352 protein-coding genes, 4 tRNA genes and 6 pseudogenes (2 of these 362 cut by a window edge) are annotated in these 461373 nt (G+C 71.8%); 170 read left to right on the forward strand and 192 right to left on the reverse strand.

Going from position 1 to position 461373, the window contains the following annotated elements:
* Positions 1–332 carry the end of a xylulokinase gene (gene xylB / locus AB0B63_RS00690; protein WP_357013370.1) on the forward strand. It extends 1066 nt beyond the left edge of the window, so 332 of the gene's 1398 nt are visible here — the last part of the coding sequence; its start codon lies off the left edge, out of view; it ends in the stop codon at positions 330–332.
* A gap of 229 nt (positions 333–561) precedes the next feature.
* Here the strand turns inward: xylB and AB0B63_RS00695 are convergent, their stop codons facing one another.
* Complete coding sequence (locus AB0B63_RS00695; protein WP_357013372.1) at positions 562–1761, reverse strand: pectate lyase; 1200 nt, start codon at positions 1759–1761, stop codon at positions 562–564.
* Positions 1762–2065: 304 nt separating this feature from the next.
* Here AB0B63_RS00695 and AB0B63_RS00700 point away from each other — a divergent pair, with 304 nt between their 5' ends.
* Positions 2066–2725, forward strand: a complete 660-nt coding sequence (locus tag AB0B63_RS00700) for a Type 1 glutamine amidotransferase-like domain-containing protein (protein ID WP_357013374.1) — start codon at positions 2066–2068, stop codon at positions 2723–2725.
* A gap of 91 nt (positions 2726–2816) precedes the next feature.
* Here AB0B63_RS00700 and AB0B63_RS00705 read toward each other — a convergent pair whose 3' ends face one another.
* The 3 genes from AB0B63_RS00705 to AB0B63_RS00715 form a co-directional block, all read right to left on the reverse strand.
* On the reverse strand, positions 2817–4322 hold the full coding sequence (locus tag AB0B63_RS00705) for an alpha/beta fold hydrolase (protein ID WP_357013376.1): 1506 nt from the start codon (positions 4320–4322) through the stop codon (positions 2817–2819).
* Between the two features lie 339 nt (positions 4323–4661).
* Positions 4662–5249, reverse strand: a complete 588-nt coding sequence (locus AB0B63_RS00710; protein ID WP_357013378.1) for a hypothetical protein — start codon at positions 5247–5249, stop codon at positions 4662–4664.
* The gene (locus tag AB0B63_RS00715) at positions 5246–7981 is read right to left on the reverse strand and encodes an ATP-binding protein (protein WP_357013382.1); all 2736 of its coding nucleotides are present in this window, start codon (positions 7979–7981) and stop codon (positions 5246–5248) included. Before AB0B63_RS00715 ends, AB0B63_RS00710 begins: the two co-directional genes overlap by 4 nt.
* A gap of 672 nt (positions 7982–8653) precedes the next feature.
* Here AB0B63_RS00715 and AB0B63_RS00720 point away from each other — a divergent pair.
* Positions 8654–9163 carry a hypothetical protein gene (locus AB0B63_RS00720; protein ID WP_357013385.1) on the forward strand — a complete coding sequence of 170 codons (510 nt, stop codon included), beginning with the start codon at positions 8654–8656 and terminating at the stop codon, positions 9161–9163.
* Positions 9164–9416: 253 nt separating this feature from the next.
* On the opposite strand, the gene AB0B63_RS00725 is transcribed toward AB0B63_RS00720, so the two are convergent.
* From AB0B63_RS00725 to AB0B63_RS00740, 4 genes are all read right to left on the reverse strand, one after another.
* Positions 9417–9596, reverse strand: coding sequence for a hypothetical protein (locus AB0B63_RS00725; protein ID WP_219463384.1), 180 nt, complete (start codon positions 9594–9596; stop codon positions 9417–9419).
* A gap of 178 nt (positions 9597–9774) precedes the next feature.
* Positions 9775–10464, reverse strand: a complete 690-nt coding sequence (locus AB0B63_RS00730; RefSeq protein ID WP_357013388.1) for a hypothetical protein — start codon at positions 10462–10464, stop codon at positions 9775–9777.
* A 385-nt stretch (positions 10465–10849) separates the two neighbouring features.
* Positions 10850–11497, reverse strand: coding sequence for a response regulator transcription factor (locus tag AB0B63_RS00735; protein ID WP_357013391.1), 648 nt, complete (start codon positions 11495–11497; stop codon positions 10850–10852).
* A gap of 245 nt (positions 11498–11742) precedes the next feature.
* A complete protein-coding gene (locus AB0B63_RS00740) occupies positions 11743–12990 on the reverse strand; it encodes a histidine kinase (RefSeq protein WP_357013394.1) in 1248 nt (415 codons plus the stop codon).
* 73 nt (positions 12991–13063) lie between these two features.
* Between AB0B63_RS00740 and AB0B63_RS00745 the strand changes: the two genes are divergently transcribed.
* Complete coding sequence (locus AB0B63_RS00745) at positions 13064–14218, forward strand: histidine kinase (RefSeq protein WP_357013396.1); 1155 nt, start codon at positions 13064–13066, stop codon at positions 14216–14218.
* A 94-nt stretch (positions 14219–14312) separates the two neighbouring features.
* A complete protein-coding gene (locus AB0B63_RS00750; protein WP_357013399.1) occupies positions 14313–15575 on the forward strand; it encodes a PHB depolymerase family esterase in 1263 nt (420 codons plus the stop codon).
* A gap of 57 nt (positions 15576–15632) precedes the next feature.
* On the opposite strand, the gene AB0B63_RS00755 is transcribed toward AB0B63_RS00750, so the two are convergent.
* The 7 genes from AB0B63_RS00755 to AB0B63_RS00785 all read right to left on the reverse strand — a co-directional run bounded on the left by AB0B63_RS00755 (position 15633) and on the right by AB0B63_RS00785 (position 21199).
* Positions 15633–15992, reverse strand: a complete 360-nt coding sequence (locus tag AB0B63_RS00755) for a MerR family transcriptional regulator (protein WP_208567601.1) — start codon at positions 15990–15992, stop codon at positions 15633–15635.
* Between the two features lie 20 nt (positions 15993–16012).
* Entirely contained in the window at positions 16013–16957 is a 945-nt protein-coding gene (locus AB0B63_RS00760) for an aldo/keto reductase (RefSeq protein ID WP_357013403.1), read from the reverse strand.
* A 242-nt stretch (positions 16958–17199) separates the two neighbouring features.
* Complete coding sequence (locus AB0B63_RS00765) at positions 17200–18069, reverse strand: DUF6745 domain-containing protein (RefSeq protein ID WP_357013405.1); 870 nt, start codon at positions 18067–18069, stop codon at positions 17200–17202.
* Positions 18070–18166: 97 nt separating this feature from the next.
* Positions 18167–18877 (reverse strand): glycosyltransferase, encoded by a 711-nt coding sequence (locus AB0B63_RS00770; protein WP_357013407.1) that lies wholly within the window; start codon positions 18875–18877, stop codon positions 18167–18169.
* 5 nt (positions 18878–18882) lie between these two features.
* Positions 18883–19509 carry an SAM-dependent methyltransferase gene (locus AB0B63_RS00775; protein WP_357013409.1) on the reverse strand — a complete coding sequence of 209 codons (627 nt, stop codon included), beginning with the start codon at positions 19507–19509 and terminating at the stop codon, positions 18883–18885.
* Positions 19506–20243 carry a PIG-L family deacetylase gene (locus tag AB0B63_RS00780; protein WP_357013411.1) on the reverse strand — a complete coding sequence of 246 codons (738 nt, stop codon included), beginning with the start codon at positions 20241–20243 and terminating at the stop codon, positions 19506–19508. The genes AB0B63_RS00775 and AB0B63_RS00780 overlap by 4 nt, the downstream gene beginning before the upstream one ends.
* Entirely contained in the window at positions 20237–21199 is a 963-nt protein-coding gene (locus AB0B63_RS00785; RefSeq protein WP_357013413.1) for an acyl-CoA dehydrogenase family protein, read from the reverse strand. The genes AB0B63_RS00780 and AB0B63_RS00785 overlap by 7 nt, the downstream gene beginning before the upstream one ends.
* Before the next feature lie 422 nt (positions 21200–21621).
* On the opposite strand from AB0B63_RS00785, the gene AB0B63_RS00790 reads away from it, so the two are divergent.
* The 5 genes from AB0B63_RS00790 (at position 21622) to AB0B63_RS00810 (ending at position 25556) form a co-directional block, all read left to right on the forward strand.
* On the forward strand, positions 21622–22455 hold the full coding sequence (locus AB0B63_RS00790; RefSeq protein ID WP_357013415.1) for a CPBP family intramembrane glutamic endopeptidase: 834 nt from the start codon (positions 21622–21624) through the stop codon (positions 22453–22455).
* The gene (locus AB0B63_RS00795; protein WP_357013417.1) at positions 22455–23612 is read left to right on the forward strand and encodes a histidine kinase; all 1158 of its coding nucleotides are present in this window, start codon (positions 22455–22457) and stop codon (positions 23610–23612) included. Before AB0B63_RS00790 ends, AB0B63_RS00795 begins: the two co-directional genes overlap by 1 nt.
* Positions 23609–24268, forward strand: a complete 660-nt coding sequence (locus AB0B63_RS00800) for a response regulator transcription factor (RefSeq protein WP_208567609.1) — start codon at positions 23609–23611, stop codon at positions 24266–24268. The genes AB0B63_RS00795 and AB0B63_RS00800 overlap by 4 nt, the downstream gene beginning before the upstream one ends.
* A gap of 158 nt (positions 24269–24426) precedes the next feature.
* Positions 24427–25155, forward strand: coding sequence for a hypothetical protein (locus tag AB0B63_RS00805; RefSeq protein WP_357013422.1), 729 nt, complete (start codon positions 24427–24429; stop codon positions 25153–25155).
* Complete coding sequence (locus tag AB0B63_RS00810) at positions 25152–25556, forward strand: GntR family transcriptional regulator (RefSeq protein ID WP_357013424.1); 405 nt, start codon at positions 25152–25154, stop codon at positions 25554–25556. Before AB0B63_RS00805 ends, AB0B63_RS00810 begins: the two co-directional genes overlap by 4 nt.
* 63 nt (positions 25557–25619) lie before the next feature.
* On the opposite strand, the gene AB0B63_RS00815 is transcribed toward AB0B63_RS00810, so the two are convergent.
* Genes AB0B63_RS00815 through AB0B63_RS00825 form a run of 3 tightly spaced genes read right to left on the reverse strand, consistent with a single transcriptional unit; the run spans position 25620 to position 30680 of the window.
* On the reverse strand, positions 25620–26849 hold the full coding sequence (locus tag AB0B63_RS00815) for an MFS transporter (RefSeq protein WP_357013427.1): 1230 nt from the start codon (positions 26847–26849) through the stop codon (positions 25620–25622).
* A gap of 1 nt (position 26850) precedes the next feature.
* Positions 26851–28212 carry a condensation domain-containing protein gene (locus AB0B63_RS00820; protein WP_357013429.1) on the reverse strand — a complete coding sequence of 454 codons (1362 nt, stop codon included), beginning with the start codon at positions 28210–28212 and terminating at the stop codon, positions 26851–26853.
* 5 nt (positions 28213–28217) lie between these two features.
* Positions 28218–30680, reverse strand: a complete 2463-nt coding sequence (locus AB0B63_RS00825; protein ID WP_357013431.1) for a tetratricopeptide repeat protein — start codon at positions 30678–30680, stop codon at positions 28218–28220.
* Positions 30681–31192: 512 nt separating this feature from the next.
* Between AB0B63_RS00825 and AB0B63_RS00830 the strand changes: the two genes are divergently transcribed.
* Together AB0B63_RS00830 and AB0B63_RS00835 are read left to right on the forward strand one after the other, a co-directional pair.
* On the forward strand, positions 31193–31420 hold the full coding sequence (locus tag AB0B63_RS00830; RefSeq protein ID WP_357013433.1) for a TM2 domain-containing protein: 228 nt from the start codon (positions 31193–31195) through the stop codon (positions 31418–31420).
* A 130-nt stretch (positions 31421–31550) separates the two neighbouring features.
* Positions 31551–31850 carry a hypothetical protein gene (locus AB0B63_RS00835; protein ID WP_357013436.1) on the forward strand — a complete coding sequence of 100 codons (300 nt, stop codon included), beginning with the start codon at positions 31551–31553 and terminating at the stop codon, positions 31848–31850.
* Positions 31851–31954: 104 nt separating this feature from the next.
* On the opposite strand, the gene AB0B63_RS00840 is transcribed toward AB0B63_RS00835, so the two are convergent.
* The 4 genes from AB0B63_RS00840 to AB0B63_RS00855 form a co-directional block, all read right to left on the reverse strand.
* Positions 31955–32944, reverse strand: coding sequence for a GlcNAc-transferase family protein (locus AB0B63_RS00840; protein ID WP_357013439.1), 990 nt, complete (start codon positions 32942–32944; stop codon positions 31955–31957).
* Between the two features lie 82 nt (positions 32945–33026).
* Complete coding sequence (locus tag AB0B63_RS00845; RefSeq protein WP_357013441.1) at positions 33027–43346, reverse strand: DUF6531 domain-containing protein; 10320 nt, start codon at positions 43344–43346, stop codon at positions 33027–33029.
* 10 nt (positions 43347–43356) lie between these two features.
* Complete coding sequence (locus AB0B63_RS00850; RefSeq protein WP_357013444.1) at positions 43357–44301, reverse strand: hypothetical protein; 945 nt, start codon at positions 44299–44301, stop codon at positions 43357–43359.
* The gene (locus AB0B63_RS00855; protein WP_208567616.1) at positions 44298–44717 is read right to left on the reverse strand and encodes a YbaB/EbfC family nucleoid-associated protein; all 420 of its coding nucleotides are present in this window, start codon (positions 44715–44717) and stop codon (positions 44298–44300) included. The genes AB0B63_RS00850 and AB0B63_RS00855 overlap by 4 nt, the downstream gene beginning before the upstream one ends.
* A 295-nt stretch (positions 44718–45012) precedes the next feature.
* Between AB0B63_RS00855 and AB0B63_RS00860 the strand changes: the two genes are divergently transcribed.
* From AB0B63_RS00860 to AB0B63_RS00920, 13 genes are all read left to right on the forward strand, one after another.
* Positions 45013–45333, forward strand: coding sequence for a WXG100 family type VII secretion target (locus AB0B63_RS00860; RefSeq protein ID WP_208567617.1), 321 nt, complete (start codon positions 45013–45015; stop codon positions 45331–45333).
* Positions 45334–45360: 27 nt separating this feature from the next.
* Positions 45361–45663, forward strand: coding sequence for a WXG100 family type VII secretion target (locus tag AB0B63_RS00865; RefSeq protein WP_208567618.1), 303 nt, complete (start codon positions 45361–45363; stop codon positions 45661–45663).
* A 94-nt stretch (positions 45664–45757) separates the two neighbouring features.
* Positions 45758–46684, forward strand: coding sequence for a hypothetical protein (locus AB0B63_RS00870; RefSeq protein WP_357013448.1), 927 nt, complete (start codon positions 45758–45760; stop codon positions 46682–46684).
* 78 nt (positions 46685–46762) lie between these two features.
* Positions 46763–49432: a hypothetical protein gene (locus AB0B63_RS00875; protein ID WP_357013450.1), complete on the forward strand. Its 2670-nt coding sequence runs from the start codon at positions 46763–46765 to the stop codon at positions 49430–49432.
* Positions 49425–49775 carry a hypothetical protein gene (locus AB0B63_RS00880; RefSeq protein ID WP_208567621.1) on the forward strand — a complete coding sequence of 117 codons (351 nt, stop codon included), beginning with the start codon at positions 49425–49427 and terminating at the stop codon, positions 49773–49775. Before AB0B63_RS00875 ends, AB0B63_RS00880 begins: the two co-directional genes overlap by 8 nt.
* 19 nt (positions 49776–49794) lie before the next feature.
* Positions 49795–53754, forward strand: a complete 3960-nt coding sequence (gene eccCa / locus AB0B63_RS00885; RefSeq protein ID WP_357013452.1) for a type VII secretion protein EccCa — start codon at positions 49795–49797, stop codon at positions 53752–53754.
* On the forward strand, positions 53751–55175 hold the full coding sequence (eccD, locus tag AB0B63_RS00890; protein ID WP_357013454.1) for a type VII secretion integral membrane protein EccD: 1425 nt from the start codon (positions 53751–53753) through the stop codon (positions 55173–55175). The genes eccCa and eccD overlap by 4 nt, the downstream gene beginning before the upstream one ends.
* Before the next feature lie 5 nt (positions 55176–55180).
* Complete coding sequence (gene eccB / locus AB0B63_RS00895; protein ID WP_357013456.1) at positions 55181–56536, forward strand: type VII secretion protein EccB; 1356 nt, start codon at positions 55181–55183, stop codon at positions 56534–56536.
* A 5-nt stretch (positions 56537–56541) separates the two neighbouring features.
* Entirely contained in the window at positions 56542–59535 is a 2994-nt protein-coding gene (locus tag AB0B63_RS00900) for a hypothetical protein (protein WP_357013459.1), read from the forward strand.
* A gap of 8 nt (positions 59536–59543) precedes the next feature.
* On the forward strand, positions 59544–62873 hold the full coding sequence (locus tag AB0B63_RS00905; RefSeq protein WP_357013462.1) for a right-handed parallel beta-helix repeat-containing protein: 3330 nt from the start codon (positions 59544–59546) through the stop codon (positions 62871–62873).
* 11 nt (positions 62874–62884) lie between these two features.
* Positions 62885–63193 (forward strand): YbaB/EbfC family nucleoid-associated protein, encoded by a 309-nt coding sequence (locus tag AB0B63_RS00910; RefSeq protein WP_357013465.1) that lies wholly within the window; start codon positions 62885–62887, stop codon positions 63191–63193.
* 46 nt (positions 63194–63239) lie between these two features.
* Positions 63240–65681: a hypothetical protein gene (locus AB0B63_RS00915; protein ID WP_357013467.1), complete on the forward strand. Its 2442-nt coding sequence runs from the start codon at positions 63240–63242 to the stop codon at positions 65679–65681.
* Between the two features lie 173 nt (positions 65682–65854).
* The gene (locus AB0B63_RS00920) at positions 65855–67438 is read left to right on the forward strand and encodes a protein kinase (RefSeq protein WP_357013470.1); all 1584 of its coding nucleotides are present in this window, start codon (positions 65855–65857) and stop codon (positions 67436–67438) included.
* On the opposite strand, the gene AB0B63_RS00925 is transcribed toward AB0B63_RS00920, so the two are convergent.
* Both AB0B63_RS00925 and AB0B63_RS00930 read right to left on the reverse strand, forming a co-directional pair.
* Positions 67408–70854: a BTAD domain-containing putative transcriptional regulator gene (locus AB0B63_RS00925; RefSeq protein ID WP_357013472.1), complete on the reverse strand. Its 3447-nt coding sequence runs from the start codon at positions 70852–70854 to the stop codon at positions 67408–67410. The two genes, AB0B63_RS00920 and AB0B63_RS00925, sit on opposite strands and share 31 nt — an antisense overlap.
* A 55-nt stretch (positions 70855–70909) precedes the next feature.
* Positions 70910–73321: an AAA family ATPase gene (locus tag AB0B63_RS00930; protein WP_357013475.1), complete on the reverse strand. Its 2412-nt coding sequence runs from the start codon at positions 73319–73321 to the stop codon at positions 70910–70912.
* Between the two features lie 343 nt (positions 73322–73664).
* On the opposite strand from AB0B63_RS00930, the gene AB0B63_RS00935 reads away from it, so the two are divergent.
* Together AB0B63_RS00935 and AB0B63_RS00940 are read left to right on the forward strand one after the other, a co-directional pair.
* Positions 73665–74042 (forward strand): hypothetical protein, encoded by a 378-nt coding sequence (locus AB0B63_RS00935; protein WP_357013477.1) that lies wholly within the window; start codon positions 73665–73667, stop codon positions 74040–74042.
* A gap of 99 nt (positions 74043–74141) precedes the next feature.
* Complete coding sequence (locus tag AB0B63_RS00940; protein WP_208567633.1) at positions 74142–74765, forward strand: response regulator transcription factor; 624 nt, start codon at positions 74142–74144, stop codon at positions 74763–74765.
* 391 nt (positions 74766–75156) lie between these two features.
* Here the strand turns inward: AB0B63_RS00940 and AB0B63_RS00945 are convergent, their stop codons facing one another.
* Together AB0B63_RS00945 and AB0B63_RS00950 are read right to left on the reverse strand one after the other, a co-directional pair.
* Positions 75157–75393 (reverse strand): cold shock domain-containing protein, encoded by a 237-nt coding sequence (locus tag AB0B63_RS00945; protein ID WP_208567634.1) that lies wholly within the window; start codon positions 75391–75393, stop codon positions 75157–75159.
* 223 nt (positions 75394–75616) lie between these two features.
* Positions 75617–76396, reverse strand: coding sequence for an NAD(P)H-dependent oxidoreductase (locus tag AB0B63_RS00950; RefSeq protein ID WP_357013482.1), 780 nt, complete (start codon positions 76394–76396; stop codon positions 75617–75619).
* 144 nt (positions 76397–76540) lie between these two features.
* On the opposite strand from AB0B63_RS00950, the gene AB0B63_RS00955 reads away from it, so the two are divergent.
* Positions 76541–77392 (forward strand): helix-turn-helix transcriptional regulator, encoded by an 852-nt coding sequence (locus tag AB0B63_RS00955; protein WP_357013485.1) that lies wholly within the window; start codon positions 76541–76543, stop codon positions 77390–77392.
* 349 nt (positions 77393–77741) lie between these two features.
* Positions 77742–78269 (forward strand): DUF6244 family protein, encoded by a 528-nt coding sequence (locus tag AB0B63_RS00960; protein WP_208567637.1) that lies wholly within the window; start codon positions 77742–77744, stop codon positions 78267–78269.
* A gap of 12 nt (positions 78270–78281) precedes the next feature.
* Here AB0B63_RS00960 and AB0B63_RS00965 read toward each other — a convergent pair whose 3' ends face one another.
* The 3 genes from AB0B63_RS00965 to AB0B63_RS00975 all read right to left on the reverse strand — a co-directional run bounded on the left by AB0B63_RS00965 (position 78282) and on the right by AB0B63_RS00975 (position 82849).
* Positions 78282–78764, reverse strand: a complete 483-nt coding sequence (locus AB0B63_RS00965; RefSeq protein ID WP_307799280.1) for an NUDIX hydrolase — start codon at positions 78762–78764, stop codon at positions 78282–78284.
* Positions 78765–78913: 149 nt separating this feature from the next.
* Complete coding sequence (locus tag AB0B63_RS00970; protein WP_357013489.1) at positions 78914–80125, reverse strand: hypothetical protein; 1212 nt, start codon at positions 80123–80125, stop codon at positions 78914–78916.
* A gap of 387 nt (positions 80126–80512) precedes the next feature.
* Positions 80513–82849: a tetratricopeptide repeat protein gene (locus AB0B63_RS00975; protein WP_357013492.1), complete on the reverse strand. Its 2337-nt coding sequence runs from the start codon at positions 82847–82849 to the stop codon at positions 80513–80515.
* Positions 82850–83993: 1144 nt separating this feature from the next.
* On the opposite strand from AB0B63_RS00975, the gene AB0B63_RS00980 reads away from it, so the two are divergent.
* Positions 83994–87089, forward strand: coding sequence for a BTAD domain-containing putative transcriptional regulator (locus AB0B63_RS00980; RefSeq protein ID WP_357013495.1), 3096 nt, complete (start codon positions 83994–83996; stop codon positions 87087–87089).
* Here AB0B63_RS00980 and AB0B63_RS00985 read toward each other — a convergent pair.
* Positions 87050–88861, reverse strand: coding sequence for a condensation domain-containing protein (locus tag AB0B63_RS00985; protein WP_357013497.1), 1812 nt, complete (start codon positions 88859–88861; stop codon positions 87050–87052). The genes AB0B63_RS00980 and AB0B63_RS00985 overlap by 40 nt on opposite strands.
* A gap of 184 nt (positions 88862–89045) precedes the next feature.
* On the opposite strand from AB0B63_RS00985, the gene AB0B63_RS00990 reads away from it, so the two are divergent.
* The 14 genes from AB0B63_RS00990 (at position 89046) to AB0B63_RS01055 (ending at position 104979) form a co-directional block, all read left to right on the forward strand.
* Entirely contained in the window at positions 89046–90311 is a 1266-nt protein-coding gene (locus AB0B63_RS00990; protein ID WP_357013500.1) for an MFS transporter, read from the forward strand.
* A 317-nt stretch (positions 90312–90628) separates the two neighbouring features.
* Positions 90629–91318, forward strand: a complete 690-nt coding sequence (locus AB0B63_RS00995; protein ID WP_208567644.1) for a class I SAM-dependent methyltransferase — start codon at positions 90629–90631, stop codon at positions 91316–91318.
* 153 nt (positions 91319–91471) lie between these two features.
* Positions 91472–92074 carry a class I SAM-dependent methyltransferase gene (locus AB0B63_RS01000; protein WP_208567645.1) on the forward strand — a complete coding sequence of 201 codons (603 nt, stop codon included), beginning with the start codon at positions 91472–91474 and terminating at the stop codon, positions 92072–92074.
* Complete coding sequence (locus AB0B63_RS01005) at positions 92071–93114, forward strand: hypothetical protein (protein WP_357013504.1); 1044 nt, start codon at positions 92071–92073, stop codon at positions 93112–93114. The genes AB0B63_RS01000 and AB0B63_RS01005 overlap by 4 nt, the downstream gene beginning before the upstream one ends.
* A gap of 89 nt (positions 93115–93203) precedes the next feature.
* Complete coding sequence (locus AB0B63_RS01010; RefSeq protein ID WP_208567647.1) at positions 93204–93422, forward strand: phosphopantetheine-binding protein; 219 nt, start codon at positions 93204–93206, stop codon at positions 93420–93422.
* A 16-nt stretch (positions 93423–93438) separates the two neighbouring features.
* Positions 93439–96537: an AMP-binding protein gene (locus tag AB0B63_RS01015; RefSeq protein ID WP_357013506.1), complete on the forward strand. Its 3099-nt coding sequence runs from the start codon at positions 93439–93441 to the stop codon at positions 96535–96537.
* Positions 96538–96625: 88 nt separating this feature from the next.
* A complete protein-coding gene (locus AB0B63_RS01020; protein WP_357013509.1) occupies positions 96626–96877 on the forward strand; it encodes an acyl carrier protein in 252 nt (83 codons plus the stop codon).
* Position 96878: 1 nt separating this feature from the next.
* Entirely contained in the window at positions 96879–98069 is a 1191-nt protein-coding gene (locus tag AB0B63_RS01025; RefSeq protein ID WP_357013512.1) for a hypothetical protein, read from the forward strand.
* A complete protein-coding gene (locus AB0B63_RS01030) occupies positions 98056–98985 on the forward strand; it encodes a TauD/TfdA family dioxygenase (protein ID WP_357013514.1) in 930 nt (309 codons plus the stop codon). The genes AB0B63_RS01025 and AB0B63_RS01030 overlap by 14 nt, the downstream gene beginning before the upstream one ends.
* Positions 98982–100442: an AMP-binding protein gene (locus AB0B63_RS01035; RefSeq protein WP_208567652.1), complete on the forward strand. Its 1461-nt coding sequence runs from the start codon at positions 98982–98984 to the stop codon at positions 100440–100442. The genes AB0B63_RS01030 and AB0B63_RS01035 overlap by 4 nt, the downstream gene beginning before the upstream one ends.
* Positions 100443–100450: 8 nt before the next feature.
* Positions 100451–101362, forward strand: a complete 912-nt coding sequence (locus AB0B63_RS01040; protein WP_357013517.1) for a TauD/TfdA family dioxygenase — start codon at positions 100451–100453, stop codon at positions 101360–101362.
* Positions 101363–101446: 84 nt separating this feature from the next.
* Positions 101447–103210 carry a carbamoyltransferase C-terminal domain-containing protein gene (locus tag AB0B63_RS01045; RefSeq protein ID WP_357013519.1) on the forward strand — a complete coding sequence of 588 codons (1764 nt, stop codon included), beginning with the start codon at positions 101447–101449 and terminating at the stop codon, positions 103208–103210.
* 63 nt (positions 103211–103273) lie between these two features.
* A complete protein-coding gene (locus tag AB0B63_RS01050; protein WP_357013522.1) occupies positions 103274–103516 on the forward strand; it encodes a phosphopantetheine-binding protein in 243 nt (80 codons plus the stop codon).
* Complete coding sequence (locus AB0B63_RS01055; RefSeq protein WP_357013525.1) at positions 103513–104979, forward strand: condensation domain-containing protein; 1467 nt, start codon at positions 103513–103515, stop codon at positions 104977–104979. The genes AB0B63_RS01050 and AB0B63_RS01055 overlap by 4 nt, the downstream gene beginning before the upstream one ends.
* A 1-nt stretch (position 104980) precedes the next feature.
* Here AB0B63_RS01055 and AB0B63_RS01060 read toward each other — a convergent pair whose 3' ends face one another.
* Together AB0B63_RS01060 and AB0B63_RS01065 are read right to left on the reverse strand one after the other, a co-directional pair.
* Positions 104981–105694 carry an LmbU family transcriptional regulator gene (locus tag AB0B63_RS01060; protein ID WP_307799285.1) on the reverse strand — a complete coding sequence of 238 codons (714 nt, stop codon included), beginning with the start codon at positions 105692–105694 and terminating at the stop codon, positions 104981–104983.
* A gap of 20 nt (positions 105695–105714) precedes the next feature.
* Positions 105715–106050, reverse strand: coding sequence for a hydroxyisourate hydrolase (locus AB0B63_RS01065; protein WP_357013529.1), 336 nt, complete (start codon positions 106048–106050; stop codon positions 105715–105717).
* 190 nt (positions 106051–106240) lie between these two features.
* Here AB0B63_RS01065 and AB0B63_RS01070 point away from each other — a divergent pair, with 190 nt between their 5' ends.
* Positions 106241–106555, forward strand: coding sequence for a glycosyltransferase (locus AB0B63_RS01070; protein ID WP_357013531.1), 315 nt, complete (start codon positions 106241–106243; stop codon positions 106553–106555).
* Between the two features lie 135 nt (positions 106556–106690).
* Positions 106691–108271: an aromatic amino acid ammonia-lyase gene (locus tag AB0B63_RS01075; protein ID WP_208567660.1), complete on the forward strand. Its 1581-nt coding sequence runs from the start codon at positions 106691–106693 to the stop codon at positions 108269–108271.
* A 296-nt stretch (positions 108272–108567) separates the two neighbouring features.
* On the opposite strand, the gene AB0B63_RS01080 is transcribed toward AB0B63_RS01075, so the two are convergent.
* The 8 genes and pseudogenes from AB0B63_RS01080 to AB0B63_RS01115 form a co-directional block, all read right to left on the reverse strand.
* Positions 108568–109005, reverse strand: coding sequence for a hypothetical protein (locus AB0B63_RS01080; protein WP_357013535.1), 438 nt, complete (start codon positions 109003–109005; stop codon positions 108568–108570).
* Positions 109006–109458: 453 nt separating this feature from the next.
* Complete coding sequence (locus tag AB0B63_RS01085; protein WP_357013537.1) at positions 109459–113130, reverse strand: hypothetical protein; 3672 nt, start codon at positions 113128–113130, stop codon at positions 109459–109461.
* Positions 113131–113135: 5 nt separating this feature from the next.
* Positions 113136–115877, reverse strand: a complete 2742-nt coding sequence (locus AB0B63_RS01090) for a hypothetical protein (protein ID WP_357013539.1) — start codon at positions 115875–115877, stop codon at positions 113136–113138.
* 40 nt (positions 115878–115917) lie between these two features.
* On the reverse strand, positions 115918–120480 hold the full coding sequence (locus AB0B63_RS01095) for a DUF6603 domain-containing protein (RefSeq protein ID WP_357013542.1): 4563 nt from the start codon (positions 120478–120480) through the stop codon (positions 115918–115920).
* 43 nt (positions 120481–120523) lie between these two features.
* On the reverse strand, positions 120524–122194 hold the full coding sequence (locus AB0B63_RS01100) for a hypothetical protein (protein WP_357013544.1): 1671 nt from the start codon (positions 122192–122194) through the stop codon (positions 120524–120526).
* Between the two features lie 98 nt (positions 122195–122292).
* Positions 122293–122418, reverse strand: coding sequence for a hypothetical protein (locus AB0B63_RS01105; RefSeq protein ID WP_357013546.1), 126 nt, complete (start codon positions 122416–122418; stop codon positions 122293–122295).
* Positions 122419–122539: 121 nt separating this feature from the next.
* Positions 122540–122773, reverse strand: a pseudogene (locus tag AB0B63_RS01110) (macro domain-containing protein); the annotation flags it as partial.
* A gap of 253 nt (positions 122774–123026) precedes the next feature.
* Positions 123027–123398 (reverse strand): hypothetical protein, encoded by a 372-nt coding sequence (locus tag AB0B63_RS01115; protein ID WP_208570858.1) that lies wholly within the window; start codon positions 123396–123398, stop codon positions 123027–123029.
* 246 nt (positions 123399–123644) lie between these two features.
* On the opposite strand from AB0B63_RS01115, the gene AB0B63_RS01120 reads away from it, so the two are divergent.
* Entirely contained in the window at positions 123645–124160 is a 516-nt protein-coding gene (locus AB0B63_RS01120; RefSeq protein WP_357013549.1) for a hypothetical protein, read from the forward strand.
* A 183-nt stretch (positions 124161–124343) separates the two neighbouring features.
* Here AB0B63_RS01120 and AB0B63_RS01125 read toward each other — a convergent pair whose 3' ends face one another.
* Complete coding sequence (locus AB0B63_RS01125) at positions 124344–125360, reverse strand: WYL domain-containing protein (RefSeq protein WP_208570862.1); 1017 nt, start codon at positions 125358–125360, stop codon at positions 124344–124346.
* A 206-nt stretch (positions 125361–125566) separates the two neighbouring features.
* Between AB0B63_RS01125 and AB0B63_RS01130 the strand changes: the two genes are divergently transcribed.
* The 11 genes from AB0B63_RS01130 to AB0B63_RS01180 all read left to right on the forward strand — a co-directional run bounded on the left by AB0B63_RS01130 (position 125567) and on the right by AB0B63_RS01180 (position 136063).
* Entirely contained in the window at positions 125567–125920 is a 354-nt protein-coding gene (locus tag AB0B63_RS01130; RefSeq protein ID WP_208570873.1) for a RidA family protein, read from the forward strand.
* Between the two features lie 62 nt (positions 125921–125982).
* Positions 125983–127230, forward strand: a complete 1248-nt coding sequence (locus AB0B63_RS01135) for an IS701 family transposase (RefSeq protein WP_357013553.1) — start codon at positions 125983–125985, stop codon at positions 127228–127230.
* A gap of 548 nt (positions 127231–127778) precedes the next feature.
* Positions 127779–128417 (forward strand): nuclear transport factor 2 family protein, encoded by a 639-nt coding sequence (locus AB0B63_RS01140; protein WP_208570864.1) that lies wholly within the window; start codon positions 127779–127781, stop codon positions 128415–128417.
* Between the two features lie 145 nt (positions 128418–128562).
* Complete coding sequence (locus AB0B63_RS01145) at positions 128563–129765, forward strand: 3-deoxy-7-phosphoheptulonate synthase (RefSeq protein WP_307800000.1); 1203 nt, start codon at positions 128563–128565, stop codon at positions 129763–129765.
* A complete protein-coding gene (locus AB0B63_RS01150) occupies positions 129753–130376 on the forward strand; it encodes an isochorismatase family protein (protein WP_357013557.1) in 624 nt (207 codons plus the stop codon). The genes AB0B63_RS01145 and AB0B63_RS01150 overlap by 13 nt, the downstream gene beginning before the upstream one ends.
* Positions 130373–132289, forward strand: a complete 1917-nt coding sequence (locus tag AB0B63_RS01155; protein WP_357013560.1) for an anthranilate synthase family protein — start codon at positions 130373–130375, stop codon at positions 132287–132289. Before AB0B63_RS01150 ends, AB0B63_RS01155 begins: the two co-directional genes overlap by 4 nt.
* Positions 132286–132633: a hypothetical protein gene (locus AB0B63_RS01160; RefSeq protein ID WP_219463439.1), complete on the forward strand. Its 348-nt coding sequence runs from the start codon at positions 132286–132288 to the stop codon at positions 132631–132633. Before AB0B63_RS01155 ends, AB0B63_RS01160 begins: the two co-directional genes overlap by 4 nt.
* Positions 132630–133247, forward strand: coding sequence for a phenazine biosynthesis FMN-dependent oxidase PhzG (phzG, locus tag AB0B63_RS01165; RefSeq protein ID WP_357013563.1), 618 nt, complete (start codon positions 132630–132632; stop codon positions 133245–133247). The genes AB0B63_RS01160 and phzG overlap by 4 nt, the downstream gene beginning before the upstream one ends.
* Before the next feature lie 39 nt (positions 133248–133286).
* Complete coding sequence (gene asnB, locus AB0B63_RS01170; RefSeq protein WP_357013566.1) at positions 133287–135122, forward strand: asparagine synthase (glutamine-hydrolyzing); 1836 nt, start codon at positions 133287–133289, stop codon at positions 135120–135122.
* A 32-nt stretch (positions 135123–135154) separates the two neighbouring features.
* Positions 135155–135643 carry a PhzA/PhzB family protein gene (locus tag AB0B63_RS01175; RefSeq protein ID WP_208570871.1) on the forward strand — a complete coding sequence of 163 codons (489 nt, stop codon included), beginning with the start codon at positions 135155–135157 and terminating at the stop codon, positions 135641–135643.
* A gap of 9 nt (positions 135644–135652) precedes the next feature.
* Positions 135653–136063 carry a VOC family protein gene (locus AB0B63_RS01180; protein WP_357013571.1) on the forward strand — a complete coding sequence of 137 codons (411 nt, stop codon included), beginning with the start codon at positions 135653–135655 and terminating at the stop codon, positions 136061–136063.
* 117 nt (positions 136064–136180) lie between these two features.
* Here AB0B63_RS01180 and AB0B63_RS01185 read toward each other — a convergent pair whose 3' ends face one another.
* The 4 genes from AB0B63_RS01185 to AB0B63_RS01200 all read right to left on the reverse strand — a co-directional run bounded on the left by AB0B63_RS01185 (position 136181) and on the right by AB0B63_RS01200 (position 140639).
* Complete coding sequence (locus AB0B63_RS01185) at positions 136181–137032, reverse strand: PhzF family phenazine biosynthesis isomerase (protein WP_307799765.1); 852 nt, start codon at positions 137030–137032, stop codon at positions 136181–136183.
* A 29-nt stretch (positions 137033–137061) separates the two neighbouring features.
* Entirely contained in the window at positions 137062–138726 is a 1665-nt protein-coding gene (locus tag AB0B63_RS01190) for an asparaginase domain-containing protein (protein ID WP_357013575.1), read from the reverse strand.
* Positions 138723–139196 carry a DUF488 domain-containing protein gene (locus AB0B63_RS01195; RefSeq protein ID WP_307799763.1) on the reverse strand — a complete coding sequence of 158 codons (474 nt, stop codon included), beginning with the start codon at positions 139194–139196 and terminating at the stop codon, positions 138723–138725. The genes AB0B63_RS01190 and AB0B63_RS01195 overlap by 4 nt, the downstream gene beginning before the upstream one ends.
* Before the next feature lie 186 nt (positions 139197–139382).
* Positions 139383–140639, reverse strand: coding sequence for a replication-associated recombination protein A (locus AB0B63_RS01200; protein ID WP_357014351.1), 1257 nt, complete (start codon positions 140637–140639; stop codon positions 139383–139385).
* A 464-nt stretch (positions 140640–141103) separates the two neighbouring features.
* Here AB0B63_RS01200 and AB0B63_RS01205 point away from each other — a divergent pair, with 464 nt between their 5' ends.
* Entirely contained in the window at positions 141104–142078 is a 975-nt protein-coding gene (locus tag AB0B63_RS01205; protein ID WP_357013579.1) for a methyltransferase, read from the forward strand.
* 82 nt (positions 142079–142160) lie between these two features.
* Positions 142161–142487 (forward strand): TraR/DksA C4-type zinc finger protein, encoded by a 327-nt coding sequence (locus tag AB0B63_RS01210; RefSeq protein WP_208569987.1) that lies wholly within the window; start codon positions 142161–142163, stop codon positions 142485–142487.
* A gap of 825 nt (positions 142488–143312) precedes the next feature.
* On the opposite strand, the gene AB0B63_RS01215 is transcribed toward AB0B63_RS01210, so the two are convergent.
* Both AB0B63_RS01215 and AB0B63_RS01220 read right to left on the reverse strand, forming a co-directional pair.
* Complete coding sequence (locus AB0B63_RS01215) at positions 143313–144161, reverse strand: aminoglycoside phosphotransferase family protein (protein WP_357013584.1); 849 nt, start codon at positions 144159–144161, stop codon at positions 143313–143315.
* A gap of 1120 nt (positions 144162–145281) precedes the next feature.
* Positions 145282–146568: a cellulose binding domain-containing protein gene (locus AB0B63_RS01220; protein ID WP_208569986.1), complete on the reverse strand. Its 1287-nt coding sequence runs from the start codon at positions 146566–146568 to the stop codon at positions 145282–145284.
* Between the two features lie 103 nt (positions 146569–146671).
* Here AB0B63_RS01220 and AB0B63_RS01225 point away from each other — a divergent pair, with 103 nt between their 5' ends.
* The 5 genes from AB0B63_RS01225 (at position 146672) to AB0B63_RS01245 (ending at position 153556) form a co-directional block, all read left to right on the forward strand.
* The gene (locus tag AB0B63_RS01225) at positions 146672–146794 is read left to right on the forward strand and encodes a hypothetical protein (RefSeq protein WP_279632885.1); all 123 of its coding nucleotides are present in this window, start codon (positions 146672–146674) and stop codon (positions 146792–146794) included.
* A gap of 816 nt (positions 146795–147610) precedes the next feature.
* Positions 147611–149095: an arabinofuranosidase catalytic domain-containing protein gene (locus AB0B63_RS01230; protein WP_357013589.1), complete on the forward strand. Its 1485-nt coding sequence runs from the start codon at positions 147611–147613 to the stop codon at positions 149093–149095.
* Positions 149096–149139: 44 nt separating this feature from the next.
* Positions 149140–151065 carry an alpha-L-fucosidase gene (locus AB0B63_RS01235; RefSeq protein WP_244253307.1) on the forward strand — a complete coding sequence of 642 codons (1926 nt, stop codon included), beginning with the start codon at positions 149140–149142 and terminating at the stop codon, positions 151063–151065.
* Between the two features lie 539 nt (positions 151066–151604).
* Positions 151605–153104, forward strand: coding sequence for a SulP family inorganic anion transporter (locus AB0B63_RS01240; RefSeq protein ID WP_357013592.1), 1500 nt, complete (start codon positions 151605–151607; stop codon positions 153102–153104).
* Positions 153105–153169: 65 nt separating this feature from the next.
* Positions 153170–153556: a MerR family transcriptional regulator gene (locus tag AB0B63_RS01245; RefSeq protein ID WP_357014353.1), complete on the forward strand. Its 387-nt coding sequence runs from the start codon at positions 153170–153172 to the stop codon at positions 153554–153556.
* Positions 153557–153722: 166 nt separating this feature from the next.
* Here AB0B63_RS01245 and AB0B63_RS01250 read toward each other — a convergent pair.
* Positions 153723–153865: pseudogene (locus AB0B63_RS01250) on the reverse strand (N-acetyltransferase); the annotation flags it as partial.
* A gap of 1032 nt (positions 153866–154897) precedes the next feature.
* Here AB0B63_RS01250 and AB0B63_RS01255 point away from each other — a divergent pair.
* Positions 154898–157474, forward strand: coding sequence for a LuxR C-terminal-related transcriptional regulator (locus AB0B63_RS01255; protein WP_357013595.1), 2577 nt, complete (start codon positions 154898–154900; stop codon positions 157472–157474).
* A gap of 67 nt (positions 157475–157541) precedes the next feature.
* On the opposite strand, the gene AB0B63_RS01260 is transcribed toward AB0B63_RS01255, so the two are convergent.
* On the reverse strand, positions 157542–159017 hold the full coding sequence (locus AB0B63_RS01260; RefSeq protein ID WP_357013598.1) for a thrombospondin type 3 repeat-containing protein: 1476 nt from the start codon (positions 159015–159017) through the stop codon (positions 157542–157544).
* A 517-nt stretch (positions 159018–159534) separates the two neighbouring features.
* Here AB0B63_RS01260 and AB0B63_RS01265 point away from each other — a divergent pair.
* From AB0B63_RS01265 to AB0B63_RS01275, 3 genes are all read left to right on the forward strand, one after another.
* Positions 159535–160947, forward strand: a complete 1413-nt coding sequence (locus AB0B63_RS01265; protein WP_357013601.1) for a hypothetical protein — start codon at positions 159535–159537, stop codon at positions 160945–160947.
* Between the two features lie 18 nt (positions 160948–160965).
* A tRNA-Gln gene (locus AB0B63_RS01270) sits at positions 160966–161037 on the forward strand.
* Between the two features lie 9 nt (positions 161038–161046).
* Positions 161047–161118 (forward strand) — tRNA-Pro (locus AB0B63_RS01275).
* A gap of 328 nt (positions 161119–161446) precedes the next feature.
* On the opposite strand, the gene AB0B63_RS01280 is transcribed toward AB0B63_RS01275, so the two are convergent.
* Both AB0B63_RS01280 and AB0B63_RS01285 read right to left on the reverse strand, forming a co-directional pair.
* The gene (locus AB0B63_RS01280; protein ID WP_357013604.1) at positions 161447–164515 is read right to left on the reverse strand and encodes an FG-GAP-like repeat-containing protein; all 3069 of its coding nucleotides are present in this window, start codon (positions 164513–164515) and stop codon (positions 161447–161449) included.
* Positions 164516–165100: 585 nt separating this feature from the next.
* Positions 165101–166144 (reverse strand): LacI family DNA-binding transcriptional regulator, encoded by a 1044-nt coding sequence (locus AB0B63_RS01285; protein WP_208569977.1) that lies wholly within the window; start codon positions 166142–166144, stop codon positions 165101–165103.
* Between the two features lie 350 nt (positions 166145–166494).
* Here AB0B63_RS01285 and AB0B63_RS01290 point away from each other — a divergent pair, with 350 nt between their 5' ends.
* The 8 genes from AB0B63_RS01290 to AB0B63_RS01325 all read left to right on the forward strand — a co-directional run bounded on the left by AB0B63_RS01290 (position 166495) and on the right by AB0B63_RS01325 (position 175348).
* The gene (locus AB0B63_RS01290) at positions 166495–167691 is read left to right on the forward strand and encodes an extracellular solute-binding protein (protein ID WP_357013607.1); all 1197 of its coding nucleotides are present in this window, start codon (positions 166495–166497) and stop codon (positions 167689–167691) included.
* On the forward strand, positions 167688–168809 hold the full coding sequence (locus tag AB0B63_RS01295; RefSeq protein WP_357013610.1) for an ABC transporter ATP-binding protein: 1122 nt from the start codon (positions 167688–167690) through the stop codon (positions 168807–168809). Before AB0B63_RS01290 ends, AB0B63_RS01295 begins: the two co-directional genes overlap by 4 nt.
* Entirely contained in the window at positions 168806–169720 is a 915-nt protein-coding gene (locus AB0B63_RS01300) for an ABC transporter permease subunit (protein WP_208569975.1), read from the forward strand. The genes AB0B63_RS01295 and AB0B63_RS01300 overlap by 4 nt, the downstream gene beginning before the upstream one ends.
* Positions 169717–170607, forward strand: a complete 891-nt coding sequence (locus tag AB0B63_RS01305) for an ABC transporter permease subunit (RefSeq protein ID WP_357013614.1) — start codon at positions 169717–169719, stop codon at positions 170605–170607. The genes AB0B63_RS01300 and AB0B63_RS01305 overlap by 4 nt, the downstream gene beginning before the upstream one ends.
* 28 nt (positions 170608–170635) lie before the next feature.
* Entirely contained in the window at positions 170636–171751 is a 1116-nt protein-coding gene (locus AB0B63_RS01310) for a Gfo/Idh/MocA family oxidoreductase (RefSeq protein WP_208569973.1), read from the forward strand.
* A complete protein-coding gene (locus AB0B63_RS01315) occupies positions 171748–172674 on the forward strand; it encodes a PmoA family protein (protein ID WP_357013618.1) in 927 nt (308 codons plus the stop codon). Before AB0B63_RS01310 ends, AB0B63_RS01315 begins: the two co-directional genes overlap by 4 nt.
* Complete coding sequence (locus AB0B63_RS01320; RefSeq protein WP_357013620.1) at positions 172668–173381, forward strand: cupin domain-containing protein; 714 nt, start codon at positions 172668–172670, stop codon at positions 173379–173381. The genes AB0B63_RS01315 and AB0B63_RS01320 overlap by 7 nt, the downstream gene beginning before the upstream one ends.
* A 221-nt stretch (positions 173382–173602) precedes the next feature.
* The gene (locus AB0B63_RS01325) at positions 173603–175348 is read left to right on the forward strand and encodes a hypothetical protein (protein ID WP_357013622.1); all 1746 of its coding nucleotides are present in this window, start codon (positions 173603–173605) and stop codon (positions 175346–175348) included.
* 330 nt (positions 175349–175678) lie between these two features.
* Here the strand turns inward: AB0B63_RS01325 and AB0B63_RS01330 are convergent, their stop codons facing one another.
* The 3 genes from AB0B63_RS01330 to AB0B63_RS01340 all read right to left on the reverse strand — a co-directional run bounded on the left by AB0B63_RS01330 (position 175679) and on the right by AB0B63_RS01340 (position 177995).
* Positions 175679–176029, reverse strand: a complete 351-nt coding sequence (locus AB0B63_RS01330; RefSeq protein ID WP_357013625.1) for a hypothetical protein — start codon at positions 176027–176029, stop codon at positions 175679–175681.
* Between the two features lie 215 nt (positions 176030–176244).
* Positions 176245–177087, reverse strand: a complete 843-nt coding sequence (locus AB0B63_RS01335; protein WP_357013627.1) for an ABC transporter permease — start codon at positions 177085–177087, stop codon at positions 176245–176247.
* The gene (locus tag AB0B63_RS01340; protein ID WP_208569968.1) at positions 177084–177995 is read right to left on the reverse strand and encodes an ATP-binding cassette domain-containing protein; all 912 of its coding nucleotides are present in this window, start codon (positions 177993–177995) and stop codon (positions 177084–177086) included. Before AB0B63_RS01340 ends, AB0B63_RS01335 begins: the two co-directional genes overlap by 4 nt.
* Before the next feature lie 131 nt (positions 177996–178126).
* On the opposite strand from AB0B63_RS01340, the gene AB0B63_RS01345 reads away from it, so the two are divergent.
* Both AB0B63_RS01345 and AB0B63_RS01350 read left to right on the forward strand, forming a co-directional pair.
* Positions 178127–179338: a sensor histidine kinase gene (locus tag AB0B63_RS01345; RefSeq protein WP_208569967.1), complete on the forward strand. Its 1212-nt coding sequence runs from the start codon at positions 178127–178129 to the stop codon at positions 179336–179338.
* Complete coding sequence (locus tag AB0B63_RS01350) at positions 179335–179991, forward strand: response regulator transcription factor (RefSeq protein ID WP_208569966.1); 657 nt, start codon at positions 179335–179337, stop codon at positions 179989–179991. The genes AB0B63_RS01345 and AB0B63_RS01350 overlap by 4 nt, the downstream gene beginning before the upstream one ends.
* A 247-nt stretch (positions 179992–180238) precedes the next feature.
* On the opposite strand, the gene AB0B63_RS01355 is transcribed toward AB0B63_RS01350, so the two are convergent.
* Entirely contained in the window at positions 180239–180364 is a 126-nt protein-coding gene (locus AB0B63_RS01355) for a hypothetical protein (RefSeq protein ID WP_357013632.1), read from the reverse strand.
* Positions 180365–181244: 880 nt separating this feature from the next.
* On the opposite strand from AB0B63_RS01355, the gene AB0B63_RS01360 reads away from it, so the two are divergent.
* A complete protein-coding gene (locus AB0B63_RS01360; protein ID WP_357013634.1) occupies positions 181245–181406 on the forward strand; it encodes a hypothetical protein in 162 nt (53 codons plus the stop codon).
* 21 nt (positions 181407–181427) lie between these two features.
* Here the strand turns inward: AB0B63_RS01360 and AB0B63_RS01365 are convergent.
* Positions 181428–181511, reverse strand: a tRNA-Leu gene (locus AB0B63_RS01365).
* A gap of 209 nt (positions 181512–181720) precedes the next feature.
* Between AB0B63_RS01365 and AB0B63_RS01370 the strand changes: the two are divergent.
* From AB0B63_RS01370 to AB0B63_RS01395, 6 genes and pseudogenes are all read left to right on the forward strand, one after another.
* Positions 181721–182137, forward strand: a pseudogene (locus AB0B63_RS01370) (tetratricopeptide repeat protein); the annotation flags it as partial.
* Between the two features lie 1947 nt (positions 182138–184084).
* Positions 184085–184729, forward strand: a complete 645-nt coding sequence (locus AB0B63_RS01375; RefSeq protein WP_357014355.1) for a fibronectin type III domain-containing protein — start codon at positions 184085–184087, stop codon at positions 184727–184729.
* A 184-nt stretch (positions 184730–184913) separates the two neighbouring features.
* The gene (locus tag AB0B63_RS01380; RefSeq protein ID WP_357013637.1) at positions 184914–187538 is read left to right on the forward strand and encodes a fibronectin type III domain-containing protein; all 2625 of its coding nucleotides are present in this window, start codon (positions 184914–184916) and stop codon (positions 187536–187538) included.
* 35 nt (positions 187539–187573) lie between these two features.
* Positions 187574–188572: a MoxR family ATPase gene (locus AB0B63_RS01385; RefSeq protein ID WP_357013640.1), complete on the forward strand. Its 999-nt coding sequence runs from the start codon at positions 187574–187576 to the stop codon at positions 188570–188572.
* A 10-nt stretch (positions 188573–188582) separates the two neighbouring features.
* On the forward strand, positions 188583–189770 hold the full coding sequence (locus tag AB0B63_RS01390) for a DUF58 domain-containing protein (RefSeq protein WP_357013642.1): 1188 nt from the start codon (positions 188583–188585) through the stop codon (positions 189768–189770).
* A gap of 281 nt (positions 189771–190051) precedes the next feature.
* A complete protein-coding gene (locus AB0B63_RS01395) occupies positions 190052–192280 on the forward strand; it encodes a transglutaminaseTgpA domain-containing protein (protein WP_357014357.1) in 2229 nt (742 codons plus the stop codon).
* A gap of 165 nt (positions 192281–192445) precedes the next feature.
* Here AB0B63_RS01395 and AB0B63_RS01400 read toward each other — a convergent pair whose 3' ends face one another.
* Both AB0B63_RS01400 and AB0B63_RS01405 read right to left on the reverse strand, forming a co-directional pair.
* Positions 192446–193255: an SDR family oxidoreductase gene (locus tag AB0B63_RS01400; RefSeq protein ID WP_208569792.1), complete on the reverse strand. Its 810-nt coding sequence runs from the start codon at positions 193253–193255 to the stop codon at positions 192446–192448.
* Between the two features lies 1 nt (position 193256).
* Positions 193257–194297, reverse strand: coding sequence for an LLM class F420-dependent oxidoreductase (locus AB0B63_RS01405; RefSeq protein WP_357013646.1), 1041 nt, complete (start codon positions 194295–194297; stop codon positions 193257–193259).
* A 76-nt stretch (positions 194298–194373) separates the two neighbouring features.
* On the opposite strand from AB0B63_RS01405, the gene AB0B63_RS01410 reads away from it, so the two are divergent.
* Together AB0B63_RS01410 and AB0B63_RS01415 are read left to right on the forward strand one after the other, a co-directional pair.
* Entirely contained in the window at positions 194374–194910 is a 537-nt protein-coding gene (locus AB0B63_RS01410; protein WP_357014422.1) for a hypothetical protein, read from the forward strand.
* A gap of 2 nt (positions 194911–194912) precedes the next feature.
* The gene (locus AB0B63_RS01415; RefSeq protein ID WP_357014360.1) at positions 194913–195215 is read left to right on the forward strand and encodes a low temperature requirement protein A; all 303 of its coding nucleotides are present in this window, start codon (positions 194913–194915) and stop codon (positions 195213–195215) included.
* Between the two features lie 181 nt (positions 195216–195396).
* Here the strand turns inward: AB0B63_RS01415 and AB0B63_RS01420 are convergent, their stop codons facing one another.
* Both AB0B63_RS01420 and AB0B63_RS01425 read right to left on the reverse strand, forming a co-directional pair.
* Positions 195397–196095 (reverse strand): maleylpyruvate isomerase N-terminal domain-containing protein, encoded by a 699-nt coding sequence (locus tag AB0B63_RS01420; protein WP_357014362.1) that lies wholly within the window; start codon positions 196093–196095, stop codon positions 195397–195399.
* A gap of 20 nt (positions 196096–196115) precedes the next feature.
* On the reverse strand, positions 196116–197003 hold the full coding sequence (locus tag AB0B63_RS01425; RefSeq protein ID WP_208569790.1) for a phosphatase PAP2 family protein: 888 nt from the start codon (positions 197001–197003) through the stop codon (positions 196116–196118).
* A gap of 356 nt (positions 197004–197359) precedes the next feature.
* Here AB0B63_RS01425 and AB0B63_RS01430 point away from each other — a divergent pair, with 356 nt between their 5' ends.
* Positions 197360–197983 (forward strand): DUF3159 domain-containing protein, encoded by a 624-nt coding sequence (locus AB0B63_RS01430; RefSeq protein ID WP_208569838.1) that lies wholly within the window; start codon positions 197360–197362, stop codon positions 197981–197983.
* A 308-nt stretch (positions 197984–198291) separates the two neighbouring features.
* Here AB0B63_RS01430 and AB0B63_RS01435 read toward each other — a convergent pair whose 3' ends face one another.
* Positions 198292–201189 (reverse strand): glycoside hydrolase family 48 protein, encoded by a 2898-nt coding sequence (locus tag AB0B63_RS01435; RefSeq protein WP_357014365.1) that lies wholly within the window; start codon positions 201187–201189, stop codon positions 198292–198294.
* A 902-nt stretch (positions 201190–202091) separates the two neighbouring features.
* On the opposite strand from AB0B63_RS01435, the gene AB0B63_RS01440 reads away from it, so the two are divergent.
* Complete coding sequence (locus tag AB0B63_RS01440; RefSeq protein ID WP_244253240.1) at positions 202092–203588, forward strand: GH1 family beta-glucosidase; 1497 nt, start codon at positions 202092–202094, stop codon at positions 203586–203588.
* Between the two features lie 87 nt (positions 203589–203675).
* On the opposite strand, the gene AB0B63_RS01445 is transcribed toward AB0B63_RS01440, so the two are convergent.
* The 3 genes from AB0B63_RS01445 to AB0B63_RS01455 all read right to left on the reverse strand — a co-directional run bounded on the left by AB0B63_RS01445 (position 203676) and on the right by AB0B63_RS01455 (position 208183).
* Complete coding sequence (locus AB0B63_RS01445) at positions 203676–204089, reverse strand: roadblock/LC7 domain-containing protein (protein ID WP_208569834.1); 414 nt, start codon at positions 204087–204089, stop codon at positions 203676–203678.
* A gap of 5 nt (positions 204090–204094) precedes the next feature.
* On the reverse strand, positions 204095–206686 hold the full coding sequence (locus tag AB0B63_RS01450; protein WP_357013649.1) for a nitrate- and nitrite sensing domain-containing protein: 2592 nt from the start codon (positions 206684–206686) through the stop codon (positions 204095–204097).
* Positions 206687–206755: 69 nt separating this feature from the next.
* Positions 206756–208183 (reverse strand): gluconokinase, encoded by a 1428-nt coding sequence (locus AB0B63_RS01455; RefSeq protein ID WP_357013651.1) that lies wholly within the window; start codon positions 208181–208183, stop codon positions 206756–206758.
* A gap of 230 nt (positions 208184–208413) precedes the next feature.
* Here AB0B63_RS01455 and AB0B63_RS01460 point away from each other — a divergent pair, with 230 nt between their 5' ends.
* Positions 208414–210333 carry an anthranilate synthase family protein gene (locus AB0B63_RS01460; RefSeq protein WP_357013654.1) on the forward strand — a complete coding sequence of 640 codons (1920 nt, stop codon included), beginning with the start codon at positions 208414–208416 and terminating at the stop codon, positions 210331–210333.
* A gap of 132 nt (positions 210334–210465) precedes the next feature.
* Here the strand turns inward: AB0B63_RS01460 and wrbA are convergent, their stop codons facing one another.
* The gene (gene wrbA / locus AB0B63_RS01465) at positions 210466–211083 is read right to left on the reverse strand and encodes an NAD(P)H:quinone oxidoreductase (protein WP_208569787.1); all 618 of its coding nucleotides are present in this window, start codon (positions 211081–211083) and stop codon (positions 210466–210468) included.
* An 85-nt stretch (positions 211084–211168) separates the two neighbouring features.
* Here wrbA and AB0B63_RS01470 point away from each other — a divergent pair, with 85 nt between their 5' ends.
* On the forward strand, positions 211169–211660 hold the full coding sequence (locus tag AB0B63_RS01470) for a GNAT family N-acetyltransferase (protein ID WP_357013658.1): 492 nt from the start codon (positions 211169–211171) through the stop codon (positions 211658–211660).
* Between the two features lie 291 nt (positions 211661–211951).
* A complete protein-coding gene (locus AB0B63_RS01475) occupies positions 211952–213058 on the forward strand; it encodes a winged helix DNA-binding domain-containing protein (RefSeq protein ID WP_357013661.1) in 1107 nt (368 codons plus the stop codon).
* Between the two features lie 658 nt (positions 213059–213716).
* Here AB0B63_RS01475 and ugpC read toward each other — a convergent pair.
* Genes ugpC through AB0B63_RS01495 form a run of 4 tightly spaced genes read right to left on the reverse strand, consistent with a single transcriptional unit; the run spans position 213717 to position 217951 of the window.
* A complete protein-coding gene (ugpC, locus tag AB0B63_RS01480; protein ID WP_208569784.1) occupies positions 213717–214922 on the reverse strand; it encodes a sn-glycerol-3-phosphate ABC transporter ATP-binding protein UgpC in 1206 nt (401 codons plus the stop codon).
* Between the two features lie 8 nt (positions 214923–214930).
* The gene (locus AB0B63_RS01485) at positions 214931–215764 is read right to left on the reverse strand and encodes a carbohydrate ABC transporter permease (protein ID WP_208569783.1); all 834 of its coding nucleotides are present in this window, start codon (positions 215762–215764) and stop codon (positions 214931–214933) included.
* 1 nt (position 215765) lies between these two features.
* Entirely contained in the window at positions 215766–216665 is a 900-nt protein-coding gene (locus AB0B63_RS01490; protein ID WP_067308257.1) for a sugar ABC transporter permease, read from the reverse strand.
* Positions 216662–217951, reverse strand: a complete 1290-nt coding sequence (locus AB0B63_RS01495) for an ABC transporter substrate-binding protein (protein WP_357013666.1) — start codon at positions 217949–217951, stop codon at positions 216662–216664. Before AB0B63_RS01495 ends, AB0B63_RS01490 begins: the two co-directional genes overlap by 4 nt.
* 565 nt (positions 217952–218516) lie before the next feature.
* On the opposite strand from AB0B63_RS01495, the gene AB0B63_RS01500 reads away from it, so the two are divergent.
* Together AB0B63_RS01500 and AB0B63_RS01505 are read left to right on the forward strand one after the other, a co-directional pair.
* Entirely contained in the window at positions 218517–218948 is a 432-nt protein-coding gene (locus tag AB0B63_RS01500; protein ID WP_208569832.1) for a hypothetical protein, read from the forward strand.
* 47 nt (positions 218949–218995) lie between these two features.
* A complete protein-coding gene (locus AB0B63_RS01505) occupies positions 218996–219271 on the forward strand; it encodes a hypothetical protein (RefSeq protein WP_208569779.1) in 276 nt (91 codons plus the stop codon).
* A gap of 155 nt (positions 219272–219426) precedes the next feature.
* On the opposite strand, the gene AB0B63_RS01510 is transcribed toward AB0B63_RS01505, so the two are convergent.
* The 3 genes from AB0B63_RS01510 to AB0B63_RS01520 all read right to left on the reverse strand — a co-directional run bounded on the left by AB0B63_RS01510 (position 219427) and on the right by AB0B63_RS01520 (position 224027).
* Entirely contained in the window at positions 219427–220116 is a 690-nt protein-coding gene (locus AB0B63_RS01510; protein ID WP_208569778.1) for a L,D-transpeptidase family protein, read from the reverse strand.
* A gap of 397 nt (positions 220117–220513) precedes the next feature.
* Positions 220514–221233 carry an HAD family hydrolase gene (locus AB0B63_RS01515; protein ID WP_357013670.1) on the reverse strand — a complete coding sequence of 240 codons (720 nt, stop codon included), beginning with the start codon at positions 221231–221233 and terminating at the stop codon, positions 220514–220516.
* 55 nt (positions 221234–221288) lie between these two features.
* Positions 221289–224027: a glucosidase gene (locus AB0B63_RS01520; protein WP_357013672.1), complete on the reverse strand. Its 2739-nt coding sequence runs from the start codon at positions 224025–224027 to the stop codon at positions 221289–221291.
* 45 nt (positions 224028–224072) lie between these two features.
* Here AB0B63_RS01520 and AB0B63_RS01525 point away from each other — a divergent pair, with 45 nt between their 5' ends.
* The 5 genes from AB0B63_RS01525 to AB0B63_RS01545 all read left to right on the forward strand — a co-directional run bounded on the left by AB0B63_RS01525 (position 224073) and on the right by AB0B63_RS01545 (position 232700).
* The gene (locus AB0B63_RS01525) at positions 224073–226013 is read left to right on the forward strand and encodes an amylo-alpha-1,6-glucosidase (RefSeq protein ID WP_357013675.1); all 1941 of its coding nucleotides are present in this window, start codon (positions 224073–224075) and stop codon (positions 226011–226013) included.
* A gap of 143 nt (positions 226014–226156) precedes the next feature.
* Complete coding sequence (locus AB0B63_RS01530; protein WP_208569774.1) at positions 226157–227488, forward strand: glycosyltransferase family 4 protein; 1332 nt, start codon at positions 226157–226159, stop codon at positions 227486–227488.
* Between the two features lie 79 nt (positions 227489–227567).
* Complete coding sequence (locus tag AB0B63_RS01535) at positions 227568–229655, forward strand: protein kinase (protein ID WP_357013678.1); 2088 nt, start codon at positions 227568–227570, stop codon at positions 229653–229655.
* A gap of 214 nt (positions 229656–229869) precedes the next feature.
* Positions 229870–231789, forward strand: a complete 1920-nt coding sequence (locus AB0B63_RS01540; RefSeq protein ID WP_357013681.1) for a protein kinase — start codon at positions 229870–229872, stop codon at positions 231787–231789.
* Positions 231790–231890: 101 nt separating this feature from the next.
* Positions 231891–232700, forward strand: a complete 810-nt coding sequence (locus AB0B63_RS01545) for a metal-dependent hydrolase (protein ID WP_219463626.1) — start codon at positions 231891–231893, stop codon at positions 232698–232700.
* A 317-nt stretch (positions 232701–233017) separates the two neighbouring features.
* Here the strand turns inward: AB0B63_RS01545 and AB0B63_RS01550 are convergent, their stop codons facing one another.
* The 7 genes from AB0B63_RS01550 to AB0B63_RS01580 all read right to left on the reverse strand — a co-directional run bounded on the left by AB0B63_RS01550 (position 233018) and on the right by AB0B63_RS01580 (position 241176).
* A complete protein-coding gene (locus AB0B63_RS01550; protein WP_357014368.1) occupies positions 233018–233611 on the reverse strand; it encodes an NTP transferase domain-containing protein in 594 nt (197 codons plus the stop codon).
* 283 nt (positions 233612–233894) lie between these two features.
* Positions 233895–235574, reverse strand: a complete 1680-nt coding sequence (locus AB0B63_RS01555) for a bifunctional 3'-5' exonuclease/DNA polymerase (RefSeq protein WP_357013685.1) — start codon at positions 235572–235574, stop codon at positions 233895–233897.
* 595 nt (positions 235575–236169) lie between these two features.
* A complete protein-coding gene (locus AB0B63_RS01560; RefSeq protein ID WP_357013688.1) occupies positions 236170–237090 on the reverse strand; it encodes a carbohydrate ABC transporter permease in 921 nt (306 codons plus the stop codon).
* A 1-nt stretch (position 237091) separates the two neighbouring features.
* Complete coding sequence (locus AB0B63_RS01565) at positions 237092–238000, reverse strand: sugar ABC transporter permease (protein ID WP_208570895.1); 909 nt, start codon at positions 237998–238000, stop codon at positions 237092–237094.
* A gap of 20 nt (positions 238001–238020) precedes the next feature.
* On the reverse strand, positions 238021–239457 hold the full coding sequence (gene ngcE / locus AB0B63_RS01570) for an N-acetylglucosamine/diacetylchitobiose ABC transporter substrate-binding protein (RefSeq protein WP_357013693.1): 1437 nt from the start codon (positions 239455–239457) through the stop codon (positions 238021–238023).
* Between the two features lie 25 nt (positions 239458–239482).
* The gene (locus AB0B63_RS01575; protein WP_208570897.1) at positions 239483–240232 is read right to left on the reverse strand and encodes an SIS domain-containing protein; all 750 of its coding nucleotides are present in this window, start codon (positions 240230–240232) and stop codon (positions 239483–239485) included.
* Complete coding sequence (locus AB0B63_RS01580) at positions 240229–241176, reverse strand: MurR/RpiR family transcriptional regulator (RefSeq protein WP_208570898.1); 948 nt, start codon at positions 241174–241176, stop codon at positions 240229–240231. Before AB0B63_RS01580 ends, AB0B63_RS01575 begins: the two co-directional genes overlap by 4 nt.
* A 202-nt stretch (positions 241177–241378) precedes the next feature.
* Between AB0B63_RS01580 and AB0B63_RS01585 the strand changes: the two genes are divergently transcribed.
* The 3 genes from AB0B63_RS01585 (at position 241379) to AB0B63_RS01595 (ending at position 243531) form a co-directional block, all read left to right on the forward strand.
* Positions 241379–242413: a BadF/BadG/BcrA/BcrD ATPase family protein gene (locus AB0B63_RS01585; protein ID WP_357013697.1), complete on the forward strand. Its 1035-nt coding sequence runs from the start codon at positions 241379–241381 to the stop codon at positions 242411–242413.
* Between the two features lie 352 nt (positions 242414–242765).
* Entirely contained in the window at positions 242766–242969 is a 204-nt protein-coding gene (locus AB0B63_RS01590; RefSeq protein ID WP_043326981.1) for a cold-shock protein, read from the forward strand.
* Between the two features lie 274 nt (positions 242970–243243).
* Positions 243244–243531: a hypothetical protein gene (locus AB0B63_RS01595; RefSeq protein ID WP_208570907.1), complete on the forward strand. Its 288-nt coding sequence runs from the start codon at positions 243244–243246 to the stop codon at positions 243529–243531.
* Positions 243532–243597: 66 nt separating this feature from the next.
* On the opposite strand, the gene AB0B63_RS01600 is transcribed toward AB0B63_RS01595, so the two are convergent.
* From AB0B63_RS01600 to murD, 3 genes are all read right to left on the reverse strand, one after another.
* Positions 243598–245079 carry a CoA-acylating methylmalonate-semialdehyde dehydrogenase gene (locus AB0B63_RS01600; RefSeq protein ID WP_357014370.1) on the reverse strand — a complete coding sequence of 494 codons (1482 nt, stop codon included), beginning with the start codon at positions 245077–245079 and terminating at the stop codon, positions 243598–243600.
* Positions 245080–245240: 161 nt separating this feature from the next.
* Positions 245241–246548: an aspartate aminotransferase family protein gene (locus AB0B63_RS01605; protein ID WP_208570900.1), complete on the reverse strand. Its 1308-nt coding sequence runs from the start codon at positions 246546–246548 to the stop codon at positions 245241–245243.
* A gap of 196 nt (positions 246549–246744) precedes the next feature.
* Positions 246745–248094, reverse strand: coding sequence for a UDP-N-acetylmuramoyl-L-alanine--D-glutamate ligase (gene murD, locus AB0B63_RS01610; RefSeq protein WP_208570901.1), 1350 nt, complete (start codon positions 248092–248094; stop codon positions 246745–246747).
* A gap of 86 nt (positions 248095–248180) precedes the next feature.
* Here murD and AB0B63_RS01615 point away from each other — a divergent pair, with 86 nt between their 5' ends.
* On the forward strand, positions 248181–249530 hold the full coding sequence (locus AB0B63_RS01615; RefSeq protein WP_357013702.1) for a hypothetical protein: 1350 nt from the start codon (positions 248181–248183) through the stop codon (positions 249528–249530).
* A gap of 350 nt (positions 249531–249880) precedes the next feature.
* On the opposite strand, the gene AB0B63_RS01620 is transcribed toward AB0B63_RS01615, so the two are convergent.
* From AB0B63_RS01620 to AB0B63_RS01630, 3 genes are all read right to left on the reverse strand, one after another.
* A complete protein-coding gene (locus AB0B63_RS01620) occupies positions 249881–251683 on the reverse strand; it encodes a PucR family transcriptional regulator ligand-binding domain-containing protein (RefSeq protein ID WP_357013704.1) in 1803 nt (600 codons plus the stop codon).
* A gap of 79 nt (positions 251684–251762) precedes the next feature.
* Positions 251763–253214 (reverse strand): argininosuccinate synthase, encoded by a 1452-nt coding sequence (argG, locus tag AB0B63_RS01625; RefSeq protein WP_357013707.1) that lies wholly within the window; start codon positions 253212–253214, stop codon positions 251763–251765.
* Positions 253215–253269: 55 nt separating this feature from the next.
* The gene (locus AB0B63_RS01630) at positions 253270–254085 is read right to left on the reverse strand and encodes an RNA methyltransferase (RefSeq protein ID WP_357013710.1); all 816 of its coding nucleotides are present in this window, start codon (positions 254083–254085) and stop codon (positions 253270–253272) included.
* 316 nt (positions 254086–254401) lie between these two features.
* Between AB0B63_RS01630 and AB0B63_RS01635 the strand changes: the two genes are divergently transcribed.
* Both AB0B63_RS01635 and AB0B63_RS01640 read left to right on the forward strand, forming a co-directional pair.
* Positions 254402–256240, forward strand: coding sequence for a thiamine pyrophosphate-requiring protein (locus AB0B63_RS01635; RefSeq protein WP_357013713.1), 1839 nt, complete (start codon positions 254402–254404; stop codon positions 256238–256240).
* Between the two features lie 285 nt (positions 256241–256525).
* Complete coding sequence (locus tag AB0B63_RS01640) at positions 256526–257107, forward strand: thymidylate kinase (protein ID WP_357014372.1); 582 nt, start codon at positions 256526–256528, stop codon at positions 257105–257107.
* A gap of 472 nt (positions 257108–257579) precedes the next feature.
* Here the strand turns inward: AB0B63_RS01640 and AB0B63_RS01645 are convergent, their stop codons facing one another.
* From AB0B63_RS01645 to AB0B63_RS01660, 4 genes are all read right to left on the reverse strand, one after another.
* A complete protein-coding gene (locus tag AB0B63_RS01645; RefSeq protein ID WP_357013716.1) occupies positions 257580–259808 on the reverse strand; it encodes a transglycosylase domain-containing protein in 2229 nt (742 codons plus the stop codon).
* A gap of 240 nt (positions 259809–260048) precedes the next feature.
* Entirely contained in the window at positions 260049–260852 is an 804-nt protein-coding gene (locus AB0B63_RS01650; protein WP_208570888.1) for a hypothetical protein, read from the reverse strand.
* Between the two features lie 293 nt (positions 260853–261145).
* Complete coding sequence (locus tag AB0B63_RS01655; protein WP_357013720.1) at positions 261146–262252, reverse strand: SPFH domain-containing protein; 1107 nt, start codon at positions 262250–262252, stop codon at positions 261146–261148.
* A 4-nt stretch (positions 262253–262256) separates the two neighbouring features.
* The gene (locus tag AB0B63_RS01660; protein ID WP_208570886.1) at positions 262257–262730 is read right to left on the reverse strand and encodes an NfeD family protein; all 474 of its coding nucleotides are present in this window, start codon (positions 262728–262730) and stop codon (positions 262257–262259) included.
* Between the two features lie 94 nt (positions 262731–262824).
* Between AB0B63_RS01660 and AB0B63_RS01665 the strand changes: the two genes are divergently transcribed.
* Positions 262825–264138 (forward strand): serine hydrolase domain-containing protein, encoded by a 1314-nt coding sequence (locus AB0B63_RS01665; RefSeq protein ID WP_208570885.1) that lies wholly within the window; start codon positions 262825–262827, stop codon positions 264136–264138.
* Positions 264139–264189: 51 nt separating this feature from the next.
* Here AB0B63_RS01665 and AB0B63_RS01670 read toward each other — a convergent pair whose 3' ends face one another.
* Positions 264190–265002, reverse strand: a complete 813-nt coding sequence (locus AB0B63_RS01670) for a DUF3097 domain-containing protein (protein WP_208570884.1) — start codon at positions 265000–265002, stop codon at positions 264190–264192.
* A 332-nt stretch (positions 265003–265334) separates the two neighbouring features.
* Here AB0B63_RS01670 and AB0B63_RS01675 point away from each other — a divergent pair, with 332 nt between their 5' ends.
* Complete coding sequence (locus AB0B63_RS01675; RefSeq protein WP_208570883.1) at positions 265335–266129, forward strand: hypothetical protein; 795 nt, start codon at positions 265335–265337, stop codon at positions 266127–266129.
* Positions 266130–266297: 168 nt separating this feature from the next.
* Here AB0B63_RS01675 and AB0B63_RS01680 read toward each other — a convergent pair whose 3' ends face one another.
* The 4 genes from AB0B63_RS01680 to AB0B63_RS01695 form a co-directional block, all read right to left on the reverse strand.
* Complete coding sequence (locus AB0B63_RS01680; RefSeq protein WP_088645665.1) at positions 266298–267077, reverse strand: HAD-IIA family hydrolase; 780 nt, start codon at positions 267075–267077, stop codon at positions 266298–266300.
* Between the two features lie 42 nt (positions 267078–267119).
* Entirely contained in the window at positions 267120–268151 is a 1032-nt protein-coding gene (locus AB0B63_RS01685) for a ferrochelatase (RefSeq protein WP_357013727.1), read from the reverse strand.
* Between the two features lie 95 nt (positions 268152–268246).
* Positions 268247–269014: an enoyl-ACP reductase FabI gene (gene fabI / locus AB0B63_RS01690; protein WP_208570881.1), complete on the reverse strand. Its 768-nt coding sequence runs from the start codon at positions 269012–269014 to the stop codon at positions 268247–268249.
* A 23-nt stretch (positions 269015–269037) separates the two neighbouring features.
* Positions 269038–269742 (reverse strand): beta-ketoacyl-ACP reductase, encoded by a 705-nt coding sequence (locus AB0B63_RS01695; RefSeq protein WP_208570880.1) that lies wholly within the window; start codon positions 269740–269742, stop codon positions 269038–269040.
* Between the two features lie 376 nt (positions 269743–270118).
* Between AB0B63_RS01695 and AB0B63_RS01700 the strand changes: the two genes are divergently transcribed.
* Entirely contained in the window at positions 270119–270277 is a 159-nt protein-coding gene (locus AB0B63_RS01700; RefSeq protein WP_208570893.1) for a hypothetical protein, read from the forward strand.
* A gap of 134 nt (positions 270278–270411) precedes the next feature.
* Here the strand turns inward: AB0B63_RS01700 and AB0B63_RS01705 are convergent, their stop codons facing one another.
* From AB0B63_RS01705 to AB0B63_RS01715, 3 genes are read right to left on the reverse strand one after another with little or no spacing between them, the layout of a single operon-like run.
* Positions 270412–271362: a VWA domain-containing protein gene (locus AB0B63_RS01705; RefSeq protein ID WP_208570879.1), complete on the reverse strand. Its 951-nt coding sequence runs from the start codon at positions 271360–271362 to the stop codon at positions 270412–270414.
* Positions 271359–272369: a DUF58 domain-containing protein gene (locus tag AB0B63_RS01710; protein WP_357014375.1), complete on the reverse strand. Its 1011-nt coding sequence runs from the start codon at positions 272367–272369 to the stop codon at positions 271359–271361. Before AB0B63_RS01710 ends, AB0B63_RS01705 begins: the two co-directional genes overlap by 4 nt.
* On the reverse strand, positions 272348–273457 hold the full coding sequence (locus AB0B63_RS01715; RefSeq protein ID WP_357013732.1) for a MoxR family ATPase: 1110 nt from the start codon (positions 273455–273457) through the stop codon (positions 272348–272350). The genes AB0B63_RS01710 and AB0B63_RS01715 overlap by 22 nt, the downstream gene beginning before the upstream one ends.
* Before the next feature lie 240 nt (positions 273458–273697).
* Here AB0B63_RS01715 and AB0B63_RS01720 point away from each other — a divergent pair, with 240 nt between their 5' ends.
* From AB0B63_RS01720 to AB0B63_RS01730, 3 genes are all read left to right on the forward strand, one after another.
* Positions 273698–273928 (forward strand): hypothetical protein, encoded by a 231-nt coding sequence (locus tag AB0B63_RS01720; protein ID WP_208570877.1) that lies wholly within the window; start codon positions 273698–273700, stop codon positions 273926–273928.
* Positions 273925–274443, forward strand: coding sequence for a PH domain-containing protein (locus AB0B63_RS01725; RefSeq protein ID WP_307800004.1), 519 nt, complete (start codon positions 273925–273927; stop codon positions 274441–274443). The genes AB0B63_RS01720 and AB0B63_RS01725 overlap by 4 nt, the downstream gene beginning before the upstream one ends.
* Positions 274444–274829: 386 nt before the next feature.
* A complete protein-coding gene (locus AB0B63_RS01730; protein WP_357014377.1) occupies positions 274830–276143 on the forward strand; it encodes a PH domain-containing protein in 1314 nt (437 codons plus the stop codon).
* Here the strand turns inward: AB0B63_RS01730 and AB0B63_RS01735 are convergent, their stop codons facing one another.
* A complete protein-coding gene (locus AB0B63_RS01735; protein ID WP_208570875.1) occupies positions 276144–277172 on the reverse strand; it encodes a phosphatase PAP2 family protein in 1029 nt (342 codons plus the stop codon). It lies immediately after the preceding gene.
* Positions 277173–277326: 154 nt separating this feature from the next.
* Between AB0B63_RS01735 and AB0B63_RS01740 the strand changes: the two genes are divergently transcribed.
* Together AB0B63_RS01740 and AB0B63_RS01745 are read left to right on the forward strand one after the other, a co-directional pair.
* On the forward strand, positions 277327–277731 hold the full coding sequence (locus AB0B63_RS01740; protein ID WP_208570936.1) for a hotdog domain-containing protein: 405 nt from the start codon (positions 277327–277329) through the stop codon (positions 277729–277731).
* Entirely contained in the window at positions 277728–278558 is an 831-nt protein-coding gene (locus tag AB0B63_RS01745) for an MBL fold metallo-hydrolase (RefSeq protein ID WP_357013736.1), read from the forward strand. Before AB0B63_RS01740 ends, AB0B63_RS01745 begins: the two co-directional genes overlap by 4 nt.
* 93 nt (positions 278559–278651) lie before the next feature.
* Here AB0B63_RS01745 and AB0B63_RS01750 read toward each other — a convergent pair whose 3' ends face one another.
* The gene (locus AB0B63_RS01750; RefSeq protein WP_357014379.1) at positions 278652–279584 is read right to left on the reverse strand and encodes a carbohydrate kinase; all 933 of its coding nucleotides are present in this window, start codon (positions 279582–279584) and stop codon (positions 278652–278654) included.
* A gap of 338 nt (positions 279585–279922) precedes the next feature.
* Here AB0B63_RS01750 and AB0B63_RS01755 point away from each other — a divergent pair, with 338 nt between their 5' ends.
* On the forward strand, positions 279923–281062 hold the full coding sequence (locus tag AB0B63_RS01755; RefSeq protein ID WP_357013738.1) for a lytic polysaccharide monooxygenase: 1140 nt from the start codon (positions 279923–279925) through the stop codon (positions 281060–281062).
* A 99-nt stretch (positions 281063–281161) separates the two neighbouring features.
* On the opposite strand, the gene asnB (AB0B63_RS01760) is transcribed toward AB0B63_RS01755, so the two are convergent.
* The gene (gene asnB, locus AB0B63_RS01760; RefSeq protein ID WP_208570933.1) at positions 281162–283123 is read right to left on the reverse strand and encodes an asparagine synthase (glutamine-hydrolyzing); all 1962 of its coding nucleotides are present in this window, start codon (positions 283121–283123) and stop codon (positions 281162–281164) included.
* A gap of 319 nt (positions 283124–283442) precedes the next feature.
* On the opposite strand from asnB (AB0B63_RS01760), the gene AB0B63_RS01765 reads away from it, so the two are divergent.
* A complete protein-coding gene (locus AB0B63_RS01765; protein ID WP_357013742.1) occupies positions 283443–284924 on the forward strand; it encodes an aminopeptidase P family protein in 1482 nt (493 codons plus the stop codon).
* 1024 nt (positions 284925–285948) lie between these two features.
* Positions 285949–287622, forward strand: coding sequence for a right-handed parallel beta-helix repeat-containing protein (locus tag AB0B63_RS01770; RefSeq protein WP_208570931.1), 1674 nt, complete (start codon positions 285949–285951; stop codon positions 287620–287622).
* Between the two features lie 280 nt (positions 287623–287902).
* Here the strand turns inward: AB0B63_RS01770 and pulA are convergent, their stop codons facing one another.
* The 5 genes from pulA to AB0B63_RS01795 form a co-directional block, all read right to left on the reverse strand.
* A complete protein-coding gene (gene pulA, locus AB0B63_RS01775) occupies positions 287903–293398 on the reverse strand; it encodes a pullulanase-type alpha-1,6-glucosidase (protein WP_357013745.1) in 5496 nt (1831 codons plus the stop codon).
* A 137-nt stretch (positions 293399–293535) separates the two neighbouring features.
* The gene (locus AB0B63_RS01780) at positions 293536–294309 is read right to left on the reverse strand and encodes a cellulose binding domain-containing protein (protein ID WP_208570929.1); all 774 of its coding nucleotides are present in this window, start codon (positions 294307–294309) and stop codon (positions 293536–293538) included.
* 104 nt (positions 294310–294413) lie between these two features.
* Positions 294414–295130 (reverse strand): hypothetical protein, encoded by a 717-nt coding sequence (locus tag AB0B63_RS01785; RefSeq protein ID WP_208570928.1) that lies wholly within the window; start codon positions 295128–295130, stop codon positions 294414–294416.
* Positions 295131–295253: 123 nt separating this feature from the next.
* A complete protein-coding gene (locus tag AB0B63_RS01790) occupies positions 295254–295643 on the reverse strand; it encodes a hypothetical protein (RefSeq protein ID WP_357013749.1) in 390 nt (129 codons plus the stop codon).
* A 37-nt stretch (positions 295644–295680) separates the two neighbouring features.
* The gene (locus AB0B63_RS01795; protein WP_357013752.1) at positions 295681–296406 is read right to left on the reverse strand and encodes a hypothetical protein; all 726 of its coding nucleotides are present in this window, start codon (positions 296404–296406) and stop codon (positions 295681–295683) included.
* On the opposite strand from AB0B63_RS01795, the gene AB0B63_RS01800 reads away from it, so the two are divergent.
* The 3 genes from AB0B63_RS01800 to AB0B63_RS01810 all read left to right on the forward strand — a co-directional run bounded on the left by AB0B63_RS01800 (position 296405) and on the right by AB0B63_RS01810 (position 298445).
* Positions 296405–296608: a hypothetical protein gene (locus AB0B63_RS01800; protein WP_357013755.1), complete on the forward strand. Its 204-nt coding sequence runs from the start codon at positions 296405–296407 to the stop codon at positions 296606–296608. The genes AB0B63_RS01795 and AB0B63_RS01800 overlap by 2 nt on opposite strands.
* A 99-nt stretch (positions 296609–296707) precedes the next feature.
* Positions 296708–297433, forward strand: coding sequence for a hypothetical protein (locus tag AB0B63_RS01805; RefSeq protein ID WP_357013757.1), 726 nt, complete (start codon positions 296708–296710; stop codon positions 297431–297433).
* Between the two features lie 361 nt (positions 297434–297794).
* Positions 297795–298445, forward strand: coding sequence for a C39 family peptidase (locus tag AB0B63_RS01810; RefSeq protein ID WP_357013760.1), 651 nt, complete (start codon positions 297795–297797; stop codon positions 298443–298445).
* 99 nt (positions 298446–298544) lie between these two features.
* Here the strand turns inward: AB0B63_RS01810 and AB0B63_RS01815 are convergent, their stop codons facing one another.
* The 4 genes from AB0B63_RS01815 to AB0B63_RS01830 form a co-directional block, all read right to left on the reverse strand.
* Positions 298545–299201, reverse strand: a complete 657-nt coding sequence (locus AB0B63_RS01815) for a DedA family protein (RefSeq protein ID WP_208569160.1) — start codon at positions 299199–299201, stop codon at positions 298545–298547.
* Positions 299202–299278: 77 nt separating this feature from the next.
* Positions 299279–299764, reverse strand: coding sequence for a YcxB family protein (locus AB0B63_RS01820; protein ID WP_357013763.1), 486 nt, complete (start codon positions 299762–299764; stop codon positions 299279–299281).
* A 33-nt stretch (positions 299765–299797) separates the two neighbouring features.
* Positions 299798–300232: a VOC family protein gene (locus AB0B63_RS01825; RefSeq protein WP_357013766.1), complete on the reverse strand. Its 435-nt coding sequence runs from the start codon at positions 300230–300232 to the stop codon at positions 299798–299800.
* Positions 300233–300269: 37 nt separating this feature from the next.
* On the reverse strand, positions 300270–300662 hold the full coding sequence (locus AB0B63_RS01830; protein ID WP_357013769.1) for a VOC family protein: 393 nt from the start codon (positions 300660–300662) through the stop codon (positions 300270–300272).
* A 162-nt stretch (positions 300663–300824) separates the two neighbouring features.
* Between AB0B63_RS01830 and AB0B63_RS01835 the strand changes: the two genes are divergently transcribed.
* On the forward strand, positions 300825–303677 hold the full coding sequence (locus AB0B63_RS01835) for an aconitate hydratase (RefSeq protein WP_357013772.1): 2853 nt from the start codon (positions 300825–300827) through the stop codon (positions 303675–303677).
* Positions 303678–303806: 129 nt separating this feature from the next.
* Here the strand turns inward: AB0B63_RS01835 and AB0B63_RS01840 are convergent, their stop codons facing one another.
* The 4 genes from AB0B63_RS01840 to AB0B63_RS01855 all read right to left on the reverse strand — a co-directional run bounded on the left by AB0B63_RS01840 (position 303807) and on the right by AB0B63_RS01855 (position 307723).
* Positions 303807–304418, reverse strand: a complete 612-nt coding sequence (locus tag AB0B63_RS01840) for an ATP/GTP-binding protein (RefSeq protein WP_357013775.1) — start codon at positions 304416–304418, stop codon at positions 303807–303809.
* Positions 304399–304785: a DUF742 domain-containing protein gene (locus AB0B63_RS01845; protein WP_357013778.1), complete on the reverse strand. Its 387-nt coding sequence runs from the start codon at positions 304783–304785 to the stop codon at positions 304399–304401. The genes AB0B63_RS01840 and AB0B63_RS01845 overlap by 20 nt, the downstream gene beginning before the upstream one ends.
* A gap of 5 nt (positions 304786–304790) precedes the next feature.
* On the reverse strand, positions 304791–305213 hold the full coding sequence (locus AB0B63_RS01850) for a roadblock/LC7 domain-containing protein (RefSeq protein WP_208569167.1): 423 nt from the start codon (positions 305211–305213) through the stop codon (positions 304791–304793).
* Between the two features lie 77 nt (positions 305214–305290).
* Positions 305291–307723, reverse strand: coding sequence for a nitrate- and nitrite sensing domain-containing protein (locus tag AB0B63_RS01855; RefSeq protein WP_357013781.1), 2433 nt, complete (start codon positions 307721–307723; stop codon positions 305291–305293).
* 291 nt (positions 307724–308014) lie between these two features.
* On the opposite strand from AB0B63_RS01855, the gene AB0B63_RS01860 reads away from it, so the two are divergent.
* On the forward strand, positions 308015–308263 hold the full coding sequence (locus AB0B63_RS01860) for a DUF2630 family protein (RefSeq protein WP_208569169.1): 249 nt from the start codon (positions 308015–308017) through the stop codon (positions 308261–308263).
* Between the two features lie 47 nt (positions 308264–308310).
* Here the strand turns inward: AB0B63_RS01860 and AB0B63_RS01865 are convergent, their stop codons facing one another.
* Both AB0B63_RS01865 and AB0B63_RS01870 read right to left on the reverse strand, forming a co-directional pair.
* Positions 308311–309240: an RIO1 family regulatory kinase/ATPase gene (locus AB0B63_RS01865; protein WP_208569170.1), complete on the reverse strand. Its 930-nt coding sequence runs from the start codon at positions 309238–309240 to the stop codon at positions 308311–308313.
* 157 nt (positions 309241–309397) lie between these two features.
* Positions 309398–310045, reverse strand: a complete 648-nt coding sequence (locus tag AB0B63_RS01870; RefSeq protein ID WP_219463695.1) for an HAD-IA family hydrolase — start codon at positions 310043–310045, stop codon at positions 309398–309400.
* Between the two features lie 231 nt (positions 310046–310276).
* Between AB0B63_RS01870 and AB0B63_RS01875 the strand changes: the two genes are divergently transcribed.
* From AB0B63_RS01875 to AB0B63_RS01905, 7 genes are all read left to right on the forward strand, one after another.
* Complete coding sequence (locus AB0B63_RS01875) at positions 310277–310849, forward strand: TetR/AcrR family transcriptional regulator (RefSeq protein WP_208569172.1); 573 nt, start codon at positions 310277–310279, stop codon at positions 310847–310849.
* A gap of 117 nt (positions 310850–310966) precedes the next feature.
* Positions 310967–311911 carry a TIGR04222 domain-containing membrane protein gene (locus tag AB0B63_RS01880; RefSeq protein WP_357013787.1) on the forward strand — a complete coding sequence of 315 codons (945 nt, stop codon included), beginning with the start codon at positions 310967–310969 and terminating at the stop codon, positions 311909–311911.
* Complete coding sequence (locus tag AB0B63_RS01885; protein WP_357013790.1) at positions 311908–312726, forward strand: DUF692 domain-containing protein; 819 nt, start codon at positions 311908–311910, stop codon at positions 312724–312726. Before AB0B63_RS01880 ends, AB0B63_RS01885 begins: the two co-directional genes overlap by 4 nt.
* Positions 312723–313208, forward strand: a complete 486-nt coding sequence (locus tag AB0B63_RS01890) for a hypothetical protein (RefSeq protein WP_357013793.1) — start codon at positions 312723–312725, stop codon at positions 313206–313208. The genes AB0B63_RS01885 and AB0B63_RS01890 overlap by 4 nt, the downstream gene beginning before the upstream one ends.
* A 62-nt stretch (positions 313209–313270) precedes the next feature.
* Positions 313271–314023: an SDR family oxidoreductase gene (locus AB0B63_RS01895; protein ID WP_208569176.1), complete on the forward strand. Its 753-nt coding sequence runs from the start codon at positions 313271–313273 to the stop codon at positions 314021–314023.
* Positions 314024–314205: 182 nt separating this feature from the next.
* Complete coding sequence (mug, locus tag AB0B63_RS01900; protein ID WP_357013796.1) at positions 314206–314895, forward strand: G/U mismatch-specific DNA glycosylase; 690 nt, start codon at positions 314206–314208, stop codon at positions 314893–314895.
* Positions 314896–315194: 299 nt separating this feature from the next.
* Entirely contained in the window at positions 315195–315632 is a 438-nt protein-coding gene (locus tag AB0B63_RS01905; RefSeq protein ID WP_357013799.1) for a hypothetical protein, read from the forward strand.
* Between the two features lie 281 nt (positions 315633–315913).
* Here the strand turns inward: AB0B63_RS01905 and AB0B63_RS01910 are convergent, their stop codons facing one another.
* From AB0B63_RS01910 to AB0B63_RS01920, 3 genes are all read right to left on the reverse strand, one after another.
* Complete coding sequence (locus tag AB0B63_RS01910) at positions 315914–317896, reverse strand: ABC transporter ATP-binding protein (RefSeq protein WP_208569262.1); 1983 nt, start codon at positions 317894–317896, stop codon at positions 315914–315916.
* A gap of 158 nt (positions 317897–318054) precedes the next feature.
* Positions 318055–318822 carry an enoyl-CoA hydratase/isomerase family protein gene (locus AB0B63_RS01915; RefSeq protein ID WP_357013802.1) on the reverse strand — a complete coding sequence of 256 codons (768 nt, stop codon included), beginning with the start codon at positions 318820–318822 and terminating at the stop codon, positions 318055–318057.
* 43 nt (positions 318823–318865) lie between these two features.
* Positions 318866–319093, reverse strand: a complete 228-nt coding sequence (locus AB0B63_RS01920; RefSeq protein WP_007072022.1) for a helix-turn-helix domain-containing protein — start codon at positions 319091–319093, stop codon at positions 318866–318868.
* A 202-nt stretch (positions 319094–319295) separates the two neighbouring features.
* Here AB0B63_RS01920 and AB0B63_RS01925 point away from each other — a divergent pair, with 202 nt between their 5' ends.
* Complete coding sequence (locus AB0B63_RS01925) at positions 319296–319898, forward strand: cadmium resistance transporter (protein WP_357013805.1); 603 nt, start codon at positions 319296–319298, stop codon at positions 319896–319898.
* Positions 319899–320093: 195 nt separating this feature from the next.
* Here the strand turns inward: AB0B63_RS01925 and AB0B63_RS01930 are convergent, their stop codons facing one another.
* Positions 320094–321698, reverse strand: a complete 1605-nt coding sequence (locus AB0B63_RS01930) for an ABC-F family ATP-binding cassette domain-containing protein (protein ID WP_208569180.1) — start codon at positions 321696–321698, stop codon at positions 320094–320096.
* Positions 321699–321943: 245 nt separating this feature from the next.
* Between AB0B63_RS01930 and AB0B63_RS01935 the strand changes: the two genes are divergently transcribed.
* Positions 321944–322855: a neutral zinc metallopeptidase gene (locus AB0B63_RS01935; RefSeq protein ID WP_208569181.1), complete on the forward strand. Its 912-nt coding sequence runs from the start codon at positions 321944–321946 to the stop codon at positions 322853–322855.
* 76 nt (positions 322856–322931) lie between these two features.
* Here the strand turns inward: AB0B63_RS01935 and AB0B63_RS01940 are convergent, their stop codons facing one another.
* From AB0B63_RS01940 to AB0B63_RS01985, 10 genes and pseudogenes are all read right to left on the reverse strand, one after another.
* Complete coding sequence (locus AB0B63_RS01940) at positions 322932–323615, reverse strand: acVLRF1 family peptidyl-tRNA hydrolase (protein WP_357013808.1); 684 nt, start codon at positions 323613–323615, stop codon at positions 322932–322934.
* 258 nt (positions 323616–323873) lie between these two features.
* Complete coding sequence (locus tag AB0B63_RS01945) at positions 323874–324500, reverse strand: LysE family transporter (protein WP_219463715.1); 627 nt, start codon at positions 324498–324500, stop codon at positions 323874–323876.
* Between the two features lie 318 nt (positions 324501–324818).
* On the reverse strand, positions 324819–325244 hold the full coding sequence (locus AB0B63_RS01950) for a metal-sulfur cluster assembly factor (protein WP_307799603.1): 426 nt from the start codon (positions 325242–325244) through the stop codon (positions 324819–324821).
* Between the two features lie 116 nt (positions 325245–325360).
* Positions 325361–325837 (reverse strand): Fe-S cluster assembly sulfur transfer protein SufU, encoded by a 477-nt coding sequence (gene sufU, locus AB0B63_RS01955; RefSeq protein WP_208569185.1) that lies wholly within the window; start codon positions 325835–325837, stop codon positions 325361–325363.
* The gene (locus AB0B63_RS01960; protein WP_357013813.1) at positions 325837–327141 is read right to left on the reverse strand and encodes a cysteine desulfurase; all 1305 of its coding nucleotides are present in this window, start codon (positions 327139–327141) and stop codon (positions 325837–325839) included. The genes sufU and AB0B63_RS01960 overlap by 1 nt, the downstream gene beginning before the upstream one ends.
* 23 nt (positions 327142–327164) lie before the next feature.
* On the reverse strand, positions 327165–327938 hold the full coding sequence (gene sufC / locus AB0B63_RS01965) for a Fe-S cluster assembly ATPase SufC (protein ID WP_208569187.1): 774 nt from the start codon (positions 327936–327938) through the stop codon (positions 327165–327167).
* Positions 327938–328282 (reverse strand): non-heme iron oxygenase ferredoxin subunit, encoded by a 345-nt coding sequence (locus AB0B63_RS01970; RefSeq protein ID WP_208569188.1) that lies wholly within the window; start codon positions 328280–328282, stop codon positions 327938–327940. Before AB0B63_RS01970 ends, sufC begins: the two co-directional genes overlap by 1 nt.
* A 1-nt stretch (position 328283) precedes the next feature.
* Positions 328284–329426, reverse strand: a complete 1143-nt coding sequence (gene sufD / locus AB0B63_RS01975; protein ID WP_208569189.1) for a Fe-S cluster assembly protein SufD — start codon at positions 329424–329426, stop codon at positions 328284–328286.
* A gap of 58 nt (positions 329427–329484) precedes the next feature.
* A complete protein-coding gene (gene sufB / locus AB0B63_RS01980) occupies positions 329485–330915 on the reverse strand; it encodes a Fe-S cluster assembly protein SufB (RefSeq protein ID WP_208569190.1) in 1431 nt (476 codons plus the stop codon).
* A pseudogene (locus AB0B63_RS01985) lies at positions 330912–331620 on the reverse strand (ArsR family transcriptional regulator). Before AB0B63_RS01985 ends, sufB begins: the two are co-directional and overlap by 4 nt.
* Positions 331621–331900: 280 nt before the next feature.
* Between AB0B63_RS01985 and AB0B63_RS01990 the strand changes: the two are divergent.
* The gene (locus AB0B63_RS01990; RefSeq protein ID WP_208569264.1) at positions 331901–332854 is read left to right on the forward strand and encodes a COX15/CtaA family protein; all 954 of its coding nucleotides are present in this window, start codon (positions 331901–331903) and stop codon (positions 332852–332854) included.
* A 243-nt stretch (positions 332855–333097) separates the two neighbouring features.
* On the opposite strand, the gene AB0B63_RS01995 is transcribed toward AB0B63_RS01990, so the two are convergent.
* The 3 genes from AB0B63_RS01995 to AB0B63_RS02005 all read right to left on the reverse strand — a co-directional run bounded on the left by AB0B63_RS01995 (position 333098) and on the right by AB0B63_RS02005 (position 335696).
* Positions 333098–334030 (reverse strand): hypothetical protein, encoded by a 933-nt coding sequence (locus AB0B63_RS01995; RefSeq protein ID WP_357013819.1) that lies wholly within the window; start codon positions 334028–334030, stop codon positions 333098–333100.
* Positions 334031–334043: 13 nt separating this feature from the next.
* Positions 334044–334376, reverse strand: a complete 333-nt coding sequence (locus tag AB0B63_RS02000; protein ID WP_208569192.1) for a hypothetical protein — start codon at positions 334374–334376, stop codon at positions 334044–334046.
* A 360-nt stretch (positions 334377–334736) separates the two neighbouring features.
* On the reverse strand, positions 334737–335696 hold the full coding sequence (locus AB0B63_RS02005; RefSeq protein WP_357013822.1) for a heme o synthase: 960 nt from the start codon (positions 335694–335696) through the stop codon (positions 334737–334739).
* Between the two features lie 264 nt (positions 335697–335960).
* On the opposite strand from AB0B63_RS02005, the gene tkt reads away from it, so the two are divergent.
* From tkt to pgl, 6 genes are all read left to right on the forward strand, one after another.
* Positions 335961–338090: a transketolase gene (tkt, locus tag AB0B63_RS02010; RefSeq protein ID WP_208569194.1), complete on the forward strand. Its 2130-nt coding sequence runs from the start codon at positions 335961–335963 to the stop codon at positions 338088–338090.
* A gap of 16 nt (positions 338091–338106) precedes the next feature.
* A complete protein-coding gene (gene tal / locus AB0B63_RS02015) occupies positions 338107–339285 on the forward strand; it encodes a transaldolase (protein WP_208569195.1) in 1179 nt (392 codons plus the stop codon).
* A 76-nt stretch (positions 339286–339361) separates the two neighbouring features.
* The gene (locus AB0B63_RS02020) at positions 339362–339586 is read left to right on the forward strand and encodes a hypothetical protein (RefSeq protein WP_208569196.1); all 225 of its coding nucleotides are present in this window, start codon (positions 339362–339364) and stop codon (positions 339584–339586) included.
* 2 nt (positions 339587–339588) lie between these two features.
* Positions 339589–341139, forward strand: a complete 1551-nt coding sequence (gene zwf, locus AB0B63_RS02025; RefSeq protein WP_208569265.1) for a glucose-6-phosphate dehydrogenase — start codon at positions 339589–339591, stop codon at positions 341137–341139.
* 31 nt (positions 341140–341170) lie between these two features.
* Positions 341171–342187 (forward strand): glucose-6-phosphate dehydrogenase assembly protein OpcA, encoded by a 1017-nt coding sequence (locus AB0B63_RS02030; protein WP_208569197.1) that lies wholly within the window; start codon positions 341171–341173, stop codon positions 342185–342187.
* 219 nt (positions 342188–342406) lie between these two features.
* The gene (gene pgl / locus AB0B63_RS02035; protein WP_357013828.1) at positions 342407–343177 is read left to right on the forward strand and encodes a 6-phosphogluconolactonase; all 771 of its coding nucleotides are present in this window, start codon (positions 342407–342409) and stop codon (positions 343175–343177) included.
* 153 nt (positions 343178–343330) lie between these two features.
* Here pgl and AB0B63_RS02040 read toward each other — a convergent pair whose 3' ends face one another.
* The 10 genes and pseudogenes from AB0B63_RS02040 to AB0B63_RS02085 all read right to left on the reverse strand — a co-directional run.
* Positions 343331–343675: an RNA polymerase-binding protein RbpA gene (locus AB0B63_RS02040; protein ID WP_208569199.1), complete on the reverse strand. Its 345-nt coding sequence runs from the start codon at positions 343673–343675 to the stop codon at positions 343331–343333.
* A 125-nt stretch (positions 343676–343800) separates the two neighbouring features.
* On the reverse strand, positions 343801–344061 hold the full coding sequence (secG, locus tag AB0B63_RS02045; RefSeq protein WP_204959149.1) for a preprotein translocase subunit SecG: 261 nt from the start codon (positions 344059–344061) through the stop codon (positions 343801–343803).
* Positions 344062–344156: 95 nt separating this feature from the next.
* Positions 344157–344948, reverse strand: coding sequence for a triose-phosphate isomerase (tpiA, locus tag AB0B63_RS02050; protein ID WP_208569200.1), 792 nt, complete (start codon positions 344946–344948; stop codon positions 344157–344159).
* Positions 344948–346147, reverse strand: coding sequence for a phosphoglycerate kinase (locus AB0B63_RS02055; protein ID WP_357013834.1), 1200 nt, complete (start codon positions 346145–346147; stop codon positions 344948–344950). Before AB0B63_RS02055 ends, tpiA begins: the two co-directional genes overlap by 1 nt.
* Positions 346148–346199: 52 nt before the next feature.
* Positions 346200–347204, reverse strand: a complete 1005-nt coding sequence (gene gap / locus AB0B63_RS02060; protein ID WP_208569202.1) for a type I glyceraldehyde-3-phosphate dehydrogenase — start codon at positions 347202–347204, stop codon at positions 346200–346202.
* 338 nt (positions 347205–347542) lie between these two features.
* Positions 347543–348523 (reverse strand): DNA-binding protein WhiA, encoded by a 981-nt coding sequence (whiA, locus tag AB0B63_RS02065; RefSeq protein ID WP_091237335.1) that lies wholly within the window; start codon positions 348521–348523, stop codon positions 347543–347545.
* 54 nt (positions 348524–348577) lie between these two features.
* On the reverse strand, positions 348578–349540 hold the full coding sequence (gene yvcK / locus AB0B63_RS02070) for a uridine diphosphate-N-acetylglucosamine-binding protein YvcK (protein WP_208569203.1): 963 nt from the start codon (positions 349538–349540) through the stop codon (positions 348578–348580).
* Positions 349537–350448: an RNase adapter RapZ gene (gene rapZ / locus AB0B63_RS02075; RefSeq protein ID WP_208569204.1), complete on the reverse strand. Its 912-nt coding sequence runs from the start codon at positions 350446–350448 to the stop codon at positions 349537–349539. The genes yvcK and rapZ overlap by 4 nt, the downstream gene beginning before the upstream one ends.
* Before the next feature lie 514 nt (positions 350449–350962).
* Positions 350963–351466: a hypothetical protein gene (locus tag AB0B63_RS02080; RefSeq protein WP_208569205.1), complete on the reverse strand. Its 504-nt coding sequence runs from the start codon at positions 351464–351466 to the stop codon at positions 350963–350965.
* A gap of 91 nt (positions 351467–351557) precedes the next feature.
* Positions 351558–351854, reverse strand: a pseudogene (locus AB0B63_RS02085) (DUF397 domain-containing protein); the annotation flags it as partial.
* Here AB0B63_RS02085 and recQ point away from each other — a divergent pair.
* Positions 351841–353685, forward strand: a complete 1845-nt coding sequence (gene recQ, locus AB0B63_RS02090; protein ID WP_357013839.1) for a DNA helicase RecQ — start codon at positions 351841–351843, stop codon at positions 353683–353685. The pseudogene AB0B63_RS02085 and the gene recQ overlap by 14 nt on opposite strands.
* A 6-nt stretch (positions 353686–353691) precedes the next feature.
* Here recQ and uvrC read toward each other — a convergent pair whose 3' ends face one another.
* Positions 353692–355641 carry an excinuclease ABC subunit UvrC gene (uvrC, locus tag AB0B63_RS02095; RefSeq protein ID WP_219463737.1) on the reverse strand — a complete coding sequence of 650 codons (1950 nt, stop codon included), beginning with the start codon at positions 355639–355641 and terminating at the stop codon, positions 353692–353694.
* Between the two features lie 10 nt (positions 355642–355651).
* Positions 355652–356989 carry an endonuclease/exonuclease/phosphatase family protein gene (locus AB0B63_RS02100; protein WP_357013843.1) on the reverse strand — a complete coding sequence of 446 codons (1338 nt, stop codon included), beginning with the start codon at positions 356987–356989 and terminating at the stop codon, positions 355652–355654.
* A 240-nt stretch (positions 356990–357229) separates the two neighbouring features.
* Between AB0B63_RS02100 and AB0B63_RS02105 the strand changes: the two genes are divergently transcribed.
* Positions 357230–360472, forward strand: a complete 3243-nt coding sequence (locus AB0B63_RS02105; RefSeq protein WP_357013846.1) for a penicillin acylase family protein — start codon at positions 357230–357232, stop codon at positions 360470–360472.
* A gap of 47 nt (positions 360473–360519) precedes the next feature.
* Here AB0B63_RS02105 and AB0B63_RS02110 read toward each other — a convergent pair whose 3' ends face one another.
* The 3 genes from AB0B63_RS02110 to rsgA all read right to left on the reverse strand — a co-directional run bounded on the left by AB0B63_RS02110 (position 360520) and on the right by rsgA (position 365582).
* Positions 360520–360981, reverse strand: coding sequence for a Rieske (2Fe-2S) protein (locus AB0B63_RS02110; protein WP_208569210.1), 462 nt, complete (start codon positions 360979–360981; stop codon positions 360520–360522).
* 295 nt (positions 360982–361276) lie between these two features.
* The gene (uvrA, locus tag AB0B63_RS02115; RefSeq protein WP_357013850.1) at positions 361277–364222 is read right to left on the reverse strand and encodes an excinuclease ABC subunit UvrA; all 2946 of its coding nucleotides are present in this window, start codon (positions 364220–364222) and stop codon (positions 361277–361279) included.
* 280 nt (positions 364223–364502) lie between these two features.
* Complete coding sequence (rsgA, locus tag AB0B63_RS02120) at positions 364503–365582, reverse strand: ribosome small subunit-dependent GTPase A (RefSeq protein ID WP_208569212.1); 1080 nt, start codon at positions 365580–365582, stop codon at positions 364503–364505.
* Between the two features lie 178 nt (positions 365583–365760).
* Here rsgA and AB0B63_RS02125 point away from each other — a divergent pair, with 178 nt between their 5' ends.
* Positions 365761–366480 (forward strand): maleylpyruvate isomerase family mycothiol-dependent enzyme, encoded by a 720-nt coding sequence (locus tag AB0B63_RS02125; protein WP_357013853.1) that lies wholly within the window; start codon positions 365761–365763, stop codon positions 366478–366480.
* A 7-nt stretch (positions 366481–366487) separates the two neighbouring features.
* The gene (locus tag AB0B63_RS02130; protein WP_208569214.1) at positions 366488–367141 is read left to right on the forward strand and encodes an MBL fold metallo-hydrolase; all 654 of its coding nucleotides are present in this window, start codon (positions 366488–366490) and stop codon (positions 367139–367141) included.
* A 68-nt stretch (positions 367142–367209) separates the two neighbouring features.
* Here the strand turns inward: AB0B63_RS02130 and AB0B63_RS02135 are convergent, their stop codons facing one another.
* Entirely contained in the window at positions 367210–367827 is a 618-nt protein-coding gene (locus tag AB0B63_RS02135; RefSeq protein WP_208569215.1) for a VTT domain-containing protein, read from the reverse strand.
* A gap of 97 nt (positions 367828–367924) precedes the next feature.
* Positions 367925–368563, reverse strand: coding sequence for a 50S ribosomal protein L11 methyltransferase (locus AB0B63_RS02140; protein WP_308291105.1), 639 nt, complete (start codon positions 368561–368563; stop codon positions 367925–367927).
* Positions 368564–368791: 228 nt separating this feature from the next.
* Here AB0B63_RS02140 and AB0B63_RS02145 point away from each other — a divergent pair, with 228 nt between their 5' ends.
* Positions 368792–368995 carry a cold-shock protein gene (locus AB0B63_RS02145; RefSeq protein WP_091237353.1) on the forward strand — a complete coding sequence of 68 codons (204 nt, stop codon included), beginning with the start codon at positions 368792–368794 and terminating at the stop codon, positions 368993–368995.
* Between the two features lie 390 nt (positions 368996–369385).
* Here the strand turns inward: AB0B63_RS02145 and AB0B63_RS02150 are convergent, their stop codons facing one another.
* From AB0B63_RS02150 to AB0B63_RS02160, 3 genes are all read right to left on the reverse strand, one after another.
* Complete coding sequence (locus tag AB0B63_RS02150) at positions 369386–370243, reverse strand: hypothetical protein (protein ID WP_357013858.1); 858 nt, start codon at positions 370241–370243, stop codon at positions 369386–369388.
* A 192-nt stretch (positions 370244–370435) separates the two neighbouring features.
* Positions 370436–372094, reverse strand: a complete 1659-nt coding sequence (locus AB0B63_RS02155) for a CocE/NonD family hydrolase (RefSeq protein ID WP_357014383.1) — start codon at positions 372092–372094, stop codon at positions 370436–370438.
* Positions 372095–372102: 8 nt separating this feature from the next.
* Positions 372103–372618, reverse strand: a complete 516-nt coding sequence (locus AB0B63_RS02160; protein ID WP_208569267.1) for a MarR family transcriptional regulator — start codon at positions 372616–372618, stop codon at positions 372103–372105.
* Positions 372619–372764: 146 nt separating this feature from the next.
* On the opposite strand from AB0B63_RS02160, the gene AB0B63_RS02165 reads away from it, so the two are divergent.
* The 3 genes from AB0B63_RS02165 to AB0B63_RS02175 all read left to right on the forward strand — a co-directional run bounded on the left by AB0B63_RS02165 (position 372765) and on the right by AB0B63_RS02175 (position 378321).
* On the forward strand, positions 372765–374873 hold the full coding sequence (locus AB0B63_RS02165) for an efflux RND transporter permease subunit (RefSeq protein ID WP_357013861.1): 2109 nt from the start codon (positions 372765–372767) through the stop codon (positions 374871–374873).
* A gap of 481 nt (positions 374874–375354) precedes the next feature.
* A complete protein-coding gene (gene typA / locus AB0B63_RS02170) occupies positions 375355–377223 on the forward strand; it encodes a translational GTPase TypA (protein ID WP_357013864.1) in 1869 nt (622 codons plus the stop codon).
* A 240-nt stretch (positions 377224–377463) separates the two neighbouring features.
* Positions 377464–378321 (forward strand): serine hydrolase, encoded by an 858-nt coding sequence (locus tag AB0B63_RS02175; RefSeq protein WP_357013867.1) that lies wholly within the window; start codon positions 377464–377466, stop codon positions 378319–378321.
* Between the two features lie 63 nt (positions 378322–378384).
* Here the strand turns inward: AB0B63_RS02175 and AB0B63_RS02180 are convergent, their stop codons facing one another.
* Entirely contained in the window at positions 378385–379182 is a 798-nt protein-coding gene (locus AB0B63_RS02180; RefSeq protein WP_357013871.1) for a tyrosine-protein phosphatase, read from the reverse strand.
* A gap of 43 nt (positions 379183–379225) precedes the next feature.
* Here AB0B63_RS02180 and AB0B63_RS02185 point away from each other — a divergent pair, with 43 nt between their 5' ends.
* Together AB0B63_RS02185 and AB0B63_RS02190 are read left to right on the forward strand one after the other, a co-directional pair.
* The gene (locus tag AB0B63_RS02185) at positions 379226–380323 is read left to right on the forward strand and encodes a dipeptide epimerase (protein ID WP_357013874.1); all 1098 of its coding nucleotides are present in this window, start codon (positions 379226–379228) and stop codon (positions 380321–380323) included.
* A gap of 60 nt (positions 380324–380383) precedes the next feature.
* A complete protein-coding gene (locus tag AB0B63_RS02190; RefSeq protein ID WP_219463775.1) occupies positions 380384–381292 on the forward strand; it encodes a C40 family peptidase in 909 nt (302 codons plus the stop codon).
* A gap of 64 nt (positions 381293–381356) precedes the next feature.
* Here AB0B63_RS02190 and AB0B63_RS02195 read toward each other — a convergent pair whose 3' ends face one another.
* A complete protein-coding gene (locus tag AB0B63_RS02195) occupies positions 381357–382355 on the reverse strand; it encodes a TerC family protein (protein WP_208569224.1) in 999 nt (332 codons plus the stop codon).
* Between the two features lie 504 nt (positions 382356–382859).
* Here AB0B63_RS02195 and AB0B63_RS02200 point away from each other — a divergent pair.
* Complete coding sequence (locus AB0B63_RS02200; protein ID WP_208569225.1) at positions 382860–383153, forward strand: antibiotic biosynthesis monooxygenase; 294 nt, start codon at positions 382860–382862, stop codon at positions 383151–383153.
* Between the two features lie 449 nt (positions 383154–383602).
* Positions 383603–384364, forward strand: coding sequence for an SDR family oxidoreductase (locus tag AB0B63_RS02205; protein ID WP_244253011.1), 762 nt, complete (start codon positions 383603–383605; stop codon positions 384362–384364).
* A 132-nt stretch (positions 384365–384496) separates the two neighbouring features.
* Here AB0B63_RS02205 and AB0B63_RS02210 read toward each other — a convergent pair.
* The 4 genes and pseudogenes from AB0B63_RS02210 to uvrB all read right to left on the reverse strand — a co-directional run.
* Positions 384497–385342: pseudogene (locus AB0B63_RS02210) on the reverse strand (helix-turn-helix transcriptional regulator); the annotation flags it as partial.
* 164 nt (positions 385343–385506) lie between these two features.
* Positions 385507–385875: a VOC family protein gene (locus AB0B63_RS02215; RefSeq protein WP_208569227.1), complete on the reverse strand. Its 369-nt coding sequence runs from the start codon at positions 385873–385875 to the stop codon at positions 385507–385509.
* 23 nt (positions 385876–385898) lie between these two features.
* A complete protein-coding gene (locus AB0B63_RS02220) occupies positions 385899–386801 on the reverse strand; it encodes a helix-turn-helix domain-containing protein (protein ID WP_357013881.1) in 903 nt (300 codons plus the stop codon).
* Positions 386798–388906: an excinuclease ABC subunit UvrB gene (gene uvrB, locus AB0B63_RS02225; protein ID WP_208569228.1), complete on the reverse strand. Its 2109-nt coding sequence runs from the start codon at positions 388904–388906 to the stop codon at positions 386798–386800. Before uvrB ends, AB0B63_RS02220 begins: the two co-directional genes overlap by 4 nt.
* A gap of 345 nt (positions 388907–389251) precedes the next feature.
* Here uvrB and AB0B63_RS02230 point away from each other — a divergent pair, with 345 nt between their 5' ends.
* The gene (locus AB0B63_RS02230; protein ID WP_357013884.1) at positions 389252–390835 is read left to right on the forward strand and encodes a hypothetical protein; all 1584 of its coding nucleotides are present in this window, start codon (positions 389252–389254) and stop codon (positions 390833–390835) included.
* Positions 390836–390924: 89 nt separating this feature from the next.
* Here the strand turns inward: AB0B63_RS02230 and coaE are convergent, their stop codons facing one another.
* Together coaE and rpsA are read right to left on the reverse strand one after the other, a co-directional pair.
* On the reverse strand, positions 390925–392112 hold the full coding sequence (gene coaE, locus AB0B63_RS02235) for a dephospho-CoA kinase (RefSeq protein ID WP_357013887.1): 1188 nt from the start codon (positions 392110–392112) through the stop codon (positions 390925–390927).
* A 326-nt stretch (positions 392113–392438) separates the two neighbouring features.
* A complete protein-coding gene (rpsA, locus tag AB0B63_RS02240; protein WP_357013890.1) occupies positions 392439–393938 on the reverse strand; it encodes a 30S ribosomal protein S1 in 1500 nt (499 codons plus the stop codon).
* A gap of 404 nt (positions 393939–394342) precedes the next feature.
* Between rpsA and AB0B63_RS02245 the strand changes: the two genes are divergently transcribed.
* Positions 394343–395152, forward strand: coding sequence for a methyltransferase domain-containing protein (locus tag AB0B63_RS02245; protein WP_357014386.1), 810 nt, complete (start codon positions 394343–394345; stop codon positions 395150–395152).
* Positions 395153–395386: 234 nt separating this feature from the next.
* Positions 395387–395734 carry a DUF3140 domain-containing protein gene (locus tag AB0B63_RS02250; protein WP_208569232.1) on the forward strand — a complete coding sequence of 116 codons (348 nt, stop codon included), beginning with the start codon at positions 395387–395389 and terminating at the stop codon, positions 395732–395734.
* Between the two features lie 24 nt (positions 395735–395758).
* Here AB0B63_RS02250 and AB0B63_RS02255 read toward each other — a convergent pair whose 3' ends face one another.
* Positions 395759–396319 carry an isochorismatase family protein gene (locus tag AB0B63_RS02255; RefSeq protein ID WP_208569233.1) on the reverse strand — a complete coding sequence of 187 codons (561 nt, stop codon included), beginning with the start codon at positions 396317–396319 and terminating at the stop codon, positions 395759–395761.
* 122 nt (positions 396320–396441) lie between these two features.
* Positions 396442–399150, reverse strand: a complete 2709-nt coding sequence (polA, locus tag AB0B63_RS02260; RefSeq protein ID WP_208569234.1) for a DNA polymerase I — start codon at positions 399148–399150, stop codon at positions 396442–396444.
* A 657-nt stretch (positions 399151–399807) separates the two neighbouring features.
* Here polA and AB0B63_RS02265 point away from each other — a divergent pair.
* Both AB0B63_RS02265 and AB0B63_RS02270 read left to right on the forward strand, forming a co-directional pair.
* Positions 399808–399990, forward strand: a complete 183-nt coding sequence (locus AB0B63_RS02265) for a hypothetical protein (RefSeq protein ID WP_208569235.1) — start codon at positions 399808–399810, stop codon at positions 399988–399990.
* A 328-nt stretch (positions 399991–400318) separates the two neighbouring features.
* The gene (locus AB0B63_RS02270) at positions 400319–400591 is read left to right on the forward strand and encodes a hypothetical protein (RefSeq protein WP_357013896.1); all 273 of its coding nucleotides are present in this window, start codon (positions 400319–400321) and stop codon (positions 400589–400591) included.
* A 111-nt stretch (positions 400592–400702) separates the two neighbouring features.
* Here AB0B63_RS02270 and AB0B63_RS02275 read toward each other — a convergent pair whose 3' ends face one another.
* The 7 genes from AB0B63_RS02275 to AB0B63_RS02305 form a co-directional block, all read right to left on the reverse strand.
* Positions 400703–401419, reverse strand: coding sequence for an ABC transporter ATP-binding protein (locus tag AB0B63_RS02275; protein ID WP_208569237.1), 717 nt, complete (start codon positions 401417–401419; stop codon positions 400703–400705).
* On the reverse strand, positions 401406–402344 hold the full coding sequence (locus AB0B63_RS02280; RefSeq protein WP_357013900.1) for an ABC transporter ATP-binding protein: 939 nt from the start codon (positions 402342–402344) through the stop codon (positions 401406–401408). Before AB0B63_RS02280 ends, AB0B63_RS02275 begins: the two co-directional genes overlap by 14 nt.
* Positions 402337–403494, reverse strand: coding sequence for a branched-chain amino acid ABC transporter permease (locus AB0B63_RS02285; protein ID WP_208569239.1), 1158 nt, complete (start codon positions 403492–403494; stop codon positions 402337–402339). The genes AB0B63_RS02280 and AB0B63_RS02285 overlap by 8 nt, the downstream gene beginning before the upstream one ends.
* Positions 403491–404474, reverse strand: a complete 984-nt coding sequence (locus AB0B63_RS02290; protein ID WP_208569240.1) for a branched-chain amino acid ABC transporter permease — start codon at positions 404472–404474, stop codon at positions 403491–403493. The genes AB0B63_RS02285 and AB0B63_RS02290 overlap by 4 nt, the downstream gene beginning before the upstream one ends.
* Positions 404475–404535: 61 nt before the next feature.
* On the reverse strand, positions 404536–405684 hold the full coding sequence (locus tag AB0B63_RS02295) for a branched-chain amino acid ABC transporter substrate-binding protein (protein ID WP_208569241.1): 1149 nt from the start codon (positions 405682–405684) through the stop codon (positions 404536–404538).
* 240 nt (positions 405685–405924) lie between these two features.
* A complete protein-coding gene (locus AB0B63_RS02300; protein ID WP_357013905.1) occupies positions 405925–407121 on the reverse strand; it encodes a hypothetical protein in 1197 nt (398 codons plus the stop codon).
* Positions 407122–407180: 59 nt separating this feature from the next.
* Positions 407181–407804: a response regulator gene (locus AB0B63_RS02305; RefSeq protein WP_208569243.1), complete on the reverse strand. Its 624-nt coding sequence runs from the start codon at positions 407802–407804 to the stop codon at positions 407181–407183.
* Between the two features lie 83 nt (positions 407805–407887).
* Here AB0B63_RS02305 and AB0B63_RS02310 point away from each other — a divergent pair.
* Both AB0B63_RS02310 and AB0B63_RS02315 read left to right on the forward strand, forming a co-directional pair.
* A tRNA-Leu gene (locus AB0B63_RS02310) sits at positions 407888–407973 on the forward strand.
* A 213-nt stretch (positions 407974–408186) separates the two neighbouring features.
* Positions 408187–409197: an LLM class flavin-dependent oxidoreductase gene (locus AB0B63_RS02315; protein WP_357013910.1), complete on the forward strand. Its 1011-nt coding sequence runs from the start codon at positions 408187–408189 to the stop codon at positions 409195–409197.
* 197 nt (positions 409198–409394) lie between these two features.
* Here the strand turns inward: AB0B63_RS02315 and AB0B63_RS02320 are convergent, their stop codons facing one another.
* On the reverse strand, positions 409395–411695 hold the full coding sequence (locus AB0B63_RS02320) for a cellulose binding domain-containing protein (RefSeq protein ID WP_357013912.1): 2301 nt from the start codon (positions 411693–411695) through the stop codon (positions 409395–409397).
* Positions 411696–411906: 211 nt separating this feature from the next.
* On the opposite strand from AB0B63_RS02320, the gene AB0B63_RS02325 reads away from it, so the two are divergent.
* Positions 411907–413385, forward strand: coding sequence for a pyridoxal-dependent decarboxylase (locus AB0B63_RS02325; protein WP_357013915.1), 1479 nt, complete (start codon positions 411907–411909; stop codon positions 413383–413385).
* 82 nt (positions 413386–413467) lie between these two features.
* On the opposite strand, the gene AB0B63_RS02330 is transcribed toward AB0B63_RS02325, so the two are convergent.
* A complete protein-coding gene (locus AB0B63_RS02330; protein ID WP_357013918.1) occupies positions 413468–414520 on the reverse strand; it encodes a sulfite exporter TauE/SafE family protein in 1053 nt (350 codons plus the stop codon).
* A gap of 109 nt (positions 414521–414629) precedes the next feature.
* Complete coding sequence (locus tag AB0B63_RS02335) at positions 414630–415100, reverse strand: Rrf2 family transcriptional regulator (protein WP_208569247.1); 471 nt, start codon at positions 415098–415100, stop codon at positions 414630–414632.
* Positions 415101–415279: 179 nt separating this feature from the next.
* Between AB0B63_RS02335 and AB0B63_RS02340 the strand changes: the two genes are divergently transcribed.
* Both AB0B63_RS02340 and AB0B63_RS02345 read left to right on the forward strand, forming a co-directional pair.
* Positions 415280–416797, forward strand: coding sequence for a serine/threonine-protein kinase (locus tag AB0B63_RS02340; protein ID WP_357013921.1), 1518 nt, complete (start codon positions 415280–415282; stop codon positions 416795–416797).
* Positions 416798–416822: 25 nt separating this feature from the next.
* Positions 416823–418589, forward strand: a complete 1767-nt coding sequence (locus AB0B63_RS02345) for an extracellular solute-binding protein (RefSeq protein ID WP_357013924.1) — start codon at positions 416823–416825, stop codon at positions 418587–418589.
* Positions 418590–418700: 111 nt separating this feature from the next.
* Here the strand turns inward: AB0B63_RS02345 and AB0B63_RS02350 are convergent, their stop codons facing one another.
* The 3 genes from AB0B63_RS02350 to AB0B63_RS02360 form a co-directional block, all read right to left on the reverse strand.
* Complete coding sequence (locus tag AB0B63_RS02350) at positions 418701–419585, reverse strand: acyl-CoA thioesterase II (RefSeq protein WP_208569250.1); 885 nt, start codon at positions 419583–419585, stop codon at positions 418701–418703.
* A 90-nt stretch (positions 419586–419675) separates the two neighbouring features.
* Positions 419676–421124 (reverse strand): pyruvate kinase, encoded by a 1449-nt coding sequence (gene pyk, locus AB0B63_RS02355; RefSeq protein ID WP_208569251.1) that lies wholly within the window; start codon positions 421122–421124, stop codon positions 419676–419678.
* Positions 421125–421383: 259 nt separating this feature from the next.
* Positions 421384–421749 (reverse strand): YciI family protein, encoded by a 366-nt coding sequence (locus AB0B63_RS02360; protein WP_208569252.1) that lies wholly within the window; start codon positions 421747–421749, stop codon positions 421384–421386.
* 357 nt (positions 421750–422106) lie between these two features.
* Between AB0B63_RS02360 and AB0B63_RS02365 the strand changes: the two genes are divergently transcribed.
* Together AB0B63_RS02365 and AB0B63_RS02370 are read left to right on the forward strand one after the other, a co-directional pair.
* Complete coding sequence (locus AB0B63_RS02365; RefSeq protein ID WP_357013929.1) at positions 422107–424344, forward strand: SpoIIE family protein phosphatase; 2238 nt, start codon at positions 422107–422109, stop codon at positions 424342–424344.
* Positions 424345–424562: 218 nt separating this feature from the next.
* On the forward strand, positions 424563–425429 hold the full coding sequence (locus tag AB0B63_RS02370) for an aldo/keto reductase (RefSeq protein WP_357013932.1): 867 nt from the start codon (positions 424563–424565) through the stop codon (positions 425427–425429).
* 1015 nt (positions 425430–426444) lie between these two features.
* Here AB0B63_RS02370 and AB0B63_RS02375 read toward each other — a convergent pair.
* The 3 genes from AB0B63_RS02375 to AB0B63_RS02385 all read right to left on the reverse strand — a co-directional run bounded on the left by AB0B63_RS02375 (position 426445) and on the right by AB0B63_RS02385 (position 430474).
* On the reverse strand, positions 426445–426834 hold the full coding sequence (locus AB0B63_RS02375) for a hypothetical protein (RefSeq protein WP_208569255.1): 390 nt from the start codon (positions 426832–426834) through the stop codon (positions 426445–426447).
* An 88-nt stretch (positions 426835–426922) separates the two neighbouring features.
* Positions 426923–429214 carry a M48 family metalloprotease gene (locus AB0B63_RS02380; RefSeq protein ID WP_357014388.1) on the reverse strand — a complete coding sequence of 764 codons (2292 nt, stop codon included), beginning with the start codon at positions 429212–429214 and terminating at the stop codon, positions 426923–426925.
* A 306-nt stretch (positions 429215–429520) separates the two neighbouring features.
* Positions 429521–430474: a LysR substrate-binding domain-containing protein gene (locus AB0B63_RS02385; RefSeq protein WP_357013936.1), complete on the reverse strand. Its 954-nt coding sequence runs from the start codon at positions 430472–430474 to the stop codon at positions 429521–429523.
* Between the two features lie 124 nt (positions 430475–430598).
* Between AB0B63_RS02385 and AB0B63_RS02390 the strand changes: the two genes are divergently transcribed.
* Entirely contained in the window at positions 430599–431543 is a 945-nt protein-coding gene (locus tag AB0B63_RS02390) for an FAD-dependent oxidoreductase (protein WP_357013939.1), read from the forward strand.
* An 85-nt stretch (positions 431544–431628) separates the two neighbouring features.
* Here the strand turns inward: AB0B63_RS02390 and AB0B63_RS02395 are convergent, their stop codons facing one another.
* Positions 431629–433125, reverse strand: coding sequence for a DUF3237 family protein (locus AB0B63_RS02395; protein ID WP_357013942.1), 1497 nt, complete (start codon positions 433123–433125; stop codon positions 431629–431631).
* 195 nt (positions 433126–433320) lie between these two features.
* Here AB0B63_RS02395 and AB0B63_RS02400 point away from each other — a divergent pair, with 195 nt between their 5' ends.
* Together AB0B63_RS02400 and AB0B63_RS02405 are read left to right on the forward strand one after the other, a co-directional pair.
* Positions 433321–435552 carry a tetratricopeptide repeat protein gene (locus AB0B63_RS02400; protein ID WP_357013945.1) on the forward strand — a complete coding sequence of 744 codons (2232 nt, stop codon included), beginning with the start codon at positions 433321–433323 and terminating at the stop codon, positions 435550–435552.
* 999 nt (positions 435553–436551) lie between these two features.
* A complete protein-coding gene (locus AB0B63_RS02405) occupies positions 436552–437271 on the forward strand; it encodes a trypsin-like serine protease (protein ID WP_208570909.1) in 720 nt (239 codons plus the stop codon).
* 155 nt (positions 437272–437426) lie between these two features.
* Here AB0B63_RS02405 and AB0B63_RS02410 read toward each other — a convergent pair whose 3' ends face one another.
* The 5 genes from AB0B63_RS02410 to AB0B63_RS02430 form a co-directional block, all read right to left on the reverse strand.
* Positions 437427–437762, reverse strand: a complete 336-nt coding sequence (locus AB0B63_RS02410; protein WP_357013949.1) for a DUF6204 family protein — start codon at positions 437760–437762, stop codon at positions 437427–437429.
* Positions 437763–437949: 187 nt separating this feature from the next.
* Positions 437950–439440 carry a class I SAM-dependent DNA methyltransferase gene (locus tag AB0B63_RS02415; RefSeq protein WP_357013953.1) on the reverse strand — a complete coding sequence of 497 codons (1491 nt, stop codon included), beginning with the start codon at positions 439438–439440 and terminating at the stop codon, positions 437950–437952.
* Positions 439441–439445: 5 nt separating this feature from the next.
* Positions 439446–440900, reverse strand: a complete 1455-nt coding sequence (locus tag AB0B63_RS02420) for a restriction endonuclease subunit S (protein ID WP_357013956.1) — start codon at positions 440898–440900, stop codon at positions 439446–439448.
* Complete coding sequence (locus AB0B63_RS02425; RefSeq protein WP_357013959.1) at positions 440897–444388, reverse strand: DEAD/DEAH box helicase family protein; 3492 nt, start codon at positions 444386–444388, stop codon at positions 440897–440899. Before AB0B63_RS02425 ends, AB0B63_RS02420 begins: the two co-directional genes overlap by 4 nt.
* A 218-nt stretch (positions 444389–444606) precedes the next feature.
* Positions 444607–445041, reverse strand: coding sequence for a hypothetical protein (locus tag AB0B63_RS02430; protein ID WP_208570912.1), 435 nt, complete (start codon positions 445039–445041; stop codon positions 444607–444609).
* A 182-nt stretch (positions 445042–445223) separates the two neighbouring features.
* Here AB0B63_RS02430 and AB0B63_RS02435 point away from each other — a divergent pair, with 182 nt between their 5' ends.
* Positions 445224–446792, forward strand: coding sequence for a restriction endonuclease (locus tag AB0B63_RS02435; RefSeq protein WP_357013963.1), 1569 nt, complete (start codon positions 445224–445226; stop codon positions 446790–446792).
* Between the two features lie 90 nt (positions 446793–446882).
* Here the strand turns inward: AB0B63_RS02435 and AB0B63_RS02440 are convergent, their stop codons facing one another.
* Positions 446883–447146, reverse strand: a complete 264-nt coding sequence (locus AB0B63_RS02440; RefSeq protein WP_357013967.1) for a DUF6244 family protein — start codon at positions 447144–447146, stop codon at positions 446883–446885.
* A gap of 427 nt (positions 447147–447573) precedes the next feature.
* Positions 447574–447795 (reverse strand): winged helix-turn-helix domain-containing protein, encoded by a 222-nt coding sequence (locus AB0B63_RS02445; RefSeq protein WP_357013971.1) that lies wholly within the window; start codon positions 447793–447795, stop codon positions 447574–447576.
* A gap of 346 nt (positions 447796–448141) precedes the next feature.
* Between AB0B63_RS02445 and AB0B63_RS02450 the strand changes: the two genes are divergently transcribed.
* A complete protein-coding gene (locus AB0B63_RS02450; protein WP_357013974.1) occupies positions 448142–448264 on the forward strand; it encodes a hypothetical protein in 123 nt (40 codons plus the stop codon).
* A complete protein-coding gene (locus AB0B63_RS02455) occupies positions 448261–448647 on the forward strand; it encodes a hypothetical protein (protein WP_357013977.1) in 387 nt (128 codons plus the stop codon). Before AB0B63_RS02450 ends, AB0B63_RS02455 begins: the two co-directional genes overlap by 4 nt.
* Positions 448648–449009: 362 nt before the next feature.
* Here the strand turns inward: AB0B63_RS02455 and AB0B63_RS02460 are convergent, their stop codons facing one another.
* Complete coding sequence (locus AB0B63_RS02460) at positions 449010–449210, reverse strand: hypothetical protein (RefSeq protein ID WP_255597670.1); 201 nt, start codon at positions 449208–449210, stop codon at positions 449010–449012.
* Between the two features lie 416 nt (positions 449211–449626).
* Between AB0B63_RS02460 and AB0B63_RS02465 the strand changes: the two genes are divergently transcribed.
* On the forward strand, positions 449627–449974 hold the full coding sequence (locus AB0B63_RS02465; protein ID WP_208570917.1) for a hypothetical protein: 348 nt from the start codon (positions 449627–449629) through the stop codon (positions 449972–449974).
* 112 nt (positions 449975–450086) lie between these two features.
* Here AB0B63_RS02465 and AB0B63_RS02470 read toward each other — a convergent pair whose 3' ends face one another.
* The 3 genes from AB0B63_RS02470 to AB0B63_RS02480 form a co-directional block, all read right to left on the reverse strand.
* Positions 450087–450887 (reverse strand): hypothetical protein, encoded by an 801-nt coding sequence (locus tag AB0B63_RS02470; RefSeq protein WP_357013982.1) that lies wholly within the window; start codon positions 450885–450887, stop codon positions 450087–450089.
* The gene (locus tag AB0B63_RS02475) at positions 450888–453404 is read right to left on the reverse strand and encodes an FtsK/SpoIIIE domain-containing protein (protein WP_357013985.1); all 2517 of its coding nucleotides are present in this window, start codon (positions 453402–453404) and stop codon (positions 450888–450890) included.
* A gap of 236 nt (positions 453405–453640) precedes the next feature.
* Positions 453641–454453, reverse strand: a complete 813-nt coding sequence (locus tag AB0B63_RS02480; protein ID WP_357013988.1) for an SGNH/GDSL hydrolase family protein — start codon at positions 454451–454453, stop codon at positions 453641–453643.
* A 201-nt stretch (positions 454454–454654) separates the two neighbouring features.
* On the opposite strand from AB0B63_RS02480, the gene AB0B63_RS02485 reads away from it, so the two are divergent.
* Positions 454655–456193 (forward strand): M1 family metallopeptidase, encoded by a 1539-nt coding sequence (locus AB0B63_RS02485; protein WP_357013991.1) that lies wholly within the window; start codon positions 454655–454657, stop codon positions 456191–456193.
* Positions 456194–456685: 492 nt separating this feature from the next.
* Here AB0B63_RS02485 and AB0B63_RS02490 read toward each other — a convergent pair whose 3' ends face one another.
* Both AB0B63_RS02490 and gltB read right to left on the reverse strand, forming a co-directional pair.
* Positions 456686–458194, reverse strand: coding sequence for a glutamate synthase subunit beta (locus AB0B63_RS02490; RefSeq protein ID WP_208569686.1), 1509 nt, complete (start codon positions 458192–458194; stop codon positions 456686–456688).
* Positions 458187–461373, reverse strand: the 3' portion of a protein-coding gene (gene gltB, locus AB0B63_RS02495) for a glutamate synthase large subunit (RefSeq protein ID WP_357013995.1). Its footprint extends 1469 nt past the window's final position; 3187 of the gene's 4656 nt are visible here — the last part of the coding sequence; its start codon lies beyond the right edge, outside the window; its stop codon occupies positions 458187–458189. The genes AB0B63_RS02490 and gltB overlap by 8 nt, the downstream gene beginning before the upstream one ends.

Below are 461373 nucleotides of genomic sequence, written 5' to 3' on the forward strand. Positions count from 1 at the left end.
TGGAGGGCATGCTCGGCGGCATCGCCGACGCCCTCCACGCGCTGCGCGCCCAGGACGTCCCGGTCGACCGGGTGCTGCTGATCGGCGGTGCGGCGCGGTCCCGCGCGGTGCGGGCGGTCGCACCGGCATTGTTCGGTGCGCCGGTGAGCGTGCCGCGCCCCGCCGAGTACGTGGCGCTCGGCGCGGCGCGGCAGGCCGCCTGGGCGCTGTCCGGCGACGTCGAGCCGCCGCCGTGGCCGGTGGAGGCCGAGGAGGTCACCGCCGACGGCACCCCCGAGGTGTACGAGCGCTACGTCGACGTCCGCCAAAGGGCGCTACCGCTGCTGACGTGACCCCGGCGGCGCGGAGCGGGTCGGGCGCTGACGGCGATGCGCCCGGGTCCGTTCCGGGCGGTCACCGCCGACGACCGTCGGTGGCGTATGCGTTCTCCGGTACGCCCGCGACGCGGGCGACGCGCCAGCCGGACCCGGTGTCCAGCATTCGTCCGCCCGGCCGGCCGCAGCGCAGCGGGGCACCCGCCTGGTGCGGATGCCCCGCTGCGCAGGACCTCGTCCGGGATGACTACCGGAAGGTGACGTCACTCCTGTTGACCTTGCAGTTGGCGTCGTTCCAGCCCTCGCCGAGGTAGCTGGGTTCGCTGCCCTTGGGCACACCCTTGTACTTGCCGCAGATGGTGGCCGAGCCGATCACGACCACGCGGGTGATCGTGGCGGTGTCGTTCCAGTTGCTGTTGATGCCGGCGAGCATGTCGATGTCGTCGACCAGGACGTTGTCGATACGCACGTGGCGGGTGTACGAGGTGGTGCAGTTGCCGCAGCCGCGGTACAGCTTGCCGGACCCCTTCAGGTAGAAGCCGGAGATGTTGACCGTGCCGTTGCCGTTGTGCTGGAAGGTCTTGTCGCTGCCGCTGCGCGCACCGCCACCGATGACGTACGAGGTGCCGCCGTTGGTCTGCTTGAAGGTGGCGGCGTCCTCACCGATGTCGTTCCACCACACGTTGCGCAGGGTGCAGGTGCCTTCACAGTGCACGCCGTCGCCGGCCGGCGAACCGAGGATGACGTTCTGCAGCGTGCCACCGTTGGCGATCTTGAACATCGGGTCCTGCGACTCGCCCTGCCCACCGTCACCGATGCAGCAGTAGGTCTTCATCCCGCCGTCGAACGTGCCGGAGACGTTGACCGTGCCGGAGATGCTGACCGAGCCGGCCGACGACGGCCACGCTCCGGTCGGCGTGCCCGGATTGCTGGTCGGGCCGGACGTCGGACTGCTGGTGGGACCGGAGGTCGGGGTCGACCCGCCGCTGGAGTACGTCTCGAACTCGGCGATCCGCGGGGTGCCGGACGCGCCGGTGATGACGAAGGAGATCTTCTTCAGCGACGTCGAGGAGAAGTTGACGGTGCTCGGGGCGCTGCTGCCGCTGGCCAGGACGGCGCCCGTGTCGTTGTTCTTGAGCTGCCAGCCGCTGATCGAGCCGCCGCCCGAGGCCTGCACGATGACGGCCGAGGACACCGTGGTGGCGCTGCCCCACTTGACCGAGATCGTGCCGGTCGATCCGCTCGGCGACCAGTAGGTGCCGGTGTTGCCGTCGATGACGTTGCCGTAGCTGGTACCGCTGGCCTTACTGGAGCCGTCGGCGCCGGCGCCGAGGCTCAGGTTCGTGGCGGCCGAGGCGCTGGGAATCTGTAGCGCCAGCGCGACGACGGCGCCTGCGACCACGGTGGCGCTGCCGGTCAGCCACCGCGAGGCGACTTTGCGTCTCATCTGATCTCACCTTTCGAGCGGGAGTATCTGGGTTGGGAAAGCGCTTTCCATCAAAGATAGGGATCGGTCGATGATGAGGCAAGGGTCACACCCAACTCGTCCAGTTTGTCGTGAAAGAACCGGTGCGGCACCGAGGCCGTCGGGCCGGGTCAGCGACGCGTGGGGTCGCCGCAAGGGCGCTACAAATCCCAGGACTGACAATGGCGTCGGCAAATTGCTCCGGACGGACCCGTCTGCGGGCACCGACCAATGGTGCGCAACTATCAAGGCGGGCAGTCGTGAGCGCTACGGACAGGAGGCACGCGTGCGGCTCCTCCTCACGTCCGCAGGGATCACGAACGGGAGTATCCACGAGGCGCTGGTCGACCTACTGGGCAAACCGATCGCCGCCTCCAGTGCCCTCTGCATCCCCACGGCGCTGTACGGCAACCCCATGTCCGGGCCAGCCTCGGCCTGGCGTTTCATCACCGGTCACACGCCGCTGCCCATGTGCGGCCTGGGCTGGGAGTCGCTGGGTGTCCTGGAGCTGACGGCGTTGCCCAGCATCGGCGGGCAGCGGTGGGTTCCCTGGGTGCGGGACGCCGACGTCATCCTCGTGGCCGGCGGCGATGCGGCATACCTGTGCCACTGGATGCGGCACTCCGGGCTGGCGGACCTCCTGCCGACACTGCCGGACACCGTCTGGGTGGGGCTGAGTGCGGGGAGCATGGTGCTGACCCCCCGGATCGGCGCGGAATTCGTCGCGTGGCAGTCCGCGCCCGACGACCGCACACTGGGAGTCGTCGACTTCTCGATCTTCCCGCACCTGGGTCTTGAGCCCGACAACACCATGGCTGATGCCGAGAGATGGGCGGCCGAGATCGCGGGTCCGGCGTACGCCATCGACGATCAGACGGCCATCACGGTGACCGACGGCGTCGTCGAGGTCGTCTCCGAGGGGCAGTGGCGGCGGTTCCCCTCGTAGCCACGGCCAACGGCGGTCGCCTGGCGGAGCACCCGCTCGCTCCGCCACGTACCGCAGGCGAACACCGCCGCGACGACCCGGCAAGGCGCCGTCAGCAGGCCGTGTCGCGCCTCGGCAGCTGCCCGTGCACCAGGTAGGCGGTGACGGTGCCGGTCAGGCAGGCGTTGGCCTGGCCGCTGAGCAGCGGCACATGGGTCTGCTTGTCCACCGTGACCAGCCGGGAGCCGGTGATGGCCCGGGCGGTCGCGATCGAGTTGGCCGGCGGCACCGAGGCGTCGCGCAGTGCGGCGACGACGAGTGCCGCCGGTGCCCGGTTGCCGGCCAGCGGCGGTGTGTTGTCCCGGCTGACCGGCCAGAAGGCGCAGGGGTTGACGTTGGCGATCGACGGACCGAAGACCGGGTGGCGGGTGCCGAGTCGGTTCAGGTCGCGGCGGTAGGTCGCCAGGTCACGGGGCCACGCGTCGTCGCCGCAGCGGAACGCCATGTTGACCGCGGTGTGGTTGTCCGCCGGCACGCCCGGGGTCCCGGGCAGGGGTGCCGGCCGCGGGTCGAGGGGGATCGGCGGCGGGGCGTGGGCGAGGATGGCGGCCAGGTCGGTCGCGACCACCGGCCAGAACTGCTCGAAGTACGTCGCGATGACCGTCAGGGAGCCGAGTTCGCCGGCGGTCCACGCGTGGTCCCCGGCCACGATCGGGTCGAGCGCCGCCTCGGCGAAAGCCCCGCTCAGGGTTTCCGCGACCTCGGTCGGCGTGCCACCGAGCCCGAACGTCGCGTCGTTGTCGGCGAGGTACCCGGTGAAGGCGGCGTAGTTGTCCTCGAAGGCCGGGAGCCGTTCCAGCTCGTAGGGCCGCCAGGCGAGGTCGAGGTCGACCGGGCTGTCCAGCACGAACCGGTCCGCCCGGTGCGGGAAGAGCGTGCCGTACGCGACGCCGAGCATCGCCGCGTACGACCCCCCGAGGAAGGACAGCTTCCGCTCGCCGAGGACTGCCCGGATGGCGTCCATGTCGCGGGCGGCCTGCGCGGTCGTGGCGAACGGCAACGCCCAACCGGCGTGCCGGGCGCAGGCACGGGCGTACTCACGGGCCTCGACGGCGGTGTCCTCCAGGGACTGGTACGTCGCGGTGCGCACCCAGTAGCCGCCTGGTTCCTCCTCAGGCTGGCCGCAGGTGATCGGGGTGCTGCGTTCGACGAAGCGCATGTCGAACCCGACGATGTCGTACCGGGCGAGCACCGCCGGATCGACGACGGCGGCGAGGTTCAGCGGCTCGGGCACACCGGCACCACCCGGTCCGCCACCCGTGGTGACCAGCACACCGCGGCGCAGCGCCGGGTCGGTCGCGGCCAGCCGGGAGATCATGATGTCGATCCTGGGGCCGGCCGGCCGCGCATGGTCGAGCGGCACGTCGACGGTGGCACAGCGCAGGCGCGTGTCATCGACACCGGGGCACGCCCGCCACGCGAGGGTCGCCCCGCCGGCCGTCCCGGCCAGGGCCGCTCCGCTGGCCGTCCCGGTCGGGGCGACGGCCATGGTGAGGCTGGCGACAACGACAGCGACCACCGCCCGCATCCACGCCTCCAACCATCGACGCCTATTCATCTGTATCGCACCCGCTAGGACGCACGCCTCCACACCGCAACGTGCCTTTTCCGGCAGCACTCTTGCGCCGCACGGTCAGGCGTCCACGGGTGGTTGTTCCACCGCTGGGCGTAGGCGGCGGTGGTGACGCTGCAGGCGACGCGTTCGGGAAGGTCGGCGTGACCGCCGCCGACCGCAGGAGGAGTTCGTGGTACGGCGGGGCGGTTGCGGCGATGAAGAGCTGAAGTGTCCGTGGCCACTGAGGCCTAACCGCGTTCGGCGGCACGCCTGGTGATATCGGCGCAGTGGTCGTAGTGGTCGGCCCTGACTTCGCATAAGGCATCGCACGATCACGACACCCTATGGATGGACAGCAGGAATGATCAACTCCAGCGCGGACCACCACATCGCAGCGACCGTTCCCGCAATGAAGACGATAATGTATGTCTCGTACCATCGGTAGAAATTGCGTAACGTCGGTGGTGCCCGGAAGTCCGGCTGCAGGACGTCGGACAACAGTTGACACTCTTCGTGGCGGTAGTCGAGCCAGGTCAGGACGCCAACGACCACCACGAGGACCGTAAAGGCTGCAACGACGGTCACCAACCACAGGAGGGCAAGAATTCCCGCCCGAACAGTGCCCGTTGGAATATTCCAGTCGCGGTAACCGACAAACAGAGCCAATGCCGCGCCGATCAGCGTCGTGGCCAACGTTTGGTAGATGCCGAGGAAGCGGTGAACATTCTCGTTGGCGGCGTGGATCTGCTGCAGGATGTAGCGGTACCGTTCGAGTTGGAACTCAGTCTGAGCTGCAGCGTCTTTGTGGATCCCCACACGGTCCGGATCGGGGGACCAGCGCTCATCGCGCTGACCAGCCCGTCGTCGCGGGTCGCCACCACGCCCCACCGGCAACCGTCCGGAACCGACCAGCCGAGGTGACCGCTTCATTTATCGGCCGCCCTGGCCTGACCTGCCACACCCAACGGGCGCTGCAGCCGTACCATTTCGACACGTTCGATGCCGCCGCCGACAAGCGACACCGGACACCGCTCGTCACCATCCTCATCCAAGTGCATCGGCTCCATCAGGTCGAGCAGATCGGGCAGCGCAAGCTCCCACATCGCCGCGATGACACGTATCACCAATCCGACCGACCCAAAATTGCCTGTATCATACCACCAACTCCGAGCATTCCATTTCACTCCCTGAAGTTCCGTGTCGGCAAAACGCTCATCCTTGGGCCTCGGCAACACTTCTTCCGGATACAGCCACTCAGAGTAGAAATTGACGACGAGACAGTCTTCGGGAAATTGCAGCTCGCCACCACCGAAAGAAATGAACCACGGAGTACCGTCCGACCGGTAGTGCACGTAGAAACTACTGTCTACCAGTAGAATTGTATTCCGAGCCTCCAGCCAACCATGCAGATCCGCCACATCGAGCGCTCGGCCACTCGACAACGCACACGGTAGTTGTGGCGCCTCAGCGCCCAATGCCCGGCTCAGGTTACCGATGATCTGGCGTTGCTCCGACCCGATTCGCGGGTTGCGGCCCACCCGATCGGCCTGCGACTCCGCCCATCTGGTGAGCTGCTCGGGGTTGGCGTCCGGAAATGACCGCAGTCGGTCTGCGGTCAGGGGACTGCCGACAAAGACGCCCATGGTCTCGCGAAGGGTGTCGGATTCCAAACCACCCACGTATATCTTCGAATGACAGTTCACCCAACCCCCTGCGCCGCAGGTTCCCTCCCACATCGACGTCATCATGGCCCTGCCGATCACTTGACCATGCTCGTCACGTAGTTCCTCGGCCCGTTCGAGAAAACGTTGGTGATACTCCTCGAGGCCAAGCCGGCGCCCGTAGGTATCGTCGGGTCTAAGGTAAACGCGCTCGAACAATTCCGAGTCTGAGATCGCTAACCAGTCATTTGCGTTTACCAGGCGCACGGGCAGGGGATCGTCTGGCCCCTGCACATCGACATGCACCCGCGCCAGAGCGCACATGGGCAGCACCATCGCGTGCAGGTACTCGGTATGCGTGAGTCGTCGACTCGCATTGCGGAACAGCCCGTTGCCGGACCGCGGCTCCACCCTCAGGCAGGCGCGTATAACAGTTCCTGGCTGACGGAGCCATTCGGCGCGCTCGGCTGCACGAAGCAATGGTCGAACCGACACGCCATTCGCAAATTCCAGCACATGAGTATCTCGCGCCGCTTCATCCAGCGCCAGGCTGCGGACGATCACCTTATCGGCGATCATGAAGATAGAGAAGAAGCCGATACCGAAGCGCCCGGTCGGCTGGAATCCACTCAGTTCCGGATATTCCGTCAACATGTCGGCAGACCGCCATCGGGAGAAACCAAAGTCGGTCAGGGCCGACACCATCGTGTCTGGCTGCATACCGATCCCTTGGTCGGCCACCGTCAGCCACCAAGAGCCGCCCTCCAGGGTCAGTCCGATAGTGACCGTGCCGGGCGGCGCGCCTTCCCGTGCCGCGCGAGCCAGTGTGGCATCCGAGGCGTTGGCGATCAACTCCCTCAAGGCCACATCCGGCCGCTTCCCGTACAGCTTTTCTCCACCGAGATTGCCCACCACCTTATCGACATCGGTGACCCTGATCCGCGCATCAATGGGGCGCCACCGGTCAGTCTGCAGGTAGGCCGCGAGCCGGTCGGGAGCATCCGCACCAGCGACCGACCGGGCCCGGAAACGGGGGCGCTTGAGGTCAGCGCAGAGCGCATCGACACGACGCAGCTCGCCGTCAATCATCTGGATTGTCTCGTGGGCCAACCACCAGGCGGGCGCCTCCGCCCCTGCGAAACGTCGCGTCGATGTATACACGAGACGATCATCGTCCAGCTGTGGACGGGTCAGTCGCTCCTGGAACACCCAGTGGTCTTCGGCGACGCCACTCGGACGCCGGAACGCGTGCACATAGCTCGGCGCGCGCCGGCTGTCTATGTGCGCCGCATCGGCCAGGCGCAGAATGCAAGCGATCTTCAGCGGATCCACGGTCCAGGCTGGCGGATGGTCCGGGCGGGAACCCTGCACCCGGTCCAGCTCGCGTAGTCGACCAACATCCCACCAGTGACTCTCGGCAATTTCGCCGATCATGCTTCCGTAGTCAAGTCGGAGGCTGAGATCGGCCAGGAGATAGTTGTCACTCCCATCTGGTCCGACGAAGGGGGTTCGTAGCAACTGCTGGGCCCGTTCGGCATGACGCCGCCGCAGCAGCTCGACGAGTGCCTGCTTTTGTGCGACCACATTGATCGTCGACTGGTCCGCAGCCGGTTCCAGATTCTGCAGTCGCTCTGTCGCGATAGCCAGGAGCCCCGCATAGGCAGGATCGGCGATGACCTGGTCCGCACCACCGGGATAGGCGCAAAGCCCCATCCCAAGATCGTGCATGAGAAAGGCACCGCCGAGCACAAAAGCTTCGGCTGGATTGATCGGAAAGTCGACGCCGCAGACGATGGACGCGGTGTCCCAAAGCGCGTCGATATGAGAAATGGAGTGGTCGGTGAACATCGGCATAGAAATCACGATCTCGTTGGCGAGCGGCGCGACCGTCGACCGGAACTGCTGATACGCGGCTCGCAAAGCCGCCCGCTGCGCCGCCCAGCAATCCCCGGGAACTTCACCGAGCGTCCGGCGCCACAACGGCGACTGCTCATAGGACATCTGATCTGTCGAGATGACCATAAGGAGGAGCCCCTTCAAACATCGCGTGGGATTGAAGGCCACGCCGGGTCACAGTCAACCGAAACAGGGAGCAGCTCTTCTTTGGCCCGCCAGCCCGCGACCACCAGCAGCAGAGAATGCTCCTTAGATGCTGCTCCCATGAATGTGGGAGAGTCGACCGCGACCGGGAACCTGAATACCGGGCAACTGCCCAATTTGGATTTCCGATCTTACTAAGGCTCGGTAGGGGATCACGATTCGAGTCGGGAACCGGACTCTCGTGTTGCGTCGAGCCAAAACAGCCGAACACCCCTGACACGTCGGGCTCACGCTCGCAGTCGGCGCTGAATGCCTCGACCAGGGCATTGTCCGTACGACGAGCCGATGCGCCGTGCCGTTGGCGGGCGTCGACGAAGTCGCTACTGCCACACCGCCTACGGTTCAACCGGTCGCTGTGGAAGATCACCCCGCCGACCTGGGACGCCTGACCATGTGACGATGACCGACCCGGGAGGCCACGAGTTCGACGTCCTCAGGCCCGTTCGGCCGGACAGTTGTCCGCCGGCCCGGCCAGCACACCGAATGCCGGTTCACCCGGCCACACCCGGAGAGTCCGAGTACCCGAAACCTGGCTGCGGCTGACGCTCCGTCGCGCCGTGGCACCATCGTCCGGTGGACGCGGGGAAGAAGCGGTATCTGGTGTGCCATGACTACGGCATGGGTGGCATGTGGTGGTGGGTGTGGGCCGCTTCTGCCGAGGACATCGTGGAGAACGTCGCCGAGGTCGAAGTGATCACCGACGAGGCGAGCATTCGCGAGCTGGGCCCCTCCGTGGAGGAGGAGCTGCACCTGGACGCGCTGTCGGGGACTTCCCTGGCGGACCTGTGGGACCAGCGCGCCGCGCACCGATCGCTGCCCGGGTACGGGGTGCTTGCCGGGCGGGAGCGGGTGTACCTGCGCGACGACGAGGAGGGCGCCGTCTTCCTCGTGGAGGTCGGCCCGGACGGGCGTCGCCTGCGGGAGGTGGAGGTGTCGACGGAGGGCGTGTTCCGGCTGGCTGACGACCTGCTCAACCCGCCCCGGGACCTCCGGGACCCCCGGTACGTGCGGATGGAGATCAGCCGTGACGAGTTCGAAGCGGCGTGGGAGCGGTCGGTGCCCTACCCGGAGGACGGAGAGTAGGCCCTCCACCGGGTCCGACCGGGTCGGCCATGGTCATCTCCTGGTCGGGCGAAGACCTTCCTCAGGACAACGGCCGGCCGGACGACCAGGGCAGGTACCAGCACCGTTCGCGCGGTGTCCGGTAGGAGCAGCACCCGTTCGGACTGGTAGCCCGACCTGACTCGTCACGGCCTCGGTGGGGCGATCAGGCACGCGGAGCGGACGGGAATCCCCTGCCGCTCCGCTCGTGTCTGCCCGCAACAGTGGTGCGCGGTCAACCGTCCATGCCACTGACAGCCAGCTGCACCCACAGGATCGAGGCGACGGCGATGCCCAGGAAGGTGAGCGCCGACAGTCCCAAAGCGGCAGCGAGACTCCGGCGCCTGCGGGTCACGACGAAGACGACTACGGACGCGGCCACGGCGAACAGCGCGAGGTATGCCGTAAATCCCATGTTCTGCTTCTCTCTGCTAGGCGTTGCGCGGCACCGGACTGTTGTCGCGGACAGTGAGGTCGTCCGGTGCCGGGAATGATCCGATGTGGTGCGGGCGGAGACGGTACGGACACGCGATGGTGGGGCGCGGCCGTCCGGGTGGTCGGTGTCGACGAGGAGGCCGACCGGTCGGGCGCTGTCAGGAGGCGTACGGCAGGACCTGCAGTCCGATGTCGCCGTCTCCGGAGGCCGTGATGCGGCCGTTCCTGACGCCGATGACGCCGTAGGCCCCGTGCAGTTCGAACAGGCCGGAGTCACCTGCCAGGACGACCTGCCAGACCTGCGACGTCTTCCCGTCGCGGCAGTTCTCCAGCTTCAACGCGGCACCGGCGGTGTCCGCGATGCAGTACCCGCCGCCGACCTCCTCGTTCCAGAACGGCGGCTTGATGACCACCCGGTTCTTCGCCGCCACCGCCGCCGGGTAGAGGGCCATCGCGGTGGAGTCCGTCCGGTCGGTCCCGGTGAAGTCGACCCCACCCTGGCCCGCCTGCAGGAAGCGGTCCACCCCGTCGCCGGCGACGTCGATCAGGACGCTCTTGCCGGCCTTGATGCCGGTGATCCGGAGTCCGGACAGGTCCGAGGTGGCCTTCGCCCGGGTCGTCGGCTTCGCCGGTGCAGCGGCGGTGCTGCGGGTCGGCGCGGCAGCGGCCGGCGTGGTCGAGGGCCCGGCGGGGGCCGTCGAGACGGAGGGCGACCCGGCCGGGGTGGATGTCGAGGGTGCGGACGTGCCGGCCGGGGCGTCGGATGTGCCCTCGTTGCTGGCGCAGGCGGTCAGCAGGCCGGCGGTGGCGAGGACAGCCCCGATGACGAACGAACGGGTGTGACGCATGTGCTTTCCTTCAGGAGAGGTGTGACGGAGACCGGGTGGACCTCCGGCGGACGCCGATCGGGCGGGCCGGCAGGCGGATCGCGTGTCGGGCGTTACCGGAGCAACCGCGACGGCGCCGACGACACCAGCCGTTCAGGCCGGTGACCTGGCGGGCTCGTCTCGTACCGCGCTGCGGGGTTCATGGCCTAGAGCCTGCCGAACGGACGCTGCGGGCTGATCCGTCCACGAGCCGGCGTCGGCTCGACGCTGAGCGGAGATCAGACGCCGCGCCTCATCCGAAAGGTGGAGGCGACGTCACTGCGGTGACCGGGGTCCTGTCCGGGCAGGACGGGTCCGGGGCGCGTCACGGCGGACCGGATGCCTTCGCACCCGGACAGGGCTGCGGTCAGGCGTCGACCAGACCGGCACGCCACGCCCAGGAGGCGACCTCGACCCGGTTACGTACCCCGAGCTTCGACTGGGCGGCAGCCAGGTGGGTCTTCACGGTGGACACCGCCACGAACAGATCGTCCGCGATCTCCTGGTTGGTCAGTCCCCGGGCCACCGCCCGTACGACGTCGCTCTCCCGATCCGTCAGTGCCTCCACCAACGCGGTCGTGCGGATCTGCGGCCGGTGCCGGAAATGCCGCAGCAGCCGGACGGTGACCTGTGGCGCGACCAGGACGTCCCCGCGTACGGCCGCGCGGACCGCCTCGACCAGCAGGGCCGGCCCGCAGTCCTTGAGCAGGAACCCGCTCGCCCCGGACTGCAGGGCGACGTCCACGTACTCGTCGTCGTCGAACATGGTGATGACGACCACGGCGATCGGCTCGGTCACGTCCGGGCCCGCGAGCAGCCGGGTGACCTGGAGCCCGTCCAGGCCCGGCATCCGGATGTCCAACAGGCACACGTCCGGGCGCAACCGACGCGCCGCATCGAGTGCCGCGCGTCCGTCGGCGACGTCGGCGACCACGGTGATGTCCGGCTGGGCCTCCAGGATCATCCGGAACCCGACCCGCATCAACTCCTGGTCATCGGCGATCAAGACCCGCACCGGCTACCGTCCCCCGTCCTCGTGACCGCTTCCCGGTCGATCCGCTCCGGTCCGTGTCCGACGCGGCAGTGTCCTGGTGCATCCCGGAGATCGTCGGAGGCCACCGCTCATCGAGCACGGATGATACGGGTGCGCGCGGCGCTGTCCCGCAGCCACCGGTGCCCGGTATGCCGCCGTTCGGTGCTGCGACGATGGACGATCGAGCGGCGCTCCCCGCCCGCCGGAGTTCGTCCGGCGACGGCCGGCTACGGTTCGGCCCGGTACAGCGGCAGGTCGGCGGTCACCTGCCAGCCGTCCCTGGTACGGCCTGCGGTGAACCGGCCACCGAGCAGGCGCACCCGCTCCCGCATGCCGACGAGTCCGAGGCCACCGCGCCGTCCGCCGATCATCCGGTTCGCTCTCCCGTCGTCGCGGACCTCGACCCGGAGGTTTCCCTGCCCGCTCCGTACCGAGGCCGCTATCTGTCGTGTTCCGACGCCGTGCCGACGGGCGTTGGACACCGCCTCCCGCACGAGGCGCAGCACCGATGTCGCGACCTCCTCGGCCACCGGTTCGGCCAGTTCGACCGTCATCCGTACCGGCGGGCTGCCGGCCGACGCCAGTGCCCGCAGGTCGGCCGACAGGTCGGTGGTCCGGGTCAGCGGTGCCGGCGTCCTGCCGTCGCCCGGTTCGCCCTCACGCAGCGCGGCGACGAGGTGCCGCATCGAGGACAGTGCCTCGATGCCGTGACGTTCGATCACCGGCAGCGCCCTGACTGCTGCCTCGGGGTCCGACGCGGACAGCTGCTGCGCGGCCTGTGCCTGGTCCATCATCGTCCGGACCTGGTGTGTCACCACGTCGCGGAGTTCCCGCGCCAGGCCGAGCCGTTCCCGCTGCTGCACCGCGATCACGGCAGCCCGCTCCGCCCGGGCGCGGTGCCGGTCACGACCCCGCAGGTACCACCCGTACGTCGCCGGCAGCGCCACCATCGCCACGCCGGACATCGCCACACTCCACCACGGCTCCGGCGTCGACCCCGCCGGCAGAGACCAGTACTCCGGTCGTAGCTGCGCTGCCGCCACTGCGGTGGCCAGGACCAGTCCGACGAGCCCGGCGGCGGCGAGCCCGGAAACCCGCCGGACCACCGCCACGATGACGATCGCCACCGCGGCCAACTCGGTCACCGCCAGACCCGCCACCATCTCGGTACCGGCCACCCGCAGCCCCACGGTCGAGACGACGAGGGTCGCCGCGACCCCGAGCGCCCCAGCAACCGGCCGTACCTGTGCCAGCAGCGCCATGGCCGCCATCAGGGCGACGCCCGGCACCATCCATCCCCCGCCCGCGGGGTCGAGTTCCACCGCGGTCTGGACGTCGAGCAGGGCACCGACCACCAGCAGGGCTGCCCAGGGCCACTGCCTCAGCACCAGCGCCGGTACCACCGTCGTCACCATCCCGTGCAGCGCCTCCACACCGACCGGGAGGACACCGCAGACAGTACGGTTCGTCGTCATCGCAGCGGAACGGCTACTGCACTATTGTCACCGGCGGCTACTCCGGATTCGACCGACGCGAGGAACTGGCGGCGTGCAGCTCGACTGGCGAGGTCTGATCACCTGGGACTGGCCGCTGGCCGGGCTGCTCATGCTGGCGCTGCTCCTGGACGGGGCGGCGGCGAGCGAGGTGGGACACTACGACCAGCGGTGGGAGCTGCCGGGTTTCCTCACGGTGTGTGCCCTCGCTCTGCTGGCGTCCCGGTGGCCGGTCGTCGCGGGCGTCAGCGTCGTGGTGGTCCTGCTGGTGTCGTCGGTGGTGCTGCGGCTGGCCGGCGTCGCGGTCCCCTCCGCCGCAGGCGGGTTGGGGGCTGCCGAGGTCACCGCGGTCCTGGCCGCCGTCGTCGCGGTGGTCCGCCGGTCGTCCCGCTCCACCGCCGCCGGCCTGGTGGGGCTGCTCCTGTCCGGCTGTCTTGCGGTCGGGGTGATCCGACCGGAGCACCCCGGTGCTCCCCAGGACCTGGGTTGGTCGGTGATCCTGCCGGTGGTGGCCGTTGTCGCCGGCTGGTACCTGCGGGTTCGCGACGCCCGGCGGGCGCGGGAGAGGCAGGCTGTCGTGGTCGCGGCGCAGTTGCGTGAGCGGGTGGCCCTGGCGCGGGAGCTGCACGACGTGGTGGCACACCACATCGGCGGCATGGTGGTGCAGGCCCAGGCGGCGCAGGCGGTGGCCGTACCCGATCCCGGTGCGCCGGCGCGGGTGCTGCCGGTGATCGAACGTGCCGGCGCGGACGCCCTGTCGGCGATGCAGCGGATGGTCGCCATGTTGCAGGAGGTCGGCGGCGAACAGGCGGCGCCGACCACGGACCTGCTCGCCGACCTGCGCGCGGCGACGGTCACCCAGGGAGACGCCACTCCGGTCCGGTTGGCGGTGGACCTCGCCGAGCCCGTACCGGCGGCGGTCGCGACCACGGTGCTGCGGCTGGTCCAGGAGTCGGTGACCAACGCGCGGCGGTACGCCGTGGGCGCCCGCGAGATCAGCGCGACGGTACGGGCCGGCGACGGGGCCGTCCGCGTGCAGGTACGCGACGATGGACGACACACCGACCGACCGCGAAGGTCCGGGGGCGGCGGCTACGGCCTGGTCGGCATGCGGGAACGGGTACAGCTGCTCGGCGGCCGGTTCGAGGCGGGCCGGGTGCCCGGTGCCGGCTGGCAGGTGCTCGCGGACGTGCCGTTGCGGGCGGAGTGAGTGGTGGGGCCACCGCACACCGGTTGCCAGCCGATCTTCCCGGCGCTACGTTGACCCTCTATCGACAGATGTCTACGTAGTTGTCGGGGGTCGCATGTCCACGTCGGTCACTCGCCGCACCGTCCTGGCCGGGGGCGCCGGCACGGCCATCGGCCTCGCGCTGCCCGGGGCCGCCCACGCCCACGGCCACCGCCCCACGAGCGTGAGCTTCACCCTCGACGCGACGACGCTCGACGGCGGCGAACAGGTCACCTCGGTCACCCTCGACACCGCCCGGCTCGGGCCGATCGATCCCGCCGGGCTCCACCCCGGCACGTTCACCGTGCACGCCAAGGCCACCAGCCCCGTCCCGATCGCTCCCGGCGACCTGATCTTCAGCGAGTACGACCTGGACCGCACGGTGACCGCAGCCCGGCTCGACCGGCACGGGAACATCGTGCTGGAACTGAGCCACGCCGAAGGCCAACTCGGCGGCGGCACCCTCGGCTACATCCTGAGCAGGGCCCGTAACGTCCGGCTGGACCTCGTCTACACCATCACGCAGGACACCCCGCTCGTCCGGCGTCACGGCCCACCGCTCACCATCACCAGCTTCGTGCAGGGGCGACTGTCGAACCCCGAGGTGGACGCCTTCAGCCACCACGTCTCAGGCTCGGGCATGAAGTACCGGCTGTACTCCCCGCAGCGTCCACCCCGCCATGGCCGGCTGCCGCTGATCCTCTGGCTGCACGGGGCCGGCGAGGGCGCCTCCCTGCCCGACGACTACTACGACAACGAGACCACCCTGCGCGCCAACCGCGGCGCGTTGGGCTTCGCCACCCCGCAGGCGCAACGGATCTTCTCCGACGCGTACGTGGTCGCTCCGCAGAGCACCTCCTACTGGATGGAGGACGGCCCCCGGTTCGCCCCGCTGATCCGCGAGATCGTCGATGACCTCGTCCGCCGCAGGCGCGTCGACCCCGACCGGATCTACGTGGCGGGTTGCAGCAACGGCGGTTACATGGCCCTGAAGATGACGGTCGCCTACCCCGACCTGTTCGCCGCGTCGGTGCCGGTCTGCGGCGTCGTCGAGCCACTCGGCGCGGCGGGCCCGCCGCTGATCACCGACGCGGAACTGGCGACGATCCAGACCCCGACCTGGCTGGTCACCTCGCGCGACGACGACACGGTGCCACCCGAGACCAACACGGTCCACGCCCACCACCTCATCCCGGGATCACTGGTCACCCTGTACGACCACGTCGTCTGGAACGGCTACCAGTTCCCCGGTCACTTTTCCTGGATCTACCTGGCCCGCAACGACCCGAGCATCGGCGGCACCCACATCTGGCAGTGGATGGCCCGCCGCCGCCGCTGATCCGCCGCGTCCGCGGTCGCCCAGGCCGGCTCGACCTCAGTCCGCGGCGGCTCGACCTCAGTCCGCGGCGCTGTAGTAGACGATCTTGTCGTCCAGGACCGAGATCGCGGTTTCGATCTGCCTCACGCGTCGTTGCAGTTCGCTGCGGTGCCGCACGAGGAAGCCGACCCGGTCACCCGCCGGATCCCCCTCACGCAGCATCGACGTGAACTGCCTCAGGTCGGCGATTCCCAGGCCGGCGTCACGCAGGCAGCTGATCAGTCCGATCCAGAACACGTCGTCGTCGGAGTACCGGCGCTTCCCACCGGAATCCCGGTCGACCGGGCCGATGAGTCCTTCGCGTTCGTAGTACCGCAGGGTGTCCAGCGAGAGACCGGTACGTTCGGCCACCTGCGCCGGAGGCATCGATGCCTTCATCGCGAGCCTTCCGTTCCTGTTCAGCGAGCGCCGGCCAGCCGGGCCATCTGCTCGTCCTTCAACGGCACGTGAACCGCGTCGACGGCCTCGTCGAGCTGCGCGAGGTCACTCACGCCGACGATGGGCCGGACACCCTGCCGCAGCAGCCAGGCGAGCACCACCTGGTTACGCGTAGCCCCCGTCTCGACGCCGACCTCGTCGAGCACACCGAGGACCCGACGCGTTCCCGGATGATCGTAGGCCTCGGGTAGGGGCTTGTCAGGACGGACGTAGCCACCGTTGATCAACGGGGTGTAGGCCCACACGTCCAGGCCCTCGGTGCGCGCGTAGTCGAGATCGTCGGCGGCGAGAAGCTTGTGGCCCTGATCGGGCAACACGGCACCGGGCCGTGGCTGCGCCAACGAATACCGCAGTTGCACCGCCGACCACTGCGCCACCCCCTGGCCCCGGGCCAGGGCCCGCGCCTGCTCGACACGCCACGACGCGTGGTTCGCCGCCCCGACCCGGTGTACGTCCCCCCTGCTGACGAGCGCACCGAAGGCGGCAACGGTCTCAGCGAGCGGCACGCTGCGGTCCTCGCCGTGCGCCCACAACAGATCGACCGCGTCGACCCCCAGCCGCGACAGGCTACCGGCGACACCCGCCGCGACCGCCCCGGCCGACAGTCCCTCGGCGGACTCGGGCCAGCGGTGCGCCACCAACGGGTCGTACCGGACCTTCGTCGCGATCCTCACCCGCGCCCGCCCGCCCGGACGCGCCTGGAGCCACGCCCCGATCACCCGCTCACTAGCCCCGCCGACGCCGGCCGGGTCGGACCAGAACGCGTAGCAGTTGGCGGTGTCGATCCACTCCCCGCCCGCGTCCACGAACCTGTCCAGCAGCGCGAACGCACGATCCTGGTCCACGGTCGTGCCGTAGTTCATCGTCCCCAGCACCAGCCGGGCCACTGCCCTGTCCCCTGCCATGGCGTCGACCCTGCCACCTGGAGCGCGCTCCAGGTCAAGCCCTTCGCCCCGCCTGCCTGCCTGCCGGGGAGGCCGGTCGGCAGCTGCCCCGTCCCGGTGTTCCCGCCACACGGACCGCCGTGGGTCTCATCCGTCGAACCCGCCGGCCGGTCCGCTTCCGACCGGCCGCGGAGATCATGAGCAGCAGGGGGCCGGACCGGCCGGCCGGGACCGTGGACTGCCTGTCCCGGCCGGCGGTCGGCTCACCTGCTCAGGAGTGGTTGCCAGCCGTCGCGGTAGCACACCCCGCGAGGCAGCAACCGGATCTGGTCGTGCACCGTGGCGACGACCGGCTCGGTGCGTACCTCCCGGGGGCGGTCCACCACGACGCAGACGTCCTCGCCGGGCCACCACCAGCCGCAGGAGCGGGCGAGGTCGGCCCAGGCGTCGACGTGTTCGGTCTCGTCCGGACCGTAGCCGGCCAGGCCGAGACGACGCAGCACGTCGTAGTAGGCGATCCAGGACGCATCCTGCTGCCCGTACCAGCACACCGGAACCGCAGCGCCGCCGGCGAGCGCCGCGCGCACGGGCAGGTAGAACCCGTGCGCGAGGCTGCGGTGCAACGCCGTACGGATGCCCTGGTGCAACACGACCGCCAGGGGGACACCGCTGTCGAGCGCACGTGACGGTGCCAGTTCGGGCCAGGGCTGCCTGGTCCTGCCCGTACGCCCGGGGGACACTTCCGGATCGGGGTGGGTGACGCCCGCGCCCAGTGCGCCGCGCAGCCGGGAGGCGATCATGGCGAGGTCGCTGACCAGCGGTGGTGTCCGGCGGGGCCGGGGGTCCCGGACCTGTTCGTAGAGCTGGTCGAGGGTGGGCCAGCCGGTGACCAGGGGACGTGCCGCGGCCGGCGATTCGACCCAGACGAACCGAGGTCGCGGCCGTGCTGCCCGGGCGTAGAGGGCGGTCAGGGACCGCTCGGCGGTCGCCCGGTCAGCCGGCTGCGTGGACAGGGCGTGATCGAGCCATTCCTGGCGGATCCGGGTCGCCTGCTGCCACAGGTCGTGCGGGTCGCTGTGGACAGCGGCCTGCGGGGTCTTCGCGGCGGCGTCGCGCCGCGCGGGGGCGCTCACCGCGCCAGGGCGTCGCCGCCCTTCCGGTACGAGATCATGCGACGACTATCGCCCGCCGCGCGCCGCCGGGGCAAAGGCATTTCGCCACCTCCCCGGTTCACCCGCCGCACGGCGTCCGCTCAGGCTCCACCGTCGGCGGCCGCAGGTCGGTTTCGAGGGCGTCGAGGTAGCCGGCGAAGCCGTGCGGGGCCCGACCGTGGCGGCGGGCGCTGGTCCGTACCGCACAGGCGACGTCGGTGACGACCCGCATGGCCTGGCGACGACCACGCTCGACCAGGTCGTGGTCCTCGCCGTGGCGCAGGTCGGCGAATCCACCCAGCCGCTCGTACGCGGTGGCCGCGCAGCCCAGGTTCGCACCGTGGACATGCCGGTGACCGGTGCCGGTCAACCCCTGCCGGTACCGGTCCTCGAAGCGTTCGCGGACCTGCGTGCAGCGCGGCGCCCAGTCGCTGACCCGCACGGTCCCGACGAGCAGGTCGGTGCCGGCGCGGGCGTGACCCAACTGCCAGCCGCCCCACCGCCGGGGAACCCGGCTGTCCGCGTCGGTGGTGGCGAGCCACAACCCCTGCGGACCGTTGCGCAGCGCGTACGCCATGCCGGCGGCGCGGGCCCGGCCGACGTTGCGGACCCGCACCGTCAGCACGACGACGCCGAGACGTTCGGCGACGGCGGCCGTGGCGTCCCGGCAGTCGTCGGCCACCACGATCACCTCCGAGCGCACCGGCAGGTGACGCAGCGAGTCGAGGACGGAGGTCAGACAGCCGGGCAACGACACCTGCTCGTCGTGGGCGGGCACCACGACCGCCATCCGGTTCACCACAGACCGTCGGTCTGTGCGACGGACCGGGCCGGCGGCGGCACCCGGAGGAACACGTCGAGGAGGAAGTCGGCCTCCTCGTGCCGGGCCGTCCGCGCCAGACCGGCCACGCCGCCGAGCAGCCGGTGCACGTCGTCGCCACCACGGGCGTGCTCGGCCACCGCCGGCCGCCAGTGCACCGCCACGAGCGTGCCGCCGGGGGCGAGCGAGTCCACCGTCCGGGCCACCAGCCGATCCAACCCGGCGTCGTCGAAGTAGTAACCCAACTCGGAGAGCACGACCAGGTCGAAACGGTCGTCCGGCACGGCCGGCCACTCGTCGGGAACGCGCATCCGCTCCACCCGTACGTGCGGCTGGTCCGCCAGCCGCTCCCGGGCGCTCGCCACCGGCGCGGCGGCGATGTCGACCGCCAGCAGCCGGTCGCACCGCTGGGCGAGGCGGCGGGTGAGCATGCCTGTCGAACACCCCGGTTCGAATGCCGACCGGTAACGCCGACGCGGCAGACAGGCCACCGTCACGTCGTGCTTACGCTGGTCGTACCAGCGGGTGGCGAAACCCCACGGGTCCTCCGCCCCGGCGTACATGCCGTCGAAGTATTCGGCCGGGGTGCCGGGTGGGGTCATGGCACGAACACCGTTTCGTAGGGCCGCGCGAAGCGGGCGAGAACGTGCGGGGGCAGGATCGCGGCATCGGCGGGTGCCGGCCCGAGCGGCAGCACCTGGCTCCGGAAGGCGTCGACCGCTTCCCGCTTGGCTGATCTGGCCGCGTCGGTCAGGTCGAGCCGGCGTGCCCGGTGCCACGGCACGTCGGGATGGTCCGGCCCGGCCCAGTGCCACATCCACACCGGGAACTCCAGCAGCGTCGCACCCGTACGCCGGCAGGCGGCCGCAGCCGCCCGTCCGACCGCCTCGTGGTCGGGGTGTCCGTCGCCGCGCCACGTCGTGACACACCACCGGCCCGGCACCAGCCGGGTGGTCAACGCGTCGGTGAGCGCCGCTTCGTCGACACCGCCGTCGGGATGCCCGAGATGCTCGATGACGGCGGGGGCGACCCCGAGCAGCCCGCAGGCCGTGACCGTCTCGGCCCGCCGGATCGCGGCCAGCGCCGCCCGCGAGTGCACCGTGGATTCCGGATGTGAGGCCTCGCCGTCGGTGACGACCGCGATCTCGACACCGCCGGCGAGCATCGCGACCAGGCCACCCACACCGAGCACCTCGTCGTCGGGATGGGGGGCGAGGACCAGCGGCGGCACCGTCGGCGTCAGGTCGGCCAACGCCAGTGCGGGCCATCCGGCAGGTGCCGGCCAGGCACGCCAGGTGCCCTCGTCGGTGCCCGCGTCGACGATCGGCCTCACCATCCGGGGTCCCCGACCGCCGCCACCAGTTCACCGAGGTGGGCCAGGTCCGCCTCCGCGTGGCTCTGCCGCAGGTACACCGTCAGGTCGGCGACCCGTCGGGCGTGGTGGGCGTCCTGACACAACGGGCCCGCCCCCAGCGCCCTGCCGACCCGGTCGACGACGGTGGTGGCGGTCACCTCGACGGTGGCGCGCACCTGGTGCGCCAACCGGTCCGCGTCCCCGGTGGGCTTCGCGTCGACCTCGTCGGCGGCGGCGAGCAGGACCGCTCGGGCGGCGGTCAGGGCCGCGTCGACCGCCCCGAGGTGCGCCATGGCGTGCGGGCTGAGGCGGCGGTGCCGCGCCGCGTCGTGCAGGGTGTCGGCGACCCCGACCGCACCGCCGTACCAGCACGCCGCGACCCCCAGCCCGCCGTGCCAGAAACCCGGCCGCGCGGTGTAGCTGCCGGGCCCGCCGACGGGCAGGGCGGTCACGCCGTCGAAGCTGACGGTACGGCTGTCGCTGGCGGCCATGCCGACGGCGGGCCACGTGTCGGCCACCGGGGTGACCCCGGCCGCGTCGACCTCGATCACGAACAGCCGGACGCCGTCGTCGGCGGTCGCGGTGACCAGAGCCCGGGACAGCAGACCCGCCCCGGAGCACCACGGCCGGTGACCGGTCAACCGCCACCGGTCGCCGTCCCGGGTCGCGGTGACCGAAGCCGGTGCTGCCGCCCAGACGCCCCACGGCTCGCGACGCCACCCGGGATCGACCGACGCGTCTAGCTCGGCGAGGATCGCCAGGGCGTCGGCGTGCCCCTCCCCCAGCCGGGCCAACGTCAGGTCGGCGCGGCCGAGTTCGACGAAGCGCAGGAAGCGTTCACGCGTGCGTCCACCGCCGGGTGACGGCAGGTCGAGAAGCCCGGCGTGAACGGCCGACCGGAACGCCGTCCCCGGGTCCTCACCGCCGGCGGTCAGCATCCGGTCCCCACTGCCCGGGGCGGTCGGCCGGACCGCAGCCCACCCCGGCCTGATGCGCGGTCGACCACGGGCGACGGCTCCGGACGGCCGAGCGTCATCGTGTACCTCCCCGTTCGGGCGACGTGCGGCCTGTGTAGGTCGCCGCCGCAAGATGCCCCTCTCCCCCGGGGCGAAACATGGCCTGGCCCACACCGCCGCAGGTGACACCCGCGGCGTCGCCCGGCGCGCGGACCCGACACCGGACATGATCGGGGAGATGACCGTCGCGCGCCGGCGGCCCGGGCCCGTACGGCACCACCCTCGTCCCCCGTGCGAGCTACCCGCAGGTGTCCACCGCATGGTGACGATTCCCGGCCCGCGAATCCCTAGCGTTCCAGGTGACCGTGGCACTCCGGCCGCGCACCCTGCAGAGGAACCCCATCATGCGTGTGTTGAAGCAGGTCCTGGCTGTCGTCGCTACCGGTGCCGTCGGCAGCCGGGCCGTCGCGGCGGTGCAGGACGACCCCTGGCTCACCCTGCTCCTCGGTACGGCGACCGCCGTGACCACGCTCCTCGTGTACGGGTGGGTGGTGCGCCGTACCGAACGACGGGACGCCACGGAACTGGCCCGGGCCGGCGCCGGCGCCCGGATCGCCCGGGGGACGTTGACCGGGTGCGCCATGTTCACCGTCGTCATCGTCATCATCGCCCTGCTGGGCGGCTACCACGTGCACGGCGTGGGCCCGGTGACCGGCGTGGTGGGGTTGTTCGGGTTCATGGCGGCCGCGGCCGTGACCGAGGAGGTGCTCTTCCGGGGCCTGCTCTTCCGCCTCGTCGAGGAACGCCTCGGGACCTGGCTGTCGCTGCTGGTGACCGGGGTGCTGTTCGGCCTGATCCACCTGGCCAACCCCGACGCCAACCTGTGGGGCGCGACCGCCGTCACCATCGAGGCGGGTTTCCTGCTCGCCGCCTGCTACGCCGCCACCCGCACCCTGTGGGTGCCGATCGGGCTGCACTTCGGGTGGAACTTCGCCGCCGCGGGAATCTTCAGCGTCGTGGTCTCCGGAAACGGTGAGTCGACGGGGCTGCTGGACGCCAGCATGTCGGGCCCGACGCTGCTCAGCGGCGGCGACTTCGGCCCGGAGGCCAGCCTCTGCACGGTGCTGGCGGGGCTGGTGCTGACCGTGGTGTTCCTGGGGCTGGCCCACCGCAGGGGTCGTATCGTGCCGCGCCGCCGCCCGGTCGACGCGCCGGCGGCAGACGTTACCGTCTCCTGATGATCGACCTGCGGACGCTTGCGGACCGGTGGCGGCGCTGGCCCGTCACGGTCCGGGACCTCCCGCTGGCGCTGCTGATCGCCCTCGCCTGCGCGCCGCTGCCGGTATTGCAGGACCGCAGCACGCAACTCGGCGACCTGCCCGGCCGCCCGTTCGACGCGCTGGCCGTGGTGGCGATCGCCCTGGAGTGCCTCCCGCTGGCCGTCCGGCGGCGATGGCCCGGGATCTGCCTCGCCCTGGTGTCCGTCGGCTTCGCCATCGACCAGGTACGCGCCTACCACACGGTCGCGGGCACCGCGCTTGCCGTCGCGTTGCTCAGCGCCGGCGTCCACCTGCAACGTCGTCGGCGTACCACCGTGGTCGTGGGCTCCGCCGCGTACGTCGCCCTGGCCGTCGCCCTGCACCGGCAGGGGTCGACGGAGGGCGTGGGTGGTTTCCTCACGTTCTACCTGGCGTCGACCCTCGCCTGGGGGGTCGGGGCCTGGCTGCGGCAGAGCCGGGCCGCCGAGGTCGAGCGCCGCCGGGTGGCCGCTGCGGCCGCCCGCGCCACGGAACGTGCCCGCATCGCCGGTGAACTGCACGACATCGTGACCCACCACGTGACGGCGATGGTCGTGCAGGCCGAGGCGGCGCGCTACCTGACGGCTGCCCCGGACCGTCTCGACACCACCCTCACCGCCATCAGCGACACCGGCCGGCGAGCCATCACCGACCTGCGGATCCTGCTCGACCTGCTCAACCCCGACCACCACGGCGACCCGCGGGTGCCGTCCGTCGGCGCGTTGCACGCTCTGGTCGAGCAGACCCGGCAGGCCGGGCAGCCGGTGGAGTTCACCCAGGAGGGCAGCCCCGCCGGGACCGTCGGCGGCGCGGAGGCCGCCGCCTACCGGGTCGTGCGGGAGGCGCTGACGAACGCCCTGAAGTACGCCCACGGCAGCCGCACCGCCGTGCACGTCCGCCACGGGAAGAGGGAGATCACGGTGGAGATCGACACCGACGGCCCGGGTACGCACCCCGCAGGCCCGGGTGGGAGTGGACGCGGCCTGACCGGGCTGCGCGAACGCGTCACCGTGCTCGGCGGCGAGTTCAGCGCGCAACGCCGGGACGATGACGGCTTCGTCGTCCGGGCCCGCATCCCCACCGGTGACGCGTCGTGACCGCGCCGATCCGGGTGCTGGTCTGCGACGACCAGGCGCTGATCCGTACCGGCTTCGCGACGATCATCGGCGCTCAACCCGACCTGGCGGTGGTGGGCGAGTGCGGCAACGGGCGTGCGGCGGTCGACCTCGCCGGCCGGCTGCACCCGGACGTGGTGGTGATGGACGTGCGGATGCCGGTCCTCGACGGCATCGCGGCGACCCGCCTACTGGCCGGCAGCGGGACAGCCGACCCGGTCAAGGTGCTCGTGGTGACGACGTTCAACCTCGACGAGTACGTCTATGAGGCGCTGCGCGCCGGAGCGAGCGGCTTCCTGCTCAAGGACGCGCCGCCAGCGCAGCTGCTGCACGGCATCCGCACCGTCGCCAGCGGGGCCGCGCTGCTGGCACCCGAGGTGACCCGGCAACTCGTCGGCCGGTACGCCGCACGCATCCGACCCGCCGAGGGCACCCCGGACGACACGGGCCTGACCCGGCGCGAGTTGGAGGTGCTGCGCCTGATCGCCGACGGCCTGTCCAACAGCGAGATAGCGGCCCGGCTGGTGATCAGTCAGGAGACCGTCAAGACGTACGTGTCGCGCATCCTCACCAAACTCGACCTACGCGACCGGGTGCAGGCGGTGGTGTACGCGTACCGGACCGGGCTGGTGACCTGAACGCCCCTGCTTCGCCCACCGAAGACGACATCAGGGCCCGGTTCGCTGGCGACGCCTGCGCATCCGGTTGCTTTTCCGGCACCGTCACGTGCACAGGGGGTGACACGGGGCATGGAGATGGTTACTCTTGTATCAGTATTTCGATACAAGGAGGGGTCATGACCACTGGTGGCCGGTATCGAATGGTCGGGATGGCCGTCGGTGTGGGGACCGCCTTCGCGCTGACCCGCACCTACCTGTTTGATCTGGCTCCGATCGCCCTGGTCCTGGCGACTCTCCTCGGCTCCCTCGCCAGCGAAGCCGTCACACCACGACCGGGCCGCGGCCGCGGCACCGCCAGCCTGGTTCCCCGACGCGTCCGCGATTACGCGCCGAGACGGGAGGTCGTCGTGGTCGCGCTGCTCGGGGTCGGCATCGTGCTCTTTGCCGGCTTCCCCACCCCCGAACGCCCTGACCACGAAGTCAAGTACTTCGGCACCGCGGCACCGGTCAGCCTCACGAGCACACTGATCACTCTTGGTGTCACCGCCGCCCTGACCATCGTCACCGTATGGCTGATCGTTCGTGCTCCCCAGGCGGGAGCCGACGAGGCGGACGCGACAGCGGACAACGCCTGGCGTCACGCCGCCATCCGCCGCACGGTCTACACCTGCACGGCGGTGTTCGCCATCGTGTTCACCACCCTCGCCTTCTGGTACGCCGATCGCCAGTGGGATTGGCGCGCTGGTGGCTCACCTGCCTGGGGCCTCGCCCTCAGCCTCCTTGCCGGGCTCGGCCTGATCATCTTCGGCGGCTATGCGGGTGCCCTGGTGATGGCCCCGCACCGGCTCCCCGACGCCGTGACCGGTGCTGCCAGCCACATCGGTGCCGACGGGGTACCCGGATGACAAGCGGCCCCGCCATCCGGATCAACCCGTCCTCGGCTGTTCCCCCGTTCGAGCAGGTCCGTCAGCAGATCGCCGAGCTCATCCGGTGGGGAGTGCTCGCGGCAGGGCAGCGACTCCCGACGGTCAGGCAACTCGCCGCCGACCTGGGGCTGGCCAACGGAACCGTGGCTCGCGCATACCAGGAGCTGGAGGCGGCCGGCCTGGTCGTCACCAGACGGGCGGCCGGCACCCGGGTGGCTTCCGCAGCCGTCCTGCAGCCGGACGCCCGTCTCGAAGCCCTGACCCTGCGGGCCCGTGAGTTCGTCATCGCCGGTCGCCTCCTCGGTGCCGGTGATGACGAACTCACCGACGCCCTCGCTGCCGCGCTGAAAGCAACACCATCAGCCGTAGAGGGCCCCTGAGATCGACAGCGCCCTGCCGCACCATCGAGCGACCCACCGAGATCGGATCCTCGACGCTGAGGCTCAAGCGGGCTGCCGGTCGACGGGGACACGCAGGCGCAGCAGCGGCAGGCAGGACAGGAGCAGACCGGCCGCACCCACCCACAGGGCTGCCCGGGCACCGGCGGCGGCCCCCAGCACGGTGCCCAGCAGCGCGCCCACCGGCATCGCCCCGCCAAGCAGGAACCGCATGGTGGCGTTCATCCGGCCGAGCAGTCCGGGCGGGCACAACTGTTGGCGCAGACTGACCTGGGCCACGTTGGAGGCTGTCGCTCCCGCCCACAGCAGCAGGTAGCCGCCGGCGGCCAACCAGATCCCGCCGGCGCTGTCGATCAGGGGGGTGAGCAGGGCGAACGGCGCGGTGGCGAGGAGGCAGAGCCAGACCGAGCGGTGCTGCCCGAGCCGGCGGGTCAGCCGCCGGGCCACGACCGCGCCGAGGATGCCGCCGGCGCCGCCCGCGCTGAAGTAGGCGCTGGCCGTCGCCGGGGACGCGCCCAGCTCGCTGACCAGCCGCACCGGCACCATGGTCTGCACCACCAGGGCGAACATGTTGTACGCGCCGCCGGCCAGCGCCAGCACCCGCAGCACCGGGTGGCGCAGCACGTAGGTCACGCCGTCGCGGATCTGCCCGGCGAGCCGGGACCGGCCGGTGGTGGCGGGCCGCGGATCGGCTGCCCGGATCCGGGTCAGGTACGCGGCGGACCCGGCGAAGCCCGCCGCGATCAGCAGGACGGCGGGGCCGGTGCCGGCCAGCTCTACGGCCAGCCCGGCCAGTGCGGGCCCGGCGATCTGCGCCACGGCGAGGGTGGTGCTCAGCCGGGCGTTGCCCTCGACCAGCTCGTCGGTCCGTACCACCCGGGGCAGGTAGCTCTGGTGCGCGACGTCGAAGAACACGGTGAGCACCCCGACGCCGAGGACGACGACGTACAGCTGGCCGAGCGCCACCCCGCCCGGTGCCGCCGGCACGGCCAGCAAGGCGATGAGCGCGGCCCGCCCCAGGTCGGTGCCGATGAGCAGCCGCCGTTGCCGCACCCGGTCGACGACCGCGCCGGCGGGCAGGCCGACGACCAGGAACGCCACCGTGCCCAGGGTGCCGACCAGGCCCACCTGCCAGGCGGAGGCGTGCATCGGACCGGCCGCCACCAACGGCAGCGCCACCAGGGCCATCCGCGCACCGAAGTGGCTCGCGACCGCCCCGAGCCACAGGGACCGGAAGTCGTGCTGCCGGAGCAGCCCGCCACGGTGGTGAGTCACGTCAGGTCGACGCGGCCGTGGTCGGGGTGTCGGCCGCCCGTAGCCATATTGCCCGTAGCAGGTCGGCGGCCCGGTCGGCGGCGATGTCGGGTTGCTCGGCCAGTAGCGCGAAGAACCGGACCAGGGCGGCACCGACCGGAGCGGCGGCCGGCAGCACCTCGGGGTCGTGGTGGACGGTCACCTCGGGCTGCTCGGCCGACCACGTCACCGCCAGGTGCAGCGCGTTGTGGGCGGGGAAACCGTGCCGACCTGCGGGCGGGCGTACGCTGCCGCGCAGCAGCCGGCCCGCCGGGCCGATCGTGGCGTTGCCCAGCGTGACGGTGGGTTCCGCCGCCACCACGTTGAGCACGAGCCGACGCCGTTCCCGCAGGGCTTCCACCCCACCGAAGTCGGTGAGCCACTGGCCGAGCAGCGGCGGCGCGGCGGCGTTGACGGCGGTGAGAGCACGGACCCGGTCGGCGAGCGAGGCGGAGGGCAGGTGGTCCGGCGGGACGCTCACCACGGCCTCGTGCAGCGCGCCGGGCACCTCGACGCTCTCCCGGGTCCACCGGCCGCCCCGCGCGTACAGCACCGGGACGTGCGCGTCGGCCCAGAGTTCCAGCAGGAACGACAGGGCCGACAGGAGCAGACCGGAGCCGGTCGCGCCGGTGAGGTCCCGGCCGTACCGGATGGCCCGGGTGGTTGCGCCGTCGAGCCGCAGCGGCCAGGCGGCGGTGGCGGTGGTGTCCCGCCACGGTTTCCAGCGCCCGCCGGGGAAGGCGACGGCGGGAACGTCCCGGCTCATCGCCTGCGCCCAGAATTCCCGGGACGCCGCCCGGCGCGGATCGGCGGCGACCTCGGCCGCGTGCGCGAAGAACGACGGCAGCGGCGACGGCGTGCGCTCCGGATGCTGGTACGCCGCAGCCGTCCGGCGCACGAACCGGGTGTGTGTCGCGTGGTCGGCGAAGCCGTGGTCCACCACGAGGGCGAGGGCGTGCTCGTCCGGGGCCAGCCGCACCAGGCAGGCGCCGGCCAGCGGGTCGTGGCGCAGGTCGATCGGCGCGTACACCGCCTCGCCGAGCGCCGCCCCGGCCACCTCCGGCAGCTGGTCCGCCGGCACGTCGGCACAGTCCACCGTGGTCACCGGGAAGGGCTGCTCGGGTCCGTACACCAGCTCCGGGCCTCCGGCGAACCGGGCCCGCCACACGTCGTTGCCGGCGGCGACGGCCCGCATGGCGGCGGCCAGGCGCGGCACGTCCACCTCGCCCCGGACGTGCCACAGCGTCCAGGCCCGGGGCATCGGGTTGTGCCGGGGCAGGCCGGCCTCGTCGGTGTCGCTGAGCAGCAGCAGTTCGCGCTGCGCCCCGTAGGGCGGCACCCCCACCCGGCTCACCCCGTGAACGCGGGCAGCTGCGGCCACGCCGGTTGGCCCGCGATCCAGGCCGCCAGCACTCCTCCGTCGTCGGGCAGCAGACCGCGCAGGTGCAGGTCACGCAGCCGGCGCAGCGGCGTCACCCCGGTCGGCCAGTGCCCGAGCGACAGGCGGTAGCACTCGGCGGCCAGGTCCGCCCGGCCCAGCTGCTCGTGCACCTGGCCGGCGTTGAACCAGGAGATCCGGCCGTACGGGAACTGCAGGTGCGCGGCCCGCAGGTACGCCTCAAGCGCGCCACGGTGGTCGCCGGCCTGGTACCGCAGCTCGCCCGCGGTGAGCCAGGTCTTCGGGTCGATCGGGTCGATCCGCTGCGCCAACTCGTCCACCAGGGCCAGTGCGGTGTCGCGTTCGCCGAGGTGGGTGTGGGTGCGCACGGCGGTCTCCACGGCCGGGAAGTAGTTGTCGGCGGCGATGACCCGGGTGTGCCCGTCGTGCCCCGTCACCTCCCGGGCGATGCCGAGCCACCGGTCCATGTCGGCCCGCAGGAGGTCACCGTCGCCGGTGAGGAACGGCAGGAACCCCATGGCCCGGAACCATCTGCTGGTCATGATCGCAGCGTCGAACTCGGACACCTCGGGCAGCGCGGTGTACCGGGCCAGGTCCTCCTCGCCGAGTTTGCGCCACCGGGCGATGGTGTCGGGCTCCCGGCGTCGGGCCGCGTTGACGGTGGCGTTGATGGTGGTGACCACCCGCGTGCGGGCGTACCGGACGTCGTCGCCGAGCTGGTCGTACAGGGTGCGGAAGTGCGGCTCCAGCTCGGCCGCGTGTCCCGTGGTGAGCATCTGCTCGGCGAAGATCCAGCTGGCCAGCGCGTACGCGCTCTCGGGGTCGCGTACCGGCACGTCCGGCCCGGGGACAATCCGCTTGGCCTCGGCGTGGAAACCCAGCGCGGACAGCAGCCGGCCCAGCAACGCCCGGTCCAGCAGCGGCAGGTCCGACACGTTGGCCAGCCGGTCCCGCACCCCGGGCGGGCAGCCGTCCGGTGCCGCCAGCCACGTCGCGTAGTCGGCCGAGGCGGCATCGGAGGCGTACCCGTACACCGCTGCTGTCGCCTGTAGTTCGTCGCGCAACATGGCGGCCGTGGCCCGCTGCGGGTGGATCTCCCGGAACCAGGGCTCGCGACGCTCCAGCACGGCGGCGTACGACATGAGTGGCGTGTGGATCGCGACCGGCGGTGTGTCGACCGGGTCGAGGATCGCGCTCGGATGCAGATCGAGGAACGGCCGGTAGCGCTCCAGCGGAAGCGGACGCGCCACGGCGGTGGGACCAGCCTGCGCCGCGACCGCCCACCGTACCGCGTCGGCGCAGGCTGTGCCGTCCAACGCCGGACGTCGCGCCACGAGCACCGCCAACCGGTCCCGTTCGGCACGGCGGTCCGTGGCGAGCAGGTCGGCCAGCGCCCCGACCAGCTCGCCGGTGTCCGCTGCTGGAGCCAACCCGCCGGTGGGCTCGTTGTCCGCGCCGGGCGCGGTGGGGGTCGCCAGGTCGAGCAGTCCGGCCAGCGCGGTGGTCCGCTCGGCCAGGCCGGTGCGGACGGCCACCCGGTAGTGGGTACGGGCCGTCTCCCGGTCGCCCGCCGCCCGGGCCGCGTCCGCCGCGAGGAGCCGGGTCGCCGCGCCGGTGGGATCGAGGTCCAGGGCGGCGCTGGCGAACTCGTACGCCGGCCCGGCACCGGTCCCGTTCCGGGCGGCTCGGGTGGCGGCCCGCAGCAGCGCCAGTGCGGCGTCGCGGGCGAGGAGGTCGGTCCGGTCCGTTCCCAGGTCGTGGGCGACAGCGCGGACCGTGTCGGCGTCCGGCACCGGCTCGGCCGGGGAGCGCAGTCGCGCGGTGAGGACCCGGGCCCGGACGATCACCCCGATCCGGTCGCCGGTCAGGGCAGTAGCCAGGGATTCTGCCGTGGTGAGCGCCTCGGTGGCCGGTTGCCCGTTGGTCACGGCGGACCTGGCGTGGGCGAGTGCGGTGGTGAGGCGGACCGGCAGGCCCGCCGCCTCGGGTGGCACCGGGGGCGGTGGTTGCCGGCCGTCCTCGGCGAGCAGGAGATTCCGCCAGGCGTACACCGGGGGCGGCGCGTCGGAACCGATGCGGCGCAGCAGGGTCGCGGCGTCCTCCCGGCGGCCCAGTGCGCGCATCAGTCGGGCCGCCCACAGCAGGCCGGCGTGGTCCTCGATCGTGAGTCGCTCCGCCACCCCGGGTGGGACGACGAGTGGGTCCGTGGCATCGAGCAGGCCGGTGCGGCGCATCGTGCGACGCAGGTCGGCGGGCGGCACGTGGACGGGCAGCCAGCCGCAGGGGTCGTCCCGGTCGGCGCAGAACAGTGCCGTTTCGGCGACCAGGGACGGCACAACCGTGGGATCGGCGGTCAGGTCGATGAGCGGGCGCAGCGGCAGTGCCGCCGGGTCCCGCCAGGTGAGGTGGGCCACCCCTGTCCTCCCGCCCGGTCGGTTGGTTGGTTCGGTGCCGAGGGGCGGACACGCGGTGAGGTGACAGCCCGTGCCCGCCCGGTTGGTGACCGGCGACGTCAGTTGATGACGGCGTTGATCAGACCCACAGCGGTTCCTTCGAGGTCCTCGTAGCGTTCCATGCTCGACACCTCCTCCCGACCGGACGAGGGAGACGGGCGATGACGGCCCCTGATCCTGCCATTCTCGCCCATCAATTGAGTCGAATCAATCTGTTGGAGCGTGGTCGGCCGTTGATGCCCGTCGTGCTCGACCGATCGGGACGGCCGCGCCTGCGGCAGGTGCCAGCGGGGCGGCACGGCCGGAATCGATCAGCACCGTCGCGCTGCAGATCGGCAACAACGCCGTCGAACGCCGACGGGCATCAATGCAAGGAGGTCCGACAGGTATCGTGGCGCCGTCCTGGTTCAGTCGGCCCGGACCATCCGCGGACCTGTTGACAGGCCCGGAAACCCTATCGATCAGGGGAAACAGTGACCCAGCCGGCACAGCCGAAATCTCTCGCCGTCGCGTACCTGCTGTTGGTCTTCCTCGGTTTGTTCGGCGGCCACTACTTCTACCTCGGCGTGACCAGGCGCGCAGTCGTCTACCTCCTGACGCTCGGTTGCCTGGGCATCGGTCCGCTGATCGACCTCTTCACGCTGCCCGGCGAGGTCCGGCGTATCAATCAGCTGATCATGTCGGGACGACCGCACATGTAGGCGCCGGCTGGATCAGCTCGGGTTCCACTGCTAGCGATAGAGCGGTGACGCTCGGCTGCCCTCCTGGGAGGAACCACGTGCAAGAGATCTACACGCATGACACTGGCAAACGGATCCGGTCCCTCCGTTCGTGGTCCTGCTCGGCTGGCACCTGCTGGTGGTCGCCGCCTACATCGTCGTGCTGAGCCAGCAATCTCACGAACGGGTGGACCATGACGAATCACCGTGGGTGGAGATGGTGATCTTCGGGCTCACCGTCGGGGCGCCGTTACTGCTCGTCCCTCTGATCACCGGTCTGATCCTGCTCTGGCTTTTTCCGAGCTTTCCGAGCAGAAGCGGCCGGATCGGCTGGCCCGTCATCCGCGGAACCCTCGCCGCTGCACCGCTGTTCCTCATGCTGGTGTGGGTCATCCCCGCTGTGCCGCACTGACGTCGGTAGGCCCGGCGGCACCCCCACGGTGGGCGAAGGCCAGCGGGGCGGGGGCGTGCACCTGGACGCCTGGCGCGACGGTGACATGACCGCCGCCACCACGGTCACCGACCGGGCAGACCGCCACCCGGCGGGAGGTCACCCACCGCACCCGCCGGCATCTCCCGCTCCGGCATCGGTTTCCAGGCGGCCGGTAGCCGACCGGCCAGCGTCTCGGCCGTCGCGGTACGCCGCTCGAAGTCGACGCCCGCGTACTCCTGGTAGGCCGTCATCGGGCGGACCGGGCCGGTGCCGTAGCCGCCCACCATGGGGTAGCGCAGCAGGGTCCGTACCCGGCGGCGGGCGGCCCGATCCAGGTCGTACCAGTGATCCTCGCCCGGTGCCTGGTGGTCCATCCAGTGCCGGACCTGATTCTCCCGGATGTAGTAGTGCCAGGCCAGCACCTCGACCGGGTGGAACAGGTCGTAGCCCCAGGTGAAGGCGCGGGTGGCCAGGTTTATCTCCTCGCCCTGGTAGTAGATGCGCCCGTCGTAGGGCACCTCGCGGACGAACGAGCCGGGGGCGAAGAGGAATCCTGCGGCCACGAAACGGGCCGGGACCGGTGCGGTCGCCTGCTGCCAGTCCGCGATCTGGAAGTGTTTGAACCGGGGCAGGTCGTCGTGGGTCCAGCCATCGAGGAAGATCAGGGTGGGTTCGCCGCCACCGGTGAACTCGTCCGCCGGGTCGTAGGTGGGGGGATAGCAGGTCAGGATCGGTTTGTCCGCACCGGTCTGCGCGGCCATCGCGATCAGCCGGGTGTCCCAGCCGGGCGCGAAGCGGGTGTGGCTGTCGACCTGGAGGTACCAGTCGGAGTCGACGTAGTGGCGCTGGATCTGTGCCCGGGCCCAGCACACGCCGCGGCTGCTCCGGGCGTCGAACTCCAGCACGGTGACCCGGGGATCGGCGTGCAACACCGACACGTCCTCGTCGCCGAGATGCTGCCAGTTGACCACGATGCGCAGGTCGTCCGGTCGGTCGGCCTTCGCGAGGCAGTCCAGCACCGTCGGCACCAGTTCCGGGTCGCGGTACGCCGCGACGGACACGAAGATGCTCACCACGGAAACTCCGTTCCTTTCTTGGTCGCGCCGGTGGTGCCTGCCCCGACCACCCGCAGGTGGTCGGGGCAGGCGCGGGGGTTCAGCTCACGGGCACCGGGGCCAACCGTGGCTCCGGCAGGAAGCGGGCCGTGGCCGGGTCGAAGAAGCGGGAACCGTCGTACTGCAATCCGGTCTCCGCGTCCCGGTACCGGCCGGCGGACCGCAGGGGGATGTCGCCCGGCTCGCCCGGCTGGCTGCCGTCGATGCCGATGACCTGCGTCGGGGTGCCGGCCTCGTCGGTCAGCACCGCGTGCACCGTGCCGTCCGCGATCTGGACGAGCGGGTGCGCCACAGTCGGGTGGTATTCCCAGGCCGTGGTGGTGACAGGACCGCGACCAACCCGGTGGTGCTGCTCGACCAGCAGGTCGCCGGACCACACGAAGCCGGTCTCTTCGAGCACCGAACCCTTCGCGCTGCGGCGCTGCTTGGTGATCCGCCGCCCGAACGCGTCGTACCGGTAGTGCCAGCTGTCGCCACCGGGCGTGGTGACAGTGGTCAGCCGGTCCCGGTTGTCCCAGGTGAGGTGCCAGTCACCCGCGGCGTCCGAACGGGTGACCGGCCGGCCCACGGCATCCAGCGTGTACCTGACGTCGCCCGACTCACCCGTGCCCTGATCCGGTGCCGTCGCCCGGCTGGTGTCGTGCCGGATCGTCAGGCCCGCGTCCCAGCTGCGGCTCACCTCACGTCCACCGTCGTAGGCGAACCGGAGCTGCTGTCCGCCCGCCACCAGGACGGTCGGCCGGCCGGACTCGTCGTACGACCACCTGGTCACCGCGCCGGACGGGCGGGTCCGCGCGGTGACGGCGTCCCCCTGTCCACCGTACGAGCTGGTCACGGTACGTCCGTTGACCGTCTCGGCGATGATCCGGCCGATCGTGTCCCGCTCCAACCGGATCTCCGAGTCGGCGTCGACGGCCGAGACGAGCCGGTCGGCCGCGTCGTAGGTCAGCCGGGTCACGGCGTCGCCGGTACGGCGCTCGACCACCCGGCCGAGCAGGTCGTAGCCGAAGTGGGTGACCGCTCCCGCCGCGTCGGTGTGTGCGACGAGTTGGCCCGCGGCGTCGTAGGCGTACCGCTGGGTGCGGCCCTGGAAGTCGGTCTCCTCGGTCACCCGCCCGTTCGGGTCGTAGGTGTACCGCCAGGTCTCACCCGCCGGGTTGGTGATGGTGGTCAGCCGCAGCTCGGTGTCGTACGCGTACTCGGTCCGGTCGCCCTCCTCCTCGATCCGGGCCGTCACCAGGTCGAACGCGCCGTACTCGAAGAACGTGCGGCGGCCGGTGGCGTCGAGTGTCTCGACCAGGTTGCCCTCGCCGTCGTAGCCGAACTCCTCGACACTGCCGTCCGGGTTCTCCCGCCAGGACAGGTCACCCTCCAACGTCCAGCCGACCTCGGTGGTGCCCTGGTCGGTCGTGATGGAGACGACCCGGCCGAGCCGGTCGTAGGTGTACCTGGTGTCACCATCGGTGGTGCTGATCGCCGTGACCCGACGTGCCGCGTCGCGGACGACGACCGCCGGACCGACCTGGATGGCCGTGCCCCGGCCGTTCTCGGCGGGCCGGTCGAAGCGCACGACCTCGCCGCTCGCGTCGATCTCGGCCAGCACCCGCCCGTCGGTGTCGAACTCCCGGCGGACGGTCGAGCCGTCGAAGTCCGTCCACGAGGTGGCCCGGCCCTGCTCGTCGAAGCTGGTCAGGGCCCGGCTGCCGTCCGGCCTGGTGACCACGGTCGGACGCCCGTCGGCACCGTACTCGTAGGTCGTCGTCCGGCCCAGCGGGTCGGTCCGTGACAGCAGTCGGTAGGCGTCGTCCCACTCGTGCCGGGTCGTCGCGCCGAGCGCGTCGGTCTCCGCGATCACCTGGAAGCGGTCGTTGAGCTGGTAGGTGCGCGTCGCACCGAGCGAGTCGGTGACGACCGTCAGACCGTCGGAGTACGCGAACCGGTAGCGCAGGTAGCCGCCCTTGCCGTCGGTGTCGACGCAGCGGCCGGCCTCGTCGTAGGCGTAGGTGTACCACTCGTCGTTGCGGTCCTCCCACCGCACGATCCGCCCGTCGGCGTACGCGAAGCGTTCGGGGTCGCCCGAGGAGTTGACCACCTCGGTCAGCTGGCGGTCCTGGTCGTAGGTGAACCGGGACGCCTCCACCAGCACCCCGTCCTGGTCCGGCAGGCGCAGCGCCGTGATCAGCCCTGCGGCGGAGCTGAACTCGATCGTCGCGCCCGACGAGGAGCGCAGTTCCGTGACGGTGCCGGCGTCGTCGCGCAGGATCGACCACCGGACGCCGCCGTCGGTCACGTCGCTGAGCAGCGACTCACCACGGTGTGCCGGGGCGAACACCCACGCCCGACCGGGCTCCGGGTCGGTGAGCAACCAGCCGCCGCCCGTCAACCGGCGCAAAGGCAATGCCCGCCCGAGCACCGGCAACGCCGTCGCACCCTCGGCGACCAGCGGATAGGTCAGAATGGACCCGTCCGCGGCCAGGTAACGGACCTGCTCGCCGTCGACGATGACCCGTTGGTCCAGGGTCGAGGCCCAGGACCTGCCGAAGGACCGGCCCCACTGGTAGTCGGAGCGGTAGGTGCGCACCAGCGGGAGGCCCGGCAGCGTCGCGTCGGTCCCGGTGAGGATCATCCGGCCGGTGGTCACATCGATCGGGTCTGCTTCGCAGTACGTCTCATCGGTGCTCTTCGCCGACGAGGCCGGCGGGTAGCTGAACGGCACACCCGAGTAGTCGGCGTAGACCACCTGGTCGGCGGCCGGCTGGTCGAAATAGGACGCCTGGTAGGCACCGGAGGAAGACTCCTGGTAGTAGCTCTCCGACGACTCCGGATAGTACGTCTGTTCCTGGCTGTACGTCTGATCCTGGCTGTACGCCTGCTCCGACTGGTACTGCAGCTCCGGCTGGTACGCCTGCTCCGGTTGGTACGTCTCCTCGGTGCCGGGGTCCCGGGTGGTCCTGCCGGGATCGGCATTCGGGCTGCCCTGGTCGCGGTGCGAGCTGCCTGACCCGCTGGACGTGCGGGAGCTGCCGGACCTGCTGCGGGGATCGGAGACCGTCCTGCTCGGGTGCCGGTTGGATCTCCTGCGTGAGCCGTGGGACCGGTAGCTGTACTCGGACGGCGCCACCTCGTGGGAGTCCCTGCGCGTCGTGTCGGCCGCAGGCAGATCGTAAGCTTGCCAGTCGTCATTGAAGTGACGCCAGTCCGTGGCGGGTTCGTTCTCCGGCACGGCATCGAGCGTGGGCGAGTAGTCAGATCCGCGCGGGCTCGGACCCGGGTTCTCCAGAAGGTTGCCAAAGGTGGCGTCGTTCGAGTCCAGCGCGCTGTTGTTCCGGGTCGGGGGCACCGGAATGCTGTCGCCTGAGCCGTACCGGTCACGGCCGGAGTCCAGGAACGTGTTCGAGAGGTTGTCCGTGAGATCGACGACCGAGGCATCGCTGCCCGACCGCCCCTGGTTGTCCTGGGCGTACTCGAGCACGGCCAACATCTGGTCCAGCATGGCCACCGGGTTGTGGGGCGTTTCGTTCCGTTGTGCCTCCGAGAGCTTTCTGGTGATGCTCTCGGGGCTCTCGGAGATCTCGGGCTGACTCGCGTCGGAGACCACGAAGATGTAGTTGCTGTCTCTCCGTTCGACCGGCGGAACGTCGGACATCGAGTTCTGCAGCCCGATCCGGTTGTAATCCTCGCGCCGGTACGAGCGCTGCTCGTAGAGCTGTTGCTGGTGCGCGTCGAACGACGGCGAGGTCTTGCCCCTGTAGAGCTTCGGTACCCGCTCGTCGTAGGACTGCTGCCTGGTGACGATGTACTCGCCCGCCTTGGCGATCTTGTTATCGTCGACGAACTCCCAGGCGACGATACGAAGGCCGTCGATCTCCTTCTTCTCCACCTTGTCGAACAGGATCTTTGCTTCGACGGTGTCCAGGACGCTCCCGACCATGACCGCCCGGTACACGTGTGCGTCGACCATGCCCTTGGTGACCGCCACGAGCTGGTAGGAGAATTTTTCCCACAGTCGGGTGAAGCCGGGCGGGTAGTTGTCGTAATTGGAGGCCCCGAGCATCACATTGTCGAAGATCTGCCCACCGGGCGAGGCCTCGAGCATCCGGCTGCCGGACTGGTCGGCAATCCGTTCGGCGACTGCGGGGCCGATCTTTCCCCAGAGGGCGAGATGTGACCGGTAATCCTCGACGGCCTGGGTCAGCCGGGTGTCGAAGTCGCTCTTCTTCTGGTTTTTTTGCCACCACTTCGCCGGGACGGAGAAAGCATGGTTGTCCGCCATGAGCTGCGCGAAAGGCTCGACCTTGTCGGAGCCGAGCCGCTGGACCACCTCGGCGTCGATCTCGGCATCGGACCGGCCCTGGTCCTTTAGCTGAAGCTCCAGCTCAAGCTGTTTCTTGAAGTCCTCGTAAGCACTCCTGATCTCGCTGTTCTTCCACAGCTTGTCATAGCGGGACATGCGATATTCGATCTTCTCCCAGTCACGCTGTGCCTGCTGGAAGTCGATCCGCGAGCCCGGTGGAGGCAGCGGCGGAAGGTTCTCCTGGAGCGTGTTGTACGAGGATCCCTCCGAGGAGAGTTGGCTGACGGAGTACTGCAACGCGTGCTGGTCGTCGTCGGCGAGGGGGGCGTAGGGGCCGAAGGCGGCCTCCAGCTCGGGCTGCGGCCCGCCGACCAGCTCGTCCGTCGCCGGTGGGGCCGCCTCCGGCGGGAGGCTGCTCGGTTCGCCGTGCGAACTGTGCCTGTGGTGCGAACTGTGCCGCGACGACCGGTGGCCGCTCCCGCTCTTTCTCTTGCCGGGCTTGCACGGGGCCAGGCCGAGTGGGTCGATGCTGGTCAGTGGGTCGTCGACGTACGCGGTCGGGTTGGGTCCACCGGCCAGTCCGAGCGGGTCGGGGCTGAGGTAGCGGGCGGTAGCCGGGTCGTAGTAGCGGAACCGGTTGTAGTGCAGGCCGGTCTCGGTGTCGTGGTACTGCCCCGGGAAGCGCAGCGGGGTGCCGGCCGGGTCACCGGTGCGGCCCCACAGGTCGCCGCGCGACCACCAGCGCAGCTGACCGCCGGACTCCACCAGGTGGGTGGGCGTACCGACGGCGTCGGTGACGACGGTGTGCAGCCTGTCGTCGCCGTTGGTCTGGGTGACCGGTGCGGACCCGTCGGGCCGGTAGTCCCACGAGACGGTGCCGGTGCCGTCGGTCTGCTCGACCATCAGGTCACCGGCCCAGGAGAAGGTCACCTCGTCCAGAACCGTGTCGTCAGCAGCCAGGCGTTGCTTGGCGATGCGGCGACCGAAGCCGTCGTAGCGGTAGCGCCACCGGTCGCCGCCGGGCGTGACGGCGTGGGTCAGCCGGTCTTCGGCGTCCCAGCTGAACCGCCAGCTGCCGGCGGCGTCGATCCGGGTGGTCAGGCGGCCCTTCCCGTCGTAGGTGAACCGCGCGTCGTCCGAGCGCAGGAGCGTGCCGCCGGCGAACTCCCAGCGCCCGGCACCGGTGCCGACGAGGTTGCCGGCCGCGTCGTACTCGTACCGTTCCCGCTCCGTGCCGCCGGCGGTGACGGTGTGGATCCGTCCGGTCTCGTCGGCGTGGAACGAACGGTCGCCGTCGAGCGTGTCGGTGATCGCGACGACCCGGTCGGTGGCGTCGTAGCCGAAGCCACGCACGGCGGCTTCGGCGACGTGCTGCGCGGTCAGGCGGCCCGCCTCGTCGAACGTCTGCCGCAACGCCACCACGTCGTCGACGGTCCGGCTGATCTCCCGCCCGGCCGCGTCGTGGTCGAACCGCACGACGTGTGCGCCGGTGGCGAGCATGACCGGCCGGCCCTGTGCGTCGAGGGTCCACCGGCTTGACCGGCCCGACGGTGTGGTCCGGGTCAGCGCCTGCTCCCCCTGGTAGGAGGTGCGCACGGTGCGGCCGTTGATCGTCTCGGCGACGATCCGGCCCTCGGCGTCCCGCTCGAACCGCACCACCGCGTCCGGGCTGCGCACCCTGGCGAGGTGGCCGGCGTCGTCGTACTCCAGCCGGGTGACGGCGCCGCCGGCCCGCCGCTCGACCACCCGTCCGAGCAGGTCGTGGACGTAGTGGACGGTGTCGCCCGTGGCGTTCGTGCGGCTGGTCAGTTGCCCGGCCGCGTCGTAGCCGTAGCGCTGGGTGCGTCCGTCGAAGTCGGTCTCCGTGGTGAGCCGCCCGGCCGGATCGTAGCTGTAGCGCCAGACCCGGCCCGCCGGATTGGTGACCGCGACCAGCCGCAGCTCCGTGTCGTAGGTGAACTCGGTGCGGTTGCCCGCCTCGTCGATCCGCGCGGTGGGCAGATCGAACGCACCGTATTCGATATGTGCCGAACGCCCCTGAGCGTCGATGGTTTCCACCAGATTCCCTTCGCCGTCGTAATGCCATTGCTGGGTGGAGCCGTCCGGGCCGGTGCGCCAGGCCAGGTCGCCCTCGGCGGTCCAGCCGAACTCCGTGACGACGCCGTCCGGCAGCCGCACCGACCTGAGCCGACCCAGACCATCAAGATCAAATTCACGTCCGGGTACGCCGTCCGCCCACCCGCCGTCCTCGGCGACCGGGTACGGGCTGCCGTCCGGGCGGACCGTCGCGACCTGGCGACCCGCCTCGTCGTAGGCGAACCGGGTGACCCGCCCGAGCGGGTCGGTCCGGGACCACGACCGGCCCGTCGGGTCCCACGCGGTACGGGTGGTGACGCCGAGTGGATCGGTGACCGCGGTGACCTGGAGGTTGTCGTCGAGCTCGTAGCGGTGCACGCCGCCGAGCGAGTCCGTCACGATCGTGACGCCGTCGCCGTACCCGAACGTGTAGCGCAGGTGGCCGCCGCTGCCGTCGGTGCGCACGCACCGGCCCGCCCCGTCGTAGGCGTACGTGTACCACTCGCCGTTGCGGTCCTCCCACCGCACGATCCGGCCGTCCGCGTCGTAGCCGAGCCGCACCGGGTCCCCGGAGGAGTTCCGCACCTCCACGAGGCGACGTCGCTCGTCGTACCCGAAGGCCGGCAGCGCGACCCCGTCGGAGTCGGCGTCGACGGGCACGAACCACGCGCCGGTCACCAGGCCGTCGCGGGTCTGCAACTCCACCCGGTCGCCGGACGACGACTCCAGGCGCGTGGGGGTGCCCTCGCCGTCGCGGGCGACGTGCCACCGGGTGCGCACCGTCGCGACGTCGGACAGCATCGCCGCCTGACCGTCCACGGCGGGGGCGAACAGCAGCAGGGTCTCCCCGTCGGTGAGCGACCAGCCGCCGCCGACCAACCGCCGCAGCGGGACGGGGCGGCCGAGGACGGGCAACGCCGCCCGGCCCTCGGCGGGCAGCGGGTAGCTGAGGATCGACCCGTCGGCGGCCAGGAACCAGGCCCGCGACCCGTCGGCGACGACGCGCTGGTCCAGGGTGGATGCCCAGCTCGGGCCGAAGGAGCGGCCCCAGCGGTAGTCCGAGCGGTGGGTACGCTCCAGGGCCAGGCCGGGCAGCGCCAGGTCGGTCTCGGCATAGATGACGCGGCCGGTCGTCACGTCGACCGGGTCACCGACGCAGGTCGTCTCGACTGTCGCCTTGGCCACCACGGCGGGCGGCACGTCCCGTAGCGACGGCCCCGTTCCGGACGGCGGGAGTTCCACGGCGACCCCCCGCGGGCCGGCCTTCCCGTCGCCCGGCGGCACCACCGTCGTACGTCCGTCCGGGTCGCCGCCGGGCCGGCCTGCGGAGTCGGGTACGCGGTCGGGGTCGGCTTCGCGCCTGACGTCGGGTTCGTGGTCGCGGTCGCGGTCGGGGTCGGGTTCGTGGTCGGGGTCGGGCCACGACGGTGTCCCGGGGCCCTCGACCGTGGTCGCCGGTCGAGGCACCGGCGGGGGCTCGACCTTTCCTGCCGGCGGCGACGGCGGCGCGGGATCGGGGGCCACCGGGCGGATCGTGGTCCGGGAGTGCCCCTGCGGGGGCGGCTTCGCAGCACCGTCCCTCCGGTCCCCCTCGACGGGCGGCGTCGACAGCGGTGTGCTCTGCGCGACCTCGTACGGCGGAGGCGGCGGATCCGGTTCCCGGTCCGCCGCAGGGGCCGGCACCGGTGCGGAAGACTCCAGGTAGGACGGCGGGTCGATCGGCACCGCAACCGACCGGTCGTTCGCGCCCGCCGCCGAACCGGCCCTCGGCTCGGCCGTGCCCGGCGGTGAGCCGGCGGCAGCACCGGCGGTCGGGGACGGCCCCGCCGTCGGGATGCCGGACGGTCCGGTGACCGGTGCGGCGGGGGGAGCGACGGTCGTCGGGCCGGCCACCGTGGGGCCGGCGGGCAGCCCGGTCGGGGTCGGCACGGGACCACCGCCCGTCGCGTCCCGCGGGAGCGGCACCTGATCCGCGGTGCCCGAGGTGGTCGACGACCCGGACCGGTCGAACTCGACCAGCCGGTCGCGCGGCTCCGCGGCACCGCCGAGGGCCGGAGCCGGTGTCCCGCCCGGAACGGTCGGCTGGCTCCCGGTAGCCGGAGTGCTCCCCGGACCCGATGACACCGGCGGACCGCCGGCCGGGCCGGGCACCTCCGTGGCCACCGGGCCGGGGGGCACCACGAGCGGCGGCGCGGAGGGCACGGTGGCCGGTGGGGCCAGCGGTGCCGGCGTACCGGAGCTGTCCGCGTTCGGGTCCGCCGGCTCGCCCGGCCCGGTGGTGACGGGGGGTGGCCCGGCCTGACCGGGTGGGCCGGACCCCACCGGCGGCGGGGTACCCGGCTGCTGCGCTGCGGGGTCCACCGCCGCCGGGACCGGCGGCGGGGCGGTGGGCGGCGCGGAGGCGGCCGGCGGAGGCGACAGGGGCTGGGGCGACGGCGGCACCTGCCCGTCGGCACCGGATGGGCCGCCCACCGGGTCGGGTAGCTGGCGGGGCGGGCCGCTCACCGGGTCGGCATGCTGACCGGCGGGGTCGCGCACCGGGTCCGGGGCGAGCCCGGTTGCCGGGCGTTCGACGATCGACGGACCACCCTCGGGGGCCCGGACCGCGCCGTCCGGCGACCCGGTGACGGCCCGGTCCACCGGGAGACCGGCAAGCGGGGCGTCGAAGCCGGGCAGACCTCGGCCCGGGTCCGCGCCGGCGGAGGGACCGCGCACCAGGTCGGTGCGCCCCGCCGGCGGCGGGACGCGGGATCCCGCCCCCGACGGATCGCCGGGCTGCCGGGATGTCCGCTGGTCGCCGTCGACGGTGCCGGCCGGCGGGGTGGAGCCGCCGGCATCGGCGGGTGGCTGCTGGGCGGGCGGCTGCTGGGCGGGTGGGGTGGCCGGCGTCGGTTCGCCGCCGCCCGCCGGAGCACCGTCGGTGCCGGTACCCGGGACCGACCTGCCGTCCGGGCCCAGCGGGCCGCCCCTGAGGTTCGTCGAACCATCGGGTCGGGGTCGGTTGCCACCCTTCCCGTCGGTGCCGGCTCCACCGGTCCCCGTGGAGCCGGATCCGAGGCCCGGACCCGCGAGGTCCCTGGACGGGCCGACACCGGACGGGTCGGGCCCGGCGGGGCCGCCACCGAGCGCATTGCCGGCGTCGTGGGCGTAACGGCTGGCGTACGACCCGATCAGGGACGAGGTGGCGGTGGCCAGCGGGTCGAAACCGTCGAGGGCGCCGGTCATGGACAGGTAGACGAACTCACCGAGCAGCTCTCCCCCGGCACCCAGCCCGGCACCCCCGTGGGTGTTGCCGGCGAGTCGGGGAAAGTACCTGCCGCCGATCAGGTGGACCCCGCCGGCCACCGCGCCGATGGTGGCACCGGCGCCGATCGACTCCGCCAGACCCGACCAGTTGAACCCGTCGCTGTTGCCCTTGGCGATCACGATGGTCTGGGCGGCGACGTTCTCGGCGCCCTCCTGCACGCCCTCCCCGGCAGCCTCCAGGGCCAGCCGGACCACCAGTTGGTGCAGGTGGCTGTCCAACCAGTCCAGCAGCGCCCCGGTGACCTCCTGGCCGATCTTGAGATAGGCGGGAACGAGCGAGGCACCGAAGCCGGTGGCCAGCGCCGCCGCGATGTCCAGGACGATCGTGAACGCCGCCACGGTGATCTCGGTCTGGACGTAGTCGATCAGCTTGTTGGCCTGGTCGGCGATCTGGCCGGCGACCAGGGCCTTGCGGATGGCCGGCGGGATCGGCCTGGTGATCGTCTGTTGGAACTGGGCGAACGCGTCGGCGGCAGGGCCGTCGAGACTGCCCCGCAGCCCGGCGGCGAGCGCCTGGGTCGCGGCGATCCCACTACCCAGGTTCGCGCCGAACTGTTCCAGCTCGACGTCGAGCGCCTGCAGCTGCGACGGGTCACCCTTGGGAAACCGCTCCCCGACGGTGTAGAGGATGGCGTCGTACGCCCACTGCCAGTTGGGGTCGTCGGGAATGTGGAAGTCGGCCATCGCGACGACGTCAGGCGGGATTCACGATCAACGGCGTCGCCGCGCCGCTGGCGTCGAAGCTGACCAGCAGTGGACGGTAACCGGGCACGCTGGCATCGACACCGGCGTCCGACTTGGGCTTGACCAGGAACAACTGGTCACCGTTGCCGTCGATGGGTGTTCCGTCGCCGCTGGTCGGCCGCCGGCCGCCCAGCGGGATGATCGAGTCGTAGTAGTTGGCGTCGAGCCGCGAGGTGCCGTCCGGGAAGGTCGCCAGCGCCTGCAACTGGTATCCCGGGGGAATCGGCTCACCGTCGACGAGCACGCCTGTGGTGTCGTACGGTCGGTAGGCGGAGATCGCGGGCAGTGCCGCCGCGAACCCGGCCGGCATGCTCGATGCCGGAAGCTTGTCGAGCGACTCCGCGGGTTCGCCGATCGCGCCGGGGACGGCCATGCCCCGCGTCATCGAGTCGTCGCCCTGCCGGGGAGCCAGCTGCGAGACCGTCTGCCCCCGGTACGTCAGCCGCCCCTCGGACAGCGCCCGCCCGTGGTGCAGCAGCTGCCCGTGACGCAGCGGCTGTCCGGCGGGCTGGGCGGGCTCGCCGGGCACGACCTGTCCGGCACCGGCCTCCGGTGGCAACTTCACGAACTCGTTGGCGATCACACGCCCGGCCCCGGTCGCGTCCTCGTCCGCCTGCCGGTAGCCCTCGCCGCTGACGCGCAGTCCGACCGCCGCGTACTCCAGCAGACCGTTGACGCCACGCACCGCGCCCTCGACGACGTCCATCGTCTGGTCGAACTGCTTCTGGAACTGGTTGCCGATCTCGTCGTCGCCCCACGCGGGTGTGTACCGCGCCCGGATCAGACCCAGCTGACGGAGACACTCGTCGTAGTGGGCGGTGTGCTGGGCGTACGAGTCGCCGACCGAGATGACGCCCTCGGGGTCGACCCAGACGGCTCCCCTCGGCTGGCTCACGGCTGCTCCGGGCTGAGGCCGAGCAGCCTGCGGACCCCACTGGTCAGCCGGGGACCCTCCGGCGGTAGGTACATGTCGGGGCCGGCCTCGCCACGGACCATCCTGGCCACGTCCATGCCGTCCGGCAGCAGCGGCCCGATGACCTCCGCCGCCTGCTCCATGACCTGCTCCTTCGCCTCGGCGAAGGTCTGCATGATGGTGGCCTGCAACTCGGTCGGGGTCATCCGCCGGTACGCACCGGTCGGGAAGCCGATCTCGGTCAGCACGCCGTTCTGCCCGACGGTGACCGTCACTTCGCGGCGGGGGGAGGTGGCGGAGCCCCGCACCTTCCCCATCCGTTCCTGAAGGTCGGTCAGGCCGCTGCGCTGGCGTTCGTACTCCGCGAACAGCTTCTCGACCCGTTCGTCGAAGCTCATCGTCGACCCCCTTCCGCCGCGGCCCCCAGTACAGGACCGGCCCCGCCGGGGGTGGAAGGGGCGGGCCGCTTTCCGGGCAGGAACGTGCAGGGTCTCTTCCCGACCGTACGGTCGCCGGCGTGCCGTCGGCCGCCGGACGTCGAGGGGGGAAGTAGGCAAGGTTGAGCTGTCATTCGGACATCGACCCGGTGCGGAGCTTGCCGCGGACGGCCGGTCGCCAGCAATCTTCGGCACGGCGGACGCCGAGCAGGGAGTTCGACGTCGTCTTCGCAACGTACGACGAAGGGAGTTCATGGTGACCATGCCAACGGTGCAGACCACCGACCCGGGCATGCAGGCGGCGGCCACCGAGTTCGCCAACAAGGCCCAGGAGTTCGTCGGCCACCTGCGTTACGTCAACGGGCAGATGGCCATCCTCCAGGGGAGCTGGCACGGCACCGCTTCCACCACCTTCAACCAGGCGATGGACAACTGGGAGCGGGCCTTCCAGGTCATCATCGACAAGCTGCTGAACATGATGGACGTGATGGGCGCCACGACCGCCGGTTACCGGGCGGCCGAGGAGGAGGCCTCGCAGACCGCCAGCTCCTTCCTGACGGCACTTCCCGGAGTCTGACCCCCACCTCTGCGAAAGGACCCGCAGGTGTCCAACTACCGGTTCGACTTCAACCAGGCCGACGCCACCCTGTACGACATGAATCGCGTCAACGGCCGGATCTCTGGCGCGCTGGACGAAATGGAACGCAACGTCGAGCGGAGCATCGAGGACTGGTCCGGTGATGCCCGCAGCGCCTACCACGTGGCGAAGGCCGAGTGGCGCAGTGCCGCGGACGAGATGACGGTGCAGCTCGAACAGGCCCGCCGGACGCTGCTGGCGATCTCGGACAACTACGGGACCACCGAGCAGCGGCACACCAAGATCTGGAACCAGGTCCGCGGCGGTTGAGTGCAGGCCGGCTGCCGGGGCTGGTGTCCCCCCGGCAGCCGGTGCCCCCGGCACCAGTTCCTAGAGCCGGCCGCGCAGGAGAGGTGGTGGACGGATGGCTTCCATCGATTTCAGCTATCCCAACGACAGGGCCATCGACCAGATAGGGATCCTGGACGAGTTCAACCGCGGCGAGGTCGACGGATATTCGCAGAAGCATCCGGATGGCTGGATACAGGCGGTCATCGACCGCGTCCAGGCCGACATCGCGTCGAGCAACCGTCAGTACGACAAGGTCGACTGGTCGGACTACACGACGGAGGAGCGGGCGGCCTGGGACTGGTACACGGCGGAGGTGACCGACACCGACAGCTGGAAAGAGCTGGTCGAGGACTACAAGAAGAACGATGTTCCCGCCGAGGACTCGATCCACTGGGACAGGTTCGACGAGTCCGACCACCTCGACATCGACGGTCGGTTCTCCCCACCCGACGTCCGGGTCCACTCCGGTGGTGGCGACAACAAGGACGGGGACCTGAAGGTCAGCACCGAGGCCATCCGGTACTTCGCCAACTCCATCGGGGAGCTCTTCGACCACCCGGACGGCAAGGGCGGCAGCACCATGCTCAAGTCGGGTGACGAACTCGCTGAGCTGCAGGTGCTGCCCGGTCTGTTCGCCGTGGCCGAGGTCATGCGGCGCAAGATCCACGGCAGTGGCGAGAGCACGGGTCTGGTCGGCGACACCCAGGGCCTGCTGACGAAGATCCACGAGACGCTCTACACCCTCCGCCTGAGCCTGCTCGAGATGGCCGACTCGTACGAGCTCACCGAGGAGGGCAACGCGCGGACCGGCAAGGACTTCGAGAAGCGGACCAAGGAGTTCAACACCATGACCGCGGAGGAGTTCGGCAACGCCATGGCCGATCCGTGGGGGCACATCAAGGACATCGGTGACTACGGCAACACCAGTTCCTCGGGTACGGGCGGCACTGGCGGATCAGGTGACGGCGGCGGGAAGGAGTCGGGTGACAAGGAGAAGTGACCGTCGCGGCCGGCCGGGCCGCACGGTGGTGCCCGTCGGCGTCCGCACATCCATCTAGGGTCTCGGTGTAGGTAGGGCATGGGCGATTCAGACTCGGGCACGGAACAGGACTGGACCCACTCCGCGGACCCGAAGGCGACCTTTCCTCCGACCAACGTGCAGATCGACGATCTCAGCGATCTGGAGAACTGGGCGCGGATGGATCCCCCCGGTTGGCGTCGGATCAAGGCGGCGATCAACGGCGGGTCGGCCATCGAGAGCGAAGCCGGACACGACTACGCCGCGACCCTGGTCAACCACCAGACCCTGATCGAGGCTGCCAACGCGTTCCAGCGGACGTACAACCTGCTGCACTGGCTGGAGACGTTCATCAGCCTGCACACGGCCGCGATCGCCGGCGAGGGCAAGCCCTGGCAGGGCAAGGCGGCCGAGGCGTTCCTGGCGAAGATGGACTACCTCAGCAGGTACCTGGGCGAGCAGGCGGACCGGCTGCTCGGCGGCGACGGCATGCCCGGGACCACGAGCGTGCCACACCAGCTGATGATGAGCGGCAGCTATCTGAAGTGGGCGCAGGAACAACTCGACTACCTCGACGTGGAATGGGCGAAGATCGCCGCTGCCAACCATGCCAACCACACGGCTGGCGGCAACGTGGCGATCAGCTCCACCCGGTTCGCCCGGCCCATGACGGATCAGATGCTCCAGGTCGCACAGGTGCTGGCCAAGCAGTACGCACAGTTGAACTTCGGCCCGGTCAGCGCACCCGAAGGTGACGGCAGCCTCGGCCCCGAGGGTCCGACAACCCCGCCGCCCCCGACGGCCGACCCGCCGACGACGCCGCCCCCGCCGACCGATCCGCCGACCGACCGACCGCTGCCGACCGACCCGCCGACCGAACGGCCTTCGCCGACGGAGCCGCCGACCGATCCGCCGGCGAGGCGGCCAGCCGATCCCCCGACGGCGCCGCCCCCGGACGGATCGCTGCCGACCCCGCGGCCGGCCGGGCCGCCGCCGGACCCGGCACCGCCACCCGGCGCCGGCCCTGCCGACCCACCCGCTGGTGGTCCGCCTGTCGGGCAGCCGCCCCGCAGCAATCTGCGCGGCGATCCGCCGGGCGCCGACGGCCCGCCGCTTCCCGGCCGGCCGCCCGGCACCGATCCGTCCGGCGGCGACGGTCTGCCCGGTTTCGATCCCCCGGTCGTCGGCGCTCCACCTGGCTCCGGCCCCGATGGGGGCGATGGCGTACCGGGCGGGATCGTCCCGCCGGTGATCCCGGTCCCGCCGGGCACCGGAAAACCGGGCGGTGGCAACACCCCGCCGCCCGTCCCGCCCATCGGCGAGCCCCCCGACGGGGTCGGCGGTGGCCCGGTGCCACCCGGCGGAGCCAACCCACCCGGCGGAATCGAGCCACCCGGCGGAGCCAACCCACCCAGCGGGGTCGAGCCACCCGGCGGAATCGAGCCGCCGGGCGGGGGCAGCCCACCCGGCGGAATCGAGCCGCCCGGCGGAATCGAGCCACCCGGCGGAATCGAGCCACCCGGCGGGGTAGAGCCACCCGGCGGGGGTAGCCCGCCGGGGAGCGGGCAGACGCCCGGCGGCGGTCCGCTGCCGCCCGCTGCACCGATGCCGGGGACGCCGGGATCACCAGGTGCCGGAGCTGGCGGTGGATCGGGGGTGGAACGCCCGGACTCCTCCGGACTGGTCGACGGCGACCCGGACGACTGGATCCCCGACACCCTCCAACCCGGCGATCCGTCCGCCCCCGGCGGCGCCACCCCCGGCGGTGCCGGGGGCAGGGATCCCCAGTCCGGGCAGGTACCGGGAGGTGGTGTGCCGCTGGTGCCGCCGATGCCGGGTGCTCCGGGTTCGCCCGGATCGGGTGCCGGTGACGGTTCGACGCCGGAGCGCCCGGACGCCGCCGGCCTGGTCGACGGTGACGAGTCGGACTGGCAACCCGCCACGGGCGGGGTGGGTCCTCCGTCCGCTCCCGGGGGTGCCGCTGCCGGTGGCGCGGGTTTGGCGCAACGACCCGGCCTCGGCGATCCGCCGCCGGGTGCCGTACCGCCGCCGGGTGCCGGGCTGGTGCCGGCGACCGGACTGCCGCCCCTGCCGGGTGTTCCGGGTTCGCCCGGGTCGGGCACCGGTGACGGTTCGACGCCGGAGCGCCCCGACGCCGCCGGCCTGGTCGAGGGCGACACCGCGGACTGGGAGACGCCCGGCTCGCACCCACCCGTCGGGCCGCAGGCGCCCACCGGTACGCCGGCCGGACGGCCGGGCCGCCACGCCACGCCGGTCGAGCGGGCCACCGCGCCGACGCCCGCCAGCGACTCCGACACCGGTACGCCGATGGCAGCGGTCCCGCCCGGGCCACCGCTGGCCACCGGCGGGCGGGACCGGGATGCCGCGCGGCACCCCGGCGATGCTCCCCCCGTCGATGCCGGTGCGCCGGAGGGCGGGTCCGGCCGGACGAGCGCCGCCCCGGCGGCGCCGATCGTGGTCCTCGGCGTACCGCTGCCGGTGCCCGGGGCCGCTGAGGAACAGCCGCCGGTCGACCGGCCGGACGCCGCCGAGCTGCTGCGGGCGGCGGAGTCCACCTGGACCGGTGTCGAGCCGGCTGCGGACGACGCCCGGGTGCCGGTCGTGCGGCCCGCCGAGCACACCGTCGACACGTCGGGGTGGGACGACACCGCGGACATCTGGTGGTTGTCCGGCGACCCCGAAGGTTCAGGAGGGACGACCGATGGCTGACGAGAGCGGTCCGCCGCCCCTGAGGGCGTGGCGGCGGGAGCGTCCGACGGTCCCGCCCGGCGGGGGGCGACCGACGATGTGCGGCGGCCCGCAGTACACCGCCGCCGAACGCCTTGAGTTGATGCGCGAGAAGCAGCGGGTGATGGACGAGGCGGCCCGCCACGAGCGGGTGGAGGCCGAGACGCGGGAGGCCGCCAGGCGCCGCCCCGCGAAGCCGACCGACGAGGAGGACGGGTACCTCACCGCGGAACACCCCCGCCCCGACCGGTACGCGGTCACCCTGCTCCGGCAGGACGATTCGGCCTGGGGCGGCGGCGGGGCGGGCCCGGGGGTGCTCGGATGAGTGACGACGGTACGCCGGCATGAGCACGGTCACGGTCAAGCGTCCGCCCCGCGCGAGCGGCCCGGAGGCCCCGGGCGGGCAGGTCGAACTGCAGGAGCCGCCGTTGATGGCGGAGGAGGCGCCGCTCGACTTCCGGTCGTTCGCCATGATCATGCCGATGGGTCTCGGTATGGGGGGAATGATAGCCATGTTCGGCCTCTACAGCCGGGCCCCGGTGATGTACGTGATGGGCGGGGCGATGGCCGGTGGGATGCTGATCATGGGCTTGATGCAGGTCGGCCGGGCGGCAGCCGAGCGCAAGCGGCAGATGCGCGGCGAGCGCCGCGACTTCCTACGGTACGTCGCCCAACTCCGCCGGCAGGCACGCAAGGCCGCCGAGCAGCAGCGCCAGGCGGTGATCTGGAACAACCCGCAGCCGGAGTGGCTCTGGTCGGTGGCGATGAGCAGCCGACTCTGGGAGCGACGGCCCAGCCACGAGGACTTCGGCCGGGTCCGGATCGGGCTCGGCCGACAGGACGCGATGCTGCGGTTCACGCCCCCGCAGACGAAGCCGATCGAGGACCTCGAACCACTCGCCTCGATCTCGTTGCGCCGCTTCTCCGAGGCGTACCGGACGGTCTCCGGCGTCCCGACCTCGGTGGGCCTGCGCAGCTTCACCAGCGTCGAGTTCTCCGGTGACGTGGCGGCGGCCGTCGACCTGGTCCGCGCCATGGTGGCCGCGATGGTGACCCTGCACGCACCGGACGACCTGCGGGTGGCGGTCCTCGCACCGGAGGTCCACCGGGGCACGTGGGACTGGATCAAGTGGCTGCCACACAACGCCCACCCGACCGCCTTCGACGCCGCGGGCCCGGTGCGGATGTTCGCCGGCACCCACGAGGAGCTGACCGACCTGCTCGGCCCGGAGATCACCGACCGGGGCGATCACGATCGGGAGGCGCGACCGTCGGCCACCGAACCGTTCGTGGTGATCATCGCGCACCTGACCGACGTACCGGACAGCTCGCGGCTGCTCGGCGCGGGCATCCGCAACGTGGTCCTGCTGGATCTGACCGGCCAGATGCCCGGCGGGCCCAGGGTGCTGCGGTTGACGCTGGACGGGGACCAGGTCGTGTTCCCCGCCGGCGACACCACCGGATCGGCGGCGCGGGACCGCCTCGGCGGCGCCGGGTGCGAGGCACTGGCCCGGATCATCGCCCCCAAACGCACCAGCGGCACCCTCGACGTGGTCGAGGAGCCGCTGGAGAGCGACTTCGAACTGACCACCCTGCTCGGCATCCGGGACGCGCACACCTTCGACGTCGCGGCACTGTGGCGGACCCGCGCCCCCCAGCGCAACCGGCTCACCGTGCCGATCGGTGTCACCGAGGGCGGCGAGGTCATCGAGCTGGATCTCAAGGAGTCCGCACAGGGCGGGATGGGACCGCACGGGTTGCTCATCGGGGCGACCGGTTCCGGCAAGAGCGAGTTGCTGCGGACCCTGGTCTGTGCGCTGGCCGCCACCCACTCGTCGGAGATCCTCAACCTGGTGCTGGTGGACTTCAAGGGCGGGGCGACCTTCCTCGGGATGGAGAAGCTGCCACACACCTCGGCCGTGATCACCAACCTCGCCGACGAGCTGCCGCTCGTCGACCGGATGCAGGACGCGCTCAACGGGGAGATGACCCGCCGCCAGGAGATGTTGCGGGCCAGCGGGTACTCCTCGCTGTTCGACTACGAGAAGGCCCGCGCCGCCGGCGTCCAGCTGGTGCCGTTCCCGGTCCTGCTGATCATCGTCGACGAGTTCAGCGAGCTGCTCTCCAGCAAGAGCGAGTTCATGGATCTCTTCGTCTCGATCGGTCGGCTCGGCCGGTCGCTCGGGGTGCACCTGCTGCTCGCCTCGCAACGGTTGGACGAGGGGCGGATCAACCGGGTCGAGGGTCACCTGTCGTACCGCCTCGCCCTACGCACCTTCTCGTCGATGGAGTCACGGTCGGTGATCGGCGTCGGTAAGGCCTACGAGTTGCCGCCCGAGCCCGGCAACGGCTACCTGAAGATCGACACCAGCAATCTGGTCCGGTTCAAGTCCGCCTACGTCTCCGGGCCCTACCAGGGCAACGGGCTGGCCGACGGTGGGGACGACCAGGGCGAACGGATCGAGGCCGAGGTCGTTGCGTTCACCACCCGGCAGGTCGCGGTCCGGCACGATCCGGGCCGCACCCGGGCTGCCGATCCGGTCGACGAACCCGCGCCGTCGCAGGCCGAGAACGCCACCGGGCCGAGTCTGGTGGAGGTGCTGCTCGACCGGATCGCCGGCTCCGGCCCGCCGGCCCGCCAGGTGTGGCTCCCCCCGCTGTCGACCGCGCCCAGCCTGGACACGCTGCTGCCGAGCGTCGTACCGGACCCGGTGCGGGGCATGACCGTGGACGACCCGGGCGCGCAGGGACGGCTGCGGGTGCCGGTCGGCATCGTCGACCGTCCCGCCGACCAGCTGCGGGAACTGCTCACCATCGACCTGGGTGGGGCGGACGGGCACGTCGGCATCGCCGGAGCGCCACAGAGCGGCAAGTCCGCGCTGCTGCGCAGCGTGATCCTCGCGCTGGCGCTCACCAACACCCCGCGCGAGGTGCAGTTCTACGGGCTCGATTTCGGCGGCGGCGGTCTCGCCTCGCTCGCCGGGCTGCCCCACATCGGCTCCATCGCGACCCGGATGGAACGCGACCGGGTGGTCCGCACGATCGAGGAGGTCTGGCAGGTCATGGAGCGGCGCGAGTACGAGTTCGCCAACCGTGGCCTCGACTCGATCGGCAGCTATCTGGCGGCCCGCGCCCGGGGCGAGATCAACGACCCGTACGGGCACGTGTTCCTGGTCGTCGACGGCTGGTACACGATGAAGCAGGACTTCAGCGACCTGGAGACCCGGTTCCAGGAGCTGGCCTCCCGGGGGCTGTCGTTCGGCATCCACGAGATCGTCTCCACCACCCGCTGGTCGGAGATGCGGACCTGGCTGCGGGATCTGCTCGGCACCCGGCTGGAGCTACGGCTCGCGGACTCGATGGAGTCCGAGGTGGGCTCCCGCCGGGCGGCCACCGTGCCGTCCCAGCCGGGGCGGGGCCTGACCAACGAGGGCCTGCACTTCCTCGGGGCGCTCCCCCGGATGGACGGTAGTTCGTCGGTGGCGGACCTCGCCGAGGCGACCAAGTCGACGGTCGAGGAGATCAGCACGTTCTGGACCGGACCGGCCGCGCCCGGCGTCCGGATGCTTCCCACCCAGCTGCCGGTGGAGAGCCTGCCGGTGCCGGAACCGGCCTTCAAGGTCTGCATCGGGCGCGACGAACAACGGCTGGCCCCGGTGTGGCACGACTTCATGGTCACCCCGCACCTGCTGGTCCTCGGCGACAACGAGACCGGCAAGTCGAACCTGCTCCGGCTGGTGCTGCGGGCCATCCAGCAGCACTACACGCCGGCCCAGGCCAAGGTCGTCCTCGGTGACTCACGACGCGACCTCGACACCGCCATCACCCCCGACTACCAGGTCGGGTTCGGCTTCACCGGCGACCGGCTCCACGAGTTGGCCGGGCAGACCGCCGTCTCGATGAACCGTCGGGTGCCGGGCCCGGAGATCTCCTCCGAGCGGATGCGCCGACGCGACTGGTGGGAGGGGCCGGAGCTGTTCGTCATCGTCGACGACTACGACCTGATGACCCGCTCGTCCGCTCCGGGTTCCGCGCTCGATCCGCTGCTGCCGATGCTGGCGCAGGGGGTCTACATCGGACTGCACGTGATCGTCGCCCGCAGCACCTCGGGGGCGATGCGAGCCATGATGGACCCGGTCCTGCGCCGCATGTGGGAACTCGGCACCCCGGCCGCGCTGCTGTCGTACCCGAAGGAAGAAGGCAAGTTCCTCGGTGAGGCGGCACCACGCCGACTGCCACCCGGACGTGCCCAACTGGCCACCCGCCGCAGCGTCAAGCTGATCCAGACCGGACACGTCACATGAGGGGAGCAGCGGTGGGTGTCACGCTCAGCGCCGAACTCTGCCGGATCACCGTTGTCGGTCCGGCCCGCAGGGTCGACCTGGCGGTCCCGGCGACCACCACGGTGGCCGCCCTGCTACCGCTGCTGGCGCAGCGCACCACGGAGGGTGACCCGCGCGGGGAAACGGGGGCGGGCGACGGCGCCTGGGTGTTGCAGCGCCTCGGCCAGCCCCCGTTCGAGCTGGCCGGCACGCCGGAGAGCCTGGACTGGCTCGAAGGCGAGGAACTGCACCTGCGCCCCGCCGAGGACCCCCTGCCCGAGCTGGACTTCGACGACCTCGCCGACGGCATCGCCACCATCGTCAACCGTCGCCCCGACCGGTGGCAGCCCGAGTACCGCCGGACGCTGTTCATCCTGCTGTCGGTCGTCGTCATGGGTGCCGTCGCCACAGTGCTCACCGCGCACCCGCCGGCGCTGCCGCAGGTCGTGGCCGCCGGGACGCTCGGCGTCGCGTCCCTGGTCGCGGCGTTGTGCTGCGGTCGCCAACTGGACGACGGCGCGTTCTCGCTGCTCTTCGGCGGTGGTGCGGCCGGCTTCGCGGCGGTCGCCGCGTCGAGCGCGGTCGACGGCGACCCGGCCCGCATCGCGGTGACCGGCACGGCGGTCCTCGCCGCAGCCGTCACGATCCTCGCCGTCGCCGCGGTCCTGCTGCTCGCCCACCGGACCTTCGCCCCCCACCTGCCGGCCGCGCCCCTGCTGGTCGTCGGCCTGACCGGACTCGTCACCACGGCGGTGCTGCTGATCCGCAACGGCAGCGGGATGACCATGCGACGGGCCGCTGCGGTGGCGATCCTGCTGATCTTCGTGGTGATCGTGCTGGCTCCCCGGATGGCGGTGAAGCTGTCCCGGCTGCGCGGTCCGCAACTACCGAAGACCAGCGAGGACATGTCGTACGACATCGAGCCCACCACGTCGGAACAGGTCCGGCAGCGCACCGACGACGCGGACACCTACCTGACCGTCGCGATGGTGACGGCGGCGCTGGTGCTGCCGGTGTTGTTCCACTTCACCGTCGGGGCACCCGGTTGGGCCGGGTGGAGCCTGGTGCTGGTGGTCGCCAGTGCAATCCTGTTGCGCTCACGTACCTTCCTCTGCCTCTGGCAGCGCTGCGCGCTCGTGGTCGCCGGTACCGTCGGCCTCCTCATGGTCATCACGAAGCTCTCCGATCTGTTGTCGCCCACCTGGCGGTGGGTGCTGATCAGCGCGCTCGTCGGGCTGCTCGTGCCGCTCGTGCTGGCGGCGCTGCGGCCCTGGCCGCGACGGATGCTGCCGTTCTGGGAGTACACGGCGACGTTCTTCGACGTCACCACCGGGGTGGCCGTCCTACCGATCCTGGCGCAGGTGCTCGGCACCTACGCCTGGGCCCGCGGGCTCTTCGGGTAACCGCCGTGCAGACCCAACGCGACCACGTGCACGCCCACACCTTCATGACGGGTCGGCTCAGTTCGGCGCTCGTCGAGGGTGACCCCACCAGCGCGCGGATTCCCGGGCAGCGGGCCCTGACCGGCCTGCTGATCGGGCTGATCGTGGTGCTCCTGGTCGGTGGCGGGTTCGCCGTCTACGGCTGGATCGTCCCCGGTGGCAGCCGGGCGTACCGCCAGGCCAACGTGATCCTGGTCGAGAAGGAGAGCGGCGTCCGCTACGTCTACCGGGGCGGGGTGCTCCACCCGACGCCGAACCTGACCTCCGCGATGCTCCTGCAGGGCCCGTCGGCCACGGTGAAGCTCATCTCGCGCAACTCGCTGAAGGACCTGCCGCGCGGCCCGGAGATCGGCATCGCCGACGCGCCGCAGTCCGTTCCCGCCGCGGGCGCGTTGGCCCACGGGCCGTGGCTGGTCTGCCTGCCGGGCTCGGTGGTGGACGCACCCGGTGCCGGGCTCGGCCTGAACCTCTCCCCCCGGGCCGCCGCCACCCCGTCGACCGGCGACACCTTCGCGGTGGTCCGCGGGCCGGACGGGGTCACATACCTGCTCGTCGGGACGGGCAAGTTCCCGATGGAAGACGAGTCGGTGCTGGTCGCCCTCGACGCCGCCAACGTGCGGGTGGCCGTCGCCCCGGCCGCCTGGTTGGCCGAGCTGCCGACCGGTGTCACGCTCGCTGCGGCCCGGATTCCGGGCGCGGGCGACGAGGGCCCCCGGGTCGGTGGTCGCGTCCACCCGGTGGGCACCCTGTTCCGGCAGCAGCCGTCCGCCGGCACGGAGCAGCTCTTCGTGCTCCGCGAGGACGGCCTGGCACCCGTCAACCGGATGGAGTTCGTCCTGGCCGCGGTACGCGACGGCGAGTCGCCGGTGTCCCTGGACGCGGCCGACGTCGCCGCCGCGCCCCGTTCCAGCGACCGTACGCTGACCGACCGGCTGCCCGACCTGACCGGTTACCGGTGGCAGGACCCCGGCGGTCGGGTGCTCTGCCTGCGACAGCAGCCGTTCGACGCGGAGACGGTCGGCAGCGAGCTGGTGCTCGTCGACCGATCCGCCTCGGGGGTCGCCGCCGACGGCACGACCACGGTGCTGGTCGAGCCGGGGTCCGGGATGACGGTGACGCCGGTGCCCAGGGCCAGGACCGCCGCCGAGCTGGTGCTGATCTCGGAGCAGGGCGTCGCCTACCACCTCGCCGACCAGGACACCGTCGCCGCGCTGAAGCTCAACTCGGCGGCTGCCGTCCCGTTCCCGAAGGGCCTGCTGGCGTCGGTGCCGCCGGGCCCGGTGCTCAGTCGTACGGCCGTCAACGGTCTTGCTAGGGGGTAGCGTCGATGGCATCCATCCGAGATCTGCTGCGCGTCGGGCGGAGCGAGCCCGGCGACATGGTGCAACACACCGTCGGCAACGCCCTGGTCCTGCACCATCCTTACCAGATCAGCCGGGAGGCGCAGTCCCTCGCGCTCGCCATGGTGGCCGACGCCGACAACGACGTGGTCCTGCTGGATCTGGGCAGCGGCATCCCGATCGGCTCCTGGGAGTCGATGGCCGGTGTGCTGCCACGGCGTCGGCGCGGCATCCGCCTGGTCGCCTGCGGTCAGCGCACCGACACCGCGGCGATGGCCGGGCAGTGGCTGTCCGAGCGGCTCAACCGGACGGTGATCGCGCCCGACGGCGACCTGGTCCGGGGGGCTGCCGGGGCGCTGTTCGTGCACTCCAAGCCGGGCAGCGGCTGGGTGCGGTTCCGGCCCGGCAAGCCACCGGCCTGGGACGCCAAGCGATACCCGGCTCCGGTCTGGGACCGTGCCGCGACCGAACGTCGGGCGTCCAGCTCCACCGGCGAGATCGAGCCGCTGCCGGGCGGGGTGTGGATCCACGGCGTACGGACGCCGGACGTCATCGCCGAGCACCGCGGCCGCCTCGTCGCCGATGTGCCGTGCCATCCCGAGACGATGACCGTCCTGCTCGGCTGCCCGGGCACCGAGCCGCTCCCGCTCGACGACGTGGTCCGGTTCTGGCGCGACCTGGATCCGGACAGCCGGCTGCGTGCCCGCTTCGTGCAGTACGGCGAGCTACGCGTACCCGAGGGTGAGTTGTTCGGTCAGACGCTGGCCGACCTGCTGTCCACCAGGGTCGTCTGCTACCCGGGCGTTCCGGTCGGCATGCCCGGCAAGTTCGAGATCCGGACGGTACGCGCGGACGGTGTCCTGGGCTGGCCGCCGTTCGCCCTGGAACTGGGCTACTCGCCCCGGCCGCACCCCAATTCGCTGGCCCGCCGGCCGCTGCTGCTCAGTCATCGCGGCCCGCTCCAGTGGACGGAGGAGATCGCGCCTCGGGTGTACTGGTACGCCCCGGACGCCGTGGTCGAGGTGATCGAGGCCGGGCTGTGGGTCCGCCCGGCGGACGAACCGGGGAACGCGGAACGGGTCCGGGCCACTCCCCTCGACCCGGCGGACGTCACCATGGTCTTCGATGACACGGTGCCGCAGCGGACGGCCCGGATGCGTGAACTCGCCGCGGACCTGGCGGCGCGGATCGACCGCGCCGTGGGACAGTCCAGCGCGCTGGTGCCGGCCTCGATGCTGGTGCCGGGGCGTAGGCCGGGCAGCCGGGCCGAGGCGAACCTGATGCCGGCGCTCGGGTCACCGTCGGCGCCACCGGCCGGGGCCACCCATGCCCCCACCGGACCCACGGCGATCCCGGCGGTCCCCGCCATCGCCGTACCTGTCGCGTTGCCGCCGACCGGGCCGGCGCAGCCGACCGTCCCGACGGTCACGTCGGCGCAGGTGGTACCACCCGCGCAGGTGGTGCCAACGGCGCAGGTGGTACCGCCCACGCAGGTGGTGCCAACGGCGCAGGTGGTACCGCCCACGCAGGTGGTGTCAACGGCGCAGGTGGTGCCAACGGCTCCGGAACCTCCGCCTGCCCCGGTGGAGATCCCGACCGAGTCCTCGATCGACGGACCCGGCGACCCGCAAGCGGGGCACCTGCCGGGGTACCGGCCACCAGCCCGCTGGCCGCTCTCGTCAGTCGCCGCCGCCCTGCGCGCCGCCCCGCCGGTGCCGGCACCCGCCGCACCGGCCGAGCCCGCCGCACCGGCCGAGCCCGCTATGCCGGCTGAGCCCGGCGCGGCGGCCGGATCCGCCCGGCCGGTCGAACCCGCCGCACCGGCCGGGTCAGCTCCGTTGGTCGAGCCCCCGCCGGCTGTCGCTTCCGATCCAGCTGCCGCTTCCGGTCCGGCTGTCGAAGGCGCTTCGGCTGTCGCTTCCGATCCAGCTGTCGCTTCGGGTCCGGCTGTCGAAGCCGCTTCGGCCGCCGGGCCCGCCGCCGTCGCGTCCGCTTCGCCGGCCACTGTCGCGTTCCGGGCAGCCGGGGACCCGGCTCCCCCCGCGCCGCCACCGGCCCTGCCGGTGGCGGTGTCGACGGCGTCGATAGCGGGCCCGCCCACGGCGACGCCCGTTCGAACGGGCGACCCGGCGACGGCGGACGCGCCGTCCCGCTTCCGGCTGCAGCCGGTGGCGACGCCGGAGACCTCCGCGCTGCTGCCGCACCGCGGGCTGGCGGAGGAGAGGGCCTGGCTGCGCCGCTCCCTGAGCCGGGACTTCGACACCATGGCCAGCTCGGTCTCCCGGCTCATGTCGGAGCATCCGGGCATGAAGGCCGGTGGTACGGGCAGCGCCGACGACGTCCTCGTCGACTCGGTGGCGGCCCAGCTGTTCCTGACCCGCCGGGGCGCGGGGATCGACGCCGGCCTGCGATCGGGCGCGGTCGGCCCGCACGTCCCCCTGGCCCGGTGCGCGGTCTCCGGCCTCTCCCGGCTGCCGTCGGTGCGGGGCAGCACCGTCATGCGCACCTCGCCGAGCACCGAGGAATGGCACCTGTACCGGGGCCGACGCCTGGTCACCGACTGGAGCTTCGTCACCATGCTGACCGCGCCCTGCGCCGGCCAGGACGGCGACACCGATGTGCTGATCTGGTCGATGACCGCCCGTCGCACCGCCCTGTTGGAACCGGACGGGGACGAGCGCGTCGAGGACCGGGTGGTGTTCCTGCCCGGCACCCACTTCAAGGTCCTGGACACGGCAGAACCGGACGGTGAGCGGCGGGGCGCCATTCTGCTCCGCGAGATCGGTGTCAACGAGATCGACGACGACGGCCGCGTCGACCAGAACCGGCTGTCGCTCGACGAACTGGCCGTGACGTCCCTGCGCCGCAGCCTCGACCGGTGGGACGGTACGGACGCCCGACACCGTGTCGGTCCCGCCTCGGCCGGCCGCTTCGGCACGCTGCCCGGTCTCGTCGGCCCGCCGGCCCGGAAGAAGGGGTGACCCGCGCGATGAGCCGACAGCTGCTGACAGTGGGTGGCGGACAACCGGGCGCATTCACCACCATCGGCGCGGCCGTCGCCCGTGCCGAGCCGGGCGCCACCATCACCGTCCATGCCGGCCGGTACGCCGAGAAGCTGGTGGTCGGCAACCGGATCACCATCGCCGCCGAGCCCGGCGCCCTGGTCGAGGTGCACGTGGAGGAGGGGAGCGTACTCGCCGTGCACGGCGAGGGTGCCCAGGTGCGGGACATCTCGCTGTCGAGCGCCGACCCGAAGCTCGCCGCGGTCGACGTCTACGCCGGCGAGGCCGCCCTGGACGGCTGCCGGTTCGAGGGTGCCGCCTGGGTGACGCTGCTGGCCCGGTTGCAGGGGACGATCGCGCTACGTAACTGTGTGGTCAGTTCCTCCGCCGGTGCCGCGATCGTGGTGACGGCGCCCGGCGCGAGCACCGTGGAGGACACCGTGATCCGCGACGTCGCCACCTCGGGCGTCGTGCTCAGCGACATCGGCTCGTTGACGCTGCGCCGGTGCACGGTGCAGGGGGCCGGCGCGAACAGCATCTGCGTCAACGGGGACGCCCGGCTCGTCGTCGAGCGGTGCGAGATCACCGGCGCCGGTAAACCGGCTCTCGTGGTGGAACAACGCGGCCACGCCCGGATCAACCGCCTGCGGGTTCGGGAGAGCGCCAACGTCGACGTGTTCATGCGCGGCGAGGTCGACGTGGTCGTCACGGATTCCTCGTTCACCGGTGCGCGGCTGCAGTCCGTACACGTCGCCGACGGTGCCGCGCCCACCTTTCAGGGCTGCACGTTCGGCTCCGCCGGGCGCACCGCCGGGCACATCACCGGTGCGGCGAAGCCGACCTTCACCGACTGCGTCTTCACGGACTCACCGGTGGGGGTGACCATCGAGGCCGGGAGCGCCCCCCGCTTCGAGCGGCTCACCATCGGGGGCAGCAGTGAGCACGCGGCCGTGGTGACCGGTGCGGCGTCGATGATCGTGCGGCGGCTGCGTGCCACGATCACCGCCGGGTCCGGGCTGCTGTTCACCGACGGTGCCGACCTCGACGGCACCGATCTGGGGATCGACGCCGCCGACGCCGTCGCGCTCGAGCTGCGGGAGGCGGCGCGGGGCACCGTCCGCGAGGCCCGTTTCACCGGTACGGCGGCCACCGGTGTGGTGGTCGGCTCGGGCGCCACGTTGGACCTGCGGTCGGCGGTGCTGGACGGGGCCGGGATGCGGGTCGACGACAACGCGGAACTGCGGGTGCAGGACACCGAGTTCGTCGACGTGCTGGGCGACGGCCTGCGGGTCGGCCCGGCCGGCACGGTGACCGCGAGCCGGGTGCGGGTCCGCCGGGCCCGGCAGGTGGGGATCCGGTTGGAGCGCGGCTCGCGGGGCACCTTCACCGACTGCGAGGTGCTGGAGAGCGGAGCCGCCGGTTTCGACGTGGACACCACGGGGCCGGTGTCGATCGTCCGCTGTGCCGCTCGGGACAGCGGTGGCGAGGACGTCCGCCAGGCCGACGACGCCCACCCGAGCATCACCGCGCTGACCACCGGGCGGGCCGTCCGGTCGGCGACGCCGGTCTCGTCGGCTCCCACCGGCTCCGGGTACGCCCCCCAGTGGACCCCGGACGAGCCGCCGGCCGCCGAGGCGGCGCCGGACGAGGTGAGCGGACCGTTGCGCGAGCTCACCGGCCTGATCGGTCTGCGCGGGGTGAAGCAGGAGGTCACCGCGCTGATCAACCTGATCAAGATGGCGCAGGTCCGGCAGCAGATGGGCTTACCGATGCCGCCGATGAGCCGGCACCTGGTCTTCGCCGGCCCGCCCGGGACCGGCAAGACCACTGTCGCGCGGCTCTACGGTGCGGTCCTGGCCGAGCTGGGCATCCTGGCCAAGGGCCACATGATCGAGGCGGCCCGGGCGGACCTGGTCGGCCAGTACATCGGCTCGACCGCGATCAAGACCACGGAACTGGTCAACCAGGCGATCGGTGGGGTGCTCTTCATCGACGAGGCGTACACCCTGTCGGCCGGCTCCGGCGGGTCGGGCCCGGACTTCGGTCAGGAGGCGATCGACGCGCTCATGAAGATCATGGAGGACCAGCGTGACGAGCTGGTGGTCATCGTGGCCGGGTACTCGGAGCTGATGGAGAAGTTCCTGGCGTCCAACCCCGGTCTGGCCTCCCGGTTCACCCGGACCGTCGAGTTCCCGAACTACTCGGTCGACGAGCTGGTCACCATCACCTCGAATCTGTGCCGCAAGCACTACTTCGAGCTGACCGACGACGCCGTCGAGGGGTTGGCCGCCTACTTCGAGCGGGTCCCGAGGACCTCGACGTTCGGTAACGGTCGGGTGGCCCGGAAGCTGTTCGAGGCGATGATCAACAACCAGGCGTCCCGGCTGGCGGTCACACCGCCGACCAAGGACACCCAGATCAACCGGCTCACCGCCGAGGACCTCGCCCCCGAGCTGGCGCTGCTGGACGAGCTGCCGGTCGAGCAGAAGAGCCCACCCGACCCGAGCCGGAACCCGTCCGACGCGATCGACGCCGCGCAGAGCTGGCAGCGGATCGGCCGGCTGATCGGTGCGGCCGACGCCCGCGCGGCGGTCCACGCGGCCCTGCTCCAGATGTGCGAGCTGCGAAACCGTCGCCGCTCCTCCGGCCGGCACGGAAACGTCCTGCTCTCCGGCCTGCCCGGCAGCGGCCGCAGTGAACTCGTCCGGCACTACGCCGCCGCCCTGTCCGAGCTGGACCTGCTGCCGGTCGGCCAGCTGGTGCGCGTCTCGACCGCCGAGCACCTCGCGCCGCAGTGGCCGGGGCAGGTCCACAGCCTGGTCCGGGCCGCCCTCCAGGACGCCACCGGCGGCACCCTGATGATCGACTATGTCGACGACGGCACCGGCGTCGCGTCGGAGATCGTCGAGGCGTTGGTCGAGCAACTGCGCGCCACGCTCGGCGACCCGGTCGTCGTCCTGGTCGCCGAGCCGGCCACGCTGGCCCGCCTCGGGGTCGCCGCGCCCGGTCTCGCCGAGGTGTTCGGCCAGCACTGGACCATTCCCGAACTCACCGTCCCCGAGCTGGCCGAGGTGCTGGCGCGGAACCTGGCCAGGCGGGGGCACGAGATTCCGCAGGACGTCCGGGCCGCGCTCGTCGGGCTGGCCGCGCGGGCACCCGAGCGCACCGTACGCGCCGCCCACCTGCTCTCCCGGAGCCTGAGCCGGACCACCGGGTCCCGCACCCTCGCGCTGGCCGACCTCGACGGACTGGTCAGCCGCAACGATCCGACCGTACGGGCGACCCGCCTCGACGGCGGCCTCGCCGTGGTCGGCTGAGAGGAGACGCCATGCCGCAACCGCAGCCCACCCGGGAGGAACTGGTCAAGGCCGGGCGCGCCTTCGAACGACGGCTGCGCCAGGCACAGACCAGCCTCGAACACACCCTGGTCACCGGCCGTTCCGCCGACGGCACGGTGGTCGTGCTGGCCAGCGGTCTCGGACAGCTCAAGGCCGTACAGGTCAGCCCTGCCGTGTTCGACACCCGCGACGTGGCGGCCCTGCAGCAGGCGATCACCCAGTCGATCCGGGCCGCCGCGGCCAACGCCGCCGCGCTGGCCGGGGAGAAGTTGGGCGCGGTCGAGATCAATCTCCACTGACCGCAACGGTGGTGGGCCTGGTGAGGGGACCAGTCGAATGAGGATGATGCGCAGACTGCGCCCCCCGGCGTCAGCGGGGATCTTCCAGCACCGGCTCGGCAACGCGCTGGTCCTGCACGTCGACGATCGGATCAGCGTCGCGGCCCGGTCGTTGGCCCTGGCGGTCGCCGCGGACCCCAACCACGACGTCGTCGTACTCGATCTGCACCACGACCTTCCGGTGGGCACCTGGGGGGCGGTCGCCACGGTGCTGAAGCGGTGCCGGCGCGGCATCCGGCTCGTCGTGTGCGGGGTGTCCGCCGACACCGGGGCCCTCGCCGCGCAGTGGCTCTGTGACCGGCTCCGCCGTCCGGTCGTCACGCCGCACGGCCGGGCCGTCCAGGTGGCGGCCGGCACCCTGTTCGCCCACACCGCCGAGGGCAGTGGCTGGGTGCGCTACCTGCCGGGCCGCAGGCCGGCCTGGGAGTCCCAGCGCTACCCCGCCCCGCCCTGGGACGCCGCTGCCGCACGGTTCCAGCCGACCAGCGCGGTGGGTGCCGCCGAACCCGTTCCCGGTGGGGTCTGGATCCGGGACACCCGCGACCCGGTCGCGGTCGGCGGCCACTGGCAGTGGCTGGTGGCCTCGCTACCCTGCCAACCCGAGGCGATGACGGTCGTGCTCGGCTGCCCCGGCACGCCGCCCCTGGCCCTCGACGACGTCGCCCGCTTCTGGCGCGAACTCGACCCCGCCGGCCGGCGACACGCCCGGTTCGTGCAGTACGGGCCGGTCCAACTGCCCGCCGGTGAGGTGCTGGGCCAGCGGCTCGCGGACCTGCTGGAATCACCCGTGGTCTGTTTCGGTGGCCTGCCCCTCGGGCGGCCCGGGCACCTCCACATGCACACCGTGACGCCGGACGGCAGCCTCGGCTGGCAGGTCCTTGCCCGGGAGCTCTGTTACACGCCCCGCCCCTCCCCCGCAGCCCCGGCCAGGCCACCACGGATCGTCGGTCACCACGCCCCGGCGCTGCTCGGCGCACCGGTGGGCCCGTTGACGTACCGCTACGCCACGGACGCGGTGGTCGAGATCGTCCCGTCCGGGCTGTGGATCCGTGCCGACGAGCCCCCGGGCATCGCCGGCCGGATCCGGTCCCGTGCGGCGGATCCGACCCGGCACGCCCTCATCGTCGACGACACGACCCCGTCCCGGGTCGCCCGGTTCCGGGAGCTCGCCGAGGATCTGACCGCCCGGCTGGACCCGGCCACCCGGGCCCGCAGCACCCTGCAACTCGCGTCGGCCGTCGCGACCGGCCCGCGGGCACCGGCCACCGGCAGCGCCGGCGGCGACCTCGGTGCCGGACTGACCTACCGGTTCACCGCGGCGGACCTGGCCTCGGGTGAGTCGACCGAGGCGACGCCCGCGCCGGCCGAGGCACTCGCGGTGACCTCCGTTCCCGGGCCCCAGTCCGCGTCCTGGCTGCCGACGGTGTCCGGAGACAGGGCGGGGACCGGTGTGCCGACCCCGACCGCCGCGGAGTTCCTGACCTCGCCGGTGGCGGCTCCGGAACCACCGACGGCCGGACCGGCTCCGGTGGTCACGGCAGCCCTGCTGGCCCCACCCGGCGGCCCGACCGTTGCCGGTGCCGTCACCCCGCTCCGGGACCGGCCCGGCACGGGTGTGCCGCCGACCGGGGCCCCGGCGGCGGCCGGGACCTGCCGCTGCGACGCCGCTCGACGACCCGTACGCTTCCAGCCCACGCCGACGCCGGACGCACCGGGACTGTCCGCCCCGACCGGGCTCGACTCGGCGCGGTCGTGGCTGCGGTGGCGGCACCGCCGGGAGTTCGACGCCGCCACCCCGGCGATCTCCCGGCTCCTCGCCGAACACCCCGGGCTGTACCCGGACGACGACTCGCTGGCCGACGCGGTCGCCGTACACCTGTACCTGTCGGCCCCGGGCGAGGCCGTTGACCGGGCGCTGCGTGCCGGACCGGCCGGCGACGTGACGCACTTCGCCCGGTGCGTGGCGGCCGGGGTCGCCCGGCTCCCGGCCCACCGGGGTGCCGTGTGCCTGTCCGCCACGCTCCCCGGCGACGACCTGCGGGACGTCGCCGCCCGGGAGACGCTGACGGAGCGGGGGTTCACCCATGCGCTGACCGAGCCGCCCGTGAACGTCCCCGGCAACGTCGACGTCCTGCTCTGGTCGATGACCGCCCGCCGGACCCGCCTGCTGGAGCCGGAGGGCGAGCATCGCGCGGCCGGCCGGGTGTTGTTCCTACCCGGTACCCGCTTCCGGGTGCTGGCGACGACGCCACCGGACCGCCACCAGCCCGGCCGCCTGCTGCTGCGCGAACTCACCGCCGAGGAGCCGTGCCGCGGACGGGTCCCCTTCGACGAGTTCGCGTTGACGTCGCTGTCGCGTTGCCGCGATCGTTGGGCGGCGACCGGCCGACGCGGTCGGGTCGGCGACGCGACGGCGCAACGCCTGACGTGCCTCCCGGGCGTCGCGTGACGGCCCGCGGTCGACGGCCCCGGGGGTGGGCTCGGGCGGCCGTACGCAGCGTCGTCCGCTGCCGGCAGCGACCACGGTCGACGGCTTTGTCGGCGGTCGTTGTCTTGGTATACCTGATGATGTCGGCGTAGGTCGCCTGGCGCACAGCCGCCGATCTCATCCTCAAAGGAGACATGATCGAAACCGCCTACCGTGTGAGTCCGCTACGCGCGACCGATCCCGAGCGGCTGGGTGACTACCTGCTCGTCGGCCGCCTCGGCCGGGGTGGGATGGGAGTGGTCTACCTTGCGGAGAGTGACGACGGCAGTTATGTGGCGGTCAAGCTCATCCACCCCGACCTCACGACCGATCCCGAGTTCGCCAGCCGCTTCCGCGGCGAGGTCGAGCGGGCCCGGCAGGTACCGTCGTTCTGTACCGCCGAGTTCTTCCACGCCGACCTCGACCACGACCCGCCGTACCTCGTCGTCGAGTACATCGACGGCCCCAGCCTGGACGAGGTGATCGCCGAACGCGGCCCGATGCGCGGTGGGGCGCTGCAGTCCCTCGCGGTGGGGGTCGCCACCGCGCTGACCGGCATTCACGGCGCGGGCATCATCCACCGCGACCTCAAGCCGGACAACGTCCTGCTGGCGTTGGGCAGCCCCAAGGTCATCGACTTCGGTATCGCGCGGTCGTTCGAGACGACCAGCAGGCACACCCGAACCGACGTCATGGTCGGCACGGTGGCCTACATGGCCCCGGAGCGGTTCTCCGGTGAGAAGACCACACCGGTCACCGCCGCGGCCGACGTGTTCGCCTGGGGCTGTGTGATCGCCTTCGCCGGCACCGGGAAGACACCGTTCGAGGGTGACTCGCCGTCGGCGACCGCGGGACGCATCCTCACCCAGCCGCCGCAGCTCGACGGGTTGCCGGAGTTCCTCAGGCCAGCGGTGAGCGCGGCGTTGGCGAAGGACCCAGCCAGCCGGCCGACCGCCCCGGAGCTGCTCGCGATCCTGCTGGGCAGCCAGCCCGGCACACTGACGCCGAGCCCCACGCCACCGCCGGCGACGCCGGCCGAACGGCCGGTCCGGTCGGCCCGCCGCAAGCGGGTGGCCCTGGTCGCCCTGGCCGTGCTGCCGGTGCTCGCCGCGGCGATCGCCGTCGGGTGGAACGCCATCCCCCACGACGTGCCCTCGGCGCAACGTCCCACCTCCTCGGCTGCCGGGGCGCCCCCACCGACGAGGATGGTCGCCGCCCAGACATCCGCTCCCGAACGCACCCCCTCGCCCTCCGCCGCGCCCCGCTCGGCTCGGCCGAGCAGCCCGCCGACCACCGCCGACAAACCCTCCCGGCCGACGCCCAGCCCCACCGGGCGGGGCTTGGTCAACGACGCCGGCCGTAACCTGGCCCTGGACAAGTTCGCAACGGCTTCCACCGTGGAAGGCCATCCGTGGCCCGCCGGTGACGCCGTGGACGGCGACCCCACGACCCGGTGGGCCAGCCTGTTCAGCGATCCCCAGTGGTTGGCCGTGGATCTGGGCAAGCAGTGGCAGATCCACAAGGTCGTGTTGCACTGGGAGATGGCCTTCGCCACCGCCTACCGGGTGGAGGTCTCCACGGACGGCCAGCGGTGGACGACCGTGTACCGCACCGAGTCGGGCAAGGGCGGGATCGCGCAGATCGACACCGACGGTGCGGTCGGTCGCCACGTACGGGTGTACTGCACCGAGCGCGTCGGCCCCTACGGCTACTCGCTGTACGAGATCGAGGTGCGCTGAGCGCCCCGCCCCGACGGCTCGTGGCCGGCCGCCGGTTCCACCCCGAACCCGCCCAGCCGGCGACGGGTGCGGCGCAGGTCCCACCGGGCGCCGAGCACGGCGTACAGACCCGCCGCCTCGCCGCCGGCCCGCGCCGCCGCGTGCGGGTGCCGACCGGCCGCGAGGAGCACCGCGGCATCCTCCAGGGCGGCGGCCAACTCCACCACCCGGCCGGCCGCCCGGTAGTGCGCCGCCACCGCCAGCGCAGGCTCCGGGTCGCCGGTGAGCAGCGCCCGGCAGCGGGCCGCCGCCCGGTGCGCCCGCCCCGGCCGGACCTCCCTGGCCGCCTCGTCGGCGCAGCTGGCAACCGCCTGTTCGGCCACGTCGTGCCGACCCAGCTCCAGCGCGAGCCGGACGACGCCGGGCAACCACTGGTGCCGCAGCAGCAGTGGGGCGTACGCCCGCGTCAGCAGCGGGTCGAGCAGGTGCAGCGCCTGCTCGGCGCGGCCCTGCTGCTCGGCGAGCATCGAACGGGCGACCAGCAGGAAGTCGCCGCTCTCGCGCTCGGCGGCGGTGGCCGGCAGCAGCTCGGTCGAGTCCAGGTGCCCGCTGGCCAGCACGGCGTCGTCGCGGTGCGCGGCGACCAGCGCCGCCGTACCGTGCAGCAGCACGGCGACCGCCCCGGGCTCCCGGGTGCCCAGCAGGGTGGCGCCGGGCGGGTCGTCGGTGACCGCGCTGACCACGGACAACACGTCGTCCCAGCGGCCCGACCAGTAGTGCTGCACCGCTGCGGTGACGTGCAGGCCGGACGGCAGCCGGTGCCGCAGCGCGAAGAGCGCGGCCTCGCGCAGCGTACGCTCGGCGTCCTCCAGCCGGTCCAGGTTCTGGAGCGTGAACGTCCGGTTGTCGAGCAGATCGAGGTACAGGCCGCCGAAGGCCGGATGGTCGCGCATGACGTCCAGCGCGCGGTCGACGTACTCCAGCGCCCGCTCGTGGTCGCGGCGGATCGTGTTGGTCAACCAGGTCGTCTGCAGCGCGAACACCGCCTCGTGGGGCTGGTTCGCGGCGAGCGCGGCGGCGTGCCGCGTCGCCGCCGCCCGGTCCACCCGGTCCAGGTCGTCGAGTGGGCCCCGGTGCAGGCTGGCCAGCAGGATCCGGTGCCGGGTGTGCCAGAACGCGGGTACGGCGGGGTCGGCGAGCGCCTCCTCGACGATGCCGAACGCCGCCGCGACGTCACCGCCCCGACGGGTCATCGTGGCGAGCAGGTGGCGCATCTCGGCGCGGTCGGCCGGGTCCGAGGCGAGCCGGACCGCCTCCCGCGCCTCGTCCAGCGCCGGACGCTCCTGCCGGAACTCGATGCGGACCAGCGCGATCAGCAGGCGCTCGCGTTGCCGCGGATCGGGCACGTCGGTGCCGAGCACCCGGCGGAGCAGCTCACTGGCCAGCGGGCGGGCCCGGCGGGCCAGTTGGACCTGATGGTCGATCAGCCAGGACACCATCCAGCCGTCCACCATCGGCGCCGCCGCGGCGAGTTGTCCGGCCACTCGAACCACCGGGTTGCCACCGTTCACCAGCACCTCGGCGGTGTGCCGGTGCAGAGCCGCCCGGGACGCGGCGGGGATCCCCTCGTACAACACCTGCCGCAGGAACCGGTGGCGGAAGGCCAGGTCGTCGTCGGCGGGCACGACGACCCGCGCGGCGAGTGCCTCCTCCACGCCGGACACCAGGTCGACGGCGGAGCGGCCGGTCACCGCGCTGAGGTCGTCGACGGAGAACCGGGCACCGAGCAGCGCCGCCGTCCGGAGCACCTCCTGGGTGCCGGCTGTGAGGCCGTCCATGGCGGCACGGATCATCGCGAGCAGCGGGCGGGGGGCTTCGATCGCCGTGGTGCCGGGGATGTCGGCCCTGCCGTCGACCACCTGTACCAGATCCCTACGCAGCAGGTCCGTGGTCAGCTCGTGGGCGTAGCGGGGATTGCCCGCCGAGATGGCGACCACCTCGGCCAGGTTGGGCCCGGGGGGCACCCCCACCAGGTCGGTCAGCGTCTGCTCGATCACGTCCGCCGGCAGGGCCTCCAGCGGGAGCAGGTGTCCCTGTCTCGCCTGGACGGCGCGGCGGAGCCGGGCCAGCTCCCGATCGCCCGGCTCCAGCCGGGCGGCTGCCACCACCAGCAGCGGCAGCCGGCGGGTGCCGGCGACCAGCCGCTCCCAGCACGCCACAGCGGATCGATCGACGCTGTGCAGCCCGTCCAGGACCAGCAGCAGGGGGGCGGTGGCGCACGCGGCGCGCACCTCGGCCAGGACCCGTTCGGTCGTCGCCGGGGTGGCGGCACCGGCCGACACGGCCCGCCCACCGGGGGCGTGACCTGCGGCGGGGTCGGCCGTCAGCCCCAACGCCCGGATCACCGTCGAGAGTGGCACATGCTGGTCCGGCTCCTGGGCGGTCCCCCAGGCGACCCGGCAGCCGCGCTCGGCCGCGTCGTCGAGCGCGGCGTGGAGAAGAGTCGTCTTGCCGATGCCGGCCTCACCCTCGACCCAGGCCACGGCACCCTGACCGGCCGCGGCCGCGGCGACCAGTTGCCGCAGCCGGCCCAGTTCGGCATCGCGGCCCGCAAGAGCCGGCCGGCCGGTCCGGTCCGCCCGGACCACCGGCCCGGTCCGGGCCGGTGCCGGCGCATCGCGGTGCGCGTCGGACGGGGCACCGGAGACGATCTCGTGCAGCCGGGCGAGGGTGGGGCCCGGTTCCACGCCGAGTTCGGCGCGCAGAGCGTCCCGGATCGCCCGGTAGACCCGCAGCGCCTCCGCCCTGCGGCCGCTGCGGTGCAGGGCCAGCATCAGCAGCTCGTGCAGCGGTTCGTGCAGCGGATGGTCGCGGATCAGCCCGGCAAGGTCGGCCAGCACGCCGTCGTCGCCCAGCTCGACGAGGAGGCGGGCACGCTGCTCGGCGGCACCGAGCCGCCGGCTGGCGAGCCGGCTGCGTTCCGCGTCGATGCGCGCACCGGTGAGTCCCGCGTACGCCTCGCCGTGCCACAGCCGTAGCGCCTCGTCGAGCCGGGCCACGGCGGCCGTCCCGTCGCCGGCCACACGCAGCCGCTCCGCCTCGGCGCTGAGCCGGTCGAACCGATCGCTGTCCAGGTCGTCGGGGTGCAGGCGCAGGGCGTAGCCGTGCCGACCAGAGGTCAGCGACCCGGGTCCGAGGACACGACGCAACCCGGACACGTACGTGTACACACTGCCCACCGCCGTGGGTGGCGGCGCTGGTCCCCACACCCCCGCGATCAGCGCGTCGCGTCCGACGTCGCGCCCGGCGGCTGCGGCGAGCAGCGCGAAGACCGTCCGTTGCCGGGCCGGCCCCAACGGCAGCTCCCGATCTCCGCGCCAGGCCCGGACCGGTCCGAGCACGGCGACCCGCAGCCGGTCCTCCGCAGTGGTCGTCATCGACCCTCCGGCCCGGGAACCGGGAGACGGTCCGCGCCACGGACAGGACCACCGGTCACGAGACGGAGGGCCTTCCGCCGCCGAGGAGCCGGGACCGGGACAGCTGCGGTTCGGTCGGTTTGCCCGGCAGGCTCGGCCGGATCCGGCCGAGCAGCAGACGTAGCTGCTCGATCCAGTGCCCGCCGATGCGGCGTTCCCGCAACGCCGCATGGGCGATCTGCGCCGCGGTCTCGAAGTCGCCCCGCCGCTCGTGGCTGTGCGCGGCGATCCAGCGCATCTCGCCGGCGAGTTCCGGGTCGGCGGTACGGGCCGCGACCCAGCCGGCCTCGGCTGCGGCGTTGCGATCCGCACGCAGCAGCAGCCGGGCCAGCCACGCGGTGAGCGTGAGGCGTCGGGCCGGGTCGAGGGTGTGCTGGGCGTGCGCCTGCGCGAGCACCGCGATGGCGATCCCCGGTGCCGCCTCGGCCACCCGTTCGACATGTTCGGCCAACCAGTTGGCGGAGCATTCGTCGACCGGAGCCTTCCCGACGAGCATCAGGGCGACCACCCGCTCGGGTGCCGTGCCCGCTTCGGCGAGCCGCTGCGCGTACCGGCGGCAGAGGGTGACCCGCAGCGCGGCGGGGGTGCTCTCGCACAGCGTGCGGGCCACGACCCGGTGCCGCAGGCGCAGCCGGTCCCCCGGCGCGAGGATCCCTGCGGCCCGCACCGGGGCCAGCATCCGGGCGAGGTCGTCGGCCGGGTGGCCGGTGACCGCACCCACCTCGGCCATCGTGCAGCCGGCGGGCTGCGAGCCCGGTGCCCGCACCTCGTACGCGCTGAGAAACGCGACCGCCCGCAGCACCTGGCGGGTGTCGTCGGGGAACGGGGAGAGATGTGCGGTGACCGCCGCGACCAGGCCGGACCCCGGGAACGGGTCGATTCCCTCCGTCGCGAGTTGCCGCAGGTATTGCGGGTGCCCGTCGGCATCGTCGAGGATCCGGGTCAGGTCGTCGGGCTCGGGCGGTGGCGACGCGACCGCCCGGACCAGTGCGCCCGCCGATCGGGAGTCCAGCGGACCGAGCGTGAGAGTTTCGGCGGTGGCCGGCCCGACCGCCCGTTCGGCACCGGACCGCACGGCGGCGACCAGCAGCAGCGGTAGCTCCCGCGCCTGGGCGCCCAGCGTTTCCCAGGCCCGCAGCGTGGCCGGGTCGGCCCAGTGCAGATCGTCGACGACGAGAATCAGCGGCGTCTCGGTCGTGGCGCGACGGACCAGCTGCACCGTCCGGGTCGCCACGTCGGCGTCCGTCCGATCCGGGTCGGTGGCGTCGACCTGGTCGCCCCAGTCGGCCAGCAGCCGGTCGCCGGCCTGGTCGGCACCGGGCTCGCCCCCCGGGTCCGAGGCGGTGGCCTGCGCTCCCACCGCGCGCCGGCCCGGCCCGGTGGTCAGTGCGGACTCGACGCAGTCACGCAGGGTGCCGGACGGGGCGTCCCGGGTGGCCTCGTCGCCGACCGCCCAGCCGAGGCGGCACCCGACTGGGGCATGGGGCAGCGCGGCCCTGAGCAGCGCCGTCTTGCCGATGCCGGCCGGGCCTTCGAGCAGGATGCTGCCGCCTCTCCCGGCGGCGACCCCGGTCACGGCCCGTCGCAGCCGAAGCAGTTCCCGGTCCCGACCCAGCAGCGGGGCAGCGTCGATGCGGACGGGCGGTTCGGCCGGGGCAGCCGCCGGTATGCCTGCGCTGGGGACCGTCGACCGGCTGGCCAACTCGACGGGGCAGGCGGCAACGGGTGATCCGACCGGCCGCGAACCGCCGGTGGACACGCGGGAATCCGTGGGCCGGGCCGCCACCGGTGGCGCGACGACGAATGTGCGACGGGGTTCCTCCCGGTGCGGATGGGCCGTCATCAGCTCCCGGAGGACCTGAGCCGCCTCCTGCTGGCGTCCGCGCCCGGTCAGCAACTCGGCGTACCGCTCGGCCGTGGCGATCCGCAGCGCGGTCAGGCGGGACCGCTGTTGCTCGGCGAACGGCCCGGGCACCCCGGCGAACGCCTCGCCACGCCACAGGCGCAGGGCCGCCGCCGTGGCGTTCAGTTCGGCGTCGGTGTGGCCGGTGGACCGTTGCCGCTGGGCCTGCGCGTGCAGCGACTCGAACCTGAGGACGTCGACCGAGGTCGGGGTGAGGTGCAACTGGTAGCTGCCGCCGCCCGAGCTGAGCAGCCGTCCCGCCGTCCATCGACCCCGGGCCGGTTCCAGCAACTGACGCAGCGTGGACACGTAGGTGTAGATGTTGCCGGCGGCGCTCTGCGGCGGATCGTCTCCCCAGACGGCGTCGACCAGTTGGTCACGGGAGACGGCCTCCCCGGCACGCAGCGCGAGCACGCAGAGGACGGCGGTGCGGCGTGCCGAGCCGAGCACGAGCTCGGTGCCGTCCCGCAGGGCTCGCACCGGACCCAACAGTCGGAGTTCGACACCCACCTGCTGCGTTGACATGGCCGCCCTTAGCTCGCTGCTCCGCGTGCCTGGCCCGCGACGTGGTCGGCGCTGCCCGGCACACCACTACCGGCGGGATGGCGTGATGGTCTGACCGTGCGACGTGCCCACCGGTCGATTGTCCACCATCCCCGCCGGTGCTGCCACTCAGGAAGATCACTGGAGCGGCGGGAGACCGGGTGGACGCACAACGTCAGTGGCGCGCACCCGATGCCGGCGTCTGGCTCGTCCGGGGTGCGTAGTCGTTCCCGACGGGCGACAGACCGGGCAGGTCGGCCCGAAGTACGGGCAGACCCCGGGTCGACGCCTTCCGCCCCGGCCGTCGCCCTGCTGGACTCGACAGGTGTCGGTCGATCCTCGCCCACCGGCGAACTCGTTCGCCGGTGAGCTTCTGCTCACCCTGGCCTGCGAGGGGCGGTTCGTGCTGGACGCGGCGCGGGCCGACCAGGCGATAGCCGAGCTGGAAAGCACGCTCTCCACCGTGCGGGCCCGGCTGCGCATCCTGCGGATCTGGCGACACGCGCCGCCCCAGCGGGTGGACGAGATCCCCGACGAACTAGCCCTGGACGTCGTCGAGGCCATCTTCGCCGACCAGCTCGCGCCGGGCCGGCTGGAGTTGGCCGCCGCGGAGATCCCCAAGTACATCGAGGCGCTGCGCCGGGCCCGGCTGGTGCCGCCCGAGGCGGACCGGCTCACCAGCCGCTGGGGGCCGCGACCGTGAACCTTCACGTGCCGGGGAGCAGCCGTGAAGGTGGCGTGGAGATTCTCTGAAGGGTCGTCGCGCAGACTTTCGCCGCAGCCATCAGAGGCGGAGGTTCCGGTGGAGAAGGTACGACTTGTTCTGCAGGCGTCAGATCCGTTCAGCTACGCGGGTCTCGACAGCTTCCTGCGATCCTGCCCGGCGATCGAGGTGTTGCCGGTCGAGGATCGTGCGGATGCGCAGGTGGTGGTGTTCGGTTGCGAGCAGCTGACCGTGGACGTGGTGGCGACGCTGCGACGCTCGGCGGCGCAAGCGGGTCTGCCCGTGGTCCTCGTACTCCGCACGATCACCGAGGGTGAGCTGCTGATGGCGGTGGAGAGCCGGGTGGTGGCCATCCTGCCGCGGGCGACGGTCACCGCCGAACGGTTGGCCGCCAGTGTGCTGACCGCGGCCAACGGCGGCGGCGTCATGCCGGCGAACCTGGTCGGTGAGCTGCTCAAGCACATCGAGCGACTCCAGCGTGAGGTGCTGGCCCCGAACGGCCTGAGCTCCTCCGGCCTCACGCCCCGCGAGGTCGACGTGCTGCGGCTGATGGCGGACGGGCTCGACACCGGCGAGATCGCCGGCAGGCTCTGCTACTCCGAGCGGACCGTCAAGAACGTCATCTACGGCGTCACCCATCGGCTGAGGCTGCGCAGCCGATCCCACGCGGTGGCGTACGCGCTGCGCAGCGGCATGATCTGAGCCGCGCGACAGCAACGGCCGGTTCGGCATGTCGTCCGCGGCGACCGCCGCCCATCGCGCCCTCGGGACCGACCGTGACCTGCCGTCGCCCTGGCCGATATCGCCCCGGCCCAGGCCGTGCCGCTGGTCGGCGCACATCCGGCACATACGCTGCCGCTGCCCATCCGCCACTTCGACGCCGGACGGGCTGCCGGCGCGCTGCGCCGGTGTGGTCACGCCGCCCGCGTGCACCCGGTCCACCGCTGCATCCGGTACGCCACCGCGCCTGCCCCGCCGGTACCTGCACCTTCTGCCGCAGCGGTGTCCGCCGGCGGGACTGCGTAATTGTCGACACACTCCCAGACACGCCCGCTGCCTCGATCGACAGTGTTGTTCCGGTGCCGCTGCCCGGTCAGAGGGTGGTGACTTCGACAGCTCGGGCGGGGTAGCCGTCCTGGCCTGGGACTTCGTAGTGGCATCGCACTCGCCGACCCGGAGTCAGGCTTCGATACTCGGTGGGACCTGCAACGATGTGGCTGAAGTGCACCCAGACGGTCAGCTCAGCGTGATCGAGGGCGATGGTTCCCCAGCCCTCTTCGAGGTGCCAAATTTCCACCACGCCAGTGTCCTGCAGGCTCTGATCACTCACGATTATCAGCCTATTGGCTGGGCGGAGGCCGGGCACGAAACTGCCGCGCCCGGCCTCCGATCGTGACTTTGGACCACACCCAGGTGATGACCCAGTTCGCTTGCGCAGTGAGTGTGCCGTTGCCGCCGCTGCCCTGGTTGTGCCGGAAGGCGAACGTGATGAGAGTGCCGTTCTGGGTGAGGGCACGGCGTCCGGTCGGGGTCACCCCGGCGCAGGCCCGCCGTCAATCTCGCACATGCAGGTTGAAACCCCCGCGCCCAGGAGCCTCCAGGCCCTCCTTCAATCGTAGTGACGGAATCTCGTAGTCACCGGAGTTCTGCCGCCGGAACGCGATGGGCGCCGTCGTCTCCAGCGTCAGCAATCGTTGCTTCCACCTTTTCGTCACGTCCTCGAATTCTCCGTCGGACATCCTGACGGCGTCATACAACACGAATGGCGGTAGCACCTCCATGCCCGGGTAGTAGAGGATCCCGTGGTGGATCGGGAACAGCAGATCCCCGATGGGGCCGTTGATCCCGCGATCGGTGTAGTGCGACTGTGGGCCGCCCACGGTCACCGAGAGGATCGCCCGCCGCCCGAGCAGGATTCCCTCGCCGTAACGCTCGCCGTAGCGGGTCTCGTCGTGCACGCCCACGCCGTAGGCGAAGTGGAAAGAGAACACCCGGTCCACCCAGCCCTTGAGGATGGCCGGCATCGTGTACCACCACAACGGGAACTGGAAGATCACCGTGTCGGCCCAGAGCAGCTTCTCCTGCTCGGCTGTCACGTCGGGGGTGAGTGCGCCGGCGTCGTACGCCCCACCCGAACTCGGTACCACCCGCAGCGGGCTCGTGGCGTACCCGCCGAAGTCGGCTGCGTCCACGACGGCCTTCCAGTTCATCGCGTACAGGTCACTCACCCGCACCTCGTGACCGGCGGCCTCAAGAGTGGATACCGCGACTTCCTTCAGTGAGCCGTTCAGCGAACGCGGCTCCGGATGGGCGTACACGATGAGCGTCTTCATGGCTGATCCCTTCGACGACGTGGGTCGCCACCGATACTCGACGGCCGGGACCGCCCCGTTCAGGGGCCCGAGTTCCGTCGGACCGGACTTCCTGGTACCGGCAGGACCACCCGCACACGGGTCACCCGAGCGATACTGGAGGCCATGGACGATCTCGCGGGCTTCCTGCGTATCCGGCGCTCCCGGGTCGACCCGTCCGTCGCCGGCATCCCGACCGACAGCCGGCGTCGCGTCGAGGGTTTGCGTCGCGAAGAGGTCGCTCATCTGTCCGGGGTCAGCGTCGACTACTACGTACGCCTGGAGCAGGGCCGCGCCACCCAACCCTCGGAACAGGTCCTCGACGCGCTCGCCCGCGTCCTCGGACTCGACGAGACCGAACGCGGTCACCTGCACCGGCTGGCCCGGCAACGCCGCCGTCGCACCAGGTCACCCAGCAGTCGCCCCCGGGCGGACCTGCTGCGGGTACTCGACCTGATCATCGACGCCCCCGCCCTGATCATGGACCACCGGATGGACGTGGTCGCCGGCAATCGCCTCGCCGGACTTCTCTACGGCCGAAACACGACGGGCCTGAACACCGCCCGGCACATCTTCCTCGAAGAGACCGAACGTGGCCTCTATGCAGAATGGGAGAAATGCACCCTCGACGTGGTCGGGCACCTTCGCCTGGCCGCCGGCAGATACCCCGATGATCCCCGCCTGGCCTCGCTCATCGGCGAACTGTCGATGGGCAGCGAGCGCTTCCGCCGTCTCTGGGCCCGTGCCGACGTACGCGCCCGCACGCACGGACGCAAGGCCTACCGGCATCCGCTGGTCGGACTGCTCGAACTGCACCAGGAGAACTTCGCCCTGCCGGATGAATCGGGCATCGAACTGATAGTCCTGTCGGCGCCACCGGAAAGCCCCGCCGAAGACGGGCTGCGCCTGCTGGCCTCACTCAACGACGGCGGGAACACCCCGGGGAAAGGACTGCGGGTCACCAACTACTCGTCATGAGCCGTGCGCCCATCTGCCACCGGGCACGCATCGCCGGGCCAATTGTCGCGCGGCTGACCATGCGCTGGGACGCACAGTTCGTCGTGATCCCTGCCGGGGCGGTGCCGTCGGTGGTGCCGGGCGCGCAGGAGGTGCGTGCCGTGCGCGATCCGGGTCGTTCGGGGGCGACGTCGACGTGGACACCGGTTCGTGATCCAGCCCGGGCGACCCGGGTGGGTCGCCACCGGAGGTGAGACCGAGCCGAAAACCTACGCGGTACCGCTACCGCTGCTGACTCTGGTGAGCTGGCAGGGCCTTCGGTAGCGTCAAACGCACCCGTCCGCCGTCATCGATTGGGGATGCTGCCTTCGTGTCACAGGTTGAGAAGATCACTGGTGAGCTCCGCGCCCTGATGGCCGGAGTCGAGCGGGCGCAGGGGTTGACGGCCGCTGCCGACCGGCAGGCGCAGGAGGTGGCATTACGTGCCACGAGCGCCGGCTTCCTCGCCGTCGCCGCAGGCGTCGCCCGGATACGCACCGCGATCACCGACGTCCAGGGCACCCTGGGACGGCTGGGAGGATCGATCGGTGAGGCGACGAAAGCCGCCGCCGCCGTACCCCAACAGGCCACCCCGCAGGAGACGGTCGCCGCACTGACGCCCGTGCAGAGCGCCATCGGCGCCGCCCGCGACGCGGCGGGCGGCGTCATCACCCAGATCGGGGAGGCACAGCAGCTCGTCACCACGATCCTCCAGGGCGGCCAACCCGGACCGCTGCTACAGGCCCTCGACGGCATCAAGCAGGTCCTGATGCAGGTCGTCGCCCGCACCAACGGTGCACGACAGGCCACCGAGGCGGCGATCGCCGAGGCACAGCGGGTGGGATCAGCGGGAAACTGACGGGGCTGGAGGTCAGTGCGTGCGGAAGCCGTTCTCCAGGTCGAGCATGGTGCCCTCGGCCTTGGCACGCAGCGCCGCGACGACCCGGCGTGCCAGCAGCTCCGGCATGCGCTCCCGGATCTGCTCCTCGGTGCACCAGGCCCAACTGCGCAGCTCGTCCGGGGGCAGGAGGATGTCGGCCGTGCCCACCTCATCGAGGGTGCCGCCGTCGTAGACGAACATCATGCCCTCGGTGCGGTCCGGCCGAGGGGGCACCCAGTCGGTCACCAGCAGCCGACCAGGCACCACCGCCCTGCCCAGTTCCTCCTTCACCTCACGGGCCGCCGCCTGCCGAGGAGACTCGTCCGCGTCGACGCACCCGCCGACGATCTCCCAGTAGTCCTTGTAGACGGGCTCGACCAGCAACGCCCGCCCGGCAGCGTCGGTGATCAGAACTGCCGCGCCCATCCGCTTACGGGGAAGCGTCGCCGTGTAGTCGCCGGATGGTGTGCTCACCTTCGCAGGCTACCCGCGCCGGCGGCCCCGACATGTCACCTTGGACCGTCCTGAACGGCTGACGAGTCGCGGACGAGCATCGCAGCAGACCGCCCATCCTCGCCACCGTGAGCGCCCGCTGCCCGGCCGCCCGGTCGAGGCTGGACCCGCTACGTGGCGCTCCGGTTGGTCCAGTTCCACCAACTCCCGTTCCACCACCGACTCCACAGATTGCCGCTGGTGTCGAGCACGAAGAGCGCCGGCCGGCTTGAATCCTGCGGCGCGACCACGGCGGAGCCACCCCCCGCCGGCCGGAACGGAGGGTTCTGGTCACTCCAGTACCAGTTCGACCCGTCCCAGTAGTTGATCCACAACCCGCCCTCATCAGTACGGTAAAAGGAGAACGGGGAACTGCCATCGACCGAGAGGACACCGAGCGGGGCGGTCACCAGCGTCTCCCCCGGGGGTGAGCCCAAATTGTGCCACTGCCATCCGGCCCCGGACCGCCAGCGCAGCCAGGCGTTACGGTCGGAGCCGAGGACGAAGAGGTACGGGCGGGCATCCGGCACCACCTGGATCGCATTCCGCGCACCGAACGCGTTACTGCCGGAGTCGAGGTTGACGCCGGGGTTCCCCAGGTCGTTCCAGATCGCGGCCTGACCGTCGACCCGGGCACTCCAGAGGTGTCCGTCGTTGCCGACGACGTAGACCTGCGGGGTGCCCCCCTCCAGCAGCACGCCGAGCGGCCCGTAGGCGGAGACGCCGTCGGGGGGTGAGCCGAGGTTGGCCCAGGACCACACCGAACCGTTCCACCAGTTCACCCAGGTCGCCTCGTCGCCGTCGCTGCGCACGAAGACGTACGGGCTGCTGCCGCCTACGGCGACGGCGGCGAAGCTCGGCCAACTCACGAAGTTCGCACCAGGCGGCGCACCCTGGTTGCGCCACTGCCAGGTGGAGGACGACCGCCACAGGCTCCAGAGGTTGCCGTCGGTGCCGAGGACAAAGGCGTACGGCCGGCTGAAGTTGTCGACGATGGTCACCCCGACCGGCATCCGGATCCCGACCCCCGGCGGTGTGCCCATGTTGGACCAGTTCCACCCCTCGGTCTGGTCCTGCCAGTTGATCCAGAGGTTCCCGTCGGTGCCGATGCTGAAGACGTACGGATACCGGTCACCCACGGCGACCGTGCCGACGATGTTCCGCACCGGGGGTGGGGTGATGGTAGCGGCGGACCTGGTGAGGAGCTGACCGCCGGCGACCGGTCGCGTCGCCTCCCGTTCCGGCTCGGCCGCTGCGGCCGTCGGGGTGGTGCCCATCGTGACGGCCAACGCGACGGTCGCGACCGTCGCCAGCATCCGGCGGACCAAGGTGCTGCCTCTCATTGTGTCCTCTCGTGGCAGGAGCGATGCATTGAATCATGAGGATCGCTCGCGTAGCCACAGTCGAGAAGCCGATCCGGTCGACTTCCCGACGCAGGATCCACCGGCCCCTGAGCACGCACGGCCACCTGAACTCACTTCGCGAGCCGACGCACACCTGACCATCGTGTTCGCCGCCTGGCCGCATCGCGCTGGACCGCCCGCCGCTGCCGCACCATCACTGCCGCCGACCCCTACCAGCCGAACTCCGTACCACTCTCGGGGCCAGCCACAGCACGTGCGACACACCCGATCAGCCCGCATCCCCAACGCTCTGTGGTCAGCAGTACACAACTGACGCACTCGCGGTGCTCGTCGGGAGCACCGGTCGCTACCTCGCCGTGGGTGGGTTCACACCTCAACGGACACGGTCGGAGGGCGTGTCGTCGAATGTCGCGACGTGGGTCCGGTGCCATGGGCGGTGACTTTGGTCCGGACGCTACCGGCGCTGGGATGATCGAGGCCGGTGAGTAGTTCGAGGGCCTTGTGCCACGACCGCGAGGCGTTGACGCTGTCGCCCATGTCGTGCTGGGTGTCGCCGAGGTGGTCGAGTGCCTCCGCCTCGCTGAACTGGTCGCCCAACTCCCGGTGCACGTCCACCGCCTGCTCGTAGCAGACGACGGCTTGGGCGTGCTGGCCGAGGTGGTGGTGGATGTGGCCGAGGCTGTCCAGGGTCATTCCCTGACCGGCCCGGTCGTTGAGCTCTCGCAGGAGGACGAGGGCTCGTTCGCAGTAGACCAGGGCCTGTGCGTGGTCGCGGAGCAGGGTGAGGTGCCAGCCGATCGCGTTGTGGCATCTGGCCTGCCCGAGCCGGTGGCCGGTTTCGCGGTACAGGTCAAGGGCGCGGTGGTCGTGTCGGAGAGCCTGCTTCAGGTCACCCCGTCGCTCACACGTGATGGACAGGGTGTTGTGGATGTGGGCCTGTTCAGTGCGGTCACCGGCCAGGACGGCGAGATCCAGGCCGCGATGGAGCTGGGTGTCGGCGTCGTCGAACCGGTACAGCCGCGTGTACGCGCGGCCGAGCTGGCGGTGGGCGCGCGCCTCCATGACCCGATCGGCCACCCGGGCTGCGGCCGCGATCGCGGTTCGCCAGATCACCAGCCCGTCGTGCCAGTGCCCCCGACGGTCCAGGAAGACCGTTACAGCCTGGGCGAGTTGTCCGACCTGTGCCTCCCGGCCGGTGGTGGCGTGGTCGATGATGTTGAGCAGGACAGCGCGTTCACTGGTGAACCAGTCGAGTGCGCGCTGGTAGTCGGTGAACTGTTCCGGTACGGTCCCCTCGGCCGGCGGGGCCGGCTCGGTGTGGTCCGTCGCGGGGTCCAGCAGCTGATTGGCGTTGTACGCCGTGTGCAGGTAGTGGTCGAAGATCCGGCCGATGGCCGCCCGCCGGTCCGATTCGGATTCGGTGGACCGGGCCAGGTGCGCGGCGTAGTCACGCATCAGGTCGTGCCAGGTGTGCCGGCCGGGATGACGCTCGGCGGTGAGGCTCGCCGAGATCAGTTCGAGCAGTGACGACCGTGCCTCGGGGAGGGGAACGGCGGCGAGGCTGCCCGCGGCCGCGACGGTGACATCCGGACCCGGGTGGAGGCTCAGCAGCCGGAACAGGCGGGCCGCCGGTGGGGTCAGCGCCTGATAGGACCAGGAGAACACTGCCCGGACGTCGGTTTGCGGGTCGCCGTCCCCGAAGACGTCCAACCGGCCCGGTACGTCTGCCAGTTCCCGGACCACGGCGGCCAGCGGCAGCTCCAGGTACATCGCTGCGCGGGCGGCGACCACGGCCAGTGCCAGTGGTAGCCGAGCGCAGCGGTCGACGATCTCGTCGACCGCTGTGGGTTCGGCGGTGACCCGGTCGAGGCCGAGCCGGTCGGTCAGCGCATCCTGGGCCTCCACGGTGGTGAACAGGTCCAGCATGAGCGGGTGAGCACCCTCGACGGCCACCAGGCTGGAGAGCCGGTTGCGACTGGTGATCACGACCAGGCAGCCGGGTGCGGCGGGCAACAACGGACGCACCTGGACGGCGTCGCGGGCGTTGTCCAACACGATCAGCATGCGCTTATCGGCGAGCAGACTGCGGTAGAGCGCCGCCTGGGCGTCCAGATCGGCGGGGATCCGGCTTGGCGGCACCTCAAGGGCGTCGAGGAGACGACGGACCGCCTCGGCCGGGTCCACCGCCCGGCCGCCGGGGTCGAAGCCACGCAGGTCCACGTACAACTGCCCGTCACGGAACCGGCCGGCTACCCGGTGCGCCCAGCACACGGCCAACGTGGTCTTGCCCACCCCCGCCGTGCCACCGATGGCGACGATCACCACCGTGCCGGCGCGGGCGCTCATCTCGGCCAGGGCGTCCAGCGTCGCCAGCTCGTGGGCGCGACCCGTGAAGTGGCGCACCGCCAACGGAAGCTGTCGGGGAACCGGCATGCCGCCCGGGTAGTCGGCACCGCCGCCGCCGGGATCCGCTGGCGCGGCGGACTTCTCGCTGAAGGCGTACTCCAGCAGGGTGTATCGGGGGCGCCAGTGCTCTTCGATGCCGGTTGCCACCGACAGCCGGTCCAGCCGGCCGTGCTCGTCGGCGTACCGGTGGCAGTTGGTGACCAGGCCCCTGATCAGTTCCCAGTCGGGAAGTCGCCGGATCTGACCATTCAGCACGGCCGCGAGCTGAGTCTTACCGCGCCCGAGCTGCAGCTCCAAGGCCCGCAGACTCGGTCCACCGGCCTGCCTCCGCAGGCTCCGTAGATCATCACACAATCGCCGCAGGAGCTGCGGGGCGGATTCAGCGGCCAACTGTGGGCCTCCGGTGTGTACGCCGCCGTCCGCTCTTTCCCACGGACAGCGCGCATTCACCTGCGCCGCACAGTTCGAGTGTCCGCAGCTGTCCGGGATCCACGAATGTCAGTGTAGCGAACGATCATAGTGATTCATCGACATCCATGCTGACGAGAGGATCGCGATCATGCCGCCGACCTACCACATCGGGTGTCGGCCGCTCAGGTCGCCTGCCTTCGCCGGCGAAACTCCTCCCTGGTCGAGAAATTTGACCAGACCTTACCGGACAGTCTCATTCGTCCTTCGTACCGCGTCCCGGGTATCCACATGAACCACCCATCGTGGACTAGGGCCACCGAATGGTCTTATCCACGTCTGGGCCGGAATTCGTTGCGGCACCGAGCAGCCGCTGCGCGGTTTCGCATTCTTGACCGATTGGAGGTCATGGGCGGGACCCGCCAATCGCCGTCCGCGCCGCGGCAGAGGATTAATCTCTTCAGGTTGTTGCTCGAACCTGACCGGGTGATGTCCGTCGAACGCCTGGTGGACGCCGTCTGGCCTACCGCGCCACCGTCGACAACCAGAGAGCAGATCCAGATCTGCGTCTCGGCCATCAGGCGGACGCTCGGCCGCCGGTGGCAACTCCGACGCCATCGTGACGCGCCCACCGGGTCACTCGATCCGCTGTGTCGTACGGGGGTCGGATCTGATGGCGTCAGCGCCCGGCGCGGACTTGCCCGATACCGCCTGGATGACGCGGTGAACGCCCTACGTGACGCGTTACGGTTGCGGCCCGGCACCGCCCCGCTGGCGGGAGGTCGCCGCCAGCTCGTCCAGCACATCGACGCTCAGCTGGTCGAACGGCGGCTTACCACGGCCGGGATGCACGTCGACGCGCGGCTACGGCTCGGCCCGCACAACGAACTGATCGACGGCGGCGAGGCGTCCCCCGCGGTGTCGACGGCTCACTCCCCCGGGCCCCACCGCCCGCTGACGGACCGCCACGACGGGACCTCGCACCTGTCGAGCGACCACGGGATCGTCCGCCACGACGCGGAACGTCCACCTCGTGCCCATCACGTCGAAATGGCTTCGGGTTATGCACTTCAGGATCCTTGGTTCGCTCGACGTCTCACTTGGTCGAATGGTTTTACCGTTTCCCAACGGCCGCCAGCGAACCGTGCTGGCGATGCTCCTCATGCAGGAAGGAAACCTCGTATCGCTCGACCGGATCACTGAGGGGATATGGGGGGAGGATCCACCCGTCACCGCCAAGGGGCAGATCCATACCTGCATCTCCGCTTTGCGGCGTCAGCTGCGAAAATTCGGTTACGGCCAGGTGATCGCCACCAGCCTGGTTGGCTATACGATCCACCTTCCCGCCGAGTCGCTCGACTCCGCTGTGTTCCGCCGGCTGGTCGACTCCGGCCGCGAACTGGCTGCTGCCGGGAAGATCATGGACGCGGCAGCCGAGCTTCGTGCCGCGCTCGCGCTCTGGCGCGGCCCGGCGGTGGCCTCGGACGTCGAGAGCGGGTTGGTCAGAACGATGGCGATCCGGCTTGAAGAGGAACAAATCAGGACTACCGAAGAGTGTATCGAGCTCGAGCTCAAACTCGATCGGCATCACGAACTCGTGGCCGAGTTGAGTGAGCTCGTCCGAGTTCACCCATTGCGGGAGTCGCTGAGAGCGTTGCACATGCTCGCCCTGTACCGGTCAGGCCGGCAAGCAGACGCCCTTGAGTCGTTCCAGGAAATCCGGGCCATCCTCAGGGAAGAAATCGGCCTGGAGCCGTCGGACCAGCTCGACAGGCTGCACAAGTCCTTCCAGGAACGGGTCGACTCGCGGCCAGTCGCGCCCCGGACCGGTCTCGGGCTGGAACCCACCGGCAGGGTTGACGCCGTTGTCCCCCGACAGCTTCCGCCGACTGTCGCCGACTTCACCGGTCGAGAGGAACTGGTCGACACCATCATCGCGAAGCTCTCCGGATCGGCGTCCGGAGAAGGCCGGCGATACATGCCTGTCGTGTGCCTCAACGGTAATGGGGGCGTCGGTAAGACGACCCTGGCCATACACGTGGCACACGCCGTCCATCATCTGTATGACGGAGGCGCGATCTTCGTCCAGCTCCCCGGCAGCGACGGTCATCGCAGCGACCCGCTGGACGTGCTGGCCAAGCTGCTCGGCTCGCTCGGCTTCCCCCTGGCGGCACTTCCGGAGGAGCCCGGACACCGGATGGCCGCCTACCGCAGCTGGCTCGGCGATCGCAAGGTCCTGATCCTGCTCGATGACGCCGACAGTGCGGCCAGCGTCACGACGCTGATGCCAGGAAACTCCAACTGCTGTGTGCTCGTCACGAGCCGCTACCCGCTCACCAGCCTGCCCGGTGCCGTACACGTCCAGGTGGAGAACCTGGACGAGGCAGCCTGCGTCGAGCTGCTCGGCAAGATAGTCCCCCCTGAACGCGTGGCCGCCGAGTCCGACATGGCACTCGAACTGGTCAGGCTGTGCGGGTGCCTGCCGCTCGCCGTGCGGATCGTCGCCGCCAAGCTGGTGAAGTGGCCGCACCGGAGCATCGCGCAGATGGTCTCCCGCATGAAGGACGAAACTCGGCGACTTGACGAGCTGACCCTCGGTGACATGAGCGTCAGGGCCACGATCGCTTCCTCGCACGGTGGCCTCAGCCAGGGTGCGCGGCAGCTGTTCACCAGGCTCGCGCTCCTCGGCCCGGCGGACTTCGCATCCTGGGTCTGCGCTCCGTTGCTCGATGCCGACAGTGACTCGGCGGCCGACCTGCTTGACGAACTCGTCGCGGCCCGTCTCGTTGAGGTGAGGGCGGACGACACGGGCCGATACCGGTTCCGACTGCACGCTCTGGTGCGCATCTTCTCCCTGGAGCGGCTGGCAGCGGACGAGGTGCCGAGCGAGCGTCGTGCCGCGCTGTCCCGACTGTCGTCCTGCTGGCTTTCCCTCGCCGTGGACGCCCACCGCCGCGTCTACGGCGGTGAGGGGCCGCGCTGTGCCGCGCAGTTGTGGATGCTGCCGGCCAACGTACGCGATCAACTCGTGGCGGACCCGCTTGGTTGGCTCCGGCTGGAGAGCGCGGGGCTGGTTCTCGCCGTGTCCCAAGCAGCTCATCTCGGACTGGACGAGGTGTGCTGGGGGCTGGCTGTCGCCCTGGTCGCACTGTTCGAATCCGATCACCGGTTAGAGGACTGGCTTCGAACGCACGAGACAGCGCTGGACGCCGTCAGGCGGACGGGTAACAAGCGCGGTGAGGCCGCGTTGCTGTACTCGCTGGGGACGATGACGCTCAACAGCGGCGTGCAGGACGCCACGTCCACCCTCGAGTCCGCCCTGCGCCTCTGCGAGGAAATCGGCGATGCGGCGGGCCGGGCCCGGGCTCTCGGTGCGCTCGCGTTCGCTGACCGGATGGCCGGTCGGTTCGACCGGGCACTGCGGGGCTACCGGCGGGCTCTGGCCGACCACCGGTCCGTCGGTGACCAGGTAGGCGAGGTCGATGCGCTGGGCAACATGGCGCAGATCTACATGGACAGGGAACTCTGGGACGATGCCAGGCTGCTCCTTGACCAGGCGGTTGCCAGGAGCGCCACGCAGGCGCGCACAGCCGCCCGGGTCGAGCACCGGCTCGGTGCCTTCCACCTCCGCACGGGGAACTGGCGAAACGCTGAGGAGTCGTTCATCAGGGTGCTGGCACGGGCGCGGGAGTGCGGTGACACGGTGGGTGAGGCGCACGCGTTGGCCGCTCTCGGCTCACTCATGACTCGCCGGGGACAGTACGAGTCCGCGCAGGTCACCCTGTCTGCCGCGCTCGCACTGTCGCGTGGCATGGCCGGCGGTCTGACCAGTGGCCGGGTGCTGCTGTCATTCGTCGAGTTCTGCGTTGTCGTCGGGGACTGGGACCGCGCCGCCACCCTGATCGGCGAGGCGCTGATGACCTTCAGTGAAACAGGCCCGATTCCGGTGCTCCGTGCCAGGTTCCTTGAGTTCAAGGCCCACGTGGAGGCGAGTTTGGGAAATCCCCGGGCTGCGGACGCAGCCCGGGGCGAGGCCCTTGGTATCACCCAGCAGTACGGCTCCGGCATCGCGTCGGACCATCACGGCGGCTATCGACTGTGTAGCGGCGCCTCATTGGACTGGCCTTGAGCGTCTGGCAGCCCGCTCCTTCCCGACCCCGCGCTTGTCGCCGGCCAACCGACGGGGTTGTCGACACCGACCGGAACTGCGTCGCAGACGACGTAACGGCGCGGCGTCATCGCTGACGGGTGTGCCGGCAGCGCGGCCATGCACCGTGCGTGAGCCTGCTCCGGCGTCCGGACGGAATCGGAAGCCTCGACATACGCCACCAGCGGCTCGCCCGCCACCTGCGAGAAGATCCGCGCACTGGCCGGCGCGAACGCGTCGTCGAGGAGCCCCTGGACCTCAGCCAGGTCGACCCACTGGACATCGGTCCTGGCCCAGCTCGAGTCCCGACGGACCGGCTCCATCTGAAGGACGTCGACGATACCCTCGTGATCAAGGTCGACGCCGGCCGCCGCCACCAGGAGACGCTCAACGGCCTGCAGCAACGATGTCAGGTGTTCCGCCGGCACCCGGCCGAGGTCGGAACTCCAGCCACCCAGTTCCACCTCGCCTTCCAGCCTGGAAACATCGAATCGGACGGGTGTCGCCAGACGGAACGGCATAGGGTGACGGCGCAGTCGGGTCCGACTCAGCATGGCGTTCAGGTACTCGGGCGATGGTGGATGTTCCTCCACAGGCACACCGCTTTCGATGACACTGCAGTTGTAGATGGCATCGAAACAGAAGAACACGCCACGGTCATGCGCTATCCGGTTGCCGACTTCTTCGAGCTCATATGCGTCGTAAACGCCGTGCATGCACCCTTTCAGCATGCCACTCCATGCGTTTCTCACCAGTTCGTCGAAGCTCGCTGAGCCGACATCGATGGCGGCGACGCCTGTTTGGGCGAGCGTGCCGACGTAGTCGTAGAGGTGGCGCTCAAAGCGGTTCGAGGGCATCACCGGAAAGACTATTTCGCGATAGCCGGTACGCACGGAGAGCACGGCGCACACCGCAGCAAGCAGGCAGCTGGACCGGCTGGTTCGCGTGCGTGCGCCCACGCACTGCGCGGCCAGTGCGGCGGCCGGTGACGACATGAAGACGCCCACTGTCTCGTCGCCATTCGCCTCGATGAGCGCAGGCCCCACAGAAGGTGTCAGGTAGAGCGGCGAGGGCATCACGGCAAGCTTGCTGCTCCAGTATTCCAGCGTCCTACGACGCTTTGCACATTCACGCTCGGAGCGTTCGAGTTCCGCCTGATCCAGCGGCTGATGGCGAGGCGGTCCCACGACTCGGGCCGAGGGATCGCTGATGAGTTCAGCCAGCTCATGCTCGAGGATGTTCGCGCCAGCCCTGTCCACCGCCATGTGGGAGAACTCGATGAGGACCGCGCACACCACGTCAGCGCTCGCGGCGAGGGCAACTCGCAACTGGTGGCCGGCCAGCCGCTCCTGCGCGGTTCGTGGTGGAGTTGAGCTGGCCAGGTACCTGGCCAGCGCAGCCTCGACGTCAACCCGATCGGCCCGGTCGTCTTCCAGCGAACAGATGTCGACCATCAGCGTGCCTGCGGAGGAAACACGCTGACCTGGCGGCGGTCCGGTGACGAAGGACGTCCGCAGCACTTCGTGGCGAGCGACCAGGAGGGCAAGACTGTCGGTGACATCCTCCACACTCGCCGTACCACTCAGGCTCACCGCACACGTCACGACAGGATACGGCTGGCCCTCCCTCGAACCGAAATCATCAATCCACTTCAGAATGTTGATCTGACCTATGGTCAGTGGCCCCTGCCGGGCGGTCCCGGCGGAGAAATGTACGGGTACCGACGATCGCGGGGTGAGTTTGATGACTGACATACCAATTCTCCATGCACGCTCACGGAGTGCGAACTTTGCTGGTTCTGCCATCGACTTCAACCAGTTCTAGCTGAGGCAATCGCCATCGTCAACAAGCGACAGACATACCTTGACGTCAAGACTGACGGATGATTACGTCTTCGCGTACGGCTGATATGGCCATCCTTCTGAGAGGAGCGGCCGGGTGCGCGTCAACAAGGGGGCCAAACCGCTCGGATTCCTGCTGAGGAATCCTCACTTCGGAACGTTGCTGGTCGTCAACCTGGTCTCGTCGTTGGTGGGAGCGGGCGTCGGCATCGCCTTGAGCGTCCATCTCTACCAGCTCACCGGCTCGCCGATCTGGACAGCCCTGCTCGCGGCCACCCCGACCGTGGCCGGGGTGGCCTTCGGGCACCTGGCCGGGACGGTCACGGACCGCTGGGGCGCCCCCCTGCGGATCATGCGGTTCGCGCTCTTCCTGCGGGTGCTGGTACTGATGGCCCTCTTCGCGGTCGCCGACTCGCCGCTCGGCCTCATCTGCGCGGTGTTCGCCCAGGCAGCCGTCCAGCAGCTCTACACCCCGGCAGAGCAGGTCCTCGTCGCCGACTACGTCACCGCCGAGGACCTGGCCGAGGCCAACGGCCTGAACTCGTTCGCCTCCAATGCCACCAGGCTGGTGGGGCCGGCACTCGGCGGGTTCACGATGGGATGGGTCGGGTTCCGCTGGACGGTCATCGGGGTGACCACGCTGATGCTGCTGTGCACACTGCTCAGCCTGCTGCTGCGAGGATCCGGGCGGAAGACGCCGCCTGCCGGCGATACGGCGGAGCAAGGCACGGAAGGCGCCGGCGACAGGTATCTGGCGATCGTCCGACGCAGCCGTCGCGTTCGGGGCCTGATACTCCTGCAAATCCTCGACGCGATCAGGGAGGCACCCCTGTCTTCCCTGTTCCCAGTGCTCATGCTGGGCGTGATCGGTGCCACGTCCGGGCAGATGGGCCTGGTCAACAGCTTGTTCGCGGTCTCGGCCCTGATCGCTGGTCCGATGATCGGCACGGTGGTCCGCCGGCTGGGGTACCGCCTTCCCGTCCTGCTCGGCGCCGCCATCTCCCACGGCGCGATCGTGGTGCTGGCGATCTGGCCGTCGCTTCCGCTGGCGTACATCGTCTTCGTCGTTTCCGGGCTGCCCTTCACCATCTCGTGGGTGGGCGGACAGACCTGGCTGCTGCTCAGCACGCCGCTCTCGCTGCGCGGCCGGATCGTGGGCACGACCGGCGCCATCTACGCCGGGGTGTCGCTCGTCGCCATGCTCGCGAGCGGCGTACTGGCGCAATGGTTCGGCCCCCGGTGGGTCATCGGCGTGGGTGCCTTCATCGCACTGATAGGCCTACTGGCCATCGCCGCACTGCTCGACGATCGCCAGCAGCAGCACAGCACCAGCCAGCCGGCACAGGTGACCTCCGCGACGTGACCACGACACGCGGCCTCCGCCGGCTGCCACACGCACCGGCCAGCGGCTGCGGGCTCCACTGGGGAGCTGTCACCCGGGCATGCCGGGTCGGTTGTCCTGCCGGCGGGACAACCGACCCACCGCGACGTTCCGACACCCCGGAAGCTGACCACTGCCACTCGGGCTGACCACTGCCACTCGGGCTGACCACTGCCACTCGGGCTGACCACTGCCACTCGGGCTGACCGCTGCCACTCGGGAAGGCCCCTCTGAGGCTGCGGGAGCGCTGGCACATCGCAGCATTGACAGCCGTAGATTTTGGCAGCCAACATTGCGATATGGACATGTCGATGCCTCCAGCAGGACTCAAGTCCGCCTTGTTCTCCGATTCAGGATTCAGCGACCAATCCCGCATCCAGTCGCTCATGGAAGACATATTCCGCCATTCAGAAGACCCCATGATCACCTTGGACGACCGGGTCAGCGTCCTGTCTCAGGTCCTGTACCTCATGTATCTGGCGCGCGCCCGGAAGGCCAGCTCCATAGCCGAAATAGGTTTCAGTATCGGCTACTCGAGCATCGCCTTCCTGGAGAGCTCGCCCGGCGCGCAGGTCACGTCCTTCGAAATTCACAACGAGGCACTGGCCAAGTCGGCGAAGGAGTTCATCGACTCCCGTTACCCGGACCGTCATCACCTGATCTACGGAGACTCCACGCACACGGTCCCCGCCTTCGAGGCACCCCGGTCGACAGACGGTTTCGACCTCGTCTTCGTCGACGGCGCCCACGAGTACCCGACGGTGAAGGCGGACATCGCGAACGCTCGACGGCTGGCCAGGCCAGGCGCCACGATCGTGGTCAACAGCCTGACTCCCTGGTTCAAGTGGGGAATCGGCCCGACGACCGCATGGGACGAGGCGGTCCGGGACGGCATCGTCACCCCGCTCGAGTACGTGTCCAACGCGTGTGCCGTCAGCCGAATTCAAGGTCCGGTCGACCGTGCGTGGGCAGTCGGACAGTTCCAGTAAGCGAACGTCCGGCACGCCGGCACCGAAGTGTTGACAACGAAAGCTTGAGAAAGACAACATTCACGTATGGACACGTCAATGCCTCCAACAGGACTCAAGTCCACCCTATTTTCCGATTCGGGCATCAGCGACCGATCACGTATCAACTCGCTCATGGAGAGCGCATTCCGGCGTGCCCAAGGGTCCGGAGCCGCACTGGACGACGGAATCAGCGGCCTGGCCCAGGTCCTCTATCTCATGTATCTGGCGCGCGCCCGGAAGGCCAGCTCGATAGCCGAGATAGGTTTCAACATCGGCTACTCGAGCATCGGCTTCCTTGAAAGTTCTCCCCAGGTGAAGGTCACCTCCTTCGAAATCAACACCGAGGCCTCCGTCGAGTCGGCGAAGGAATTCATCGACTCCCGTTACCCGGATCGCCATCACCTGATCTACGGAGACTCCACCCACACGGTCCCCGCGTTCCAGGTGCCCCCCTCATCGGATGGTTTCGATCTCGTCTTCATCGACGGAGGCCACGACTACCCGTGCGTGAAGGCGGACATCGCGAACGCTCGACGGCTAGCCAAGCCAGGCGCCACGATCGTGGTCGACGACCTGACCCCTTGGTTCAAGTGGGGAATCGGCCCGACGACCGCATGGGACGAGGCGGTCCGGGACGGCATCGTCACCCCGCTCGAGTACATGTCCGACGCGGTCGCCGTCAGCCGAGTTCAGGGACCAGCCGAGCGCGCGTGGGCGGTTGGGCAATACCGGTGAACAGCGTAGCGGCCGAACACGTCGCGGATGTGCGACGTCACCGCACGATTTTGCCGGTGACGACGAACCCCAGCATCCGGGCTTACCAGCCGTATGCGTACCCGGTCTCCATCGTCGAGGCGCATGCCCCCGAAAACCGTGACTGGATTCTTTCGAACTTCATCCACCTGGCCTACGACGAACACCCGGTAGAATCCCCATCGCTGTGCTTCTATTCATACGATTTCGCGGCCAATCCTCATCTGCATACGATCAGGGCCGGCCGTGAGTGGATGCAGCGGTGGATCGGCCACAGCTTCGCGCAGTTCGTACACGAACAGCTTCTCGACGGTTGGTATGTGTACACGTTCATCGACGAGTTCTTCGTTCCGCGGCGACCGACGTACGGGCAGAGTCCCCGTCATCATGACGTCCTCCTCCATGGGTCAGACAGTGACGCGGGTATCGCGCATCTACTGGGTTACGACGAGGTGATTCGGTTCGAGACCACCCAGGTTTCCTGGAGAGAGCTTGACGCCGCCTACGAGTCCTGCGCGAACGCAGACCACCCGTGGTCGCGATCATTCATTCTCTTCAAGTTCAACCCACTGGCGTCCTACCGGTTCGATCCACGGTTCGTGGTTGCCGAGCTGGAGCTCTTCCTCGCGTCGGGGAACCCTGGTGGAGCTACGCAGGGTCTGGTCATGCCGGACGATCGCCTGTACGGCGTAGCGGCGCTGGAGGCGTACCGGGACGAACTCCTGGACACGCCGTCCGACGACACGGGGCTCGATCTGCATGCCCCCCGGGCGCTGTTCGAGCACAGCAGTCTGATGTCCGAGCGGCTGCGGTTGCTGCTCGGCGCGGATAGGTGGCAACGCCACTTCAGCGAGCGATACAGCACGGTCCTCCGCTTCTATTCCGCGCTGCCCGTCGCGATGTTCAGTGCGAAACACAACGATGACCGATCGGCGCTACGCCGACTGATGGCCGACTATCCCGAGATCATCAAGCAGCAAATAGGTACGGTGACGGACGCACTGGACTGTCGAGCACGATGATCTCAGGCACGCGGAGTGCGGGGAAAAGCCGACGGGCCGTGATCGCGGCGATCTGACCACCTCGCGTTACGCGACAAAGGAGGCTGACGATGCAGGCGCGCAAAGTTCTTGAACAAGAGTTCCGCGTGGTGACTGGTCGCGAGCTGCCGGACATGACGGTGGACGTATTCGGGCTTGGCCTCGACTCGCTGGGGATTCTGTCCTTGCTGGGAGGACTGCGGGAGGCCGGATACGACGTTTCACTGGACGACCTCCTGTCCGCGGCCAGCATGAATGAATTCGTGGTGATGATGGCGGACGCCGGGTGACCAAGGGGAAGCGATCATGATCAGCTCTGGTGTGGACGGACGAGCAACCCTGGCGACGGTGCTGGCAGAGCGCATCCGTCGTGGCGCGGACGAGACAGCATTGGTGGACAGCACCGGCAACGTCCTGTCGTACGCCGACCTCGGCGCGCTCGCCCGCACGTGCGACGAGTTCTTCGGTCAACGGCACGCGGAAAGGGTCGTCATCGTCGGCGCGGCGTCGATCGAGGTCAGCGCGCTGATCGCGGTCTGTTTCTGGACCGGGCGGACCTTCATGGTCATCGACGACCAGGAAAGCGACGCCGTGCGGCGGCAACTCATCGACCAGTTCGGCGCCGACGTGGTCCTGTTGTCCGGCGCGTCCGCCGACACCACGCCGGCGAACCTGACGAACGAACCGGTCACCGTCACCGGGCGGGACCTGGCTAGACACGCCCAGCAATGGGATGGCCATGCTGTGCTCGAGCACAGCGAACGCATGGCGGTGCGGACACCACGGGCAGCGGCATACTGCGTCCGGACCTCTGGCACGACAGCGGACCCGAAGCTGATCGAGATGAGCCGTGCGGCGATCGAACACTACTGCGCGGAGTTCATCGCCAGGTATGCCCTCGCGCCGGGCCACCGCCTGGCGCTGTGGGCGGCCCCCACCTATGACGCCCACTACTGTGAACTGATCCCGGCCCTGGCCAGTGGCGCGGTTGGCGTTGTCGCGCCGATGTCCATGCGCAACGACGGGGACGCGGTGCTGCAGTGGCTCAGCGCGGCACGTATCACCCACTTCGAGACCACTCCGTCGATCCTGAGGCGGGTGGCGTCCGCCGCGGTGCGGCCCGAGGCGTCGTGGCCGCCGCACCTGACGGAGGTGATGTGCAGCGGCGAGCGGCTCGACCCGCGAGTGGCACGGCAGGTCTTCGACGCCGCGGAACGCTGCGGGGCCACGGTCAGACTGCACAACGAGTACGGCCCTTCGGAGTGCATTCTGCTGACCTGGCACGAAGTCACCGCGGAGGATGCCGACTCGGGCGACATTCCGGTCGGTGACGCGATCGCGGGACGGACCCTGTCCATCGAGCCGTTGGACGACCAGTCCGGCTCCTCAGCGCAACACCCCGGTGAGATCGTGGTGGAGTCTCCGTACCTGTGTCGCGGATACGGGTCGGAAGAGGTCGGCACGCTCGTCGCATTTCCGGCGCCCCGTGGCGTCCCGCTGTTCCGGACAGGTGATCTCGGCTATCTGGACCACCGTGGTCGCCTGCGGTTGTCGGGACGGCGTGACCGCACCGTGAAACGACGCGGTGTACGGATCAATCTCGACCAGGTGGAGGCGGTGCTCCACGCGCTCCCGGCCGTGGGTCAGGCGGCCGCTCGAGCAGATGAGGCAGACGGGCAGGTGCTGATCCACGTCTGGGTCGTGCCGTCCGACAGCAGCCTCGATCGTGTCGCGGTCCTGACGCAGATCGCCGACACGATGGAGGTCCGCCTCCTGCCCGACCGGGTGATGATCTGTCCACACCTGCCGCGCCTGCACTCCGGGAAGGTCGACTACCGGTCTCTGGAGGTAGCCGACCCGGGCGACGAGCAGGTGGCGGTGACGGCGGACGAGACGACGGTGAAGGCGGTCGCCGCGGCGTTCGGGCGGGTGCTGCCCGGCGTGGCCGTAACACGCTCAACCGACTTCTTCGCCAGCGGCGGACACTCCCTCCTGGCCCTCGATCTGAGCGCCCACCTGGAGCGCGACCTGGGAGTCAGGCTGACGATCCGTGACTACCTGGCCCACCCCACGGTCGCCGGGCTCGCCGGGATGGTGGACCGCAGCCGTCGTCAGACCCCGCGATCCGCGCCGACCACTCCCCCCGTAGCCCCCGATGAGGAACTGACCTCCACCGAACGGCCGATCTGGGTGTGGAGTCAGATGTTCCCCAGCGACGGTGCGCTGAACGTCGTCGGGGGGTTCACCACACACGCGGCCATCACCGAGCAGCGCCTCCGGGACGCGCTGTCGACCATGCTCGAGGACGTGGCCCAGCTGCGAGTCCAGTACGTCCCGGGCCGCGACCGCCCACGACGGGTCGTGCGCGAAGCACGCGTCGCGCGCGTGGACGTCCTCCGGGTCTCCACATCCGCTGACACCTTTCCCCACCCGGAGGTGGACAGCAGCGCCTACCAGCCGTTCGACGTCGCGGCGGATCAGCTGGTCCGGGCCATCCTGGTCCGCTCGCGTACGCAGGCCGCACCGGTGGGCGTCTATCTGGTCGCCCACCACCTGGTGTGCGACGGAGTGAGCATGGGACTGTTGGTAGCGGAGTTGCAGCACCGCCTCGACACACCGCAACGCCGAACAACGCTGTCCTCGCGGTGCGTACTGCCCCCGGCGCGACCCGACGCCCGTCTCGTCCAGTCCGCGGCCGGGCACTGGTCCGCGGTCAGGCGTCAGGTGGCGGCCCAGCCGTACGACGAGCGGCTGCGTCCCAATGATGCCGCCGCAGGAACGTCGAGCGTCGTCTGGCGGCTGCCGACGCAGCCGGTCAGGGAACTCGCGTACTGCCTGTCGGTGAGCCGGGCGGCTGTCCTCATCACGTTGATCGCCACGGCGGTCGGCCGGGTGCTGGACCGGGACCGGGTTGTCGTCGAGACACCGGTCTCGACACGGACGCCGGACGAGGTGCGCTGGATCGGCAACTACGCGGTTGACGTACCCCTGCTGGTCGATCCTGCCGGCCACGACACCACCCGCGTCATCGGCACGGTCAACCGCGACCTGTTGGCGGCTGTGGACTTCGCGGCGCTGGTCCCGGGGTTCGGCAGCGTACGACCGGGACAAGCGTGGGCACCCGTCGGCGACGTCGTCGTCGTCCTCGAGGACCACGTGCCCGTGCCGGCTGTCGAGATCGACGGCGTGGCGAGCTCGCTCACACCGCCCATCGGCTCGCCACCGCGCCATGCCCTGGCGTGCTACTTCCGGACCGACGCACTGGCCGAGGACATCACCTGTGTCGTCACGGGCCGCTCCGACGGTGGGCTGGCACGTGCTGTGCGTGCGGAGGCCGACGCCACTCTCACCGCCATGACCAAAGCAGTTCTCACCGAGGAGGCCCGGCGATGGCCAACGTCGTGATTCGGCCCGCTGGACGCCGGGAGCTCGAGCACCTGCCGGCCGGGCTGGTCCGCTCCCCCGCGGTCGGTACCCGGGAAGAGGCGGATCGATGAGGGCAGTCGACTACCCGCAGGTCCTGGAAGAGGTCGAGGCCTGCTGGCGTGACGTCGCGCCGGCGTCCGCGATGACGCTGGCACCACACGACAACCTCTTCGAAGGCGGTGCGGACTCGTTCACCTTCATCCGGCTGGTGCGATCGGTTGAAGCCGCGTGCGAGGTCACACTGCCGCTGCTCGAGGTCTTCGAGGATCCGCAGCTGGCCACCATCGCGCGGTGTGTCGTCGAAGCGAGGCGACGCTGAGATGGCGACGGTTCTGCCTGCCACCGCGGCCGAGTTCGGCCTGTGGTACCAGGAGCAGGCGGCGGAACTGCCGGGGCGCTACCTGTGCCTCGCGGCCGCGGAGCTACGCCCCGGGACGCGGGTGAGCCTTGGCCACGCGGCCAGCGCCATGACCGCTGTCCGGGCCGCCCATCCCGAGGCGCTGGCACGGTTCGCGGTCGACGAGCAAGGCCTACTGCACAAGGTCCTCGACCCGCCCGCGGCGACGCCACCCGCGGAGTTCCTCGCGTTCCCGGCGGATTGGTCACGCACGGACGTCATCTCCCACTTGACCGGGTTGCCGACCCCCCTCGCGACCGGGCCGCTGGTCCACCTGGCCGCACAGACCGATGACAGGGGAAACGCCGCGCGGCTGTTCGTGCTGGCCCACCACATCGTCTGGGACACACGTTCCGAGGAGATCTTCTGGACCGAGGTCGACCGCCGGCTCACCGGCCCCCGGGAAGGCGACGCGAGACATGACGATCCCGGCGTCAGCCCTTCGGTGCACCACATCGCCACGCGAGACCATGCCCCGCTCGTGACCGACCCACAACGGCACCTGACGATCCCGGACGGCGACCGGGTGTGGGAGCGGCTCGCGACCGCGGCGCGGCGAGCCGGAGTCACCCCGTTCGCCTGGACAGTCGGGCACCTGGCGGCCGCGGCGGCGGCGTGGTCGGAGCCGGCGGCGATCAGGGCGTACATCGACGTGGACCTCCGGCCGCTGGCCGGCACGCCCCCGGACACGATGGGATTCCATCTGGCTCAACTGGACGTCGCCACCGTCGGGCATGGCACGTCCGGTGCGGCCGCCGCCGCAGCCGTCCACACGGCCGTGCTGCGCCAGCTGGCCGCCGCCGTGCGGCAGGAGATCCGCCCGGACAGCGAAACCACCGGCCGCAGCGGTCACCCCGTCAAGTTCTACTTCCGTCACATCCGGAACCAGCAGCGCCTGCACAAACTACAGCCTGTCGCTGTCCGCTTGCCGGTGGCACGCAACCAGCTGTCGGTAGGCGTGACCGTTACCGAAACCAGCCTCGACATGACGGTCACCGCACGACGCGGCACCGCCGACAGCATCGCTGTCGAGCGTTTGGCGCGGCTGGCACGCCAGCACCTCGTCTCGGCAGCGGCACACGGTGAAAGGGCGGCCAGCGATGCAGCACCTTAGGCTCGACGGCCCACCGGAGGTGTGGTGGCACCACAACTCCGCGGCGGTCGCGGAGCACCTCGGCCGTGACGGTGCGGTCGTCATCGACGGCGACGGGTTGTGCCAGGACGTGGCGACCTTCCAGCGGCTCGCCGCCGCGGCGTGCGGGCCGCTCGCCAAGGACAACCCGGAGCACGCCAGCATCGACGACGACCCCACGGGCACGATCAACAGTCCGACCCCCTTCTCCCGGACCAGAAAGCTGCTCTGGCACAACGAGAACACGTTCGCCCGCCTGTGGCCCAGGCGAATCATCTTCGGTTGCCAGGAGATCGGGGACGGTGGACAGACACCGACCGTGGACATGACGGCCGTCTATGCGCGACTCGGCAGCGCGGCCAGGGAGGTCCTCGCCACCGGGGTCACCTACGTTCGCCGACTGGGCATGGACCTCGGGCTCGACTGGCGCGAGATCTACCGCACCACTGATCCCACCGTCGTCGAGCGCGCCTGCGAACGGGAGGGCACCACCTGGAGGTGGGATGAGCACGGCGGCATCCTCACCACCGAGCAGCGACGGCCGGCGGTCATCCTCGACCCGGCCACGGGCCGACCCTCGCTGACAGCACAAATCCTGCATTGGCATCCCCGCGCGCTGGACCAGGATGTTCACGATGCGCTCCGCCTGTTGTACGAGCCTCACGAATTTCCCAAAGGGTGCCGACGTGGGGACGGCGGGCCGATTCCCGACGCCGTCATCGACGAACTCGTAGAAATCTGCACCGACCTGGAGGAAGTCGTGCCCTGGAAACCGGACCGCGCGATAGTCGTCGACAACCTGCGCCGCAGCCACGCGCGTGACCCCTATTCGGGTGTGCGTCGTTTGCTGGTCGCCGCCGGCGACCCCGTTGACTGCACGGAACTGGCACGGCCGTGACCACCCGCGCGCACAGCCTCGTCGACGACCTGACCAGTTCCACCGCCGCCGCGGTCATCGAACAGGGCGCGGTCACCACGCACGCACAGCTGCTGTCGCAGGCCCGCGAGGTTGCCGTCCAGCTGCGCCGACGCGGGGCCGAACCCGGGGCGATCGTGCCCATCCAGGCGGCACCGAGCACGACCGCCCTCGTCCAGATCGTGGCCATCCTGATGACCGGAGCCGCCTTCGCTCCGATCGATCTCCGCGTGCCGCCCCGCACCGCCGCCAGGATCGCCCGTCTGTGCGGTGCCGACTTCATCCTCGGGGCCGCCGGCGCGACGACCGACGGCGTCGCCTGGCTCGGCCCTGGGGACGTGGCCGACGAGCCGGGCACCCACCGCCTCATCCCCACCGTCCCGCGGGACACCGTGTACGTGATTTTCACGTCGGGCACCAGCGGCGAGCCGAAGGGAGTCGTCGTACCCGAGTCAGCCGTGGCGGCCTACCTCGGCTGGTCGATGCGCGAGTACGACTGCACCCGAGGATGGGGGGCGCCGCTGTTCACCTCGTTGGGCTTCGACCTGACGATCACCAGCCTGCTCGGACCGCTCCTGAACGGCAGACGAGTGGAGGTCCTCGATCCGTTGCGTTGGCCGCTGCACGTCGCCAACGACCCGGGTCTCCTCCAGGGTGCCAGTTTCGTGAAGATGACGCCGAGCCAGGTCACCATGCTGTGTGAGCTGCTGGAGGCGCGTGGGGCCCGGTGCCCGATACCGATCCTGGTCGTCGGAGGTGAGGCCCTGTACGGGCGCAGTGTCGCCCGCTGGCGCGACAGCCTCCCCGACACCCTGGTGGTCAACGAGTACGGCCCTTCCGAGGCGACCGTGGGCTGCTGCCGCTACACGGTGCCGGCCGACTGCACCAGTCACGAGATTCCCATCGGAACTGCTCCCTCGGGCGTCGAGTTGAGTATCGAGGGACCGCCTCCCCGGGCCGGACACGAGCTCTCCGAGGGCGAGCTGGTGATCGCCGGGGTGCAGGTCGCGACGGGTTACCTCACCGCCGCGGACCCGGACGACGCCCCGGCTGGCCGCGGGCAGTTGCGACCGTTCCCCAGTTCCGCCGGCAAGCGCAGCTACCGCAGCGGAGACCGCGTGCGACGCGACCACGACGGGACCTACACCTACGTCGGCCGGCTGGGACGGGAGGCGAAGGTCGCCGGCTTCCGGATCAACCTGGCCGCTCTCGAGTCGTGCCTCAACGCCTTTCCGGGGGTGGTGAGCGCCGCCGTCCGGGTGGACGAGGTGCACGGTCTCCGCGCGGCCGTGGTGGCTCGGGACGACGGAACGACCCAGGACGACCTTCTCGCGCACCTGCGCGAGACATTTCCGTCCTATGCGCTGCCGCATTCCATTCGGATCAGCACACAGATCAACATCACAGAACGTGGAAAGTCGAGCGTGTCATGGGAATAGCGGGAGAGATGTCGGCCACCCCGATCACACCATCCGACATGGACAGCGACCTGACCGCCGGGCTGAGTGAGGAGCAGTCCCGGTATGTCGACGAGCGGTTGATGTCAGCGGGCCGGGTCCTGTTCCGAGGATTTCCCCTCGCGACCACGGCCGACTTCGCGAAGGCGGTCCGGACACTGGGCGGCGACCCATTGCCCTACACGGAACGCTCCACGCCGCGGAAGCAACTCGAGTCGGGGATCTACACGTCGACCGAGTACACCCGGGAGGAGGAGATCTTCTTCCACAACGAGAACTCCTACCAGGCGACCTGGCCGGGGCGGCTCTTCTTCTTCTGCCAACGGCCGCCCGCTTCGGGTGGGGCGACGCCGCTGGCCGACGTGCGTCAGGTCACCGCCTCGCTCGACGTCGGGGTCGTCGAGGAGTTTCGCCGGCGCGGCTGGCGGCACATCCGGAACTACCATCCGCAGATCGGCCTGCCGTGGAGCGAGGTGTTCGGCACCACGAGCCGCGAGGCCGTGGATCTCTACTGCGGAAAAAGCGGCATACAGACGCACTGGAGCAACGAGGGGACTCTCCGCACCGTCGCCGACCGGGTGGCTCTTCACCGCCATCCAGGAAACGGCGAAGAACTATGGTTCAACCACATAGCCTTCTTCCACTGGACGACGCTTCCCGAGCGTGTCAGCGGAGTCCTCGAGCAGCTTTTCGGCCGGGACGGCCTTCCCAACAACACCGTCTACGGCGACGGCGCGGAAATCCCCGCGGAGGTTTGTGCCCACATCCGCGAGAAATATCGTGAGGCGGCGACCCGGTTCGACTACCAGCAAGGCGACCTGCTGATGATCGACAACATGCTGACGGCCCACGGACGCGAACCGTACGAGGGGGAGCGACAGATCGCGGTGGCGATGACCTGACGCCGACGAAACCTCTGCTCAAGGCTCATCGAGTGTGAAGAAACCGATGTGAACCCGCGGTGTCGACGAAGAGGAGCTGCAATCGTGCGATATGTCCTGGGAATCAGTGGGCTGGGCCAGAGCCAGCCATACATGCGGCAGTCGTTTCCGGGGCTGGGCGAGCGCGTATATCGGCTCGCCCAGGGCGCGGACTCGGCAGCGGCTCTCGTCACCGAGGACGGCATCGTGGCCGCTGCGGCCGAGGAGCGTTTCGTGCGGCGCAAGGGCACCGGAGAGTTCCCCCGGGCCGCGATCGAGTATGTGCTAGGCGCGGCTGGCATCTCTCCGCGTGACGTGAGCGCGGTCGCACACAACTTCGACTTCGGCCGCTATCAGACCTACTTCGAGTCCGAAGGCGCGATCGGGGAATACCAGAACGTGTACGCGCCCGAGGTCATACAGCGCGATCTGTTCGCGGCGTTTCCCAGGGACCTCTGGAGCGATGACCTGAAGGTCATCCCGATATTGCACCACCAGGCCCACGCCGCCAGCGCGTTGCACTGTTCCGGCTTCGGCTCCGCCGATGTCCTGGTCGCCGACGGGATCGGCGAGTTCGAGAGCACGTCGCTGTACACCGGCGGATCGCAGGGACTGCGGTTGCGTGGCCAGGTGGGCGGACTGCACTCCATCGGACTCGTCTACGGGCTGGTCACCATGCATCTGGGTTTCTGGATGAACTTCGACGAGTACAAGGTCATGGGACTGGCACCCTACGGGGACCGGCGGCGACTCCGTTCGGCGTTCGACGCCCTTGTCGTCCGCCAGCACGACGGCCGTTACACCACGCCGCTGACATACCTGAACGAAACACCGCAGGAGCGCGCTACATACCAGAGGTCACGGGAACATCTCGCCTCGGTCCTCGGCCCGCCCCGGGAACCGGATGCGAGCATCGAGCAGCATCACCTCGACATCGCCGCGGCGCTGCAGGCCGTGACCGAGGAGACCATCGTCGGCTTCCTGGCGGCACACCAGGATGAGCAGTCCAGCGAGAACCTGTGCCTGGCCGGCGGCGTGGCCCTGAACTGCGTCGTCAACCAGGCCATTCGCAAGAGTGGGATGTACCGTCGGCAGTTCGTCCAGCCAGCGGCCGGCGACGACGGAACGGCGCTGGGTGCGGCGCTGACGGTGATCGAGGAAGGCACCGAGGCGCCCGGCAGGCGGATTCGCCCACGCATCGGGCCGCCCTATCTCGGTCCGGCTTTCACCTCCGAGCGTATCCAGGCCACGCTGGAGCGCACCGACCTGCGATGGCGGCGGTGCGAACCCGACGACCTCGTCGGTGAAGCCGCCGCGCTTCTCAATGACGGAAAGGTCGTCGCGCTCTTCCAGGGCCGGATGGAGTACGGCCCGCGCGCGCTGGGCAACCGCAGCATCCTCGCCGATCCACGAACCGTCGAGATGAGGGACCGGATCAACTCGATGGTCAAGCAACGGGAGGAGTTCCGGCCGCTCGCGCCGGCGGTCCTGCACGAGTACGCGGAGCAGTGCTTCGAGATCGACGACCCCGACGAGTACCTGTGGATGATCGAGACAGTCGATGTTCGTGCGGCGTGGCGGCCGAGACTCGGGGCGGTGACGCACGTCGACGGCACTGCCCGGATCCAGGTGGTGCGACGCGAGGACAACGAGCTCTACTGGCGGTTGATCGATGCCTTCCGGGCGATCACCGACATCCCGATCCTGCTCAATACCTCGTTCAACTCGCGCGGGGAGCCGATCGTCTGCTCACCCGAGGACGCGGTGGCGACGTTCTCCCGGATAGACATCGACGCGATGGTCATGGGAGACGTTCTGGTGTTGCGGTAGGAGAGCCGGCGGATCCGTGGATCCCCGCGGCCAGGGCACACTCTCGGACCTCAGGAGGCAGCCGTGCGAACCATCGATGAAACCCAAGAGCTGATCGGAAGCATCTGGGTCGAGCTTCTCGGCCTCGACGCGCCGCCTGACCGCTCGGCGCACTTCTTCACTGTCGGCGGCGACTCGATCCTGTGCGTGCGCTTCGTCGCCATCGCGCGCACACGGGGTGTCGAACTCACCATCCGCGACGTAATGGAAGACGACGAGCTCGAGTCCCTCGCGGCCCGAGCACGTCCGACGAGGGAGCGATCGTGAACGGTCGGGGCCGCGACACCACCTCCGAGTCTGTCCGCGCGACGCTCTACGCGACAGCCGAGGCCAGCGAGGCATTCGAGGTTCCGGACGACCGATGGGCGCGGATTCCCGCGCTGGGCCTGGTCTCGCCCGAGGATCGTCGACGGCTGCCGGTCAATGCCGTGGATGCCTTCCCGATGAGCGAGCAACAGGCCGCGATGGCCACCCGGATGCTCATGGCCGCTGCTCTCCGAGACCGCGGTGCCCTCGGTGTACCGGCCTATCACAACGTCGCGACCTCGCGTCTGACCGTACCCCGGGTGGAGCCTGCGGCTTTCGAGGCGGCCGGGCTCGGCCTGGTGCGGGAGCACGAGATGTTCCGCTCAATGCTGGACCTGGACCACTACTCACGCCCGATGCAGATCGTACTGGAGCACGTCGACCGGCCATTGGTGACGGTGCGCGACCTGCGGGGACTTCCCGATGCCGAACAGCAACACCGGTTGGCCGAGTTCGCTGACGCCGAGAACACGCGGACCATCGACCTGACAGATCCGCCCCTCGTCACGATCACGGTCCACCTCCTGAGCGAGACGGCGATCACCCTGACCCTGACCGAGCCGCACGCGATCGCTGACGGGTGGAGCACCCACCTGAACCTGGTGGAATTCCTGGACCGCTACGTCGCGGAGCTCACCGGGCGGCCACCCGAGCGGCCGGCATCATCTGACGCGGACGGCTCGCCCCGCTTCAGACTTCGCGAGCACAGCGCCCAGCAGCTCTTCCAGTCGCTCACCGTCGCCGACGCACAGTGGTGGAGCCGGTACCTTTCCGGGCTGGAACCGCGGTCGAGTGCCGGGTCCACTCGTGACAGCCACACCTGGCATGACTCGGTGGAGATCGCGGGCCAGGAGAATCGGATGCTGAGTCGACTCGCGGCCAGTTCCTCCGGGTTGAAGGCTGTGCTTCTCGCCATCCACCTCGAGGCGCTGGCACGACTGGGTGGCGAGCGGAGCATCCTCACCGGCATCCCTGTCAATACCCGGCTCGCGGTACCGAACGGCGTGGACGCCCGGGGGATGTTCCTCAACGTCGTCCCGCTGCGAATCGACGTCCCGGCACCGGGCAGGGAGGCCGTCGCCCGGGCCCATCGGGAACTGATGCAGGTCACCATGCGGGGCCGGACTCCGCTGGCCCAGTTGGCCCGCACCGTCGGCCGGGCAGTGGTTCCCACTTCCCTGTTTGGTTTCAACAGCTTCCACAGCATCGCCGGTGTCGCACAGAGGCTCGGCCTGGACACGCTGGAGGCGTTCGACGACTGGTCCCACACGGACTTCCCGTTCGAGGCCAGCTTCAACCGAAGCGAAGAGGTAGGTGAGCACATCCGCGTTCTGCTCTATTCCGAGGGCTCTCCGCATACGCGCGCCGACGCGACCGCGGCGTACCGCGACGCCGTTGCGCGGTTCGCCCGGCTTGAGGGATGAGTCAGCTGACTCCGACGGCTCGCGTCGCCGGGTTCGGTTCCCGCGAAGCGAATGCCAGGGCCGCGCGAGCGGCCTGCTCGAGCATCTGTTGCGCCCAGGTGCCAACGGAGAGCTGGGACTTGCTGGCCGCCTCCGTGATCATGGCAAGCTGATCGTCGGTGACGTCCAGGTGCAGTTTCGAGGCCATGGCGGTGTCACCGATGCCGGCGTCTTCACGCCCGGCGTGAGCGTGGGTGGTCACCCCGGCCGCGACACCTCGGTCAGCCAGGTCCTCGCCGCGCGTGGAGAGGCTGGCGCGCACCTCGCGCCGCAGGTCGTTCCTCGACCAGCTGAACACCTCCGCCTTCCGAAGCCAGTAGTCCTGCTCCGGCTCGGGGAGACCGGCGACCGCGGCGTGATGCTCGAAGCTCAACCCCGCCCTCCGCCTCGGGTGCGCGAACTTCCTGGCGACCCACGCATAATTGCGTAGCGTCTTGTAGTCGAGCGAAGTCTGCTCGACAGCACTGCGGTAACGCCCGGTGAAGCGGGTTTCGCCGTAGATCAGCCAGTCGCCCAGGCACCATGCCGAGTTGCTCGCGGCCTCGGCCAACCTCTGGCCGATTCCCAGCCAGTTGTCAAAGGGTATCCCGCTGTCGAGGCGCAGTCCTGGTGGCGGTAGAACGGCGACGCCGGCCGTGACAGCGTCCGCGGGCAGGGGCGGGAACTGAGATGACACTGGCCCTCCTGACTTAGCTCTCATTGCCCAGCCTCGCTGAATATGATGCAGTTAGCGGGACTCACCAGCAGCGTGATCTGATAGACCTGGCCCGGGTTGGCCGTGAAGCACACCCCGATCGACGAATTTTTGGGCGCGTACCCGAGCGTGCTGAAGTACTCACCAAGATCGAATTCAAGCCGGTATTCTCCATGCGGCAGTGAAAGTTCCCGCATGCTCAGGACCTGCCCGCTTTCGTCTGCTCGCCCAGTCCATCGCCGCACGAATTCACCATCGAACTCTCGACTGAGGGTGACCGCGAGTCCGGCGGCCGGCCTCCCGTAGATGCCGTCGACGACCCGGACAGAGACGCTCATGACGAGACTCGACCCTCCTGATGATCATGAATCAAGAGCCGACCCTCTCGGGCATCTGGCTCACACATCCGACCATGGAAGACGCCGGTCCTCCGTCGCTCTCACGGCGCTCTCACCGGACCCCTCCCGGGTCAGCACACAGACACCGCGCCGGTAGTGGCGTGAGAGCGACATTCGACAACGTGGTCGCATGCTCAACCACCCACAGTTGTCCGTGGTGATCCCCACCTACAACCAGGCACCATCGTTGCGTAAGACGCTCACGTCGCGCACCGAGGAGCGCGACCCGCCGCCGCTCGAGGTCGCGAATCAGCCGAAAACACAGAGCAGGTCGCGGAGGAGTTCAGTGACCGCCAGCTTCGAGCGCGTCGTGATCACGTCCCGCTCGTCGCGGCTGTGGCCGCAGTGGGGCGAGTTCATCCGAGCCGAGGCATCGCGGATCGGCGTCAGCGTCCGCTGCACCCCCGCCCTCCACGGCGAACCCGGCACAACCGTTTCGCCGTAGTACGTCCCGCTCCCCGGCACAGCTCCCTCTGACGACGGTCGCGGTGCATGACGGGCGTCATGACCGGCACTCTCCTTGGAAACCCCCGAACGGGCCCTGACACCACTTCGGCGCGGCAGGCACGAAAGGCTGACAATGATTACCATCACCGGGCACAGTCTCACCATCAACGACGTGGCACGGGTGGCGATCGGCCGGGAGACGGTCGAACTCGACGAGCAGGCGCTCCAGAGGACACGCGAGGCGCATGAGCGGATCACCGAGTGGGGGATGAACCAGCGCCCGATGTACGGCGTGAATACCGGATTCGGCGAGATGGCGCACGTGACGGTGCCCGCCCGCTACATGAGTGAACTGCAGGTCAACCTGCTTCGCGGGTGCGCGGCCGGCTGCAGCGAGGTGTTCGACGAGCCCGAGGCCCGCGCGATCCTGCTCGCCCGGCTCAACTGCCTTGCCCGGGGCTACTCCGGCGTCTCGACGGAGACCCTGTCGCTGATGGCGGAGCTGCTCAACCGCGGCATCACCCCGGTGATCCCCAAACAGGGCTCCCTCGGCGCCAGCGGCGACCTCTCCCCCTTGAGTCACATGGGACTCCCGCTGATCGGCGAGGGCGAGGTCTTCTTCGGCGGCGACCGCGTACCCAGCATGGACGCGTTGCAGGCCAACGGCCTCAAGCCGGTGGTGCTGGGGTACAAGGAAGGTCTCGCACTCAACAACGGGACCTCGGCCATGACCGGGGTCGCGGCCATCGCGCTCCTGGAGGCCCATGACCTGCTCGAGAACGCGGTGCTCCTCGCCAGCGTCGCGATCCAGTGCCTGCGCGGCTCCGCGGCGGCCTACGACGCGCTCGGGCACGAACTGAAGGGCCATCCCGGTCAGATCCAGATCGCCGAGCGGCTACGGTCACTGCTGACGGGCAGCAAACTCACCCGCAGGCACGCGGAGCTGATGACGGCCATCGAGCAGCAGACCGGCGACGACGACGCGGTCACCGACACCGGGATCTACATCCAGAACGCCTACTCGCTGCGCTGCGTGCCGCAGATCCTCGGCCCGGTCGTGGAGACGATCGCGTTCTGCCGCGGCATCGTCGAACGCGAGCTCAACTCCTGCAACGACAACCCGCTGGTGTTCGCGAGCGCGGACACCTCGTTCCACGGCGGTAACTTCCACGGCCAGTACGTGGCAATGGCGTGTGACTACCTCGCCATCGCGCTGACGGAGATCGGCGTGCTGGCCGAGCGCCAGCTCAACCGCCTCGTCGACCCGGCGACCAGCGGCGAGCTGCCGGACTTCCTCGCGCTGACCGACAGCGGCCTGTCGTTCGGCCTGATGGGCGCCCAGTTCCTCGCCACCAGCGTCGCCTCGGAGAACCTCGACCTCGCGGCACCGTCGTCGGTGAAGACCATCCCGTCGAACGGCCAGAACCAGGACGTGGTCAGCATGGGCCTCAACGCCGCGCGCCGGTGCCTGCAACTGTCCGCCAACGTCTCGACGATCCTCGGGGTACTGGGCGCGGCGTGTTACCAGTCGGCGCACATCCTCGGCGCGGAGCAGCTCAGCGAGCCGGGCCGGCAGTGGTTCGCGCACACCACGCAGACCGTCGGCCCGCACGACGAGACGATCCCGGTGAGCACGATGCTGTCCGCCGCGCGCAGCAGCCTCCTCAGCCAGGAGGGTGCCGAGCTGGCACACAAGTACGTCAACCTCGCGTGACGGGAACCGTACCGGGACGCCGCCTCCGAGCAGTGCGGGTACCGAGCAGGAGGTCCTCGTAGTCGGGCCCCCTCGGGGCCACATGATCAGAATGGACACCGGACTGCAGTTGTGTCGACTGATCAGCACATGACGCCGACGTCGGCACTGCGGAACCATCGAAATGGCTGGCCCGTGTCCCGCGGGCCAGCCATTCGTCAATCCGGAACTGCACGGATAACGGGCCTGCCGCACACTCGGTGGTGACGGAGCGTGCTGTTGTCCGAGGAGGATGCAGTGGCGGATCAGGCTTCGGGTCAGGTCCGCTTACGGCTCGCGATCTCGCCGGAGAGTTGCTGCACACGGGCTGGGTCCGCGTCCCGGGCAAGGGCGACGTAGTGGTCCATGACGGCCGGCCGGTAGCGCACGGGCAACGTCTGCCCCGGGGCGAGTCTGGTGAGCTCGGTGATCGTGAGGTCTTCGTCTGCGATACCGCGGAACGAGATGCCCTCGGCGGTCTCCACGTCGAACATCAGGACCACGCGAGGGTTGCTGTTCACCTCCCGCCAGTCGACGAGAACGCCGAGCGCAAGCGCCCCCGTACGCAATTCCGCATTGCGCTTCCGTGCCTCACCGCTCAGGAGGGGGTTCGGGGCGACGCCCGGGAAATCGGGCCCGACGCCCAGCGATTCCCGACTCAGGTCGGGCCTGAGCTGCGCCATCGCATCGTCGAGCTTCTTCTTCCAACCGAACATCCTGACCCCTCCTCACATCGGCGAAGGGATCTCGGGCTGACGCTTCACCACCACCGCGATCATACGTCGCCGGCCGTTCCCCTCCGACCCGGGCGGCCCGTCGGTTGCCGGAGCATCCCCTCGAACAACGACCACTGGGCATCCGGGAGCAACTGAAAAGACGACCGGACCAGAGTCCCGGCCACCTTTGTCACACGCCCTCATAATGCAACCGTCCGGTCGGCAGCCGCAGTCTTCTGCCGCGCCCGATCCACGCCCGCCGCCATCGCCCACAGGTCGGTGCGGCAGTGCACAGGCCGGCGGTGAACCCGACCGCGAAGATCAGCTGAGCAGTCTCGGCAGGTGCGGGCGGTGGGCAGCAAGGTCCAGCGGCCCGCAGGCCAGCAGTCATCGGTCGTCCGCGGGCTCAGTCCTCCCCGCCCGGTTTAGGAGCCGAGCCGGCTGTGCCCGTCGCTACTGCGGTGGGCGCACGCCGCCGTGCAGCCGCAGCCAGCCGCTGCGTACGGTCGGCGGGGTGCCGGGGAAACGGGCGGCGCCGTCGGCCGGGGCGATGTCGAAGGTGGTGACGCCGGCGCCGTCCCGTTCGGACCAGGACCAGGTGCCGTCGACCTGCGGAGGCCGGGCGAGCACGATCGCGGGCCCCGCGGCCGAGGGTTGCAGGTCGGTTAGAAGCGGGCCGAAGCGGACGGTCAGCGCCATTGCCGCCATCGCGTCGGCGACCATGCGTTGCGGCAGGGTCAGGGTAGTCACCGGCAGGATGTCGGTGACCAGGTGGACGGGCAGCCTGGGGTCCATCAGCACGATGAGGTCGGTGCGTGACGCGTCATCGAACCTGACCGCCGGGAACGAGTCCGGGCCGATCGGCCGGACGTAGTCGGTAATCAGGCCGGCCGGTCGGTAGGCCGCCTGGAAGTGCCCGCCGTCCGGGACGGAAAGGTAGCCGATCAGGCCGTCGCCGCGCAGCGCCGCGTCGCCGACCCGCACCGGGAAGGCGTGGGCGGACACCGGCGACGGGACCGGGTCGAAGGTGTGCGGCCACTGCGGGTCGGTGCGCGGCGGCCGGGCCGACCTGCCGTGCAGCGTGGCACAGACCAGGGCGAGCGGGCGGCCGGCCAGGGCCGCCAGGTAGGTCTCGTCGCCGCAGCCGGGCGGGTCGATGGTCCACAGCGTGGCGTCGACGGTGCGCAGCAGGTCGGCGAAGGCCGCCGGGCCGGCGACGGTGAGGCCGCGCAGGAAACCGGCCAGCACCGGGAAGTCCCCGGTGAGCAGGTCGAGGGTGGCGCAGGCCGAGCCCGGGGCGGGCAGCCACGAGATCTGCGGCCCGGTCAGGCCAGCCGTCTCGGTCAGCTCACCCAGGGCGGTGCCGTCCGGGGCGTAGCAGGCGAGGGCCTCGTCGAGCGGGCTGGGCACGATCCAGGCGCACACCACGTCGGCGGCGGCCGGGGCGTCCTCGCCCGGTCGGCTCGGTCGACCGGGGCCGCCCGGTGCGAAGCCGACGTCGAGCCGCGCCGGCTCCAGCAGCCGCGGCGGCAGCTGGATGAAGGTCGCCACCCCGGTGTTGATCGACTGCTGCGGCACCAGCCCCGGCGCGATGGTCGGGGTGAGCGCGCCAGCAAGGCCGATGTCGTACACGTCGATGCTCTGCCCGAACCGGTCAACCACCCTGACCTGGGCGAAGGCGAACTGGCCCGCGCGCAGGGCCTGGAACCCGCCAGGCTCGGGCGGGCCGTAGGTCACCGGCCCGTCGACCATCGGCATCGCGACACCACCGCCGCCGATCAGCTCGGCGATGCTCAGGCCGGTCGCCGGGTCCACGTCGGCGGCGTCCGGGGTGCGCAGGCTCGCCGGATCACGCAGGGCCAACTGCTCGTTGAAGCCGCTCAGCGCCTGGGACAGCAGGTCCCACGCGTCGACGGAGGCGGCGAAGGACGACAGCGCGGTCCGCGTGGGCTCCGGCAGCGTGGTCAGGTAGGTGTCCAGGCGGGCCTTGAAGGTGGCCGAGGGCTGCGGTGTCAGCAGACTGCGGCCGCTGATGCTGAACGGGTGCCCGGGAATCTCCCCGGGCCGGGGTCCGGGGTACGTCCAGGTGGTGCGCCAGCTCGCATCGTACGAGGTCCCGTCGAAGGTCCACAGCGTGTCCAGCGGCAGCGGGTAGTAGGTCGTCTGCCATTCCAAAAACAGCGGCGCCCAGGGCTGCGACCAGCGCTGCGGCAGGATCGCCGGCAGTGTCCCGGTCACACCGGAGCCGGCCGCCATGAGCTGCTCGGCGGCGGCGGTCAGCTCGGCCGTCGCCCATGGCAGCCCCACCCGCTCGGCGGCGATGGCGGCCACCTCGGCGGCGTGGGCCGGGTCGAGGAGGTACGCCTCCGTCTGAAGGGCGACGAACGCCGCTGCCACCGGAACCCCGCCGTGCTGGTCGGTCAGAGACACGATCCCCGGCGAGCCCGCGACATCGCTCGCGTTCACCGGGATCTGCACTCCGGGCGGCGGGATCGGGCCGGGCGCCGAGCCGTCCGGCAGCCGGCCGTCCGGTCCGACCAGCCCGGCCAGCGGCAGGGTCAGCGCGGTGACCAGCTGATCGGCGAAGCGGCACGGCAGCAGCCCGTCCGCGCCGGTGCCGAGGTTCTCGTCGAACGTGCCCGCCCGTACGCCCGCGATCACCACTACCGGGTCGGCCGCGCTGCGGAACGACGGCAGGTCGGCGCGCTTGAGCACGGTGCGCGGGGGCAGTGGGTGCCGCGCGGTGTAGGCGTCCATCGCGGCCGCCAGCTCCTGCTGCGAGGTGCCCCACGGCACGTCCGCCCGGGCCCGTTCGACCTCCCGGCGCAGCGCCGCGACGCGGCCAGCCAGGCTCTCCGGCCGGCCAGGGTCGAGTTCTGCGGCGAACCGGTCGTCGGTCAGGCCCTCGGGACGGTGATACAGGGCGTTGTACCGGCCGCGCTTCCACCACAGCTCGTACAGCTCGCGTTGCAGCGCGGCCAGCCGGCGGGCGGCGAGATCGTAGCGGGCCTGCGCCCGGTTCAGCTCGGCGAGCCAGTCCGGGTCGGCGGTGCTCGGCTCGGCCGGCGGCCCGTCGCCGTCGGGCTGCGCCGCGACCACCTGCCACACCGATCCGCCGGGGCGGGCCGTGAACCAGGCGTCGTGGATGCGGGTGGCGAGCAGCGCCGGGCCGTCCGGATCGTCGAGGGTGTGCAGCAGGTCGTACTGGAAGGCTTCGAGCAGATCCGGGTCGAGTCCGGCGTCGGGCTGCCGGGCGGCCCGGTCGCGGATGAGGGCGGACACGGCGTCGACGGAGGTGTTGCCGACGGCCATCGCGGCCGGGGCCGGGCGCGGCGCGGTGAACGTCCGCGAGTAGGGCAGGGCGCGGATCGCGCCGTGGCAGACGGTCGTGCCGGCGACGCGCCCGGCCGGGTCCGGGACGGCGGACCAGCCCAGCTCGGCCAGCCGGGCGGCGAAGCCGGCGGGCTGGCGGGCCGGGGCCAGTACGTCCGACGCGGGGTCGGCGTACCAGCCGACGACCACATAGGACAGCGTGGACCCGTCCTCGACGTCGTCCGCCGGGTCGTGCAGCGAGAACACCCCGACGGCGTGCGGCTGATAGGCGGCGAACGTGATGTTGCCGGGTGCGACCGCGGTCAGGAAAGGCGCCGGACGCTCGGCCGGCTCGCGCCAGCCGGCCAGGGGCAGCACCCGGCCGATCCGGGTCGGCGTCGGCGTCCGGGCCGTCGGGTCGAGGTACGGCGAGGCTCCGTCCGGACCGAGGTGGTCGCTCTCGACGACCCACCCTCGGCTCCGGACCCGGTCGCCGGGCGCCCGATCCGCTCGCGTCGCGCTGCGGACGACCAGCCAGCGGTTCGGCACCAGCGGATATGCCGTCGTGCCGTCCGCCGCGTCGTGGTGCCCGGTGCGCATCGCGGCGGGCAGGACCCACTGCAGGTGTACCCCGTCGCTGTCGGCGTCACCGGCCCAGTCCAGCCGGGGCTCGGCGAACGCGCCGGGTTCGGGCGAGCCGAAGCCGGGCAGCTGGGTGTAGTCCATCCGCCACCGCCGGAAGCCCTGAGCGCGCACACCCGGGTTGACCTGGAGGGCTTGAAGCTGGATCGGGACCAGCAGGGTGGTGTCCACCGGGCTCACGTCTCTCTCGGCACTGGGGCGGTGTGGTGGAAGGTGAGCTGATGCGCCGACGCGAGGAGTTCGGTGGCGAACAGGGCGGGACCCATCGGTACCGCGGTGCCGGGCAGCAACTCCCCCAGCCGGGCCTGCAGGGCGTCAGCGAGGTCCCGCACCCGCAGGACCGACGGATCATCCGGGCGGGTGAAGGCGGTGTGCAGGTCGGGCTGACCGGCGGCCGGGAACCGGGCGTTCAGCTGGGTGCCGTCGGGTCGGCGCAGAACCAGCCCGCCACCGCCACCCTCGTCGTTGCCACCGCCACCAGCGTCGTTGCCACCGCCACCGCCACCGGCGAAGCCGAAGTGCAGACCGTGCCAGGGTTCGGTCAGCGTCACCGTGTCCGGCACGCTGTCGAAGAGCGCCAGCAGCACGGTGTCGGAGAGCCGGTCCAGCCGCAGCAGCGGCACCGGCCGGCCGCCGGCGCTGGCCTCGACGGCCAGGCCGGGCCAGCCGGCGACCACGGCCGAGCGCAGCAGCAGTCCCGTGCGCTGCGGTGACAGGGGGATGACGTCGGGGCCGGGGTCGGGGCGATCCGGCCTGCCGGGAATGCCCGGCAGGCCCCCGGAGCCGGGCGGCCTCTGCGGGGTGGGGGGCGTGGGCGGGGTGGCCAGGCCGGCCGCCGTGGAGGCACCGGTCCCGGCGGCCTCGGCCCCGCCGGTGGGTACCGCCAGGTCCGGCCGGTTCCGGCGGTCCGCGCGTACCGCACCCACCTTCGCCGCGACGACCTCGACCAGCGGCCGGCTCATCGCCTGGTGCAGCTCCAGGTCACGGCTGCCTTCGACGCCGATGCTCAGCGCACCGTCGATCAGGGCCGCGATCCAGCCGCTGTCGAGGTAGAAGAACCGCATCGACTCGACCGGCAGCATGCGTTCGTCCGGGATCAGGTGCCGGAACGGGATCTGGTGCAGCAGTGCCAGTTCGGCCAGCCAGCCGGTGGCCGGGTCGACGGCCGGGCCGCGCGCGTGGTCGGCGAGCAGGTCCTGGACGTCGGTGCGGGAGAGCAGGTATCGCAGCTGCTCGACCGGGTCGAGCCCGTCCCGGCCGGGCCAGCCGGGACGGCCGGGGATGAAGCCGGTCGGCAGGTCCGGGTCGGACGGTCGCGGCGGGGCCGGCGGCTCGACCGGCTCAGCCGACGACAGGTGTGGCGCATCGACGCCCTCGTCGAAGCCACCGCCGCCGAGGTACAGCGCCGACGGTGGTGGCAGCAGACCCGCGATGACCGCTGCGGCGGCGGTGCCCGGCGACACCACCATCGGCGGGCTCGGCGGTGCGGGCGGGCCGGTGAGTGCCGAAGTCAGCTGGTCGCCCATGCCACCGGCCAGCAGTTCCCCGAACGCGTTGCGGCTGCGGACGGCGAGCAGGTCGGCGGCGCTCACCTCCGGACGGGGTGGCGGCGTGGGAGCAGGCGGCACCGGTAGCGCGGGCCTGAGGTTGGCGAACAGCGGCGAGCCCGCCCGAGACTGGAGCGTGGTCACGATCTGGAACGCCGAACGGCGGGCGTTGACCATCGCCACGGCAAAGCCACGGTCGGCCAGCGCCGCGAGCCGGCCGGCCTCGAACGCCACCGCGTAGGAGACGTCGAAGACGCCGTCGGACTGCGAGTAGATGGTCACCTCGGAGGCGGTCGCGTAGTGCGGGGTGCCGTCGGTCGGGCCGGGCAGCGGCTGTGCCGGGTACGGCGTGAACGGCCCCCGGTACCAGGCGAAGGTCTGCTCGCCGGTGGGCAGCCGGTAGTCCAGCGCCGCGAAGCCCTGCCGAAGGCGGGTCAGCGCCGCGGACGGCGGTGCCGACGGCGGCACCGGGATCCGCGGCAGGAGCGCCTCGGGCCCGGCGGACGGGGCAGGGGCCAGACCGGCCAGCAGCCGGCCGATGTCACCGCCACCGGCCGGGTTCGACGTGAACGACCACGAGGCGAGCACCGCCAGCCGCAGCCGGACGTCCCCACCGTCCCCACCGTCCGCCGGGGTGCCACCAACACCCGGCAGGTCGACGGCGAGGCCTTCGAGCGAGATCAGGCAGGCGAGGTGGGCCGAACCGGTGCCGCCGCTGCCGGGCGGCGGGGTGGGCCGGCGGTTGGCGACGACGACGGCGTGCCAGCCGTCCCGGTCCGCCTGCCCGGCCGCGCGGGACGCGGTGTCCGTGCGCCGCACGTGTGCCAGCAGCCGCGCCTCACCGACGGCCGGTGCGATGGCGGTGAACAGCCGCCGGTGCAGGCTCAGGCTGGTCATCTCCGTCGCGAGGACCTGCGCCGACAGCGTGTCGGCGGCGATGGCCGGCGGACGTTCGTGGGGGTCGGAGGCGTCCAGGAACTGCGCCACGGTCCCCGTGTGCAGCGCCGGGCCGGGCGGCAACTCGTCGGCGCGCAGCACCAGCAGCGCCAGCCAGGGCTCGGCACTGTCGCTCGATTCGGCACCGGGGTGCCGTTCCCAGGGCAGGGTGCGCCGGTTGAGGACGATCGAGGGCAGGGTGGCGCCGAAGTCGCCGGAGCTGTTCGCCGGTGGGTACACCTCACCGACGTCGCCGGCGTCGAGCACGAAGCGCGGGGCATCGACGGTGAACGTCTGGGTGCGCGGCCCGAAGTACGTTCCGGTGTCCACGCCGTCGACGCTCTGCACGGCGGACAGCTCGTAGGTCCCCGCGTCCAGGCCCGGGCGGTACCCGTCGTAGAACTGCACGGAGCCCGGCGGCAGCGGCTCGCTCATCGACGTTCCTCTCTCACACTGGGTCGCCGTGCCGGCCCGTTCAGGGCGCGGTCCCGGTCAGCATCGGCTCGTCGGTGAACAGCGTCCCGGCGTCCGCCGCGAAGGCGTCGACCGGGCCGTCGGCCGATGGCGCGACGCCGAGGATGCCGAGCGCGGCGAACAGCTCGGCGCGCGCCGCCTTCGCGGCCGGGCCGGCGATCTGCGCCGCGATCGCGCCGACCGCGCCGGAGTGCGTCGCCACCGCACCGACCGGCTCGGCGGCGGCGGTCAGCGGCAGCGCGTCGTCGGCCGTGATCCGCGCGACGCCGAGGGTGCCGGCCGCGTCGACCGGGCCGCCGGTCCACCCCGCGACCGCAGGCGGTGCGGTGAGGGTCAGACCGGTCAGCCGATCAGGGACCAGCTGCGCGCCGCCGGGGTCGAGTGTCGAACCGTCGCCGGTGCCCCACAGCGCCGTGGGAACGTCCGAGGCGACGCCGGCAGCGTGCCAGCCGGTCGCGGTCAGGTCGATCTCGCCGGACGTGCCGCCGGACGTGCGCCGTAGCGTCACCCGCTGCCGCACCGTCAGGCCGGTGCGGCCCAGGGGCCTGACGTCCACCGGCGGCCCGGACACCGCCGCGGTCTGCGTCGTGGAGCCGAGCAGAATCCGGCTGACCGGCACCGCGTTGCGCAGCGTCACGGCGAAGCCGTCGGCGCGCACCGGCCAGGGCTCCGGCCCGGCTGAGTCAGTCGAACCAGCCGAGCCGGTCTGCGGCGCGGCCAGTCCGGCCGCCGCAGTGAAGGTCGTGCTCGCCGTGGCGGCCGGCAGCAGTTCCTGGAACCCGGCCCAGTCCAGCCGGGTCACCGCCGGATCGGCGGTGTCAGCCGTGGCGCCGAAGGCCACCGTGAAGGTGACGACCCACAGCCGGACGGTGACCGTCCCGCCGGTCGGCGGACCCCACAGCTTCAGCTCCGCGCCCGCCTCCAGGTGCAGGGTCTTCGCCGTGAACAGCAGGTTCGCCGTGTACTCGATCCCGACGCTGACCCCGATCCGGGTCCGGAACCGGAACGGCGCCCACGCGACCAGCAGATCGGCCTGGGCCGTGAACCATGCGGTCAGGCTGCCGTCGTGATAGCGCACGTCCAGCGTCCCACCGGCCATGATCGCCGACGGGGTCAGCGCGAAGTAGGCGGTGCCGGAGATGCGTACCGCCGCGTCCAGCGACCAGGTGAAGCCGACCCGTGGTACGACCGGGTAGTGCTTCGGCGCGTCGAACGCGGGGTGGTAGCCACCGATGGTGACCGCGAAGTCGCCGGCGTTGCGGTGCTCACCGAACCAGGCGTAGAACGCGAAGCCGCCGGTAAGGACGCAAGCCGGGTCGAGCAGGTACGAGTTGCGGGTCAGCGCCGCGGACAGGGCGGCGATCCCCTCGCCGGGCCGCAGCACACTACGGAGCTCAAGCTGCAGCTGCGCGTACGGGCGGGCCGCGCCGGTCGACGGAAAGCGGGCCGTGGTCACGCCGAGCAGCAGGACCGTCAGCGCGTTGCCGAACTCGACGGCCAGCAGGGCGGTCGTGTCGAACTGCCGGTACGTGTGGAAGCGCACCCCGGCAGCCAGCCAGGTCTGCCCCGGCGCAGGGCTGAGCCAGGGCTGCGGCCCGCCGGTGAGAGCGGCCAGCGCCTGCGCCGGTGAGCCGTCCGCATCCTGCGCGCCGAGCCCGGCGACCAGCGGGAAGCCGGCCACCTCGGTGACCGCGGGCAGTCGGATCGTGGAGTTGTAGCCGAAACCCGCCGCCAGCGCGGTGACCGAGAACGCGGGCGGACCCCCGAACGTTCCGGCGGCCCGCAGGAACAGGAACATCGACGGTTCCCCGTCGACCTCGGTATACGAGCCGTAGGCCAGCGCGCCCCAGGACGGCATCGAGACCGCGGCGCCGCCGTCGTACCGGAAGGTGGCACCGTCCGTCGGCGGTACCGAGGTGAACCCGCCGAGGATCGCCAGCGGCGCGTTCACGTAGGACAGTGCCAGGCCGCGCACGTCGAACCGCGGCACGAAGCCGGCCACCGGCACCCCGATCGAGGCACCCTGCAGGGCCAGGGACAGGCCGTCGGCCTCCAGCGAGCCGTCCAGGACGAACCAGAGGGCCGCGTCGCGGTACCGGGCGCCGACCCGGGCGATGGTGACCGGTCCGAAGGCCTTCTGCACGGTGAACCACACGGTGCCGTCCGCGTCGGTCGGCGCGGCGGCGACCACGCCACCCTGCCCGGACGACTGGCCGACGGTGGAACCGACCGGCGCGGTCGCCGGATCCGTGGGGGTGCCGGGACCGGCGGCCTGGCCGGCGCCGAGGGCGATCGGGATGCGCTGCGCGCCGAAGCGCAGCACGGCGGAGAAGGCGAGGGCCGCGGCCGTGCCCTGCTCCGGGAACCTCGGATAGCCCTCCCGGATGAGCCCGTTCGCCTCGACCACGGTCTGCGGGAGAATCCGGGCGTCCGACACGATCACCTGGAGCTGCTCGACCGCGCAGGTCTCGGCGTCCCCGAGGGCCGCACCGATCACCGGCAGGTCGGACAGCCCGATCGGGTCCCCGACGGACACCGCGGCCAGATACCGCGTCGACCCGTCGGCATCCGGTGCGGCGGGCAGCGCCACGAAGACCGCTGCGCCGTGGGCCGCCGACCGGGCGCCGATCATCAGCTGCCGGGAGGTCGGGTCGTAGGTCAGGTCCGCGGCGGTCAGCGTCAGGTCGAGCCCGGGCGGAAGCTCCGGCACCGGCAGGTCGAGACCCACAGCCACGTCGGTGAGGGACAACGGGGGCTGCTGCGGGTCGGCCGTCCAGTGCGCGTCGACGCTCGTGCTGCTGCGGCCGTCGCGGAGGTTGAGCGTCACCGCGCAGGCCATCCGACCGATCGTCAGGGTCGCACTGTACCGGGCCGTGAATCCCGCGGTGCCGACCGTGGTCGCCGGGTCCGGCGGTTCCGCGCCGCTCGGCTGGCCCGCCGGTACCGGGTCGAGCGCGACGTCGACGCGCAGCTGTGCCGGGGCGCCGGCCACGGTGAAGGCACCGGTGCAGGAGAACGTGAAGGCATCGGTGCCGGTCGTCACACTCGCCGCCACCTCGACGACGGCGAGGTGGCGCAGCACATCGGGCACCTCGGTGATGCCGAAGTCGACGGCGAGGGAGCTGAGGAGGTCGCCGACCGGGAGGATGTCCCCGGCACCGGTCGACCCGACGAACCGCCAGCCTTCCGCCGCCCCCTCGTACGCGGCCTCCAACAGCACGTTGATCGACGGCCCGAAGCTCAGCACCGCCTCGATGTACCCGGACAGGCCCGACGACGACCGGTAGGCGACGCCGACCGAGACCCGGCGCAGCGCGACGGGGCCGATCTGCCACACGTCGCTCAGCGTGAGGTCGACCGCGTACCGCCCGGCCCGGGGCCGGGCCAGGAAGAAGGCTTCGCTGACGGTCAGCGCCCGCGGCAGGTCCGCCGAGGGCAGCCCGAGCGAATCGAGCAGATCGGCCACCCCGACCGGCGTCTGCTCGTACAGCTGCCCCGTGATCTCCAGTTCCGGCAGGCTCGCCGCGACGTCCAACCGCAGCACACCGAGGGTCAGCAGGCTGACGACCTGCACCGACGGCAGCTGCCCGGTCGCGGCGTCGAATGTCATGGTGACCCTGCGGATCGCCGCGTCCAGCCCGCCGACGCCCAGTCCCGGTCCGTCGCCACGCAGCGAGGCCAGTTCGACGGCCGCCGCCGTGCCGCGCTGCGTACCACCGAGCCATCCGGCCAGTGCGGCCAGGCCGGGGAAGGCCGTCGTCCCCGACGGCTGCAGCGAAGCGGTCCACCGCCTGCCCGGGACCACCCCGATGGCGACCTCGACCGGCAGGTCCCCGATCGTGACGAGGCTGCTGAGCATGATCTGGTACTGGGCCGGGCCGACGTCACCCCGTACGGTGACGTCGTCGAACGCCAGGACCGAGGGTACGACCGTCCACCGGGCGTCGGGCAGGCTCGCGGTGAACACCAGTTGCGGCCGGTGTGCCCGGCCCGGGTAGAAGGTCAGGTGTAGCTGCGAGGGCTCGACCGAGGCTGTGCCGACCAGCGTCTGCGGCGGGACCGGCAGGACCGCGGCCCGACCGCTCCCACCGACGCCGAGGGCCAGCAACGTGGGCAGCGGTAGCCGTGTCGTCGCGGGCACGCCGAGCCGCCAGGCCGCTACGGTGCCGGCGGCGGACTGCTCCCGGGTCGACACCAGCGTCACCGCGACCGGCCCGTCGAGGTCCAGGACGCCGGACGCCGCGCCGGTCACCGTCAGGCCGGCAGTGCTGCCAGGGCCGGCAGGGCCGGTCAGGGTGACCGAGGCGTGGGTCAGGCGCACCGGGCCGGCACCCGCCGGGCCGAGGCCCTCGATCGGCCAGGACGCCGAGGTGTCGCCGGAGATGGTGAGCACCTGCCCGGACAGGCTGATCCCGTCGTCGCCCGCAATCAGCTCCAGGACACCGTTCGGCATCGTGCGCAGGAACTCGGCCAGCTGCACGGGCAGTGCCGAGTCGTCCGCGGTGAGGGTGACCGTGCGCCCCATCGACTCCAGGTGCCGGTACAACGCGTCCAGGTCGCTCACGCCGCGCTCCTTCTCCGCCCGTCCGCGAGCCGGCGCGGCGTGCTCACCACTGGGTCGTCACCACGGTCGGACCCGCGACGGCCATGGCCGTCGGATAGTGCTCCCAGTACGTCGTGGTGTACGTCCGGTGCCCCACCATCGCGGTGCTGCCCGCCTGGTCGATCCGCAGGACGATATTGCCCCTGTCCCGCCCGAGGGCACCGTTGTTGTCGTCGTTGTCGCCCGAGATACGTGACCAGTTGAGTGCAACGTTCTGGGCGTACGCAGGCCCCGGCACTCGGGCCGGGCCTTTGTCAGCTGCCGGCGATGCCCGGATGCCTACCCTGGGAAAGCGGCAGTTCGTCAGGAAGTAGAACTCGATCGAGGCGTTGGGATCCTCCAGCCGGTCGATCATCGTCTGGAACGGATGTCCGTACTCGCGGCCACAGGAGATGATCGCGGTCTTCGGTCTCAGGAAGTTCAGGAAGTTGTCGCTGGTGGACGTCTCCGCACCATGGTGGCTGGCCTTGAAGGCCGTCACCCAGGGCGCTGCCGCCAGCGCCGGCAACAAGCCGCCGGCACCGTCCGGCAGCGGCTGGCCCGCCACCATCAGCGCCGTCGCCAGCTGATCCTCGCTATGGAAGGGCAGGTCCCCGGCGGTGAAGTAGCGGAAGTCGTTGAACTGCACGACCAGGCCGATGCTCATCCTGTTGTCGAGCTGCCCGGCGTGGATGACCTGCGGCGCCACACCGACCCCCTGCCACACGCTGGCGATCGCCCCGGCATGCGGTACCGGACCCGAGACCAGGACTGCGTACGGGGCGTTGGCGGGGGCCACCGGGGGTGCGACGCCGTTCCAGAACAGCTCATCGCCCAGCGTCGGAGCGAAGCCGGTCCGCTGCCGGTTCACGCCGGGTATTTGCAGGTGCATCGACGTGCTGCTCATCAGCTGACCCGCGACCGCCTTCGCATAGGGGGTGGGCGCGGTGCGCGCGTCGCCGATGTCGACAATCCGCGTGTTGCGATAGATTCCGCCCGTCTCGAACCGTCCATCGTTCGGGACCGTCCGGGTCAGTCCCGGGAACACGGCGGCCGTGACCGCTGCACGCACCTGGGCGACGGTCGGTGGATTCGCCATGGCGAGCAAAGCTGCCACGGCCGCGCCGGCCGCCAGGCCGGCGTCCTTGCGCCAAGCTTTGCTGGTAATCAACGTGACGTGGCCGCCCCAACCGACCCCAACCGCCTCCGCACTGGCCACTCCCCGCGCGGCGGCCTGAACCGGGTTCAAGAGGTTGACGTTCGCTGCGGTGAGAGCGTTCACCGTCGCATCGATGGAGTTGACGTTCGCCCCCCACGACCCGTACAGGATGCCGACCGTCGCGCAGGCCGCCTTGGCCGCGGCCTCCTCCTGCGTGAGCGCCGCACCACCGCCGATCAGCGCCCCGACGATCGCTCCTACACCGTCGCACAGGACGGAAAGGTTGTCGGCGAACAGGAGGCTGGAGATCCCGTGCGAATGGTCCTTGTCGTAGTGGGTGACCAGCAGGACATCCGGACCGGTCCCGTGCGGCAGGGTGGCGACGACATAATCGTGTGTCAGAGCCGCAGCCGCCGACAGCCCACCGTCGATCAGGATCGACCTGCGCGAGCCGGGTACCCCCGGATCCTCGGCGATGATCAGGCTGGCCTCACCCACACCGATGTCGATCGTATGGATCTCCAACTCCCACGGCACGCGGCGTCCCCTTCGGATAGTCGCCCACATCGGACGGTGCACGCCGTCGCGGTCTCGCTCGGGGGCGCCGTAGTGTATAGGCAGCCATGCAGTGACCCCTATGGGTCGGACGCCTCGATGTTTGCCAGGGATTCTTGGTGGATCTTCTCGTAGGTGTCGGGGCTGGCGCTACCCAGGCGGCTGTGCCGGCGGCGAGGGTTGTAGAAGCCTTCGATGTAGGCCACCGGACGAATCCACGTCAGCTCGTGCCGATGCGCGACATGACCGCGAAGCCCGCTGGGCGGATACGGCGGGCGGCTCTCAGGCCGATGACCGTGTGGACGATCCTGCGTGTCTGGACCCGTCCGGAAGGCGGCCCGCAGTCGTCGCCACGGCCCGCCCGACCGGAAGGCCCCGGCCGAACCGGCTGGCCCGCAACGCGCGGCATTCGTCCAGGATCGCCGGGCCACCCCTACGGTGGATCGCACCGTCCACCCCGCCACCACCCAGCAACGACGAATTCGCCGCATTGACGATCGCATCCACCCGCTCCGCGGTGATATCCCCCGTGACGAACTCGATCTCCACGGCCACCACCATGAACCATCCGCATACCCCGTGCCGCCGACAGGCCCCCGTCGATCACCCGCACTCCAGGTCACATACGCGCACATGCCGCGATCCGCATGCTTACCGGGATCATCGTGACGCCGAGCCTGCCCGGGCGTACGGAGCCGGACAGGGGACGACGTTCAGCCGATGATGGCGGCGAGAGTGGGGTTCGCAGCTCGCGTCGTAGTCGACGGCTGCGGCGAGCGGTCTGGCGGTTGCTGAAGAAGCTGGGACTACGGTTTCACCTGCCAGTTCGTCGGGAGCCGGGTCGCCGACCTCTACCCGCAGACCCAGAACTGCGGCGTCGGGTCGGCTGATCAGCCGGTCCGTCGACGGCACCAGGGCTGGAGAACGACACCGAAGGCACTGCAGGACGGGAAGACTCCGGCGGCGGCCATTGCGACGCCGCGAGCTGGGCCCCGGTGACCGGCAGGGTGGGCGAGATCTGGTCGAGCAAGCGCTGCGCCAGGGTGGCGTCGATCTCGACGTCGGCGTTGATGCGGACATCGGCCGCAGTCGCCAGGTCCACTACGTCATCACTGGTGAACGCATCAGCGCCGAGAGTGCTCAGCCGTCGCGCGAACTCCTGGACATTGATCATTTGCAGCCTCATCGTCAGATTGTTAATTATCCACCGTAACCCCCGCTTCGGTCGGCGGATCCTGCGCCCGCCGTGCGGGCTACCGGGGCCGACAGTCGGTGCCGACAACTGCGACCGCTGCGCGGAAGCCCGCAACTCTTCGGTGAGCTGATCGCGCGCCTGCAGGGCCGTCACGCTCTGTGTTACCCATGCTGTCCGCGACGCCGGAGATCCCGCTCCGGGAGGGCTGCCGTTCATCGTTTGCGATAACGCACGGTGATGTATGGCTACCTCTCCCGCTTCGGCTTCCATGTCGTACCTGCCGATCAACTTGTCGTGCGCGTGCACGGCATGCACTCGACCTTCGACTCGCTGTGCTTCGCGGTGTGGGAGAACGGCGAGCTCCTCCGCTCGCTGAGCATCTCGCCGGCCGCCGGCATCGGGGAGAACATCGGCGAACCCTACGACTTCGAAATGCCATATTGGGCGGGCGAACATCCCGTCGAGCCCATGCTCTCCGAGGATCCGTACCCTCTTGCCTTCCACCCGTTGGACCTGGGCGAGCAGGCCCTACGCGCGTTCTTCGGCTTCACCCTCGAGGGCCGACCCGACCCGGACGACATCGACCCGTTCGATGTTCCCCTGCACGGCTTCCACGTCGCCGACCCAACCGGCCGGGAACAGGCGGAACGCGACGACCTGATGGAACGAATCCTGCAGAGGATGGAACCGCCACGGCGCCACCGCATGATGCCGGACGGCACGCTGCGCCAACTCGACGACAGCGAGATCTGACCCCGAAGACCGACCTGCGAGCGCTGTCAACGCGCACGTCCCGACACCGGATCGTTCGACACCAGGTATCCAGCCCACGATGATCGGACACCCGGATCTGTCGCTCGGGTTCTGCCCCCTCTGCCGCCAACGAACGCCACCGAACCAAACAAAGCACTGCCGGGCCCGCTCACACCCGTACTGTCACCGGTCGCCCGGGGACGGGGCAGCACTCGCGTGACGATGGGCGTCCCGGGAGTTGTCATAGAGGCCGGCGATCGTCGCCGCCCGGCAGCCCAGAGCAGCCCGGAGGGAGGGCGGGGAGAGTGCCTCCGCATCGGCGCCGAGTTGCCATACGGCCCAGATGGCATGCCGCAGGTTCTCGAAGGTGACGTTGAGGCGCAGCCAGCCGTCCGTGTCGGGCTCTTCGGCCCGAACGGCCACGGCACTGGCCAGTAGTTCCTCACGCCACATCGGGGCGACCCTGACCGACACTGAGATGTGGTCGGCGGACAGGAACTGGGCGCACCGCTGCTTCCAGAGTAAGTCGAGATCGATGTGATCGGTGCGCTGCGCCCGTTCGTCAAGTTCCTCGGCGGCCAGCATCCGGGACAGCCGGTAGGTGCGGTCTTCGCCGTTGCGGGTCGCGAGCAGATACATCCGGTCGCGGACGGTTACCAGGCCAACCGGGTCGACCGTGCGCCACAGTGGGCTCTGGTCACGGGCCGCGTAGTGGATTCGCAGCCGGTTACCGGCGACCACGGCACGCCGGACAGTCAACATGGTGCTGTCAGGGACGTCTCGGGCAGCCTGCCGGCGGGATAGCAGATCGGTCTCCGGCTCCACGAGTAGCCGTTGGGCCGCGTCGCTGACGGTGATCTGGTGGCCGTCGGGCAGCGCGTCCACGACCTTGCGGATGGCCGAGGAGAGGGCGGCACCGAGACCGAAGACCTGTTCACCCCGAGCGGAGGCAGCGGTCACCAGGGCCAGCGTCTCGTCGTGGTTGAGGCCGGTGAGCTCGGCACGAAAGCCGGGTAGCAGAGCGACGCCTCCGTGGCGGCCGCGCTCGGTGTAGACGGGCACGCCGGCGGCGGACAGCGCTTCGACGTCGCGCAGCACCGTACGCGTGGAGACCTCGAGTTCCCGCGCCAAGGTGTCGACGGTCAGCTGACCACGCTGGCGGAGGAGCAGCATCAGCGAGACAAGCCGATCGGCGCGCACGGGACAACTCTAGCCACGGACCGCCCGGAATACCTGACACAGGGTGTCGTGATTACTTGTGACACTCGTCGGCAGGAGCTCGACATGCCGCCTGTTCGGGCGGCGGGACGAACGCGTCCTCGACCGAGCTCGTCCTCAATTGAGTCTAGGGAGTAACTGTGGCAGCAGAGCGTATCGCAGTCAACCCGGTGAACTGGTCCCTCGAGATGGGCTTCAACCAGGGTGAAGTCGTTTCTGGTCAGACCCGGACGCTGTACGTCTCGGGGCAGACGTCGATGAGCCCGGAGGGCAAGCCCGAGCACGACGGCGACATCGCCGCACAGCTCGCGCTGTGCGTCGACAACCTGGAGGCCGTGCTGAAGGAAGCGGGCATGACCCTGGCGAACCTCATCCGCTTGAACGTCTACACCACCGACGTCGACCAACTGTTCCCCCACTACGGCGTGCTCGCCGGGCGACTGGGGTCTGCGGGTGTCGCGCCGACCACGACGATGCTCGGGGTGACGCGCCTGGCGATCCCCGGCCAGCTGGTCGAGCTCGAGGGCACCGCCGTCGCCTGAGCCGACCTCGCCACGCTCGCTGCTCGTGCCGGTTCGTCCGGCGCGGGCAGCTGGCAGATTGGGTGACCCTGGTGGCCAAGAGCCTGCCCCCCGGCTGGGCGTCGCGACTGCGACAACTGACGGACCGTGTCGGGCACGTGTTCGCCCGCCCCGAGCCCCGCGTCGTCTTCCACGACCTGGTCGAAGGGCTGCTGTCGGACCTGCCGAAAAAGAACTGCTGGTCCTTGTCCGAACGGGCCGGGCACAGCCACCCGGGCCGAATGCAGGCGCTGTTGTCGCGGGGCGCGTGGAGCGCCGACGCCCTGGAGGCCGAGGTCCGCTCGTACGTCATCGAGCACCTGGGTGACCCGGACGCCATGCTCGTCATCCGCGACGCCCAGGTGATCAAGCGGGGTGACAAGTCCGTCGGGGTGGGGCCGCAGCACTGCACGCTCACCAACCGCATCGAGAACTGCCAGGTCGCGGTCATGCTGGCGTACACCGCGCCCGCCGGGACGGCGTACGTCGGGCATCGGCTCCACCTGCCGCGTACCTGGATCGCCGACTCGGTGCGCCGCACGAAGGCGGGCATTCCCGCCGACGTCGCGTACGCCTCCCGGCCGGAGCAGGCCGTCGAGCTGCTGGCGGAGGCAGTGGATGCGGCGGTGCCGTTCAGCTGGGTCAGCCTCGACGACGGATACGCCCAACATCCGCAGGTCCGGGACTGGTGCGTGCAGCGCGCCCTGCCGTACATCGCGGCCGTGCCGGCGACGCTACCCCTGATCAGGGTCGGTGCGACCAGGTCGTCCACCACGACCGGCCCCGAACAGATCCTCGGCCACATCGCCGACAGTTACTGGCACCGCCGGACCGAACGGGCGACTGGACGCACGCACGACTGGGCGCTCGTCGGGCTCGGCGGCAGCCTGCTGGTCGGTGGCGAGGTCCCCACCCGCGGGTTCGCCCAGTCGCTCATGGTGCGGCGGTCGGTCGACAACCCGCACGATGTCGCCTACTTCGTGGCCCACGCGCGCCGCCGCACACCCGCGTCCGTCCTGATCGGTGCGGCGGAGCGGCGACACCGCGCGGGGCAGCCGGAGCAACCCGGCGACGAACTGATCGGTCTCGACCAGTACCAGGTGCGCACCTGGACCGCATGGCACCACACGATCACCACGTGCATGCTCGCCCACGCGTTCCGCACGGTGCAGCGCGCAACGGCACCCGATGCCCGCACCGCCGTCCGCAGGCCCCGGCAGGTCGCGGCCTGCCGCCCCGGGGTGGGCACCGGGGCAGCGAGCCACCCACTGCGCAGCGGCTCGGGGCACTAGCGGACGTCGTGCGGGCGGGGCCGACCGGGTACCGGTCGGCCCCGCGGGCGGTGGCAGGGGCGGGGAGCCAGGCCGTGACAGCACACCGGCGGCACCGTCCGAATCGGACCATCACTCTCATCTGAGTTCCAGCCTGGCTGTCGTCATCCGGTATTTATGCCCGGTTCACGACACGTGACATCACCTGCGCCGACGGAATTCGCAAAACGCCGTGAGGCCACCATGAGTCCAAGATCCGCAACTGTAGTCGACAACTTCGGCCGGCGCGTTTTGGGGGCATCCTTCCGGAAGGAGAAAATCGAGGGTTCGCGTTTTGGCTGGTAGTAAGCACGAGTCAGCAGCACAACGCCCCATCAAGCGATTCATGATGTTGAAATATTGTCGCCGCCCGAGCTTAATGCGTCTTGACAGAGCCAGATGTGGGCTGTTGTATCAATGCCATCAGGCCGCCGGAACGACAAACCGGGGACCATGAAACGTGCCCGTAAATGACGGTCAGATGAGCGACTCAAACCCTAGTAACCACTTCCAATTAGGGGGAGACAGTCATGCACGAAATCAAGCGCACGATACCCATTGTCGCCGCCGGCGGCATCCTGCTGGCCGCCGGCACGCTCTTCGGGGCCAACTCCGCCTATGGCCAAACCGACACGAACAATCCCCAGCAGACACACGCGAATCACTCCGTCGACCACCGGGCGCATGCCCGCGTGCCCGGATTCGTCGCGCCGACCACCACCGCCGTGCCGACCCCCGCCACCAACACCGCCGCCCTCCAGGCAGGCGCCCAGAGCCCCGCCGAGCTGATCAATCTCCTCGGTCAGCGGATCGTGGCGAAGGACGTGGACGGGATCGTCGCGCTCCAGGAGCGCGAGGCAGCCATCATCGACTGGGACGGATCGGTCATTCGCGGGCATGCCGCCATTCGCGCATTCTACGTCGAGTGGTTCGAATCAGACCCGATCCTCCAGGTGAGCCCGCTCCAGATCGTGGAGGCCGGCGGAACACGCGTCGGAAACAAGGTGATTGGCCGTTCAGCGTCCGTGATGGGCACCTACACACTCGAACAGGACGGGCCCGACGGCACCCGGGTGAGCTTCTCGGGGAACTTTTGCGACATCGTCCGCCAGCAACTGAACGGCACCTGGCTCTACATCCAGGACAATCCCTACCCGCCGCACAGCTGATCTGCCCATCCACTGACCGCGTCCCTCTCACGCACTCCACCGCCCGTCGGTAAGTGAGCCCGTAGCCGATTAGCCAGCCTAATCGGCTACGGGCCACACCCGAAGTAACCAGCGAATGCCGAGATGTCCGAGGTTGGGAGAGAGTGTGAACACCATCTCACTCGATGTTCCACCGGTCGAGGCCGCCGAGCAGCAACCTGAATGGGAAGACCCGGCGCAGGTCGCGCAAATCCGCGACGTCCTGGCGAGCCTTCCTCCACTCATCGAGGCGGAGTCACTTCCCACGTTCCAGAGTTCACTCGCCGACGTCGCCGCCGGGCACGCCCAGGTACTGCAGGCCGGTGACTGTGCCGAGGACCCTGCGGAATGCACCGCGGAACACGTCAGGCGCAAGGTGGACCTGCTCGACGCCCTCGCCGCCACCATGAGCGCCGCCACCGGCCGACCCGTCGTCCGGGTGGGCCGCATCGCCGGCCAGTACGCCAAGCCACGGTCGAGGCCCACCGAACAGGTCGACGGCGTCGACCTGCCCGTCTACCGCGGCCACCTGGTCAACGATCCTGCGGCGACCCGCCCGGCACGCCGGCCCGACCCGCAGCGGCTGCTCGCGGGATACCGGTCGGCGAGACGGACCCTCAGCGAACTCGGGACCGTCCGTGCCGCCGGGGCGCCCGTCTGGACCAGCCACGAGGCACTGCTGCTCGACTACGAGGTGCCGATGCTGCGCCGTGACCGCGCCGGCCGGGTCGCGCTCACCTCCACCCACTGGCCGTGGATCGGTGAGCGGACCCGGCAGCTCGACGGTGCCCACGTCGCCCTCCTCGCCCAGGTGGTGAACCCGGTCGCGTGCAAGGTCGGGCCGACGATGACGGTCGTCGACCTGCTCGCGCTGTGCGCACGGCTCGATCCGCTACGGGAACCGGGACGCCTCACCCTGATCGCCCGACTGGGCGCCGACGTGGTCGCCGACCGGCTACCGCCGCTCGTGCGGGCCGTACGCGCGGCCGGGCACCCGGTGGTCTGGCTGGTCGATCCCCTGCACGGCAACACCGTCACCGCAGCCACCGGACGTAAGACGCGCATCCTGTCGACCATCCTCCGGGAGGTCACCGCGTTCCAGATCGCGGTGCACGCCGAAGGTGGGGTCGCGGGCGGCGTACACCTCGAGACGACCCCCGACGACGTGACCGAGTGCCTCGACGACGGGCACAGCAGCGAGCCGGCCCGCCTGCGGTACACCTCGCTCTGCGACCCGCGGCTCAATCCCCGCCAGGCGCAGACCGTGGTCTCCGCCTGGCGGGCGTCGCCCCTGACGAACCGGGCTGAGGAGAAACCGTGCCGGGCCTGACACCGATCGCCGCCTACCGGCTTCCGACCACGGGCGAACTGCCCGTCAGCATCGCGCAGTGGACTCCCGACGCCAGCCGGGCAGCGCTGCTCGTCCACGACATGCAGCGTTACTTCCTCGGCCCGTTCGACCCGTCGGTACGCGAGGCACTGGTCCGCAACTGCGTCCGGTTACGCCAGCGGTGCGGCGAACTCCGCGTGCCGACCTATTACACGGCCCAGCCCGGAGGCATGACCGAGCAGGAGCGCGGCCTGCTCAAGGACATCTGGGGTCCCGGGATGAGCGGGCAACCCGGCGACCGGGAGATCGTCACCGAACTCGCGCCCGGACCGGCGGACCACGTGCTCACCAAGTGGCGCTACAGCGCGTTCCACCGTTCGGACCTGCTGACCCGGCTACGCCGGCAGGGTCGCGACCAGCTCATCGTCTGCGGGGTCTACGGGCACGTCGGAGTGCTCGCCACCGCCCTCGACGCGTTCACCAACGACATCCAGCCCTTCCTCGTCGCCGACGCCATCGGTGACTTCTCCGCCGACCACCACCAGTTGACGCTCGACTATGCGGCCACGCGTTGCGCGGTGGTCACCACCACGGAGGAGGTCTTCCCGTGAACGCGGCCCGCCTGCTCCGGCAGCTCGTCGATCCCGGCCGGGAGGCATTCGCCCTGCTGCACCGCCCCGAGTCGGTGGGCGGCGACCGGGTGGAGATCCTGTCCGGCCGGATCAGCACCGTCGCGCGGCTCGCCGACGTCCCACTGCCCGACGCCCCGCTCCACGAGGCCGGGCCGGACGACGAGGCGCTGCACGAGACGCTGGTGCTGGTGCCCCACCAGCAGATCACCGAGCGGGGATTCACCGCCGTCATGGACGGGTCACCGCTGATCACCCTGTCGGTGACCGAACAGGGCTCAATGACCAGGGCCGAAGCGTTCGAACACCTTCCGGACGACCCGATCAGCCTCACCAACGGCGGCTTCGACACCGATGACGGCAGCTACGCCGACACGGTACGTGCGGTACTCGCCAACGAGATCAGCACCGGTGCCGGTGCGAACTTCGTCATCAAGCGGTCGTACGTCACCACCGTCACGGGGTACTCCCCGCGCACGGCGCTGAGCCTGTTCCGCCGGCTGCTCGCCCGGGAGACCGGCGCCTACTGGACCTTCCTCGTGCACACCGGCACCCGGACGTTCGTGGGCGCCACCCCGGAACGGCACGTCAGCCTGCGTGGCGGCGTGGCGGCGATGACCCCGATCAGCGGGACCTACCGCTACCCGAGGACCGGACCGGTCCTGGCGGAGGTTCTCGACTTCCTCACCGACGGCAAGGAGACCGACGAGCTGTACATGGTCCTCGACGAGGAACTCAAGATGATGGCCCGGGTGTGCGACGGCGGGGGCCGGGTGGTCGGCCCGTTCCTGCGGCAGATGGCCTGGCTCGCGCACACCGAGTACAACATCGAGGGCCCCAGCAGCCTGGACCCCCGGGACATCCTCCGGGAGACCATGTTCGCCCCGACCGTGACGGGCAGCCCGTTGGAGAACGCCTTCCGGGTGATCGCCCGCTACGAACCGCACGGCCGCGGCTACTACGGCGGCATCGCGGCCCTGATCGGCCGGGACGCCGGTGGCGCACGGACCATGGACGCCGCCATCATGATCCGCACCGCCGCCATCCGTCCCTCGCAGACCGACGACAGCGCCCGCGTCGAGGTCGGTGTCGGTGCCACGCTCGTCCGGCACTCCGATCCCGACGCCGAGGTCGCCGAGACCCACGCCAAGGCCGCCGGGGTGCTCTCCGCGTTGGGCATCGGCGAACGCCTCGACGGGCACCCACTGATCCGGCAGGCGCTCGACCGCCGCAACACGGCGATCGCGAGCTTCTGGCTCAGCGACGCGCAGACCCGCAGGCGGCCGCAGCCCGCCCTGGCCGGCCGCCGAGCCCTGATCGTCGATGCCGAGGACGCCTTCAGCGCGATGCTGGCCCACCAGCTACGGGCACTCGGCCTGGCGGTGCAGGTGGCCCGGGCCGACACCCGCCCCGGGTTCGACGCCCACGACCTCGTCGTCCTCGGCCCCGGCCCGGGTGACCCGCGCGACACCGTCGATCCACGGATGAGCCACCTCACCGAGGCGATCGACCAGCTCCTCGCCCGGCGTACCCCGTTCCTGGCGGTGTGCCTGAGCCACCAGCTGCTGTGCCGGCACCTCGGCCTGCCGCTGCGGCGGCGGGACATCCCCAACCAGGGCGTCCAACGTGAGATCGACCTGTTCGGCACCCCGGCACGGGTCGGCTTCTACAACTCCTTCGTCGCGTACGCGCGGATGGAGCAGTTCCACAGTCCCAGGGCGGGCGAGGTGCGCGTCAGCCACGACCCCACCACCGGTGAGGTGCACGCCCTACGCGGAGCCCACTTCAGCTCGGTGCAGTTCCACCCGGAGTCGGTCCTCACCCAGGACGGCGAACGCGTGCTGGGCGACCTGCTGGCATCGCTGACACACATCGAGGAGGTCATGAACGCATGAAGGCCGCCGTCTCCTGGTGGGACCTCGCCGGGTCCACCCAGACCATCGACTCACTGCGCCACTACCTGCGCGAGGAGGGCGTGCAGCCGTGGGAGCGGGTGCACGGAATGCGGCTCAAGTTCTGGATCTCCGACCGGGAGACCAACCGCTGGGGCGCGGTCATGCTGTGGGACGCCACCGCCGACCTGACCGCGCCGCTGCCGCCGAACCGGGCCACCGAGCTGATCGGATACCCGCCCACCGTACGGATGATGACCGAGGTGGAGGCCATCGTGGAAGGGCTGCACGCCGGGCCGTCCGACGACCGTGGGCTGGCATTCGGACCGGTCCGGAACCCGTCGTGAGTACGTCGGCACAGCAGTTGGGCGTCGATGTCTTCGCCACCCCGCCCGACGAACCGATGGGGCTGCTGCGGAGCTGGCTGGACGCGGCACGGGCGGACGCCGTCCGCGAGCCCGGCGCGCTGGCGCTGGCGACCGCCGACGCCGACGGTCGCCCGTCGACCCGGATGGTGCAGGTCCTCGCCGTGCGCGACAACGGACTGCTGTTCGCCACCCACTCCGGCAGTCGCAAGGGCCGGGAGTTGGCGGCGAACCGCCGGGCGTCGGGTGTCCTCTACTGGCGGGAGGTGGCCCGCCAGGTGGTCGTCAGCGGGCCGACCGGCCCGCTGGGAGCCGACGAGGCCGACGCCCTGTGGACGGCCCGGCCCGTCGCCACCCACCCGATGTCGGTGGCGTCGCAGCAGAGCGCACCCCTCACCGACGAGGACGCGTTGCGCGAGCAGGCGCGGCGGCTCGGCGACCGGGGCATGCCGTTGCCCCGCCCGGATGCCTGGCTGGCCTACCTGCTGGAGCCGGATTCGGTCGAGTTCTGGGAGTCCGACCCGGGCCGGTTGCACCGTCGGCTGCGCTTCGACCGCGACGGCACCGGGTGGCGGTCCGGTCGCCTTCAACCCTGACCACCCGGACAGTTCGCTCGAGAGGAACAGGTAGACGAGATGTGTGGAATTGCAGGCTGGGTCTCGTACGATCGGGATCTCACGCGACACCAGGCCGACCTGGACGCGATGACGGCGACCATGGCCTGCCGGGGTCCGGACGCATCCGGTGTCCAGCTGGACCGGCACGCCGGGCTCGGTCACCGCAGGCTCGCCGTGATCGACGTCGACGGCGGCACCCAGCCGATGGCGGTGCAGACCGACGACGGCACCGTGACGATCACCTACAGCGGCGAGGCGTACAACTTCGGGGAGCTGCGCGGCGAACTGCGACGCCGCGGTCACCGCTTCCGGACCCGCAGCGACACCGAGGTGGTGCTGCACGGCTACCTGGAATGGGGCGAGGCGGTCGCCGAACGGCTCAACGGCATGTACGCCTTCGCCGTGTGGGACTCCCGGGTCGACAAGCTGGTGCTGATCCGGGACCGGCTCGGCGTCAAGCCGCTCTACTACTACCGCACCGACGACGGGGTGCTCTTCGGTTCCGAGCCCAAGGCGATCCTCGCCAACCCGCTGGCCGAACGTGCCGTCGACCTGGCGGGGATCCGGGAACTGGTCAGCTTCACCCAGACGCCCGGCAGCGCCGTCTGGTGCGGGATGAACGAGGTGCTGCCCGGCGGGGTCGTCACCGTCGACCGCGCCGGGCTGCGCGAGCACCGCTACTGGACGCTGCCGAGCCGCCCGCACACCGACGACCTGCCGACCACCATCGCCAACGTCCGCTCGTTGCTCAGGGACGTGGTGGAACGCCAACTGGTCTCCGACGTGCCGCGCTGCACCCTGCTGTCCGGCGGGCTCGACTCCAGCGCGATCACCGCCCTCGCCGCCGCCAAGCTCGGCGAACGCGGTGAGAAGGTGCGCAGCTTCGCGGTGGACTTCACCGGACGCGAGGACGACTTCGTCGCCGACGAGCTGCGCGCCACCACCGACGCCCCGTACGCGCGGGAGGTGGGCGCGCACGTCGGCTCGCTGCACGAGTCGGTGGTCCTCAACCACCGGGACATCGCCGACCCCGCGGTCCGACGGGCGGTGATCACCGCCCGGGACAGTCCGCTCAGCCTCGGCGACATGGACACCTCGTTGTACCTGCTGTTCCAGGCGATCCGTCAGCACTCCACGGTGGCCCTGTCCGGGGAGTCCGCCGACGAGGTCTTCGGCGGCTACCGGTGGTTCTTCCAACCGGAGGCCCAGGCCGCGGCGACCTTCCCCTGGATGGCGGTGTTCGTCAGCGGCGCGAAGGCCCAGGTGTCGGACCGGTTCAACGCCGACATCACGGCCGCCCTCGACCTGCCCAGCTACATCAAGGACCGGTACGCCGAAGCGCTCACCGAGATCGAGCGGGTCGACGGCGAGAGCGACCACGAGTTCCGGATGCGCGAGATGTGCTACCTGCACCTGACCCGCTTCGTCAGGATGCTGCTCGAACGCAAGGACCGGGTCAGCATGGCCGTCGGTCTGGAGGTCCGGGTGCCGTTCTGCGACCACCGGCTGGTCGAGTACGTCTACAACACCCCGTGGTCGATGAAGACGTTCGACGGGCGGGAGAAGAGCCTGCTGCGGGCCGCGACCGCCGACCTGCTCCCCCGTTCGGTTCTCGACCGGGTGAAGGCCCCGTATCCGGCCACGCTCGACCCGATGTACACGAGCGCCCTGTTGCAGCAGTGCAGGGACCTGCTCGCCACCGACGACCCGGTGTTCAACCTGGTCGACCGCGCCTACCTGGAGGGCATAACCCGTGAGTCGGGCGCCCTGCCGATCGAGATCCGCAACGGCATGGAGCGGGTGCTCGACCTGAGCACCTGGCTGGACATCTACCGCCCCGAGCTTCGGTTCTGACCTGACCGCCACCGGCTGAGAAGGGACTTCCGTTGACGACCGAGACCCAGCTTCCGGGGTTCACCGACCAGGTGGACCTGCGGGCCCGCAACCGCGCGACCGTCACCGACTACATGAGCCGCAAGGGCGAGAACCGGCTGACCCGCTACCTGCTGTTCACCGAGGACGGCAGCGCCGGCCTGTGGACCACCGACACCGGCCAGCCGGTCGCCTCCCAGGGCCACGAACTGCTCCGGGCGCACGGCGAGTGGTCGCTGCGGATGTTCCCCGACTGGGAGTGGACGAACGTCGAGATCTTCGAGACGCAGGACCCGAACCGGTTCTGGGTCGAGTGCGACGGCGAGGGTCAGATCCGCTACCCGGCGTACCCGCCCGGGCACTACCGCAACCACTTCATCCACTCGTTCGAGTTGGACGATGGAAAGATCCGCCGCCAGCGGGAATTCATGAACCCGTTCCAGCAGCTCCGGGCGCTGGGCATCGAGGTGCCGACGATCGACCGCGGCGGAATCCCCACCTAGGAGCAGCAGATGACCGCTCGGCTCAACCCGTACATCGCCTTCAACGGCAACGCCCGGGAGGCACTGGAGTTCTACCGTGAGATCCTCGGCGGTGAGTTGGAGGTCGGCACGTTCACCGAGTACGGCGCGTCCGACGTGATGGCCGCCGACAAGATCATGCACGCGGTGCTCACCACCCCGGACGGTTTCACCCTGATGGCCTGGGACGTCCCCGAACGGGTGCCGTTCCACCCGGGCAACAACGTCGCCCTCTATCTCGGCGGCGACGATCCCGCGTTGCGCGGGTACTTCCAGCGGCTGTCGGTCGGAGGCACGGTGACGATGCCGCTCAACAAGCAGGTGTGGGGCGACGAGGCCGGCTCGTTCATCGACCAGTTCGGGATCTTCTGGATGGTCAACATCACCCGGCCAAAGGGCTGACCGGCCACACCTGGCGGATCCGGCACGCCAGCCCCCCGAGGTGGGCCCGCCCGCTGACCGCGGGCGGGCCCACCTCGGTCTGCCGGCGTACCGCACGTCGGCGGGACCGCCCGGGGCTCACGTGTAAAGCGTCGCGCGGGCCACCACGACCGCGGACCCGGAGACCTGGACCGTTTCGATCCGGTCCGGTGCACCGGTGGCCCGGGCCCGCATCGTCGACGGGCGACCGATCTCGACGCCCTGCAGGACCTCGATCCACTCACCGAAGGGGATCAGGCCGTGTCGCGCCAGATGCACCGCCAACGACCCGGCCGCCGAACCGGTGGCGGCGTCCTCGACGACGCCGTAGGCGGGCGAGAACATGCGCAGTCGCCACTGCGTGTCGGAACCCGCGAAACAGTTGGCGGCCATGTCGGGCAGCCGGGCCAGGACCCGCTGGTCGGGCTCCAGCGCGGACAACTCGGGTACACCCGGCAGACCGACGAACACGTGCCTCGGCCCGTTGTCGTAGACCTCCACCGGCAGGACGGCGTCGGTGGCGGGGACACCCAGCCCGGCGAGCAACTCCTCGGCCCGGTCGTAGCGCCCCCAGGTGGGGATGGGCTGCCACGAACTCGCCGAGCCGCGCCCGTCCCGGGTGGACCGCTCGATGTCGAACGTCACCGTGCCCATGGCCGTCTCCATCCGGATCTCCCCGACCGGCTTCAACTCGCTGAGTACGATCGCCGTGCCCAGGGTCGGGTGCCCGGCGAACGGCAGCTCGTTGACCGGGGTGAAGATGCGCACCCGCACGTCACCGTCCCGGCGCGGAGGCAGCACGAAGACGGTCTCCGACAGGTGCATCTCGTTCGCGATCTGCTGCATCCGCTCGGCGGACAGGGCTGCCGCGTCCAGGAAGACCGCGACCGGGTTGCCCTCCAACGCCGTCTCCGTGAAGACGTCCGCCACCACGTACTCGTAGGTGCCCACAGGTTCTCTCCAGCCGGGGATCGTCGAGGTCAATGCGTGTCGAACAACGCCTGATAGCGGGCGACCGCCTGCTCGGTCACCGCACGCTCGGCGTGGGTGGGCCGGAACGGGTCCGCGGCCGGCGGCAACGCGCCGTACTTGAGCAGGGCAGCCATCAGCAGCAACCGGGCCTTGGTCGCGGTCAGGTTGTTGCCGACGATGAACGTCGGATCCGTCCGGTACGCCATGCCACCGGTGTTGCCACGGCCGGTGCGAACCACCGGCATCCCCGCGAAGATGGCCACCCCGAGCGCCGAGTTCTTCGCCGGATCCGCCATCCCGAACGGCGACATGCCCTCACAGACGAAACCGGCGAGCGGGGCGGCGGCGAGATTGGCCCGGATCCGGGCCAGGATCTCCACCTCGTCGCCCACCCGGGGATCGCCGCCCGGTTCCGCCGCGTAGCGGCTGTACTTGGTGATCGTCACCCTGGGCATGGCGTCCGGGATCAGCCCGTCCCCGTCCCTCGTCGCGACACCGAGCAGGGTGACGCCCGACTCCAATGAGCCGGCGACACCGTTCACCTCCTTCGGCAGCACGGTGAGGCGCAGCTGCGAGCGCGCGGTCTGCCGGCGCGTCGGCAGGTAGGTGAGCTGCGGGGGGCCGTACCCGCCCAGGTCGGCGACGATTCCCCCGTGGCCGCCGGTGACTTCGTATCCGCCCGGTCGGGCGTCGACCTTGGTCACGTCGCGGGCGGTGTAGACGAGTTCGTCGACGATGACGCAGGCGCCGACCCGGTCGACACCCTGCGCGTCGAGGGCGACACCGGAGGCGATGTACTTCACTCCGTCCACCACGTTGCGGTCGCCGTCGGCGCTCAGCGAGTGGTGCCGCCGCTGGGCGGCGTGGCCGACGAGGGGCACCGTCGTGTCGATCAGCAGGCCGAGCCAGTAGAGGGTCTCGTCGACGGTCGGGCTGCCCTCGAGCCACTGCACGCCGTCGTGCTCACCTGCGGCGAGGACGGCCTGGACCTGGTTGGTCGCCCCGGCGAGGTCACCCAGGTGCGGCTCACTCTGCAGGTGGTAGGGGTAGTAGACGAAGAAGTCACGGCCGAGCCGCTCCCCGTCCGGACCGGTGGTGTAGCCACCCGACGGGGCCGCGCGGAAGAAGTCGAAGTCGGCGATCGAACCGAACTCGACGGGTGTGCCGTGATCGCCCAGCCCGAACCGTTCGATCTCCTCGTAGAGGCGGCTCGCGTCCGGGTAGAACGTCTGCCGGGCCGCCTCCGGTGGCGCGTACGGCGTGGTCGCGGCCTGCTCCCACGCTGAACCGTCACGCTGCCGCGCCAGGTATGGCAGGGGGTACAGCCCGTCGTCGGGGTGCAGCTCCACGACGAACACCGGGGTGGCGTCGCCGGCCGGCTGCGTGGTGTGGAACGTGCCGTCGGTGTCGAGCCAGCCGTCCGGCGGCGCGTACAGGTGTGCCGCGTCGCGTTCGAGTGGGTGCGCGCTGTACGCCTCGACGTACGCCGTGACCGGCGCCGCCAGCCGCTGCGGACGCAGTGCGTCGAACCGACCCGGCCGGGGTGCGAGGCCGTGCCGGATCCGGGCCTTGTTCGACGTGACCAGGTCGGGGGTGTTCAGGATGGTCGCCGTCGGCCCGGCGAACACCGCGATCCGGGGCCGGGTCCCGCCCGTCGGGGTCAGGCCGGTCATGCCGGGGTCAGATGCTCGACCGACACGTCGTGCTGCTCGGTGAGCCGCCGGGCGATCAGCGACCGGTGACAGGCCACCGCATCGCGCTCGACGCAGAACAGCGCCGCCCGCCCCCGCGTCGGTAGCGCCGCGAGCAGCGGCACCAGGTCGGCGAGGTCGAGGACCTCGGCGGTGTAGCGGCGCACGTACTCGGCGGCCAACTCCCGGCGGGACCGCTTACCGACGCCCTGGCGGTCGTCCTCGGCGTACTGCAGATGGCGGTGTTCGGTGGTCGGGGCCAACTCGCGGTGGTGCTCGTAGGCGATGCCCGCACCGGCGAGGGCCTCCTGCAGCCGGCGCGCGTTCGCCCAGGCGTAGTCGGGCCCCCGGACCCCGCGACGCTGGCGCACGTCGAACAGCAGTCTGACTTCCGCGGCGCGCAGGCGTAGCAGGAATGATTCGAGATCGAAATCGTAGACTCCGATTGTCACCAATCTATGCATTGGCATCCCGGTCCCTCGTATGGCGGTGCCGCACAATCCGCATCCTGATACTTGGTCGACCCACCCGACACTACCCTTGGAGACCCTCGACACAGCGGTTCGAATGCCATACCGAAAATGCCGATCCGACCACCCGCCCGACTCTTTTGCAACGACCGTCCACTGTGTTATGTGTCAGCCGCCACGAATCACGCGCCGGAGGTCTGCGAGTCGATCACGAAGGGTGCGCTCACCACCGTGCCGACTCGGATGGTAGTAGTTCTTTCCCACCAGACCGTCCGGCGGATACTGCTGTTCCAGCACACCGTCCGGCACCTTGTGCGGATAGCGGTAACCGATCGCGTTGCCGAGTTCCGCGGCACCCTTGTAGCGCCCGTAGCGCAGGTGGGCGGGGACGTCGCCCACGGCACCCCTGCGCACGTCCGACATCGCCGCGTCAATGCTCTCGATCACCGCGTTGGACTTCGGCGCCATCGCGAGGTGCAGAGTGGCCTGCGTCAGCGCGAGACGCGCCTCGGGCATGCCGATCAGCTGCACCGCCTGTGCCGCGGCGACTGCCGTGTGCAGGGCCGTGGGATCGGCCAGGCCGACGTCCTCGCTGGCGTGTACGACGAGCCGCCGCGCGACGAACCGCGGGTCCTCCCCGGCCACCAGCATCCGGGCCAGGTAGTGCAACGCGGCGTCGGGGTCGGAACCACGGATCGACTTGATGAAGGCGCTGATGACGTCGTAGTGCTGGTCGCCCTGCCGGTCGTATCGCACGGTCGTCTCCGCGACGGCCCGTTCCACGGCGGGCACGTCGATCTCGGTGCCACCGGTCGCCAGCACCCCGTCGGCGGCGGCCTCCAACGCCGTCAGCGCGCTGCGGGCGTCACCGGCGGCCAGCCGCACCAGCGCGGCTTCGGCCTCGACCGACAGCGTGACCGCGCCGCCGAGGCCCCGTGGATCCGCTGCGGCGCGACGGAGCAGGTCACGGACGTCGGCGTCGCCCAACGAGCGCAGTTGCAGCACCAGCAGGCGCGACAGCAGCGGGGTCACCACCGAGAACGACGGGTTCTCGGTGGTGGCGGCGACCAGCAGCACCAGCCGGTCCTCGACCGCACCGAGCAGCGCGTCCTGCTGCGTCTTGGAGAAGCGGTGCACCTCGTCGATGAACAGCACGGTCTGCCGGTGCTGCCGGTCGAGCCGGCGGCGGGCCTCGACCATCACGTCGCGCACCTCCTTGACGCCGCTGGACAGCGCCGAGAGGGCCACGAACTGGCGGGTGCCGGCGGTGGCCAGCAGCCGGGCGATCGTGGTCTTTCCGGTGCCGGGCGGGCCGTAGAGCAGCACCGAGGCCGCGCCTGCGCCCTCGAGCAGTCGGCGTAACGGGGCACCGGGACGCAGCAGGTGAGCCTGACCGACGATCTCGTCGATCGTGCGGGGTCGCATCCGGGTCGCCAGCGGACCGGCGTCCGGTGCCGCCGCACCCGGCTGCGGCCGTGGGTCGGCGCGCGGGGTGGTGAAGGACGGTGCGGGCAATTCGAACAGGGTCTCGACGCTGTCGTCCGTTCCGTCGTCTCGGCCATCCGTTGTGACGGTGCTCTGCTGGGACACGCTTGGTGGCCCTCCCCTTCGGTGAGCTGGGTATGTCGTGCGCACCCTAACCCGTCGTCCGCGAGCAACCCGTCAATACAACAACGGCGGTTCGCCACGACGCACGCCGGGAACCACCGTTGTTGTACATCAATTTTGTCGCACTCCGGTCATTGGCCGAACGGAGCGCGTCCGTGACACCAAAGCCCTTCCTCGGCAGTTCCCTACGGGGTACGGTTGCCACCGTCGTCGCGAAGGGCAGTGCGGGCGGAGGAACAATGGCAATCGACCTACAGGCCACTCGGGACATTGTCGATGTCATGACCGGCGGGTGGAAGGCACAGGCTCTCTACACCGTGGTCAAGCTCGGATTACCGGATCACGTCGCCGCCGGCCGGACCACCAGCGACGAACTGGCTGCGGCAAGCGGCGCTTCCGCAGCGGGGATACGTCGTCTCATGCGACTCATGGTGGCGATGCGCGTGTTCGACGGTAGCGAGACGAGCGGCTACCGCAGCACCCCGATCAGCGAGGCGCTGCGTTCCGACTCACCGTCGATGCGCGACATGTGCCTGCTGCACGGCGAGGAGTACTACGCCGCGTGGGGGCACGCCCACCGGGCGATCAGCATGGTCAACTCCGGCTTCGAGGCCGCCTACGGCAGCTCCTTCTACGACTACCTGAGCGGGGATCCGGACACCGCCCGCCGGTTCCAGGCCACCATGAACGCCGGCAACATGTTCTTCCATGAGGTGCCGGCCGCCTTCGACTTCACCGGCGGCAAGACCATCGTGGACGTCGGCGGTGGCGGCGGGCAGCTGCTCTCCACGCTCCTCGCGGCCACACCCGACGCCAAGGGCGTGCTGTTCGACCGCGAGCACATGATGCCCAGGGCCGGCGAACACCTGGCCGCCACCGTCGGGCTCCACCGGGTCACCCTCGTCGGCGGCGACATGTTCACCAGCGTGCCGACGGGCGGCGACGTCTATATCCTGTCCCGCGCGCTGGCCGGGTGGGACGACGACGCGGTCGTCCAGGCCTTCGGCAACTGTCGCCGGGCGATGTCCGGCCCGACGGCCCGGCTGCTGGTCCTGGACCGCTTCGTCGTCGACGAGGACCCGTCCGTGCTGCCGGCCCTGTGGGATCTGCACCTGCTGATGATCACCGGCGGGGCGCACCGGAGCCTCCACCACGTCACCGAGCTGCTCGGCCGCGCCGGATTGGACGTCGAGCGGACCGGCGCGCTACCGATGGAGCACGTCGCCGTCGTCGCCGCACCCCGCCAGGCATCCTGACCGGGCCGCCGACGGCCGGGAGCGGCCGCTCCGGCCAACGGGATCAGCCGTTGGTGTGCCCCTCCGGTACTAAACTGTGACGATGATCCGGGAGGAGCTGCTGCGGTTACGGGCGGGTGCGGAGTCCGAGGCGGCGACGCTGGCGCGGGATCTGGAGGCGCTGTTCACGGCATCGCGGGATTCGAACGCCGACGACGAACACGATCCCGAGGGTGCCACCGTCGGCTTCGAACGCGCCCAGCTGATCGCGTTGCTCGCCGCGACGCGGGCGCGGATCGCCGAGGTCGACGACGCCCTGCTCAGGCTGGAGGCGGAGACCTACGGGCGCTGCGAGCGCTGCCAGCAACCGATCGGTGCGGAACGACTCGCCGTGCGGCCGTTCGCCCGCCACTGCATCTCGTGTGCGTAGGACGGTGAGGCGGGCGAGTGCCGCAATCTTCCCGCTTTCGTAGCCACGGGTGTCGCGGTGGACGGTGTCGGCCGTCCGCACGCTCCGGGAGTCGATACAGGATGCCGTCGACGACCGCCCGACGAGGATGCCTCTCCGGCCCACCCACCGCGGCGACGGCCCTTGCGGTGCGGAAGGCACTGCGCCTCAGTGTCGGGACATCCGCCGTCCCGGCTTCGTTTCCACGCCGGGGTAGCACTGATAGGTTCACGGTCCGGACGGGTTCGTGGCGGGGTAGGGATGACGATGTCGGTACGCCTGATCGGTGCCAACCCCGGACTCACCCTGTTCGACGCCGCCGGCGAGCGCACCGCGTTCGCGTCGGTGTGGCGGGTGGACTGGTCCGAACGGGGCCCGGGGCAGGCGGTTGTGGTGTGGCAGGCGGCGACGGCGAGGCCCCCGCTCATCGGGGCCCGTGGATGTCGGTAGGCACCACGCCACCGTAGCGGGTCGCCGCTCGGGCGTCAGGTGCCCGATCCGACCCCCGGCACCCGAGTCGGGACCGGGCCACGACGCGGTTCATCGAGTTCACCGCGGTGACGAACCGCTTCTCTACCCTGCTCGGCCGGCCATGGCGACGAGGCCGTTGAGGCCGGGTGCCGGCCGAGCATCTCGTCTGCGGCGGCGGTGATGGAGCCGGGGTCGGTCGTGTCGATGAGCACGTTGTCGATGCCGGGGCGCTCGGTTCGGAGCCTCGACCGAGAATCCGCCAGCCCCGCCAGCGTGGGCCGCGCGCGGCCCACGCTGGCGGGGCTGGGCTGCGCCTTCGAGGACGGGTCGACTTACCTATCCAGACTGGGCCGTTGCCCTCCGGAGTTCGCTCAGCCACTCGACGCCGAGCCGATGGCCGTCGGGGAACTGGTCCCCGCGATCCCAGCGCCACGTGGTGATCATCGCCAGCATGAGGGTCCGGCAATCTCGGAGCAGCCGGCGGTCGACGCCCGGGTAGTGGTCACCGACGTCGTCGGGCGCGTGGGCCAGGTCGAACTCGACCGGCCCCCGGCAACAGGTCTCGAAGTCGATGAAGAGCGGGCCGGTCCGGGTCGAGAGCAGGTTGCCGGGATGGGGTTCACCGTGCAGAAGCTGCTCGGGTCGGCCGCTCTCGCTGACCGCGCGCCGCATACGGTCCAACGTGCTGGCGAGGAAGACCCGATCCGAATCAACCAGTTCCGGCGTTCGGGCATGGTCGGCCACGAGCGTCTGCGCCGCGGAAACCCGGTCCGTGAAATGCGGGACGGGCAGGTCGACCTTACGCATCCCGGCATGCAGACGTTCGAGCGCGCCGACGTACTCCGCGTTCGACAGTGACTGAGTAGTCGCCGGTTCGTAGTAGGTCCAGAAGGTGACCACGTAGTCGCCCCGGATAAACACCTCGGGCGACTCCAGCGCGGCCACCGGGCTCCCGAGCTCAGCCAACCGCCGAGCAACATCCACTTCAAGCTGGGCACACTGGTTCGCTGCCGGGGCGACCCGGGCGAGCACGGCGCAGGGCTCCAGCCTCAGGGTGAGCGCGTTCGAGTTGTGCAGGACGGCACCATTGTGGGCGGTCAGGCCGAGCGATGAGGCGCTCGACATGGCTGCCTGCATCGCCCGCTGAACCTCGTATGCCTGCACCACAGCACGGTAGTTCAGCATCCACGGTGCGGCAGCGTCATTTGGTGTTCCTGACGCGATGCGTGGTTCCAGCGCATGCGGGGTGGTCCATCGCCGGCAGCATCATCTCGATGGTCACCCTCTGCTCCCGCACGTGCAGGATGATCCCTTGGTGCCGACGTGGCCGGCTACGTGGCGTTCTCTGCTTCCTTGCGTGAGCGGCGGTGATATCCGTTCCCCGCCGCTCGTCGCCGTTTCCGCCGCAACCGGCAGAACCTGCCGGGGGTCGGTGAAAGCGGTCAGCAGAAGTGGTGAAACCTCCGACTCGGGTGCGCCCAGGTCAGCCATGATGCGGGACCTTCGCTGCCTGACACGAAGCCGCCACATACCGGCGAAGCAGGACAACATCGCATAAGGAACCGTGCCTGGATCTCGGCCGTGAAGGGATTCTGGCGATGGGGCGTCGGGTTCGTGAGGGCTCCCCGCGCACGCGGGGGTGTTCCCCCGGACCTGCCCGAACTGAACGTACGGGAAGGGACAGGCCATGACGGTGACGACGACGCGGATGCCTGCTCCGGAGCCGGTCGAGCGACGGGCGGCGCAGATTCCGGACGCGATGCGGGAGTACCCCGGCTGGGAGCGGCTCACGGTTCCTCGATGCGGTACTCGTCCTGCTGGATCGGCTCTGGGACCAGGTCGTGCAGCTGGCGTCATGCCTGGGCGCACAGTACCCACAGCATGGGCAGGCGGGCGGCCTCAACGAGGCCGGAGGAAGCGAGAGAGATGTCGTATCGGACTGGGCTGCGTGCCGGCCGGCGCACGGCGCGGTAACTGAGCTGACCGACGCCCAGGACACAGGACGGCGCTTCCCGCCGGTGGGGATGGCCGCGTTGTAGCTCAGGTTGGTGACGGTGACCTGGGCTCCGGACCGGGTGACCGGATGCCCGGCGTACGACCGCCGAGGGTCGATCGGATCGCCGAGGTTGGTGACGGTGACTGCCGGGCCGAAGCCACCCGGCCACGAACTGGTGACCGTGTAGTCGACCCGGCAGCCCGCACCGGCGTACCTGTGCCCGCCAGCACGGCGGCGAGAACGAAACTCCTGATCTTGTGCTGCCTCCTCCGGGGGGCGGCAGGCATCGGGAGCTGCGCCTATGGTCTCTCAGGTCGCGGTGCAGGTGAGGGCGGGCGTCGTCGCCGAGCCACCCGCGGTGAAGCCGAACGTCGTGGACGCGCTGGCGGCCAGGTTGCCGTTCCACGCCTCGTTGCCGACGTTCTGGGTGCTGCCGGAGGGGGTGTTGCGCCCACCCCAGAGCTGGGTGATGCTCTGCCCGTCGGCGAGCGTCCAACTGACCCGCCAGCCGGTGATGGCGCGGACGCCGGCGGTCACCGTGACCTCACCCTGGAAGCCGCCCTGCCACTGGCCGACGGTCTGGTAGCTGGCCGTGCAACCACCCGCCCCGGGACTGGTCGGCGGAGTCGTGGGTGGCGTGGTCGGCGGGGTCGTGGTGGGTGGGGTGGTCGGCGTGGTGCCGGCGAACTGGGTGAAGAACCGCCACACCTCGCCCGGGACCCAGGTCCGGGTGCCGCTGTCCCCGCCGGCACCGTCCTGCGGGGCGGCGATGTGCCCACCGTCGAAGGCCGCCCACACCACGGGGTAGCCGGCCCGGCAACCGGAGTAGCTGTAGACCGTGTGGGTCAGGCTGCCGGCCCTCGGCTCCGGCGGGCTCGCCGCCGTGCACCCGTTGTTGCGGACGAAGCGGTCCCGCAGCGCCCGTCCGCTGGCGATGTTGTCACCGATGCCGTGCACGCCGAGGTACGCGATCGGCTGGGTGCCGCCGCTGCATCCGCTGAGCGTGCCGGGCGAGGACTGGACGGCGACGGCCCGGAAGACGTTCGGCCGGGCACAGGCCAGGGCGTAGCTCATCCCACCGCCGTAGCTGAACCCGACGGAGAAGCGCTGCGTCGTGTCGACGCACAGGTCGCCCTCGATCCGGCGGAGCATGTCGTCGACGAAGGTGACGTCCTCACCGCCGGTGTTGGCCCAGCCGTTGCCGATGCCCTGCGGCGCCACGAAGATCGTGCTGTTGTTCGACAGCCGCAGCAGGCCGTAGTAGGCCCAGACGTCGCGCTGCACCGTCTGACCGGTCGCGACGTCGACGGCGGTGCCGCCCCACCAGTGGAATCCGAACACCAGCCGGTACTGGCGGTTGCGGTCGTAGCCGTCGGGCAGCTTCAGGATGAAGCTGCGGTTCTTGCCACCGCTGGAGATGGTGTAGGTGCCGTTGCCCAGGGTGGGGGCCTTGCCGCAGCCTGCTGTCGCGGCCAGCGGGCCGACCTCGGCGGCGGACGCGGTGCCGGGACTCCCGGTCAGTGCGGCACCGGCCAGCGCCGCGACGAGTACCGCCGCGGTAGCCAGCGCGCCGGCGATGGACGAACGTCGGGTCATGAGACGGCTCCTGGTGTCGGTCTGCTCGGGCGTCGTCGTGCGCGGCTGTCGGGCGCGGGTGACGCCGTCGCGGCGTGGACGCGTCGGGTGCGGGGTGGGCGGCATGAAGCAGGATGAGGTCGACTGCGAGCCCGGCCCCTCGACGGAAGAGCTGGACGTGGCGGTCGACGTCGCCAATCGTCAGCAGCCCGGCTGGCGGACACCCTGCGGTGACCGGCCGTCGTGAGAGCGTTAACAGGTGCTGCCCGAATACCTTCACCTGCATCTTTGCTGACTCGTCAGCCGCTGATCGCACGCGGTGCCGCCTATATGGACTCTCGTGGATGGAGATGCCGTTCGTCAAGATGTGACACCAGATTTCTCGAAACTTCTGAACCCTCGATCTTCGACCGCGACCGCCGCAGAACCCGCACCGCCGGAGACGCCACCATGCAGCCTCACCTGCTGATATGTGACCGAGACTGCCTGCGGGCCAGCCAGCCGCCGGATAGATGTTTACGTTAACAGTTTCGGATTAATGCGGACTGCCAGAGCGCTCCGGAGCTGCCCGACGGCGACAAACCGGCCCGCAGAGGCCCTCCTGGCCCGCCCCCGGAGCGCGTCGGGCACCCCGATGAGCCGGATTCGCCGGTCCGAGCCACCGCCGACACGCCACCCTCATCGCCCGCAACACCTGTCGACTTCACCTGATCGACTCGCGGACCCAACACCGATCCCCCGCCATTTCCGCTGGTGAGGAAGCCGTCGCAGGCCACCTCAGGCAACCGGGGCGGGGATGGAGCACTGTCGACACAACCATTGACACGCCCTGATGTGAACGTTAACTTGCTCCTCAGTGCAGCAGCCGGGTCCCACCCTCTGCCGCCGATTCGGCTGGTCAGCGCCCCGGCGTCCGGGCCACCAGCCCCGACGGCACCGGCCAACGGACTCACCGGACCGCACCGTCACCTCCCGTCTGCCGGAGTTCGGGCCCGACAGGCGGTGTACCGAACGGGCCCACCCGAGCGGGCCCGTGAACTCCCGTCCACATCTGGAGGACTCCATGAAACGTGGCACCGTCTGGCGTCGAGCGTCGGGGCCGGTCGCGGCCCTGGCCACGCTGGTGCTGATCGGCAGCGGCACGGTCGGGACGCCGCAGGCGTCCGCGGCGGCCGCCGGCTGCCAGGTCACCTACACGGTCAGTTCACAGTGGCCCGGTGGATTCGGCGCGGGCGTCACCATCACCAACCTGGGTGACCCGGTCACCAGTTGGCGGCTCACCTGGAGCTTCGACGCCGGCCAGACCGTCACCCAACTCTGGAACGGCTCCTACACCCAGTCGGGCGGCCAGGTCGCCGTCACCAACGTGTCCTACAACGGCAGCATCCCCACCGGAGGCAGCACCTCGTTCGGCTTCAACGGCGCGGCGACCGGCAGCAACCCGGCGCCCACCACGTTCACGCTGAACGGCACGACCTGCACCGGCGGTGTCACCCCGACCACCCCGCCACCCACCACGCCGCCGCCGACCACCCCGCCGCCGACCACCCCGCCGCCGACCACTCCTCCGCCCACCACGCCGCCGCCGGGCACCCGGCTGCCCTGTGACCTCTACGCCGCCGGCAACACCCCCTGCGTGGCCGCGCACAGCACCACCCGGGCCCTGTACGCCGCGTACACCGGCAACCTCTACCAGGTCCGCCGGGCCTCGGACAACACCACCCGCACCATCACCCCGCTGACCGCCGGCGGGGTCGCCAACGCCGCCGCCCAGGACACCTTCTGCGCCAACACGACCTGCCTGATCACCATCATCTACGACCAGAGCGGCCGCGGTAACCACCTCACCCAGGCGCCCCCCGGCGGCTTCCCCGGTCCCGCGCCCGGCGGATACGACAACCTGGCCAACGCCACCGCCGCCCCCACCACGCTCAACGGCCAGAAGGCGTACGGGGTGTTCGTCGCCCCGGGCACCGGTTACCGGAACAACACCACCAACGGCATCGCCAAGGGCGACCAGCCGGAAGGCATGTACGCCATCCTCGACGGCACGCACTACAACGGCGGCTGCTGCTTCGACTACGGCAATGCCGAGACCAACAGCCGGGACAACGGCAACGGCACGATGGAGGCCATCTACTTCGGCAACAACAAGGTCTGGGGTTACGGCGCCGGCAACGGCCCGTGGATCATGGCCGACCTGGAGAACGGCCTCTTCTCCGGGGTCAACCAGAAGTACAACGCCAACGACCCCAGCATCAGCCACCGCTACCTCACCGCGATCATCAAGGGCGAGCCCAACCACTGGGCCATCCGGGGCGGCAACGCCCAGTCCGGCAGCCTGTCGACCTTCTACAACGGCGCACGGCCCAACGTCGCGGGCTACAACCCGATGAAGAAGGAAGGCGCGATCATCCTCGGCATCGGCGGCGACAACAGCCACGGCGCCGCCGGCACCTTCTACGAGGGCGTGATGACCGCCGGCTACCCCACCGACGCCACGGAGAACGCCGTCCAGGCCAACATCGTCGCCGCCGGCTACCGGTGACCTGGTCTCCGCCACACCACCACCGTCCCCCAAGGAGACCCCTCATGTCCTCGTCATCCCTGCGGCTGACCCGCCGCGGCCTGCTCGTCGCAGGTGGCGCCACGGGCGTCATCGCCGCGACCGGTCTACTCGGTGCCCGTAACGCCCTGGCCACCGCCGGCCCGCAGAGCTACACGCCGACCTGGGCGTCTGTCGACCAGCACCCACCGGCCGCCGAGTGGTTCCAGGACGGCAAGTTCGGCATCTACTACCACTGGGGGGCGTTCGCCGTCCCCGCGTTCGGCAACGAGTGGTACCCGCGCAACATGTACAACAACGGCTCGTACGAGAACAACCATCACAAGAGCGTGTACGGCGATCCGGCGGCCTGGCCGTACCACAACTTCATCAACGGGTCCCGCGACAAGGCGGGCAACTGGGTGCAGTTCGCGCCGAAGCTCAAGTCCGCCGGCGGCAACTGGGACCCCAACGAGTGGGCCCAGTTGTTCGTCGACGCCGGGGCGAAGTTCGCCGGTCCGGTGGCCGAGCACCATGACGGCTACTCGATGTGGAACAGCAGGGTCAACGAGTGGAACTCCGTGGCCACCGGCCCGAAGCTGGACCTGCTGCGGCTGCACGCCGACGCCATCCGCGCCAAGGGCCTCAAGCTGTTCGTCTCGCTGCACCACCAGTGGAACTTCGGCGGCTACTACCAGTACGTGCCACAGCAGTCGAGCACCACCCTGCGCAAGCTCTACGGTCAGCTCGACAACGCCACCGAGCAGCAACTGTGGACCGACAAGCTGCGGGAGGTCATCGACGGCTACCAGCCCGACCTCATCTGGCAGGACCTCTACCTGGGCCGGATCGACGAGGCACGGCGACTGGACTTCCTGGCGTACTACTACAACAAGGCTGTCGCGTGGAACCGGGACGTGGTGGTCACCTACAAGGACGGGTTCAACAACCGCGGTGAGGTCTACGACTTCGAGCGCGGCGGCCCGGCGGGCATCCAGTCCCCCTACTGGCTCACCGACGACAGCGTCTCCAGCAGCAGCTGGTGCTACACCCAGGGCATCGGCTACTACTCGACCACCGCCCTGCTGCACGCGTTGATCGACCGGGTCAGCAAGAACGGCACCATGGTCCTCAACGTCGCGCCGACGGCCGACGGCGTCATCCCGTCCGGGCAACAGACGATCCTGCGGGGTATCGGCGACCACCTCAAGCGGTTCGGCGAGTCGATCTACGGCACCCGGGCCTGGTCCGTCTACGGCGAGGGCCCCACCCAGATGGGCGGCGGCTCGTTCGTCACGCCGCGCGCGGGCACCAACCGGGACATCCGGTTCACCCGCAACAAGAACAACACCGTCCTGTACGCGACGGTGCTGGGCTGGCCGGGCAGCACCCTGACCATCTCGACGATGACGTCGGGCCGGGTGAACCTGGGCAACCTGACCGGTGTGCAACTGCTCGGCTCCACCGCCGGCACGTACATCAACCTGCCCCGGCCCACCCAGGACGGGTCCGGCCTGCGTATCGCCATGCCGTCGGCGAACGCGCCGTACAGTGCACTCGCGTACGTGGTCAAGCTGACCTTCGTCGGCGCGACCCCCACCGCGACGCCGCCTCCCACCCCCACCGCGACGCCGACCCCGACGCCGACCGGCACCACCGCGCCGCCGGCAGGCCAGGCGACGGCGAAGTACACCATCACCAACTCCTGGTCCGGTGGCTTCCAGGCCGACGTCACCGTCACCGCCGGGGCGACGCCGATCAACGGGTGGAAGGTGTCCTGGACCTTCCCCAACGGCCAGGTGATCAACCAGATCTGGAACGGCAGCCACACCCAGAGCGGGGCGAACGTGACGGTCTCCAACGTCGCCTACAACGGCGCGCTCGCCGCGGGCGCCTCCACCACGTTCGGTTTCACCGCGACCTGGAACGGCAGCAACAACCCGCCGGCCAGCATCACCTGCACCACCAGCTAGGCCCGGACGCCGGAGACCCACCCCGGTGGGGCCGGTACCGATCTTTCGGGCCGGCCCCACCGGGGCTCCCCGCGCCCGCCGTCCGCCAGCGGGCTGCGGCGGGTGGGCGGACCACGCGCGGCGCACGCCGGTGGGACAGGCCGTCCCGGTGGTGCATCTCCGGGTACGACCTGCGGATCGTCCCACCCATCCCGTCGAGCACGGCGTCCACGTCTCCCGGGTGGCAGCGGGATGCACATCCGGTCGGCTCGGGCCGGTTCCCGGCTCCGTGGGCCGCGTCGGCGGCGGCGCTGAGCAGGCGGGTCGGCATGGGAGCGGTGGGGTCGGGCAGCACGACCGCGATCCGGGTGACGACCACCACGTTCGACCAACTCTCCCCTGACGAGAGAGTAGGTTCGGTGGCCGATCCGGCTGGCGCTGCTGGTGGTTCGTCGGGGTCCGAATGCGGGTGCCCGGTTCCTGTCGCTGATCGGTGAACGGGCTGCGCCCCGGCGCTGGGGTTGCGCGCGTCCACGAGACGCCCGAGTGGAAATGGCTGTATGTCTTCTGTGCTGTCCGCGGTCGTCCGGCCGCGTCTGTCCCGTCCGTCCTGGCTGTCGCCGAAGGTGTTCCGCACCGAGGTCCTCGCCGGACTGGTCGTCGCCCTCGCGTTGATCCCGGAGGCGATCTCCTTCTCGATCCTGGCCGGGGTCGACCCCCGGGTGGGGCTGTTCGCGTCATTCACGATGGCGGTCACGATCGCGATCTGCGGTGGCCGGCCGGCGATGATCTCCGCCGCGACCGGCGCGATCGCCCTCGTGGTCGCGCCGCTGGCGAAGGAGCACGGGCTGGACCACCTGATCGCGGCGGTGATCCTCGGTGGCGCGATCCAGATCCTGCTGGCGGTGCTCGGGGTGGCGAAGCTGATGCGGTTCATCCCGCGCAGCGTCATGGTGGGCTTCGTCAACGCCCTGGCGATCCTGATCTTCGCCGCCCAGGTTCCGCACCTGCTCGGCGTACCGTGGCTGGTCTACCCCCTCGTCGCCGTCGCGCTGGCGATCATGGTCGGGTTGCCCCGGCTCACCCGCGCCGTCCCGGCGCCGCTGGTCGCCATCGTGGTGCTGACCCTGACAACCGTCGTCGCCAGCATCGCGGTGCCGACCGTCGGCGACGAGGGTGCCCTGCCGGACAGCCTGCCCACCCCCGGCCTGCCGCAGATCCCCTGGACCATGGACACCCTCACCCTGATCGCCCCCTACGCCCTGGGTATCGCGCTGGTCGGGCTGATGGAGTCGCTGATGACCGCCAAACTGGTCGACGACATCACCGACACGCACTCCAACAAGACCCGCGAGTCCTGGGGCCAGGGTGTGGCCAACATCGTCACCGGCTTCTTCGGTGGCATGGGCGGCTGCGCCATGATCGGCCAGACGATGATCAACGTGAAGGCATCCGGTGCCCGGACCCGCTTGTCGACCTTCCTGGCCGGCGTGTTCCTGCTGGTCCTCGTCGTCGTGCTCGGCGACGTGGTCGCCGTCATCCCGATGGCCGCCCTCGTCGCGGTGATGATCATCGTGGCGGTGTCGACCTTCGACTGGCACTCCGTCGCGCCGAGGACGCTCAAGCGGATGCCGTACGGCGAGACGACCGTCATGCTGGCCACCGTGGTAACCACCCTGGCCACCCACAACCTGGCCATCGGCGTCGTCGTCGGTGTCCTCACCGCCATGGTGATCTTCGCCCGCCGGGTCGCCCACCTGGTCGAGGTCACCAGCGTCCTCGACCCCGACGGCACCACCCGGGTCTACTCCGTGCACGGGGAGCTGTTCTTCGCCTCCAGCAACGACCTCGTCGGCCAGTTCGACTACGCGAACGACCCTGACACCGTGGTCATCGACATGACCCACGCCCACGTCTGGGACGCCTCCTCCGTCGCCGCCCTCGACGCCATCGCCACCAGGTACGCCACCCGGGGCAAGACCGTCGAGATCATCGAACTCAACAAGCCCAGCGCCCGCATCCACGACACTCTCGCCGGGCAACTCGGCGTCGGCCACTGATGGCCGCCACCAGCCGGGACACCGGGCCGCAGCAGCACCCCTGCGACCCGGCCACCGGCCGCCTCATGCAGATCGGCGAGGCAGCAGAGCGGGTCGGGCTGAGCATCCGGACCATCCGCCACTACGAGGAGGCCGGCCTGATCGTGCCCTCCGCCCGCAGCGAGGGCGGCTTCCGCCTCTACACCGAACCCGACCTCGGCCGCCTCGCCGTGGTCAAACGGATGAAACCCCTCGGCTTCAGCCTCGACGAGATGCGCGAGCTGCTCGCCGTCCTCGACGCCCTCGACACCGCCACCGGCAACGACCGCGCCGACCTGCTCGACCGGCTCGGCATGTTCCACACCGCCGCCACCACCCGCGTCACCGCGCTGCGCGACCAACTCGCCATGGCCGAAGGCTTCGCCGACACGCTCCACGACAGACTCGACCACCATGGTGGCTCGACCAGTTGAGGCCGGGACACCGTCATGGCCGGTGGTGTCAGGTACGCGGCGGCGTCGGTCTCGCCACGGGCGGACAGGCCGGACGCGCCGAGGACGTTCGGGGTGCCCCAGCGTCGATGACCGCGCGGGCGAGCACCTCCTGGCCGCCAGCGAGACGGATGAGGAGGGCGTCGTGGCGGCCGACGCGTTCGCGGACGCCGACGACCGGAAGCCGGCCCGCTCGTGCAGGGCCAGGCTGGCGGTGTTCTCGGGAAAGACACCGGACTGGATGGTCCCGATCCCGGCGGCCCCGGTGGAGGCGACGAGCGCGTCGAGCAGCGTGGTGAGCGGCAGGTCCAGTGCGGCGGCGAGCTGGATGAGAGCGACGGAATCGACTGCTACTCGCCGATTGCGGCGGTCCGCCGAGCTCGGACCGGTTTGGGGTGCCCCCGAGCGCCCGGACGTGGGGATCGTCGATCGCCGCCCGGGACAGGCCGGGTGGTGCGTTGGCGCGGAGCATGCCGGGCAGGATCACGTGCAGCTGTCAGTTCCGGGGTGCCAGGACCTGACCGGCACGGGCACGGTCGTGCACGGTCGCCGAACTGTCCATGCCCCACGACAGAACGCCACCGCCACGGGTGGCACCTCAGGCGAGGTGCCACCCGATGTCGCAGGCTGGGCGACGGCCGCAGCAGGGTGGGTCAGCTGTCGCAGCCACGGGGTGCGTGGGCGCACAACGCGACCACGTCACCGGAAGGCGCCGACGCCAGCGCCGCCTGGGCACCAACGACGACGAATGCCAGGGCGGCAGCCGCGACGACCGCGCGAACCAATGTGGACATAATCGTCCCTTCGAGGTCGAGAAATTCAATGCAATCGATAATATCGTTGTCGGTTGATGCCCGACCAACGTCGGATTCCCTGCCGGGCGCAGATCGAGCATGCCGGGCCAATACCGCCAATTCGGCGCGGCGCTTCCTTTGTCCAGAATTGCGGCAGAACCTGGCAATGATGCGCAACGGCGGGTGGGCGGGGCGGCGGACACGGTGGGCACCCGCTCGGGCCGGTCGGGATTCCGATTGGAGCGCATTGTTGGCGTACCGGTTCGTCGAGGCCACAATGCAGGCAGCACACAGCCGCTACCACCACGAGTGGACCAGCCGCGCCTGCACACGGGCGCACGGCATGGCGGTCGACGCCCGGACAGCGGGCGAACCGCCGCGACGCGGGGCCGCAACCCGGTCCCGTGTGGGCCCGTGCCGCCGGTCGTCGATCGCCGGTGGGCCTGTCCAGCTCACGAGTGCCCGGGAGGCCTGGTGGCGTCGGCCGGCACGCTTCATCCATCAACGGGGCTGAGGAGATGATCCCGGCATGACGATGATCGGCCGGGCCGGGGAGTTCAGCGACGTCCTCGCTGCGGTACGCGATCCACAGACGGACGTGGTCCTGGTCACCGGCGAGGCAGGCGTGGGCAAGACCCGGCTGCTCGACGCGGTGTCCACGGCCGTTCCCGCCGTCCGCGCCTGGGGCACGCGGGGCCTGTCACACGTCCCGCTGGCGGCCCTGGCGCACCTGGTCGACCCGGCGACGACGTCACTGACGGAGATGGTCGCCCAGGTGCTCCGGGCGGTCCCCGCCGGCACGGTGCTCGCGGTCGACGACCTGGACGGCTGCGACGAGGTCTCCCTGGCCGTGGCGGTACGGGTCGCCCGCGACGCCGGTCGCACCCTGGTCGGTACCGTCCGGACCGCCGACGATCGGGTGCCGCCCGCCGTGGCCGAGCTCGCGGCGTCGTCGAACACCGTGCTCCTGCCGATCGCGCCGTTCGACCGGACGTGCACGGAGGAGCTGGTCGACGCGCTGCTCGACGGCCCGGTCGACGCCGGGATCGTCGACGACGTGTGGCGGCGGACCGGCGGGAACGCCCTGTTCGTCACCCAACTGCTCGACGGCGCGCGACGCAGCGGCGCGTTGCACCGGTCGGCGGTCGGCTGGCACGCCGTCGGGCCGCTGCCGGTCCCCACCGGGCTACGTAGCCTCCTGCCGACCCGCCTGGCGGGCCTGCCCGACGACGCCGTCGCCGCCGCCCGCTTCCTGGCCGCCACCGGCCGGGCGCACGACGACGAGATCGCGCAGGCCGGGCACCTCGCCGGAACCGAGCACCTGGTCGCCCACGGGATCGCGGTCTGGGCGGCCGAGACCGCACGGTTCGTGCACCCGTTGTTCGCCGAGGTGCTGTGGGAAGGGCTGTCGCCCGCCCGTCGGCGGGCGGTGCTCCGCGAGCACCTCGCGGTCGCCCGGAGTCTCGCGCCGCACGACCAGGTGCGGTGCACCGTGTTGAGCCTGGACGCCGGAGAGGCCGCGCAGCCGGGGCCGTTGCTGGCCGCGGCGCGGGTCGCCGCCGCCGGTGGTGCGACGGACGTCGCGGTACGGCTCGCCCGGGCGTGCCTCGACCGGGTCCCCGAGGTGTGGACCGCCCACCCGGAGGACGCCGTCGGTGCCGCCCTCGTCCTCGCGGTCAACCTCTGGGAGACCGGGCGTGCCGACGAGGCCGTGGCCGTCCTACGCGACGCGCTGGGCCGTACCCCACCGGGCAGGGACGCCGCCCTGCTCGCCGTGACCCTGCACAAGGTGGTCCTCTGGGGCTGCCACGACCTGCCCGCCGCCCGGGACGTGCTGCGGCAGCAGTCCGCCCGGTATCCCGCCGGCGCACCGGTCGGGGCCCTGTTCGCGGTCGCCGAGGCCGACGCCCTAGCATACGCCGGGTTCCCCGACGAGGCGCTGGCACTCGCGTCCGACGTCGGGGACGACGTCACGCTGCCGTTGCCGGTCCGGACCATGCTGGCGACGAGCCGCAGCAACGCCCTGGCCCACCTCGGGCGGACCGGCGAGGCGGTCGCCGTCGTCGAGGAACTGCTCGACCAGGTCACGGCCGCCGGGCCGGAGGCGACCGCCGGGACCCGCGACAAACTGCTCGTGTACGCCAGCCACGCCCTGCGCGAGCACGGTCGGCTCGACGACGCCGCGCACACCGCCGAACGTGCGTACCACGGCGCGCTGGCCGACGGGGTGGTCTTCGAGCGCGCCTGGGCGGCGGTGTGCGTCGCCGCGGCCCGGTTGCAGGCGGGGCACCTGGACGATGCGACACGCTGGGCGCGGCGGAGCCTGGTGACCTCGGTGGCCGCCGGGATGACCGACTGCACCCGGGTCTGCCTGTCCGTGCTGACCGTGGCCCACGGCTCGCGCGGTCTGACCCCGGAGCCGACGTGGGTGACCCACCTGCGCTCGCCCCGGGCGGGCCTGGGGTTCCTGCGCCACACCGTGCCGATCGCGCTGGGCTGGGCGGCGTACGCCGAGGGTCGTCACGCCCTGGCCTGCGACCTGCTGCGGCAGGGTCAGGCCCGGGCCGCACGGGAACGGGCGGTGGCCGCCGAGTCATGGATCCTGCACGAGCGCCTGCGGATGCACGACGGCGTCGGGGTACGGGCCCGGCTGGCGTCGCTCGCCGTCGGGTCCCCCGTCGGCGTGGCGCGGCTGGCCCTGGCCACCGGGCTGGAACGTGCCTGCCCCGCGACCCTGTCGGAGGCCGCGGCGGCCTTCGAGACGGTCGGTTCACCCCTGTACGCGGCAGAGGCCGCCGCGGCGGCGGCCCGGTGCGCGTCCGGTCGGGCTGCGGCGGCGGCCCGGCGACGGGCCGCCGAGCTCGCGCACGAGGTGGGTGACCCGCCGACTCCCCTGCTGCGCCGGTCACCCGTGCCCGCCGACCCGTTGACCTCCCGTGAGCGCCTCGTCGCCGAGCTCGCCGCGGGTGGGGCGACGAACGCCGAGATCGCCGGGCGCCTGGTCCTGTCGGTACGGACGGTGGAGAACCACCTGTTCCGTGCCTATGCCAAGCTCGGGATCAACTCCCGGGGTGACCTCGCCCGGTACGGGATCCCACGCCGGTAGTTGCGGTGTCCGACGGCGGCGCGGCGGGCGTCGGCGACGACAGCCGCACCGCCGTCGGACGGCGGTCTCAGCAGGTGCCGCCGCCGGAGGTGCAGCCCCCGGGGGCCCCGCCGCCGGTCGCCCCGTCGAGCGGGTTGGGTAGGTCGGGGCGGGTCTCGGGCGCGGCGGTGTTCCAGCCGGTATCGAGGACCATCGCCCCGACGTGGGTGCTGGTGTCGTCACCCGAGAACAGGGAGATCAGGTCCCGGCGGTGCATGGCCGCGGTGACGTCGTCGTCGGTCAGGACGCCGACCACGGAGGGTGCGTCCTGGACCGGGGTGACCGTCGAGCCCTTCATCGTGAGCAGCTTGTCGATCGCGGCGGCCGTCTCCTGGTGCGAGAGCCAGGCCGTGCCGGGCAGGGTCAGGCCGGTGCCCTCCTCGCCGGTGGTCATCGCATCGGTGCAGTTCTCACCCTTGGCGTCGCACTTCTGGGTCTTGGTGGTCGAGGAGGTCTCCTTGCCGTTCTTGTCGACCGTGCGCTCGGTGTGGGTCTTCGTCGTGCCGGTGACCTTGCCGTCCTTGTCGCGCTCGTACTCGGTGGTGTCCTTCGTGATGGTCGTGCCGCCGTCCTTGCCTCCCGTGTGGACGGTCTCGGTCTCCTTGACGACGTTCCCGTTCTCGTCGCGCTGCGTCCGCTCGGTGTGGTACCTGCCGCTCAGGTCGTAGTACGCCTCGTCGGTCGACGACCCTGCCGTGTTCAGTTCCGGGTCGTAGTACTCGGTCCGGCTGCTCGACGTGCAGATCATCTCGCACCCCGGCGTACCGGGAGTGGTCCTCGACGAGGACCCGTCGCCGTACTCCGTGGCCCTCGTGCCGTTGTCGCTGCTCGTGTTCTTCTCGCCGCCGTGGCTGGCCGCCCACCAGGCGGTCACCCCGTCGTACGCGCCGTACCAGCTGCCGTTGAACCGACCGAGGTCGATCCCCATCGTCTTGCCGCCGCTGTCGAGGGTCAGGCCGAAGGTCAGACCGGTCTTCCACGGTGCTTCGACACCGAAGCCCTTGAGCAGCCCGTCGTCGATCCCGGCGAGCGCCATGCTGCCCCGGCGGGTGGGGATCCCGAAGACCTCCGACGGCAGGCCCGGCTCGACACCGCCGGGCAGTTCCTGCAGGTTGAGCCACTTCTTTTCGAGGCCCTTGACGAACTCCTCCGGGAACACGGCCCACGTGCCGTACCCGAGTTCGTAGGTCGGCAGTTTCCCGTCGATCGTCGCGTCCAGGACGAGGGACAGCGGCGGGGTGCTCGCCGGGTCGAGCGGGTCGTAACCGAGGGCGGTCTCGTCGGCGTCGGCCACACCGTCACCGTCGGAGTCCACCACCCCCACCGCCAGGTAACAGGCGGACAGGTCGCACACCCGCAGGTCGGCGAGCCTGTCGCCGCGGCGGCCGTCGGCGGCGTCGGCCGACGAGGCGAGGGTCGTGGGAAGCAGAAGGGCGCCGCAGGTCAGGGTCGTCAGTGCGCGCCGGAACCAGGTAGGTGCGGAATTGGTAGTGGGAGAGGACATCATGGGGGCGAACCTAGGGACCTGCTGCGGGCATGTCCTGAGTAGTGCGTACTCAAACGTCGGCCGCACAGCGCGGTGATCGCCCCGGCCGCCGTGTGACGCAGTTCGAGGCCACCCCGGCGACCGCCGCGTTCGCCCGCAGCGGTCACCCGGCAACCCGGTGTCACCGCCCCGATGCCGGGCTCGTCCGTCCGCCGCAGACGTTCCGCTCCGAGATCGACGCCGAGGCGGAGCGCCTCGGGCATGGCGACGCCGGACCGTACGGCCGGGACCAGGCCGTACGGGAAAAGCACTGGGGCGCTGGGAGCCCACGAACGGCGCCTTGCGGGCCAGGGCCGGACCGGCCGCTTCGGCGATCACCCGGTCGACCGCGCGTTCTTCGATACAGATCAGTGTCATGAGGCTCTCAGCCACCGTGCGACCCGTCACCGTCGTCAGATCGAGGAGCAGCCCCGACCGGTGGGTGAGGTGGTGAATCGGATTGCCCGGCTCTCGTCGTCCCTGCCAGGATGCCGCCATGTCAATCGCCGAGACCTCTGCCGAGGATGCCCTGGTCGCGCTGCACACGTCGCTCGACGAGCGGCGCCGGCCGGAGGAGGTTGCGCATCTCGTGCTGCGGGTGGTGGGTGGCCAGCTAGGACTTCGGGACCGGATGACGTTGGGGTGGGCGGCTCGTACGGCAGCGCGCTGGAACGGGTGGAGTTCGATGTCGGCGGACTTCGCCCGGCCGATCGGTGGTGCCCGTCAGATCGACGCCGCCGCGCGGCTGTTCGAACTGCCACCCGGTGGCGTCGACCCGGACGATCCCGTTTCGCTGCTTGATTTCTCGGCCCGCCTGAGCGAATCCCTCGGTGCCGTCGATCCGGCCCGGCTGGATTTCCTGCGCGACCGGTTGAACCGGGAGGACCGGGCCGCGGCCGGAATCGAGCTGTCGAAGCGGCAGTACAACCGGCGATTCCGGGTGACGCAGCGCCTGCTGGCGAAAGCCGACAGGTTGGCCGTCGAACAGACCAAGCGGCAGTTGACCATGGTCACGCGGGCAGGATTCGCCGCGAGCACCGAGCGGGATGCCTTTCTGGCTGATCCGTGGGCGGGGTGCTTCGTGGCGTATCTGACTGCCAAGCGGAAGTTGCGGCGAGAGTTCACGCTCTCAGGGCGGGACAACCCGTACGACGACATCGCCGACCTGTTGTTCAGGCACTGCACCGCCAACCCGGCGACGGACTGGTGGATGATCGCCCAGGCCCATCCGACGCCGACTGTGCTCGCCCGGCTGACCGAGGCACAGCGCGGTGAGCTGCTGGGCCGGTGGTGGGCGACGATGCGTCAGGTCGCGGCGTTACTCAAGCAGGTATGGACGGCCAGCGAGTTCGACCGGGCCACCATGATCGTGCGGCGGGGTAACGACTCGTCGACGTGGAACCTCCTGTGCGGCGCGTACAACGCCGCGCGGGCGGCCTGGCTCGCAGCGCTCGACGCCGCCGGCAGCCTCGGCCTGCTGCAGGCGTCCTGCCCGGGCAAGGCGATGATGCTGATCGCGGCGGACCTGGCGGCGTGGCACCGGTCGACCGGCGGCGGCCTGCACCCCGACGTGGGCGTGTGGGCTCGGCTGCCGCTGCCCTGGGACGTGCTCGACGGCACCGCCACCTGCACCCGTGCGGATGTGGAGGCGGCATGCGCCGATGGTGGCGTCGACCCGGTCACGTCCGGTTGGACAGGTCCCCGGGCACCCGCAGCCACCGGGGTGTTCCGGCCCACGCCCGAGTTGGTGCACGGGGTATCGATCGCGGACCCGCTGTGGGCGTCGGTGCTACGTGCTGGTGGGGCGTTCTCCGGAAGAGTGACCAAAGACAGTCTGGAGCAGACGCCGATCCCGGGTGACGTCGTGGTCAGCGAGCTGCCGGAACGGGATGGACACATCAAGCCGTGATCGGGCAGCATGATCGCGCCCGTCGTAGCTCAGTGGTAGAGCGCCCGGCTCTGGACCGGGTGGACGCTGGTTCGAGCCCAGCCGACGGGGCCGTGGAGATCCGTTGTAGCTCAGTGGTAGAGCACCCGGCTAGGTGCCGGGAGGACGCCGGTTCGAGCCCGGTCAACGGATCTCCCCGAATCGCCACGATGAGGGTCGATGGACATCAACTGTGGGGCCGAGATGGGCAGGCTCCCCCGCTACCCCCCAGCCGGCACCGGCTGCGGCGTTGCGATCCGCACGCAGCAGCCGGTCCACCGCTCACCGCTCCGTCCGGTACACCGCCCCCTGCCCCGCCCGTACCTGCGCCTTCTGCCGCAGCGGTGTCCGTTGACGAACAACGTCCCACAACGACCTGACACCCCAGCTGGGGTGTCAGGTCGTTGTGGGACCGGATGAAGTGGGTCATGGCGGAGCTGGGGGGCGATGCCGGGTTGGTCGACCCACGATCAGCGCTCGGTCAGCAGCGGTTCGCGACGCAGAGGGGAAGACCGTCGTTCGGCCCGGAGCCGTTGTTACCCGGTGGCGCGGTCGGTGTCGGATCGTTCGGCATCGGCGATGGGTTGGCTGGTGCTGGGCCGCCCGCCGCGTCGTTGTTGAACCATGCCCGGACGCCACCCTGGGCATCGAGGACCAGATAGTCGGCGCGACGGTCACCGTTGATCTCCGCCAGCTCCACCCTGTCGCGGGTGTAGCCGACGCCCGAGGCGATCTCGCCCAGTGACAACCACGCGGAGCCCGGACCACCCCGGTTGTTGAGCCAGGCGCGGATCTGGCCGTACTCACCCACCACCAGGTAGTCGTCCCGGCGGTCGCCGTTGACGTCGTCGAACCTGAGGGTGTCGCCCGCCGCGCCGATACCCGAGGCGATCACCCCTTGGGAGGTCCACGCCACGCTGTTGCCGGTGCCCGTGTTGAGCCAAGCCCTCACCTGGCCCTGGTCGCCCACCACCAGATAGTCGTCACGGCCGTCGCCGTTGAGATCGGCGAACCGCACCTGGTCGCGAGGAGCCGAACCGGAGGCGACCTGCCCCTGGGAGGTCCACGCCACACCGTTGCCGGTGCCCGTGTTGAGCCAAGCCCTCACCTGGCCCTGGTCGCCCACCACCAGATAGTCGTCACGGCCGTCGCCGTTGAGATCGGCGAACCGCACCTGGTCGCGAGGAGCCGAACCGGAGGCGACCTCGCCTCGCCAGTCCCAGCCGACGCCGTCACCACCGAGGACGTTCAGCCATGCCTTGACCTGGCCCTGGTCGCCGACTGCCAGGTAGTCGTCGCGGCCGTCGCCGTTGAGATCGGCGAACCGCACCTGGTCGCGGGGAGCGCTGCTGGAAGCGATCAGACCCTTCCAGTCCCACGGATCGGGGTGGCCGTAGCGGTCGTTGAGCCAGGCGGTGACCCGCCCGGCGTCATTGACTACGAGGTAGTCGTTGCGGCCGTCGCCGTTGACGTCGGCCAGGACCACCTCGGCGCTGGTCGCACCGACGTTTCCGGCCACGTCACCCTGGTAGTTCCACGGCCGGCTGCCGTCACCGATGGTGTTGAGCCAGCCACGGATCTGGCCCTGGGCGTAGACCACGAGATAGTCGTCGCGGCCGTCGCCGTCAAGGTCGGAGAACCGCACCTGGTCCCTCGTCGCGCCGACACCCGTGGCGATCTCACCCTGGTAGCTCCAGCCCGCCCCAGCGGTACCGAAGTTGCTGAGCCAGGCCTTGACCTGGCCCTGGTCACCGACCACCAGATAGTCGGCGCGGCCGTCGACGTCGACGTCGGCGAACCGGACCTGGTCCCTCGTGGCACCGACACCCGGCGCGACCTCGCCCTGACTGGCCCATCCCACACCGTTGCCGGTGCCGGTGTTGAGCCATGCTCTGACCTGGCCCTGGTCACCGACCACCAGGTAGTCGTCGCGGCCGTCGCCATCGAGGTCGGCGAAGCGGACCTGGTCGCGAGGGGCCGAGCCGGAGGCGACCTCACCCCGGTACTGCCAACCGAACCCGTTGCCGCTACGGACGTTGAACCACGCCCGGACCTGACCCTGGTCACCGACCACCAGGTAGTCGTCGCGGCCGTCGCCGTTGAGATCGGCGAACCGCACCTGGTCACGGGGCGCTCCGACGCCGGGAGCGATCTCGCCCACCCAGTTCCAACCGGGCGGAGTAGGCGTCGTCGACGGCGGTGGAGACGAGGATTCCCCGACGCAGGGGCCGGTGTCTCCGGGCACCGGCGGCACGATCAGCCCCTCCGCCCGGGCGGCGGTGACGGCACGGTCGAAAGCATCGGCCATCTTGCGGTAGCCGGTGTTGTTGGGGTGCAGCGGGTCGGACATGTCCGCCGTGGTCACCGCGGACATGCTGACCAGCCGTACGGGCTGACCGGTGGCCCGCAGGCCGTTGACGATTCCCGGGATCTGGGCGTTGTACTGCTGGACCCGCGCGTTGACGGCCGGGTCCAGCGACGGCACCAGGGTGGCCACCAGCACGGTGGTCTCCGGAGCGATCCGGACGATCTTCTGGATCAGAGATCGGAGCCGGTCCGACGGCGAACCGCTGTCAGACCTACGGGCGTCGTTGGTCCCGATGTGCAGGGTGACGACGTTGGGCCGGTAGCGGCGCATCGTGCAGTCAGTCACCAGGCTGTCGATCTGTTCGATCCGCCAACCCGGATGCCCCTCGTGATCGGTGTCGGGCAACTGCCCGGAGTCCTGGGAGCCGACGAAGTCGAGCGGTCCAGGCTCGTCGACCAACTGCTCCCACAGACGGGCCCGGTAGCCGGTGCCCTCCGGGCTACCGCCGACGCCAAAGGTGATCGAGTCACCCAGCGGCAGCACCCGCAGGCCGTTCGCGGCCCCGCCGACGGGCTGCTGCATCTTGCGGCGCAGCCGCTCGATCATCGCGAGGTCGAAGCCGGTGAGGGTGGTCGCGACGACCTTGAGCGCCCCACCGCCCCAGACCGACGCCGCCAACCTCCGCAGCAGGAGCTGCAACCCAGTGATCACCGGTGTGGCGGTCGCCTGTAGAAACCCGAGTACTCCGCCGACAATAGCGCCCTGAAATGCCTGGCTTATCGCCACTGCGAAGGCCTCACCCATGACGTCCTTGTCGGCGAGCGGTCGCTGGTCGAAGGCCGCGTTGACAAGCTCACTGACGAGGCCGTTGAAGAAACCACCCAACGCCCCGCACACCGGGCCGGCGACAACGGCGCCGACCGAGAAGAATGCAAAGCAGAAGCCGGTGACCAGGGCACCGGTGCCGAAGGCGGCCCAGGAGGCGATCACCTTCTGCCATGCGGTCGAGGTGACGCTGACCTCTGCCGTCGGCACGACCAGCACCATGCTGTTCCCGACCACGTGCAACGAGCCGTCGAGTTCGAAGTCTCCGATCGTCGGGTAGAGCCCGGTGGCGTTCTCGTCGGCGAGCGCCTGGAAGTACTCGCTGAAGGTCTGGCCGCGGGCCTGCGCATCCTGGACCTTGGCGACCTCCTGCCGGAAGGTGGCTGACACGTCCTCGCCGACATAGTCGAACGTCATCACCAGATCGTCTGGATGGCTGGCCAGAGTCGCGAGCGCCGCAGGAGCATGACGGGCACAGCCGGCACGCACCGTCATCGACTGCTCGGCAGTCGCATCGAGAGTGAAGGCTGTGGCGGGGTCAGTCGCGAGTGGACAGGCAGAGTCCGCCCTGGCAGGCGCGTGCAGGGCACCCACCACCAGGACGGCCGAGAGCAGAACCGTGAGGATCCGCGTACTGGGTCGCATGCCGCGAAACGTTGGGGTAGGCGACCGTCGATGTCAATGTGTTGCCCGACACCCATCACCACCGTCGTTCGGCTGTCGAGCAGATGACTCCGCCGCCACCGGATCTCCGCCTGAGGGCAGGCCCTCAACGTCCTCGCCGAGAGTGCAGCAACCGGATCGATGACAACCGACAACCCCTGACTCTGTGACCTGCCGCAGGGCAGGTTCGCGCGCGCCAGCCCGCGGCGACCGGCAGCATCCGGTCGGCGAGGTCGAGAGACCAGGCCGGCCCGGCCGGCCGCCAGCGATCGCGTATCTCGCAGGACACCGTGTGTCGCCCGGGACAGCTCGTGCTCACGATCCCCGGGTCGTCTCCACCTACCCTGCCGGCGCGGGGCCGGTGGATTGGCGCGGTAGGAGGCGGTGCAGGTCGGACGGGTGCGGCGGACTCGGCGACTCCTCGCCGCGCAGGAGGGCGAGGAGTCGCCGCATCGCCTCCCGGCCCTGCCGTTCCCGGTCGACACTGACCGTCGACAGGGTCGGACGCGTGTAGTGGCCGATCTCGTCGTCGTCCCAGCCGAAGACACTGATCTGGCCGGGGACGTCGATGTCCAGGCTCTGGAGTCCCTGAAGGATCCCGAAGGCGACCCGGTCGTTGGCGGCCAGCACGGCGGTGGCTCCGCAGCGGGCCAGCACCGTGGTGGCCGCCTCCCAGCCGGATCGCACGGTCCAGTCGCCGTCGACGACCGCGCAGGAGGTGAGCCCTAGTTGCGCCACCGTCGTCTCGTAGACCCGGCGGCGGTTGCGCGCGGATGCCCACAGGTCGGAGCCGGCGACGTGGGCGAAGCGGCGGTGTCCGTCGGCGGCGAGCCGGCGGACGATCTCGGCTATCGGTGAGGCGTCCGCGAGTACGCCCTGGGCCCGCATGTTGTCGTCGTACTCGCCGTCGACCAGGACCGGTACGGGGAAGGACGTCAGGTCGAGGTCCGCCATCCGGGTGGCGAGCGGGGTGAACGACAGCACGGCGTCCACGTTCTCGGGGGACAGCAGGGTGCGCATCCGGTCGGCTCGGGCCGCGGCGTCGCCTTCGAGCCCGACGACGTCGAGCAGGTATCCGGCTTCATGGGCTGCGTCGGTGGCACCGCTGAGCAGGCGGGTCGGCACGAAGTCGGTGGTGTCGGGCAGCACGACGGCGATCCGGCCCGATCGCCGGGTCCGCATCGATCGGGCGGCGAGGTTCGGCCGGTAGTTGAGCTGTTCGATGGCCTGGGTGACCTTTTCCAGGGTCTGGGGCTTGAGTCCGCCCCGGCCCTTGAGGAACCGGGAGACCGTCTGGTGGGAGACGCCGGCGGCGCGGGCGACTTCGTGGATCGTGGCGGCCCTCTCGGCGCGGCCCGTGGGTCCTGTTTGCCCGGTTGCCATTTCTCTCATTCCCCCTGGTGGGCGGTGGTGATCGAAGAGCGTTGACAGAAAAGTGATCGATCACTATCGTGACCCTAGCGCATAGATGCCAATCTAATTAACCAATGGGCTTTCGGGGGTTCTGCACCGGATTGCCGGCGACGCCGCCCGCCGTCCGTCGGCAGGTCACCGCGCCCGGTGTCCGGGCGTGGCCCGCCCGGGTCCACCCGGTTCCCGTCTGCAACCGATGACCATCGGAGCCGGCCCGAACGGGACGGGCCGTCCCTCCGCTGGTTCGTCGCGCCCGACCGCCGACACGGTGACCGCCGCCGGCGCCGACCCCCACAACGCTACGACCAGGAGAACCGTCGATGAGCAGATCCCGTCCCGCCGCTGTGGTGACAGTCGTCGCCCTCGCGGTCGCGCTCACCGGCTGCGCCGCCCCCGGGCGCGCTCCGGTCGCGGCACCGCCGACCGGGGTGCCGGACCTGCCGACCAGGCCGGTCGTGCTGCGCATCCTGGACGTCTCCGGCGTCCTCGCCCTGACCAAACCGGTCATCGAACGCTTCGCCCAGGAACATCCGCAGCTCGTGTCGTCGGTACGGTACGAGAGCGGCACACCCACCGATGTCGTCGGCAAGCTCTACGCCCAGCAGCAGTCGGGCAACGTCACCGACGACCTGGTCCTCACCGGCACCGAGGGTCTCTCCCTGCTCGCCAAGCAGCAGACCGTGGTGCCCCTGCTGCCGGGCTACGCCGCCGCCCTGCCCGACCCGACCGGCGTGATGACTCCGGCCGCGCGGCAGCTGCAGGATGTCCTCAACGGCAACGCAATGATCATCTCGGGCCAGCCGGACGGCCCGGTGCTCGCGTACGACACGCGGACCGTCGCGCATCCACCGCGCACCCCACAGGAGCTGCTGACCTGGGCGAAAGCACATCCGGGACGGTTCGGGTTCGCCGCCGTGCCCACCGGTAGCGGGCCGGCCAACCAGTTCGTCGACGCGCTGCCCCACATGCTCGGCGACCCGAACCCGGCCGACCCGGCGACCTGGACGAAGACCTGGGCCTATCTGGCGGAGCTCAACAGATACACGGCCCCGTACGCCACCAAGACGGTCGACACCTTCGACGCCCTCGCCAAGGGATCGCTCGACATCGTGCTCAGCGAGACCGGCTTCGACGTGCAGATGAAGGCCAAGGGCGTGCTCGGCGACCACTTCGCTCTCCAGGCGTTCGACGACCCGGTCACCATCGAGGTCGCCCAGTGGGCCGCCGTACCGAGGGGGGTGGACCCGGACCGGCTCGCCGTCGACCTGGCCCTGATCACGTATCTGCTGGAACCCCGGCACCAGGCGATGACGATCCCGTTCCGCGCCGCCTTCCCCGTCCACGGTGTCGACCTGTCCATGGCCACCGCCGACGCTCAGGCACGCTACCAGCGGCACGGCAGCCCGGACTTCAACCGGCGGCTGCTGGCCACCGCGCAGGTGCGCAACCCGGTGGTGGGCGATCACGTGCAGGTGAAGTACGACATCTGGAACAGATCGATCGGGTCGACGAAGTGACCGGCCGGGGCTGCGGGGGCGCGCTGCGTATCGACGCCCTGCGTCGGGAGTTCGGCTCCTTCACCGCGCTGGAGGGCCTTGAGCTCGACGTGCCCGCAGGTGAGTTCGTAGCGTTGCTGGGCCCGTCCGGCTGCGGCAAGTCGACGGCGTTGAACCTGCTGGCCGGGCTACTCGATCCGACCACCGGCACGATCAGCCTGGACGGGCGGCGCATCGACCGGCTACCGCCGGAACAGCGTGGTATCGCAATGGTCTTCCAGAACTACGCGCTCTTCCCCCACCTGACCGTCGCCGACAACATCGCCTTCGGCCTGCGGATGCGGGGGTGCCCGAAGCCCGAGCGGGCCGAGCGGGTGCGGCGGGCCCTCGACCTCGTCCGGTTGCGGGCGCAGGCCGACCGGTATCCCCGCCAGCTCTCCGGCGGCCAGCAGCAACGGGTGGCGATCGCCCGCGCCGTCGTGGTCGAGCCCCGCCTGGTGCTGATGGACGAACCCCTGTCCAACCTCGACGCGAGCCTGCGGTTGGATCTGCGCACCGAGATCCGGGCGCTGCACCAGCAACTCGGCCTCACCACCATCTATGTGACGCACGACCAGACCGAGGCCTTGTCCCTCGCCGACCGGCTGGTGGTGCTCCGCGACGGCGCGGTCCAGCAGGTCGGCACACCCGCCGAGGTGTACGAGCGGCCCGCCAACGCGTTCGTGGCCGGGTTCGTCGGCTACCGCAACAGTCTGCCGGGGACACTGACAGGCGGGGTGTTCGACGCCGGCGACCTGGTGCTGCGCGTCGGTGGACACGGCACCGACCGGCCCGCCCCGGGCCCCGCCGTCGCGATGATCAGACCCGAGGATCTGCTGCTCGTCCGGGAACCGGCCGCCGGCTCCGGCAACGAGGTGCCGCTCGACGTGCGGGTGTGCGAGTACCAGGGCCGGGGTTTCGCCATCGAGGGCAGCGGACCCGGTGGCCAACTCCTGCACTGCCGGTCGGACCGGTCGTTCCGGCCCGGCGAACGGGCGGTCGCCGTCGTCGCGCCGGACCGGGTCCGGCTGTTCGCCCGGCCGCAGACGGAGACACCGACGCCCGACCGGGCCCTGCCGGTCGGCGGACAGCCGTCATGAGCGCGAGCGGGCCCAGCGGGGATCACCTGCTGCGGTGGCGGGACCGGGCCCGTCGGCGGGGCGTCACGCCGACGGTGTGGCTGGTCGTGCCCGGCGCGCTGTTCATGGTCGTGTTCTTCGTCTACCCGGTGTGCTACGGCGTCGGGCTGTCCTTCCAGGGCACCCAGGGCTGGTCCTCGGCCTATCGTGACTTCTTCGCCGACCGACTGGTCAACAACCACGGCAGCCGCAGGTCGATCCTGATCACGCTGGAGCTGGCGCTCGCCGCCTCGGTCGTCAACGTCGTGCTGGCGGTGCCGATCGCCTACCGGATGCGCGGCCGGGTCCGGGCCAAACGCGCCCTCATCGCTGTCGTCCTGGTCCCCATGACCCTGGGCACCGTCTTCGTCGCCTCGGCGATGAAGGAGTTCCTCGGCCCCTCCGGCTGGCTCAACCGGGCGTTGCTCGGCATCGGGGCCATCGAACAGCCGCTGCCCCTGGTCGGAAACGTCACCGGAGTGCTGCTGTCGCTGGTGTTCACCGGGCTGCCCTTCGCGTTCCTGCTGATGGTCGGCTACACCTCAGGCATCGACCCGGGCCTGGACAAGGCCGCTGCGGTCTGCGGCGCGCGGCCCGCCCAACGGTTCTGGCTGGTGACCTTCCCGCTGCTGCTGCCCGGGATGACGATCACGTTCTGCCTCTCCTTCGTGCTGGCGTTCGGGGTGTTCCCCTCCGCCACCCTGGTGGGCAACGACGCCGGTCCCACCCGCGTGCTGTCGAAGGTCGCCTACACCGAGTACAGCTACGGGCACTACCCGACCGCGTCCGCCGCCGCCGTGGTGATGGCGGTCGTCCAGTTGGCGGTCCTCGGCCTCGTGCTGTCGGCACGCGGGCTGCTGCACCGCGGGCCCACCACCGGAGGCAAGGGATGACCGACGTCGCCGCCACATCCACCGGGCAAGCCGCCCCGCCCCCCGTCGGGGCCGCACGCCGCCCGCCCGGGTACACCCTCACCGGCGCGGTCACCTGGGGCGGGCTGTGGGTGTTCGTCGGGGGCCTGCTGCTGGCCGTGGCCAGCGTCCTGCTCGCCTCGCTCACCACGCAGCTTGCCGACGGCTGGCTGCCGCGCGGCTACACCACCCGCTGGTACACGCAGTCGTGGACCACCTTCGGCCTCGGACGGCTGCTGGTGACCACCGTCGAGGTGGGGGTGGCCGTCGTGGCGGTGACGCTTGCGGTGGCACTGCCGACCGCCTACGTGCTGGCCCGGCTGACCTTCCCCGGTCGCCGGTTGCTCCTGCTCCTGTTCCTCGTGCCGCAGGTGGTGCCCGTCATGACCTACGCCGTGCCGTTGGCGACCCTGGTCTACCGGCTGCGACTCAACGACACGCTGGCCGGGATCGTGCTGGTGAACCTCGTCCCGGCCATCCCGTTCGCGGTGCTGGTGCTCATCCCGTTCGTGGAGCAGGTCGATCCCCGCATCGAACAGGCGGCCCGGGTCTGCGGTGCCACCAACCGCCGGGTCTTCGTGCACATCCTCGGTCCGCTGCTGGTGCCCGGCCTGCTGGCAGCCGGTGTCCTGACCCTGGTACGGGTCGTCGGCCAGTTCGAACTGACCTTCCTCGTCTCGGGCCCGGACAGTCAGACCCTCGTCGTCGCGTTGTACGGCGCGGCCGTCCAGGCCGGGGAACTCGCCTCCCAGGAGATCAACGCCATGGCGACCGTCTACATGGCGACCACCCTCGGGTTGCTGCTCGTCGCCCTGCGGGTGGTCGATCCGACAGCGGTCGCCGCGCGGGACGGACGGTCCAGCCGATGAACCCCACCAGCGCGAAGGAGCACACCGCATGACAGGTCGGGACGGACGCATCCGGGTGGCCGTCGTCGGGACCGGCGGCATCGCCACCGGCAGTCACCTGCCCACGATCCAGGCGCACCGGGACCGGGTCGAACTGGTCGCCGCGGTCGACGTGGACCCCTCCCGGCTCGCGCAGTTCTGCGCCCACGCCGACATCACCGCCGGTTACACCGAGGTCGACGAGATGCTCGCCGCGCAACGTCCGGACCTGGTGCACGTGTGCACGCCGCCGGCCGAGCACGTCGGGCAACTCGAATCGGTCCTCGCCGCCGGCAGTTGGGCCTGGGTGGAGAAGCCTCCGTGCCGCACACTCGCCGAGTTCGACCGGATCACCGCCGCGGAGCAGGCCAGCGGTGCCTACGCCTCGGTGGTGTTCCAGCACCGGTTCGGCTCCGCCGGAATGCACGCCGCTGACCTGATCGCCGCCGGTGAGCTGGGCCGTCCGCTGTTGGCGCAGTGCACGACCGCCTGGTACCGCCCGCCCGCCTACTTCACCGTCCCCTGGCGCGGTAGCTGGGCGTCCGAGGGCGGCGGCCCGACCATGGGACACGGCATCCACCAGATGGACCTGCTGTTGACCCTGCTCGGCCCCTGGGAGGAGGTGACCGCGCTGGCCGGGCGGCTGGACCGCGACGTCGAGACCGAGGACGTGTCGTTGGCCCTCGTCCGATTCACCAACGGCGCGCTGGCCAGCGTCACCAACAGCATCCTGTCACCTCGTGAGGAGAGCTACCTACGGATCGACCTGTCCGACGCGACAGTCGAACTGACCCACCTGTACGGCTACCGCGACAGCGACTGGACGTACACCGCCGCCCCGCACGTGCCCGAACAGCGCCGTCAGCGGTGGCGGACGCCGACGCCCGACGTGCCCAGTTCGCACGCCGCCCAGTTTCCGCTGCTCCTGGCGGCGTTGCGGGCCGGTACGCGTCCACCGGCCAGCGGAGCCGGTGTCCGGAGCACCCTCGAACTCGTCACCGCCCTGTACCAGTCGGCCCTGACCGGTCGGGCGGTACGGCGCACCGAACTCGTCCCGCAGAGCCCCTTCTACCACGCCCTGCATGGCGACACGGCCGGCTGGGCGCCGGCAAGGAGCAACGCATGAACCGCAACATCCCGGCCGACGTGGCTCTGCGGGTCCGGCACGACGTCGGTACGGCCGTCACCGTCAGCATCCGCGACCAGGAACTGGTGTCCTACGTGTACGGGGCCGAGACCGACCCGTGGGAATGCCCGGCGCCCTTCTTCCACCCGGTACGCACCACCGCCGGCAATCTCGTCTCGGCACACCGCCCGCACGACCACCGCTGGCACAAGGGTGTCGCCATGACGATCTCCCATCTGTCGGGGGAGAACTTCTGGGGCGGCTACAGCTACGTGCGTGACGAGGGCTACCAGCGGCTCGACAACGTCGGGTCACTACGCCACCAGGCGTTCTCCCGGTTCGACGTCGGCGTCGACCGACTCGACCTCACCGAGCAGGTGCACTGGTACAACGCCCGGGGCCGGCCCTGGATCGAGGAACACCGGGACATCGCCGTACACGGCGTAGACGAGGTGGCGGGCATCTGGGAGCTCACCATCGCCAGCGCGCTGACCAACGTGAGCGGGGACGCGCTGGAGATCGGCAGCCCCACCGTCCTCGGCCGGGAGGCGGCCGGCTACAGCGGCCTGTTCTGGCGTGGGCCACGGGATCTGACCGGCGGCACCATCCTCGCCGCCGGTGGTCTGGAGGGACCCAGTGTGATGGGACAGCGGGCGGCGTGGCTCGCGTACACCGGCCCGCACGATGTCGTGGACGCGGCCTCGACCCTGGTCGTTGTTCCCGACCCGTCCGCCGAGGACAGCCCGCCCGTCTGGTTCGTGCGCAACGAGCCCTTCGCGGCGGTCAATCCGTCGTTGGCGTTCGCGGAGGAGGTGGTCCTGCCGGCCGGGACGACCCTGTGGCGTCGGTACCGCGTCGTCATCGCCGACGGCGTCTGGACTGCCGGTCGCGTCGAGCGGTACCTGGAGGACCACCCGTGGTGAACCTACCCAACGGCATCGGTGTCTCCGGGCTCGAGGTCTATCCCTGGGCGGCATCCGACGGCTGCCACGGCGGCTCACCACACCTGCACACGGCGTGCACCGAGGCGTACGTGGTGGTCGGTGGGCGCGGCGAGTTGCACACCCTGACCCTCGCCGGCCCCGCCACCACACCGCTGCTGCCGGGGACCGTCGTCTGCTTCACGCCGGGCACCGTGCACCGGGCGGTCAATCTCGGCGACCTCAGGGTGGTGGTCATCATGGAGAACTGCGGGCTACCGGAGGCCGGAGACGCCGTACTCACGTTTCCGCCGGAGGTCCTCGCGGACCCGGCCGCATACGCCGAGGCTGCCGATCTCGGACCGGAACCCACCCACTCCCCCGCGGCGGGGCGTCGCGCCCGCCGTCGCCGCGATCTCGCAGTGCAGGGCTACCTCGCGATCCAGCGGGACCTGGCTAGCGGTGACACCTCCTCGCTGCGGGCCCTGTACGACGCCGCAGTGTCCCTGACCAGTGCCCGGACCACCCAGTGGCATCGCATTCTCGACGCCGGTCCGGCCGCCTCCCTCGCTGAGGTACGACGCCGCCTGCGCTCGCTGACCGAGGGCTCCGGCACCCATCTGGCCGAGGCCAAGGTCCACTCGCAGGCGGCGCCCGAGCCCGACCGGCGTCCGTTCGGCATGTGTGGCCGGCTCAGCCCCTACCGGTGACGTGAACGCCGGGCCGGTCAGCCACTCCACCACCGGTGCAGGCTTCCCGCCCGAACCACGCACCGCGCACCGCCGCACCACGCACCGCGCACCGCCGCACCACGCACCGCGCACCGCCGCACGGTGCGCGCTCCGACCGCCCGTCGACCTCCGACGGGCACCTCCCGTCCCCGGATCTCTCCAGGAGGAGACCGATGTTCTTTTCCCGTACAGGACGACCGGTGACCGCTGCGGCCGTCGGTGTCCTGGTGGCCGCCGGCATGGTCACGGTCACCACCGACGCCGCCTCGGCGGCAGCCACCACCACGATCACCGTCGACTACGGTTCCGACCGGGGAGCGGCCACCCAGATCGCCAGCGGCTTCCTGCACGGCATCTCGGCGTCCGCGCCCGCGCAGTATCTCGTCGACGGTGTCAGGGTCAGGTCGCAGCGCGGTGCCGACCACCACCCGAACCTGCCGAGCCTCTACGACCCCGCCACCTACCGACGGGTCTCGGCGACCGGCGCGAACCTGCGGGTCGGCCTCTACTACTACTCGGCGAACCCGAACAGTCCGTACCGCAACTACCGCCCCGGTGACAACGGCAACTTCAGCACCTGGACGACCATCGTCAACGGTGTCATGTCCGAGGCGGATCAGAAAGGCTACCGGGTCAACGCCTGGATTCCCTGGAACGAGCCGGAAGCGCAGTGGGGAAACCTCTACACCACCACCTACTTCCAGGCACACAAGGTGGCCTACGACGCGGTGAAGGCACGCAACTCGTCGTACCGGGTCGAGGCACCGGAGCTCAGCGCCTACAACTTCACCAAGCTCCAGCAGTTCCTCACCTACTGCCGCGACAACCGCTGCCTGCCCGACGTCCTGTCCTGGCACGAGCTGAGCCCGGCCCCGACGGACGTGCCCGGACACACGGCGCAGATCAGAAGCTGGATGCAGGCCAACGGCATCACCCCGATGCCGATCGCGATCACCGAATACCAGGGCAGCAGCTACGGCAACGCGGACGCCTGGGCGGCGGGGCCGAACGTCCGCTGGCTGGCACAGTTCGAGCGCAGCGTCCCCAACGGTCTGGAAGACGCGTTGGCCTCGGACTGGGACTACATCGGCAGCGACGGCAACTTCATCGCCACCCTGGGAAACTCCGCCGACAAGGCGACCGGCACCCTACCCAAGGGTGTCTGGTGGAACTACAACACCTACAAGACGATGACCGGCCGGATGGTCACCGTCACCTCGTCGTCCGCGACCACCGTCGACGCGCTGGGGTCGTTGGACACCGGCCAGCGCCGCGGTGTCCTGCTCATCGGCAACCAGACCACCGGTGACCAGGGGGTATCGCTACGGCTGAACAACGCGTCGGCGCTGGCGTTGTCCAACGTCGTGCACGTGCGGGCGGAGCGGGTGGCCAACACGCCGACGCTGTCCACACCGACGGTCGTGCTCGACGCAGACGTGGCCCTGTCCTCGGGCGGCGTCACCCTCGCGCTCGGCACGCTGCCCACCAACGCCGTGTACAAGGTGCTCGTCACCCCGGCCACGGCGAGCGCGCCGGTCACCAGGTACGAGGCGGAGTCGCTGTCGACCGCCGCCTCGCCCGGCCTGACCAGCCGGGTCTTCACCGAGGCCGGCGCCAGCGGTGGCGCGGCCACCGCCCTGGACGGGACCGCGGCGGGTCAGTACCTCCAGTTCACGCTCCCGGTGAGCACGTCCGGGGTGTACCACCTGCGTGCAATCCTCAAGAGCAACGCCAACCGGGCGTTCCAGGCCCTCTACCTCGACGGCGTCATGGTCGGTCCGCCGCAGGACGAGTACGGGAACGCCGCCTACTATGCGGCCGACTACGGCACCCTGTCGTTGTCCGCGGGCAACCACACCCTGCGGGCCGTGGCGGTGGGCAGGAACCCGGCATCCAGCGGTTACAGCATGGTCTACGACCGGTTCGACCTGGTGCGGGTCGGCTGACACCGCAACGGCGGGCGGAGTGCCGCGCCGTCGGTGGCGGCAGGTCCGGGTCTGGTGTCGGCGGTGTCCGCGTCGTCGGGACCAGGCTCGTTCCGTGCTGGGCCGTGGTCCGTGGTCCGTCGTGCGGTGGGTGTGGTGGAGAGGCTCGGGACCGGTCGGGGTACACCTGGTTCCGGCCGGTCGGGTAGGTCGTCCGGTTCATGCCGCCGCACGACCCGAGCCAGGATCGCCGGACCGCTCAACGTGGCCGGCCCTGCGCCTGGCTGTCGGTGTCGCAGGCGAGTTCCACGAGGCCGCCGAGCTCGGCCGGCAGCTTCGGTTAGAGCGGGGTCAGATCGAAGCCGGAGGCGCTGGTGCGCAGCAGTTCCTGCTCATCGGCGATCGCTTGGGCGAACCGCAGCACGTCGGCCGGTCGCGGTTGATCGAGTCGAGCAGGTACCGCAACTCGCCGGCCCTGTCCTCCCGGATGTTGATGAAGTAGCCGCCGCGCAGGTCCGGGTTCGCGCTTGCCTTGACGTGAGGCTGCGGCGACTGCAGATATGACTCCAGAAGCGGCTTGTGCAGGAATGCGAGACTCATCGCCGCCTGCACCGGTGAGATTGTGTGCGGCTGGGCGACGAAACGGTCGACCAGACCCTCGATGATTATCTTCGGACGGAGAACGAGATTCTCATCAGCCATCCGCAACCCTTCCGTCAAGAGCTCATACGTTGATCGTTCGCCGGAAAGCAGGGCGACAGTGCCGTGTAGCGGAAAACTGGCTCATCGGACAGCGCCCGAAACAGAGGCTGTCCCGAAAGCAACTTGCCACCAATAGAAACGACCGCGCCGGCCCGGAAAGCCGCGGGCCGGCGCGGTCAAGTGGGTAGTTCCAGCAGTTGTACGGTGCTCGCCGGTCAGTGGTCCCGGCGCTTCACGACCACCACCGTGAGGATCACCGCGACGATCGCCCAGACGGCGCAGACGGTCCACGCGCCGGAGACCGGCCACGGGTGGGGCTGACTGCCGAACTCGATGTCGGCGATGCGCATCCACGCACGGTAGGGCGTCAGGTGGCCGAGCACGGCGGTGGCGTATGTCTGCCCGCTGAGCGAGATCGGTACGAGCAGGTAAGCGACCACGAACACGCTGATCGTAGCGATGCTGTGCCGCAGGAGGACACCGACGGCCATGGCCACCAGCGGGGCGAGCGGCGCCATCAGCACGGAGGCGAGCACCCGTTCCGCCACGCCCGGATCGGTGATCGACAGACCCACGTCCTTCCGACCGAGGATCGCCTGGGTGGCGAAGAAGGACCCACCGATGACCACCAGGCCGTACGACGACGACACCGCGGTGACGACGACCAGCTTCGCCGCCATCACCGCGCCACGCGCCGGTACCGCCGTGAAGGTGGACCGGATCAGCCCGGTGCTGTACTCACCGACCACGACGTTCACGCCCAGTGCGCCGAGCGCCAGCATGAGCGCGAGGCACGACGAGGGGGTGAAGGCGTCGGACATCGCATACCTGGTGAAGTCCGCGCGGGCGGCCGCCGAGAAGCCCTCCAGATTGGCATAGTCTCCGTACGCCGCGTAACCGTTGAAGGCGAGAATTGCAACGCCGCTCATCACCAGCGTCCAGGTCGTCGAACGCAACGACCAGAACTTGATCCACTCGGCTGCCAGCAGATCCCGGAAACTCGCCAGAGCACCGGTGTTGGCACTGCCCGGTACCGCTGCGGTCGTCGACCCGGTCATTGCCTCCTTCCCGCCCGGTACTCGACGCTGCCACCGGTCATCTTCATGAATGCCTCCTCGAGGGAAGGGACCTGCGGACTCAGTTCGTGCAGTGGTATGAATCTCGCCAGAGCCAGGTCGCCGATGTCACGGGCGCTCATCTGCTGCACCGCAAGCGCCCCGTCGGCCTGGGTGGTGACCTTCGCACCGGCCTCGGCCAGCGCCGCGGACAGCGCCGTAGGGTCGGGAGTCCGCACCGTCACCGACGGCATCCTGCCGCGGGCGGCGAACTCGACAAGCGTTTCGGCCGCGATCAGCCGCCCTCGGCCGACGACGACCAGGTCGATCGCGGTGTGTTCCATCTCCGACATGAGATGGCTGGAGACCAGTACCGTGCGGCCTTCGTGGGCCTTCCGGTGGAAGAGCCCACGCACCCACCGCACGCCCTCGGGATCGAGACCGTTGAGAGGCTCGTCGAACAGCAGCACGGGCGGGTCTCCGAGCAGGGCGGCGGCGATTCCCAGGCGCTGTTTCATGCCCAGCGAGTAGGTCCCCACGCGCCGCGCCGCGACGTCGGCCAGGCCCACCTCCTCCAGCACCTGCCGCACCCGGTTGCAGCCGAGGCCGTTGCTGCGGGCGAGCGCGGTGAGGTGGTCATGCCCGGTGCGGCCGCCGTGCACGTCACGGGCGTCCAGCAAGGCTCCCACGTACCGCAGGCCCCGAGGGTGGGTGTCGAACGGCACCCCGTCGATGGTGGCCGTGCCGCGGGTCGGCCTGCTCAGCCCGACCAGGAGGCTCAGGGTGGTCGTCTTGCCCGCACCGTTGGGACCGAGGAATCCGGTCACCCGCCCCGGCCGTACGGTGAAGGACAGGTCATCGACGGCCGTGGTCTCGCCGTAGCGTTTCGTCAGTTGCTTCACTTCGATCACGAGAACTACCGTGCCGATTCGGGCGGCCCGACGCGTCCGTCCGGGGCTGACACTTCGGCCAGTGCATGTCATCCCAGGTTGTACAGCCGTGGTCCGATGTCCCCGGAAAGCCCGGCGGCTAGATTTGCGTCGTGCATGCGGTGCCGAACGTCATCCTCACCCGGCTCGGATCGTTGCAACTGGTCGCCCCGCTGATCTTCCTTTCATGGCTGTTGACGGCGTACCCGTGGGCCTGGTTCCTGACTGACCCACCCGAGGAACGCTGGTCGTCGCTGTTCCCGCCGGGCATTCTCGCCGCCACCGTGGCCCAGGTGGTCCTACTGGTGGCCACCGCCGCAGCGCTGGCCGGCAGCACCCGGTTGTGCCGGTTGCCCCTGCCCGCCTTCGGGCTACTACTGGTCAGTATCGCAATCCCCACCCTGGCGTGGCAGCGGCCGGAGATCTGGGCGCCGCAGATCATCCCGATCGACATCGCCCTGGCGGCCCTCACGCTGTACTCCACACCCCGGGTGACGCTGACCGCGGCCAGCCTGGCGCTGGGTCTGCTCGTCACCTGCCTGATCACACGCTGGGTACTGCTCGGGGAAGGCGGCACCCCGTCGGAACCGGGCATGGCACTCACGTTGGGAACGGCCGTCCTCATCGGAACGGTGATCCGGCAGCGACGGGCCCACGCCGCAGCCACGCTCAGACAGGCCTCCGCCGAGGCGGTCAACGCGGAACGGCTCCGCATCGCCCGCGATCTTCACGACATGGTGGCGCACAGCCTCGGCGTCATCGCACTGCAGGCAGGGGCGGCGCGCCGGGTCATGCGCACGCAACCGGAAGCCGCCCGGGAAGCGGTCCACAACATCGAGAAGGTCGGCCAGGAGACGCTGTCCGGCCTGCGCCGGGTCGTCTCCTCGCTGCGCGACGTCGACCCCGACCGGCCGGACCTCCCCACGGCGCTGCCCTCGCTGACCACCCTCGACGAACTCGTCGCCACCACCCGGGCGGCAGGTGTCGACATCGACGTGAGCCGGCAGGGCGAGCCGCAGGCCCTGCCCATGGAGATCGATGCTGCCGCGTATCGCATCGTTCAGGAGGCTGTGGCCAACGTGATCCGCCATGCCGAGACCGACGCCTGCCGGATCATGATCAGTTTCCGCGAAGGCGGGTTGTTCGTGGAGGTGGTCGACGACGGAACCGGTCGCGGCCGGCGGCCCAGGGCCGGGTTCGGGTTCGGGCTGACCGGCATGCGGGAGCGGGTCGAGATGCTCAACGGCACGATCGTCACCGGCCCACGTCCGGAGGGCGGCTTCCGGGTGGCGGCCCACCTACCCATCCCGGCGGACGCCCGATGACCATCGGGGTTCTGCTCGTCGACGACCAGCCGCTGGTCCGGTCAGCCCTGCGCATGGTGGTGGCGGAGGTCGACGACATGGCGATCGCCGGTGAGGCGGAAACCGGCGAGGAAGCAGTCCGGCTGACCCGCGAACTGCAACCGGACGTCGTCCTGATGGATCTGCGGATGCCCGGGATGGGCGGCATCGAGGCCACCGGACAGATCGTCAGCCTGTCACCCGAGACACGGGTGCTGATCCTGACCACCTTCGACGAGGACGACCACGTGTTCGGGGCGTTACAGGCCGGCGCCGCCGGGTTCTTGATCAAGGACATGCCGCTGGACGACATCCTCGACGCCATCCGCACCGTGGCGCACGGCGACGGCCTTCTCTCCCCGAGCGTCACCCGTCGCCTGATCAAGCATGTCGTCGACACCCCCACCGCGCCCGCTGTCCCCCGCCGACTGCTCTCCGGCATCACCGGACGAGAACGAGAAGTGCTCACCCTGGTGGGGCGGGGCATGTCCAACTCCGAGATCGCCGACGAGCTACGGCTGAGCCACGCCACCGTCAAGACCTACATCACCCGACTGCTGAGCAAGCTGGGTGCCCGCGACCGGGTTCATCTGGTCATCGCCGCCTACGAGGCGGGCCTGATCACGGTGGCCTGATCGGAGGACCCGGCATTGAGTATGCAGCTCTCGATGGCCAGGAGGGGATACGAGCCCTTCACGCAACGTAGGCCCCGCCGGGACTGCAAGGAGTTGATGGGGCAGGGCTGGCGTCCGCAGAGCCGGTTGGGCGCGAGCGCACGCAGCCGGCCACGTCATCACGGCGAGCTACGGCGTGGTGCAGATTGTTGACGGCCAGCCTCGAATTCATACGCGAGTCAAGGCAGTAGCCGACGATCCGGTGGGACTACACGTCCTTGATCGCGCATAGGTAGAGCTCGCCCTCGCCGGTGCGGTGTTCGGTGATGTCGGCCAGCCACAACCGGTTCGGGCCGTAGGCGGTGAAGTCCCGGCGCACGAAATCGTCATGCACCGGGGGCCTACCCTGCCGCTCTTTCCGCGACGCTTGCGCTTCCCGAACGCGCTCCACCAGCCATTACCCGAGCAGATCCGCCACGCAGTGCGCTCAGCCACCGCCTGTCCGGCGTCGCGGTGGCATCGACCAGGAACCGGTACCGAACTCCGGATCATCGCGATGGGCGTCCACCAGAGCGTTCGCGCGGTAAGCGGCAACGAGTTCGGCGTCACCCTCCGGCCGGGCGAGCCACCGGCAGTAAGGCCGACGAGCGATCTTCAACACCCGGCACATCACCGCCACGGGATCCCGTCGGCGGCCAGCCCGCTCACGAGCGGGTAGAGCCCTTTCCCGGCAGGTTCGCCTGCAACAGATAGGCCGCGGCCCGACGCAGAACCTCGTTCTCCTGTTCGAGGAGCTTGATCCGCTTGCGGCCCTCGCGCAGCTCGGCTGACTCGCCGCCGCTGACACCAGCTTGACTCCCGCGTCAACGTCAGCCTGGCGCAGCCACTTGAACAGCGTCATCGGGTGGACTCCGAAGTCCTTCGCGATCTGCTCGACGGTCATCACGCCGGGTCACGGTCACGGGCCACCCGCACGACGTCATCGCGGTACTCACGGGGGCAGGGCTTAGGCACGGCGATATCTTTCCAGCCCGCCCACAGGGCAAGCCATCTCAGATGTCACCTACCGGTGCAGCAGATCCCGACGACATCGACCAGCAAGTCATCGAGGCAACCCGGGAAGTTCTCGCCACCTGCGCCACACGACTGGACCGTTACCGCGCCGCACTCGACAGCGGCGCAGACCCACCCTCGTCAGCCGCTGGATCACCGACGTCAACGCCGAACAGGTCACCGCGGAAGCCGAACTACGCCGCCTCACCGGCCGACGCACTATGACCCCGGACGAGATCAACGCCATCGTGGAGACCCTGGAAAACACCACCAAAGTGCTCCGCGACGCCCACCCCGCAGCCAAGGCACTGATTTACCGCGAACTGGGAATCAGCCTGACCTACCGGCCCACAGCCCGAACGGTGTCCGTTCAGGCGACCTGAGATGGATCAGGTACTGAATTGTGTCCGAGGGGGGACTTGAACCCCCACGCCCTATACGGGCACTAGCACCTCAAGCTAGCGCGTCTGCCATTCCGCCACCCGGACCTGCTCGTTCAGCCTACCGCGTCGGCCCCGGCGGCTTTCACCCCGGTCAGCCGCCCTGGCGGGCCGCACGGGGCATTACTGTACACGGCCCATATGGATCATGCACATCGCCGCCCGACCCACCGGCGGGAGCCGGATCATCGCAGCTCAGAACGCGGCTGTGGCGGGTGGGTAGCGTCCGGACCCGCTCAGACGGCAGCATTGCTGGCGTGTCCGCACCCTCACCCCTCGCCGCAGTCCAGCGCCGGGCCCTCGCCCTGCGTTCCGCCGGTGACCTGTCGGAGGCCCGCCGGTTACTCACCGACGCGATCGCCTCGGCCCGTCCCGCGTACGGTGAGGACCACCCGGAGATCATGGGCACCGCGCACCTGCTCGCGAGGTTGCACCGGGAGGCCGACGAACCGGCCGCCGCCCGGCGGGTGTTGGAGGAGGCCTACGCGGCCGGCGAGCGGCGGTGGAGTCCAGCCGACCCGTTGATGCTCGCCCTGGCCTTCGATCTGGCCGGGGTCGCCGAGGAGTTGGGCAACCGGCACGAGGCCCGCCGCAACTACACCCGCGTCGCCACCGCCGGGCCCGCCGCGCTCGGCGAGCAGCATCCCGCCGTACGCACCGCCCGTCAGTATCTCGGCATCCCCGGGGGTCAACCGCAGCCGCCCTCCCCCGCGCCACCGGCCGCCCCCCCGGCGGCTCCGCCATCGGCACCTCCCGGGTACGCCCCGGCGGCGGCCCCCCACCAGGGATACCGGCCCACCCCGACGCCCCGGCCCGAGTCTGCGCCACCGTCGCCCCATCCTGTCTCCGCGCCCCCCACCCCCGCCGCCCCGGGCCCACCGGCCCCGGCTGGACCAGCACCCTCCTCGGGCCAGCCCGCCCCTGCCGGCCAGCCGGTACGCCCGACGGCACCACGGCCGGGCCCCGCCCCGGACACCGAGCCCCGGGTCCCACTGCCCCGGCAGATGTACGGGGTCCAGCCCACCCACCGGCCCGGCGCACCCCGCCCCCACCCGGCCTCCCCCGCCCCCCGGCCGCACCCGGCCTCCCCCGCACCGCAGTCGGGGCCACCGGCGGCACCGCCGGGCCCGCCACCCGCCGCCCACCCGGGGCCGGACGCCATCGCGGCGGCGGCACCACCGCAACGGCACCCGTCGTCCCCCGATCCGGTCTCCGGTGGTGCACCGCCGACGTCGCCCTGGGCGCCCCCGCGCCTCCAGCGGCCGCCCCACCCGTCGTCACCGGTCCCGCCGGGAGAGCCCACCCAACCGGCTGCTCCCCTGGCCGTACCGCACCCTGGGCCGCCGGCCACGATGCCACCCGGTCCACCGGCCCACCACGGGCAGCCGGTCCCCATCCCCGCCGGGCCGCCCACCGACCCCGGCCAGACGACCGTGCCACCGGCCGGGGCACCCATCCGGCACGGCCAGCCGACCGCCATTGCACCCGTGACCACCATCGCCGGGTCGGTACGCCCCCTCCCCGCCGCCGAGCCGCCCACCCGGGCCGAGCCGCCCGGCGGGCCGTCGGCCGGCACACCGGAACAGCCCACCGGGCCCGTCGACGTCTCCACGTCCCGCCGCCCCACGGAACAGCGGCCCGGGCCAGCCCCGACCGGGGACCGCACCACGTCGGGCTCTGCACCCGCCCACGCACCGGTGGCGAACCCGGCCGCGGCACCCGGCTCCGCCGTGGCAGCCGACTCGGTGGCGGCTCCGGCAGCTCCACCCGCACCGGGCACCGCCGCGACCCCGTCCGCGCCGGGTTGGGACCGGCCGACGGTACGGGTCCAGCAGATCGGCCCTCTGCTGGCGGAACCACACAGCGACACCGGCCAGGCCCCGGCGGTAACCGCAGCCGACGACACGGCACGCGGGCCTGCCTCCGCCACCCCACCCGACCCGGCACCCACCCCAGCCGTCGACCACACGACAGGTCCGGCGTCCACGGCGGGGCCCGGCTTCGCAGCCCAGCCACCGCCGACAGCGACCGTGCCCTCCCCTGCGGATCTCCCACCGGCGTCGGCGCACTCCTCACCACCGGTACCACCACGGACGGCACCAGGTCCCGCGTCGCCCCCACCCGCAGCCGCACCGCCGCCGGCCACGGTCACCCCGCCGGCCATGGTCACCCCGCCGGCAGCGGTACCGCCGTCGTCGCCACCGCAGGCCGGGCGGGATGCCGTCCCGGCCGATGCCCCCGATTCGCGGGGCTCCGCCGGGGGCACACCCGTCCCGGCCTGGACCGCCGGGCACCCCGCAGGTCTCGGCGGACCAGACGAGGACGACGATGCCCCCGCCGACGGCCCGACCTGGGGCGACGTGGCATCGGGGCGGTCGATCACCCTGCCGCTGGCTCCGATGACCGAGCAGGTTCCCCAGCCGCCACCGACGACGACACGGACCGTCGTACGGCCACCGGACACGGGACCAGCCCCCGGCGCACCGTCGGCACCGGCAACCGGGCGGGGCTTCGAACCGCCACCGCCACCGGCATCACCGCCACCGGCATCACCGCCACCGCCACCAGCGGCACCGCCGTCACCGCCAGCGGCACCGGCATTCCCACCGGCGGCGGACAGTGTGCAGGAACTCGGGCCACCGACCGTCCCTGAGCCGACGCGGCAGGTGGTCCCGCAGTCCGGGCCGCAGGCACCGGCACAGGCGGGTGCACCGACCGGCCCCGGTTCGTCAGCCGGGTACGACGGTGGACGTGGCACCGACCGGGGCGTACCGCCGGAGGTGGAGGAGACGGGCTATCCGGAGCTGACGCCGTCGTACCCGGCACGGGACGGACGCCCGCGCCGGCGGGGCCGGACGGTGGCCGTGGTGGTCGGGATGGTGGTGCTGGCCGTCGGAGGCACGATCGGGGCGGTGACCCTGAGCCGGGACGCGGACGGGCCGCAGCGGTCGACCGGCACCGCGCCCCGGGAGACGGCGGGGCCGCCCCCGGCCGACCTGAAGTTGCGCGACGACGCCGCCACCATCACGGTCACCTGGTCCGATCCGAGCAACGGGTCGGTGCCGTTCATGGTCGCGGGTGGACGCACCGGTCGGGCGCTCGGGGTGATGGCCACCGTCGACCCCGGACAGACCAGCTTCACGGTCAACGGGCTGAACGCCGAGGTGAACTACTGCTTCACGGTGCTGGCGGTCTACTCGACGGACGCGTTCGCCACCTCCGGTCAGGTCTGCACCGACCGGGTCCGACCGTCGCCGAGCGGCTGACCGGGCGACGGCGACCGGCACCGCGACGGCACGTCACCCCGGCATCCCGGCACGCTGGGTGTCCGAATCGGAACGGTACGGGTTTCGTCGTCCCGGAGTGGCCCCTATGATGGCCCACGGTTCAGGCGCGGGCGTCCGGCACCCGGCACGCCGCCCCGGGCCACCGGACGGAGGGCAGCCCGCTGTGGCCAGCATCGACGACGCCCCGAGCGCCGACGCCGGCACGTCCCGCCGACGTTCCCGGTTACGCGGTGGGCTGGTCACGGTCGGTACGGTGACCGCGTTGGTGGCGGCGTTGGGGCTCACCCTGCTCGGTCGGGGTGCCGCCGAGGACGCGTTGGCCAGCTTCGACGCCAGCAGTTGGTTGTGGAGCAGCGCCCGGGGCGAGTTGGCCCGGGTCAACGGGATCACCGCCCGGGTGGACACCCGCAAGGAGGTCCCCGGGGCCCGGCAGCATCAGGTGCAGGTCACCCAGACCGACCGGTTGCTGATCCTGCGGGACCTGGAGACCGGTCAGGTCAGCGCGCTCGACCTGGCCACCCTCCAGATCACCGCGACCACCCCCACCACGCCGGGTCTCGGCGTCAACGTGGTGCTGCACGACGACGCCGCGTTCGTGGTGGACGCGGTGCGGGGGGTGGTGCGCCAACTCGACCCCCGTTCGCTGGTGCCGGTGGGTGAGCCGGTGCTCTTTCCGCCGGGCATCACGGCCGGCGCGTTCGACGGTCGGGGCCGGCTGTGGATCGCGGTACCGACGGAGGGCACCGTCGCAGCGGTCACCCCCGCCGCGCTGCCGTCCGGCCCGGTGTCGGGGGCGGCCGACGGTCGGGGTCCGCAACGGGTGGAGACCCGTCCGGTGGCCGAACCGAACCACGAGTTGGCCCTGTCCACGCTGGACGACGGGGTGGCGGTACTGGATCGGACCACCGGCACGTTGGTGACGGTCCGGGCCGGGCAGACCCGGCGTACCGTGCTCGGGGACGCCGCGGGTGGCGCGGTGCCGGCGCGGACCAGCGGCCCGGTGGTGCCGGTGACGATCGGCGGTGACCGGCGGGTGCTCGCGGTCGGTGACGGCCGGGTGGTCACCCGGTTCGTCGTGCCGGGCAGCGGCGACCGGGTCGGGCCGGCCGTCGCCTGGGCCGGCCGGTTCTACTGCGCCGACGGGGTCACCGGCGCGGTCTACGCCTTCGACGGCGACGGGCGGCTGGTGGAGACCATCCGCCCCGGCCGGGCCGCCGGCCCGTGGGAGCTGGAGGTGCGGGAGAACCACCTGTTCATCAACGCCCCCGGTGCGGCCACCGCCCGGGTGGTCGACGACGCGCACCGGGTGCGCACCGTCGACAAGTACGCCAACGACGTGCTGGGCGGGGACCCGCCGCCGGACCCGCCCCCGCCGCCTCCGCCGCCGAAACCACGGGTGGGCAAGCCCGGTGCGCCCCGGCAGGTCACCGCCACCGCCGGTGACGCGCGGGCCCGGGTCGCCTGGCGACCGGCCGCCGCGAACGGTGCGGCCGTCCTGCGGTACGTGGTGGAGGGCGCCGGCCAACGTCACGAGGTGGGGGCGAACCAGCGGGCCGTGGAGATCACCGAACTGGCCAACGGCGCGACGTACACGTTCTCGGTGCACGCGGTGAACGCGAAGGGCGACGGCCCCGCCCGGCGCAGCAACCCGGTGACCCCGACGTCGGCGGTGCCCGACCCGCCGGCCGAGGTCACCGCGCAGGCCCGCGCCGACGGGACCGTGCTGGTGCGGTGGCCGGCGGCCGACGGGCAGGGCAACCGCATCGCCCGGTACGTGGTCACCGCGACCTCGGCCGGCGCGAACGCCCCGGTCGGCGAGTCGCGCCGTACGGAGCTGGTGGTGCCGGCCGGCGAGTTGACGTACGGCACGCAGTACGCGTTCACGGTGACCTCGGTCAACGACCGGGGTGCCGCCTCGGCGGCCTCCCCGATCAGTGCCACCGTAGTGCCGTTCGCCGCTCCGGGGCAGCCGGTGGACCTGCGGGCGGCCACGGTGGCCGATCGGCCGGGCACGATCGCGGTGCGGTGGTCCCCGGCGGCGGCGAACGGCCGGCCGGTGAGCCGCTACCAGGTCGACGTGGGCGGGCGGACCAGCGAGGTGACCGACACCGCCACGACGGTCAGCGGGCTGGACGACGGGCAGAACGTGATGGTCCGGGTGAAGGCGGTCAACGAGGCCGGACCGGGGCCGGAGGTCACCGCGACCGCGCGGACGGTGGCGGTGCCCCGGGTGACGGTGACCGGTTCCTCGGCGGAGGCGACGTCGGTGACGGTGACGTTCACCGTGGACGCCGGTGGCGGGGAGCCGACCTGCACCGCCGCCACCGGGGGGAAGAGCGCCACGGGCAGCTGCGCCAGCCTGCGGGTGACCGGCCTGACCCCGGGTACGGCGTACACGGTGACGGTCACGGCCAGCAACGCCGCCGGCCGGGGCACGGCCACCCGGGCGCAGGGCACCGACCCGCTCTACGGGGTGGCGACCTGCGTCAACGGGCCGGACGGCGACCAACGCACCTACTGCGACCGCGAGGTGGACGGTCGCAACGGCAACGAGGTCTTCTCGGTGCCCCGGCAGGACAACGACAAACAGGTCGGTTGGGCGAAGCCGGGCACCCGGCTGCGGGCGTACTGTCGGCGGCAGGGCGAGAACGTCGACTCCTGGATCTACAACGACCAGAAGCAGTCCACCTGGTGGGTCCGGGTCGACTACCAGGGCCGCAACTACATCCCCTGGGCCTGGCTCAACCTGGCCGGCGGTGACGACATCGCCGTGCTGCCCACCTGTTGACCAGCGTCGCCGCAGCCGAGGAGCATCCCGCCGTCGTGAACGACACTCCCGCACCGCTCAGCCAGCCGGAGGTCCAGGGTTTCGCCGCCCTGGCCGCCCGGCTGGCGGAGAACGTCAACGCGGTCGTGCTGGGCAAGCCGGAGGTGGTGCGGTTGGCGTTGACCGCACTGTTCGCCCAGGGGCACGTGCTGCTGGAGGACGTGCCGGGGGTGGGCAAGACCACCCTGGCGCGGGCGGTGGCGGCGACGGTGCAGGGCCAGTGGCGGCGCATCCAGTTCACCCCGGACCTGCTGCCCTCGGACGTCTCCGGGGTGACGATCTTCAACCAGGCCACCCGGGGTTTCGAGTTCCACCCGGGGCCGGTGTTCGCCAACATCGTCATCGCCGACGAGATCAACCGGGCCTCCCCCAAGACCCAGTCGGCGCTGCTGGAGGTGATGGAGGAGCGGACGGTCACGGTGGACGGGGTCCGGCACCCGGTGCCGCAGCCGTTCCTGGTGGTCGCCACCCAGAACCCGGTGGAGATGGACGGCACGTACCGGCTGCCCGAGGCCCAGCTGGACCGGTTCCTGGTGAAGCTGTCGGTGGGGTACCCCGACGAGGCGGTGGAGGTGGAGGTGCTACGCGGGGCGACGGTCCGCTCCCCCGACTCGCTGCAACCGGTCACCGACACGGCGACCGTCGGGGAGATGGTCCGGATGGCCCGCCGGGTGCACATCGCCGAACCCCTCTACGGGTACGCCGTCCGGCTGGCCACGGCGACCCGCCAGCACCCGCAGGTCCGGGTGGGGGTCAGCCCCCGGGGGGTGATCGCGTTGACCCGGGCGGCGTGCGCGTACGCGCTGATCGACGGCCGGGGGTGGATCATGCCGGAGGACCTGAAGGCGCTCGTCGAGCCGGTCTTCGCCCACCGGCTGCTGCTCACCGCCGACGCGCAGGTGCGCGGGGTGACCGCCGCCGAGGTGCTGCGTCAGGCGGTGGCGTCGGTGCCGGTGCCGCTGCCGTCGGGCCAGTCGACCCCGACGCACGGCTGACCGGACCGGGATGGGACTCACCACCCGGGGCACCGGGCTGCTCGTCGCCGCGGCCGCGCTGCTCGGCACGGGGTGGCGGTTCGGTTATCCGGAGCTGGCCGTGTTGGGGGCCGCGGGCGCGGTGGCGGTCGGGCAGGCGGTGCTGGGCGCGGCCCGCAGCCCCCGGCTGACGGTGCACCGGGTGGCCGATCCGGACCGGGTGGCCGTGGGCGGGCCGGCCCGGATGACGCTGGCGGTACGCAACACCGGACGGTTGCGGGTGACCAGCCTGCTGGCCGAGGACCGCTGCGCGGGCCGCCCGGTGCCGGTGCCGTTGCTGCGCCTGCGCCCCGGTCGGGACACCACCTGCGGGTACGACGTGCCGACCCGTCGACGCGGGGTGCTGCCGGTGGGCCCGTTGCGGGTGACCCGCCGCGACCCGCTGGGCCTGTGCGCGGCGACCCGGGCGTACGGGCCGACGGCGGTGGTCCGGGTGCATCCCCGGGTGCACCCGTTGGAGGCGGTGCCGACCGGGGCGGGGCGCAGCCTGGACGGCCGGGTGGACGGGGTGCCGCACGGGTCGATCACCTTCGACTCGTTGCGCGAGTACGTGGTGGGCGACGAGTTGCGCCGGGTGCACTGGCGGACCAGCGCCCGGGTGGGTGAGTTGATGGTGCGGGAGAACGTGGACACGTCGCTGCCCCGGATCGTGGTGCTGTTGGACAACCGGTCGGCCGCCCACCCGGACCGGGTCGGCGGGGTGGCCGGGTCGTTCGAGGCGGCCTGCGAGGCGGCGGCGTCGCTGGTGGTGGCCGCGTTCCGCCAGGACCTGCCGGTGGTGCTGCTGCTGGTGGACCCGGCCGACGACCGGACGGCTGACCCGCCGCTGGACCGGCTGGCCGCGGTGACCCTGACCGACCCCTCGGGCCGGGGGCCCGACGGCCCCACGGTGGGCGGTGACCGCGACGGCGGGGTGCTGGGTTCGACGCTGACCGGGCTGCGCGGGGACCGCCCCGGCGACACTCTGGTCTTCCTCACCGGCCCCGGTGGCCGCGACGACGTGGGGCGGGTGGGCGCGCTGCGGGGGGCGTACCCGTCGGTGCTGGTGGGGGTGCTGGGGGCGGCCGGGCCGACGCCGAGCGCGGCCGGGCCGGTGGTGCTCGACGCGGTCGACGGCGTGGCGTTCGCCGCCGCGTGGGACGCGGTGCGCCGGTGGTGACGGTGACCGGACCGCACGACGGGCCCACCCGCCGACCCCGCCCGGACCGTCCGGAGGCGCGCAGCGGCGGCCCGGCCGCCGACGGGGCGGACCGCCCGGTGGCCGACGGCGACGGCCCGGCCGCCGACGGAACGGTCGGCAGCGGCCCGGTCGGCGACGGCCCGGCCGCCGACGGAACGGTAGGCGACGGAACGGTAGGCGACGGAACGGGCCGCGTGGTGGGCGACGGCGGGCCGGCCGGCGACGGGCGGGGCGGGGCGACGGGACGGGTCACCGGGCGGGTGCTCCGGGCCGCCGTGGTGCCGACGACGCTGGTCGCCGCCATCGGCCTGGCCGCGGTGGTGCTCAACCGGGTGTACGACGGTGACCTGCTGATCCGGCTGGTGTGCGGCGCGGCCCTGGGCGCGGTGCTGGTCAGCGTGGCCGCCCGCCGGTTGCCGTCCTGGCTGGTGGCGCCGCTGTCGGTGGCCGTCATGTTCGGCGCGACGGCCTGGTCGGTGCGGCTCGCCGCCGACCGGGCCGACCAGCCGGGCGGTTTCCTCGACGTGGCCGCCGACGCCGCCGGTAACGCGGTGCCCCGGTTGCTCACCGCGATGATCCCGGTCGAGCCGACACCGGACACGGTGCTGGTGCCGGTGGTCGCCGCCTGGTTGGCCGGGCTGGCCGGCGCCGAGGTGGCGCTGCGGGCCGGCCGGGTGCTGCTCGGCTTCCTGCCGGCCACGTCGCTCTATGTCGGGGCCGTCTGCGTGGTCGGCCCGAACGCGGGGCCGGCGATCTGGCCGACGGTGGCCTTCGCCGGGCTGGTCGCGGTCGCCCTGGCCGGCGCACGCGCCCCCGGGCCGGACCCGACCGTCGGGCTGCCACCGGCGGTGCGGGTCACGGTACGGGTCAGGGCGACTGCGGTCTCCGCCGCCGGGGTGGCGGTGGTGGTCGGGCTGGCCGCCCTGCTCGGTCCGGTCCTGGCCGGGTGGGTCGACCACCGGCCGGTGGATCCGCGTCGCTTCGTGCCACCGCCCCGGGTGGAGTCGCTCGACGAGAACCCGCTGATCCGGATCTCCGGGTGGGCGTTGGACCCGCAGCGCAAACTGCTCGACGTGTCGACCCTGGCCCCGGACGGTGGGCCCACCACGATCCGGTTGGCGGTGCTCAGCGACTACGACGGGGTCACCTGGCGGGTCGGCGCGACCTACCGCACCGCCGGGCGGGTCCTGCCCGAGGGCAGCCCCGGGCCGGGGGTGGTGGACACCGTCCGGCAGGAGATCACCGTGGCCGGGTTGACCGGCCGGCTGCTGCCTGCGGTCGCCACCCCCCGGTCGGTCGACGGCGCGCGGGTGGCGTACGACCCGGAGAGCGGGACGCTGATCCGACCGGAAGGGCTGGTGCCGGGGTTGACGTACACGGTCACCTCGGCCCGGGAGCGGCCGGAGGCGAACCTGCTCGGCACCGCCGACGTACCGGCCGGTGCGGAGGTGGCCCGGGTGCTGCGGGTCGCCGACGGGGCACCGGAGCCGTTGCGCCGGCTCGCCGCCCAACTGGCCGAGGAGAACGGCGCACCGTACGCGCGGGCGGCAGCCGTGGAGCAGTTCCTCGCCGAGCACTACCGGCTGGTGGCGGACGCGCCGAGCGGGCACGCGTACCCGAATCTGGAGTTCTTCCTGTTCGGGCCGCGCGGTGGCGGCGGCCAGCGGGGCACCTCCGAGCAGTTCGCCGCCGCCTTCGCGGTGCTGGGCCGGTTGACCGGGCTGCCCACCCGGGTGGTGGTGGGGTTCACCGCCCGGGGGGACGGGCCGGTCCGGGCCGCCGACGCGTACGCCTGGCCGGAGGTGCTCTTCGCCGGGGTGGGTTGGGTGCCGTTCGACCCCCGGCCCCGCCCCGACAGCACGCCCCGCCCGATCGAGGAGGACTTCCGACCGGCCCCGCAGAGCCCGCCGCCGTCGGAGGTGCCCGAACCGACCCCGACCCCGCCGACCACCGCGGCGGCGGTGGCCGAACCGGGCCGGAGCACCGAGCAGCCCGGCGGGCGGACGCCGTTGCTGCTGGCTGCCGGTACCGGCGGGTTGCTGCTACCCGGGGTGGCCCTCGGGGTGCTGGTCTGGCGTCGTCGGGCGCAGACCCGCGCCCGGTTGAGCCGGGGTGACCCGGGGACGCGGGTCGGTGGCGCGTGGCGGCACACCACCGACGCGTTGCGGCTGTCAGGACGGCCGGTCGGCGGGGAGCTGTCCGCCACCGAGGTCGCCGACCGGGCACGCCGCGCCCTCGCCGAGGACACCGCCCGCGCCGGGGGTTCCCCTCCCGGCCCGGACACCGCCCGCGCCGGGGACCCGGGGCTGACCGAGTTGGCCGGCCTGCTCAACCAGGCGGCCTTCGCCCCGGGCACGCTGACCGACGCCCAGGCCGACCGGGCCGGGGACATCGCCGTGGCCTACGCGACGGCGCTGCGGGCGGCCCGCCCCGGCTGGCGGCGGTTGCTCTGGTCGGTACACCCCGGCCCGCTGCGGTGGACCCGCTGACGGCCCGACCCGGCACCCCGCCCACGCGGTCGACCGGCCGCCACGCTCGCCGGGAGCGCCCCACCTCGGCACCCGGCAGCTGGTCGCCCGGACCCTCGCCCCGCAGGCAGGTCCGGTGCCGGCCGCGCGTCCCCTGCGGCGGGAGCAGCGGCGGCCCCGGTGCGGCTACGCCGGGGGCGGGCCGGCGGCCCGCAGCCGGCGGACCAGTTTACGCAGGCCCGCCTGCCAACCGTCCGGGTCCTCGGCGCGGCGCAGCGCGTACCCGGCGACCTCCGGGTGGGGCAGGATGAGGAAACGCTCCTCGGCCAACCCGGCGACCGCCGCGTCGGCGACCTGGTCGGGGGTGAGCACCGGGCCGGAGGCGGCGATCACCCTGGCGGCCAGGTGGCCGGTGGCCAGCCCGTCGGCGAGCATCGGGGTGTCCACCCCCTGCGGGCACAGGGCGCTGACCCGGATGCCCTGGTCCCGGTAGGTGATCGCCAACCACTCGGCCAGCCCGACCGCCGCGTGTTTGGTGGCCGTGTACGGGGCGTCGCCGACCGCCGTAAGCACCCCGGCCGCCGAGCAGGTGTGCAGCAGGTGGCCACCACCACGGGCCAGCATGCCGGGCAGCACGGCGCGGGCGGCGTACACGTGGGCCAGCACGTTGACCCGCCAGGCCCGCTCCCAGTCGGCGTCGGGGGCCTCGATGCCGACGCCGGTGGCCACGCCCGCGTTGGCGCAGAACAGGTCGATCCGGCCGTACCGTCGCTCGGTGTCGGCCACCAGGTCGCGGACCTGGCCCTCGTCGGCGGCGTCGACGGCGACCGCCCGGGCGACCGGGCCGACGGTCTCGGCCACCGCTGCCGTCGCCCGGGCGTCGAGGTCGGCCAGGACGACGGCGGCGGCCCCCTCGGCGGCGAAGCGGCGGGCCAGCGCGGCACCGATGCCACCCGCACCCCCGGTGATCACCACCACCCGGTCGGTCAGGTTCATCTCAGTCCCGTCCCGCCGGCTGCCCGCTGCCACGCCCGTCCGGCCCGCCCGCCGGGACCGGCGGCGGTCCCAGCCGGGCGATCAGGTCGCCCAGGGCGGCGGCCCCACCGGCGGCCAGTTCCGGGGTGGGTAGCAGGGCGAGCACCGGCACGTCCACCCCGGCGTCGGCGTAGCGGCGCACCTGCTCCGCGCAGTGTTCGGGCGAGCCGTGCAGGATCAGCGCGTCGACCAGCTCGTCCGGGACGGCTGCGGCGGCGGCCCGCCGTTCACCGGCGGCCCAGGCCGCCCAGACCGGCCCGAGCACCGGCTCCCGGCCGAGCCAACGGTGGAACTCCGCGTACGCGGGGACGGTGAGGTAGCTGGTGATCAGCCGCCGGCCGAGGGCGCGGGCATGGCCGGCGTCCTCGGTGGGGCAGACGAAGATCCGGGCGACCACGTCGAAGCCCGGGCCACGACCGGTCAGCTCCGCGAGGACCCGGGGGACGTCGTCGGCGGCCAGCCAGTTGAGGATCACCCCGTCGGCCTCGGCGGCGGCGAGCCGCAGCATCCCCGGCCGTAGCGCGGCGAGCAGCACCGGGGGTGGGCTGGCCGGCGGGCGTTCCAGGGTGAACCGGCGCACCCGGAAGGTGTCGAACGCCCCGTCGACCGTCTCGCCCCGCAGGGCCGGCTTGAGGAACCGCAACAGGTCACGGGTACGCCGGAACGGCTCGGTGTACGGCACGCCGTTCCAGTCCCCCACCACCACCGGGGAGGACGCGCCGATGCCGAGGGCGAACCGGCCCGGGGCGGCCTCGGCCAGCGCCGCCGCGCTCATCGCCAGCAGACCCGGCCCTCGGGTGAAGGCGGGCGTGATCGCGGTGCCCAGCCGCAGGCCGGGTTGCCAGGCGGCGGCCAGCGCCAGCGGGGTGAACGCGTCGGTGCCGTTGACCTCGGACGACCAGAGGTCGGTGAAACCGGCCCGTTCGACCGCCGCATAGCAGGCGGCGTGCTCGGCGAGCGGGACACCGGTCAGCGGCACCGTGAGGCCCCATCGGTTCGTCATCCGGTCGATGGTGCCCGCTCACCCCCGACGGAACAAGGGTGGATTGCCGCGTTGACCGTCCCCGGGACCGGCCAGGATGCTACTAACCCCTGGTGGGTTGGGCCGACGGCAGCTGCCGACGATCATGACGGGCGGCGAACAGGCCGCTCCGCTGCGGCGTACCGGGCCGGCGCAGGGCGCGACCTTCCTGGAGCTCTTCTTCGACCTGGTGTACGTCTTCGCGCTCACCCGCATCTCGTTCCGCGCCTTCGAGGATCTGGCCCTGGAGCCCGGCGGCACCACCGGCTGGTCCCCGGTGACCGGGGCGTCAAGACCCTGCTGCTGCTCGCGATCTGGACGATCTGGCAGGGCGTCGCCTGGACGACCAGCCGGTACGACCCGCATCCACGGCTGGCTCCAGCTCGTGGTGATCGTCGCCCTGACCGGCAGCATGGTGATGGGGGTGGCGATCCCTCGCGCGTTCACCTCCGCCGGGCTGACGTTCGCGGTGGCGTACGTGGTGGCGTACGTGGTGACGCAGGTGTTCCGCCCGGGGCTGCTGCTGGTGGCCCTCGGCAACCACGAGTACCGGCGGCTCAAGCTGCGCATGCTGCTGCGATCGGGTACGAGCTGACCATCGAGCATCCGCTCACCGCCCCGGAGGCGGCCTGGGTGGTGCTGGTGGTGGGCGGCCCGGTGCTCTTCCTGCTCGGCCGGACCCGGTTCGAGTACGAGGTCTTCGGCCGGGTCTCGCCGTCCCGCTGGATCGCGGCCGCAGCCCTGGTGCTGCTCTTCCCCCTGCTGCTGCACGTGGCACCCCTGCTCTCCGCCACGGCGGCGATGGTGGTGCTCGGCGCGGTCGCGGCAGCCGACCCCCGCCGGGCCACCGGCCACCCCCCAGAACCCGCCACCCACCCCTCTAACCCCGCACCCCTCTAACCCCACCCCCCGCTTGAGTCCGGTGATCAAGAGGTTTGCGTCAAGTCTGATCATCAAGCTGACGCAAACCTCTTGATCACCGCGCGCAAACCTCTTGATCACCGGGCCGGGGACGGGGACGGGGGCCGGGGGCGGGGGCGGGTTGTTCGGGGGGAGAGCGTGGGTTCTGTGGTGGTGGGGGTCAGGTCTGGGTGGTGAGGGACAGGTGGGGGAAGGGGTGCGCGGTGATGATCCGCTGCTCGGCGGGAGTGAGCGGGGCGCGGCCGGTGGTCTTCCGGACCAGGGTGAGGCGGTCCCAGCCGAGCCCGTCCGGGATCGGCCGTCCCCCGGTGAACAGGTCGGCGATGACCCGCGCGGCGGCGGGGGTGAGCCACGGCTCGCGGTGCAGCGCCATCGCCAGGTCGAGCCCGTGCACGCCCACCTCCACCACGCGGGTCACCAGGAACTCGTGCACCGTCATCGGGTCACCGTGGCGGGTACGGACGACCCGGTCAGCCGGCTGCGTCCGTACCGCCGCGTCGGTCGCCCGCCAGGCGGCGGTGAAGGCCGCCGCGGTCGCCACCGCTTCCGTGGACCCGCTCGGGGTGGCGGGACCGCGGGCCGCCCGCCGGGCGTCGGCGATCCGGTCGGCGTCGACCTGCGGGGTGAACTTCGCCGGGCCGAAGTAGCCGGCGGCGTCCACCTCGGCGCGCGGCGGCGCGGGCGCCGCGAGCATGTCGACCAGGCGTCCGGCACCCGTGCGGACGTGGGCGACGAGGTCCCGGACCGCCCAGGGCGGGCACGGGGTGGGCCGGTCCAGGTCCGCGTCGGTCAGCGTGGCCAGGACCACGGCCAGCCGGACGCACTCGGCACGGAACGCCGTACCGGCCAGGGGCACCAGGTGCCGGCCCCGGCCTCCGGTCAGCCCTTCCAGCGGGGCACCAGGCGGTGTACGGAGAGCAGCACCAGTGCCGCCACCACCCCGATGGTGCCGGCGATCCCGGCGGCGCTGCCGGCGTACCCGATGAACAGGGTGCGGCGGGTCAGCTCGTCCACCGGCACCTGCTGCTGGTCGAGCAGGCCGGACAGGGCCAGTCCGCAGCCGAGGACGGCGAGCAGACCGCCGATGCCGAGCACGCTGGCGGCCACCCTGTGGGCGTCGTCCGGGGCGACCTGCGCCTGCTCGTGCTGGAACACCAGCAGGAGCAGGCCGGCCAGCGCCGCCCAGACGCCGACGACCAGGAACGCGGCGACCGCGTCGCTGGGCCGGTGCCAGCCGGCGGAGAGGGTGGCCACCCCGGCGACGGCCGCGTACGCGGTGCCGAGGAACGCCCCGAGGACACGCACCTTGGCCGGCAGCACCAGGATCAGCGCCAGCGCCACCGAGGCGGCGATGGTGGTGTGTCCACTGGGCAGGCTGTTGCCGACCGCGTCGCGTTGCGGGTCGATGCCGAGCGCGGGCCGGTCGATGACGTACTTGAGCACCTGGGTGGTGACGTTCGCCCCGGCGATCAGCAGGGTGGCCGAGATGGCGAGCGCCTTGCGGCCCCGGATCAGGGCGATGAAGAAGATCACCACCATGGCCGCCAGCAGGGAGACCACCGACATGGCGTTGAGGATCCGGTTGACCAGCCCGTCGATGCGGTCCTGGCCGATCCGGTTGCCGGTCAACGCGACCGTGTCGAGCCACTGCCCGGTCCCGGTGTGCACGGCGAACCGCCACACCAGCAGAAAGGCCGCCGTCTGGGCCAACGCCAGTACGACCAACCAGACCGCGGTCCAACCCCTTGCCGTCGCACGCACCCGCACACCGTAGCGGCATGCCCGGCACGTCGCTCGTGGGCCCACCGGGGCGACCCGGATACCTTGACACGGGACCACGGGAGGTGACGGTGACCGGCACACCGCAGCACGGACGATCGACCCGGCAGCCGCCGTCCGGGGACCCGCCGGCATCGCCGCCGCACGGGCCGTCCCAGCAGCCACCGGCCGGGGACCCGCCGGCACCGCCGCCGCACGGGCCGTCCCAGCAGCCACCGGCCGGGAACCCGGCGGCCGGGCGGTCCGCCGCCGCGCCCACGGCGACCGGCCAGCCGACCGCCGCACCACCGCCGGCCGGGGACCCGGCGGCACCCCACGAGCCGGCACCGCAGCCGCCGGAGCAGGTGGAGTCGTTGGCCGGTCTGCTCGGTGGGCGCGGGGGCGCGGTCGACGCGACCCTGCCGCCGGTGGCGTTCACCATCGGTTGGCTGGCCACCGGACGGTCGGTCGTCGGCGGGGTCGCCGTGGCCGTGCTGGCCGGTACGGCGGTGGCGCTGTGGCGGTGGCGGCGCGGGGACCGCCCCCGGGCGGTGCTGATCGGGTTGCTGGCGGTCTGCCTGGCCGCGGTGGTGGCGCTGCGCACCGGTCGGGCCGCCGACTTCTTCGCGGTGCAGGTCTTCTCCAACCTCGCCAGCGCGCTGGTCTGGATGGTGAGCATCGTGGTACGCCGGCCGCTGCTCGGGGTGGTCGTCGGGGCGGCGTTGCGCCAGCGCGGGCGGTGGCGGCGCGACCCGGCGCTGCTGCGGGCGTACGCGAGGGGCAGTTGGGTGTGGGCGGCCACCTACGTCGTGCGGGTGGCGGTGTTCCTGCCGCTGTGGCTGGGTGGGCAGGTGCTCGCGTTGACCGTGGCGCGGGTCGCGTTGACCTGGCCGCTGGTGGCGGCGGCGCTGACGGTGAGCTGGGTGGTGATCCGCCGGTCGCTGCCGGCCGGCCATCCGGGGCTGCGGCACCCGGCGGAACCCCGCTGAGGTGCTGCCGGGAGCGGATACGTTAATGGAGAGGCCGCCACGGGGGGAGCGGCCTCTCCGATCAACACGGTACTCCGTCAGGTGGCGTCGCGTTATCCCGCGCGCCCTCTTTTTTCACGGCCCTTTCCCGCCGGAGCGGGAAAGGGGATGGTGGGGTGGGCCGGCCGTTCCGCTGCGTCGGCCGGACGGTCGACCCACCCCCGGCCTGACCGTGGGAATCAGGCCGCCCGCCGACCGGGCGTCCGCTCCCCCGGGCCCGGTCGGCCTCCGGGTGGGCGGCGCCGCGCCACCCACCCGGCAGGGTCAACTCAGCCGTTCGGGAAGAGCATCCCGTAGTCCGCGTACGCCATGGCGATATCGGACTGGGCCCAGAACCGGTGGTAGTTGAACGTCGGCTCGGGGCCGCCCTTGAGGTACGCGTCGACCTTCGGCCAGTCCGGGTCGTTCTTGTAGAACGACCGGATGTCCAGGAAGCTCTTGCCGGCGGCGATGGTGTCGCCGTTGGGCATCTTCCCGGTCCAGCCCGGCGGCACGTAGAGGCCCTGACCGTCGGTGGCGTTGTAGACGTCGTCGAAGCGCTTGTAGTCGCCGCGCGTCTCCGTCGTCGACACACCCTTGCTGTCGCTGGCCGCCGAGAGCGCGTCCAGCAGACCCTTCGCGGTGGTCTTGGCCTGCGTGTTGCCGGACTTGGCCGCGTACGCGATCAGGGTCCGGGCGAGGGAGCCGGTGACGCCGACGTCCTGGCCCGTGGAGCTGACCTCGACGTGCAGGCCGGTGTTGGACGCCGGGCTGCTCGGGTTCCAGTTGGCGGGCTGGCCCGTCCACTTCAGCTCGGACGGAACCGCCCAGTTGGTGCCCAGCTTGGTGTTGGCGATCGCCCACGGCACCCACTTGTCGAGCAGCGCCTTGGCCTTGGTGTTGCCGGTCTCCAGGTACAGCTCGGCGATGCGCTGCATCGACCAGACCTGCATACCGAACCACTGGTTCGACGGCGGGTCGTTGTAGACCGGGTCGACGTCGTAGTACATGCCGTAGAAGGTGGCGGTGCCGGCCGGCGGCTGGGCGTAGCTACCGTCCCAGCTGTTGGTGGCGCCACCGGCGATGCCGCCCTCGGCGGACTGGAGCCAGGTGTAGAACTCCAGCTGCCGGTCGAGGCTCTTCTGCCAGTCGCCGACCGCGGTCGGGGACTTCGGCTTCAGCTCGTTCACGTTGGTCATCGCCCAGGCCGCGAACGGGTTCTGGTAACCGAAGTGGCTGTGGCTGGAACCGATCCGCCAGGACCAGCCCGCGCTGGCGTCGTACGCGCCACCCCAGGCGTAGTACCAGGACAGCAGGTAGTGCGCCGAGTCCTTGCCGGTGCCGGCGGGGCAGGTGCTGGCCCCGACGCAGTTGCCGATCTTCTTGAAGTACTTGTCGTACATCGCGTACCGCAGGTAGTCGCCCATCTTGGCGGCCTTGGCCACGGTGGCCGCGACGTCGGCCTGCTTGCCCTGCGCCTTGGCCCAGGTCAGCGCCCAGTACGCGGCCTGCACGGCGCGGGCGTCGGCGTCCGGGGCGTTGGTGTACTTCCACTGCTTGGCCGGGGCACCCGAATCCTTGACGAACAGGTCGAGGTAGCCGTACTGGCCGCCGTGCTTGAAGGTGTCGCAGGACGGCTGCGGGATGGTCTCCCACACCGACTCCTGGGTGCCGCGCTGGAAGGTGTTGATGTACGCCGGCTTGGTGGTGCCGTCACCGCAGCGGCCGAAGCCGTAGGTGTTGTCGACGTCCATCAGCCAGTGCATGCCGTAGATGTCGCCGGTGCCGTAGGTGGACTGCAGCTCCGAGCGCAGCGGGTCCTGGCCGACCGGGACGCTGGCGTTCAGCGCCGACGGGTACTGGCTGGGCAGGTTGTACTCGGCGGCGTACTGCGGGGTGCCGGCGACGCCCGCGGTGGGCTGGTCGGCGTGCGACGGGATGATGTACTTCTCCATCACCGTCCAGGCGTTGTTGAACGGGGCCCAGTTCTGGGTGACCCGGCCGTAGTAGGCCTCCAGCCACAGCCAGTAGCTGAACGCCTCGGAGGTGGTCTCGTGGCCGTGGTCGGGGGCCTCGACGATCAGCGTCTCGATCGAGTGGTACGGCACGCCCTCGGGGCTGAAGTAGCCCGAGTTCTTGATCTTGCCGTACTGGTCGAGGAACTTCGCCACGTAGGCGTTGTCCCCACCGGGGGTGTCGTTGTCGATCTCGGTGGCGGCGACCGCCAGCGAGGCGAGGCCGGTGCCGGCCGCGGTGATGGTGGCGGAGCCACCGGCGGTGTCGGTGTCCTCAGCCGCGGAGACCGTGACGGTGACCCCGGTGTTCCAGTTGCTCGGGGTGAGCGTGACGGTGGCCGGCGAGACCGTGATGTCGGTGTCACCGGTACGGGTGAGGGTGACCGGCACGCTGCTCGTCGGTGCGGCGCTGAGCTTGAGGTTGAAGGTGGTGCTGCCACCCTCGTTGACGCTCACCGAGGACGGCGTGGCGACCAGCACCGGGCCGGTGGCGTTGCCGACGGTGAACGACTTCTCCGACACGCCGATGCCGTTGGCGTTGTCGTACGCCTTGGCCTGGACCGTGTAGCTGCCGGCCGGCAGCGAGGTCAGCGTGTAGCCGTACGGCGCGGAGGTGTCGGTGTTGACCAGCAGGCCGTTGCGGTAGAACTCGACCTTGCTGATCGTCCCGTCCGGGTCGCTGGCGGTGGCGGTCAGCGGCACGTCGGCCGGCGCGGTGAACGGGCCGGCGGGCACACCGAGGGAGACCGTCGGCGGCTGGTTGGCCGGGGTGCCGTTGCACGGGGTGCCGTTGAGGGTGAACGACGTCGGCTTCGGGTTGCTGCCCGAGTAGGAGCCGTTGAACCCGATGGTGGTGGAGGCCCCGGTCCCGATGTTGCCGTTGTAGGACTCGTTGGTGGCGGTGACCTCGCTGCCGCTCTGGCTCCACTTCGCCGACCAGCCCTGGGTGACCCGCTGGCTGCTGTTCGGGAAGGTCCACTTGAGCGACCAGCTGCTGAGCGCGTCACCCATGTTCTTGATGGTGACGTTCGCGGTGAAGCCGCTGCCCCAGTCGTTGGTGGCGTAGACCACGTCGCAGGCCGGCGCGGCCTGGGCCGCGCTGGCCGGCAGGCCCACCCCGCCGATGGCGAGTGCGGTGGCGGCGAGCATCGCCGTGCGGCGACGTCTTGCCATGAGTCTCATGTGCGCGGTGTCTCCTCGGACCGGGCCGGGGCTGCGGGCCCCGGCGGAGGCACCTCCACGCGCGGATACAGGGGTGCGCGGGGGGACGGAGGCGCCGGAATGGTGGTCGGTCCGGCCGGTGGGCCGGGGCAGGGACGGGGTACGGCCGAGCAGGCCGGCCGTGCCGTTCCTTCGGGTGCCGTCCGGGAGACCCGGATGCCCTCGGCGACCCATCACTCGCGCGTGTTTGGCTCCGCTGCGTTGATTCGACAGTGTGCCATGGAAGCGCTCCCACGACAACTACCAGTATCGAAACGCAGGTCGATGTTTCGATCTCGTTTAGGGGCTTTCACAAAGCCGTGACGGGCGTTACAGTCGCAGCATCGCCGATGGGAGCGCTTCCATCGACGGAGATGCAACAAGTGAAGGTCAGAACCGTGGTCGCCCGACCACGGGGTTCAGCCCGAAAGGCTGACGACGGGCCAGCCCGGACACCGTCGCCAGCCATCATCCCACCATCACGGAGGGAGGTGGAACCAGAGCCACTCGCGTGGCCCGGCTCCCGCGCGACACGCACGGCCGGACGCCAATTCGAGCGTGCGTGTGTGCAACACAGGTGGGGACGGGGGTTGCCCTCCCCCGTCCCCACACTAAACCCCCGTACTCGACGGGAAAAGAGGCCGACGGGTCAGGCGTGCGCGCCGCCCGGCCGGCCTCGATCGCTATCTGCCCCTCGGCAGTTGGGCCGACCGTCCCCACGACGGCGCCCGTCACACTCCCGATTCCCCATCCCGGCCGCCCACGCGCGGCCCTCTAGGCTGGCGGCCCGCCCCCGAGGCGGCCGGGCCGTCGCACGCCCGCGCTGGGAGCGCTCCCGGCCGTCGGGGTGGCCCGCACCCTGAGGAGAAACATCCATGTCGATACTCACCCGGCGACGCCTGCTGCGCCGCGCCGCGCTCTCCGCCACCGCCACCGCCGGCGCCGGGCTCACCGCCGCCACCGGTGCCGGTGGCCTGGTCGCGGCCACCGGCACCCTGGCCGCCGGCTGCGACACGCCGAAGGGTGGCGATCCGGCGCCCGACCCCGCCACGGAGCGGCTGCGGTTCCCCCACGACTTCGGCTGGGGTGCCGCCACCTCGGCCTACCAGATCGAGGGCGCCGCCAAGGAGGACGGCCGGGGCGAGTCGGTCTGGGACACCTTCAGTCACACCCCCGGACGCACCCACAACGGCGACACCGGTGACGTGGCCGCCGACCACTACCACCGCTGGGCCGACGACCTTGACCTGATGCGCGACCTCGGGCTGCGCAGCTACCGGTTCTCCGTCTCCTGGCCCCGGATCCAGGCCGACGGCACCGGCAAGCCCAACCAGCGCGGGCTCGACTTCTACAAGCGGCTCGTCGACGGACTGCACGAACGCGGCATCGCCCCGATGGTCACCCTCTTCCACTGGGACCTGCCGCAGGCGTTGCAGGACGAGGGCGGCTGGGAGAACCGGGACACCGCCCACCGGTTCGCCGACTACGCCGACGCGGTCTTCCGGGGCATCGGCGACCAGGTGCCGGTCTGGTTGACCATCAACGAGCCCAAGACCGTGGTGCAGAACGGCTACCTCTGGGGCCACCACGCCCCCGGCCGACAGGACGCCGACGCCGCCTACCTGGTCGCCCACCACCTCCAACTCGCCCACGGCCTCGCCGTCCGCGCGCTGCGTGCCACCGGCTACGACACCCGCATCGGCCCGGCGCTCAACCTGCACCCGTGCTACCCCGCCGACGACAGCCCCGCCGCGGCCTCCGCCGCCACGCTGCACGACGGGTACGAGAACCGCCTCTACCTGGACTCCATCCTCACCGGGGCCTACCCGGCCGACGTGCTCGCCGACCTCGGCCCGGACAGCCGGATGGTCCGGGGCATCCACGACGGCGACCTGGGAATCATCTCCAGCCCGGTGGACCTGCTCGCGGTGCAGTACTACACCCCGCTCTACCTGACCGGCAACGGCAACACCGTCACCCGCTGGCCCACCAGCGAGGCGGACTGGCAGCAGATCTACCCGCAGGGCATGTACGACACCCTGACCCGGGTCACCCGCGACTACGGCCCGATCCCGATCACCGTCACCGAGAACGGACTGCCCTGCCCCGACACCCTCGGCCCGGACGGCACCGTCGACGACGCCGGCCGGATCGCCTTCCTGCGCGACCACTTCACCGCCGCCCACCGGGCCATCGCCGACGGCGTACCGCTGGAGAGCTACCACGTCTGGTCGCTGCTGGACAACTTCGAATGGGCCGAGGGGTACGACCAGCGCTGGGGGCTGGTCTATGTGGACTACCCGACCCAGCGGCGCGTCCTGAAGCGCAGCGCCCACTGGTACCGCCAGGTCATCCGGGACAACGGCCTGTAGAGACGTCGACCGGTAACCCGGCGACGGGGGCACCACCGGCACGGCCGGACCGCGTGGGGGCGGTCCGGCCCGGCACCCGACCGACCGTCAGCGGGGCAGTGCCTGCTGGAGTTCCGCGCGCAGCGCCGGGGTCAGCATCTCGCCGGCCTGCTTGGCCAGCCGGGCCATCTCGTAGCCCACCACGCCGATGTCCGCGTCCGCGCCGGCCAGGGTGGCCAGGATCGAGCCGTCACGGATCTGCATGACCAGGAAGTAGCCCCGCCCCATCTCGACCACCGTCTGCTTGACGATGTCGCCGTCGAACATCTGGGCCGCCCCCGCGGTGATGCTCATCAACCCCGAGGTGACCGCGGCCAACTTGTCCGCATGGTCCCGGGGCAACTGCGCCGAGATCGCGACCAGCAGACCGTCCGAGGAGACCACCACCGCGTGCGCCACGCCCGGCACCCGCTCCGCGAACGCGTTGACCAACCAGTTCAGGTCACGCGCCTCCTGACTCAGCGTCATCACTGTCGTCCTCCTTCGCTGCGCACACCCGGCGGCAAGATTAACTCGGTGGTCTCCTCGGCCTCGGCACGGCGCACGCCGCTGTAGAGCCGGGACAGCATCCCGCCCACCGCCTCCGGGTCCAGGTCCTCGCGTACCCGGGCCGCCGGCCGGGCCGGCTCCGTCACGGAGGTCAGCTGGGCCATCGGCACCCGCACCGGCAGCCCCCGGTCGTTGGTGCCGCCGGTGACCGGGACGAGCGGCGGCGCCGGCGTGCTCTCCCCCAGCGACACCGGCGACGACGGGGCCGGCCCCTGCCGGGACCACCAGCCGCCACCGGTGTCGGCCGGGGGCGCAGCGACCGGCGCCAGCACGTCCGCGGCGCGGACCGGCAACGGGGCCAGCACGTCCGCGGCGCGGACCGGCAACGGGGCCGGCGCGTCGGGCCGCTGCTGCGGCACCCCCGGCCACTGCTGCGGGGGGCGGCCGGCCACCGGCAGGTCGACCGGGTGGACCGCACCGGGCTGGCGCGACGCCCCGACGGGACGGGGCGCGGCGGAGACCGCGGTGGTGAGGGCCCGCTGCCCGACCGGCATGTCCAGCTCCACGGCGGGCGCCGGCGCGAGCAGGCTCGCCGGCAACGCGATCCGCGCCACCAGCCCCTGCCCCGGGGCGGCCAGCTGCACCCCGACGCCGTGCCGTGCGGCCAGGTGGCTGACCACGAAGTGACCCATCCGCTCGATGGCCGCCACGTCCGCCGCCGGTGGTGCCGCCAGCACCGCGTTGGCCTGCGCCAACGCCGCCGGGCTCATGCCGAGACCGGCGTCGGCGACCTCCACCACCGCACCGCCGCCCTCGGCCCACGCGCTCACCCGGACCGCGGTGTCCGGCCGGGAGAAGGCAGTCGCGTTCTCCAGCAGCTCCGCCATCAGGTGGACCAGCTCACCGACGGCGTGCCCGACCACGTAGAGGTCGGCCACCGACTCGTGGCGGACCCGCTGGTACTGCTCGATCTCGGCGCTCGCCGCGAGCAGCACCGCACCCAACCGCACCGGCCGGTTCCACCGGCGGGTGGACTCGGTGCCGGCGAGCACCAGCAGACTCTCGTCGTTACGGCGCATCCGGGCGGCCAGATGGTCCAGTTTGAACAGGTTCTCCAGCTGGTCCGGGTCGGCCTCCTCCCGTTCCAGGTCGTCGAGCAGCTCCAGTTGCCGCTCCACCAGCACCTGGCTGCGCCGGGCCAGGTTCACGAACATCGCATTGACGGTACGGCGGGTCTCCGCCTGTTCCACGGCGACGCTGACCGCACTGCGGTGCACCGCCACGAACGCCTCGGCCAGCTCGCCGATCTCGTCCAGGGACCGCACCACGGCGGGCGGCACGTCGATCCTCGGCACCCCGCCGTCGACGGCCCGCAGCCGGTCCAGGGCGTGCGGGAGTTCGACCTGGGCGATCCGCAGTGCCTGGTCACGCAGCCGCTGCATCGAGTTCGCGATCGACCGACCGATCAGCACGGCCAGCAGCACCGCCAGGGCGAGCACCACCACGATGCCACCGAGCACCAGCAGGGTGGTGCGCAACTGGGCGCCGCTGACCTCGTCGGCCCGGACCACCGCGTCGTCGAGGACCCGGGTCTCCAGCTGCCGCAGCAGCGCCTGCCGCTGCTCGCTGACCGTCCACCACTGGTTCGCGGGCAACACCGCGGGCAGGGCGGTGCCGCCGGTGGTGATGCTCTTCTCCTCCAACTTGGTGGCGTCGACGAACGCCCCCTGCCGGGAGGTCCGGTCGTACGCCTGGATCTGGCCGGTGGTCGCGGCGACCCGGAACGCGCCCAACGCGGCCAACTGCTGGGCCCGCAGGTCGGTCAGGTTCACCTGGTCCTCCAGGCCGTACCGGCCGGCCCGGCCGGCGGCGTACAGCTGGGCCCGGATCCGCGACGACAGCTCCTTGACCCGGGCCAGCTGCACGTAACGCAGCACCGCGTCGGTCAACTCCGGACGCTCCGGCCCGGGGTTGGGCTCGGCGAGCAGGCCGAGCAGCGCCTCCACCGCCCGGTGGTAGTTGCCCAGGATGGTGTCGCTGCTCAGCACCGCCGGTGGCACCGCCGCCCGGATGTAGACCACCTGGTCGTACGCCTCCAACGCCTCGGCGTAGGCGACCTGCCAGGCGGCGTCGGAGTCGGCCAGCGGGCCGGCCGCCTCGCGCAACGCACCGACGGCCGTGTCGGTGGCGGAGTGCAACGGCCGCAGGGCGAGCTGCGCGGCGTCCCGGTCGGCGGCGTTGCCCGCGCGGCGCAGGGCCGCCAGTTCACCGGCGGTGCGGTCCCGTTCCTGCTGGAGCCGGTCCACCACGGTGGTGATCTGCTGGCCGATGCCGACCTGCCGGGCGAAGTCGTTCAGCGCGGTGGTCCGCCCGACCAGCCCCGCCGTCTGCACCCCGGCCAGCACCAGGAAGGCCACCGACGGGATGACCAGGACGGTGGCGAGCTTGGTCCGCATCCGCCAGTCCCGCAGCCGCAGCGGCGAACGCCGCCGGTGCGGCACGACCCGCTCGTCGAACCGGTTCCGACCCGGCGACTCCGCGCTCGGTGTCGGGTCGGGACCTGCGTCCACGTCTCGCCTCCTCGGTCCCCGTCCCCACGACGGGTGGCCCGGTCCATCCAACCAGGCCAGACACCGGTGTCAACGGGTCGACGGGGCATCCGACCGGGCGGACGTGCCGGACCGGACGGTCGGGGTCGGCGAGGGGTCCTCCTCCGTACGGCCGGTGCCGGCGAGCCGGTCCGCGTCGGGCACCCGACCCAGCGCGACCAGCGCGGCCCCGGTTGCCCCGATCTCCCGCTCGGCGCGGTGCCGGACCCGTCGCGGGGCGAGCGCGGCGGCGAACGCCGTACGCCACCACGCGGAGGCGGTCACCGCTCCCCCGCCGAGCACCACCTCGACGGGTGCGTCGACACCGGACTCCAGCACGGCGAGGTCGTCGGCGACCATCCGGCACAGCCCGGTCATCAGCCCGGCGAGGATGTCCACCCCGGTGCTGGAGAAGCTGAGTCCGTGCAGCTCACCGGAGCCGGCCGGGGCCAGACCGGGCGGCCGGTCCCCACCCAGCCGGGGGTTCGCGGCGAGCACGCCGTCCGGCGCCACCCGGGCCAGCGCCGCGTCGAGTTCGGCCCCCTCGGGCAGCCGCAGTTCCCGGTTCGCCCAGGCGAACAGGTTCCCGCCGGACGAGTAGGCCGCACCGGTCACCACGTGCTCGTGGTCCACCCGGTAGCGCCACAGCGACGCGGGCAGGGGCGGCAGCGGCGTCCCGGCCGGGACCCGCTGGACCAGCCGTACCGCGGCGGAGGTGCCGACGGTGACCGCCGCCCGGCGGGGGTCCACGCAGCCCGAGCCGACGTTGGAGGCGGCCCCGTCACCGACCGGCGCGGCCCAGTCCGCCGCGGCGAGTTGCGGCCACCGCCGGGCGTGCCCGGCCCGCAGCCGACCGTGCCAGCCCATCGGGGCCAGCTCGGGAAGCTCACCCGGGCGGACCCCGGCCAACGCGACGGCCTCGTCGTCCCAGTCGAGGCGGCGCAGGTCGAGCAGGCCGGTGCCGGACGCCATCGACACCGACATCGGCGCGTCGTCGAGCAACTGGCCGAGGACGTACTCGACCAGGCCGGCGAACCGGGTCACGCCGGTCGTGCGTTCCCGCAGCCAGGGCAGCCGCACCGACCAGTAACAGCGGTGCCACCACGCCCCGGTACGACGGTGGAAGTCCTGCGGATCGGTCGGGCCGCTCGCGCCGGGGGCGGCTGCGGGCCGGGTGTCCAGCCAGGTCAGGACCGGGCCGAGCGGGTCACCGGCCCGGTCCAGGGGCAGCACCGAGTGCCACTGCGCGCAGACCGCGACCAGGCCCACGTCGCGCAGGTGGCCGGCGGCGGCCAACTCGTCCAGACACTCGGTCAGGCCGGCCAGGTAGGCGGCGGCGTCCAGGGTGCCGGCGCCGTCCCCGGTGACCGACAGGTGCACCTTGCGGCGGGCCAACGCTCCCGGCAGCGGGTCGGCGTCGGCGTCGAGCACCAGTCCCCGTACCGAGGAGGTGCCCAGGTCGAGGGCGAGAATGTTCATCGCGGATCACGCTACCCGCAGCTGCGGATGGGAACGCCCTTCCCCGTCGTCCCCGCACCGCCTAGGGTGGGGGCATGCTCGCGCACCTGACCTGCTGGTGGCCCGCCGACCCGGCGGCCATCCCCCGCGCGTAGCTCTCACGCGGCCGCCCCGACGAGGCGGCCGACGGTTATCTCCCCGGCACCGGGGCCGCCCGACGACGAGGCGGCCCGGCCGACGAGGAGAACCCGATGAACCACCCGTACGACCTGCTCGCCGCCCTCGCCGACGGCGGGGACCCCGGCCCGTTCGCGCTGGTCCGCCGCGACGGCGTCGACCACGTCGACCTGTTCACCGGCCCGGTGGGCGTCGCCGACCACCTCGCCGACCTGCCGCTGCCAGAGGGCGGTCCGGGCCCCCGGACGCTGGCGCTGGTGCCCTACCGGCAGATCGCCGAACGGGGCTTCGCGTGTGTGGACGACGGCGTCCCGCTGGAGTACCTGACCGTCGAGTCGCACGTCGCGTTGCCGCTGGCCGACCTGCTCGCCGCCCTGCCGACCGGGCCGGTGGTCACCCGCGACGCCGCCTTCGACGTCGACGACGACGAGTACGCCCGGATCGTCGACCGGGTGCTGGCCGAGGAGATCGGCCGGGGCGAGGGGGCGAACTTCGTCATCCACCGCACCCTGCACGCCACCGTGCGGGGCACCCCGTTGGGTGCCGCGCTGGCGGCGCTGGGCCGGCTGCTACGCGACGAGCGGGGCGCGTACTGGACGTTCCTGGTGCACACCGGCACCCGGACCCTGGTCGGCGCGAGCCCGGAACGGCACGTCAGCGTCGACGACGGCCTGGTCATGATGAACCCGATCAGCGGCACCTTCCGGCACACCGGGACGGCCGCCGACCGGGACGCGCTGCTGCGGTTCCTGCACGACCCGAAGGAGGTCGAGGAGCTGTACATGGTCCTCGACGAGGAACTGAAGATGATGGCCGGGGTGGCCGAGCACGGCGGGCAGGTGGTCGGGCCGTACCTCAAGGAGATGTCGCACCTGACGCACACCGAGTACCTGCTGGCCGGTCGGGGCACCCGCGACGTCCGGGAGGTGCTGCGCGAGACGATGTTCGCCCCGACGGTGACCGGCAGCCCGATGCAGAACGCCTGCCGGGTGATCGCCCGGCACGAACCTACCGGCCGGCGGTACTACTCCGGGGTGCTGGCGCTGCTGGGCCGCGACGCCGAGGGCCGGCAGACGTTGGACGCGCCGATCCTGATCCGGACCGCCGAGATCTCCCCCGCCGGGCGGCTGCGGGTGCCGGTCGGGGCGACCCTGGTGCGGCACTCCACCGCCGCCGGTGAGGTCGCCGAGACGCACGCCAAGGCCGCCGGGGTGCTCGCCGCGTTGGGGCTGGGCCCGCAGGCGGCGGCGGTCGGTGCGTACCCGCCGGTGCGGTGGGCCGACGATCCGCAGGTACGGGAGGTGCTCGCCGCCCGCAACGACCCGCTGGCCCGGTTCTGGCTCGACCAGCGGGCCCCCGGGGCGGCGGTGCTGCCCGGGGCGGCGGGCCGGCGGGCGCTGGTGGTCGACGGGGAGGACACCTTCACCGGGATGCTCGCCCACCAGTTGCGGGCGCTGGGCCTGACGGTGGACGTGCGGCCCTGGCACACCCCCGGCCCCACCGACGGGTACGACCTGGTGGTGGTCGGCCCCGGACCGGGTGACCCGGGCGCGGTCGGTGAACCGAAGATGGCCGCCCTGCGCGGGCTGCTGACCCGGCGGCTGGACGCGGACCTGCCCACCCTGGCGGTGTGCCTGGGTCACCAGCTGCTTAGCGGGCTGCTCGGATTGACGCTGCACCGCCGGGCCGCGCCCTACCAGGGCCTGCAACGGCAGGTGTCGCTGTTCGGGGTGCCACGTCGGGTGGGTTTCTACTCGACGTTCACCGCCCGGGCGGCCACCGACCGGATCGGCTCGCCGTACGGCCCGGTGGAGCTGGCCCGGGACCCGGCCGACGGGTCGGTGCACGCGCTGCGTGGGACGACCTTCGCCGGGGTGCAGTTCCATCCGGAGTCGGTGCTCAGCCGGGACGGCCTGGCGGTCCTGGCCGAGCTGCTGGGTCAACTCCTGGCCCGGCCGGCGCTGGCGGCGCACGGCGACCCGGTGGGCGGGTAGTGCGGCGGTGGGCGGTGGATCGGACGGTGCTGGCGACCCGTCCGATCCACCGCCCACCCGCCGGCACTGCCCCACCCGCCGGTCCGGTCCGGCGGGGCGACCTGGTCCGCCGGCTCGGTCTGGTCCGCCGGCTCAGCCGGCCAGGCCGCGCTTGACGGCGGCGCCGATGCGGACCGCCCGCTTGGCGGTCAGCGCGGTGGCCGCGAGCGCCACGTGGTCCGGGGCGATCTCCCCGTTGTTGCTGGTGTGCGACGCGCCGTACGGGTTGCCGGCGACGAACTGACTCGGGTCGGTGTAGCCGGGGGTGACCACCACACCACCCCAGTGGTAGAAGATCGTGAACAGCGACAGCAGGGTCGACTCCTGCCCGCCGTGCGAGGTGGCGGTGGAGGTGAAGCCGCTGTAGACCTTGTCGGCCAGCGCACCGTTGGCCCAGAGCGGGCCGGTGGTGTCGATGAACTGCTTGAGCTGGGCGGCGATCATGCCGTACCGGGTGGGGCTACCGAAGATCACCACGTCGGCCCAGGCCAGATCGTCGATCTCGGCCTCCATCACGTCCTGGGTCTCCAGCCGGTGCGCCTGCCAGCCCGCGTTCGAGCGGATCGCCTCGTCGGGCGCCAACTCCCGCACCTTGCGCAGGCGCACCTCGGCTCCCGCCTCACCGGCGGCCTCACAGGCCGCCTGCGCCATCTGGTAGGTGATGCCGGTCGCGCTGTAGTAGATGACCGCTACCTTGACCTGGCCGTCCATTCCTGTGTCCTCCTCGGTTCGGGTCAGCTCCCGCGACTACCCGGTGGTTGCCGGGTCAAACGTTCCCGCGTGGCATGATCCGGACATGCAGCTGCGCGCCGCCACCGCCGGGGACTGGCCCGCGATCTGGTCCTTCCTGCGCGAGATCGTCGCCGCCGGGCAGACGTACACCTGGCCGCGTGACGTCAGTACGGACGACGCCCGCCGACGGTGGCTGGTCGCCCCACCCGGTCGGACGGTGGTCGCGGTGGACGACGACGGGACGGTCCTGGGGACGGCGAAGCTGATCGCCAACCAGGAGGGGCCGGGCGACCACGTGGCCAACGCCAGCTTCATGGTCGCGCCGACGGCGGCGGGTCGCGGCGTCGGCCGGGCCCTCGGGGTGTACGTGCTGGAGCTGGCCCGGGACGACGGCTACCGGGCGATGCAGTTCAACGCGGTCGTGGCCAGCAACACCCGGGCGGTGGCGCTGTGGCAGTCGCTGGGATTCGCCGTGGTCGGCCGGATCCCGGAGGGTTTCCGCCATCCCGACCTCGGCCTGGTCGACCTGCTGGTGATGCACCGCCGGCTCGACTAGACCGCCGGCGACACCGAGAGTTTCGGCCGCAGCTCAAGATTTCCGCAAGTTCCGCCCGGGAACGCTCCCACGCACGGACGGGAACGCGATCCTGGGGGCACGGACGCTGGGGTGGGGGCCACCCTCGGGGTTCGGGGGGACCTGCACGGGGGATCGCGCTCCGCCGGTTCGGCAACCGGCGTAGCGCGATCAGGGGTCCCCACCCGCATGACCACCGCGCTGCGCGCCCGGCGGTGACGGTCCGGTCCGGGTGTGCCGGCCGACGTCGGGGGTGCTCCCTATGCTGGCCGCATGGTGGAGCTGACCGGCGGCGAGGCGCTGACGTTGCGGATGACCGCGCTGGGCCTGCGGGAGCACCCGGGTGGCCGGCCGGTGGACGTGGCCGGGGTGGTGGAGTGGTTCGGGGCCATGCAGGCCCAGGACGCGGCGAGCGGCCTGTGGTCGCTGGGCCTGCGGCTGCCCGGTCACACCGAGGCCGACGTACGCGCCGCCCTGGAACGACGCGAGGCGCTGCGCACCTGGCCGATGCGGGGCACCGTGCACCTGGTCCCCTGCCGTGACGCCCGCTGGATGCTGGAGCTGACCGGGGTACGCGCCCTGGCCGGGGCACCGGCCCGCCGGGCCACGATCGGGCTGACCGAGGCAGACGCCGACCGGGCCGCCGACGTGCTCGGCGCGGCGCTGGCCGGCGGTGGCCGGTTGACCCGCGCCCAGTGCCTGGCCACACTCGCCGCCGCCGGCATCGACACCACCGGCCAGCGCGCCTACCACCTACTCTGGTACGCCAGCCAACGGGGTGTCACCTGCATCGCCCCGCACGTGGGCACCGAGCAGACCTTCGCGCTACTCGACGAGTGGGCCCCCGACCCGCACCGGCCCGAGCGCGACGAGGCGCTGGGCATCCTGGCCCGGCGCTACTTCCGCAGTCACGGGCCGACGACCCGGCGGGACTTCACCGGCTGGACGGGGCTGACCGCCGCCGACGCGAAGCGCGCCATCGCGGTCGCCACCGACGCCGGGCAGTTGGCCGTGGTGCACGTCGACGGCGTGGAGTCGCACCTCGACCCGGCGTTGCTCGACGCGCCCCGCCTGCAGGTGGACGACGTCCACGTGCTCCCCGGCTTCGACGAGTACCTGCTGGGCTTCAAGGACCGCACCCTGATGGTGGACCCGGCGCACGTGTCGGCGGTGATCCCCGGCGGCAACGGGGTCTTCCAGTCCACTGTGGTGCGCGGCGGCCGGGTGGTCGGCACCTGGAAGCGCCGCCTCGCCCGGACCAGGGTCACCGTGACGGTGCAGCCGCTGGTCCCGCTGGACACGGAGATCAGACAGCGGGTCGGGGCGGCGTTGGAAGGCTACGCCCGCTTCCTCGACCTGCCGTTGCACCTCTCCTGGTAGCCCGCCCCATCCCGCAGCCCCTCGTGCCGGACCTCCCCCGGCCGCCGCCCGCGCCGCACAGCCCCCACAGGCCGCACAGCCCGCCTGGGCCGGGCAGCCCTACAGGACGGCGCAGCCCGCCTGGGCCGGGCAGTCACCACGGGCCGGGCAGCCGCCACGGGCCCGGTAGCCGCCACGGGCCCGGTAGCTCCTGCACGCCGCAGTGATGCGCACACATCCCGAATACCTTGCCCCGTTGGCAACTCAGCGCAACTCTCGACAGTGTTACTGCCAGTAATCGGCTGCCTCGGCCACCGAGAAGCCCGGAACCCCGCCCCCATGTGCCATGAACTGGGAATTCACCGAAATACCTCGCCGACCGCCACTACACCCACCCGACCCCTTTGCTCTGCTGCCATCTACGCGACAGTTGCGGAACGTGAGCGTCGCATGGGTGGCAGCAGAGCAAAGGGGCCGAAGGCGGTAGGGCGAGGCGGACGCTTAGGTTACTGTCCGTGCTGGGCGGGTGGCGGCGAGCCCCGAGGTCGGCTCGGACGGCGCAGGCCGTCACCGGCCTCGTGGGCAGCCGCACCGGGCCGCTGCGTCTGCGGCCCCAGCGGGGTGGGCCGCCGCTGGGTGGGCCGCCGCCGCTGGGGCCGGACGTCCGGACCGGGAGGGATCAGTCGCCGAGCGTGCCGGCCGACCGGCCCTCGTGCAGGGTGAGATTCCGTCCGTTCGACGGGTCGAACAGGTGGATCTTCTCGAGGTTGAACCAGACCCGCCGGTCCTCGCCCTCCTGCACCGGCGACTCGGCCGACAGCCGGGTCACCAGGTTGCCCCCGCCGCCGCTGAAGTCCGCACCGGCGTCGGCGGCCAACTCCTCCAGCTCGGCGGCGCTGGCCCGCTGCCCCTCGACGGTGAAGTAGACGTACTTGTCGGAGCCCATCGACTCGACGATGTCGGCGGGGGCGGTGAACTCCATGCCCCGGGCCCGCGCCTCGTCGTCGATCAGTTCGGCGTCCTCGAAGTGCTCGGGGCGGATGCCGAGGATCAGCTCCCGGGGCGCGTCGGCCCCCTCCAGCTCGCGGCGGATCCGGTCGCCGATCGGCACGTCACCCAGGGCGGTCCGCAGCTTCCCGTCCTCCACGGCGGCGTGCAGGAAGTTCATCGACGGGGAGCCGATGAAACCGGCGACGAAGAGGTTGCGGGGGTGGTCGTACAGCTCCTGGGGCGGGCCGACCTGCTGGATCGCGCCGCCCCGCATGATGACCACGCGGTCGCCGAGGGTCATCGCCTCGGTCTGGTCGTGGGTCACGTAGACGGTGGTGGTGCCGAGCTTCTTCTGCAACCGGGACACCACGGTACGCATCTGCACCCGCAGCTTGGCATCCAGGTTGGACAGTGGCTCGTCCATCAGGAACGCCTTGGGCTGCCGGACGATCGCCCGGCCCATCGCCACCCGCTGGCGCTGCCCACCGGAGAGGTTCGCCGGCTTGCGGTCCAGCAGCGAGGTCAGCTCCAGCACCTTCGCCGCCTCGTCCACCTTCTGGTCGATGGTCGCCTTGTCCAGCTTGGCCAGCCGCAGCGGGAACGCCATGTTCTCCCGGACGGTCATGTTCGGGTAGAGCGCGTACGACTGGAACACCATCGCGATGTCCCGGTCCCGTGGCGCCTTGTCGTTGACCCGTTGTCCGCCGATGCGCAGCTCACCGGAGCTGATGTCCTCCAGCCCGGCGATCATGTTGAGGGTGGTGGACTTCCCGCAGCCGGACGGACCGACCAGGATGACGAACTCGCCATCGGCGATCTCCAGGTCGACGTCCTGCACCGCGACGGTGCCGTCGGGGAAGCTCTTGCTCACCTTGTCCAGCACGATGTCAGCCATTTTGTCACCTATCCCTTGACTGCGCCGGAGGTCAGACCGGAGACGATGCGGCGCTGGAAGAAGAGCACGAACAGGATGATCGGAATGGTGATCACCACGGCGGCGGCGCAGATCGCCCCGGTGGGGTCCTCGAACTGCGACTCGCCGGTGAAGAACGACAGCGCCACCGGCACCGTACGGGCCCGCTCGGTCGAGGTGAGCGTGATGGCGAACAGGAAGTCGTTCCAGCAGAAGATGAAGACCAGGATCGCCGTGGTGAACAGGCCCGGGGCGGCCAGCGGGGCGATGACCCGCCGGAACGCCTGCGCCTGGGTCGCGCCGTCCATCTTCGCCGCCTTCTCCAGGTCCCACGGGATCTGCTTGAAGAACGCCGACAGCGTGTAGATCGCCAGCGGCAACGCGAAGGTGATGTACGGCAGGATCAGCCCCGGCCAGGTGTCGAAGAGGCCGAGCTGCCGTTCGATCTCGAACAGCGGCGACACCAGCGACACCTGCGGGAACATCGCGATCAGCAGGGACACCCCGACCAGCAGGCGCTTGCCGGGGAAGTCCAGCCGGCTGATCGCGTACGCGGCCATCGCGCCGAGGACCACCGCGATGAGCGTGGCGATCAGGGCGATGCCGATCGAGTTGACCAGGGCGCGGACGAACTGGTCGGTGTCGAAGATGCTCCGGTAGTTGTCCAGCGTCCACTCCCGGGGCCAGAACTTGCCGTCGGTGAGGGTGGCCGGGGTCTTGAACGACAGGGAGGCGATCCAGAGCACCGGGACCAGGGCGAACACGACGACGATGACGTCGATCAGGCCCCAGCGCAGCTTCGCCCGGGTGGTGGTGTCGGCCATGTCAGCGCCTCTCCCCGTCGTCGCTGCCCGGGGCAGCGGTGCCGAACAGCTTCACGAAGACGAACGCGATGATCGCCACCGTGATGAAGATCAGCACGGACATCGTGGAGCCGATGCCGAGGTTGAGCCCCCGGATCAGGTTGTTGTAGGCGAGCATCGACACCGACGAGGTCTCGTTGCCGCCGTTGGTGAGCACGAAGATGTTGTCGAAGACCCGGAACGCGTCCAGGGTGCGGAACAGCAGCGCGACGAGGATCGCCGGCTTCATCACCGGCAGCATCACCTTGGTGAACCGCTGCCACGCCGTCGCCCCGTCGGTGGAGGCCGCCTTGAGCAGGTCCTCCGGCACCAGCGCCAGCCCGGCCATCAGCAGCAGGGCCATGAACGGGGTGGTCTTCCAGATCTCGGCCAGCATGATGATCGCCAGCGAGCTGGCCCGCTCGGTCAGCGGGGCGCTGCCGTCGAACAGGTTGGCCAGGTAGCCGGTGCCGGGCGTCCAGGCGTACCGCCAGGAGAACGCGGCGACGACCGTGACGATGCCGTAGGGGATGAGCGCGGCGGTCCGCACGATGCCCCGGCCGACCAGGGTGCGGTGCATGACCAGGGCCAGCCCCATGCCGAGCACCAGTTCCACCGCCACGGTGACCACCGTGATCAGCATGGTCACCCCGAACGCGGTCCACCAGAACTCGTTGCTCAGCACGGTGACGTAGTTCTCCAGCCCGATGAACTCGCGCTGGTCGGGGAAGCGCAGGTCGAAGCGCTGCAACGACAGCCAGACCGAATAGATGATCGGGTACGCGGTGACCAGCACCATGACCAGCGCGGCCGGGGCGCACAGCAGCCAGCCCAGTTTCCGTTCGGCCTTCTTGTTCTCGCTCAGCGGGGCTCGCCGGCTCACGGCAGGACCCCCTTGGACTGGAGCGCGTCGGAGATGGCCTTGCGCAGCTCCTTGGCGGTCTGCTCCGGCCTGATCGCCGACGGCGGCGACAGGATCGCCGACATCACCGTGGAGATGCTCTGGTACGCGGGGGTCAGCGGACGGACCGCCGGCTCCTTCAGCTCCTCCAGGATGGTCTCCTTCATCGGGTACGCCTCGTCCATCTCCGGATCGTCGTAGACCGCCTCGATGGTCGGGGGCACCCCGTCGTTGATCGCGGAGAACTTCTGGTTCTTGGCGTCCCGGAGGCACTTCGCCGCCTCGAAGGACTCCGTCGGGTGCTTGGAGTAGGCGCTGACCGCCATGTTGACCCCGCCGATGGTGACCTTGCTGGGGGTGTTCGCGTCGACGCCGGGCACCCGGGCCCACTTGACCTTCTTGGCCAGCTCCGGGTCGGCCTCCTGCAACGCCGGGTAGACGAACGGCCAGTTGACCTGGAAGGCGCCCTTGCCGGACTGGAAGTCCAGCCGGACCGGATCCTCGGTGGAGTTGCTGAACGACGGTGACGTCACGCCCGACGTGGCGAAGCGCTGGAGCTGGTCGAGGGCCTTGACGGTGCCTTCGTCCATCACGGCCTGCTTGCCGTCGTCGCTGAGGATCTTGCCCCCGGCACTCTCGGCGAGCGTGTTGTAGAGCACCACCAGGCCCTCGTACTGCGCGCCCATGGTGAGCACCTGGTACGGCTTGCCCTGCCCCTTGAGGTCCTTGGCGACGGTGATCATGTCGTCCCAGGTCTTGGGTGCCTGCGGGACGAGGTCGCTGCGGTACCAGAGCAGTTGCACGTTGGTGTTCTTGGGCGCCCCGTAGAGCTTGCCCTCGTAGCGGGCGGTGTCCAGCGGGCCCGCCAGGGTGCCCTGTTCGACCTCGCTCTTGTCCTGACCGGTCCACTCCCGGATCCACTTCGCGCTGGCGAACTCCTGGGTCCAGGTGACGTCGAGGCCGAGCACGTCCATCCCGCTGTCCTCGGCGGCCAACCGGCGGACCAACTGCACCCGCTGGTCGTCGGCCTGCCGGGGCAGCACCCGGTAGGCGATCTTGTAGCGCCCCTCGGCCCGGGTGTTGCAGTCGTCGACCACCTTCTGCAGGTTCTGCTCGGGCGGGTAGTACAGGTTGATCGTGGGCGTACCACCGCCACCGTCGTCGGTGCCGCACGCGGCCAGCGGCGCGACCAGCGCCAGCGCGGCGGCGGCCGCCCCGGCCCGGAGCGCCGGCCGACGCCGGTGTCGGGCCGTTCCGGGGTCCGTCATCACCCTCCCCCTCTCTTCGGCGAAAACCGGGGGGGTCACCCGTGCCCCGGTGCACGGCTAGCCGGTACCGCGCCGCTGAAGTGCGGAAACACGCCGCCCCGACCGATGCCTGCGCCTAGACTGCCCGACCTGCGAAGCCGTGAAACCTGCCGGTAACCGGAGTCCGGACCGGCCACCGAGGCGTCACCACCAACACCCGACTACCACCCTTTCGCGGTCTATTGACCGATTAAGCCCCGGACCCCATGGTGCAGTCGACTCTCGCCAGGTTCACGCCTGGGCGGGCCTTTCGGGCAGTCTGATCCGGGGGCTCCGGCAGTGCCGCGGCCGGCACGTGCGGCGGGTCGGCCGGCCACGACTGTCCGGTCGGCGGGTGCGGCAGGGCTATCCCGCGTGTGCCGTGTGCACTAGCGTTGATGCACTCACTCCACAGCCAGCGCGTCGCCGTCGTAGTCGATACGCCTCCGGCCGACATCAGCCTGCCCGTTCGGTGGGTTCTCCCGCGAACTCCCACTGCGCGCCCCCGGCCCGGGCAGGATCGTCCTCAACGAGGAGGTGCCCCGTGGTGCAGGACACCCGCGCTCTCGCCCTGACGTTCGAGGTGAGCGGCCTGCCACCGGTGAAAACCGAGGCGCTGTCCATCTTCGCTGCCGGCCATCGGCAGGCGACGAGGGTCCGCGCCCTGCTCGAGGCGGCCTGCGCCGCGGCCCAGCAGACCGGCTGGACGCCGTTGGCCGGGCCGATCGAGGTCGACCTGATCCTGCGGTGCCCACCCGGGCACCGCACCTCCGACGCCAGCACCCTGCTGGGCGGGGTGTGCGCGGTGCTCCAGGACAAGAAGCGGGTGGCCAACATCGGGCTGGCCCATCTCGGGGTCCTGGTCGACGTCGCCCTCTACGTCGACGACCGGCAGATCCGCCGGCTGTCGTACCGGGAGGAACCGGCGGAGGACTTCTCGTACCAGGTCCGGGTGGCCGACGCGTCAGCCGTGGTTTGACCGACGTCCGCGGTGGGGTACCGCGGACGCCGACGAAGGGAGCGCCGATGTCGGAGCCACATGTCACGCTCGACCCGAGAGGGCTCGATCCGGTGCAGCAGAAGCTGCGCGGCCCACTGGAGGATCAGCTGACCTCGGCCCTCCAGGCGGCCACCGACCGGGTCCGGGCCGGCTATGCGGGCGAGCCGGTCGAGCAGGTCTGCCAGCAGCTGCTCGACGAGACCCGGTCCGGGCTGCACCCGGACATCGCCGCCGGTTTCCGGCCCGACATGGACGAGTTCTGCCGGGTGGCGGTGGCGATCGTCCGGGACGAGATCGCCTGACCCCGGCGCACCGCGTGCCAGCTCAACCCCGACCAAGGCCCTGCACCGGCCAGGGCGCACCCCGACCATGCCCTCCACCGGCCAGGACCCGACACGACACCGGTCAAGCCCACCAGCCAGGGCCCGACACCGGCCGAGCCCTCACCGGACGGGGATCAGTAGCGGCCGAGGTTCTGGGCCGGGCAGATCACGATGCGCGGGGCGTGCTTCGGGTCCAGCCAGCGCAGCACGGTCACCAGGTCGGCGTGCGACATGCTGACGCACCCGGCGGTCGGGCCGCCGCCGGCCTTGCTGAACTCGTGCAGGAAGATGCCGCTGCCGGCGTCGGGCACGGGCTTGGGCACGGTCGGCGGCATGTTGTAGGTGATGACCGCGAAGTGGGTGTACGCCGGCACCTCCCGCCACAACGCCTCGCTGTATCCGCCGGGGTTCGTGCTGCTGTGCTGGAACGTGTTGTAGGCCGCCGAGTTCGGGTTCTCGTTCCACCAGTCGTCGGTTACCACCCGGTGGTAGGGGAAGCGCACGCCCGGGTTGGCGGCGATGCCGTACATGGTGGGGCCGAAGGAGTAGACCCCGGTCGGGGTGGTCGCCACCCCCTCGGTGTGGTTGTCGCTGAACCCCTTCGCGCCCAGCCGGGCGGCCAACGGGGCCGAGACCGCCACCCAGCGCCCGCCCGCCTGGTGGAACGTCTCCACGGTGGCGTACGTGGTGGAGTAGCTGCTGCCGGTGACGATGACGACCTGGCGGGTCCCGGCGGGCAGGGTGGTCAGCCGGGAGGCCCGGTTCGGTGGCGGGAGCGGCCGCCCGCGACCCGTCGCCGGTGCCGAGCCGGGTGTGGTTTCCATCCCGAGATGATCGCACCACGAACGACACCCGGTGTCCCGAGGATCGCCGGGCGCTGGTCCGGTTGGGTCAGGGCCGGGTCCGCAACTCCCCGGCCCTGACCGCCAGCCGTCCGGCCCGGCAGCGGTGGTCGCCGGTGCGAGCACGACGGGCGGGGCAGGCCGCCCACGTCGGGCCCGACACTCGGGCCAGGCCGCCTGCACTCAGCTCCACGGTGCTCCGGGCGTCGGACTTCGGCGCGTCCCGGCCACCCCGAATGGCGCCGGACGCGGGCCCAGGTTAGGCACCCGTCGCCGGGCCGGGCAAGCAGGTAGGTGGGGGCTGCGGGGGTGATTCCCGCCGGGGCGGAATTGCGGCATCCCGGCGTGACACGGTCAGCCGGGTCGACGCTGTTGGCGCTCAGAAGTGGGCGAGCAGATCCGGGAAGGCGGCCAGCCGGATCACCCCGGTGTCGGCCGGGTCGAGGTCGTCGTTCTCCAGCACCCAGGTGTTCTCGTTGGGGATGAACACCGCCCGCATCCCGGCCGCCCGCGCCGGCAGGATGTCCGACTTCGGGGAGTTGCCGATCATCCACGCGTCGGCCGGCGCGAAGCCGTGTTCCCGGGCCAGCCACCGGTAGGTCCCGGCGTCCTTCTCGGCCACGACGTGCGCTGCGGTGAAGTGGTGCAGCAGGCCGCACGCGTCCAGCTTGCGTTGCTGCTCCTCCCGGTCCCCCTTGGTCAGCAGCAGCAGGTCGTAGCGGGTGGCCAGGGCGTCGAGGGTGTCGGCGACCCCGGGCATCAACTCGACCTGGTGGTTGACCAGCGCGGTGGCCAACCCGTCGATGTCCGCACGTTCCCGGTCGGTGGCCGGCCGTTCCCGCAGCCGCTCCAGGCACTCGCCGAGGCTGCGCAGGAAGACCTTGCTGCCGTAGCCGTGGGCCACCGCGTTGGCCCGCTCGATGTCGTCGAGCACGGTACGGATCTGGGCCCGGTCGAGGCTCGGATGGTCGAGCCAGTCCAGGAAGTCGTCGATCACCCGCTCGAACAGGACGTTGTTCTCCCACAGCGTGTCGTCGGCGTCGAAGATCAGCGTCGTCGCGCCCGCACCCGGGGCCGTTCCGGTCCCACCCGCACTCATCCGGTCCCCTCCCGAAAGGATCGCCCCGCCCGGACGGCGGCGGCCGACGGACACGCTAGCGGCCCGGCCCGCCCGGCACATCCGGGTTGTCCCGGCGCAGGGTCAGGATCAGGTCGGCCACCAGCGCCGTCCACCCGGTCTGGTGCCAGGCCCCGAGCCCGGCGCCGTTGTCGCCGTGGAAATACTCGGGGAAGGCGATCAGGTCCCGCCAGTCGGGATGGGTCTGGAACAGCTGACACGCCCCGTAGATCGGCCGGCGGCCCCAGTCGTCCCGGGTGAACAGTGAGATCAACCGGACGGACAGGTCATCGGCGATCTCGTCCAGGGTGCACTTGCGCCCCGACCGGGTCGGGTACTCCACCTGCAGGTCGTCGCCGAAGAACGCCGCGTAGTCGCGCAGCGCGCTGATCAGCAGGAAGTTCGTCGGCATCCAGATCGGGCCGCGCCAGTTGGAGTTGCCGCCGAACAACCCGCTCGTCGACTCGGCCGGCTCGTAGCCGACGCAGAACTCCTGCCCGCCCAGGTCGACCGCGAACGGCTTGTCCAGGTGGGCCCGGCTCAGCGTACGCAGACCGTAGTCGGAGAGGAACTCGTCGGGGTCGAGCATCCGGGCCAGCAGCCGGACCACCTGCTCCGGGCCGACCATGGACAGCAGCCGCTGCTGACGCCCGTCCGGGCCGAGCCGACGGGCCCCGATCACGTCGGCGTACTCGGGCCGTTGGGTGAGGAACCAGCGCAGCCGGGCCCCCAGCTCGGGCAGGCGTTGCAGGGTACGGGCGCTGAGCCGGGTGGTGGCCGCCAACGGCAGCAACCCCACCACCGAGCGGACCTTCAACGGCACCTGGCTGCCGTCGGCGAGGCGCAGCACGTCGTAGAAGAACGCGTCCTCGGCGTCCCACAGCCCCTGCGAGTAACCGGCGGCGGCGATGTACGCGAAGTGTTCGAAGAACTTCGTCGCGGTGTCCACGTACGCCCGGTCGTGCTCGGCCAGCACGATCGCCATGTCCAGCAGGTTGAGGGCGTACATCGCCATCCAGCCGGTGCCGTCGGACTGTTCGAGGACCCCGGCGACCGGCAGCGCCGCCGAGCGGTCGAACGGGCCGACGTTGTCCAGCCCGAGGAAACCGCCCTCGAACAGGTTGTTGCCGCCGGTGTCCTTGCGGTTGACCCACCAGGTGAAGTTCAGCAGCAGCTTGTGCATCACCCGGGCGAGGAACTCGTGGTCGCGCCCGCCGTCGATCTCGAACACCTTCAACGCCGCCCAGGCGTGCACCGGCGGGTTCACGTCACCGAACGCCCACTCGTACGCCGGGATCTGGCCGTTGGGGTGCAGGTACCACTCGCGGAGCAGGAGCAGCACCTGTGCCTTGGCGAAGCCCGGGTCGACCCGGGCGATGGTGACGCAGTGGAAGGCCAGGTCCCAGGCGGCGTACCAGGGATATTCCCACGGGTCCGGCATGGAGATCACGTCGAAGCTGGTCATGTGCCACCAGGCGCTGTTGCGCCCGTGCCGGCGGCCGGCCGGCGGCGTCGAACCCGGGTCGCCCTCCAGCCACCGTTTGACGTCGAAGTGGTAGAACTGCTTGCCCCACATCAGCCCGGCGATCGCCTGCCGGGCGACCAGCGCTTCGTCGGCGCCGGCCGCCGCCGGGATCACCCCGGCGAAGAAGCGGTTCGCCTCGGCCCGCCGGGCCCACACCACCGCGTCGAAGCCCGCGCCCAGCTCCGCCGGGGCCGGTGCGACGGCCCCGGGCGGCGGGGCGGTCCGGGTCAGCCGCAACCGGATCTGCCGTTGCCCGCCGGCCGGCACCTCCAGCACGTAGTGCAGGGCACCCTTGGTGCCCTCCCGGTCCGGGTTGACGGTGGCCGCGCCGGCCACCACGTGGTCGTTGATCCCGTCCTTCGGGTACGGCGAGCGACCGGCCAGCCCCCACAGCCGCTCGGCGTTGGTGTCGTTGTCGCAGAGCAGCGGAACCGGCTCGCCGTCGCCCTCCAGCAGGATCTGCCCCAGCACCCAGTGCTCGCCGACCAGCCGGCCACCCTCGCCGGTCAGCCGGGGCACCCGGTCCGCGCCGGGCGGACCCCAGGCCCAGGTGTTGCGGAACCACAGCGTGGGCAGCACGTGCAGGGTGGCCGCCTCGTCGGCCCGGTTGGCGACGGTGACCAGGATGCACATGTCCGTCGGGGACGCCTTGGCGTAGTCGACGGTGACCGCCCAGTACCTGTCGTCGTCGAAGATGCCGGTGTCGACCAGCTCGTACTCGTTCTCGTCCCGGCCGCGCAGGGCGTTCACGGCGACCAGTTCGTCGTACGGGAAGGCGGCCTGCGGGTAGTGGTAGCGCCAGCGCATCCACGAGTGGGTGGGGGTGCTGTCGAGGTACCACCAGTATTCCTTGGCGTCCTCGCCGTGGTTGCCGCCGTCGCCGCCGAGGCCGAACATCCGCTCCTTGAGGATCGGGTCGACGCCGTTCCACAGCGCCAGCGCGAAGCAGAACGTCTGCCGGTCGTCGCAGACGCCCGCCATGCCGTCCTCGTTCCACCGGTAGGCTCTGGACCGCGCGTGGTCGTGGGGGAAGTAGTCCCACGCCGTGCCGTGTTCGCTGTAGTCCTCCCGTACCGTCCCCCACGCCCGCTCGGACAGATAGGGACCCCATGCTCGCCAGTCCTGCTCCCCGGCGTCAGCCTGGGCGAGCCGGAGCCGCTCGGCGTCGGGGGACGGGGCGTCGGAGGGCGATCTGTCGGTGAGCACCTGCACATTTTCGACGCCGCCGGGGTACTTGACCACAGCGGCCATTGTCGTCGTGGCGTGTTACACCTCGCCGCCACAGGAGGAAAGAAGTTGATCGAGTTCGGTTTCGGGCCGGGGGTCTGCGGTGAACTGGCCACCGGGGCGACCCGGGAATGGCTGGTCACCGACGGTCTCGGCGGGTACGCCATGGGCACGGTGAGCGGGTTGCGGACCCGCCGCTACCACGGTCTGCTGGTGGTCGCCGGGGAAACTCCGGCCGCCCGCCGGGTGGGACTGGTCAGCCTGGACCCGGCGGTGGTCCTGCCGTCCGGGGCCCGGGTCCGGCTCGGCGCGCACGAGTGGAACTCCGGCGTGGTCGACCCGCGCGGCTACGAGTTCCTGGAACGGTTCGACCTGGTCGACGGGCTACCGCGCTGGCGGTGGCGGATCGGCGACGTGGTGATCGAGCGGGAACTGGCCATGACCCACGGCCGGCCCGCCGTGGCGGTGGTGCACCGGCTGGTGGCCGGCGGCCCGGTCCGGCTGGACCTGTCGGCCGCCTGCACCTGGCGCGACGCGCACGGCGAGCGGCGGGCCGACGGTCCGACGCCCCGGGTGGAGCCGGCCGACGGCGGCGCGGTGGTCGAGGGCGCATACCGGCTGACCGGCCCGGACTGGACGCCCGAGGGGCAGTGGTGGCTGGGCGTGCACCACCGCGAGGAGGCCGCCCGGGGGCTGCACCCCGACGAGGACCTGTGGTGCGCGGGGCGGTTCTCCGGCGCGCTGGACCGCCCCGGGGACACCGTGTCGGTGCTGGCCTGGGCCGGTGACCTGGCCGAGGAGCCGCCGCCGGCGACGCAGGTGGTGGCGGCGGCCCGGCAACGGCACCGGGCGGTGGTGGCGGCGGCGAAACCGGCCGACGCGGTGGACGCCACCCTGGCGCTGGCCGCCGACGCGTTCGTGGTGCGCACCGCCACCGGGCCGGACGTGGTCGCCGGCTACCCGTGGTTCGGGGCCTGGTCACGGGACACCATGACCTCCTACGAGGGGTTGTTCCTGTGCACCGGGCGGGCCGACGAGGGGCGGGAGCTGCTGCGGGGGTACGCGGCGACGCTGTCGGAGGGGATGCTGGCGAACACCGCCGACACGGGTCGGGTGGAGTACAACACGGTCGACGCGACGCTGTGGTTCCTGCACGCGGTGAGCCGGCACGTCACCGTCACCGGCGACACCGACCTGGGCGACGAGCTGCTGCCGGCGCTGCACGGGGTGGTGCAGGCGCACCTGGCCGGCACCCGGTACGGCATCGCGGTCGACCCGGCCGACGGGCTGATCACCCAGGGCGGCACCCCCGGCACCGCGCTGACCTGGATGGACGCCCGGGTGTACGGGGTGCCGGTGACCCCGCGTACCGGCAAGCCGGTCGAGGTCAACGCGTTGTGGATCAACGGGCTGGCCGGGTTGGCGGAGCTGACCGAGCTGGCCGGGCAGGACCCGGCCGAGCTGTGGCGGCTGCACCACCGGGCCCGGGACGCGTTCGGCAAGCGGTTCCCCACCCCGGCGGGCTGGCTGCACGACGTGGTGGACGCGCCCGCCCCGGCGTACCCGCTGGGTGGGGCGGCGCACCACGACGACGACCTGCTGCGCCCCAACCAGCTGCTCGCCTGGTCGCTGCCGTACGCCCCGCTGGAGCCGGACCCGGTGGCGCTGCGTCGGGTGGCCGCCGGGCTGTTCACTCCGCTGGGCCCGCGCAGCCTGGCCGCCGACGCGCCGGAGTTCGCGCCCCGGCACCGGGGTGGGCCGGCGGAGCGGGACGGCGCCTACCACCAGGGGACGGTCTGGCCGTGGCTGGTCGGGCCGTTCGTCGAGGCGTACCGCAGGGCCGGGCTGCCCACCGACGACCTGCTGGTCGGGCTGGTCGGACACCTGGGGGAATCCGGCCTGGGCTCGGTCAGCGAGACGGCGGACGCCATCGCCCCGCACGCCGCCACCGGCTGCCCGTTCCAGGCGTGGTCGGTGGCCGAGCTGCTGCGGGTCAGGCGGGTTCGATAGGCAGGCGTTACACACCGGCAACGGCGGCGTCTCCGCTGGTTATCCACCGGTGGGCAGGATGGGCCCCAACCCCGGGCCGCAGCGAGGACACCCTTCTGGTGTCCCACCGGCGTGCGCCCAGGACACCACCCGAAGGGGGCCGCATGTCACCTGACGCCGACGTGATCGACATCCACCCCGCCCGGCACCAGCGGGTGCTGATGCTGTCCTGGGAGTACCCGCCGGTGCTGGTCGGCGGCCTCGGCCGGCACGTACACGCGCTGGCCACCGCCCTGGCCGCCGCCGGGCACGAGGTCACCGTGGTCACCCGGCACGCCGAGGGGGCGCCGCTGGAGGAGTACGCCGACGGCGTACGCGTCCTGCGCGCCCCCGAGGACCCGGTGACCTTCCCGCTGGCCACCGGGTCCCTGCTGGCCTGGACGATGGCGTTCAACCACACCCTGACCCGGACCGCCCTGCGGGCCACCGACTCCGCCGACTACGACGTGATCCACGCCCACGACTGGCTGGTCGGGCACACCGCCGTCACCCTGGCCGAGCACCTCGACCTGCCGCTGGTCACCACCATCCACGCCACCGAGGCCGGCCGGCACCAGGGCTGGCTGCCCGGGGAACTCAACCGCACCATCCACGGCGTCGAACACTGGATCAGCAACGCCTCGACCCGGGTGATCGCCTGCTCCGGTTACATGCGCGCCCAGGTGAGCCGGCTGTTCGACGTCCCGGCGGGGCGGGTCGACGTGGTGCCCAACGGGGTCGACGACCGGGCCTGGCGGGCCCGGCCCCGGGCGGTCGCCTCGGCCCGCGCCCGGTTCGCCGGGGACGGCCCGCTGGTCGGCTACGCCGGTCGGCTGGTCTACGAGAAGGGCGTGCAGCACCTGGTGGACGCCGTGCCGCACCTGCGGGACCGGCACCCGGGGCTGCGGGTGGTGATCGCCGGGGACGGCCCGTACAAGGACGAGCTGGTCGAGCAGGTACGCCGGCTGCACGTCGGCGACAGCGTCCGGTTCGCCGGGTTCCTCGACGCCGGACAGCTCCCGGCGGTGCTCGCCGCCACCGACGCGACGGTCGTGCCGAGCCTCTACGAGCCGTTCGGCATGATCGCCCTGGAGGCGGCGGCGGCCGGCGCCCCGCTGGCCGTGGCGAGCACCGGCGGGCTGGCCGAGATCGTCGAGCCGGGCGTCACCGGGGTGACCTTCCCGCACAGTGACCCGGGCGCGCTCGCCGGTGCGGTCGACCGGCTCGTCGGCGACGAGGTCTTCGCCCGCCGGGTGGCCCGCCGGGCCCGCACCATGGTCGGTGAGCGGTACGGCTGGGCGGCCATCGCCGCACGCACCGTGAGCAGCTACTCCACCGCCCGTCGCGAACACGGCGGCTTCCAGGCCCGACGCGCCGCGACCCTGCTGACCGGCGGTCGCCAGCGGATCGCCATCCCCGAGGGCAACCTGCTGGCGTTCGACGGTGCCGCCTGCTGAGGAAACCGGGACCCGACGACCGATAGGTCCGCCCCGATCCATTGGCTACGGTGTACCTCGGCCGATGGTGAGGAGAACGGTGCAGCAGGTAGTGATCGCCGGCCGGTACCGCCTGTTGAACTTGGTGGGCCGGGGTGGCATGGGCCGGGTCTGGCTGGCCCGCGACGAGGTGTTGCATCGCGAGGTGGCGGTCAAGGAGGTGGTGCCCCCCGCCTGGTTGGCCGACGACGAACGCGACGAGGTGCGGCTGCGGACCCTGCGCGAGGCGCGCACCGCCGCCCGGCTCAACCATCCCAACGTGGTCCGGGTCTACGACGTGGTGCAGATCGAGGAACGCCCGTGGATCGTGATGGAGTACGTCCTGTCGCGGTCGTTGCAGGCGGTGCTGGACACCACCGGCCCGGTCGACCCGGTACGCGCCGCCGAGATCGGGCTGGCGCTGCTGGCCGCGCTGCGGGCCGCGCACTCCGCCGGGGTGCTGCACCGTGACGTGAAGCCGCAGAACGTCCTGGTCGCCGACGACGGACGGGTGATGCTCACCGACTTCGGGCTGGCCACCTTCGACGGTGGGGACGGGCTGATGACCCGCCCCGGGATGGTGCTCGGCTCGCCGCAGTTCGTCGCCCCGGAACGCGCCGCCGACGGCGTGTCCAGCGTGGAGGCGGACATGTGGTCGCTCGGGGCCACCCTGCACGCCGCGGTGGAGGGCCGCTCCCCGTACGCCCGGAGCACCGCGATGGCCACCCTGGCCGCCCTGGCGAGTTCCCCGCCGGACCCGGCGCCGCACGCCGGACCGCTGCGCCCGGTCCTCGACGGGTTGCTGCTGCGCGACCCTCGGCAGCGGATCGGCCACGACGAGACGAACCGCCGCCTGGAGGCGGTGACCCGGCCGACGCCCGCCGCCGAGCCGCCGACGGTGATACTGCCGGTCGCCCGTCCGGTGGGCGTGGCCCGGCCGCCCCGGCCGGGCGGGGACGGCGAGCCGACGCAGCAGCCGACGGACCGCGCGGGCAGGAGCCGCGCGGAACTCGACGCCGAACGGGAGTGGGGGCCACCAGGTCGCCGGGTCGCCGGTGACTCGGGGGAACGCCCCACCACGTCCTCCTCCCCGATGTCGGCCGGCACCACCGGCTCGACGTCGTCGGGCCCGGAGTCCGACCGTCCCGGGCCGGGTGTCGGGGCACCGGACGGCAGCGTGCCGACGTCCGGCCCGGCCACCGCCGCGCCGGGGTCGGGCGGACCTGCCCCCGCCGGTGCCGGGGCGGAACCCGGCGTCCCGGGGGGACACGGTCCCGGGGCGGACCCGGGACGCGGTGGCGCGGGTGGACGGGGCCCGGGGCGGTCCGGCGCGGGGGCGGGATCACGGCGGGCGACCGGGACGGGTGGGGTGGTCGGGATGTTCACCCGGCTGCCCGGCGGCACCCGGGGCTGGCTACTGGCCGGGGCGACCCTGGCGGTGGGGGCCACGGTGGGCATCGGCACCACGTTCGCGATCGACAACGACGAGCAGCGGGCCGCGCCGCGCAGCACCGACGTGCCCGTCACCGGCGTGCCCTCCACCCGCCCGTACGGCCCGCCGGGTGCCGACCAGGGCCGGCCGAACCCACCCCCCGGCGCACCGGGCCTCGCCCCGCCGCCCCTGCCCTGCCTGCGGCCCGATCCGGTCGGCACGAAGGTCACCGGCCGACCGGCGACCGTGGACGGCGGGTTCCGTCCCCCGGCCGGCTGGACCTGGTACGACGGTGCCGGCTTCCGGATCGCCGTCCCGGTCGGCTGGCTGCGTACCCAGGAGGGGCAGGTGGCCTGCTTCCGCGACCCGGGCAGCCGCCGGACGCTCAGCGTGGAACCGCTGGCCGGTGGTGGTGGCGGCGCGCTGGACCGGTTGCGGGCCGAGGAACGCACGCAGCTCGACTTCAACGCCCTGCCCGGGTACGACAAGATCAGGCTGGACACTCTCGACGACGACGGCGCCCAGTGGGAGTGCCGTTGGGACACCCCGTTCGGCGGCCGGGAGCACGCGGTCCGGATGATCCCGGGTCGGAACCTGTCCGGGTTCATCCTCAGCTGGTCCGCCGCCGACGAGGACTGGAGCAACTCGACCAGCCAGCTGCGGGTGGTGCGGGAGAGCTTCCAGGGTCGGTCGACCGAGGTGACCTCACCCACCTGACCGGCCCCGCCGCTGCGCCCGCCCCCCATCGTCACGGTCACCGTCACTGCGGTCGCCATCGCTGCGGTCACCGTCACCGCGGTCGCCATCGCTGCGGTCGCCATCGCTGCGGTCGCCATCGCTGCGGTCGCCATCGCTGCGGTCGCCATCGCTGCGGTCGAGAAACCGCAGCTCGGTGGCTACCCTGGTGAGGGGGCAGTCGAGGGGGAAAGTCGTGCAGCAGCAGCTGGTCGCGGGGCGCTACCGCCTGCTCGAACTGGCCGGCACCGGCGGGATGGGCCGGGTCTGGTTGGCCCGCGACGAGATGCTGCACCGGGATGTCGCCGTCAAGGAGGTCGTCCCGCCCCACTGGCTCGCCGAGTCCGAACGCTCGGAACTACGGCTACGGACGCTGCGCGAGGCGCGTACCGCGGCCCGGCTCAACCACCCGAACGTGGTCCGGATCTATGACGTGGTGCACGACGGGGACAACCCCTGGATCGTGATGGAGTACGTCCCGTCCCGGTCGGTGCAGCAACTGCTCGGCATCGAAGGACCGCTGGACCCGCACCGGGTGGCGGGGATCGGGCTGGCGGTGCTGGCCGCGCTGCGGGCCGCACACACCGCCGGGGTGCTGCACCGCGACGTCAAACCGCACAACGTGCTGGTCGCCGACGATGGGCGGGTGGTGCTCACCGACTTCGGGCTGGCCACCTTCGACGGTGGGGACGGGCTGATGACCGGCCCGGGGTTGGTGCTCGGGTCGCCGCAGTTCGTCGCTCCCGAGCGGGCCCGCGACGGCGTCTCCGACCCGCGTACCGACCTGTGGTCGTTGGGCGCCACGCTCTACGCGGCGGTGGAGGGGCAGTCCCCGTACGCCCGCGCCAGTGCGATGGCGACGTTGAGCGCCCTGGCCACCGAGCCGCCCGACCCGGTGCGTCGGGCCGGGCCGCTGCGTCCGGTGCTGGAAGGTCTGCTGCGCCGGGAGCCGGGCGAACGGCCCACCGCCGCCGAGACGGAGTCGTTGCTGCTCGCCGCGCTCGCCGCACCGCCGACCGGCAGCCCCTCCCCCGCCGGGCCACCTCCGCCCGGCGCGGCTGTCCACCGGCCGGAGATCCCGACCGACCCGGCAACCGTCGACGCGCCCCCGCCCCCGGGGTCGGCCGGATCCGGTCCCGGGATCGGTCCACCGGGACCGGATCGACTCGGACCGGATCCAGCCGGGCCGGGTCTGGCCGGGCCGGGTCTGGCCGGACCGGATCGACCCGGGCCGGGTCTGGCTGGGCCGGGTCTGGCTGGGCCGGGTCTGGCTGGGCCGGATCCAGCCGGGATCGGTCCACTGGGGCCGGGCCCGGCCGCGCCGGATCCCGCCGGGATCGGTCCGGCAGGGATCGGTCCGGCAGGGATCGGTCCCGCCGGGCCGGGTCGAGTCGACGGGCCGGGTCGAGTCGACGGGCGTACCCCGGCAGTGCCGGTGGAGGACGCACGCCGCCGCCGACGGATCGCCCTGGTCGCGGTGGCCGTCGCGGGCACCCTGCTGGCCGGGGTCGGGACGACGCTCGCCCTGCACGACGGCGGCACCACCCCGTCCTCACCGGGCGGCGGCGCCGGCAACCCGGTGGCCCGGCCGGCGGCCTTCCCGTGCACCGCGCCCGCGCCGACGGACGCCACCCCGGTCCGGTCCGCGCCACCGCCGGCGGGTGAGCGGTTCGGCCTGGTCCCGGGCTGGACCTGGTACGAGGACCCGACCGGATTCCGGATCGCCGCGCCGGCCGGATGGCTGCACTACACCGAGGGCACGGTGACCTGCCTGCGGGAGCCGGGCGGCCCCCGGGCGCTCAGCGTGGCCCCCGGCGACGCCCCGGCCGACCCGGTCGCCCACTGGCAGGCCGAGGAACGCCGGCTCACCGATGACGGCCGGCTCACCGGTTACCGTCGGGTGGAGATCGCCCCGTTGGACATGTTCCGGGGTGGTGCACTGTGGGAGTGCGAGTGGACCGGTGCCACCGGTGGCCGGCTGCACACCGCCCGGCTGCTGGTACGGGTCACCCGGGACCGGGCGTACACCGTCTCATGGCTGACAGACCAGTTCGACTGGCAGGTCAACGCGACATACTTCCTGATGATCAGGCAGAGTTTCCGCCCCGCCGACTGACACCGTCCCCTGTGGATCGTCCGGGTGATTGCCCCGTCGGTGACGGCTCTGGCACAGTGGCGTAGCGTTGTCGATCAAGAACCCGGGGAGGGCGAGGCGAGATGATGGGACCGTCCCACGCACTGTCGGGCGCGGCGGTGTGGCTGACCGGGTCGTGGGCGCTGGACTACTTCGCCGACTACCACCAGTCCCCGCTGGCGTTGGCCGTCGGCACGGCGGTCTGTGCCGGTGGCGCGCTCTTTCCCGACCTCGACCTCTCCGGCAAGGTCACCCGTAACCAGGGTGGCGCGACGGTGGCCCGCACCTTCGGCGTCTTCTCGCTCTTCGTCGCCGAGGTGATGGAGAAGATCTCCCTCGGCGTCTACTACGCCACCAAGCTCAGCCGCGACCCGCGCCGCAACAACGGCCACCGTACGCTGACCCACACCATCCCGTTCACCGTGCTGGTCGGCTGGGGCACCACCGCCCTCTGCGCCGCGTACGGCAAGTGGGCGGTGGTGAGCATCCTGTTCTTCATGATCGGGTTGGCGCTGCGCGGGCTCTTCGACGAGTGGGCCGAACGGGCCGGCTGGGTGATCGTCACGCTCGTCTCGGCCGCCGCCGCCTGGTTCACCTTCGCCACCCTGCCCGGCGACCGCGGCTACCCCATGATCGGGTTGGCGGTCGGAGTGGGCTGTTTCGTGCACATCCTCGGCGACATGATCACCAAGGCGGGGGTGCCGATCCTCTGGCCGATCCCGATCAAGCGCCGCATGTGGACGATGATCGGGCTACCGAACAGCATCGCCCTGCGTACCGGCAGCAAAGCCGAGGTGGTCGTGTTGCGCACCGCGCTGACGGTGCTCTCCGTACTCGCGGCGGTCGGCCTGGTAGCCCCCTCGGTCCTGCAACGATTCAACATAGAGGTCTAACCCCCCTCACCCACCCTCCACCCCGCCTCCGCCGCCTCCTCATCGCCCCGGCCCGGCCCGCCCCGGCCCGCCCCGGCCCGCCCCGGCCCGCCCCGGGTGATCAAGAGGTTTGCGTCAACATGGAGATCATTCTTGACGCAAACCTCTTGATCACCCGGGGGAAATGCGGGCGGGGAGGGGCGGAGTCGGCCTGGTTGGCCGTGGGTGGGGGCCGGATTCGTGGGTGAGGGGACGGTCGGGGGCCCTGGCGGAGCGATTGGCGGTCACCTGTCGTGTTCCGCGGGCGGCGGCATCCCCGCCGCCTGCCTGAGCGCTGGTCAGACGCCGACCCGCTGCGGTGGCACGGTGAGGCCGTAGAGCGCCATCAGCTCCGGGGTGTCGACCCGGTTGCCGTCGGCGACCGAGTCGCAGGCGATGTCGACGATCTGGTCCTTGTGCGCCAGCAGATACGGTCGGGCTCCGACATCGGCGCTGGCCAGGGTGGCGATACCGGCCCAGTGCCGACGGCCGAACAGCATCGGGTAACCGCGCAACCCGTCGTAGGTGGCGCAGGCGAGCACGTCCGGATAGGGCAGCGCGGCCACCCGGCGGACCGCCTCCGGGGTGAGGCCGGGCATGTCGACCGGGACCACCACCACCGCCTCGACCCGCCTGTCGGCCAGCGCGGCCAGGCCAGCCCGGATCGACGAGCCGACACCGGTGCCCCAGGCCCGGTTGACCACCACGGTGGCAGGGCTCAGGTCAGCCGCCGCCCGTACCTCGTCGGCCGCAGCGCCCAGCACGACCACCAACTGCCCGCACCCGGCCTCGGTCATTGTGTCGATCATGCAGCTGACCAGAGGCCGGGCTCCCTGGAGCAGTAATGCCTCGGGGCCGCCGAGCCGGCGTCCCCCGCCCGCCGCGATGATCATTCCTGCGATACGCACACCGGGTGCAACGAGCCCTCACCCGATCCGTGTCGGCACGAAACGGATATTTCACGCGTAATACCCACCCAACCCTGCCCCACCCCTGCCCCCACCCCCTCCCGTCCCCCACCTGCCCTCGGTGATCAAGAGGTTTACGTCAGGAAACTCGATCCTGCTGACGCAAACCTCTTGATCACCGGGGAAAGGAGGGGGCGGGGGCACGGGACGGGAGGGGACCCGGGGATGGGCGGGGTGGGGACGGGAGGAGGAGCGGGGGTGGGGTGGGTTAGACGTGGGCGTAGCAGTCGACGGTGGAGAGGTCGAGGGGGAAGCGGACGGGGGTGTCGCCGAAGAGCAGGGTCGAGGCGCGTGCTCCGGCCCGGCGGATCGCCTCGGTCACCGGATCGGCCAGCTCGGCCGGGCAGTGCACGATCACCTCGTCGTGCTGAAAGAAGACCAGCTCGCCACCGATGCCGGCCAGCTCGCCCCGGAGCGTGGCGAGCATCGTCGAGGCCCACTCGGCGGCGGTGGCCTGGATGACGAAATTCCGGGTGAACCGGCCCCGGGACCGGGCGGCCCGCGCCCGGGGTGAACGGGGGTCCGACCCGGCGTCCGGGTCCACCGGGGCATCGTCACCGGTGTCGAAGCCGGCTGTCCCCGGTGGGCAGGTCCGCCCCAGCCAGGACCGGACCAGACCGCCCGCCTCGCCGGTGCGGGCTGCCGCCTCCAGATAACCGAAGGCCGTCGGGTAGCTGCGCTTGAGCACCGCCAGGGCGGGCAGCGCCGCACCACCCGTCTGCCCGTACATCGCGCCGAGCAGGGCCAGCTTGGCGCGGGCCCGGTCACCACCGAAGGAGTCCTGCGCCAACGCCGCATAGAGGTCACCGGCCGCACCGGCGGTGGCCAGCCGGGCGTCGCCGGAGACCGCGGCGAGCACCCGGGGCTCCAACTGGCCGGCGTCGGCCACCACCAACTGCCACCCCGGATCGGCCACCACCGCCTGCCGGATCACCTTGGGGATTTGCAACGCGCCGCCGCCCCGGGTCGCCCACCGGCCGGAGACCACGCCGGCGGGGACGTACTCCGGGCGGAACCGGCCGTCGCGGACCCAGGCGTCCCGCCAGGCCCAGCCGTGCGCCGTCCAGATCCGGAACAGCTCCTTGTATTCGAGCACCAACGGTACGGCCGGATGGTCGACGCCGCGCAGCACCCAGGCCCGGGTGTTGGGCAGCTCCACGCCGACCCGGGCGAAGGCGCGCATCAGCTCCGCCGGGGAGTCGATGTGCAGCTGCCGCACCCCGAGCGCCTCGGCGATCCGGGCGGCCAGCTCGGCCAGCCGCCGGGGCGGCCCGCCCATCGGGGACGCCTCGCCCAGCAGCTCGGCGAGGATCTCACCGTGTACGTCGACCCGCCACGGCAGCCCCGCCGCGGCCATCTCGACCGCGACGAGCGCACCGGCCGACTCGGCGGCCACCAGCAGCCGGAACCGGCCGGGATGCGCGGTGGCGGCGATCCGGGTGAGCTGGTCGGCGTACACCCGGGTCAGGCTGTCGATGCCGGGGCCCGGCGGCCCGGGGACGGCCTCGAAGAGCGCAGCCTGGCCGTGACCGGGCGGCGCGGGCGGCCGGGCCGGCGGGTCGGGTGGGACCACGGCCCCGATGAGCCGGGCGTACGCGGCGGCCGGCGAGCGCGGCTCGCCCCACCGCCCGGCGTGCCCCAGCAGCAGCGCCTCGGTCAGCTCGACGTCGTGGCACCGCTCGACCCGCACCCCGGCACCCAGCAGGATGGGGTAGACCGCCGTGCCGGAGCCCCACACCCAGCGGGGACGCTCGGCGGCCTCCCGGGCGGCGACCGCGCGGGGCAGGTCGTCGACCAGCTCGACCGGGCCGGACGGGCGGCCGGCGGCGTCCAGCGGCCGGAGCGCGCCACCGCCCCGCTCGCCCGCCACCACCGCCACCGCCGCCACGGCCCGATTCTGCCCCGCCCCTGTGACACCCCGCCGCTTCCGCCGGTCGCCGGGTCCGTCCACCTGTCGGGCCGTCACCTACCGACGCCCGCGGATCGCCCACTGCGGTACTGAGGGGCAGGGGGCGATCCGGCACCCGGACAGCTGCCGCAGCGCAGCGGCGGGGCCCGGTGCCGCCGCGGGGCCCAGCGGCCCAGCGGCCCAGCGGCCCAGCGGCCCAGCGGCCCAGCGGCCCAGCGGCCCAGCGGCCCAGCGGCCCAGCGGCCCAGCGGCAGGATGGTAGTGCCAGGGAGAGGTATGCCTAGGTGGCATATTTATGCCACCTAGGCATACCGGTCTTCGCACGTGAGTGTCTGTTCAGCCCGAGTCCCTCGGCCGGTGACCCGCGCCCCGGGACCCGAGGCCCGAGAACCGAGGCCCGAGAACCGCGGCCCGGGACCCGAGGCCCGAGAACCGGGGCCCGGAGCCCGAGAACCGGGGCCCGAGAACCGAAGTCCCGGGCACTGACCACGCATGAGGGCTGGCGGCAGGGCGGAGCGCCAGCCGGCCCGGCGGCGGGATGGCGCGGGTCGCCTCGCCGCCGGGACGGAGGGGGCTACTTGACCGCGCCGGAGGTCAGACCGGACTGGATCTGCCGCTGGAAGATCGCGTACACGATGATCATCGGGAGGATGGCGATGGTCAGGGCGGCGAACAGGCCGGACCAGTCGGCCTCGTAGCCGGCGTTGACCGAGATGTCGGCGATGCCCTGGGTGAGCACCCACTTGTCCTTGGCGTTGGAGAGCAGCACCAGGGGCAACTGGTACTGCGCCCACTGCCCGATGATGTTGAAGATCGCCACGCTGATCAGGCCCGGCTTCGCCATCGGCAGCATCACCTGGAAGAACAGCCGGGTGTGCGAACAGCCGTCGATCATGCCGGCCTCGGCCACCGAGTTCGGCAGCGTCCGGAAGAACGCGGCCAGGAAGAAGATGGTGAACGGCAGCGAGTAGGCGATGTAGACCAGGATCACGCCGGTGTGGGTGTCCAGCAGGCCCAGGTTGCGGACCACGAAGAACAGCGGCACCAGCGCCAGGAAGACCGGGAAGGCCAACCCGGAGACGAACAGGTAGTAGATCGCCCGGTTGCCCCGGAACTTGTACCGGGCCAGCACGTACGCGGCCATCGAACCGAACAGCATGGTGCCGAAGGTGCTGCACGACACCACGAAGACGCTGTTGAGGAAGTACCGGCCGACGTGCGCCTTGGTCCAGGCCCGGCCGAAGTTCTCCCAGCGCAGCTCGGCCGGCAGCGTCCACGGGCTGCTGAAGATCTCGCCGGTGTTCTTGAACGCGGCCAGGAACGTCCAGAGGATCGGCACGATGACGATCACCGCCCAGACGGCGAGCGCCAGCTGACCGAGCCCGCTGAACAGTCGTACCTCGTGGTGCTCGCCCCGGCCCTTGCGGGTGCGGGTGGCGGGCCGGCCGGGCGGGGTGTCCGCCGCGGCCGGCGGCAGCGTCGTCTGTGCGGCCATGTCAGTACTCCACGCTTTCCCGCTTGGTCAACCGCAGCGTCAGCGCCGCGAACGTGAGGGTGAGGAAGAACAGCGCCACACCCATCGCCGAGGCGTAGCCGTACTTCGAGTAGACGAAGGCGTTGCGGTAGATCTCCACCGCCAGCACCGTCGTCGCGCCGTCCGGGCCGCCGCTGTCCACCGAGAGCACCGCGACGATGGCGAACGCGTCGAACGCGGCGATGCCGAGATAGACCCAGGCCACCTGGAGGGTGTCCCAGAGCAGCGGCAGGGTGACCCGGAAGAACAGCATCACCTTGCTCGCCCCGTCCATCTCGGCCGCCTCGTAGATCTCACCCGGGATCGAGGCCATCCCGGCCGAGAAGAGCACCACGTAGAAGCCGACGGCCTGCCAGACCAGCACCGCGATGATCGACCACAGGGCCAGGTTCGGCCGGACCAGGAACAGCACCGGGTCCAGCCCGATCTTCATCAGCACGCCGTTGATCAGGCCGGACTCGTTGGGCCGGTACACCATCTGGAACAGCACCGCGATGATGGCCACCGCCAGGACCTGGGGGAAGAAGAACACCACCCGGTAGAACTTCGACCCCCGGACCCCCTGCCGCTGGCCACCCACGCTGCGTCCGCCCACGTTGAGCAGGAAGGCGAAGAACAACGCGATGGCGATCGTGATCAGCGGCAGGGCAAGCAGCAGTACGCCGTGGTGCTGGACCGCCTGCCAGAAGCGCCCGTCGTCGAGCAGCCGCCGGTAGTTGTCGAAGCCCACCCACTGCGGGGCGGACAGCCCCCGCCAGTTGGTCATCGAGATCTGGAACGCCTGCGCGTACGGTGCGATGACGAAGACCACGTACAGCGTGACCGGGGCGAAGAGGAACCCGATCACGAACGGATACTTGCCGTGCCGCATGATCCCGCTACTCCGATCGGTCAGCGCGTGAACTTGGCGACGGAGCTGTCCTTCTTGATGGCGTCGGCCCGCTTCTGGATCCGCTCCACGAAGGCGTCCGCCTTGATCCGGCCGAACATCAGCTCGTTGGTGGCGGTGCGCGCCTCCGTGTCGAGCTCCTTGTACCAGCCGTCGAAGTACAGGTTGAACACGTCCTTGCCGGCGGCGGCGAGGGCGGCCTGCGAGCTGGCCACACCGGGCGGGAAGGCGAAGCCCTGGCTGCCGGCGGTGACCACGGTCGGGGCCTTGACCACCTCGGTGAAGCCCTTCGCCCCGGCGACCGAGAGCATCTGGCGCATGTACTCCAGACCACCGCGCGGGTTCTTGCTCTTGGCCGAGACGAAGTAACCCTCACCGGCGGTGGCCCGTACGGCGGTGGCGGGCAGCTTGTCCGAGCCGGTGAGGCTGGGCACCGGCATCAGCTGGTAGTCGAAGCCGGCCGGGGTGTCCTTCTTCTGCTCGCCCTCCAGCCAGTCGCCGCTGGGGTAGAGGGCCAGCTTGTACTGGTTCTGCCGCAGCTGCACGTCGGTGTGCTTGAGCCCTTCGAAGCTCTTGTCGACGTACTTCGCGCCGATCTCCTCCCATGCCTGGGCGGCCTGCTTGACCGCGTCCTGCTGCCAGGCGCCGTCCTCCAGGTTGTCGATGTTCTTGAGTACGTCGGTGCCGCCGATCTTCGCGGCGTGGGTCAGGATGACGTTCCACTGGTAGTAGGCGGCGTTCGCCCCGGCGTAGCCGTACGGGGTGATGCCCTTGGACTTGATGCCGTCGAGCAGGGCGGTGAACTCCGACCAGGTCTTCGCGGGCGCCCAGCCGTTGTCCTTGAACAGCTTGCCCGAGTACCAGATGCCGAAGACGGTGGAGACGTAGTACAGGACGTACGGCTTGCCGTTGAACGAGCCGGCCTCGACGGTGCCGGGGACGACGGTGTCGCGGACCTTCTTGTTCGGGTCGTCGACCGACGGGGCGTCCCACAGCTCGGTGAGGTCCATCAGCTGCCCGTCGGCCACCAACGACCCGAAGTCGATCAGCTTCTCGCCGGAGTTGTTGACGAACTCCGGCGGGTTGCCCGAGGCGAACCGGGGCTGGAGCACGGTGGAGACCGCCTGGGTGGACTGGTGCTTGATCTCCGCCTTGGGGAACGCCTTCTTGTACAGCGGCTCGTGCACGTCGGTGGCGTACTTCTCGCCGTAGCCGCCGTTGAAGATGACCACCTCCAGCGGGGCGTCCTCGGCGACACCCAGCGGGTTGGCGGCGCTCTTGGTGCCCTCCTCGGCCTTGGTGGTGGTCTCGTCGGAGCCGCTGGTGGCGCAGGCGCCGAGCAGGCTGACCACCGGGGTGGCGAGCAGGCCCGCCGCGGCGGTGCGGCCCAGCAGGGTGCGCCGGCTCAGCGCGGCGGGGGTCTCGGGGGTGTTCGACATCGTCGTCTCTCCTTGGGTGTCCGGGTCAGGCGGTGCGCCGGAGACGCCCGGCGTACCGCGACTCGAGGGCGAGGTTGTGCGCGTCCCCACCGGGGACGTTGGCGGAGAGGTAGATAGGGGGTACCTCTCCGGCCTGGTGGAACCGTCGGACGACCTCCGCGGTCACCAGTTGCGCCAGCAGCGCGGAGGTGACCGAGGAGACCGCACAGACCGCGCCGCCGCCCTCCAGCGGCAGCAGTGCGTCGCCGTACGGTGCGCCGTTGTCCAGCACGACGTCGGCGAGTTCGGCGAGTCGGCGACCGGACGGGTGGCGGGGCGCGACCCGTGCGGTGTGGGCGACCGAGGTGACCGCGATGAGCGGGTGGCCGTGCCCGGTGACCAGCGTCGCCAGCTCGACGACCGAGCCGTTGATGCCGGACTGGGAGGCGATCAGGAAGACGTCGGCCGGCTGCGGCCGGGCCAGCGGGTAGAGCTGGTGGGCCACGGCCGGGTCGCGTTCCAGCTTGGGGTCGGTGAGCACGTCGCGCGGGGCGTCGCCGTGCAGCACCAGGTCGTGCAGGCCGATCCGGTTGGTGGGGACCAGGCCGCCGGCCCGGGCCACCAGTTCGGCGGCGAACGCCTCGGAGTGGCCGGCGCCGAACGCCTGGAGCACCCCGCCGGCCCGCAGGCTGGTGGCGATCAGGTCGGCGGCCCGGCCGATCGCCTCGGCCTGGGTGTCGAGCAGCCGGTCGAGGACGGGCCGGACGGCTCGCGCGTACCCCTGGGCACTGATCATGACGTGGTCCCCTTCGCGGCCTTGTGCCCGTCGACGGCCTGGGCGGTACGCCGGAAGGCCGCGTGGGCGCGGTCGTGGGTGCGCTGCGCCACGGCGATGTAGAGCAGGTCGAGCACGACGAGTTGGGGGTGCCGGGCGGACAGCGCGTCCGGCCGGAAGGTGGTGGCCTGGCTGGCGGTGAGCAGGACGATGTCGGCCAGTTCGGCGAGCGGGGAGCGGGGGAAACCGGTCAACGCGACGGTGGTGGCGCCCCGGCTGCCCGCCTCGGCGAGCATCTCGATGGTCTCCCGGGTCTGCCCGGTGTGCGAGATGCCCAGCGCCACGTCGCCGACGCCGAGCAGCGCGGCGCTGGCCAGCCCCTCGTGCACGTCGCTCCAGGCCCATGCCGCCACCCCGATGCGGTGCAGGCTGAACTGCATCTCCTCGCCGACCAGCGCGCTGCCGCTGGCGCCGAAGATGTTGACCCGGGCGGCGCCGGCGATGGCGACGGCGGCCCGTTCGACCTCGGCGAGGTCGAGCAGGGTGGCGGTGTCGTGCATGGCGCGGGTGTCGGCGGCCATGATCTGGTCGAGCACCCGGGCCAGCGGGTCGCCGGGCTGGATCTCCCGGCCGATGTCGACGGTCCAGCCGGCCGAGCGGGCCCGGCCGGTCTCGGAGGCGATGCCCAGGCGCAGGTCGGCGTAGCCGTCGAAGCCCATGGCCCGGCAGAACCGGGTGATCGTCGCCGGTGAGGTGCCGCTGCGTTCGGCCAGCTCGACGATGGTGGCGCGGGCCGCTGCCTCCGGGTCGCTGAGCACCTGCTCGGCGACCCGGCGCAACGCTCCCGTCAACTCCCCCGTGCCGGCCCGGACCCTGGCCAGCACTCCGTCCGCGCTGCGCCGGTCGACCGGCTCGGCATCGACCACCGCGGTTGCCGCGGTGGTGTCCGCCTCGTGCTCGGCCATCGACGCACCTTTCGGAAAAGAGTGTTAACTGTTAGTGGTAAAAGTTCTTACTGAAGGCCCCTTCCTGTCAAGACCATGGGCGAAGTTTTCAAACTGTTACCTGTCGCGACGGCCCGCCACCGACGCCCGGTCTTGCCCTGCGACACCGCACCGACCAGCATGGACACCCCCACACCAGCGCACCCCCGGGAGGCCCGCGAGGATGTCCGACACCGTCGTGGTCGGCCTCGACGTCGGGGGTACGTCCACCCGGGCCACCGCCCTGACCCTCACCGGCGAACGCCTCGGCACCGGCCGGGCCGGCGGCGGCAACCCCACCAGCCACGGTGCCGAACGGGCCGCCGCCGAACTGTCGACCGCCCTGCGGGAGGCGCTGCGCGACGTCGACCCGACCCGGGTCCGCGCCGGGGCGATCGGGTTGGCCGGGGCCGGCCGGTTGCGCGCCGACCCGGCCGGCCGGGCCGCCTTCGACCGGGCCTGGTCGGACGCCGGCCTGCACTGCCCGTACACGGTGCACAGCGACGCCCTCGTCGGGTACGCCTCCGGCACCGCCGCAGCCGACGGCACGATCCTGATCGCCGGGACCGGGGCGATCGCCGCCCAGGTGTGCCGGTGGCGACTGGACCGGGTCGCCGACGGGCACGGGTGGTTGCTCGGCGACGCCGGCTCCGGGTTCTGGCTGGGCCGGGAGGCGGTCCGGCGTCTGCTCGCCGACCTGGACGCGGCCCGGACGCCGGGGCCACTGGGCCGCCGGGTGCTCGCCACCCTGCTGGGGGACGACCGGGTCGCCGACCGGCCCCGGGAGACCGTGGACGCGGTGGTGCAGGCGGTCACCCGCCGACCGGCGGTGGAGCTGGCCCGGCTCGCCCCGCTGGTGGTCGTCGCCGCCGCCGAGACCGAACCGGTCGCCGGCACGCTGATCGAGCGGGCCGCCGGGCTGCTGGCCGACAGCGTCGCGCGGATCCGACCCGCCGGCGCGGTGGACCCGGTGGTCCTCGGCGGCGGCCTGCTCACCGGTGGCACCCCACTGGCCGTCGCCGTCACCGCGGAGCTGGCCCGGCGGTGGCCGGTCGCGCCCCTGCGTCCGGCCGGCGACGGTGCCTCCGCGGCGGCCTGGCTCGCCGCCCGCGACCTGCCGGGGGCCACCGATCCAGCGGCTCTGCACCCACTGTTCGTGCCGGACCCGCCGGTCGACGGGAAGGGTGTCCATCTCGACTCTTCCCAGGTCCACCCATAAGCGATATTCGTCGATACCTGCGACCGGTCGGGTCTTTCGCCGGGACGCCTCCGGCCACGGTTGGGCGATGACGAAGATCGATGGACGTGGCGATTGCCACCCGCGCACCGGCGGTCCGGTGGGTGCACGACATCACGTCCAGGCCCATCCCCGCCCCGGAGTCGCGACGGATCGTGTGCTACGGTAACCGAGTTGCAGTTTTGATTTCCGTAGACGTCTTATGGCGCCTGGTGGGTTATCCAAAACCCATCCGGGCGCTTTTCGTTTTTCGTGTCGTTTCGATGCGGGTTATCAACTCGGCGGCTCAGGGTCCGCGCAGTGCGGTCTCTCCACAGCCTGCAGAGGAGCAGACATGACTACAGGTACCGTGAAGTGGTTCAACGCCGACAAGGGCTTCGGCTTCATCAGCCCCGACGACGGCGGTGCCGACGTGTTCGCCCACTTCTCCGCGATCTCGGCGAGCGGCTTCCGCAGCCTCGACGAGAACCAGAAGGTGGAGTTCGACGTCACCCAGGGCCAGAAGGGCCCGCAGGCGGAGAACATCCGCCCGCTCTGATCCACACTTCACGCACGGCGGCCCGACTGGTTCAGCGGGCCGCCGTTCGGCGTTTCCATCGCTCACCACGGCGACCGGGGCTGAGCGACCAGGGCCGCCCGGCCAGGCGTGAGCCGACGCAGACCCCTCCCGCTACGCGCCACGTTCCACAGCGCCGCCGCCCTGACGGTCGGGGCACGTACGACCCTGGTCCCGGTGGAGCACAGCCCGACGCCCCGGCTCCCGATGACCACGGCCGGGGGCCGAGGTGCGCAGCGTTCACCCTGAAAGGCTGATGACTTTGACGACGACCTACTCGGGTCCGGCGAGGCTGATCCTGGCCGACGGCGCACGCATATCCGGGATGGCTTCCCTCAGCACCAACCAACGCGGTGGACTCAACGGCTGGGGTGGCACCTTCCGTCCGGACGAGATCACGACGGACCTTCGCAACGCCGTCGAGGGACTGCAACTGGAACTGCCCTACGACCGCGTGGGAACGGTCGCCGTCACCGGCTTACGCAAACTACTCGCCACGCAGGTGTTGATGTCGCTGGCAGGCCGCGGACCCGCACCATTCTGACCGTACGCCCGCACGGCCCCACCACCGGACACGGTCACCCGTGCCTGCGGGGTGTGCCGCGGCTGCTCAGCTCTGGGTGGGGAAGCCGAGGTTCACCCCGCCGTGGCGCGGGTCCGGCCAACGGCTGGTGACCACCTTGCCCCGGGTGAAGAACCGCACCCCGTCCTCACCGTGGGCGTGCAGGTCACCGAAGAGCGACGCCTTCCAGCCGCCGAACGAGTAGTAGGCCATCGGCACCGGGATCGGCACGTTGATCCCGACCATGCCGACCTGGACCTCGTACTGGAACCGTCGGGCCGCCCCACCGTCGTTGGTGAAGATCGCCGTGCCGTTGCCGTACGGGTTGGCGTTGACCAGTGCCAGCGCCGCGTCGTACGAGTCAACCCGGACGACACCGAGCACCGGGCCGAAGATCTCGTCGGTGTAGATCGACATGTCCGGGGTGACGTGGTCGAACAGGGTCGGGCCCAGCCAGAACCCGTTCGGGTCGCCGTCCGGGGTGACGTCCCGACCGTCCACCACCGGCACCGCGCCCGCCGCCACCCCGGCCTCGACGTACCCACGGACCCGCGCCAGGTGCGCGGCGGTGACCAGTGGCCCCAGGTCGCCACCGCGCCGACCGTCGCCGGTGCGCAGCCCGGCCATCCGGTCGGCGATCCGGGCGACCAGGGCGTCGGCGACCGGCCCCACCGCCACCAGCGCGGAGATCGCCATGCACCGCTGGCCCGCCGAGCCGAATCCGGCGTTGACCGCCGCGTCGGCGGCCAGGTCCAGATCGGCGTCGGGCAGCACCACCAGGTGGTTCTTGGCCCCGCCGAGGGCCTGCACCCGCTTGCCGGTGAGCGTCGCGCGCCGGTGCACGTGCCGGGCGACCGGGGTGGAGCCGACGAACGACACCGCCTGCACGTCGGGGTGGTCGAGCAGCGCGTCGACCGCCTCGGCGTCGCCGTTGACCACGGTGAGCACCCCGGCCGGCAGGCCCGCCTCGACGAACCACTCGGCCAGCAGCAGCGCCGCGCTCGGGTCCTTCTCGCTCGGCTTGAGCACCACCGCGTTGCCGCAGGCCACCGCCACCGGCACGAACCACAGCGGCACCATCACCGGGAAGTTGAACGGCGAGATCACCGCCACCACCCCCAACGGCTGCCGCAGGCTGTACGAGTCGACCTCGGTGGACACGTTCGCGCTGAAGCTCCCGCGCAACGCCGAGGCGATGCCGCAGGCGTACTCGATCACCTCTAGGCCGCGCTGCACCTCCCCGGCGGCGTCGGCGAGCACCTTGCCGTGCTCGGCGGTGATCACCTCGGCGAGCCGGTCCCGGCGGGCGTGGACCAGCTCCCGGAAGGCGAACAGCACCGCCGTGCGGCGGGCCAGCGACGCGTCCCGCCAGCTCCGGGCGGCCCGCCCGGCCACCTCGACGACCATCGCCACCTCGGCCGCGTCAGCCAACGCCACCCGGCCGGTACGCCGGCCGGTGGCCGGATCGAAGACGTCGGCGTACCGCCCGGACGTCCCGTCGATCCGCCTACCGTCGACGAAATGCCCGATCCGGGTCGCGTCGCCCGCCCCCTGCCCGACGTCGGCAAAGTCGTCTCCGCTGTCGGCCGCCGCAGCCACCGGCCCGGCAACCAACGGCCCGGCAGCCACCAGCCCGGCAGCCACCGGCGCTGCGGGCGGCGCTGCGGAGGGTGGCGTCCCGCCCGGCGTGCTCACCGGGCCGCCTGTGCCGCGACGGCGCACCGGATCGCCTCGACCAGGATGGCCAGCCCCTCGCGGGCCTCGTCCTCGGTGAGGGTCAGCGGCGGGCCCATCCGCAGCACGTTGCCGTGCAGACCGCCCTTGCCGACCAGCAGGCCACCGGCCCGGCACGCCTCGAAGACCCCGGCGGTCAACACCGGATCGGGCTCCAGCCCGCCGGGGCGGACGAACTCCACGGCGAGCATCAGACCCTTGCCCCGCACCTCGGCGACGCCGTCGAGGTCGGCGACCGTGGCCCGCAGCCCGTCGAGGAGGATCGCGCCCACCCGCGCCGCGTTGGCCTGCAGGTCGTGGTCGCGCAGGTAGTCCAGGACCGCGTTGCCGGCGGCGGTGCAGAGCGGGTTGCCGCCGAAGGTGGAGAAGCTGATCGCCGGCACCGACTCCATGACGTCCGCCCGGCCGACCACGCCCGCCAGCGCGAACCCGTTGCCGATGCCCTTGGCGAAGGTCAGCAGGTCCGGGGTGACCCCGTGCGCCTGGTAACCCCAGAAGTGCTCGCCGGTACGCCCCCAGCCCGTCTGCACCTCGTCGGAGATGAGCAGGATGCCGTGCTCGTCGAGCACCTTGCGCCAGCCGGCGAACAGCCCGTCGGGCGGGGCGACGAAACCGCCGACCCCCTGGATCGGCTCGGCGATCAGGCAGGCCACGTCGCCGCTGGTCTGGGTGGCGAGCACCTCGCGCAGGTCCTCCACGGCGGCCTCCGTCCGGTCGGCCTCGGGCAGCCGGGCGAGTAGCCCGCGCAGCCGCTCACCGGAGTGCAGAAAGGCCACCTGGAGCGGGTTGTGCGCGCTGGCCGTCCAACCCCCGTTGCCGGTGATCCCCATCGTCGCGTACGACCGGCCGTGGTAGCTGTTGCGGACGGCGAGGATCTGGTGCGACCGGCGGTGGTTGGTGGCGACCAACAGCGCCGCCTCGTTCGCCTCGGTGCCCGAGTTGGTGAAGAAGACCCGGGCGTCCGGGATGCCGGCGAGCGAGGTCACCCTCTCGGCCAGCTCCACCTGTTGCCGGATCAGGTAGAGGGTGGAGGTGTGCACCAGACCGGTCCGCAGTTGGCGCTCCACCGCCTCACGGATCTCCGGGATGTCGTAGCCGATCATGTTGGTCAGCACACCGCCGAAGAAGTCCAGGTAGCTGCGGCCCTGGGCGTCGGTGACCCGGCGGCCGGACCCGGCGACCAACTCGATCGGCTCGGCATAGTAGAGCGGCATCCAGGACGGGAGCACGGCCCGGTGTCGGGCCAGCAGGTCGTCGGCGGTCATCGGCACACCCTTCAGCGGCGGCGGCTTGCGCGTTCTCCGCACGCTGCCACCCCGACCGGCCGGCGACAACTGGCACTGTGTAGCCCGGCGTCCGTCCCCGCCTGACACCGCGTCACCCGGCCCGGTGTCGTCGGGCCCGTGCCGGGGTCGAGGTCGCCGGCCCGCGCTCAGCCGGCGGCGGTGTCCCGGATCGCGCTCAGCCGGCGGCGGTGTCCCGGATCGCCTCGGCGAACACCTCGGAGCGGTGCTCGAAGTTACGGAACCGCCCGTAGCTGGGCGCCGCCGGGGAGAGCAGCACCACCCCGCCGGCCGGGGTCACCGACCGGGCCAGCCGGACCGCGTCCACCAGGTCGTCCACCAATTCGGTACGCACCTTCGGCAACCCGGCCAGCGCCGCCACGATCCGGGGACCACTGTCGGGAATCCCGATCACGGTCAACTCCCGCTCGGCCAGGTGCTCGGCCAGCGGCGTGTAGTCCAACCCCCGGTCGGTGCCACCGACGATCACCGTCAACGGCCGCCCGTCGTACGCGTCGATCGCGTGCATCGCCGCGTACGGGCTGGTGGCGAGGGTGTCGTCGACGAAGGTGAGGCCGGACGGGTCGGCGATCTCGGTGAGCCGGTGGGCCAGCCCGTGGAACCCGGCGACCGCCACCGCCAGGGTGTCCTTGTGGGCGACGACGTCGACCCCGAGCGCGTCGAGCACCGCGAGCGCCACGCACAGGTTGCCCGCGTTGTGCCGGCCGACCAGTGGCAGCACCCCCCGGGCGAACAACGGCCGGTCGCCGAGGTGGAACCAGTCGGTGCCGTCCGGGCCGGTGTCGACGTGCACACTGTCGGGCAGGCCGGCCCGGATCGCCGCCCGGTCGCCCAGCTCCAGTGCCAGCCGCGGGTCGTTGCCGTTGACCACCACCGTCCGGGGGCCGTACGCGATCAGGTTGAGCTTGTCGCGGTAGTACTCGGCCTCACCGCCGTGCGCGTCCAGGTGTTCGGGGAACAGTGCGGTGACCACCGCGACCCGGGGCGAGTCGGTCAGGTCGCTGCACTGGTAGCTGGACAGCTCCAGCACGTACGACTCGGCGTCGGGCAGGTCGAGGGTGGGCACCCCGATGTTGCCGCCCAGGACGTTGGGCCGGTCCACCGCCGCGAGCAGGTGACTGATCAGGCTGGCCGTGGTCGACTTGCCCTTGCTGCCGGTGACCCCGATCGTCCGGTCGGCGTGGTCGGCCATCCACAGCGCGGTGCCCTGGGTGACGGTGACCCCCTTGGCGCGCAGCTCGACCAGCCACGGGTGGGTGTTGGGCACCCCCGGGGAGCGCACGACGACGTCGGCGGCGGCCAGCCGGGCGTACCCCTGCTCCCCGGTGACCAGCGGCGCGGCCTCGGCGAGCGGCCCCTCCCAGGCCACGGCGAGGAAGTTGGCGCTGTCGTCGACGGCGACCAGGTCCGCCGGGCCGTGCGCGGCGATGGCGGTCACGGCGGCGCGGCCCTCGCGGCCGGCCCCCCAGACGGCGACGGTACGGCCGCGCAGATCGGACAGGCGCACGAACTCTCCCTCAGGTGTCGACGGTGGTGCGGCGGCCGGTCCGGCGCAGCGGACCCGGCCGGACGGACCAGGGCCTAGTATGGCGTGTGCCCAACGAGCAGCTCCGGCGGATGGACGCCTTCACCTTCCCGTCGTACTCGTTCGACCCCGCCACCGGCGCGGCGTCGTTCGACTACGCCCTGACCGGTCCCGACGGCGAGCAGCGGTTCACCGAGGTGATCACGTTGCCGCTGCCGGCCGCGCCGCCGTCGGACGAGACGGTCGCCACCCTGGGCCGGGTCCTGGAACTGCTGCACGTGGTGGCCGGGGTCAGCTACTACAAGGCCGCCGCCCCGCCGCGCCTGGTGCTGCCGACGCCGCTGGGCGGGGCCGCCACCGCGCTGGTCACCGCCGTCTACACCAAGGGTCTCGCCGAGTACGCCTACCGCAACCAGCTCCCGCACGTGCTGCGGCTGCGCCCCGAGGTGCCGGCCGGCGAGGTCCCGCCACCCCGGGTGTACGACGACTCGGACCGTCGGCCGCTGTCGGCCGTCGGCGGGGGCAAGGACTCCATCGTCAGCCTGGAGGCGCTGCGCCGGGGCGGCTTCGACCCGGTGCCGTTCTCGGTCAACCCCAACCACGTGATCGTCGCGGTCAACGAGGCGTCCGGGTTGCCCGCGCTGGCCGCCCGGCGACGGCTCGACCCGGTGCTGTTCGACCTGAACGCGGCCGGCGCGCGCAACGGGCACATCCCGGTCACCGCGATCAACTCGCTGATCGCGGTCGCCACCGCCGTGCTGCACGGGCTCGGGCCGGTGGTGATGTCCAACGAGCGGTCCGCGTCCGACCCGAACCTGATCTGGAACGGTCACGAGATCAACCACCAGTGGTCCAAGGGGGTCGAGGCCGAAGGGCTGCTGCGGGCGGCACTGGCCGAGCACGCCGGGCTGACCGAGCCGTACTTCTCGCTGCTGCGTTCGCTGTCGGAGCTGCACATCGCCCGGCTGTTCGCCACCATCGACCGCTACGACGCGGTGGTGACCAGTTGCAACGCCGCGTTCAAGCTGCGCGACGCCAGCGCCCGCTGGTGCCGCAACTGCCCGAAGTGCCGGTTCGTCTTCCTGGCCATGGCCCCGTTCATGCCCCGGGACCGGGTGGTCGGCATCTTCGGCGGTGACCTGCTGGCCGACGAGACGCAGATCCCCGGCTACCGGGAGCTGCTCGGCGTGGACGGGCACAAGCCGTTCGAGTGCGTAGGCGAGGTCGAGGAGTCGGTGGTGGCGTTGAGCCTGCTCGCCGCCCAGGACCAGTGGCGCGACGCCCCGGTGGTCCGCACCCTGGTCGACGCGGTCCCCGCCGCCGCCTGGTCGACGGCCGCCACCTCCGACGTCTTCACCCCCGCCGGCCCCCACCACGTCCCCGCCCCCTACGCCAAAACCCTGCACACCCTGACCTGACCCCCTCCCCGCTCCCCCTCCCCCCCGTGCCCCTCCCCCTCCCCCCGTGCCCCTCCCCTTCCGGCCCTCATCGCCCCGGTGATCAAGAGGTTCGCGTCACCGGGGCGGCAAATTCTGACGTATTCCTCTTGATCACCGTGAACCTGCCGGCCGGGCAGTCGGTGATCAAGAGGAATGCGTCATCCGGACAGCGAAATCTGACGCAAACCTCTTGATCGCGGTCGACGGGCAGGCCGTGTAGGCGGTGATCAAGAGGTTTGCGTCATCCCGCCGACGAAATCTGACGTATTTCTCTTGATCACCGGGGACAGGCGGGGACGGGCGGGGCGGAAGGGCGGCGGGGAGGGGCGTCAGGGGGTGCGGATGGCGTCGAGGGCCAGTAGGGCTACGTGGAGGGAGAGGCTGGTCTCGACCGAGTCGAGGTCGACGCCGAGGATTCGGCCGATCCGGGCCAGTCGCTCGTAGAAGGCCGGGCGGGACAGGTGGGCGGCAGCCGCGCCGGCCGACTTGTTGCGGCCCTGCTCCAGGTAGGCCCGCAGGGTGCCGAGCAGTTGCTCCCGGGGGTGCTGGGCGTCGTGGGCCAGTAGCGCGCCGAGTTCCCGTTCGACGAAGGTCTGCAGCCGGGGCTCGTCGCGCAGCAGGTGCAGCAGACCGGCCAACCCGACGTGCGGCAGCCGGAAGACCGGCAGTTCCCGGCTGTCCCGGCGGGCGGCCTCGGCGAGCTGCCGGGCCTCGACCAGCGACCGGCGTACCTCCCGCAGGCTCCCGACTCCGGAGCCGGCGGCGACGATCACCGTCAGCCGGTGGCTGTTCCCGCCGGACGGCGGCGGGTCGGGGTGGCGGCGGCGCACGGCGGCGGCGAAGGCGGTGAGGGCGCGTTCCTCGGCGGCGGCGTCCGGCAGGGCGAGCAGGACACCCACCGCCTGGTCGTCGACCGGACTGGTCAGACCGGACAGCTTCGTCTCCCGTAGCGCCTGGCCGACCGCCTCAGCGAGATCCCGCAGCCGGGCCGGGCCGGCCTGCGGGTCCGCCGGGGCCGGTGTCGGCCAGGTGACCGGGTACGCGGGAGGGCCGGCTCCGTCGACGGGTGGTCCGCCCTCGCCCGGTGCGGGGGTGCCCGCCGGGGCGTCGCGGCGGTGCCGGACCATGATGCCGACCAGGTGCCGGCGGTCGAGGGTCACTCCGAGCGCCCGGGCCCGCAGGGCGATCTCGCCCACCGGGCGGGAGTGGTCGAGCAGGGCGGTGAGCAGGGTGCGGTGCAGTTGCCGTTCCAGTCCTTCGGCGTCGCGGCGGATCAGCCGGCCCAGCGCCAGCGTCGAGGCGGCCCGCTCCACCAGGATGGTCAGCCGGGTGGGCGGCGTGCCGACGGGCCGGCCGTCGCCGAGGCCCGCCCGCGCCGGCCAGCGCAGCAGCAGCCGACCCCAGTCCTGCCCGCGCGCGCCGACGGTGGTCACCAACCAGCCGCTGTCCCCGTCGTACGCGGTCCGGCCGGTGGGACGGATCCGGCGGGAGTGCTGCTCCCAGCCGTCGAGCAGCAGGTCGGCGCTCTCCCCCGCCGGGTCGTAGGCGAGCACCTGCCGGGACAGGTTCTCCAGCACCACCGGGCAGCCGGCCAGCTCGGCGGCCTGCCGGACCACCTCGGCCGCCCCGGCACCCTCGACGGACAGGTCGGTGAACCGCTGGTGGATCTCCTCGGTGGCCCGCAGCTCGTGCAGTTGGGCGTCGACGATCTGGGCGTGCACCGCCTCGGTGATCCGGACGAACGGGGTGGCCCGCCGCAGCTCGACCAGGGGCAACCCGCGCCGCTCGGCGGCCACGGCCATCACCCGGGGCACCTCGGTCGGGTAGCGGCGGCCCAGCTCGACCACCAGCCCGGAGACGCCCACCTCGGCGAGGTCGCCGATGAAGGCGCGGAGCCCGGCGTCGTCGGCCGGTAGCCCGATGCCGGTGGTGAGCACCAGTTCACCACCGCCGAGCAGGGTGGCGATGTCGGGCACCTCCGCCACGTGCACCCAGCGCACCGGCCGGTCCAGGCCGGCCTCCCCCGCCACCAGTCGCGGTGCGCCCCGACGGACCGGGTCCAGCGCCAGCACCTCACGGACGGTCGGGAACACGGGCGACACGCTACCCTCCGTGACCCCGGGTCCCGCCATCCACCGTCCGTCGCCGCCCCGGCGACGGGGCGGCGCCGCCGGCCGGGGCGGTGACCCGTCCCGGCCGGCGGTGCGACGGTCAGTCGACGCCGAACTCCATCGCGGCCCGGTCGAGGGCCTCGTCGTCGGCCGAGGCGACGCCCCGGGAGGCGATGGCCTCCGCGCCGCCCTGCGGCATCGCCCCGATCAGCCCGGTGGAGGCGGCCTGGGCCGCGCCGACCGCCCGCTGGGGGGTCCCGCCGCCGACCAGGCCGAGGGTGGCGTACTGCTCCAGCTTGGCCCGCGAGTCGGCGATGTCCAGGTTGCGCATGGTGAGCTGCCCGATCCGGTCGGACGGGCCGAAGGCCGAGTCCTCGGTACGTTCCATCGACAGCTTGTCCGGGTGGTAGCTGAACGCCGGGCCGGTGGTGTCCAGGATCGAGTAGTCCTCGCCCCGGCGCAGCCGCAGGGTCACCTCGCCGGTGACGGCGGTGCCGACCCAGCGCTGCAACGACTCGCGCAGCATCAGCGCCTGCGGGTCGAGCCAGCGGCCCTCGTACATCAGCCGGCCGAGGCGGCGACCCTCGTGGTGGTAGTTGGCCAGGGTGTCCTCGTTGTGGATGGCGTTGACCAGCCGCTCGTACGCGGCGTGCAGCAGCGCCATGCCGGGGGCCTCGTAGATGCCCCGGCTCTTGGCCTCGATGATCCGGTTCTCGATCTGGTCGGACATGCCCAGGCCGTGCCGGCCGCCGATGGCGTTGGCCTCCAGCACCAGGTCGACGGGGCTGCCGAACTCCTTACCGTTGATCGTCACGGGGCGGCCCTGGTCGAAGCCGATGGTGACGTCCTCGGTGGGGATCTCCACGGACGGGTCCCAGAACCGGACCCCCATGATCGGGCTGACCGTCTCGATGCCGGTGTCGAGGTGTTCCAGGGTCTTGGCCTCGTGGGTGGCCCCCCAGATGTTGGCGTCGGTGGAGTACGCCTTCTCGGTGCTGTCCCGGTAGGGCAGGCCGCGTTCGAGCAGCCACTCCGACATCTCCTTGCGGCCACCCAGTTCGGTGACGAAGTCGGTGTCCAGCCACGGCTTGTAGATCCGCAGCTGCGGGTTGGCCAGCAGGCCGTACCGGTAGAACCGCTCGATGTCGTTGCCCTTGAAGGTCGAGCCGTCGCCCCAGATCTGCACGTCGTCGGAGATCATCGCCCGGACGAGCAGGGTCCCGGTCACGGCCCGGCCCAGCGGCGTGGTGTTGAAGTAGGCCCGGCCGCCGGAGCGGATGTGGAAGGCGCCGCAGGTCAACGCGGCGAGGCCCTCCTCGACCAGGGCGGCGCGACAGTCGACCAGGCGGGCGACCTCGGCGCCGTAGCTGAGCGCACGTCCGGGCACCGAGTCGATGTCGGGCTCGTCGTACTGGCCGATGTCGGCGGTGTAGGCGCACGGGACGGCGCCCTTGTCGCGCATCCACGCGACCGCGACCGAGGTGTCGAGGCCGCCGGAGAAGGCGATGCCGACACGTTCGCCGATGGGCAGGGAGGTGAGAACCTTGGACACAGGAAGATTATGCACCTGGCCGCATTCTCATGCAAATAGCCGGTGGTCGTGGTGGCTACCCGTCAGCAGGGTCGTCCCGGCCCAACTCCCAGAACGCCACCGCCGCCGCGGCGGCCACGTTCAACGAGTCCACGCCACGCCGCATCGGGATCACCACCCGCACGTCGCTGGCCGCCTGGGCCGCCCCGGTCAGCCCCGGGCCCTCCGCCCCCAGCAGCAACGCCGCCCGCGCCCGCTGCGCCGACGTCAACCGCTGCATGGGTACGGCGTCCGCCGCCAACGTCATGGCGAGCACGGTGAACCCCGCCTCCCGCACCTGGTCCAACCCCACCGGCCAGCGCTCCAGCTTCGCGTACGGCACCGCGAACACCTCCCCCATGCTGACCCGCACGCTGCGCCGGTAGAGCGGATCGGCGCAGGACGGCGAGAGCAGCACCGCGTCGATGCCGAGCGCGGCGGCCCCCCGGAAGATCGCGCCGAGGTTGGTGTGGTTGTTGATGTCCTCCAGGATCACCACCCGACGGGCGGCGGCCAGCACCTCGGCGGCGGTGGGCAGGGGCTTGCGGTGGAACGAGGCGAGCACGCCCCGGTGGACGTGGAAGCCGGTCGCCTTCTCCAGCACGTCGGGGGTGGCCGCGTAGACCGGGACGTCCCCGGTGTCCAGGTCGGCGAGCTGGTCGACCCGTTTCGCGTCCACCAGGTACGACCGGGCCGGATAGCCGGCCCGCAACGCCCGGCGCAGCACCAGCTCCCCCTCGGCGATGAACAACCCGTGCGGGGGTTCCCACCGGGTACGCAGCTCGACGTCGGTCAGCGCGCGGTAGTCGGCGATCCGGGCGTCGTCGGGGTCGGTGATCTGGTGAACGGGCACCGCCCGATTCTGCCGGGTGCCCCGGCTCGCACCTGCGGGGCGGTCCGGCGCACCGCCGGCCGGAACCCGGTCGCCTTCCCCGACCCGGTCGACCTCTCCGACCCGGCCGACTTTCCCAACCCGGCCGACCTCTCCGACCCGGCCGACTTTCCCGACCCGGCCGCCTTTCCGCCCACGGGCAGGTTCCCGGACACCGTCGCCTTCCCGTACACCGTCGCCTTCCCGGACGCGGGCGGGTTTCCCGGCCCGGGCGGGTTTCCCCGGTCGTGGGGCGGGAAGGGGGCGGGAAAGGGACGCGACCGGAGGGACCACCACGATGAGCGCGACAGGCACCGCCGACGGCAGCTTGCCGAAGAACGCCACGGTCGCCGACCACATCGTGGCCCGCCTCGCCGAATGGGGGGTGCACCGCTACTTCGGTTACCCCGGCGACGGCATCAACGGGATGACCTCCGCGCTGCAACGGGCCGGCGACCGGGTGGAGTTCGTCCAGGTACGCCACGAGGAGACCGCCGGTTTCGCCGCCAGCGCCCACGTCAAGTACGGCGGCGGCCCACTCGGCTGCGCCCTGGCGACCAGTGGCCCCGGCGCGATCCACCTGCTCAACGGCCTCTACGACGCCAAGCTCGACCACCAGCCGGTGGTGGCCCTGGTCGGCAACACCGCGCTGACCGCCGAGGGCGGCGGCTACTACCAGGAGGTCGACCTGCTCGCCCTCTACAAGGACGTCGCCTCGGACTTCCTGGCCCAACTCGACGACCCGTCCCAGGTGCGGCACCTGGTGGACCGGGCCTGTCGTACGGCGCTGTCCCGTCGGACGGTGACCGCACTGGTGCTCCCGCTGGACGTGCAAGACGAGCCGGCGGTACCGGATCCACCGCACGCGCACGGCTACTACCACACCAGTTCGGTCCCGAGCAGCATGCCGACGGTGCCGCCGGAGGCGGAACTGCGCCGCGCCGCCGAGGTGCTGCGCGGCGGCGAGAAGGTGGCGATGCTGGTCGGGCAGGGCGCGCTCGGTGCCGAGCAGGAGGTACACCTGATCGCCGACCGGCTGGGCGCGGGGGTGGCCACCGCCCTGCTCGGCTTCACCGCCGTCGACCACCGTGAGCCGTGGGTGACCGGGGCGATCGGCCTGCTCGGCACCCGACCGAGCTGGCAGCTGATGCAGGACTGTGACCGGCTGCTGATCGTCGGCAGCAACATGCCGTACTCGGACTTCTATCCGCCGCAGGGGCAGGCCCGTGCGGTGCAGATCGACCTGGACGGGTCCCGGATGGGGCTGCGCTACCCGACGGAGGTCAACCTGACCGGCGACGCCGGCCCGACCCTGCGGGCGTTGCTGCGGGAGCTGGGCGACGGTCCCGCCCCGACGGCCTGGCGGGCGACCGTCGCCGACGCCACCTCGGCGTGGCGACGCGCCCAGGCGGACCTGGCCGGGCAGCCCGCCGACCCGGTGAACCCGCAGCTGCTGTTCCACACCCTCAACGACGCACTGTCCGACGACGCCATGATCGCCGTCGACTGCGGCACCGCCACCGCCTGGTACGCCCGCCACCTCCAGGTCCGCCCCGGCATGCTGGCCAGCCTCTCCGGCACCCTGCTGTCGATGGGCGGCGCCATGCCCTACGCCCTCGCGGCGAAGTTCGCCCACCCCGACCGGCCGGTGGTGGTGTTGATCGGCGACGGGGCGATGCAGATGAACGGGGTCAACGAGTTGATCACCGTGGCGAAGAACTGGCGGCACTGGGCCGACCCGCGTTTCGTGGTGCTGGTGCTCAACAACCGGGATCTGGCGTTCGTCAGTTGGGAGCAACGCTCCACCGAGGGCACCCCGCGCTATCCGGCCAGCCAGGACGTGCCGGACGTGGCGTACCACCGGTGGGCCGAGGTGCTGGGCCTCGACGGCGAACTGGTCGACTCCCCCGATCAGGTCGCCGGCCTGTGGCGTCGGGCCCTGACCGCCGACCGTCCCGTGGTGGTGAACGCGATGGTCGACCCGGCGGAGCTGATGCTGCCCCCGCACTTCACCCTCGACCAGGCCCGCAAGACGGCGTCGGCCCTGCTGCGCGGCGACACCGACCGGGCCGGCATCGTCCGCCGGGGCATCCCCGCCACCCTGGCCACCTACCGCCCCCGCCGCAAAAACCCCTGACCACCCACCCCCAGCCCCCAGCCCACCCACCCGCACCGCCCCGAAGCAGGCCCGGACCGCCCCGCCCAGCCTCCACGCCGGACCGCGGTGATCAAGAGGTTTACGTCACGCAGAGCTCCATTCCTGACCTGAACCTCTTGATCACCGGGCCAAGCCGGGCCGGGGTGAGCCGGGGCAGGTTGGGTTTGGGTTTGGGTGGGTTCGGGGGGTGGTGGGGTTCGGGGGGTGGTGGCGTGGTATCGGGTGGTTAGGGTGCGGGGGATGGGGCGTGGGGTGGTTGTCGCGATGGTGGGGACGGACGGGTCAGGAAAGTCGACCCAGGCCAGAGGGCTGGTGGGACGGCTGAACGAGGCGGGGATACCCGCGACCTACCTCGAGAATGCCGGTGGACGACCGCTGTGGAACCGGCTGGCGCGGGCGGTGGGCCGTCGCGACGGCGTGCATCTGTTCGGACGGCGTGCCTACCCGGTGCTGGAGGCGGCGGTACGGTGGGTGGCGCTGGCCCGTGCGGTGGCGGTCACCCGGTTGACCGGGCGGGTCGGGGTGATGGACCGCTGGACCTGGTGCCAGTACGTGATCATGCGAGCCCGCGGCGACCGGGGTGTCGGGCTGGTCCGCGCCGCGTACGCCCTCTTTCCCCGGCCGGACCTGGTCTGTTTCCTGGCCGTCCGGCCGGAGCTGGCCCAGCGACGGGTGCTGGAGCGGGGCATCGACACCGAGGAGTTGGCCCACCTGACCGCGCTCGACGCCGGTTACCGGGCGCTACCGGAGTTCGGCAGCTTCACCCTGATCGACGGCAACGCCGCCCCGGCGACGGTGGCCGCCGCCCTGGACCGGGCGGTCGCCACGGTCACCGGCAGGCGGTAGCCGTCACCGGCACCCGTCGGGACAGCCCGGTAAGCCGTAACCGCCACCGTGCCGGGCAACCCGGTAAGCCGTCACCGGCACCGTGCCGGACAACGCGATAGCCGGCACCCTGCCGGACACCCTGGTAAGCCGTCACCGGCACCCCGCCGGACAGCCCGATAGCCGGCACCCCGCCGGACAACCCCGGTGGCAGCACAGCCAACCCTTAGCGGCCCGCTGGCAGCACAGCCAACCCCCAGCCCGATGGCAGCACAGCCGACACCCTGGTCGCCGTGCCCGGATGGTGGTCCAGCCGGTTGCTCCTCGCCGCTGCCGCCGAAGATCACGCTCGATCCATGTTCCGGTGGCATCCAAGCGCTCGCGAGGCCACTCGAACATGGATCGAGCGTGATCTTGCACCTCGGTGCCACGCACGAACCCCGGCTGCGCGACCCGGGCGTACCGGCCGACTGGCACCCGCACGAACCCCGGCTCAGCCCCGACGGTTCTGCAACCAGCGCAGCAGGTCCGACGGGAAGCCCTCGTCCGGTTGCGGCGCGCTGGGGGACGGCCGGGGCGTCGGACGTTGCGGGTTGCCGACGAGTTCCCGGCTGGGGGCGGTGAAGTCGCGGACCGGCTGGCCGTCCACTGCGGTACGGATGGTCCGGGCGACCGCCGTGATCACCTCACCCTGCACCGCCGCGCCGACCGCGTCGCTGGGGTCGTCGGGGTTGGCGGCGATGCCGGCGACCGCGATCTGCGGGGTGAAACCGACGAAGGTCTCGGTGGCGTTCTGCTCCGAGCTGCCGGTCTTGCCGGCCACCGGGCGACCGACGATCCGGTCCACCCCACCGGCGGTGCTGCCGTTGCACTGCCCGTACGCCGACTGCTGGCCGACCGGGCAGCGGGCCGCGTCGGTGGCGGCGCGGGCCACGTCCGGCGTCAGCACCTGCTTGCAGGCCGGCTGCCCGACCGGCACGGTCGTGCCGTCCGGGGCGGTCACCGAGACCACCGGGGTCGGCGCACAGTACGTCCCCTCGGCGGCCACTGTCGCGTAGGCGTTGGCCAGGTCGAGCGGGGTGGTGGCGGACACCCCGAGGGTGAACGCCCCCCAGTCGGCGGCGTCGTGCGCGGCGAGGTCGGCGTCGGCCGGCGCCCGGAAGGTTATCCCGAGGCGCTGGGCCATCTCCACCACCTTGGCCGGGCCGACCTGCTCCTCCAGCCAGACGAAGTAGGTGTTCACCGAGCGGCCGAAGCCGTCCCACATCATCCGGTAGCCGTCCATCCGCGCCGGGTTGGCGTTGGCCGGGCACCACCGGCCGTCACAGGACGCCTCCCCCTCGGCGGGGAACCGGGTGGTCAGCCGGCTCGGCGAGTCGAACCCGGTGGACAGGGTACGACCGTTCTCCAGCGCGGCCAGCATGGTGAACAGCTTGAACGTGGAGCCGGCCTGGTAGCCGGCGATGCTGCCGCCGCCGGAGACCAGCGGGTTGACGGTCTGGCCGTCACCCACGCCGTACTCCCGGTTGACGGCCAGGGCGAGCACCCGGCCGGTGCCGGGCTCGACGGCGGCGATCGGCAGGGCGCGGGCGTCGTCGGCGGGGTAGACCTTGCGTGCCTCGGCGACGGCGGTGGCCTGCACGTCGGGGTCGAGCGAGGTGACCACGGTGTAGCCGCCCCGGCGCAGCGACTGCTCCCGCTCCTGGGCGGTCGCACCGAAGGCGGGTTGCTCCAACCACCAGCGACGCAGGTAGTCGCAGAAGAATCCGGCGTCGGCGCTGGCCGTGGCGGTGCAGCCGTTGGGCTGGGCCGTGGGGTGCAGGGTCAGCTTCTCGGCGCGGGCCGCGTCGGCCTGGGCGGCGGTGATCGCGCCGGTGGCGACCATCGAGTCGAGGACGTACCCGCGTCGCTTCAGGGCCGCGTCCTGGTCACCGTCGATCGGGCTGTACGCGTCGGGCGACTGGACCAGGCCGGCGAGCAACGCCGACTCGGCCAGGGTCAGGTCGGCGGGTGCCTTGCCGAAGTAGCGCTGGCTGGCCGCGGCGACCCCGTACGCACCCGAGCCGAAGTAGGCGATGTTGAGGTAGCGGTTGAGGATCTCGTCCTTGCTGAGGGTCTTCTCCAGCTCGGTGGCGTACCGGATCTCCTGGAGCTTGCGCCCGACGGTCTGCTCGGTGGCCGCCTGCCGTTGCTCGGCGGTGGCCGTGGGGTCGGTCTTGAGCACGTTACGCACGTACTGCATGGTCAGCGTGGAGCCGCCCTGGGCGGTGCCGCCGCCGGTGACGTTGGCGACCAGGGCGCGGGCCATGCCGCGCAGGTCGGCCCCGCCGTGGGAGTAGAAGCGGCGGTCCTCGGCGGCGACGATCGCCTGCCGCAGTGTCGGGGCGATCTCGGCCAGCGGCACGTCGGTGCGGTTGACGTCGTAGAACGTGGTGAGCAGCGTCTTACCGTCGTTGGCGTAGAGGTAGGAGCGCTGCGGGGTGGCCGGGGTGCGCAGCGCCGCCGGCAGGTCGTCGAACGCCCCCAGGACCGCCTTGGTGGCGACGCCGGCGAGCAGGTTGCCCGGGAGCGCGGCGACTGCGAGGACCAGACCGGCCAGCAGGCCGGCGAGCAGCACGGTGAGCAGCCGCGTCAGCGGCGTCCGGGGTGAGGACATGGACGCAAGCATTGCCACCGCACCGGGTAGCAGCCCACTCCGCCAGCGGATTGTCAGGTAACTCACCGTAATCTGCCAGCGACTTCCCCGCCCCGTCCCCCTCCCGTCCCCGCATCCCCCCTCCATCCCGTCCATCCCCTCCGTCCCCTCCGTCCCGGCGGCTCGGTGATCAAGAGCTTTGCGCGCTCTCCGGCCGAATTCCTGACGCAAACTTCTTGATCACCGACCCGAGCCGACCCGAGCCGACCCGAGGCGGGGAGGGGCGGGGGGAGGGAGCGGGGAGCGGGGAGCGGGGCGGGGGCGGGGTTAGGCGGCGGGGAGGGGGCCTTGGGGGCCGGGGGTGGGTGGGGTGGGGGTGGTGACGCTGGCGGTGGCGGCGTCGTGGGCGATGGCGGCCGGGAGGAGGCGGCCGGAGCGGTAGCCGATACCGACACCCGAGATCAGCACGAAGATCGCGCCGAAGGTCGGCAGCGAGCCGACCAGCGCACCGCCCAGGCCGAGCAGCGGGGCGGCGATCATCAGCATCGCCCCGTCACCGATGGCGAACGCCCCGGAACGGGCCACCGCCCAGCCGGTGAGCAGCCACCCCGCGCTGTAGCAGGTGGCCCCGACCAGCACCAACGTCCGGGCGGTGGTGCCGAAGACCGGGGTCTGCTCGGTCAGGCCGGCGAAGGGCAGCATCAGCACCGTGCCACCGATGCCCACCAGCAGGCCGGCCACCGCCGCCCGCCGGCTGCGGGTGGCCGCGAGCAGACCGGTGAGCGCGAGCAGGGCGAGCAGACCCAGCCAGATGGCGGCGACCCAGCCGAGCAGGTAGAGGGGCCGGCCGTCGGCCGGGTACGGGTCGTTGCCGACCGCGCCGTCGCTGGCCATCGCCACCGCCCCGTAGAGCACCGCGTAGGCGGGCAGCAGCCAGACCGCCGCGCGGGCGAGCCGGCGCAGCGACCAGGCCCAACTGGCGTCGGTGGCCGGCGCTGACGGGCCGGGGTCACCGACGAAGGGCAGCACCCCGAAGCCGCCGCCGGTGCGCCGGGTGCCCAGCGGACCCGCCGGGTCGTGTGCGCCGGCAACCGGGGTACGGGAGAACAAGCGCTGCGCGGGTTCCTTCATGGCTCACCTCGTCTGCTCCGACGGGCGGCACGCGCGGCGACACCCGTCTACTCCGGCGGGCGGTACGCGCGGCGACACCCGTCTGCTCCGACGGGTGACCGGCACGCGCCCCCGTCCGCCCTCCCGACGGGCGGCACGGGACGCGCCACCCGGCTGCTGGCGGCGGGCCGGCCGGAACGCGTCCGGCGCCCCGGTGCCTGACCACCACCCGTCCCTCAGGACCGATCGTGGCAGGCACCGGGGCGCCGGATGAGCGTTTCTCACATTTGCCGCCGGGGTGGGCGGCGACGGGGTCAGGCCCGTTCGCGCTGGTCGGCCGGGTCGCTGACCAGGCTGGCCGGGGAGACCGGCTCGGGCGCCGGCAGCCCCTTCGGCACGTTGCCGCCGGTGGCCTGCGCCTCGGCGACGCGTACCTCGTCGTGGATCTGCTGGGCGGCGCTGGCCGCCGCCTGGGCCGCCTCGGCGGCCTCCCGCTCGACCTCGCCCGCGCTGTGCTTCGCCTCCGGGGCCGGTTCGTCGCCGACCATCCGGCTCAGCCCGCCCAGCGCGCCGCCCATGCCCTCCAGGGCCTTGGTCAGCTCGGTCGGGATGATCCAGACCTTGTTGGCCGTGCCGTTGGCGATCTGCGGCAGCGCCTGCAGGTATTGGTAGGCCAGCACCTTCTGGCTCGGGTTGGCGGTGTGGATCGCGTCGAAGACCGTCCGGATCGCCTTGGCCTGACCCTCGGCCTGCAGGATCCGGGCCTGCCGGTCACCGTCGGCGCGCAGCACCGCGGACTGCTTCTCACCCTCGGCGGTGAGGATCTGCGACTGCTTGTGCCCCTCGGCGGTGAGGATCGCCGCCCGGCGGTCCCGCTCGGCGCGCATCTGCTTCTCCATCGAGTCGCGGATGCTCGCCGGCGGCTCGATCGCCTTGATCTCCACCCGGGTCACCTTGATGCCCCACCGGCCGGTGGTCTCGTCGAGCACCCCGGAGAGGTGCCGGTTGATCTCCTCGCGGCTGGTCAGGGCCCGCTCCAGGTCCAGCGAACCGATCACGTTACGCAGCGTCGTGACGGTCAGCTGCTCGATCGCCTGGATGAAGTTGGCGATCTCGTAGGTGGCCCGGACCGCGTCCACCACCTTGTAGTAGAGGACGGTGTCGATCGACACCACCAGGTTGTCGGAGGTGATCACCGGCTGCGGCGGGAAGCTCACCACCTGCTCACGCATGTCGACCTTGGTACGCACCGCGTCGACGAACGGGACCAGCAGGTTCAGGCCCGGGTTCAGGGTGCGCTTGTACTTGCCGAGCCGCTCCACCACGTCCTGACGCTGCTGCGGCACGATGCGTACCGCCTTCGCCAGCGTCACCACCATGATCAACGCTACGGCCACCAACAGGACCGCTAGAAATTCCATACCGTCACCTTTTCGCTTCCGGCAGCTCGCCGGGGGAGGAAATGTCGTCCTGCCACACCAGGGCGGTGGCGCCCCGGACCTTTATCACCTGCACCCGCGCACCGGGCTCGAAAGTCTGCGTCGCGTCGTACGGACGCGCCGTCCACAACTCGCCGTCGATCTTCACCATGCCCTGGTCGGCACCGACCTGCTCGATCACCAGCGCGGTGGCGCCCTCCAGCGCCTCCACCCCGAACGGCTGCTCGCCGCTGTCCACCGACGGCCGCATGTGCCGGCGGATCGTCGGCCGGGCGAGCGCCACCGTCAACGCCGACACCACGGCGAAGACCACCGCCTGCACGGCGACGGGCGCACCCAGCGCGGCGGCCCCGGCGGCGGCGAACGCGCCCACCGCGAACATGATCAAAAACAGCGTCGTCGTGAAGATCTCGGCGACGGCCAACAGCACACCCAGCACGATCCACACCACGGCGTCCACCCCCCGATCGTGACACGTCCACGCGAATCCACCCACTCCTGGTGATCAGTAAGCTCAGTTCAGGCCCGTTCCGACCGCCGCCAAGGAGCCGATCGTGACCCTGCTCGCCGAGACCGTCCGCCGGATCGACACCCTCGTGGCACAGGCCCAGGCCACCGGGCGTACGCCGTCGTTGGCGCTGGGCGTCGTACGGGACGGGGCCCTGGTGCACCTGGCCGCCGCCGGCGACCACCCGCGCCCGGACCCCGACCTCCAGTACCGGGTGGGCTCGATCACCAAGACGATGACCGCGACGCTGCTGCTGGGGGAACGGGACGCCGGCCGGCTCACCCTCGACGACCCGCTGGAGCGGCACCTGCCGGGCACCGCCGTCGGCGGGCTCACCCTGCGCCAACTCCTCGGCCACGCCAGCGGCCTGCACCGCGAACCCGACGGCCCGTGGTGGGAGCGGACCGAGGGCACCGACCTGGCCACCCTGGTCGCCGGCGTGACCACGGACAAGGTCGGCTACCCCGCCTGGCGCGGCTACCACTACTCCAACCTGGCGTACGGGCTGCTCGGCGGGGTGCTGGAACGGGTCACCGGGACGCCCTGGGCGCAACTGCTGAGCACCCGGATCCTCGACCCGCTGGGCCTGCGGCGCACCACCTACCACCCCACCGCGCCGTACGCCCCGGGCTACGTGGTGCACCCGTGGCACGACACCCTGCGGGAGGAGCCGCGCACCGACACCGGGGCGATGGCCCCCGCCGGGCAACTCTGGTCGACCGTCACCGACCTCGCCCGCTGGGCGGCGTTCCTCGCCGATCCCGACCCCGAGGTGCTGGCCGCCGACACCCTCACCGAGATGTGCACCCCGGTCATCCTCAGCGACCTGGACTCCTGGCGTGGCGGCCACGGCCTGGGCCTGGAGCTGTACCGCGAGGGCGACCGGGTGTACGTGGGCCACGGCGGCTCGATGCCCGGCTACGTCGCCGCGCTGACGGTGCACCGGCCCAGCCGGACCGCCGTGGTCGGCTACGCCAACTCGTACGGGTTCCGCACCGGCCACATCGGCGGGCTGTCCCGGCAACTACTCACCCTGGTCCTGGACGCCGAACCGACGCCGGTCACGCCCTGGCGGCCGGCCGCCGCCCCACCCCCGGCGGAACTGGCCGAGCTGACCGGCCGCTGGTGGTGGATGGGCATCGAGTACGAGGTCAGGGCCGACCCGGCCGGCGAGCTGTGGGCCGGCCGGCCCGGCGAGCCGACGCTGCGGTTCACCCGGACCGGACCGGACCGCTGGCGGGGCCGCTCCGGCGAGGAGGACAGCGAGGTCCTCGCCGTGCTCCGCGACCCGGACGGGCGGGCGGTGGGCCTGGACATCGGCACCTTCGTCTTCACCCGCACCCCCGACCAGGAGCCCTGACCCGTCTGCCCGACCGGTCGGCCGTCTGCCCGATCCGGCGGTCGGTGCGGCTCAGCCGGGCTCGGTGACGAAGTCGATCAGGCGTTCCATCGCGTTGATCAGCGGCGTCTCCACATCGGCGAAACTGTCCACCCGGGACAGGATGCGTCGCCACATGTCGGCCGGCTCGGCCACCCCGAGGGCCGCACAGACGCCCTCCTTCCACGGCCGGCCCGGCGGCACCACCGGCCAGGCCCGGATGCCCAGCGCGGCCGGCTTGACCGCCTGCCACACGTCGACGTACGGGTGCCCGGTAACCAGCACGTGCGGGGAGTCCACCCGGGCCACGATCCGGCTCTCCTTGGAGCCGGGCACCAGGTGGTCGACGAGCACCCCCAACCGGCGGCCGGGGCCGGGGGCGAAGTCGCGTACCTCGGCGTCGAGGGCGTCGATGCCGTCCAACGGCTCCACCACCACGCCCTCGACCCGCAGGTCGTCGCCCCAGATCCGCTCCACCAGGGCGGCGTCGTGCACGCCCTCGACCCAGATCCGGCTGGCCTTGGCCACCCGCGCCCGGACGTCGTCCACGGCGATCGATCCGGAGGCGGTGCGGCGGCGGGCGGCAGGCACCACGGGGCGTACCGGCCGGCGCAGGGTCACCGGTGCCCCGTCGAGCAGGAACGCGGCGGGCAGCAGCGGGAAGACGCGCCGCCGGCCGTGCCGGTCCTCCAGCACCACCGCCCCCGACTCGAACCCCACCACCGCGCCGCAGAACCCGGAGTCGGCGTCCTCCACCACGAGATCCACCTCGGCGTCGACCTCGGGGGTGACCTTCCGTCGCCGCCAGTCGCCCGCCAGCACGTCCTCGCCGTATCGCCCCGCCATGTCGATCACGCTAACCTCCGGCGCGCTCCGGCACCTCCCGACGCGCCCGTCCGACGTGCCGCCCACCCGGACCGACGCGCCGCCCGCCGAGCACGACGCGCCCCGGCCGACCCGCCGCCCGCCGAGCACGACGCGCCCCGGCCGACCCGCCGCCCGCGCGGGTCGGCGTGCCCCCGCCGTGCCCGACCCGCCGTCCGCGCGGGCCGTTGCGCCAACCGCCCGGGCCGACGTGCCGTCCGTGCGGGCCGCGCCACCTGCACCGGTGGGTGGGCCGTGGGACCCACGATCCGGCAGTCGAGACAGGGGCGGCGGGGAGCACGTACCCTTTCGGCATGTCCTCCCCCGCAACGGGCGCGGCCACCCTCGCCGCGCGCCGGTCGAGCCGTTTCGTGGCCTGGGTACGCGCCTGGCGGGCCGGCCTGGTGCCCTTCGACGAGGTGGCCGAGTCGGTCGCCGGTGACGAGGAGCACCTGGTCGCCGACGCGCCGGGCACCTGGCGGGACGTGCCGCTGCGCGACGCCCTGCCGACGTTGGCCAAGCTCTCCCCCGACGAGATCCGCCTGGTGCTGCCGGCACCGGGCGACCCGCGGGGGCTGCCCGGTCCGGGCGACTTCGCCGGGGCCGCGCTGCTGGCCGGGGAGGCCGTGGTGGCCGGTGGGCTCGGGCTGATCCCCGAGGTGCGCACCCACACCTCCGGCTCCGGGATGACCTGGGAGACGGTGCTGTGGCGGGTCTACCCGCTGCCGGCCGACGCGCCGAAGGCGTCGCTGACCGCACCCGGAGCGGCCGAGGCGGAGGCGGAACTGGCCACCGCGCTGGCCGAGTCCACCGCCGCGCTGACCCGCCTCGACGTGGCCCAGTGGCGGCCCGAGCTGGCCGGGGCGCTCGCCGCGCTGCGCCGCCCGGACGGTGCCACCGACCTGCCGCCCGGGTTCGACCCACGCTCCCGGCGGCTGTTCGCCCGCGCCGCCGTCCTCGACCGGGTCCTCGCGCTGGCCGGGGAGAGCGCGCCCGGCGGAGCGATCAACAACCACGAGGCCCAGCAGCGCGACGCCGCCCTGCGCCCGCTCACCACCGCCTGTAGGCAGGCGCTGGTCGCCGCCTGCAACGCCCCGCTGCGCCCCTGACCGCACCCGCCGCGCCGCGCACACCGCGCCGCCCGCGCCGCGCCGCACACCGGGCCGGGCCGCCCGCGCCGCGCCGTATGCCGGGCCGGGCCGCCCGCGCCGGGACGCCATGCCCGCCGGCCGGGACGCTGCCCGCACCCGGACCGGATCGCGCCGGAACGGTACGGCTCAGATCTCGTCGATCAGGTCCAGCACCGAGTCGACGATGCGCGACGGCCGGTACGGGTAGCGTTCCGTCTCGGCCCGGGTGCTGATCCCGGTGAGCACCAGGATCGTCTCCAGTCCCGCCTCCAGGCCGCACAGGATGTCGGTGTCCATCCGGTCGCCGATCATCGCGGTGCTCTCCGAGTGGGCGTTGATGGTGTTCAACGCCGAACGCATCATCATCGGGTTGGGCTTGCCGACGAAGTACGGCTCCACCCCGGTCGCCTTCGAGATCATCGCGGCGACCGACCCGGCGGCGGGCAGCGCACCCTCCACCGACGGGCCGGTGACGTCCGGGTTGGTGCAGATGAACCGGGCCCCGTCGTTGATCAGCCGGACCGCCTTGGTGATCGCCTCGAAGCTGTAGGTGCGGGTCTCCCCCAGCACCACGTAGTCCGGGGCGAAGTCGGTCAGCACGTAACCGACGGCGTGCAGCGCGGTGGTCAGCCCCGCCTCGCCGATCACGTACGCGGTGCCGCCCGGCCGCTGGTCGGCGAGGAACTGGGCGGTGGCCAGCGCCGCCGTCCAGATCGCCTCCTCGGGCACCTCGAAGCCCATCCGGGTGAGCCGGGCCTGGAGGTCGCGCGGGGTGTAGATGGAGTTGTTGGTGAGCACCAGGAAGGGCTTGCCGGAGGACCGGAGCCGGTTGACGAACTCGGGGGCGCCGGGCACCGGCTGGCCCTCGTGCACCAGCACGCCGTCCATGTCGGTAAGCCAGCTCTGCACCGGTTTGCGGTCAAGCATCTGTCGTCCCAAGGGGGTGTCGGGGAGGGTGGGTCGTCGGCATCAGGGGCGGCGGGCGGCCGGCACGCAGCACGGGGTCGGGCAGCTGTCCCACATCGGCAGCTCACCGAGGCGACGGCGGATCGCCGGCCCGTCGGGCGTGGTGCGTTCGGCCACCAGTTCGCGCACCATCGAAACGAACCTCGGGTCGGTGCCGGGGGTGCCCGCCCGGACGAAGTCCAGACCGAGCTGCTTGGCCGTCTCCAACGCCTCGGTGTCGAGGTCCCAGACCACCTCCAGGTGGTCGGAGACGAACCCGATCGGGCTGACCACCACCCCGGTCACCCCCTGCCTGGCGAGGGCGGTCAGGTGGTCGTTGACGTCCGGCTCCAGCCACGGCACCTGGGGCGGGCCGGAACGGCTCTGCCAGACCAGGTCGTAGGGCAGGTCGGGTGCGGCGGCGGCGTGCACCAGCCGGGCGGTCTCCGCCAGCTGCGCGGTGTACCGGCCGCCGTGCGGGCCGGCGGTGGCCGCCGCTGAGGTGGGGATTGAGTGCGCGGTGAAGACCAGCCGGGTGGTGTCCCGCCGGGCCGGGTCGAGCTGGGCCAGCGCCGAGCGCACCGCGTCGGCGTGCGGCTCGACGAAGCCCGGGTGGTCCCAGAACTGCCGCAGCTTGTCGATCACCGGGGCGTCCGGGCCGACGGCGGCCCGCGCGGCGGCGATGTCCTCCTGATACTGCCGGCACGACGAGTAGCCGCCGTACGCGCTGGTGACGAACGCCAGCGCCCGGGTGATCCCGTCGTCACGCATCTGCGCCACGGTGTCGGCGAGCATCGGGTCCCAGTTCCGGTTGCCCCAGTAGACCGGCAGTTCGACGTCGTGCGCGGCGAGGTCCGCCCGGATCGCGGCGAGCAGTTCGCGGCACTGCTGGTTGATCGGGGAGACCCCGCCGAAGTGCAGGTAGTGCTCGGCGACCTCGGCCAGCCGCTCGGGCGGCACCCCCCGCCCCCGGGTCACGTTCTCCAGGAAGGGCAGCACGTCCTCGGGCCGCTCCGGGCCACCGAAGGAGACCAGCACCAATGCGTCGTACGACATGGGGTCATTCTCCCCCGCGCCCGAAGACGGCCCGACGACGCCCCCTGGTCGCGGGCGTGCCGCAGGGGCCCCGGTCCGGGGCCCCTGCGGGCGGTTCAGGCGCCGACGGCGTGGTAGCCGCCGTCGACGTGGACGATCTCGCCGGTGGTGGCCGGGAACCAGTCCGACAGCAGGGCCAGGCAGGCGCGGGCGGCCGGCTCCTGGTCGGTGAGGCTCCAGCCCAGCGGGGCGCGCTCGGTCCACGCCTGCTCGAACTGCTCGAAGCCGGGGATGGACTTCGCGGCCATGGTGCGCAGCGGCCCGGCCGCGACCAGGTTGCTGCGGATGCCCTGCTTGCCCAGGTGCACGGCGAGGTAGCGGGAGGTGGACTCCAACCCGGCCTTGGCCACGCCCATCCAGTCGTAGACCGGCCAGGCCTTGGTCGCGTCGAAGGTGAGCCCGACCACCGAGCCGCCCGGCGACATCAGCGGCAGCGCCGCCATGGCCAGCGACTTGTAGGAGTACGTGGAGACGTGCAGCGCGGTCGCCACGTCCTCCCAGGAGGCGTCGAGGAACCCGCCACCGAGGCAGCTCTGCGGGGCGAAGCCGATCGAGTGGACCACCCCGTCGAGTCCGTCGACGTGCTCGCGTACCCGGTCGGCCAGGCCGGCGAGCTGCTCCGGGCTGGTCACGTCCAGCTCGATGATCGGTGCCGGCTGCGGTAGCCGGCGGGCGATCCGCTCGACCAGCGAGAGCCGGCCGTAGCCGGTGAGCACGACCTGGGCGCCGTTGTCCTGGGCGAGTTTCGCCACCGAGAAGGCGATCGAGGCGTCGGTGATGACGCCGGTGACCAGCAGCCGCTTACCGGCGAGCAGTCCTGACATGTGTTGGCTTCCTCCGTACGTTCTCAGTGACCCATGCCGAGGCCGCCGTCGACCGGGATGACGGCACCGGAGATGTAGCCGGCGGCGTCCGAGGCGAGCCAGGTGACCACCCCGGCGACCTCGTCCGGCGCGGCGAACCGCCCGGCCGGGATGACCTTGCGGTACTCGGTGCGGCGCTCCTCGGGCAGCTTGGCCGTCATCTCGGTGTCGATGAAGCCCGGGGCGACCACGTTCGCGGTGATGTTGCGGCTGCCCAGTTCCCGGGTGATCGAGCGGGCCACCCCCACCAGGCCGGCCTTGCTGGCGGCGTAGTTGACCTGGCCGGCGCCGCCGTAGAGGCCGATCACCGACGAGATGAAGATCATCCGGCCCCACTTGGCCCGGAGCATCTTGGACGAGGCCCGCTTGGCGCACCGGAAGGCACCGGTCAGGTTGGTGTCGAGCACCCCGGTGAACTGCTCCTCGGACATCCGCATCAGCAGCGTGTCGTCGGTGATGCCGGCGTTGGCGACCAGCACCTCGACCGGGCCGAGCTCGGCCTCGACCGCGGCGAAGGCGGCGTCGACGGAGGCCGAGTCGGTGACGTCGCACCGGACCCCGAACAGTCCCTCCGGCGCGTCGCCGCTGCGGTGGGTGACCGCCACCCGGTCGCCCTGCTTGGCGAAGGACTGCGCGATGGCCAGTCCGATTCCCCGGTTGCCGCCGGTCACCAGCACGGTACGGGCCACTGTCCCCCCTCGTTTCCACTGATCATTCCGGTCGGAGCCTAGGCGTTACCGACAGGTAACCGCTAACGGTCCGCCACCGGCGGCCGGCCGAGTACGCGTTCGCGCAGTCCCCGTTGTACGATCATCGTCGTCCGCGAGCCGAATGCGACTCGCGTTTCCGGGCCCGCCGACCGCAGGAGGTGATCGCTGTGCGAGATAGCGATCCTCCCAGTCGTGGCCGGGCCCTCCGTCAGCCCCGCTGAGCCACGACTCAGTCGGTCGAGCTGACCCAGCTCCCGCTCCCCGCACCTCCCGTCTGCGGCCCCGGCCACAGACCGGTCGGTGGTGCCGTCCCGCGTCGGGACGCCCCGGTGGAGCAGCCCGGTCACGACTTCGCGTGTGCGCCCCGTTCAACCCTTTGCGGTCCGCCCCGCCCCCGCGGACCGCCCCGTCGCCACCGGAGCCGTTCATGAGCCGCTACGTCGCCCCGCTGAGCTTCACCCTCGCCGCCGTCTGGGTGGCCGTCGTGTTCGTGCTGGCCGGCGGCGGTCACTGACCACCACCGGCCGTCGCGCCGACCCGCACACCCCGGCGGGACACCCCGGACCGGGTCACCGCACCCCGGGACGTCCGCCAACCGCCGCACCACACCCCCGACGTCCAGCCGGGCGTCACAACATCCGGGACGCGTCACAGCATGCGGGACGTCCACAGCAGGCTCAGCCCGCCCGCGCAGAGCACCAGCAGCAACGCCGTCCCCGCGTACCACTGGGTGATCTCGCGGGGCTCGGTGCGGAACCCGATCGACGAGCCCATGTCCTGGTAGACCTGCTTCAGCTCGGCCACCGAGGCCGCCTCGTAGAAGTAACCCTCGGTGGTCTCGGCGAGCTGGGCCAGCGCCAGCCGGTCCACCGGCACCCGCTGCAACTGACCACCGATGTCGACCTGCCCCGAGTCGGTGCCGAACGCGATGGTGGACACCGGCACGTTCGCCGCCTGCGCCGCCGCCGCGGCCTCCTCCACCGACCGGCCCGAGGTGCGGAACCCGTCGGAGAGCAGCACGATCCGGGCCGGCGGAATGCCGGCCGCACCGTCGGCCGGTACCGACCGGATCGCCTCCAGGCAGGTGAAGACCGCCTCACCGGTGGCGGTCGCCTCGGCCAGGGTCAGCCCGTCGATCGCCGCCGTCACCACCGCCCGGTCCTTGGTGGGGGCCACCAGCACGTTCGCCGCCTTGGCGAAGGAGACCAACCCCAGGTTGTAGCTGGCCGGCAACTCACCGACGAACTGCTTCGCCGCCTCCTGCGCGGCCTCCAACCGGCTCGGCGACACGTCGTCGGCCTGCATGGACAGCGACACGTCGATGGCGAGCATCACGGTGGCCCGCTCCAACGGCTCCCGGGTGTCGATCGCCGGCCGGGCCATCCCGGTGGCCAGCGCCACCATCGCCAGCAGCAGCACGGTCGCCGCCACGTGCCGCCGCCACCCCAACCCCTTCGGCGCGAGGGTCCGCAGCAGGTCCACGTTGGTGAACCGCATCGCGTACGCCCGGCGGTGGCGCTGCCGCCAGACGTAGGCCGCGGCCAGGGCCAGCACCGGCACCAGCGTCAGCAGCCACCACGGTTGCATGAAACGGATCATCGCGTCGTCCCCCGGGTGCGGGCGTGCCGCTGGGCGGCCACGAATCGCACCATGTCCAGCAGCCAGTCTCGGTCGGTACGCAACACCAGGTGCCCGGCACCGGCGGCGCGCAGCTCGGTGGCGATCGCGCCGCGCTGGGCGGCGGCCGCCTCGGCGTAACGGCGGCGCAGCCGCGGATCGGCGGTCTGCACCTCGTGCAGCTCCCCGGTCTCCGGGTCCACCACCGGCAGCACCCCCACGTCGGGCAACTCCAGCTCGCGCGGGTCGACCACCTCGATGGCCAGCACGTCGTGCCGGACCCGCAGCTTACGCATCGGCCGGCCCCACTGCGCGGGCGGTGCGAGGAAGTCCGAGATCACCACGGCCAGGCCCCGGCGGCGCGGCGGCCGGTTGAGCAGGTCGATCAGCGCCCCCAGGTCACCGCGCCCGGGACGCAGCGGGGTGTGCGCCACCGCGCGCAGCAACGCCTGCGCCTCCCGCCGGCCGGAGCGGGCCGGCACCCGGGTCAGCGTCCCCGGCCCGGTGGGCTCCGGTGGTGGGGCGGAGCGCCACCGACGGGTGGGCGGGGCCGGCGGCGGGACCCCGGTGCCGATCACCGCGCCGATCCGGTTGCCGCCGCGCACGGTCAGGTGGGTCAGCGCGGCCGTCGCGGCGACCACCACGTCCCGCTTGAGCCACCGGCCGGTGCCGAAGTCCAGGCTCGCCGACAGATCCACCGCCAGCCACGTCTCCAGCTCCCGGTCGGCCACCGTACGCCGCACGTGCGGGGTGGTGGTCCGGGCGGTCACCGGCCAGTCCATCCGGCGTACGTCGTCGCCGGGGCGGTACTCGCGCGACTCCCCCGCCTCGCTGCCCGGCCCCGGCAGCAGACCCGCGTAGTCGCCCTGGAGCAGTCCGTCGAGTTTGCGGGTCACCAGCAGTTGCAGCCGGGACAGCACCGCCTCGTTGCGCTCCCCACCGGCGTCGGCCGGGCGTGCCGGTGCGGTCACGGGCGCTGCCCGGGCCAGCCGGCGGCCGGCGGGCCGCTGACCGGCGGCGGCGCGGACGCCTGCTGACGGGGCGCCACCGAGGGCATCGGGATGGTCGACATCACCCGGTGCACCACGTGGTCGGCGGGCACGTCGTCGGCCAGCGCGTCATAGCTGAGCACCAGCCGGTGGCGCAGGATGTCCGGCGCGATGTCCTGGACGTCCTGCGGCAACGCGTAGTCCCGGCCGCGCAGCAGTGCCAGCGCCCGGGTGGCCCGGATCAGGCCGAGCGAGGCGCGCGGGCTGGCCCCGTACTGGATCAGCCGGGCCACGTCGGGCATCCCGTGCTCGGCGGGACTGCGGGTGGCCAGCACCAGCCGGACGGCGTAGTCGACCAACGCGTTGTGCACGAAGACCTGGTCGGCCTTGCGTTGCAGGGCGAGCAGGTCGTCGGCGGTGAAGACCTGCGCCGGCACGGGCGCGGCGACCCCCATCCGGTAGACGATCTCCCGCTCCTCGGCGTCGGTGGGGTACCCGACGACGATCTTCATCAGGAAGCGGTCCCGCTGCGCCTCCGGCAACGGATAGACACCCTCCTGCTCGATCGGATTCTGGGTGGCCATCACCAGGAACGGGTCGGGCACCCGGTGGGTCTGGCCGCCGATGGAGACCTGCCGTTCGCTCATCACCTCCAGCAGTGCCGACTGCACCTTGGCCGGGGCCCGGTTGATCTCGTCGGCGAGCAGGAAGTTGACGAAGACCGGGCCCAGCTCGACGTCGAACTTCTCACTCGACTGCCGGTAGATCCGGGTGCCCATGATGTCGGCCGGCACCAGGTCCGGGGTGAACTGCACCCGGGCGAACTCCCCACCCACCACCCGGGCCAGGGTCTCCACCGCGAGGGTCTTGGCCACCCCCGGCACACCCTCCAGCAGGCAGTGCCCCCGGGCCAGGAGCGCCACGAACATCCGCTCCACCATCCGGTCCTGCCCGACGATCACCCGTTTGATCTCGAACAGCGCCCGCTCCAGCAGGGTGGCGTCCTGGGCGGGAGTGGTCACCGCCGCAGGTGTCTCGGGGGCCGTCCCGGTCGGGGTCGGGGCGTCGGGCGTGGTCGGCTGGGCCACCGGTCCTCCACAGCATGATCGGTCGTCGTGGCGTGGTGCGGTAACAAGACTCGCATGCCCGGCTGAGAGCCGAGGTGGGGAGAACCCGATTTCCGCCACGCCGTCCCGATCACCGAATCGCTGAACGAGGGTGGACACGAAGGGGTCTGCCACGTGTACGATTCACCCCGTCGCCGGGCGGCTCCCCCCGTGGCCGCCCGGCGCTCAAACCTCCGGTCCAGGCGTGCCTACACTTCCCTGGTGACCGATCCCACCCCCGCCGACGAGGCCCCCGTCTGTTCGTCGCGGGGGTGTCGCGCGCCCGCCAGCTGGGCGTTGCGCTGGAACAATCCCCGACTGCACACCCCCGACCGGCGCAAGACCTGGCTCGCCTGCCCGGCCCACCGGGGCAGTCTCGGCGACTTTCTCGACGCCCGGGGGTTCCTCCGGGAGGTCGCCGCGCTCCCCACATCGCATACCCTCGAAGCGTGAACGCTGCCGAGCCACCCCAGTCCCCGGTGAGCGCCCTGGAACCCTGGCCGGACACCGTCCGCTGGCAGCCGATCTCGACCGACCTGATCTGGGTCGAACTGCTCCGCCTGGCACTGGGCCTGGCGGTGCTGCTGGTCGGGCTGGCGGTGGGCTGGGCGCTGCAGGGGCACTGGCTGTTCGGCGCGGGCTGCGCCGTGGTGCTGCTCGGCGGCGGCTGGCGGGCGGTGACGATCGTCCGGGGCGTACACGCCTGGGGGTACGCCGAACGCGACGACGACCTGCTGGTCCGGCACGGGTTGCTGGTCCGCCGGTTGTCCATCGTGCCGTACTCGCGGATGCAGTTCGTCGACGTCAGCGCCGGCCCCCTGGAACGCGCCTTCGACCTGGCCACCGTGCAGTTGCACACCGCCGCGGCGGCCACCGACGCCCGGGTGCCCGGCCTGCGGCCGGCCGAGGCGTCCCGGCTGCGCGACCGGCTCACCGCCCTCGGTGAGGACCGGGCGGAGGGGCTGTGACCGACGGCCACCCCGGCCCCGGCGCGGCCCGTCCCGCCGACCCGACGCCCACCAGGCCCGCACCGTCTGACCCACCGGCACCGTCCGACCGTTCACCATCCGGCCCACCGGCACCGTCCGACCATTCACCATCGCACCGAGCGGCACCGTCGGGCCCAGCGGTGCCGTCGGGCCCAGCGGTGCCGTCGGGCCCAGCGGTGCCGTCGGGCCCAGCGGTGCCGTCGGGCCCGCCCATGCCGGGCGGGGTCGCCGCCCCACAGGTGGCGACCGTCCCGGACCGTTCCGAGTCCCCCGCGCCGGCGGGACCCGTCACCGGTCCGGATGCCGACCAGCCGGGGCCGACCGGTCCGGGCGCGACGGCCGCCGATGCGCCGCCCCGGCAACGGCTGCACCCCCTGAGCCCGGTGTTGCAGGGGGCGAAGTCCCTGTTCGTGGTGATCGCCGGCCTGTCCTGGTCGACCCTGTCCCGGGTCGGCTTCGGCTGGTTCGCCGTGCTGGTGGCGGTACTCGCCCTGGGCGCGACCGTGCTGGCGGTGGTCAGCTGGTACAACACCGGTTACCACATCGTCGGGCGGGAACTGCGGGTGCACGAGGGCCTGCTGTGGCGGCGCACCCGGGCGATCCCGCTGGAACGCCTACAGGCCGTGGAAGTGGTTCGCCCGCTGCTGGCACAACTCACCGGCCTGGCCGAGCTGCGCCTGGAGGTGGTCGGCGGCGGTAAGACCGAGGCGCCGCTGGCGTACCTCTCGGTGGCCGACGCGGCCCGGCTGCGGCAGCGGCTGCTCGCCGTGGCCGCCGGCACCCCGGACCAGGAGACCACCGGGGCGGTCCCGCCGACGCCCGGCGGCCCGGAGGTGGACGCCACCACGCCGACCGAGCGGGAGCCGGCGGGCCGGCCGCTGCACGCGGTGGGCAACACCGACCTGCTGGTCAGCCAACTCCTCACCCCCCAGGCGTTCCTGCTCCCGGTCGGGGTGGCCTTCGTGGTGGCGCAGTTCCTGTCCGAGGGCTCCTGGTCGTTCATCGCGGTCGCCAGCACCCTCACCGCGATGGCCGGCGTGCTGCTGCAACCGGTCCGCCGGGTCCTCGACGACTGGAGCTTCCGCCTGGCCCGCGAATCCGACCGGCTGCGCATCCACAACGGGCTGCTGGAGACCCGGATGCAGACCGTGCCGCTGGAACGGGTGCAGACCGTCGTGGTGACCTGGCCGCTGCTCTGGCGGATGAAGGGCTGGCTGCGGCTGCGGCTGGAGGTCGCCGGCTACTCCGGCGGCGAGACCGACGACCGCAACCGGCCCGACCGGCTGCTCCCCGTCGGCGACCTGGCCGTCGGCACGATGATCGTCGACGAGGTGCTGCCCGGGGTGCGGCTGGACGCGCTGCCGTTGACCCCGCCACCGCAGCGGGCCCGCTGGCTGCGCCCGCTCAGCGCCCGGGCGCTCGGCGCGGGGCTGCACGAGCGGGTGTTCGCCGTCCGGTCCGGTCTGCTCACCCGGCAGTTGGCGCTGGTGCCGTACGCCCGCATCCAGAGCGTGCGGGTGGTGCAGGGGCCGGCGCAGCGGCGGTTGCGGCTGGCGACCGTGCACGTCGACACCGCCGGTGGGTCGGGTGCCGCCGCGTACGACCGGGACCTGGCCCAGGCGTGGGCGCTCGCCGCGGAGCTGACCGCCCGGGGCCACGCCGCCCGCCGCGCCCGCTGATCAGCGCCGGGCGGACCCGGCCGGGGTGACGGCGACCGCAGCGTCGTCGGGTGACGCCGCGGCGGTGGGGCCGGCACGGCGGGCCTGGCGGGCCCGCCAGGCCCGCTCGGCCAGCCCGACGACCAGGAACGTCATCCCCACGTACGCCCAGCCCACCAGGACGTCGATGACGTAGTGCTCCCCGCTGTAGACCAGGGTGAAGGTCATCGCCAGCGGGTAGGCCAGCAGCAGCGGCCACCAGCGACGCCGGGTCGAGCGCAGGAAGAACAACACCACGAACAACGCCCAGGCGGTGTGCAGCGACGGCATCGCGGCGACCGGGTTGGAGGCGATCTGCCCGGCGTTGAGCAGGTTGCCCGCGCCGTGCATCCCGAACTCCTTCCACCCCCGGGTGGAGATCCGGGCGACCTCGGTGAGCAGACCGTTCTGCGCCGCCCACCACGGCGGAGCGGCCGGATAGACGAAGTAGGTCACCAGGCCGGCCGCGCAGAGGAAACCCCACCGCCGCATGTACGCCGCCCACCGCGCCCGGCTGCGCAGCCAGAGCACCGCGGCGGCGGCCAGCGTCACCACGAAGTGGGAGAAGTAGACCCAGCTGACCGCCACGTCCCACCAGCGCACGTCGGGGCGGTAGAGGTGCTGCTGGAGCCAGACCGTGGGCACCTCGCCCCCGGTCGCCCAGCCGAACATCAACCGGTCGGCGACGATCAGCTCGTAGGCGTGCGGGGTGCGGCCGTTGTCGGCGAACCCCCGGGAGAGGTTGTAGAAGGCGAGCAGCAGCACCACCGGGATCCAGTCCCGGGCGAACCGCAGGTGGCTGCGCCAGGGCCGGCCCCAGTTCCAGGCGACGGTGCCGGCCCAGATCCACAGGAAGGCGTACGCCGGGTCGGTGGGCAGGCCGATGGCCAACCAGGTCACCACGAAGGCGACGGCCCAGACGGACATCGCGATCACGCGGCGGCGTCCACCGGCGGACGCGCCGACGGACCCGGACGGGACGGGGGGCGGGGGCTCAGTCACAACGGCCATCGCGGTCAAGGTTAACGGTGGGCGACGCATCGACCACCGCCGACCACCTGTCGGGTGACCACCGGGCACGGGAGCCCGCCGACGGCGGCGGAAGCACCCGGCCGGCCGCCGATGTCCCGGCCGGCAGCGGGGGCCCGACCACTAGGCTGACCCCATGCTGGAACAGCCGGACGCACCGTTCCCGCCGGGGCTGACCGCCCGGGTGGAGCTGACCGTCGCCGACGCCGACACCGCGCGGGCCGTCGGCTCCGGTGACGTGCCGGTGCTGGCCACCCCCCGGGTGCTGGCCCTCGCCGAGGCCGCCACGGTGGCCGCGACGGCACCCCGGATGCCCACCGGCCGGACCACGGTCGGGGTCCGGGTCGAGCTGGCACACCTGGCCGCCACTCCGGTCGGGCGGACCGTGGTGGCCCACGCCCGGCTGGTCGAGGCCGACGGGCGGCGGCTGCTGTTCGAGGTGACGGTGACCGACGGCGACACGACGGTGGCGTCGGGCCGGGTGGAGCGGGCGCTGGTCGACCGGCAACGGTTCGTCGAGCGGGCGGCGCGGGTGTCATGACGAACCGGTTCGTGGAGATCGCCGACCGGGTCCACGTGCTGCGGGAACCGCTGCTCGACGTCAACGTCACGCTGGTGGTCGGCGACGGCGCGGCGCTGCTGGTGGACACCCTGTCCACCGCCGGTCAGGCCGCCGAGCTGGCCGCCGCGGCGCGGGCCGTCACCCCGCACCCGTGGACGCTGGTCAACACCCACCACCACTTCGACCACTGCTTCGGCAACGCGACGCTCGCCGCCGACCCACCCCGCCCGGTGTACGCGCACGAGGTGGCCGCCGCCGCACTGCGGGACCGGCCGGACCGGCTGCGCCGGGCGGCGTACGAGGAGATGCGGGCGGAGCATCCCGGGCTCGCCGCCGAGCTGGCCGGGACGACCCTGCTGGCCCCGACGCACACCGTGCACACCGAGACCGTGCTGGACGTCGGCGGCCGGCGGGTGGTGCTGCGGCACCCGGGGCACGGGCACACCGACGGGGATCTGGTGGTGCACGTGCCGGATGCCGACGTGCTGGTCGCCGGGGATCTGGTGGAGCAGTCCGGGCCGCCGGCCTTCGAGGAGTCCTACCCGTTGCAGTGGCCGGACGCCGTGGCCGACCTGCTGCGGATGAGCACGCCCGCGACGGTGGTGGTGCCGGGCCACGGCACGCCGGTGGACGTGGGGTTCGTCCGGGCCCAGCACGCCCAACTGGTCGAGCTGGCCTGGCTGATCCGGGCCGCGCACACCGGCGACGCCCCGCCGGAGCGGGTGGCCGCCGACTCCCCGTTCGGTGCCCGGCCCGGCCTGGTCGCCGCCCGCCGGGGCTACCGGGAACTCGACGGCACGCCCTGAGTCACCGGCCGCCGCGGGCGGCCGGACGGACTGCCACCGCGCCGGGCCCGACCGTCGACCCGGTCGCTGCGGTGACCGGGTGGGACGCCGCGCTCAGTCGGCGAAGCGGCGGCGTACCGCGTCCCGGGTGGGCATGGCGACCGCGCCGCCGGGTGACTCGCAGACCAGGCCGGCGACCCGCAGGGCGAACGCCACCCGCCGGTGCCAGCCGGTCGGCTCGGTCGGTTCGCCGTCGGCCAGCAACTCGGCGATGAGCGCGGCCATCACCGAGTCACCCGCGCCGGTGGCGTCCACCGCCTGGACCTTCGGCGCGGGCACCCGGACCGGGTCGGGACCGGCGGCGACCAGGGCACCGTCCGCGCCGAGGGTCACCACCACCGTGCCCGCGCCCACCTCCCGCAGGTACGCGGCGACCCCCTCGACCGGCTCGTCGGGCCAGAGGAGGGCGGCGTCGGCGCTGCTGAGCTTCACCAGGTGCGCTGAGGCGGCGAACTCCACCACCACCTGGCGCAGGCCGGCCAGTTCCGCCGGGCCGGACAGCAGCCGGGGCCGGACGTTGGGGTCGAAGACCCGCAGCCCGGGCGCGAGCGACCAGGCCCGCCGGGCGGCGGCGAGCGTCGGTGGGCGCAGCAGCACGATCGAGCCGCAGTAGAGCACGTCCGCGCCCTCGATCAGCGCCCCGTCCAGGTCGTCGGCGGCGAGCAGGCCGTACGACGGTGGTTCGCCGTAGAAGCGGAAGTCCGGCTCGGCCCCCGTGTGGGTGGTGACCGCCAGCGTGGTGGGTGCGGGCACGGTGACCGCGCCGGTCAGCCCGACCCCGGCGTCGGCCAGGAAGCCGCGGATGCGGCCGGCGAGCACGTCGTCGCCGAGGGAGCCGACGAACTCGGCGGTGCCGCCGAGCCGGGCCACCCCGACGGCGACGTTGAGCGGGCCGCCGCCGATCGCCTGCCGGAACACCGGCTGCCCCTCGGACTCGGCGTCCAACAGGTCGATCAGCGCCTCACCGAGCACCACCGCGTACCCCACGTCGCCTCCCAGCGCGTCGTCGTCGGCTACCAGGCTGGCACAACGGTCCATGCCGATCGGGGCCGGCCGGGCAACCAGATCCCACCCATCGAGCAACGACTATTGCGTGCTTCGTCCGGGCGTGATGGTATTGGGGTGCCGGGCCGGCGCGGAGGGCTGCCGCACCCGCTCGGCGATCAGCTGGGGTCTGACGCGAGAGGCACCGGTCCGTGGGCACGGACCGCCGACGGCACGCGCCCGTCGGCCCCTGTCGGGCCGCCGGCCAGAGCCGCGACCGACGCATCCCTCACCTTGTGCGGGGCGGGCGTTCGCGCCACCCCGCGGATCAGGAGAAGCTCGTGCTTCGTTCCCGTACGGCCGCGTTGTTCACCGCGGCCGCCACCCTCGCCTTCGGGGCTGTCGCCCTGACGGTGCAGCCCGAACCGGCCGCCGCACACGGCACGCCGATCGTTCCGGGCAGCCGGACCTACCTGTGCTGGCAGGACGGCCTGAGCCCCACCGGCGAGATCAGGCCGAACAACCCGGCCTGCTCCGCCGCCGTCGCCCAGAGCGGCACCAACTCCCTCTACAACTGGTTCAGCGTGCTCCGCTCGGACGCCGGTGGCCGCACCGTCGGCTTCATCCCCGACGGCAAGCTGTGCAGCGGCGGCAACACCGGTTTCGCCGGGTACGACCTGGCCCGCACCGACTGGCCGCTGACCCACCTGACGTCCGGTGCCCGGCTGGACTTCAAGTACAGCAACTGGGCGCACCACCCGGGCACCTTCTACTTCTATGTGACGAAGGACAGCTGGAGCCCGACCCGGCCGCTGGCCTGGAGTGACCTGGAGGAGCCGTTCCTCACGGTGACCAACCCGCCCCAGCGGGGCGCGTCGGGCACCAACGAGGGGCACTACTACTTCAGCGGGAACCTGCCGTCGGGCAAGTCCGGCCGGCACATCATCTACTCCCGCTGGGTCCGCTCGGACAGCCAGGAGAACTTCTTCGGCTGCTCGGACGTCACCTTCGACGGTGGCAACGGTCAGGTGACCGGCGTCGGCAGCGGCAACAACCCGACCACGCCGCCGCCCACCACCACCCCGCCGCCCACCACGACCCCGCCGCCGCCGACCACCACGCCGCCGCCGCCGACCACGACCCCGCCGCCGCCGACCACCACCCCGCCGCCGGGCAACAGCGACTGCATGGCGGTCTACAAGGTGGTCAGCGCCTGGAACGGCGGCTTCCAGGGTGAGGTCACCATCATGAACCACAGCACCCGCACGTACGGGGGCTGGGCGGCGAGCTGGACCTGGCCCAACGGCCAGGTGATCTCGCAGGTCTGGAACGGCTCGCTGAGCACCAGCGGGTCGACGGTGACCGTCACCAACGCCGCCTACAATGGCTCGATCGCGCCGGAGAAGACGACCACGTTCGGCTTCACGGCGAGCAGCACCGGCACCAACGGGCTGCCGACGGTCTCCTGCTCCGGCCGGTGACCCGACGCTGAACGCACACACCGGAGGCCCCCACCCGTCGGGTGGGGGCCTCCGGTCCGTCCGGGCCCGGTGTCCGTCGCGACGGTGCCGGGGGCGGGGTCAGCGGACCATGCTGCCGACCACCGGCTTGGTGAGCAGGGCCGACTGGTTGCGCTGGATGCCCGGGTCGAGGGTCTTGGCCACGAAGATGGCGTGCCAGATGCAGAAGATCAGCACCGTCCACACCTTGCGGGAGTTGTCCGCCTCCTCGCGCTTGTGCTCCTCCAGCAGCCGCATCGCGTACGACAGGTCGATCAGGTCGCCGGCACCGGAGGTGGACAGCACGTGCCGGGCCCACTCGTACATCTCGCCGCGCAGCCAGACCCGGGTGGGGGTCGGGAAGCCCAACTTCTTGCGGTTGACGATGGCCGGCGGCACGACGCCCTGCAACGCCTGGCGCATGGCGTACTTGGTGGCGTCGGAACGGGGCGGCAGCTTCAGGTCGACCGGGATGGTGGCCGCCACGTCGAAGACCGCCCGGTCCAGGAACGGCACCCGCACCTCCAGCGAGTGCGACATCGAGATCCGGTCCGCCTTGACCAGGATGTCGCCGCGCAGCCAGGTGTAAAGGTCGACGTACTGCATCTTGGTGACGTCGTCCAGCTCGGTGCACTCGGCGTAGATCGGGGCGGTGACGTCGGTGTAACGCACCGACGGGTCGTAGCGGCGCAGCAGGTGCTGCTTCTCCTCCTCGGTGAACATCCGGGCGTTGCCGTAGTAGCGCTGCTCGATCGGGGTGGTGCCGCGCTCCAGGAAGCTCTTGCCCTTGACCCCCTGCGGGATCGCTTTGGAGACCGCGCGCAGGCCCTTCTGCACCCCACCCGGCAGCCCGTTGACGGTGCCGAGGGAGAGCGGCTCCCGGTAGATGGTGTAACCGCCGAAGAACTCGTCGGCACCCTCGCCGGAGAGCACCACCGTGACGTGCTCAGCGGCCTTCTTGGCGACGAAGTAGAGCGGCACCAGCGCCGGGTCGGCCACCGGGTCGTCCAGGTGCCAGACGATCTTCGGCAGCGCGTCGATCATGTCCTGCGGCCCGATCTTGGTCGGGATCGTCGTCACGTCGAGATGCCGGGCCGAGTCCTGGGCCACGTCGATCTCGGAGTAGCCGGGCACGTCGTAGCCGACGGTGAAGGTGAGGATGTTGGGGTTGAACTCGCGGGCCAGGGCCACCACGGCGGTCGAGTCGATGCCGCTGGACAGGAACGAGCCGACCGGCACGTCCGAGCGCATGTGCATCCGTACGCTCTCCCGCAGCGTCTCCCGGATCTCGTGGTAGAGCCGCTGCTCGTCGGCGACCGGGGCGGGCCGGAACACCGGCCGGTACCAGCGCCGCACGTCCAGCCGGCCCCCCGGCGACCAGGTCAGGTACTCCCCGGAGCCGATCCGGCTGATCCCCTGGTGCAGGGTGCCGGGCTCGGGAACGTACTGGAGGGTGAGGTAGTGGCTGAGGTTGGCGGTGTCGATGCCGGCGTCGCCCTGGTAGTAGGAGTGTGCGAAGGGCAGCAGCGCCTTCTTCTCGGAGGCGAGGTAGAGGCCGTCGGCGGTCTCCAGGTAGTGCAGCGGCTTGATGCCGAAGTAGTCCCGCGCGCCGAACGCCCGACGCTCCTGCCTGTCCCAGATGACGAAGGCGAACATGCCGCGCAGCCGGGTGAGCACCTGCTCGCCCCAGTAGTGGTAGCCGGCGACGATCACCTCGCCGTCACCGGCGGTGGCGAACTGGGCCCCGAAGTTGCGGGCCAGCTCCTCGCGCAGCTCGATGTAGTTGTAGATCTCGCCGTTGAAGGTCAGCAGGTAGCGGCCGCCCGCGTAGGGCAGCGGCTCGTGGCTGGACGCCACGTCGATGATGGCGAGCCGCTTGTGGGCGAACACCCCGTCGGCGTAGTGGCCGGTGGCGTCACCGACCACCTCGACCCCTGTCTCGTCCGGTCCGCGGTGGTGCAGGCATTCCAACGCCCCCGCGATGTTGTCGCGGTGGGCGGCGGCGTTGCCGTTCGCGCTGAAGAAGGCCAGGAGTCCGCACATGGCCGCCATCTTTCCACGCGGCACATTCCCCTCGCGCGGCACCGCTGACCCTGTCCCCCCTCCCCGCGACCCGCTGTGACCACCCGGCTCCGCAGGCCCACCGGCACCGCCCCGGCACCGCAGGCCCACCAGGACCGCCCCGGCACCGTAGGCCCACCGGCACCGCCTCGGCGCCGCAGGCCCACCCGGCTGCCGTCCCCGGCGCCGCAGGCCCACCCGGCTGCCGTGCCGGGGCGGTCCGGCCGGGGGCAAGGCCGGCACCCCGTCCGGCCGCGGTCGGAGTACCGTCTGGACGAGCGACGAGGCGAAGGGAGCCGACATGGCCGAGGACCGGACGGACGGCAAGCCGGCGGACGGCACCGAATCGCACGATCCGGACTTCCCGGAGGCGTTCCTGTCCTTCATGCGGCAGGGCTGGCGCGACACCGGCCTGCCGGTCGGGCCCCGACCGGAGGTCCCGCACCACGCCAAGCGGCGAGCCGCGCTCTCCGCGGCGTTCCCGGGCGAGACGCTGGTCATCCCCACCGGCACCGAGAAGGTGCGCGCCAACGACACCGACCATCCGTTCCGGCCGGGCAGCGACTTCGCCTACCTGACCGGCGACCACGACCCGGACAGCGTCCTGGTGCTGCGCCCCAACGGCTCGGGGCACGACGCGACGCTGTACATGCGTCCCCGTTCCTCGCGGGAGACCGACGAGTTCTTCCGCAGCCGGCACGGCGAGCTGTGGGTGGGCCGGCGGCACACCCTGGCCGAGAAGTCCACCGAACTGGGTCTGGCCACCGAGGACCTGTCCGCGCTGGACGGGGCGCTGGCCCGGATGGCACCGGGGCGGACCCGGGTGCTGCGCGGCTTCGACCAGCGGGTCGACGCGGCGGTACGCCCGTGGGACGGCTCCCGCGAGGAGGGGCAGCCGGGCCGCGACCGGGAGCTGGCGATCACCATCGCCGAGCTGAAGCTGGTCAAGGACGAGTGGGAGGTCGCCCAGCTCCAGGAGGCGGTCGACGCCACCGTACGCGGCTTCGAGGACGTGGCCCGGGTGCTGCCGGCCGACCGGGGGGTCTCCGAGCGGCTACTGGAGGGGATCTTCGCGCTGCGGGCCCGGCACGACGGGAACGACGTCGGCTACAGCTCGATCGTGGGGGGCGGCGAGCACGCGACGATCCTGCACTGGGTGCACAACCACGGCGCGACCCGCCCGGGTGAGCTGCTGCTGATGGACATGGGTGTGGAGAACCGCAACCTCTACACCGCCGACGTGACCCGGGTGCTGCCGGTGGACGGCCGGTTCACCCCGCTGCAACGCCAGGTCTACGACGCGGTCTACACCGCCCAGCAGGCCGGTATCGACGCGATCCGGCCGGGTGTCGGGTTCCGCGAGGTACACCTGACCTCGATGCGGGTGCTCGCCGAGGCGCTCAAGGATCTCGGCCTGCTCCCGGTGAGCGTCGACGAGGCGATGGACCCGGCCTCCACGGTCTACCGGCGGTGGACCCTGCACGGCACCAGCCACATGCTCGGCATCGACGTGCACGACTGCGCCAACGCCCGCAAGGAGAAGTACCGCGACGGCGCGCTGGGTGAGGGGTACGTGCTCACCGTCGAGCCGGGGCTGTACTTCCAGCCGGAGGACGAGCTGGTCCCGGAGGAACTGCGCGGCATCGGGGTCCGGATCGAGGACGACATCCTGGTCACCGCGACCGGTTCGGTCAACCTGTCGGCCGGTCTGCCCCGCCGCTCCGACGAGGTGGAGACCTGGCTGGCCGAGCAGCGTGAGGCGGGTCCCCGCCTGCCCGGCTGACCCGACCAGCGCGGGGCAACCCGTCCGCGACCGACCCGACACCAGGCACCAGGCACCAGGCACGGGTGGGGTGGGATGGGTGGGCACCCACCCCCCATCCGCCCGGCCAGACGCGCCCGACCCGGCCCGGCCGGCCCGCCCGGCCCGACGCGCCCGACCCGGCCCGGCCCGCCGGACCCGTCCCGCCGACCCGTTGACCGCTTGCACCACTCGTCCGACCTCGGCCGCTCGACCCATCCGGCCGAGCCGTCCGGGCATCACCCACGGTGGCCCTGCCGCCGGTGCGCGTCGCCCCATCGGGGCCCGGCCCGGCAGCAGGGCCGCAGTCGTCCGGCCGCCCCGGCACCCACAGCGCGGCTCTCCCCTCCCCGCGCTGCCCCGCGCACCCCTTCATGATCACGCTCGAACCAGGTTGTAGTGGCCTCGGCCGCTCGTGAGGCCACTACAACCTGGAAACAGCACGACCTTGCGGGCGAGAACGAGGACAGTGCACGCGACTCGGGGCACGCGGCGCGGGGCTCAGGGCTCGGGGCACGCGACTCGCGACTCGGGGCACGCGGCTCGGGGCACGCGGCACGGGCTCGGGGCACGCGGCACGGGCTCGGGGCTCGGGGCTCGGGGCACGCGGCACGGGCTCGGGCACGCGGCTCGGGGCACGGGGCACGGGCTTGGGGCTCGGGGCACGGAGCACGGGGCACGGGGCTTGGGGCACGCGGCACGGGCTCGGGGCACGCGGCACGCGGCACGGGTCCTGCGGCTCGGGGACCGCAGTGGCCCTGGACCGGGGTGGCCGTGACGGCACGGATGCGGCACGGTGCGGCGGATCGACCGCCCAGGCCCGGCCGTCCGGGAAACCACCTGCCCGGCGGAGCACGTCCCCGAAGCGGGCTTTATTCGTATTTGCCCTCATAGCGAGGAACCCTCTCATACCGTGGGTTTCGGGAGCTACAACCGATTTGTAGCAGGGGACGCTCGCTCACGTGCGGCGACCCTGTCTGGTACGAGGAGAGGGCAGAGAGCTCCGATGTCCAACTACCTAACGAACAACGAAGCCTCCGCGCGGGCGACGGGGAGCAGGAGCCGTCGCAAGCTCTGGCTCGCCAGTGGCGTCGCCGGGTTGACAGGTGTGGTCAGTCTCGCCGCGGTGGGCGTCGCCGGCAGCGCCGGGGCGGTCGGGGTGAGCGGACTGAAGTGGAACACCACTCAGCAGGTCACCAAGGACGGCGACCACGGTCGCGGCGAAGAGGGCCGTGGCGAGGAGGGCCCGGACCGTGGCGGCAAGGACGACCGTGACGGCAAGGACCACGAGCGTGGGAAGGAGGTGCCCTGCGACACCGACCGGCTCATCCAGGCCATCGTCTTCGCCAACAGCCGTGACGGCGGCGTGTTGGACCTGGCCAAGGGCTGCACCTACAACCTGACCCGCAACCAGGACGGCAACGGCCTGCCGGTGATCACCCAGAACATCACCCTGCGGGGTGAGCACACCACGATCACCCGGGACGCCACCGCCGACTACTTCCGGATCCTCAACGTGGGTCCCGGCGGTCACCTGAACCTCAAGGGCCTGACCATCAAGGGTGGGCAGACCATCGAGGCGTTGCAGCCGGTCTCCGCGGCAGCGGTGTGGGGGGCCTACTCGGACTCCCAGGCGATCGCCGCCCAGGTGAAGGCCGGCACCCCGCTGGCCCAGGCGCTCGCCGCCCGTAAGGCGAACCCGAAGGCCGGCCTGAAGGCCGCGCCGAAGGCCGCCCGCAAGGCCACGGTGAAGGCCGCGCCGAAGGCCAAGCCGGGGAAGGCCACCACCCTGATCGAGGAGCCGGGCGTCAACGACGGCGCCGGGATCCTGGTGCAGCCGGGCGGTGCCGCCAACCTGTTCGACACCTCGGTCGTGCTGAACCAGTCCGGCGGCAACGGCGGCGGGCTGGCCAACTTCGGTACCACGTCGCTGCGGCACACCGAGGTCGCCCACAACACCGCCTTCTTCTTCGGCGGTGGCATCTTCAACGCCGGCCTGCTCACGGTCGACGAGTCCACGATCACCGACAACACCGCCATCGTCGGTGGTGGCGGTGTCTCCAACGGCGCCGCGGAGATCTTCACCGAGGACGTCGACGGGGGTACCGCCCTGATCGAGAAGTCCAAGATCACCGACAACGAGACGCTCGGCTTCGGCGGCGGTCTGCTCGACATCGGCGGCAACACCACCGTGCACTCCACGGAACTGCTGTCGAACACCGCCGTACTCGCCGGTGGCGGTATCGCCGTGGCGGACGCCCAGGTCAACGTGCACCACTCGACGGTGGCCAAGAACAGCACCGCGGGCGTCGGCGGTGGCGTGGCCGTCGCGTTCGACAGCGCGGTCACCATCGAGAAGAGCTACCTCAAGGAGAACACCGCCGGCTTCTTCGGCGGCGGGCTGTTCAACGCGGACAGCGTCACCACGGTGCGTGAGTCCGAGGTCGTCGCCAACCGGGCCCTCGGTCCGATCGGCGTCGGCGGCGGCATCTTCAACATCTTCGGCGAGGTCAACCTCAGCCGGACGAAGGTCGCCAACAACTTCGCCACCCTCGCCCCCGGCGGTGTGTTCACCTTCGAGGGTGTGGTGAACGTGGACGACAAGTCCGCGATCGTCGCGAACCGTCCGACCAACTGCCTGGCGATCCCGGGCGACACCATCCCGAACTGCTTCGGCTGAGCATCCTCGGGTGACATGCCGTCGGTGGCGGCGGCACACGCAGCGGCCCCCCTCCGCAGCACGCGGAGGGGGGCCGGTCGTCGCCCGCGCCGACACCGTGCGACGCACCGCCGGACCAGCCCCGGACGACGCACCGCCCGCACCGGCACCGGCACCGTGCGACGCACCGCCGGACCAGCGCCGAACGACACACCGCCCGCACCGGCACCGTGCGACGCACCGCCGGACCAGCGCCGGACGACGCACCCCCCGCGCCGGCACCCGACGGAGCAGCGCCGGGTCAGCGTTGGACGAAGACCGCCACGCTGCGCGCCGGCACGGTGAAGGTGCCCGCCGACCGGTCGAACGTGGCGGTCCGCAGCACCGGGTCGGCGGAGCCGGCCAGCACCGGGTGCAGGGCGGTGTCGGTGCCCCGTAGCCCGGTCACCGTCTGCTTCGCCGTCGTCGGGGTGGCGTTGAAGACCACGGTCACCGTCTTCCACCGGCCGCCCAGCCCCCGGGCGTCGAGGGTCATGGTGAGCACCCCCGGGGTCTCCTTCGCCCCGGACAGCGGGAACGCGACCCGCTGCTGCACCTGCGCGGCGGTGGTCAGCCCGAACACCGGCGACGACCGCCGGATCTCCAGCAGCTCCGCGTACCGGGCGTCGGCCAGGTCGATCGCGGCGCAGCCCGGCACCAGGGCCGGGTCGGCCAGCAGCGGCTTGGCGTACGGCCACTTGTCCTGGTTGTCCGCCGCCGGGGGGAGGCCGACGCCGAAGCCGTTGCCCTGGGCGCAGTCCCAGCGGATCTGGTTGAACCAGTCACCGGAGTTGTAGGAGTTGCGGTCCAGCGACTTGGAGCGCAGCCGCTCGGAGCCGGCCGCCACGAAGCCGGTGCCCTGCCCGAGGGCGGTGGTGGCCAGGGCCAGCACCTGCATCCGGGCCCGGTCCGCCGCCGAGGTCCCGGTCGGCAGCTTGTACGCCAGCGCGTCGTACAGGATCTCGTTGTCGTGCGCGTCGACGTAGGTGACCGCCTCGCCAGGGGCGGCGGTGTAGCCGGCCGGGGAGCCGTTGTAGTCCACCTGCGCCCCGGTGACCTGCCGGCCGGCGGAGTCGGTGAACCGGTAACCGCGCAGGTTGCCGGTCAACCCCACCTTGATCAGGTCCTGCTGGTGCAGCAGCCGGGCCTTCTGCTCAACGGCGGTGCCGTTGGCGTCGTCGCCGTTGGGGTCGGTGTAGAGGCCGGAGGCGAAGCCCTGCACGCGCGGGTTGGCGTCGAAGGGGCCGCCACCGCGTACCGCGTCGCGGAGCCGGTCGTTGAAGGTGCCGATCCCGGTGCCGGCCATGTTGGCCTGGGTGGCCTGGACGAACCGGGCGTCGTCGGCGACCTCGCCGAAGTTCCAGCCCTCGCCGTAGAGCAGGATCTTCTTCCCGTCGACGCCGTCGCGGGCGAGGGTGAGACGGTCCAGCGCGGCCCGGACGGCCAGGATGTTGGCCTTCGGGTGGTGGCCCATCAGGTCGAACCGGAAGCCGTCCACCTTGTACTGCTTGGCCCAGACGACCAGCGAGTCGACCACCAACTTGCCCATCATGGCGTGCTCGGGGGCGGTGTTGGCGCAGCAGGTCGAGTTGGCGACGGTGCCGTCGTCGAGCAGCCGGTGGTAGTAGCCGGGCACCACCTGGTCCAGCACCGACTTCGGATCGGTGCCGGCGGCGGAGGTGTGGTTGTAGACCACGTCCAGCACCACCCGCAGGCCGGCGCCGTTGATCCCGGCGACCATCCGGCGGAACTCGGTGGTCCGCCGCGCCCCGTCCGGGTCGACGGCGTAGCCGCCCTCGGGGACGGTGTAGTGCAGCGGGTCGTACCCCCAGTTGTAGCCGTCGGTGTCGGCGACCGCCGCGACGCACGCCTGCTGCCGGTCGGAGTCCGGGGGCAGTGTCGCCAGGTCGCAGTCGGGCTGCCGCTGGTCGGCCCGCTTCTCGGGGATGGTGGCGAAGTCGAACACCGGCAGCAGGTGCAGGTAGTTGACCCCGGCGTCGCCGAGCGCCTTGAGGTGTTTCATGCCGGCCGTGCCCGGGTCGGTGAAGGCCAGGTAGGTGCCCCGCCGGTCGGCCGGGACGGTGGTGTCGGCGATGGAGAAGTCGCGTACCGACAGTTCGGAGATCTGCGCCTGCGACGCGGGCGTCGCGGCCGGCTTGCGCAGCCCGGACCAGCCGGTCGGGGTGAGCGCCGGGTCGGCCAGGTCGACGATCTGGCTGTGCGTGGAGTCCGCCGCGAGCGCCACCGAGTAGGGGTCGGTGACCGAGGCGGTGACGATCTTCTGGGCGGCCGGTTGCCAGGCTTCGACCCGGTAGCGGTAGTACCGGCCGGTCCAGTCGCGGCTGCCGCGTACCGACCAGACGCCGGTACGGTCGTCGCGGCGCATCGCCACCGTGCGCGGCTGCGCCGACGGCGTGTCGGACAGTTCGAGGGTGACGGTGCGGGCGGTGGGTGCCCAGACCGCGAGGGTGGGCACCTTACCGGCGAAGCTGACGCCGAGCGTCGCGTCGGTGGCGGCCCGGTAGACGTCGTCGAGCGCGCCGGGGATCTGCACCCCGGTCGCGCGCAGCAGCGCCCCCCGGGCGTCGCGTTCGGTCACCACGAGTTGTCCGCGCAGCGCCGCCGGCACCTTCGCCAGGTCGGCCCGGTCGAGACGGAACGCCTGGTGGGCCCACAGGTGCGGGAAGGCCGCCCGCTGGGCCTCGGTGAGCCCGTTGCGCTGCGCCCGCAACGGCAGCGAGGTGTACGTCCCGGACAGCTCCCCGTCGACCACACTCAGCCCACCCGCCGGGGCGGCCACCAGGGCGTACGCCCTGCCGTCGGTCGGGCCGACGGCCCAGGTGACGGTGGACCTGTCGATCCACTGCGCCTGCTGTTTCGTGATGTCGAGGTCCTTCGTCGTCCCGGTGGCGGTGGCGGGGAGCAGCCGGCCGGGCACCCCGCCCAGCAGCCAGACCTCGTGGCCGACGCCGGTCAGGTCGAGGCGCTGGTCGTCGGGCTGATCCTTGGTGTCGCCCCGGTGGATGATGTAGTTGAGCCCGGTCGCGCCGGCCGCCAGCGGCACCCGGAACAGCGCGCCGAAGGAGTCCACCTTCTCGGGCAGGAGCGGGCTGGCCCAGTCGGTCGGGGTGGCCGCGCCGTCCCACAGGTGCAGGCCCCAGCCGGCGTAGTCGTTGTCGGCCTTGCGCCAGTGGATGATCGCGGTGCCCGGGTCGACGGCCGGGTCGGGTTCGCCGGTGGCGGCCTGCCGGGTGGGATAGAGCGCCGGGTCGCCCTGCTTGACCCAGACCTCACCGGTGGCGGTCACGTCGACGGTGCGGTCGTTGGCGACGTCCTTGGTGCCCGCCTTGTCGACCACGAGGAACCCGACGGACTTCGCACCGGGCTTCAGCTTCACCCAGGCGAACCGGCCGTACGAGTCCTCCCCGGCGAACGGCTGCCCGGCGGGCCACTGCGTGACGTACGCCGGATCGAGGTCACCCCAGGCGTACAGCCCCCAGTCGGCGTAGTCCCCGGCGGGGCGCTGGTAGTGCACCACCACCCAGTCCCGGGACGCGCCCTGCGCGGGGGTGCCGACCACCCCGGTCGACCGGGTGGCGGTCGTCCGCCCCTTCCCGTCGCGGACCACCGCCTTGTATTCGACCCGGGTACCCCCGGCGAGCCCGGTCAGGTCGTGGTGCACGGTGTACGGCGCGGTGTGCGCGCTGCCCAGCAGGGTCCACTTTCCACCCGCGACCCGGGCGGCGACGGTGACGGTGGCCAGCGGGTCACCTGTCACCTGAGCGGTGACGGCGGCCCGGGTGGCGACCGGGTCGGTGCCCGGCTCGGTGAGGGTGACGGTCGGCTTGGCGGTGGCCTGCGGCACGGGCCGGCCGGCCCGGAGCACCACGGCCGACCCGGCGGGCACGGTCACGCTCAGCTTTCCGTCGGTGCCGGCGGTCGGGGTGGCCGTGCTGCCGTAGATGCCGGTGAAGGTGGTGCCGGGTGACCAGGTCTGCACGGTGACAGTTTGCGGGGTGCCGGCGTTGTTCACCGCCACCAGGTACTCGGTGCGGTCGGCCGGGGCGATCCGGGAGAAGGCGAAGACACCCGGCCCGTCGGCGGCGTACCGGGTGACCTGCACGCCGTCGCGCAGGCCGGGGTGCGCGGCCCGCAGCCGGCCCAGCTCGGCGATGGTGCGGTACAGCGGGTGGTCGGTGTCGTACTGGTCCGCGGCGTGGGTGCGGGTGGTGCCGATCAGGTCGTCGTCGAGGTAGTCCGCCGTGCGGGTGGCGAACATGTCCTGCCGGGCGTCCTTGTCCCCGCCCGGCCCGGTGAAGCCCTGCTCGTCGCCGGAGTAGACGACCGGCTGCCCCCGGGTGAGGAACATCAGCTGGTGGGCGAGGCGGTCCCGACCGAGCTGACGGGCGTCGTCGCCCCCGGCGGCGGCGATGAACGAGCCGATCCGGCCCATGTCGTGGTTGCCGAGGAAGGTGGTCAGCCGGCCGGCGTCGGTGTCCCGGGCGGCGTACAGCGGGTCCTTGGCGTAGACGTCGGCCAGCGCCTTCGCCGATCCGTCGGTGGTGACGTAGCCGCGCGCCGCCTCCTGGAAGGAGAAGTCGAGGGTGGCCGGCAGCCCGCCGCGCCGTACGTAGGTGGAGGTGACCTCCTGGTCGGCGCTGTAGACCTCGCCGAACATGAAGAAGTCCTTCTTGCCGGCCTTGTCGGCGGCGCGCTTGATGCCCTGGCTGAACTGCGGCCAGAAGTCGAGGTTGACGTGCTTGACGGTGTCCAGCCGGAACCCGTCGACGTCGGTGCTGGCGATCCAGTCGCCGTACGCCTTGGTCAGGCCCCGGACCACCTCGGGCCGCTCGGTCCACAGGTCGTCGAGGCCGTAGAAGTCGCCGTACTCGCTGTTCTCGCCGGCGAAGGTGGAGTCGCCCCGGTTGTGGTACATCGTCGGGTCGTTCAGCCAGGCCGGCACCTTGACGCCCGCGTCGGCGGGGCTGGCGAAGGTCGGCGTGTACGGGCCGGCGTCGGCGTTCACCCTCGGGAAGTCCCGGGTGCCGTCGGCGTAGTTGCGGTCCTCGAACTCACGCCCCTGCGCGTCGGTGTACGGCGACGTCTTCTTGTCGACGTACGCGTACTTGCCCTCGGCGTAGGAGATGACGTCGGCGGTGTGGTTGACGATGACGTCGAGGTAGACCTTGATGCCCCGCTGGTGGGCCAGCCTGACCAGCCGCTTCATCTCCTCGTTGGTGCCGAAGTGCGGGTCGACCTGGGTGAAGTCGGTGATCCAGTAGCCGTGGTAGCCGGCGGAGACGTCCGCGCCGCTGCCCTGCACGGGCCGGTTCTTGAACACCGGCGCCAGCCAGATGGCGGTGGTGCCGAGCCCCTGGATGTAGTCGAGCTTGTCGATGACGCCCTTGAGGTCGCCACCGTGGTAGAAGCCCTTGTCGGTCGGGTCGAGCCCGGTGCGCAGCCGGTCGCCGGTGAGACCGCCGGTGTCGTTGCGGCGGTCGCCGTTGGCGAACCGGTCCGGCAGGACGAAGTAGAACTGCTCGGCGCGTCCCTCACCGGTGCCGGCGGCGAGCAGGGCCTCGGTGGTGGGTTCGGCACCCCACTGGGCGGCACCGGCCGCAGCGAGAGCGTCGATGGTGGACGGGCGGTCGGTGGCGTCGGCACCGAGGTGGCGGACGGCGACCGGCACGCCGACGAGGGCGAGGGTGAGGGTGGAGACCAGGGCGAGCAGCGCCTTGCGCGGCAGCGGGGGTTTCATCGACGGCCTTCCTATGGTCGCTGATTCGCCCGCACGCTAGCCCCTTCCGAAAGGGTTCTGCAATACCTTGCAAACCAAGTCGCAACAAAGCAGCAACCTTGCAGTGAGGCAACCGGACCGGTGACCCGACGCGACGGTCAGAGACCGGAGCAGGCCACCCCGTCGACCGTGCAGCGCGACGGCCGGATGCTGCCCCCGGTGTTCTCGAAGTGGAACCGCAACGGCACCGACGCCCCCGGCGCGACGTTCACCCCACTGGTGTACGTGAACACCCCACCCGACATCCGGGGGGTGCCCTGCGGCGCACCCTCCACCCACGAGGTGACCAGCCTGCTGCCGGCGGGCGGGACCAGCCGCACCGTCCAGGGCCGGGCCACCCGGTCCCGGTTGTGCAGCAGCACCTCACCGATGAACGCCTCGTTGTTCCAACTGTCCCGCACGCTGAACCGACCCGTCATCGGCGACGACGGCGGGGCCGGTGGCGCGGGCGGCGTGGCCTGCGGGGCCGGCGGGGCGGGCGGCGTACCTCCGTCGTCGGGCGGCACCACGACCCCGTCGGGCGGCGAGGACACCGCACCGCCACCACCCGACGGGTCACCCCCGACGACGTCGGCGGGCAGCTCGACCGGCAGCGGGTCGGTGCGGCGGGGCGTCAGACCGGGGACGACCGGTTCGGGCAGGTTCGCCGCCACCGGCGCCCGGTCGGTCACCCCCGACCCGGGCAGCGAGTAGGCCGGCACCGGATCGGCCGGCCGCGCCTCGAACGCCGGCCCACGGCTGCGGTACGACGCCAGCGCCACGATCAGGAGCACGACCATCACCAGCACCCCGGTGGCGACCACGACCCATGGCGACGACGCCAGCGCACCCGCTCCGTGTGCCCGCGGTTGTGCGCGACGCATGCCGGACATGACCCTCCCTGGTCGGCCCCGTCCGAGAAGAGTAACGATCCCGGCGTTTGCCGGAAAGTGGCTGAGGCACCGGATTTTGTCCTAACCGGACAGTTCGCCGTTCGTCAGCCCCGTACCCGCAACGCGTCCACCTGGAAGTAGACGCCGTTCCGCTTGACCGCCCAGATGGTGTACGTCCCGAGCGGAAGGTCCCTGACGCTGAACACCGTCTGCTGGGGCTGGTAACGGTTCGCCCGCGCGCTCACCCGCTGCTGCTTCACCGGCCGGCCGCCGGCATCGACGACCCACACGTCGGCATCCCCGTACTCCGGGTCCCGCGACGTGATGTAGTCCAGCCCCGTGCCGGTGAACGTGAAGCTGAACGAGTCCCCGTCGTGGATCGTGTAGTGAACGTCGTCGCGGTGGTCGCCGTACGGCCGGTCCCGGGAGACCGCCCACCGCCCCCGGTAGGAGATGCCCGGGGCGTCGTCGTTGAGCAGCGTGGTCGGTTTCGGCGAGGGCGTCGCGGCCGACGGCGACACGGACGCCGACGGCGTGGCCGACCGGGACGCGGTGGGCGGTCGACCGGCCGGTGGCGGGGCCACGCCCGGTCCGCCACCGGAGTCCGGGCGGGTCCTGGTGGGCGACGGCGACGGCAGCACCGACTCGGTCGCCACCGGCACACCCGGCACCATGATGGCCTCGCTGCGCGATCCGGCGCCGTGCTCGGCGTAACGGTCGTGACCGAGCACCGCCACCAACGCCTTGACCAGCAGGAAGAGCAGCACGATCACAGCGATCGAGGCGAGCGTCCAGGGCAGCGCGGCGATCGCGTGGGGCAACCGAGACGTCCACCGCGTCCAGCGCGTCCCCGGCATGATCCTCCTCGGTCGATCCCGTACGCAGAGATTAGCGACCGTCCAGTAGCGATGATCACCGGGGGCGGTAGGCCCGGCGCGCGCAGGTCAGCCGGTCCGGATGACGGTGCAGATCGCCGGGCCGTCCTCGGTGCCACGCAGCAGGTAGCGGTAGCGCTCCCCGGGCACCGCCCGCCCCTGGCTGTCCAGGAACTCCCACCGCACGGCGACCATGGTCAGCAGGGCGGAGACCGGCTCGACCTGCTCGATCAGCGCGTGCGCCGCGAGCAGCTCCCGTTCCTGGTAGTCGGGCGCGGCACCGACGAAGGAGAGCGCGACGGCGGCCATCGTGCTGAACGAGAAGCTGTAGCTGTCGGCGACCACCAGCCCGGGCAGGGCGTAACAGCCGGCGATGGCGGGCACGTCACCGGTGGTGAGTGCCACCCCGTAACGGTCGAAGAAGTCGCTCAGCGTATCCAGATCGGTGGAAGCTCTCACGGCGTCACCAGTTGCCGTCGCCGCCCGTCGGCAAACCTCATCGGGGCGGGATGCGTACCTCGATCTCCGCGCCCAGCCGTGCGTCGCCGGCCAGGTCGAGGTCGTCGCCGCTCCAGAACCGGCCCGGGTCGTACCAGTTGGGCCGGCGGCCGGGCGGCAGCAACCCCATCGCCTCGTAGGTCACCGCCACCACCTCCGCGCAGTACGCGGTCTCCAGCGCGCGGTCGCCGGGCTGCCGGTCGCCGGGCTGCCGGTCGCCAGGCTGCCGGTCGCCGGGCTGCCGGTCGGCCGGCTCGCCGTCCCGGTCCCGCCGACCCGGCAGGGGCAACGGGATGCGCAGCTGCGGGACCCGCCCCCGGGCCCACCGCCAGGCCAACTGGGCGGTGGACGGGAACGGGGTGCCGTCGAGCCGGGCCACGGTCTGCAGCACCGCCTGCTCCATCGCCAGGTCGGCCGACGGTTCGAGCTGACGCAGCCAGGCCCGCTGGCCGTACCGGTTGGCCCAGACGCAGACCGCGTCGCGCAGGTCGTGCAGCTGCACACCCCGCTGGTGGGTGCCGGTCCACATGTCCCGCAGCGACCGCCCCAGCTCGGCGTGCCACATCAACGGCGGCATGTCGTCCAGCACCACCGCCATGCCGACGTGGTTGACGGGACTGTTGGTGGTGAACTGGATGGCCCGGTCCGGCACGCTGCGCCCCCGGAACACCCACACGTCACCGGTACGGCTCAGGTCGACGGCCTCGTCCAGGCTGATGCTCATGAGCGTCTACCCTAGGCCGATGCGGCAACGGATGCAGTGGTGGAAGGTCCTCGGGCTGGCGGGTATCGCGGGGGTCGCCGCGACCGGCGTGGTCGTCGCCCGCGCCGAACGGCGGCGTCGCGCGTACACCCCGGAGGAGATCCGGGACCGGCTGCGGCAGCGGCACGCCGAGGCCGCGACGTCCGGCGACGACCCGGCCTGACCGTTCCCACGACCACCCCTGGCCGCTCGGCCACGGGCGGTGTCCACGGTGGTCCCGACGGGACGGTCCGACGGGCCGTGGAGGGCTAGGCTCCCCGGCATGGACGATGCGGTCGAGCAGCAACCCTTCGTGTTGGCGCCGCCCACCGCGCCGGTGGAGCGGCACGGCCAGGTCGACCTGCACCTGCCGGCCGGCCCCGGCCCGCACCCCGTGGTGGTCGTGGTGCACGGTGCCCCGCTTCCGCCGGGCGCGCCGGACCCCCGGGACTGGCTGCTCTACCGGGGCTACGGGGCGCTGCTCGCCGAGCAGGGCCTGGTCGCCGCCGTCATCAGCTACCGGGTGACCGACCTGGCCGGGCTGCCCGCCACCGCCGACGAGATCGCCGGCCTGGTCGAGGCCGTCCGGGCCGACCCCCGGGTCGACCCGCAGCGGGTGGTGCTCTGGTTCTTCTCCGGCGGGAGCCTGCTGTCGGCCGACTGGCTGCGCGCCGCACCGGACTGGGTGCGGGGGATCGCGTTGACCTATCCGCTGCTCGTCCCGCTGCCCGGCTGGGAGGTGCCGGCACGGTTCCTCCCCCTCGACGCCCTCGGTGCCGGCTCGACGACGCCTGTGGTGCTGACCCGGGCCGGGCAGGACAAGCTCCCCGGGCTGCTGGCCGGCATCGCGGCGTTCCTCGACGCCGCCGCCCGGGTCGGGCGACCGGTGCGTCTGGTGGAGGTGCCGGACGGTCAGCACGCCTTCGACATCCTGGACCACACCGAGCAGTCCCGCGAGGCCGTCCGGGCGGCCCGGGACGCGGTGGTCGACCTGATCCGGGCCGACTGAGCCGGGTCGTCCACCCACCGCGCGGGGTCCGGTGACGGGCCGGATGTCCGGTTCGGGGTGCGAGGTCCCGCACCGGACAGACCCGTTCGTGCCCGATCGTCCCGTGGCCGGGGCCACCCGCACGGCGGAATCGCCGCCGGGGGCGGGGCGTTGTACCTGGCATACCACCGCCACTCCCCCACCCGAGGGGGACGGCCCCGGAACCCCGACCGCGGAATGCGGTCGCCACCGGGCCGGTTACACCTCCCCTGGACGCCCGAGCAGGTCCCCCCGACCGCCGAGCGATCCCCCCGAACTCCCGGCCACGCCCCACCCCCCTGAGGGCGTACGCCACACCCCCGATGCAGAGGAGCACGCCACCATGCGTACCGATCTGATCCGCAAGACCGCCCTCACCGCCGCCGGCCTCGCCTTCACCACCGGTGCCATCGCCGGCCCACTCACCGCCGCCTACGCCGCCGACGCCCGCACCCCCGCCTCGGTGCAGGCCGAGCGCCGGCCCGCCGGCGAGCGTGAACTGACGATGGACTACCAGGCCCAGCCGAACTTCTACTACTGCGGCCCCGCCGCGACCCGCAACGCCCTGTCCGTCCAGGGCAAGAACATCGACGTCGACGCCATGGCCAAGCAGATGCGCACCACCGAGGCCGGCACCGACAGCATCAACGACATCACCCCAGTGCTCAACAAGGAGACCGGCCGCAAGGCCTACGAGAGCACCGAGATCCGCAGCGCCAAGGCCGACACCAAGCAGACCGACGAGCTGCGCGCCGACATCGTACGTACCGTCGACGACGGCCGGGCCGTGGTGGCCAACATCGCCGGCACCGCCACCGACACCGACGGCAACACCCACTCCTTCGAAGGCGGCCACTACATCAGCGTCATCGGCTACCGCGACGGTGGGAAGACCGTCACCATCGGTGACTCCGCCAACCCGAACACCGCGTCCTACCGGATGAGCGTCGACAACCTCGCCGACTGGATCGCCACCCGCGGCTACACCTCCTGACCCGCTACCCGCACTGACCCCGGACACCGATCGGGCCGCCCCCACCCGGGGGCGGCCCGATCGTCGTCGGTAGGGCCGGCTCCCGCGCCCGGTTGCAGCTCAGCGGTCGGTGCCGGCCGCCACCGGTTCGGCCTCGTCGGTGGTCGTCGTCGACTCCAGGCGGCGGGCTCGGCGGCGCAGCCACCAGGTGCTGGCCACCCCGCCGAGTACGGCCAGGACCAGGCCGGCCCAGGAGATGTCCTTGAGCCAGTGCTCGGCCGCCCGCCCCAGGGTGTAGAGCAGGTAGGTGGTGCCGAAGGCCCAGACCAGGCCGCCGGCCGCGTTGGCCACCAGGAACCGCCGGTACGGCACGTGCAGCGCGCCGGCCAGCGGCCCGGCCAGGATGCGCAGCAGGGCGACGAACCGGCCGAAGAACACCGCCCAGACGCCGTGCCGGGCGAAGCTCTGCTCGGCTCGGGCGAGCTGTGCGGGGCCCAGGTGTTTCGGGAAGCGCCGGCCCAGCCGGGCCAGCAGCGGACGGCCACCCCGACGACCCACCGCGTAGCCGACGGAGTCGCCGACGATCGCGCCGAACGCCGCGGCGGTGGCGACCCAGTGCGGCTCGACCACCCCGGTCGCGGCCAGCAGGGCAGAGCTGACCAGCACGATCTCGCCCGGCAACGGGACACCCATGCTCTCGACGCCGATCACCCCGGCGACGATCAGGTAGACAACCCCCGGGGGAAGCGCTACGAGCCAGTGCTGAACGTCGACCACTACGGCACCCCTTCCGACCCGACCTCGAACCCTACCCGCGCCGGACGGGGCGGATGGCCCCTCGCAGCGGGCTGCGGTCAGCGGGGTGTGAGCAGGCCCCGGGCGGTCATGAAGGCGTGCAGCGTCGCGGCGTCCCCGGGGGGCATCAGCCAACGGGGGATCACCGTCGCCGGCATCCGGCCGACGTACACGATCCAGAAGTCGTCGGCCTCCCGCACCTGGGCCACCCCGTCCCAGGCGATGCCGCCGGACTCCGAGCCGCTGCGCATCATGATGTTGTCGTCGGTGATGTCGTAGCCGCCCTCGACCGCGTAGTCGTCGGAGCGGCGTCGGGCCCGCCAGCGCACCCAGGGCGCGTAGAGCATCGACAGCAGCCCGCCCACGAGCAGCACCAGCCACAGCGACGAGAACCGGCCACCCCGGGAGACGAGCAGCCCGACCGCCCCGGCCGCCGCCAGCGCCACGCCGATGAGGGTGAACCGGCGCAGTCGGACGCTGCTGAGCGCGGCGGCCACCCGACCCGGGTAGGCGGGGTCGGCGGGGACGTCGAAACGGATGTGCACGCGGAAACGATAGTGCGGCGCGGCGGCGGTGGCTCAGTCGAGGCAGAACTCGTTGCCCTCGACGTCCTGCATCACCAGGCACGACTCGTCGTAGCCGTCGGCGGGCATCAGGCGTACCCGGGTCGCGCCGAGGGCGACCAGCCGGGCGCACTCCGCCTCCAGCGCGGCCAGCCGCTCCGCACCGACCAGGCCGGGGCCGATCCGCACGTCGAGGTGCAGCCGGTTCTTGACCACCTTGCCCTCGGGCACGCGCTGGAAGAACAGTCGCGGGCCCGCACCGGTGGGGTCGACGCAGGCGAACGCGGAGCCCTGCCGCTCGGGCGGCAGGGACCTGTCGAACGCGCCCCAGTCGGCGAACCCCGGCGGCGGTGGCGGGACGACGTAACCGAGCACCTCGCACCAGAACCGGGCGACCCGTTCGGGCTCCGCGCAGTCGAAGGTGACCTGGACCTGCTTGACCGACACCATCGGCACACCGTAGCGGCCGGGTCCGACACGGTGGCGCTCAGCGACCGGGGGCCGCCGGCCTGGTCGTCCGGTCGGGCAGCGGGGCGACGAACTCCAGCCGGTTGCCGTGCGGGTCGGCGGTGTGGAAGCGGCGCATCCCGGGCAGCTCGTCGTCGTCACCCCAGGTGACCGGGTGGCCGGCGCGGGCCAGCCGGTCGGCGAGGGCGTCGAGGTCGGGGCGCAGCAGCGCCGGGTGCGCCTTGCGGGCGGGCCGGAAGTCGTTCTCGACGCCGAGGTGCAGTTCGGCGTCGTACCCGGTGAACCAGCAACCGCCACGGGCGGCGAGGGTCGGGGGTTTGGGTTTCTCGGTCAGGCCGAGGATGCCCACGTAGAAGGCCCGGGACGAGTCCTCGGCACCGGGCGGGCAGGCGAGCAGCACATGATGGATCATGGTGGCACCTCCTCGTCCCGAACCCTGGCACGAGGTTGCGTGAATAGCAAGACGGACGTACGGTTTTGTTGGAAGACGACGAATCGGCAGTAAGTGTTACCTAACCTGGGCGGCCCTCCGCCTGGTGCGACAGACTGCTCAGGACTACTCACGGTCGCTGGTGTGAAGGAGTACGACGTGGCGAGCCTCGACACCTTCGGTGCGAAGACCCAGCTACGCGTCGGAGACGCGAGCTACGAGATTTTCAGGATCGGCCAGGTGCCGGGGCACGACAGACTGCCCTACAGCTTGAAGATCCTGCTGGAGAACCTGCTGCGGACCGAGGACGGCGCGAACATCACCGCCGACCACATCTCCCAGCTCGGCGCGTGGGACCCCACCGCCGACCCGAGCGTGGAGATCCAGTTCACCCCGGCGCGGGTGCTGATGCAGGACTTCACCGGCGTGCCCTGCGTGGTCGACCTGGCCACCATGCGCGAGGCCGTCCGCGAGCTGGGCGGCGACGCCACCAAGGTCAACCCGCTGGCCCCGGCCGAGCTGGTCATCGACCACTCGGTCATCGCCGACCTGTTCGGCCGCGAGGACGCCTTCGCCCGCAACGTCGAGCTGGAGTACGAGCGCAACAAGGAGCGCTACCAGTTCCTGCGCTGGGGCCAGAGCGCGTTCAACGAGTTCAAGGTCGTCCCCCCGGGCACCGGCATCGTGCACCAGGTCAACATCGAGTACCTGGCCCGCACGATCATGGAACGCAACGGGCAGGCGTACCCGGACACCGTGGTCGGCACCGACTCGCACACCACCATGGTCAACGGCCTGGGCGTGCTGGGCTGGGGCGTCGGCGGCATCGAGGCCGAGGCCGCGATGCTCGGCCAGCCGGTCAGCATGCTGATCCCCCGGGTCGTCGGCTTCAAACTGCACGGCGAGATGCCGGCCGGCACCACCGCCACCGACCTGGTGCTCACCATCACCGAGATGCTGCGCAAGCACGGCGTCGTCGGCAAGTTCGTCGAGTTCTACGGCCCCGGCGTCAGCGCCGTGCCGCTGGCCAACCGGGCCACCATCGGCAACATGTCCCCCGAGTACGGCTCCACCGTCGCGATCTTCCCGATCGACGCCGAGACCGTCCGCTACCTGGAACTGACCGGCCGGGACGCCTCCCAGGTGGCGCTCGTCGAGGCGTACGCCAAGGAGCAGGGTCTCTGGCACGACCCGGACCACGAGCCGGAGTACTCCGAGCGCCTGGAGCTGGACCTGGGCACCATCGAGCCGTCCCTGGCCGGGCCGAAGCGCCCGCAGGACCGGGTGCCGCTCGGGGTCGCCAAGACGCTGTTCCGCTCGGCGCTGACCGACTACGTCGCCGACGACTCCGCCGGTGAGCGCGACCTCAAGCCCGGCGTCGCCCGCGAGCAGCTCCCCCGGGGCGCGAACGGCCCGGCCGACGAGGCCAGCGCCGAGTCGTTCCCGGCCAGCGACCCGCCCGCCAACGACTTCAGCGACCCCGCCGACGAGCCGCGCGACCTGGAGACCGCCGCCGTCGGCGCCGGGGGCCGGGCCAGCAACCCGGTCCGGGTCACCGGCAGCGACGGGGTGGAGTACGAGCTGGACCACGGCGCGGTGGTCATCGCCGCGATCACCTCCTGCACCAACACGTCCAACCCGCAGGTGATGATCGGTGCCGCCCTGCTGGCCCGCAACGCCGTCGACAAGGGCCTGAGCCGCAAGCCGTGGGTCAAGACCACCCTGGCGCCCGGCTCCAAGGTCGTCATGGACTACTACGAGCGGGCCGGTCTCACGCCCTACCTGGACAAGCTCGGCTTCAACCTGGTCGGCTACGGCTGCACCACCTGCATCGGCAACTCCGGCCCGCTGCCGGAGGAGGTCTCCGCCGCCGTCAACTCCGGCGACCTGGCCGTCGTGTCGGTGCTGTCGGGCAACCGGAACTTCGAGGGCCGGATCAACCCGGACGTCAAGATGAACTACCTGGCGTCCCCGCCGCTGGTGGTGGCGTACGCGCTGGCCGGCACGATGGACATCGACCTGGCCAACGAGCCGCTCGGCGAGGACACCGAGGGCAACCCGGTCTACCTGCGCGACATCTGGCCCAACAGCGCCGAGATCCAGGACGTCATCGCCCAGGCGATCGGCGCGACCGGGTTCAGCGCCGCCTACGCCGACGTGTTCGCCGGTGACGAGCGGTGGCAGTCGCTGCCCACCCCGACCGGCGACACGTTCGCCTGGGCCGACGACTCCACCTACGTCCGTAAGCCCCCGTACTTCGAGGGGATGCAGCAGGAGCCGAGCCCGGTCGTCGACATCGCCGACGCCCGGGTGCTGGCCAAGCTGGGTGACTCGGTGACCACCGACCACATCTCCCCGGCCGGCGCGATCAAGGCCGACTCCCCCGCCGGCAGCTACCTCGCCGAGCACGGCGTGCCGCGCCACGAGTTCAACTCGTACGGCTCCCGCCGGGGCAACCACGAGGTGATGATCCGGGGCACCTTCGCCAACATCCGGCTGCGTAACCAGCTGGTCCCCGGTGTGGAGGGCGGCTTCACCGTCAACCACCTGACCGGTGAGCAGACCTCCATCTACGACGCCTCCACCGCCTACCAGGCCGCCGGCGTCCCGCTGGTCATCCTGGCCGGCAAGGAGTACGGCTCCGGATCGTCGCGGGACTGGGCGGCCAAGGGCACCATGCTGCTCGGCGTCCGGGCGGTCATCGCCGAGTCCTACGAGCGCATCCACCGGTCCAACCTGATCGGCATGGGCGTGCTGCCGTTGCAGTTCCCGGTGGACACCACCGCCGAGTCGCTCGGTCTCACCGGCACGGAGACCTTCTCCATCACCGGCGTCACCGCGCTCAACGACGGCGACACCCCGCGTACGGTGCGGGTCAGCACCGACACCGGTGTGGAGTTCGACGCGGTGGTCCGGATCGACACCCCCGGCGAGGCGGACTACTACCGCCACGGGGGCATCCTCCAGTACGTGCTGCGCCGCATGATCGCCAGCTGACGTCGGCGTACGAAACGGGCCCCCTCCAGCGTGGAGGGGGCCCGTTCCCGTCGACGGGGTGGCGTCGGGTTCGCCGTCACCGACGTGGTCACCGACGCGACGAGCAGCAGCGGGAAGGCGCGACCGTCGTCAGCGGCCGCCGACCGCGCGCCGCCGGGAGTTCCGGGTCTTCATGGCGTGCTCCAGCAGGGTGATCAGCACGTTGCGGCTGGACTCCCGCTGCCGGGCGTCGCAGAGCAGCAGCGGCACCTCCGGGTCCAGGTCCAACGCCGCACGCACCTCGTCGAGGCCGAACCGCCGGGCCCCCTCGAAACAGTTCACCGCCACCACGAACGGGGTGCCCCGCCCCTCGAAGTAGTCGATCGAGGGGAAGCAGTCGGCCAACCGGCGGGTGTCGGCCAGCACCACCGCGCCGAGCGCACCCACCGCCAACTCGTCCCACAGGAACCAGAAGCGGTCCTGACCGGGGGTGCCGAACACGTAGAGCACCAGGTCGTCGCTGATGGTGATCCGGCCGAAGTCCATCGCCACCGTGGTGGTGCTCTTACGTTCCACCCCGGACAGGTCGTCGACCCCGATGCCGGTCTCGGTCAGCACCTCCTCGGTACGCAGCGGACGGCTCTCACTCACCGCACCGACCAGTGTCGTCTTGCCGGCCCCGAACCCACCCGCCACCAGAACCTTGAGCGCGGTGGGCAGCACCCGTGCCCCCGCCGGACGTTCAGAGCGCCCGTAGTCCATTGATCACCGCCTCGTAGATGCTCTCGTCGTTGACACCGGCCGGCTCCCGGGGTTCCTGTACCCGGACCAGGTCCCGTGCCACCAGGTCACCGAGGAGCACCCGTACGGTGCCCACCGGCAGGTCCAGTCGGGCCGCGACCTCGGCCACCGACTGCATGCGCTGGGTCAGCGCCACTATCGCCACGTGTTCGGGCCCCAGCCCGGCCTCCTCGACCGCGTTCGTCCGGGTCGCCGTGACCAGCGAGATCAGGTCGAACGAGCCGGCCACCGGGCGGGCCCTGCCCCGGGTGACCGCGTACGGGCGGACCACCGGGCCCGCGTGGTCGTCGACCCACTGCTCGCCCGCGGGGTCGCCGTCGGCGGCCATCGCGGTCAGCTCCCACCGGACGACTGGTCGACACCCCGGGCCGGGGACGCCACGTACTTACCCACCCGGGCGACCAGCATCGCCATCTCGTACGCGATCAGGCCGACGTCGGCGTCGGTGCCGGCGAGCACCGCCAGGCACGCGTTCGGCCCGGCCGCGGTGACGAACAGGAACGAGGATTCCATCTCGATGATGGTCTGCTGGACCTGCCCGCCGCCGAACCGTTTGCCGGCGCCCCGGGCCAGGCTCTGGATGCCGGCGGCCATCGCGGCGAGGTGTTCCCCGTCGTCGCGGCCCATCCCCTCGGACGCGGCCATCAGCAGGCCGTCGGTGGAGAGCGCGACGGCGTGCTCGGCCTGCTTCACCCGGCCGACCAGATCGTCCAGCAACCACGTCAGGTCGGCACCGGATGCCGTCGTCTGCCCCACTCGTCGTCCTCTTCCCCGGCGGTTCCGCCGTGCTCGGTTGCCGTGACCCCGTGGACGTCGCGTCCGTCGCGACGCCGTCAGGTGGCCGGGCGGTCTGCGTCGTCCGACCGGTCACCGCTGCGGGTGCCCTCCGACAGCCGGGCCGCGTCGGTCCGGCCGCGTCGGGTGCCCGACTGGTAGGCGCTCATCATCTGGCGCACCTGCTCGGGTGCGCGCCGGACCGCAGCACCGGCCCCGGTCTCCCCACCGGTCGGGGGTTCCCGCAGCTCGGGCGCCAGGTTCGCCTGTCGTACCCGCACCGGCAGGCCCGCGTCGGTCACCGGCCCCTCCACAGTAGGCGACGGCGGGTCGGCGTCGGCGTCCGCCGTCCGTGCGTCCCCGGTCACCGCGACGGTCGGGGTGGACGGTCGGGCGACGGTCACCGGAAGACCGGTCGGGACGGTCGGCGCGTGCAGCGCGTCCTGCGCCGGGCGTCGCTTACGGGACCGGGCCGGCAGGCCCGCCGGGGTCACCGCGTCCGACGGCGGTACGGCCCTCGGGCTCACCGGGGGCCCCGCGTCGGCCGCCGGTGTGGCCTCGGCGGTGGCCGGGCGTGGGGCGACCACCGGAAGCGCGCCGGACGGGCTCGGGTCCCCCGGCACGACCAATTCCGCCGGGATCAGCACCACGGCGGTGGTCCCCCCGTAGGCGGACTCCTTGAGCTGCACCTTCACCCCGTGCCGCCCGGTCAGCCGGCTCACCACGTACAGCCCGAGCCGGGCGGCGTCGGCCAGGTTCAACTCGGACCGGTCCACGATGCGGCGGTTGGCGGCGAGCAGCTCCTCGCCGGTCAGGCCCAGACCACGATCCTCGATCTCGATGGCGAACCCGGCGGTCACCAGGTGACCCCGCACCTCGACGGTGGTGTTCGGCGGGGAGAAGGACAGGCCGTTCTCGATCAGCTCGGCGAGCAGGTGGATCACGTCACCGACCGCCCGGCCGGCGAGCGCGACCGGGCCGAGCGGCAGCACGTCCACCCGGGTGTAGTCCTCGACCTCGGCGACCGCGCCGCGCACCACGTCCACCATCGGCACGTTGCGTCGCCACGCCCGGCCCGGGGTGGCGCCGGAGAGCACGATGAGGTTCTCCGCGTTGCGCCGCATCCGGGTGGCCAGGTGGTCGACCCGGAACAGGTCCTCCAGTTCCCCGGCGTCGTGTTCGCGACGTTCCATCGCGTCGAGCAGGGTGAGCTGGCGGTGCACCAGCGCCTGGGTCCGCCGGGCCAGGCTGAGGAACACCCCCCGGACGTTGCGGCGCAGCTCGGCCTGCTCGACCGCCGTACGGATGGCGGTCTCCTGGACGGCGTTGAAGGCTCGGCCCAGCTGACCGATCTCGTCGTCGCCGAAGTCCAGCGGCGGGGCCTCGCGGGCCACGTCGACGTCCTCGCCGTGACCGAGGCGGTCCACCACTCCGGGCAGCTGTTCGTGGGCCAGCCGCAGCGCGGCGTCGCGCAGCCGGGCCAGCTGCCGGACCAGGTGCCGGGCGGTGCTGATCGACACCACGATCGAGGCGATCACGGCGATCAGGCCGAGGCCGGCGGCGAGCACCAGCCGGACGATGACGCCCACCGCGACCGGGGTGGCCCGGTCGATGAGCGCGTCGCCGACGCTCACCCCGAAGTCCACCTGCGCCTGCATCGCCGGCCCGACGGTCGACTGCCACTCCTGCTCGGTCAGCGGCAGGGTGGTGCCCGACCGGGCCTGCTGGATCACCCGGTCCTCCAGCAGCCGGAACCGGGCCACCGCGTCCGAGCCGGCGAGCTGGTCGTAGCGGACCCGGTCGGCCGGGGACAGCTCGGCGACCGCCTCCGCCGTCTGGTAGCGCTGGGCGCCGACCAGTTGGGTGAAGTGGGCGTACTCGTCGCCGGTCATCCGGCCGGCCGCGAGCACGCCGGTGATCAGGGCATCCTGTTGGGAGATCAGCTCCCGCACCTGGTAGAGGTCGACCAGGGTCTCGCTCTCCGCGGCGATCCGCGTGTCGTCGAGCTGCCCCAGCGAGCCGTACATCCGCAGCACCCCGGCGAGGACCCCGGTGTACGCGGCGGACGCCTCGGCCCGGGTCATCCCGGCGTCGCGCACCGACTCCCGGATGCCGGTCAGGCCACTCAGGCCGGTCAGCACCTCGTCGACCCGGCGGCGGGTGTCCTCACCGGTGGCCAGCTCGGCCTGCCAACTGCCCACCGAGGTGCCGAACTCGTCCGCCACCTGGTCGGTGCGCTGCCACTGGGTGCTCAACGCGTCGAGTTGCCGCTGGGCCCGCTCACCCAGGTAGGCGTTGGCGAGCCGCCGCTCCTCCTGGAGCGCGGTGAGCAGCGACTCCCCGGGGTCGGCCACCCGGCTGTTGAGGGTCTGCACCCAGAGCAGGTTGAAGCCGTCACCGACGGTCACCCAGGCGGCGAAGGACCAGAGCGCGACGAGGGAGGTGAGCAGGGCCACGATCTTGGTACGCAGACGCGTGCTGCCGGAACCCATCACACCGCCCCCGGGCCGGACCGTGGCCACCGGACGCCCGACGCGTCACGGCACACCTGAACCCGGCGCACGCTAGCAGTCGGCACCACCATCGCTCAAGCCATGCTGATCATGGAGGCGGGGCCGGTGCCGCAGGTCCTGGGGCGATGGTGACCACCGTGGATGGTGCCGGCGCCCCATGAGGCAGCCGACCCGGCGACCACCCGGCGCGGGCCACGGCCGCCTGGCCGCCGGCGGACCGGCCGGCCCCGAACACGGGCGCGGGCGATCCTGCTGTGCCAGGCTCATGGCATGGACGACAAGACCATCCTGCACCGGATCTCGGAACTGGTCGACGAGGAGCACCGGCTCCGCTCGGCCGCCCAGGACCACGAATCCGGCACCGACGACGAGGCCAAGGAACACCTGCGCGCGCTGGAGGAGTCGCTGGACCAGTGCTGGGACCTGCTGCGCCGCCGCCGGGCGGCCCGGGAGGCGCACGGCGACCCGGAGGCCCAGGGGGCCCGACCGGTGTCGGAGGTCGAGCGTTACCTCCAGTGACGCCCCGACGTCCCGGACGGCCGGTTGCCGTCCGGGACGTCACCCGTTCAGCGCACCCCCGCCTCGCGCAGCAGCAGCTCGGTGAGGGCGGCCGGGTCGGTGTCGGCGGCGGGCAGCCCCCGGGCGGTGAACCAGGTCGCCACCACCCGCACGTCGCGGGCCAGGAACTCCGGTCCCTGCGGGTTGGCCACCACGTCGACCACCTGCGGCAGGTCGATCATGACGAGCCGCCCGGCGTGCACCAGCAGGTTGTACGGCGACAGGTCGCCGTGGGCGTAGCCGGCCCGGGCCAGCACCACCAGGGCGTCCACCAGTTGCTCCCAGAGGGAGCGCAGCGGGGCCGGGTCGGGGCGTACCTGGGCCAGCCGGGGTGCGGCGGTCCCCTCGTCGGGGTCGCCGACGAACTCCAGCATCAGCTCGGTGCCGAGCAGCTGCACCGGGTACGGCACGGCGATCCGCCCGGATTCCGCACCGATCTCCCAGAGCCGGGACAGCGCGGCGAACTCGGCCGCCGCCCACTGCCCGGCGATCATCTGCCGGCCGAACGCCGTCCGGCCGGCCATCGCCCGGTTCTCCCGGGACCGGCGCACCCGGCGTCCCTCCAGGTAGCCGGCGTCGCGGTGGAAGAGCCGGTGCTGGGCGTCGCGGTACCGCTTGACGGCCAGCAGGCAGGACCGGTCGGTGTCGGGCACCGCCCGGCGGACGAGGTGCACGTCCGCCTCCTTGCCGGTCTTGAGCACACCGAGTTCGGTGTCCCGGGCGGCCAGCTCGGTGACCAGCCACGGCGGGTGCGGTTCGGGACCGTGCACGGCCTCGTCCCAGGAGGACCAGTGGTCCTCGGGCTCGGGCTCGGGTTCGTCCTCGGGTGCGGTGCCGGCCGGCTGCCGGCCGTACGTCAGGAAGGTTGTCTCGTCGTCGTCGAAGCGGCTTCTGCCGCGGCCACGGCGCTGCGGCGCCGGGAGGTCGTGTTCGCGCACGGTGCTGGTGATCCCTTGGTCGAGGCTGGTGAGGGCAGGTGGTACGACCCTGCAAAGACGGCCATGACCGACCTCCTCTCCTCGACCGGGCCCCGCCCGGCTGCGCGCTCCCGCGCGGGCCCATGCTGACCGATACCCCGCCCGGCGCACAACCGGATTACCCCCCGGCGAGCACCACCGAGACCGCCGCGATCAACGAGTCGACGGTACGGGTGGGGGCGAACCGCCCGTCGGTCCAGCTGCGCCCCCGGTGCAGCCAGACGCTGGGCAGGCCGACCGCGGCGGCCCCGCCGATGTCCGCCTCCGGGCTGTCGCCCACCACCCACGCGCCGCGCAGCGGCAACCGGGCCCGTTGGGCGGCCAGCGCGAAGATCCGGGGGTTGGGCTTGCTCACCCCGGCTTCCTCGGAGATCACCCAGTCGGCGACGTAGCGGTCGAGGCCGGTCTGCCTGATCTTGGCGTCTTCCAGCCGGACCGAGCCGTTGGTGACCACCACCGGCAGCCACCCGGCGTCGTCGGCGATCCGCAGCGCGCAGGCGACCAGCGGGTCCAGCCGGGTGTAGCCGACCACCCCGTCGTGCAGCTCCTCGACCAGGTCGATGGAGGGGATGCGCAGCGCGTAGCGGTCCCGGATGGCGTCGGCGATGTCCCACCGGTCGGTGAGGCCGTCGGCGTCGATGGACAGCAGCCAGTCGATGTCGGTGGCCGGGGCGCCGATCTCGGCCAGGAAACCCTCGGCCCAGGCGCGGAACGGCCCGGCCCGGTCGAGCAGGGTGTTGTCCAGGTCGAGCAGGAGCAACGGCACTGAGGCACCTTACGGGAGGAAGGACCGCCGCCGACAGGGTCGAACCGCCCGCCGGCGACCGTCGGGCTGCCGGGGCCGGATGGGGGCGGTGGGCGGGTAGGGGGAGGTGACCGGGGCTGTCGGCACCGGCCGATCCTAACCGGACGGGCGTTCGGCAGGACGAGGTGACGACCCGATAGCAAGCCGTACGTACGGTTTGCCTTGCGGAGGGTCACCTGCGACGATCGACCCGTGCCCAGAGTAAGTCAGGACCAGCTCGACGCGCGCCGGCAGGAGATCCTGGGCGCGGCCCGGGCCTGTTTCGCCCGGCACGGCTACGAGGGTGCCACCGTGCGCCGGCTGGAGGAGGCGACCGGCTTGTCCCGGGGCGCGATCTTCCACCACTTCCGCGACAAGGACTCACTCTTCCTCGCCGTCGCCGAGGACGACGCCGCCGTGATGGTCTCCACGGTGGCCCGCCACGGCCTCGTCCAGGTGATGCGGGACCTGCTCGCCCGCGCGGTCTCCCCCGACACCACCGGCTGGCTGGGCAGCCAACTGGAGGTGTCCCGGCGGCTGCGGACCGACCCGGCCTTCGCCCGCCGGTGGGCGGAACGCTCCGCCGCCATCGCCGAGGCGACCCGGGACCGGCTCGCCCGGCAACGCGACGCCGGGGTGCTCCGCGAGGACATCGACATCGACGTGCTGGCCCAGTTCCTGGAGCTGGCGTACGACGGGCTGGTGCTGCACCTGGCGATGGGCCGGCCCGCCGGTGACCTGGGGCCGGTGCTCGACCTGGTCGAGGAGGCCGTCCGCCGGCACTGACCCACCCGGGCCGGCAGCCCGGATCTCGGCTCGGTAACTCGCCCACCGCCCCGGTGCCGGCGTGGCGGGGCTGCTCCACAATGAGGCCGCGACCCCCTCGCGCGACAGGAGCAGCTCATGAACACGCTTGCCGCACAGGGCGACACCTGGGGCATCCCCGGGCCGCTCTTCCTGAAGCTCTACCTGCTGGTGGCCGTCGTCGCCGTGGTCGGCACGCTGCTGCACCGCCGCCGCACGACCGCCGGCCCCGACACGGTCACCACGGACCAGCTCGGGCCCCAGCAGGTGGCCTACCTCAACGGTGGCGACCAGCTCGCCATCTGGGCGGCGCTGGGTGGGCTGCGCGGCGCCGGCGCGATCGACGTCACATCGAACGGCCGGTTGGTCGCCGTCGGGTCGACACCCAGCGGGCTCACTCCGCTCGACCACGCGATCCGGCACGCCGCCCGCCAGTCGGTCGCCACCCGCGAGCTGCGCCGCAACGCCGGGGTGACCCGCGCCCTGGAGGAGCTGCGGCAGGGGTTGGAGCAGCGCGGCCTGCTGATCGACGCCGACGGGGTACGGGCCCTGCGGCGCGGACGGAACCTGCTGCTGGTGCTCCTGGCCCTGGGTGTGGTGCGGCTGGTCGCCGGCCTGTTCAACGGCCGGCCGGTCGGCTGGCTACTGCTCGCCCTGGCCGGACTCGCCGTGGCGTTCGCCCTGGTGGCCCGTACGCCCCGGCGGACCAGGACGGCGAACGTGATGATGAGTCGCCTGCGCAGCAGCAACCACCACCTCGCCCCCGACTCCGCCCCGGCCTACGCGACCTACGGTCCGGCCGGCGCGGCGATGGGGGTGGCCCTGTTCGGCACCGTCTCCCTCTACGCGCTCGACCCCGGCTTCGCCGCGCAGGCGGAGATCCAGCGGCAGGCGTTGAACGCCAGCAGCGGCAGCGGTTACACCGGTTCCACGGGTGTCACGTGCGGCGGCAGCACCTCGTCGGGCGACAGCGGCTCGTCGTGCGGTGGCGGCAGCTCCTGCGGCGGCGGAGGAGGATGCGGCGGGGGCGGGTGCGGCGGATGACCGGGCCGCAGGGGGTGGGCATCGGCTGGCGGTCGGAGATCGCCGGTTTCGTCGCCGAGCTGCCCGGGCTGCGCTTCGTCGAGGTGGTAGCGGAGTCGCTCAGCCCGGGCAACCCCCTGCCGGCCGGGCTGGCCGGGCTGCGGGAGCGCGGCGTGACCGTCGTACCGCACGGGGTGCGGCTCTCCCTCGGCGGCGCGGACCCGGTCGACCCGGCCCGGGTGACGCACCTGGCCCGGGTGGCCGAGCTGGTCGACGCGCCACTGGTCAGCGAGCACATCGCGTTCGTCCGGGCCGGCGGCCTGGAGGCCGGGCACCTGTTGCCGTTGCCGCGCACCCGGGAGGCGGTGGCGGCGGTGGTGGCGAACGTCCGCCGGGCCCGGGCGGAGCTGCCGGTGCCCCTGGCGTTGGAGCCGATCGCCGCGCTGTTCGACTGGCCCGACGACGAGCTGGACGAGGCGGACTTCCTCACCGAGATCCTCGACGCCACCGACGCGGAGCTGCTGCTCGACGTGGCAAACGTGTACGCCAACGCCCGCAACCGGGGCGAGGACCCGCAGGCCCTGCTGGACCGGCTGCCGCTGGACCGGATCGCCTACGTACACGTGGCCGGTGGGGCCGAGTACGGCGGGCTCTACCACGACACGCACACCGATCCGGTGCCCACCGAGGTGTTGGAGCTGGTCGGCGCGCTCTGTGCCGGCCGCCGACCGCCGGCCCTGCTGCTCGAACGCGACGGCCACTACCCACCCGCCGACGTGCTGCGGGCCGAGTTGGACGCCCTCGCCACCGCTGCCGGCCACCCGGTCGTCACATGAGCCCGACGCACCCCGTCGAGTCGGCCCCGCCGCCCGGACCGGTGGGGCTGGCCGCCCGACAGGCCGCGCTGGTCGCCGCCCTGGTCGCGGGGGCCCCGCTGCCGGCAGGCTTCGCCACCGACCGGGTCGACGCCGCCCGGCGGGCGCTGCTGCGCAAGCGGGCCGGCGAGGTCGCCCGCCACTGGCCGCTGCTCGCCGCCGGCCTCGGGGACACCTGGCCGGCCACCTTCGCCGACTGGGCGTCCGGCCGACCCACCGTCGGGTCGCTGCGCGACGGTTGGGACCTCGCGCGTGGGCTGCGCGACCGGGACGCCCTCCCCCCGCTCGGCGCGCAGGAGCTGGCCGCCCGCGAGGCCACCCACCGCTACGACGGGCGGCACCCGCCCCGCCGCCGCCGGTTGCCGGCCCTGGCCCGCAGCGGCGACGCCGTCGCCCTCCAGGTCGCCGGCCGGGTACGCCTGCTGCGACCGGCCCGCCGCTGACCACCGGGTCGCCTCCCCGGCCCGCCGCGCCACCCACCGCCGGATGCGGCAGGATCGGTGGCATGGATCTCGGACTCACCGATCGGGTGTACGTGTTGACCGGCGCTTCCCGGGGGCTCGGCTTCGCGACCGCACAGTGCCTGGTCGCGGACGGGGCACGGGTGGTCCTGTCGGCCCGCACGCCGGAGCGGGTCGCCGGGGCGGTCGACCGGCTCGGTGGGCCGGACCACGCGATCGGTCTCGTCGCCGACCTGGCCGACCCGAGCCTGCCCGAGCGGCTGGTGATCGCCGCCGGAGAACACTTCGGCCGCCTCGACGGGGCGCTCGTCTCGGTCGGTGGGCCGCCCCCGGGCACCGCCGCGCAGGTCAGCGACGCACAGTGGCGGGAATCCTTCGAGACGGTCTTCCTGGGCACCGTCCGGACGGCCCGGACGGTGGCCGCCGCGCTCACCGACGGTGGCGCGATCGGTATGGTGCTGTCCACCTCGGCCCGGACGCCGATCACCGGACTCGGCATCTCCAACGGCCTGCGGCCCGGCCTGGCCGGCGTGGCCAAGGACCTGTCCGACGAGTACGGCCCACGCGGGGTGCGGGTGCTGGGCCTGCTGCCCGGGCGCTTCCTGACCGACCGCAACCGGGAACTGCTCGGCGACGACGCGGCGGCCCGTGCCGCTGCGGAGGCCGGCATCCCGCTGCGCCGTATCGGCGATCCGGCCGAGTTCGGGCGGGTGGCGGCCTTCCTACTCTCCCCCGCCGCCGGCTATGTCACCGGGGTCAGCGTGCCCGTCGACGGCGGCGCGCTGCGCAGCCTGTGACCCCGCGACGCCGCTCGACCAGCCCCGCCGCCGCCCCCGAACCGGCCCCGGCCGCCGAACCGGGCCGCACCGCCCCAGAACCGCCTCCCGCCGTCGCGGCCTCCGAACCGGCCCGTCGTCGGGGTGCCGGCGGGCGGCCCTCCCCGGCCCCTGCCGATCGCCCGTCCACGACCGTCGACGCGATGTCCGACCCGGTCGGGCACGCCGCCGGCCCGACCCGGCCGGGCACGCCGGAGGTACGGCGACCGGACCGGGCGGGCGTGGCGCAGGTACGGCGACCGGGCCGGGCGGGCACGCCGCAGGTGCGGCGGCCGGACCGGGCGGAGCTGGCAGCGGCGGCGGACCGCACCATCCCGGACGTGATCGGCCCCGGGTTGACGGTGCTCTTCGTCGGGATCAACCCGGGCCTGTGGTCGGCGGCCACCGGGTGGCACTTCGCCCGGCCGGGCAACCGGTTCTGGCCGGCCCTGCACCGGGGCGGCTTCACCCCGCGCCGACTGCACCCGAGCGAGCAGGACACCCTGCCCGGGTACGGCCTGGGCATCACCAACATGGTGGCGCGGGCCAGCGCCCGGGCGGACGAACTGACTCCGGCGGAGCTGGTGGCGGGCGCACGGACGCTGACCGACAAGGTGGCCCGGTACCGGCCGACCTGGGTCGCCGTGGTCGGGGTGACCGCCTACCGGATCGGGTTCGCCCGGCCGAAGGCCGGTTTCGGCCCGCAGCCGCACCCGCTGGCCGGCGCGCGGCTCTGGGTGCTGCCCAACCCCAGCGGCCTGAACGCCCACTTCACCCCGCAGACCCTGGGGGCCGCCTTCGGCGAGCTGCGCGCCGTCATCGCCGGCCACCCGCCGGCTGACCGGTCGGCGTGACCACCCTGGCGAGATGGACCCTTCCCGTACCGCGTGAACACCGCCGCGAACCACCGGGACGGCTGGCGGGGAACGGCCAGCAGTCCACTCCGCGTGCCGGCTCACACTGTCCGTGGGGTGGCGCGTTCACGATGTGTCGGGTAAAGGGTGACATTGAGGCAATAAATTGCGCCCCCGACTCGCCACCCCATTGACGAAGATTTATTTCGAACGTGCTTTCGACTTCACCTTGGTCTAACATTGGGCCCGCAATCGGTTACACGTCGTTAACGCAATTCTCCAGCAGATCGGGAGCAGTTATGCCTCAAGTCCGTTCTTCCCGCTCCATCCGCCTGCTCGCCGCAGGCGCCGCCGGGGCGGCCGCGGTGGCCATGTTCCCCGCGGTCAGCGCCCAGGCGGGTACGTCATCGATCAACGTCTCGGTCAAGGGTGGCTACAACAACACCCAGTCCCTCGGCACCGCCACCGGGACCGTCACCGGGACGACGGGCAGCACCCAGGCAAGCTACTCGGTGACACTGTGCGGGCAGAGCACCTACCCGAGCGCCAGCGTCACCATCCAGGGCGGAACCGCCACGGCCACCCACACCGTCTACTACCAGAACTGCGAGACCTTCACCGGCGATCTCGTCTCCAGTTACGGATTCACCAACGTCCAGGTCAGTGTGTCCGGTTCCACCTTCTACCCGGGCAACCAGTACACGACCTACACGAAGACCAAAACGGTGTACTTCTGAGTTACCGTCGCACCTGATGACGGAACAGGCACCGAATTGACGATCGCCGCCTCGGGCAGCCGCCGCGCCGGCAGCCCGTGAGTCGTGCCGACGGCCGGTGGGACGTGTCGTCGGCACCCGGCATGGGGAGCGCCGTCGGGATGCGAGACCAGGCCAGGGCCCGCTCCCCCTGGCCTGACCTCGTTTCACTGGCGGCAGCAGGCAGCCGAGGTGTGCCCCGAACCCGGTCCGCAGAACACGAGTCGGGTCAGCACGGTGGTCGCTTCCGGGACGGGGTCCCGTCAGTTGGCCACGGCCGGGGGCAGCGCCTCCTGCGCGACGTAGGTGCCCATCGGCACGGTGGTGATGATCGGCTCGGGCTGGTCCGCCTCGGCGTACGGGGCAGGCGAGTCGACGACGGCAAACTGAGTGCGGTACAGCTCGGCGTAGAGCCCACCGACCGCGACCAGTTCCTCGTGGCGGCCCCGCTCCACGATCCGGCCACCGTCGAGGACCAGGATCTGGTCGGCGTCACGGACGGTGGAGAGCCGGTGCGCGATCACCAGCGCGGTACGCCCGGCCAACGCCACGGACAGGGCCCGCTGCACCGCCGCCTCACTCTCCGAGTCGAGATGGGCGGTGGCCTCGTCCAGGATCACGATCGACGGGGCCTTGAGCAGGAGCCGGGCGATGGCGATGCGTTGCTTCTCGCCGCCGGAGAAGCGGTAGCCGCGCTCGCCGACGGTCGTCTCCAGCCCGTCGGGCAGGGCGCGGACCAGGTCGGCCACCTGCGCACCGGCCAGCGCCGCCCAGATCTCGTCGTCCGTGGCGTCCGGCTTGGCGTACCGCAGGTTCTCGGCGATCGTCTCGTGGAACAGGTGGGAGTCCTGGGTGACCACACCGATCTCGTCGCGCAGCGAGGCGAGGGTGGCGTCCCGGACGTCGACCCCGCCGACCCGCACCGCGCCGTCGGTGACGTCGTAGATCCGTGAGATCAGCATGGACAGCGTGGACTTGCCGGCACCGGACGGCCCGACCAACGCCACCATCTGCCCCGGCTCGACGCGGAACGAGACGCCCTTGAGCACCGGCTCGTTGGCCGTCCGGTCGAGGGTGGCGACCTCCTCCAGCGAAGCCAACGAGACGTCGGCGGCAGCCGGGTAGCGGAACCGGACATCGCGGAACTCGACCCGGCCGGCGCCCCGGGGGACCGGCACCGCGTCGGGCTTCTCTTCGATGCCGGGGCGCAGGTCGAGCACCTCGAAGACCCGGTCGAAGGAGACCAGGGCGCTCATCACGTCGACCCGGACGTTGGACAGCGCGGTCAGCGGACCGTAGAGGCGGGTGAGCAGCAGGGCGAGGGTGACCACGGTGCCCGCGCTGACCGCCCCGGTGACCGCCAGCCAGCCGCCGAGCCCGTAGGTGAGCGCCTGGGCCAACGACGCGACCAGCAGCATCGCCACGAAGAAGGTGCGTGAGTACATCGCCGACTGGATGCCGATGTCGCGGACCCGTTCGGCCCGCGCGGCGAATCGGCCCGCCTCCACCTCAGGCGTGCCGAACAGCTTGACCAGCAGCGCGCCCGCCACCCCGAACCGCTCGGTCATGGTGGCGTTCATCTTGGCGTCGAGGTCGTACGACTCCCGGGTGATCTCGGCCAACCGCCGGCCGACCCGCCGCGCCGGCACCACGAAGATCGGCAACAGGACCAACGACAGCAGGGTGATCTGCCAGGAGAGGGTGAACATCACCCCGGCGGTGAGCACCAACTGGATGACGTTGCTGACCACCCCCGACAGGGTGGAGGTGAACGCCCGCTGGGCGCCCATCACGTCGTTGTTGAGCCGGCTGACCAACGCACCGGTCTGGGTCCGGGTGAAGAACTGCAACGGCATCCGCTGCACGTGGTCGTAGACCCGGGTGCGCAGGTCGAGAATGATGCCCTCGCCGATACGCGCCGAATACCACCGCTGGACCAGGGAGAACAACGCGTCGGCGACGGCCAGCGCGCCGATGATCAGGGCGAGCCGGACGACGACCGCACCCGCCTCGGGGCCGCCCCCGCTGATCGCGTTGATCACGTGGCCGGCCAGCACCGGGGTGGCCACCCCGATCACGGCGGCGATGACCACGGTCACCAGGAAGACGACGATGTCCCGCCGGTAGGGGTGGGCGAACGCCATGATCCTTCTCGCGGTGCCCCGGGTGAGCCGGTGCGTGGAGACCTCGTCACCGTGCCGGATCGACCGGAGCATGCTCCAGCCGGCCATGTTGCCGCCCGCCATCGGGTTCATGGGTCACCTCCGCGTCGTGGGCAGCGCGCACCGTCGGGTCGATTCTCCCGACGCCTACGACAACCTCGGCGGCAACCCGGGTCTTCCCGGGCGGTCACTGCTGTTCGCTCCGGGCAGAGTAGCCGCGGTTCCCGCCCCCGGCGGGTGGGCTATTCGCCGCGGCCGGCGAGATCGCGCAGCCGGCGGGTCTGTGCCTCGCGCTCGGCCCGTTGCTGTTCGGGGTGGGAACGGCCGGCGGCACCGGCGAGCAGCGCCTTGATCTCGACAACCGCGTCCCGGTTACCGGCGAGCAGGCCGGCGGTGAGGTCCCGGACGGCCGCGTCCAGCTCGGCGGGCGGCACCACCAGGTTGGCCAGCCCGATCCGGTCGGCCTCGACGGCGTCCATCCGCCGGCCGGTGGCGCACAGCTCCAGGGCACGGGCGTAGCCGACCAGCTCGACCAGCCGCTTGGTGCCGGCCAGGTCGGGGACCAGGCCGAGGGTGACCTCGGCCATCGACAGCTTCGCGTCCTCGGCGAGCACCCGCAGGTCGCAGGCGAGCGCGAGTTGGAAGCCCGCGCCGATGGCATGACCCTGCACGGCCGCCACCGAGATCACGTCCGGTCGGTGCAGCCAGGTGAAGCCCTGCTGGTAGTCGGCGATCCGGTCGGCGCACTCCTGCTCGGGCAGGGTGGACAGCTCCGCGAAGGAGCCCGGACCCTGGGCACCGGCCACCGACAGGTCGAGGCCGGCGGAGAACGACCGCCCCTGACCGCGTACCACGACGACGCGCACGTCGCCGGGCAGGTCCCGGGAGAAGTCGCTCATCGCGCGCCACATCGCCGGGGTCTGGGCATTGAGCACGTCGGGCCGGCACAACGTGACCGTCGCGACCGGCCCGTCGCAGTGCAGTAGCACCCCGGCCGTCTCGGCGGTCACCGGACCGCCCGGGGCGTGCTGACGGACGACGCTGGTAGGCGGGTCACGCCTTCTTGCGACGCCGGGCGCCGCCGCGCTGTCGCAGCTGCACACCGGACTCGGTGAGCACGCGGTGGATGAACCCGTAGGATCGCCCGGTCGAAGCGGCGAGCGCGCGAATGCTCTCGCCGCCGGTGTACCGCTTTACCAGGTCCTTGGCGAGCGTCTGACGCTCGGCTCCGACGATCCGGCGACCCTTCTCAGTGCTGGTGGCTGTGCCAGTGGCTGCCATGCTGATTCCTCACGTCCCAGACTGTGCGGTTCGATACGGTCCCACCTATTAGACCGTCTCGAACGATCATGCGCCAGATATCAACTCATCGCCAACCGACACGCTATGCAGTGTCGCCAACCCGATAGAGTGACGCTCCGGACGATCCACGGCGGAGACCGCGCTGCGGTCGCGCCCGTGGGAGGCCCGTAGCCTGCCGGTCGTGACCGACCTGTTGGGCAGCGTGAGCGGAGCGGGGGCCGTCTTCGCGGCCACCAACCTCGACGACATCGTGGTGTTGACCGTACTCTTCGTGGCCGCCCGGAGCACCGGACGACCCCGCCCGTGGCAGATCGTGACCGGGCAGTACCTGGGCATCACCGCCCTCGTCACGGCGGCTCTGGTCGTCGCCGCCGGCCTGCTGGTGGTGCCCGACCCGTGGACCGGCCTGCTCGGGCTGCTGCCGATCGCGCTCGGCGTCCGGGCGCTGCTGGCCCGCACCGACGACGACACCCCGCCGGCCGTGGTGGGCGGCCTGCTCGGCGTCGCCGGGGTGACGATCGCCAACGGCGCGGACAACATCGCCGTCTACGTCCCGGTGTTCCGCTCCCTCGACCCGGCCACCGGGCTGGTCTACCTGCTGGTCTTCGCCGTGCTGGTCGCCGCCTGGTGCGGTGCCGCCGCGCTGCTCGGTGGGCATCCCCGGGTGGTCCGCCTGGTCGGCCGGGCCGGGCACTGGCTGGTCCCGGTCGTCTTCGTCGCCATCGGCCTGGTGATCCTGGTCGGCTCGGGTGTCCTCGGCCGGCTGGTCGACCTCGCCCGCTGACCACCGGCCGGGCCGCCGCCGCGCCGCCGAGCGTAGGCCACTGAGCACCGGCCGGGCCGTCGACCCCGAGTCGCCGGGCATGGGCCGCTGGCCACCGGTCGGGCCGGCCACGGGCCGGTGGGGCAGGGGCCACTGACCACCGGCCGTTTGCCGCAGCCGACCCCGCCGGCCGTCGCGGGCGGGGTCGTGGCCGGATCAGGCCAGCTCGACCAGTTCCAGCAGGTCGTCGCTCCAGGCGTCCTCGTCGCCGTCGGGGAGCAGGATGGCCCGGTCGGGCTTGAGCGCGAGCACCGCGCCCGGGTCGTGGGTGACCAGCACGATCGCGCCGGGGTAGTTGGCGATGGCGTCGAGCACCTGCTCACGGCTGACCGGGTCGAGGTTGTTCGTCGGCTCGTCCAGCAGCAGCACGTTCGCGCCGGAGCAGACCAGGGTCGACAGGGCGAGCCGGGTCTTCTCGCCACCGGAGAGCACCCCGGCGGGCTTGTTGACGTCCTCGCCGGAGAACAGGAAGGCACCGAGGATCTTGCGCAGGTCGGTGTCGGACTGCTCGATCGCCGCCGCCCGCATGTTCTCCAGCACCGTGCGTTCCACGTCCAGCGTCTCGTGCTCCTGGGCGTAGTAGCCCAGCCGCAGGCCGTGCCCGGCGTGCACCTCGCCGGTGTCCGGCGGGAGCAGCCCGCCGAGCATCCGCAGCAGGGTGGTCTTGCCGGCACCGTTGAGCCCGAGGATGGCCACCCGGGAACCCCGGTCCACCGCGACGTTCACGTCGGTGAAGATCTCCAGTGAGCCGTACGACTTGGACAGGCCGGTCGCGGTCAGCGGGGTCTTGCCGCACGGCGCGGGATTGGGGAACCGGACCTTCGCCACTTTGTCGGAGACCCGTACCTCCTCCAGGCCGGAGATCAGCTTCTCGGCCCGGCGGGCCATGTTCTGCGCGGCGACGGTCTTGGTGGCCTTGGCGCGCATCTTGTCGGCCTGCGCCATCAACGCGCCGGCCTTCTTCTCGGCGTTGGCCCGCTCCCGGCGACGCCGCCGCTCGTCGGTCTCCCGGGCCTCCAGGTACGCCTTCCAGCCCAGGTTGTAGACGTCGACCACGGAGCGGGTGGCGTCGAGGAACCAGACCTTGTTGACCACCGACTCCAGCAGCGAACCGTCGTGGGAGATCACGATCAGCCCGCCCTTGTGGTTGGCGAGGAAGCCGCGCAGCCAGGTGATCGAGTCGGCGTCGAGGTGGTTGGTGGGCTCGTCGAGCAGCAGGATGCCGCCGCCGTTCTCCCCGGCGTCGCGGAACAGGATCCGGGCCAGCTCGATGCGGCGACGCTGACCGCCGGAGAGGGTGCCGATGGTCTGCGCGAGGGCCCGGTCGGGCAGCCCCAGGTTGGCGCAGATCCGGGCGGCCTCGGCCTCGGCGGCGTACCCGCCCAGCGAGGCGAACTGGTCCTCCAGGGCGCCGTAGCGGCGGACCAGCTTGTCGTCGACGCCGTCGGCGAGCCGCTGCTCGATCTCCTTCATCTGGGCCATCAGCACGTCCAGCCCACGGGCGGAGAGCACCCGGTCCCGGCCGGTGACCTCCAGGTCGCCGGTACGCGGGTCCTGCGGCAGGTAGCCGATGGCGCTGCGCCGGTCGATCTGCCCACCGTAGGGCTGCCCCTCACCGGCGAGGACCTTGAGGGTGGTGGTCTTGCCGGCACCGTTGCGGCCGACCAGTCCGATCCGGTCACCGGGCTGTACCCGCAGGGTGGTGTCGGACAGTAGGATCCGGGAACCGGCGCGCAGTTCCAGGCCGGTGACACTGATCATTTCCGGTACTCGCTCTCGGGGGTCTGGAAGGGCTGACTCAGGGCACGCGAAAGCGCCGGCGGGCGGTGGTTCCCGTCGGCGCGGGGCGATTCAGCCTTCGCAGCGCAGCACCCGACAAGTGTACCGGGCGGCCCGACACGCGCCGCCCGGATTACCGGGCAAGATCATCGGGTACCGGAAACGCCGTCCGGACCCGGTCCGGTACCGCAACCCTCAGACGTGACGAATCGGTGATCGGGGTCAACATGGAGCTGAACGAGAACGCGCGGGTCGACACCGGCCAGGTGGACGACCGGCGGGGATCCGGCGGGGGTGGCGGGATGGGCATCCCGATCCCCGGCGGCGGTGGGCGTGGCGGCATCGTCGGGCTCATCATCGCCGTGCTGGTCGCCCTGGTGGGTGGCGGATTCGGGCTGAACGCGATGAACGGCGGCGGCGCCGAGTCGGGCGACAACACGTCGTTGGAGCAGAAGTGCTCCGCCGACGACGCGCTCAAGCAGCTGGACTGCCGCAACACCCTCTACGTCAACTCGATCCAGGCGTACTGGCGGACGGCGTTGCCGGAACGGTTCGGCCAGCAGTACCAGCCGTCCAAGACGGTCTTCTTCAGCCAGGGCGTCAACACCGGCTGCGGCCAGGCCGACTCCGGCGTCGGGCCGTTCTACTGCCCGGCCGACGACCTGGTCTACATCGACCTGACCTTCTACCAGACGCTCGCCGACCAGCTCGGTGCCGAGGGTGAGTTCGCCCAGCCGTACGTGCTGGCCCACGAGTACGGCCACCACGTGCAGGACCTGCTCGGCACCGAGGCGCAGATGCGCCGCCAGCAGCAGCGGGACCCGGGCAGCGCCAACGCGCTCTCGGTCAAGCTGGAGCTCCAGGCCGACTGCTACGCCGGCGCCTGGGCCAAGAACGCCACCGGCACCGCCGACGAGCAGGGCCAGAAGATCTTCAAGAGCATCACCGAGCAGGACATCGCGCAGGCGATCGACACCGCCGAGAAGATCGGCGACGACGCCATCTCCAAGCGGGCCAACCGCCCGGTGAACCCGGAGGAATTCACCCACGGCTCCTCCGAGCAGCGCAAGCAGTGGTTCACCAAGGGCTACACCACCGGTGACCCGAAGTCCTGTGACACCTTCGGCGGCAGCCTCTGACCGGGCACCGCACCGGCACCGTCGCGGCGGTCGGAGGGGCGTACGCCCACCGGCCGCCGTCGTCGTGCCGCCCCGCTCAGGCCGGATCGCGGACCAGGATGTGCACGGCGCGGGCGGCGGCGACCGCACCGACCAGCACCGCGTGCCGGGGTTCGGGCACGTCGAGCAGCCGGTCGGCACGCAGCGCGGCGAGCGGGGCCAGCCGCCGGTCGGCCAGGACCGTGTCGACGGCCCGGCGGTCGCCCCCGCAGACCAGCGCCGCCAGCGTCGCCGCCGCCGGCAGCAGCAGTCGTACGGCCAGTTCCGCCGCGTCGCCCAGGGCCGCCTTCGCCTGGTTGTCCCGCCGCCGGGCGAACCGCTGCTGGGACCAGCCCCCGGCGGCGGTACGACCCTGCACGTAGCGGGTGTCCACCTTGGAGACCAGTAACTCCGCACCGACCGCCACACCGACCGCCACCGCGCCCTTGCGGGCGAGCAGCAGCCCGAGCCGGCGGGGCGCGGTGGCGACGCTGACGAACTGCGGCACGTCGTCGACGCGTCGGGGCGGGACGGCCTGCGCTGCGTCGCCGACGGTCGGGGCACCCGGCGGCAGGTGCAGCTCGGCGGTCGCGCCGTCGGAGGCGGTGAGCAGCAGCCCGTACCCCTGCGGGGAGACGACGGGCGGGCCGTGCCGGTCGGCGAAGCCCTCGGCCCAGCGCCCGACCCGGGTCGGATCGACCTCGACCCACCGGCCGCCGCCGGCTGCGGGTCGGCTACTCATCACCCGACCGTACGGCACGGCGGCGGTCCGCTCCGACCCCACCTGACCCACGGCGGGCGGACGACGGCACACGCCGTGCCGACCGACCGGCCGTGGCCCACCCGAGCCGGTCCGACGGCCGGCCCACCGCACGACCAGCCGGGCCGACGGGCGGCCCAACGCACGACCAGCCGGACCGACGGGCGGCCACCGCACGACCAGCCGGGCCGACCGCCCGACGGGCGGCGCACCGCACGACCGACCGGACCGACGGGCGGCTCACCGCACGACCAGCACGGCGACGGCGAGTGCGGCGATGATGAGGCTGGAGAGGAGCCCGGTCACCAGCCGGCCACGCGGGCCGGCCAGCACCCGGCCGACCAGGGTGCCGCCCCCGGCGATCAGCAACTGCCAACTCGCCGAGGCGACGAAGGCACCGAGGACGAACAGCGCCGCCGCTGCCGGTGCCGCCCGCGCCGCGTCGGCACGGCCGAGGACCAGCGCCGTGAAGTACACGACGGTGGCCGGGTTGAGCAGGGTCAGTGCCAGCACCCCGGCGAACGCCCGCCCCGCGGTGTCGATCCCCCGGCCCGCCCCCGGGCCGCCCGACGCCGGCCGGGGACGCCAGGCCCGCCAGCCTCCGTGCACGGCGAGCGCCAGCAGCACCACCGCCGCCACCACCCGCAGCGGACCGGCGACCGGGGCGACCACGGCGGCCACCGCCGCGCCGCCGAGCACCGCCACGGCGGCGTAGAGCCCGTCCGCGGTGGCGACACCGAGCGCGGCAGCCGCACCGACCCGGAAGGAGGTACGGGCACTGAGCCCGAGGATGAGCACCGCGATCGCGCCGACCGGCACGGCGACGCCGTAGCCGGCCACCAACCCGGCCAGGAAGGCGGCGGTCACGACGATCGGGAACGGGCCGATCCGCACCCCGGACGGGCCCGCTGTCGACGCGCGGCGGTGGCCGCACGGACAGGGCTCTGCTTCGGGTACGCCTCGATCATCGGCCCATCATCGGCCGCCACCCGCCACCAGACCACCGAATTGCCACAAAACCGGGGGAACGACCGGGGTGGTCGACTCGTCGGCGGCGACGGTGCGATGGCCGGCGGACCTGGACACCCACTGCGGTGAGCACCCCCGGCGGTGGGTCGGGCCGGCTGCAAAGACGCGGGCACGGCACCCGGTCAGGGGTGCCGTGCCCGCGAGGTCGACCAGGGGTCAGACGTTGAAACCGAGCGAGCGGAGCTGGTCCCGCCCCTCATCGGTGATCTTGTCCGGGCCCCACGGCGGCAGCCAGACCCAGTTGATCCGGATGTCGTCCACCAGTCCCCCGCCGGGGCCGGTGGTCAGCGCCTGCCGGGCCTGGTCCTCGATCACGTCGGTGAGCGGGCAGGCCGCCGAGGTCAACGTCATGTCCAGGGTGGCGACGTTCTGGTCGTCCACGTGCACGCCGTACACCAGGCCGAGGTCGACCACGTTGATGCCGAGTTCGGGGTCGACGACGTCCTTCATCGCCTCCTCGATGTCGGCCAGGGCCGCCCGGCCACCGGCCGAACCGGCGGCGTCCGCCGTCCCGTCGCCGGCCGGGGTCCCGTCGGCACCGGACGACGCGTCGACACCCGCCGTCCCGGTGGCACCGTTCACTGCGTCGGCGGCCGGAGTCGCGGCGGCGACACCGTCGGTGGCCGGCGGCGTCACCGCGCCGGTCGTGGTGCCGGCGTCGCCGGTCTGCGGCGTCGCCGCGGTAGCGGTGTTCTCGCTCATGCCTCAACCTCCGTCGGGCTCACGCCCACCCCCGCGCGTGCCGCGGCGTCCTTGAACGCCATCCACGGCAACAACGCGCACTTGACCCGGGCCGGGTAGCGGGCGACCCCCGCGAACGCCACCCCGTCACCGAGTAGTTCCTCGTCCGGCGTGACCTGGCCACGGCCGGACATCAACTCCACGAATCCGGCGTGCACGGCGGCGATCTCCTCCGCGCACCGGCCGGACAGCCGGTCGTACAACACGCTCGCCGACGCCTGGCTGATCGAACAACCGGCCCCGTCGTACGAGATGTCCACCACGATGTCGTCGACGGCGGCCACCCGAACGGTGACCTCGTCGCCGCAGGTCGGGTTGACGTGGTGCGCCTCGGCCACCTCGGCGTCGGGGTCGTCGGCGTCACGCAGACCGCGCCCCTGCGGACGCTTGTAGTGGTCCAGGATGATCTCCTGGTAGAGCTGCTCCAGCTGCATCAGTCGAAGATCCTCCGCACCTGTTCGAGACCCGACACCAGGGCGTCGATCTCCTCCGTGGTGGTGTACAGGTAGAACGAGGCCCGGGTCATCGCCGGCACCCCGAACCGGGTGCAGACCGGCTTGGCGCAGTGGTGGCCCACCCGCACCTGCACGCCGAGCGAGTCGAGGACCTGCCCGACGTCGTGCGGGTGCACGTCGCCGAGCGCGAACGAGATGGTGCCACCCCGGCCGACCGGCACCGTCGGGCCGAAGATCCGCAGCCCCGGCACGGTGGCGAGAGCGTCCAGCGCGTACGCGGTCAGCTCCTTCTCGTGCCACTGGATCGCCCGCATGCCGACGCCGGTGAGGTAGTCGACCGCCGCGCCGAGCGCGACGGCCTCGGCGATCGGCGGGGTGCCCGCCTCGAACCGGGCCGGCGGCGCGGCGAACGTCGACCGGGCCATCGACACCGTCTCGATCATCGAGCCGCCGCCCATCACCGGGGGCATCGCGGCGAGCAGCTCGCCCCGGCCCCACAGCACGCCGATGCCGGTCGGCCCGCACATCTTGTGCCCGGTGAAGACGATGAAGTCGGCGTCCAGGTCGACCACGTCGATCGGCTGGTGCGGCACCGACTGCGAGCAGTCGAGCAGCAGCAACGCACCCACCTGGCGGACCCGTTCGGTGATCCGGGCGGTGGCGTTGACCGTGCCGAGGATGTTGGAGGTGTGCACCAGCGCGACGATCTTCGTCCGCTCGGTGACCAGGTCCGCCAGCCCCGACTCGTCCAGCCGGCCGCTGTCGGTGACCGGGAACCAGCGCAGGGTCGCGCCGGTCCGCTCGGCCAGCAACTGCCACGGGACGATGTTCGAGTGGTGCTCCATCTCGGAGATCACGATCTCGTCGCCGGGGCCGAGCCGGAACCGCTCGTCGGCGTCGGCGCGCAGCGAGGCGTTCAAGAAGGCGTACGCCACGATGTTGATCGCCTCGGTGGAGTTCTTGGTGAACACCACCTCGTCCACGCTCGGCGCGTTGACGAACGCGGCGATCTTCGCCCGTGCCCCCTCGTACGCCTCGGTCGCCTCGGTGCCCAGGGTGTGCACCGAACGCGACACGTTGGCGTTGTGCATCGCGTAGTGCCCGGCGAGCACGTCGAGCACCTGGCGGGGTTTGTGTGAGGTGTTGGCGCTGTCGAGATAGACCAGCCGGTGCCCGTTGACCTCCCGGTCGAGGATCGGGAAGTCGGCGCGCACCGCGGCCACGTCGAAGCGCGGCACGTCGTCGTACTGCGGCATCCCGTCCGGGATGGCGATGGTGGTCATCTCAGCGCCCCGTTCCGTGGTGTTCAGGCCCGCGCCGTGCCGGCTCCGGCGACGTACCGCTCGTAGCCCTCTTCCTCGAGCTTGTCGGCCAGCTCCGGGCCACCCTGCTCGACGATCCGACCGGCTACGAACACGTGCACGAAGTCGGGCTTGATGTAGCGCAGGATGCGGGTGTAGTGGGTGATCAGCAGCAGGCCGGTGTCGCCGGTGTCGCGGACCCGGTTGACCCCCTCGCTGACCACCCGCAGCGCGTCCACATCGAGGCCGGAGTCGGTCTCGTCGAGGATGGCGATCTTGGGCTTGAGCAGCTCCAGCTGCACGATCTCGTGCCGCTTCTTCTCGCCGCCGGAGAAACCCTCGTTGACGTTGCGCTGGGCGAACGCCGGGTCCATCTGGAGCTTCTCCATCGCGCCGCGCAGCTCGCCACCCCAGGTACGCAGCTTCGGGGCCTCGCCGTCGATGGCGGTCTTGGCGGTGCGCAGGAAGTTCGCCACCGAGACGCCGGGCACCTCGACCGGGTACTGCATGGCCAGGAAGAGGCCGGCGCGGGCCCGCTCGTCGACGGTCATCTCCAGCACGTCGACACCGTCGAGGGTCACCGAGCCGCCGGTGATCTCGTACTTGGGGTGGCCGGCGATCGAGTAGGCAAGCGTCGACTTGCCGGAGCCGTTCGGGCCCATGATCGCGTGGGTCTCCCCCGACCGGACGGTCAGGTCGACGCCGGACAGGATCGGCTTGAGCTCACCCTCGGGCAGCTTGACCGACACCTTCAGGTCGCGGATCTCCAGGGTGCTCATTATCGGGTCACTCCATTGCTCGGCGTCGGGCGGCCGTCGGCGCCCACGGGAAGGTAGATGTCGCCGTCGCGGACCTCGACGGCGTAGACGGGGACGGGTTCGGTGGCGGGCAGCCCGGAGGGCTCACCCGTGCGCAGGTCGAACCGGGAACCGTGCAGCCAGCATTCCAGCGTGCAGCCCTCGACCTCACCCTCGGACAGGGCCACCGAGGCGTGCGAGCACTCGTCGTGCACCGCGTAGAACTCGCCGTCGGTGCCGTGCACGACGGCGACCTGGAGGCCGTCCACGTCGGCGCTGATCACGGTGCCCTTCGGCACGTCCTCGGTCGCGCAGATCCGGATCATGTCAGGCCCCGGACCGGGAGAGCCGGGCCTCGATGGCGTCCCCCAGCCGCTCACGCAGCGACTCGACCGGGATCTTGTTGATCACCTCGGCGAAGAAGCCCCGCACCACCAGGCGACGGGCCTCGTCCGCCGGGATACCCCGGGCCATCAGGTAGAACAACTGCTCGTCGTCGAACCGGCCGGTCGCGCTGGCGTGGCCCGCCCCGGCGATCTCGCCGGTCTCGATCTCCAGATTGGGTACGGAGTCCGCCCGCGCACCGTCGGAGAGCAGCAGGTTCCGGTTGATCTCGTACGTGTCGGTGCCGGTCGCCTCGGCCCGGATCAGCACGTCGCCCACCCAGACGGTGTGCGCCTCGTCGCCCTGCAACGCGCCCCGGTAGCCGACGTGACTGCGGCAGTCCGGCACGTTGTGGTCGACGAGCTGGCGGTGCTCCAGGTGCTGGCCGCCGTCGGCGAAGTAGACGCCGTACAGCTCGGCCTCGCCGCCGCGGCCGGTGTACTCGACCGTGGTGTACTGGCGGACCAGGTCGCCACCCAGGCTGACCTGGATGTGCGACACCTTGGCGTCCCGGCCGAGCCGGATCTTCAGGTGCTGCGCCTGCACCGCGTCGGCGGCCCAGTCGGCCACCGTGACCAGGGTCAGCTTCGCCCCGTCGGCCACCGCCACCTCGACGTTGTCGGCGAGCGTCGCCGCACCGACGTGTTCCAGCACCAGCACCGCCTCGGCGAACCGGCCCACGTCGACGAACGTGTGCCCGAAGGCCAGCCCGGCGGCGTCGTCCCCGACCACCCGCAGGGTCACCGGCGCGTCGACCACCGCGTCGGCCGCGACCTCGACCAGCAACGCCGCACCGGCACCGCCGTACGCCAGCGCGCTGACCCGGTCGACCGGGGTGAGCACGCTGCCCACCCGGGGGTCGTCCCGGCCGATCCGCCCGACGGTGACGCCGGCCGGCAGGTCGGCGTACTCGTGGCGGACCTCACCGGTGGCGGCCTGCGCCCCGTCGGTCAGCCCACGCAGCCGCTTGAGCGGGGTGAAACGCCACTCCTCCTCCAGGCCGGTCAGGGCCGGGAAGTCGGCGACGTCGTACGAGCGGAGCGCCTGCGATTTGGTGCTGGGCGGCGCGGAAGCCTGGGTAGTCATCTCTTCCTTGGTCTGTCTGTCCGTGACGACGGTGTCATTGGGCGGAGGGTGGGCGGCGTCAGCCGACCGCGCCCTCCATCTGGAGTTCGATCAGGCGGTTGAGCTCCAGGGCGTACTCCATCGGGAGTTCCTTGGCGATCGGCTCGATGAAGCCCCGCACGATCATCGCCATCGCCTCGTCCTCGCTCAGGCCCCGGCTCATCAGGTAGAAGAGCTGGTCGTCGCTGATCTTGGAGACGGTCGCCTCGTGCCCCATCGACACGTCGTCCTCGCGGATGTCGACGTAGGGGTAGGTGTCCGAGCGGGAGATGGTGTCGACCAGCAGCGCGTCGCACTTGACCGTGCTGCGGCTGTGGTGCGAGCCCTCCAGCACCTGCACCAGGCCCCGGTACGAGGTACGGCCGCCGCCCCGGGCGATCGACTTCGACACGATGGTGCTGCTGGTGTGCGGCGCGGCGTGCACCATCTTGGCCCCGGCGTCCTGGTGCTGGCCCTCGCCGGCCATCGCCACCGAGAGCACCTCGCCCTTGGCGTGCTCGCCGGTCATGTAGACCGCCGGGTACTTCATGGTGACCTTGGAGCCGATGTTGCCGTCGACCCACTCCATGGTCGCGCCCTCGTGGCAGACGGCCCGCTTGGTGACCAGGTTGTAGACGTTGTTCGACCAGTTCTGGATGGTCGTGTAGCGGCAGCGCGCGTTCTTCTTGACGATGATCTCGACGACCGCGCTGTGCAGCGAGTCGGACGAGTAGAGCGGCGCGGTGCAACCCTCGACGTAGTGCACGTACGCGCCCTCGTCGACGATGATCAGCGTCCGCTCGAACTGGCCCATGTTCTCGGTGTTGATCCGGAAGTACGCCTGGAGCGGGATCTCCACGTGCACGCCCTTCGGCACGTAGATGAACGAGCCACCGGACCACACGGAGGTGTTCAGCGCGGCGAACTTGTTGTCGCCGACCGGGATCACCGTGCCGAAGTACTCCTTGAAGACGTCCTCGTGCTCCTTGAGGGCGGTGTCGGTGTCCAGGAAGAGGACACCCTGCTCCTCCAGGTCCTCGCGGATCTTGTGGTAGACCACCTCGGACTCGTACTGCGCCGCGACCCCGGCGACCAGCCGCTGCTTCTCCGCCTCGGGGATGCCCAGCCGGTCGTAGGTGTTCTTGATGTCCTCCGGCAGGTCCTCCCAGCTGGTGGCCTGCTTCTCGGTGGACCGCACGAAGTACTTGATGTTGTCGAAGTCGATCCCGGTGAGGTCGGCGCCCCAGGACGGCATCGGCTTGCGGCCGAACAGCCGCAGGCCCTTGAGCCGCAGGTCGAGCATCCAGGCCGGCTCGTTCTTCTTCGCCGAGATGTCCCGCACCACCGCTTCGTTGATGCCGCGCTGCGCGGCCGCCCCGGCGACGTCGGAGTCGGACCAGCCGTACTCGTAGCGACCGAGGGCGGCGAGCTGCTCTTCCTGGGTCAGGGGCTGGACGATCTGCTCGGTCATCTATCTGTCCTCACAGTGGTGACGGTGTTACCGGACTGGGGCGCGCAGCTGGGCCGGAATGTGCGTGGTGCACACCCCGTCGCCATGCGCGATGGTGGCCAGGCGCTGCACGTGGGTGCCGACCAGACGGGAGATGACCGCCGTCTCGGCCTCGCACAGCTGGGGAAACTCGGCGGCCACGTGCGCCACCGGACAGTGGTGCTGGCAGAGCTGCCCGCCGGAGGCGATCGTGGACGCGTTGGCAGCGTAGCCCTCGGCGGTGAGCGCCCCCGCGAGTGCCTCGGACCGGGCGAGCGGATCGTCGCCGGCATCCTCCATGGCGGCCCGGCAGCGGGCCTCCAGCGCGGCGACCTGGTCGGCGGCGAAAGCCTCGACCGCGTCGGAGCCGCCGCTGCGGGCGATCCAGCGCAACGCCGCGGTGGCCATGTTGTCGTAGTGGTGGGTGCCGCAGCGCACCCGGGCCGCGTCGGTGAGCAGGAAGACCTTCGCCGGTCGGCCCCGGCCCCGACTGCCCCGCACGGTCTGCTCACGGGCGACCACGTCACCGTCGGCGAGCATCGCGTCGAGGTGCCGGCGGATCGCGGCGGGGCTGAGGCCGAGCGCCGAGCCGAGCTGGCCGGCGGTGGTCGCCCCCTGCTCCAGCAGGAGCTGGGTCACCCGGTCCCGGGTGGAAAGATCGGTGGGGGCGGCCGGGGTCGACTCCACCGGGGCGGGGTGACCGGCACCCGGCCCGCCGGGTCGCCCGGCACGACGGGACCGCGCCCCGACGCCGACGACCGGGCCGGTCGTCGGCGGGTGCCCGGAGAGCGCCGCCGTGTTTTTCACAACGCCAACGTTACGTAATTCGGCGGGCGCTCGCAAACCCGATCCCGGTGATTCCGCCCACCGGGGTGCCGGAGTCACCCGATCGGGATCAACTACGGTGCGTAGGATTCGCGGCGTGAAGCGATCCGTCCGGTTCCCGGTCCCCGCCGCGCTGGCCCGCCTGCTCGACCGCCACCCGGTCTCGACCACCCTGCTGCGCCGCCTCGCGTACGCCTCGATCGTGGCAAACGTGGCCATCGTGGTGACCGGCGGGGCCGTCCGGCTCACCGCGTCGGGGCTCGGCTGCCCGACCTGGCCCCGGTGCACCGACGCGTCGTACACCACCACCACCGAGATGGGCGTGCACGGGGTGATCGAGTTCGGCAACCGGCTGCTCACCTTCGCCGTCGGGGCGATCGCGCTGGCCACCCTGCTGGCCGTGCTGGCCCAGCGGCCCCGACGCCCCGGGCTGACCGGGTTGGCGGTGGCGGTGTTCCTCGGCATCCCCGCACAGGCCGTGATCGGCGGGATCACCGTGCTGACCAATCTCAACCCGTGGGTGGTCGGACTGCACTTCCTCGCCTCGATGGCGGTCATCGCCGCCGCGTACGCCCTCTGGCGGCGGATCGTCGACCCCGACGGGCCGGCGGAGCCGGTGGTGCCCCGGCCGCTGCGTACCCTCGCCCGGCTCACCACCGCCGTCAGCGTCGCGGTGCTGGTCGTCGGGACCTGGGTGACCGGCAGCGGCCCGCACGCCGGCGACCACGGGGCGGCCCGCAACGGGCTGGACCCCGAGACGATCTCCCAGGTGCACGCCGACGGGGTGTTCCTGCTGATCGGGCTCTCCGTGGCGCTGGTCCTGGCGTTGCGGGCGGTCGGCGCGGCCGGCCCGGCCCGCGCCGCCCTGGTGCTGGTCGCGGTGGAGCTGGGGCAGGGCCTGATCGGTTTCGTGCAGTACTTCACCCACCTGCCGGGCGTGCTGGTCGCCGCGCACATGCTCGGCTCCTGCCTGGTACTGCTGGCCACCCTGGCGATGCTCTGGTCGACCCGGCAGCGCCGTCCGGCCACGGCCGACCCGCTGCCGGCCGGTCCCGCACGACCCCTGACCGAGGACCGGTTGCCGGCCGCCGTCTGACCGCCTGCGGCCCCAGCCGCACTCGCGGGACTGGTGCACTCCGGTCCTGCCCCACTCGCGGGCCCTGCAACACTCGCCGGCCCTGGTGCCGAGATCGCACTCGAACCAGGTTGTAGTGGCCTCACCGCCCCAGAAGGCCACTACAACCTGGAAGTAGCCGGCCACATCCGGCCCGACGGCGCGGGCGGGTGGGCGCGGGGTGGGCGGGGGCGGCGCGGGTGGGCGCGGGGCGGGTGGGGGAGGTCAGCTGCGGCGGGTGAGGTGGGTGAGCACCGCGTCGGCGAGGCGCTCGGGCGCACCGTCGGCGTGACCGAGGAACAGCGAGGGCTCGGTCAGCTCCAGCTCGATCAGCACGGGTTCGCCGTCCGGGCCGGGGAGCAGGTCCACCCGGGCGTAGAGCAGCCGCTGCGGGCCGCCCGGGACCTCCGCCAGCACCCGCGCGGCGACGGCCAACTGGGCGTCGGTGGGGGTGCGCGGGCTGATCTCCTCCGGCCGGAAGAGCCCCTCGACGCCCAGGTCGGGGCCGTCGAGCATGGCGCCCTTGCGGATGGCGTGGCTGAACGTCAGGCCGTCCGGGCCGGCCACGAAGAGCAGGGCGGTCTCACCGGCGGTGTCCACCGCGTCCAGGTAGGGCTGGACCATCGCGACCCGGCCGGCCGCCGACAACCGACGGACGTGTGCGACGGCCAGGTCCCCGTGTCCCGGGTCGGCCGCGTCGTACCGGCCGGTGTCCTGGCTGCCGGCGCTGACCGTCGGCTTGACCACGTACTCGCCGGGCGGTGGAGGCGGGACCCAGGCGTCACCCGGCGCGACCCAGGAGGTCGGCACGGTGGGCACCCCGGCTGCGGCGAGCTCACCGAGGTAGCGCTTGTCGGTGTTCCACTCGACCACGTCGGCGGGGTTGGCCAGGGCCGGCACCGTACGGGCCCAGGTGACGAACTCGTCGCGGCGTGGGGCGTAGTCCCAGGGCGAACGGAGCACGACCAGGTCGTAGCTCCCCCAGTCGACCCGGGGGTCGTCCCAGACGGCGGCCTCGACGGTGACGTCCCGTGCCGCCAGCGGGGCGAGCACGAGCCGGTCGTCGGGGTAGAGATCGGCGAAGCGGGCGCAGGTGACGAGAGCGACCCGGGGTTTCCCCCGGGTCGACTGGTGGTGGGTCACGGTGTCGTCGGTCAACGGGCCGACCGGGTCAGCGGGCCATCGTGCGTCGGGCCATCGACCGCCACAGGTCGTTGCTCGGCCGCATCTGGTCCATCAGCTCACGCTCCCAGGCGTTCTCGACGGTGACCCCCGCCTGCGCGCACGCCTCCCGGGCGGTCACGGTGTCCTCGGCGAACTGGTCGCCCCACGCACCGTCGGCGCCGACCAGGACGATCCGCGCGCCACGCTTGCCGACGTACTCGATGACCGCCTTCGCGCCGCCGTGCCCGGCGGCGAAGGACTTGATGCCCGAGACCAGCCCGGTGGGGGCCGGCTCGGCGGTCTGTTCAGCCGTCAGCGTCGTATCGGAACCTTCTGCCATACGCGAAGCCTAAGCAGACCTGCACCCCTACGCGCGAGAATCATGAACTATTTGTGATGCCAATTACCCGAGGGTTTATCGGAACCGCTGGGCCGATTGACCAGGCATGTCGGATAAATACGGGCGTAACGACTCGTCTGGATCGCCATAATGTGTCCAGATGCAGACAGTGCAGTCCGCCGGCGCCCGTGGGCTGTCCGGTCGACGGGAGCGGATCAACGTGGCCGCTCGACATCGACGGTGAGCTTGCCGTAGACGTCCTTGGCGACGATGCGGCGTCGAGTACCCGGTGGACGCCCGGCCCGTGCAGGACCGTGCCGTCCTCAGCCGGTGCCCACTGCCGGACGCTCCTGTGCCGCGTCAGAGCAGCGCGTCGAGGGCCACCGCGGCGAAGACGATGGTCAGGTAGGTGGTCGACCAGTGGAACAGGCGCATCGGCTTGACCGGCTCGCCCCGGGTCACCCGCCGGCAGAGCTTGTGCGCCTCGACCAGGAAGACCGCACCCACCAGGGCGGTCGGCACCCCGTAGATCGCGCTCATGCCCAGCGGCCACAGCGCCAGCGAGGTCGCCACGGTCAGCCAGGCGAAGATCAGGATCTCGGCGTTGACCCGCCGGGCCGAAGCCACCACGGGCAGCATCGGGATGCCGGCGCGGGCATAGTCGTCCTTGTATTTCATCGCCAGCGGGTAGAAGTGCGGCATCTGCCAGAAGAAGACCACCGCGAACAGTACCCAGGCCGCCGGTGCCAACGACCCGGTCACCGCGGCCCAGCCGATCAGCACCGGCGCCGCCCCGCACGCCCCGCCCCAGAACGTGTTCGCCGTCGTGGTGCGCTTGAGCCAGAGGGTGTAGACCAGGTCGTAGTAGGCGATCGCGGCCAACGTCAACGCCGCGGCCAGCAGGTTGGTGAACGTCGCCATCAGGGCGACCGACACCGCCGCCAGCACCAGCCCGAAGACCAGGGCGCTGCGGGGCGAGACGGTGTGCGCCGGCAGGGGACGCCGCTTGGTCCGGCGCATCAACTGGTCGATGTCCCGGTCGATGTAGCAGTTGAGCACGCTCGCCGCACCGGCAGCGAGCGAACCACCGACCAGCACCACCGCCATCAGCCACAGCGACGGCAGGCCACCGTCGGCGAGCATCATCGCCGGCACCGTGGTCACCAGCAGCAGCTCCACGATGCGCGGCTTGGTCAGCGTCACGTACGCCGACAGCACCGCGCGCACGTCCCGCCGCCGGGACGCCGGCCCCCCGGCCACCGTGCGCACCGGCGGCTGCCCGGCAGGGTTGCTGACGGGGCGCTCGGTGATCATGCTCACGGATTGCCACCTTCCGGCATCGGCAGGGGAAGTCGGTTCGGCGGGGCCCCGTCGGGGCCCACACACCGCACCACACACTACGCGTCGTCGTTTTCGCTGCCCGGGCGACCCGACAACGGTGCGGGCCGTCACACCTGACGGGTGACCGAACGATCCGGCCCGCCCATACGTAACTGCCTGCTGAGATCCCCGGGCGGACGTTTAGACCCGCTCGATAGGGTCACCACTGAGGGTTCCGCCCATCTGCCGAGGAGCACAACCATAGTGGCTGCCAACCGACCCGCACTCAACTGGACCGACCTCGACCGCCGGGCCGTCGACACCGTCCGCGTCCTGGCCATGGATGCCGTGGAGAAATCCGGCAACGGCCACCCCGGCACCGCGATGAGCCTCGCGCCCGCGGCGTACCTGCTGTTCAACCGGGTGATGCGGCACAATCCGGCCGACCCGAACTGGCCCGGCCGGGACCGGTTCGTGCTGTCCGCCGGGCACTCCAGTCTCACGCTCTACATCCAGCTCTTCCTGTCCGGCTACCCGCTGAGCCTGGACGACCTGAAGTCGCTGCGGCAGTGGGGCTCGCTCACCCCGGGTCACCCGGAGCACGGGCACACCCCCGGTGTCGAGACCACCACCGGCCCGCTCGGGCAGGGCCTGGGCAACGCGGTCGGGATGGCGATGGCGGCCCGCCGCGAGCGTGGCCTGTTCGACCCGGAGAGCGAGCCGGGGCAGTCCGTCTTCGACCACCAGATCTGGTGCATCGCCTCCGACGGCGACATCGAGGAGGGCATCAGCCACGAGGCGAGCGCGCTGGCCGGGCACCAGCAGCTGGGCAACCTCACGCTGATCTACGACGACAACGAGATCTCCATCGAGGACGACACCCGTATCGCCAAGAGCGAGGACGTGGCGGCCCGCTACGCGGCGTACGGCTGGCACGTGCAGACCGTCGACTGGCGGGCCGGCGACGCCGACCAGGGCGACTACCACGAGGACGTCGAGGCGCTGTACCAGGCGCTGCTGGCGGCGAAGGCCGAGACCGGCCGCCCCTCGTTCATCGCGCTGCGCACCATCATCGGCTGGCCCGCGCCCAACAAGAAGAACACCGGCAAGATCCACGGTTCGGCGCTCGGCGCCGACGAGGTGAAGGCCACCAAGGAGATCCTCGGCTTCGACCCGCAGCAGAGCTTCCAGGTCGACGAGGAGGTGCTCGCGCACGCCCGTGGGGTGCTGACCCGCGGCGGCGAGGCGGAGCAGGCGTGGACGGGCGAGTTCGACGGCTGGGCGCAGGCCAACCCGGAGCGCAGGGCGCTCTACGACCGGATCGCCGGCCGGGTGCTGCCGCAGGGCTGGACGGACGCGCTGCCGACCTTCCCCGCCGACGCCAAGGGCGTGGCCACCCGGGCCGCCTCCGGCAAGGTGCTGGAGGCCCTCGCCCCGGTGCTGCCGGAGCTGTGGGGCGGCTCGGCCGACCTGGCCGAGAGCAACAACACCACCATGAAGGGCGAGCCGTCGTTCATCCCGGCCGCCCACGCCACCAAGGACTTCCCCGGCCACGAGTACGGTCGCACGCTGCACTTCGGCATCCGTGAGCACGCCATGGGCGCGATCCTCAACGGCATCGCCCTGCACGGCGGCACCCGCCCGTACGGCGGCACCTTCCTGGTGTTCAGCGACTACATGCGCCCGTCGGTGCGGCTCGCCGCCCTGATGAAGCTGCCGGTGACGTACGTCTGGACGCACGACTCGATCGGCCTCGGCGAGGACGGGCCGACCCACCAGCCGGTGGAGCACCTGACCGCGCTGCGCGCCATCCCCGGCCTGGACGTGGTCCGCCCGGCCGACGCCAACGAGACCGCCTGGGCCTGGCGGCAGACGCTGGAGCACACCGACCGGCCGACCGCGCTGGCGCTGAGCCGGCAGCCGCTGCCGACCCTGGACCGGGAGCAGTACGCCGGTGCGGAGGGCACCGCCAAGGGCGGTTACGTGCTGGCCGAGGCGTCCAACGGCAAGCCGCAGGTGATCATCGTGGGCACCGGCTCCGAGGTGCAGCTCTGCCTCACCGCCCGGGAGCGGCTGGAGGCCGACGGCACCCCGACCCGGGTCGTCTCGATGCCCTGCCAGGAGTGGTTCTACGAGCAGGACGAGGCGTACCGGGAGTCGGTGCTGCCGCGCGGCGTCAAGGCCCGGGTGAGCGTGGAGGCCGGGATCGGGATGTCCTGGCGGGGCATCGTCGGCGACCTGGGCGAGAGCGTCAGCCTGGAGCACTACGGGGCCAGCGCCCCGCACACCGTGCTGTTCGAGCAGTTCGGATTCACCCCCGACCGGATCGTGGCCGCCGCGCACGCGGCGCTGACCCGGGTGGGCGACATCACCGGTTTCACGACCGGCAACTGAGGGGAGCGTGGACGACATGACGGACAGACTGGGTGACCTCACCGCCGCCGGAGTGGCGGTCTGGCTCGACGACCTTTCCCGGGTACGACTGAGCTCCGGCGGGCTGGACCAGCTCCGCCGCGAGAAGCACGTGGCCGGGGTGACCACCAACCCGACGATCTTCGCCAAGGCGTTGAGCGACGCCGACGAGTACAACTGGCAGCTCAAGGACCTCGCCACCCGGGGCATCGAGGTCGAAGAGGCCGTCCGGATGCTCACCACCTACGACGTGCGCTGGGCGTGCGACGTGATGCGCCCGTCGTACGACGGCAGCGACGGCGTCGACGGGCGGGTCTCCATCGAGGTCGACCCCCGGGTCGCCCACGACACCGACCGGACGGTCGCCGAGGCCAAGGCGCTGTGGTGGCTGGTGGACCGGCCGAACCTGTTCATCAAGATCCCGGCGACCGAGGAGGGGTTGGCGGCGATCACCGCCACCCTGGCCGAGGGGATCAGCGTCAACGTGACGCTGATCTTCGGGCTGGACCGCTACTCCGCGGTGATGGAGGCGTTCCTCACCGGCCTGGAGCAGGCCAAGGCCAACGGCCACGACCTGTCCGGCATCGGCTCGGTGGCCTCGTTCTTCGTCTCCCGGGTCGACTCCGAGATCGACAAGCAGCTCGACAAGATCGGTTCCGAGGAGGCCAAGGCGCTGCGCGGCAAGGCCGCCGTCGCCAACGCGCAGCTCGCCTACGAGCGCTACACCGAGGTCTTCTCCTCCGACCGGTGGCAGGCCCTGGCCGATGCGGGCGCCCACCCGCAGCGCCCGCTGTGGGCGTCGACCTCGACCAAGAACCCGGACTACCGCGACGTGATCTACGTCGAGGAGCTGATCGCGCCGGGCACCGTCAACACCATGCCCGAGTCGGTCGTGACGGCGTACGCCGAGCACGGGGAGACCCGGGGCGACACCATCACCGGCGCGTACGAGGCCGCCCGGAAGGTCTTCGCCGACCTGGCCGCCGTCGGCGTCGACATGGCCGACGTGATCGCCACCCTGGAACGGGAGGGCGTGGAGAAGTTCGAGGCCAGCTGGGGTGAGCTGCTCGAAGGTGTCCGCAAGTCGCTGAGCGCGGCGGCGCAGGGCACCGGCACGCCGAACGAGGCCGCCAAGGGCAACGCCGAGGCGGCCCGGCGGGCCGGGGGCAACGCGTGACCGACGGCGTCGCCGGCGTCGCGGGGCCCGGCCCCGCGACGTGCCACGCCGTCGTCACCGCAGCACCGGTGGCGACGTGAGTGACCTGTCGACCGGCGCGGCCGATGCCGCCGCCGGTCGCGCGGTGAACGGGGCGGACGCGGTCGCGACGACCGCGCCCGCCGCCGTACCGGCTGCCCTGTACGCGCGGGGCATCCCGGTGGCACCATCCGACCGGGGCCGGCCGATGCTGCGCCGGCCCCCGGCCGACAGGCCGGCCGCACCGGCCCGGCTGGACGCGATCGGACAATGGCGGGCGTGACGATGGACGACATGGACCAGACGGAGCGAGGAGACGGCGTGAATCCGCTGCGCGACGCGCAGGACCGAAGGCTCCCCCGGATCCCGGAGCCGTGCGCCCTGGTGATCTTCGGGGTGACCGGTGACCTGGCGCGCAAGAAGCTGCTGCCGGCGGTTTACGACCTGGCCAACCGGGGGCTGCTGCCGCCCGGTTTCGTGGTGCTGGGCTTCGCCCGCCGGGACTGGGGCGACGGCGACTTCGAGGCACTGGCCCACGAGTCGGCGAAGAAGCACGCCCGGACACCGTGGCGGGAGGAGGTGTGGGGCCGGCTGGCCGGCAACATCAAGTTCGTCGGTGGCTCGTTCGACGACGACGCCGCTTTCGACAAGCTCGCCTCGACGCTGAACCAGCTGCGCGACAGCCACGGCATCCACGGCAACGCCGCGTTCTACTTCTCCATCCCCCCGACGGCCTTCCCGGTGGTGCTCAAACAGCTGGCCCGCACCGGCATGGCCGACAACGACAAGTGCGGCGGCTGGCGGCGGGTGGTGGTGGAGAAGCCGTTCGGCAACGACCTGCCCTCGGCCAAGGAACTCAACGACCTGGTCGACGACGTGTTCACCCGGCAGGACGTCTTCCGGATCGACCACTACCTGGGCAAGGAGACGGTCCAGAACATCCTCGCCCTGCGGTTCGCCAACAACCTGTTCGAGCCGCTGTGGAACTCCAAGTACGTCGACTCGGTGCAGATCACCATGGCCGAGGACGTCGGCATCGGCACCCGGGCCGGCTTCTACGACTCGGTCGGCACCGCCCGCGACGTGCTCCAGAACCACCTGCTCCAGCTGCTCGCCCTGGTCGCCATGGAGGAGCCCACCAGCTTCGACGCCGACGAGATCCGGGCCGAGAAGCTCAAGGTACTCAAGGCGATCACCCTGCCGAAGGACGTGTCCCGGGGCACCGTGCGCGGTCAGTACCTGCCCGGTTGGGTGGGTGGCGAACGGGCCGTCGGCTACCTCGACGAGGAGGGCGTCCCGGCGCACTCGACCACCGAGACGTACGTCGCCGTCGAGCTGGGCATCCAGAACCGCCGCTGGGCGGGGGTGCCGTTCTACATCCGGGCCGGCAAGCGGCTGCCCCGGCGGGTCACCGAGGTGGCCATCATGTTCAAGAAGGCCCCGCACCTGCCGTTCAACACGGCCGACATGGAGTCGCTGGGCAACAACCAGCTGGTCATCCGGGTGCAGCCGGACGAGGGCGTGGTGCTCAAGTTCGGCTCGAAGGTGCCCGGCACCACCATGGAGGTCCGCGACATCGCGATGGACTTCCAGTACGGCGAGGCGTTCACCGAGTCCAGCCCCGAGGCGTACGAGCGGCTCGTGCTGGACGTGCTGATCGGCGACCGGACACTCTTCCCCGACGCCTCCGAGGTGGAGCAGAGCTGGGCGGTGGTGGATCCGCTGGAGCACGCCTGGGAGGGCACCAAGCCGGAGCCCTACCGGTCCGGCGAGTGGGGTCCCCGGGCCGCCGACGAGATGCTGGCCCGCGAGGGCCGGGCTTGGCGGAGAGCGTGAGCGAGCAGAGCGAGCGAACCAGGAGGCTCCATTGATCGGGCTGTGGGACACCACCGGCAACGAGGTGGTCAAGGCGCTCGCCGCCGAGCGGCGCAGCGCGGGCGGGGTGGCCAGCGGGATGGCGCTCACCCTGATCGTCGTGGTCGACGAGAAGCGGGTCCGGGAAGCCGAGGCGGCGGCCACCATCGCCGCCGCCGCCCACCCGTGCCGGCTGCTCGTCGTCGTCCGCGCCGACGTGGAGCGGGAACGCAACCGGTTGGACGCCGAGATCGTGGTCGGCGGCCGGCTGGGTCCGTGCGAGGCGGTGGTGACCCGGATGTACGGCCGGCTGGCCCTGCACGCCGAGTCGGTGGTGATGCCGCTGCTGGTGCCGGACGTACCGGTGGTCACCTGGTGGCACGGCGAACCACCGGCGGAGATCGCCACCGACTTCCTCGGGGTGGTCGCCGACCGGCGGATCACCGACTGCGCGCAGGCCGTCGACCCGATCGAGGCGCTGCGGGAACGGGCCCGGGACTACGCCCCCGGCGACACCGACCTGGCGTGGACCCGGATCACCCCGTGGCGCACCCTGGTCGCCGGGGCGTTCGACACCACCGAGGCGCGGGTCACCGAGGCGACGGTGGTGGCCCCCCGCCGGGACCCCACGGCGGCGCTGATGCAGGGGTGGCTGGCCGCCCGGCTCGGCATCCAACCGCAGTGGCAGCACACCGACGACCACCCGAGGATGCGTCAGGTGCAGCTGCGCTGCGCCAACGGCGACGAGTTGACGTTGACCCGGGACGACAGCCTGGCGACGTTCCGGCGTACCGGCCAGGACGACCGGGTGCTGCCGCTGGTGCGTCGTCCGCTCGGTGACGAGCTGGCCGAGGAGCTGCGCCGGCTCGACGCCGACCAGGTGTACGCCGAGGCGTTGGGCACGGCGGCCGGCCTGTCCGGCCTGGAGCAGCGTCCGCCCCAGCGGGTGCACGTCTGGAAGGACCCGGCCACCGCGCGCCGGGCGGAGGCGGGCGTGAGCGCGCACGCCGACACCAGCACGACATCCTGATCAGGTGCCGGTGGGCGGTCCTGCGGGGCCGCCCACCGGCCGTCAGGGGCAGCCGGGGTCCGTTCCCGGGTTGGCGGGTGTCCTCTCCCGCCCGTCGGCGGAGTCGACCGGCGGCCCGCACGACGACGAGACCTCCGGTGACACCGGCACCCGGCGGGCCGACCGGTCCCCGCCCCCACGAGCAGGACCGCGCCGAGCGGTCAGGAAAAGAAGGCCAAGATGAGTGAGGCGAGTGTCGCGGTCCACGCCGACGCCGACCTGCTGGCGCAGGCGGTGGCGGCCCGGCTGGTGGTGAAGCTGCTCGACGCGCAGGCGGAGCGGGGTGCGGCGTCGATCGTGTTGACGGGCGGGCGGATCGCCGCGGCGGTGCACCGGGCGGTGCTCACCCTGCCCGCCCACGACGCCGTCGACTGGTCCCGGGTGGATGTCTGGTGGGGCGACGAGCGCTTCCTGCCGGCCGGCGACCCGGACCGCAACGAGACGCAGGCCCGGGCCGCGCTGCTGGATCTGGTGCCGCTGGACCCGGCCCGGGTGCACCCGATGCCGGCCACCGACGGCCCCACCGGCGACGACCCGGAGGCCGGTGCCGCCGCGTACGCCGAGGAGTTGGCGCGGGCGGCCCGGCCCGGTCACGCGGCACTGCCGCACTTCGACGTGCTGATGCTGGGCGTCGGCGAGGACGGGCACGTGGCGTCGGTCTTCCCCGAGCACCCGGTGCACCACGACACCCGACCGGTCAGCGCGGTACGGGGCAGCCCGAAGCCGCCGCCGGTGCGGACCACCCTCACCCTGCCGGCGATCAACACGGCCGAGGAGGTCTGGCTGGTCGCCAGTGGGCCCGACAAGGCGCGGTCGGTGGGGATGGCTCTGGCCGGTGCCGGCCCGAAGCAGGTGCCCGCCGCCGGGGTGCAGGGCGTCTCACGTACCCTCTGGCTGCTCGACCGGGCGGCGGCGGCCGACGTGCCGACCCGGCTGCGCAGCCTGCGCTGAGCCCGGCCGCCCGGCCGCGAGCCGGGTCAGCGCGCCCCCACCGCCGGGGCGGTCACACCCGACCGCAGCGGGCGTCACCGCCGGGCGGTCGCTCCGGTCGAGGTGTCACCGCCGGGGCGGTCACTCCGGGCCGCAGCGTCACCGCCGGGGCGGTCACTCCCGACCGCGTCGGCGGCGCAGCGCGGCCAACGCCTCCGCCAGCAGCGCCTCCCCCTCCTCCGGGGTACGCCGCTCCTTCACGTAGGCCAGGTGGGTCTTGTAGGGCTCGGGACGGGTACGTCCGGGCGGATTCTGGGCGTCCTGGCCGGCGGGCAGGCCGCAGCGCGGACAGTCCCAGACGGCCGGCTCCTCGGCGTCCAACGCCAACCGGATCTCGGTGGCGTGGTCGTTGCGGCACCAGTAGGTGACCGCGCGACGGGGGGCCGGCTCGTAGCGTTCGGTGGGGCGCTCCGGCGCCCCACCGATCCGGGAACCGCGGATGACGTTGCCACTGGGCACACTCGCTCCTGTCGTCGGAGGGGAACCACCGCCTGAGGCGGGCGGTGGGCGACGGTGGCGGAGAAACACAACTGCGCGCGGTCCGTGACGGACCGCGCGCAGATTGTACGACCTGATCGTGTCGCTCAGGACCCGCTGTTGAGCTGGAGCCGGAGCCAGAGGCCGAGCCCGATGATGCAGGCGAACCAGACGATGCTCACCAGGACGGTGTAGCGGTCCAGGTTCTTCTCGGCCACCGACGAGCCGGCCAGGCTGGAGCTGACCCCGCCGCCGAACATGCTCGACAGCCCGCCGCCCTTACCCCGGTGCAGCAGAATGAGCATGGTGAGCAGAACGCTCGTGATGACCAGCAACACGATCAACGTGTATGCGAACCAGATCGGCATGGCTGGGGTCAGTCCTCTCGTTACGATCCTCGCCCGGACAGATCGGGCACGGCGGCACCGACCGGTGGACGGGCGGAGTCAAGAATAGCGAGCGATCAGCGACCCGTGTGCTCCGGGAAGCGGCAGATCTTCGCGAACTCCTCGGCGTCCAGGCTGGCCCCGCCCACGAGCGCCCCGTCCACGTCCGGCTGGGACATGATCGACGCGACGTTGGACGACTTCACCGAGCCGCCGTAGAGGATCCGGACCTGGTCCGCGGTGCCCTGGTCGTAGGTCTCGACCAGCCGCTTGCGGACCTCCCCGCAGACCTCCTGGGCGTCCTCGGGGGTGGCCGTCTTGCCGGTGCCGATCGCCCAGACCGGCTCGTAGGCCACCACGACCTTGGTGACCTGCTCGGCGGTGAGCCCCTTCAGGGCGCCGTCGAGCTGGTCGCAGCAGTGCGGCACGTGCCGCAGCTGCTCGCGGATCTCCAGGCCCTCACCGATGCAGAGGATCGGGGTGAGCCCGTTGGCCAGCGCGGCGGCCACCTTGGCGTTGACGATCGCGTCGTCCTCGTAGTGGTACTGCCGCCGCTCCGAGTGCCCGACCGCCACGTAGGTGCAGCCCAGCTTGGCCAGCATCGCCCCGGAGATGTCCCCGGTGTACGCGCCGGACTGGTACGGCGAGAGGTCCTGCCCGCCGTAGCCGATGAGCAGCTTGTCGCCGTCCACCGCGGTCTGCACGGTGCGCAGGTCGGTGAAGGGCGGCAGGACCACCGTCTCGACGGCGGTGAGCTGCTGCTCGGTGAGGCTCGCGGCCAGCTTCTGCACCAGCAGGTTGGCCTCGAGGTGGTTGAGGTTCATCTTCCAGTTGCCGGCCATCAGCGGCCGGCGGGTGACGCTCGCCATCAGTTCTCCAGGGCCGCGATGCCGGGGAGGGTCTTGCCCTCCAGGTATTCCAAGGAAGCGCCGCCACCCGTGGAGATGTGATTGAAACCGGACTCGTCCAGCCCAAGCGAGCGCACTGCCGCAGCGGAGTCACCGCCACCGACCACGGTGAACGCGTCGGTCTTGGTGATCGCCTCGGCGACACCCCGGGTGCCGTTGGCGAACGCCGGCATCTCGAACACGCCCATCGGGCCGTTCCAGAAGACCGTCTTCGCCTGCGACAGGGCGGCGGTGAAACCGGCCACCGTCTCCGGGCCGATGTCCAGACCGAGCCGGTGGCTGGGGATGCCGTCGGCGGGCACCGTGTCGTGCGCGGCGTCCGGGGCGAAGGCGTCGGCCGCCACCACGTCGACCGGGAGCAGGATCTTGCCCTCGGCGCGGGCCAGGAGGTTGCCGCAGGTCTCGACCATCTCCTGCTCCAGCAGCGAGGTGCCCACCTCGTGGCCCTGGGCCTTGAGGAAGGTGAAGCACATCCCCCCGCCGATGAGCAGCCGGTCGACCTTCGGCAGCAGCGCCTCGATCACGGCCAGCTTGTCGGAGACCTTGGAACCGCCGAGCACCACCACGTACGGGCGCTCCGGCTCGCCGGCCAGCCGGGACAGCACCTCCACCTCACGCAGCACCAGCCGACCCGCGACGTGCGGCAACCGGGCCGGTACGTCGTGGACGCTGGCGTGCTTGCGGTGCACCGCGCCGAACGCGTCGTCCACGTACGCCTCGCCGAACGCGGCGAGCTGGTCGGCGAAGGCCCCCCGCTCGGTGTCGTCCTTGCTGGTCTCCCCCTTGTTGAAACGGAGGTTCTCCAGCAGGGCCACCTGGCCGTCGGCCAGCGCGTCCACGGTGGTGCGGGCGGACTCGCCGACGGTGTCGGTGGCGAAGTGCACAGGCGCGTCGAGCAGCTCACCGAGCCGCCCGGCGACCGGGCGGAGGCTGTACTGCGGGTCCGGGGCACCCTTCGGGCGACCCAGGTGCGAGCAGACCACGACCTTCGCCCCGGCCTGCACGAGCGCGCCCAGGGTGGGCAGGACGGCCCGGATCCGGCCGTCGTCGGTGATCTCCCCGGTCTGCTTGTCGAGTGGGACGTTCAGGTCGGCGCGCACCAGCACGCGCCGACCTGACACCCCCTCGGCGAGCAGGTCGTCGAGGTTGCGGATGCTCACAGAGCTAACTCTCCGTTCGTGACTGCGGGGCTCGCAAGCTCACTCCTCGCACTCACAGCGAGGAACCCACCAGCTTGACCAGGTCGACGAGCCGGTTGGAGTAGCCCCACTCGTTGTCGTACCAGCCGACGACCTTGACCTGGTTGCCGATGACCTTGGTCAGCGGCGCGTCGAAGATGCACGACGCCGGATCGGTGACGATGTCGGACGAGACGATCGGGTCCTCGTTGTAGACCAGGATGCCCTTGAGCGGGCCGTCCGCGGCGGCCTTGATCGCGGCGTTGACCTCGTCCACGGTGGTCTCCCGGCCGACCTCGACGGTCAGGTCGGTGGCCGAGCCGGTCGGGATCGGCACCCGCAGCGCGTAACCGTCCAGCTTGCCCTTGAGCACCGGCAGCACCAGCCCGATCGCCTTGGCGGCACCGGTCGAGGTGGGGACGATGTTCAGCGCGGCGGCGCGGGCACGACGCAGGTCCTTGTGCGGCGCGTCCTGGAGGTTCTGGTCCTGGGTGTACGCGTGGATCGTGGTCATCAGGCCCTTCTCGATGCCGAAGGTGTCCTGGAGGACCTTCGCCATCGGGGCCAGGCAGTTCGTGGTGCACGACGCGTTCGAGATGATGGTGTGCTTGGCCGGGTCGTACTGGTCGTGGTTCACGCCCATGACGACCGTGACGTCCTCGTTCTTCGCCGGGGCGGAGATGATGACCTTCTTGGCCCCACCGTCGATGTGCGCCTTGGCCTTGGTGCCGTCGGTGAAGAAACCGGTGGACTCGATGACGACGTCCGCCCCGGCGTCGCCCCACGCCAGCTTCGACGGGTCCTTCTCGGCGAACGCCTTGATGGTCTTGCCACCGACGGTGATCTCGTCGGCGGTGGCCTTGACCTCGTGCGGCAGACGACCGAGGATGCTGTCGTACTTGAGCAGGTGGGCGAGCGTCGCGTTGTCGGTCAGGTCGTTCACGGCGACGACCTCGATGTCGGCGCCGGACGCCAGCACGGCCCGGAAGAAGTTACGGCCGATGCGGCCGAAGCCGTTGATGCCAACCCGGATGGTCACAGGTCCCATCTCCTCGCGTTCTGGTCCGCCGACGTCAGAACGGGCCGGCGGAGGTGTGTGCGCCGGCCGGTGAGCCGGCCGTTGACGATTCGTCTCGGCCACCCCGCCACGGTCTGGGAGGACCTGACCGCCTGAGGCGGCGTGCACGGCGAGGAGTGCCTGTGCCGGCCCCCTTGCCGTACCTGACGACCCTATCCGAGCGTGCCCCGCCGTGCTGCGGCGGGTGGTGACCCCGTCGGGTCGACGGCACGGCACGCCCCACCCACCCGACCCGGGGCACGTCACGCCCACCGGCCCGTGCCTCGCACGCGCCCGCGGGATGGCGGCCCACCGTCCTATCAGACCACGAGCATGTCCGGCGTGACTGCCGCTTCGGTATCCGGGATGCCCAGGTCACGGGCCCGCTTGTCGGCCAACGCCAGCAGCCGGCGGATCCGCCCGGCGATCGCGTCCTTGGTCAACGGCGGGTCGGCCAGCGCGCCCAACTCCTCCAGCGACGCCTGCCGGTGCTCCAGCCGCAGCTGACCGGCCGAGGTGAGATGGTTCGGCGCGTCGTCGGCGAGGATCTCCAGTGCCCGGGTGACCCGGGCCGCGGCGGCCACCGCCGCCCGCGCCGAGCGGCGCAGGTTGGCGTCGTCGAAGTTCGCCAACCGGTTGGCCGTGGCCCGCACCTCCCGGCGTACCCGACGCTCCTCCCAGGCCAACACGCTGGAGTGCGCGCCGACCCGGGTGAGTAGCGCGGCGATCGCGTCACCGTCCTTGACCACCACCCGGTCCACCCCGCGCACCTCCCGGTTCTTGGCGGTGATGCCGATCCGGCGGGCCGCCCCCACCAGGGCCAACGCGGACTCCGGCCCCGGACAGGTGATCTCCAACGCACTGGAGCGGCCCGGCTCGGTCAACGAGCCGTGCGCCATGAACGCGCCCCGCCAGGCCGCCACCGCGCAGCAGACGTTCGCCGCCACCACGTGCGGCGGCAGGCCGCGTACGGGCCGGCCCCGGACGTCGAGCAGGCCGGTCTGCCGGGCCAGCGCCTCGCCGTCCTTGACCACCCGGACGATGAAGTGGCTGCCCTTACGCAGCCCACCGGAGGCGAGCACGTGGATCTCGCTGGGATAGCCGTAGACCTCGGCGATCTCCCGGCGCAGCCGGCGGGCCACCGCCCCGGTGTCCAGCTCCGCCTCCACCACCACCCGACCGGAGACGATGTGCAGCCCACCGGCGAAGCGCAGCAGCGCCGCCATCTCCGCCCGCCGGCAGCAGGGCTTGGGCACGTCGACCCGGCTCAGCTCGTCCTTGACCGCAGCCGTCATCGCCATTGTGCGCCCCCTCACGGACCGGTACCGGCGTGTCGCCGGTGATTACGTACGTGCTTAACGATCGACGCCCAGGACAGGCACCAGTGCGGCGGCCAGGGCGGCCGGATCGTGACGGGGCGTGCCGTCGTCGACGGCGACCGGGGCGAGGACCAACCGGGCACCAAGCGATTCTGCCGCACGCCCGACCGGTTCGGGGTCACCCACCGCCTTGGAGTCGGCCACCACGTAGTCGACGGTGAGCTGCGGAAGGTACCAACGCAGGGCGGCCAGGTGGTCGGCCACCGAGAGACCCAGGGTCTCCTTCTCGGCGGCCAGGTTGAGGGTGACCAGCCGCCGGGCCGGGCTGGCCACGATCGCCTCGGCCAGCCCCGGCACCAGCAGGTGCGGCAGCACGCTGGTGTACCAGCTGCCCGGTCCGAAGATCAACCAGTCGGCGTCGCCGATCGCGGCCACCGCCTCCGCGCAGGCCACCGGGGCGTCCGGGGTGATCCGCAGCGCCTGCACCGTGCCGGTGGTCACCGCCACCTGGTGCTGGCCGCGCACCGTGCGTACCTCGTCGGGGTGGGCCGGGTCGAGGCCACGCACCCGGGCCTCGATGTCCACCGGCTGGGCGGACATCGGCAGCACCCGGCCGACCGCGCCGAGCATCGCGCCGGCGTGCGCCAGCGCGGCGACCGGGTCGCCGAGCTGCTCCATCAGGCCGCAGAGCACCAGGTTGCCCACCGCGTGACCGGCCAGCCCGTCCCGGGTCTCCCCGGCGAACCGGTGCTGGAACAGCCCGGCGCTACGCCGGGTGGCCGGATGGTCCCCGGCCAACGCGACCAGGGCCTGCCGCAGGTCGCCCGGGGGCAGGCCGCCGCGTTCGGCCCGGAGCCGGCCACTGGAACCGCCGTCGTCGCCGACCGTGACCACGGCGGTGATGTCCAGGTCCAACTCCCCGGCGCAGTGCCGCAGCGCCCGCAGCGAGGCGGACAGTCCGTGCCCCCCGCCGAAGGCGACCACCGACCGCACCGTCACTCCCGCCCCAGGTCCCGGTGCTGCGCATTGGCGGCCAGCCCCGACTGTCGCAGCCGCTCGGCCAGCTCCTCGGCGATCGCCACGCTGCGGTGCTTGCCGCCGGTGCAGCCCACGGCCACCGTCAGGTAACGCTTGCCCTCCCGCTCGAAACCGGCGGTGGTGGCGTTGACCAGCTCGGCGTACGAGGCGACGAAGGCGTCCGCGCCCTCCTGACCGAGCACGTACGCGCTGACCGCCGCCTCCCGACCGGTGTGCTCCCGCAGCTCCGGCACCCAGTACGGATTCGGCAGGAACCGGGCGTCGAGCACGAAATCGGCGTCCGGCGGCAGGCCGTACTTGAAGCCGAACGAGAGCACGGTGAGCCGCAACCGCCGGGCGTCCTCCCCGCCGAACAACTCCTCGACCCGACGGCGGAGCTGGTTGACGTTGAGGTGGCTGGTGTCGATGATCACATCGGCCTGGTCCCGGGCCTCCTCCAGCAGGGCCCGCTCGACGGCGATCCCGTCGGCCAACCGCCCCTCACCCTGCAACGGGTGCGACCGGCGCACGCTCTCGAACCGCCGGATCAGCACCTCGTCGTCGGCGTCGACGAAGACCACCCGGGGCGAGAAGCCACGCTCCTTCAGCTCCCGGATCGCCCCGGCCAGGTCGGTGGAGAACGCCCGCGACCGCACGTCCAGCACCATCGCGGTACGCCGGGCCGCCCCGCCGGCCTTCATCGCCAGCTCGGCCATGTCCAGCATCAGCGCCTGCGGCAGGTTGTCCACCACGTAGTAGCCGACGTTCTCCAGGGCGCGCGCCACCGTGCTGCGGCCACCGCCGGACAGGCCGGTGACCACCACCAGCGTGGTGTCCGACTCCGCCGTGCCGCCCTCGACGTGCCCGCCGGTTGTCCGCGCCTCGCCCATTCCACCACTCCCGGTTCCGTGGCGGCGAGCCCCGATGGGTCCCGTACCGCGCAGGGTCAGTCGACGACTCTATCCCGGTGGGCGGCGTCGATCCCGGCACGCCCGACGGCGGGTCGCCCGGTGGCCGGTCGCCCGGTGCGGTGCGGCCAGTGACGGGGGGACCCGGTGCGGGGTGTCCGGCGGGGGCGGCCAGCAGCGGGTGCCGCAGGGCCGTGCAGCGGGTCGCCCCCAGCAGTACGGAGCGCGACCGTGGCGCGGTGCGCTCGCGGCCCGGCGGGGTCAGCCGGGCGGTCGACCGGCGCGGGGTCCGCCCAGCGTCCGACCGGCGCGGGGTCGGCGCGGCGTTCGACCGGCGAGGTCGCCCGGCGGGGCCGGCGCGGCGTTCGACCGGCATCCGGAGCATTGCCTGGCGCGGAGCGGTATGCCTGTCCGTCATATTTATGCCGGACAGGCATACCGCTCGACGGAAGAAGTGTCACCACCTCCGCACCGCGACGGTGGCGGCACGATCGTCCTAGTCGCCGTCCAGTTCGACGGCGGTGCGGGGCGCGGGCTGGCCGGCCTGCGCCCGTAGCGCGCCCTCCCACACCGGGTCCGTGGCCGCCCACTCGGCGACCAGCGCCGCCAGCCGGCGCGCGGGCAGCCCACGCGCGAGTACGGTCAGCTCCGCGACCCGGGGGTCGACCGCCGGGTCCGACTGCGGGGTGGCCGTCGACGACCACGCGAAGCCCTCGGCCAGGGCGGCGGCGGTGAGGGCCACCGCGTGCGCACACAGGTCGGTCTCGGCGGTGCAGTCGGTCTCGGCGGTGCAGTCGCACTCGGCGGTGAAGCCGTCCGCCGTGACCCCCACCCAGACCTCGTACGGCGGCCGACCCACCTCGTGGACCACCCCGGATGCTCCGCCGCCGACCGGGAGGACCTCCGTCGGTTGGCCGGAGGCCGTCAGCCTGTCCGCCGCTGCGCAGACCTCGGCCCCGGCCGCGTCCCGGAGTGCGTCGATATCGATGCGTACCGCCATCCGGCCATCCAACCGCACGGAGGCGGGGCCCTCGACAGCAGGTCGGGAACCCCCTGCGGGATCGACCGCGCAGGCGGTACCGCAGGCCACCGGAGAACGACGACCAGGTGTCCCGGCCGAAGTGGGGCACCGGCCCGCCCGGGGCGTTGGAGTCCCGCACCGCCAACCCATCGGACGACCCGGCCACCCCGGCACAGTTCGAGCCGCTCGCGCTGCCCCGGCTGAGAAGGGTGCCCGTCCCGCCGGCCGGACCCCCACCGGCTCCGGCGAGGGCACCGACGGGGACGAGGAGTGCCGCCGGAAGCGGTGCGGGTCGGGGCGGGTCCGGGGGCGTCGTGGACGGCGGTGTCGGGGCCGGCTCGTAGACTCCCCGGATGGTCTCCCCCACCGAGTTGCGCGCCTCCGACGCCCTCGACGTGCTCCGCCGGGTCTTCGGCTACGACGCCTTCCGGGGCTTCCAGCAGGAGGTCATCGACCACGTGGTGGCCGGTGGGGACGCCCTGGTGCTGATGCCCACCGGTGGCGGCAAGTCGCTGTGCTACCAGGTCCCGGCCCTGGTCCGCGACGGCGTCGCAGTGGTCGTCTCCCCGCTGATCGCCCTCATGCAGGACCAGGTCGACGCGCTGACGGCGGTCGGCGTCCGCGCCGGTTTCCTCAACTCGACGCAGGACTACGCGGCCCGGCGCACGGTCGAGCAGGCGTTCGTCGCCGGTGAGCTGGACCTGCTCTACCTCGCCCCCGAGGCGCTGGGCACCCGGAGCGTGCAGCAGCTGCTCGACCGGGGTCGGATCGGCCTGTTCGCCATCGACGAGGCGCACTGCGTGTCCCAGTGGGGGCACGACTTCCGCCCCGACTACCTGGCCCTGTCGATGCTGCACGAGCGGTGGCCGGCGGTGCCCCGGATCGCGTTGACCGCGACCGCCACCAGCGCCACCCGGGCCGAGATCGCCACCCGGCTCCAGCTCACCGAGGCGAAACACTTCGTGGCGAGCTTCGACCGGCCCAACATCCAGTACCGGATCGTGCCCAAGAAAGAGCCGCGCAAGCAGTTGCTGGCCCTGCTGCGCGACGAGCATCCGGGTGACGCCGGCATCGTCTACTGCCTGTCCCGGGCGTCGGTGGACAAGACGGCCGAGTTCCTGGTCGCCAACGGGGTCGCCGCGCTGCCCTACCACGCCGGCCTGGACTCGGGCACCCGCGCCGCCAACCAACAGCGTTTCCTGCGCGAGGACGGCCTGGTCATGGTCGCCACGATCGCGTTCGGGATGGGCATCGACAAACCGGACGTCCGCTTCGTGGCCCACCTCGACCTGCCGAAGTCGGTCGAGGGCTACTACCAGGAGACCGGGCGGGCCGGCCGGGACGGGTTGCCGTCGACCGCCTGGCTCGCCTACGGCCTCCAGGACGTGGTGCAGCAGCGCAAGATGATCGAGACGTCGGACGGCGACCTGGCGCACCGGCGTAACCTCGCCACCCACCTGGACGCCATGCTGGCGCTCTGCGAGACGGTCCGCTGTCGCCGGGTACAGCTGCTCGAATACTTCGGCCAGCCCGGCACGGCCGACTGCGGCAACTGCGACACCTGCCTGACCCCGCCGGAGACCTGGGACGGCACGGTGGCCGCGCAGAAGCTGCTGTCCACCGTCTACCGGCTCGACCGGGAACGCAACCAGCGCTTCGGTGCCGGGCACTGCATCGACATCCTGCTCGGCAAGCAGAACGACAAGATCAGCCAGTACAGCCACGACGCGCTGAGCACCTTCGGCATCGGCACCGAGCTGCGCGAGGCGGAGTGGCGCGGGGTGGTCCGGCAACTGCTCGCCGAGGGGCTGTTGGCGGTCGAGGGCGACTACGGCACGCTGGCGCTCACCGAGGCCAGCGCGGACGTGCTGGCCCGCCGCCGCACGGTCACCATGCGCCGGGAGCCGGAGAAGGTGGCCTCGACCCGCTCGGCCAAGCCGCGCGGCGCGGCTACCGTGGTCGCCGAGCTGTCCCCGGCGGCCGGGTCGCTGTTCGAGCGGCTGCGCGCCTGGCGGGGAGCCACCGCGAAGGAACAGGGCGTGCCCGCGTACGTGATCTTCCACGACGCGACGCTGCGGCAGATCGCCACCGACTCCCCCACCTCGCTGGCCGAGCTGTCGAGGATCAGCGGCGTCGGCGAGAACAAGCTCGCCAAGTACGGCGAGTCCATCCTCACCGTCCTCGCCGACCAGTCCTGACCGCCGTCAGTCGGCCGGGGTGGGGGCGGTGGTCTTCGGGTCGTCGTCGAGGGCGGCGAGGATCGCCTCGGCGGTGCGGCGGCCCACCCCGGGCACCTCGACGATCTCCTCCACGGTGGCGGCGGAGAGCCGTTTGAGCGAGCCGAAGTGGTGCAGCAACGCCTTGCGGCGGACCTCACCCAGCCCGGGGACGGTGTCCAGGGCCGATTCGGTCATCCGCTTGGAGCGCCGCTGCCGGTGGAAGGTGATGGCGAACCGGTGCGCCTCGTCCCGGGCGCGTTGCAGCAGGTAGAGCCCTTCGGAGGTGCGCGGCAGGATGACCGGGTAGTCGTCGTCGGGCAGCCAGACCTCCTCCAGCCGTTTGGCCAGCCCGCACAGTGCCACGTCGTCGATGCCCAGCTCGGCCAGCGCCTGGGCGGCCGCCGCCACCTGCGGGGCACCGCCGTCGACCACCACCAGCTGCGGCGGGTACGCGAACTTGCGCGGCCGGCCGGTGGTCGGGTCGATGCCGGGGCGGTCGGGGTCGGACGCGGTCTCCTCGCCCAGCTCACCGGTCTCGGCGCGGGCGTCGAGGTAGCGGGCGAAGCGGCGACGCAGCACCTCGGACATCGCCGACAGGTCGTCGGTGGCGCCCCGGACGATGAACCGGCGGTATTCGCTCTTGCGGGGCAGCCCGTCCTCGAAGACGACCATGCTGGCCACCACGTCGGTGCCCTGGATCTGCGAGACGTCGAAGCACTCGATGCGCAGCGGCGAGGTACGCATGCCGAGCGCCTCGCTGATCTCGTCGAGCGCCTTGCCCCGGGTGGTCAGGTCGCCGGCCCGCTTGAGCTTGTGCCGGGCCAGCGCGTCCTTGGCGTTGCGGCCCACCGTCTCCAGCAGGGTCTTCTTGTCGCCGCGCTGGGGCACCCGCAGCGACACCCGGCTGCCCCGGCGGGCGCTGAGCCAGTCGGCGAGCGCGTCGGCGTCACCGGGCAGTTCGGGGACGAGCAACTCCCGGGGGACGTCCGCCTCGCCCTGCTCGCCGCCGTAGACCTGGGTGCAGAAGTGGTGCACCAGGTCGCCGGTGGTCAACTCCTCGGTCTTTTCCACCACCCAGCCGCGTTGGCCGCGCACCCGGCCGTCGCGGACGTGGAAGACCTGCACGGACGCTTCGAGGGGGTCGTCGGCGAAGGCGACCACGTCGGCGTCGGTGCCGTCGCCGAGCACCACGGTCTGCTTCTCCATGGCCCGGCGCAGGGCGGCCACGTCGTCGCGGAGCCGGGCCGCCCGCTCGAACTCCAACTGCTCGCTGGCCTCGGTCATCTCGCGTTCGAGGCGACGAACCATGCTGTCGGTGCGGCCGGCCATGAACTCGCAGAAGTTGTCGACGATGGCCCGGTGCGCGTCGGCGGAGACGGTGCCCACGCAGGGCGCGGAGCACTTGCCGATGTAGCCGAGCAGGCAGGGCCGGCCCACCTGCCCGGCCCGCTTGAACACCCCGGCGGAGCAGGTGCGGGCGGGGAAGACCCGCAGCAGCAGGTCGAGCGTCTCGCGGATCGCCCAGGCGTGCGAGTACGGCCCGAAGTACCGCACGCCCTTACGCTTCGCGCCCCGCATGACCTGCAACCGCGGGTATTCCTCGTCGAGGGTGACCGCCAGGTACGGGTACGACTTGTCGTCGCGGTACCGGACGTTGAACCGGGGGTCGTACTGCTTGATCCAGGTGTATTCGAGCTGGAGCGCCTCGACCTCGGTGCCCACGGTGACCCAGTCGACCGACTCGGCGGTGGTGACCATCTGCCGGGTGCGCTCGTGCAGCCCCCACGGGTCGGCGAAGTAGGAGTTGAGCCTGCTGCGCAGACTCTTGGCCTTGCCGACGTAGATCACCCGGCCGGTGCCGTCGCGGAACCGGTAGACCCCTGGGGATTCGGGGATCGTGCCGGTCGCGGGGCGGTAGGTCGAGGGATCAGCCACGGCACCGAGACTATCCGTTGCCCCCGACACTCCAGATCACGCCGAGCTGGTCGACCTCGGTGCCGCTGCGGCCGAAGAAGCCGGCCAGCCGACCGCCCGGGGGCGCGGTGAAGGTGACCGCCGCCGAGGTGGGCGTACCGGCGGCCAGGACGCGGCCCTGGTCGGTGCTGAGCCGGGCCGAGAAGATCCTGGTCCGGCCGTCCTTCTGCCCCTGGGTCAGGGTGACCTGGGTGATCCGCTCGCCGGGGGCGAGGGTGAGGCCGGTCTCGGTCCCGCCGGTGCCGCCGTGGCGCAGCTGGCCGCCGTCGGCGAGGTCTACGCCGACGGCGTCGAGCCGGGAGCCGCCGCGCAGGGTGACCCGGGTGACCGCCGGGCCGACCCGGTCGGCGTCGGTGAACGGGGTGCCGTGCGGGCCGCCCCAGGTGTCGCTGGCCCGCAGCGTCGGGGCGAGGGTCCAGTCGAACCAGGCGGCGTGCGGGTAGTGGTCGGACAGCGGCCCGCCGGTCGGGGTGAGGAACCGGGCGTGCTCGTTGTGGTAGCGGTTCAGGGTGAGGTTGACCAGCTTGTTGCCCCGGTAGAGGATCTTGTCGACCACCTCGCAGGAGTCGGTCACGTTGGCCTCGTCGCAGACCAGCGCCGGGTCACCGGCGGCCGGCGGCTGGCCGCCCCGTTCCTGCTGCACCCAGACGTCGGTGAGGCCGTTGGCCGCGACCAGGTCGCGGATGTTGTCACCGGTACGGGTGTAGCGGACGTTCAGGTCACCCATCAGCACCACCGCGTTGCCGGCCGAGTTGGCGGCGACGTAGGCGGAGAGCTGGCTGAGGTTGGACCGGCGGGCGGCCAGGTCGGCGTCGGTGGTGCCGGCGTTGGGGTGGGCGTTGTAGAAGTCGACGTAGACGCCCTCGGCGAGCCGGATGCGGCTGGCGGTGAAGCCCTTCGGGGTGAGGCAGTCGGTGCCGTTGCAGGAGTTCCACTTCACCCGGGCGAAGTCGCTGTACGGGTAGTTCGACAGCGTGTTGAGGCCGCTGCCGAACGGCACTCCCCCGCTGGTCGGCGTCCGGTACGGGTGCTGGTCGGTGGCGTACAGGTCGGCGTGGTAGTTGAAGTCCTCCTGGACGTGCACGATGTCGTACCCACCGAGCCGTTCGCCGATCGGCCGGGTGTTCGTCGCCGGGTCGCCGCTGGAGATGATGTCCGGCAGGCCGGCGACGTTGTAGGTGAGCACGGAGAACGCCCCCGAGGTGGGCGCGGCGGCGGTGGCGGTGCCCGGGGACGCGGCGGCCGGCGCGGGCGGGGTGAGCACGGCCGCGAGCAGCGTCGCGGCCGCGAGCAGACGGACGACCTTCATCGACGGTCCAATCTGGAGTGGCGGGACCGGCGGGGGACACCGGTCGGGGGTGGGCGAGAGGCGGGCGTCAGCCCGGGTGCCGGATCGAAAGCTATCCACGCGCGCCGACCGGCTCGATACTCCCGGGGAAAGATCCGGCAGCCGCTCGATGGACGTCTTCCGATATCGACGAGCGGAGATTACCATCCGGTAACCGAATGTTATTCACGTAAAGATCCCCATCCTCATCGGAGGATCACCATGCCCCGTCCCCCCACCGTCCGCCGCCTGCTCGCCGGACTGACCGCCGGCATCAGCGTCGCCGCCCTGCTCACCGCGACCCCCGCCGCCCCGGCCGAGGCCGCCGCGCCACGTGCCGCGTTCAGCCCCGAGGACTACTGCCTCGGCGAGTGCGGCGACATCCTGCCACCCGGCCAGAACGGCAACGCCACCCTCGTCGAGGTGCTGGGCAACCAGACCCTCGGCACCCTGCCCCGGCACTCCGCCGACCAGCTCGACCGCTACGCCGACCTGGTCTACGGCTACGCCGGGCTGCGCGAGGAACAGATCGGCTCGTTCTTCAACGACGCCTCCTTCGGAGTGCCGCAGGGGCAGGTCGAACGCGACTACTCGCCCCGCTCCGACGTGCGCATCCTGCGGGACAAGGCCACCGGCGTCCCGCACGTCACCGGCACCACCCGGGGCGGCACCATGTACGGCGCGGGCTACGCCGGGGCCGAGGACCGACTGTTCACCATGGACCTGCTGCGGCACGTCGGCCGGGGCACCCTCACCTCGTTCGCCGGGGGCGCCCCCGGCAACCGGGCCCTGGAGCAGAGCGTCTGGCGCAACTCGCCGTACACCGAGGCGGACCTCCAGGCGCAGGTCGAGGCGCTGCGTACGAAGGGTCCGCGCGGCCAGCAGCTCTACGCCGACGTGCAGGAGTACATCGCCGGCATCAACGCCTACATCGGCGTCTGCATGGGCGCCCGCAACTGCCCCGGCGAGTACGTGCTCACCGGCCACCTGGACGCGGTCACCAACGCCGGTGGCCCGGAGCCGTTCCAGCTCACCGACCTGATCGCCATCGCCGGCGTGGTGGGCGGCCTCTTCGGCGGCGGGGGCGGCACCGAGATGCAGTCCGCGCTGGTCCGCATCGCCGCCCGCGCCAAGTACGGCGCCACCGAGGGCGACCGGGTGTGGACGGCGTTCCGCAACCAGAACGACCCGGAGACCGTGCTGACCCTGCACGACGGGCAGAGCTTCCCGTACGGCGACGCCTCCCCGGACGCGGCGAGCGTGGCACTGCCCGACGCCGGCTCGGCCCGGGTCGAGCCGATCTTCACCGACCCGACCGGCTCCGCCGGCAGCACCGCCGCCCCGGCCCGTACCACCGGCACCAGCGCGTCCGGTGAGCTGGCCGCCGCCCTGTCCGGGCTGACCATCAGCCCGGCGCACCGGGGCATGTCCAACGCGGCGGTGGTCTCGGCCGCGAACTCGGCCACCGGACACCCGGTCGCGGTCTTCGGCCCGCAGACCGGCTACTTCTCCCCGCAACTGCTGATGGTGCAGGAGTTGCAGGGCCCGGGGATCAGTGCCCGGGGCGCGGCGTTCGCCGGTCTCAACCTCTACGTGCTGCTCGGCCGGGGGCAGGACTACGCGTGGAGCGCCACCTCGTCGATCCACGACATCACCGACAGCTACGCGGTGCCGCTGTGCACCACCGACGGCAGCGCCCCCACCCTCGCCGCCGACCACTACCTCTACCGGGGGCAGTGCGTGGCGATGGAGCAGCTCGCGCACGTCAACAAGTGGACGCCGACCCTCGCCGACGGCACCGCCAAGGGGTCGTACAAGCTGGTGGCCTGGCGGACGAAGCTCGGCCTGGTGTCCTGGCGGGGCACGGTGGGCGGCAAACCGCACGCGTTCACCCAGCTACGCTCCACCTACCGGCACGAGGCCGACTCGGCGATCGGCTTCCAGATGTTCAACGACCCGGCCCAGATGGGCTCGGCGGACGCCTTCGTCGCCTCGGCCAACAACGTCGAGTACGCGTTCAACTGGTTCTACGTCAACTCCACCGAGTCGGCGTACTTCAACTCCGGGCTGAACCCGGTGCGGGCCGCCGGGTCCAACCCGAACCTGCCGATGAAGGCCGAGCCGGCCTACGAGTGGCAGGGCTTCGACCCGGCGACGAACACCGCCACCTACGCCCCGCTGGCCGCCCATCCCCGGTCGGTCAACCAGGACTACTACGTCAGCTGGAACAACAAGCAGGCCAAGGACTTCGGCGGCGCGGACGGCAACTACAGCTTCGGCGCGGTGCACCGGGCCGACCTGCTGGACCGCCCGCTCAAGGCGGGCCTTGCGGCCGGCCGGAAGTTCGACCGGGGCTCGCTGACCGCACTGGTCGAGCAGGCCGGCGTGACCGACCTGCGCGGGGCCGAGGTGCTCGACGAGCTGATCCGGGTGCTGGAGAGCCAGCCCGTCGCCGACGCCGCGCTGGCCACCGAGATCAGCCGGCTCAAGGCGTGGCGGCAGGACGGCGCGCTGCGGGTGGAGACCGCGAAGGGGTCGAAGGTCTACCGGCACGCCGACGCGATCCGCACCTTCGACGCCTGGTGGCCGCTGCTGGTCCGGGGGATGTTCCGCGACCAGCTCGGCCCGGACCTCTACCAGTCGTTGATCAACGCGATCCAGATCAACGAGTCCCCCTCCGGGTACCAGCAGGGCGACAAGTCCAACCTGCCGACCTCGGCCAACGAGGCCCAGTCGCACAAGGGCTCGTCCTTCCAGTACGGCTGGTGGGGCTACGTCGACAAGGACCTGCGCGCGGTGCTCGGCGACCCGGTGCGCGGCGGGCTGGGTCGGGGCTACTGCGGGGCCGGGAACCTGGACGGCTGCCGGCAGGTGCTGCTGGACACGCTACGCACGGCGGCGGCCACCCCGGCCGCCCAGACCTATCCCGGCGATGCGAGCTGCGCCGCCGGTGACCAGTGGTGCGCGGACGCGATCATCCAGTCGCCGCTGGGCGGGATCAAGCACGCCACCATCGCCTGGCAGAACCGGCCCACCTTCCAGCAGGTGGTGTCGTTCCCGTCCCGCCGGGGCGACGACCTGACCAACCTGGCCGCCGGCCGGCCGGTCAGCGCGTCCGGCAGTGAGCTGTTCTTCGGGGCGGCCAAGGCCGTCGACTCCGACCTCGGCACCCGCTGGGCGAGCAGCTGGGCCGACGACCAGTGGCTGACCGTGGACCTCGGGTCGGCCCGCCAGGTGGGTCGGGTGACGCTGGCCTGGGAGTCGGCATACGCCCGGTCGTACCGGATCGAGGTGTCCAACGACGGGTCGACCTGGCGTACGGCCTGGTCGACCACGGCCGGTGACGGCGGCACCGACGTGGCGGCCTTCCCCACGACGAGCGCCCGCTACGTCCGGATGCACGGGGTGACCCGGGCCACCACGTACGGCTACTCGATCTGGGAGATGGCGGTCTACCCGCAGTGAACCCGACCGGCCGGCCCGGAGGACGTCCTCCGGGCCGGCCGGTGCGGTCAGGCCAGCGAGATCTGGTCGCCGTCGATCTTGAGTTCCTTGGCGGTCAGCGGTTTGGTCGCCGGCCCCTCCTTGACCGCGCCGTCGGTGATGGCGAACTTGCTGTTGTGGCAGGTGCAGTTGATCGTCCCGCCGTCGACGTTCGACACCGGGCAGCCCTGGTGGGTGCAGATCGGGTCGAACCCCTTGAACTGCCCCTCCGTCGGCTGGGTGATCACCACGCCCTGCGCGGCGTAGACCTGGCCGCCGCCGACCGGGATGTCGGCGGTCTTGGCGATCGCGGCGGCACCGGACCCGCCGGAGGTCGCGGCCGGCCCACCGGTGGCCGGGGTGGCCGGTTCGTCACCGGAGTCGTCGCCGCAGGCGGTCAGGAGAACCGAGGCCCCCACCGCACCGGCCCCGGCCAGCAGGGCGCGTCGGGTCTGCGTACCGGGCCCGGTCAGCACCTGATCGTCGTTCATCTCCGGCCTTTCTCTCGACTGCCGCCGCAGGTCGTCGACCATCGCGGCCTCACTGGAGCACACGCACCACTGTGCCCGACGGTTCACCCCGGCCGCCGGGGAACACCCTGCGGAGCGGGCCGACGCGCCATCGACCGCGCCCAACGGCATGCCGCCGGTCGGTGCAACGCATGCGACGTCCCGCTCCGGCCACGGATCACGCTGCCCCCGCCGGCGGGCGCCCGCGCCGACGGCGACGCCCGGCGCGGGCAGGCCGGCCGGGCGTCGTGGGCGGGCCGGGTGGCGACCCGCCGGGTCAGCGGGCTACGGCGGGCACCTTGCGGGTACGCGCCTTCGGCGTCGCGCCGTTGGCCCGGGACGCCCGGGTCACCGCCGCCTTCGCCCCCCGGGCCTCCCCGTCGAGCTTGAGCACCGAGCGCAGGAACTGGCCGGTGTGGCTCTCGGCGACCTCGGCGACCTCCTCCGGGGTGCCGGTGGCGAGCACCGTGCCGCCCCGGTGACCGCCCTCGGGGCCCATGTCGATCAGCCAGTCGGCCGTCTTGATCACGTCGAGGTTGTGCTCGATGGTGATCACCGTGTTGCCCTTGTCGACCAGGCCCTCCAGCACCATCAGCAGCTTGCGGATGTCCTCGAAGTGCAGGCCGGTGGTGGGCTCGTCGAGCACGTAGACCGTGCGACCGGTGGAGCGCTTCTGCAACTCGGAGGCCAGCTTGACCCGCTGCGCCTCACCGCCGGACAGCGTCGGCGCGGGCTGACCCAGCCGGACGTAACCCAGACCCACGTCGTTGAGCGTGCGCAGGTGCCGGTGGATGGCGGGGATGGCGGAGAAGAACTCGGCCGCCTCCTCGATCGGCATCTCCAGCACGTCGGAGACGGTCTTGCCCTTGTAGTGCACCTCCAGGGTCTCCCGGTTGTAGCGGGCACCCTTGCACACCTCGCACGGGACGTAGACGTCCGGCAGGAAGTTCATCTCGATCTTGATGGTGCCGTCGCCGGAGCACGCCTCGCAGCGGCCACCCTTGACGTTGAACGAGAACCGGCCGGGGCCGTACCCCCGGACCTTGGCCTCGGTGGTCTCGGCGAACAGCTTGCGGACGTGGTCCCAGACCCCGGTGTAGGTCGCCGGGTTGGAGCGCGGGGTACGGCCGATCGGCGACTGGTCGACGCCGACCACCTTGTCGACGTGCTCCAGCCCGGAGACCCGGGTGTGCCGGCCCGGCACCAGCCGCGCGCCGTTGATCTGGTTGGCCAGCACCGCATAGAGAATGTCGTTGACCAGCGTCGACTTGCCCGAGCCGGAGACCCCGGTGACCGCGATGAGCTGCCCCAGCGGGAACGGCACGGTCAGGTTGCGCAGGTTGTGCTCGCGCGCCCCGTGCACCACCAGCTCCCGCTCCGGCGTCTGCGGTCGACGCTGCTGCGGTGTCGGGATCTCCCGCCGGCCCGACAGGTACGCCCCGGTCACCGACTCGGGATTGTCCAGCAGCTCCGGCACCGAGCCGCTGTGCACGATCCGGCCGCCGTGCTCCCCCGCGCCGGGCCCGATGTCGACGATCCAGTCGGCCACCCGGATGGTGTCCTCGTCGTGCTCGACCACGATCAGCGTGTTGCCCAGGCCACGCAGCCGCAGCAGGGTCTCGATCAGCCGGTGGTTGTCCCGCTGGTGCAGTCCGATCGACGGCTCGTCGAGCACGTAGAGCACGCCGACCAGGCCGGACCCGATCTGGGTGGCGAGCCGGATGCGCTGCGCCTCGCCACCGGACAGGGTGCCGGCCGCCCGGTCCAGCGAGAGGTAGTCCAGGCCGACGTCGAGCAGGAACCGCAGCCGGGCGTTGATCTCCTTGAGCACCCGCTCGGCGATCATCTTCTGCCGGTCGGTCAGTGCGATGCCGGCGAGCAGCTCGGCGGCCTCACCCACCGACAGGTTGCACACCTCGGCGATGCTCTTGCCGGCGATGGTGACCGCCAGCACCTCGGGCTTGAGCCGGGTGCCGCCGCAGGCCGCGCAGGGCACGTCGCGCATGTAACCCTCGTACTTGTCCCGCGACCACTCGCTCTCGGTGTCGGTGTGCCGCCGCTCGATCCACTGCACCACGCCCTCGAAGCCGGTGTAGTAGGACCGCTCCCGACCGAACTTGTTGCGGTAGCGGACGTGCACCTGGTCGTCGGAGCCGTGCAGGATGATCTTTTGCGCCCGCGCCGGCAGCGCCCGCCACGGGGTGTCGACGTCGAAGTGCTGGCTCTCGCCGAGCGCCTCCAGCAGGCGCAGGAAGTATTCCAGGTTGTGCCCGGTCGCCCAGGGTTGCAGCGCGCCCTCGCGCAGGGTGCGCTCCGGGTCGGGGACGACCAGCTCCGGGTCGACCTCCTTCTTGGTGCCCAGGCCGGTGCACTCCGGGCAGGCCCCGTAGGGCGCGTTGAACGAGAAGACCCGGGGTTCCAGGTCCTCGATCGCCAACGGGTGGTCGTTGGGGCAGGCCAGGTGCTCGGAGTAGCGACGTTCCCGGGCCGGGTCGTCCTCGGCCAGGTCGACGAAGTCGAGCAGCACCAGGCCGTCGGAGAGGCCGAGCGCGGCCTCCACCGAGTCGGTCAGCCGCTGCTTGGCGCCCGCCTTGACGCTGAGCCGGTCGATCACCACCTCGATGGTGTGCTTCTCCTGCTTCTTGAGCTTGGGCGGCTCGGTCAGCGGGTGCACCACCCCGTCGACCCGGGCCCGGGCGTAACCCTTGGCCTGGAGTTCGGCGAAGAGGTCGACGTACTCGCCCTTGCGGCCCCGGACCACCGGGGCGAGCACCATGAACCTGGTCCCCTCGGCCATCGTCAACACCCGGTCGACGATCTGCTGGGGGCTCTGCCGGGAGATCCGCTCGCCGCAGACCGGGCAGTGCGGCTCACCGATGCGGGCGAAGAGCAGCCGCAGGTAGTCGTAGACCTCGGTGATGGTGCCGACGGTGGAGCGCGGGTTGCGCGAGGTGGACTTCTGGTCGATGGAGACGGCCGGGCTCAGCCCCTCGATGAAGTCGACGTCGGGCTTGTCCATCTGGCCGAGGAACTGCCGCGCGTACGACGACAACGACTCGACGTAGCGGCGCTGCCCCTCGGCGAAGATGGTATCGAAGGCCAGGCTCGACTTGCCGGAGCCGGACAGCCCGGTGAAGACGATCAGCGCGTCCCGGGGCAGGTCGAGACTGACGTCACGCAGGTTGTGCTCGCGCGCGCCACGGATGATCAGACGGTCGGCCACGGTGCGGGTGCTCCCGAAAGAAGAATGTGAGGCGGATCTGTCCGCTACGAAGGTGATCTGAGCGGTTTGCGGAGTGAGTTGAGCAGTTTCACGGGCGCGGAAGGAACGCCCCGGCAACTTTAGCCCCGGGGTACGACAACTTCGTGCACGCCCACATTCCCCCAGCTCACACCGGTCAGGTCAGCCCACCGCCCGACCCGCGCCACAGCTCGGACCGGCACCACGGCGGCACACCGACCCGGTCCCCGGCCCGACCGCTGTCGGCCGGGTCGGGCACCGGTCAGAAACCGCCCGGCAGCGGTGGCGTGGTCGGCCGGGCCGGCCGGCGTCGACCCCCTCGCCAACCGCCCCGCCGCTCGGCGGCCAGCCGGCTCTGCCGACGGCCACCCTCGTAGGCCACCTCCCGCTGGAGCCGACGCCAGCTCTCCCAGCGCCGGGGCGACAGTTCCCCGTTCTCCAACGCCTCCCGCACCGCGCAGGCCGGCTCGGCGGTGTGCCCGCAGTCGGCGTACCGGCAGCCGGTGGCCAGCTCGGCGATGTCGGTGAACGCCCGGTCCAGGCCGGCGTGCCCGTCGAGCAGGCCGACCGCCCGGACCCCGGGGGTGTCCAGCACCGCCCCGCCACCGGGCACCGGGACCAGCGCCCGCCAGGTGGTGGTGTGCCGACCCTTGCCGTCGACGCGTCGGATCGCCTGGGTCGGCATGACGTCCGCCCCGACCAGGGCGTTGACCAGGCTGGACTTGCCCGCTCCGGACGGGCCGAGCAGGGCCAGCGTGCGACCCGGGGCGACCAGCGGACGCAGCGGTGCCAGGCCGGTACCCTGCTCGGCGCTGACCGGCAGCACCGGCACCCCGGGGGCCACCGCGGCGAGTTGCCGGGCCACCGCCTGCGGGTCGGCGGCCAGGTCGACCTTGGTGAGCACCACCAGCGGGGTGGCCCCCGACTCGTGGGCCAGCGCGAGCAGCCGTTCGATCCGGGCGACGTCCGGCTCCGGGTGCACCGGCTCGACCACCGCCGCGGCGTCGAGGTTGGCGGCGAGCACCTGGCCGCTGGCGTCCTTGCCGGCGGTCCGGCGGATCAGCGCGGTCCGTCGGGGCAGCACCGCGTCGACGGTCACCGGGCCGTCCGGCCAGCGGGCCAGCAGCACCCAGTCACCGGCGCACGGCAACGCGGTCAGGTCACGGGCGGCGGCGGCCAGCACCGCCGGGCCCAGACTGGCCCGGACCGGTCCGTCCGCGGCGAGCACGGTGCACACCCCCCGGTCGACCCGGGCCACCCGGCCGGGCCGGCGGTCCGGCCGCCGTCGCGCGTACGCCGCCCGCTCGGCGTCCAGGCCGAGAGCGGTCAGATCGATGGTCATGTCATCCTCACCGGGGTCGGAACTGGTCGTGGCCGAACACGCGTCCTGCTACCGGCATGATCACCACCCCCGCCCGTCGTCCCGGTACCGCGTCGTAGCCGACGGTAGGCGTCGCACCGACGCGCCGAAAGCGAATTCCCCGGCGGCGCAACGCTCCCCGGACCGTTAGGGTCGTGGCGTGACCACGGATCCACTGATGTTCACCGGTCCGGTGACCGACGCCGCCGCCCGCCTGCTGGACACCACGGCCGGGCTCGACGCGGCGGCCGTCGCGGCGGCCAGCCTGCTGCCCGGCTGGACCCGGGGCCACGTGCTGACCCACCTGGCCCGCAACGCCGACGGGTTCGTCAACCTGCTCACCTCCGCCCGAACCGGGCAGGACATCCCGATGTACGCCAGCGACGCCGCGCGGGACGCCGACATCGCCGCCGGTGCCGACCGTCCGCCCGCCGAATTGCTGGCCGACCTGCGTCGCAGCACCGACCGGTTCGCCGAGGCGGTGGCCGCGATGCCGGCGCACGCGTGGCAGGGCACCGTGCAGACCCGACGCGGCCCGTGGCCGGTCGCCCTGGTGCTCTGGCGCCGGTGGCGCGAGCTGGAGGTGCACCACGTCGACCTGGGCACCGGCTACCGGCCGGCGGACTGGCCGGCCGCGTTCGCCCAGCACCTGCTGCACGAGGTGGCCGGCGGGCTCGCCGAGCGGCCGGACGCCCCGGCGCTGGTGCTACGGCCCGCCGACGGTAACCGGCCGGAGCTGGTGGTGGGCGACCCGCAGGACGCCCCGCGGGTCGCCGGCCCCGCCGCCGAACTGGTCGCCTGGTTGATCGGCCGCAGCAGCGGCGACGTGTTGACCGTCACCCCGGACGGTCCCCTCCCGACCCCACCCGAATGGATATAGACCGCCCATGAGCTACACCGGAGACGTCACCCACGGCGGCCCGCCCGCCGTCCGGGAGCTGGACCGACTCACCGTCAGCAAGCTGTCGGTCGGCCCGATGGACAACAACGCCTACCTGCTGCGCTGCCGCGACAGCGGGGCGCAGGTCCTGATCGACGCCGCGAACGAGGCACCACGGCTACTCGACCTGATCGGCGACGCCGGCCTGACCTCGGTGGTCACCACCCACCGGCACATGGACCACTGGGTGGCGTTGGAGGAGGTCGTCGCCACCACCGGCGCCCAGGCCCTGGTGCACGCCGACGACGCCGAGGGGCTGCCGATCGCGGCGCAGGCCCTGACCGACGGCGACACCGTGACGGTGGGCGAGCAGACGTTGGAGGTGATCCACGTCAAGGGGCACACCCCGGGGTCGATCGCGCTGCTCTACCGCGACCCGGCCGGCACCCCGCACCTTTTCACCGGGGATTCGCTGTTCCCCGGCGGGGTCGGCAACACCGACCGGGACCCGCAGCGGTTCGGCCAGCTCATCGACGACGTCGAGCACAAGCTGTTCGACCGGCTGCCCGACGACACCTGGTTCTATCCGGGGCACGGTGCCGACAGCACCCTCGGCGCGGAGCGGGCGTCGCTGCCGCAGTGGCGGGCGCGCGGCTGGTGACCCGGGCCCCCGGTGGCGGGCTCACACCCGGTGACCGGGGCGAACGCCGGTCACCGGGGCGCCCTCGGTCAGCCGGCCTGACCGAGGGCGGTCACCGTCCGTAGCCGACGTCGGGTGCCCAGCAGCACCAGACCGGCCAGCACCAGACCAACCCCCATGGTGACCAGCAGCGGATCGCCGGGCAGCAGCCCGGCCAGGGCCCGTGACGCCACCCCCAGCGCCAGATAGAGACCGGCCCACGCCGCCGCGCCGAGCGCGGCACACGTGACGAACCGGCGGTACGACATCCGCAGGCCCCCGGCGGCCAGCGGCAGCAGCGTGTTGAACACCGGCAGGAAGGGCGCGACAAGCACCATCCGCCCGCCACCGGAGCGCAGCAGTTGCTCGGCGGCCGACCAGCGCCCCTCGCCGATCCAGCCACCGACCCGGCTGTGCCGCAGCCGCTCCCCGTAGATCCGCCCGGCGAGGAAGCTCAGCGACCACCCGGCGAGGCAGCCGACGACCACCGCCACCATGGTCGCGACGCCGGCGAGGGGCCGACCCACCCCCACCGCCGCGAGGATCGCCACGTCGCCGGGGACGAGCACACCGAGCAGCGGTACGGCGTCGGCGAGCATCACCAGCCCGAGCGCCGCCATCAGCAGAGCGGTGGGCAGGTCACCGAGTCGGGCCAGTTCGTCGAGCACGAGCCGACGCTACGGCCCGGGGGTGCTCCGGCGCATCGGGTCGCGACCCTGATCACTCCCCGAATTTTCTCGGGGTGACCCGGTTGGCCTGCGGGGTTCACCGGGGACGCAGCACCTGCACCCGGCGGACCGGGGAGTCGACGGACGGCTCGGTGGTGGGCACCGGATAGCTGGCCACCACCTCCAGCACGTCCCACGGCAGGTGGCCCCGGTCCGGGTCACCGACCAGCACCTGCGTCCCACCCTGGGCGGCCCGTCGCAGGTAGGGCAGCACCCGGTCGGCCAGTTCCCGGTCGTAGAGGACGTCCCCGGCGACCAGCAGCTCGGCCTGGGTGCCGTCGTCGTCGAGCAGGTCACCGGAACGGGCCTGCACCCGTACCCGGTTGGCCCGCGCGTTGACGGTCACCGCCGCCACCGCGTACGGGTCCACGTCGTTGGCGACCACCTGGGTGGCACCGCCGAGCGCGGCGGCGATGGCGACCAGTCCGGAGCCGGCGGCCAGGTCGAGCACCCGGCGACCGGCGACCAGGTCGGGGTGGTCGAGCAGGTGACGGGCGAGCGCCTGACCACCGGCCCAGGCCGAGGCCCAGAACGGTGGCGGCAGGGCACGGCCGGCCGCCGCCTCCATTCGTGCCCACCAGACGATCGCGTCCTCGGCGAGGTGCAGCCGCACCTCGGGCACGAACGGCGTCGGCACCAGCCGGAGCCGGTCCAGCCCGTCCCCCGGTGCGTCGATCTCCCGCTCCAGCTCGGCCAACGCGGCGGTGCTCGGTCCGTTCACCGGTCGAGTGTCCCGGACCGGACCGCCCGAAGGGTGGTATTCCGGGCTGACCCGCGAGTTTCCCCGCAACTTCCTGCGGCACTTCAGCCGGCAAAAACCGGATCGGCCGGTTACTGTCGGGGCAGTACAGGGCGATCATCCGCCGCAGCGGCGGGATCACCCGTTGTAAACAGGGAGAGATGCATGGCAACCGGCACGGTCAAGTGGTTCAACTCGGAAAAGGGCTTCGGCTTCATCGAGCAGGACGGCGGCGGCCCCGACGTCTTCGTCCACTACTCGGCGATCGCCAGTAGCGGATACCGGGAACTGCAGGAGGCCCAGAAGGTCGAGTTCGATGTGACCCAGGGGCAGAAGGGCCCGCAGGCGGAGAACGTCCGCCCGCTGTAGGTCCGTGCCGGTGGCGGCGGCTTCGGCCGCCGCCACCGAGCGCTCTCAACCGGTCACGGTCTCCTGTCGTTCCCCCGTGACTGCTCTTCCGCAGCTCGTGGCCGCAGGCCGCCTGCGGTCTCCAGGGTCGCCCTCCGCGCCCCGCCCGACCACGGTCGCGCCGCCTGAGTAGCGGTACGGCAGCCGGGTCGTGCCTCCGCGGGACACACCCACAGCGTGATCCCCGGCCCGGGACGCACCCACAGCGCGTGCCTCGGGCCCCGGACGAACCCCCGATCGGCGGGCCGCGACGGCCGCTGCCCGCCCACCTCGACCAGAGGACGACCACCGGGCGACCGTGGCACCCCTTCCGCAGGAGGCGTAGCGGAAGGGGTGCCACGGGGTCTGCGGTCAGGCGACCAGCCGCTTGGCCAGCTCGTCGGCGACCTGCTTGGCGATGGTGGGCGGGATCGCGGCGGCGATCTTCTCCGGGGTGAGCCCGGCCAGGACGCCGGTGATGATCGCCTGTTCGTCGGTGAAGTCCTTGTTGGCCAGTACGGTCAGCGCGGTCTGCAACGAGGCCAGCTGCGCGCCGAGCGACTTCAGGCTCGGGTGCGGGACGACGAAGTCCGGGTTGGTGTGGTCCTCACCCATCGCCATCCGGGTGTAGATCTGACCCACCGGGTTCCGGCCGTCCAGGATGGTCAGGTTCTTGTGGACGGTCTCCAGCCAGGCGTGCTCTTCGGGTGTCATGTCGGGTCCTTCCAGTAGTCCGATGCCGGTCAGGTAGCGCCGGAACAGCGGGGTCTGGTCCCGTCCGGCCTTGGTCGAGTCGCGGAAGAAGCTGAAGTGGGTGTGCCACAGGTGCGAGTCGTCGCCGGAGTTGCGCTTGCCGAGCCGGTCCCAGCGCCGCACGACCTTGCCGTCGGGCGAGTAGATGATCTCCCGCAGGTCGCGGCTGTCCGCCGTGTTCGCCCGGCACTGGGCGACGCACCACTCGGAGAACGTCCGCAGGTCGTGGGTGACGCCGCCGGACCGGACGCTGAACGTGCCCACGTCCAACCCTGAGGCGTAGAGGGTGAGGCCGGCGGAGTCCCGGGGAGACTCGACCACCGAGTAGTCGTTGGGGACCACCCGGTCGGAGCCGCAGTGGTAGCCGCCCCGGTGGGCCGGATCGCCGACGATCCCCACCGATGCCGGGTCGAGGCTCTTGATGGTGTCGAGCAGGAGCCGGCGGACCGCCAGCAGATTGGCCGGAGCCGTCGTCATGACGTCCCCCTTTCCGCAGCCGGAACCAGGGGTGCCGACTGCTTCGGCGTCAGGCCAGGGCCGGGGACCGTCGTGACTCCGCGTAGGCAGCGCCCGCTGGGAGAACGGAACCGACCGCTGGTGCACGTCATCGGGCGTTATGGGAGACGGTATCCACACATGCCGGAAAATCCCAGCTCAAGGGGCTTGTCTTCAGATAGGTCGAAGCTGGGAGTTGACTGGGACCGTGGGCAGCACCAGCCGCGACGGATGCGATGGATCATGCAGGATCTGCCGCAGCCCTGCGCGGAGCGTGATGGCCGTCCCGAGTGGTTCGCCGGTGCCGGGATTGCGCGCGTAGCGGGGATGGGCACCGCCCGAGACCTGCACCCGCAGCCGGTGCCCGACGGCGAAGCGGTGCGCCACCGGCCACAGTGCCACCGGCACCCGGGTCACCCCGTCCGGGTCGACCGGGAACCGGCCGGGGGCCACCCGGACCAGACCGTCGGCGACGTTCCAGGACCGGCCGCGCCGGTCCACGTCGCAGAGCCGCACGAAGACGTCCAGGTACGACAGTTCGCTGCGGACGTGGATCTCCGCGTGGACCGGGCCGACCACCTCGACCGGGTCGGTCAACACCGCACCGGTGTAGACCAGCACGTCGGGGCGGGCCTCGACGGGACGGTTGTCGACCGGGCCGGCCCGCTGGGCGACCAGCAGCGGGCCACCCAGCGACGGGGTGGGGTCGGCGGGGTCGTACCGGATGGTGTCGGGGGCCGATTCGGCCGGTGGCTGCGGGGCGAGCCGGCCCCCGGCGTGCAGGTGCCACGGGGTCGCGGTGGCCGGCGGCGGCCAGTCGGGAAGGTCACGCCAGCCTCCGCCGTCCCCGCCGACGTGCACCCGCACCGGGGCGCGCGGCGGCGCGGGTCGGCCGTGCAGGTGGGCGTCGAGCCAGCCCAGCCCCTCCCGCAGCGACTCCGCCAGCAGGCCGGGGCTGCCGTGCGTCCACGGGCCGACGGTGAGCCGGGTGGGCACGCCCGCCGCCCGCAGCGCGGCGTGGTCGGCGAGCTGGGCGGGGAGGAAGATGTCCTGCCAGCCGCTGACCATCGCCACCGGGGCGCGCACCTCGGCGATCCGCGCGCCGAAGACCCGGGTCCGCCAGTAGTCGGCGTCCGGGGTGTGGTGGTGCAGCCACTCCTGGAAGAACGGCACGGTCACCCCGGTCGCCACCCGGTCGGCCTCGGCCAGCGGCAGGTGGGCCAGGGCGGCGGCCAGCCGGGGCTGCCCGCGCTTGAGCTCCCACTGCCGGGCCAGCCACGGTACGGTCTGCGCCTGGAGCAGCTCGGCCCAGGTCAACACGGTGTCCAGGGCGAAGGACTCCCCCGGGTACGTCGAGTCGCGGGTGGCCGAGGCAGTGACCACCGCGACCATCGCGGCCAGCTCCTCCCCCGCGTCGGCCGCCAGCGCCCACTGGACGAAACCCTGGTAGCTGGCCCCGAACATGCCGAACCGGCCGGTGTACCAGGGTTGCCGACGCAACCAGTCGACGGTGTCGAGCCCGTCGTCGCGCTCGTGCACCAGCGGGTCGAACAGCCCGTCGGAGCCGTCGGTGCCCCGGCAGGACTGGATCACCAGGTGGAAACCGCGACCGGCGACCAGCCGACCGAGCAGCCGCATCGGCCCGCCCCGCCCGTACGGCGTGCGGATCAGCACGGTCGGCGCACCGGGCAGCCGGGGGGCGTAGTGGTCGGTGCGCAGCCGCGCCCCGTCGCGGGCCCGGACCACGACGCCCCGGGTGACGTCGACCCGGTGGGTGGGCGCGGCCGGCAGCCGCAGCGCGGCGGCGGCGAGTCGGGCGAGCGAACGGTCCAGCACGACGGTCAGTCCACCGGGCGGCGGGACGGCTCGGCGCGGGCGGCCCGCATGGCGTCGCGGTGCTCCCGCATGGAGGCGACCATGGTGGTCATGAACCGCTGCACGACCGCCAGCTCGTCGTCGGTGAACCGGGCCATCACCTCGTCGGTACGCCGCCCGAGCGGGCCGAAGAAGCTCATTGCCAGGGCGGCCCCCTGGTCGGCGTAGTGCAGGAACACCTTGCGCCGGTCGGCGGTGTCGCGGTCGCGGCGGATGTGCCCGGCGCGTTCCAGCCGGTCGATCAGCGCGGTCACCGACCCGGAGGAGAGATTCAGCTGTTCACCCAGCCGGCCGGGGGTGATCGGGTCGCCGAGCAGCTCGGCGTCCATCACGGCGATCAGGGCGTGCAGGTCGGTCGGGTTGAGCCCGTGCAGGCCGGCGAAGGCGTGCCCGATGTGCTGCGCGTCCACCGAGTAACGCCGCAGGTCGTTGGTGATGTCGGCCACCATCCGCCCGCGCGGATCGTCCCGCCGCCGATACATCTCGTGCGCTGCCACGCCCGCCGTCGCCCCCTGTCGATGCGCCCGGTTGCAGCATAGAACAGCTACCGATAATCTCGTCCATCAAGATACTCGAAGGGCGGGCTATCTCCCCGTCCGGCGTCCCCCACCGACCAAGAGGGCATCCGATGTCTCTGTTCACCCGCGTCGCCCGCAGCCGGCTCGCCGCCTGGCTCACCGTGGTCGCCGCGATCGTCGTCGGCGCGATCGTCTTCGGCCTGCCCAAGCCCGACAACCCCGCCCCCGTCTCGACCACCGGCCTGTCCGTGCAGTGGCAGTCGACCCAGGTGGAACGCCTCCAGGAACAGCTGCCGCAACGCGACGTCCAACCGGCCATCGTCGTGGTCAGCCGGAACGACGGCGCGGCCCTGACCGACGCCGACCGGGCCGCCGTCACCGGACGCGCAGGCGCGCTGGGCCGGCTCGCCGTCGGCGGTCAGGTCAGCCCACCCCAGGTCTCCCCGGACGGCACCGTCGCGCTGCTCGCCGTCCCGCTGGACACCGCCGGCGGCCAGCAGGCCGTCGCCGACGAGGTGGCCCAGGTACGCGACGCCCTCACCGGCCTCCCCGACGGGATCACCGTCGCGGTCACCGGGGCACCCGCCTTCACCGCCGACCTGACCAAGGTCTTCGAAGGCGCCGACATCACCCTGCTCGCGGTCACCGCCGGCGTCGTCGCCCTGCTGCTGCTGATCACCTACCGCAGCCCGTTCCTGTGGATCGTGCCGCTGATCGTCGTCGCCGCCACCGAACAGCTCACCCTGCGGGCCGTCGACACCATCGTCCCGGCCGTCGGCATCAACCTCCAGGAGGGCGCGGTCACCGGCATCGCCAGCGTGCTGGTCTTCGGCGCCGCCACCGACTACGCCCTGCTGCTCATCGCCCGCTACCGCGAGGAACTGCGCCGCCACGAGGACCGGTTCGCCGCCATGCGCGCCGCCGTACGCCGTACCGCCGAACCGATCCTGGCCAGCGGCGGCACCGTCGTGCTCGGCGTACTCACCCTGCTGCTCTCCGAGCAGGAGACCAACCGGGCGCTCGCCGTGGCCTGCGCCACCGGGGTCGTGTTCGCCATGCTCTCGGCGCTGTTCGTGCTGCCCGCCGTGCTGGTCATCTTCGGCCGGGGACTGTTCTGGCCGTTCGTGCCCAGGGTCGGCGGCCCGGCCCGTGAGGGCAAGCTGTGGGGCCGGCTCGGCGCGGCCGTGGTCCGCCGCCCGGTGCCCGTCGCCGCGCTCGCCACCCTGCTGCTCGCCGGCCTCGCCCTCGGCGGCCTCGGCATCCGCACCGGCCTGTCCGAAACCGAACAGTTCCGGGTCGAGCCGGAGGCGGTCGCCGGAGCCCAGACCCTGGCCCGCGCCTTCCCCGCCGGCACCACCCAGCCGGTGGCCGTCCTCACCAACCCGGCCGCCGCCCCGGCGGTCACCCGGGTCGCCGCGGCCGTGCCCGGTGTCGCCTCCGCCCGGCCCGGCCCGGCCGGCGGCAACGTGGCCCAGGTCGACGTGGTGCTGACCGACGAACCGGGCACCCCGGCATCCGACCGGGCCGTCGAGGCGCTGCGCGACGCCGTCGCCGCCGTACCCGACTCCGCCCCACCGGCCGTCGAGGGCGTCGACCCGCCCGACGGCGCGCTCGTCGGGGGCACCGTCGCCGCGACGTACGACTCCGACGAGGCCAACACCCGCGACCTGTGGCTGATCCTGCCGATCATCCTGGTGCTCGTCCTCGCCGTACTGGTGGTGCTGCTACGCGGCCTGCTCGCCCCGCTGCTGCTGGTGCTCACCGTGATCGCGTCCTTCTTCGCCAGCCTCGGCGCGGCCTGGCTGCTCTTCGACCACGTGCTGGGCTTCCCCGCGCTGGACAGCGGGGTGCTCCTGCTGGCCTTCGTGTTCCTCGTCGCGCTCGGCGTGGACTACAACATCTTCCTGGTCACCCGGGCCCGGGAGGACGCCCGTCTCACCGGTACCCGGGACGGGATGCTGTCCGCCCTGCGGGTCACCGGCGGGGTGATCACCAGCGCGGGCATCCTGCTCGCTGCGGTCTTCGCCGTCCTGGGCGTGCTGCCGTTGATCCTGCTGACCCAGATCGGGATCATCGTGTGCCTCGGTGTGCTGCTCGACACACTGCTGGTGCGTACGGTGCTGGTGCCGGCCCTGGCGTTCGTGCTCGGCGACCGCTTCTGGTGGCCGGGCCGCATCCACCGGGACGCCCCCGAGCCCACCCCCACCCTCACCCCCTGACCCCACCCCCACCCCTCGTCCCGCCCCGGGTACCGCGAGCAAGATCGCGCTCGATCCTGGTTGTAGTTGCCTCCGCCGTTGCGGAGACAACTACAACCTTGTTCGAGGGCGAACGCGGGCGACGGGCGACGAACACGGCCGGCGGGACGGGGGGCGGAGGTGCGGGGATGTGGTGCCGGTCACGGCCGGCCCGGTCAGCGGGAGCAGTGCCGAGACGGGCCTTCCCGGGCCCGCGTACGCTAGGAGACCGACCAGCAGGGTCGACTCCCCCCGGCACCGACACCGACGATCACCGTGGCCTCGTCCGCCGTGACCGTCGCGACCGGGTGCCCGACCGGCCCACCGGGGCCGGCGGGATGCCGGTGGGAGCGGCAGACCCGCAGCTGGCACGGCCGCAACAGCAGTTCCGGCCGAGTTCCGGGCGGCGTCGGGGGTGACCCCGACACCTGACCCGGCAACCGCAGACAGGAGTATGGAGGGTATGCAGCTTCGCACCGACCTCCGCAATGTCGCCATCATCGCCCACGTCGACCACGGCAAAACGACCCTGGTCGACGCCATGTTGCGGCAGGCCGGCGCCTATGGGGCCCGTGGTGAGAACACCGAGCGCGTCATGGACTCGATGGATCTCGAACGGGAAAAGGGCATCACCATCCTGGCCAAGAACACCGGCGTGCGCTACCTGCCGGCGGACGGCTCCGACCCGGTCACCATCAACATCATCGACACCCCCGGCCACGCCGACTTCGGCGGTGAGGTCGAGCGCGGCCTGACCATGGTCGACGGGGTGGTGCTGCTGGTCGACGCCAGTGAGGGCCCGCTGCCGCAGACCCGGTTCGTGCTCCGCAAGGCACTCAAGGCCCGGATGCCGATCATCCTGGTGATCAACAAGGTGGACCGGCCCGACGCCCGGATCAAGGAGGTCGTGGACGACACCTACGAGCTCTTCCTCGACCTGGACGCCGACGAGGAGCAGATCGACTTCCCGATCGTCTACGCCTGCGCCCGCGACGGCATCGCCTCGCTGACCCAGCCCGCCGACGGCTCGGTGCCCGGCGACAGCACCAGCCTGGAGCCGCTGTTCCGGACCCTGCTCGACACCATCCCGCCGCCCTCCTACGACGAGGGTGCCCCGTTGCAGGCGCACGTCACCAACCTGGACGCCTCGCCGTTCCTCGGTCGGTTGGCGCTGTGCCGGGTGCGTCAGGGCACCATCAGCAAGGGCCAGACGGTGGCCTGGTGCCGCACCGACGGCAACACCCAACGGGTCCGCATCTCCGAGATGCTGATGACCGAGGGCATGGAGCGTAAGCCCGCCGACTCGGCCGGGCCGGGCGACATCATCGCCGTCGCCGGCATCCCCGAGATCATGATCGGTGAGACCCTGGCCGACGCGGAGAACCCGATCCCGCTGCCGCTGATCACCGTGGACGAGCCGGCCATCTCGATGACCATCGGCACCAACACCTCACCGCTGGTCGGTCGGGTCAAGGGCGCCAAGGTCACCGCCCGGATGGTCAAGGACCGGCTCGACAAGGAGCTGGTCGGCAACGTGTCACTGCGGATCCTGCCCACCGAGCGGCCGGACGCCTGGGAGGTGCAGGGCCGTGGCGAGCTGGCCCTGGCGATCCTGGTCGAGCAGATGCGCCGGGAGTCCTACGAGCTGACCGTCGGCAAGCCACAGGTGGTCACCAAGGAAATCGACGGCAAGACCTGCGAGCCCGTCGAGCGGTTGACCATCGACGCGCCGGAGGAGTACCTGGGCGCGATCACCCAGCTCCTGGCCACCCGCAAGGGCCGGATGGAGCAGCTGGTCAACCACGGCACCGGCTGGATCCGGATGGAGTGGCTGGTGCCGGCGCGGGGCCTGATCGGCTTCCGCACCGAGTTCCTCACCGACACCCGGGGCACCGGCATCCTGCACCACGTCTTCGAGTCGTACGAGCCGTGGTTCGGTGAGCTGCGCACCCGCAACAACGGGTCGCTGGTGGCCGACCGGACGGGCGTCGTCACCCCGTTCGCGATGATCAACCTCCAGGAGCGCGGCCAGCTCTTCGTCGAGCCGACCACCGAGGTGTACGAGGGCATGATCGTCGGAGAGAACTCCCGCTCCGACGACATGGACGTCAACATCACCAAGGAGAAGAAGCTCACCAACATGCGGGCCTCGACGTCCGACGAGACCGAGAAGCTGATCCCCCCGCGCAAGCTCTCCCTGGAGCAGGCGCTGGAGTTCTGCCGCGAGGACGAGTGCGTCGAGGTGACCCCGGTCGCCGTACGCATCCGCAAGGTGGTGCTGGACCAGACCCAGCGGGGCCGGATGGCCGCCCGCCGCAAGCACGCCGGCTGAACCACCCCGCAGCACCCCGGAGCCCCGGTCCGCCACGCGCGGCCCGGGGCTCCGCCCTGCCCGACCGGGAGCCGACCGACGGGACGGGAGACCGGGGCCGAACCGGCCGCCCGGAGTGCGGCGTCGGGGATGGCGCGGGCGGGCTCGACCGTCGGGCCGCCCGGACGACGGGGGCCGTGCCCACCGGTCGCCTCGCTTCGGCGGCCCCCGTGCCCGCAGGCGGTCCGCTACCGTCACGGCATGACCTGGGATGACCTCGACGCCCGGCTGGACCGGGTGCCCGGCACCGTCTCGGCGTACGTGGGTCGGCTCGACGCACCGGCCACCTGGACCCGTACCCCCGACGCCACCCACTACGCGGCCAGCACCATGAAGGTCGCGGTGCTGCTGGCGCTGCACCGGGCCGCCGAGGCGGGCACCCTCGACCTGGACGTCCCGGTGCCGGTGGTCGACGAGTTCGACTCGGCCCAGCCGGGGGCGCCCCGGTTCTCCTGCGCCCGGCACTACGACAACGACGACGCGGTCTGGGAGCGGTTGGGCGGGCAGGCCACCCCGCGTTGGCTGGCCGACCGGATGATCACCCGGTCCAGCAACCTCGCCACCAACCTGATCATCGACCGGGTCGGGCTGCCCGCCGTCGCCCAGGCGTGGCAGCTCGCCGGGGCCCGGCACAGCGTCACCGGTCGGGGCATCGAGGACGCCGCCGCCCGGGAGGCCGGCATCACCAACCTGGTCACCCCGGCCGACCTGGCGGCGCTGCTCGGCGGGCTGGCCACCGGTGCCGAACACCCCGGACCGCTGGCCTCCCCGGCCGCCTGCGCCGCCATGCTGGACGTGCTGCTGGCCCAGCGGCACCGGGAGGATCTCGCCGCCGGGCTGCCCGACGGCACCCGGATCGCCCACAAGAACGGCTGGGTACGCGGGGTACGGCACGGTGCCGGCGTGGTCCTGCCCGACGACGCCCCGGCGTACGTGATCGCCGTCTGCACCACCACCGACCTGGCCGCCTCCCCCGACGACGACCTCGACGACGCCTGCCGACTGGTCGCGGAGATCTCGGCAACGGCCTGGGCGGCCCGACACGACCTGGCCGGCTGACCCGCAACGGCCCGCCCGCCACGATCGGCTGACCGGCCCGGCTGGGCCCGGACCCGCCCGGTGTCACTCCAGCAGGTGCGCCCGCAGGGCGGCGCGGACCTCGGCGGTCACCCCCAACCCGTCCACCAGGTACGCGTCGAACGACCCGAACATCCGGCGCACCTCGTCGTAGCCCGCGTCCAGGTACTCGGGGCGGACCTCCAGCACCGCCTGCGCCGTCTCCGGGTCCAGCTCCGGCCGGCGACGCAGCATCGCCGCCGACATGGTCGCCCGCGACTCCACCGTCAGGTCGTTGTGCCGCAGGTAGTCGGCCCGCACCGTCGCCTCGTCGACGCCGAGTGCGGTGAGCAGCACCACCGCCAGCCACCCGGTGCGGTCCTTGCCGGCCGAGCAGTGGAACAGCAACGGCAGGTGGGCCGGATCGGCCGCCAGCCGCACCGCGTGGGCGAAGCCCTCCCGGGCCACCGCGCCGCTGACGAACCAGCGGTAGACCTCCGCCATCGCCGCCGCCGCACCCCGCCGGGCCAGCTCGTCGTACCCGGTGAGGTCGTGACCGTGCAGCACCGCCGACAGGTAGGTGAACCCGGGGTGCGCCGGGTCGAGCACCGGCAACCGGACCAGACGGGGGTCACCGACCAGCCGGTTCGGCGGGGCGAGCGCGGTCTCCGAGTCGTCGCGCAGGTCCACCACGCAGGCCGGGGCGAGCCGGCCCAGCACCGTCAGGTCGGCCTCGGTCAACCGCCCCAGCGCCGGGGTCCGGATCAGCCGGCCCACGCGTACCCGCCGCCCGTCCGTGGTGGGTAGTCCGCCCAGGTCACGGGCGTTCGGTGCGCCCACCAGCTCCCAGTCCCGCACGCTCATCGGCCTCCCCTTCCGGCGACATGGTGCGTATAGGGTGCCGCACATGACGATCGCCGCGGTACGCACCCACCGGCTGTCCGCGCCGCTGCACACCCCGTTCGTCACCGCGCTGCGCCGGACCACCACGGTGCAGACCCTGGTGGTGGAGGTGACCGACGACGACGGTCGGTCCGGTTACGGGGAGGCACCGCAGGTGTGGCAGGTCACCGGGGCTTCGGTGGCCGGCGCGGAGGCGTGCGTGCGGGACGTGCTCGCCCCGGCGGTGGTCGGCCGGGACGCCGACGACGTGCTGGCTCGCTGCGCCGAGATGGCGGCGACGGTGGCCGGCAACGAGGCGGCCCGCTGCGCGCTGGACGTGGCCCTGCACGACCTGGCGGCACGGCGGCTCGGCGTACCACTGGTGCGGTTGCTCGGCGGCACGGCGCTGCGGGTGCCGACGGACGTCACGCTGGCGGCCGGGGACGGCGCGGAACTGGCCAGGGCGGCCCGGCAACGGCAGGGCGAGGGCTTCGACGTGCTCAAGCTGAAGGTCGGCACGGATGCGGCCGGCGACCTGGCACGGGTCCGCGCGGTCCGGGCGGCCGTCGGCCCGGGGGTGCGGATCCGGTTGGACGCCAACCAGGGCTGGACGCCGCGCGAGGCGGTCCGGGTGATCCGGGGCGTCGAGGACGCCGGGCTCGACGTGGAGTTGGTCGAGCAGCCGGTCGCCCGGTGGGACCTGGACGGCATGGCCTGGGTCGGCGACCGGGTGGGCGTGCCGATCCTGGCCGACGAGGCGGTGTTCGGGGTACGGGACCTGGTCGAGGTGATCCGCCGGCGGGCCGCCGACCTGGTCAACGTCAAGCTCGCCAAGTGCGGTGGGCTGCGACCGGCGCGGACCCTGCTGGAACTGGCCCGCGCGCACGGTATGGGCACCCTGGTCGGGTCCATGATGGAGAGCCAGGTCGGTGTCGGGGCGGCGGCCAGCCTGGCCGCCGCGTACACGACCAGTGCCGTGTCCGACCTGGACGCCGCCTGGTGGCTGGCCCGGTCACCGGTGCGCGGGGGGCTGCGGTACGAGGGCGCCACGGTGGTGCTGCCGGACGCCCCGGGGCTCGGCATCACCTCGGTGACCGAAAGAAAAGTTCACCACCAGAGTTGATGACCGCATTTTTCTTACCTATCGTCCGGTGAGGCACCGACACGTGAGCCGGAGGTCGACGTGGAGTTGGAGCCGGGCTGCGAGGCCCTCGTACAGGTGGCCGTCGCCACCCTCTGGACCGACCCCGGCGCGACCCGCCCGGTCGACCGGCCGGCCCTGTCGGTGCCGTCCGACACCGACGGCTGGATCACCGGGATGGACGCCACCCAACGGGTCGGCGACTGCGTGCTCAGCCAACTGCTGCTCGGCGAACGGGTCCTGGTGACCGCGCTGCGCCCCGGCGGCTGGGCCGAGGTGGTCGCGGTGCAACAGGCCGCCCCCCGACGTGACCCGCGCGGCTATCCCGGCTGGCTGCCCACCGCGCAACTCACCCCCGCCACCCCCGACGCGGACCCGCCCGGTCCGTTGGTCGTCGACGCCGTCAGCACCGGCCTGCGCGCCACCCCGGACGGCCCGGTGACCCTGCCCGGGGTCGTCCTCGGCACCCGGCTCCTGCCCGTGGGCCCCGCCGTGGACGGGTGGCGACCGGTCCGGGCACCCGGTCGACCCGATCCCCTGTGGGTGCCCGAGGTGGACGTCACCGACCTGCCCACCGTCGCGCCGACGGCCGACGAGGTGCTCACCGTCGCCGCCCGGCTGCGCGACGTCGCGTACGTCTGGGGTGGGCTCTCCGGGCACGGGATCGACTGTTCCGGCCTGGTCCACCTGGTCTGGCGGCGGTTCGGCGTGACGCTGCCCCGCGATGCCGACGACCAGGCGGCGGCCACCACCCCGGTGCCGGCCGGCGAGGAACTCCCGGGCGACCTCTACTTCTTCGCCCGCCCCGGACGCCGGGTCCACCACGTCGGCCTGGTGACCGACGGCAGCGGACCACGGATGCTGCACGCCTGCTACCGGCAGCGGCGGGTGCTGGCGGAGCCGCTGCCGCCCGACCGGGTCGCCACCCTGGTCGGCGCGCACCGGGTCTGACCCGGGGTTCGAACCGGCGATGGGCGTCACCGACGTGCGGTGACGCCCATCGTGGTCACGACGGTCAGCGGCGGGCCTCGACCAGCTCGCGGCGACGGTCCCGGGACGACTTGACCAGGCTCGCCACCGTCGCCACGGCGAGGCAGCCGAGGATGACGGTCAACGACAACCAGATCGGGATGTGCGGGGCCCAGCCGATCGGCTCACCACCGTTGAGGAACGGCAGGTTGTTGTCGGCCAGCGCCTCGAGCACCAGTTTGACGCCGATGAAGCCGAGCACCACCGCCAGGCCGTAGCTCAGGTAGATCAGCCGGTCGAGCAGCCCACCGACCAGGAAGTAGAGCTGTCGCAGACCCATCAGCGCGAAGACGTTCGCGGTGAAGACCAGGTAGGGCTCCTGGGTGATCCCGAAGATCGCCGGGATCGAGTCCAGCGCGAAGATCAGGTCGGTGGTGCCGATCGCGATCATCACCACCAGCATCGGGGTGAACAACCGCCGGCCGGCCTGGTGGGTGGTGAGCTTCGCCCCGTCGTAGTCCCGTGAGATCGGCAGCGCCTTGCGGCTCCACCGGATCAGCACGTTCTCCTTGAACTCGTCCTCCTCCGGCTCACCCTGGCGGGCCAGGTTGACCGCCGTGTAGATCAGGAACGCGCCGAAGATGTAGAACACCCAGGAGAACTGGGCGAGCAGCGCCGCTCCGGCGGCGATGAAGCCGCCCCGCATGACCAGGGCCAGCACGATGCCGACGAGCAGCACCTTCTGCTGGTATTTCCGGGGTACCCCGAAGCGGGCCATGATGATCACGAAGACGAAGAGGTTGTCCACCGAGAGGCTGTACTCGGTCAACCAACCGGTGTAGAACTGGCCGGCCACGTTGCCGCCCGCGGTGACCCACAGCCCGGCCCCGAAGAGCAGCGCCAGGCCGACGTAGAAGCTGACCCAGAGGCTCGACTCGCGGACGCTGGGCTCGTGCGGCCGGCGACCGATGATGAAGAGGTCGACGAGGAGCACAGCCGTCAGTGCGACGAGAGTTCCCGCCCACACCATTCCGGACACGTTCAATCCATTCCTCCGGCAGACACGCGGCGTCGGGCACACCGTACGCCGCGTGACGGCGGGGTGGGCGACGACGCACACACTGGTGACTGACGGAGGTCTCTTCCGCCGGTGACCCGCGAACGGGCCGCCGACCGGCGGAGCCGGGTCGATTGTCGGGGTGACGCTCGACCGTGCTGACGACTCCGTCGCGAGGGAATACTCCCCTCCTCGGCCGCCATTGTTCACCATCGAGGGCCACGGGCGCATCTCCTGCGGCATGCATTGCCGGCAGCATCACGTTCCGAACCCGGTCGCCGCGCCGGTCGCTCCGCTGCGGCGGACCGCCCGCAGTGCCCGTCGAGGGGTGATGCCGCAGGTGGGGGCCGATCGGGTCGGCTGGTGCCACGCCACACCCCGCAGGGCTTCCTAGGAGGCTAGGTGTGGCTGGTGCGGAGTCGGTCCGCCCGCTCCGCGCCGGGTTCGGCCCCACCGCCATGAGGGCTCGGCAGGGCGTGGCAGGCTGTCAGCATGGTGCTTGAGGTCGCGCTCATCGACGTACTGCCCGGACACGAGGACGATTTCGCCGCCGCCTACGCGGAGGCGCACGCCATCATCATCGCCACCGAAGGGTGCCGCTCGGTCCGGATGACCCGGGGCATCGAGTCCCCCTCCCGCTTCGTGCTGCTGGTCGAGTGGGACTCGGTGCAGGCCCACGAGGAGAACTTCCGGGGCACCGAGGCGTTCGACAGGTGGCGGGCGCTGATCGGCCCACACTTCGCCGGACCGCCCCGGGTCGAGCACTTCGTCGACGTCCCGGCCTGAGCCGAGCCGGCCGTTCCGGGTCGGCCCGGCGGGTCCCACCATCCGACCCGCGGGCCGCAGGTCGTTTCGCGGTCGACCCGGCGGCGGGCCGACCGGTTCGGGGCGGCTACTTCGGGGTGGCCGCTTCGGGCCGACCGGTTCGGGGTGGCCGGTTCGGGGTGGCCGGTCGAGCGGTCCCGGCTCGGGCGGCCCGACGGGTAAAGAAATTTACCTCGGTCGATCAGATCCGAGCCGGATCTGTCGTACCCCCGGGTTATCGTGCGGCGCACGCGCGGCCCACCGGCCCCGACACGTTCGGGGGTGCCGGGCCCGGTGGTCGCGCGCCGACCCACCGTGCCGGTGCCCCACAGTGCCGGTGCCCCACCATGCCCGTGGACCGTTGCGGCCGTTACGGCGCAGTGGTGTTAATCCGTGGCGTCCGGTGCGCCGGCTCCGGTTGACTGGCCCGCATGACCGCACGGGTGTTCCTGGTGACCGGGGTGAGCCGACGGGTCGGCATCGGCGCGGCGGTCGCCCGCACCCTCGCCGCCGACGGACACCGGCTGCTCCTCACCGGTCTGCCCGACTTCGACGACGCCCAGCCCTACGGCGGTGACCCCGACGGCGTGCCGGCGTTGCTGGCCGATCTGGCCGGTTCCGCCGAACACATCACCGCCGACCTGCTCGACCCGGGCACCCCGGCGGCCCTGGTCGCCGAGGCGGTACGCCGGCACGGCCGGCTCGATGCCGTGGTGGCCGCGCACGCCTACTCCACCAGCACCCGACTGGGGGAGCTGGACGCCACCCAGGTCGACCGGCACCTGCTGGTCAACGTCCGGGCCTGTCTGCTGCTGGCCGACGCGTTCGCCACCGCCTTCACCGCCGGGGCCGGCGGCCGGCTGGTGTTCTTCTCCAGCGGCCAACGACTCGGCCCGATGCCCGACGAGTTGGCCTACGCGGCCAGCAAGGCCGCCCTGGAAAACCTCACCACGCAGCTCGCGCCGCTGCTGATGGCCCGGGGGATCACCGTCAACTGCCTCAACCCCGGGCCGACCGACACCGGTTACGCCGCACCGGAGGCACACGCCGCCGTGGCCGCGCGCTTCCCGGGCGGACGCTGGGGCACCCCGCAGGAGGCGGCCCGGCTGGTGCGCTTCCTCTGCTCACGGGAGGCGGACTGGATCACCGGCCAGGTCATCGACTCCGAGGGTGGCTTCAACCGCTACGGGTGAGCCCGGACCGGCCGGCCGCGTACCGGGGCCGTCGGCCGCTTCGCCCGCCTCTCCCGCACGGTGGGCGGTACCCCCGCCGCCGGACGCACCGACGGCGACCGCGGGTGGGCCGACGGCGAGACCGGCGGCCCTGCGACCGAGTAGTTCCACCGTCTCCGCCGCGCTGAGCGCGGCGGCGGAGAGCCAGCCGGTCATCCGGTCGTAGCGACCGACGTCGGCGTCGGAGGCCAGCCGCACGTCGGTCGTCAGCGCCTCCAGCATCACCGTGCGCGGGTCGGCCGGGTCGGGGAACGAGTAACACGAGAAGGCGGTCAACGGGTACGCGCCACCACGCGGGACCGCCGTCCTCAGCACCACCCGGATGGTCACGTGCGGCAACTCGGCCAACGCCAGCAGCTGGTCCAACTGCTCACGCCACACGTCGGCGGGCAGACCCGCCGGATCGCAGGCCCGCTCGTCGAGCAACGCGGTGTACTGCGGCGGATCGGGGCGGCGCAACACCCCCTGCCGGGTGAGCCGGGCCCGCAGGTCGGCCTCGACGTCGACGTCCGGGTGCAGCAGTCGACCGGCGGTGATCCGCAGCCGGGCGTAGCCGGGCGCCTGGAGCAGGCCCGGCAGCACCGTCGGCTGGTATTCCACGATGGACGCCGCCCCCGCCTCCAGCTCGGCGTAGGTGCGCTGCCGCTCGCTCATCTCGCCGAGCGCCTTCCACCAGCCGCGCCCGGTCGCCGCGTCACGGGCGATGACGATCAGCGCCTCGCGCTGCGGCGACGGCACCTCGTAGACGTCCAGCAGATCGAGTACGTCGGCCAGGTCGGGCCGGCTCTGCCCCAGCTCGATGCGGGACAACTTGGAGGTGGAGGCCCAGCCCAACCGGGCACAGACCTGTTCCAGCGTCAGCGCCTCCCGTCTGCGCAACTGGCGCAGCTCGGCGCCGAGCCTCGCGCGTCGAATGACAGGACTCGATGACAATGGCATCCCGGCCTCCCCACGAGGGAGGGTACGCAGGATCATCACCCAGGGCAACACTTTGCTTGCTCACCGCAACAATAATCTGAGCCCGATTCGGATGACGCCGCTGTCGGAGTCGGCCCCGAACGGCAGCCCCCCGTTCGCTACGGCTGCCGTTCGGGGCCGTCCGGTCAGGGCCGGTAGGTGCCGAACGACCAGACGTGACCGGCGAGGTCCCGGGCCGCGTAGTCACGGGAACCGTAGCCGGTGTCGAACGGTTCCCGGACGATCTCCGCCCCGGCCGCCCGCGCCCGGTCGTGGTGGGCGTCCAGGTCGTCGACCGCCACGTAGACGGCGTAGTCGTCGTCGGCCGGCCGATCCGGTCGCCCCCGGCCCGTGCCGAGCATGACGATGCCGTCACCGAGGGCCAGCTCGGCGTGCGCCACCGTCCCGTCCGGGCCGTCGTGCACCGCGTGGACCCGGAACCCGAACGCCGCGCAGAGCCAGTCGATCGCCGCCCGGGCGTCGGGATACCGGAAGGTCGGGTAGATGTTGGTCATGCGTCGAGTGTGCCGTCCGGGGATCAGCCCGGATTGGACGAATGGGAACCCGGCCGGCCCACCGCCGTCGGGGTCGCCCCGGTGAACTCCCGGAACTCCCGGATCAGGTGCGACTGGTCGTAGTAGCCCCAGCGCACCGCCAACTCGGCCCAGCCGTCCGTCGGGTCGGGACGATCCGACCCGACGGGCGACGCGGGCACGGCGTGCGTCCGCCCCAGGGCCGCGTAGGCCCGTTGGAAGCGCAGCAGCCGGGCGGTCGTCTTCGGGCCCAGCCCCAGCTCCCGGCGGAACCGCGCGGTCAGGTGCCGGCGACTCCAGCCCAGTTCGTCGGCCAGCTCGCCGATGCCGATCCGGCCGGCCGACCCGGCGAGTCGGCCCCAGGCCCGGCCCAGGTGCTCCTCGACCGGATCGGTGGCCGCCAGCCGGGCCCCGAGCGCCGCGTCGAGCAGAGCGAAGCGGCGGGGCCAGTCCGACATCTCGGCCAGCCGGACCCGTAACCGGTCGAGCCACGGATCGGGCAGCCCGTCGACCGCCACCGCCCGGTTGGCCAACTCCCCCAGCGGCACCCCGAGGATCCGACGGGCCGCCAGCGGGGTGAGCAGCAACTGCACCCCGGCACCGGCCCCGACCGTCGAGGTCGTGCAGTAGCCGTCGTACGGCCCGGCCACGAACGAGTCCACCTGGTACGCGCTGTGCGCCGCCGAGCGCGGGTTCAGCACGTCCAGCGGGGCGCCCCAGCCGAGGATGAGGACCACGAAGGCCCCGGCCGCCTCGTGCCGCACCAGTGGCGACGCCGCACCGGCCGGCACACCCCCCGGATGCGCCGGCCGGCTCTCCCGGTAACCCAGGTAGCTGCCCACCAGGGGGCGCAGCCCACCGGCCGGTGTCCCGACGCGCACCTCGTCCAGCACCGGGGTGGCCGTCACTTCACCCCGGCGGCGTCCATCCCGCGCAGTTCCTTCTTGAGGTCGGCGACCTCGTCGCGGATCCGCGCCGCCAACTCGAACTGCAACTCGCGGGCGGCGGCGAGCATCTGGTCGTTGAGTTCCTGGATCAGCTGCGCCAGGTCGGCGCGGGCCATCCCCTCGCGGGAGGGGGTGCCGGCCGTGGCCCGGCTGCGGCTGCGGGTCTCCTTGACCGGCGCCTTGCCCCGGGACAGCTGACGTGCGGCCCCGCCGATCCGGGAATTCTCGGTGTCCTCCGCCTCGCGGTAGATGTCGTCGAGGATGTCGTGGATCTTCTTGCGCAGCGGCTCGGGGCTGATCCCGTGCGCCTCGTTGTGGGCGATCTGCTTGGCCCGGCGGCGGTTGGTCTCGTCGATCGCCGACGCCATCGACGGCGTGATCTTGTCGGCGTACATGTGCACCTGGCCCGAGACGTTACGGGCGGCCCGGCCGATGGTCTGGATCAGCGACCGGCCACTGCGCAGGAAGCCCTCCTTGTCGGCGTCCAGGATCGCCACCAGGGAGACCTCGGGCAGGTCGAGCCCCTCCCGGAGCAGGTTGATGCCGACCAGCACGTCGTAGTCGCCCTTGCGCAGCTCGCGCAGCAGCTCCACCCGGCGCAGGGTGTCGACCTCGGAGTGCAGGTAACGCACCCGGATGCCGTTCTCCAGGAGGTAGTCGGACAGGTCCTCGGCCATCTTCTTCGTCAGCGTGGTGACGAGCACCCGTTCGTCGCGCTCGGTCCGCAGCTTGATCTCGTCCATCAGGTCGTCGATCTGGCCCTTGGTCGGCTTGATCACGACCTCCGGGTCGATCAGGCCGGTGGGGCGGATGACCTGTTCGACGAACTCGCCCTGGGCCTGTTCCATCTCCCAGGTGCCCGGGGTGGCCGAGAGGTAGACCAGTTGGCCGACCCGCTCCAGGAACTCGTCGAAACGCAGCGGACGGTTGTCGGCGGCGCTGGGCAGCCGGAAACCGTGGTCGATCAGCATCCGCTTGCGGGAGGCGTCGCCCTCGAACATGCCACCGATCTGCGGGATGGTGACGTGGGATTCGTCGACCACGGTGAGGAAGTCGTCCGGGAAGTAGTCGAGCAGGCAGTGCGGGGGACTGCCGGGCAGTCGGCCGTCGATGTGCATGGAGTAGTTCTCGATGCCGGAGCAGAACCCGACCTGCCGCATCATCTCCAGGTCGTAGGTGGTGCGCATCCGCAGCCGCTGCGCCTCCAACAGCTTGCCCTGCCGTTCCAGCTCGGCCAGCCGCTCCCCCAGCTCGGCCTCGATGTCGCGGGTGGCCCGTTCCATCCGCTCCGGACCGGCCGCGTAGTGGGTGGCCGGGAAGATCAACAGGTGGTCGACCTCCTTGACCACGTCACCGGTGAGCGGGTTGAGGTAGTAGAGCTTCTCCACCTCGTCACCGAACAGCTCGATGCGGACCGCCAGCTCCTCGTACGCCGGGATGATCTCCAGGGTGTCGCCCCGGACCCGGAAGGTGCCGCGTTGGAAGGCCATGTCGTTGCGGGTGTACTGGATGTCGACCAGCCGGCGTAGCAGCTGGTCGCGGTCCAGCTCCTGCCCGACGGCGATCCGGACGGCCCGGTCGAGGTATTCCTCGGGGGTGCCCAGGCCGTAGATGGCCGAGACGGTCGCCACCACGATCGTGTCGCGCCGGGTGAGCAGCGACATGGTCGCCTTGTGTCGCAGCCGCTCGACCTCCTCGTTGATCGAGGAGTCCTTCTCGATGTAGGTGTCGGTCTGCGGGATGTACGCCTCGGGCTGGTAGTAGTCGTAGTAGGAGACGAAATACTCCACCGAGTTGTGCGGGAGCAGCTCGCTGAACTCCTTGGCCAGCTGGGCGCAGAGCGTCTTGTTGGGGGCGAGCACCAGGGTCGGCCGTTGCAGTCGCTCGACCAGCCAGGCGGTGGTGGCGCTCTTGCCGGTGCCGGTGGCGCCGAGCAGCACGGTGTTGCGGTCGCCACGTCGGACCCGACGCTCAAGATCATCGATGGCGGCCGGCTGGTCGCCGGCCGGCTGGAAGTCACTGACGACCTGGAAGCGACCGTCGAGCCGGGGAATGTCGAGCGCCATGACATCAACGGTACGCCGCGGGTCCGACACTGTGCCGCGACCATCGTCAGCAGTCGACCACCTTCGATATTGCCATTGTGGCCCACATCTCAGAGGGCTAGCCTGGACACCGTAGGCCGCTCGCGGCGGCCGACCGCGGCAGTGGCCGGGCCTCGACAGGCTCCCACCGCCCGGCACCTGGGGTCGCAGCACCCGGACATCACCGGCGTGCGCACCCCGCGTGGTCGCGCCCCTGGCGCAGACCGGCCGCCGCGAGCGCCCCTGCCCGTCCGGCCGGCCACCGCCCGCCCACCCCACCCGTCCCGGCGGCGTCACCCCGCCCCCGGCCGGCCCGTTCAACCCCACGTGGAGACCTCGCCCGACCGGCCACGACACCCGCCCGGCACCGGCCCGGGACGACGACGTGCCGGCCGGCGACACCGAACCGCCGACCGACCGGTCACCCTCGGCACGACCGCCCCGCCCGGCCCCGAGGACCGCACGCCGGGGCGGCGACGCGCCACCCTGCTCGTCCTGGGCGCGGTCGCGGCCACCTCCGCCGCCGCCCTGGTGGCCGGCCTGCTCAGCTGGTCGCCTGCACCGGCCACGCCGGCCCGCGCACTGACCGGCGACGAGGTCGAGCGGCTGGCAGCCGCCCGGGTCAGCGCCTACCGGGACGTCCGGGCCGGGGTACGGGTGGCCGTCGGCACCGCAGCCGGCCGTACCGACCTGGTCGGCTGGGTCGACTGGTCGCGTCCCCTGGCCTACCTCGCCGTCGGCGGTCCGGGTGCCGGCCAGGACCGGGGGCTGGTGCAGGCCGCCGGCCCGGTGGTGGTGCACCGTCGCGACCCCACGGCGATCGTGACCCCGGCCCGGCCACCGCTGGTGCCTCCCGTCGACCGTTGGCGGCTGCGCGACCGACCCACCGGGCGACGCCTGGACGGCGCGCTCGCCGTCCTGTTCGCGCTGGCCGCCGACCGGGTCGAGCCGGCCGAACCACTACGCACCGGCGGACGGTGGCTCGGCCGGGACACTGTCGGCGGCGACCCGGTGGACGTCCTCCAGGCGGCGCTGCGGCCGGTCGGGCCCCGCGGTCGGCCCGCCGCCGGGCCGACCGGTCGACCGGAGGCCAGGGACACCGACCCCCGCTGGTGGGTGGACCGGGACGCCCGGCTGCGTCGCTGGGCGGGCCGGCTCGACGACGGGACCCCGGTCACCGTCGAGCTGGACCGCGTCGACCGGCCGACGCCGTGGCCGGTCGACGCGCTCGGTGGCCGGCCAGGACTGCCCCGGGCCCTCACCGACGAGGAGGCCGCCCGGCTGGGCCGCCTGGCCACCCGGCTACGCGCCGGCAGCGGGGCCGCCGTCACCGTGACGGCCCCCCTCGGCACCGCCGCCAACCTGCGCGGCAGCGGCTGGTTGAGCTGGTCCGCCGATGTCTCCTACCTGTCCGTCGCCGAGCTGGACACCCTCGGCCGTCGGACGCTGCGGCGGCGGGACCGGACCGGCTTCGCCCGGGCGGACGTACCGGTCGGACCGGACACCGCCGCCCCCGGTCCGCCGTTGCCGCCGCCGGCCGGGACCGGTTGGCGGCTCGACGGTCGGCCGGCCGACGAACTGGACGTGCTGGTCGACGCGGCGCTACAGGCCGACGGACGCCCGCCGGGCGTCGACACGGCCGTCCGGATCCGGGGCGACCGGCGGGCCAACCGGCCGGTGGACGTGTTCGAGGTACGCCAGCAGGGCCGGCGACTGCGCTACTGGCTGGACCGCAGCGGGTTCCCGCATCGGCTGGAGCTACGCACCACCGGGGGTCTGTGGGCGCAGCTGGACCTGAGCCCCGGGCCGCTGCCGGCGGGACTCGTCGCGCCCCACCGCACGGCAACGTCGGCGTCACGACCCGGCGGACGCCACGACGCTGCCGGCGGCACGATTCGGCCGACGCCCTGACCCGGCAGACGGGCACGACGCTGCCGAGTGCGCGATCCGGCGGACGGCACGATTCCCGGTGCCGTCCGCACCGGGCCGGGGGGCTGCGGTCAGGGACGCCAGCCGGTCCGGGTCGCCCACGCCTCCGCCCGCAGGTACTCCTCCGCGGACCACGGGTCGCCCGTGGTGGTGGACCCCGCATCGGGCGGTGCCGCCGCCAGCTCCCGCTCCACCAGCAGGTGGGCCGCCCGTTGACCGGGATCGGCACGCAGGTGGTCCCGCGTCAGCAGGGCGTGTCGCCAGCCGGGGGATCCGGCCACCCGCAGGTGCACCCGTACCGGCCGCCCCGGGTCGGCGCCGCCGTGCAGCCGCTCATCCCGGCCCGCCCCGCCGTCGCCGGCTGCCGATCGGGGGTGGTCCCACCGGACGTCGGGCACCCTGGGAAATCCGGCGTCGGCGAGTCGCCGCGCCACCACACCGTCCGCCTCGGCCAGCGACGGAACGGTCACCTGCACGTCGATGACGTCCCGGCCGGCCAGCCCCGGCACAGCGGTCGAGCCGACATGGTCGATCCGCAGATCGGCCGGGGCGAGCGCGTGCCGGATCCGGGCGGCGAGCCGGGCGTACTGCTGCGGCCAGGTCGGGTCGGGCCCGGTCAGCACCGCCCACCCCTCCCGGACCGCCCGGTGTTCCCGCACGTTGCGCTCGTAGGGCAGCAGGCGGTCCCGCCAGAGCGCGTCCACGGCGGCGTGCAGCTCGTCGAGACCGCCGTCGTTGTCGAGGACCACGTCGGCCGCCGCCCGGCGGCGGGCGTCGTCGGCCTGGGCGGCGATCCGCCGCTCGGCCTCCGCCCGGGTCATCCCCCGGTCCCGCGCCAGCCGCGCCAACCGGATGGCCACGGCCGTCTGCACCACCACCACCAGGTGGTACGACGGTGCCAGTCCCACCTCCACCAGCAGCGGCACGTCGTTGACCACCACCGCGTCGGCGGGGGCCGCAGCGGACAGCTCGGCGGACCGGGCCCGTACCCGGGGATGGGTGATCTCCTCCAGCCGACGGCGGGCAGCCTCGTCGGCGAAGACCGACGCACCCAACGCCGCCCGGTCCAGTGCGCCATCGGCGGTCAGCACCCGGTCGGAGAAGGCGGCCACGATCTCGGCCAGCCCCGCACTGCCCGGCGCGACCACCTCCCGGGCGATCCGGTCGGAGTCGACGATGATCGCGCCCCGCTCGGCCAGTCGGGTCGCCACCGCGCTCTTGCCGGACCCGATACCACCGGTCAACCCCACCCTCAGCACCGACCCAGTCAACCGGATCGGCCTCTGCCCCACCACACCACCCCCGCCCCCACCTCCCCACCCGGCACCACGCCACCAGGCCCGTGTTGCCGGCGCACCGCACCGGGGACCCCGCCCTGGGCACCGGCGGCACCTGACCGCCGCCGACGGGCCGCCTCGCGCCGGAGCGCCACGTGGTGTCAGCGGGGTAGCCGTATCCGACGCCGACGCCACAGAGCCCCGCCTCCGGTCCACTGAACGTGGACCGGAGGCGGGGCTCTTCTGGTCAGCGGCTACCCGGGCCCGGGTACGACGTCAGACGTGGTACCCGGTGGCAGCCTCCTGGGTCACTTGCCGCCGGCGAGCTTCTCCCGCAGCGCGGCGAGCGCCTCGTCGGTGGCCAGGGTGCCCGCCGGCTCCTCGGCCTGCCGGGTCGGGGTCGACGAGCTGGTCGAGGTGGTGGTGCCACCACCGGCGGCCACGGGCGGAGCCGGGTTGGCAGCGGCCTCGGCGTCGGCGGCCCGGGAGGTCTGCACCTGCTTGGTGTGGGCCTCCCAGCGCTGACGCGCCTCGGCGTACTGGTTCTCCCAGGTCTCGCGCTGCTTGTCGTACCCCTCGAGCCACTCGCCCGTCTCCGGGTCGAAGCCGTCCGGGTAGATGTAGTTGCCCTCGGTGTCGTACGTCGCGGCCATGCCGTAGAGGGTCGGGTCGAAGTGCTCCTCGCCCTCGACGAAGCCCTCGTTGGCCTGCTTGAGCGACAGCGAGATCCGGCGGCGCTCCAGGTCGATGTCGATGACCTTGACCATGACCTCGGAGCCGACCTGCACGACCTGCTCCGGGATCTCCACGTGGCGCTCGGCCAGCTCGGAGATGTGGACCAGGCCCTCGATGCCGTCGTCCACCCGGACGAAGGCGCCGAACGGGACCAGCTTGGTGACCTTACCCGGCACGATCTGCTGGATCGCGTGGGTGCGGGCGAACTGCCGCCACGGGTCCTCCTGGGTCGCCTTCAGCGACAGCGAGACCCGCTCGCGGTCCAGGTCGACGTCCAGGACCTCGACCTCGACCTCCTGGCCCACCTCGACGACCTCGGACGGGTGGTCGATGTGCTTCCAGGAGAGCTCGGAGACGTGCACCAGGCCGTCCACGCCGCCCAGGTCGACGAACGCACCGAAGTTGACGATCGACGAGACGACGCCCTTGCGGACCTGCCCCTTCTGGAGCTTGTTGAGGAACTCGGTGCGCACCTCGGACTGCGTCTGCTCCAGCCAGGCCCGGCGGGACAGGACCACGTTGTTGCGGTTCTTGTCCAGCTCGATGATCTTGGCTTCGAGCTCGCGGCCCACGTACGGCTGCAGGTCACGCACCCGCCGCATCTCGACCAGGGAGGCGGGCAGGAAGCCGCGCAGCCCGATGTCGAGGATGAGGCCACCCTTGACCACCTCGATGACCGAACCGCGGACGACGCCGTCCTCGTCCTTGATCTTTTCGATCGTGCCCCAGGCCCGCTCGTACTGCGCCCGCTTCTTCGAGAGGATCAGACGCCCCTCCTTGTCCTCCTTCTGGAGGACCAGGGCCTCAATGTGGTCACCGACCGAGACGACCTCGGCGGGGTCCACGTCGTGCTTGATCGACAACTCCCGCGAGGGGATGACACCCTCGGTCTTGTAGCCGATGTCGAGCAGGACCTCGTCCCGATCGACCTTGACGACGGTGCCTTCGACAATGTCGCCGTCATTGAAGTACTTGATGGTCTCGTCGATCGCGGCGAGGAAAGCCTCCTCGGAACCGAGATCGTCGTGGGTGACCCGGGTGGCGCTCGAGGGGGCCTCGATGCTGCTCGTCATGTGGGCGGTTGCTCCGGTCGGATGGGTTGTCACAGCAGGCGTGGTGTCGCAGTGACCCGTTCGCGCCAGCGGATCCGCCACCGGGCACACCGAACGATCGTCAAGAGAAGACCATTGGTGCTCCGACGACCGCGCACCTGCTCCCTGCCGAGGTACACGATCCACGAGCGCATCGTCTAGCCTACCCGCTGCATTACCACAGCGTGCAAGGCCTCCCGGGTCCTCGCGAACCCGCCAGCTGCGAAAGCGGAGATTTCGGGGAAAAAGCGCCTCCGGTGTCTCATCCGTCACATCCACCCCACGGGACCGACAGCGTACGGCGGTCCGGCACGCCGCGCGCGGCGGGGTCCGGCGGGCGAGACCACCGCAGGGCCTAGCGTGAGCTGGTGAGCGACGACGAGCTGGTGGACGACGACGAGCGGGTGCTGCGACGCCGGGTGGGCGCCACCGAGGCACGATGGGCCAACCGGGGCTGGTGGGACGCCGACGCCGACGACTACCAGGCCGAGCACGGCGCGTTCCTGGGCGAGGTCGACTTCCGCTGGTGCCCGGAGGGGCTGCGCGAGTCCGACGCGCGGCTGCTCGGCGAGGTCGCCGGGCGGCGGGTGCTGGAGGTCGGCTGCGGCGCGGCGTCCTGCGCCCGCTGGCTGGCCACCCAGGGAGCGGAGCCGGTGGCCTTCGACCTCTCCGCCGGAATGCTGCGGCACGCCGCCCGCGCCGCCGGCACCACCGGGGTACGCGTCCCGCTGGTGCAGGCCGACGCCCTGGCCCTGCCGTTCGCCGAGGCGTCCTTCGACATCGCCTGTACGGCCTTCGGCGCGATCCCGTTCGTCGACGACTCCGCCGCCCTGATGGCCGAGGTGCACCGGGTGCTACGCCCCGGGGGGCGCTGGGTCTTCTCGGTGACCCACCCGATGCGCTGGGTCTTCCTGGACGACCCCGGGGAGGGTGGCCTGACCGCCGTGCACTCGTACTTCGACCGCTCGCCCTACGTGGAGCAGGACGAGCGGGGGGTGGCCAGCTACGTCGAGCAGCACCGGACCCTCGGTGACCGGATCCGCGAACTGGTCGACGCCGGCTTCCGCCTGCTGGACCTGGTGGAGCCCGAATGGCCGGCCGGACACCGGGAGACCTGGGGGCAGTGGAGCCCGCTGCGCGGACGGCTCTTCCCCGGCACCGCCATCTTCGTCACCGAGAAGCCGACCGGCAGCTGACCGGCGGCGGCTGCCCGCCCCGCTCCCGACCGACTCCTCGTCACCCGGGCCGTCGGGGCCGGGCTGAGCGGCGCCACCGGCCACCTGCCGATCACCGAGGTGTCACGTAGCACCGGGTCCGCACCGGTCGTTTCGGTGGACCGCCCCCGGGTACGCGGCGGACATGGCCGAGCAGAGGTTCCGCATCCGCCATGACGGCACCCGACGCCGCCCACCGGCGGGGGGCGGTGCGCGATGAGCCGGGCCGACGATCCGCAGCAGACCTACCGCGAGTTCACCGAGGCGGTGAACATGCGGCCCGGCGAGCTGTCCTCCTGGTTGCAGACGGCTGAGTCCAAGCACGTCGGCTGGCACAAGGGTGGACGTGCCGGCGGCGGCGAGTCGGTCGGCCACTCGTCCGGGCGGCGGATCGTCGACCTGCTCCGCCGCAAGCGGGCCGAACTGTCGGCTGCCGACTACCAGCACATGCGCACGGTGATCGGGTACGTGCACCGGCACCTGGCGCAGCGGCCCGCCGGTGACATCCGGGACACCAGGTGGCGCTGGTCGCTGATGAACTGGGGCCACGACCCACTGCGGTGACCGCCCCGGGCGGGGCGGCGGAGGTCAGGCCGGGACGGCGAAGTCGACGTCCTCCGCCTCGACCGTGCCGGCAGTGCGTCCCGGCGCCGTCTGGCGGGCCCAGTAGAGGTTGGTGTGCGCGACGACCTGCTCGGGCGGTGGAGCACCCCACGCCGTCCGGTCCTGCGTGGTGTGGGCGTCGCCGACCAGCACGGTGTCGTAGCCTCGGACGAACGCGCCGTGCAGCGTCGACCGGACACACGCGTCGGTCTGCGCACCGGCCACCACGAGTCGCCCGACACCCAGCCCGGCCAGCACCGACTCCAGCGCAGTGTCCTCGAAGGAGTCGCCGTAGTGCTTCTCGACCAGCGGCTCGGCCTCGCCGGGGGCCAGCTCGCGGACGATCCGCCAGTCGTCGCTGCCCCGGACGAGGTCGGCGTCGCAGTGCTGCACCCAGACGACCGGCACCCCCTCGTGTCGGGCCCGCCGCACCAGTGCGCCCACGGTGCCGACGACCTCGTCACGCCGGTGCGTCCCCGCGACCACGCCGTTCTGCACGTCGACGACGAGCAGCGCGGTGTGCGGCCGGTCGTGGAGTGTGGTCATGTCTCCCCCTCGTCCCGGTCAGAATCTCCCTGGTCAGGTCGCCATTTCCCTGGTCAGGTCGCCGGTCACCGACCCGAAAGGCGGTAGGCCCAACCGGCCACCGCCCTGATGGCCAACCGGGCCTAGTGGTCGGCGCTGTTCCAGTCCCGGCCCGCGCCGACGGAGACCTCCAGGGGCACCGACAGCGGATAGGCCGCCCCCATCTCCTGCCGGACCAGGGCCTCCAGCGCCTCCCGCTCGTCGGGGGCGACCTCGAAGACCAGCTCGTCGTGCACCTGGAGCAGCATCCGGGAACGCAGCCCGGCGTCGCGCAGCGCGGTGTCGACGCGCAGCATGGCGACCTTGATGATGTCGGCCGCCGAGCCCTGGATCGGGGCGTTGAGCGCCATCCGCTCGGCCATGTCCCGGCGCTGCCGGTTGTCGCTGACCAGGTCGGGCAGGTAGCGGCGGCGACCCAGGACGGTGGAGGTGTAGCCGTCCTGGCGGGCCCGGGCCACCACCTCGTGCAGGTAGTCACGCACCCCACCGAAACCGGCGAAGTAGTTGTCCATCAGCCCGCGGGCCTCCTCGGCGGTGATGCCGAGCTGCTGGGACAGGCCGAAGGCGCTCAGCCCGTACGCCAGGCCGTAGTTCATCGCCTTGATCTTTCGGCGCTGGTCGGCGGTGACCTCGCCGACCGGGACGGTGAAGACGGACGACGCGGTGGCGGCGTGGAAGTCGTGGCCGGAGTTGAACGCCTCGATCAGCGCCTCGTCCAGGGACAGGTGCGCCATGATCCGCATCTCGATCTGGCTGTAGTCGGCGGTGAGCAACGTCTGGTAGCCGTCGCCCACCACGAAGGCCCGGCGGATGCGCCGGCCCTCCTCGGTGCGGATCGGGATGTTCTGGAGATTCGGGTCGGTGGAGGAGAGCCGGCCGGTGGCCGCCACAGTCTGCTTGAACGTGGTGTGGATGCGGCCGTCGTCGGCGACCGACTTGAGCAGGCCGTCGACGGTGGTCTTGAGCTTCGCCACGTCCCGGTGCCGCAGCAGGTGCTCCAGCACCGGGTGCGGGTTCTGCGCGTGCAGCCACTGGAGCGCGTCGGCGTCGGTGGTGTAACCGGTCTTGATCTTCTTGGTCTTGGGCAGCCCCAGCTCCCCGAAGAGCAGCTCCTGGAGCTGCTTGGGCGAACCCAGGTTGAACTCCCGCCCCACGGCGGCGTATGCGCTCTGCGCGGCGGACTTCACCTCGCCCGCGAAGTGCGCCTCCAGCTCCTGGAGGTAGTCCAGGTCGGCACCGATGCCGACGCGCTGCATCGCGGCGAGCACCTCGGACAGGGGCAGCTCCACCTCGGCCATCAACCGGGCCGACTGCTCGCCGTCGCGGGACAGCTCGGCGTCGATCGCGTCGGCCAGGTCGAGGGTGGCCCGCGCCTGCAGCATCAGGTTCTGCTCGGCCTCGCCGTCGTCACCGAGGCCGTCGAAGGTGAGCTGCCCGGTCTCCGGCGCGTCGACCCGCAGCTCGCGGTGCAGGTAGCGCAGCGCCAGGTCGGTCAGGTCGTAGGAGCGCTGGTCGGGGCGGGCCAGGTAGGCGGCGACCTCGGTGTCCCGGGCGACGCCGGCCAGGTCCCAACCCCGCGCGGCGAAGGCCAGCCGGGCGTGCTTGCTGTCGTGCAGCACCTTCGGTTGCTGCGGGTCGGCCAACCAGCCGGCCAGGGCGCGTTCGTCGGCCTCGGCCAGCGTCGTCGGGTCCAGCCACGCCGCCGGGCCGGTGGCCAGCGCGAACGCCAGCGCCTCCAACTGCGGCTCGTAACGCTCGCGGGGTTCCTTCGGCTTGGCCGGCGTCTTCACCGCCACACCGACCTGGGTGCCGACCGGGGCGTGCGTGGCCAGCCAGTCGGTCAACGCGCCGGGCGCGGTGAGCACCTCGGCGGTCAGGTCGAAGCCCGCCTCGGCCTCCGGCTCCACCGCCTCCAGGTATTGATACAACCGGTCGCGCAGGATGCGGAACTGGAGCGTGTCGAAGACCTGGTGCACGGCCTCCCGGTCCCAGCCCTGCCAGCGGGCGTCCTCGGGACGGATCGGCAGCTCCAGGTCGGAGACCAGGCAGTTGATCTCGTAGTTGCGGATCACGTCGGCGAGCCGCTCACGCAGGCTGTCGCCGGCTTTGCCCTTGATCTCGTCGGCGTGGGCGATCACGCCCTCGACCCCGCCGTAGGTGGTGATCCACTTGGCGGCCGTCTTGGGGCCGACGCCGGGGATGCCGGGCAGGTTGTCGCTGGTCTCGCCGACCAGCGCGGCCAGGTCGCGGTAGCGCTGCGGGCCGACACCGTATTTCGCCTCGATCGCGGCCGGGTCCATCCGGGCCAGGTCGGAGACGCCCTTGCGGGGGTAGAGCACGGTCACGGTGTCGCCGACGAGCTGGAAGGCGTCCCGGTCACCGGTGCTGATCAGCACCTGCATGCCCTGGTCGCGGGCCTGGCAGGCCAGGGTGGCGATGACGTCGTCGGCCTCGTAGCCCTCCCGCTCGACGACCGGGATGCGCAGCGCGTCGAGGACCTCCTTGACCAGACTGACCTGCCCCTTGAAGTCGGCCGGGGTCTCGCTGCGGCCGGCCTTGTACTCCGCGTACTTCTCGGTGCGGAAGGAACGGCGGGAGACGTCGAAGGCGACCACGATGTGGGTGGGCTGCTCGTCGCGGAGCACGTTGATCAGCATCGAGGTGAAGCCGTAGACCGCGTTGGTCGGCTGCCCGGTCGTGGTGGAGAAGTTCTCCACCGGCAGGGCGAAGAACGCCCGGTATGCCAGGGAGTGTCCGTCGACGAGAAGCAGGCGCGGCGTCGTAGCTGTCACGGCAGCGACTCTAGTACGGGATACCGACAGTGCTCGCGCGCCAGCACCGGGTCGCGCGACGACCGACCACCCCCTCCCGGATCAGGCCGCCCTGTTTCCGGACCGGTCCGGCGACCGGACCACGGCCCGCGCCGCCCGCGAGGAGGCCCGCCGCACGCGGCGATCGCGCAGTTCGGCGCATCGGACAACGCCTCCGCCGGGAGCGCGAGTGCGCCCGGCGAACCGCCGACGGCACCGGACCGGCAAGGAACCCACCATTGTTCACCACTGCCCGTAGTACGCGATGGTCCCCGTAAAGCCCGACGGTCCCCGTAAACGTGATGGCCCCGCAAACTGATCTCCCCGCAAAGCGCGACGACCCCCGTGCAGCGCAATGAGAACCACCCTATCAGCGGTCGAAATCGGCCGCTGTCCCTCGCCGCCGAACACCGGCCACCCTCGCGCCGACCTGGCCGCCGTCGTGGCCAGCAGTAGCCCGAATAGGGGACAGGATTACCTCGACTCGCACACCTCCACACCGATTTCAAGGCTTGACATGCATCTTCGACACCAGCATCGTATTGACGAACAGCAACCGAAAGATTGGAGCGGGGGATGAAAAAACTGGCGCGACGATTAAGCGCGGCTGTCGCTGTCGCGGCGGCCGGTGTCACGCTCGTGGGAAGCCCGGCATATGCCGGGGTCTGGGTGGACGGCGGGCTCTATCAGGTCCTGTCCGACTGCCAGACCGTCGGTGACGGTCGCAAGCTGACCGGGATGTACCAGACGTACACCTGCACCAAGGAATGGGACAACGTCGCCAAGAAGAACTTCTACCGGCTCCGCGGATACATGAACTGACGCCGGCTCGCCAGGAATAGCGGCCGGCTCGCACCCGACCTTCAGTGACAACACCCGTCCCGTGTTGCGGAAATACGCAGGACGGGCGATGCCGCCATGCCCTGAAACGCTTATTCCGGAAAATGCGAACGGCATATCGAACGGTCCGGTCGACGCGTACCTCCGGTCAGCTGACTCGGCGGTGATCGTCGTGGCGAACGGGCCGGGGACGCGTACGCCCGCTTATCGGTTCCGGAAGAGCTGGCGGACAACACACAGTGCCGAAGAACAGCGAAACCACGATGGGAGACGACGGAGAGCCATGCGGAAAGTTGCGAGAACCGTTGCGATGTCGGTCCTGGCCACGGCCGGGGCCGTCGCCTTCATGGCAGGTCCCGCACATGCGGGGGTGTGGGTCAATGGTGGCTTCTACTCGTCGGAAGCCGAGTGCAGGAGCACGGGCGCGGCACGGGTCGAGAACCACCAGTACGAGGCCTACACCTGCACCTTCGGTACCAAGTCGTGCGTGGCGGAGCCGACGGGATCCGGCGTCGCCGGGGGTCTCGTGCCCTTCGACCGGTGCGGCGAGCGGGGTTACTTTCTCCGCGGCTACATGAACTGATCCGCCCACCGGCGGGCCGACCCGACGCTGGGGACAGCGGTCGGCCCCGGTACCCACGAACGAACCGGCCGGCGAGTGACTCGCCGGCCGGTTCGTTCGTGCCTGGTGCGGTCAGGACACGCCGAGGTACGCCTCCTTGACCGCCGGGTCGGTGAGCAGGTCCTGACCGGACCCCTCCTTGACGATCCGGCCGGTCTCCAGCACGTAACCCCGGTGGGCCCGGGAGAGCGCCTGCTGGGCGTTCTGCTCCACCAACAGGATGGTGATGCCCTGCTGCTGGTTGATCTCCGTGATGATGTCGAAGATCTGTCGGATGACCATCGGCGCCAGCCCCATCGACGGCTCGTCGAGCAGGAGCAGCTTCGGCCGGCTCATCAGCGCCCGACCGACGGCCAGCATCTGCTGCTCACCGCCGGAGAGCGTGCCGCCGGCCTGCTTGCGCCGCTCGGCCAGCCGGGGAAAGAGGGTCAGCACCCGGTCCAGGTCGGCGGCGACACCGGCGGAGTCCCGCCGGGTGTACGCCCCCATGTCCAGGTTCTCCAGCACCGTCATGCCGGGGAAGATCTGCCGGCCCTCGGGCGACTGGCACAGCCCCCGGACCACCCGCAGGTCGGCCCGGAGCCTGCTGATGTCCTCGCCGTTGAAGGAGATCCGCCCCTGGGACAGGGTCCGGATGCCGGAGATGGCCCGCATGGTGGTGGTCTTGCCGGCGCCGTTCGCGCCGATCAGTGCCACCACCTCGCCCTCGTTGACGGTCAGGCTGATGCCGTGCAGCGCCTCGATGCGGCCGTACGACACGCTTACGTTGTCCAGCTCAAGCAGCGCCATCGGCGGGCTCCCCCAGGTACGCGGCGATCACCCGCGGGTCTCGACTGACTTCGGCCGGCGCACCCTCGGCGATCTTCCGGCCGAACTCCAGCACCACGATCCGGTCGGTGACCCCCATGACCAGGCGCATGTCGTGCTCGATCAGCAGCACGGTCAGCCCCATGTCACGGATCCTGCGGATCAGGGAGAGCAGTTCCTCCTTCTCCGCCGGGTTGAAGCCGGCAGCCGGCTCATCCAGGCAGATCAGTTTCGGCTCGGTCGCGAGGGCCCGGGCGATCTCCAGCCGACGCTGGTAACCGTACGGCAGGTTGCGCGCCTCGTCGTTGGCCCGGTCGGCGATGCCGACGAAGCGCAGCAGCTCCAGCGACTTCGCCTCGGCGGCCCGCTCCTCGAGGATGTGCCGGGACAACCCGAACATCTTGGCGCAGGTCCGACGGATCTCCTGCCAGGTCCGCACGATGCCGGACGTGGCGGTCACCTGCGGCAGCTCCTCCGGCTTCGGCTTGACCCGGTACAGCCGGAACAGCGCACCCGGCACGCTGGTCTTGTGCCGGGAGTCGGTCCCGACCATGACGTTCTCCAGCGCCGTCATCTCCGGGAAGAGCCGGATGTTCTGGAACGTGCGGGAGATGCCCATCCGGCTGATCTGGTGCGGCTTGCGGCCGGTCACCTTCTCACCCCGGAACCGGACGGCCCCGGAGGTGGGCCGGTAGACGCCGGTCATCACGTTGAAACTGGTGGTCTTACCCGCGCCGTTCGGACCGATGAGCCCGAGGATCTCGCCCTCGTAGATCTTGAAATTGATCTTGTCGAGGGCCACCACTCCACCGAAGCGGAGCGTGACCTCGTCGACCTCGAGCAGCACCGGCTTCGGGCCGGGCTGGGCCGGAATCTTCGGCGTCGTGGTGGTCATCTGGTCAGACATGAGCGGGCGCCTCCTCTGCAGCCGCCGCGCGATCCTTCAACTCACGGGCCCGCCGTCGGCTCGGGATGAGGCCCTGCGGACGCAGGATCATCACCAGCACCATGGCGAGACCGAAGGCCAGCCACCGGTAGTCGGCGACCTCCCGGAACCGCTCCGGTAGGTAGGCCAGCAACACCGCGCCGAGCGAGACACCGATCATGTTCCCCGATCCACCGACGACGACCATGGCGACGAAGAGGATGGAGAGGTTCGCGTTGAACTGGGTCGGGTCGATGAACGCGTTCCGGCTGCCGAAGAGGAACCCGGACAGTCCGCCCAGCGCCGCGCCGATGGCGAAGGCCCAGAGCTTGGCCTTGAACGGGTAGACCCCCATCACCGCCGCAGCATCCTCGTCCTCACGCACCGCCAGCCAGGCCCTGCCCACCCGGCTGTGCTCCAGCCGGCGGACCAGGAAGACCATCAGCAGCACCATCGTGATCGCCAGCCAGTACCAGGGCTTCGCGTCGATCAGGCCGAAGACCTTGTTGTCCCCCGACGGCGGGCCCTCCGGGCCCGGGATGGCCGAGATGCCCTGCGGGCCGTTGGTCAGACCGGTGGCGTTGCGTGCCACGATCCGGATGATCTCGCCGAAGCCCAGCGTCACGATGGCCAGGTAGTCACCGCGCAGGCGCAGCGTCGGCCAGCCGAGCAGCACGCCGGAGATCAGCGTGAGCACGATGGAGAGAAGCAGGCAGACCGCCCAGGTCACCGCCCACGTCGGCGGCAGGTCGAACTCCTGCTGGATCCACTTGACCACCGGCGAGTTGACCGAGCCGAAGAGCGCGACGCTGTAGGCGCCGATGGCGAAGAACCCGATGTAGCCCAGGTCGAGCAGGCCGGCCAGGCCGACCACCACGTTCAGGCCGATGGCGACCAACACGTAGATGGCGCAGACGAACAGCACGCCGGCCCAGTTGTTGCCGCCCGCGATGGAGTCGGTCCGCAGCCAGGTCAGGCCGGGGATGCCGAGCAACGGCAGGTAGTACAGGAAGGCCACCAGAGCCACGATCGCCGCAGCCTGCTGCCACTTCGGCAGCGCCCGGAACCGGTCGCCGACGGAGGTCAGCATGCTGACCCGTCGTCGGTCTGCGGAACGAATCTTGTCGATCATGCGCGGGCCCTCCCGAGCGACTCGCCCAACAGGCCGGTCGGGCGGAACATCAGCACGACGATCAGCACCACGAAGGCGATGACGTCCTCCCAGTTGGAGGCGAAGAGCGTCGCACCGTAGACCTCGACGATGCCGAGGAACAGGCCACCCACCAGGGCGCCCCGCAGGTTGCCGATGCCGCCGAGCACCGCGGCCGTGAAGGCCTTGAGACCGAGTACGAAGCCGATGCTGTTCTGGGTGAAGCCGAACCGCATGCTCCACAGCAGTGCCGCCGCACCGGCCATGATGCCACCGAGCATGAAGATCAACATGATCACACGCTCCTGGTTGACGCCCATCAGCGCGGCGGTCTCCGGGTTCTGCGCCACCGCGCGCACGCCCCGGCCGTACCGGGTGCGGTTGATGAACCAGTCCAGGAGGGCCATCATCACCACGGCCGACACGAAGACGATCAACTGGATGTTGGTGATCGCGGTGTTGCCGATCTGGAGCAGCGTCTCCTGCTGGATGATCGTCGGCATACCGACGATCTGCCGGGCCCGACCGAACAGGGTCGGCAACGCGCCACCCGCCACGTCCGGCAGGAGCAGGCCGAAGACCTCGACCAGCACCAGGGAGATTCCGATCGCGGTGATCAGGAAGATCAGCGGTGGCGCGTTCTTACGGCGCAGGGGGCGGTAGGCGATCCGTTCGATCGCCAGGGCGGTACCACCGGACGCGATCGCTGCGGCGATGAGGCCGAGCACCAAGAAGAGCACCGCCTGGCCGATCGGCGGGTTGTTCTTTACCCCGAACGCGGTCCACAGGCCCAGCACCGCGAAGGTGCCGACCATGAAAACCTCGGAGTGGGCGAAGTTGATCAGGCGCAGGACGCCATAGACGAGGGTGTAGCCAAGAGCGATCAGGGCGTAGATGGCACCCTTGGACAGGCCGTCCACGGTGTGCTGGCCGAGGTGTCCGATCAGTTCATCGAAATGCACGGGGTCTCCTTGCATCGAGTGCGGCCGGGAACAGCACCCGGCCGCACCCCCTGCTGTGTCGTCAGCTGAGCTTGAGCTCCTGCAGGGCGCTGATTTCCTCGCCCTTGATCTGGTAGGCCCAGATGACGACCTTCGACGGGTCGACGTCACCCTTGTCGTCGAACTTGATGTACTTCGAGACGCCCTGCTTGTCGTACGCCTTCACGTAGGCCAGGATGTCGGCCCGGGTCTTCTTGCCGTCCTTGAAGGCGTCCAGGTAGATCTGGGCACCGTCGAAGCCCTCGGCACCGTAGGAGCCGGGCGCCTGGCCGAACTCCTTCTGGTAGTCGGCGGAGAAGGTGCCGCCCGCCTTGTCGGCCGGCAGGCAGGGGCAGGTGATGATGGCGCCCTCGGCGCCGCCCGAGGCACCCTTCGGGAACGCCGGGTCGTAGAGGCCGTCCGGGCCCACGAACTTGGCCTGGATGCCGGCCGCACGCATCTGCTTGACCAGCGGAGCCGCCTCGCGGGTGTACCCGCCGTAGAAGACGAAGTCCGCCTGCGCCGCCTTGATCTTGGAGATGGTGGCGTCGAACTGCGCCTGCTTCTCCTGGATCTTGTCGGTGCCGGCCAGCGTCGAGCCGATGTTCTTGGCCAGCTCGGCGGTGATGCCCGCGCCGTACGCGCTGCCGTCGTCGATGGTGAAGACCTTCGCCGCGTTCTGCGACTTCAGGTAGGTGGCCACGGCCCCCGCCTGGGTGCCGTCGTTGCCGACCACCCGGAAGAAGGACTTGTTGCCCTTCTGGGTCAGGTCCGCCCGGGTCGCCGAAGGGCTGACCATGGCCAGGCCGGCCGCCTGGTAGATCGGCATGGTGGCGTCGGACTCGCCGGAGAAGTGGCCGCCGATCACACCGAGGAACGAGTTGTCGCCGGCGATCTGGTTCGCGAACGGGGTCGCCACCGCCGGGTCGCCCTGGGTGTCGAACTCCTGCAAGGTGACCTTGCAGTTCGAGTTCTTCTCGTTGAACTGCTTAACGGCGAGCTTCGCACCGTTCAGCGACGGCAGGACGAGGCCCGCGTTGTCACCGGTGAATGCGCCGAAGATAGCGATCTTGCCACCACAGTCGCCGGACGCGGTGGTCTCGCCGCCGCCCGTGTCCTGGCAACCTGCGGCACCGACCATCGCCACGGCAAGCGCGGCGGCCCCCAGTGCCCGTACATAGCTACGCCTCACGGCTTCCTGACCTCCTCCAAAAGCAGAAGGCGACCATCCTGGGAGGGCGGCGACCGTACAGCCCGCACCACCACCCACCCAGCAGGAACGCCCCCTGCGTTACGGCTCGTGATGGCGGAGCGTACCGACACTCATACGACCGGGGAAGACCTTGGCCCGTGGTCTGCGAAACCGTTACGAAGACGTGCGTGATCGGCCAGGAGCCCGTAACAGGTCGGCCCCTGACTGGTCCTTGGAGCCCTACCTCGGCCCCTCACCACGTCGCTCGACCCCGCCGTCCGCGGGCACTTCCGCCGTCCACACCGCCGGGCGGACACCGTCGTCGACGAAGATCCACAGTCGCCGCCCCACCGCCACCACCGCGACGTCCCCGTCCACACCCGCCGGCACCGGCCCGGGCAGTTCCATCCGCCGCCAGGAACCGCCCCGGTCGACCGACGTCCAGACCGCACGCGATGTCCCGTCCGAGATCGCCGCCACCAGCCGGCCGTCCGCCGCCACCAGGGCGTCCACCGACGGGACCCGCGACGGCACGGCACCGGCGAACCCGCCGACGGCCACCCAGCGGTCGTCGTCGCGACGCCACGCGCCGAACGCCGTACCCCGCAACCCGACCGCCACCACCGCGTCGCCGGTCAGGACCACCCGCTGTAGTTCCTCGTAGCGGTCCGTCCCGGGCAGCGTCGTCCGCCGCCAACTGCGGCCGTCCGCCGACGACCAGGCGACCGGGTCACGGTCGATGCGACCACCCGGCAGCACCCCGCCGACCGCCAGCCACCCGCCGGGCACCGCGGTGGCGTCGAAGGCCCAGGTGATCCCGCCGCCGTCACTGGCCAGTTCCGGCGCCCCCTCCACTAGGGCGAAGTCCGCCGCGTCCGGGGACACCCACGCCGCCGCGCCGCTGGAGCGGTTGCCGACGATCAACCAGCCCGGCGGGCCGCCCACCAGGCGGGACACGTTCACCGCCTTGGGCCCGCCGTAGGTCTCGAACGACGCCGACACCTCGACCAGTGCGCCGTCCGGGCCCTGCCGCCAGGTGCTCACCCGGGGATTGCCGTGGGCACCACCGGTCTTGGCACCGACGGCCGCCAACGCGCCGTCGCGGCAGCCGGCTGCGGAGAGCACGTTCTGCCTGCCGTAGAAGGACTCGGCGACGATCGGCACCACCGCCCAGGTCGCACCGTCCAGGCTGGTCCAGGCGGCCGGTCGGGTGCCGCCGTCGGCATCCGCGACGCCGCCGACCGCGTACCACCGACCCGCGCAGGCCGTCGCGTCGCGTAGCAGCACCCGGCCGGGCGGACCCGGCGGTGACGGCAGGGTCAGCTGCTGCCACGCCGGTCGGACCGGCTGCTCACCGGTCGATGAGGGCGCCGGATCACAGGCGACCAGCGACGCGGCGAGCACAACCAGCACCGCGAAGCTCCACCGAGAGGCCATCCATCGATGCTAGCCACCGACGGTGGTCTCCGGAACCGGCGGACGCCCGCCCCGGCCGGCTAGCCGGTGGGCTGCTCGGCGATCTCGCCGCCGGCGGTCTCGGCGAGGATCCGCTCGGCGACCTCCTTCATGGTCATCCGGTGGTCCATCGCGGTGCGCTGGATCCACTTGAACGCCTGCGGCTCGGTCATCCCGTACGTCGTCATCAGCGCACCCTTGGCGCGCTCGACCGTCTTGCGGATCTCCAGCCGGTCGGTGAGCCCGGCCACCTCCGACTCCAGGGCGGCGATCTCGGAGTAGCGGGAGAGGGCGATCTCCACCGCCGGCACCAGGTCGCTCTTTTGGAACGGCTTGACCAGATAGGCCATCGCCCCGGCGGCGCGCGCCCGTTCCACCAGGTCACGCTGGCTGAACGCGGTCAGGATGATCACCGGGGCGATCCGGGCGCCGGCGATCCGCTCGGCGGCCGCCAGCCCGTCCATGATTGGCATCTTGATGTCGAGGATGACCAGATCGGGCTTGAGTTCCTCGGCCAACCGGACGGCGGTCTCGCCGTCCCCGGCCTCACCGACGACCTCGTAACCTTCCTCGACCAGCATCTCGGCCAGGTCCAGTCGGATGAGCGCCTCGTCCTCGGCGATCAACACCCGCCTGCGCTCGGCATCCGTCTGCGTCTCGGCCACCAGCCCTACCCCCACCATCGATCTCGGCACAGCTACCGCCCATACTCCCGCAAGAGCCTAGTCGGGTACAGTTGTCAGCACCCGCCGGGATGGTGGAACGGCATACACGGAAGTCTCAAACACTTCTGCCCGAAAGGGCTTGCGGGTTCGAATCCCGCTCCCGGCACCACCTGCACGTACGCACAGTGACCCGGGTGCCTGCTCCGAGCAGGCCCCGGGCCCCGCGTCGACCGGGGTGCCCCGGCTCATGATCCCCGCGACGACAGCGGTGTCGCGATGCCGACCCCCACGACCTCGTCGACCTGCCCGTCCTCCCCTGGACCGGACGGGGGCGCGCGCCGGCCAGGGAACAAATCCGGCGCGGGGCGGGTTGGGCAGAGTCGTGATCGACGTACCGATGTCTGTTCTTGATCTTGCTCCGGTCGCCGCCGGGGCCACCGCCTCCGAGGCCCTCGCGCACACCACCGAGCTGGCCCGCCGGACCGAGGAACTGGGCTACCGCCGGTTCTGGGTGGCCGAGCACCACAACATGCCGGCGATCGCCAGCTCCGCACCGGCGGTGCTGCTCGCCCACCTGGCGGCGCACACCACCACGATCCGGCTGGGCTCGGGCGGGGTGATGCTGCCCAACCACGCGCCGCTGGTGGTCGCCGAACAGTTCGGCACCCTGGAGGCGCTGCACCCGGGCCGGATCGACCTGGGCATCGGCCGGGCCCCCGGCACCGACCAGCGCACCGCGCTGGCCCTGCGCCGGACCATGGAGGGGCTGTCGGCGGAGGGCTTCCCCCGGGAGCTGGCCGACCTGATGAACTACTTCAGCGGCGACGACCCGGGCGCGATCACCGCCAGCCCGGGGCTGGGCCAGTCCCCCGCCGTCTGGCTGCTCGGCTCCAGCGGGTTCAGCGCGCAGCTCGCCGGGCTGCTCGGGTTGCCGTTCTCGTTCGCCCACCACTTCAGCTCCCAGCACACCCTGCCCGCGCTCCAGCTCTACCGGCAGAGTTTCCGGCCGTCGCGCTGGCTGACCGAGCCGTACGCGATGGTGGCGGTGAACGTGGTCTGCGCCGACACCGACGAGCGGGCCGAGTGGCTGTCCGGGCCGGCCGGCCTGTCGTTCCTCAAGCTGCGCTCGGGGCGGCCGGAGCCGCTGGCCACCCCCGAGGACGCCGCCCGGTACCCGTACACGGAGTTGGAGCGGGAGTTCGTGCTGCAGCGCCGCGACGGTCAGGCGATGGGCTCACCGGAGACGGTCCGCCGGCAGCTCACCGAGCTGCTGGCCCGCACCGGCGCGAACGAGCTGATGCTCACCACCATGGTGTACGACGTGGCCGACCGGGTGCGCTCGTTCGAGCTGGTGGCCGAGAAGGTGGTCGGCGGGCTGTCCCGCAGCGTCTGAAACACGCTCTTCATAGCGACGTCACCCCACCGTTGCGGACGACCTCTAACTTTATTACCGGTGGTGGTACGGCACTCCCGGTCGGGACGGGTCGGGGGTGCTGCGGTGTGGTGCACCGGGTCGCCAGCTGAGCGGATTCCGCGGCTGGCGACCCGGTGCCTGCCTTGTGGGGCCCGGCCAGCGCCGGGCCCGCACCGTCAACGCAGGTAGATGTTGGGCGTGGGCGGGGTGGACATGCCGTCACCGATGAAGAAGCCCGGGTGCGGCGGCTGGTTGTAGGCGGTGTTCTGCCAGGCGATCGCCGCGCGGTACTGGGCGTCGTGCATCAGCGTGTAGATCCGGGTGCTGGTCGGCGTGGGCGTGCTGTAGATCCGCAGCGCCCGGCTGTCGCCGGTGCGCCAGATCACCTCCTCGCGCCAGTCGCCGAGGATGTCGCCGGAGAGCGCCGGGGTCGACTTGGTGCCGTTGTTGGAGGCCACGTCGCTGCCGGTGAGCAGCCGGGTCTCGCCGCCGGTGCCGTACTTGTCGATCTTGGTGGCGTCGAGGAGTTCCCGTACCGGGTCGCCGTCCCACCAGGCGAGGAAGTTCGCCGACGACGGCTTGCGGCCGATGTTCTGCCCCCGGGTGTTGGCCAGCCCGTCGACCGCCGACGACCACGACTCGGCACCGGGGCTGCCGGCCCAGATGTCGGCCGAGACACCCCGGCCGTTGTCGCCGTTGGCCGCGGTCTTCCAGATGATCTGGCCGGTACGCGCGTCGGCGAACCACGAACTGGGCTTGCTGGCGTCCTCGTCGACCTTGAAGACCTCCAGGCCGGAGCGGCCCGGGTCGAGGTCACCGACGTGCAGGGCGTCGCCGTGACCGTTGCCGGTGGAGTAGAGCAGCCGGCCGTTGTCGTCGATGGTGGCCGCGCCGTAGACGATCTCCTGGCGGCCGTCGGCGTCGACGTCGGCGACCGAGAGCTGGTGGTTGCCCTGACCGGCGGCGGCGGAGTTGCCGGAGGCGTTGGAGTCGAACGTCCACCGCTTGGTCAGGGTGCCGTTGCGGAAGTCCCAGGCGGCGATGACCGCGCGGGTGTAGTAGCCGCGCGCCATGATCAGCGACGGCCGCTGCCCGTCCAGGTAGGCGGTGCCGGCGAGGAACCGGTCGACCCGGTTGCCGTACGAGTCGCCCCAGGACGAGACGGTGCCACGCGGCGGGTCGTAGTTGACGGTGGAGGCGATCGCACCGGTCTGCCCGTTGAACATGGTCAGGTACTCCGGGCCGGACAGCACGTAGCCGCTGGAGTTGCGGTAGTCCGCCGACGACGAACCGATCAGCTGACCGGTGCCCGAGCGGGTGCCGTCGGCGGTCTTCATGGCCACCTCGGCCCTGCCGTCGCCGTCGTAGTCGTACACCTGGAACTGGGTGTAGTGGGCGCCCGCCCGGATGTTGCGGCCCAGGTCGATGCGCCACAACCGACTACCGGTCAGGGTGTACGCGTCGACGTAGACGTTGCCGGTGTAACCGGACTGGCTGTTGTCCTTGGCGTTGGACGGGTCCCACTTGAGCACGATCTCGTAGTCGCCGTCGCCGTCGAGGTCACCGACGCTCGCGTCGTTGGCCGAATAGCTGTACGCCTCCCCGCTCGGGGTGGTGCCCCCGGCCGGCGGCTGGATCGGCACGTCCAGGTAGCCGTTGGCGAACTGGAGCGCGGACGCGGACGCCGCCTGCTCGGCCCCGTTCACCACCGCCCGCACGGTGTACGCCGAGCCGGCCGCCGCCCCGCTGTCCAGGTAGTTGGTGGCCCCGGTGATCGGCGAGGCGTTGACCCTGGTGGAGCCCCGGTAGAGGTTGAACGACACCCCGGAGGTCTCGGTGCCGAGCAGCCGCCAGGAGACCAGGTTCCCGCTGCCGGAGCGGACGCTGATCAGCCCCCGGTCGAGATCCTCCAGCTGCTTGGCCCCGGCCGGCGGGTCGGTCGGCGGGGGCGTGGTCGGCGGCGGTGTCGTCGGAGGTGGGGTGGTCGGCGGCGGCGTGGTGGGTGGGGGCGTGGTCGGCGGTGCGGTCGTCGGGGGCGCGGTGGTCGGCGCGGTGCCACCGGTGCAGGTCGTGCCGTTGAGCACGAAGCTGGCCGGCGTCGGGTTGCTGGCGTTGTTCCACGACGCGTTGAAGCCGAAACTCGCGGTGCCGTTGGTGCCCAGCGCCGCGTTGTAGCCGGCGTCCTTGGCGCTGACCTGCGCCCCGGACTGGGTGACCGTGGCGTTCCACGCCTGGGCCACCTGCTGACCGGCCGTGTAGGACCAGGTCAGCGTCCAGCCGTTGATCGGGTCACCGAGGTTGGTGACCAGGACGTCGGCGCCGAAGCCGCCGCCCCACTGGCTACTGATCTTGTAATCGACCCGGCAACCGGCGGCGGCGGCCGAAGCCGTCACGGCGGTGAGGGTGCCGGCGGCGAGCGTGGTGGCCGCGGCGGCGGCGAGCAACGCGGCGCGACGACGGGGTGGGCTCAGGTGCACGGAAACGCCTTTCGCGGAGGTCAGCGCACGGTGCCGACGCCGGCCTGCCCGGGCCGGCGGGATGAAGCGCCGTGCTGACGGTGGTGACGGGATGCCTTGCATCGACATCCATAATTCGACTCCGCGCAGTCGGATCGTAGGACAACGCTTTCCGCCCGCACAACCCGTACCCGCCCTTGCCCCCGACCGGCCCACCTGATCGACTCGGCCCATGGCTGAGCACATGGACCCCGAGGAGTTCCGTCGCGCCGGGTACGCGGTGGTCGACTGGGTCGCCGACTACTGGCGGACGCTGGACCAGCGCCCGGTGATCCCCCGGGACCCGCCCGGCACGGTCACCGCCGCCCTGCCGGCCACCCCGCCCACACACGGCGAACCGGTCGCGGCGATGCTGGCCGACCTGGACGACATCATCGTGCCCCGGGTCACCCACTGGCAGCACCCCGGCTTCTTCGGCTACTTCCCGGCGAACACCAGCGGCCCCAGCGTGCTCGCCGACCTGGTCAGCTCGGGCCTCGGCAGCCAGGGCATGCTCTGGGCCACCAACCCGGCCGGCACCGAACTGGAGACGGTGGTGCTGGACTGGCTGGTCGAACTGATGGACCTGCCCGCGCGGTTCCGCTCCACCGGCACCGGCGGCGGCGTCATCCAGGACTCCGCCTCCTCGGCGACCCTGGTCGCCACCCTGGCCGCCCTGCACCGGGCCAGCGGGGGCCGCTGGCGGGAGGTCGGCGTCGACCGCCGGTACCGGGCGTACACCTCGACGCACGGGCACTCCTCGATCGAGAAGGCGGCCCGCATCGCCGGCCTCGGCGGGCAGGGCGTCCGCACCATCGCGGTGGACCCGCAGACCCAGGCGATGCGCCCGGCGGCCCTGCGGGCGGCGATCGAGGCCGACCTGGCCGCCGGCGAGGTGCCGGCCATCGTGGTGGCGACCATCGGGACCACCTCCACCGCCGCCGTCGACCCGCTGCCGCAGATCGGCGCGATCTGCGCCGAGTACGGCATCTGGCTGCACGTCGACGCCGCGTACGCCGGGGCGGCGGCGGTCTGCCCCGAGCTGCGCTGGTCGCACGCCGGGGTGGAGCACGCCGACTCGTACTGCTTCGACCCGCACAAGTGGCTGCTCACCGGTTTCGACTGCGACGCCTTCTGGGTGGCCGACCGGGGCGAGCTGATCGAGGCGCTGACCGTCATGCCGGAGTTCCTGCGCAACGCCGCCAGCGAATCCGGTGCCGTCATCGACTACCGGGACTGGCAGGTCCCGCTGGGTCGCCGCTTCCGGGCGCTCAAGCTCTGGTTCGTCCTGCGCTGGTACGGCGTCGAGGGGCTGCGCGCGCACCTGCGCTCCGGGATCGCCCTGGCCGACCGGTTCGCCGCCCGGGTCCGCGCCGACGACCGGTTCGCCATCGCCGCCCCGCACCCGTTCTCCCTGGTGACGTTCCGGCTACGGGCCGGCGACGAGGCCAGCGCGGCCCTGCTGGCCCGGGTCAACGACGACGGTCAGGTGCACCTGACGCACACCCGGGTCAACGGCCGGTACACCCTGCGCCTGGCCGTCGGCGCACCGCTGACCGGGCCGGAGCACGTGGACCGGGCCTGGGCACTGCTGTCGGCTGCGGCCACGGACCTGCTGGCCGGGGACACCGCCACGGGTGGAGCCGCCCGGGGCGGCGCGCTTCCCGGGTGACCGTCGCCGCCCCGTACGGGCTCACGCCGGTGCGCGACGGTCGCCGTGGCCACGACGGCGGGCCGCGTACCCCGTCGGTGGTTCAGCGCTCGACGACGGCGAGCCGGTCGTCGTCGGCGTCGGCCGGGGCGGACCCGGCGACGACCCCGGCCGCGACAGCGGAAGCCGCGGTGTCCGGCGACGGCGTCGTGGCGACGGCGTCGGCGGGGCTGGGCGCGTCGGCGGGGGTGGTGACGGCGGGGGTTTCGGCGGTGGCGGCGTCGACGATGGCACGGGCCCGGCGGGTGCGGCGCAACGCCCGGACGGCGAACGTCAGGGCGACCACCCAGCCCACGGCGAGCAGCACGTAGACCACCGGACGCACGGTCGACCCGGCGTCACCGGCCTTGAGCAGGATGCGGGCGTTGGTCAGCACGATCACCCCGCCGATGGTGGCACCCAGCAGTTGGGCGGGGACGATCCGCACCAGCCAGGCGGCCACCGGCGCGGCGATCAGGCCGCCGATCAGCAGCGCCGCGACGGTGGGCAGCAGGAAGCCCTCGCTGCCCAGGCCGATCAGGAAGCCGATGCTGGCCGCCCCGGCCACCACGAACTCGGCGGTGTCCACCGACCCGATCACCTTGCGGGGCTCCATCCGACCGGAGACCAGCAGCGCCGGAGTGGCCACCGGACCCCATCCCCCGCCGCCGGTGGCGTCGACGAACCCGGCGACCAGGCCCAGCGGGCCGAGGAACCGGCCGCGCAGCCGTCCGGCACCGGAGCGCTGGCGCAGCGGCCGGGAGAAACGCACCAGCAGGTACGCCCCGAGGGTGAACAGGATGCCGGCCATCCACGGGGCGGCGTTCTCGGTGGAGATGGAGCTGAGGAAGGTGGCCCCGACGAACGCGCCGACCGCGCCGGGCAGGGCGATCCGGGTGACCACCCGCCAGTCGACGTTGCCGAACCGCCAGTGCGCGACACCGGCGGCGAGCGTGGTGCCGATCTCGGCGAGGTGCACCGACGCCGAGGCGGCGGCCGGGGCGACGCCGACGAAGAGCAGCAGCGTCGACGAGGTCAGCCCGTACGCCATGCCGAGCGCGCCGTCGACGAGCTGTGCGGCCAACCCGACCAGAGCGAGGATCAGAAGCTTGCGCACGAGCCCTCCGAACTTTTCGGCATCTCCTATCGACTTAGTCGAGAATGCGGCACGGCGGCTCCCCGGTCAACCCCTGATCGGTGGGTGGGACGCCCGGGGGCGCGGCGGATCAGCTCCAGGCGCGGGGGTCGGCAGCCAACTCGGTGATCCGGCCGGGAAGTGTCCCGGCCGCCACGTCGGCGATGGTGACCTGCTCCAGGATCTCCCGCTCGCTGGCCCGCAACGCGATCCAGACCTCCTGCAACGCCTGTGCCGCGCCGTGGTAACCGAGCTGTTCGGGGCGCTGCCCCCGGACGTGGGCGAGCGGACCGTCGATGACCCGGATCACCTCGGCGAGCGAGATCTCGGCCGCCGGGCGGGCCAACCAGTAACCGCCCTCGGGGCCCCGCTGGGCGTGCACGATGCTGCCCCGACGCAACTGGAGCAGGATGCTCTCCAGGAATTTCGGTGGGATGTCCTGCGCCCGGGCGATCTGCTCGGCGGTGACGGGACGGGACCGTCCGGAGTCCCCGCCATCGGCGACCGCCGCGAGCTCGGCGGCCGCGCGGAGGGCATAGTCGACCCGAGCGGAGAGGCGCATGGCCGCAAGGTTAGTCGGCGACCCGGCCGGCCGGGTCGTCACCCTCCACCGAACGGGCAGGGTGTCATGTCCCGGTGGCGGGGACGTGGCACCATACCCCTGTCGCCGGCAGGGTCGCCGGCACACCACGCGACACACACCAGCGCACCGAAAACCGGCCGATGGGGGCAGCGACAGCGATGCCGGACGTGACACCGCTGAGCCCCCGCGACCCCCGCCAGGCCGGGCCGTACGAACTGGTCGGGAGGCTCGGCGCGGGCGGCCAGGGCGTGGTCTACCTGGGCCGCGACGAGCAGGGCCGATGGGTCGCGGTCAAAGTGATCAACGTGGACCTGCACCAGCATCCCCGGGCGAAGGCCCAGTTCGTCAAGGAGATCGCCGCCGCCCGCCGGGTCGCGCCGTTCTGCACCGCGCAGATCCTCTTCGCCGACGTCGACGGTGAGCTGCCCTACGTCGTCAGCGAGTTCATCGAAGGTGTCACCCTGCAACGGCACGTCCGTGAACAGGGCCCGATCAGCGGCAACGCGCTGCACCGGCTGGCCGTGGGCACCGCCACCGCGCTCGCCGCGATCCACCAGTCCGACGTGGTGCACTGCGACCTGAAGCCGGACAACGTCATCCTCGGGGCGGACGGCCCCCGGGTGATCGACTTCGGCATCGCCCGCGCGTTGGACGTCACCGAGACGATGACCAACCGCGTCATGGGCACCGCCCCCTACATGGCCCCGGAACGGTTCCGCGACGACGAGGTCGGGCCGGCCAGCGACGTGTTCGCCTGGGCGGGGACCATCGCCTTCGCGGCGGGCGGACAGCCACCGTTCGGCACCGGCCCCGTCGCGGCGGTGCTGCACCGGATCCTGCACGACCCCCCGGACCTGACCGGGCTCACCGGCCCACTGGCCACCCTGATCGGCCAGTGCCTGGACAAGGACCACCGGGCCCGGCCGACCGCCCAGGAGGTGCTGCTGCGGCTGCTCGGGCGGGACACCCGCGAGGTGCCGTTGCAGACCGTGCTGCGGGCCGGCACCGACGCGGCGGCCACCCAGCAGCTGCCCCGTACCCTGTCCTCCCCGCCGGCCGCCCCGCCCGCGCCGACCGGCGCGGTGGCCGACCCCTGGCCGACCGGCGCGGCGGCGGACCCGTGGCCGACCGCCGGGGTGGCGGGACCCGGGCCGACCACCTCGACCGGCCACCCGGCACCGCACGGGCCGAGCGGGCCGGCGATGGCGGCGGCACCGTGGCCCACCACGTCGACCTCCCACCACGCTCCGCAGGTACCGACCGACCCGGCGACCGCCCCACCGGCGGCGACCCGGCCCGCCCCGGCCGGACCGACGGCACCCCCGGGGACCCAGGCCCCCGCCCCCACCCCCACACCCACACCCACACCCACCCGGACGACGACGGACCGGCCGGCCCCGGTCCCCCCGCCGACCCGGCGGGACGGTTTCGGGCGGCGGCTGCGTCGACAGTGGACCGACCCGTGGGGGATGTCCCTCGCGATCTTCCTCGGCGCGGTGGGCTTCGCCGCCGGGTACGTCGCCAGCACCGCCGTGGGCACCGCCGCCGCCATCGGGGCGCTCACCCTCGTCGTGGTCTACGGTGTCCGTCTGCTCGTCGCCGCCGCGCTGACCCCGCCCACCACGCCGGACGGCCCCCCACCGCCGCCCGTGCCGGCACCGCGCACCGACACCTGACCCGCCCCAACCCCTGGAGGAGCCGATGGCCACCGGTCAGCGTCCCGCCCGACCGTGGCTGCCGCACGCGGTGGCCGTCGTCGCGGGGCTCGCGGTGATCGCCGCGGCCTACCTGTACGTCCGGCCCACGCCCGGCACCGACCGGGCCGACTGCGTACCGCTGGAGGTCAGCTCCTCCACCGAGAAGAGCGCGCTGGTCGCCCAGCTCGCCGAGCGGTACAACGCCGCCGACCGGCGCTTCGGTGGGCGGTGCGCGCAGGTGACCGTGCACGGCCTCAACTCGGGCGAGGCGATGGAGGCGCTGGCCGGCGGGTGGGCGCTCACCCAGCCGAAGGTCGCCGAACCACAGGTGTGGCTGCCCACCTCGTCACTGTGGACCGGGCAGCTGCGCCTGCTGGACTCGGCGGCGGGCCGACCCGCCCAGACCCCCGGGCAGTACCCGTCGATCGCCAACAGTCCCCTGGTCATCGCCATGCCCAAGGACCGGGGCGAGGTGGTGCAGCAGCGCGGCCCGCTCGGCTGGGCCGACGTGCTCGGCCTCTCCGGCGACACCGGTTGGGCGGCGTTCGGCAAGCCCGAGTGGGGCCGGTTCACCTTCGGCAAGGACAACCCGCACCTGTCCACCTCCGGCCTGGCCGCCACCATCGCCACCTACTACGCGGCGGTCAGCCGGGCCAGCGACCTGACCAGCGAGGACCTCGCCCAGCCGGCGGTGACCCAGTTCGTCAGACGGATCGAGGCCAACGTCTCGCACTACAGCGACGACTCGGTGGACCTGCTGCGCAACCTCGCCGAGGCCGACGCCACCGCCACCGGGGACACCCCGGCCACGGACATGAGCGCGATCGTCCTCCAGGAGGAGCTGGTCTACCTCTACAACCAGGGGCAGCTCAGCCCCACCGGCAGCAAGCCCCGGGTCCCGCTGGTGGCGGTGCACCCCAAGGAGGGCACCTTCAACCTCGACCACCCGTACGTGGTGCTGCCGTCGGCCGACCCGGCGCAACGCGAGGCCGCCGAGGACTTCCTCACGTTCCTCCGCGACGGTCCGCAGCAACGCAGCTTCGCCGCGCTCGGTTTCCGGGACGACGAGCGCCGGCCCGCCGACACGCTGCTGGCCACGGTGGCCGGGCCGGGCGGCGACCGGCTCACCTACTTCGACCCGCCCACCCCGGAGGTGGTCGGCGCGATCCTCGGCAGCTGGGACACCCTGCGTAAGAAGGCGAACATCCTGCTCGCCGTGGACACCTCCGGCTCGATGAAGGCCACCGTCGGCGACCAGACCCGGTTCCAGGTGGCGACCGACGCCGCCAGCAAGGCGATCGGGCTGCTCAACGCCGCCGACCAGGTGGCGCTCTGGTCGTTCTCCAGCGAGACCCCGCAACGGCCGAAGAAGCCGTACAGCGAGGAGGTACGGCTCGCGCCGCTGAACCGGGAAGCGTTCAACCGGAAGCTGGCCGGGCTGCGCATCGGCGGCAACACCGCCCTGTACGCGACGGTCCGCGCGGCACACCGCTCCCTGCTCGACCGGTACGACCCGAAGCGGATCAACGCGGTGGTGGTGCTCACCGACGGCAAGAACGAATACCAGAAGGACAGCGACCTGGACCGGTTGCTGCGGGACATCGCACTGGATCCGAACAAGCCGGTGAAGGTCTTCTGCGTGGCCTTCGACCAGGAGTCCGACCTGGCCGCGCTGGACCGGATCGCCAAGGCGTCTTCCGGCAAGGCGTTCGACGCCAAGAACCCGACCACCATCGACGAGGCGTTGGTCAAGGTGGTCAGCAGCTTCTGACCACCCGGCCGGCCCCTGCCCGACCACCTGCGCACCATCACCGCCCGACGCGCCACCTTCCCCGCACCCCACGGTCAGCGGGTGGCGGCGACCCGGCGCGGGCGGGTCCGCTCAGGCGCCGACGCGGCGCAGCAGGCCCTCCTGGACGGCGCTGGCGATGTGCCGGCCGTCGAGGGTGAACAGCCGGCCGGTGGCCAGGCCCCGCGCACCGGAGGCGGACGGGCTCCAGCAGTCGTAGAGGAACCACTCGTCGGCCCGGAACGACCTGTGGAACCACAGGGCATGGTCCAGGCTCGCCCCGACCAGACCGCCCGGACCCCAGACCTCGCCGTGCACCGACAGGACCGAGTCCAGCAGGGTCAGGTCCGAGGCGTAGGTCAACGCGCAGGCGTGCAGCAGCGGATCGTCGGGCAGCTTGCCGTCGATGCGCATCCAGACCCGCTGGTGCGGGTCGGCGGGCCGGTCGCCGGGGCGTACCCAGCCGGGTTCGCCGACGTAGCGGACGTCGATCGGGCGGGGGATCTGCCCCCAGATGCCGAGCCGCTCCGGATAGCGGGCCAGCCGGTCGGACATCGTCGGCACGTCGTCCGGGCCGGGCACGTCGGGCGGGGTCGGGGCCTGGTGTTCCAGGGCCTCTTCCTGCCGCTGGAAGGACGCCGACATGAAGAAGATCGGCTTGTCGTGCTGCAACGCCACCGAGCGGCGGACCGAGAAGGACCGCCCGTCCCGGACGTTCTCCACCTGGTAGTCGATCGGCTCGGCCGGGTCGCCGGGCCGGACGAAGTAGCCGTGCAGCGAGTGCACGAACCGGTCCGGGTCGACGGTGCGCCCGGCGGCGACCAGTGCCTGGCCGGCGACCTGCCCCCCGAACACCCGCTGCGGACCCACCGAGGGGCTGACCCCACGGAAGGTCATCGAGCCGGTGTGGTCGAGGTCGAGGACCTCGAGGAGCTGGTCGACCGCGGCCTGACCGGTCGCCGCCGGACGCCCGTTCACTGAGCTTGCTCCGTTCGCGACTGCGGGGCGCGCAAACCCGGCGCACTCCTCGCGCTCACTGGGCGAACTCTGTTTGCTGCGCCGACGGGCTCACTGGAGCGCCCGGGCGGAGGCGGCGTCGACCAGGGAGCCGAGCTGGTGCACCCGCAGCGTGTTGGTGGAGCCGGGGGTGCCGGGCGGGCTGCCCGCGACGATCACCACGTAGTCGCCGGGGGTGGCCTGGTTGAGGCCGAGCAGAGCCTGGTCGACCTGACGGAACATGTCGTCGGTGTGCTGGACGAACGGCATCAGGAAGGTCTCCACGCCCCAGCAGAGCGCCAGCTGGCTGCGCACCTCGGGGACCGGGGTGAAGGCCAGCAGCGGCAGGTCGCAGTGCAACCGGCTGAGCCGCTTGACGGTGTCGCCGGTCTGCGAGAAGGCCACCAGCGCCTTCGCCCCGATGGCGCGGGCGATCGAGGAGGCCGCCACGGTCAGCGCGCCACCGTGGGTGCGCGGGTCGTGCTGGAGCCGGGGCACCCCGATAGAACCGGCCTCGGTGGTGGTGATGATCTTTGCCATGGTGCTGACGGTGAGCACCGGGTACTTGCCGACGCTGGTCTCGCCGGAGAGCATCACCGCGTCCGCGCCGTCGAGCACCGCGTTGGCCACGTCGGAGGCCTCGGCGCGGGTGGGCCGGGAATTCTCGATCATGGAGTCGAGCATCTGGGTGGCCACGATGACCGGCTTGGCGTTCTCCCGGCACAGCTGCACGGCCCGCTTCTGCACCAGCGGCACCTGGTCCAGCGGCATCTCGACACCGAGGTCGCCCCGGGCCACCATGACGCCGTCGAAGGCGAGCACGATCGCCTCCAGGTGGTCGACCGCCTCGGGCTTCTCGACCTTGGCCAGCACCGGACGGCGCACACCCTCCTCGTCCATGATGCCGTGGACGAGCTTGATGTCCTCCGCCGTACGGACGAAGGAGAGCGCGATCAGGTCGACACCCAGACCGAGGGCGAAACGCAGGTCCTCGGCGTCCTTGTCCGACATCGCCGGGACGCTGACCGCCACGTTGGGCAGCGAGACGCCCTTGTTGTTGGAGACCGGGCCGCCCTCGGTGACCAGGCACCGGATGTCGTTGCCGGTGACGTCGCTGACCTCGACGGCGACCCGGCCGTCGTCGATCAGCAGCCGGTCACCCGGCTTGACCTCCTGGGGCAGCTTGCGGTAGGTGCAGGAGACCCGGTCCCGGGTGCCGAGGATGTCGTCCCCGGTGATCACCACCGAGTCGCCGGTACGCCACTCGTGCGGCCCGTCGGCGAACTTGCCGAGCCGGATCTTGGGGCCCTGGAGGTCGGCCAGGATGGCGACCGGCACGCCGACCGCCTCGGCTGCCTCGCGGACCATGCGGTACACCGACTCGTGGTCGGCGTGACTGCCGTGGCTGAAGTTCAGCCTGGCCACGTTCATGCCCGCCTCGATGAGGCCCCGGAGCCGCTCCGGGGACGAGGTGGCGGGACCAAGAGTGCAGACGATCTTCGCGCGGCGGTTCACGCCCATCAGGCTAGTCTCTCCTCCGGGTCGACCTGGGGGTCGACCCCTTGCGGACTGAGGAACAGGGGTCCGACGACGCGCGGGGTGGGCGCCTGGCCGGCGGGGCGCAGCCCACGCCGGGACGTCGGGGAGTCGCGGGCATCGGCGACCGCGCGCCGGGAATCGTACCGCCCGGGGACCAACGCCGTCCGCGCGCTCCCGTGCTCGTCCGCCCCGACACCGGCACCGTCGGTCACCACGGCCAGACGCCCGGACCCCGCCGCCCCTAGCTGTCGGTCTTGACCAGCGGAAACTCCAACGAGCCGGCCGGGCAGAGGAAACTCAGCACGTCGACCATGTAGAGACCGGCCTGCACCGCCGGGTCCGCCTCCATCACGCTGCGTACGTCCTCGACCGAGCCGGTGCGGGCCAGGCCGATGCCGATCGGCGGGGCGGGCTCCCGGGCCGGGCCGTCGATCGAGCCGGCCACCAGCACCAGACCCCGGCGTTGCAGGGCCCGCATGTGCGCGAAGTGCTCGGCCTGGAGCCGCTGCACGGTCTCCTTCGGCAGCACCCGACCGGCCGGGCCGGGATAGAGCACGATGCACTCGTACGTGTCGAGTGCGAAGTCCAGCTGCGGCGTACCCGTCATCGCGTCCCTTTCCCCGCGTCGGCGCCACCCCCGCGCCGGTCTGCCCCGGACCCGGCCAGCGTCGCACGGTGGGCACACCCCTCGCGGCGGGTCGGGACAACTCCCCGGACCGCCTCCCCGGACCGTCGCCGGCACCGACCCGGACCGACGGCGGGCACCGGGACCAGAGCGGGACGGCCGACGCGGGCGGCGCACCGGGTCGGGGTCCGCCGGGCGGGCCCGGCACGGGCCCGTCGGACAGCGGGGGCGACGTTCCGGCAGACCCGAACCGGATGATCGACAGACGTGCGGATCGGCCCACGCTGGTACGGTCCGACTGATGGGGAAGCGCTCGATCCGCAGAGCGGAGGTCCCGACATGACTCGCTCCGCCGCCGCTCCCCGGCCGCCGGACGACGCACGCTGGCGGGATCTGCTCTCCCGGGCCGGCCGGGCCGGCCGTCGGATCGTCGGGCGCGACTGGGCCGGCAGCCCGCTCGGGCCCGTCGAGGACTGGCCGGCGAGCCTGCGTACCGCCCTGGTGATCTGCCTGTACAGCCCCGAACCGGCCGCGATCTGGTGGGGACCGGAGCTCGTGCTGCTGCCCAACGACGGGTACCTCGCGCTGCCCGACCCGGTCGGCGCGCAGGAGCCGGGACAGCCCGGGGCGGCGGTCTGGCCGGACGCGGTGCCCAGGCTGACCGGGCTGCTGACCACGGGCCAGGTGACCTGCCGGCAGGAACGGGAGGTCGGCTCCGGCGCGGAGCACCGCCGACTGGTCTTCTCGTCGGCTCCGATCGTCGACGCCACCGGCCGGCCCGGCGGCGTCTTCACCACCGTCGCCGAGGCGGTCGGCCCCACCGGCGGGGCCACCGACGCCGACGACCCGACCGGATCCCCACGGTCGGACACCACCAGCGCCGGGACCGCCACCGGCACCGGGGTTCCCGCTGCGCGCCGCCGGGGCCCCGGCCAGCAGGCCCCACACCCGGCGGCCGGGGAGCGGCGTCAGGCGCTGCGGCAGGCTGAAGGGCTGGCCCGGCTCGCCGGGTCGCTCAGCGCCGCCGGGACCCGCGCGGCGGTGACGGACGTGGTCATCACGGTCACGCCGGCGCTGGTCGGGGCGACCGAGGTCCGGGTCGCGGTGGCCACCGCGGGCGCGTTGGACCTGACGGTGACCGACGGGAACGGCCCCGGTCGGCTCGCGGTGGCCGACGACGCGCCGCTGGCCCGCGCGGTACGCGAGGAGGCGACCGTCGCGCTGCCCGACGGGCTGTGCCTGCCGTTGCGCGACGGCACCGGCACCGTGCTCGGGGCGTTGGAGGTGCGCTGGGACGGGCCGGTCGCCGACGAGGAGGCCCGCCGGATCCTGCTCGACGCGGTGGCGGGGCTGTGCAGCCAGGCGTTACGCCGGGCCGAGCTGACCGCGTCCGCGCGGGCGATGGCGGAGTTCGCCGCCCGGCTCAGCGTCACCCGGTCCACCGGTGAGGCGATCGAGGTGATCCTGGACGCCGCGCCGATGGCCCTCGGCGCGGCGCTGCCCGGCCTGGCGATGCGCGACGAGGGCCGACGGGTCCGGCTGTGGCACGCGGAGCTGCCCAGCGGGCTGGTCGCCACCTTCGACGACCTGACCATCGACGATCCCCGGCCGATCGCCCGCGCGCTGCGCACCGGGGAACGGATCATCCTGCGTAACCGGGCCGAGTTCGCCGCCCGGCATCCCGACCTGCCGGACCCGGCCGGCGAGTACGGGATGGTGACCACCGTCGTGCTGCCGCTGCTGGACGCCTCCCGGCGGCCCATCGCCGCGCTGGGCTTCGGCTGGCCCCGCGAACGTCCGCTGCCCGACGACGACCTGGCGTTGCTGGACACCATCGCCGACCTGTGCGAGCAGACCCTGGAGCGGGTCCGGTTGGCCGCCGCCGAGCACAACCTGGTGACCCGGCTCGCGGGCCGGCTGCGCACCTCGGCCACGGTCGGGCCCCCCGGTCTGGACGTGGCCACCCGCTACCAGCCGGCGATGAGCGGCCTGCACCTGGGCGGGGACTGGTACGACCTGGTCGACCTCGACGACGGCCGGCTGGCCGTGGTGGTCGGCGACGTGGTGGGCCACCAGGTCGAGGCGGCGGCCGACATGGCGCAGTTGCGGACGGTGGTGAACACCCTGATCCGGTCCGGGGTGCCGCTGGCCGAGGTGTTCCCCCGGTTGACCGGGCTGCTCGGGGTCGGGTTCCTCGGCACCTGCCTGGCGATGGTCGTCGACCCGGTGGCCGGCGAGGCGCAGGTGGCCCGGGTGGGGCATCCGCACCCGGTGCTGCTGCCGGCGGGGCGGCCCCCCGAGACGGTCTGGACGGGGCACTCGCTGCCGCTGGGGCTGGTCCGTGATCCGGTGCCGGTGACCACGGTGGCGTTCGGCCCGGGTGACCTGCTGGTGGCGTACACGGACGGGTTGGTGGAACGGCGCGACCAGGCGTACGACGCCGGGGTGACGGCCCTGCACGAGGTGATCGTGCCGGTGCGCGACCAGCCGGTGGAGGCGATCGCGGACACCCTGCTGGCCAAGCTCTCCGGTTCCGACGACGACCAGGCGCTGGTGGTCATCCGGCACGTCGGCTGAGCACCGGACGCCGGATGCCGGGGGCTGAATGCCGAGGGCTGGATGCCGGGCCGGGCGCCGGGTGACGGTGCCGCGTGACGGGGCGGGGTTGGTGCGGCGACGGGAGACGGTGCCCACATTCGGCCCGTGGGTGTTGCCGACGGCGATCTTCGGGAAAGGCGTTGAGGCGGTGGCTAGATTTGCCGCTGACGACAACGAACAGGATCGGGGTACGGCACATGGGGTCCAGCAGTCAGCCCGCGAAGGCGTCCGGCACCTACCGGATCGGTGGCGACCTCCAGGTCGACCGGCTCGGGTACGGGGCCATGCAGCTCACCGGACCGGGGGTGTGGGGTGACCCGAAGGACCCGGCCGAGGCGGTGCGGGTGCTACGCCGGGCGTACGAGCTGGGCGTCACGTTCATCGACACCGCCGACTCGTACGGGCCGTTCGTGTCCGAGCTGCTGATCAGGGAGGCGCTGCACCCGTACGCCGACGACCTGGTCATCGCGACCAAGGCCGGGCTGACCCGCTCCGGGCCGGGTGACTGGCGGCCGGTGGGGCGGCCGGAATACCTGCGCCAGCAGTGTGAGCTGAGCCTGCGGCACCTGGGCGTGGAATCGATCGGGCTCTACCAGCTGCACCGCATCGACGCGAAGGTACCGCTGGCCGACCAGCTCGGCGAGTTGGCCCTGCTCCAGCAGGAGGGCAAGATCCGGCACATCGGGTTGTCCGAGGTGACCGTCGCACAGATCGAGGCGGCGCAGCAGATCACCCCGATCGTGTCGGTGCAGAACCTCTACAACCTGGCCGACCGCAGTGCCGAGGACGTCCTGGAGCACTGCGAGCGCAACGACCTGGCGTTCATCCCGTGGTTCCCGATCGCCACCGGCAACCTGGCCAAGCCGGGCGGCCCGCTGGACGCCATCGCCACCGGCCACGAGGCGACGCCCGCCCAGCTCGCGCTCGCCTGGCTGCTGCGCCGCTCGCCGGTCATGCTGCCCATTCCGGGTACGTCCTCGGTCGGTCACCTGGAGGAGAACGTCGCCGCCGCCCAGGTGCAGCTCACCGACGAGGAGTACGACGCCCTGGCCAAGGCCGCCTGACCGACCCGCCCCTCACCCGACGACCGCCCCGGCACAGCGCCACGCCCCACAGGTCACCGTGGCAGCCCTCCGGTTCACCACGCGCCACGATGATGCCCACGCGCCATCACGGCGGACGAGGTGCCGACGCCCGGCTGCACCGACAGTCGCGGGAATCCCGGGGCGTCGTCGTGTCCGTGTTCCGTGCGCGGTGTTCCCGTGTCCGTGTTCCGTGCGCGGTGTTCCCGTAACCGCAACAACGGCGGCGGGGCGGGGGCGGGCGGCAGCTGGTGGCCGCGGGCGACAGCGACGGCGGTGGCAGCGGCCGGCGACAGCGGTGGCAACGGCCGACGACAGCGGTGGCGGCGGCCGGCGACAGCCGCGGCGGTCACGGTGGCGGCGGTGACGGGCGGAAGGTGTACAGGGGGTGGACTCGACGGACGGCGCGGCGGCGATGGTGGTGGTGGTAATGATGATGATTAGTGGGGGGTCCAGCGCCGACGTTGACGGCTCGGCCCTCCGCACCGGCGTGTCGCGCCTGAGGTAATAGGCCGAACAAACGTTGATGCCTGTCCGTCATAAATATGACGGACAGGCATCAACGTCTCGATGAGAAAGTACACCGGACACCTTCGCCACCGCCGAGCACTCAGCTGGGCGATGTAGCGGCATCGCGGGCTGGGATACCGCTACCTCGCCCCTTGCCTTGCTGAGCGTCGACGGGGGCGGAGCGACCTACCCGCGGGATCCGGGGAAAGCGGGATCCGGGAAACACGGGACCCGCCCACCCGAGACCCACCGACCCCGGACCAGGAGCGGGACCCGCCGACGAGACCCACCGACCTCGGGACCAGCCGACCCCGGACCAGGAGCGGGACCCGCCGACCCGAGACCCACCGACCCCGGACCAGGGGCGGGACCCGCCGATGCGAGGGCCGCCGACGCGGGCCCCAGGTGCCGGGACTCGCTGGCGCGGGAGCCCACCGACGCGGGCGCGAGGGCCCACAGACGTGGGGGCAGGGCCGGCCGACCGCCGTCAGCCGGCGGGGGTGACGTCGGTCCCGGGGTCGTCCGGGCGCAGCGCCCGCTGTGCCTCGTCGAGCAGCTTCGCCGGGTCGGAGCGCCCGCTGACCTGGATCTCCACCTCGGAGTCGCCCACCTGGAGCCGGATGCTCACCTCGGTACGCTGCTGGTCCACCCAGCTCTGCACCAGGTTGAACAGGCCGGGCAGCAACCCCTGGGCCACCACCGCGATGATCACCGCGTCGCTGAAACCGGGCCGCCCACCGGCCTGCCCGGCGTCGCGTACCAGGGTGCGGTAGCGCGGGTCGCGGTGCAGCCAGGCCAGCAGCGGCACCCGGTGCGGCCCGGCGGCACGCGGGGCCAGCACCAGCCGGGCCGGGGCGGTGGAACGGGGGGCGGTCATCTCGATCTCCCTATCAGTCGTCGCCACGGTGCGACCCGGCACCGGACGGCACCGTCGACACCGGGTGGCTCAGTCGGCACACGCCGGCTCAGTCGTCACCGGGTTGGAAGGTCAGCTTGCCGTCGACCACCGACAGCACACCGCTGACCCCGACCGTCTGGGTGTCGCTGAACGGGGTGGTCCCGAAGTAGCCGGCGGTGCTGCCGGTGGCCCGCGCCGACCCCTGCGACTCGTACGCGGTGGAGACCCGCGCGGTGGTCGGGCCGGTCAGGGTCAGCTCGATCCTCGGGTATTCGGTGATCTTCCAGGCGATCTTCTTCACCGTCGAACCGCCGCTGTAGTAGCGCAGCGGGCAGCCCGGTGGCGCGGCCACCGCCTGCGCCGCGCAGCCGTCCAGGTAGGACCGCACGCTCTGTTCCGCCGCCGCCAGCGCCTCGGGTCGCAGAGTGGGCGTCAGCTCCGCGCCGCTCACGCTCTGCTGCCCGGGTACGACGTAGACCACCCGGGGCGCCGTCTCGCTGAGCGCGTTGCTCTCCCCCGCGACCGTGTACGCCCCGGGCAGCAGCGGTACCGCGACCCCCTCCTCACCGGTGGGTGCGGGCACCCCGTTGACGGTCAGCGGGGCCGGGCCGCCGGGCAGGGTCAGGGTCGCCGGGGCGGCGTCGAGGTGCCAGCGGTGGAACAGCCCGAGCACGGCGGAGTCGTCGCGGCGCAACGGCAGCTCGGCGGTCAGCTTCCGCCCGGCGAGGGTGTAGGCGACCGTCGCGATCGCCTCGTCGCCGTCGCGTTCCACCCCCGTCACGGAGACGTCGGTGGGCGGGCGATAGTCCTTCGCCGCCACCATCCGGGCGAGCTGCCCGCTGTCGCCCAGCGCCGCCCGCACGCCGGGGGTGAGCCGTTCGAGCGCCTCGGGGGCGTCGTGGTCGTCCAGGGCCGCGAAGTAGTCGTTGACGGCCGCCTGGGGACGGAAGAACGCCCACTGGGTCGCCGTCAACCCCCCGCCGAGGCAGCTCACCAGCACCAGCGCGCCGACCAGCAGCAGCGCCCGGCGGGAACCGACCGTCGCACCCGTCGTACCGCCGAACAGCTCGTCGAGGCCGCGCGCGGTGGCCGCGCGGTCGGTGGCCGGGTCGGGGACGGGGTGGTCCAGCCGGTCCAGGCGCAGCTCGGACGGCGGGTGGGTCGCGCAGACCGCCTCGTCCCAGCCGCTGCGCCCGGTCTCGAAGGAGCGCCGCCGCTCCAGCATGGCGCGCATCCCCTCCCGGTGCCCGGCGAGCACCGCGCCGGTGTCGGCCCGGTACTCGGCGGCCCGGACGTCCCGGCGGTGGCAGGGCAGGACCAGGTAGCGCATGGTGAGCAGCACCGGCCAGAAGAACAGGAACACCACGAAGTCGGTGGCCGGGTGCGGGAACCGGCGCATCAGCCAGGCCGGCAGCGCGTGCACCAGCACCAGCGGCAGGCCGACACCCCGGATGAACGCGCTGGTCACCTCGTCGCCGGTACGCCAGTGCACCAGTTCGTGGCTGAGCAGCGCGGCGATCTCCTCGTCGGTGCAGTCGAGTACGGCGGTGCTCACCACCACGTGCCGGGCGTACGCGCGGGCGTTGGTCAGCACCGGGTCGTCCTCGATCAGCAGCCGGGGTTCACCGGGCAGACCGAGCCGGGCCGCGCAGTCGCTCAGCAGCGGGCGCAGCCGTTCGGCCTCGCGACGGCTGAGCAGACGCGCGCCGGAGACCCCCAGCAGCCACGGTTCCAGCAGCACCCGCCCGACGGTGTAGAGCAGCCCGACGAGGCCGGCGGCGACCACCATCCCGGCCAGGCCGGTGAAGAGGTTCGCCGGCTCGTCGAAGGCGTTGCGCCAGGGCAGCACCAGCACGGCCAGGAAGCCGACCAGCGCGCCGAGCGCGAACCCGGCGAACCCGCCGACCACCCCGCCGGAACGTGCCACGAAGGCTTCCAGCAGCGGCCCGACCAGCGGGGCGTCCCGCAGCAGCGCCGGCACCGCCTCCTCGGACTGGGTGCCCCCGGCGATCAGCCCGTAGAGGCCGAGGGCGAGGCCGCCCCAGACCGCCGCTACCAGCGCCAACGGCACGTAGAACCAGGTGGCCAGGAACGAGCCGAGCACGCCCCGCCAGTCCCGCAGGATGCCGGCGCGCAACCAGACCAGGGCGCTCGGGTAGCCGGGCGGGCGGTGGGCGAACCGGTCCCCGGATTCGTCGGCGGGCGACCCGGCCACCGCCCCGGCGGGCGGCGCGGTCGGCGACCCGGCCAGTGGCGCGGCCACCGCCCCGGTGGGCGGCGCGGTGGGCGACCCGGCCGGTGGCGCGGTCGGGGCCGGGGCGGGGTCGACTTCGGGTCCGGGCTGCGGGGCGCTGTCCATGTCGGACACGTCAGGGCTCCTCGACTACAGCGTCACCTGCCGAAACGGCGGGACGATTCCATGGGCACGGCCGAACGACCCACGAGCAGGGTGGGGCGGTTCCACGAACACGGCGGTTCGTACGGGCCGTGGGAGGCAGCACATTACTCGCTGCGAATGCGCTCGGCGATTCATATCCACCGGCAGAAACGTCGGGACCGTTCATTGTCGGATATCCGTCCGAGTGCGCCGGGTTCGTCGAGCAATGGCGGCGAAACTGCGCCGGCGAACGGGTCCACACCCCCAGCGACGACGACGCATGACGGATCAGCAGGTGGCGAGCAGGGCGACGAGCCGGCGGACGGCCGGGTCGGTGGTGCCGGTCCGCCAGGCCAGGGCCACGTCGACGGTCGGCACCGGGGCGGCGAAGCGCCGCAGGCGTACCCCCGCGACCTTCAGGGCACGGGCCCGGCCGGCCGGGACGGCCGCGACCACGTCGCCGCCGGCCACCGCGCGCAGCAACTGTTCGTCGTCGGGTTCCTGGCGGACCAGGTGGAAACCGCCGTCGGGCCACACCTGGGCGATGGTGCGGTCGAACATGCCGGGGCCGTTCTCCCGGGGCCACATCACCGCCGGCAGCCCGACCACCTCGGCCCGGCGCACCCGGGCCCGGCCGGCCGCGAGCGGATGCCCCACCGGCACCGCCAGCAGCAACTCCTCCCGGTCGACGGTGTGGCAGGTCAGCCCCGCCTCCGGTAACGGCGGACGGACGAAGGCGACGTCGAGCCGACCGGTGAGCAGCCCGGTCACGTTGGGTGCGGTCCAGCCGGTCTCGGGGACGACCTCCACCTCGGGGTGCGCCGCCCGGAACCGGGCCACCAGCGCGTCCACCCGACCACCCCGGGCCGAGCGGGTGTACGCCAACCGCAGGCGACCGCCGCGCCCACCGACCAGGTCCCGGATGCGGGCGGTGGCGGCGTCCACCTCGGCGAGCAGCCGACGGGCCTCACCTGCCACCTGCGCGCCCACCCCGGTCAGCGTGCAGCCGTGACTGTCCCGGTGCAGCAGGGTCACCCCGAGCTGCCGTTCGAGGGCGCGGATCTGCTGGCTGAGCGCCGGTTGGGCGATCCGCAGCCGGGCGGCGGCCCGGGTGAAGTGCAGTTCGTCGGCGAGCACCACGAAGTACCGCCACCGGCGCAGGTCCCACCCGTCCCGCCCTGGGTCCGGCCGGTCCCGGTCGTGGTCCGGTCGGGTCGGACCGGTGGTCGGCGGTGCCCCCATCCGGGGAGCATAAGCGGCCCTTATCGCCGGCCGCCGATTCTGTCTTGGACCGGTCCGTCGGGTCGGGGAGACGATCCAGGTCCGGCCGTCCGCCATGCGGGCGGCACCGACGGGGAGGTCGACGATGGACACGGACGTGCTGGTGGTGGGGGGCGGGATCATCGGGTTGACGGCGGCGGTGCGGCTGCGGGAGCGGGGCGTACGGGTGACGCTGCTGACCGCCGACCCGCCCGCCGACACGGTGTCGGCGGTGGCCGCCGCCGTCTGGTATCCCAGCCACACCGACGCGGACCCCCGGGTGCTGCGCTGGGCCACCGAGACGCACACGGAGCTGGGCCGGCAGGCCACCGCCGGGGTGCCCGGGGTGGTGGCCCGGCCGACCCGGATGCTGCTTCGCCGGCCGGGGGTGGGCCCGCCGTGGTGGGCGGCGGCGACCGGCGACCTGGTGACCGGGCCGGGCTTCGGCCCGTACGCGGCGCAGCTGCGGTTCACCGCCCCGACGGTAGAGATGTCGCCCTATCTGGACTGGCTGCGGGACCGGTTCACGGCCGCCGGTGGGGTGCTGCGGGCCGGTCGGCTCGACCGCCTCGACGACGGCTTCGCCCTCGCCCCGATCGTGGTCAACGCCACCGGCCTGGCCGCCGGCCGGCTCGCCGACGACCCGGCGGTGCACCCGGTACGCGGGCATCTGGTGCTGGTGGCGAATCCGGGCCTGACCACCTCGGTCCGGGACGAGGAGAACCCGGCCGGGATCACCTACGTGCACCCGCGCCGGCACGACGTGGTGCTCGGCGGCACCTTCGAGCCGGACGAGTGGGACACCGGGCCCGACCCGGCCACCTCGGCGGCGATCCGGGCCCGGTGCGTGGCGCTGGTGCCGGAACTGGCCGACGCCCCCGTGCTGGGGGTGCGGGTCGGGTTGCGGCCGGCCCGGCACGGTGGGCCGAGGGTGGCGGTGCGGGCCGCGCCGGGGCGGCGGCTGGTGCACGCGTACGGCCACGGGGGTGCCGGGGTGACGCTGTCCTGGGGGTGCGCCGACGAGGTGGCCCGGTTGGCGCTGGACACCTGACCGGTGCCACCCGGCCCCGCCCCACCAGGGGGACCGTGGGACGGGGCCGGGCGTCGGGGCGGAGGGGCGGGCACCCTCCCCCGCGCTAGCGGCGTTCGTAGAAGGTGATGCTCACGCCGCCCGGGGCGGAACTCGGGTCGGAGCTCAGCCAGGTGTTGGCGTTGAGGAAGGCGTACGGGCCGGCGGCGCGGGCCTCGAACGTCGGCACCAGCCGGCCGAACGCCCCGCAGTTGCGGACCAGGATCAGCTCCCGGTCGTTGGTGGACAGCACGTACCGGGCGTCGAGCGTGCTGGTCGCGCCGATGAGCTGGTAGTCCGCCCCGCCGGGCAGGACGGTCCCGGTCACCCGGCCGGTCATGGTGCCGCCGGTGATGGGGATGATGTTGCGGGTGCCGCGCTTGCTGGCCCCGACCGAGACGCTGGCCCCGAGTGTGACGGTCTCGGTGAACACCGCCGAGCCCCGGGTGCCGCTGCCGGTCAGGCAGTCCCACGACTGGTCGGCTATCCCGGCCGGGTCCCGCAGCTGCACGCGCGGGTCGGCCGGGGACACCCCGGCGACGTCGTACACGGCCAGGGTGAGGGTGTTCGTCGCGGTGTCGACGGTCCGGGTGCCGACGTAGGTGCCGGTGTTCAACCAGGCGTACGCGCTGGAGTTCGGGGCCTCGAAGTCGGGCACGATCCGCACGGTGGACTCGCCGGCCGGTGCGACGCCACAGGTGCGCAGGTAGATCGGGGTGCCGTCGCCGGTGCGCAGGATGGCGACCTGTTCCAGCTCGGTCGCGCCGTTGCCGAGGGTGAGTTCGAGGTCGAGGCCGCCGGTGAGGATGCTGCCGTTGATCCGGTCGCCGGTGATCGTGCCGCCCCGGATGTCGAGGATACGGCGGTGGCCGTACTGGGTGACGCCGACGTCGCGGATCGCGCCGAGTTGGGCGGTGGCCCGGAACACCAGCCGGCCACGGGTCGGGGGCACGAGGCCGGTGGACCGGCCGCAGGTCCAGGACGGGTCGGGCACGATGGTCGCCTCCGCGCCGCTCGGGGTGGTGCTCGGGGTGGGTGGTGGTGGGGTGGTCGGTGCCGGGGTGGTCGGCGGCGGGGTGGTCGGGGTGGGTGGCGGCGTGGTGGGCGGTGGGGTGCCCGGGGTGGGTGTGGTCGGCGTCGTGGGTGTGGTGCTGCCGGTGCAGGGGGTGCCGTTGAGCGCGAAGTCGGTAGGTGCCGGGTTGCTGGCGTTGTTCCACGAGCCGTTGAAGCCGAACGACGTGCTCGCCCCGGTGCCGAGCGCGGCGTTCCAGGTGGTGTTGCCGACGGTGACCCGGCCGCCGTTCTGGCTGGCGGTGCCGTTCCAGTACTGGGTGATCTGCTGGCCGGCGGTGAACGACCAGGTGAGCTGCCAACCGTTGATGGGGTCACCGAGGTTGGTGACGGCGACGTTGGCCCCGAAGCCGCCGCTCCACTGGCTGGTGACGGTGTAGGTCACCCGACAGCCGGTGGCGGCGGAGGCGGCGGAGGCGACCCCGACGACGCCGACCAGGGTGGTGGCGGCGAGCGCTCCCGCGAGCAGGGGCCGCCGGTGTACGAGCCTCATCTGGTCCTCCCGGAGCGGCAGCGCCACGCCTTGCACGCACGGTTATGTTTCATCGAGTGTCCCGATCGGACAAACTTCTGTCAATCGATGAATCTCGATTGCCTGCCGTCGACTTCCGGCCGGGCGGCGCGCCCACCCCGACACCCCTGAAGATCGTTTCGTGTCCTTGTGGTGACCCTCGGTAGGGTGTCGCGCATGGATCGGGGTGCCTGGCGTCGGCATGCGTGGTGGGTAGGCATCCCGGGGGTGGTCGCCGGGTTCGGCGCCTGGGCAGCGGTGGCTGACGACAAGACCGGCTGGACGGTCATCTCCGCTGCCGCCGCCGGGGTGGTCGGGGGCTTCGGGCCGACGGTGGCCGACCGGCTGGCGGCCACCCGGGAGGCCCGGCGGCGACGGGAGGACGCGCTGCACGGGGTGACGTCGGCCGAGCTGCCGGAGTCGGTGGCGTGGCTGCTGCACCCCGGACAGGCGGTGGTCGACTTCATCGGTCGCGGCTGGGTGCTGCGCCAACTGGAATCCTGGGCGACCGACCGCACAGCGGTGGCGGTACGCCTGCTGACCGGCGCGGGCGGGGTGGGCAAGACCCGGTTGGCCCGGGAGTTCGCCGGCCGGCTGCCCGGTTGGCGGTGCGAGTGGATCCACGCCGGGGCCGAGGAGCAGACGGCCGCCCTGATCGCCTCGGGCGGCGTACCGTCGCGGTTGCTCGTGGTGGTCGACTACGCCGAGACGCGGGACCGGGCCGGCGTGGCGGCGCTGGTCTGCGCGGCGCAGCGGGCCACCGGGGTGCGGGTGCTGCTCATCGCCCGGGGTGCCGGGCTGTGGTGGGAGACGCTGTCGGCGGCGTACCCGCAGCAGGCGCAGTTGCTCGACGCGGTGACCGGCCGGTCGCAGGTGGTGGAGCTGCCGGCCCGGATCGAGGAACGCGAACCCGGCGAGATCGTCGCCCTCGCGGCACGGGACTTCGCCACCCAGCTGGCGCGGCCGATGCCGGCGGTCGAGGCGCGGGACCGCCCGGCGGACACGCCGGTGCTGCGCCTGCACGCCGAGGCGTTGCTGACCGTCCTGGACGGGAGACCCCGGCACGGCCGGTACGACGTGCTGACCGAGCTGCTGGGGCACGAGGCCCGCTACTGGCGGTTCGCGGCCCGCCGGGCGGGCCTGCTGGCCGCCGACGACCCGGCGTCGGATGCACTGCTGCGGCAGGTCGCCGGGGTGGCGGCGCTGCTCGGCGCGGCCGGGCCAGACGAGGTCGCCGGCCTGGTCCGGCGGGTCCCCGCGCTGGTGGCCGCCGAGCCGGAGCGGGTGGACCGGTACGCGGCGTGGCTGGCCGACCTGTATCCGGCCACCGACGGCACCGGGCTCGGCGTGGTGCAGCCCGACCTGCTGGCCGAGACGCTGGCGGTGCGGGTCCTGATGGACTACCCGGCCGCCGCCCGGGCGCGGGTGTTCACCGGCCTGACGGTGGCGCAGGCGGTACGGGCGCTGACGGTGCTCGGCCGGGCGAGGACGCACCAGGGCGACGCGGCGGCGCTGATCGAGGTGGCGTTGGCGGTGGACGTGCCCCGGATGGTCGAGGCGGTGATCCTGGTCGGGGTGCAGTTCCCGGGGGTGTTCACGCCGGGCGCGGTGCGGCTGCTGGCGGACGCGGAGATCGATCTCGGATGGGCGCGACGGGTCGTCGGCCTCGTGCCGTATCCGTCGATGGAGTTGGGACGGCTGGCGCTGGCGCTGACGACCCGCATCGTCGCCGGTTTCACCCCGGACACCCCGCCTGGAGCTCAGGCCAACTGGATGGGTGAACACGCCATACGTCTGGCCGTGGTCGGACGACGAACCGAAGCCCTCACCGCAAGCCAAGCAGCCGTCAAACTCCACCAAGAACTCACCACCACCAACCGCGACGCCCACCTCCCCGACCTCGCCAAATCACTCAACAACTACGCGATACGACTCGCCGAAGCCGGACAACACACCGAAGCCCTCACCACCAGCCAAGAAGCCGTCAAACTCCGACGCGAGCTCACCACCATCAACCGCGACGCCCACCTCCCCGACCTCGCCAGATCACTCAACAACCACGCGATACGACTCGCCGAAGCCGGACAACACACCGAAGCCCTCACCACCAGCCAAGAAGCCGTCAAACTCCACCAAGAACTCACCACCACCAACCGCGACGCCCACCTCCCCAACCTCGCCACATCACTGTGGAACGTTGGTTTCGTTGCGCTGATGGTCGGCAGCGTCACTGAACAGGTCATCGCCATGACCGCCGAGGGCGTCCGGTACTTCGACGAACTCGCTGCGACGGAACCAGCAGCCTTCGAGGAATCTCGTCAAGCAACCAGACACACGCTGGACGAGTTGCGTCGCGTTGCTACCGGCGAACAGGATGCCTCGTATTCCGGGGAATCCGAGGCATCCTGAAGCGCCCTCGCAAACAATCTTCACGTGCTGCCTGTAGGCGCCGATCGTGCAGTGCCGGACGACGTAGGCCCTCCGTCCCGGGAGGCCGTAGGTCACCGAGGGCGGCGTGCTCGGTTCGGTGGCGTCGGAGCAACTGCCCGGCAGGTGGGGCCAACCTCGCCACGCCCCACCGAGGACGACACCCCGGAGTAAACCGGCCGCACCTGAGCTCACGTCCGTTCGTGGCCGGCACTCACGACGTACGCGACACAGTCGGGATCTTGGCGTGAGCGGGCAGGGCAACGACGGCAACGCCCCCGCCGCCGGAGACCAGACACGTCATTGTGAAGAGTTCTTGTCGCCAGGACGACAAGAACTCTTCACAGAGGAGACCGAGGGCCGGCGTACGGCGGAACGGCGTGGCGCGGGGTGGCCCGAGGCATCTCGGCAAGGAGGTGTCGGAGCTGGGCGTTGCGCAGTTCCTGTTTGCCAGCTTCGACCGCCTGTTCCCCCGCCGGCCCGTTCGACGTGCTCGACGCGGATGTCCTTCCATCGCACGTAGCGAGTGGTCACCCTTCGTCCCTCCAGGCAACTCCCGTGCCGCCAGCCCGCATCGATGATGCCGGTCTCCCGCCAGGTCATATCTACGGCCGGGCGGGATCGAATCCTGCCGGCCGCCGTGTCGGCGGCCGGGCCACATCGCGAGCGACGCCCCACAAGCTAACCGATCGGAGATTTCATTGACTGATTCGGATCAGTCAGCATGCTTCCCGTAAGGTGACACAGCCCTGCTCCGCCGCCCATCCTGATCGGTGGCTCAGTTCAGCCAAGCAGATCCCGGCGGAAATCGACCGCACGATCCCGCACCACCGCCCCGGAACGGCGTACCCCCGGATTGTTAAATCTTGGGGGCGGCACAAGGCTGATCTTGTTTGGTGGATTGGCCTCCCCTACGCTCCCTTCTGCCGGCGACGCCAACCGGCATCCGGTAACTCACGCAGAGCCTGTCCGAGGAGCACAATGCTGCCCAGATCCATCATCTTCGCAGGCAGGCGTGCCGCCGCCGTGGCCGCGACGCTGACGACCACGCTGCTTGCCGTCCTGGTCGGGCAACCTGCGAGCGCAATCATCGGCGGCACCACAAGCGGCAACCTTACCGGCCAGGTGAATATCTGGATCGACAACGGCGCCTCCTACCAGTGCACTGGTTCCCTGATCGGCGAAAGGTACGTGCTGACCGCAGCACACTGCCTGGTCAGTCCGGTCACCAGAATGCGCATCTGGACCGGGAGTCGCACGCCGAAAGAGGGTCAGCAGATCGCTGTCGACGGTTACGCGGCGGCGGAAAAGGGCTACGACATCGCCATCCTGCACCTCGCCGGGCCGGTCAAGCAACCGCAGAACATCGTCAAATACAGCGCCGGCCCCGGGATCATCAAAGCCGGCGTCAACGTGGCCGTGCGGGGCTGGGGGCGCGAAAGCAAGACCGGCATCGGGCCCACTCCGTCACTGAAGGTGTGCTCGATGAAGGTCAAGTCCTCCGTTCCCGACATCCTCCAACTCGAAAAGATCAACGGAGTGACCGGAAAGGGCGACTCCGGCGCAGGGGTCTGGGACGGAAGTGTGATCCGAGGTGTCGTCTCCACCGGGGACGAGGACAAGCTCACCAACACCGTGCCGACCGCGCTCGTCGCGGGCTGGATCTATGCGAAGACCAACGTCCGGGGCGTCCCCTCCTGAGCGGCGACTGATCGGGTCACGACCCCTGCGGGCCGGTCCCGGGATTCCCGGGACCGGCCCGCCCGGCGTTCCACGTCACCACTCGGAGCGGTGCGGAAGCGGCGGCCAGCCGGTCAACTCCACCCGTGTGCCTGCCGGTGGCCGGGTCCGACCCTCTACGCGCGTGCCCGGTGGCGGATCTTGATGGTGTCGAGGTCGGTCGCCACCGACCGGAGGTCACGGTGGTCGGCACCGAGTTCCGCGACGGCCGCTGCGGCCAGCGCTTCCGCCCGACCGATCACGACCGCTTCCCCGTCCTCTTCGGTGGCCGGAATCAGGCAGCGGAAGGTGAACGCGAGCAGCGACCGCTCGTAGGTCACCGTGCCTTCTTCGGTGAACTTCGCTCCGAACACCTCATGCTCCTCCGCCCTGGCGAGCAGCGCGGCACGCTGCACGTCACCGAGCGGCGCGAACTTGCCGCGCACGATGACCTGATAGGTCTTTTCGGCCATGGTGGGGACCTCCGGCTCCTGCTGAGCACGACGACGTCGAAAGGACGAGCTGGCGGCGACCGGAAGGAGGACGGGCAGGTCACGGGTCACCACGCCACCCGACCGGTCGGTACGGCACGCGCTCGCGACCCTACCGGGAAGGCCGCCAGCATGCCTGCGCTTTTCCCCGGCGGTGCGCCTGCACGGCTCAGTCGGCGTCGACCCGGGAGGCTGTCGCGCCGAGGGCCTCGGCGATGGCGGCGAACTCGCGTAGGGCCGCCTGGAGGTCCTCGACGATCTCCTGGGCGATCACCTCGGGGGGCAGCAGCGCGTCGGCGTCCTCCAGGGAGGCGTCCTTGAGCCAGGTGATGTCCAGGTTCACCTTGTCGCGGGCGATCAACTCGTCGTACGAGAAGGGGCGGAAACGTTCGGTTTCCACCCGCTCGGAGCGGTCCCTGCCGGTCAGGTAGCAGTCGACGAAGTCCTGGAGGTGTTCGCGACGCAGCGGGTTCTGCTTGAGCGTGAAGTGCTGGTTGGTGCGGAAGTCGTACACCCAGAGGTTTTGGGTCCAGGGTTCCTCGCGGGCGCGCTTACGCTCGAAGAACAGCACGTTGGCCTTGACGCCACCGGCGTAGAAGATGCCGGTGGGCAGGCGCAGCATGGTGTGCAGGTCGTACTGCTTGAGCAGCCGGCGGCGGATGGTCTCCCCCGCGCCGCCCTCGAACAGCACGTTGTCGGGCAGGACGACCGCCGCCCGGCCGTCGATCTCCAACAGCGCGGCGATGTGCTGGACGAAGTTGAGTTGCTTGTTGGCGGTGGTGGCCCAGAAGTCGTTGCGTTCGATCTCGCGTTCCTCGCGGGACGACCGGCCGTCCTCCCCCACCATCCGGATCGACGAGCTGCGCCCGAACGGCGGGTTGGCCAGCACCAGGCTGACCCGCCGGTCAGGCTCCCGGCTGAGGGCGTCGCGCACGGCGATCAGCGACGGGCCGTTGGGGGTGCCGATGCCGTGCAGCAGCATGTTCATCGCCGCCAGCCGGGCAGTACCGTCGACCAGCTCGGTGCCGGTGATCGCGCCGTGGGCGAGCCGTCGCCGCTGGTCGGGGGTGAGGCTGCTGCCGTGGTGGCGCTGGATGTGGTCGTAGGCGGCGAGCAGGAACCCGCCGGTGCCGCAGGCCGGGTCGGTGATCGTGTCGTCGGGGGTGGGCAGCATGCAGTCGACCATCGCGGCGGTCAACGCACGCGGGGTGAAGTACTGCCCCGCGCCGGATTTCGCGTCCTCCGCGCCCTTGGCCAGCAACTCCTCGTAGGCGTCGCCCTTGACGTCGACCCCGGTGCCCGACCACTCCTGCTTGTCGATCAGGTCGACGATCAGCCGCTTGAGCTTCGCCGGGTCCTGGATCTTGTTCTGCGCCTTGCGGAAGATGGTGCCGAGGGTGCCGCCTTCCCGACCCAGCCCGGTGAGGATGTGCCGGTACTGCACCTCCAGGTCGTCGCCCTCGGCGTCCAGCAGGGTCTGCCAGCTCAGCTCGTCGGGCACGATCTGCTCCGGCCGGAACGTCCGCCTGGCCCGCTCGTCGGCCATCTTGAGGAACAGCAGGTAGGTCAGCTGCTCCACATAATCGATGGTCGACACGCCGTCGTCGCGCAGCACGTCGCAGTAGTTCCAGAGCTTCTGCACCAGACGGCGCGAATCCACAGTGCTCACAGTGGCAAGGTCTCCTGCTGGTAGTCGTCGCCGGTCACCCTGGTCGGCGGTGCCGCCAACTCCTTCGGGGTACGCCGGGCGCGCGTCCGCTGCTTCGGGATGGCGACCGCCCGCTCGGCCCTGATCCGGGCGAGCAGCTCGGCAGCCGGCTCGTCGTTCGGGTCCTGCGGCACAAGCCGGCCAGAGAAAGCCGAAGTGAGCAAGGCCACATAAAGATGCTCTGCTTGCCGGAGGACCGCCGAAATATTGGCGTGCAGTCGATCAAGACCATCGAGCTGTCCGGCAATTCCGACTGCGATACGCGCCTGCAAATATTGCGGCGGAATAGGTATACGCACGTCGAGCAGGGCTTGCTGAGATATGTTCCGCATCGAATCTTTGGTGCCCGTCGCCTTATCGGAGATCTGCCGACGCACGATCGGTGACGAGAGAACCTGCAACAGCCATTCCTTGTCGACACCCGCGCCGACAGAAAGCCGAAGGCTCTTGTCACTCAACAGGAGATTGGGGTGGTCTCCACGAACCATGACAGACGCACCGACGTAATCGGCCGTATTCGCTCTGCTGAGGAGAACATCCCCGGCCTCGATCCGGTGGGACGGGTTGGCCGTAAAACCATAGGGAACGGCCTTATTCTCTTCGGGTCGAAATCTACCCCACGTCATCGCGCTGACCTTTACGACACCCCACTCACCCGGGCGAGCGGCCCGAGGAAGGCATGTGAATGACTTGCCAGCATCGACACCTTTTACAACATCTCGAAGCGCACCCCATCGCCAGCCCTCCGGCAAATCCTGACCTGACGGCTGCCCTCCACATACAGCCCACTGCCGCACAGACCGTCGGAGCACGTCAACCCTCGTCAGTACACGCCGAAGGCCACGCGCACCCGGCTCAATCCGTGCAAGGTGAGACTCAATCGCGGCGACAATGCGGCGCTGCTCGGAAATCGGAGGGAAGGGCAGAGGGATATCTTCGACAGTCCGAGAAGAAAGATGCTTGACCGTCACAGCCGACGTTTTTTCCCAGACTGCATTCAAGTACCCCTGAAGTGCAAGTGCCAGGAAACGCTCATCATAAAAATCACGGCGACGAACGGAAATCTTGCATACACGCTGATTCAACAGGCTTTGAGGCCCACTCCATACCGCCACCCGAAAATCGCCATCCATGCCGACAAGGATGTCTCCCGGATTGACGAGGTAACGAGTTTCATATTCGCCCGAATAGTAGGTATTTGATTCACCCCTACCGACGTCGCGAATCCTGACGAGCGGGAGACCTTTGCCGTCGACGTTAAAAAGTCGAGAGGAGAAGGCAGCACCGTTCTGAACATGCGCTACGTCACCGAGGCGGACTCGTTCCCAAGACTTATGCCGGGCAAGAAGCCCGGCCTGTGCTCCAGACTCCGCTTCGGCGACGAGTTCTTGAACACTCAGAGTAAACGTCACGCGGAAAGCTCCTGGTTGAGTTCGGTGAGGAGGGGTTCGGCGCGGTTGCCGAAGGCGCCCGCGTACCCGTCGATGCCGCCGCGTTCGGTGAAGGGTGCCCCTTCCAGGTCGTCGGGGGTGATCTCCACGCTGACCGCTATCACGTCCTTGATCCTCTCCAGCCACCACACCTGATCGGCAGTGAAGGTAGCGCCCGCCTGCTGTTGCCGCAGCAGCCACCCACGGAAACGCTCCTCTGTGGCCGTACGAAATGGACGTAGTTCCTGGTCGTGGCCCAGTTCGTAGCGGATGAGGGCGACCAGGTCGGTCACCCCGCGCGGCCCGGCCTGCTCGGCGGTGCGGCCGAGCAGCACGTACGCCTGCCACAGCGAATCCGGGGTCCACGCCTGCGGGGGCCGGGCGATCCGGGCGGCGAGCTCCTTGAGCTGGTCGTAGCTGACCCGCCCCTTGCCCTCGTAGAACACCTGCAACGCGGTGATCTCGTCGCGGTGCTGTTCCAGGTAGTCGTGCCAGCTCCGCACGGTCACCTGGGCGCGTTCGGCGGCGGGCACCCCGGCCGCCGACAGCAGCCTGTCGACGTTGACCTCGTCGATGGTGATGTCGTGGGCGCGGCGGATCTCCAGGATGCGGTCGCGCAGCTGCGGGTTCGCGGCCAGCGGGCGCAGCGCCCCGGCCAGCAGGTCGCGGACGGCGTCCGGCCCGGCCAGGGTCGCCGGGTTGAGCTGTTCGGGGGCGACGGCGTCGACCAGGCCCCGGACGATGCCGGTGAGCGGCTGCCCGCCCAGCTCCGCCAGCTCGGCGCGTTCGTCGTCGGTGAGCTGCCGGTCGAGGCGGGACAGCCGGGACGCGAGGGTGGCCACCTCGTTGGCGTCGGCGGTCAGCGTGCCGGCCTTGCGCAGCAGGTCACGCAGCGAGATCTGCTGTTCGGTGTGCCGTTGCAGCGGCACCGCCTCGTCCAGGTCGGCTTCGGTGACGCCTACCGCGTCGACGATGACGAACCGGTCCTTCACCTGGGCGTCCGGGGTGACGGACTGGAAGTCGGCGGGGTCGATGGTGCGTGCCCCACGCCCCTTCATCTGCTCGAAGTAGGTGGCGCTGCGCACCGGCCGGAGGAAGAACACACACTCCAGCGGGCGTACGTCGGTGCCGGTGGCGATCATGTCGACGGTGACCGCGACCCGCATCTCCGGGCTGTTGCGGAACGCCTGGATGAGGGTGTCGGGGTTGTCGCCGTCCCGCCGGGAGGAATAGGTGATCTTCCTGGCGAACTGGTTGCCGCGTCCGAACACCTCCCGGACCATGCTGACGATCTCCTCGGCGTGGTTGTCGTCGCACGCGAAGATCAGCGTCTTGGGCACCGTGGAACGCCCGGGGAAGATCTCGGTGAACAGCCGCTCGCGGAAGGTCTCCAGCACCAGCCTCAGCTGCCCCTTGGAGATCACCGACCGGCCGACCTGGCGGCCCGCGTACGTGAAGTCGTCCTCAAGCTCCTGGTAACGCTCGGCGCGGGTCCGCCGGTCCCGCAGCGGCACGACCGTGCCGGCCTCGATCTTCTGCCCGCCCTCGGTGATCTCGGTCTTGATCCGGTAGACGTCGAAATTGACGTTCACCCCGTCGGCGACCGCCTGCTCGTAGGTGTATTCGGACACCAGGTTCTGCTGGAAGAAGCCGAGGGTCTGCTTCACCGGCGTCGCGGTCAGCCCCACCACGAAGGCGTCGAAATACTCGATCACGGCACGCCACTTGCCATAGATCGAACGGTGACACTCGTCCACCACGATCAGGTCGAACGTCTCCGGCGGCAACTGCGGGTTGTAACCCACCTCGGCCGGGGAATCCAGGTCGTAGCTGTCATACGCCCGGTCGTCCAGGTCGACGTCGGGTAGTTCGACGCCGCGCAGCGCCCCGTGGAGGCGCTGGATCGTCGAGATCACCACATTCGACGAGTCCAGCAGGCCGGCCCCGGAGAGCCGGTCCACCGTGTACAGCTCGGTGAACTTCCGCCCGTCGTCGGGGGTCTGGTAGCTGGCGTACTCACGCAGGGTCTGCTTGCCGAGGTTGTTCCGGTCGACCAGGAACAGGATGCGGCGGGCACGGGCGTGCTTGAGCAGCCGGTAGCTGCTGGTGACCGCGGTGAAGGTCTTGCCCGCCCCGGTCGCCATCTGGATCAACGCCCGGGGTCGGGCGTCGGCCAGCGAGCGCTCCAGGCCGTCGACCGCGTCGACCTGCGCCGGGCGCAGACCCAACCGGTCCAGCGCCGGCATCCGGCGCAGCCGGGCACGCAGCGTCGGGGCCTCCGGCTCGTCGTCCGCCTCCCGCATCCACCGGGCGAGCGTCTCCGGCCGATGGAACGCAAACACCTCCCGGGTACGCGGAAACGGGTCGAGTTGGTTGACGAAAGCGGTCTCGGTGCCGGTGGCGACGTATCCGAACGGCAGTGCCGCCTCCCGTCGCCACGCGCCGAGCCGCTGCTCGGCGGTCAACCCGTTTAGGTAGCGGTCGAGCTGCGCCTCCACCCCGCGTGGGGCGGTGCCCTCCCGCTTGGCCTCGATCACCCCGACCAGCCGCTGGTTGACATAGAGCAGATAGTCGGCGCGGCCCGTCGCCAGGGTCACCTCGCGCACCGCGACGCCGACGCCCGCGTACAGGTTGAGCTGGTTCTCGTCCTGGACCTGCCAACCGGCGGCGGTGAGCTGACGGTCGATCTCGACCCGGGTCTGCGCCTCGTTCAACGGCTCGTGGGAGGCGCGGCGGGCGCGGGCGATGAAATCCTCCCGCTTGGCGGCGGACACCGTCACCGGCTGCGCACTGTCGAATGCCTGCTGCGCCGCCTCGGCGGCCGGTTCGAGACTGGCGACCAACGCGGCGGCCTGCGGGCGTCGGGCGTCGGCGTCCCGCACCGCCTGCTCGGCGGCATCCGTCGCGGCGGCCTGGGCCAGCGCCAGCGACGGTTGCCCGTCCAGCAACAGCTTCGTCTGGGCGAGCTCCTGCTTGTACCGTTCGATCTCGGCGCGCAGCCCCTCGGCAATCGACACCGGGACCTGCGCCGAAGGCGGGGTCGGGGGCACGAAGCCACGCGGGGAACGGTCGTCGGTCAACGCCCGGTGGTACCAGACGCCCAGCTCGAAACAGGTCCGCAGCAGCACCAGTGCCTCACGGACCTCGCCGAGGTGGTCGTGGACCGCCCGGTTGCCGGTGTCCCGCAGGCGGTCGAAGGCGGCGTAGACCTTCGCGGTGACGGCACCCGAGGTGTGCAACGCCTGCACCTGGTGAAAGAACGTGTCCTTGGCCGGGGTGACCTGGGTACGCCGTACCAGGTCCCGGGCGAGGACGTCACCGAACGCGCGGGCCTTGAACATCGCCGACTGCGCGTCGACGTAGACGAGCAGTTCCGCCCCGGCGCCGTACCAGACCAGCAGCGGATGGTCCGCCAAGAACCCGAAGTTGGCAGACTGCTCCGCCAGGCGGCGTACCTCTCGATGATCCACGTCTCTCCACGTCCATAGCCGACGGTGAACACGTCAGAATATGAACGGGTGTACATTTTCGGAACCTGGTGCGTTATCGGAAACCCGACAATGTCGGGGCGCGGGCGACGTCGGGGCGCGGCGACGTCCGGACGGACTATGCGGGGAAGGTCTCATGCCACCGCGTCATGAATGTGCCTGACAGGCATGACCCTCCCCAGGAATCACCCCGCCCGGGGTCAGCCGTGGGGTAGCTCCCTGATGGAGCTGGCGACCTCGATCGACGCCTCCGCATCGAACCGGTCGACGTCCACCAGCACGTCGACCGCGAGCCCCGGTCGGACCAGCCAGAACGCCTCACCCCCGCCGGTCAACCCGACGCCGTCACCGCGCCCGAACTCGGCAAGCGGCCACTCAGCGGAATCCCGCTCGTGGTACCCGGCCAGGAACTCACGCACCTGCAACAGCGTGGTCAGCCGTTCCCCCCGCAACACGTGCACCCGCAGGTCGACCCGGTAGCCGTCCTCCACCGCACGTTCCCAGACCCGGCTGGCGAAGCTGACGTCCTCCCACTCGGAGGCGAAGTCCGATACCAGTTCCCCGGCCCCCTCCGGCACCCACCCGACGTGGAACCCGTCCAGATCGCCACCGTCACGCCCACCCAACTCCGCCATCCCCATCAACTTGCGGCCTCCAGCCCCGTACCACCGACACGAGCGGTGATCACTCCATCACAACAGAGCAGCCGTGTCACTACCGCTCGGCGACGAGCACTCCGAGCCGTGGACGCCCTGCGCCTCACCTGGCGTCCATTGCCAGTTGCTGCGTCCCGTCGTCCACATGCGACGATCACGGCATGGCCCTGGTCTCTGCCGATGCCCTCGCCGGATATCTTCTTGAGGAGGCGATCGCCTTCCTGCTCAGCTCGAACGGATACCGGCTCCTGCAGGACTCCGATGCCGACGAGCAGGCCCTGCGGCAAGCAGGGCACGGCCTGCTTGTTCGCGGCCGGGGTGCTGACCACCAGGCTGACGTGTTGGGCGATCTGCTGATGCCGACACCGTTCTCGCTGCCTGTTCGATTGTTCGTCGAGGCGAAGAACCGCAAGTCGAAGGTCGGCCTGACTGAGGTGCGGAACGCCCACGGGGTCATCGATGACGTGAACCAGCATTATTCGACCGAATTGTCGAGGTCCTACCGGCATCCGTTACGCCGGTACCAGTACCGCTACGCGCTGTTCTCAGCCGCTGGTTTCAAGAAGGAGGCGCAGAGCTACGCGCTCGCGCAGCAGATCTCGCTCGTCGACCTGTCCGGGCCGGCGTTCTCGCCCCTCATCACCTCGGTGGAACGGGCCGCGAGGCTGATCCTCGCCGAAGCGGTAAGCGCGGATCTCACGACTTTCCCAGTCCGGCAGGTACGACTGGCACTCCGGAGTGCGTTCAGCAGCGCGGGCGCCGAGGTGCCTGCGGCCGAGGCACCCCATCAGGGCACGGACGGCGGCCTGCCCGGGAACATCCTGGCATCCTGGGCGGCCCGGATGACCGCCGAACTGCAGGATTCGGCAACCGGTGAAGGTCTCATCCTGGGCTTCCCCGCAGCGCCGTTCATTCTGGCCATGCACCCCGACAGCATGGAGGACTTCGAGGCTTTCATCGCAACGCACGGCCCGAACATCGATGTGGACATTCGTTTCGGGCGGGAAGGGGTACGCGGGGATTGGACCATCACCCCTGTGGCAGACCCTGACGCCTTCCGGTTGTCATTCGGTCTCCCCGGCGCGCTGGAGGCCTGGTTGTTGTCCGTGCCTGGGCAGGACCGTCGGCGTGCGGCCGAGTCGAGGCAACTCCTATTGCCGACGATCAGCCTGTTTCTGGAGGACCGGCTGATCCGGTTGCGGTATGAACCGGTACAAGCGCCTGCCTGGCCTCCCCCCGACGAGGAGCAGGTCGAGGGCGACGCGGGGACGGACGCGGCCGACACCTCGTTCCTGCGCCGTAGCCTCCCGGCACGGCCCCGGCAACGGGAACGTCCCGAGGTGCGGATCGCGGTCGACAACCAGGCCGAGCGGCTGCCACGCGGGCTCCGAGGCTGGTCGGCTCGGTCAGCGGAAGAGCTGATGACCGTGCTCGACGACTCCTACCCGCTGCACGCCAACCTGATCCGTATGGCGGCGCTCCATCAAGGTCGGTTGGAGCGGGCTCAGGTGTACGACATCGCCGAGTTCCCACCCGCTCGTACGCTGCGCGGACTGACCCGCCCCACGAACCGCATCACGGCCTCGCTCATCGAGCAGGGCCGCCTTCCCGAGGAAGTGGAGTATCCGCTCCAGACGGGCTACGACCACGGCGTCCAGGCGACTCACTTCACCGTGCCGCCCGACCTCGTGGCAGCGCTGCGAGCGCTCGGACCGCTACACGGCATTTGAACGAGCGATTGTTGCTAGGACGACCAGGCGTTCCCCGACCAGACCGGGATGCTGACCACGCTGGTGGGCTGTGGCTACTACCACCAGAGATCAGTTGCCCAGCGCGCGTACCTTGGAGATCGTCTCCTGGAGCTGCTGGTAGGCCGGCTGACCGCCCTGCGTAGCTTGGGCGAGCGCCTGCCGGTAACTGTCGATCACGCCGATCAGCGGGCCGGCGGCGACGCCCTGCAACGCCCCGGCGACCAGGGAACGCGCCTCGGCGGCGTCCTGTGCGGCCGCTGCCGTCTTCGCCCGCGCCTCGTCCAGCTTCTGCGAGGCCGCCGCCAGCTTCGCGATCATCTCCGCCGCGCTCACACACGCTCCCCAGGCCTGTCGACACACCACAGTCACGCCGCCGCACCGACGATGACCACAGAGAGCCTACGAGGTGAACACCGAACGCAGCCACCCCACACCGGGACCACCCCCACGCGGTACGGGAGACCACCGCCATCGCCCAGCCCACGCAAAGCCCCCGCTGGGCCACCCCCGCCCGGCTAACCCCGCCCGGTTAGGCCGCTGGGCTGACCCCGCTCGGCTAACCCCGCCCGGCCACCCCGCTGGGCTACCCCCGCTCGGTTAGGCCGCCACCTGCGGCCATGATCGTGCTCGATCCACGATGTAGTGGCCTCGTAACGCGGGGATGCCACTACAACCAGGAAGTAGCACGATCTTGGCGTCGGCGGGGGGTGTCGGCGTAGCAGGGCATGGGGTGTGGGGCATCCCGGTCACTCCCGCTCGGTCACTCCCGCTCGGTGACGAACACTCCGAGCCCATGGACACCCTCGACGAGGCCCTGTGTCTGAAGCACGAGGATCGCCTGTCGGACAACGCCCGCCGAGACCCCGTGTTCGGCACGGAGTTGCGCGGTTGAGGGGAGTTGATCTCCCGGGGCGAGTTCACCGGACGCGATTTTCTCGCGGATACTGTCCGCGAGATGCGCCCACTTGGGCTTGGCGGGCATGTGTGGTCTCCCTGGTCTGCGCCGCCATTTGATCACATCGCACTAGTCAGGACAAGACAGGACCACTACGTCATTGACTTGTACATACTAGTGTGGCAAAGTTGCCTTGACCCGCTCCCTGGTCTGCAAACCCGGAGCTGGTCGGTTCCGCACCCGCACAGAGCGCCCGGTCGGGTCATCCCCCCGACCCGACCGGGCGTGCCACCACCTACCCACACGCCCCGACTACCGATGCACCACCCTCACCAAGATCAGATTGCGATTTTGTACACGACACGCCGAGTGGAGTACGCAAAATCGCAATCTGATCTTGCGCGCCAGTCGCTCAAACAACTGGACCAGCACCGTGCAGCTGAACGTCGCCCCCGACGGCACGCTCTACCCACCAGACCCCGCCGAGACTCACCGGATCCGGCTCAAGACCCACCAGCCCTCGCCCGAGGAGACCGACCTGGAGGTACCCCGATGAACGACCGACCCGACCACCACCCCGGCCGACGACAGCACGACAACCAGCGACCACACGACAACGAGCGAGCACACGGCGACGAGCGAGCACACGCCAACGAGCGAGCACAGGACAGCCAACGAGCACAGGACAGCCAGGGAGCGCACGACAACCGCCGCCCGTACGACAGCAACGCGTCGGACGCCGACCTGCCCTCGGAGTCCGGCGGGGACCTCGGCCTGCTCGTCTCCGACCAGGACGTCGAGGACGCCGACGACATCCTGTTCGCCCATCCCCCGCGCGTGGTGACCCGCCGGGTCTGCGGCTGTGGCGCGGACTACCCCTGCGAGCAGGTGAGGTACGCCCGACTGATCAAGGCTGCCGCGCCGAGGGGGCGCCGGTGAACGCCACCAAGCTGCGCCGGTACCCCGCCGGCCGGGCGGGCCGCCGAGCTGCGCCGGTACGCCGCCGGGCGGGCCGCCGAGGCACGGCGGACGTTGGCCGACCACGGCATCGAGACGTACACCGGAATCTGTCGGGGGTGCGGGCGGCCGGGGCTGCTCCCCGCCGAGGTGGGCGACCAGCACCAACTCGATCCCGATCCGGCGCAGGCGAAACAGGTACCGACCGTGCGGCCCAGCGGTGACCACGTCGGCAACAGTGGCCGCGGAGGGCTTACCGCCCGACCTCTCCGGTGGTCGTCCCCGTAGGAAGACCACCGGGAAAGCGGAGGCACCGAATTCGGGAGATCAGAGGACGGCGGAGGTCAGCAGACGTTCGCCGTATTCCAACTGACCTTCGTCACGCCCATTGGCACATAGAAGAATCCGTCGCCAGGGGTAGCACAGTCCGTGCCGGTCATAATCGTTCCGGCAGAGTTGAAGCGCCAGCTGATCGCGGCGTTTCGGTTCGTGTAGTTGTAGTAGTTGAAACCCGTGATGTTGCCGGTCCACTCGGTGGTGGTCACCAGGGACGGAGTCTCCGTAGGGACCCCGTTCGGGTGATCCCAGTGGGGCCAGACGCAGAATGTGCCCGGCTGGCAGTTCCCGGGCGGATAGACGCCGGCCCCCAGCTGGGGTGCCGCCGAGGCAGGAGGGGCAACAGCCAGCACACCGGCGACGACCCCGGCGATGGCGAAGGATTTCAACAGCACGGCTACCCACTCCCATTGATGTTGGTAGATCGAAATCCCAAGCTACCGCCGGAAAGTTGCACGGTCAAGTAACTGACGCTCCCGGGGTGCCGGCGGGAAACTCGGGCCACCCGGCGGCAGCAATCAGTGACGAGGTTGTTGACACGGGGAATACAATCGATTCAGATCAATTCATTACGGGCTGAACGAGCTCCGGCCCCGTTCCTGGACACCGTGAGGAAGGGAAGCTCATGCGCAGTTTCACCAGCCGAATCGCTGCGGGTCTCGCCGCCGCATTGATCACCACACTGGCCGTAACGATACCGGCGTCGCCCGCAGCCGCTGTCGAGACGCTCAAGGTCCCCGACGTCGGCCTCGTCTTCTACCAGGCCACCACGCAGATCATCGTCGGCAGGCAGGCAACGCCCGACGGCATCTGCCGCCCGGTCCCGGCAGAGGCGATCTGGGCGATCGGCTGGAACGGCTTCGGTTCCGTCTCCGGCTACCGGACCTCCGACTGCACCGGTACCGCGTCCGAGCTGAACAACTTCCACAGCTGGCCGTACGAGGGCTACTACCTCTCCTACCGGGCCGGCTGACCAGCGTTCCCGGTGGTCGTTCGCGCACGGGCACCGGGACGAGGTCCCTTCTTCACCGCCGCCGCAACGACCACCACCGCCGCAGCAGCCGCCACCGGCCCCGCCCGGCACCTCACCGCACGACGCGGAACAGCAGCAGGGTCACGCAGTACGCCAGCGGCACCAGCAGGACACAGACGACGAAGCCGAGCGGGGCGTACCGGGGCGGATCGGTGCTGGCCAGTGCCGGCCGTCCCCACCGACCGAGGATCAACCAGCCGGCGACGAAGGAGATCAGCGGCAGCCCGGCGCAGGTCAGCGCGCCCAGGGTGAAGCCGTCGACCACGCCGATGCCGTTGGCGACCACCAGCACCAGCATGACCAGTGCCCCGACGGCGGCACAGCCGGCGTAGACGGCGACCGCACGGGAGGTCGGTGACCAGGTGGGCAGCAGAGCGGGCCGCTGGGCCAACGCCTCGGCCTGCTGCCCCAGCCGGTCCGCCTCGTCGACCAGCCGCCCGGTCTCCGCCAGCACCACCGCCGGATCGCCGTCCACCCCGGACCCGCCGGGACCCGTGCCCGCCCCGGGGGCGGGCCCCGGGGCCGAACCGGGGGCGGGCCCCGGGGCCGAACCGGGGGCGGGCCCCGGGGCCGAACCGGGGGCGGGCCCCGGGGCCGAACCGGAGCCGACGGCGGGACCCGTGCCGGCCCCGGGGCCCGGCCCGGGGGCCGGGTCGGCCACGGCAGGTAGGCCGGCGGCGGCGGCGAGCTGGGTGAGGCGCTGTTCCTGGGCGGCCAGCCGCTGACCGAGCTGGGTCACCCCGGCGTGCAGGCTGCGGCGGCGTTCCGCCTCGGCGGCGGCACCCCGCTCACCCTCGCGGATCCGGGCGGAGAGCTGCCGGACGGCCGCCGCGTAGTCGTCGTAGCCGGCCACTCAGTGTTCCTCCTCGTCGGGCTGGTGACCGGGGCGGACGAACGGCACGATCACCGTGCGCCGCTGGGCGTGCCGGTCGACCAGCAGGGCCCGGTTGGGGCGGGGGGTCCACACCAGATCGGTCACCCCGAGATACAGCCCGAGATCGTCGGCGGGCACGTTCAACGCCACCAGGCAGGCCACGTCGTCGCGGTTCTGGCTACCGCCGAGGTCGTCGGCGAGCCGACGCAGCCCCCGCCACCAGCCGAGCAGGTGCACCCCACGCCCCGGCCCCTCCCCCAGCAGCGCCCGCAGGTCGTCGTGGCCGGTGCGGTAGGTGTCGGGGTCGGCGGCGGCGAGCACCGCGCCGGCCGCGTCCACCCCGAAGACCACCAGGTACGTCCGGCCGCGCTCGCCGGGGCCGGCGGTCAGCGCACCGATGCGGGCCCGCAGGCCGGCCGCGTCGACCTGGGTCACCTGGTGTCCGGCGGCCTTCAACCCGGCAGCCGTGTCGTCGGCGAGTTCGTCGGCGGCCGACACCAGCGGGACCAGCACGAACTCGGCCTCGCCGGGGCGGTGCTGGCCGGCCAGGCTCAACGCGGCGGCCCGCAGCACGTGCCCGCCGGTCGCCGAGGTGCCCACCACGGCCAGGTGCCGGCCGGGGGAGGCGTCCAGGTCGAACCGGGCGGTGCTGCCGGCCACGTCGACCGTCCGGCCCACCAGCACCGCCGGGCGGCGGGTCACGGCGGCGGCCGGCATCGGCTCGTCCTCCAGGTGGGCGGTGGCGTAGCCCCGGAAGACCGCGGGCGGGCCGGTGTCGTCGGGACGGGCGTCCCACAGTTCGTAGCGCAGCCGGGCGAGCTGGCGGGCGTCGGCGTGCGCGTCGGGGAACCGCAGCAGGGTGTCCGCGCCGGCCGCCCCGGCGGCGGTGTTGACCAGCGCCGTGCCGATCCGGGTCGGGCCGGTCACGGTGGCCCGGGGGCCGAGCACCGGCTCACCGCCGGGCAGCGCCACCCGCAGCGCGAACTGCCCGAACAGCGACTCGGCCCGGCCGTACAGGGCTTCCACACCGCTGGTGCTCTGACTGGCCAGCACCAGGTGCACGCCGTACGAGCGGCCCTTGCGGGCCAGCTCCTCCAGCAGGTCGACGGCTTCCCGGGCCAGCCGGTCGTTGCCGGCGAACAGCACGTGGAACTCGTCGATCACGGCCACCGTGCGGGGCACCGGTTCGGTGTCCGGCAGGTCGGCGAGCTTGGTCACCCCGTGCCGCTTGAACAGCCCGGCCCGCCGGCCCAGCTCCCGGCGCAGCTCGCGGAGCACGGCCAGGCCGTACTCCCGGTCGGATTCGACGCCGACGGCCCGCGCGTGCGGCAGGAACGACGGGTCCCGTTCGGTGGGGACGAACTCGGTGAAGCTGACCCCCTCCTTGAAGTCGAGCAGCCACAGCTGAAGCTCGGCCGGGGAGTAGCGGGCCGCCAGGCCGTAGAGCACGTCGAGCAGGAAGACCGTCTTGCCCGCGCCGGTGCGGCCACCGACCAGCCAGTGCGGCGTCGCGTCGTCGAAGGCCAGCACCACCGGGGTACGACCGGAACGGCCGACCACGGTCCGCAGGCCGGCGCGGGCGGACTCGGTCCAGCGCCGCTCGGGCAGCAGGTCGGCCAGGTGCAGGGCGGTGTCCCGGCGCACCTGCGCGCCCAGCTGGTCGGCCAACGCCTGGACCGCCCCGGCGGGCGGATCGCCGTCGAGCAGCACCGGCACGGGCAGGCCGGTGCCGTCGGCGCTGAACGGTTGCCCCGGCGGGTCGCCGATGCGGGCGTAGCGTTCGTCGAGGCGTACCTCGGTGGTGCCGCCCAGCGCGGGTGGGACCTGCCCGGGCGTGGTCACCGCGCGCCCGGCGAACAGCACGCACACCCCGGCGGTCGGGCCGGCGTGGGTCAGCGCGGCGAGCCGGGCCAGCTCCCGCGGACCGGGCGCGGACGCGGCCACCACCAGCAGCAGTTCCGGTTCCCCCGCACCGGCCTGGGCGGCGCGGGCGTGCGCCTCGGCGGTGTCCAGCAACGCGCCGATCTCCGCCTCGGTGGTGGCGACCCCACCGAGCACCCCGGCGTCGCGCAGCGGGCGCAGCGGAATGAAGGTGGCACCCCACGCGGCCGGGTCGATACCGACCACCCGCACGCTGCCCGGCGTGGCCGTGCTGAGCAGCCGCAGCACCAGCACCCGCAGCAGCACCGCCACCCGGGGATCGCGGGCGTCCCGGTCGACCGCCAGGTGCCGGCCGGCACCCAACGGCAGCAGCAGCGGGAACCGTCCGTCCGCCGTGGACGCCTCCCCGATGCGCACCGGGGCGGGGCCGCCGTCCGCCGGTGGGGCGGCCAGCGTGTCGGCGAGCCGGGCCAGTCGGGCGACCAGGTCGGCGGTGCGTTCCGGGACGGGCTCCCCGGCCAGCCGGTCCAGCAGCGCACGGGCCGCCGTCCACCGCTGCCGGGCCTGCCGGTGCGCGGTGACCGCCTGCCCGTACGCCGATGCGAGCCTGCCCACCCACTGCTCCCCACCGCCGCGCGGACGAATCGAGGGAACCCTAGCGCCCCGGCCGGTCGACACGCACGACCCGCCCACCGGTCAACTGGTCGGCGTCCCGACTGCGGCCCGCTGCCGGCGCCCCGGCTGCGGGCCGCTGTCGGCGGTGTCGCCCGGCGCTCCGGTGGGCTCGGGAGGCGACCGACGCCCGATGCCGACGGTCGGCGGCCCTCCGGGCCGCCGACCGTCGGCGTGGGTCAGCGCAGCGCGGCGGTGAGCGCCGGCAGGTAGCCGGACCGGTAACCGTCGGCGTTCGGGTGGTACGCCTCGATGACGCCGCTGACGTCGCGGATCCACGGGGCGGCGGCGCAGACGCCGTGCCCGGTGAAGAACGGTCGGGTGTCGGCGAAGGTGGCCCCGACCGCCCCGGCCCGCGCGGCGGTGACCGTGGCGAGCACGTCGGCGGCCTCGTTGAGGATGGTCCGCTTGTAGCTGCTCATCGCCAGCACTCCACAGGAGCCGGTTTCGAAGAGCCGGGGGTAGCCGAGCACCACCAGTCGGGCGTTCGGGGCGCGGTCACGGATCGCGGCGTAGGTGGCGTCGAGCCGGCCGGGCAGCGTCGAGGTGGCGAAGCTCTTGGCCTTGTCGACCGCCGCGGTGCAGGTCGCCGTGCTGCCGAACCGGCAACTGGTGATCACGTCGGCGAAGCCGGCGTCGTTGCCACCGATGGTGATGGTGACCAACGTGGTGGTGGCGCTCAGCGAACGGACCTGCTTGCTGATCACGTCGGAGGTGACCGCGCCACCGCAGGCGGGGAAGGCGAAGCTGGTCACCGCGTTGGCGGCGGCCCAGAGCGGGGCGTACGACTTCTGGCTGCGCAGGCAGGTGGACAGGTCGTACGGGCCGGCGCCGACGCCGGAGGAGTACGAGTCGCCGAGCGCCACATAGTGGACGGTGGCGGCCTGGGCGGCGGTGGGGACGAGCACGACACCGACGGCGGTGGCGAGCAGGGCGGCGAGCGCGGTGGCCGCACGGGCCAGGGCACGACGGGGTAGGGCGCGGTGGGGCATGACGGTCCTCCGGGGGCAGGAAGGGTGGAGCCTCTGGACCGCGCGCGTGGCCAAGGGGGGTGAGGCGTTGTTACTAGTCGGTAATGCTAGCGAAACATCGACACAAAGAGAACAGCCGATCCCCACCGATCCGACGCACACGTTTCCACCGCCGTCGATTAGGTTGTCGGTGCGAACACCCCGATGGAGGGAGTCCACCCCGTGCGACGTGTTTTCACGGCGGCCATCGCCGCCCTGACCGTCACCACCGCCGGCACCCTGGTGACCGGCACCCCCGGCCAGGCCGACGCCCGACCGGGCAAGAGCCGGTCGGTCGCGGTCTCGGCCGCCCCGAAGCCCGGCAGCCCCGGCCTCGGCGACCCCTACTTCCCCGACTACGGCAACGGTGGCTACGACGTCGACCACTACGACGTGCGGCTGCGCTACGAGCCGGCCACCGACCGGCTCAGCGGCACCACCACCATCCTGGCCACCGCCACCCAGGACCTCTCCCGGTTCAACCTCGACTTCCTGCTCGACGTGGAGTCGGTGCGGGTCAACGGGTGGACCGCCCGGTACGCCCGGGAGGGCGACCACGAGCTGGTGGTGACCGCGCCGCGCGGCCTCACCACCGGCCAGGCGATGACCGTCGTGGTCACCTACTCCGGCGTGCCGTCGGAGACCCTGGTGAACGGCTACTCCGGATGGACCCGCACCGTCGACGGCGCGCTCGCCGTCAACGAGCCCGAGTCGGCCTGGTGGTGGTTCCCGTCCAACGACCACCCGCTGGACAAGGCCACCTGGGACGTCTCGGTGTCGGTGCCCGACGGCGTCGAGGTGATCAGCAACGGCGTGCAGCCCCGGCCCCCGCTGGCCGAGGCCGGCAACCGGATGCGGTGGGGTTGGCGCAGCACCAAGCCCGGCGCCACCTACCTGGCGTTCCTGGCGATCGGCCAGTACGACATCGTCACCGACACCGCCCCGAACGGGCAGCCGGTGATCAACGCCTACAGCACCACGCTGGGCGACCGGGCTCCCGCCGCCCGGGCCAGCATCGAACGCACCGCCGAGGTCGTCGACTGGGCCAGCGGCGTCTTCGGGCCGTACCCGTTCGAGGCGCAGGGGGGTGTGGCCGCACCGATCGACAGCCTCGGCTTCGCCCTGGAGACGCAGACCCGCCCGGTGTACGGGCCCGGCTTCTGGCGACGCGGCAGCAACCCGTACGTGGTGGTGCACGAGAACGCCCACCAGTGGTTCGGCGACTCGGTCTCGGTGGCGAACTGGAGCAACATCTGGCTCAACGAGGGCTTCGCCTCGTACGCCGAGTGGCTCTGGTCGGAGGCGCAGGGTGAGGGCACCGCGCAGGAGCTGTTCGACTTCACCTACGCCAACTACCCCGTCGGCGACGGCTTCTGGCAGGTGCTGCCGGGCAACCCGGGTGCCGGCGCGGTCTTCGACGACGCGGTCTACGACCGGGGCGCGATGGCCCTGCACCAACTCCGGCTGACCGTCGGCGACGACGCGTTCTTCCGGATCCTGCCCGCCTGGACCGCCGAGCACCGGTACGGCAACGGCACCATCGCCCAGTTCCAGGCCCTCGCCGAGCGGATCTCCGGCCTCGACCTGGACCCGGTCTTCACGACCTGGCTGTTCACCCCCGGCCGGCCCACCCCGGCCACCGCCACCCGCAGCACGACCGCCCCGGCGCAGCCGAAGTCGTGGACCCAGATCCGGGCGGCGCACCAACTGCTGGCGCGCTGACCGACCCCGGTTCGGGCTGCCCGCCCCCGGCACCGGCGCGGGCAGCCCGGACCGGCCTCTACTCCAGCACCCGCCCGCGCCTCGACTTCGACAACCGCCTGCCCGCCCCTCGGCTCCAGCGCCCGCCCCGCCTCAGCTTTGAGTGCTCTGCCGCATCTCAGCTCCGGCGCTGGCCCGCTCGGCTACGGCTTGGGCCGGCGTCGAGCCGGGCAGAGGAGGTAGTCCCGGACAGCAATATGCCTGGCTGGCATAAATATGCCAGCCAGGCATGACCCTTCCTGCGGACACATGTGCTCCCGGAGGACCCGCACCCTCCCCCCGGCACCGCACCGGAGCCGGACCAGATCTCACCGCCGAAGCAGCCCCCATCAGCCGCCGGCCGAAGCAGCCACCAGCCCAGGGCAGGGCAGCCACCAGCCCAAGGCAGCCGGCGAGCAAGGGCAGCCAACCGCCGAGGGCAACCGTTAGCCGAGGGCAGCCGGCCGCCCGGGGTCAGCGCGCGGCGAGGGGCTGCCGGGCCGGGTCGACCGGGGCCGGCAGGTCACCCACCCCACCCAGGTAGGAGTGGATCGCCGCGGCGGCGGCCCGCCCCTCGGCGATCGCCCAGACGATCAGCGACGCCCCCCGGTGCATGTCCCCGGCGACGAACACCCCGTCGGCGTCGGTCTGCCAGTCGGGGCGGGCGTCGACCGCACCCCGGGCGTTGCGGACCACCCCGAACTGGGCCAGCAGCGGCTGCTCCTCGGTGCCTTCGAAGCCGATGGCCAGCAGCACCAGGTCCGCCGGGAGTTCCCGCTCGGAGCCGGGCAACGCGGTGACGACCCGTCGACCGTCGCGCCGCTCCACCGTCACCTCGGCGATCCGGACGCCCTTGACCTGACCGGTGCCGTCGTCCACGAACTCCTGCACGGCCACCGCGAAGACCCGCTCCCCGCCCTCCTCGTGCGCCGGGTAGTTGCGCAGCACCCACGGCCACGTCGGCCACGGGTCCCGTTCGGCGTCGCGGCCGTGCGGCGGCTCCGGGTAGAGGTCGAGCTGGTGGACGCCGGCCGCGCCCTGCCGGTGGGCCACGCCCAGGCAGTCGGCGGCGGTGTCGCCACCACCGATGATCACCACGTGCTTGCCGGCCGCGTCGATCGGCGTGCCGTCGGGCAGCACCGCCGGGGCGGGCCGGCCGTCCCCGGCCGCCGCCACCACCCGGTTCGCCGCCACCAGGTGGGTCATCGCCTGGTGGACGCCGCGCAGCGGCCGACCGGGCGTCTCCGGGGTGTCCCGGCCCTGGAGCGCGCCACAGGCCAGCAGCACCGCGTCGTGCCGGGCCCGCAGCTCCTCGGCGGTCACGTCGACCCCGACGTTCACCCCGGTGCGGAACTGCACGCCCTCGGCGGCGAGCTGGGCCAGCCGCCGGTCGATGTGCTGCTTCTCCAGCTTGAAATCGGGGATGCCGTAACGCAGCAGACCGCCGATCGCGTCGTCCCGCTCGTACACCGTGACGGCGTGACCGGCGCGGGCCAGTTGCTGGGCGGCGGCGAGCCCGGCGGGCCCGGAACCGACCACGGCGACCGACCGCCCGGTCGACGCCGGCACCGGGCGGGGGTTCAGCCCGCCCCGGGCCACCGCCGCGTCGGCGATCTCCACCTCCACCTGTTTGATGGTGACCGGCTGCTGGCCGCCCAGACCCAGCACGCAGGCCGCCTCGCAGGGTGCCGGGCAGAGCCGGCCGGTGAACTCGGGGAAGTTGTTGGTGGCGTGCAGCGACTCCACCGCGGCGTCCCAGGTGCCGGTGCGGACCAGGTCGTTCCAGTCCGGGATGCGGTTGCCCAGCGGGCAGCCGTCGTGGCAGAACGGGATGCCGCAGTCCATGCACCGGGTGGCCTGCTCCCGGATCAGCTCGGCCCCGGCGGGCGGGTACACCTCGCGCCAGTCGGTGATCCGCACCGCCACCGGGCGACGGGCCGGCAACTGCCGCTCGTAACGCAGGAAACCATTCGGGTCAGGCACGAGCCACCTCCTGGGCGACCACCCGCGCGGCGGGCGGCACCGACGCGGTCAGCGCAGACATGACCGCGTCGTCGACGTCGCGGCCGGCGGCTTCGGCGGCCTTCATGATCTCCATAACCCGGCGGTAGTCCCGGGGGACCACGGCGGTGAACTCCTCCACCGCCTCCGGCCAGTTCTTGAGCAACTCCGCGCCGACCGCCGAGTCGGTCTCCGCGACGTGCCGCTGCACCAGGTCGTGCAGCAACTCCCGCTCGGCGTCGCGCAGCGGGGACAGGTCGACCAGTTCCGCGTTGACCCGGCCGGTGTCCAACCGGTGCACGTACGCCGTCCCACCGGACATGCCGGCGGCGAAGTTACGGCCCGTCTCGCCGAGCACCACCACCGTGCCACCGGTCATGTACTCGCAACCGTGGTCGCCGACGCCCTCGACGACGGCCACCGCACCGGAGTTACGCACCGCGAAGCGCTCCCCCACCCGGCCACGCAGGAACAGCTCACCGCCGGTGGCCCCGTACAGGATGGTGTTGCCGGCGATGATCTGGTCCTCGGCGCGCTGCCCGGCGGTGGCCTCGGGGTCGACGAACGGCGCGGCGGCGTCCGGGCGGATCACGATCCGGCCGCCGGAGAGCCCCTTGCCGACGTAGTCGTTGGCGTCGCCGTGCAGCCGCAGGGTCACCCCGCGCGGCAGGAACGCGCCGAAGGACTGCCCGGCGGTGCCGCGCAGCACGAACTCGACGGTGTCGTCCGGCAGGCCGGCGCCGCCGTGCCGGCGGGTCACCTCGCCGCCGAGCATCGCGCCGACGCTACGGTGCTCGTTGCGCACCGCCACCTCCACCCGGACCGGGCTGCCGTCGCGCAGCGCCGGTTGGGCCAGCGCGATCAGCTCGTTGTCCAGGGCCAACTCCAGGCCGTGGTCCTGGGCGCGGACACCGCGCCGGGCGGCACCCTCGGGCAGCTGCGGGGTGTGCAGCACCCGGGCCAGGTCGAGGCCGTGGCCCTTCCAGTGGTCGATCGCCGGTACGATGTCGAGCACCTCGGTCTGCCCGATCGCCTCTTCGATGCTGCGGAAGCCCAGCTCGGCCAGGTAGCCGCGGACCTCCTCGGCGAGGAAGAGGAAGAAGTTCTCCACGAACTCCGGCCGGCCGGTGAAGCGTTCCCGCAGCACCGGGTTCTGGGTGGCGATGCCGACCGGGCAGGTGTCGAGGTGGCAGACCCGCATCATCACGCAGCCCTCGACGATCAGCGGGGCGGTGGCGAAACCGAACTCCTCCGCGCCGAGCAGCATCGCCACCACCACGTCCCGGCCGGTCTTGAGCTGGCCGTCGACCTGCACGGTGACCCGGTCACGCAGCTTGTTGAGCAGCAGCGTCTGCTGCGCCTCGGCCAGGCCCAGCTCCCAGGGGGTGCCGGCGTGCTTGAGCGAGTTGAGCGGGGACGCGCCGGTGCCGCCGTCGTGCCCGGAGATCAGGATGACGTCGGCCTTGAGCTTGGCGACCCCGGCCGCGACGGTGCCCACACCGACCTCGCTGACCAGCTTGACGTGCACCCGGGCGGCCGGGTTGACGCACTTGAGGTCGTGCACGAGCTGGGCGAGGTCCTCGATGGAGTAGATGTCGTGGTGCGGCGGCGGGGAGATCAGGCCGACGCCGGGGGTGGCGTGCCGGGTGCGGGCGATCCACGGCCACACCTTGTTGCCGGGCAGCTGCCCACCCTCGCCGGGTTTCGCGCCCTGCGCCATCTTGATCTGGAGGTCGTCGGCGTTGACCAGGTATTCGCTGGTCACCCCGAAGCGTCCGCTGGCGATCTGCTTGACCGCCGAGCGGCGGGCCGGGTCGTGCAGCCGGTCGACGTCCTCGCCGCCCTCGCCGGTGTTGGACTTGCCGCCGAGCCGGTTCATCGCGATGGCCAGCGTCTCGTGCGCCTCCGCCGAGATCGACCCGTACGACATGGCGCCGGTGGCGAACCGCTTGACGATCTCGGTGGCCGGCTCGACCTCCTCGATCGGCACCGCCGGACGCAACCCGGTCCGCAGGGTGAACAGCCCGCGCAGCGAACCGGCCTGGGCGGCCAACTCGTCGACCTTGGCGGTGTACTGGCGGAACACGTCGTACTGGCGGCTGCGGGTGGCGTGCTGGAGCAGGAAGACCGTCTCCGGGTTGAACAGGTGCAGCTCGCCCTCGCGCCGCCACTGGTACTCGCCGCCCACCTCCAGCCGGGTGGAGCCGACGGTGCCGGGCGTCGGCCAGGCCTGCCCGTGCCGGGCGGCGACCTCGGTGTGGATCCCGGCCAGCCCGATCCCGCCGATGGTGCTGGGGGTGCCTCGGAAATAGCGGTCGACCAGCCGGGTGTCCAGGCCGACGGCCTCGAAGACCTGCGCGCCGCAGTACGACGACACCGTCGAGATGCCCATCTTGGACATGATCTTGAGGACGCCCTTGCCGAGCGCCTTGACGTAGTTGCGGACCGCCTTGCCCGGCTCCACCCCGACCAGGGCCCCGGTGGCGATCATGTCCTCCACCGACTCGAAGGCCAGGTAGGGGTTGACCGCCGCCGCGCCGTACCCGATGAGCACCGCCGCGTGGTGCACCTCGCGGCAGTCACCGGACTCCACGATCAGCGCCACCTGGGTCCGGGTCTGCTCCCGCACCAGGTGCTGGTGCACCGCCGCGGTCAGCAGCAGCGACGGGATCGGCGCCAGGTCGGCGTTGGAGTCCCGGTCGGACAGCACCAGGATGCGTACGCCGTCCTCGATCGCCTCGGAGACGTGCCGGCAGATCTCGGTCAGCCGGGCCTTGATGCCGGCCCCGCCGTCGCGGATGCGGTAGAGCCCGGACACCCGGACCGCCTTGAAGCCGGGCAGGTCGCCGTCCTCGTCGACGTCGAGCAGCTTCGCCAGCTCGTCGTTGTCGATCACCGGGTAGGGCAGCACGATCTGCCGGCAGCTCGCCGCCCCCGGGTCCAGCAGGTTGCCCTCCGGGCCGATGGTCGACGCCAGGCTGGTCACCAACTCCTCCCGGATCGCGTCCAACGGCGGGTTGGTGACCTGCGCGAAGAGCTGGTGGAAGTAGTCGTAGAGCAGCCGGGGCCGGGTCGACAGCGGCGCGATCGGGGTGTCGGTGCCCATCGAGCCCAGCGGCTCCGCCCCGGTACGGGCCATCGGGGCGAGCAGGATCTTCAGC

This window comes from Micromonospora sp. NPDC049081 (assembly GCF_040648835.1).
In the GTDB taxonomy this organism is placed as follows: domain Bacteria; phylum Actinomycetota; class Actinomycetes; order Mycobacteriales; family Micromonosporaceae; genus Micromonospora; species Micromonospora antibiotica.

Bases quoted from the DNA above. Each gene is read 5' to 3' on its own strand.
- AB0B63_RS00695 (WP_357013372.1), bottom strand. From the start codon at position 1,761: ATGAGACGCAAAGTCGCCTCGCGGTGGCTGACCGGCAGCGCCACCGTG.
- AB0B63_RS00705 (WP_357013376.1), bottom strand. From the start codon at position 4,322: ATGAATAGGCGTCGATGGTTGGAGGCGTGGATGCGGGCGGTGGTCGCT.
- AB0B63_RS00710 (WP_357013378.1), bottom strand. From the start codon at position 5,249: ATGAAGCGGTCACCTCGGCTGGTCGGTTCCGGACGGTTGCCGGTGGGG.
- AB0B63_RS00715 (WP_357013382.1), bottom strand. From the start codon at position 7,981: ATGTCCTATGAGCAGTCGCCGTTGTGGCGCCGGACGCTCGGTGAAGTT.
- AB0B63_RS00725 (WP_219463384.1), bottom strand. From the start codon at position 9,596: ATGGGATTTACGGCATACCTCGCGCTGTTCGCCGTGGCCGCGTCCGTA.
- AB0B63_RS00730 (WP_357013388.1), bottom strand. From the start codon at position 10,464: ATGCGTCACACCCGTTCGTTCGTCATCGGGGCTGTCCTCGCCACCGCC.
- AB0B63_RS00740 (WP_357013394.1), bottom strand. From the start codon at position 12,990: ATGACGACGAACCGTACTGTCTGCGGTGTCCTCCCGGTCGGTGTGGAG.
- AB0B63_RS00750 (WP_357013399.1), top strand. From the start codon at position 14,313: ATGTCCACGTCGGTCACTCGCCGCACCGTCCTGGCCGGGGGCGCCGGC.
- AB0B63_RS00755 (WP_208567601.1), bottom strand. From the start codon at position 15,992: ATGAAGGCATCGATGCCTCCGGCGCAGGTGGCCGAACGTACCGGTCTC.
- AB0B63_RS00760 (WP_357013403.1), bottom strand. From the start codon at position 16,957: ATGGCAGGGGACAGGGCAGTGGCCCGGCTGGTGCTGGGGACGATGAAC.
- AB0B63_RS00770 (WP_357013407.1), bottom strand. From the start codon at position 18,877: ATGGCGGTCGTGGTGCCCGCCCACGACGAGCAGGTGTCGTTGCCCGGC.
- AB0B63_RS00775 (WP_357013409.1), bottom strand. From the start codon at position 19,509: ATGACCCCACCCGGCACCCCGGCCGAATACTTCGACGGCATGTACGCC.
- AB0B63_RS00780 (WP_357013411.1), bottom strand. From the start codon at position 20,243: ATGGTGAGGCCGATCGTCGACGCGGGCACCGACGAGGGCACCTGGCGT.
- AB0B63_RS00785 (WP_357013413.1), bottom strand. From the start codon at position 21,199: ATGCTGACCGCCGGCGGTGAGGACCCGGGGACGGCGTTCCGGTCGGCC.
- AB0B63_RS00790 (WP_357013415.1), top strand. From the start codon at position 21,622: ATGCGTGTGTTGAAGCAGGTCCTGGCTGTCGTCGCTACCGGTGCCGTC.
- AB0B63_RS00795 (WP_357013417.1), top strand. From the start codon at position 22,455: ATGATCGACCTGCGGACGCTTGCGGACCGGTGGCGGCGCTGGCCCGTC.
- AB0B63_RS00805 (WP_357013422.1), top strand. From the start codon at position 24,427: ATGACCACTGGTGGCCGGTATCGAATGGTCGGGATGGCCGTCGGTGTG.
- AB0B63_RS00810 (WP_357013424.1), top strand. From the start codon at position 25,152: ATGACAAGCGGCCCCGCCATCCGGATCAACCCGTCCTCGGCTGTTCCC.
- AB0B63_RS00845 (WP_357013441.1), bottom strand. From the start codon at position 43,346: ATGGCCGACTTCCACATTCCCGACGACCCCAACTGGCAGTGGGCGTAC.
- AB0B63_RS00855 (WP_208567616.1), bottom strand. From the start codon at position 44,717: ATGAGCTTCGACGAACGGGTCGAGAAGCTGTTCGCGGAGTACGAACGC.
- AB0B63_RS00870 (WP_357013448.1), top strand. From the start codon at position 45,758: ATGGCTTCCATCGATTTCAGCTATCCCAACGACAGGGCCATCGACCAG.
- AB0B63_RS00875 (WP_357013450.1), top strand. From the start codon at position 46,763: ATGGGCGATTCAGACTCGGGCACGGAACAGGACTGGACCCACTCCGCG.
- AB0B63_RS00880 (WP_208567621.1), top strand. From the start codon at position 49,425: ATGGCTGACGAGAGCGGTCCGCCGCCCCTGAGGGCGTGGCGGCGGGAG.
- eccCa (WP_357013452.1), top strand. From the start codon at position 49,795: ATGAGCACGGTCACGGTCAAGCGTCCGCCCCGCGCGAGCGGCCCGGAG.
- eccD (WP_357013454.1), top strand. From the start codon at position 53,751: ATGAGGGGAGCAGCGGTGGGTGTCACGCTCAGCGCCGAACTCTGCCGG.
- AB0B63_RS00900 (WP_357013459.1), top strand. From the start codon at position 56,542: ATGGCATCCATCCGAGATCTGCTGCGCGTCGGGCGGAGCGAGCCCGGC.
- AB0B63_RS00905 (WP_357013462.1), top strand. From the start codon at position 59,544: ATGAGCCGACAGCTGCTGACAGTGGGTGGCGGACAACCGGGCGCATTC.
- AB0B63_RS00910 (WP_357013465.1), top strand. From the start codon at position 62,885: ATGCCGCAACCGCAGCCCACCCGGGAGGAACTGGTCAAGGCCGGGCGC.
- AB0B63_RS00915 (WP_357013467.1), top strand. From the start codon at position 63,240: ATGCGCAGACTGCGCCCCCCGGCGTCAGCGGGGATCTTCCAGCACCGG.
- AB0B63_RS00920 (WP_357013470.1), top strand. From the start codon at position 65,855: ATGATCGAAACCGCCTACCGTGTGAGTCCGCTACGCGCGACCGATCCC.
- AB0B63_RS00925 (WP_357013472.1), bottom strand. From the start codon at position 70,854: ATGACGACCACTGCGGAGGACCGGCTGCGGGTCGCCGTGCTCGGACCG.
- AB0B63_RS00930 (WP_357013475.1), bottom strand. From the start codon at position 73,321: ATGTCAACGCAGCAGGTGGGTGTCGAACTCCGACTGTTGGGTCCGGTG.
- AB0B63_RS00950 (WP_357013482.1), bottom strand. From the start codon at position 76,396: ATGAAGACGCTCATCGTGTACGCCCATCCGGAGCCGCGTTCGCTGAAC.
- AB0B63_RS00955 (WP_357013485.1), top strand. From the start codon at position 76,541: ATGGACGATCTCGCGGGCTTCCTGCGTATCCGGCGCTCCCGGGTCGAC.
- AB0B63_RS00970 (WP_357013489.1), bottom strand. From the start codon at position 80,125: ATGAGAGGCAGCACCTTGGTCCGCCGGATGCTGGCGACGGTCGCGACC.
- AB0B63_RS00985 (WP_357013497.1), bottom strand. From the start codon at position 88,861: ATGTCAGTCATCAAACTCACCCCGCGATCGTCGGTACCCGTACATTTC.
- AB0B63_RS00995 (WP_208567644.1), top strand. From the start codon at position 90,629: ATGGACATGTCGATGCCTCCAGCAGGACTCAAGTCCGCCTTGTTCTCC.
- AB0B63_RS01000 (WP_208567645.1), top strand. From the start codon at position 91,472: ATGGAGAGCGCATTCCGGCGTGCCCAAGGGTCCGGAGCCGCACTGGAC.
- AB0B63_RS01010 (WP_208567647.1), top strand. From the start codon at position 93,204: ATGCAGGCGCGCAAAGTTCTTGAACAAGAGTTCCGCGTGGTGACTGGT.
- AB0B63_RS01015 (WP_357013506.1), top strand. From the start codon at position 93,439: ATGATCAGCTCTGGTGTGGACGGACGAGCAACCCTGGCGACGGTGCTG.
- AB0B63_RS01020 (WP_357013509.1), top strand. From the start codon at position 96,626: ATGAGGGCAGTCGACTACCCGCAGGTCCTGGAAGAGGTCGAGGCCTGC.
- AB0B63_RS01025 (WP_357013512.1), top strand. From the start codon at position 96,879: ATGGCGACGGTTCTGCCTGCCACCGCGGCCGAGTTCGGCCTGTGGTAC.
- AB0B63_RS01030 (WP_357013514.1), top strand. From the start codon at position 98,056: ATGCAGCACCTTAGGCTCGACGGCCCACCGGAGGTGTGGTGGCACCAC.
- AB0B63_RS01040 (WP_357013517.1), top strand. From the start codon at position 100,451: ATGTCGGCCACCCCGATCACACCATCCGACATGGACAGCGACCTGACC.
- AB0B63_RS01065 (WP_357013529.1), bottom strand. From the start codon at position 106,050: ATGAGCGTCTCTGTCCGGGTCGTCGACGGCATCTACGGGAGGCCGGCC.
- AB0B63_RS01070 (WP_357013531.1), top strand. From the start codon at position 106,241: ATGCTCAACCACCCACAGTTGTCCGTGGTGATCCCCACCTACAACCAG.
- AB0B63_RS01075 (WP_208567660.1), top strand. From the start codon at position 106,691: ATGATTACCATCACCGGGCACAGTCTCACCATCAACGACGTGGCACGG.
- AB0B63_RS01080 (WP_357013535.1), bottom strand. From the start codon at position 109,005: ATGTTCGGTTGGAAGAAGAAGCTCGACGATGCGATGGCGCAGCTCAGG.
- AB0B63_RS01090 (WP_357013539.1), bottom strand. From the start codon at position 115,877: ATGAGCGAGCCGCTGCCGCCGGGCTCCGTGCAGTTCTACGACGGGTAC.
- AB0B63_RS01115 (WP_208570858.1), bottom strand. From the start codon at position 123,398: ATGAGGCTGCAAATGATCAATGTCCAGGAGTTCGCGCGACGGCTGAGC.
- AB0B63_RS01120 (WP_357013549.1), top strand. From the start codon at position 123,645: ATGTATGGCTACCTCTCCCGCTTCGGCTTCCATGTCGTACCTGCCGAT.
- AB0B63_RS01130 (WP_208570873.1), top strand. From the start codon at position 125,567: ATGGGCTTCAACCAGGGTGAAGTCGTTTCTGGTCAGACCCGGACGCTG.
- AB0B63_RS01140 (WP_208570864.1), top strand. From the start codon at position 127,779: ATGCACGAAATCAAGCGCACGATACCCATTGTCGCCGCCGGCGGCATC.
- AB0B63_RS01160 (WP_219463439.1), top strand. From the start codon at position 132,286: ATGAAGGCCGCCGTCTCCTGGTGGGACCTCGCCGGGTCCACCCAGACC.
- asnB (WP_357013566.1), top strand. From the start codon at position 133,287: ATGTGTGGAATTGCAGGCTGGGTCTCGTACGATCGGGATCTCACGCGA.
- AB0B63_RS01180 (WP_357013571.1), top strand. From the start codon at position 135,653: ATGACCGCTCGGCTCAACCCGTACATCGCCTTCAACGGCAACGCCCGG.
- AB0B63_RS01190 (WP_357013575.1), bottom strand. From the start codon at position 138,726: ATGACCGGCCTGACCCCGACGGGCGGGACCCGGCCCCGGATCGCGGTG.
- AB0B63_RS01200 (WP_357014351.1), bottom strand. From the start codon at position 140,639: ATGCGACCCCGCACGATCGACGAGATCGTCGGTCAGGCTCACCTGCTG.
- AB0B63_RS01205 (WP_357013579.1), top strand. From the start codon at position 141,104: ATGACCGGCGGGTGGAAGGCACAGGCTCTCTACACCGTGGTCAAGCTC.
- AB0B63_RS01210 (WP_208569987.1), top strand. From the start codon at position 142,161: ATGATCCGGGAGGAGCTGCTGCGGTTACGGGCGGGTGCGGAGTCCGAG.
- AB0B63_RS01215 (WP_357013584.1), bottom strand. From the start codon at position 144,161: ATGCTGAACTACCGTGCTGTGGTGCAGGCATACGAGGTTCAGCGGGCG.
- AB0B63_RS01220 (WP_208569986.1), bottom strand. From the start codon at position 146,568: ATGACCCGACGTTCGTCCATCGCCGGCGCGCTGGCTACCGCGGCGGTA.
- AB0B63_RS01225 (WP_279632885.1), top strand. From the start codon at position 146,672: ATGAAGCAGGATGAGGTCGACTGCGAGCCCGGCCCCTCGACGGAAGAG.
- AB0B63_RS01230 (WP_357013589.1), top strand. From the start codon at position 147,611: ATGAAACGTGGCACCGTCTGGCGTCGAGCGTCGGGGCCGGTCGCGGCC.
- AB0B63_RS01235 (WP_244253307.1), top strand. From the start codon at position 149,140: ATGTCCTCGTCATCCCTGCGGCTGACCCGCCGCGGCCTGCTCGTCGCA.
- AB0B63_RS01240 (WP_357013592.1), top strand. From the start codon at position 151,605: ATGTCTTCTGTGCTGTCCGCGGTCGTCCGGCCGCGTCTGTCCCGTCCG.
- AB0B63_RS01245 (WP_357014353.1), top strand. From the start codon at position 153,170: ATGCAGATCGGCGAGGCAGCAGAGCGGGTCGGGCTGAGCATCCGGACC.
- AB0B63_RS01255 (WP_357013595.1), top strand. From the start codon at position 154,898: ATGACGATGATCGGCCGGGCCGGGGAGTTCAGCGACGTCCTCGCTGCG.
- AB0B63_RS01260 (WP_357013598.1), bottom strand. From the start codon at position 159,017: ATGTCCTCTCCCACTACCAATTCCGCACCTACCTGGTTCCGGCGCGCA.
- AB0B63_RS01265 (WP_357013601.1), top strand. From the start codon at position 159,535: ATGTCAATCGCCGAGACCTCTGCCGAGGATGCCCTGGTCGCGCTGCAC.
- AB0B63_RS01280 (WP_357013604.1), bottom strand. From the start codon at position 164,515: ATGACGTTCGACTATGTCGGCGAGGACGTGTCAGCCACCTTCCGGCAG.
- AB0B63_RS01285 (WP_208569977.1), bottom strand. From the start codon at position 166,144: ATGGCAACCGGGCAAACAGGACCCACGGGCCGCGCCGAGAGGGCCGCC.
- AB0B63_RS01290 (WP_357013607.1), top strand. From the start codon at position 166,495: ATGAGCAGATCCCGTCCCGCCGCTGTGGTGACAGTCGTCGCCCTCGCG.
- AB0B63_RS01300 (WP_208569975.1), top strand. From the start codon at position 168,806: ATGAGCGCGAGCGGGCCCAGCGGGGATCACCTGCTGCGGTGGCGGGAC.
- AB0B63_RS01305 (WP_357013614.1), top strand. From the start codon at position 169,717: ATGACCGACGTCGCCGCCACATCCACCGGGCAAGCCGCCCCGCCCCCC.
- AB0B63_RS01310 (WP_208569973.1), top strand. From the start codon at position 170,636: ATGACAGGTCGGGACGGACGCATCCGGGTGGCCGTCGTCGGGACCGGC.
- AB0B63_RS01315 (WP_357013618.1), top strand. From the start codon at position 171,748: ATGAACCGCAACATCCCGGCCGACGTGGCTCTGCGGGTCCGGCACGAC.
- AB0B63_RS01330 (WP_357013625.1), bottom strand. From the start codon at position 176,029: ATGGCTGATGAGAATCTCGTTCTCCGTCCGAAGATAATCATCGAGGGT.
- AB0B63_RS01335 (WP_357013627.1), bottom strand. From the start codon at position 177,087: ATGACCGGGTCGACGACCGCAGCGGTACCGGGCAGTGCCAACACCGGT.
- AB0B63_RS01350 (WP_208569966.1), top strand. From the start codon at position 179,335: ATGACCATCGGGGTTCTGCTCGTCGACGACCAGCCGCTGGTCCGGTCA.
- AB0B63_RS01360 (WP_357013634.1), top strand. From the start codon at position 181,245: ATGACCCCGGACGAGATCAACGCCATCGTGGAGACCCTGGAAAACACC.
- AB0B63_RS01390 (WP_357013642.1), top strand. From the start codon at position 188,583: ATGGGACTCACCACCCGGGGCACCGGGCTGCTCGTCGCCGCGGCCGCG.
- AB0B63_RS01400 (WP_208569792.1), bottom strand. From the start codon at position 193,255: ATGAACCTGACCGACCGGGTGGTGGTGATCACCGGGGGTGCGGGTGGC.
- AB0B63_RS01405 (WP_357013646.1), bottom strand. From the start codon at position 194,297: ATGACGAACCGATGGGGCCTCACGGTGCCGCTGACCGGTGTCCCGCTC.
- AB0B63_RS01410 (WP_357014422.1), top strand. From the start codon at position 194,374: ATGCTACTAACCCCTGGTGGGTTGGGCCGACGGCAGCTGCCGACGATC.
- AB0B63_RS01435 (WP_357014365.1), bottom strand. From the start codon at position 201,189: ATGGCAAGACGTCGCCGCACGGCGATGCTCGCCGCCACCGCACTCGCC.
- AB0B63_RS01440 (WP_244253240.1), top strand. From the start codon at position 202,092: ATGTCGATACTCACCCGGCGACGCCTGCTGCGCCGCGCCGCGCTCTCC.
- AB0B63_RS01455 (WP_357013651.1), bottom strand. From the start codon at position 208,183: ATGAACATTCTCGCCCTCGACCTGGGCACCTCCTCGGTACGGGGACTG.
- AB0B63_RS01460 (WP_357013654.1), top strand. From the start codon at position 208,414: ATGAACCACCCGTACGACCTGCTCGCCGCCCTCGCCGACGGCGGGGAC.
- wrbA (WP_208569787.1), bottom strand. From the start codon at position 211,083: ATGGACGGCCAGGTCAAGGTAGCGGTCATCTACTACAGCGCGACCGGC.
- AB0B63_RS01470 (WP_357013658.1), top strand. From the start codon at position 211,169: ATGCAGCTGCGCGCCGCCACCGCCGGGGACTGGCCCGCGATCTGGTCC.
- AB0B63_RS01475 (WP_357013661.1), top strand. From the start codon at position 211,952: ATGGTGGAGCTGACCGGCGGCGAGGCGCTGACGTTGCGGATGACCGCG.
- ugpC (WP_208569784.1), bottom strand. From the start codon at position 214,922: ATGGCTGACATCGTGCTGGACAAGGTGAGCAAGAGCTTCCCCGACGGC.
- AB0B63_RS01485 (WP_208569783.1), bottom strand. From the start codon at position 215,764: ATGGCCGACACCACCACCCGGGCGAAGCTGCGCTGGGGCCTGATCGAC.
- AB0B63_RS01495 (WP_357013666.1), bottom strand. From the start codon at position 217,951: ATGACGGACCCCGGAACGGCCCGACACCGGCGTCGGCCGGCGCTCCGG.
- AB0B63_RS01505 (WP_208569779.1), top strand. From the start codon at position 218,996: ATGTCGGAGCCACATGTCACGCTCGACCCGAGAGGGCTCGATCCGGTG.
- AB0B63_RS01510 (WP_208569778.1), bottom strand. From the start codon at position 220,116: ATGGAAACCACACCCGGCTCGGCACCGGCGACGGGTCGCGGGCGGCCG.
- AB0B63_RS01515 (WP_357013670.1), bottom strand. From the start codon at position 221,233: ATGAGTGCGGGTGGGACCGGAACGGCCCCGGGTGCGGGCGCGACGACG.
- AB0B63_RS01520 (WP_357013672.1), bottom strand. From the start codon at position 224,027: ATGGCCGCTGTGGTCAAGTACCCCGGCGGCGTCGAAAATGTGCAGGTG.
- AB0B63_RS01530 (WP_208569774.1), top strand. From the start codon at position 226,157: ATGTCACCTGACGCCGACGTGATCGACATCCACCCCGCCCGGCACCAG.
- AB0B63_RS01545 (WP_219463626.1), top strand. From the start codon at position 231,891: ATGATGGGACCGTCCCACGCACTGTCGGGCGCGGCGGTGTGGCTGACC.
- AB0B63_RS01550 (WP_357014368.1), bottom strand. From the start codon at position 233,611: ATGATCATCGCGGCGGGCGGGGGACGCCGGCTCGGCGGCCCCGAGGCA.
- AB0B63_RS01560 (WP_357013688.1), bottom strand. From the start codon at position 237,090: ATGGCCGCACAGACGACGCTGCCGCCGGCCGCGGCGGACACCCCGCCC.
- AB0B63_RS01565 (WP_208570895.1), bottom strand. From the start codon at position 238,000: ATGCGGCACGGCAAGTATCCGTTCGTGATCGGGTTCCTCTTCGCCCCG.
- ngcE (WP_357013693.1), bottom strand. From the start codon at position 239,457: ATGTCGAACACCCCCGAGACCCCCGCCGCGCTGAGCCGGCGCACCCTG.
- AB0B63_RS01575 (WP_208570897.1), bottom strand. From the start codon at position 240,232: ATGATCAGTGCCCAGGGGTACGCGCGAGCCGTCCGGCCCGTCCTCGAC.
- AB0B63_RS01580 (WP_208570898.1), bottom strand. From the start codon at position 241,176: ATGGCCGAGCACGAGGCGGACACCACCGCGGCAACCGCGGTGGTCGAT.
- AB0B63_RS01585 (WP_357013697.1), top strand. From the start codon at position 241,379: ATGTCCGACACCGTCGTGGTCGGCCTCGACGTCGGGGGTACGTCCACC.
- AB0B63_RS01590 (WP_043326981.1), top strand. From the start codon at position 242,766: ATGACTACAGGTACCGTGAAGTGGTTCAACGCCGACAAGGGCTTCGGC.
- AB0B63_RS01595 (WP_208570907.1), top strand. From the start codon at position 243,244: ATGACTTTGACGACGACCTACTCGGGTCCGGCGAGGCTGATCCTGGCC.
- AB0B63_RS01605 (WP_208570900.1), bottom strand. From the start codon at position 246,548: ATGACCGCCGACGACCTGCTGGCCCGACACCGGGCCGTGCTCCCGTCC.
- AB0B63_RS01620 (WP_357013704.1), bottom strand. From the start codon at position 251,683: ATGGCGGGACCCGGGGTCACGGAGGGTAGCGTGTCGCCCGTGTTCCCG.
- AB0B63_RS01635 (WP_357013713.1), top strand. From the start codon at position 254,402: ATGAGCGCGACAGGCACCGCCGACGGCAGCTTGCCGAAGAACGCCACG.
- AB0B63_RS01640 (WP_357014372.1), top strand. From the start codon at position 256,526: ATGGTGGGGACGGACGGGTCAGGAAAGTCGACCCAGGCCAGAGGGCTG.
- AB0B63_RS01650 (WP_208570888.1), bottom strand. From the start codon at position 260,852: ATGAAGGAACCCGCGCAGCGCTTGTTCTCCCGTACCCCGGTTGCCGGC.
- AB0B63_RS01655 (WP_357013720.1), bottom strand. From the start codon at position 262,252: ATGGAATTTCTAGCGGTCCTGTTGGTGGCCGTAGCGTTGATCATGGTG.
- AB0B63_RS01670 (WP_208570884.1), bottom strand. From the start codon at position 265,002: ATGGCGGGGCGATACGGCGAGGACGTGCTGGCGGGCGACTGGCGGCGA.
- AB0B63_RS01675 (WP_208570883.1), top strand. From the start codon at position 265,335: ATGTCCTCCCCCGCAACGGGCGCGGCCACCCTCGCCGCGCGCCGGTCG.
- AB0B63_RS01680 (WP_088645665.1), bottom strand. From the start codon at position 267,077: ATGCTTGACCGCAAACCGGTGCAGAGCTGGCTTACCGACATGGACGGC.
- AB0B63_RS01685 (WP_357013727.1), bottom strand. From the start codon at position 268,151: ATGTCGTACGACGCATTGGTGCTGGTCTCCTTCGGTGGCCCGGAGCGG.
- fabI (WP_208570881.1), bottom strand. From the start codon at position 269,014: ATGTCAGGACTGCTCGCCGGTAAGCGGCTGCTGGTCACCGGCGTCATC.
- AB0B63_RS01705 (WP_208570879.1), bottom strand. From the start codon at position 271,362: ATGATCCGTTTCATGCAACCGTGGTGGCTGCTGACGCTGGTGCCGGTG.
- AB0B63_RS01735 (WP_208570875.1), bottom strand. From the start codon at position 277,172: ATGGCCGTTGTGACTGAGCCCCCGCCCCCCGTCCCGTCCGGGTCCGTC.
- AB0B63_RS01740 (WP_208570936.1), top strand. From the start codon at position 277,327: ATGCTGGAACAGCCGGACGCACCGTTCCCGCCGGGGCTGACCGCCCGG.
- AB0B63_RS01745 (WP_357013736.1), top strand. From the start codon at position 277,728: ATGACGAACCGGTTCGTGGAGATCGCCGACCGGGTCCACGTGCTGCGG.
- asnB (WP_208570933.1), bottom strand. From the start codon at position 283,123: ATGTGCGGACTCCTGGCCTTCTTCAGCGCGAACGGCAACGCCGCCGCC.
- AB0B63_RS01765 (WP_357013742.1), top strand. From the start codon at position 283,443: ATGGCCGAGGACCGGACGGACGGCAAGCCGGCGGACGGCACCGAATCG.
- AB0B63_RS01770 (WP_208570931.1), top strand. From the start codon at position 285,949: ATGTCCAACTACCTAACGAACAACGAAGCCTCCGCGCGGGCGACGGGG.
- pulA (WP_357013745.1), bottom strand. From the start codon at position 293,398: ATGAAACCCCCGCTGCCGCGCAAGGCGCTGCTCGCCCTGGTCTCCACC.
- AB0B63_RS01780 (WP_208570929.1), bottom strand. From the start codon at position 294,309: ATGTCCGGCATGCGTCGCGCACAACCGCGGGCACACGGAGCGGGTGCG.
- AB0B63_RS01800 (WP_357013755.1), top strand. From the start codon at position 296,405: ATGAGCGTCTACCCTAGGCCGATGCGGCAACGGATGCAGTGGTGGAAG.
- AB0B63_RS01795 (WP_357013752.1), bottom strand. From the start codon at position 296,406: ATGAGCATCAGCCTGGACGAGGCCGTCGACCTGAGCCGTACCGGTGAC.
- AB0B63_RS01805 (WP_357013757.1), top strand. From the start codon at position 296,708: ATGGACGATGCGGTCGAGCAGCAACCCTTCGTGTTGGCGCCGCCCACC.
- AB0B63_RS01810 (WP_357013760.1), top strand. From the start codon at position 297,795: ATGCGTACCGATCTGATCCGCAAGACCGCCCTCACCGCCGCCGGCCTC.
- AB0B63_RS01825 (WP_357013766.1), bottom strand. From the start codon at position 300,232: ATGGTGTCGGTCAAGCAGGTCCAGGTCACCTTCGACTGCGCGGAGCCC.
- AB0B63_RS01830 (WP_357013769.1), bottom strand. From the start codon at position 300,662: ATGATCCATCATGTGCTGCTCGCCTGCCCGCCCGGTGCCGAGGACTCG.
- AB0B63_RS01840 (WP_357013775.1), bottom strand. From the start codon at position 304,418: ATGGACTACGGGCGCTCTGAACGTCCGGCGGGGGCACGGGTGCTGCCC.
- AB0B63_RS01845 (WP_357013778.1), bottom strand. From the start codon at position 304,785: ATGGCCGCCGACGGCGACCCCGCGGGCGAGCAGTGGGTCGACGACCAC.
- AB0B63_RS01855 (WP_357013781.1), bottom strand. From the start codon at position 307,723: ATGGGTTCCGGCAGCACGCGTCTGCGTACCAAGATCGTGGCCCTGCTC.
- AB0B63_RS01860 (WP_208569169.1), top strand. From the start codon at position 308,015: ATGGACGACAAGACCATCCTGCACCGGATCTCGGAACTGGTCGACGAG.
- AB0B63_RS01880 (WP_357013787.1), top strand. From the start codon at position 310,967: ATGAACACGCTTGCCGCACAGGGCGACACCTGGGGCATCCCCGGGCCG.
- AB0B63_RS01885 (WP_357013790.1), top strand. From the start codon at position 311,908: ATGACCGGGCCGCAGGGGGTGGGCATCGGCTGGCGGTCGGAGATCGCC.
- AB0B63_RS01890 (WP_357013793.1), top strand. From the start codon at position 312,723: ATGAGCCCGACGCACCCCGTCGAGTCGGCCCCGCCGCCCGGACCGGTG.
- AB0B63_RS01895 (WP_208569176.1), top strand. From the start codon at position 313,271: ATGGATCTCGGACTCACCGATCGGGTGTACGTGTTGACCGGCGCTTCC.
- mug (WP_357013796.1), top strand. From the start codon at position 314,206: ATGTCCGACCCGGTCGGGCACGCCGCCGGCCCGACCCGGCCGGGCACG.
- AB0B63_RS01905 (WP_357013799.1), top strand. From the start codon at position 315,195: ATGCCTCAAGTCCGTTCTTCCCGCTCCATCCGCCTGCTCGCCGCAGGC.
- AB0B63_RS01910 (WP_208569262.1), bottom strand. From the start codon at position 317,896: ATGGCGGGCGGCAACATGGCCGGCTGGAGCATGCTCCGGTCGATCCGG.
- AB0B63_RS01920 (WP_007072022.1), bottom strand. From the start codon at position 319,093: ATGGCAGCCACTGGCACAGCCACCAGCACTGAGAAGGGTCGCCGGATC.
- AB0B63_RS01930 (WP_208569180.1), bottom strand. From the start codon at position 321,698: ATGATCAGTGTCACCGGCCTGGAACTGCGCGCCGGTTCCCGGATCCTA.
- AB0B63_RS01935 (WP_208569181.1), top strand. From the start codon at position 321,944: ATGGAGCTGAACGAGAACGCGCGGGTCGACACCGGCCAGGTGGACGAC.
- AB0B63_RS01940 (WP_357013808.1), bottom strand. From the start codon at position 323,615: ATGAGTAGCCGACCCGCAGCCGGCGGCGGCCGGTGGGTCGAGGTCGAT.
- sufU (WP_208569185.1), bottom strand. From the start codon at position 325,837: ATGCAGCTGGAGCAGCTCTACCAGGAGATCATCCTGGACCACTACAAG.
- AB0B63_RS01960 (WP_357013813.1), bottom strand. From the start codon at position 327,141: ATGACCACCATCGCCATCCCGGACGGGATGCCGCAGTACGACGACGTG.
- sufC (WP_208569187.1), bottom strand. From the start codon at position 327,938: ATGAGCACCCTGGAGATCCGCGACCTGAAGGTGTCGGTCAAGCTGCCC.
- AB0B63_RS01970 (WP_208569188.1), bottom strand. From the start codon at position 328,282: ATGATCCGGATCTGCGCGACCGAGGACGTGCCGAAGGGCACCGTGATC.
- sufD (WP_208569189.1), bottom strand. From the start codon at position 329,426: ATGACTACCCAGGCTTCCGCGCCGCCCAGCACCAAATCGCAGGCGCTC.
- sufB (WP_208569190.1), bottom strand. From the start codon at position 330,915: ATGACCGAGCAGATCGTCCAGCCCCTGACCCAGGAAGAGCAGCTCGCC.
- AB0B63_RS02000 (WP_208569192.1), bottom strand. From the start codon at position 334,376: ATGGCAGAAGGTTCCGATACGACGCTGACGGCTGAACAGACCGCCGAG.
- tal (WP_208569195.1), top strand. From the start codon at position 338,107: ATGACGGACAGACTGGGTGACCTCACCGCCGCCGGAGTGGCGGTCTGG.
- zwf (WP_208569265.1), top strand. From the start codon at position 339,589: ATGGACGACATGGACCAGACGGAGCGAGGAGACGGCGTGAATCCGCTG.
- pgl (WP_357013828.1), top strand. From the start codon at position 342,407: ATGAGTGAGGCGAGTGTCGCGGTCCACGCCGACGCCGACCTGCTGGCG.
- secG (WP_204959149.1), bottom strand. From the start codon at position 344,061: ATGCCGATCTGGTTCGCATACACGTTGATCGTGTTGCTGGTCATCACG.
- tpiA (WP_208569200.1), bottom strand. From the start codon at position 344,948: ATGGCGAGCGTCACCCGCCGGCCGCTGATGGCCGGCAACTGGAAGATG.
- whiA (WP_091237335.1), bottom strand. From the start codon at position 348,523: ATGGCGATGACGGCTGCGGTCAAGGACGAGCTGAGCCGGGTCGACGTG.
- rapZ (WP_208569204.1), bottom strand. From the start codon at position 350,448: ATGGGCGAGGCGCGGACAACCGGCGGGCACGTCGAGGGCGGCACGGCG.
- AB0B63_RS02080 (WP_208569205.1), bottom strand. From the start codon at position 351,466: ATGGCGGTACGCATCGATATCGACGCACTCCGGGACGCGGCCGGGGCC.
- recQ (WP_357013839.1), top strand. From the start codon at position 351,841: ATGGTCTCCCCCACCGAGTTGCGCGCCTCCGACGCCCTCGACGTGCTC.
- AB0B63_RS02100 (WP_357013843.1), bottom strand. From the start codon at position 356,989: ATGAAGGTCGTCCGTCTGCTCGCGGCCGCGACGCTGCTCGCGGCCGTG.
- AB0B63_RS02105 (WP_357013846.1), top strand. From the start codon at position 357,230: ATGCCCCGTCCCCCCACCGTCCGCCGCCTGCTCGCCGGACTGACCGCC.
- AB0B63_RS02110 (WP_208569210.1), bottom strand. From the start codon at position 360,981: ATGAACGACGATCAGGTGCTGACCGGGCCCGGTACGCAGACCCGACGC.
- rsgA (WP_208569212.1), bottom strand. From the start codon at position 365,582: ATGACCATCGATCTGACCGCTCTCGGCCTGGACGCCGAGCGGGCGGCG.
- AB0B63_RS02130 (WP_208569214.1), top strand. From the start codon at position 366,488: ATGAGCTACACCGGAGACGTCACCCACGGCGGCCCGCCCGCCGTCCGG.
- AB0B63_RS02145 (WP_091237353.1), top strand. From the start codon at position 368,792: ATGGCAACCGGCACGGTCAAGTGGTTCAACTCGGAAAAGGGCTTCGGC.
- AB0B63_RS02150 (WP_357013858.1), bottom strand. From the start codon at position 370,243: ATGACGACGGCTCCGGCCAATCTGCTGGCGGTCCGCCGGCTCCTGCTC.
- AB0B63_RS02160 (WP_208569267.1), bottom strand. From the start codon at position 372,618: ATGTATCGGCGGCGGGACGATCCGCGCGGGCGGATGGTGGCCGACATC.
- AB0B63_RS02165 (WP_357013861.1), top strand. From the start codon at position 372,765: ATGTCTCTGTTCACCCGCGTCGCCCGCAGCCGGCTCGCCGCCTGGCTC.
- typA (WP_357013864.1), top strand. From the start codon at position 375,355: ATGCAGCTTCGCACCGACCTCCGCAATGTCGCCATCATCGCCCACGTC.
- AB0B63_RS02175 (WP_357013867.1), top strand. From the start codon at position 377,464: ATGACCTGGGATGACCTCGACGCCCGGCTGGACCGGGTGCCCGGCACC.
- AB0B63_RS02180 (WP_357013871.1), bottom strand. From the start codon at position 379,182: ATGAGCGTGCGGGACTGGGAGCTGGTGGGCGCACCGAACGCCCGTGAC.
- AB0B63_RS02185 (WP_357013874.1), top strand. From the start codon at position 379,226: ATGACGATCGCCGCGGTACGCACCCACCGGCTGTCCGCGCCGCTGCAC.
- AB0B63_RS02200 (WP_208569225.1), top strand. From the start codon at position 382,860: ATGGTGCTTGAGGTCGCGCTCATCGACGTACTGCCCGGACACGAGGAC.
- AB0B63_RS02205 (WP_244253011.1), top strand. From the start codon at position 383,603: ATGACCGCACGGGTGTTCCTGGTGACCGGGGTGAGCCGACGGGTCGGC.
- AB0B63_RS02215 (WP_208569227.1), bottom strand. From the start codon at position 385,875: ATGACCAACATCTACCCGACCTTCCGGTATCCCGACGCCCGGGCGGCG.
- uvrB (WP_208569228.1), bottom strand. From the start codon at position 388,906: ATGGCGCTCGACATTCCCCGGCTCGACGGTCGCTTCCAGGTCGTCAGT.
- rpsA (WP_357013890.1), bottom strand. From the start codon at position 393,938: ATGACGAGCAGCATCGAGGCCCCCTCGAGCGCCACCCGGGTCACCCAC.
- AB0B63_RS02250 (WP_208569232.1), top strand. From the start codon at position 395,387: ATGAGCCGGGCCGACGATCCGCAGCAGACCTACCGCGAGTTCACCGAG.
- AB0B63_RS02255 (WP_208569233.1), bottom strand. From the start codon at position 396,319: ATGACCACACTCCACGACCGGCCGCACACCGCGCTGCTCGTCGTCGAC.
- AB0B63_RS02270 (WP_357013896.1), top strand. From the start codon at position 400,319: ATGTCGGTCCTGGCCACGGCCGGGGCCGTCGCCTTCATGGCAGGTCCC.
- AB0B63_RS02275 (WP_208569237.1), bottom strand. From the start codon at position 401,419: ATGGCGCTGCTTGAGCTGGACAACGTAAGCGTGTCGTACGGCCGCATC.
- AB0B63_RS02280 (WP_357013900.1), bottom strand. From the start codon at position 402,344: ATGTCTGACCAGATGACCACCACGACGCCGAAGATTCCGGCCCAGCCC.
- AB0B63_RS02285 (WP_208569239.1), bottom strand. From the start codon at position 403,494: ATGATCGACAAGATTCGTTCCGCAGACCGACGACGGGTCAGCATGCTG.
- AB0B63_RS02300 (WP_357013905.1), bottom strand. From the start codon at position 407,121: ATGGCCTCTCGGTGGAGCTTCGCGGTGCTGGTTGTGCTCGCCGCGTCG.
- AB0B63_RS02325 (WP_357013915.1), top strand. From the start codon at position 411,907: ATGGCTGAGCACATGGACCCCGAGGAGTTCCGTCGCGCCGGGTACGCG.
- AB0B63_RS02335 (WP_208569247.1), bottom strand. From the start codon at position 415,100: ATGCGCCTCTCCGCTCGGGTCGACTATGCCCTCCGCGCGGCCGCCGAG.
- AB0B63_RS02340 (WP_357013921.1), top strand. From the start codon at position 415,280: ATGCCGGACGTGACACCGCTGAGCCCCCGCGACCCCCGCCAGGCCGGG.
- AB0B63_RS02345 (WP_357013924.1), top strand. From the start codon at position 416,823: ATGGCCACCGGTCAGCGTCCCGCCCGACCGTGGCTGCCGCACGCGGTG.
- pyk (WP_208569251.1), bottom strand. From the start codon at position 421,124: ATGGGCGTGAACCGCCGCGCGAAGATCGTCTGCACTCTTGGTCCCGCC.
- AB0B63_RS02360 (WP_208569252.1), bottom strand. From the start codon at position 421,749: ATGACGGGTACGCCGCAGCTGGACTTCGCACTCGACACGTACGAGTGC.
- AB0B63_RS02365 (WP_357013929.1), top strand. From the start codon at position 422,107: ATGACTCGCTCCGCCGCCGCTCCCCGGCCGCCGGACGACGCACGCTGG.
- AB0B63_RS02370 (WP_357013932.1), top strand. From the start codon at position 424,563: ATGGGGTCCAGCAGTCAGCCCGCGAAGGCGTCCGGCACCTACCGGATC.
- AB0B63_RS02375 (WP_208569255.1), bottom strand. From the start codon at position 426,834: ATGACCGCCCCCCGTTCCACCGCCCCGGCCCGGCTGGTGCTGGCCCCG.
- AB0B63_RS02380 (WP_357014388.1), bottom strand. From the start codon at position 429,214: ATGGACAGCGCCCCGCAGCCCGGACCCGAAGTCGACCCCGCCCCGGCC.
- AB0B63_RS02385 (WP_357013936.1), bottom strand. From the start codon at position 430,474: ATGGGGGCACCGCCGACCACCGGTCCGACCCGACCGGACCACGACCGG.
- AB0B63_RS02390 (WP_357013939.1), top strand. From the start codon at position 430,599: ATGGACACGGACGTGCTGGTGGTGGGGGGCGGGATCATCGGGTTGACG.
- AB0B63_RS02395 (WP_357013942.1), bottom strand. From the start codon at position 433,125: ATGAGGCTCGTACACCGGCGGCCCCTGCTCGCGGGAGCGCTCGCCGCC.
- AB0B63_RS02400 (WP_357013945.1), top strand. From the start codon at position 433,321: ATGGATCGGGGTGCCTGGCGTCGGCATGCGTGGTGGGTAGGCATCCCG.
- AB0B63_RS02405 (WP_208570909.1), top strand. From the start codon at position 436,552: ATGCTGCCCAGATCCATCATCTTCGCAGGCAGGCGTGCCGCCGCCGTG.
- AB0B63_RS02410 (WP_357013949.1), bottom strand. From the start codon at position 437,762: ATGGCCGAAAAGACCTATCAGGTCATCGTGCGCGGCAAGTTCGCGCCG.
- AB0B63_RS02430 (WP_208570912.1), bottom strand. From the start codon at position 445,041: ATGGCGGAGTTGGGTGGGCGTGACGGTGGCGATCTGGACGGGTTCCAC.
- AB0B63_RS02435 (WP_357013963.1), top strand. From the start codon at position 445,224: ATGGCCCTGGTCTCTGCCGATGCCCTCGCCGGATATCTTCTTGAGGAG.
- AB0B63_RS02445 (WP_357013971.1), bottom strand. From the start codon at position 447,795: ATGCCCGCCAAGCCCAAGTGGGCGCATCTCGCGGACAGTATCCGCGAG.
- AB0B63_RS02455 (WP_357013977.1), top strand. From the start codon at position 448,261: ATGAACGACCGACCCGACCACCACCCCGGCCGACGACAGCACGACAAC.
- AB0B63_RS02465 (WP_208570917.1), top strand. From the start codon at position 449,627: ATGCGCAGTTTCACCAGCCGAATCGCTGCGGGTCTCGCCGCCGCATTG.
- AB0B63_RS02480 (WP_357013988.1), bottom strand. From the start codon at position 454,453: ATGCCCCACCGCGCCCTACCCCGTCGTGCCCTGGCCCGTGCGGCCACC.